Annotated in this window: 363 protein-coding genes, 5 tRNA genes and 6 pseudogenes (2 of these 374 running past the window's edge); 151 read left to right on the forward strand and 223 right to left on the reverse strand. The window is 35.8% G+C overall.

Features of this window, described 5'->3' with window-relative positions; translation table 11 throughout:
* Nucleotides 1-289, forward strand: partial view of a glycosyltransferase family 2 protein gene (locus IPI31_00235; GenBank protein ID MBK7566231.1) — the end only. It extends 731 nt beyond the left edge of the window; 289 of the gene's 1,020 nt are visible here — the last part of the coding sequence; the start codon falls outside the window, past its left edge; its stop codon occupies nt 287-289.
* A gap of 410 nt (nt 290-699) precedes the next feature.
* On the opposite strand, the gene IPI31_00240 is transcribed toward IPI31_00235, so the two are convergent.
* The 15 genes from IPI31_00240 to IPI31_00310 form a co-directional block, all read right to left on the reverse strand.
* Complete coding sequence (locus tag IPI31_00240) at nt 700-1,125, reverse strand: transposase (protein ID MBK7566232.1); 426 nt, start codon at nt 1,123-1,125, stop codon at nt 700-702.
* On the reverse strand, nt 1,125-1,382 hold the full coding sequence (locus tag IPI31_00245; protein ID MBK7566233.1) for a hypothetical protein: 258 nt from the start codon (nt 1,380-1,382) through the stop codon (nt 1,125-1,127). The genes IPI31_00240 and IPI31_00245 overlap by 1 nt, the downstream gene beginning before the upstream one ends.
* 62 nt (nt 1,383-1,444) lie before the next feature.
* Entirely contained in the window at nt 1,445-5,194 is a 3,750-nt protein-coding gene (locus IPI31_00250) for a S8 family peptidase (protein MBK7566234.1), read from the reverse strand.
* A gap of 1,055 nt (nt 5,195-6,249) precedes the next feature.
* Nucleotides 6,250-6,981 (reverse strand): hypothetical protein, encoded by a 732-nt coding sequence (locus tag IPI31_00255; protein MBK7566235.1) that lies wholly within the window; start codon nt 6,979-6,981, stop codon nt 6,250-6,252.
* A gap of 22 nt (nt 6,982-7,003) precedes the next feature.
* Complete coding sequence (locus IPI31_00260; GenBank protein ID MBK7566236.1) at nt 7,004-7,627, reverse strand: hypothetical protein; 624 nt, start codon at nt 7,625-7,627, stop codon at nt 7,004-7,006.
* Between the two features lie 242 nt (nt 7,628-7,869).
* Nucleotides 7,870-8,196 carry a hypothetical protein gene (locus IPI31_00265; GenBank protein MBK7566237.1) on the reverse strand — a complete coding sequence of 109 codons (327 nt, stop codon included), beginning with the start codon at nt 8,194-8,196 and terminating at the stop codon, nt 7,870-7,872.
* Between the two features lie 197 nt (nt 8,197-8,393).
* Nucleotides 8,394-8,594 (reverse strand): hypothetical protein, encoded by a 201-nt coding sequence (locus IPI31_00270; GenBank protein MBK7566238.1) that lies wholly within the window; start codon nt 8,592-8,594, stop codon nt 8,394-8,396.
* Nucleotides 8,595-8,623: 29 nt separating this feature from the next.
* The gene (locus IPI31_00275; protein ID MBK7566239.1) at nt 8,624-8,818 is read right to left on the reverse strand and encodes a hypothetical protein; all 195 of its coding nucleotides are present in this window, start codon (nt 8,816-8,818) and stop codon (nt 8,624-8,626) included.
* Between the two features lie 377 nt (nt 8,819-9,195).
* A complete protein-coding gene (locus IPI31_00280) occupies nt 9,196-9,351 on the reverse strand; it encodes a hypothetical protein (GenBank protein MBK7566240.1) in 156 nt (51 codons plus the stop codon).
* 127 nt (nt 9,352-9,478) lie between these two features.
* Nucleotides 9,479-10,822, reverse strand: a complete 1,344-nt coding sequence (locus IPI31_00285; protein ID MBK7566241.1) for a hypothetical protein — start codon at nt 10,820-10,822, stop codon at nt 9,479-9,481.
* Nucleotides 10,819-14,097, reverse strand: coding sequence for an AAA family ATPase (locus IPI31_00290; protein ID MBK7566242.1), 3,279 nt, complete (start codon nt 14,095-14,097; stop codon nt 10,819-10,821). Before IPI31_00290 ends, IPI31_00285 begins: the two co-directional genes overlap by 4 nt.
* A gap of 714 nt (nt 14,098-14,811) precedes the next feature.
* Nucleotides 14,812-15,741, reverse strand: coding sequence for a hypothetical protein (locus IPI31_00295; GenBank protein ID MBK7566243.1), 930 nt, complete (start codon nt 15,739-15,741; stop codon nt 14,812-14,814).
* 2 nt (nt 15,742-15,743) lie between these two features.
* Nucleotides 15,744-16,079 carry a helix-turn-helix domain-containing protein gene (locus IPI31_00300; GenBank protein ID MBK7566244.1) on the reverse strand — a complete coding sequence of 112 codons (336 nt, stop codon included), beginning with the start codon at nt 16,077-16,079 and terminating at the stop codon, nt 15,744-15,746.
* 90 nt (nt 16,080-16,169) lie between these two features.
* Nucleotides 16,170-17,363, reverse strand: coding sequence for a hypothetical protein (locus IPI31_00305; GenBank protein MBK7566245.1), 1,194 nt, complete (start codon nt 17,361-17,363; stop codon nt 16,170-16,172).
* A 10-nt stretch (nt 17,364-17,373) separates the two neighbouring features.
* Nucleotides 17,374-18,039 (reverse strand): tyrosine-type recombinase/integrase, encoded by a 666-nt coding sequence (locus IPI31_00310; GenBank protein ID MBK7566246.1) that lies wholly within the window; start codon nt 18,037-18,039, stop codon nt 17,374-17,376.
* A 209-nt stretch (nt 18,040-18,248) separates the two neighbouring features.
* Between IPI31_00310 and IPI31_00315 the strand changes: the two genes are divergently transcribed.
* Nucleotides 18,249-19,067, forward strand: coding sequence for a transposase (locus tag IPI31_00315; GenBank protein ID MBK7566247.1), 819 nt, complete (start codon nt 18,249-18,251; stop codon nt 19,065-19,067).
* A gap of 412 nt (nt 19,068-19,479) precedes the next feature.
* Here the strand turns inward: IPI31_00315 and IPI31_00320 are convergent, their stop codons facing one another.
* The 7 genes from IPI31_00320 to mnmE all read right to left on the reverse strand — a co-directional run bounded on the left by IPI31_00320 (nt 19,480) and on the right by mnmE (nt 24,478).
* Entirely contained in the window at nt 19,480-19,950 is a 471-nt protein-coding gene (locus IPI31_00320; protein MBK7566248.1) for a phage integrase SAM-like domain-containing protein, read from the reverse strand.
* 16 nt (nt 19,951-19,966) lie between these two features.
* Nucleotides 19,967-20,719, reverse strand: coding sequence for a hypothetical protein (locus IPI31_00325; GenBank protein MBK7566249.1), 753 nt, complete (start codon nt 20,717-20,719; stop codon nt 19,967-19,969).
* A gap of 149 nt (nt 20,720-20,868) precedes the next feature.
* The gene (locus tag IPI31_00330) at nt 20,869-21,057 is read right to left on the reverse strand and encodes a hypothetical protein (protein MBK7566250.1); all 189 of its coding nucleotides are present in this window, start codon (nt 21,055-21,057) and stop codon (nt 20,869-20,871) included.
* A gap of 39 nt (nt 21,058-21,096) precedes the next feature.
* Nucleotides 21,097-22,077, reverse strand: a complete 981-nt coding sequence (locus tag IPI31_00335; protein MBK7566251.1) for a hypothetical protein — start codon at nt 22,075-22,077, stop codon at nt 21,097-21,099.
* A 15-nt stretch (nt 22,078-22,092) separates the two neighbouring features.
* On the reverse strand, nt 22,093-22,497 hold the full coding sequence (locus IPI31_00340; GenBank protein MBK7566252.1) for a hypothetical protein: 405 nt from the start codon (nt 22,495-22,497) through the stop codon (nt 22,093-22,095).
* A gap of 5 nt (nt 22,498-22,502) precedes the next feature.
* Nucleotides 22,503-22,853, reverse strand: a complete 351-nt coding sequence (locus tag IPI31_00345) for a helix-turn-helix domain-containing protein (protein ID MBK7566253.1) — start codon at nt 22,851-22,853, stop codon at nt 22,503-22,505.
* 248 nt (nt 22,854-23,101) lie between these two features.
* Nucleotides 23,102-24,478, reverse strand: a complete 1,377-nt coding sequence (mnmE, locus tag IPI31_00350; protein ID MBK7566254.1) for a tRNA uridine-5-carboxymethylaminomethyl(34) synthesis GTPase MnmE — start codon at nt 24,476-24,478, stop codon at nt 23,102-23,104.
* A gap of 39 nt (nt 24,479-24,517) precedes the next feature.
* Here mnmE and IPI31_00355 point away from each other — a divergent pair, with 39 nt between their 5' ends.
* From IPI31_00355 to IPI31_00370, 4 genes are all read left to right on the forward strand, one after another.
* Entirely contained in the window at nt 24,518-25,312 is a 795-nt protein-coding gene (locus IPI31_00355) for a hypothetical protein (protein MBK7566255.1), read from the forward strand.
* Entirely contained in the window at nt 25,309-26,109 is an 801-nt protein-coding gene (locus IPI31_00360) for a hypothetical protein (GenBank protein ID MBK7566256.1), read from the forward strand. Before IPI31_00355 ends, IPI31_00360 begins: the two co-directional genes overlap by 4 nt.
* Nucleotides 26,110-26,327: 218 nt before the next feature.
* Nucleotides 26,328-26,786, forward strand: a complete 459-nt coding sequence (locus tag IPI31_00365) for a low molecular weight phosphotyrosine protein phosphatase (GenBank protein ID MBK7566257.1) — start codon at nt 26,328-26,330, stop codon at nt 26,784-26,786.
* Between the two features lie 293 nt (nt 26,787-27,079).
* Nucleotides 27,080-28,495: a histidine--tRNA ligase gene (locus IPI31_00370; protein ID MBK7566258.1), complete on the forward strand. Its 1,416-nt coding sequence runs from the start codon at nt 27,080-27,082 to the stop codon at nt 28,493-28,495.
* Nucleotides 28,496-28,928: 433 nt separating this feature from the next.
* Here IPI31_00370 and dnaJ read toward each other — a convergent pair whose 3' ends face one another.
* From dnaJ to uvrB, 17 genes are all read right to left on the reverse strand, one after another.
* Nucleotides 28,929-30,080, reverse strand: coding sequence for a molecular chaperone DnaJ (gene dnaJ, locus IPI31_00375; protein ID MBK7566259.1), 1,152 nt, complete (start codon nt 30,078-30,080; stop codon nt 28,929-28,931).
* A gap of 74 nt (nt 30,081-30,154) precedes the next feature.
* Complete coding sequence (locus IPI31_00380) at nt 30,155-30,688, reverse strand: nucleotide exchange factor GrpE (protein MBK7566260.1); 534 nt, start codon at nt 30,686-30,688, stop codon at nt 30,155-30,157.
* A 155-nt stretch (nt 30,689-30,843) separates the two neighbouring features.
* Nucleotides 30,844-31,413, reverse strand: a complete 570-nt coding sequence (locus IPI31_00385; GenBank protein ID MBK7566261.1) for a TlpA family protein disulfide reductase — start codon at nt 31,411-31,413, stop codon at nt 30,844-30,846.
* 14 nt (nt 31,414-31,427) lie between these two features.
* Nucleotides 31,428-31,949: a TlpA family protein disulfide reductase gene (locus IPI31_00390; GenBank protein MBK7566262.1), complete on the reverse strand. Its 522-nt coding sequence runs from the start codon at nt 31,947-31,949 to the stop codon at nt 31,428-31,430.
* 177 nt (nt 31,950-32,126) lie between these two features.
* Nucleotides 32,127-33,419, reverse strand: a complete 1,293-nt coding sequence (gene murA, locus IPI31_00395) for a UDP-N-acetylglucosamine 1-carboxyvinyltransferase (protein ID MBK7566263.1) — start codon at nt 33,417-33,419, stop codon at nt 32,127-32,129.
* A complete protein-coding gene (locus tag IPI31_00400; protein MBK7566264.1) occupies nt 33,419-34,096 on the reverse strand; it encodes a DUF4290 domain-containing protein in 678 nt (225 codons plus the stop codon). Before IPI31_00400 ends, murA begins: the two co-directional genes overlap by 1 nt.
* A 496-nt stretch (nt 34,097-34,592) precedes the next feature.
* Nucleotides 34,593-35,066, reverse strand: coding sequence for a hypothetical protein (locus tag IPI31_00405; GenBank protein ID MBK7566265.1), 474 nt, complete (start codon nt 35,064-35,066; stop codon nt 34,593-34,595).
* Between the two features lie 30 nt (nt 35,067-35,096).
* Nucleotides 35,097-35,702: a hypothetical protein gene (locus IPI31_00410; GenBank protein MBK7566266.1), complete on the reverse strand. Its 606-nt coding sequence runs from the start codon at nt 35,700-35,702 to the stop codon at nt 35,097-35,099.
* A gap of 150 nt (nt 35,703-35,852) precedes the next feature.
* Nucleotides 35,853-36,404, reverse strand: coding sequence for a sigma-70 family RNA polymerase sigma factor (locus IPI31_00415; protein MBK7566267.1), 552 nt, complete (start codon nt 36,402-36,404; stop codon nt 35,853-35,855).
* A gap of 137 nt (nt 36,405-36,541) precedes the next feature.
* Nucleotides 36,542-37,498 carry a transketolase family protein gene (locus tag IPI31_00420; GenBank protein ID MBK7566268.1) on the reverse strand — a complete coding sequence of 319 codons (957 nt, stop codon included), beginning with the start codon at nt 37,496-37,498 and terminating at the stop codon, nt 36,542-36,544.
* A gap of 11 nt (nt 37,499-37,509) precedes the next feature.
* Nucleotides 37,510-38,883, reverse strand: a complete 1,374-nt coding sequence (locus tag IPI31_00425) for a VWA domain-containing protein (GenBank protein ID MBK7566269.1) — start codon at nt 38,881-38,883, stop codon at nt 37,510-37,512.
* Nucleotide 38,884: 1 nt separating this feature from the next.
* Entirely contained in the window at nt 38,885-40,252 is a 1,368-nt protein-coding gene (locus IPI31_00430; protein ID MBK7566270.1) for a VWA domain-containing protein, read from the reverse strand.
* A 183-nt stretch (nt 40,253-40,435) separates the two neighbouring features.
* Nucleotides 40,436-42,466 (reverse strand): T9SS type A sorting domain-containing protein, encoded by a 2,031-nt coding sequence (locus IPI31_00435; protein MBK7566271.1) that lies wholly within the window; start codon nt 42,464-42,466, stop codon nt 40,436-40,438.
* A gap of 531 nt (nt 42,467-42,997) precedes the next feature.
* Entirely contained in the window at nt 42,998-43,843 is an 846-nt protein-coding gene (locus IPI31_00440) for a transketolase (protein MBK7566272.1), read from the reverse strand.
* Nucleotides 43,844-43,965: 122 nt separating this feature from the next.
* The gene (locus tag IPI31_00445) at nt 43,966-44,889 is read right to left on the reverse strand and encodes a T9SS type A sorting domain-containing protein (protein MBK7566273.1); all 924 of its coding nucleotides are present in this window, start codon (nt 44,887-44,889) and stop codon (nt 43,966-43,968) included.
* A complete protein-coding gene (locus tag IPI31_00450; protein ID MBK7566274.1) occupies nt 44,890-45,030 on the reverse strand; it encodes a T9SS type A sorting domain-containing protein in 141 nt (46 codons plus the stop codon).
* Complete coding sequence (uvrB, locus tag IPI31_00455; protein MBK7566275.1) at nt 45,014-47,044, reverse strand: excinuclease ABC subunit UvrB; 2,031 nt, start codon at nt 47,042-47,044, stop codon at nt 45,014-45,016. Before uvrB ends, IPI31_00450 begins: the two co-directional genes overlap by 17 nt.
* A gap of 115 nt (nt 47,045-47,159) precedes the next feature.
* Here uvrB and IPI31_00460 point away from each other — a divergent pair, with 115 nt between their 5' ends.
* Nucleotides 47,160-47,681 (forward strand): DUF5606 domain-containing protein, encoded by a 522-nt coding sequence (locus tag IPI31_00460; GenBank protein ID MBK7566276.1) that lies wholly within the window; start codon nt 47,160-47,162, stop codon nt 47,679-47,681.
* A 65-nt stretch (nt 47,682-47,746) separates the two neighbouring features.
* Here the strand turns inward: IPI31_00460 and IPI31_00465 are convergent, their stop codons facing one another.
* From IPI31_00465 to IPI31_00490, 6 genes are all read right to left on the reverse strand, one after another.
* A complete protein-coding gene (locus IPI31_00465; GenBank protein MBK7566277.1) occupies nt 47,747-48,583 on the reverse strand; it encodes a T9SS type A sorting domain-containing protein in 837 nt (278 codons plus the stop codon).
* 93 nt (nt 48,584-48,676) lie between these two features.
* Complete coding sequence (bcp, locus tag IPI31_00470; GenBank protein ID MBK7566278.1) at nt 48,677-49,138, reverse strand: thioredoxin-dependent thiol peroxidase; 462 nt, start codon at nt 49,136-49,138, stop codon at nt 48,677-48,679.
* Between the two features lie 30 nt (nt 49,139-49,168).
* The gene (locus tag IPI31_00475; protein ID MBK7566279.1) at nt 49,169-49,876 is read right to left on the reverse strand and encodes a TIGR00730 family Rossman fold protein; all 708 of its coding nucleotides are present in this window, start codon (nt 49,874-49,876) and stop codon (nt 49,169-49,171) included.
* A 9-nt stretch (nt 49,877-49,885) separates the two neighbouring features.
* Nucleotides 49,886-51,346, reverse strand: coding sequence for a sodium:solute symporter (locus tag IPI31_00480; GenBank protein ID MBK7566280.1), 1,461 nt, complete (start codon nt 51,344-51,346; stop codon nt 49,886-49,888).
* Between the two features lie 353 nt (nt 51,347-51,699).
* Nucleotides 51,700-52,599: an outer membrane beta-barrel protein gene (locus tag IPI31_00485; protein ID MBK7566281.1), complete on the reverse strand. Its 900-nt coding sequence runs from the start codon at nt 52,597-52,599 to the stop codon at nt 51,700-51,702.
* A 113-nt stretch (nt 52,600-52,712) separates the two neighbouring features.
* Complete coding sequence (locus tag IPI31_00490) at nt 52,713-53,681, reverse strand: outer membrane beta-barrel protein (GenBank protein MBK7566282.1); 969 nt, start codon at nt 53,679-53,681, stop codon at nt 52,713-52,715.
* A 164-nt stretch (nt 53,682-53,845) separates the two neighbouring features.
* On the opposite strand from IPI31_00490, the gene IPI31_00495 reads away from it, so the two are divergent.
* From IPI31_00495 to IPI31_00505, 3 genes are read left to right on the forward strand one after another with little or no spacing between them, the layout of a single operon-like run.
* The gene (locus IPI31_00495; protein ID MBK7566283.1) at nt 53,846-54,559 is read left to right on the forward strand and encodes an NINE protein; all 714 of its coding nucleotides are present in this window, start codon (nt 53,846-53,848) and stop codon (nt 54,557-54,559) included.
* Nucleotides 54,560-54,585: 26 nt separating this feature from the next.
* Nucleotides 54,586-55,215, forward strand: coding sequence for a recombination protein RecR (gene recR, locus IPI31_00500; protein MBK7566284.1), 630 nt, complete (start codon nt 54,586-54,588; stop codon nt 55,213-55,215).
* Nucleotides 55,212-57,242, forward strand: a complete 2,031-nt coding sequence (locus tag IPI31_00505; protein ID MBK7566285.1) for a glycosyltransferase — start codon at nt 55,212-55,214, stop codon at nt 57,240-57,242. The genes recR and IPI31_00505 overlap by 4 nt, the downstream gene beginning before the upstream one ends.
* Here IPI31_00505 and IPI31_00510 read toward each other — a convergent pair.
* Complete coding sequence (locus IPI31_00510; protein ID MBK7566286.1) at nt 57,234-58,658, reverse strand: hypothetical protein; 1,425 nt, start codon at nt 58,656-58,658, stop codon at nt 57,234-57,236. The genes IPI31_00505 and IPI31_00510 overlap by 9 nt on opposite strands.
* A 255-nt stretch (nt 58,659-58,913) precedes the next feature.
* Here IPI31_00510 and IPI31_00515 point away from each other — a divergent pair, with 255 nt between their 5' ends.
* Both IPI31_00515 and IPI31_00520 read left to right on the forward strand, forming a co-directional pair.
* On the forward strand, nt 58,914-60,326 hold the full coding sequence (locus tag IPI31_00515) for a T9SS type A sorting domain-containing protein (GenBank protein MBK7566287.1): 1,413 nt from the start codon (nt 58,914-58,916) through the stop codon (nt 60,324-60,326).
* Nucleotides 60,327-60,373: 47 nt separating this feature from the next.
* Nucleotides 60,374-63,391 (forward strand): PKD domain-containing protein, encoded by a 3,018-nt coding sequence (locus IPI31_00520; protein MBK7566288.1) that lies wholly within the window; start codon nt 60,374-60,376, stop codon nt 63,389-63,391.
* Between the two features lie 470 nt (nt 63,392-63,861).
* Here the strand turns inward: IPI31_00520 and IPI31_00525 are convergent, their stop codons facing one another.
* From IPI31_00525 to IPI31_00550, 6 genes are all read right to left on the reverse strand, one after another.
* The gene (locus IPI31_00525; GenBank protein ID MBK7566289.1) at nt 63,862-64,845 is read right to left on the reverse strand and encodes a S1/P1 Nuclease; all 984 of its coding nucleotides are present in this window, start codon (nt 64,843-64,845) and stop codon (nt 63,862-63,864) included.
* 456 nt (nt 64,846-65,301) lie between these two features.
* Nucleotides 65,302-66,477: an aspartate aminotransferase family protein gene (locus IPI31_00530; protein MBK7566290.1), complete on the reverse strand. Its 1,176-nt coding sequence runs from the start codon at nt 66,475-66,477 to the stop codon at nt 65,302-65,304.
* 496 nt (nt 66,478-66,973) lie between these two features.
* Nucleotides 66,974-67,996 carry an SPASM domain-containing protein gene (locus IPI31_00535; protein MBK7566291.1) on the reverse strand — a complete coding sequence of 341 codons (1,023 nt, stop codon included), beginning with the start codon at nt 67,994-67,996 and terminating at the stop codon, nt 66,974-66,976.
* 3 nt (nt 67,997-67,999) lie between these two features.
* Nucleotides 68,000-68,584: a hypothetical protein gene (locus IPI31_00540; protein MBK7566292.1), complete on the reverse strand. Its 585-nt coding sequence runs from the start codon at nt 68,582-68,584 to the stop codon at nt 68,000-68,002.
* Between the two features lie 6 nt (nt 68,585-68,590).
* A complete protein-coding gene (gene pheS, locus IPI31_00545) occupies nt 68,591-69,619 on the reverse strand; it encodes a phenylalanine--tRNA ligase subunit alpha (protein ID MBK7566293.1) in 1,029 nt (342 codons plus the stop codon).
* A 78-nt stretch (nt 69,620-69,697) separates the two neighbouring features.
* Nucleotides 69,698-71,632: a T9SS type A sorting domain-containing protein gene (locus IPI31_00550; protein ID MBK7566294.1), complete on the reverse strand. Its 1,935-nt coding sequence runs from the start codon at nt 71,630-71,632 to the stop codon at nt 69,698-69,700.
* 462 nt (nt 71,633-72,094) lie between these two features.
* Between IPI31_00550 and metH the strand changes: the two genes are divergently transcribed.
* The gene (gene metH, locus IPI31_00555; protein MBK7566295.1) at nt 72,095-76,480 is read left to right on the forward strand and encodes a methionine synthase; all 4,386 of its coding nucleotides are present in this window, start codon (nt 72,095-72,097) and stop codon (nt 76,478-76,480) included.
* Here metH and IPI31_00560 read toward each other — a convergent pair.
* The 6 genes from IPI31_00560 to IPI31_00585 all read right to left on the reverse strand — a co-directional run bounded on the left by IPI31_00560 (nt 76,474) and on the right by IPI31_00585 (nt 85,054).
* Nucleotides 76,474-77,745: a TolC family protein gene (locus IPI31_00560; protein MBK7566296.1), complete on the reverse strand. Its 1,272-nt coding sequence runs from the start codon at nt 77,743-77,745 to the stop codon at nt 76,474-76,476. The genes metH and IPI31_00560 overlap by 7 nt on opposite strands.
* Nucleotides 77,746-77,791: 46 nt before the next feature.
* Complete coding sequence (locus tag IPI31_00565) at nt 77,792-80,860, reverse strand: efflux RND transporter permease subunit (protein ID MBK7566297.1); 3,069 nt, start codon at nt 80,858-80,860, stop codon at nt 77,792-77,794.
* Nucleotides 80,857-81,918: an efflux RND transporter periplasmic adaptor subunit gene (locus IPI31_00570; GenBank protein MBK7566298.1), complete on the reverse strand. Its 1,062-nt coding sequence runs from the start codon at nt 81,916-81,918 to the stop codon at nt 80,857-80,859. The genes IPI31_00565 and IPI31_00570 overlap by 4 nt, the downstream gene beginning before the upstream one ends.
* 97 nt (nt 81,919-82,015) lie before the next feature.
* Entirely contained in the window at nt 82,016-82,912 is an 897-nt protein-coding gene (locus IPI31_00575; protein ID MBK7566299.1) for a sulfotransferase domain-containing protein, read from the reverse strand.
* A complete protein-coding gene (locus IPI31_00580; GenBank protein MBK7566300.1) occupies nt 82,909-83,907 on the reverse strand; it encodes a polysaccharide deacetylase family protein in 999 nt (332 codons plus the stop codon). The genes IPI31_00575 and IPI31_00580 overlap by 4 nt, the downstream gene beginning before the upstream one ends.
* A gap of 76 nt (nt 83,908-83,983) precedes the next feature.
* A complete protein-coding gene (locus IPI31_00585; protein ID MBK7566301.1) occupies nt 83,984-85,054 on the reverse strand; it encodes a PA0069 family radical SAM protein in 1,071 nt (356 codons plus the stop codon).
* A 64-nt stretch (nt 85,055-85,118) separates the two neighbouring features.
* Between IPI31_00585 and IPI31_00590 the strand changes: the two genes are divergently transcribed.
* The 24 genes from IPI31_00590 to IPI31_00705 all read left to right on the forward strand — a co-directional run bounded on the left by IPI31_00590 (nt 85,119) and on the right by IPI31_00705 (nt 111,397).
* The gene (locus IPI31_00590; GenBank protein MBK7566302.1) at nt 85,119-85,922 is read left to right on the forward strand and encodes a LexA family transcriptional regulator; all 804 of its coding nucleotides are present in this window, start codon (nt 85,119-85,121) and stop codon (nt 85,920-85,922) included.
* Between the two features lie 214 nt (nt 85,923-86,136).
* Entirely contained in the window at nt 86,137-86,961 is an 825-nt protein-coding gene (kdsA, locus tag IPI31_00595) for a 3-deoxy-8-phosphooctulonate synthase (GenBank protein MBK7566303.1), read from the forward strand.
* A 79-nt stretch (nt 86,962-87,040) separates the two neighbouring features.
* Nucleotides 87,041-87,583, forward strand: coding sequence for an ArsR family transcriptional regulator (locus tag IPI31_00600; GenBank protein ID MBK7566304.1), 543 nt, complete (start codon nt 87,041-87,043; stop codon nt 87,581-87,583).
* A gap of 65 nt (nt 87,584-87,648) precedes the next feature.
* Nucleotides 87,649-88,527 carry an N-acetylneuraminate synthase family protein gene (locus IPI31_00605; protein MBK7566305.1) on the forward strand — a complete coding sequence of 293 codons (879 nt, stop codon included), beginning with the start codon at nt 87,649-87,651 and terminating at the stop codon, nt 88,525-88,527.
* On the forward strand, nt 88,528-89,256 hold the full coding sequence (locus IPI31_00610) for an acylneuraminate cytidylyltransferase family protein (GenBank protein MBK7566306.1): 729 nt from the start codon (nt 88,528-88,530) through the stop codon (nt 89,254-89,256).
* Nucleotides 89,249-90,229 carry a Gfo/Idh/MocA family oxidoreductase gene (locus IPI31_00615; protein ID MBK7566307.1) on the forward strand — a complete coding sequence of 327 codons (981 nt, stop codon included), beginning with the start codon at nt 89,249-89,251 and terminating at the stop codon, nt 90,227-90,229. Before IPI31_00610 ends, IPI31_00615 begins: the two co-directional genes overlap by 8 nt.
* Complete coding sequence (locus tag IPI31_00620; GenBank protein ID MBK7566308.1) at nt 90,219-91,058, forward strand: class I SAM-dependent methyltransferase; 840 nt, start codon at nt 90,219-90,221, stop codon at nt 91,056-91,058. Before IPI31_00615 ends, IPI31_00620 begins: the two co-directional genes overlap by 11 nt.
* Complete coding sequence (locus tag IPI31_00625; protein MBK7566309.1) at nt 91,051-91,866, forward strand: SDR family oxidoreductase; 816 nt, start codon at nt 91,051-91,053, stop codon at nt 91,864-91,866. Before IPI31_00620 ends, IPI31_00625 begins: the two co-directional genes overlap by 8 nt.
* Nucleotides 91,867-91,906: 40 nt before the next feature.
* Nucleotides 91,907-92,386 carry an HAD hydrolase family protein gene (locus tag IPI31_00630; GenBank protein ID MBK7566310.1) on the forward strand — a complete coding sequence of 160 codons (480 nt, stop codon included), beginning with the start codon at nt 91,907-91,909 and terminating at the stop codon, nt 92,384-92,386.
* A 72-nt stretch (nt 92,387-92,458) separates the two neighbouring features.
* A complete protein-coding gene (locus IPI31_00635) occupies nt 92,459-93,976 on the forward strand; it encodes a hypothetical protein (GenBank protein MBK7566311.1) in 1,518 nt (505 codons plus the stop codon).
* A gap of 28 nt (nt 93,977-94,004) precedes the next feature.
* The gene (locus IPI31_00640) at nt 94,005-95,264 is read left to right on the forward strand and encodes a hypothetical protein (protein ID MBK7566312.1); all 1,260 of its coding nucleotides are present in this window, start codon (nt 94,005-94,007) and stop codon (nt 95,262-95,264) included.
* On the forward strand, nt 95,261-95,803 hold the full coding sequence (locus IPI31_00645; protein ID MBK7566313.1) for an acyltransferase: 543 nt from the start codon (nt 95,261-95,263) through the stop codon (nt 95,801-95,803). Before IPI31_00640 ends, IPI31_00645 begins: the two co-directional genes overlap by 4 nt.
* Nucleotides 95,804-95,814: 11 nt before the next feature.
* Nucleotides 95,815-96,897 (forward strand): glycosyltransferase, encoded by a 1,083-nt coding sequence (locus IPI31_00650; protein ID MBK7566314.1) that lies wholly within the window; start codon nt 95,815-95,817, stop codon nt 96,895-96,897.
* An 18-nt stretch (nt 96,898-96,915) separates the two neighbouring features.
* A complete protein-coding gene (locus IPI31_00655) occupies nt 96,916-98,028 on the forward strand; it encodes a glycosyltransferase family 4 protein (protein ID MBK7566315.1) in 1,113 nt (370 codons plus the stop codon).
* Nucleotides 98,018-99,151, forward strand: coding sequence for a hypothetical protein (locus IPI31_00660; protein ID MBK7566316.1), 1,134 nt, complete (start codon nt 98,018-98,020; stop codon nt 99,149-99,151). The genes IPI31_00655 and IPI31_00660 overlap by 11 nt, the downstream gene beginning before the upstream one ends.
* Nucleotides 99,148-100,188, forward strand: a complete 1,041-nt coding sequence (locus tag IPI31_00665) for a glycosyltransferase (GenBank protein ID MBK7566317.1) — start codon at nt 99,148-99,150, stop codon at nt 100,186-100,188. The genes IPI31_00660 and IPI31_00665 overlap by 4 nt, the downstream gene beginning before the upstream one ends.
* Nucleotides 100,189-100,233: 45 nt before the next feature.
* The gene (locus tag IPI31_00670; GenBank protein ID MBK7566318.1) at nt 100,234-102,126 is read left to right on the forward strand and encodes a heparinase II/III family protein; all 1,893 of its coding nucleotides are present in this window, start codon (nt 100,234-100,236) and stop codon (nt 102,124-102,126) included.
* Nucleotide 102,127: 1 nt separating this feature from the next.
* Nucleotides 102,128-103,423 carry a glycosyltransferase family 4 protein gene (locus tag IPI31_00675; GenBank protein MBK7566319.1) on the forward strand — a complete coding sequence of 432 codons (1,296 nt, stop codon included), beginning with the start codon at nt 102,128-102,130 and terminating at the stop codon, nt 103,421-103,423.
* Nucleotides 103,413-104,042, forward strand: a complete 630-nt coding sequence (locus tag IPI31_00680) for a sugar transferase (GenBank protein MBK7566320.1) — start codon at nt 103,413-103,415, stop codon at nt 104,040-104,042. Before IPI31_00675 ends, IPI31_00680 begins: the two co-directional genes overlap by 11 nt.
* A gap of 119 nt (nt 104,043-104,161) precedes the next feature.
* Nucleotides 104,162-104,833 (forward strand): acetyltransferase, encoded by a 672-nt coding sequence (locus tag IPI31_00685; protein ID MBK7566321.1) that lies wholly within the window; start codon nt 104,162-104,164, stop codon nt 104,831-104,833.
* A gap of 51 nt (nt 104,834-104,884) precedes the next feature.
* On the forward strand, nt 104,885-106,018 hold the full coding sequence (locus IPI31_00690) for an aminotransferase class I/II-fold pyridoxal phosphate-dependent enzyme (protein ID MBK7566322.1): 1,134 nt from the start codon (nt 104,885-104,887) through the stop codon (nt 106,016-106,018).
* A gap of 118 nt (nt 106,019-106,136) precedes the next feature.
* Nucleotides 106,137-108,083: a polysaccharide biosynthesis protein gene (locus IPI31_00695; GenBank protein ID MBK7566323.1), complete on the forward strand. Its 1,947-nt coding sequence runs from the start codon at nt 106,137-106,139 to the stop codon at nt 108,081-108,083.
* A gap of 185 nt (nt 108,084-108,268) precedes the next feature.
* Nucleotides 108,269-108,970: a polysaccharide biosynthesis/export family protein gene (locus tag IPI31_00700; GenBank protein MBK7566324.1), complete on the forward strand. Its 702-nt coding sequence runs from the start codon at nt 108,269-108,271 to the stop codon at nt 108,968-108,970.
* Between the two features lie 9 nt (nt 108,971-108,979).
* Nucleotides 108,980-111,397: a polysaccharide biosynthesis tyrosine autokinase gene (locus tag IPI31_00705; protein ID MBK7566325.1), complete on the forward strand. Its 2,418-nt coding sequence runs from the start codon at nt 108,980-108,982 to the stop codon at nt 111,395-111,397.
* Here the strand turns inward: IPI31_00705 and uvrA (IPI31_00710) are convergent.
* Both uvrA (IPI31_00710) and IPI31_00715 read right to left on the reverse strand, forming a co-directional pair.
* Entirely contained in the window at nt 111,392-114,262 is a 2,871-nt protein-coding gene (gene uvrA, locus IPI31_00710; GenBank protein ID MBK7566326.1) for an excinuclease ABC subunit UvrA, read from the reverse strand. The two genes, IPI31_00705 and uvrA (IPI31_00710), sit on opposite strands and share 6 nt — an antisense overlap.
* 142 nt (nt 114,263-114,404) lie before the next feature.
* Nucleotides 114,405-114,824, reverse strand: a complete 420-nt coding sequence (locus tag IPI31_00715) for a RidA family protein (GenBank protein ID MBK7566327.1) — start codon at nt 114,822-114,824, stop codon at nt 114,405-114,407.
* Between the two features lie 147 nt (nt 114,825-114,971).
* Between IPI31_00715 and IPI31_00720 the strand changes: the two genes are divergently transcribed.
* Together IPI31_00720 and IPI31_00725 are read left to right on the forward strand one after the other, a co-directional pair.
* Nucleotides 114,972-116,159: a T9SS type A sorting domain-containing protein gene (locus IPI31_00720; GenBank protein MBK7566328.1), complete on the forward strand. Its 1,188-nt coding sequence runs from the start codon at nt 114,972-114,974 to the stop codon at nt 116,157-116,159.
* A 68-nt stretch (nt 116,160-116,227) separates the two neighbouring features.
* Complete coding sequence (locus IPI31_00725; protein ID MBK7566329.1) at nt 116,228-117,472, forward strand: T9SS type A sorting domain-containing protein; 1,245 nt, start codon at nt 116,228-116,230, stop codon at nt 117,470-117,472.
* 81 nt (nt 117,473-117,553) lie between these two features.
* Here the strand turns inward: IPI31_00725 and IPI31_00730 are convergent, their stop codons facing one another.
* Both IPI31_00730 and IPI31_00735 read right to left on the reverse strand, forming a co-directional pair.
* Entirely contained in the window at nt 117,554-118,648 is a 1,095-nt protein-coding gene (locus IPI31_00730; GenBank protein MBK7566330.1) for a peptidoglycan DD-metalloendopeptidase family protein, read from the reverse strand.
* Nucleotides 118,649-118,659: 11 nt separating this feature from the next.
* Nucleotides 118,660-120,102 carry an aldehyde dehydrogenase gene (locus IPI31_00735; protein ID MBK7566331.1) on the reverse strand — a complete coding sequence of 481 codons (1,443 nt, stop codon included), beginning with the start codon at nt 120,100-120,102 and terminating at the stop codon, nt 118,660-118,662.
* A 359-nt stretch (nt 120,103-120,461) separates the two neighbouring features.
* Here IPI31_00735 and IPI31_00740 point away from each other — a divergent pair, with 359 nt between their 5' ends.
* Together IPI31_00740 and lysS are read left to right on the forward strand one after the other, a co-directional pair.
* A complete protein-coding gene (locus IPI31_00740; GenBank protein ID MBK7566332.1) occupies nt 120,462-121,313 on the forward strand; it encodes a Bro-N domain-containing protein in 852 nt (283 codons plus the stop codon).
* A gap of 302 nt (nt 121,314-121,615) precedes the next feature.
* Nucleotides 121,616-123,130 carry a lysine--tRNA ligase gene (gene lysS / locus IPI31_00745; GenBank protein MBK7566333.1) on the forward strand — a complete coding sequence of 505 codons (1,515 nt, stop codon included), beginning with the start codon at nt 121,616-121,618 and terminating at the stop codon, nt 123,128-123,130.
* 76 nt (nt 123,131-123,206) lie between these two features.
* Here lysS and IPI31_00750 read toward each other — a convergent pair whose 3' ends face one another.
* Both IPI31_00750 and IPI31_00755 read right to left on the reverse strand, forming a co-directional pair.
* The gene (locus tag IPI31_00750) at nt 123,207-124,469 is read right to left on the reverse strand and encodes a T9SS type A sorting domain-containing protein (protein MBK7566334.1); all 1,263 of its coding nucleotides are present in this window, start codon (nt 124,467-124,469) and stop codon (nt 123,207-123,209) included.
* A gap of 186 nt (nt 124,470-124,655) precedes the next feature.
* The gene (locus IPI31_00755; GenBank protein MBK7566335.1) at nt 124,656-125,048 is read right to left on the reverse strand and encodes a DUF4293 domain-containing protein; all 393 of its coding nucleotides are present in this window, start codon (nt 125,046-125,048) and stop codon (nt 124,656-124,658) included.
* A gap of 82 nt (nt 125,049-125,130) precedes the next feature.
* On the opposite strand from IPI31_00755, the gene truA reads away from it, so the two are divergent.
* Entirely contained in the window at nt 125,131-125,868 is a 738-nt protein-coding gene (gene truA, locus IPI31_00760; protein ID MBK7566336.1) for a tRNA pseudouridine(38-40) synthase TruA, read from the forward strand.
* Between the two features lie 2 nt (nt 125,869-125,870).
* On the opposite strand, the gene IPI31_00765 is transcribed toward truA, so the two are convergent.
* From IPI31_00765 to IPI31_00780, 4 genes are all read right to left on the reverse strand, one after another.
* Nucleotides 125,871-126,770 (reverse strand): aminotransferase class IV, encoded by a 900-nt coding sequence (locus IPI31_00765; GenBank protein ID MBK7566337.1) that lies wholly within the window; start codon nt 126,768-126,770, stop codon nt 125,871-125,873.
* A gap of 2 nt (nt 126,771-126,772) precedes the next feature.
* The gene (locus IPI31_00770; protein ID MBK7566338.1) at nt 126,773-127,492 is read right to left on the reverse strand and encodes a sulfotransferase family protein; all 720 of its coding nucleotides are present in this window, start codon (nt 127,490-127,492) and stop codon (nt 126,773-126,775) included.
* Nucleotides 127,493-127,512: 20 nt separating this feature from the next.
* Nucleotides 127,513-129,813 (reverse strand): UvrD-helicase domain-containing protein, encoded by a 2,301-nt coding sequence (locus IPI31_00775; protein MBK7566339.1) that lies wholly within the window; start codon nt 129,811-129,813, stop codon nt 127,513-127,515.
* Nucleotides 129,814-130,010: 197 nt separating this feature from the next.
* Complete coding sequence (locus IPI31_00780; GenBank protein ID MBK7566340.1) at nt 130,011-130,730, reverse strand: hypothetical protein; 720 nt, start codon at nt 130,728-130,730, stop codon at nt 130,011-130,013.
* 103 nt (nt 130,731-130,833) lie between these two features.
* Between IPI31_00780 and recQ the strand changes: the two genes are divergently transcribed.
* Both recQ and IPI31_00790 read left to right on the forward strand, forming a co-directional pair.
* The gene (gene recQ / locus IPI31_00785; GenBank protein ID MBK7566341.1) at nt 130,834-132,987 is read left to right on the forward strand and encodes a DNA helicase RecQ; all 2,154 of its coding nucleotides are present in this window, start codon (nt 130,834-130,836) and stop codon (nt 132,985-132,987) included.
* 420 nt (nt 132,988-133,407) lie between these two features.
* Complete coding sequence (locus IPI31_00790) at nt 133,408-134,283, forward strand: T9SS type A sorting domain-containing protein (GenBank protein ID MBK7566342.1); 876 nt, start codon at nt 133,408-133,410, stop codon at nt 134,281-134,283.
* 130 nt (nt 134,284-134,413) lie between these two features.
* Here IPI31_00790 and IPI31_00795 read toward each other — a convergent pair whose 3' ends face one another.
* The 4 genes from IPI31_00795 to IPI31_00810 form a co-directional block, all read right to left on the reverse strand.
* Nucleotides 134,414-135,847: a T9SS type A sorting domain-containing protein gene (locus tag IPI31_00795; protein ID MBK7566343.1), complete on the reverse strand. Its 1,434-nt coding sequence runs from the start codon at nt 135,845-135,847 to the stop codon at nt 134,414-134,416.
* Nucleotides 135,848-136,149: 302 nt separating this feature from the next.
* Nucleotides 136,150-138,234: a methylmalonyl-CoA mutase gene (gene scpA, locus IPI31_00800; GenBank protein ID MBK7566344.1), complete on the reverse strand. Its 2,085-nt coding sequence runs from the start codon at nt 138,232-138,234 to the stop codon at nt 136,150-136,152.
* A gap of 27 nt (nt 138,235-138,261) precedes the next feature.
* Nucleotides 138,262-139,011: a hypothetical protein gene (locus tag IPI31_00805; GenBank protein MBK7566345.1), complete on the reverse strand. Its 750-nt coding sequence runs from the start codon at nt 139,009-139,011 to the stop codon at nt 138,262-138,264.
* Nucleotides 139,011-139,517: a hypothetical protein gene (locus tag IPI31_00810; protein MBK7566346.1), complete on the reverse strand. Its 507-nt coding sequence runs from the start codon at nt 139,515-139,517 to the stop codon at nt 139,011-139,013. Before IPI31_00810 ends, IPI31_00805 begins: the two co-directional genes overlap by 1 nt.
* An 80-nt stretch (nt 139,518-139,597) precedes the next feature.
* Between IPI31_00810 and IPI31_00815 the strand changes: the two genes are divergently transcribed.
* The 15 genes from IPI31_00815 (at nt 139,598) to IPI31_00885 (ending at nt 160,320) form a co-directional block, all read left to right on the forward strand.
* Nucleotides 139,598-140,386 carry an enoyl-CoA hydratase/isomerase family protein gene (locus IPI31_00815; GenBank protein MBK7566347.1) on the forward strand — a complete coding sequence of 263 codons (789 nt, stop codon included), beginning with the start codon at nt 139,598-139,600 and terminating at the stop codon, nt 140,384-140,386.
* 7 nt (nt 140,387-140,393) lie between these two features.
* Entirely contained in the window at nt 140,394-140,948 is a 555-nt protein-coding gene (locus tag IPI31_00820) for a hypothetical protein (protein ID MBK7566348.1), read from the forward strand.
* Between the two features lie 229 nt (nt 140,949-141,177).
* The gene (locus IPI31_00825) at nt 141,178-141,726 is read left to right on the forward strand and encodes a hypothetical protein (protein ID MBK7566349.1); all 549 of its coding nucleotides are present in this window, start codon (nt 141,178-141,180) and stop codon (nt 141,724-141,726) included.
* A gap of 238 nt (nt 141,727-141,964) precedes the next feature.
* Nucleotides 141,965-144,247 carry an NADP-dependent malic enzyme gene (locus IPI31_00830; GenBank protein MBK7566350.1) on the forward strand — a complete coding sequence of 761 codons (2,283 nt, stop codon included), beginning with the start codon at nt 141,965-141,967 and terminating at the stop codon, nt 144,245-144,247.
* A 126-nt stretch (nt 144,248-144,373) separates the two neighbouring features.
* The gene (gene ruvA / locus IPI31_00835) at nt 144,374-144,961 is read left to right on the forward strand and encodes a Holliday junction branch migration protein RuvA (GenBank protein MBK7566351.1); all 588 of its coding nucleotides are present in this window, start codon (nt 144,374-144,376) and stop codon (nt 144,959-144,961) included.
* Nucleotides 144,962-144,971: 10 nt separating this feature from the next.
* Nucleotides 144,972-152,270 (forward strand): cell surface protein SprA, encoded by a 7,299-nt coding sequence (gene sprA / locus IPI31_00840; protein ID MBK7566352.1) that lies wholly within the window; start codon nt 144,972-144,974, stop codon nt 152,268-152,270.
* Between the two features lie 426 nt (nt 152,271-152,696).
* Complete coding sequence (gene gcvH, locus IPI31_00845; protein ID MBK7566353.1) at nt 152,697-153,077, forward strand: glycine cleavage system protein GcvH; 381 nt, start codon at nt 152,697-152,699, stop codon at nt 153,075-153,077.
* 5 nt (nt 153,078-153,082) lie between these two features.
* Nucleotides 153,083-153,457, forward strand: coding sequence for a VanZ family protein (locus IPI31_00850; protein ID MBK7566354.1), 375 nt, complete (start codon nt 153,083-153,085; stop codon nt 153,455-153,457).
* A gap of 87 nt (nt 153,458-153,544) precedes the next feature.
* The gene (locus IPI31_00855) at nt 153,545-154,312 is read left to right on the forward strand and encodes an energy transducer TonB (GenBank protein MBK7566355.1); all 768 of its coding nucleotides are present in this window, start codon (nt 153,545-153,547) and stop codon (nt 154,310-154,312) included.
* Nucleotides 154,313-154,392: 80 nt separating this feature from the next.
* Nucleotides 154,393-156,198, forward strand: a complete 1,806-nt coding sequence (locus tag IPI31_00860; protein ID MBK7566356.1) for a tetratricopeptide repeat protein — start codon at nt 154,393-154,395, stop codon at nt 156,196-156,198.
* 143 nt (nt 156,199-156,341) lie between these two features.
* The gene (locus IPI31_00865; GenBank protein ID MBK7566357.1) at nt 156,342-156,644 is read left to right on the forward strand and encodes a DUF4286 family protein; all 303 of its coding nucleotides are present in this window, start codon (nt 156,342-156,344) and stop codon (nt 156,642-156,644) included.
* Between the two features lie 59 nt (nt 156,645-156,703).
* Complete coding sequence (gene crtI, locus IPI31_00870; protein ID MBK7566358.1) at nt 156,704-158,188, forward strand: phytoene desaturase; 1,485 nt, start codon at nt 156,704-156,706, stop codon at nt 158,186-158,188.
* Nucleotides 158,189-158,241: 53 nt separating this feature from the next.
* Nucleotides 158,242-159,087, forward strand: a complete 846-nt coding sequence (locus IPI31_00875) for a phytoene/squalene synthase family protein (protein ID MBK7566359.1) — start codon at nt 158,242-158,244, stop codon at nt 159,085-159,087.
* Nucleotides 159,084-159,818 (forward strand): lycopene cyclase domain-containing protein, encoded by a 735-nt coding sequence (locus tag IPI31_00880; GenBank protein MBK7566360.1) that lies wholly within the window; start codon nt 159,084-159,086, stop codon nt 159,816-159,818. Before IPI31_00875 ends, IPI31_00880 begins: the two co-directional genes overlap by 4 nt.
* A 46-nt stretch (nt 159,819-159,864) precedes the next feature.
* Complete coding sequence (locus tag IPI31_00885) at nt 159,865-160,320, forward strand: sterol desaturase family protein (protein ID MBK7566361.1); 456 nt, start codon at nt 159,865-159,867, stop codon at nt 160,318-160,320.
* A gap of 510 nt (nt 160,321-160,830) precedes the next feature.
* On the opposite strand, the gene IPI31_00890 is transcribed toward IPI31_00885, so the two are convergent.
* Both IPI31_00890 and IPI31_00895 read right to left on the reverse strand, forming a co-directional pair.
* Nucleotides 160,831-162,045: an ABC transporter permease gene (locus IPI31_00890; protein ID MBK7566362.1), complete on the reverse strand. Its 1,215-nt coding sequence runs from the start codon at nt 162,043-162,045 to the stop codon at nt 160,831-160,833.
* Nucleotides 162,046-162,067: 22 nt separating this feature from the next.
* Nucleotides 162,068-162,982: an ABC transporter ATP-binding protein gene (locus tag IPI31_00895; protein ID MBK7566363.1), complete on the reverse strand. Its 915-nt coding sequence runs from the start codon at nt 162,980-162,982 to the stop codon at nt 162,068-162,070.
* Between the two features lie 113 nt (nt 162,983-163,095).
* On the opposite strand from IPI31_00895, the gene IPI31_00900 reads away from it, so the two are divergent.
* Together IPI31_00900 and IPI31_00905 are read left to right on the forward strand one after the other, a co-directional pair.
* On the forward strand, nt 163,096-163,812 hold the full coding sequence (locus IPI31_00900) for a GNAT family N-acetyltransferase (GenBank protein MBK7566364.1): 717 nt from the start codon (nt 163,096-163,098) through the stop codon (nt 163,810-163,812).
* The gene (locus IPI31_00905; protein MBK7566365.1) at nt 163,812-164,048 is read left to right on the forward strand and encodes a cytochrome b5; all 237 of its coding nucleotides are present in this window, start codon (nt 163,812-163,814) and stop codon (nt 164,046-164,048) included. The genes IPI31_00900 and IPI31_00905 overlap by 1 nt, the downstream gene beginning before the upstream one ends.
* Here the strand turns inward: IPI31_00905 and IPI31_00910 are convergent.
* Both IPI31_00910 and IPI31_00915 read right to left on the reverse strand, forming a co-directional pair.
* Nucleotides 164,045-164,965, reverse strand: a complete 921-nt coding sequence (locus IPI31_00910; protein MBK7566366.1) for a sugar kinase — start codon at nt 164,963-164,965, stop codon at nt 164,045-164,047. The genes IPI31_00905 and IPI31_00910 overlap by 4 nt on opposite strands.
* A 119-nt stretch (nt 164,966-165,084) precedes the next feature.
* Nucleotides 165,085-165,158 (reverse strand) — tRNA-Asn (locus IPI31_00915).
* 327 nt (nt 165,159-165,485) lie between these two features.
* Here IPI31_00915 and IPI31_00920 point away from each other — a divergent pair.
* The 6 genes from IPI31_00920 (at nt 165,486) to IPI31_00945 (ending at nt 173,566) form a co-directional block, all read left to right on the forward strand.
* Complete coding sequence (locus IPI31_00920; protein ID MBK7566367.1) at nt 165,486-168,524, forward strand: gliding motility-associated C-terminal domain-containing protein; 3,039 nt, start codon at nt 165,486-165,488, stop codon at nt 168,522-168,524.
* Between the two features lie 230 nt (nt 168,525-168,754).
* The gene (locus IPI31_00925) at nt 168,755-168,958 is read left to right on the forward strand and encodes a hypothetical protein (GenBank protein ID MBK7566368.1); all 204 of its coding nucleotides are present in this window, start codon (nt 168,755-168,757) and stop codon (nt 168,956-168,958) included.
* A gap of 41 nt (nt 168,959-168,999) precedes the next feature.
* Nucleotides 169,000-171,129, forward strand: coding sequence for an alkaline phosphatase family protein (locus IPI31_00930; GenBank protein ID MBK7566369.1), 2,130 nt, complete (start codon nt 169,000-169,002; stop codon nt 171,127-171,129).
* A gap of 29 nt (nt 171,130-171,158) precedes the next feature.
* Complete coding sequence (locus tag IPI31_00935) at nt 171,159-171,554, forward strand: sulfotransferase (protein ID MBK7566370.1); 396 nt, start codon at nt 171,159-171,161, stop codon at nt 171,552-171,554.
* An 84-nt stretch (nt 171,555-171,638) separates the two neighbouring features.
* On the forward strand, nt 171,639-172,523 hold the full coding sequence (locus IPI31_00940) for a T9SS type A sorting domain-containing protein (protein MBK7566371.1): 885 nt from the start codon (nt 171,639-171,641) through the stop codon (nt 172,521-172,523).
* A 122-nt stretch (nt 172,524-172,645) separates the two neighbouring features.
* Nucleotides 172,646-173,566 (forward strand): T9SS type A sorting domain-containing protein, encoded by a 921-nt coding sequence (locus IPI31_00945; protein MBK7566372.1) that lies wholly within the window; start codon nt 172,646-172,648, stop codon nt 173,564-173,566.
* 497 nt (nt 173,567-174,063) lie between these two features.
* Here the strand turns inward: IPI31_00945 and rplQ are convergent, their stop codons facing one another.
* The 35 genes and pseudogenes from rplQ to IPI31_01120 all read right to left on the reverse strand — a co-directional run bounded on the left by rplQ (nt 174,064) and on the right by IPI31_01120 (nt 195,640).
* A complete protein-coding gene (gene rplQ, locus IPI31_00950) occupies nt 174,064-174,606 on the reverse strand; it encodes a 50S ribosomal protein L17 (protein ID MBK7566373.1) in 543 nt (180 codons plus the stop codon).
* 37 nt (nt 174,607-174,643) lie between these two features.
* On the reverse strand, nt 174,644-175,642 hold the full coding sequence (locus IPI31_00955) for a DNA-directed RNA polymerase subunit alpha (protein MBK7566374.1): 999 nt from the start codon (nt 175,640-175,642) through the stop codon (nt 174,644-174,646).
* Between the two features lie 23 nt (nt 175,643-175,665).
* A complete protein-coding gene (rpsD, locus tag IPI31_00960) occupies nt 175,666-176,274 on the reverse strand; it encodes a 30S ribosomal protein S4 (protein ID MBK7566375.1) in 609 nt (202 codons plus the stop codon).
* A gap of 28 nt (nt 176,275-176,302) precedes the next feature.
* Nucleotides 176,303-176,701: a 30S ribosomal protein S11 gene (gene rpsK / locus IPI31_00965; protein MBK7566376.1), complete on the reverse strand. Its 399-nt coding sequence runs from the start codon at nt 176,699-176,701 to the stop codon at nt 176,303-176,305.
* 35 nt (nt 176,702-176,736) lie between these two features.
* Entirely contained in the window at nt 176,737-177,117 is a 381-nt protein-coding gene (gene rpsM, locus IPI31_00970) for a 30S ribosomal protein S13 (protein MBK7566377.1), read from the reverse strand.
* Between the two features lie 25 nt (nt 177,118-177,142).
* Nucleotides 177,143-177,259: a 50S ribosomal protein L36 gene (gene rpmJ / locus IPI31_00975; GenBank protein ID MBK7566378.1), complete on the reverse strand. Its 117-nt coding sequence runs from the start codon at nt 177,257-177,259 to the stop codon at nt 177,143-177,145.
* Between the two features lie 7 nt (nt 177,260-177,266).
* Nucleotides 177,267-177,485: a translation initiation factor IF-1 gene (infA, locus tag IPI31_00980; protein MBK7566379.1), complete on the reverse strand. Its 219-nt coding sequence runs from the start codon at nt 177,483-177,485 to the stop codon at nt 177,267-177,269.
* On the reverse strand, nt 177,485-178,297 hold the full coding sequence (gene map / locus IPI31_00985; protein ID MBK7566380.1) for a type I methionyl aminopeptidase: 813 nt from the start codon (nt 178,295-178,297) through the stop codon (nt 177,485-177,487). Before map ends, infA begins: the two co-directional genes overlap by 1 nt.
* The gene (secY, locus tag IPI31_00990; protein MBK7566381.1) at nt 178,294-179,649 is read right to left on the reverse strand and encodes a preprotein translocase subunit SecY; all 1,356 of its coding nucleotides are present in this window, start codon (nt 179,647-179,649) and stop codon (nt 178,294-178,296) included. Before secY ends, map begins: the two co-directional genes overlap by 4 nt.
* 3 nt (nt 179,650-179,652) lie before the next feature.
* Nucleotides 179,653-180,105 carry a 50S ribosomal protein L15 gene (gene rplO / locus IPI31_00995; GenBank protein MBK7566382.1) on the reverse strand — a complete coding sequence of 151 codons (453 nt, stop codon included), beginning with the start codon at nt 180,103-180,105 and terminating at the stop codon, nt 179,653-179,655.
* A 1-nt stretch (nt 180,106) separates the two neighbouring features.
* Nucleotides 180,107-180,286 carry a 50S ribosomal protein L30 gene (gene rpmD, locus IPI31_01000; GenBank protein MBK7566383.1) on the reverse strand — a complete coding sequence of 60 codons (180 nt, stop codon included), beginning with the start codon at nt 180,284-180,286 and terminating at the stop codon, nt 180,107-180,109.
* 7 nt (nt 180,287-180,293) lie between these two features.
* Nucleotides 180,294-180,815: a 30S ribosomal protein S5 gene (gene rpsE, locus IPI31_01005; GenBank protein MBK7566384.1), complete on the reverse strand. Its 522-nt coding sequence runs from the start codon at nt 180,813-180,815 to the stop codon at nt 180,294-180,296.
* Nucleotides 180,816-180,830: 15 nt separating this feature from the next.
* Nucleotides 180,831-181,187: a 50S ribosomal protein L18 gene (gene rplR / locus IPI31_01010; GenBank protein MBK7566385.1), complete on the reverse strand. Its 357-nt coding sequence runs from the start codon at nt 181,185-181,187 to the stop codon at nt 180,831-180,833.
* An 11-nt stretch (nt 181,188-181,198) separates the two neighbouring features.
* Nucleotides 181,199-181,753, reverse strand: coding sequence for a 50S ribosomal protein L6 (rplF, locus tag IPI31_01015; protein MBK7566386.1), 555 nt, complete (start codon nt 181,751-181,753; stop codon nt 181,199-181,201).
* Nucleotides 181,754-181,774: 21 nt separating this feature from the next.
* Entirely contained in the window at nt 181,775-182,176 is a 402-nt protein-coding gene (gene rpsH, locus IPI31_01020) for a 30S ribosomal protein S8 (protein ID MBK7566387.1), read from the reverse strand.
* A 21-nt stretch (nt 182,177-182,197) separates the two neighbouring features.
* A complete protein-coding gene (gene rpsN, locus IPI31_01025) occupies nt 182,198-182,467 on the reverse strand; it encodes a 30S ribosomal protein S14 (protein ID MBK7566388.1) in 270 nt (89 codons plus the stop codon).
* 9 nt (nt 182,468-182,476) lie between these two features.
* A pseudogene (gene rplE / locus IPI31_01030) lies at nt 182,477-183,033 on the reverse strand (50S ribosomal protein L5).
* Nucleotides 183,033-183,386 (reverse strand): 50S ribosomal protein L24, encoded by a 354-nt coding sequence (rplX, locus tag IPI31_01035; GenBank protein ID MBK7566389.1) that lies wholly within the window; start codon nt 183,384-183,386, stop codon nt 183,033-183,035. Before rplX ends, rplE begins: the two are co-directional and overlap by 1 nt.
* A gap of 2 nt (nt 183,387-183,388) precedes the next feature.
* Nucleotides 183,389-183,757 (reverse strand): 50S ribosomal protein L14, encoded by a 369-nt coding sequence (rplN, locus tag IPI31_01040; GenBank protein MBK7566390.1) that lies wholly within the window; start codon nt 183,755-183,757, stop codon nt 183,389-183,391.
* Between the two features lies 1 nt (nt 183,758).
* The gene (rpsQ, locus tag IPI31_01045; protein MBK7566391.1) at nt 183,759-184,022 is read right to left on the reverse strand and encodes a 30S ribosomal protein S17; all 264 of its coding nucleotides are present in this window, start codon (nt 184,020-184,022) and stop codon (nt 183,759-183,761) included.
* Nucleotides 184,023-184,035: 13 nt separating this feature from the next.
* On the reverse strand, nt 184,036-184,248 hold the full coding sequence (gene rpmC, locus IPI31_01050; protein MBK7566392.1) for a 50S ribosomal protein L29: 213 nt from the start codon (nt 184,246-184,248) through the stop codon (nt 184,036-184,038).
* A gap of 19 nt (nt 184,249-184,267) precedes the next feature.
* Nucleotides 184,268-184,687, reverse strand: coding sequence for a 50S ribosomal protein L16 (gene rplP, locus IPI31_01055; GenBank protein MBK7566393.1), 420 nt, complete (start codon nt 184,685-184,687; stop codon nt 184,268-184,270).
* A gap of 11 nt (nt 184,688-184,698) precedes the next feature.
* Nucleotides 184,699-185,409, reverse strand: coding sequence for a 30S ribosomal protein S3 (rpsC, locus tag IPI31_01060; protein ID MBK7566394.1), 711 nt, complete (start codon nt 185,407-185,409; stop codon nt 184,699-184,701).
* A gap of 16 nt (nt 185,410-185,425) precedes the next feature.
* Nucleotides 185,426-185,818, reverse strand: coding sequence for a 50S ribosomal protein L22 (gene rplV / locus IPI31_01065; protein ID MBK7566395.1), 393 nt, complete (start codon nt 185,816-185,818; stop codon nt 185,426-185,428).
* Between the two features lie 11 nt (nt 185,819-185,829).
* Nucleotides 185,830-186,093, reverse strand: coding sequence for a 30S ribosomal protein S19 (gene rpsS, locus IPI31_01070; GenBank protein MBK7566396.1), 264 nt, complete (start codon nt 186,091-186,093; stop codon nt 185,830-185,832).
* Between the two features lie 10 nt (nt 186,094-186,103).
* Nucleotides 186,104-186,928 (reverse strand): 50S ribosomal protein L2, encoded by an 825-nt coding sequence (gene rplB, locus IPI31_01075; protein MBK7566397.1) that lies wholly within the window; start codon nt 186,926-186,928, stop codon nt 186,104-186,106.
* 8 nt (nt 186,929-186,936) lie between these two features.
* Nucleotides 186,937-187,233: a 50S ribosomal protein L23 gene (gene rplW / locus IPI31_01080; protein ID MBK7566398.1), complete on the reverse strand. Its 297-nt coding sequence runs from the start codon at nt 187,231-187,233 to the stop codon at nt 186,937-186,939.
* A gap of 42 nt (nt 187,234-187,275) precedes the next feature.
* Nucleotides 187,276-187,879 (reverse strand): annotated as a pseudogene (gene rplD, locus IPI31_01085) (50S ribosomal protein L4).
* Between the two features lies 1 nt (nt 187,880).
* On the reverse strand, nt 187,881-188,498 hold the full coding sequence (rplC, locus tag IPI31_01090; GenBank protein ID MBK7566399.1) for a 50S ribosomal protein L3: 618 nt from the start codon (nt 188,496-188,498) through the stop codon (nt 187,881-187,883).
* A 12-nt stretch (nt 188,499-188,510) separates the two neighbouring features.
* A pseudogene (gene rpsJ, locus IPI31_01095) lies at nt 188,511-188,817 on the reverse strand (30S ribosomal protein S10).
* A 19-nt stretch (nt 188,818-188,836) separates the two neighbouring features.
* A pseudogene (gene fusA, locus IPI31_01100) lies at nt 188,837-190,941 on the reverse strand (elongation factor G).
* Between the two features lie 19 nt (nt 190,942-190,960).
* On the reverse strand, nt 190,961-191,428 hold the full coding sequence (rpsG, locus tag IPI31_01105) for a 30S ribosomal protein S7 (GenBank protein ID MBK7566400.1): 468 nt from the start codon (nt 191,426-191,428) through the stop codon (nt 190,961-190,963).
* A 26-nt stretch (nt 191,429-191,454) separates the two neighbouring features.
* The gene (locus tag IPI31_01110; GenBank protein ID MBK7566401.1) at nt 191,455-191,859 is read right to left on the reverse strand and encodes a 30S ribosomal protein S12; all 405 of its coding nucleotides are present in this window, start codon (nt 191,857-191,859) and stop codon (nt 191,455-191,457) included.
* A 543-nt stretch (nt 191,860-192,402) separates the two neighbouring features.
* The gene (locus IPI31_01115; protein MBK7566402.1) at nt 192,403-193,329 is read right to left on the reverse strand and encodes a hypothetical protein; all 927 of its coding nucleotides are present in this window, start codon (nt 193,327-193,329) and stop codon (nt 192,403-192,405) included.
* A gap of 124 nt (nt 193,330-193,453) precedes the next feature.
* Nucleotides 193,454-195,640, reverse strand: a complete 2,187-nt coding sequence (locus IPI31_01120) for a T9SS type A sorting domain-containing protein (GenBank protein MBK7566403.1) — start codon at nt 195,638-195,640, stop codon at nt 193,454-193,456.
* A 244-nt stretch (nt 195,641-195,884) separates the two neighbouring features.
* Between IPI31_01120 and IPI31_01125 the strand changes: the two genes are divergently transcribed.
* Nucleotides 195,885-198,032, forward strand: coding sequence for a T9SS type A sorting domain-containing protein (locus IPI31_01125; protein ID MBK7566404.1), 2,148 nt, complete (start codon nt 195,885-195,887; stop codon nt 198,030-198,032).
* Nucleotides 198,033-198,190: 158 nt separating this feature from the next.
* On the opposite strand, the gene IPI31_01130 is transcribed toward IPI31_01125, so the two are convergent.
* The 4 genes from IPI31_01130 to IPI31_01145 all read right to left on the reverse strand — a co-directional run bounded on the left by IPI31_01130 (nt 198,191) and on the right by IPI31_01145 (nt 203,738).
* The gene (locus tag IPI31_01130; protein ID MBK7566405.1) at nt 198,191-198,697 is read right to left on the reverse strand and encodes a hypothetical protein; all 507 of its coding nucleotides are present in this window, start codon (nt 198,695-198,697) and stop codon (nt 198,191-198,193) included.
* A gap of 5 nt (nt 198,698-198,702) precedes the next feature.
* The gene (locus IPI31_01135) at nt 198,703-199,809 is read right to left on the reverse strand and encodes an AAA family ATPase (GenBank protein ID MBK7566406.1); all 1,107 of its coding nucleotides are present in this window, start codon (nt 199,807-199,809) and stop codon (nt 198,703-198,705) included.
* Between the two features lie 38 nt (nt 199,810-199,847).
* Nucleotides 199,848-202,616, reverse strand: a complete 2,769-nt coding sequence (locus tag IPI31_01140) for a class I SAM-dependent DNA methyltransferase (protein ID MBK7566407.1) — start codon at nt 202,614-202,616, stop codon at nt 199,848-199,850.
* A 198-nt stretch (nt 202,617-202,814) separates the two neighbouring features.
* Nucleotides 202,815-203,738, reverse strand: a complete 924-nt coding sequence (locus IPI31_01145) for a hypothetical protein (GenBank protein ID MBK7566408.1) — start codon at nt 203,736-203,738, stop codon at nt 202,815-202,817.
* A 175-nt stretch (nt 203,739-203,913) separates the two neighbouring features.
* Here IPI31_01145 and IPI31_01150 point away from each other — a divergent pair, with 175 nt between their 5' ends.
* From IPI31_01150 to rsmI, 5 genes are all read left to right on the forward strand, one after another.
* The gene (locus IPI31_01150) at nt 203,914-205,218 is read left to right on the forward strand and encodes an aminopeptidase P family protein (GenBank protein MBK7566409.1); all 1,305 of its coding nucleotides are present in this window, start codon (nt 203,914-203,916) and stop codon (nt 205,216-205,218) included.
* A 171-nt stretch (nt 205,219-205,389) separates the two neighbouring features.
* Entirely contained in the window at nt 205,390-206,178 is a 789-nt protein-coding gene (locus tag IPI31_01155; protein MBK7566410.1) for a CDP-alcohol phosphatidyltransferase family protein, read from the forward strand.
* Entirely contained in the window at nt 206,168-206,419 is a 252-nt protein-coding gene (purS, locus tag IPI31_01160; GenBank protein ID MBK7566411.1) for a phosphoribosylformylglycinamidine synthase subunit PurS, read from the forward strand. The genes IPI31_01155 and purS overlap by 11 nt, the downstream gene beginning before the upstream one ends.
* 46 nt (nt 206,420-206,465) lie before the next feature.
* The gene (locus tag IPI31_01165) at nt 206,466-208,118 is read left to right on the forward strand and encodes a hypothetical protein (GenBank protein ID MBK7566412.1); all 1,653 of its coding nucleotides are present in this window, start codon (nt 206,466-206,468) and stop codon (nt 208,116-208,118) included.
* Between the two features lie 4 nt (nt 208,119-208,122).
* A complete protein-coding gene (gene rsmI / locus IPI31_01170) occupies nt 208,123-208,830 on the forward strand; it encodes a 16S rRNA (cytidine(1402)-2'-O)-methyltransferase (protein MBK7566413.1) in 708 nt (235 codons plus the stop codon).
* Here the strand turns inward: rsmI and IPI31_01175 are convergent.
* Nucleotides 208,819-210,222, reverse strand: coding sequence for a hypothetical protein (locus tag IPI31_01175; protein ID MBK7566414.1), 1,404 nt, complete (start codon nt 210,220-210,222; stop codon nt 208,819-208,821). The genes rsmI and IPI31_01175 overlap by 12 nt on opposite strands.
* Nucleotides 210,223-210,409: 187 nt before the next feature.
* Nucleotides 210,410-211,816: an FAD-binding protein gene (locus IPI31_01180; protein ID MBK7566415.1), complete on the reverse strand. Its 1,407-nt coding sequence runs from the start codon at nt 211,814-211,816 to the stop codon at nt 210,410-210,412.
* Between the two features lie 192 nt (nt 211,817-212,008).
* Between IPI31_01180 and IPI31_01185 the strand changes: the two genes are divergently transcribed.
* Genes IPI31_01185 through IPI31_01195 form a run of 3 tightly spaced genes read left to right on the forward strand, consistent with a single transcriptional unit; the run spans nt 212,009 to nt 216,197 of the window.
* Complete coding sequence (locus IPI31_01185) at nt 212,009-214,057, forward strand: Omp28-related outer membrane protein (GenBank protein ID MBK7566416.1); 2,049 nt, start codon at nt 212,009-212,011, stop codon at nt 214,055-214,057.
* A 55-nt stretch (nt 214,058-214,112) separates the two neighbouring features.
* Nucleotides 214,113-214,844: a T9SS type A sorting domain-containing protein gene (locus IPI31_01190; GenBank protein MBK7566417.1), complete on the forward strand. Its 732-nt coding sequence runs from the start codon at nt 214,113-214,115 to the stop codon at nt 214,842-214,844.
* A 54-nt stretch (nt 214,845-214,898) separates the two neighbouring features.
* Entirely contained in the window at nt 214,899-216,197 is a 1,299-nt protein-coding gene (locus tag IPI31_01195; protein MBK7566418.1) for a hypothetical protein, read from the forward strand.
* A gap of 55 nt (nt 216,198-216,252) precedes the next feature.
* Here IPI31_01195 and IPI31_01200 read toward each other — a convergent pair whose 3' ends face one another.
* The 9 genes from IPI31_01200 to purD form a co-directional block, all read right to left on the reverse strand.
* Complete coding sequence (locus IPI31_01200; GenBank protein MBK7566419.1) at nt 216,253-217,692, reverse strand: T9SS type A sorting domain-containing protein; 1,440 nt, start codon at nt 217,690-217,692, stop codon at nt 216,253-216,255.
* Between the two features lie 96 nt (nt 217,693-217,788).
* Nucleotides 217,789-218,916 (reverse strand): T9SS type A sorting domain-containing protein, encoded by a 1,128-nt coding sequence (locus tag IPI31_01205; GenBank protein MBK7566420.1) that lies wholly within the window; start codon nt 218,914-218,916, stop codon nt 217,789-217,791.
* 305 nt (nt 218,917-219,221) lie between these two features.
* Nucleotides 219,222-221,015 carry an acyl-CoA dehydrogenase family protein gene (locus tag IPI31_01210; protein ID MBK7566421.1) on the reverse strand — a complete coding sequence of 598 codons (1,794 nt, stop codon included), beginning with the start codon at nt 221,013-221,015 and terminating at the stop codon, nt 219,222-219,224.
* Nucleotides 221,016-221,058: 43 nt separating this feature from the next.
* Entirely contained in the window at nt 221,059-222,237 is a 1,179-nt protein-coding gene (locus IPI31_01215; GenBank protein MBK7566422.1) for an acetyl-CoA C-acyltransferase, read from the reverse strand.
* 247 nt (nt 222,238-222,484) lie between these two features.
* The gene (locus tag IPI31_01220; protein MBK7566423.1) at nt 222,485-224,872 is read right to left on the reverse strand and encodes a 3-hydroxyacyl-CoA dehydrogenase/enoyl-CoA hydratase family protein; all 2,388 of its coding nucleotides are present in this window, start codon (nt 224,870-224,872) and stop codon (nt 222,485-222,487) included.
* Nucleotides 224,873-224,926: 54 nt separating this feature from the next.
* Entirely contained in the window at nt 224,927-225,511 is a 585-nt protein-coding gene (locus IPI31_01225; protein MBK7566424.1) for a TetR/AcrR family transcriptional regulator, read from the reverse strand.
* Between the two features lie 111 nt (nt 225,512-225,622).
* Nucleotides 225,623-226,042, reverse strand: a complete 420-nt coding sequence (locus IPI31_01230) for a hypothetical protein (GenBank protein MBK7566425.1) — start codon at nt 226,040-226,042, stop codon at nt 225,623-225,625.
* Between the two features lie 242 nt (nt 226,043-226,284).
* Complete coding sequence (locus IPI31_01235) at nt 226,285-226,710, reverse strand: hypothetical protein (protein MBK7566426.1); 426 nt, start codon at nt 226,708-226,710, stop codon at nt 226,285-226,287.
* A gap of 230 nt (nt 226,711-226,940) precedes the next feature.
* Nucleotides 226,941-228,212, reverse strand: coding sequence for a phosphoribosylamine--glycine ligase (purD, locus tag IPI31_01240; protein MBK7566427.1), 1,272 nt, complete (start codon nt 228,210-228,212; stop codon nt 226,941-226,943).
* Nucleotides 228,213-228,349: 137 nt separating this feature from the next.
* Here purD and metF point away from each other — a divergent pair, with 137 nt between their 5' ends.
* On the forward strand, nt 228,350-229,306 hold the full coding sequence (metF, locus tag IPI31_01245; GenBank protein ID MBK7566428.1) for a methylenetetrahydrofolate reductase [NAD(P)H]: 957 nt from the start codon (nt 228,350-228,352) through the stop codon (nt 229,304-229,306).
* 323 nt (nt 229,307-229,629) lie between these two features.
* On the opposite strand, the gene tnpA is transcribed toward metF, so the two are convergent.
* The 8 genes from tnpA to IPI31_01285 all read right to left on the reverse strand — a co-directional run bounded on the left by tnpA (nt 229,630) and on the right by IPI31_01285 (nt 239,299).
* On the reverse strand, nt 229,630-230,094 hold the full coding sequence (tnpA, locus tag IPI31_01250; protein ID MBK7566429.1) for an IS200/IS605 family transposase: 465 nt from the start codon (nt 230,092-230,094) through the stop codon (nt 229,630-229,632).
* Nucleotides 230,095-231,349: 1,255 nt separating this feature from the next.
* The gene (locus IPI31_01255) at nt 231,350-232,069 is read right to left on the reverse strand and encodes a hypothetical protein (GenBank protein MBK7566430.1); all 720 of its coding nucleotides are present in this window, start codon (nt 232,067-232,069) and stop codon (nt 231,350-231,352) included.
* 3 nt (nt 232,070-232,072) lie between these two features.
* Entirely contained in the window at nt 232,073-233,326 is a 1,254-nt protein-coding gene (locus IPI31_01260) for a PQQ-binding-like beta-propeller repeat protein (GenBank protein ID MBK7566431.1), read from the reverse strand.
* A gap of 7 nt (nt 233,327-233,333) precedes the next feature.
* Nucleotides 233,334-234,866 carry a hypothetical protein gene (locus IPI31_01265; GenBank protein MBK7566432.1) on the reverse strand — a complete coding sequence of 511 codons (1,533 nt, stop codon included), beginning with the start codon at nt 234,864-234,866 and terminating at the stop codon, nt 233,334-233,336.
* Between the two features lie 21 nt (nt 234,867-234,887).
* The gene (locus IPI31_01270; protein MBK7566433.1) at nt 234,888-236,012 is read right to left on the reverse strand and encodes a T9SS type A sorting domain-containing protein; all 1,125 of its coding nucleotides are present in this window, start codon (nt 236,010-236,012) and stop codon (nt 234,888-234,890) included.
* 739 nt (nt 236,013-236,751) lie between these two features.
* On the reverse strand, nt 236,752-236,955 hold the full coding sequence (gene xseB / locus IPI31_01275) for an exodeoxyribonuclease VII small subunit (GenBank protein ID MBK7566434.1): 204 nt from the start codon (nt 236,953-236,955) through the stop codon (nt 236,752-236,754).
* A complete protein-coding gene (xseA, locus tag IPI31_01280) occupies nt 236,952-238,355 on the reverse strand; it encodes an exodeoxyribonuclease VII large subunit (GenBank protein MBK7566435.1) in 1,404 nt (467 codons plus the stop codon). The genes xseB and xseA overlap by 4 nt, the downstream gene beginning before the upstream one ends.
* A gap of 140 nt (nt 238,356-238,495) precedes the next feature.
* Nucleotides 238,496-239,299 (reverse strand): biotin--[acetyl-CoA-carboxylase] ligase, encoded by an 804-nt coding sequence (locus tag IPI31_01285; protein ID MBK7566436.1) that lies wholly within the window; start codon nt 239,297-239,299, stop codon nt 238,496-238,498.
* 56 nt (nt 239,300-239,355) lie between these two features.
* Between IPI31_01285 and rsfS the strand changes: the two genes are divergently transcribed.
* The 10 genes from rsfS (at nt 239,356) to IPI31_01335 (ending at nt 249,647) form a co-directional block, all read left to right on the forward strand.
* Complete coding sequence (gene rsfS / locus IPI31_01290; GenBank protein ID MBK7566437.1) at nt 239,356-239,688, forward strand: ribosome silencing factor; 333 nt, start codon at nt 239,356-239,358, stop codon at nt 239,686-239,688.
* Nucleotides 239,689-239,706: 18 nt separating this feature from the next.
* Complete coding sequence (ftsH, locus tag IPI31_01295) at nt 239,707-241,740, forward strand: ATP-dependent zinc metalloprotease FtsH (GenBank protein MBK7566438.1); 2,034 nt, start codon at nt 239,707-239,709, stop codon at nt 241,738-241,740.
* Between the two features lie 277 nt (nt 241,741-242,017).
* Entirely contained in the window at nt 242,018-242,668 is a 651-nt protein-coding gene (locus tag IPI31_01300) for an LUD domain-containing protein (protein ID MBK7566439.1), read from the forward strand.
* A 7-nt stretch (nt 242,669-242,675) separates the two neighbouring features.
* Entirely contained in the window at nt 242,676-243,419 is a 744-nt protein-coding gene (locus IPI31_01305; protein MBK7566440.1) for a UDP-2,3-diacylglucosamine diphosphatase, read from the forward strand.
* Nucleotides 243,409-244,212 carry a hypothetical protein gene (locus tag IPI31_01310; GenBank protein ID MBK7566441.1) on the forward strand — a complete coding sequence of 268 codons (804 nt, stop codon included), beginning with the start codon at nt 243,409-243,411 and terminating at the stop codon, nt 244,210-244,212. The genes IPI31_01305 and IPI31_01310 overlap by 11 nt, the downstream gene beginning before the upstream one ends.
* 51 nt (nt 244,213-244,263) lie before the next feature.
* A complete protein-coding gene (prfA, locus tag IPI31_01315; GenBank protein MBK7566442.1) occupies nt 244,264-245,340 on the forward strand; it encodes a peptide chain release factor 1 in 1,077 nt (358 codons plus the stop codon).
* Between the two features lie 233 nt (nt 245,341-245,573).
* Nucleotides 245,574-246,893 (forward strand): UDP-glucose/GDP-mannose dehydrogenase family protein, encoded by a 1,320-nt coding sequence (locus IPI31_01320; GenBank protein ID MBK7566443.1) that lies wholly within the window; start codon nt 245,574-245,576, stop codon nt 246,891-246,893.
* Nucleotides 246,894-247,132: 239 nt separating this feature from the next.
* Complete coding sequence (locus tag IPI31_01325; GenBank protein ID MBK7566444.1) at nt 247,133-247,537, forward strand: four helix bundle protein; 405 nt, start codon at nt 247,133-247,135, stop codon at nt 247,535-247,537.
* A 133-nt stretch (nt 247,538-247,670) separates the two neighbouring features.
* The gene (locus tag IPI31_01330; GenBank protein ID MBK7566445.1) at nt 247,671-248,642 is read left to right on the forward strand and encodes an SDR family oxidoreductase; all 972 of its coding nucleotides are present in this window, start codon (nt 247,671-247,673) and stop codon (nt 248,640-248,642) included.
* A gap of 48 nt (nt 248,643-248,690) precedes the next feature.
* On the forward strand, nt 248,691-249,647 hold the full coding sequence (locus IPI31_01335) for a KpsF/GutQ family sugar-phosphate isomerase (protein ID MBK7566446.1): 957 nt from the start codon (nt 248,691-248,693) through the stop codon (nt 249,645-249,647).
* A gap of 268 nt (nt 249,648-249,915) precedes the next feature.
* On the opposite strand, the gene IPI31_01340 is transcribed toward IPI31_01335, so the two are convergent.
* Nucleotides 249,916-250,404, reverse strand: coding sequence for a biotin/lipoyl-binding protein (locus IPI31_01340; protein MBK7566447.1), 489 nt, complete (start codon nt 250,402-250,404; stop codon nt 249,916-249,918).
* Nucleotides 250,405-250,495: 91 nt separating this feature from the next.
* Here IPI31_01340 and IPI31_01345 point away from each other — a divergent pair, with 91 nt between their 5' ends.
* The gene (locus IPI31_01345; protein MBK7566448.1) at nt 250,496-253,162 is read left to right on the forward strand and encodes a M1 family metallopeptidase; all 2,667 of its coding nucleotides are present in this window, start codon (nt 250,496-250,498) and stop codon (nt 253,160-253,162) included.
* A 265-nt stretch (nt 253,163-253,427) separates the two neighbouring features.
* On the opposite strand, the gene IPI31_01350 is transcribed toward IPI31_01345, so the two are convergent.
* Entirely contained in the window at nt 253,428-255,245 is a 1,818-nt protein-coding gene (locus tag IPI31_01350) for an ABC transporter ATP-binding protein (protein MBK7566449.1), read from the reverse strand.
* A gap of 134 nt (nt 255,246-255,379) precedes the next feature.
* On the opposite strand from IPI31_01350, the gene rbfA reads away from it, so the two are divergent.
* Entirely contained in the window at nt 255,380-255,751 is a 372-nt protein-coding gene (gene rbfA / locus IPI31_01355; protein MBK7566450.1) for a 30S ribosome-binding factor RbfA, read from the forward strand.
* Nucleotides 255,748-256,992, forward strand: coding sequence for an ABC transporter permease (locus IPI31_01360; GenBank protein MBK7566451.1), 1,245 nt, complete (start codon nt 255,748-255,750; stop codon nt 256,990-256,992). Before rbfA ends, IPI31_01360 begins: the two co-directional genes overlap by 4 nt.
* A 144-nt stretch (nt 256,993-257,136) precedes the next feature.
* Here the strand turns inward: IPI31_01360 and IPI31_01365 are convergent, their stop codons facing one another.
* On the reverse strand, nt 257,137-257,904 hold the full coding sequence (locus tag IPI31_01365) for a TerC family protein (GenBank protein MBK7566452.1): 768 nt from the start codon (nt 257,902-257,904) through the stop codon (nt 257,137-257,139).
* 387 nt (nt 257,905-258,291) lie between these two features.
* On the opposite strand from IPI31_01365, the gene acs reads away from it, so the two are divergent.
* The 3 genes from acs to IPI31_01380 are packed head-to-tail and all read left to right on the forward strand — an operon-like array spanning nt 258,292 to nt 261,637.
* Entirely contained in the window at nt 258,292-260,205 is a 1,914-nt protein-coding gene (gene acs, locus IPI31_01370; protein MBK7566453.1) for an acetate--CoA ligase, read from the forward strand.
* A 16-nt stretch (nt 260,206-260,221) separates the two neighbouring features.
* Nucleotides 260,222-260,665, forward strand: coding sequence for a DUF1572 family protein (locus IPI31_01375; protein ID MBK7566454.1), 444 nt, complete (start codon nt 260,222-260,224; stop codon nt 260,663-260,665).
* Between the two features lie 24 nt (nt 260,666-260,689).
* A complete protein-coding gene (locus tag IPI31_01380; GenBank protein MBK7566455.1) occupies nt 260,690-261,637 on the forward strand; it encodes an ROK family protein in 948 nt (315 codons plus the stop codon).
* 81 nt (nt 261,638-261,718) lie between these two features.
* Here the strand turns inward: IPI31_01380 and IPI31_01385 are convergent, their stop codons facing one another.
* On the reverse strand, nt 261,719-262,978 hold the full coding sequence (locus IPI31_01385) for a T9SS type A sorting domain-containing protein (protein MBK7566456.1): 1,260 nt from the start codon (nt 262,976-262,978) through the stop codon (nt 261,719-261,721).
* 313 nt (nt 262,979-263,291) lie between these two features.
* On the opposite strand from IPI31_01385, the gene IPI31_01390 reads away from it, so the two are divergent.
* Nucleotides 263,292-266,288, forward strand: coding sequence for a GH92 family glycosyl hydrolase (locus IPI31_01390; protein ID MBK7566457.1), 2,997 nt, complete (start codon nt 263,292-263,294; stop codon nt 266,286-266,288).
* Nucleotides 266,289-266,539: 251 nt separating this feature from the next.
* Here the strand turns inward: IPI31_01390 and IPI31_01395 are convergent, their stop codons facing one another.
* From IPI31_01395 to IPI31_01425, 7 genes and pseudogenes are all read right to left on the reverse strand, one after another.
* The gene (locus IPI31_01395; GenBank protein ID MBK7566458.1) at nt 266,540-269,818 is read right to left on the reverse strand and encodes an SBBP repeat-containing protein; all 3,279 of its coding nucleotides are present in this window, start codon (nt 269,816-269,818) and stop codon (nt 266,540-266,542) included.
* Nucleotides 269,819-270,259: 441 nt separating this feature from the next.
* On the reverse strand, nt 270,260-271,096 hold the full coding sequence (locus IPI31_01400; GenBank protein ID MBK7566459.1) for an elongation factor Ts: 837 nt from the start codon (nt 271,094-271,096) through the stop codon (nt 270,260-270,262).
* A gap of 77 nt (nt 271,097-271,173) precedes the next feature.
* Nucleotides 271,174-272,064 carry a 30S ribosomal protein S2 gene (gene rpsB, locus IPI31_01405; GenBank protein MBK7566460.1) on the reverse strand — a complete coding sequence of 297 codons (891 nt, stop codon included), beginning with the start codon at nt 272,062-272,064 and terminating at the stop codon, nt 271,174-271,176.
* An 18-nt stretch (nt 272,065-272,082) separates the two neighbouring features.
* Complete coding sequence (gene rpsI / locus IPI31_01410) at nt 272,083-272,469, reverse strand: 30S ribosomal protein S9 (GenBank protein ID MBK7566461.1); 387 nt, start codon at nt 272,467-272,469, stop codon at nt 272,083-272,085.
* A gap of 3 nt (nt 272,470-272,472) precedes the next feature.
* The gene (rplM, locus tag IPI31_01415; GenBank protein ID MBK7566462.1) at nt 272,473-272,916 is read right to left on the reverse strand and encodes a 50S ribosomal protein L13; all 444 of its coding nucleotides are present in this window, start codon (nt 272,914-272,916) and stop codon (nt 272,473-272,475) included.
* Nucleotides 272,917-273,560: 644 nt separating this feature from the next.
* Nucleotides 273,561-274,240: pseudogene (locus IPI31_01420) on the reverse strand (zinc metallopeptidase).
* Nucleotides 274,241-274,407: 167 nt separating this feature from the next.
* Nucleotides 274,408-274,968, reverse strand: coding sequence for a LemA family protein (locus IPI31_01425; protein MBK7566463.1), 561 nt, complete (start codon nt 274,966-274,968; stop codon nt 274,408-274,410).
* A gap of 228 nt (nt 274,969-275,196) precedes the next feature.
* Here IPI31_01425 and IPI31_01430 point away from each other — a divergent pair, with 228 nt between their 5' ends.
* The 3 genes from IPI31_01430 (at nt 275,197) to IPI31_01440 (ending at nt 278,016) form a co-directional block, all read left to right on the forward strand.
* The gene (locus tag IPI31_01430) at nt 275,197-275,697 is read left to right on the forward strand and encodes a hypothetical protein (GenBank protein MBK7566464.1); all 501 of its coding nucleotides are present in this window, start codon (nt 275,197-275,199) and stop codon (nt 275,695-275,697) included.
* Complete coding sequence (locus IPI31_01435; protein ID MBK7566465.1) at nt 275,690-276,373, forward strand: nucleotidyl transferase AbiEii/AbiGii toxin family protein; 684 nt, start codon at nt 275,690-275,692, stop codon at nt 276,371-276,373. Before IPI31_01430 ends, IPI31_01435 begins: the two co-directional genes overlap by 8 nt.
* 239 nt (nt 276,374-276,612) lie before the next feature.
* On the forward strand, nt 276,613-278,016 hold the full coding sequence (locus tag IPI31_01440) for a T9SS type A sorting domain-containing protein (GenBank protein ID MBK7566466.1): 1,404 nt from the start codon (nt 276,613-276,615) through the stop codon (nt 278,014-278,016).
* A 236-nt stretch (nt 278,017-278,252) separates the two neighbouring features.
* On the opposite strand, the gene IPI31_01445 is transcribed toward IPI31_01440, so the two are convergent.
* From IPI31_01445 to dusB, 6 genes are all read right to left on the reverse strand, one after another.
* Nucleotides 278,253-279,029, reverse strand: coding sequence for a DUF3427 domain-containing protein (locus IPI31_01445; protein MBK7566467.1), 777 nt, complete (start codon nt 279,027-279,029; stop codon nt 278,253-278,255).
* Nucleotides 279,030-279,063: 34 nt separating this feature from the next.
* Nucleotides 279,064-280,200, reverse strand: a complete 1,137-nt coding sequence (locus IPI31_01450; GenBank protein ID MBK7566468.1) for a DNA cytosine methyltransferase — start codon at nt 280,198-280,200, stop codon at nt 279,064-279,066.
* The gene (locus IPI31_01455) at nt 280,193-281,284 is read right to left on the reverse strand and encodes a PD-(D/E)XK nuclease family protein (protein MBK7566469.1); all 1,092 of its coding nucleotides are present in this window, start codon (nt 281,282-281,284) and stop codon (nt 280,193-280,195) included. The genes IPI31_01450 and IPI31_01455 overlap by 8 nt, the downstream gene beginning before the upstream one ends.
* Nucleotides 281,281-287,424, reverse strand: coding sequence for a DEAD/DEAH box helicase (locus IPI31_01460; GenBank protein ID MBK7566470.1), 6,144 nt, complete (start codon nt 287,422-287,424; stop codon nt 281,281-281,283). The genes IPI31_01455 and IPI31_01460 overlap by 4 nt, the downstream gene beginning before the upstream one ends.
* Nucleotides 287,425-287,427: 3 nt before the next feature.
* Nucleotides 287,428-290,343: a hypothetical protein gene (locus IPI31_01465; GenBank protein ID MBK7566471.1), complete on the reverse strand. Its 2,916-nt coding sequence runs from the start codon at nt 290,341-290,343 to the stop codon at nt 287,428-287,430.
* A gap of 263 nt (nt 290,344-290,606) precedes the next feature.
* Nucleotides 290,607-291,596: a tRNA dihydrouridine synthase DusB gene (gene dusB, locus IPI31_01470; protein ID MBK7566472.1), complete on the reverse strand. Its 990-nt coding sequence runs from the start codon at nt 291,594-291,596 to the stop codon at nt 290,607-290,609.
* Nucleotides 291,597-291,746: 150 nt separating this feature from the next.
* Between dusB and IPI31_01475 the strand changes: the two genes are divergently transcribed.
* From IPI31_01475 to IPI31_01495, 5 genes are all read left to right on the forward strand, one after another.
* The gene (locus IPI31_01475; protein ID MBK7566473.1) at nt 291,747-292,715 is read left to right on the forward strand and encodes a CPBP family intramembrane metalloprotease; all 969 of its coding nucleotides are present in this window, start codon (nt 291,747-291,749) and stop codon (nt 292,713-292,715) included.
* A gap of 10 nt (nt 292,716-292,725) precedes the next feature.
* Nucleotides 292,726-292,890 carry a DUF2007 domain-containing protein gene (locus tag IPI31_01480; GenBank protein MBK7566474.1) on the forward strand — a complete coding sequence of 55 codons (165 nt, stop codon included), beginning with the start codon at nt 292,726-292,728 and terminating at the stop codon, nt 292,888-292,890.
* Entirely contained in the window at nt 292,887-293,735 is an 849-nt protein-coding gene (locus tag IPI31_01485; protein MBK7566475.1) for a phosphatidate cytidylyltransferase, read from the forward strand. Before IPI31_01480 ends, IPI31_01485 begins: the two co-directional genes overlap by 4 nt.
* A gap of 64 nt (nt 293,736-293,799) precedes the next feature.
* Nucleotides 293,800-294,477, forward strand: coding sequence for a phosphatidylserine decarboxylase family protein (locus IPI31_01490; GenBank protein MBK7566476.1), 678 nt, complete (start codon nt 293,800-293,802; stop codon nt 294,475-294,477).
* A gap of 33 nt (nt 294,478-294,510) precedes the next feature.
* Entirely contained in the window at nt 294,511-294,858 is a 348-nt protein-coding gene (locus IPI31_01495; protein MBK7566477.1) for a hypothetical protein, read from the forward strand.
* A 76-nt stretch (nt 294,859-294,934) separates the two neighbouring features.
* Here IPI31_01495 and IPI31_01500 read toward each other — a convergent pair whose 3' ends face one another.
* From IPI31_01500 to IPI31_01530, 7 genes are all read right to left on the reverse strand, one after another.
* Nucleotides 294,935-295,369, reverse strand: a complete 435-nt coding sequence (locus IPI31_01500; protein ID MBK7566478.1) for a DUF559 domain-containing protein — start codon at nt 295,367-295,369, stop codon at nt 294,935-294,937.
* A gap of 145 nt (nt 295,370-295,514) precedes the next feature.
* Nucleotides 295,515-296,207 (reverse strand): noncanonical pyrimidine nucleotidase, YjjG family, encoded by a 693-nt coding sequence (locus IPI31_01505; protein MBK7566479.1) that lies wholly within the window; start codon nt 296,205-296,207, stop codon nt 295,515-295,517.
* Nucleotides 296,207-297,217 carry an NAD-dependent epimerase/dehydratase family protein gene (locus IPI31_01510; GenBank protein MBK7566480.1) on the reverse strand — a complete coding sequence of 337 codons (1,011 nt, stop codon included), beginning with the start codon at nt 297,215-297,217 and terminating at the stop codon, nt 296,207-296,209. Before IPI31_01510 ends, IPI31_01505 begins: the two co-directional genes overlap by 1 nt.
* Before the next feature lie 37 nt (nt 297,218-297,254).
* Complete coding sequence (locus tag IPI31_01515) at nt 297,255-298,349, reverse strand: anhydro-N-acetylmuramic acid kinase (GenBank protein ID MBK7566481.1); 1,095 nt, start codon at nt 298,347-298,349, stop codon at nt 297,255-297,257.
* A gap of 4 nt (nt 298,350-298,353) precedes the next feature.
* A complete protein-coding gene (locus IPI31_01520) occupies nt 298,354-298,686 on the reverse strand; it encodes a cytochrome c (GenBank protein MBK7566482.1) in 333 nt (110 codons plus the stop codon).
* Between the two features lie 53 nt (nt 298,687-298,739).
* The gene (locus tag IPI31_01525; GenBank protein MBK7566483.1) at nt 298,740-300,875 is read right to left on the reverse strand and encodes a PKD domain-containing protein; all 2,136 of its coding nucleotides are present in this window, start codon (nt 300,873-300,875) and stop codon (nt 298,740-298,742) included.
* Between the two features lie 40 nt (nt 300,876-300,915).
* A complete protein-coding gene (locus IPI31_01530; GenBank protein MBK7566484.1) occupies nt 300,916-303,258 on the reverse strand; it encodes a gliding motility-associated C-terminal domain-containing protein in 2,343 nt (780 codons plus the stop codon).
* A 223-nt stretch (nt 303,259-303,481) separates the two neighbouring features.
* On the opposite strand from IPI31_01530, the gene IPI31_01535 reads away from it, so the two are divergent.
* A complete protein-coding gene (locus IPI31_01535) occupies nt 303,482-306,442 on the forward strand; it encodes an amidohydrolase family protein (GenBank protein MBK7566485.1) in 2,961 nt (986 codons plus the stop codon).
* A gap of 44 nt (nt 306,443-306,486) precedes the next feature.
* Nucleotides 306,487-307,785 carry an amidohydrolase family protein gene (locus tag IPI31_01540; GenBank protein ID MBK7566486.1) on the forward strand — a complete coding sequence of 433 codons (1,299 nt, stop codon included), beginning with the start codon at nt 306,487-306,489 and terminating at the stop codon, nt 307,783-307,785.
* 153 nt (nt 307,786-307,938) lie between these two features.
* Here IPI31_01540 and IPI31_01545 read toward each other — a convergent pair.
* The 3 genes from IPI31_01545 to IPI31_01555 form a co-directional block, all read right to left on the reverse strand.
* Nucleotides 307,939-308,026 (reverse strand) — tRNA-Ser (locus IPI31_01545).
* Between the two features lie 21 nt (nt 308,027-308,047).
* Nucleotides 308,048-308,815 carry a TatD family hydrolase gene (locus IPI31_01550; GenBank protein MBK7566487.1) on the reverse strand — a complete coding sequence of 256 codons (768 nt, stop codon included), beginning with the start codon at nt 308,813-308,815 and terminating at the stop codon, nt 308,048-308,050.
* A gap of 20 nt (nt 308,816-308,835) precedes the next feature.
* Nucleotides 308,836-309,447 (reverse strand): polysaccharide deacetylase family protein, encoded by a 612-nt coding sequence (locus IPI31_01555; GenBank protein MBK7566488.1) that lies wholly within the window; start codon nt 309,445-309,447, stop codon nt 308,836-308,838.
* Nucleotides 309,448-309,624: 177 nt separating this feature from the next.
* On the opposite strand from IPI31_01555, the gene IPI31_01560 reads away from it, so the two are divergent.
* The gene (locus tag IPI31_01560) at nt 309,625-311,148 is read left to right on the forward strand and encodes a glutamate--tRNA ligase (protein ID MBK7566489.1); all 1,524 of its coding nucleotides are present in this window, start codon (nt 309,625-309,627) and stop codon (nt 311,146-311,148) included.
* 17 nt (nt 311,149-311,165) lie between these two features.
* Nucleotides 311,166-311,699 carry a hypothetical protein gene (locus IPI31_01565; GenBank protein MBK7566490.1) on the forward strand — a complete coding sequence of 178 codons (534 nt, stop codon included), beginning with the start codon at nt 311,166-311,168 and terminating at the stop codon, nt 311,697-311,699.
* Between the two features lie 67 nt (nt 311,700-311,766).
* Here the strand turns inward: IPI31_01565 and IPI31_01570 are convergent, their stop codons facing one another.
* A complete protein-coding gene (locus IPI31_01570) occupies nt 311,767-312,480 on the reverse strand; it encodes a methyltransferase (protein ID MBK7566491.1) in 714 nt (237 codons plus the stop codon).
* Between the two features lie 70 nt (nt 312,481-312,550).
* Between IPI31_01570 and IPI31_01575 the strand changes: the two genes are divergently transcribed.
* From IPI31_01575 to IPI31_01595, 5 genes are all read left to right on the forward strand, one after another.
* Entirely contained in the window at nt 312,551-314,143 is a 1,593-nt protein-coding gene (locus tag IPI31_01575; GenBank protein ID MBK7566492.1) for a choice-of-anchor L domain-containing protein, read from the forward strand.
* Nucleotides 314,144-314,255: 112 nt separating this feature from the next.
* Complete coding sequence (locus tag IPI31_01580; protein MBK7566493.1) at nt 314,256-316,319, forward strand: cytochrome c; 2,064 nt, start codon at nt 314,256-314,258, stop codon at nt 316,317-316,319.
* A gap of 36 nt (nt 316,320-316,355) precedes the next feature.
* Nucleotides 316,356-316,838 carry a YdeI/OmpD-associated family protein gene (locus IPI31_01585; protein ID MBK7566494.1) on the forward strand — a complete coding sequence of 161 codons (483 nt, stop codon included), beginning with the start codon at nt 316,356-316,358 and terminating at the stop codon, nt 316,836-316,838.
* A gap of 236 nt (nt 316,839-317,074) precedes the next feature.
* Nucleotides 317,075-318,040 (forward strand): gliding motility protein GldN, encoded by a 966-nt coding sequence (gldN, locus tag IPI31_01590; GenBank protein MBK7566495.1) that lies wholly within the window; start codon nt 317,075-317,077, stop codon nt 318,038-318,040.
* Nucleotides 318,041-318,263: 223 nt separating this feature from the next.
* A complete protein-coding gene (locus IPI31_01595) occupies nt 318,264-318,632 on the forward strand; it encodes a DMT family protein (protein ID MBK7566496.1) in 369 nt (122 codons plus the stop codon).
* A gap of 2 nt (nt 318,633-318,634) precedes the next feature.
* Here IPI31_01595 and IPI31_01600 read toward each other — a convergent pair whose 3' ends face one another.
* The gene (locus IPI31_01600; protein MBK7566497.1) at nt 318,635-321,253 is read right to left on the reverse strand and encodes a T9SS type A sorting domain-containing protein; all 2,619 of its coding nucleotides are present in this window, start codon (nt 321,251-321,253) and stop codon (nt 318,635-318,637) included.
* A 292-nt stretch (nt 321,254-321,545) separates the two neighbouring features.
* Here IPI31_01600 and IPI31_01605 point away from each other — a divergent pair, with 292 nt between their 5' ends.
* A complete protein-coding gene (locus tag IPI31_01605; GenBank protein ID MBK7566498.1) occupies nt 321,546-322,217 on the forward strand; it encodes a hypothetical protein in 672 nt (223 codons plus the stop codon).
* A gap of 6 nt (nt 322,218-322,223) precedes the next feature.
* Here IPI31_01605 and IPI31_01610 read toward each other — a convergent pair whose 3' ends face one another.
* The 3 genes from IPI31_01610 to IPI31_01620 all read right to left on the reverse strand — a co-directional run bounded on the left by IPI31_01610 (nt 322,224) and on the right by IPI31_01620 (nt 327,664).
* Nucleotides 322,224-323,846: an alkaline phosphatase family protein gene (locus tag IPI31_01610; GenBank protein ID MBK7566499.1), complete on the reverse strand. Its 1,623-nt coding sequence runs from the start codon at nt 323,844-323,846 to the stop codon at nt 322,224-322,226.
* Between the two features lie 213 nt (nt 323,847-324,059).
* Nucleotides 324,060-326,714: a TonB-dependent receptor gene (locus IPI31_01615; GenBank protein MBK7566500.1), complete on the reverse strand. Its 2,655-nt coding sequence runs from the start codon at nt 326,712-326,714 to the stop codon at nt 324,060-324,062.
* A gap of 140 nt (nt 326,715-326,854) precedes the next feature.
* Nucleotides 326,855-327,664, reverse strand: coding sequence for a M48 family metalloprotease (locus IPI31_01620; GenBank protein MBK7566501.1), 810 nt, complete (start codon nt 327,662-327,664; stop codon nt 326,855-326,857).
* A 299-nt stretch (nt 327,665-327,963) separates the two neighbouring features.
* Here IPI31_01620 and IPI31_01625 point away from each other — a divergent pair, with 299 nt between their 5' ends.
* The gene (locus tag IPI31_01625) at nt 327,964-328,935 is read left to right on the forward strand and encodes a polyprenyl synthetase family protein (GenBank protein MBK7566502.1); all 972 of its coding nucleotides are present in this window, start codon (nt 327,964-327,966) and stop codon (nt 328,933-328,935) included.
* 402 nt (nt 328,936-329,337) lie between these two features.
* Here the strand turns inward: IPI31_01625 and IPI31_01630 are convergent, their stop codons facing one another.
* Nucleotides 329,338-333,330 (reverse strand): lamin tail domain-containing protein, encoded by a 3,993-nt coding sequence (locus IPI31_01630; GenBank protein MBK7566503.1) that lies wholly within the window; start codon nt 333,328-333,330, stop codon nt 329,338-329,340.
* Nucleotides 333,331-333,906: 576 nt separating this feature from the next.
* Here IPI31_01630 and IPI31_01635 point away from each other — a divergent pair.
* On the forward strand, nt 333,907-335,244 hold the full coding sequence (locus tag IPI31_01635; GenBank protein MBK7566504.1) for a hypothetical protein: 1,338 nt from the start codon (nt 333,907-333,909) through the stop codon (nt 335,242-335,244).
* A 215-nt stretch (nt 335,245-335,459) separates the two neighbouring features.
* Here IPI31_01635 and IPI31_01640 read toward each other — a convergent pair whose 3' ends face one another.
* Together IPI31_01640 and IPI31_01645 are read right to left on the reverse strand one after the other, a co-directional pair.
* Nucleotides 335,460-335,888 carry an energy transducer TonB gene (locus IPI31_01640; GenBank protein ID MBK7566505.1) on the reverse strand — a complete coding sequence of 143 codons (429 nt, stop codon included), beginning with the start codon at nt 335,886-335,888 and terminating at the stop codon, nt 335,460-335,462.
* Nucleotides 335,889-335,959: 71 nt separating this feature from the next.
* Nucleotides 335,960-336,382, reverse strand: a complete 423-nt coding sequence (locus IPI31_01645; protein MBK7566506.1) for an energy transducer TonB — start codon at nt 336,380-336,382, stop codon at nt 335,960-335,962.
* Nucleotides 336,383-336,892: 510 nt separating this feature from the next.
* On the opposite strand from IPI31_01645, the gene IPI31_01650 reads away from it, so the two are divergent.
* Together IPI31_01650 and IPI31_01655 are read left to right on the forward strand one after the other, a co-directional pair.
* Nucleotides 336,893-340,162: a PKD domain-containing protein gene (locus tag IPI31_01650; GenBank protein MBK7566507.1), complete on the forward strand. Its 3,270-nt coding sequence runs from the start codon at nt 336,893-336,895 to the stop codon at nt 340,160-340,162.
* 501 nt (nt 340,163-340,663) lie between these two features.
* Entirely contained in the window at nt 340,664-343,720 is a 3,057-nt protein-coding gene (locus IPI31_01655) for a PKD domain-containing protein (protein ID MBK7566508.1), read from the forward strand.
* A 242-nt stretch (nt 343,721-343,962) separates the two neighbouring features.
* Here the strand turns inward: IPI31_01655 and IPI31_01660 are convergent, their stop codons facing one another.
* Nucleotides 343,963-344,154 carry a hypothetical protein gene (locus IPI31_01660; protein MBK7566509.1) on the reverse strand — a complete coding sequence of 64 codons (192 nt, stop codon included), beginning with the start codon at nt 344,152-344,154 and terminating at the stop codon, nt 343,963-343,965.
* Nucleotides 344,155-344,346: 192 nt separating this feature from the next.
* On the opposite strand from IPI31_01660, the gene IPI31_01665 reads away from it, so the two are divergent.
* Both IPI31_01665 and IPI31_01670 read left to right on the forward strand, forming a co-directional pair.
* The gene (locus tag IPI31_01665) at nt 344,347-346,299 is read left to right on the forward strand and encodes a T9SS type A sorting domain-containing protein (GenBank protein MBK7566510.1); all 1,953 of its coding nucleotides are present in this window, start codon (nt 344,347-344,349) and stop codon (nt 346,297-346,299) included.
* A gap of 264 nt (nt 346,300-346,563) precedes the next feature.
* Nucleotides 346,564-348,516 (forward strand): T9SS type A sorting domain-containing protein, encoded by a 1,953-nt coding sequence (locus IPI31_01670; protein ID MBK7566511.1) that lies wholly within the window; start codon nt 346,564-346,566, stop codon nt 348,514-348,516.
* 280 nt (nt 348,517-348,796) lie between these two features.
* On the opposite strand, the gene cysN is transcribed toward IPI31_01670, so the two are convergent.
* From cysN to IPI31_01700, 6 genes are all read right to left on the reverse strand, one after another.
* Nucleotides 348,797-350,098, reverse strand: a complete 1,302-nt coding sequence (cysN, locus tag IPI31_01675; protein MBK7566512.1) for a sulfate adenylyltransferase subunit CysN — start codon at nt 350,096-350,098, stop codon at nt 348,797-348,799.
* Between the two features lie 71 nt (nt 350,099-350,169).
* Nucleotides 350,170-351,075 (reverse strand): sulfate adenylyltransferase subunit CysD, encoded by a 906-nt coding sequence (cysD, locus tag IPI31_01680; protein ID MBK7566513.1) that lies wholly within the window; start codon nt 351,073-351,075, stop codon nt 350,170-350,172.
* A gap of 64 nt (nt 351,076-351,139) precedes the next feature.
* A complete protein-coding gene (gene cysC, locus IPI31_01685) occupies nt 351,140-351,745 on the reverse strand; it encodes an adenylyl-sulfate kinase (protein ID MBK7566514.1) in 606 nt (201 codons plus the stop codon).
* Nucleotides 351,746-351,848: 103 nt separating this feature from the next.
* Entirely contained in the window at nt 351,849-353,246 is a 1,398-nt protein-coding gene (locus IPI31_01690; GenBank protein MBK7566515.1) for an MATE family efflux transporter, read from the reverse strand.
* Nucleotides 353,247-353,532: 286 nt separating this feature from the next.
* Nucleotides 353,533-354,837, reverse strand: coding sequence for a T9SS type A sorting domain-containing protein (locus IPI31_01695; GenBank protein ID MBK7566516.1), 1,305 nt, complete (start codon nt 354,835-354,837; stop codon nt 353,533-353,535).
* Nucleotides 354,838-355,477: 640 nt separating this feature from the next.
* A tRNA-Ser gene (locus IPI31_01700) sits at nt 355,478-355,568 on the reverse strand.
* A gap of 121 nt (nt 355,569-355,689) precedes the next feature.
* On the opposite strand from IPI31_01700, the gene IPI31_01705 reads away from it, so the two are divergent.
* The 12 genes from IPI31_01705 to IPI31_01760 all read left to right on the forward strand — a co-directional run bounded on the left by IPI31_01705 (nt 355,690) and on the right by IPI31_01760 (nt 366,052).
* Complete coding sequence (locus tag IPI31_01705) at nt 355,690-356,943, forward strand: site-specific integrase (GenBank protein MBK7566517.1); 1,254 nt, start codon at nt 355,690-355,692, stop codon at nt 356,941-356,943.
* 18 nt (nt 356,944-356,961) lie between these two features.
* Nucleotides 356,962-357,237 carry a hypothetical protein gene (locus tag IPI31_01710; GenBank protein ID MBK7566518.1) on the forward strand — a complete coding sequence of 92 codons (276 nt, stop codon included), beginning with the start codon at nt 356,962-356,964 and terminating at the stop codon, nt 357,235-357,237.
* Complete coding sequence (locus IPI31_01715; GenBank protein MBK7566519.1) at nt 357,230-360,331, forward strand: N-6 DNA methylase; 3,102 nt, start codon at nt 357,230-357,232, stop codon at nt 360,329-360,331. Before IPI31_01710 ends, IPI31_01715 begins: the two co-directional genes overlap by 8 nt.
* Complete coding sequence (locus IPI31_01720; protein MBK7566520.1) at nt 360,328-361,287, forward strand: hypothetical protein; 960 nt, start codon at nt 360,328-360,330, stop codon at nt 361,285-361,287. Before IPI31_01715 ends, IPI31_01720 begins: the two co-directional genes overlap by 4 nt.
* Before the next feature lie 83 nt (nt 361,288-361,370).
* The gene (locus IPI31_01725; protein ID MBK7566521.1) at nt 361,371-361,691 is read left to right on the forward strand and encodes a helix-turn-helix domain-containing protein; all 321 of its coding nucleotides are present in this window, start codon (nt 361,371-361,373) and stop codon (nt 361,689-361,691) included.
* A 115-nt stretch (nt 361,692-361,806) separates the two neighbouring features.
* Nucleotides 361,807-362,472, forward strand: a complete 666-nt coding sequence (locus tag IPI31_01730; GenBank protein MBK7566522.1) for a hypothetical protein — start codon at nt 361,807-361,809, stop codon at nt 362,470-362,472.
* The gene (locus IPI31_01735) at nt 362,453-363,007 is read left to right on the forward strand and encodes a hypothetical protein (GenBank protein MBK7566523.1); all 555 of its coding nucleotides are present in this window, start codon (nt 362,453-362,455) and stop codon (nt 363,005-363,007) included. The genes IPI31_01730 and IPI31_01735 overlap by 20 nt, the downstream gene beginning before the upstream one ends.
* 208 nt (nt 363,008-363,215) lie before the next feature.
* Nucleotides 363,216-363,638 (forward strand): hypothetical protein, encoded by a 423-nt coding sequence (locus IPI31_01740; GenBank protein ID MBK7566524.1) that lies wholly within the window; start codon nt 363,216-363,218, stop codon nt 363,636-363,638.
* A 134-nt stretch (nt 363,639-363,772) separates the two neighbouring features.
* The gene (locus tag IPI31_01745) at nt 363,773-364,327 is read left to right on the forward strand and encodes a hypothetical protein (protein ID MBK7566525.1); all 555 of its coding nucleotides are present in this window, start codon (nt 363,773-363,775) and stop codon (nt 364,325-364,327) included.
* A 103-nt stretch (nt 364,328-364,430) separates the two neighbouring features.
* Nucleotides 364,431-364,826, forward strand: a complete 396-nt coding sequence (locus tag IPI31_01750) for a helix-turn-helix domain-containing protein (protein MBK7566526.1) — start codon at nt 364,431-364,433, stop codon at nt 364,824-364,826.
* Nucleotides 364,792-365,535 (forward strand): ImmA/IrrE family metallo-endopeptidase, encoded by a 744-nt coding sequence (locus IPI31_01755; protein MBK7566527.1) that lies wholly within the window; start codon nt 364,792-364,794, stop codon nt 365,533-365,535. The genes IPI31_01750 and IPI31_01755 overlap by 35 nt, the downstream gene beginning before the upstream one ends.
* Nucleotides 365,522-366,052 (forward strand): hypothetical protein, encoded by a 531-nt coding sequence (locus IPI31_01760; protein ID MBK7566528.1) that lies wholly within the window; start codon nt 365,522-365,524, stop codon nt 366,050-366,052. The genes IPI31_01755 and IPI31_01760 overlap by 14 nt, the downstream gene beginning before the upstream one ends.
* Nucleotides 366,053-366,172: 120 nt before the next feature.
* Here IPI31_01760 and IPI31_01765 read toward each other — a convergent pair.
* The 7 genes from IPI31_01765 to IPI31_01795 form a co-directional block, all read right to left on the reverse strand.
* Nucleotides 366,173-366,247 (reverse strand) — tRNA-Pro (locus tag IPI31_01765).
* Between the two features lie 263 nt (nt 366,248-366,510).
* Nucleotides 366,511-366,600, reverse strand: a tRNA-Ser gene (locus tag IPI31_01770).
* A gap of 230 nt (nt 366,601-366,830) precedes the next feature.
* Nucleotides 366,831-368,267, reverse strand: coding sequence for a chromosomal replication initiator protein DnaA (dnaA, locus tag IPI31_01775; GenBank protein MBK7566529.1), 1,437 nt, complete (start codon nt 368,265-368,267; stop codon nt 366,831-366,833).
* 79 nt (nt 368,268-368,346) lie between these two features.
* Nucleotides 368,347-369,282 (reverse strand): metallophosphatase, encoded by a 936-nt coding sequence (locus tag IPI31_01780; protein MBK7566530.1) that lies wholly within the window; start codon nt 369,280-369,282, stop codon nt 368,347-368,349.
* The gene (locus tag IPI31_01785; protein ID MBK7566531.1) at nt 369,272-370,096 is read right to left on the reverse strand and encodes a 5'-nucleotidase C-terminal domain-containing protein; all 825 of its coding nucleotides are present in this window, start codon (nt 370,094-370,096) and stop codon (nt 369,272-369,274) included. The genes IPI31_01780 and IPI31_01785 overlap by 11 nt, the downstream gene beginning before the upstream one ends.
* 64 nt (nt 370,097-370,160) lie before the next feature.
* A complete protein-coding gene (locus IPI31_01790; protein ID MBK7566532.1) occupies nt 370,161-370,691 on the reverse strand; it encodes a hypothetical protein in 531 nt (176 codons plus the stop codon).
* A 482-nt stretch (nt 370,692-371,173) separates the two neighbouring features.
* Nucleotides 371,174-374,806, reverse strand: a complete 3,633-nt coding sequence (locus IPI31_01795) for a T9SS type A sorting domain-containing protein (protein ID MBK7566533.1) — start codon at nt 374,804-374,806, stop codon at nt 371,174-371,176.
* A gap of 399 nt (nt 374,807-375,205) precedes the next feature.
* Here IPI31_01795 and IPI31_01800 point away from each other — a divergent pair, with 399 nt between their 5' ends.
* Nucleotides 375,206-375,550 carry an iron-sulfur cluster assembly accessory protein gene (locus tag IPI31_01800; protein MBK7566534.1) on the forward strand — a complete coding sequence of 115 codons (345 nt, stop codon included), beginning with the start codon at nt 375,206-375,208 and terminating at the stop codon, nt 375,548-375,550.
* A 565-nt stretch (nt 375,551-376,115) separates the two neighbouring features.
* Here IPI31_01800 and IPI31_01805 read toward each other — a convergent pair.
* The 3 genes from IPI31_01805 to IPI31_01815 all read right to left on the reverse strand — a co-directional run bounded on the left by IPI31_01805 (nt 376,116) and on the right by IPI31_01815 (nt 377,077).
* The gene (locus tag IPI31_01805; GenBank protein MBK7566535.1) at nt 376,116-376,325 is read right to left on the reverse strand and encodes a hypothetical protein; all 210 of its coding nucleotides are present in this window, start codon (nt 376,323-376,325) and stop codon (nt 376,116-376,118) included.
* A gap of 114 nt (nt 376,326-376,439) precedes the next feature.
* Nucleotides 376,440-376,640, reverse strand: a complete 201-nt coding sequence (locus tag IPI31_01810) for a hypothetical protein (protein MBK7566536.1) — start codon at nt 376,638-376,640, stop codon at nt 376,440-376,442.
* Nucleotides 376,641-376,720: 80 nt separating this feature from the next.
* A complete protein-coding gene (locus IPI31_01815) occupies nt 376,721-377,077 on the reverse strand; it encodes a hypothetical protein (GenBank protein MBK7566537.1) in 357 nt (118 codons plus the stop codon).
* Between the two features lie 691 nt (nt 377,078-377,768).
* Here IPI31_01815 and IPI31_01820 point away from each other — a divergent pair.
* The 3 genes from IPI31_01820 (at nt 377,769) to IPI31_01830 (ending at nt 379,190) form a co-directional block, all read left to right on the forward strand.
* A complete protein-coding gene (locus IPI31_01820; GenBank protein MBK7566538.1) occupies nt 377,769-378,269 on the forward strand; it encodes a hypothetical protein in 501 nt (166 codons plus the stop codon).
* A gap of 25 nt (nt 378,270-378,294) precedes the next feature.
* Nucleotides 378,295-378,684, forward strand: a complete 390-nt coding sequence (locus tag IPI31_01825; GenBank protein ID MBK7566539.1) for a GerW family sporulation protein — start codon at nt 378,295-378,297, stop codon at nt 378,682-378,684.
* Nucleotides 378,685-378,773: 89 nt separating this feature from the next.
* Nucleotides 378,774-379,190, forward strand: a complete 417-nt coding sequence (locus IPI31_01830; GenBank protein MBK7566540.1) for a hypothetical protein — start codon at nt 378,774-378,776, stop codon at nt 379,188-379,190.
* Between the two features lie 209 nt (nt 379,191-379,399).
* Here the strand turns inward: IPI31_01830 and IPI31_01835 are convergent, their stop codons facing one another.
* Entirely contained in the window at nt 379,400-380,194 is a 795-nt protein-coding gene (locus tag IPI31_01835) for a hypothetical protein (protein ID MBK7566541.1), read from the reverse strand.
* Between the two features lie 186 nt (nt 380,195-380,380).
* Between IPI31_01835 and IPI31_01840 the strand changes: the two genes are divergently transcribed.
* Nucleotides 380,381-382,711 (forward strand): CRTAC1 family protein, encoded by a 2,331-nt coding sequence (locus tag IPI31_01840; GenBank protein ID MBK7566542.1) that lies wholly within the window; start codon nt 380,381-380,383, stop codon nt 382,709-382,711.
* 303 nt (nt 382,712-383,014) lie between these two features.
* On the opposite strand, the gene IPI31_01845 is transcribed toward IPI31_01840, so the two are convergent.
* The 5 genes from IPI31_01845 to IPI31_01865 all read right to left on the reverse strand — a co-directional run bounded on the left by IPI31_01845 (nt 383,015) and on the right by IPI31_01865 (nt 396,251).
* A complete protein-coding gene (locus tag IPI31_01845; GenBank protein ID MBK7566543.1) occupies nt 383,015-385,342 on the reverse strand; it encodes a T9SS type A sorting domain-containing protein in 2,328 nt (775 codons plus the stop codon).
* A gap of 270 nt (nt 385,343-385,612) precedes the next feature.
* Nucleotides 385,613-387,922, reverse strand: coding sequence for a T9SS type A sorting domain-containing protein (locus IPI31_01850; GenBank protein MBK7566544.1), 2,310 nt, complete (start codon nt 387,920-387,922; stop codon nt 385,613-385,615).
* 106 nt (nt 387,923-388,028) lie between these two features.
* Nucleotides 388,029-392,426: a T9SS type A sorting domain-containing protein gene (locus IPI31_01855; GenBank protein MBK7566545.1), complete on the reverse strand. Its 4,398-nt coding sequence runs from the start codon at nt 392,424-392,426 to the stop codon at nt 388,029-388,031.
* Nucleotides 392,427-392,837: 411 nt separating this feature from the next.
* Nucleotides 392,838-394,394 (reverse strand): T9SS type A sorting domain-containing protein, encoded by a 1,557-nt coding sequence (locus IPI31_01860; protein ID MBK7566546.1) that lies wholly within the window; start codon nt 394,392-394,394, stop codon nt 392,838-392,840.
* Between the two features lie 516 nt (nt 394,395-394,910).
* Nucleotides 394,911-396,251, reverse strand: coding sequence for a T9SS type A sorting domain-containing protein (locus IPI31_01865; GenBank protein MBK7566547.1), 1,341 nt, complete (start codon nt 396,249-396,251; stop codon nt 394,911-394,913).
* A gap of 299 nt (nt 396,252-396,550) precedes the next feature.
* On the opposite strand from IPI31_01865, the gene gldA reads away from it, so the two are divergent.
* From gldA to IPI31_01900, 7 genes are all read left to right on the forward strand, one after another.
* A complete protein-coding gene (gldA, locus tag IPI31_01870) occupies nt 396,551-397,453 on the forward strand; it encodes a gliding motility-associated ABC transporter ATP-binding subunit GldA (protein ID MBK7566548.1) in 903 nt (300 codons plus the stop codon).
* 808 nt (nt 397,454-398,261) lie between these two features.
* A complete protein-coding gene (locus tag IPI31_01875) occupies nt 398,262-401,372 on the forward strand; it encodes a hypothetical protein (protein MBK7566549.1) in 3,111 nt (1,036 codons plus the stop codon).
* A 63-nt stretch (nt 401,373-401,435) separates the two neighbouring features.
* The gene (locus IPI31_01880) at nt 401,436-402,074 is read left to right on the forward strand and encodes a response regulator transcription factor (GenBank protein ID MBK7566550.1); all 639 of its coding nucleotides are present in this window, start codon (nt 401,436-401,438) and stop codon (nt 402,072-402,074) included.
* A 649-nt stretch (nt 402,075-402,723) separates the two neighbouring features.
* Nucleotides 402,724-407,439 carry a T9SS type A sorting domain-containing protein gene (locus IPI31_01885; protein ID MBK7566551.1) on the forward strand — a complete coding sequence of 1,572 codons (4,716 nt, stop codon included), beginning with the start codon at nt 402,724-402,726 and terminating at the stop codon, nt 407,437-407,439.
* Between the two features lie 300 nt (nt 407,440-407,739).
* A complete protein-coding gene (gene gldF / locus IPI31_01890; GenBank protein MBK7566552.1) occupies nt 407,740-408,471 on the forward strand; it encodes a gliding motility-associated ABC transporter permease subunit GldF in 732 nt (243 codons plus the stop codon).
* Nucleotides 408,472-408,697: 226 nt separating this feature from the next.
* Nucleotides 408,698-410,431, forward strand: coding sequence for a gliding motility-associated ABC transporter substrate-binding protein GldG (gene gldG / locus IPI31_01895; GenBank protein ID MBK7566553.1), 1,734 nt, complete (start codon nt 408,698-408,700; stop codon nt 410,429-410,431).
* Nucleotides 410,431-411,480, forward strand: a complete 1,050-nt coding sequence (locus IPI31_01900) for a DUF4340 domain-containing protein (GenBank protein ID MBK7566554.1) — start codon at nt 410,431-410,433, stop codon at nt 411,478-411,480. Before gldG ends, IPI31_01900 begins: the two co-directional genes overlap by 1 nt.
* A gap of 11 nt (nt 411,481-411,491) precedes the next feature.
* On the opposite strand, the gene IPI31_01905 is transcribed toward IPI31_01900, so the two are convergent.
* Nucleotides 411,492-413,078, reverse strand: coding sequence for a T9SS type A sorting domain-containing protein (locus tag IPI31_01905; GenBank protein ID MBK7566555.1), 1,587 nt, complete (start codon nt 413,076-413,078; stop codon nt 411,492-411,494).
* A gap of 87 nt (nt 413,079-413,165) precedes the next feature.
* Between IPI31_01905 and dnaN the strand changes: the two genes are divergently transcribed.
* Together dnaN and IPI31_01915 are read left to right on the forward strand one after the other, a co-directional pair.
* Complete coding sequence (gene dnaN / locus IPI31_01910) at nt 413,166-414,284, forward strand: DNA polymerase III subunit beta (protein ID MBK7566556.1); 1,119 nt, start codon at nt 413,166-413,168, stop codon at nt 414,282-414,284.
* A gap of 179 nt (nt 414,285-414,463) precedes the next feature.
* Nucleotides 414,464-414,772, forward strand: a pseudogene (locus tag IPI31_01915) (DUF4143 domain-containing protein).
* A 157-nt stretch (nt 414,773-414,929) separates the two neighbouring features.
* Here IPI31_01915 and IPI31_01920 read toward each other — a convergent pair.
* Both IPI31_01920 and IPI31_01925 read right to left on the reverse strand, forming a co-directional pair.
* Nucleotides 414,930-415,169, reverse strand: coding sequence for a hypothetical protein (locus IPI31_01920; GenBank protein MBK7566557.1), 240 nt, complete (start codon nt 415,167-415,169; stop codon nt 414,930-414,932).
* 59 nt (nt 415,170-415,228) lie between these two features.
* Nucleotides 415,229-415,807, reverse strand: a complete 579-nt coding sequence (locus IPI31_01925; protein MBK7566558.1) for a sigma-70 family RNA polymerase sigma factor — start codon at nt 415,805-415,807, stop codon at nt 415,229-415,231.
* A 222-nt stretch (nt 415,808-416,029) separates the two neighbouring features.
* On the opposite strand from IPI31_01925, the gene uvrA (IPI31_01930) reads away from it, so the two are divergent.
* Together uvrA (IPI31_01930) and IPI31_01935 are read left to right on the forward strand one after the other, a co-directional pair.
* The gene (uvrA, locus tag IPI31_01930; GenBank protein MBK7566559.1) at nt 416,030-418,810 is read left to right on the forward strand and encodes an excinuclease ABC subunit UvrA; all 2,781 of its coding nucleotides are present in this window, start codon (nt 416,030-416,032) and stop codon (nt 418,808-418,810) included.
* A gap of 42 nt (nt 418,811-418,852) precedes the next feature.
* Complete coding sequence (locus IPI31_01935) at nt 418,853-419,698, forward strand: mechanosensitive ion channel (protein MBK7566560.1); 846 nt, start codon at nt 418,853-418,855, stop codon at nt 419,696-419,698.
* Between the two features lie 978 nt (nt 419,699-420,676).
* On the opposite strand, the gene IPI31_01940 is transcribed toward IPI31_01935, so the two are convergent.
* Both IPI31_01940 and IPI31_01945 read right to left on the reverse strand, forming a co-directional pair.
* On the reverse strand, nt 420,677-421,300 hold the full coding sequence (locus tag IPI31_01940) for a hypothetical protein (protein MBK7566561.1): 624 nt from the start codon (nt 421,298-421,300) through the stop codon (nt 420,677-420,679).
* 364 nt (nt 421,301-421,664) lie between these two features.
* Complete coding sequence (locus tag IPI31_01945; protein ID MBK7566562.1) at nt 421,665-423,890, reverse strand: gliding motility-associated C-terminal domain-containing protein; 2,226 nt, start codon at nt 423,888-423,890, stop codon at nt 421,665-421,667.
* Nucleotides 423,891-424,011: 121 nt separating this feature from the next.
* Between IPI31_01945 and IPI31_01950 the strand changes: the two genes are divergently transcribed.
* Nucleotides 424,012-424,560 (forward strand): hypothetical protein, encoded by a 549-nt coding sequence (locus tag IPI31_01950; protein ID MBK7566563.1) that lies wholly within the window; start codon nt 424,012-424,014, stop codon nt 424,558-424,560.
* 232 nt (nt 424,561-424,792) lie between these two features.
* On the opposite strand, the gene IPI31_01955 is transcribed toward IPI31_01950, so the two are convergent.
* The 3 genes from IPI31_01955 to IPI31_01965 all read right to left on the reverse strand — a co-directional run bounded on the left by IPI31_01955 (nt 424,793) and on the right by IPI31_01965 (nt 427,053).
* On the reverse strand, nt 424,793-425,860 hold the full coding sequence (locus tag IPI31_01955; GenBank protein ID MBK7566564.1) for a hypothetical protein: 1,068 nt from the start codon (nt 425,858-425,860) through the stop codon (nt 424,793-424,795).
* A 443-nt stretch (nt 425,861-426,303) separates the two neighbouring features.
* Complete coding sequence (locus IPI31_01960; protein ID MBK7566565.1) at nt 426,304-426,813, reverse strand: ferritin; 510 nt, start codon at nt 426,811-426,813, stop codon at nt 426,304-426,306.
* 69 nt (nt 426,814-426,882) lie between these two features.
* Nucleotides 426,883-427,053 (reverse strand): hypothetical protein, encoded by a 171-nt coding sequence (locus tag IPI31_01965; protein ID MBK7566566.1) that lies wholly within the window; start codon nt 427,051-427,053, stop codon nt 426,883-426,885.
* Nucleotides 427,054-427,122: 69 nt separating this feature from the next.
* On the opposite strand from IPI31_01965, the gene IPI31_01970 reads away from it, so the two are divergent.
* Nucleotides 427,123-428,208 carry a glycosyltransferase gene (locus tag IPI31_01970; protein MBK7566567.1) on the forward strand — a complete coding sequence of 362 codons (1,086 nt, stop codon included), beginning with the start codon at nt 427,123-427,125 and terminating at the stop codon, nt 428,206-428,208.
* Nucleotides 428,209-428,798: 590 nt separating this feature from the next.
* On the opposite strand, the gene IPI31_01975 is transcribed toward IPI31_01970, so the two are convergent.
* The 14 genes from IPI31_01975 to IPI31_02040 all read right to left on the reverse strand — a co-directional run bounded on the left by IPI31_01975 (nt 428,799) and on the right by IPI31_02040 (nt 443,359).
* Nucleotides 428,799-429,269 (reverse strand): DUF1572 domain-containing protein, encoded by a 471-nt coding sequence (locus IPI31_01975; protein ID MBK7566568.1) that lies wholly within the window; start codon nt 429,267-429,269, stop codon nt 428,799-428,801.
* A 79-nt stretch (nt 429,270-429,348) separates the two neighbouring features.
* Nucleotides 429,349-429,588 (reverse strand): DUF1059 domain-containing protein, encoded by a 240-nt coding sequence (locus IPI31_01980; GenBank protein ID MBK7566569.1) that lies wholly within the window; start codon nt 429,586-429,588, stop codon nt 429,349-429,351.
* Nucleotides 429,589-429,649: 61 nt separating this feature from the next.
* A complete protein-coding gene (locus IPI31_01985) occupies nt 429,650-430,636 on the reverse strand; it encodes a HipA domain-containing protein (protein ID MBK7566570.1) in 987 nt (328 codons plus the stop codon).
* The gene (locus IPI31_01990) at nt 430,636-430,962 is read right to left on the reverse strand and encodes a HipA N-terminal domain-containing protein (protein ID MBK7566571.1); all 327 of its coding nucleotides are present in this window, start codon (nt 430,960-430,962) and stop codon (nt 430,636-430,638) included. Before IPI31_01990 ends, IPI31_01985 begins: the two co-directional genes overlap by 1 nt.
* Nucleotides 430,959-431,177: a helix-turn-helix transcriptional regulator gene (locus IPI31_01995; protein ID MBK7566572.1), complete on the reverse strand. Its 219-nt coding sequence runs from the start codon at nt 431,175-431,177 to the stop codon at nt 430,959-430,961. Before IPI31_01995 ends, IPI31_01990 begins: the two co-directional genes overlap by 4 nt.
* A gap of 203 nt (nt 431,178-431,380) precedes the next feature.
* Nucleotides 431,381-431,824 carry a hypothetical protein gene (locus tag IPI31_02000; protein MBK7566573.1) on the reverse strand — a complete coding sequence of 148 codons (444 nt, stop codon included), beginning with the start codon at nt 431,822-431,824 and terminating at the stop codon, nt 431,381-431,383.
* Nucleotides 431,825-432,100: 276 nt separating this feature from the next.
* Nucleotides 432,101-433,294: a hypothetical protein gene (locus IPI31_02005; protein MBK7566574.1), complete on the reverse strand. Its 1,194-nt coding sequence runs from the start codon at nt 433,292-433,294 to the stop codon at nt 432,101-432,103.
* A 158-nt stretch (nt 433,295-433,452) separates the two neighbouring features.
* Nucleotides 433,453-434,730, reverse strand: coding sequence for a DUF4935 domain-containing protein (locus tag IPI31_02010; protein MBK7566575.1), 1,278 nt, complete (start codon nt 434,728-434,730; stop codon nt 433,453-433,455).
* A gap of 174 nt (nt 434,731-434,904) precedes the next feature.
* Nucleotides 434,905-435,483, reverse strand: coding sequence for a hypothetical protein (locus tag IPI31_02015; protein MBK7566576.1), 579 nt, complete (start codon nt 435,481-435,483; stop codon nt 434,905-434,907).
* Nucleotides 435,484-435,536: 53 nt separating this feature from the next.
* Nucleotides 435,537-437,735: an AAA family ATPase gene (locus tag IPI31_02020; protein ID MBK7566577.1), complete on the reverse strand. Its 2,199-nt coding sequence runs from the start codon at nt 437,733-437,735 to the stop codon at nt 435,537-435,539.
* A 172-nt stretch (nt 437,736-437,907) separates the two neighbouring features.
* Complete coding sequence (locus IPI31_02025; GenBank protein MBK7566578.1) at nt 437,908-438,792, reverse strand: hypothetical protein; 885 nt, start codon at nt 438,790-438,792, stop codon at nt 437,908-437,910.
* Complete coding sequence (locus tag IPI31_02030) at nt 438,789-439,673, reverse strand: pentapeptide repeat-containing protein (GenBank protein MBK7566579.1); 885 nt, start codon at nt 439,671-439,673, stop codon at nt 438,789-438,791. The genes IPI31_02025 and IPI31_02030 overlap by 4 nt, the downstream gene beginning before the upstream one ends.
* Before the next feature lie 257 nt (nt 439,674-439,930).
* Nucleotides 439,931-440,830, reverse strand: coding sequence for a T9SS type A sorting domain-containing protein (locus IPI31_02035; GenBank protein ID MBK7566580.1), 900 nt, complete (start codon nt 440,828-440,830; stop codon nt 439,931-439,933).
* The gene (locus IPI31_02040; protein MBK7566581.1) at nt 440,831-443,359 is read right to left on the reverse strand and encodes a T9SS type A sorting domain-containing protein; all 2,529 of its coding nucleotides are present in this window, start codon (nt 443,357-443,359) and stop codon (nt 440,831-440,833) included.
* A 638-nt stretch (nt 443,360-443,997) separates the two neighbouring features.
* On the opposite strand from IPI31_02040, the gene IPI31_02045 reads away from it, so the two are divergent.
* The 3 genes from IPI31_02045 to IPI31_02055 are packed head-to-tail and all read left to right on the forward strand — an operon-like array spanning nt 443,998 to nt 455,486.
* Complete coding sequence (locus IPI31_02045; GenBank protein ID MBK7566582.1) at nt 443,998-445,704, forward strand: hypothetical protein; 1,707 nt, start codon at nt 443,998-444,000, stop codon at nt 445,702-445,704.
* A complete protein-coding gene (locus IPI31_02050) occupies nt 445,701-453,491 on the forward strand; it encodes a carboxypeptidase regulatory-like domain-containing protein (GenBank protein MBK7566583.1) in 7,791 nt (2,596 codons plus the stop codon). Before IPI31_02045 ends, IPI31_02050 begins: the two co-directional genes overlap by 4 nt.
* Before the next feature lie 21 nt (nt 453,492-453,512).
* Nucleotides 453,513-455,486 carry a fibronectin type III domain-containing protein gene (locus tag IPI31_02055; GenBank protein ID MBK7566584.1) on the forward strand — a complete coding sequence of 658 codons (1,974 nt, stop codon included), beginning with the start codon at nt 453,513-453,515 and terminating at the stop codon, nt 455,484-455,486.
* Nucleotides 455,487-456,050: 564 nt separating this feature from the next.
* On the opposite strand, the gene IPI31_02060 is transcribed toward IPI31_02055, so the two are convergent.
* From IPI31_02060 to IPI31_02100, 9 genes are all read right to left on the reverse strand, one after another.
* Nucleotides 456,051-456,440 carry a hypothetical protein gene (locus IPI31_02060; protein ID MBK7566585.1) on the reverse strand — a complete coding sequence of 130 codons (390 nt, stop codon included), beginning with the start codon at nt 456,438-456,440 and terminating at the stop codon, nt 456,051-456,053.
* Nucleotides 456,441-456,659: 219 nt separating this feature from the next.
* Entirely contained in the window at nt 456,660-457,178 is a 519-nt protein-coding gene (locus IPI31_02065) for a DinB family protein (GenBank protein MBK7566586.1), read from the reverse strand.
* Nucleotides 457,179-457,208: 30 nt separating this feature from the next.
* Nucleotides 457,209-457,709, reverse strand: coding sequence for a DUF1579 domain-containing protein (locus IPI31_02070; protein ID MBK7566587.1), 501 nt, complete (start codon nt 457,707-457,709; stop codon nt 457,209-457,211).
* Nucleotides 457,710-457,743: 34 nt separating this feature from the next.
* Nucleotides 457,744-458,238: a DinB family protein gene (locus IPI31_02075; protein MBK7566588.1), complete on the reverse strand. Its 495-nt coding sequence runs from the start codon at nt 458,236-458,238 to the stop codon at nt 457,744-457,746.
* Between the two features lie 498 nt (nt 458,239-458,736).
* Nucleotides 458,737-459,159 (reverse strand): VOC family protein, encoded by a 423-nt coding sequence (locus tag IPI31_02080; GenBank protein MBK7566589.1) that lies wholly within the window; start codon nt 459,157-459,159, stop codon nt 458,737-458,739.
* Nucleotides 459,160-459,180: 21 nt separating this feature from the next.
* Complete coding sequence (locus tag IPI31_02085; GenBank protein ID MBK7566590.1) at nt 459,181-459,648, reverse strand: SRPBCC domain-containing protein; 468 nt, start codon at nt 459,646-459,648, stop codon at nt 459,181-459,183.
* Nucleotides 459,649-459,672: 24 nt separating this feature from the next.
* Nucleotides 459,673-460,023, reverse strand: a complete 351-nt coding sequence (locus tag IPI31_02090) for a winged helix-turn-helix transcriptional regulator (GenBank protein ID MBK7566591.1) — start codon at nt 460,021-460,023, stop codon at nt 459,673-459,675.
* A gap of 129 nt (nt 460,024-460,152) precedes the next feature.
* Nucleotides 460,153-460,761: a hypothetical protein gene (locus IPI31_02095; GenBank protein ID MBK7566592.1), complete on the reverse strand. Its 609-nt coding sequence runs from the start codon at nt 460,759-460,761 to the stop codon at nt 460,153-460,155.
* 5 nt (nt 460,762-460,766) lie between these two features.
* Nucleotides 460,767-461,373, reverse strand: partial view of an MBL fold metallo-hydrolase gene (locus tag IPI31_02100; protein ID MBK7566593.1) — the 3' portion only. It continues 491 nt past the right edge of the window; the window shows 607 of its 1,098 coding nt (coding positions 492-1,098); its start codon lies off the right edge, out of view; it ends in the stop codon at nt 460,767-460,769.

Genomic DNA, 461,373 nt, shown 5'->3' on the forward strand with positions numbered 1-461,373 from the left:
CGGTGGCTTATCAAATCAAAAAAGAAACGGAGTTAATATTCAACACAACATGAGTTACTTTTATTACTACAAAAAACATTTTGGAAAAATATACGCTTACCTGATGTGTTCAGTTATTTTTACTGACTTAACAATTCGGTATTTCTTATTCAAACTTTTCAAAGCAAGTTACTTGTTGCCAAAACACTCTACTATTGAAACTTTAAAAGATGACATTTACTATTGGCTGAATAAACTTCGGCTTAATGATTTTAATGAAACACCATACTATAAAAATGCAGGGGATTGAAAAGCCAACGCACATTGCAAGCACATTTTATTTTTTGCCAACGCACAAAAGTTAGCGCAGAAAAAAATAAAAAGAGCTTGCAATCTTCCACTCAAGAAAAAAATTGAATTAAAAAATTTCTCCCACCCACAAAAAAAATAAACCCCAAACGGACAGTGCTAACCCGAGCAGACACCGACTTGAATGTAAATCGCTTCGGACAAAGTGTGTGCAAACTTGACACGACAACGCTTCGGACAGACAGAAGGGCATCCGGTAACAGCGGTTACTGTTGCACAACCTCTTAATTCTGCTAATTTCTAATTAAAATCGTCTGAAACATTTGATTCTAGGGCATTTTAACGAATACTGATTATCCCCATATTATTAATTTGCTAATATTTGCATACCGCTAATGCGCTTAAAATGCATCAAAAACACCGATTTAAATAATTATTTGGTTGTTTCCCTATTACTAATTTGTAGTTTTTATTTGCAATCGGATTTAAGCGAATAAATTTTAAATATTTCTTTAAGTTGTAACACAATGATGCCATTAAAACATGTTTATTCGCTTGCTTCATTCCTCTTGTGTTCACTCTGCGCATGACCATAAAATTTAATAGTGTGCCAAGAACTGGTTCTACAGTTTTGGTTCTGATTCTTACTATTGTTTTTGCATAATCAGTTTGCATGCGTTCATGCATCCGGTCGTAATACGCTTTGTCTATTGTATCATCCAGTTTTTTAAATTTTGTTTTTGCTCCGGCGCAATTGACCCGGGGAATTTTTAAGCAAATAAAACGTTCAACTGCTTTGTGATAAGCTCTCGTGTCAAGTATGTGTTGAGGCCACATTAAGTCCATTTCGGTATGCGGAACAATTGATACGTCCGGAAACTTTTTTTTAGTTGCAGAAAGCGTTTGTATTCAATTTCTGCCATGTCACATTGTTCTACTGTCCATCCAAGTCTTTCTTCTCTGTCCATGAGCTTCATTTTTGCCATCTCCAAATTTATATTTGCAATGGTCGGAACAATCCCTTTTGCATTGATCAAGTAAGAGATTCTTTCCTGAGTAATAGGCTCTGGTGTTGTTAGAATTTGTTGCCCCATTTTTGTAATTATTTAAAATTATTTTATGTAATAAGGTGAATAAATATTTTATTCATAAAAATTTATTTAACAACAACACTTTTTATTATTTCCGAATTTCCGTCATTTATTTTCATTGTAGCAAGACCATTAAAATAATCTGGTAATTCAATTATAGTATTCAAATAATTATTTTCGGTATTTATTTTTTTAGCAAGAATTTTTCTACCTGTTATATCATAAACTTCAATGATTAAATCATTACTCGTTAAATTATTTATTTCAATTGCAAATTCTCCGTTATTCGGGTTTGGATAAATGGATATTTCCTGTTCTGCATTTTCATCTTCAGATAATCTGCACGTGTTAATAATAGTATATGCAGTAGAAGTTTTATTACAACCGTAAGTATTTGTAACTTTTACTTTATAATTTCCTGTTGTAGTTGCATAATACACATAATTTGTCGCTCCCGCAATTGCAGTAGCACCTTTATACCATTGGAATGTATAACCTGCGCCATTATTAGCTTTTAATTTAATATTTGTATCAAAACAAAGATCATTTGTTGCATCAACATTTGTTACTAAAGCATTTGGCTTTGGATTTACAGTTACAACAGTTTCAGAAGAAGTTGCTGAACACGTTCCTGAGGTTACTGTTACTTTATAATTTCCAGAACTTACTGCAACATAATTTGATGCTGTAGCACCCGATATTATAACATCGTTTTTATACCATTGATAAATATAACCTGCACCGGTTGATGCTTGTAATGTTACATTTAAACCATTACAAAAAGTAGTTGCACCGGATGGGGTAATTGTGGCGGTGGGTGTTATGCAATTTCCAAATAATTTTATTACCCAATAATCAGAAGGACCTCCCAAAGATGCTTCTGTTTTATCGCCTGAAATATCGGACCAAGAATATCCCGCGAGAATATATCCGCCGTCGGTAGTTTGCTGGACGGAATACAGAGCATCTATATAACTTCCTCCAATGGTATTCTGCCATTCTAAAGCGCCGCTGCTATTTAGTTTTACTACCCAATAATCGGAAGTAATAGGAAGATCCACATACCAATTATCTTCTGTTTTATCGCCTGAGATGCCGGACTTGGAATATCCCCCGAGAATATATCCGCCATCGGCGGTTTGTTGAACTGAGCATAAATAATCATCGTCTGTTCCTCCAATATCATTCTGCCATTCAATGGAGCCGGATGAATTCAGTTTCAGTATCCAGTAATCATATCCATATAATCCTCCAGTCAAAGCTGCTTCTATTTTATCGCCTGAGATGCCGGACTTGGAATATCCCCCGAGAATATATCCGCCATCGTTGGTTTGTTGGATGGAATACAGAATATCATCTAAACTTCCCCCAATGGTATTCTGCCATTCGATAGAGCCGCTGCTGTTTAGTTTTACTACCCAGTAATCATCAGGACCTCCCAAAGATGCTTCTGTTTTATCGCCTGAAATACCGGAACGGGAAGATCCCCCGAGAATATAACCGCCATCAGTTGTTTGTTGGATGGATTGCAGATAATCAGAATCATTACCCCCAATGGTGTTTTGCCATTCGATTGTACCGCCGCTGTTTAGCTTTACAATCCAATAATCATAAATTCCCAAACATGCTTCTGTTTTATCGCCTGAAATACCAGACCAGGAAGATCCCCCGAGAATATAACCGCCATCAGTGGTTTGTTGGATGGATTGCAGAAGATCATAGTAACTTCCCCCAATGGTATTCTGCCATTCGATAGCGCCGCTGCTGTTTAATTTTACTACCCAATAATCATCAGAACTCGTCACAATGTTTGCTTCTGTTTTATCGCCTGAGATTCCGGACTTGGAATTTCCCCCGAGAATATAACCGCCATCAGTTGTTTGTTGGATGGAATATAGAACATCACCACCATTTCCCCCAATGGTGTTCTGCCATTCGATAGCGCCACTGTTATTTAGTTTTACTACCCAATAATCAGACCCCCCCAAACATGCTTCTGTTTTATCGCCTGAAATACCGGAAGAGGAATATCCGCCGAGAATATATCCGCCATCGGTGGTCTGTTGGACGGAATACAGATAATCAGAACTGCTTCCCCCAATGGTATTCTGCCATTCAATTTCGGGTGCCTGCATTTGGCTGAAACCGGAAATAATCATTGCATAATCTTGGCTTCCACCTGTTAAAGTTCCTTTGTGCGTAACTATTATCTCGTAATTGCCGGGTGTTACAGCTCCGATAAAAACAAATTCAACATTGTCAATTGAATTGTCACCCCTTGTTGCAGAGTTTGCCGGAAAATCTTTATTTAATTTAAAGGGATAAAAAATTGTCCCGTCTGATAATCTCCTTACTCTCAAATCAAGGTCATTTACCAAAACACTTGTGGGGTTATCAACTTCATAAGGCAAGGCATAAGGGTAAGCGGGGTCGTTCCAAACTATAGTAACCTTTATTGGTTGTGTTCCATAGCTATATTGTTGCAAAGAAAATGCATCACCGTTATTTAATGTTAATTCATTAATCCTGTTTACGTTTGTTTGGCTTTCGGTAATTACTTGTGCTGCTTTTGAAGTATTCATCAAACCCCAGCCCGCCTGATAGCTTGGCCATTGAGATGTTGTATCGGCAGTATGAATAGCTAATGCTTTAAGAGTTGCTGCCTTCATATATTTGCCAAATAAATTGTAATAATGTTCTTGTAATAATGCTAATGAACCAGTAACGCTTGGAGTTGCCATAGAAGTACCTGAAAGCGTATCATAATCAACATTAGAACCTGCACCGCTGGAAATTAAATATTCTCCATTTGAGACAATATCTGGTTTTATTCTTCCGTCATCAGTAGGACCAAATGAACTATAAGAACTGATATGTATATCGCCAGCATTTACATATCCGCCCGGTATATCTGCGACTGAACCCACAACAAATGCATTCTTTGATGTTTGAATTCCTGATGGAATACATTCATATCCACCTATATTAAGTTCATTGTCTCCGGGCGGTTCTCCTCCTGTCACAGCGAATTCAAAACAAATAGGTTCGCATATTCTGTATGTGGCATCATATCCTAAAGTTGGTCCAATTTCCGCCCTGTCATTGCCAGCTGAAACAACAGGTAAATAATAGTCCGCACTATTTGTAAGATTGTCTAACTGATTAGCTTTCGTATCATAATATCCGAATTTATAATCTTCAAGAGGGTCAACATCCGCATCCCCATGGTATTCCCAAATATGGTCATCTGAATTATAATTCCAACCGCATTGCGCTCCATAAGAGTGATTGGATAATAATAAACCATTTTCTGCTTCAGATGTCATTTCAGAAATATCATTCTCATAATAATAAGAATTAATGTGAGCGCTATTTGCCATACCATGAGCATTTGGTTGAATACCCGTTGCAATCATTGTCCCTGCAACATGTGTTGAATGGTCGCTATTAGATATTAATAATCCGTCATTCCATGTAACTCTTCCGGTTAATTCCTGATGATTTGAACGAACTTTCCCACCATCCCATTCGCCAATTGTAATACCTGCTCCGCTTAATGATAACCCTGCAACCCCTCCTGCCCATACATTATTTGTTGAAATAGTTTTTGCTGCATTAAAATTATTTGTTGAAATATAAATTGGCAATCCATTTTGAATTCTCTCTAATAATATTACAGTTCCGTTTTTATATTCTTTTACTGTCGGGATATTTTTTTCAGCGGCATATTGCAAAACTTTAGCATGTTCCTGCTCCCATTGTTGATTAAATGAAATTGCCATTTCATGTAGTTTTTGTTTTCGTATGCTATCCATCTGAACATTTTGAGAGAAAGAAGAAATTGAATATAGAATGCAAAGGAGTGTAAATATTTTTTTCATAAAATTGGGCTTTGAAAATAAAGGTAGGAACTTTTTTTAACATGGTTATGTTACCTACAAACTCCTAAGAAAAATGCTGGAATGTGGTCAATTTGACCGGCGTTTGCAGATAAGTCTCTTCCTTAAAAAACGCCAATCTTTCCTGAATTGCTTACTTAGGTGTGGGCAACCTTGTCAAATTTAACTATTATTATTAAATGTTCAAGTTTGCCATAGGATATTGGCTTGCCCCCTACTATAGGTGGTTACAATTGAACCTCCGTTCTTGGTTGGAGAGAATATTTTGTTCTTGATTGTAGGTTATAAGTAGATAAAAAGCCAGCAGTACGGCAAGAGTAATTAAAATTTCCATTACCGCCTTATATGTGGACGTAGTTTCATAGTCCAAAATGCACCTGAATTGTCCCCGATTATACTAAAGCATAATATCATCATAATATATTATTTTTTAGTTATAAAAAGATTGCCAAATGGGTTTGCCGTCAATGTTTAGTTTCATAACTGCTGTTTAGCTTGGAAAATTCTTTCTCATAATTTTTATGTCCGCTTGGTAATCATTGTCAACAATAAAGATTTTTACTTTGCTCATAAAAAATTGGTTTAAAGTATCCGCTTACTCTATTCGGTTTTCAGCATCCCAGTTTCGTTACTTGTCAAATTCTGGCCGCTTATTTCTTGTAGAATGTTACAAGTTGCTGTGAAGCCTTTATACAAATCTTTTGCTTTCACTTTGTTCTTTCCTTTTCTGGAAACACAAGATATTAATACTATTCGTTTCATTGTTGTTATGTCGTCTGTTACAATTATCGCTTACGTTTTGTAGACCTGCGATGAGCGGGCATTTTATCACAAATGTTCATTCGGAGAACTGAACTTTCGGTAACTACTAAACTGTCTGCCTAATACGAAATCCTGCTTATTTGAAATGAGCTGTTATGGGTAGTTCACAACTGTTAATTAATAATTTTTATTGAATATCGGTTATCGTATTATTGCTGATAATTAATTGCAACAGAAATTATTGGCTTGCCAGTTGTCCTATTTTCACCTCCATATGTAAGGATGAATTGATAATTTTTATTACTTGCAACATATTGTACCATACCATTATCATAATAATGTGCTTTATTTTTAATTAGACCAAATTCCGATTCAACATGATTTCTGATTAAATCACCAATTTCACCATTTCGTTCTGAAACATCGTCTGATAGGTTAACAATGTAGCTAATTTGGTAAACAATCCAGTCTTTGTTATTACCTTTTTCTTTTCTTACACATACTACATCAATGTCTGAAATACTAACATGTTCATTCGAGAATGCTATATTACTACTTGGAATTTTAAGTCTTATCGCATAACTATTCTGAGGTACATTATTGATTTCCAAAATGGTTTTATACTCTGCCAGCGTATTAATTTTGTTATCTATTGCTCTAATATCGAATATATTGTTAAAATAATCGGGAAGATTTTTTATTGAAAGGCCATCATAGATATTGAAATATTTAAAATCATCACTGTTAGGAAGTAAAATAAAATCTGCAGTTGCCGCTAAATCCACTTGTTGTTTTGAATTCTGAGAATCCGCATTTTGATTAACATCTGTGTTTAACGTGCCATTGATGGTGTCTTCAGATTTAGGGATTGATGTTTCTAATTTAATACTACCATTTGGACATTCTGAGTTTGACCATCTTATACTTTTAAAATTTTTCAAATTCCAACTTTTATCTTCCTTATTACGTTACAAAACCAGAATGTATTTCATATTTATTGGTTTTTATTTTCTGCCAATCTTGACTTAGTTCAATAATATTAGGAGCATCCAGTGGAGCCCAAAAATCACTTTTAGCCTTCTCATGATATTCTTCGTAAGAGTCACTTAGTGCTGAATAATATTCTGCAAATGGGGTCAAGTTGTAGATGCAATAAACTTCAATTGGGTAACCATTTGTTTCTTTACTATAGTCTCCAAGTACGTAACACATTGGAGTTATTGTGGAAGTCACCACGCGTGCATAACGCCCTGACATGAGTTTTTTACCCATATAATTCCCAGCACTTTTCTGATAGAATTCAGATTTCACGTATTTCTGTCCTTTATCTGTAAAGTGCACATCGTAATCCTGTCCAAAATATGCATGGTATCCAGCTTTCTCGAATGTAATTAATCCCTTTTGCAAAAACATGTTATACCCTTTTGTTCTCGTTATTTGGCAATCCATTTCTTGCGTTAAATCTTTCGGAAAACCTTGCTTTTTCAAAAGTTCATTAATGACAGAATCACCCGGCTTTTGCTTACAGGATGATAAAAATATAAATGAAAGGATGGTAATGAGTAATGAAATATTTCTGAAAGTCATATAGATTTGGTTTAATTAATAAGTTACAAGCTGCCCTTCTATTTTTCTTCGTTGTCCTTTTGCGTTTTATTGTCCGTTACAAAAATTGAAGCTACGTATGCAGTAAAAGTTCCAAAAAGTCCAACCCCAAAGGTCATTAAAACCATTGCTATTATTGGAAATTCCAGTCAAACTGACCCCACCTGAGCAATTTAAAACAATGACAATAGTTTCAATATTATTTTTTTTCATAATAACCCATTTTATTCTTCTATATATAGCAGTTCTGCGCCACCATATTCATTATATTCGCCAATAAGGATTTCCTTTTTTTCCAATATCTTAAAATCTATCACTCCTATTATTATGGTTTCACCATCACCGCTTCTTAACACACCACCACCATTAGCATCCACACTGTTATCAAGAATAAGTTCATTCATATAAGTAACATGCAAAACATTTTCAATAGTTGGCGCAACTCTAAGCATTAAATCGCTACTTTGAATCTGAATTTTAGCAACATAATATCTATCCTTACATGAGCATAGTAGAATGCAGGTTGTTAGGGCAATAAAAACGGATTTCATAATACTTAAATTTAGGGTTAAGAATGTTTATTAAAGATGGCATTTTTTTTTCAAATATAGGCCTACTTGGCTAACTAATTCTCACTTCACCTCTCATTTGGGACAATTTCTAAATTCGGAGGTAAACACTATAGGTATTTGCAAATATTGAACTAAGGTAATTAAACGTTTTGTAAACACCTAATAGCTATCGATAATCAAGCTATTAAACAAATATCCATTAAATTAAAGGAATCAATTACTACTTGTTCAGTTGAAATTTCCACACCTTTAATTTCAGAAACTTGTTGAGCGCAAGCTAAAACTATTTTTCCGAAAACAACGATCATGTCAGCATCATCAGCCATTTTCATTTCAATACTAACGAAGAATACCTCTCCCTTGCAGATATTAGGCACTTGATACCTAATTATATATTTATTTTTTCTCATAATGTTAGACCATCATTGCTAACCATTTTTAACATGTTACAAGCAACTTTGTCATATACTGCCATTGAAGTGCAACCCTTCATCATTGCCTGAGCTTCTGCCCAATTATGCGCTTCTAAAAAACCTTTAAATTTTTTCTCAACTTTTTCTTTCCTTTGGCCAAAACCAAATTCAATAATATACATTTTCATAACATAAATATACAAAATAAATTTGACTAAATCAATATTGTGCAAAAGAAAAACAATCAATTTTATAATAGAATTTCATCCTTCAGCAAGTCCTTCAAAACCTTGATTAACAACAACACAAAATCAGCAGATTTCGACTATTATTCATACCATCAAAGGGTTTGAGCTTTTTTCATAATGGGAAAAACATACACTCCAAAGTTTATCCACGGTAAATGCAAAAGTTAAATTTTGAATTGAATAGATGCAGAATTTAACAAATAGCATTGATGACCTGTCGGTCTGTCACTTCCTTTAAATTGTGGAACAAACTATATTGGGCGAGCCTTTGAGCGCAACAGTGAAACTATACAGCCAAACACTTATTATCCGAAGTGTTATTTTGCTTTATCACTGGATTTTTCAAGAAGGATCATTAGCTCTTTTTCCTCGTCGCGTAATTTAGCAGAAATTTCATAATTTTTAGCTTCAACTGCTTTTCTTTTTTCTTCCCTGACCAAATTTAATTCCTCCATAATTTTTTCTTTGTCCATAATTATAAGTTAGCTTTTAAAAAAGTAGTAATTTTTTCTTCTCGTTGTTGATGTTTCTCCATCTTTGCCAGATCAGGCTATCCTTTGTCATTTCTTGAATTTTTTTTGTTGTGCAAAATGGCTACTATTATTTGTCGGAAAGTTTAATTGAGTACTCCGTTGAAACCTGTTCCCATTTTTTCTTAACATCCTTAGTAATTAGTAACGATTCTTCGTTGGCTACTCGTTGCGTCTCATTCTTGCTGAAAGAAAGAAAGTTAAAACTACCGGCAATATAAAAGTCGTTGTCTTTAATTACAAGTTTTCTGTGGGTGCCTGTCAATTTTGAGCTAATTTCAGCAAAGTGAGTTGGCAAGTGAATAAGTTTGAAAGTGTCTTTGAATTGCCTTTGCAACTCTTCTACTTTCTTCAAAGTCAAAATGTCGTGTTCGTCTTTCTCACTAATGCCATAAAGAATTATCAATTGTTTTTTCTCCTTCAATAAATTTTCAAAAAGTGGTAGGTAATCTTGTGTTGCTCTTTTTATCCAAGGGCTTTCAATCAAGATTCTTTCATTTACACATTTCAGTGCGTCAATAAATTTTTGTTTGGTCTCCCAAATAGTTAAGGTGCTAAAATCACTTATTACAATCTCTACTTTGATTGGTTCTTCAACTAAATCCGTCAACTCCTCAAAGGCCGTTCTGTCGGAAGTGCTCAGCGAATAAATATAGTGCCGGTATTCAGCATTGAATTTCGCGGTAAGCGGTTTAATCTCTTTGAGAGAATCAAAGTTTCTTACTTCCAATTTAGATTCATTGTTGCTTTTTCTATCAGGTATATACTCAATTAGCCAATAGTTACACCATAGTCCACTTTCGCCATCTTTAAAACTATCAAACTTTATTTCATCCGGCAAATAACTTATCAAGTATGATTTACCTTGGCTTTCTTGTTTAAATGTGTCCGCCAATTCTTGAAACTTATTCTCTAAAAGTTCAGGATTTCTGTTGCTTATTTTCAATACGCTTTTTAAATGTTTCGGTAAATTGACTTTCTCGTAAAGATTCTCTTTGGCAGAAATTACCTCTCCCGATATGCCATCAAGTAGAAACTCAAATTCATCTTCTTCTTCAACTCTTAGAATTGTATTATCTTGAATAAATTTAATCCCTTCATCAGTTACTATCCATTTTTGGGAAATCAAATCAACATATCCTTTCTCTCGTAACGCAAACAGTTCTCTCAAAATAAATTCGTCGGTTTGTCCTAAGCCTAAAAACTCAAAGAGCTTTTCTTGCGAATGATAACCTGCTTGAATTGCTCTCAACAAAACATTATACAGTTTCACCAATGAACCGTCTGGCTGCTTGTTTACAAGCACATCTAATTTCAATTTCCTAACTGGATAGCTGAACGGAATTAGTTCGTTCAATCTATACCCTGTCGGTGCTTTATCTTTAAGTTGTTTATATACTTCTTCTTCGGTCATTTGAAAAGTTCTTTTATCTGTTCTGCTTTTACAATCCAATCGGGTTTGATTGATTCAAGGTAAATCTGTAAAGCGGCTTTGTTTCCATTACTGCGTTTTGTTTTTGTATTTATGATGCTGTAATAGTCGCCAACAATCAAAAGTAATTTCTTTTGTCTTGATAATGCAACATTGATCCTGTTCGGCACTTCTAAGAAACCTAAGTTGCAGCCTGCTCCACTTTTTACTAAGTCAACAATCACAATATCTCTTTCTAAGCCTTGGAAGCGGTCAACCACCGAAACGACCAGTTTTTCTTCCTGCTTATTCCATTTGCAAATGAAATTTAATTTCTGTTGCTGTCTTTTCCTATCAATATTTCTTTTAAGTAAACGGCTTTGTGCTGTGTAACCTGTAATTATTCCGAAAGAGTAATCCTTTATTTTCTCGAACTTGTTTAGATGTTCTAAAATTTCTGGAATTAATTCAGCGCTAACTTTATTTAGAGAGGATTTATTTTTATCACTGTCTGTTTCATTTTTATAATGACTTCCAATATCAATGAAAAAGATTGATGATTCAATTGCTAAAGGCAAGTTATGTTCTTCTGAAACATCTCTTGAAACTGGTTCAATTGCTTCATCAAGTACCAACTCGTAAAAACATTTTGAAGTAAGTTTTACTTGTTCCGCTGATGAACGCCTACATTGAGTAAGTTGTGCTTTGTAATCCGGTTCTATATGTGTAATCACTTGCTCAAACAAACTTGCTCTGTTGAAATAGTCGTCCCAATCTTCTAACTCCTCTGCTTCTTTCTTAAATTTTTCTCTCAACCAACTTTCAACTTCTCGCGTCGTTGTTAGCATTGGCCTAAGTTGTCGGTGGTCGCCAACAAAAATTAAATTCTTGCCTGTGATTATTGGAACAAGCGCTTCGGATGTTGTCGCTTTACCCGATTCATCCATTATCACGTAGTCAAACTCAAAATTGTATTTGTTGTATTTCTTTGCTGCAATATGATTACAAGTCGCCCCAATTACACGAATGCTATCAATCAGTTTATCGTTGATAGCACTCTTTTCGTCCAAAGCATTTATTGTTACAATCCAATCACGATGCAACTTGTGAAGTTTAAGAAAGTCTGAAAAATTTATTCCCAAAACTTTATCAATTTTCTCAATTCCTTTTTCTTTCTCATCAGGTAATCTGTGCAGTTCCTTTAGGCTCTGGTCACTGATTACTGCGCTTTCAATTTTATCTTTCGTTTTTCCCCATTCCTTATTTTCAAGAATAAAATCTATAATGGCAACTGCAAATGGATTTTTTGTTTGTAGTAATTTTTGGAATTTTTCTTTTTCTTTTTTAAAATTCTTTTCGGCTGCTTCTTTTATTTGCACTTTCCACCCTTCAAGTTTTCTATCTAATGTGTGTTTGCGTATGCTTTGCACTTTCGGAGCTGTGATACCACTCAAACGTAAAATTGGAATTTCATTTTTCAAAAGGTTCTCCAACACTTGGTCAACTGCGTTGTTGGTTTGCGAAGTGACAAGAATTTTTGCTTCGGGTTTCTGTGATAGGATTTGAAAAACAATCTCAGTTATTACAGTTGTCTTGCCTGTTCCTGGCGGTCCTTGAATTACCGAAAGCGGACTGCGGAGCAGTGCGTTTTGTATTGCTCTTTTTTGGTTGTAAGAATAGACAAGCGGCAAGCCGCTTGTGTCTTTTTGTTTTACAACTAACTCGATTGAGTAATCAGTATAAACCGCTTGCAATTCATCCGGCTTAAAAAGAAAATAAATCAAGTCGGGATTCTGAACCTCGTTCTTGTCAACTTTTCTTATTGCATCAAGTTGGCGGTTTTTTTCTTCTTCTTTTTTGTTTGTGTTCTCAAATAAGTAGCCCGAATTAGGGATTTTGTCTGTTTTTAATCTTTCACAACCCTTTATTTTAATGATGTTGTCTTGCGTATTAAACTCATACGGTTTCCCTGCAAACTCAACGGCTTCTTTGTTTTGTTTTCTGTCGGCATTTGCTGAAACTACATATTCAAAGCCCTCTGAATTTACATCATTACCTTCTTCAATATGCCTTTGAATGAAACCTAATGTGCTGAACTTTTCATTTTGTTTTATTTGAAATAAAATTTCGTCACCGTTTACTTTAAAGTTTGTATATTGAAGTCGCAAAGAATTTTTAGCAATAACTTCTTTTTCCTTTTCAAGTAACTTACTGTAAAATCCTAATTCATCCCTTACTACTTTTCGGTTTTCACGAAGTGAAACCTGTTTTTGCTTTAACTCAAACCATTTTTGAAAGTAGGGAGTCAGGTCAGCTTTATTATGTCTGTGTTCGGTTGTGAATGTGTATTTGAACGGAAGTTTTTGTAATTCTTTTTTTCTTCTTTCTAATCCTTTGTAATCGTCTGCTATAAGTGGCCTGATCTTATCAAACTTTAAAGTATCCTCCTTCTTTAACCATAAAACACCTTCGCAAACATTGTTTCCAAGAATTACATTACATAGATAGTTGTCACCTTTTGATGGTGAAACGTCGAATATTGGCGTTGTTGTTTGAAGCAATGAATAAATTTCTTTTGCCTCACTTGAACGAAAAGCTACTTGAACACTTTCAGTTTCTGAAGCCTCAGCAAGTTTTCTTAGAAAATCTAAAACCTCCTGCCAAGTTGGTCTGTCTGCTGGATTTCCAGCAAAGAGTTTTTGCAGTTGAATGCTATGTTCTTCTGCAATGTTTTCTTGTTTCTCATCAAAAAACCACTCCACAACTTTTCCAAGTGAATAAATGTCAGACTGAAACGGAAATCCTATTGAACCAAGTTTATTTAATTTTTCAGGTGCTGCAAAACCTCTTGCAAAAATTTCAAGTGCTTTTTCTTGGCTTAAAGTTTTTGTGATGTCTGCAAGTCCAAAGTCAATCAGATAAAATTGGCCGTTCTTATCAATAAGAATATTTCCAGGGTGAATATCACCATGATTGATTTTAAATTTTAAATGCAGTTCTTGTAAACAATCCGCAAGTTCAATTAAACTACTGATTGCACTTTGGCTTTTAAGTTTAGAAACTTTATTTTCAAAAAGTTCCACCCCTTCTAAAAGTTCATACACAATTGCAAAGGCGTTTTGCTCTTCGTCAAAACCATATTCAATGATGTCTGGCAATGCTATGTGTCGTGCTTTCTGTAAGTGGCGAAGTTTGTCCGATAAAATTTTTGCTTTGGTGTCCGACTTATCAATTCCCAATATCCACTTAACCCAATATCCTTTGCCCGCCTCACTCATAGCAATAGTACTTTGCGAATAACCTCTTTTCAGAAGTCGGTTGGGACTGTACTGATATTTATTGAATAGCATTTATTGTCATTAATATTTCGTTGATTAGCTTTGCCATAACAGTTGCACTTGCGAATGTAAGGAATCCATTAATCATTTCTGCATTCTACAAAGCGTTGAATTTTCGATTAAAGTTACCGTGGCGCGTGCCGCAATCTTCAACTTCACACAGTTATATAAACACTCCCGAAAATTTAACCGACTTTCACTCTTCAAAAAAAGGGTCTTTTAGCCCTTTATAGCGATGTTGACTTTTAATAGAAGATTGTTATGCAATACTTCGTTTCCTCAGCCATAACAGACATAAACAAGCATTTAGGGCTACAATATGCATTCACAATTCCTCTCCTTTTATTCTTAACCAATGCGTTATATCAATATTCTGGTCATACATTGCCAAATATTGGGGCCAATATGATTTGCAGTTCAATATTCTCATTCATCCAAAGCAAGGTAACAGTTCAAACAAAATAAAAAGTATGTCATAAGGTGTTTAGCAAACCCTCACATTCCATCTCCTACGCTCTTCCTTCTCTTTATTAGTTAGCTTACTTTAATGTATTATATTAATTGTTGTTAGTACAACATGCTTCCTCTATATCCCTCTCCTCCTCCCCAACTCTTCCTCCCTACTTGCAGAACAAGTAGTTTACTTTAATTGAATTAGAAGAGAAAGGTATATAAGTTAGGTAAGGAAACATAATCCCTGCCATTAATTTTAAAATAAGCGGAGTCATAAAAATTAAAACAATTTGCCTTTATAACCCTTCGCTTGTATTTTAATACTTTACCCTTAACTAATCGTTGAATCAGGTCATAAGCATTCTTAATGCTTTTTAAGCCTAATACATTTGCTATTCCCTGTAAACTTAAAGTGCAATCAAAATCAATCTCAAGAAAAAATTTCCGAATGTAACTGTGTTTTTTTAAGTCAAAGGATTTTATCATCCTTTTTGCGACCCTTGCATTTTTTACTGTATCCAATAATTCCTTCTTAACTTTTTTTATAACTGCTCTTTCTTGTAATTCAATATTTAGTTTCAATGCCTGTAAACTCAAATAATCTCTTAAACTAACCGAACACTCTAATACACTTGTTTTAATCCTCTTAATACCTGTTTTATATCCCTTATAGGACAATCCCGCCCCACCTTCCGATACATCATACCCTAAATACTCCCAAAGCCTGTTATAAGAACACAATTGAAAATACTCACCTTGCTTCATTGCCAGTCCTTCCTTATGTAGCTTCAATAAATTCTTATAGTTTGTTTTTTCAGCTATTCCGATTATTTTTGAAATCTTTGGGTAATCATCAGCGCATAACGCTCCATCTATTTTAATAGACTTAACGGAATACCAAAACTCAACAAGTTTTAGTTTTCCATTAATATTTGCAACCTGAACAAGATTATCAGGAATTTTTAAGTCCATTAACCTTTTATCCGTCATATTTGCAGTTAATATTATTGCTTCATTGTCCCTACCATCAACAGTGATATCTTTTTTATTAGTCATGTTGTTTGGTAAACCTGTCCCACTTTGGCCTAATGTAAAGATTCTCTCTCTGGAGTACGAAACCTGCTTTCCCATAATCAGAGTCCGTTTCGTTGTAAACGTGATGATGCCATCTGGGCAATTTCGGACATCGTTTTCCGCCTGCCCTCCTTAATCCAGGCCAGAAGTTCCTGTTTGGAGAAATAGAGTCGTTTCCCGCGTTTGGAGACAGGGATTTCCGAGCGATGGACGTAACCGTAAATGGTGGGAACTGAAAGTTTTAGTAATGATGCAGCTTCTGAAATTGTTAGGAGTTCATCGGTTTCCCTTAGTTCAATTTCAGACTTGGGTTCCGATAATACTTTTCGGATTGATTGCTCAACCAATGTCTGAAGTTCAGCCGGGGTAATTTCTTTAATTGTTATTGATTCCATGAATCTTTGTTTTGTGCAAAGAAATCATAGCCAATGCCCGTGTACGATTTCTTGTACGTACAAATTGTCATACAAATTTTGAGATGCTCCCTATTTCTTATTGAGATATTCTGAGATAGCGTCAGAAGTCTTTGGATCTACCAGTGGAAGTATAAGTTCGGATACTCTGGTCCTGTTGTTTTTTATGTTATTCCCGCGGAAATTCTGCCTAACTCGGTCGGCATAGGGGAGGTTATATTTAGCGCAGACCCGCTTGCAATAGAGTTGAATTGACTCATTCTCGCCTTTCGGAATATGCCCGCAATAATTTAAAATATAACAGAAGAGGCCAATAATGGGGGCGGGAAGTTGAGGATTACGCTTGCCTACAGTCGGCTTTTCATTTTTGAGGCTTTCAGCCTTTGGAATGATCCGATCTAAACTTTCGATAATAATCTCAAAGGTTCCTATCAAATCGTTGGCCATTATTTCAGCGAAATTTACAATCAACATTTTGTAGTCAGAATCTCCGAGTCTGTCTTGTTCTTTTAAAGAATTTGAAATTTGCTGAAACCGGCTGTAAAAGTCGGTTCCCGGAATTCTTGTCATGGCTTGAATTTTTAGTGATCCCAAGGTAGCAACAAGATGATTTTTTACGAATATCACCTCTGAGGAGCTAAGCTCAGCAATTTTTAAATGCCATTTATTTATAGCAATGCCAACTTCGTCTTTACAATAGGAGAGGTTTAAATAAATATTCCTTAATGCTTCTAACCCCTCACTTATGGTAAGAGGGCTTTCTATAACTTCAAAATTATTTTCCTTGGAATATGTATCACTTAGAGATTCAAAATCGACCTGCCGAAACAATTGCTTATAGAAACGCAGAATATCAAAATCAGGTGCAACAGGTCTGATAAAATGGTAGATAGTTGTGATGTTATCATAAAGTGTTCTAAAGGGTATGCTATCGCATTCATAATATAAAAGGTGTATTTGATTTGCAACCTTTTGTTCATCAGTTAATTCTACCCTCTGCTTAACGTGTAGGGTTAATTCTTTTATCTTTTGTGAAAAGAATGATTTCATTTTTTCATTATTTCCAGTCAATACATAATATTGCAAATTCCTGATTCCAACTGTTTCTGAGACACCGTCTAAAAGTTCATTAGCTTCAAGTTTAAGTTTAGTTATTATATGTTGAGATTCATCCTGTTTTATTGATTTAAAATAATTCCAAAAAACCGGAAGTATATTATTCCTTCTCATTTCAAAATCTGCGTCACTGCTAAAAACATATCCCATACTTAATTTTTTAAAGGTCCAATTTTATCTTGTTTGCTGCCTCGCGCTTCTTCTGGTCAATCACCTTAGCATAAATCTGAGTCGTTTTCAATTCCCTATGCCCAAGCATTTTTGAAACAGTGTAGATGTCTGTCCCGCTGCTTAATTGCAACGTGGCATATGTATGCCGGAAGCAATGAAATGTTATGTCCTTTGTGATTCCGGCTGCTCCTATCCATTGGTAGAGGTGTTTGTTTTGATATGCTGAATATTCCAATCCTTCAAATACCTTTCCGCCGGCATTCGGTCGCTCACCTAATAATCCAAATGCCTGTTCAGAAATTGGTAGTTCCTCAATTCCCTTTGTTTTTTGCTGCTTGAAATGAATAATGTAACCTTGTCCTTTTACAAATTCAATTTCATCCCATTCCATTTTCTGAATATCTGAAAATCTTAATCCTGTCATTGCCGAAAAAATAGCAGCCCGTTTTAACAGTGGGTTTTGGCATTCCGTTTTATTGAGTTTGTTCAATTCTTCAATGGTTAAATAATTTCGACGGGTTTCAGCTGATTTGATTTGTTCTATCTTAGAATTAAGATCATAACTTAAATATCCATCTTTATAAGCCTGCTTTACTGCCGCTTTAAATTTGTTGAAATAAGAGACTGCTGAGTTTTGAGCGAGTTTTGTTTTGATGCTCTTGTTACTTTTAGTAGTAAGTAGATAATTTGATAAATAGCACTACATAGGTAACACTTTTTATCGTAGCACTACATAGGTAACACTTTATTTTGTTTTTTAGCATAAAAGGTTGATACTCATCTAAAAAGGTGATGAATTCGTATCAGCAAAGACAAGAGGCGGTCCAAAGGTTTTTAAAGGGTGAACATGTAACTCATATTGCAATGGTATTTAAGAAAAGCCGCAAATGGGTTCACCACTGGATAAACCAATATAACCTTAGAACTGATGAACTTAGTTGGTTTAAAGATCGAAGTAAGGCACCCAAAAAAAACTCTTCAACTTTATCCATTGAGTTGGAGGCGCAAATTCTGCAAATCAGAAAGGAATTGGTAAACGAAAGGATGGCGCAAATCGGAGCAATTTCTATTCAATACCAATGCGAACTTCGTGGAATTAAACCTATTCCTTCGGTATGGACAATCAATCGATTAATAAAAAAACATGGATTAAATACAAAGCCATCAGGTTATAAATCACCCATAGAATATCCTGAATTATTTCTTCATACCCATCAATTAGATCTGGTGGGGCCTAGATATATTAAAGGTGATGGAAGATACTATAGCGTCAATATTTTAGATATAAGTTCTCATACCTGTTTTGTAGAAGCTGTTCGCACAAAAGCATCAGAAAACATTCTTCAGGCCATTGCTTCCTTCTGGAAAATACATGGCATACCGGACGCTTTACAAATGGATAATGAATTAGCATTCCGGGGAAGCAACCGATTCCCCAGAAGCTATGGAAATGTTGTGCGCTTTGCTCTTAGCCTAGGGGTAGTCGTTATTTTTATTCCTTTAGGAGAACCTTGGAGAAACGGCAAGATCGAACAGTTTAATAATACTTATCAGAAGAAGTTTGTGAACACGCATACATTTAAAAATCTGGAAGATCTATCTATGCAAGAACAAAAATTTATACAGTTCCATAATAGTCATCATCGCTACAGTGCACACGGGCAAAAACACCAGATCAAGTAAAATCGTTACAATTATCACCTACTTATTATAATGGCACGATACATCTGCCTAATCTTAACCCAAAAATTAAAATACCACTAACAGAAGGGAATATTTTTTATATCAGATTTATTCGAAGCGATCTAAAACTTCATTTGGCTAACGAGGTTTTCATTATGAAGCCTGAATTAAAATACAGTTATGTTGTGGCCATAATTAATATTGAAAATCAATTGCTTATTATCCGCCAAAATGACGAAATAAAAGAGATACTTCATTATCCAATGACAATAAAAAATAAATAACCTTCTTGTTTGATTTAAAGCCAAAGGGAAAAAGTGTTACCTATGTATTGCTATAGAATCGACCCTTAAACGCCCTTAAGGGCAACCCCAAAATACAAGGATCTCTAGGGAGTGACCAAAAGTGTTACCTATGTGATGCTATACAACAGATAATCCCTAAAGTCATTACAAAACTTTTCATTGAGGTCAAAAAACTTCAAATTGCCATTGGTGAAGGTTACAAGATACTTATAAGATGATGCCCAATTATCATAATTAGATTCTTTGCGCTTATCGGCTAACACTTTGAAGTATTCTACAAAGTTGCGTTCTCCTTGCTCCTTGATTTTTAATTGCCCTTTTTCAAAATCAGTATAAATTTCAGGTTTGTTCAACTGATTTTCCTTTTTCTGTCTCATTGATTCAGCTATCTGCAAAGTTTCTTTATTGTGCTGTTTATCTATCGGCGATTTTGCTTTATCGAACAAATAAAGTTTTAAAAATTCCCGCCGGGTGGGTTGACCAGTTTTGGGGTGAGGTATTGCAGGATAGAAATCCAAATAGAGGCTTTGTCTGTCTCCCGAAATTCGTTTTTGACGGAGTTTTACTTTTGTTGTCATGATTCAATTGTTGAATTTATACATTTTTTCTAGCCCACTTAATAGCGTAATAAGAATATCTGCAAACGTATATGATTGTAAAAAGGATTAAGCAAACAACACCCAAAATCTTCCATAAGCTGCTATAATCTTCAATTCTTCTGTTATAAAGTTTTAGATAATGAGAGTCGGCGTCTACATACTGAATATTCAACTCTATGATCTTTTGTTGCGATAGATAATCTTTGTCTGTTAAATAATTTTGCGCGAAAAAATGCTTTAACTCCTCGCTGGAATGAAAATCAAAAACATCTGAAATATAATTATCTCGGACTACAAAGTGATGAGAGATAATTTCTGCATGTCCTGTTTTAAATAAATTTGAATAATCGTTTTCAAATTCCGTCTCAATTCTTTCATAAAAAGCATCATTCCAAAGTGAATCAATCAATTGCAAGTCTAAAATTGCATTAAAAATATAGGTTGGGGTATCAAGCATTCGAGCATTAGGAGCTTCAAGCCCGTTCGTATAAATATCAAAATTTCTACTCTTCATTAATACATGGTACAATTTAATTCGCAATTCCAATTTTCCATCTAAATCAAAATGCAGTGAATCAATTCCATGTTCAATTTTTTCTCTTTCGGCCCAGAGATCGCCTCTTCGTTTGTCGTTTAAAGCTTTGTAAATTAAAAGGCAAACAAGAAAAACGAACAAAATTGCTAAGAATGCAAAAAAAACTATAACTTCTCTGGCAAGATACTTTGGATTGACTTTAAAAATTTTCATGTTTCGACATTATATTGGTTGGTGTTAAAAAATCCATTTAATACTGAATGCTTAATTAATGTTCTTCTTCAGGCATTTTTCTATTCAATTCATTCAAATCAAAAATCTATAAACTGCCCATTAGCTGATCGCTAAAAAACGGTTCAATTCTACATCTCCATTTGTGCTACTAACAATGATTCTTTATTATATTGTTTGTCAAATAGGTAAAGTTTTAATAATTCCCGCTGGGTAGGTTCTCCTGTTTTGGGATGTGAAATTGCAGGGCAGAAATCTAAATATAGTCTGTGCCTATTTCCTGAAATTTTCTTTTGCCTGAGGTATACAATTGTTGCCATTTCTTTTAATTAATTATTAATTAATGACTCTTGAGAGTATTAATAGTAGTTTATTGTTCTTTCAGTCAAGGTTTCTGCAACCTCGCCTTTGAAACTAATCATACTAATCCAATTTCCCACTTTGTCAAATTCATATTGAAACGTTAGTTCAGTTACATTGTGAAAGACTATCCCTTCCTTGTGACTTTTTATCACATTTCCTTTTTCATCATATTCGTATGTGTTTAAATAATTTTGGCTGCCATCTGGATACTTCGAGTTCACTTCAAGCATATTTCCTTTTAAGTCATGTTTATAATAAGTTATATCATTCAGAAGTGGATTTGGATTGGTCGAGGTTGTTTCTACAATGTTTCCCATTTCATCATATTTATATTTAATTTTTTCATGTAGTTCGCCATTAGAATTATAGCTACTATTTTCGGCCATCCTTCCATCAATATCATATTTATAAATGTATCTTAATATAAGGCTATCTTCTGTATTCATGTAATCCATTTGAAGCAAGTTCCCAGCTTCATCATACAAATATTTAGAAACGCTATTAAATCCCCAATATGAACTACTATCTTCAATCAAGTTTCCATTTTCATCATATTTGTAAGTATTCTTATATTCAAGACTCCCGTCACTGTAATTCGAAATCTGTTCCATCATGTTTCCATTTTTATTAAAAAATATTTCTTTGCTTGAATTTATTTCTCCTTTTAAAATTTTTCCAAATTTTGTTATTGCTTTATATTCAACTTCGCGATATGATTTAACCTTGCCATATAAATTACTTTCTGACAAATCACTTGTAATTTTTATTTCACGCTGGCAACCAAATAAAAGCATTGCGGATAAAATCAAAATATTTGCGGTTTTATGTTTTCCTTTATAGAATAAATACAGTTTTAAAAATTCCCGCTGGGTGAGTTCACCTGTTTTGGGATGTGCTATTGCAGGATAGAAGTCTAAATATAGATTTTGCCTCTCCCCTGAGATTTTCTTTTGTCTGAGTTTTACTTTTGTTGCCATTTTAAATATTGAGGTTTAGATTTTTTTTCGTTTGTTTTGTTGGTATATTATTTCATCTTCTGGGTTACTTTTTAAGAAATGATCATTCATCCTTTTGATTGACTCTTCCGATGGATATGAAGTTTCAAAGGAATCTCTCATTTTTTTATACACAACTACCCGCGTTTCTTGATTAAAAGCTGGTTCGTTCGGATTAGAAGAAATATTTTTATTTGTTTTTTTGATGGGAGTAATATTTTTATTTGTTTTTTTGATGGGAGTAATATTTTTATTTGTTTTTTTAATTGGAGTAATATTTTTAATTTCTTCTGTATGCCCAAAGCCAATAGCATCCCATAAATAAATAATTAATCCGACTATGAATGCAAATAAAATAGCATCGGTAAATCCTGATGAGCTGAGTATAATTATAGTTTTCATAACTTTTATTGAAATAATCTATTTAAATCAGATTGTTTTATCAATGTCCTTCTTCCCGCTTTTCCCTTTTGCAATTCATCTCTAACAAGCATTCTATAAACTGTCCTTTTGCTTACCCCTAAGAGCCTGCTTGTGTCATCAATACTCAAGAACGGTTTAGCACGTAACTCTGAAAATGGAATGGAAATAGTGAATTTAGTTTTCTTATCGCTGGCTTCGATCTTCTGCCTTTTCAGGTTCGATTTATAAGCCTTTCTATTGCAATTGTGTGAACAATACCGCGTAACTGTGGTTCTTGCTGTGAAGGTAGTTCCACAATGCTCACAAACCCTTTGTACTTGTATGTTTGTACTCATTTCTCTGTGTCAATTAGAGACATTAAGCGTCAGGAAGTGACACTGTGTGCCATGATTTCACCAAAAAGTAGGGACGTGCCCTGAAATTTGTACCCCCAATCCTTTGGGGTACAACAAAGATACAAATACCCAATTAAAATACAGGTAATATTGCGGAATAAAAGTTAGCTGAAAGGGTGAAAAATGTGCTGAAATGCTTGTATTAGTAAGGTTTTGCGTGAGTTTAGTGTCAGAATGTTGCGTATTGGTTACTTTCCAATACAAAAATTCCTAAAAATATCATCTAACAAATCATCATTCGTTATCTCCCCAGTTATCTCCCCAAGCGCATTCAACGCATAACGAATATGCAAAGCCGTCAACTCTCCACTTATCTCGCTGTTGATTGCATTAAGAACTTCATCAAGGGAACTGCGCGTTTTTTGGAGGGCTTCGAGGTGGCGGGCGTTGGTGACTATGATGTTGCCGATGTTGAGGTCTTCGGTGACGATCTTTTTATACATGGAGGATTTGAGTTCTTCGATGTTGGTTTTTTGGAGGGAGGAAATGTAAGCGTCGGGTTCGAGTTCGAAAAAGTTGGCGAGTAATTTTCCACCTTCGGGAGTATCGATCTTATTTGCAACCAATAACATTTTATCGCCGGAGGAAATTAAAGATGCGAGATCATTTTTTACATCTTCCAAACTCATGTTGTTCACATCAAAAACATAAATTAATAAGGTGGAAGATGCAATTTTTTCCATGGTTTTTGCAACTCCCATTTTTTCAATTTCATCTTTTGCCTCGCGAATTCCGGCAGTGTCGATCAAACGGAAAATAATTCCGTTAATATTTAATTCTTCTTCAATGGTGTCTCTTGTAGTTCCTGCAATTTCACTAACAATTGCCCGCTCTTCATTTAATAAAGCATTTAATAAAGTGGATTTACCTGCATTAGGTCTGCCTGCAATTACTGTATTAATTCCATTCTTAATTACATTGCCTAATTCAAAAGATTTTATTAAACCATTTAAGATTACATTGATCTTTTCAATTAATAATTGCATATGCCTGCGTTCGGCGAACTCCACATCCTCTTCGCTGAAATCAAGTTCCAGTTCTATCATGGAAGCAAAATGAATTAATTCGTAACGCAACTTTTTTAATTCTTCACTATATCCGCCACGCATTTGTTTTAATGCGATATCATGTGCAGCTAAGGTTTGTGCATTAATAAGATCTGCAACTGCTTCTGCCTGACTCAGATCCATTTTACCATTTAAAAATGCGCGCATGGTAAATTCCCCGGGTTTCGCCAATCGAGCACCTTTGGAAATTATGAGTTGCAAAATTTGTTGTTGAATAAAAGGTGAACCATGACAGGAAATTTCAATAATATCTTCACCGGTGTAAGATTTCGGATTCTTGAAAATACCAACAACCACTTCGTCCACCTTAGTGCCATTTTTTTCAATAACACCAAAATGAAGGGTATGGCTTGACACCTCTGCAAGTTTCTTTCCGATAAAAATTTCATCAGTAATTTTTATAGCTTCCTCCCCCGACAACCGGATAACTGCTATAGCGCCAACTCCGGGCGCTGTACTTATGGCAACAATTGTATCTTTGTGATCAGTAATTTGCATTCTATGCGAAGGTATTGCTATTCAGTTAATTTGTAACCAATGATAGATGAAAAACAATCCATAAGTTTCGGATATTTTGCCGGTGGCTTATTCATTTTTCTGGGAATCATAATTACGGCGATAGGATTTAGCGGTATAAAGTTTATTGATTTCGATTTTCCGGGCATTTTATTTTTAATTTTACTTCTGTCAGGCCTCCTGTTATTATTCGGTGGATTACAATATATTCGTTCCTCCAAAAAAAAGGAAAAACTGGAAAAGATCCTTAACGAGGAAAACATTTCCATTGCACCAAATGCCACGCAAAATAAAACGCCAAAAGTTGCTGGGTCTATTGTAAAAGGGGAATGGGATATTGATGAAATAACTTGGCAACAATTTATTAAAAACGAAAAGAATTATCGCAACTCAGATAATATATATTTCCTTATCGGTTTCGTTATTCTCGGTACAATTGCCATAATTTTAAACCGATATGCGGAATGGACAACAGCACTTTTAATATGTTTGATAGCAGGAGTATTTCTTGTTTTAATGCGCCGTTCACTCGGCCTAAATAAAATTCGCTCTGTTAGAAAACGAAAAAAGGTGTTGATCACAGAAAATTTCGTTCGTCTGAATGAATTTACATTCATTTTATTCTCAGAGAACAGAATGACCTCTTCTATAAAATTTCTAGACTCGGAAATTCCTAAAATACTGGAGTTTAAAATCCACTGGAAAACCCGCAATGGAAGCACCTACGATGAATTACGTGTACCTGTCCCACCCGGACAAGAAGAGACTGCTAAAAATATTTGTCTTAACTTTATCAAACAAAATATTGAAACATGAACAAGATCACTTTAGTTTTATTATTGTCGGGGATATTAATTAACGTTTCCATGTTCGGTCAATTCAGGCCCGGAGATATAGGTTATAATTCTGCTCAATTTGATGCCTATAAAAAGAATAAGGTAAAAACCCAGACACAAATAATGCGTGATGAAGATAGTATAACCACACGTGTTTCTATAACTGAATTTACAGAAGATGGCTGGCTTATCCGCACTACTTTCGACAATGGCGAACCTGCTTATGATGAAGAACCCATTGACACGATGAAAGATGAATACACCTATTTTCCCGATGGAAGAATAAGAATTATAACCATGTTTGGATACGACCTGTTCCCAATGACACTTGGATTTGAATACGATAAAAAAGATAATTTGGTAACCTCCATTTTTGCCAGTGCAGAATCAAGGGAAAATACATATGAGTATGATAAAGCGGGAACTATTATCAAACGAATTGGCAAATCCGCAAGATTTGAAGTAGACGCAGAAGGTAATTATCTGGATAAAATGATCATGGTGGAAACTGATTTTTCAACCTATACCTGGGATGCAAAAAACAGATTAACGGAAGAATTATTTAGTATGAACGGCGAGTTTTATAACAGGATGGTTTATTCCTACAACGATAAAAACCAACTAACCGAAATGAAAGCCTTTTACGATACCGCACCCGATGCAATACCTGTTTTTTCCACTACCTATTTTTATTTCGAAAATGGTCTCCCAAAAAATATGATAACAATTGAAGATGGATTTAGGGTGGAGCATTATTATGAGTATAGCTTTTATTAATTGAAAAATGTAATAAAATTGACAATTGATAATTGACAATTAGAACTACCAAAAAGCAGTAGCTCCGAGTGGAGAGAAAATTATTATTGGTTATTTTTTAGGGTCATTTTATTGAGGACAAAAATGTATCAATGCTTAGAGGATCAAACTCATTACTCATAACTCATTACTCATAAAGGAGAATGCAAAAATTCCGATTCTTGTTATAATTTTATGCAATGAAAATACTAATGGTCTGCCTGGGCAACATCTGCCGGAGTCCGCTTGCGGAGGGAATATTGAGACATAAAATAAAGGAGGCTGAATTAGATTGGGAAGTGCAAAGCGCCGGAACCGGAAGTTGGCATATAGGTGAAGCACCTGATCCCCGTTCGCAGAAAATTGCGAAAATAAATGGCATTGATATTAGTAAACAAAAGGCGCAAAAATTTACACAAAAACTTTTTTCTGAATTTGATCGCATTTATACTATGGATAGTTCTAATTATCGCGACGTAGTAAATATGGCAATAAATGAGGAAGATAAAAATAAGGTGGAATTGATAATGAATTTAGTAGAACCAGGAAAAAATAAAGCCGTTCCGGATCCGTATTATGATGATGATTTATATGCAACTGTTTACGAAATGTTGGATAAAGCGTGTGAGGAGATAATGAAGGAATTAATGTACCAATGAACAGCCAAAAATGTACCAATGTACAGATGCCTGCCCGTCCTTTTTTGACGGGAACAGCCGAATTCTTGTTGGAAAAACAGTGATACCATTGGAATAAGAGGGGATTTTAATATATATATAATTTAATGGAAATATAAATATTCAGTAATTTTGCACGTATCAATTAAAGTCAAGACAAGATTGGAAGAAAAATGTTTCGGCTTAGTCACATTGGTACATTAGTCAATTGGTACATCAAAAAATTATCAAAAAAAGTAATTGCATCAATTTAAAGTTAACTATAAAAAGAATCTGTGAGTAAAGAAAAGCCATCCATACCAAAAGGAACTCGTGATTTTGGGCCTGAAGAAGTTGCAAAACGAAATTATATAATGGATACAATTAAAAACGTGTACGAATTATATGGATTTCAACCTTTGGAAACTCCGGTAATGGAAAATCTTTCCACTTTGATGGGAAAATATGGTGCTGAAGGTGATAAATTATTGTTTAAAATATTAAACAGCGGCGATTATTTGAAGGATGCAGATCTTGTTTCGCTCACTGAAAAAAACAGCAATAAATTAACTGCGGATATTTCGGAAAAAGGTTTACGTTACGATCTTACTGTACCTTTTGCGCGGTTTGTAGTAATGAATCAAAATGAAATTACATTCCCATTTAAAAGATATCAGATTCAACCTGTTTGGCGCGCCGACAGACCTCAAAAAGGGCGCTACAGGGAGTTTTATCAGTGTGATGCAGATGCCATCGGCAGCAACAGTTTGCTCATTGATGCCGAATTAGTGATGATCATAAGGGATGTTTTCGAAAAATTAAATCTGAATGTCACCATTCGTTTAAATAACCGTAAAATTTTAGACGGATTAAATGAATATATCGGAGAAACAGAAAAAAATCTTATTCTCATAAATATAATTGATAAACTGGATAAGATTGGAATTGATGGCGTAACCAAAGAATTAAATGAACAAGGATTTACATCTGATCAAATAAATAAAATAAAAACTATACTCGATCTTTCAGGAAATGCAGATAAAAAAATTGAATTTCTCGAAAAAATATTTATTGCGGAAAAAGGTAAAAAAGGAATTACAGAAATAAAAGAACTCTTCGAAAAAATTAAAGGCGTTGAAAATAAAACCGTTAAAATAGAATTTGATCTTAAATTAGCACGCGGATTAAGTTATTATACCGGTACTATTTACGAAGTAATTTCCAATGATGTAAAAATTGGAAGTATATTGGGAGGTGGTCGTTACGACGATCTTACCGGAATTTTCGGATTACCAAATATGAGTGGTGTAGGTATTTCGTTCGGACTTGACCGTATTTATGATGTAATAACCGAATTAAATCTTTTCCCTGAATCCGCTTTAAAAACAACACAACTTTTATTTATTCCATTTGACGAGGAAGGAGAAAAAATTTGTCTTAATTATGCTTCCATTTTAAGAAAAGAAAATATCCGTTGCGAAATATATCCCGATATCAACGCCAAAATGCCCAAAAAATTCAAATACGCCGACGACAAAAAAATTCCACTCACAGCAATAATCGGCTCCAACGAAATAACAGAAAATAAACTCACCTTAAAAAATATGACCACCGGTGATCAACAATTAATTTCTCTCGACGAATTAATTCAGATCATTAATGAAAGTGTATTTATAAAAAGAGATGGTGGGTTTATGGATCTTAGCGAGTGAAGAGGACATACGACATAGGACATATGAAATAGGATTTACTTAAAGTAAACCGTTTAAGTTAATTTTTCCCTCGAAATTTAGTGGATTTAATTATGAAATCAAATGCCCAGTTACAGTTAAGGCCTCCTATATCCCATTTCCCATGTCCTATGTCAGTCATATTTCCTAATTCTTATTTCCTATTTCCACTAAATCGGATGGCGAGGCCACAAAGTCGCGAAGGGCGCGAAGGTACACGAAGAAATTATTCTTGGCATAATACACCTATTCCCTCAAAAAAATCTTCGTAAAAATTAAGATAAAATGTAAGGGCTCAAAAGTGGTTTCTGTAATACGAAAAAGTTCTCCTTTGTCCCATTTCCCATGTCCTATGTCAGTCCTATGTCCTATGTCCTATATCCTACGTCACGCGTCTCGCGTCACGCGCCTCGCGTCATTCGAACATGCCTTTCATCTTCTCAAAAAATCCCTTTTCCTTTTGATTTACATCAGGCTGAAAATTTTTGGATGATTTTAGTTTTTCGAGCATTTTCTTTTCTTCGGAAGATAAATGTTTTGGAACCCAAACATGGACTTCAATTATCTGATCACCTTTGCCATAACTATTTAATGCGGGTAGTCCTTTTCCTTTTAATCGCATAATATGTCCGCCTTGTGTTCCTTCCGGAATATTTACGCGAACTTTTCCGTCGATAGTTGGAATTTCCACTTTTGTTCCTAACGCAGCATCTGCAAAACTGATATATAAATTATAGAGAACATGATTTCCTTCGCGTTTTAATTCCGCATCTTTTATTTCTTCAATGGAAATTAAAAGATCTCCGTTTGGTCCGCCTTTTTCTCCTGCATTACCTTTACCATTCATCGATAATTCTATACCATCGTGAACACCTGCCGGTATATCAATATTAATTGTGTCCTCGGCATACATTCTTCCTGCACCGTGGCATTTTGTACAATTTGCAGTAACCTGTTGGCCTGATCCGTGACAAGTGTGACATGTTTGTGTTGTTGCCATTTGTCCGAGGATGGTATTTTGAACTCTCCTCACATAACCTGAACCCTGACAAGTTTTACAAGTGCTTACACTTGATGCATCCTTTGCTCCGCTTCCGTTGCAAGTATCACAAACAACATATTTTTTTACTTTGATTGTTTTGCGTGTGCCTTCTGCAATTTCTTTTAAGGTGAGTTTTACTTTAATGCGAATATTTGATCCACGAACTCCTCTTTGTCTTTGTTGTTGTTGTCTTCTTCCACCCCCACCAAAAAAATCTCCAAAAACAGATTCACCAAAAACATCACCGAACTGACTGAAAATATCATCCATGTTCATGTGACCGGCACCGCCGTTTGCACCTCCAACTCCCTGATGACCATATTGATCGTAACGCGCTTTTTTCTGAGGGTCGCTCAATACTTCATAAGCCTCGGCAGCTTCTTTGAACATCTCCTCCGATTCTTTATTTCCGGGATTCTTATCAGGATGATATTGTAATGCCATTTTCCGATAGGCCTTTTTAATTTCCTCCGCTGTCGACGATTTTGTCACCCCTAAAATTTCGTAAAAATCTCTTTTAGCCATATTAAATTCCCGGATGGGATAATCTAGTTAATGTTATTGCTTAATTTGTTTATTGAATTTGGCGGAAGATAAAATTATTTGCCGATAACAACCTTGGCATATCTGATAATTTTATCGTTTAATGTATATCCTTTTTCCAATATCTCTACCACCTTGCCTTTCAGATCTTCAGATGGAGCAGGAATTTCGGTAATGGCTTCCATCATATCGGTATTAAATTCCAGACCTTTACACTCAATTTCCCGGAGCCCTTTTTGCGACATGATATTCTTCACTTTTTCGCTGATGAGTTTAAGTCCTTCCTTCACTGCATCAATATCTTTTGCAGCGGAAACAACCTGCTCTGCGCGATCAATATCATCCAAAGCGGGTAAAAGATCCTTTATCACTTCCTGACCGGCAGTTTTAAATAATTCAATTCTTTCGCGGGAAGTACGGCGTTTGAAATTTTCGAATTCAGCCAAAAGCCTGATGTACTTGTCCTTTTGTTCTTCCAAATCCTTTACAAAAGTGGTTGCATCATCAATTATTTCCCCTTCTACCGGCAATGCATGCTCATTACCGTTTTCTTCGTTCCCTTGTTCTGATATATCCTTTTCTTCTATCATAATGTTAGAATTGCTTTTTTTTGACGAATTGGCGCAATATTCCCGGATATTCCGAAAAATATTCACATACCCGCGGGTTCAAAAATACTGCCACCGGAGCAATCATTGCCAAATTGACATTAATAAACTGTAAGAAATGCTGAAAAGATTGAGAATCAGCTGCCCAAATTTTCCTTTATTATGTTCTCCAGATCTTTGATCAGGATGTTCTTTTTCACAATAACGCCATTTCCATCTATTAGAAAATATTGTGGGAGAAACCCAACATTATATTTGATTGCGGCAGGTGCGTTCCAGGCTTTAGTATCCAATGCCTGACAAGGCCAGGTTATATTATCCTGTTTTATTGCATCTGCCCACTTAGATTTATCAGTATCAAGTGAAAGACTATAAATACAAAATCCGTTTCCATTTTCAAATTCGGAACCCCTGTATTTTTGATACAAGCGCTGCATTTCAAAATGATTTGATCTTGCTGCTGAATTCCCGGATTCCCAAAATTCTATTAGAACATAGGATCCTTTTAGCTCAGAAAGTGCAATAGACATTCCCTCTGTACCCAAAGCAACAATTTCCGGAGAAATATTACCTGTTGCTGTTCCCGTAACTTTATTTGTTACAGAACATCTTGTAAAGGATAAAAGAATAATAATTGCAAAAAAGAACGTTAATTTAATAATTTGAGTGTGTGGTTTAAATGGTTTTCGAGGAGTGGATTGCATCATTGTTAATTTATTAATTATTCTATATATGATTTCAAAATTGTTTCCAGATCAGATATAATAATATTATGTTGAAGAATAATACCTTCTCCATTCAGCAAATAATATTTGGGTAATGAAGCTACCGCATAGTCTAATAAAGGTTTTGCATTCCATCCATCGGTATCAATAACCTGTGATGGCCACACCATGATATCTTCTTTAATTGCGGATAACCACTTAGCCTTGTCACTATCTATTGAAATACTGTAAATGGTAAATCCTGTTCCATCTTTAAAATTTTCATCACGATATTTCTGATACATTCTTCCCATTTCAAAATGATTCTTTCTCGCCTGACTATTTCCTGCTTCCCAAAATTCGATAAGAACATATTTTCCACGCTGACTACTCAGGTTTATAATATTACCACCCGGATCAGTTGCTGAAATTTCGGGCGCAATATTTCCCGTGCGTATACCCGATACTGCTTTCTGAACAGTACACGCTCCTAAAACGAGTGCACATAAAATGCCTGCAAATATGAAATATGCTTTCAATACAAAGGATAATTAATTAATCCAATAATTTTACAATCATGTGTGAAACCGTTTGGGGAAGTGTGGGGTTCCCCGCTGTAAAAATGGAAACACAAAGTTAAATTAAGGTTATCAATTCAACATCATGTTTTCAACACTTATAAGAGTAATTTGTAAGGAAAAGAGTTGCAAGGGTTATTAAACTCTTGTGATTTGCGCTCCGATAGCCTGAAGGCGTTTGTCTATTTGCTGATACCCTCTGTCAATTTGTTCAATATTGCGGATGATGCTTTTTCCTTCGGCAGAAAGGGCTGCAATTAATAATGCAACACCTGCTCTGATATCAGGTGAGCTCATTTCTATTCCTTTCAACTTAAACTTTCTATCTAAACCAATTACCGTAGCCCTATGCGGATCGCAGAGAATGATCTGCGCACCCATTTCAATTAATTTATCAACGAAAAACAATCTGCTTTCAAACATTTTTTGATGCACCAGCACCGAACCCTGTGCCTGTGTTGCAACAACCAGTATTATACTAATAAGATCGGGTGTAAATCCCGGCCAAGGCGCATCTGCAATTGATAAAATGGATCCATCGAGAAAATTCTGGATGGCATAATTCTTTTGTTCCGGAATAAAAATATCATCTCCCCTCAACTCCATTTGAATGCCCATCCTACTAAAAATTTCAGGGATAACACCCAACATATCGTAACGCACATTTTTTATCGTGATCTCGCTTTGTGTCATTGCTGCCAGACCGATAAAACTTCCAATTTCTATCATATCGGGTAAAATGCGATGTTCACATCCTCCCAAACTTTCCACTCCATCTATGTATAATAAATTGGAACCTATTCCGCTTATTTTGGCACCCATGCTCACAAGCATATGGCAAAGCTGTTGCAGATAAGGTTCGCAGGCGGCATTGTAAATGGTTGTTCTACCCTCTGCTAAAACTGCTGCCATTAAAATATTGGCAGTTCCTGTAACGGAGGCCTCATCCAGCAGCATATAGGCTCCCTTTAATCTTTCGGCACTAATTGCACCTGTATTTTGATCAAAATGAGCCCCAAGTTTCATGAAACCAATGATGTGGGTATCCAGACGTCTGCGTCCAATTTTATCGCCACCGGGTTTAGATAAAGTTGCGTGTTTGAAACGCGCCAAAAGTGGTCCCATAACCATCACGGAGCCGCGCATTTTGCGACTTTTATCAATAAAATCGTCGCTGTTGATATATGCTAAATTGATATTATCAGCTTGAAAAATACAGGTATCACGCGTTGGGCGTTCCACTTTTACACCCATATCGGCGACCAATTCAATTAAGAAATTGACATCGCGGATATCCGGAATATTTGAAATTGTTACCTTTTGGTCGGTGAGCAATACTGCACAAATAACCTGAAGAGCCTCATTTTTTGCGCCCTGAGGCACAAGTTCGCCTTTCAGCTTGTTGCCTCCTACAATTTCAAATGCATCCATTAACGGTTCTTTTTGAAATTTTGATAATTTGGATTTTGGCCCTGTCCCGGACGTTTAAAGTTTCTTCCGCCCTGATTTTGAAAGTTTTTATTTGGACGGTTTTGTTGCTGCTGTTGAGGTTGACGGCGAGTGGATTTTGTTAATGTATCCAGATCGGTATTTTCCTGTAATTGTAATTGATTATCGCTCAAACTCTGAAGATCAGATTTAATGGTTTCATCATTAACATCCTCATTATTCCAATTCTGATGCACAAGTTTCATATAATTTCCGATCACCTGCGCAAACTCTTGTTTCATTGCCGGATCTTCCATTTTGGCCGCCTTATTAACACATGATTCCACGTTTTTACCATAATGGGCAAAACGAATTTTCTGACGAGGATACTTCAGTTTAATATTTTTCCGTCGCAACAACTCGCGCTCCGGGGTTGGATAAGGTGAATTTGCATTTAATTTGAAATCACTCATCATATAGATGTGATCCCATAATTTATGACGGAAGTCTTCTACGTTGCGCAGTGTAGGATTCATTGTTCCCATAAGATCGATGATATCCTGCACAAGTTTGTTGCGCACTTCTCCATCTTCAATCGTGCACGCATGTTCCACCAGTATCTGTATATGACGGCCGTATTCGCGAAGTATCATTTTTGGCCGCTGAGTATTGTAAGGCATTTATTAATTATTTATCGTAAAGGTATACAAAAGATTCGAAGGGGAAGCCCTTGAAGATTCGAAGGGAGAAGATTCGAAGATTCGAAGGTGAAGGATCTAAGGAATAAATAAGGAAGGAAGAGGTGTAAGGTTAAAAAAGGGCGATTGATTTTACTTGTAAATTTTACAACCTAATGCTAACTTTTACTTTGTAATAAAATTTTCCAAATTAAATCAATGTAAGTCGTGTCATGTATCCTGATTACTGTGTCTAATTTAAGAAGGAAGAGGTCGAAAGGTTAAAAAAGGGGCATCCAATTATAGGTATCATCAATTTATTCTTTCTTTCATTTTTTTATCATTCTTTTTTATCACTTCTTTTTTTTATCCAGTTAAATCCGCACAATCCGCGTCATCAGCGTTCCCCTTTTTTTCATTCCTATTTATTTTCCCCTTCCATTAGACCTACACAGGTTTTCGAAACCTGTGAGGTCGTCGGGCCTCATTCCTTCATTTTTCATTCTTTCATTTTTTCATTTTTTCCCGGAGGTCCTTGTCGTTTCTCTGAAGCATGTTGGATCATTTGGCGTTTGAATTCATTTTCGGCATCGGCTAATAGGGCAACTTTTTTTAGGGGTAAAACTTTTTTGAATTCTTCTGCATATTTTTTCTTGAGATCGAGCATTTTTTGATCATTTTCGAAATGGGAGGAGATGAATTTATTTAATTCTTCCTCGTTCATATCGTTAATGCTTTTACCATCCTTTAATGCTTTATCTGCATCCATTACTATTTTAATTTCGTCGCGCATTTTATTGTAAACGGGCCAGAATTTTTGTGCTTCCTCGGAAGTAAGATCCAGATATTTTGTTAAAAATGCAATGCGCAAAGGTTCTATTTTTTCTTCATCGAACATAGGTGGTGGCGGACCTTGCGAGAATGCCGCTGTAGAAAATAAACCTAAAAGGAAAATGATAGTTAGTTTTTTCATAATGATTGGTTTTGGTTAATGAGCTCAGGATTATATTCCAAGGTCTTCAAATAAAGCTGCATCATTTAAATAATCCTGAATTGTTTGATCGTCTAATTGTTTTAATAATTCTTCATCCAATAAATTTTCATTTTTTTGGGGGGATGATGTTTCGTGCATAATTTGTTCGTTCACATCTTCCGAAATTTTTTCAATTACCGAAGCATCGCTGATAAAATCTGTTTCAAATAATAATTCAGTGTCAATATCCTCCACATTCTGTATTAAATAATTTTGTAACTCTTCTGAACTTATGGATGCTATTTGTGTATATATAAAATTATCTATCTCCGCATTATTCATCTTTGCCAATTGCATTTCAAGCCCATCATTTTTATTTCCAAATATCTTAACCCCAATAAATACCAATACAAATACCGCAGCAATTCCCGAAACATATTTTAACCAGGTAAGACGAATAATTTTTTTATTATTATTTATATCCTTCTCAGCATAAATTGTTTTATTCAGAATATCACTTTCCAACTCTTCAAAATATCCAATCGGAAAATTTAACCCCCCATCATCCGGCATATCCTTTAATATGCTGTTCAGCTCCTCTAATTCGCGTTTGATATTTTGTTTTTCGTTTTTCATTTTTATTATCCAAAAGTCTTCATCTTGATGCGAGGAACCTTGTTGCTACCTGCATCACACTCATAACTCATAACTCTTATAATTGACACCCGTCACAAATCTCCTTTTCTGCCACTGCCTACTGCCTACTCTCCCCTATGACTCCCCTCCTCACCCAAAGTTTAATCCCTCCTTCAAAATAACCTCAATTTTTTTCACTGCATGATGAAAACTTGCTTTCAGTGCACCTGTGGAAGTTCCCAATATTTCTTCCATTTCCTCGTATTTCATTTCGTCAAAATAACGCATGATAAACACCTGTTTTTGTTTTGCGGGAAGGGTATCAATGGCTGACTGCAACTTTTCTTTCAATGTTTCACCATCCATCCACACCTCTTCTTTTAAGGAGCTTACAAAAGAATTATTTTCTATTGCCGTACCGGAATTATTTTTTCTATATCTGTCTTGTAAAAAGGTGATGGATTCATTTGTTGCAATGCGATATAACCAGGTAAATAACTGACTATCCTCCCTGAAATTCGGCAATCCTTTCCATGCTTTTATAAAACAATTTTGCACCACATCGTTTGCATCATCGTGATCGGTGACCATTCGTCGAACATGCCAATAAATTTTTTTCGAATAAACAGAAACGAGATGTTTAAAACCGAGATCCCTGGTTTTTTCATTGAGACATAGATGGAGGATCTCTTTATCTGTCATTTTATGACGTAGGACATAGGATATAGGACATAGGACTAGACATAGGACATTGGAAAAATGACATAGGACTGGACATTGGACTTTGGTAATATCAATAATGACTAATGACTATTGACTCCTGACCATTGACTCCTGTCTCACCCCTTCCTCTGCATCACTTTTAATGCTGCGTCAACCACATGTTGTGTACTCATACCGTATTTAGTGAGTAATTGTTCTGCAGTTCCGCTTTCGCCGAATTTGTCGTGAACTCCTACATATTCGATTGGTGCGGGAGTATTTTCACTTACTGTTTTTGCAATTGCACTTCCTAATCCACCAATTATCTGGTGTTCTTCGGCAGTTACCACACAACGCGTTTTAGCAACAGACTGTATGACTGCATCAACATCCAAAGGTTTAATGGTATGTATATTAATTAGATCTACGGAGTAACCTTTTTCTACTAAAATTTTTGCAGCTTCAATTGCCTTAATAACAAGGTGACCCGTTGCAAAAATGGAAACATCTTTTCCATCCTGAATTTTCCAGGCCTTTCCAATTTCAAATTTTTCGGTGGTAGGATAAAAAATGGGCCATTTTGGTCTTCCAAAACGAAGATAAACAGGGCCCATATGTTCAGCTGCCGCAATTGTTGCAGCTTTGGTTTGATTGTAATCACAAGGATTGATAACCACGAAATTTGGCAACATTTGCATCAAACCGATATCTTCCAATATCTGGTGAGTTGCGCCATCTTCCCCCAAAGTAACACCGGCATGGGAAGCCGCGATCTTTACATTTTTATTGGAATAGGCTACCGACTGTCGGATCTGGTCGTATACGCGACCTGTAGCGAAATTGGCAAAGGTACAGGCGAAGGGTATCTTGCCCCCAATTGTTAGTCCTGCGGCTATTCCTGTCATATTTGCCTCGGCAATACCGCACTGGAAAAAGCGTTCAGGATGGTTTTTAATGAAATCGTCGAGTTTTAAGGAACCAACTAGGTCGGCACAAAGGGCAACAACTTCCGGGTTCAACTTTCCTAATTCCGACATACCTGCGCCGAAACCGGAACGCGTGTCTTTCTGATTGGTGTAATCTACGTTTATCACTATTACAATTTTTAGAGTCTGACGGTAAGTGCAGTTCCAGTTACAACTTCGAAGGTATATTCTTTTGTTGCAGCCATATCCTTTTTTGAAAGATAACGGTAAATAACAATGTATTTTCCGGGCTGCAAAGCCAGTGTTTCCTTTAAGTTCGTATCGCTCAGCTCGTAAACTTCCTCCAATTTATTCTCCTTATTTTCATATATCGCACCGGCTATCTGTTCATTTTTACTGAAAGTGACATATCCGGGCGCTGAGATCTCAATTGTTGTGGTTTTATCCTGTTCAACCTGAACTCCGCTTACCTTAATTACCGGCAAAGTTAAAATTTCAAGTTCATACTCACCAATTAATAATTTTTGACTGTTGTTGGAGGTTTGATTTATGACGATTTTTTTATCTTTTTTGATGATGCAATTGATTCTTCCCTTAAAGGTTTCTCCCTTCACATACACTTTCAAATAACCCTGAGGAGCCGGTTCTGTGATGATATTTAATTCGCCTTTAGTGAGATCGATATTCTTTTTCCAAATTTCCGGAGTAGTGTGAATTTGAAGATCATAACCTAAAGATGGATCAAGTGTAATGGTATCCGGATGTCCTTTTGGATCTATAGTATGGTAATAATTAAATCGTGCCTTTCCTGTTTCGGCATCGGTGAAGGTCATCAGCATATCTGTTTCCGTTGGATCTTTATTAACATCTAAAAGATCTACTCTGGTAAAAACGGAATTAAATATTTTGGCAATGGTAGTATTTATCACAAATTCGGTTTGCAGCTCCGATTCAATATTTAAAAATTCACCCATACAGGAAAATTGTGAATATTCCGTTGCATCTATACCAATTCCAATTACATATGATTTTGTTATAATTCCCTGATTCTTTAATCGCAAAACAACTTCACAGGGATTTAACCCACAGGATTCAAAACCATCGCTTACAAGTATTAAAATATTGCGATAATTTTTTGCATCAGGACCGAAATCCGTAATTGTTTGTTCTATGGAATACGCAATTGGGGTAACTCCCTGAGGACGAATATCATCCAGCTTGTTATTAATTGCAAGAGCATTTTTAGATTTAAATGCAATTTCCAATTTGGAGTCTTCGCAGTCATTAGCCGGTTGCGGACTCTGATGTCCATAAATGCGCATTGCCATCTGAACGTTTGGCATATTATTTAGACTATCTGCAATTCCATTTACAACCCTATGAGCGGCCACCATTTTAGAATTGCGATCCCAGTTTTGTAACATACTGCGCGATGCATCCACTAAAAACAGCACACGTGTGGGTTGCGCAGTTTGAGCAAATAATTGTGTACTGATGAATAAGATCAGTATGATTGAAAATAATTTTGGATGATATGTAATTATTTTTTTCAAATTATAATTTCACCAATGCAGTTTTACTGCTTTTAATTGTAAAATTAGTTTCCTTTGTATTTGCTGATGCTTTTTTTAGATTTGACCTGCTGAATATTTTATAATCTCCCGGTAACAATTGCACCATTTCTGAAGCTCCGGAGCCCGTTAGGGTTGATTCGTAGATCTTTTCCAAATTACCATCCGTTAATGTATAAATACTATAAATTTTGTTTTCGGGGGATGAAATATTGAGTGTTCCTGGAAGCGGGATTTCTATTTTATTATCTACTCCTCCCTTAATTTGGTAATTCTCGTAATGGATTCTTGGGAGAGTAAGAACATCAATATCATAGGTACCTGCAATATATTTATGTTTGGAATTAAAATTCTGTACGTATAAAATTTCACCGCTATCATTATTTCTTACTACACATTGTTTTTCACTGAACACTGTTCCTGTTCCTTCCGTGAGTTGTAAAATTCCAAGTGGTACATCCACACCTATAATATTGTGTTTACCCGGAATTAATTCCACTTCTTTTAATTCAACTTCCGGTGTTGTATGTACAACAATATTATATTTTCCAATGGGATTTAAATATAAGGTATCGGGTTGATTTTTTTCATCCGGAGTTTGCACATAATTATATCTCACCTCACCGGAAAAACTATCGTAAAAAGTTATTTCAATATTTTTTTCTGTAGGCAATCCGAAAGCATCAATTAAATTTATTTGAGTGGTGGTAATATTTAATGCCTGAGAAATTACGATACTCATTGCATTAGAAAATGCTTTTTCATTTCCGGCATCATAATAACTTCCAATACATTCAAAATTCTTTTTATCGCTTTCTTTTAATCCGAGGCCAATAACAAATGGTTTCAGGGTAATTCGTTTCTCCCTCAACACATCTGAACTTGCGCAGGGATCGCCTTCACAATTTTCAATTCCATCCGTAATTAAAATAATGGAGTTCGTTCCTTCCGTAGAAATAAAATCGCCGGCTGAGAGAAAAAGGGAATAAGCAATGGGCGTATATCCCTGGGGAGTTAATGTATTTAATTTTGCTTTAATTGCAGAGGCTGAATTTTTAGAAATTGGCACTTCCAGTTTGGAATCTTCGCAATCATGGGCAACTCTTGGACTTTGATGACCAAATACACGTATTCCGATCTGAACGTCAGGTTCTGCTTTTTGAATGCTATCAATTGTTTTTACCACGAGCTTTTTAGCTACTTCCCATTTATTGGTATTGTTCCAGGGATCCACCATACTTCCACTTCCATCCAAAAGAATGAGGATACGTTTGGTGTTTCCTACAGGTTTAGTTTGGCTAAAACCAGATACAGATAGGAAAACGGATAACAAAAGTAAAAGTTTGTGCATAGTCTGGCTCCGATAAAACGGATTCAACCTTTAAAAGATTGTTTTGCAAATAAACAAAAATGCTGCCGTTTATTCGCAGTTCTTTAAGTTAGGCTTTAAACAGTGGAGTTGAGGGTATGTATAGTATAGTTTGCAAAAACACCATAAAGGAGTGCAATTACATTTATTTGTGCGCTCCCATCGTTATTGATCAGCAATAATTAGTTTTTGGGAAAAGTTCTTTTTTCCCGAACGAATAACCCCATAGTATATTCCATTTAGCCAATGGATAGGAAATTCATTCAAACCTTGCGATATTTTAGATTCTAATATTATCTGTCCTGCAGAATTGAAAATTGTAAAGGTTGCATCGTTTTCAATCTGGAAATCAACTTGAAGAAATACTACATTATTGCTGTGATAAATTTGTATATCATCATTATTAATTTGATCGATATTTTCTATAACAGGAAAATTAAGTATTACCTGATTAGATGGAAGAGACAAAGTATCTTCAATTCCATATACACTTGCAACGGATAAAACATAAACGTAATATGGTACTCCCCAGCTAATTAAATTTCCCTCACTGTCAGTTGTGCTGGCATTGCCATTTAATTCAATATCATTTCCATCCGGAATTATCGAAAAATAATTTGGAGAACCCACAGCTTGCGCAGAAGCAACATCAAAATCAAATGCCGTAGCAAAATCCACAAGAAATACTCTGTATTCTTCCACAGTTTGTTCCAGGGCAGAAACGGAGATGGAGATTTTAATATCATCGCCATTACCGGTCTCCGCAATATCTTCCAAGATTATACTATTAACAACCGATGTTTGCGTTTCAATGGTAATTACTTCTGAAGGATCAGATAATGCACTTACAGCCGCGGATGTTCCATCAGCAACACTTAAAACAAAACTTTTGTATTTTGCGGGTTCTATCAGATCACCATCTGAATCAACGGATAATTCGTTTAGTAAAAGGGTATAATTTATTTCTCCGGGTGCTACAGAAATATAATTTCCCGGACCAACAATTTCTGCTTCAGCTAAAGTAAAAACATCGGCAATATCTTTTTTCACAATTATAATTCTGTATTCACTAATACCTTGAATTGTTTCCGGTTCATCGAAGGTAACTTTAATATCCAGACCATTTCCAAAGTCATCAATATCTGTTATAACATTTTCCACTGGAGCGGAAACTGCATCAATTAATTCCACAGCTTCGGATGCTTTGGAAATCATATTTGCATAACCAGATGCAGGATCCATAACATTTAAAACAAATAATTTATATGGTTCTCCAACAGTGATCAGATCGCCGTCGCTATCCTGTGAAAGTGCTGTGAATGCTCCTGTGTAGTCGATACTTCCATCCGGAATTAATTCTAAATATTGGCCCGGCAACAAATCATTTGCCATGTCCACCGTAAAATTTTCTGCAATAGCTTTTTTAACCGCAATAATGCGATAAACATCTATATCTTCTTCATCACCTGGAGCGGTGAAATTAAATTGCAGATCCTCACCTGTTCCGGAGGTTCCTGCATCCTGCACAAAATTCCATATCGGAGAATAGGAAACTAATTCTGTGGTAATTGGTGTGTCAGCAATTAATTGATAAGCGTAATCATGAATTGTTATCCCGCTTAAAATATCAACACTTAATCGCATCCAACCATAATGCAATGCTCCATCGATATAAAATTGAAATGCTGCGAATTTATCTACAGCGCCATACCAATCACCACCTGCAATTGCCTGATGATCGTAACTGCTATAAACATTAAAATTTAATCGTTCATATAAATTTGCGATATTAAGTGTAAAATTTAATCCTTCATCAATTACAGCTCCCGAATTAAGTAAGGGAGCAACTGTGAATACAATTTGTGTTGCACCGCCTGTATATGTCGCCCAAGGTAAACCTGAATAGGTAACAGGTACAATTTGGGTACTGATCGCAACTTTATTATCCCCCAAAGGATTTATTCGCAATTTTAATTCTGATGTTGAAAATGATGTAAATGTTTCCGCAATAAAGATCAATTTAAAATCCACATCACCGTCATTATCCATATCTATTTGCACTTCATCAGTAAATGCAGTTTCATCCGGATCAACATCAGTGTAAATTATTTGTGCATTTGCAGTATTTCCAATTAGTAAAAATGCTGAAGAAAACAGGGAGTAGTTGCTTAACTTAAAGAGTTGTTCCTTTTTCACGATCCGTTCGAATTAATTATGATTAAAGTTAAGGAAAAAAAGGGAAGTCGTGAAACGTCCACCTTCGCTAAAGCTACGGAGGACAAGTCAATCGTGAGGCGTGAGTCCGTTGAACTCTATCGGGAGTCAATAGTCATTAGTCAAGAGTAATAGTATTCGGCTATCGAGGATCTTTTCGTGAAGCGTGAATCGTGAAGCGTGAGTCCGGGAAGCATAAACATTTGAGCGTCAATCTCGCAAGTGAATTTTTGATTAATTGTAGAGACGCAATGCATTGCGTCTCTACAATTAATCAAAAATTCACGGTGCGAAGGAAAATTTCAACCCGGAGCAATCTCGCCACTACTAACGGGGTCATTATTCAGGAGTATAAGTTTTCGGTTTACCGGGATCAAACTCATCACTCATAACTCATTACTCATTTTCGTGAATCGTGAGCCCGCTCCTGCTAACATTGGAACTTTTTGGAAGACCTCAAACTTTCGGCCGAGCAAAAGCATACTCACCACTCACTACTCCCCATTCACCCCATCAATAATCCCCCAACGTCTCCTCAAGTTGCCCCAAAGCTTTCTCCAGCTGCTCATTATTCGGAGCAACTCCATGCCATTGGTGGTCGTTTGTCATAAAATCGACACCGCTTCCCATTGCAGTATGTAGTAATATCATAACTGGTTTTCCTTTTCCGGTATGGTTTTGAGCTGTTTTAATGGTTTCGAGTATCTTTTCCATGTCATTTCCTTCCTTAAGTTCAATAACATCCCAACCAAAGGCTTCCCATTTGGCTTTGAGGTTACCTAAACTCATTACTTTCTCGGTGGGACCATCTATTTGCTGACCGTTATAATCTATTGCAGAAATAATATTATCTACTTTGTGATGTGCCGCAAACATGGCAGCTTCCCATATTTGTCCCTCATCCATTTCGCCATCGCCATGCAGGGTGTACACCAAACGATCGTCGCCGTTTAATTTTTTGGCGAGAGCAGTGCCAATTGCAACGGATAAACCTTGTCCTAAGGAGCCGCTTGCTATGCGAATACCTGGTAAATGTTCCGCTGTAGTTGGGTGGCCTTGCAAACGTGAATCCATTTTGCGGAAGGTTTTTAACTCTTCTATCGGAAAATAACCTGCTCTGGCTAAAACACTGTACCAAACAGGAGAAATATGACCGTTGCTCAGATAAAAAACATCTTCCCCGATACCATCCATTTTAAAATCGGTATTGTGTTGCATTACATCAAAATACAAGGCGACAAAATAATCGGCGCAACCCAAAGAACCACCCGGATGCCCGCTCTGACAACCGTGAACCTGGCGAATTATATCTCTGCGCACTTGCGTGGCTATACGTTTTAGTTGATTGATATCTGACATGCGATCTACGTTATTTTGGGCAAAGATAGGAAAGAAAATGGACAGGAGATCTGGGTTAGGTATTTCTATTTATTTGATCGCCATGCAATCATTTTAGACTAAAAATAATGAAATTAAACTGATCATTGCAAAATTACTTTTTTTACCATTTTATCATTCCCTAATGTCACTTCCACCAAATATAAAGAAGGAGGTAATTCATCAAATGTTATTTTGGTGTTTTTTTCATTTAGAGTAGTTTCATATACTAACTCTCCGGACAGATTTAAAATTTTAACTGATGGCCTTTCTTTTTGTGCTAAATTGATATATTTATCCTCCGCAATAATATAAATATCACTTTCAAAACTATATATCGTAATCCCAGGCAAATATATTTCTTCAACAGCATTAAAATTTATGGTATCTCCTGCATAAATGGGTTTATCCACTTCCATTTCATATGCATAATCTTTTATAATTAATACATCTCCCGAGTCAATAACACTGCAACGTATCCAACCATAATGATAATTATCGTCGCTATCCACAAAATGAACGCCCAGATAACGGTCGATTTTTTCTGGGAACCAATTGCCGCCGGATCCAATCAGGATTCCACTATTAAATTTTAGTTTATAAGCCATTCTTTGGAATGGCCAGTCCTGAAAACTTAAACCATCTGGTCCAACCTTTGTAATTATATCGCCAAGATTAATCGCATACGGATAATACCGAGTGAACGAACTTGAAAATGTATTATAACTACCTGCAATTTCATTTTCAGGTGAATCAGGAAATGATGCCCAAATTACCGTTCTTGTAAATGTTTCCCCTAATTCACCTGAATAGGTAGTGGTAACATATTGTGTATTCCCTCGTTGAAATGAAAAATCAATTAATCCATTATTATCCATATCAACAAACCCTTCTTCCTCATAGGTATCTAAAATCATATCCGGATCAATATCAGTATAAATTATTTGTGCCGTTGAGTTATTGTTCAATAGCAAAAACGTAACAGATAAAATGGAATACTCCTTAAGGGTAAATTGAATTTTTCCCATTTAATATATTTTAACGAATTTTTCAGAAAAAATTTGTTGCGATTGTGTTGTCAATTTTACAAAATAAACCCCGGCTGATAATTTACTTACATCAATATAAGACTTTTCACGAATACGATTGCCATTATTCCACCCTATCATCCAAAATCTTCTGCAATGAATACATTTCATCCCTCAACCTCGCAGCATCTAAAAACTCCATATTTTTTGCAGCCTGCACCATTTTCTTTTTGGTATCGGAAATTGCTTTTTCGAGTTGGGGTTTGCTCATGAGTTGCACTACCGGATCAGCTACGAGAGACGACATATCCTGTGGTTCAATATAAGGTTGCGGATCACCGCTTTTGAGATTGACGATGCTGGATTTTTTAAATATTTCTTCTGTTGATTTTATAATTGTTGTAGGGGTAATATTATGTTTTGCATTATATGCAATTTGTTTTGCGCGTCGTCGATTTGTTTCATCGATGGTGCGTTGCATGCTTTCTGTTATTTTATCGGCATACATAATTACTCTTCCGTTTGAATTTCGCGCAGCTCTTCCGGAAGTTTGTGTTAAAGATCTTGTATTGCGTAAAAATCCTTCTTTATCAGCATCTAAAATTGCAACTAAAGAAACTTCGGGAAGATCTAAACCTTCTCTTAATAAATTAACGCCTACAATTACATCAATTTTTCCTAAACGCAGGTCGCGCAAAATTTCCACGCGTTCCAAGGTTTCCACTTCACTGTGAATGTAACGGCATTTTACATTCATCTTAAATAAATATTTTGATAATTCTTCTGCCATTCTTTTTGTGAGTGTTGTAACCAATACACGTTCATTTTGTTGTATGCGCAGATCTATTTCATGTAACAGATCATCTATCTGATTTAATGAAGGTCTTATATCAATGGGCGGATCCAATAATCCTGTTGGTCGAACCACTTGTTCAACAATTACACCACCACTTTGTTTTAATTCAAAATCAGCGGGAGTTGCACTCACATAAATTGTCTGATTTAACAAACTCATAAATTCATCGAAATTCTGTGGTCGGTTATCCATAGCGCTGGGCAAACGAAAACCGTATTCCACCAGATTTATTTTTCGGGCTCTGTCGCCACCATACATAGCACCTACCTGAGGAACGGAAGCATGACTTTCGTCTATCACCATTAAAAAATCTTCCGGAAAATAATCAATAAGACAGAATGGGCGCTGACCCTGTTTTCTTCTATCAAAAAAACGCGAATAATTTTCTATACCGCTGCAATATCCTAATTCCTTTATCATTTCAATATCGAAATTCACGCGTTCGGCTAAACGTTTTGCATCTATATATTTTCCTATGCTTTCAAAATATCGAACCTGTGCATCTAATTCCGCATGAATCTCATGAATTACAGAAGGCAAAATATCGCGAGGAGCTATATATAAATTCGCAGGAAAAATGGCAATATTTTTTTGTGACTCCGTTTTTTTTCCTGTATCGGGATTAAATACTTCTATCTCTTCAATTTCATCTCCAAAAAAAGAAATGCGATATCCAAAATCGGCGTATGCGGGAAAAATATCCACAATATCTCCATTCACTCTGAAATTTCCGCGTTTAAATTCCACTCCCGCGCGACTGTATAATGCATCCACCAAATGATGTAATAATACACTGCGCGAAATTTTATCTCCCACATTCAGTTTGATGATACTTTCTTTAAATTCAGCGGGATTTCCCATACCGTAGATACAACTTACCGTTGCAACAACAATTACATCCCTTCTCCCGCTTTGTAAACTGGAGGATGTTTTTAAACGCAATTTTTCCACCTCTGCATTTATGGAAAGATCTTTTTCGATGTAAGTATCTGAGGATGAAATATATGCCTCGGGTTGATAATAATCGTAATAACTCACAAAATATTCCACTGCATTATCCGGAAAAAATTGTTTGAATTCACCATATAACTGCGCTACAAGTGTCTTGTTATGGGATAAGATAAGAGTGGGCTTTTGCACCTGCTGAATAACATTGGCAATGGTGAAGGTCTTTCCGCTTCCGGTAACTCCCAGTAGCACCTGTGCCTGTTCTCCGTTGTTGATACCATCCACTAGCTGCTTAATGGCCTCGGGTTGGTCGCCTGTGGGTATAAATTTGCTGGTTAATTTAAAATCCATAAGTTCAAACAATAATTATCTATAATTTCTCAAATATAGGGAGAGAAAAGTATCCCTTTTTCACAAAACAAATAAATCCTGATTTCGTTTCGTTAATTTTGCGCAAAATTGAATTATGCGTTTTACAGAAATAACTTCTATTACCGGGATGCCGGGATTGTATAAAATGGAGTCTCAGAAGCCATCCGGCGTTATTGTTACCTCACTTACCGAGGGTTGGACAAAGTTCATCTCCAACAGAGAACATCTATTTTCACCATTGGAAAATATTTCCATTTATGCCGATGACGATACCATTGATCTTTTGGATGTGATGTTAATGGCTTACGAAAAAAAGGAAACTATTCCACCTGCAGATGCCAAAGCTGACAACGACACCTTAAAAGCATATTTTGAGCAAATATTGCCAACCTACGACAAAGAAAAAGTGCATTTAAGCGATATTAAAAAATTCGTTAAATGGTTTGCTATTTTGGATGAAAAAGGTGTTTTCCAAACTGAACTGGAAGAAAAACAAAAGGAAGAGGAAGAAAAATTAAAAACAGAAGAAGTTGCAAAGGAAGAAGTTGTGCAGGAAGAAGAAGCAGAAAAAGTTGCTCCTAAAGCAAAAACTAAAAAGCCGAAAGCTAAAGAATAAATAAGGGTATAAATACAAAAACCCGATGTTAAACGCATCGGGTTTTTTATTTGTTAAATATTTTCTTAAAATTTAATAAATTGTTTGGTGAGTGATCCCTTTTCATTAACCACAGAAACAAAATACAAACCGGAGCTGAAATCCGTTAACGGAATAACAAAAGCACCGTTAGAATTGGAAAAATTAGTTCTGGAAATTAAGGTGCCATTAATATCAAATATATTGACAAATATCGGGCTATTGACAGGTGTTGCAATGTATAAACTCAACTGCTCTTGTGCAGGAGAAACCATATCAAATGTTATTCTATTTAATTCCTCAAGGGTAAGTGGATTGTTTGCCGGATCTTCCTTTATAGTAACACTCGAAGTATAAATTTTATCTCCCGTTGCATCCTCTTCATTATCGCTGGCATTTACTGCAACATAAAAAGTTACATCGCCGTGTGCGTCGTCAGGGGTCCAGTTGAAAGTCCATGTCCGCTCACCATCTCCGGATGTTCCCGACAAAGTATGCGTTACATATTTACTTCCGCCCGTCATTTTAGTATGTAGGGTATTTATCAGCGACAGATCTCCCAGTTTACTTCCTGTTATTGTTTGTGGTGATGCCTGAAATCCGAATTTTTGAACGGCGGTATCGGTAATGGTAACAGTAACCAAATAATCAATTCCTGCTAAATAACCGGTTTCCGGCACATCGGTAAATATTAATCCATCTTTTTCAGATGCACTGCCGGTATGACAATCAACATGGGCACATGTTTGGTTATCATCGCCCGGTGATCCTGTGTTTCCAGATGGAGCACCATCTTCTTTTGCAAAACTATTGGTGCTCAGCCCAATTCCTATAACAAGTGCAAGAAAGAAGAAGAATACATTGATCTGATTTATTTTTTTCATAAAGTATAACCTAAAGTGCAATAAAATTACACGTTGCAAATATATGTATCTACATGTAATTCACAAAATGACATAAAAATTACTTTGATGCATTTATAATAATTTTTCCAGTATCTGTTTTGCTGCGTTTCCCGAGGTTACTTTGGTGATCACTCTATCAATAATACCCTTTTCATTTACAATAAAAGTGATCCTGTGAATAGTGGTAATTATTCTTCCCATAAATAATTTATCGCCATACACTCCATAATCTTTCACAATTTTGAGATCGGTATCTGCTAAAAGAGTAAAAGGTAATTTATATTTATCTGCAAATTTCTTTTTTGAAATTACTGGCGCATGCGAAACTCCAATTATTGTGTAGCCACTCTTTTTAAGAAGGGAATAATTGTCCCTGAAATTACATGCTTCCTTTGTGCAGGTTTCGGAATCATCGTTCGGGTAGAAATAAAGAACAAATTTTTTCCCTTTTAATTGCGCAGAGTCAATCAATTTTCCATTTTGATCGGATGCACTAAATGGTGGAGCTTTATCACCAGCCTTTAAATGTGTAATGGAAACAATTTCTGCCATAACTCAAAAGATCTAAAAATTTGGTCTCAATTGTGATGTTGCATAAAATGCATTGATATGTTTTACCACTTCATCAGCATCATCTGTAATAAATAATAAGTCGAGATCTTCTTCACTTATATTATTTTCTTTGTGCAACATGGTTTCTTTCACCCAGGTCATTAATCCTTTCCAATAGGTTTTTCCAACTAAAATTACCGGAACTCGTTCAATTTTATGCGTTTGAATAAGTGTGAGGGCTTCAAACATCTCATCCAAAGTGCCAAATCCACCGGGCATAAAAATAAAAGCCTGGGCATATTTTACAAGCATAACCTTGCGCACAAAAAAGTATTTAAAATTGATAAGTTTATCGCGGTCGATGTAGGGATTGTGATTTTGTTCATAGGGTAATTCGATATTTAAACCCACAGATTTTCCGCCCTCTTTAAAAGCACCTTTATTTCCGGCTTCCATAATTCCTGGACCACCTCCGGTAATAATTCCGAATCCCTCATGCACTAATTTAGCTGCAATGGATTCTGATAATTTATAATATTTATGATCAGGTTTTGTTCTTGCAGAACCATAAATGGAAACACAAGGGCCTATTTTATCCATATTTTCAAATCCATCCACAAATTCCGCCATGATCTTAAACATGCGCCAGCTGGATTGGGCACTCAACTCGGTCCAGTCTTTAACCTTAAAAAGTTTTTTCCTGCGATACTTTTCTGCCATAAAAATAATTTACAATGATGCTTTATATTTTTTTGTTGAAATTAAGTATAAACCTATAAATGTCAAAATTCCGTTCAATAACAATAATTCATAACCGATCTGATATCCCCCCAAAAGTTGTTTTGAATAAGTATTAATAAAATAACAACAAATTGGTGGAATGATACAAAATATCCAAACCCATTTATCGTACACTGCTCTTTTAGTAAGTATTCCGAATGCAAATAATCCAAGTAATGGACCATAAGTGTATCCTGCAACTGTAAATACGGCATTGATGACTGTATCATTATTAATTGCTTTAAAAACAACTATTACTATTAGCAATAATACCGCAAACCCAATATGAATAACATGCCTGGTATTTTTTTGTTTTACCGACTCTACAGTGGTGGTATCCATTCCCAATATATCAATACAAAAAGAGGTTGTAAGTGTTGTTAAAACGGAATCGGCGCTGGAAAAAGTTGCCGCTGTTATTCCGAGAATAAATACAACCGCAGCAAAAGTGCCTAAATGAGATAATGCCAAAATCGGAAATAACTGATCTGTTTTAGCAGGAATAGCTATTTGCATTGTTTCAGCGTATTCATACAACAATGCGCCCAGAGATACAAAAAACAAATTAATAAAAATCAATACAAAACTGAACCATAAAATATTTTTTTGCGCTTCAGGTAATGTGCGCATACTTAAATTTTTCTGCATCATATTCTGATCCAGACCTGTCATAACAATTGCAATTAATGCGCCGCTAATAAATTGTTTCCCGAAAAAATTTGCTGCATTAACATCCCACACAAATATTTTTGAATACTTACTGTTTGAAATAGTTGTTACCATTTCTGTAAAATTCAGATCCATTTTGTTGGCGATGGCAACTATGGATAATATCACCCCCAATAATAAAAATGAGGATTGAAGAGTATCTGTCCACACCAGTGTTTTAATTCCACCGCGATAAGTATACAATAGAATTAAAATGATCACCACTGTCACGGTAATTTCAAAAGGGATATTCCAATTATCGAAAATAAATAATTGCAATACGGTTGCCGAAATATATAAACGGAATGCTGCACCAATTAACCTCGAAAGAATAAAAAAGAAGGAACCTGTTTTTTGAGATGTGGATCCAAGTCGTTCCCCCAGATAAGTATAAATGGACGTCAGGTTCATTTTATAATAAAGTGGAAGTAAAACCTTTGCTATAAAGTAATATCCCAAAAGATATCCGAACACAATTTGCATGTAACCGAAATTCTGAGTCGCAACCGCGCCTGGCACCGAAACAAATGTTACACCGCTAAGGGAATCACCTATTAATCCAAAGGCAACAGCATACCAGGGTGAAGATTTATTTCCTAAATAATAAGCATTACTTCCCGCATTGCGCGAAGTGACCCATGAAATGAGAAACAGAAAAAGGAAATAAACGGATAATATAGTTACAAAAAACCAAGGCGACATAGATACAGTTAACCAGCGGTGAAAATTAGAGGTAAATTCTTACATTAAACGGCAAGATATAAACACCCTGAATAAGAAAATCTTGAAAGTTGGATTAAATATGAAAACTTTAGTGATTTTCTATTAAGGGTTCCCCCGAATAAGAAAATCTTGAAAGTTGAATATAATTGGAAAATTCTTGCGATTTTCTATTCAGGGTGCCACTTATTAAGAAAATCTAAGGAATCGAATTCAGTTGAAAAACATTGTAATTTTCAATAATTACACTTCGTATGGTTTTACAATTGGCAAACATGCAAACGGGGTGCAAATACTTGCACCCCGTCTTTATATTCTCCAACCATTAAATATTTTTATCTATGCTTTTTAGGTTTATTGATATGTTTTGGTCCCGGACAGCCTAAAATATCTTTAGTGCTTGTTCTGAAACCTTCTTCAATACCTTTAATTAAATTTCTGCTGAAGGTTACCCCAAACCACATATATAGATCGGTATTAGTTGGATCACCTCTCCAGTCGTTATTTTCATAATCGAATGGCTCACCAACCAAAAACTCACCGGTTCTGTTTGATAAATTATAGGCGTCTATACCATTTGCCTCTATCAATAAATTTCTATCGACATAGGTTTTACTAACATCATCCAGATAATCGGTGAAAGTCCAACGAGCTCCATATTCCAAGCCGAGGTTCCAACGTTCGGTAAGCGCCATTTTAAATCCTACCCCAAAAGGAACAGCAAATTCATAGAGGCGATATTTTTCGCGGAATGGAAAAATTTCCATGTCCTGACCTTCTGTTCCCAAAGGTTGAAGATCATACCATTCTCCCTCGTAATAAGCCTGCGGATTAAAATGAAATCCTGCGAGACCTGCGTAAACATAGGGTGCAAATCTCTTTTTAAATTCTACAGGGCGATATCCCCCAATATAATATTCGAATGTAAAAGCAACTTCTGTAACATCGGAAGTGAAACTCAAATTACGGGCTTTCAGGTTGGCGCGATCACTATTTTTGTCGGCAGCTGATATTGTGCCGCTGTATACGTTGAATTTAAGACCCATCTTATGGTCAATATTGTATTTGATGAATCCGCCATATGCAGGATGTGATTCCTTCATCACAACATAATCATGGGTCATATCACCATAATAGTTGGCAACACCACCCATTACGCCCACTTCAACATATGCCGATTGAGCTATAAGATTACTTGATATGAAAAGAAAACTGAGGAGTTTTAATATTTTCATCCTGTGGTATAATTGATTAATTAACAAAATTATCAATTTGTTTTCAAAAAATGTAATTCAACCCTAATATAACTTAAAAATGACGATAATATTGTGTGTGAGAGGTATTATAATTAACGGTTAAAAAGTTTTTTAGTGCCATAATTGCTCTTTTTAAAGCTTTTTCTAATACCCGGGCAATCTGCTTTCTTACGCGACTGGCGCAAACCCGGTTTTTTAAGGTTTTTACTTACCTTGTACTTTCCGCCATCCCAACCTTTAACAGCTATATTTCGGGAAAGTGTTACTCCCGAAAAAATATACCAGTCTTTATTAGTGTCATCACCGCGATATTTATGATCATCGCGCAGCACTTCTATATCACCGTTCATTTCGTCGGTTCTGTTGGAAAGCTGCCAGGCGATATCGCCATTTCCTTCCAGCAATATTTCCTTTGAAATGTATGTTGTGCTTACATCATCCAGATAATCAGTACTAGTTTTTCGATATCCCATTTCAATGCCGATATTCCAATCCTTGGTTATGGATCCCTTAAAACCTAATCCCATTGGCAAGGCATACTGGGTTAAACTGTATGGTTTTCTGTCGGGGTAATAACTGCTCCCTTGCCCTTCGGTTCCAAGTGGTTGAAGCTCATAATAAACACCATTGTATTTCGCCATTGGATTAAAATGATAAACGGCGAAACCGATAAAAACATAGGGTGATAGTATGTTCCACCGATAATTCGGATTGTATTTTTTTAGAAATAACTCCGCAAATACAGACGCCTCTTGAATGGGCGATTGAAAACTCAGATTTCGTTCCTGTTTCCATTGTTCTGTGGAATTATCATCATTTCCGGATATAAATCCCTGATAAACAGATGCTTTAAGTGCGAACCAATAATTGAGATTATATTTATAAAATGCACCTACCGAACCATGCGTTTCTTTAGGCACAAATGCAACGGGAGCAAGGTCTCCCTGATAGTTTCCAACTCCTCCGAACACCCCTAACTCTACATATTGCTGGGCGGTTGCAGTTTGTATATTTACAGCAAACACTAACAAGAATATAAAACGAAGCATGTACTTGAACATGATAAACGGTATTAAAGTCAATACAAATATGCACCATCTGCACAATTATATGGCCATAACAGGCAAAAATAGGGGGTTTGAGGGTCGGCGAGTTAAGTCACTTTTTAAACAATAACTGCGAAATTCTTCAATTGTGTCTATTTTTGCTGATACCTTATTCAATAATGAAATCTAAAAAACTATCCTTATTACTCGCACTCTTTGCAGGAAGCAGCGGTGCAGATCGTTTTTATTTGGGCCAAAACAACGCGGGATGGGCTACTCTGCTGGGTTTTTGGGCAGTATTACCGGCCCTTATTTATGCCATCATAAAATACAATATTTTTCCCAATTGGGAACCCTTCCTATTGACCCGCTTTGCCCTACCTATAGTGTTTCATTTATATGCAGGAGGACGATATCTGGTGATGAATGACACTCAATTCAAGTCACAGGATGTCTCAAAAAGTAAAACTTTTCTGCTTACTGCAGTCGCTTTGCTAGTTTCATTTCTACTGATAATTGGTGGAAATAAACTATTGAGTTCCGCTCAGATCATCGATATCACAAAAGTGGATGCTGAGGTAAACATATCTGCTGAAGAAATGTCGGGAGAGTATCGCACAGATGAAGAGGCATATAGAAAGAAATATGACAATAAGGTTTTGCAAATTGAAGGAACAGTTACAGAACTGGGAAACGATTTTGAACAGGGTCAGTACTTTGCCCTTCGGGGATTGAACAACGACCCATTTGGAATTAAATGTTATTTTGTGGAGCAGAATAGTGCCGATGCTCAACTCGTAAAAATTGGTGATGCAGTGGTGATAAAAGGTGTCGGAAGCGGAAACAAACTGGAAAATTGCAAATTGGTCTCCGTAAATGGCAAAAAGATTTAATTAAATAAACCTCTAAATACAGAATTTTGAATCTACCTTCCAAATGGATGGAACAAGCCGTGAATGAGTTTGCCAAACTTCCGGGAATTGGCAAAAAAACTGCATTGCGTTTAGTATTGCATTTGCTCAATCAGAAACCGGAAGAAGTAAAATTATTTACGGAATCTATTCAACATTTAAAATCTGAGATTCGTTTTTGTAAAAACTGTTTCAATATCGCTGATGATCAAAATGAACTTTGTTCCATTTGCAAAAATCCGAAAAGAGACCATTCCACCATTTGTGTAATTGAAGGATTACGCGATCTTATCGCAATTGAAAATACAAATCAATATAATGGCGAATATCATATATTAGGAGGTGTAATTTCGCCGATAGAAGGTATTGGCCCGGAACAATTACATCTCGACGAATTGATACATAAAACAGAAACGGGAAATTACCGCGAAGTTATCATGGCACTCAATCCTACCATTGAAGGTGATACCACCATTTATTATATTACAAAAAAAATTCTTGATAAACAGATCAAAGTTACTACTATTGCACGGGGAATTTCCTTTGGTGGCGAATTGGAATATACCGATGAAGTTACCCTTGGCCGTTCATTAACCACACGTCGTCCTTTTGAAAATTATATGCATAAAAACGAATGATCAAACTCAGTGTAATAATTGTTAATTACAATGTTAAGTATTTTCTTGAACAGGCCATTCAATCTGTAATAAAGGCCTGTGAAAATATAGAAACAGAAATTATTGTGGTTGATAATAATTCCGTTGATGGCAGTGTGGAATTTATTGAATCCAAATTTATCGGTGCAAGAAAAGATCTGAAACCCGAAATTAAAATAATAGCAAACAAACAAAATACGGGATTCGCCAAAGCAAATAATCAGGGATTACAGATCGCAAAAGGGAAATATATTTTATTATTAAATCCGGATACCGTAGTGGAAGAAGACACTTTTGAAAAATGTCTTTCTTTTATGGATGCACACGCTGATGCAGGGGCTTTAGGGGTGAAAATGATAGATGGCAAGGGGATATTTCTTCCCGAAAGCAAAAGGGCATTCCCGAGTCCTGAAGTTGCATTCTACAAGGCCTTTGGTTTAGCAGCATTGTTTCCGAGGTCCAAAGTCTTTGGCAAATATCATCTTGGTTATATTGGAGAAAATGAGACGTGTGAAGTGGATGTACTTGCAGGGGCATTTATGCTTTTGCGAAAAGATGTATTGGATAAAATAGGATTTTTGGATGAAGATTTTTTCATGTATGGAGAAGATATTGATCTGAGTTACCGCATTGTAAAAGCCGGATATAAAAATTATTATTTTCCGGAAACCAGGATCATACATTACAAAGGCGAAAGCACCAAAAAAGCTAGTTTTAATTATGTGAAAATGTTTTATAATGCAATGAAAATATTTGCAAATAAACATTTTTCAGGTCGACGGGCAGGAATATTTGTAATGTTGTTAAATATTGCTATTTATTTCCGAGCATTAATTGCGGGCATAGTCCGTTTATTTAAAAAAATTGCCATTCCATTTCTCGATGCCATTATTATTTTCGGAGGATTGGTACTGATAAAAGAATATTGGGAATATTATGTTAAATATATAGAGGGAGGTGAATATCCGATACAGTATTTACTCGTAAATGCACCATTATATTGTTTAATATGGATTTTATCTATTTATATAAGTGGCGGTTACGATCGGACCACTAATATTACAAAAATTGTGCGCGGTATATTTTGGGGTACACTTGTGATTGCAGCGGTGTATGGTTTCTTTCCCGAACAGTATCGTTTTTCCAGAGGTATGATCATTGCGGGTGCGGCCTACAGTGTTTTTGTTTTATTGTTATACCGGTCGTTCATTCATTTTGTTAAATACCGCAATTTCAGATTTGGCGAAGAACCGGATAAAAAAATATTGATCATCGGAAATAGTGAAGAAACTAAAAGAGCGCATCAATTGCTCAACCAATTGCAATTGGGAAATCAGATAGTTGGATATGTAACAATGGAAAAAAATTCCAAAAATGAAGACCTTGTTTTGGGATCTGTGGAATCGTTAAAAGAACTTACTTCTGTTTATAAAGCCAACGAATTGATATTTTGTGCTAAAGATATCAGCAGTCAGGAGATCATAAACTGGATGGTGGCACTCGGGCAAAATATCGACTACAAAATAATTCCGGATCAAAGTTTAAGTATTATCGGAAGCAATTCCAAAAATACTGCAGGAGATATTTATACGGTTGACATTAAACTAAAAATAAGTTTGCCGGAACAACGGAGGGCAAAAAGATTTACCGATATATTTTTGTCATTTGTATTTTTAATCGCATCACCCATTTTAGTATTTTTCGTGAAAAACAAAGTTGGATTTTTCAGAAATATATTTTTAGTGATAAAAGGTAAAAATTCATGGGTAGGTTATTACCGAAAAAGTGGTGCCGCTGATTCTTCCGAAGTAAACGCAAATACTTCTGCTTTGCCAGCAATTAAACCCGGTGTTTTACACCCACTTCCGAACTTTGATACCGATCGCGAAAATGAGCTTATGATAGCGAGGATCAATTTTATTTATGCTAAAGATTATCGCGTATCCGATGATCTGGAAATAATTATTTCTGCTCTCCCAAAACTGGGTGATAAGGCACCTTTATTTTAACAGTTTTTCCTCTACTTTTTGTTGCAACCAACCAAGATCTGCTACCTGTTTTGTTTCCTCGATCTTTTCTTTCAATTCGTTTAATTTTGATTTATCGCGTTTAGTAAGCCGCGATAATTTATCAATATATTTTAAAAAGTTTGTATACAACACTTTCACATTTTCACTTAAGGTTTTATTTCTTCTTAAATACACTTTGAAAGCCTCAATGGCACTTTGCATCGGATCCCACTCATCCATTTGATAATATATTTTGATCAGCATTGTGCGGCTATCCAGCGCATAAAATATATCCGTGAACTCTACCTGATTTATCAACTTTAAGGCCTCCCCATATTGTCCTTTAAAAAATAATAAATACCCCATATTATAGTTGAAGGCATTTATCCTGAATTTTTCATTCAATTTATTTTTATAACTTTTAATAAATTGTTCTGTCCATTCAAACTCACCGGCCCGGAGAGCTGCTATTACAATATTTTTATAGGTCCATGGAGATAAGTATCCATCTACCATTAATAGGTTTTTTTCCAGTGCTTGTTTGGAAAGATTAAAATACTCGCGCAGATAGGCCTTATTTCCTGCATTTATTTTGCGTATGGTATAGTTTTGTGCGTAGGCATAAATATCCTTTGCTTCATCCAATGGAAATTTATCGGTATGTTCTTCGAGTAGTTTTTTTAATTTACCAAAATGTTCGTCATTGTCATTTTCCACAAAGGTCATTAATATCTGATAGTAGATAGTAATGGATGGATAATCATCATAACTGTGTTCTCTTAAATGATCAGAAATTTCCTTTAATAAACGCACCTCATAATCCGTGGCCACCAATTTCTGCCGGTTGATCAATTCGCAGGAATATTTTAATTTGGTAGCAATATAAAATAAGTCGAGAAAATCTGTAGCCTTTTGTAAACTCGCATCATAAGCCCTCTTTTTTTGGCGATCGAAAAAAAGATTTAATTCACTCTGCAATAAATATTCCTTATAAAAATATGGAGCATTTCGATACGGATCCTTTTCTAAAAAATCTTTTGCTGTTCGCAAGGTCTGATCAAAAAGTTTGTCGTTCTCCCATTTATTGTATACCCTTAAAATATTACAATATCCCTCCAACTCATTCGCGAAATAGGAATTGTATTTTATAAAACCCTCAACGTGATCCACAATATCACTCATCAGATAACCGAGTTTCTTTTCTGTGATCTGCAATCCCGGAATTCCCTTTTTTATCAGCTTCTCCTTATCAACCTTTTTAACTTCAAATTCAGGGGCGTATTTTTTGATATGGTTGTAAAAAAGGAGCAGGTCATTATCCTTGTTAAAAAAGGGAGAAGCTAGGTAATCAGAAAATTTATTCAATTCCTTGGTACTGAAATTCCGCAACATGTCTATCATCTTACTCTTATACATAACTTATTTTTATATATCACGGGTGAAAATACCACCTTTTTATCGGAAAATCGTTAAAATGTGAACAAATTGCAATTGCATTGAAATGCATTAACTAATTGAAAATCAATTAATTAATATAAATATGATGAGTAGAATCATGTTTTTTTTGTTAAAAACAGTTCGGAAAAGCATGGAAACCATAAGATATTGTATTTTTAGATTGGTCATATCCGCCTTTACTTTACATTGACAAAATACTCAAACTCAATATATATGCAGTTTATTTCGGAACTCTTTAATAGATTAAAGCCACTTTATGCTGCTGTAATAGTGTTGTTCGCCAATTCAATGCTTACAGCCCAAACTATACCGATCACAGTTGATGATACTATCAGACTGTGTGAAGGCACAGCTTTTACCATCGACGTATTACTAAACGATACAAATGATGCAGGGGAAGTTCTTGAGGTTGATATCCTGGCTGGCCCATCCAGTCCACTTATCGACTATGATGATGAATTATTACCGGAAGGCACTTACGACATTTTTGTAGATGCCGGCTTTATTGGTGAGGATGTTATGGTTTATGAGGTTTGTGGCGAGGATGATGAACTTTGTGCCATTGGTTTGATCGTAATTATTGTAGCCGGAGCTGATAATTGTGTTTGGCCTGGTGATGCCAACGTGGACAGTATCTGTAATTACCTCGATCTGTTGCCAATTGGTGTGTATTTCGGTAATAATGGCCCAACCCGTTACGATATCGATGGTACCTGGGAAGAATCTTATTGTGATGAATGGGAAGATCTTGTAGAATATTATATAGCTCCCAATGCAAAATTTGCCGATTGTAATGGCGATGGCTATATAGATGCATCAGATACCCTTGTTATCGTTAGTAATTATGGTCAAACGCACGGCGATTATATTCCGGAAGCTTTTATCGGAGGACCGGATGATCCAATTCTTGGTGTAGATTTCTTTTCTGATACCATTGAAGCGGGAAGTGAAATAATTATACCTCTTCTATTAGGAACAGATGATACACCTGCTTCCAATATTTATGGTTTGGCATTCGAATTTGATTATGATGAAACATTAATAGATGCTTCCAGTGTAAAAGTAACTTTTAATTCAGGCTGGCTCGGAACTCCCGGTACTGATCTGATTTCCATTCAAAGTAACGACACTATAAATGGAATTATAAGTGTTTCCGTAACCAGAATTAATCAGATATCAAGATCAGGCAGCGGCCATGTTGGTGAAGTGAGTTTTGTAATGGAAGATAATATTGCAGGTAAACTTACCAATCAAATTTCTTCTCCTGTAAATTTCTGTATCAGTTTTCCTCAAACAATAAATAATTTCGGAGTACCAGTTAATATTAATCCTATTTGCGATTCTATTATTGTATTCCAGATAACTGATGGAATTGAAAATTATTTGCAGAATAATTCTTATGTATATCCTAATCCTGCTGATGAAATGGTAAATGTTTTATTGGGGGAAAAAATTACAGGAACTTGTATTGTGCAAAATATGTTCGGACAAACCGTTGAAATGGAACAGATAAATAATTCAGAAAAAGTTACATTTTCTACTAAAGATTTCGCAGCCGGAACTTATACAATAACCATTCAAACAGAAAAAACTGTATTTACTAAAAAAATAATCTTACAACATTAATTAATAATAAAACACCACAAAACTTTCCTCAACATTAATAAAGAAATATGAAAAAAATTTTAACTCCAATTTTTATTCTGCTCCTCAGCAGCACAAGTTTAATGGCATCACTTCCTGATTGCCATGCCGATTTTGACTTCACCGTTGTTGGTGCAACAGTAGATTTCGCAGATGACAGCGAGTCGGAAACCGGTGATATAAGTTATGCATGGACCTTTGGTGATGGCAGTACTTCCACCGAAGCAAATCCAACCCATATTTATGCAGAACCCGGTACTTATACAGTTTGTCTGGTAATAGAAACCACAGGCGGATGTAGCGACGATAAATGTGAAATTATTGTAATTGGCGGAGGTGTATTTTGTGCTGCAGGATTTGAATATGTGGTAACAGGTTTAACAACTACTTTTGAAGACGGATCTGAATCCGCTCCGGGAGATATTGTCAGTTATTCCTGGAGTTTTGGTGATGGAGGTACTTCTACTTTTATTAATCCTACACATACTTATGCTTCTGAAGGAACATATAATGTTTGTTTAAGTATTGTTACATCCGATGGTTGTGAAGATGTTACTTGTTTTCCTGTTACCATTGGTGGTGGCGGAGCAGAGTGTGAAGCGAATTTTGAATTTAATACAGATGGATTAACTGCAACATTTGATGATATTACTGTTGGTGATGTTACAAGTTGGTTATGGACATTTGGTGATGGTACGGAATCAACAGAAGAAAATCCAACGCATACATATGCAACTATCGGAACATATAATGTTTGTTTAATTGTTACAACTGCCGATGGCTGTATTGCAGATATTTGTATGACAGTTGTTGTAGAAGATGGAGGAGGAATTGAATGTGATGTTAATTTTGATTATGAAGCAGATGGACTTACCATTTATTTTAATAGTAATACCGACCCTGGTCCGGGAGATGTTGATGCCTATGTTTGGAATTTTGGAGATGGAACATTTGGTGATGGAGAAAATCCAATTCATACTTATTCCGAACCCGGAATTTATACGGTATGTGTTACCGTTTACTTTTTCGGTGGATGTGTTTCAGAATTTTGTTATGAAGTGTATGTTGGTGAAATATTAGAATGCACTGCCATGTATGAAGTAACTTCCATGGATAGTGGCAATGTACATTTTTACGGTTGGGTTGAACCCACTGCAGACCTTGTAACATATGTTTGGGATTTTGGTGATGGAACTACATTTACAGAAACCACTGCAGGAACTCCTTCTGATCCATGGCATACTTATACTGAACCTGGAGTTTATCTTGTTTGTGTTACGATAGAAACCGGAGCTGGTTGTGTGGATGAATATTGCAGTGAAATAGTAATAGAAGATGGCGCCGATTGTTTATCTCATTTTGAATTCAACACAGATGGATTGGATGCCAATTTTTATGAAACTGCAACCGGTGATGTAGTAGAATATTTCTGGGACTTTGGTGATGGAGAAACATCAGATGAAGCAAACCCTGATCATAATTATGACGACCCCGGTATATATAATGTTTGTTTAACAATTAATACAATTACAGGTTGCACAGATATGTATTGCCATATTGTTGAAGTGTCGGAAGGTGGAGGAGATTGTGAATCTGATTATGAATTTACTGATATCGGATTAATGGTTAGTTTTTTTGAAACTGCCGATGGTGGTGGTGAAGACATCACATCTTATTTTTGGAGTTTTGGTGATGGAACATTTTCTGATGATGCAAATCCTACACATACTTATACAGAAGAAGGTGGATATTTAGTTTGTTTAACAATAACCACAGCTGATGGGTGTACTTCAACATTCTGTGATGAAATAAATGTAGAAGAAGGTGGTGCGGGAGATTGTGAGGCATCATTTGTTATTACATCTTTAGAATTAACTCCGGATGGTTGGCTTGCAACATTTGATAATACTTCCGTTGCAGGTGCCGATATCGTTTCTGTGATATGGTATTTTGGTGATGGCACCACTGCAACTACTTATGATGCAGAACATCTTTATTTAGAACCCGGAGAAGACTATGTAATTTGTATCGTAATTACAACTGCCGATGGTTGTGTTTCCGAATTCTGCGATGAATTTCTTATTGGTGGAGATGGTGGCGAATGTGAGGCTGATTTTGATTGGGATGATGATGGTTTAACTGTTGATTTTACAGAAGATGCCGATGGTGCCGGAGCTGATATTATTAGTTATATCTGGACATTTGATGATGGCACCGGCGACTATGGAGCTGAGGTTACGCATACTTATGATATTTCCGGTGAATACGAAGTTTGTCTCACCATTATTACTTCCGATAGTTGTATTGATACACATTGCGAAGAGGTGGATGTGGAAGGAATTCCTGCACCTTGCACAGCAGGTTTCGAAATTGAAAGTTTTGAAGAAACTCCTGATGGATGGGTAATTGTTTTCACAAATACTTCTGAAGGTACCGGACCGGGATCAGAAAATTATCATTGGTATTTTGGAGATGGTGGTGTAAGTGAAGCAATTAATCCTGATCACTTATATGAAACTCCTGGTATTTATACAATTTGTGTAACAATTGGTGAAGATGGTGCAGATTGTTTTGATGAATATTGTGAAGAAATATTTATTGGTGGCGATGATGATTGTGCAAATCTGGATCTGATCGATTCCACTTACGAATGTATCGAAATTTACGAACCGGTTTGTGGTTGCGATGGAGTTACTTATAGCAATTCTTGTTTTGCTGAATATTACGGAGGAGTTCTTTTCTGGTCGGAAGGTGCATGTGATGGAACTGCAATTGAAGAAGAAAATATTTTCGGATTTGTTCAGCTATCGCCTAACCCTGCTCAAAATGAAGTGCAATTAAAATACACTTTACAATCAAATGCAGATGTTCGGATTTATGTTATGAATATGGTGGGGCAACAATTAAACGAATTAATAAATAAACCGATGGTTGCAGGAAGTTATAATTTACAATTTAATACAACCGATCTTGCCTCAGGAATTTATTTAATAAATATTGTTGCAGGAAACGAACAATCGGTTCAGAAATTAGTGATATCCAAATAGTAGTTTATATTTTAAAAAAAAGGTGATCTCGTTGTGAGGTCACCTTTTTTTTTAAAAGTTGAAGTTCTGAGTTCTGAGTTCTGGGTTCTGAGTTCTGGGTTCTGGGTTCTGGGTTCTGAGTTCTGGGTTCTGAGTTCTGGGTTCTGAGTTCTGGGTTCTGGGTTCTGAGTTTACTCACTTCTATTCACCACTCACTTCTAACCTATTGTCAATAGTCAATAGTGAGGAGTAAAATCTTTCGGCTATCGAGATCCTACTCATTACTCATAACTCATTACTCATTTTATGAATTGTAAGTAAAGTTCAATTCGCAGCAATATGCTCCAATGTTACAAACTGCCAACTGCCCACGGGCCCCCAACCCCATAGGGGAGCTTGCATTTTCGTTCTCATATAAATTTGATTTTCAATTCGAAGCATTAGGTACCAATGTTACAAACTGCCAACTGCTACTGCGACTGCCCACTAGCTCAATGATCATCATCCTTAAACGTCCCCTTATCCTCCCCTTTCTTAAATGCATTATCCAGCTCTTCCATTTCTTTTAATTCTTCTGCTGTCCATGCGCGAACTTCAATTCCGGTGAGATTTGGTTTGCCGGCATTTATCCATGCTGTTAAATAAAAACTACCTAAGGTAATTATCGATTCACGCATTCTTCGCTCTACCATATTGTCGAGCATATCGTTATATTTTTCGGTGTACTCTTTTGAATAAACACGAACTGTGGATGCGCCGCGAGTTTCATAACTATATTTTTGGTCGGATGGAAATTCTGCATTTAATTGTTTTTCCATTCCTAAAACAGAATCTACCATGCTGTGACTTTTTAAAACAATTTCCCAAACCTTAGCATTTATATCGGGAATAAATTCTGCTTTACCGGTTAAATAATCAAAATTCTCCCCCATCATTTCCGGAATTCTCGATTCCCAAAATCCGTGAATTCCAACCTGATTTGTTTTTTGTCCGTTATAGTTTTCTGTGCAATGCAAAGGCACATGAACATCACCAACATAATGTCCGAGATCGGCAGAAGTTTTTAAAATATAATTTATGTCTTTATCCTGAAATGCTTTTGTTAAACGAAACATCATTCTTTCAATATGCCAGGGAACTATTCCATATGCATTTAAACTATCCTCCGAAAATTTTACAACAGCATCATTCCATTTACGCGGAATTGCAGGAAAAGGAGATTCTCCGTAGTGATCAACATCTATATAATGTCGAGGTGCCTCTTCCTTGAATGCATATCTCCTTTTATCCGGATCCACAGCATGTTCAGTGATATATTCGATATACGGTTTATAAAATCCAAACAGGTCTTCCGGCAATGTATACAATGCCATTTTATTAATGCGCTGATGCCCCCAAAATCCCCACGGCGTTGGAGCGGCGGCAAAGGTTACGATCACTGAAAGTAAAAGGGATAAACAGAGTATTTTTTTCATGATTGTTTTTTGACGTAACAAGGTTAATAATTTTTTTTCGAAGTTCGAAGTTCTGGGTTCTGAGTTCTGGGTTCTGGGTTCTGGGTTCTGGGTTCTGGGTTCTGGGTTCTGGGTTCTGGGTTCTGGGTTCTGGGTTCTGGGTTCTGGGTTCTGAGTTCTGGGTTCTGAGTTTACTGCGGAGGATAATTTTTCTATGCATCAAACTGTGAATGCGAATGATGAAAGAGTTTAAATGGTTGAAATAGTTTACTTCGGAGAATGATTTATCAATGTTAAAAACTGTGACTGAGACTGAGACTGCGACTTGTTAAAGGGGTTGAAATAATTTGGTTCGGAGGATAGTATATCAATGTTACAAACTGCCAACTGCCACTGCCAACTGCCACTGCCAACTGCCACTGCCAACTGCCACTGCACACTGTCGACTATTACTACTGACATTCTACTGACATCAACCTATTCCTCATTCAGCGCACCAACAATAATCTCACACGCATCACTAATTTCTTCATCCGAAATTATCAGCGGCGGAGCTATACGCAGACAATCGGAAGCAAACAAAAACCAATCTACCAATAATCCCTTTTCGATTAATTTTTTATTTAATTGTAGATTATAATCTGAGCTATCAAATTGTATTGCGAAGAGTAATCCGCAATTGCGAATGGATTGAATTTTTGGATGGATTAATTTTTCTTTAAATAATTGTGCCTTTTTTTCTACCTGATCTATTAGATTGAAATTCAATAATACATGCGCCGCTGCTACTCCGGCTGCGCAACATACCGGATGGCCTCCGAAGGTTGTAATGTGGCCGAGAAATGGATTTTCGGTGAACACCTGCATTATTTCACGTGATGAAATAAATGCTCCGAGTGGCATTCCTCCTCCTACTGCTTTTCCAAGAATTAATACATCTGGAATGATATTAAATTTTTGAAAGGCAAATAAATTTCCTGTTCTTCCGAAACCTGTCTGACATTCATCAAACATTAATAATGCTCCAACCTCCGAACATTTTTTTCTTATGGCAGACAAATAGTTTTCTTCCGGTAAAATCACACCAGCTTCTGCCTGAATGGGTTCTATTAAAACACAGGCAGTTTTTTCTGTAATAAATTTAATATCCTCAAAATTATTATAAGTCAATATTCTATTATCCGGAATTAAAGGGCGAAATGCATTTTTTCTTTCTTCGGTATTTCCAGCACTTAAAGCACCCATGGTACTTCCATGATAGGAATTTTTAAAAGAAATAACTTCCGTTCTACCGCTATATCTTTTCGCCAATTTAATTGCACCTTCCACCGCCTCGCTCCCCGAATTTGTAAAATAAACGGAACTCAAATTTTCCGGTAAATGATCTGACAACCACTTGGCATATTTAACTTGCGGCGACTCCACAAATTCTCCATACACCATTACATGCATGTATTTATCGAGTTGTGATGTTATCGCCTCCTTAACTTTTTTATTATTGTGTCCGATATTACTCACAGCAATTCCGGAAATAAGATCGAGATATTTTTTTCCATCCACATCATACAACCAACATCCATCCGCACGATCAATTTCCAACATTAATGGAGTATTGCTTGTTTGAGCGACATGGTTTAAAAAAAGATTTCGCATAAAACAAAGGTAATGTACCAATGAGAGAATGTACCAATGTACCGATGAACAGCCGCATAGTGCTCGGGAGGAAAATTTTTGCTCCGGGGGAAAAGAATTAGCCAATTAGCAAATTAGCAAATGGAACAGCCGAGCACTGCTGGGGAAGGAAGTTTTTGCTTCGGGGGAAAGAATAATTAGCCAATTAGCAAATTAGCAAATGGAACAGCCGCGTACTGCTGTAGAGGAAAGTTTTTACTCCGAGGAAAAATAATTAGCAAATTAGTTAATTAGCAAATGGAACAGCCGCGTACTGCTGGGGAGGAAAATTATTGCTTCATGGGAAAAGGAATTCAACAATTAGCAGATTAGCAAATTGAAAGTCAATAACTAATGAGAAGGAAAATTATTGCTTTGGAATTAAATACGGAATGTTTAAAAGTATATCAAGTTTTCAGGTTTACTGAAGTCTGGCTGTTCATCGGTACATTGGTACATCATCACATCGGTACATTCTCTACGCCCAAACCTTAGTTCCTTCGGTGCAATTCTTACAAATATCAATTTCCCCTCTTCCTTTAAGTAAAGCTGTTCTGAATTTATGATATTTTCCGCCTTGCCACAGATGTTTAAATGTAGTGTCTTTAAGATCGCCGAGTTGGTGGGTGGCGTCTTTGTCGAAACAACAGGGAACTACCGTTCCGTCCCAGGTAATTACGCAGGAGTGCCATAATTTCCAGCAGTGATTCGACATTTTATTTTTAATGGAATAAGTGCCATTATTATTTTGCTGATAACGGGAATAATAATCAATGGTAGGAATTAAATTAGAGCCATTCTCGTAGTCGTAAATTTGTGCAGTTTTAAATGCAACTTCATCCACCCCAATTTCTTTTCCTAATTTTTTAACGTCTTCAATTTGATGTTGATTTGGTTTTACAACAAGAAATTGAAATATAACAAAAGGTGTACTCGATTTTAATTCTTTTTTCCATTTCACAATATTGCGCGCACCTTCCAAAACCTTTTCGAGTTTTCCTCCTATACGATATTGTTCATAGGTATCTTGTGTAGTACCGTCAATGGAAATTATTAATCGGTCCAATCCGCTTTCAATTGTTTTTTTTGCATTTGCATCATTCAAATAATGTGCATTGGTGGAAGTGGCTGTATATATTTTTTTATCGTTTGCGTACTTCACCATATCCAGAAAATCAGGATTGAGATAGGGTTCGCCCTGAAAATAAAAAATGAGATAGGTAAGATCTTTACCAACTTCATCCATTGTCTCCTTAAAAAAATCTTTTTGCAACATTCCGGTAGGACGGGTAAATGAACGCAAACCACTTGGGCATTCCGGACATCTTAAATTACAGGAAGTAGTTGGTTCAAACGATAAAGAAATTGGCAAACCCCACTGCACAGGTTTTTTGCTCCACATGCTATAATAATAACTCGATATCACCTTACTCATATTCCAAATTCTCCGCGGGGTGAGTTTAGAGGCGTAATTGAGTGAATCGGTTATACTAAATGGCATAATTTATTTATTTGCGGACGGTCCGCGTAATTTATCTGAAAATCCTTCCAGCGACTGAAAGTTTTTTAATTCAAGTTGACATTTTCTTTTTTCGGTACTGCTGATTTCGTAACAATAATCGAGGATCTGATTAAAGGATTGTGGAATAGCAACTGATCTTTTAAGTGTGCTTCTTTCATGATCGCCTTCGAACCAAAACATTTGCATGGTCTGACAATAATTACATTTTACCGGCCAATTTTTTTGAGCCATCAATTCTGCATTCATTTCTTTCACCATAGCCATTAAAATTTTAAATTCATCGGGATCCGTTTGAAAACAATACACACTGGAATCCAAACTGCTGATCATAAATTGAAAACTTGTACTCTTTTCCATGATGCGAAAAGAAACCACGTTAAAATTTCCATCAAAGAACATGAAATCAATAAACCGTTCATTATATTGTCGGAATACAATTGGAGGGCCAACTAAAGTATCTTCTCCAATAATTTTGATAGTATCCTCTCCTATTGTTTTTGTTTGCCCGAAAACAATTCCCGAAGCAAAGAGCGAAATAAAAAATACGGATGAAATAAATTTCTTCATTATAATTTATAAATGTTCAAATTGTTTTAAGAATCGCAAATCATTTTCTGAAAATAATCTGATATCATTAATTCTGTATTTTAAAATTGCCATACGTTCCAATCCGAAACCGAATGCAAAACCTGTATACTTTTCGCTGTCAATTTTACAATTTTCCAAAACCACAGGATCTACCATTCCGCAACCTCCAATTTCCACCCAGCCCGTTTGTTTACAAATTGCGCATCCTTTTCCACCACATACGAAACAGCTAACATCCATTTCGGCACTAGGTTCCGTAAAAGGAAAATAACTTGGACGTAAACGTATTTTAGTATCAGCGCCGTATAATTCCTGCGCCAGATACAAAAGAGTTTGTTTCATATCGGCAAAGGTTACTCCTTCATCAATATACAATAATTCGATCTGATGAAAGGTGCAATGTGCACGTGCAGATATTGTTTCGTTGCGATAGGTTCTGCCAAGTGCAACTATTCTGATAGGAGGTTTTTGTTCCTCCATAACACGGATCTGAACATTGGAGGTATGCGTTCTTAATAATATCGCAGGATTGGTCTGCACATAAAAAGTATCCTGCATGTCGCGAGCGGGATGGTCTTCCGGCATTCCTAATGCGGTGAAATTATGCCAGTCGTCTTCTATTTCAGGACCTTCCACAACAGAATATCCAATTCTGGTAAAAATATTTACCAACTCCTCTCTTATTATAGTAAGTGGATGTCTTGAACCCGGATTTTTAGTTGCAACGGGTAGTGAAATATCTATTTCAGCAGATTTATTATTACCTGCTTTTTTGTATTTTCCTTCTAATTCTGCAAATCTATTTTCAGCCAGTTGTTTAAGTTCGTTTACTCTCTGGCCAAATTCTTTTTTTAATTCATTGGGAACATTTTTGATCTCGGAAAAAACATCCTTCAAAACATTTTTTGTCCCTAAAAACCGTATCCTGAATGCTTCAAGTTCTGCTGCATTGTTTACGGCAGATCCCTCCACTTCTTTTTTTAACTCCTGAATGTTATCAAATTGGTTCTGCATAGGTTCCATGCGGCCAAAATTACAAAATAAAAAGGGCGGCAAAAATTTGCCGCCCTTGTATAATTTATTGATGGATATTTATTCTATCACAAACTTCTCAGAATAAGAAGATTTGCCATTGCTGATAACAACAAAATAGAATCCTGCTTCTAAATTAGCAACATTCATTTCTATCATGTTTTCACCTGCAACCACAGAATTTGAAGTATTAACAACCTGTTTGCCAAGAATATCAAACACCTGCACTCCAACATTCATATCTTCCTGAACGCTGTAGTAATCAACAGTAACGATATCACCTGAAGCCGGATTTGGGAATACAGAAACGATAGAGTTATCGTATTCATCCATTTCCACATAACTTCCGTCTGTTCTCCAGTTTGAAGAGCTTGTAGAAATTAAAAGATCATAACAGTCACCAGCGCTGAATGCACCGTCCCAACCATATACTTTAACATAACGGGTTCCTGCCTGAGTAGTATTCCAAATGATTGTCTCACTTGTTGTGCCACCATTTTCAGAAATACCTTTCTGAGCAACAGATTGGTTATATAATCTCACATCATAATCAGCAGGCAATGAAGTCAAACTGATTTTGATTTTTGTATTGGAACCAGTGGTTGTAAATTTAAACCAGTCTGCATCTGTTGAAGTTGCAATTAACTCAAGATATGTAGTTCCAGCAGTTAATGTAGCAGCTGTTCCTGAAGTATTATTTGGCTCATAATTATCAACACAAGCACCACCACCACCGGTAGTAGTAAATGTAGTAGATGAAGTAAATGCACTTGTTCCTGCAGCACAAACAGTTTGAACCTGCCATTCGTAAGCTGTTGCAGCTGTTAAGCCGGTAACTGCTTTAGAAGTAGTTGCTGAAGTTGTATTTGTCCAGGTTGCACCTGCAGTTGTTTTATAACGAACGTTATAACTAGTTGCACCTGCTGCTGCTGTCCAATTGAAAGTAGCGCTTGTAGTAGCAACCAAAGTTGTATTCATTCCGGTTGGAGCATTACAAGTTCCTCCACCGCCGCCGCCGCAGCCATTAGATGTTAAAAGGGCAGCACGTGATCCACCAACTGCAAATAAAGCCTGAGCTCTGGTTTTTTGACCTGCAGTAAATAGGTTCATACAACCATCATCGGTGTAATCCATGTAGTTTTGATACATATCACCGTTTGGTCCGTTAGTACAAGAGATACGAATTGCTCCGTTAGGGCAACCATAAGTTTCGTCTGCCTGATTTGGAGTATCAGCACAAAGATCTGATCCACCGCAACCTGTACCATCGTCACCCCAAATATGATATAAATTCAGCCAGTGACCAACTTCGTGGGTAGCTGTGCGTCCAAGATCGTATGGAGCAGAACCTGCGCCACCAACACCAAAATAAACGTAATCTATAACAACACCATCAGTTGAAGCGGAGCCACCAGGAAATTGAGCATAACCCAATAAACCACCTGAAAGGTCGCAAACCCATAAATTGAGATATTTGTTCCTATCCCAAATGGTATGACCATAAGTTCCAAATTTCATATCATCACCAGTGCTGAATGATGTTTTAGAAGTGCTTGTTCTGGTAATACCAGTGGTTGGGTTACCACTAGGATCAAGTGTAGCGAGGCAGAAATTAATTTCACAGTCAGCAGCAACACCGGCAAAATAACCAGGAGTTTCACCAACATCTGAATTTAATCTTCTGAAGTCATCATTTAATACATCCAATTGATTGTAAACCTGAGCATCTGAAATGTTTTCAGAAGCAATATTGTACACAATATGTACAACAACCGGAATAGTAACTACAGCTCTTTCACCGCTGTTTGCTTCAGTAGCAATGTAGTTTTGGGTAAACTGCTCAATAGCCTCGCGATTAGCTGCATAAAACGGATCTTCTGCCCTTAGTCTGGCATCAACATCCATAGTTGAGCAACTACGTTGCGGTGCTTGCGCAATCACCAATCCTCCCAATAAAAATGAAAGGGTTGTGAAAAGTAACGATTTTTTCAACATTTGAATTAAAAATTTAGGGTTAAATAAAATTAATATCTAAAACAGCGTGTTATGTTTAGACTAGGGTCACATATATTAACATGATGCGGGAATGAACAATAGATGCGTCGTGTCAATTATTGGTTGCGTAAAATTAACTTAATTTTTCAAATACAAACATAATTTTCAAATCTTTGGATTATGCCAAACGGGTGTTTGTCACTCAATCATGCTTAAAACCACCAATTATTAGCTTAAAATTGCCCTGAAACATAATAATGGCGGCAATTTAGATCTTATTTAAATTATTTTTGAATGTCATGAATAGCTCCTTTTTCAACAATTTGCCATGTATGCAAAGGATTGAATATCAATATTTCAATAATTATAAAAAAATTAACAAAAGTGACTAATTACTGAATAAAATGTAAAAGATATTCTATTCTGAAATGCACTAATTCAAACGTATGCTAATTTTGTGGGGTGGAAAAAATTTTGAAGAATTTATTAACAGACCGGATTTTGGTGCTGGACGGGGCAATGGGCACCATGATTCAGCGGTATAAATTGAGCGAGGAAGACTTTAGAGGTCAGCAATTTAAGGAACATAACTATGATCTGAGGGGCAATAATGATATACTTTCTCTTACACAGCCACAAATAATTAAAGAAATTCACAGGCAATATCTGGAAGCAGGTGCCGATATTATAGAAACGAATACATTTAGCGGAACAAGTGTTGCCCAGGCTGATTATCATTTAGAACATATTGTGTACGAGCTGAACTACCAGTCAGCTAAGATCGCAAAGGAAGTAGCGCAGGAATTTTCAGAAAAAGAACCTGACAAACCCAGATTTGTTGCCGGTGCTTTAGGTCCTACAAATAAAACACTTAGTCTTTCCCCTGATGTAAACAACCCAGGTTATCGGGCAATAACTTTCGATGCATTGTCAGATGCATACTACGAACAAGCCAAAGGTCTTATTGATGGTGGGGTGGATATTATTCTTATAGAAACAATATTTGACACTCTGAATGCTAAAGCAGCTATTTATGGAATAGAAAATCTTTTTGAGGATATTGGTAAAAAAATTCCCGTTATGATTTCGGGAACCATTACAGATGCGAGTGGAAGAACATTAAGTGGACAAACCGTGGAGGCATTTCTAATTTCCATTTCTCATATTCCATTATTAAGTGTTGGATTAAATTGTGCTTTAGGTGCAAAACAATTAAAGGAACATATTAAAACTCTTGCCGAAAAAACGGATTTTTTTGTTTCTGCATATCCAAATGCCGGTTTACCAAATGCTTTTGGTGAATACGATGAAACACCGGAAAGCAATGGTAATGATATTGAAGAATATTTAAAAAATGGTTGGATAAATATTATTGGAGGATGTTGCGGAACTACACCTGAACATATTAAATATATTGCCGGCATCGCTAAAAAATATGCGCCGCGTATTCCAAGAACTTTGCCCAGATTACCGTCCTATTCCGGATTAGAACAATTTGAAATTTATGAAGGAAGCAATTTCGTAAATGTTGGAGAAAGAACAAATATTACGGGAAGCAAACAATTTAAAAGATTAATTAAAGAAGAAAAATACGATGATGCATTAATTGTTGCCCGACAGCAGGTGGAAAACGGAGCGCAGATAATTGATGTGAACATGGATGAAGGTATGATTGATTCTGTGGAGGTGATGAAAACCTTTTTAAATTTAGTAGCTGCTGAACCTGATATTGCAAGAGTTCCGGTGATGATAGATTCCAGCAAGTGGGAGGTGATAGAGGCGGGATTAAAATGTTTGCAAGGAAAATGTATCGTGAATTCTATTTCATTAAAAGAAGGTGAAGAAAAATTTATATATCAGGCGAAAAAAGCAAAAAAATTGGGCGCTGCGGTCATCGTAATGGCATTTGATGAAGAAGGACAGGCAACTACCTTAGAAAAAAGAATTGCCATATGTAAAAGAGCATATGATCTATTAGTAAATAAATTGAATTTTGATCCTACAGATATTATTTTCGACCCAAATATTTTGACGGTTGGAACAGGTATTGAAGAACATAATAATTATGCGGTAGATTATATTAATGCTACGAGATGGATAAAAAATAATCTTCCGGGAGCGCTGGTAAGTGGAGGTGTGAGTAATATTTCATTTTCGTTTCAAGGTAATAATACAGTGAGGGAAGCTATGCATTCTTCCTTTCTATATCACGCAATTAAGGCGGGGATGGATATGGGAATTGTGAATGCAGGAATGATAGATATTTATGAGGATATAGATAAAGATCTTCTCGAAAAAATTGAAGATGTTCTATTTAACAGAAATGATAATGCCACAGAAAATCTTATAACTTTTGCAGAAACTTTAAAGAAAAAAGATAAAGCAGAAATCACAACCGACGAATGGCGCGGTAAAAGTGTGGAGGAGCGACTTGCACATTCCTTAGTAAAAGGAATTACGGAATTTATAGATGCTGATATTGAAGAAGTGCGATTAAAGTATGCAAAACCATTGGAAGTAATTGAAGGTCCGTTAATGGCAGGAATGAATATAGTTGGTGATCTTTTTGGTTCCGGAAAAATGTTTTTACCTCAGGTTGTTAAAAGTGCAAGGGTGATGAAAAAAGCTGTTGCCTATCTCCAGCCATTTATTGAGCTGGAAAAAAAATCATCGGGTAATACTTCAAATCATCCGAAAGTTTTAATGGCAACTGTAAAGGGGGATGTACATGATATTGGGAAAAATATTGTTGGAGTTGTTTTGGCATGTAATAATTACGAAATTATCGACCTCGGTGTAATGGTATCTGCCGAAAGAATTTTGACTGCCGCGTTAGAAAACAAAGTTGATCTCATCGGTTTAAGTGGATTGATTACACCATCTCTGGATGAAATGGTTAATGTTGCACAGGAAATGGAAAAAAGAAAATTTACCATTCCATTGTTAATAGGAGGTGCAACAACATCCAGAACGCATACTGCGGTAAAAATTGCGCCTGCTTATTCGCACCCTGTTATACATGTAACCGATGCCTCGCGAAGCGTTACAATTGCCGGAAAATTATTGGGAAAAGAAAAGAGTGTATTTACTAAGGAAATAAATGACGAATATCTCATTATCGAACAAAATCATAAATACAAACAATCTTTCAAAGGATATATTACCCTGGAAGAGGCAAGAAAAAACAAATACGAGATCGACTGGAATAATTATTTAAAACCCGAACCCTCATTTACAGGAATTAAAATTTTTGAAAATTATTCATTGGAAGAATTATCAAAGTATATTGACTGGACACCGTTTTTTCAAACCTGGGAATTACATGGAAAATATCCTGAAATTTTAAATGATGATATAGTTGGTCCAGCGGCGAATCAATTATTTAACGATGCACAGCAGATGCTGAAAAAAATTATCAGCGAAAATTTGTTGGAGGCGCGGGCAGTAGTAGGGATTTTTAAATGTTATGCAGAGGGTGATGATATTATTTTGGTAGATGAAAGTGGAACTGAGATAAAAAGATTATTTAATCTGCGACAACAAAATAAAAAAGCTGATGGGCAGGCGAATTATTGTTTGAGTGATTTTGTAAGCCCCATCTCGGTCTTCCCCATAGGGGAAGATGTCCTAACGAGCGAGAATTCAGATACCATTGATGAAATAAGTTCGCATGAGACAAAGGGCCCCATCTCGGTCTTCCCCATAGGGGAAGATGTCCTAACGAGTGAGAATTTAGACAACATTGATGAAATAAGTTCGCATGAGACAAAGGGCCCCATCTCGGTCTTCCCCATAGGGGAAGATGTCCTAACGAGCGAGAATTCAGATACCATTGATGCCTTAAGTTCGCATGAGACCAATAGTGCGGAGGAATTACTTAATGATGATGGGCAACCATATCAAACAGCTGATCCACATGTGTATAGATTTTTGAAAAGATTTGCAAAAGATAACCGAACATTCAGTACAGATGCTGAAGCAATGTTATGGAGAAATCTTAAGGGGAAAAAATTAGACAATTATAAATTTCGACGTCAACATATTATCGGAAGGTTCATTGCTGATTTCATCTGCATAAAAAAGAATTTGGTTATTGAACTGGATGGATTAATTCACCAATTACCTGAAAATAAAGAATCCGATGAAATAAGAACAAGCTATTTAAATGAACATGGATTCACAGTTTTACGATTCACGAATAGTCAAATATTAAATGATACTGAAAATGCGATTTCTAAAATCTTAAAAACATTAGAATCACTTCAGGATAATACAAGAAATTATCAAACAAACGAGAATGAAAAAGTCCCCTATGGGGATTTAGGGGCCCTTAAGTACGATCATATCGGAGCATTCGCAGTATCCACCGGATTTAAAATTGAAGAACAGATAGCGCTATTCGAAAAAAATCATGATGATTATTCGGCGATACTTTTAAAATCGTTGGCTGATAGATTAGCAGAGGCGTTTGCGGAAAGAATGCATGAGCGTGTTCGAAAAGAGTTTTGGGGATATGATAAGAGTGAAAAATTAAATACTAAAGATCTGATTGAAGAAAAATATCAGGGCATAAGACCTGCCCCGGGATATCCTGCCTGTCCTGATCATACGGAAAAAATAACGTTATTTGAATTGCTGAATGTAGAAAATAATATCGGTGTGCAACTAACTGAAAGTATGGCAATGTTTCCTGCGGCGAGTGTTAGTGGTTGGTATTTTGCGCATCCGGAAGCTAAATATTTTGGGATCGGGAAGATAGGAAAAGATCAGGTGGAAGATCTTGCAAAAAGAAAAAATATGCCCTTTGAGGAAATGGAAAAATGGTTACGGAGTAATATTAATTATTGAGTAATTAATTTGCCGCTGAAATATTTTAATTGGAGCTCTGCAATTTTAGCATTTAATTCTTCGGTGAGATATCTGTTTTCTGTATTTACTTTTTGCAATTGAATTTCGCGCAATTCCACAGATGTAATAGCACCGAGATTAAATTTTTCTAATGCAATGGATACATTTTTTGTTGCTGATTCAATATTTTTTTGCTCAATTTTCATCAACTGAAGTGAAGTTTCATATTGATTATATAAAATTACAAGATTGGTATTTACAGATAATTGTGTTTGAAGAATATCCAACTCTTGCATTTGTTGCATCACTTTCATTTGTTCGATATTTCGGGATACAGTGAATCCATTAAATAATGGAATAACAAGTGAAACACCCGCCAATGGACCTACATTTAAATTGGATTCCACAAATCCTGCTTCTGAAACTGATTTTAAAAATCCATACCCTGCATTTAGGGAAACTGTAGGATATAAATATGATTTATATTCCTTTACCTGTAATTCTGCAATTTGTTTATTTTTTTCTGCAATAAGCAATGAGGTGTTATTAGCATATACATTTTCTTTGATACTTGTTAAATTTATCGTTTGATCTACAGCAATTTTTTCATTTATATCAAACGTTGTATTTGCATCTCTTGCCATATATTCATTTATTACGGCTTTTGTATTTTTAATTTGTAAAAGTATATTTATATATGCCGAGCTATCGGTATTCAGGTCAACCTGAGCCTGAAGTACATCTAACCCTGAACCGGAGCCTATAACATTTCTTTGTTGCGCAATTTTTAAACGTTCTCCTGAAATATCAATTGCATTTTCCATAACCCTTTTGGCATTCTCCAATTGAATAAGATTATTCCAATCTATCATCAATTGCATTGTAATCTCTTCCAGTTTCGCTCTAACTTCCAATTCACCTAAGGCATACAATTGTTCCAGTTTATCTTTTCTGGCGAACATTCCCAAACCATCAAAAACAGTCCAGTCTAAATACACTCCGGCATCTAAAGAATTAGCACCTGCATTTTTTTCTGACCGTGTTTCCCCGCTAAAATATTGTTGTTCAGAATTTGTTACCTCAACATCGTAATTTGCAATAGCAGAAATTACAGGAAGCATTCCGGCATATCCTGCGTGATTTTGCAGATCGGTAATTTGAAGTTCCTTATTTATTATTTTTATACCATAATTATTTTCCCATGCTGTATTCAGAGCTTGTTGTAGTGTTAGAGTTTGCGCGGATAAAATAACAGGCGTGCTCATAAAAAATACACATATAATTTTACAGATCTTCATATTTCCAAAACATTTAATTTTCCTCACCTGATGTTATTTTCTTTTTTGAAGAGGAGATAAAAGTATATATTAATGGTATTAAATAAAGGGTTAAGATAAGCGAAAATAATAATCCACCAATAATTGCAATACCCATAGAAACTCTGCTTTTGGAAGAGGCACCAAGGGCTAGGGCAATAGGTAAAGCTCCTAAAACTGTAGCGAAACTTGTCATCAGAATAGGACGAAAACGTTGCGATGCGGCTTCAATTGCAGCTTCAAAACTATTTAAACCGGTTTCTTTCCGTTGATTGGCGAATTCCACAATTAATATTCCGTTTTTAGTGACTATACCAACCAAAACAATAATTCCTATCTGACTGAAAATATTTAACGTTTGTCCGAATATCGATAAACTCAAAACAGCACCGGCAAGTGCCAATGGAACCGTAAACATTACAATTAACGGGTCGCTGAAACTTTCGAATTGAGCTGCTAAAATAAGATACACTAAAATAAGAGCTAAAAAAAATGCGAATTGCAAACTATTGGAACTTTCTGCAAATTCTTTCGAAGTTCCGGCCAATGCAGTAGAAAAACTTTCATCCAACACCTCTTCTGCAATTTTATCCATAGTTGCAATTCCATCACCAAGTGTATATCCTGGTGCAGGATTTGCAGAAATTGTTGCAGCAACGTATCTGTTATACCTGAATAATTGTGGAGGTGAGCTTTTATCGGAGAGATGTACAAGATTATCGAGTTGAATTAATTCACCGCGATTGTTTTTTACATATGCTTTTGTCAGATCCAATGGTTCATCGCGATTATCTCTTGTTGCCTGACCAATTACCTGATATTGTTTATTATTCAGAATAAAAAAACCAAAACGCTGTCCGCTGAAATACAATTGTAATGATTCTGCAATATCACGAACAGAAACACCTAATACCTTTGCTCTTTCGCGATCTATTTCAACTGTTAATTCCGGTTTATTAAATTTCAAATTAATATCCACTACCTGAAATCCTTCTTCCTGAGCTGCTTTTTCCATGAATTGTGGAATTACTTCTCTAAGCCGCTCAAAATCAGGCGCCTGAATTACATATTGCACCGGCAAACCTCCGCGTCGGTCGCTTCCAATAGTTTGTTCCTGACTTATAAAAGTTCTCGCGAAATTATATTTTTTAACTATTGCCGCAACCTCATCAGCAAGTTGTTGTTGAGATTTATCACGTTCTGTTGCATCCACCAAACTCACCCGGATAAAACTGGAATTTGCAGCACTGGACGATCCAAACGATGGTGCAGTAACTGCAATAATATTCGCTTTTTCCGGTAGCGTATCAACAACATTAATTAATTCCTGATTAAAGGCATCCATACTTTCGAAAGATGTACCTTCCGGCGCTGTAGCATTAATTACAAATCGGCCTTTATCCTCCATTGGAGCAAGTTCTTCAGGTAATTTTCCACCAAAATAAAAAATAATACCAACAGGAATTAATATTAACGGGATTACGACCCATCTTATCTTTATTAATGATTTAAGTGAAGAAGTATATCCATTAACTAAAGCTAAAAAAAACGGTTCTGTTTTTCTATATAACCAATTGTGTTTTTCGCGTTGTTTTAAAATACGCGCACTCATCATAGGCGTGAGTGTTAAAGAAACAATAGCGGATATTAGTACGGCACCCGCAACAGTAATTCCAAATTCGCGAAATAATCTTCCTGTTAATCCCTGTAAAAAGATAATTGGTAAAAAAACTGCAGCCAATGTTATGGTAGTTGAAATAATTGCAAATGTTATTTCTTTCGAACCTTCGTGTGCTGCTTTATGAGGTGCCATTCCGCGTTCCACCTTTGAATAAATATTTTCTAATACCACGATGGCATCATCAACAACAATTCCCGTTGCCAGAACAATTCCAAGCAAGGTTAAAACATTGATAGAAAAACCGGAAACATACATGATAAAAAAAGCACCTACTAAGGAGATCGGAATTGCAATAACAGGAATTAAAGTTGTTCTCCAGTCACGCAGAAAAATAAAAATAATGAGCACAACAAGTCCGAATGCAATTAATAAGGTTTCCTTTACCTCTGAAATTGCTTTTCTTATACTTGTAGTTGTATCCAAAGCAATATTATATTTTAGATCATCGGGTAACTCCCCTTTTATTTGATCTACTCTGCGGTAAAATTCATCTGCAATTTCAATGTAATTCGAACCCGGTTGAGGGGTAATTGCAATTGCCACCTGTGGAATTCCGCCATTTCCCCTCAAAATTGTTCTTTCATTTTCAGGTAATAATTTGGCCTGACCAATATCTTTTAATTTAATTACTGATCCATCGGTTTCATAAATAATGAGATCGTTAAAATCATCTTCCGAAATTAATCTTCCGAAGGTGCGAATAGAAAGTTCGGTAGCATAACCTTCAATTCTACCTGTAGGTAATTCTACATTTTCCCGGTTAAGTGCATCACGTACATCTGCAGGAGTTAAATTATATCCTGCCAGTTTTATCGGATCCAGCAATAATTTCATGGAGTATTTTTTTTCACCCCAAATTCTTATTTCACTTACGCCGGGTATTGTTTGTAATCTTTCTTTAAATACATTATTTGCAATTTCCGACAGTTCCAATAAAGTTTTTTCATTGCTTTGGATGGTCATGGAAACAATTGGATTTGAATCGGCACTCGATTTTGCAACTACCGGTGGATCACAATCCGGAGGTAAATTCCGCACAGATTGACTAACTCTGTCGCGCACATCATTTGCTGCTGCTTCGAGATCGACATCCAATTCAAATTCTACGGTGATGGTACTTCTACCATCACTACTTGTTGAAGATAGAGATCGAATTCCTGCAATTCCATTAATGGATTCTTCCATCACTTCTGTGATCTGAGATTCCACCACATCGGCATTTGCTCCTATATAATTTGTTGTAACTGTAATAATTGGCGGATCAACGCTTGGATATTCTCGAACACCTAAAAATGAATAACCAATAATTCCAAATAATAAAATGAGTATCGAAATAACGGATGCAAGAACAGGGCGATTTATTGATATGGATGATATATTCATTCCTGTTTTTTATTTTCATTTGGTGAAACTAATAATACAGGTTTTACCGGCATTCCATCGCGCACAGTTAATAAACCGGTTACAATTACAGAATCACCCGGCATTATTCCCTCAGTAATTTGAGTCTCCTTTTCTGATCTGATACCCGTTTTTACCAATTGAAGTGAAGCATGTCCGTTTTTTACAATTAAAACGGATTGTCCGTTAATGGTTGGAATTAATGCATTGGAGGGTAAAATCATTGCATTACTAATAGTTTCCAATGATATCTGCAATTTTGCAAAAGCGCCTGGTATTAATTTATTTCCGGGATTTGCGCTGATGGCTCTCACTTTAACCGTTCTGGTTGCTGCATCTATTTTCGGCTCCTTCGCGTATACTTTCGCAGTATAATTATTAAGGTCACCCTCCACTGTAAAATTTACGACAGAACCATTATTTAAAAGTGCTGCGTATTTTTCAGGAACACTGAATTCTACCTTAACGGGATCCGACTGTTGTAAAACTGTAATAAGATCAGAAGATGATACGAATCCCCCTTCACTAATATACCGCAAACCTATGGTTCCGGAAAAAGGTGCTATCACATTTGTTTTATTGATCTGAATTTCCAGTAATTCTTTATCTGCCTCCAACTTTAATAAATTATTTTGCGATTGATCATATTCTTCCTTGCTGATACCATTTATATCCAACAGCTTTTTTTTACGAGATTCATCTTCTTTCGACAATAAAATGCTGAGTTCTGTCTTTTTTAATTGTGCTTTTAATTCCAGATCATCAATTTTTACCAACAATTTACCCGATTGCACCCTTTCACCTTCCTTAAAATAAACGCCTGTAATGCGCCCCTGAATTTCACTTCTGATCTCCACCTCCTCATTGGAAAGTACAGTTCCAGTGGCATTTATAGAATTTTCAAGCGCTTGTTGTTGTACAACAACTACCTGCACCGATTGAGCGGGCGCAACACCCTTAACGCTTCCCTCCGCAGGTTTTTTCTCCTTGGCACAGCCTATAATGAATAAAACTGCTATAAAGTAAAATGCTTTTTTCATAAATTCGATAAAAATAATTTCAGTTTAATAAATATTTAACTACAAAGTAAATTCAGAATAGTTCAATATATCACTTTTTAAAAAAAGTTAACAATTGTTAATCTCTAAGATTTTGGCGATTCTGTTCGAAACTAATTCCATATACGGAGTTTAAATTTTTCAGATCAAAATCAAAATATTGTTGAGCCAGTACAAATTCTTCCTTAGAAATTTTTTTCTGGTCAACTTCTTTTTTATTCATTGCATACACCTTATCAATAATTCCTGAATTGATCACCAATTTCCGGAAAGGTCTTAAAACAAATGAAATTACCTTTCTGACTGTGCTTTCTCTGTTCAATAATAATTGTTGCAACCATTTACTTTTAACGCTGGAACCTGCATTAAATTTTGTTTCTGATTGTTTAAATGAAATATTTGATATGTTTAATTTTGATGTTAGATTTTTATAAAACAAATCAGGGTCCTTTTTTAGATCGTCCAGTTTCAATAAAATAAAATTTTCTTTAGGGAAAAATTGTTCCCAATATTGTAAGTGTTGAAAATACAAACTTCCATAAAAATGACAGGTATTGTTTAATGCCACAATATCGTCAGTGTTTAATCTGTTTTTTTCCAACTGCAAGGTTTTTAAAAACGAGTTATTCTCCTCTTCGTGTCCATAATTCACAGAATAATTATAATTGGAATACGCCCTTTCCGCAGGATCACGCAGCATTACTATCAATTTCATATCCGGATTATAATTTCTTATTCTTTCCGGAGCTTTTTTATCTACCAACAAATAGGTATCGGCAGTTGCGATAATTTTATTTTCGTTTTGTTCAAATAAAGAATGAAAATATTTTTCACCCCGTTTATAAAGATCTTCAATAGAAAAGTAGTGCACTTCTTTTGTTATAGAAAAATTTACTTCCGGATGATTGGAAAGATATTCATAAACAGAAGTTGTTCCGCTTCTTCCTGCACCTATAATTATGGTATTTACTTTCATTTTTTTCCCACTGATCTTTTTAATAAATACCAGGAATATTCATTCTTAATTATTTGTTCTGCACTAAATTTTCCAACTTCCATAGGAATTCGTTCGATTAATTTTGATTCAAACGGATCCCTTAAACCTGCAGTGCCAAAAAGAAGATCAATTTTCAATTCCGTTGTAAATCGTCCTATCGTTTTATTCTCAACACCCTCCGCAGTGAATGGGAAGGCGAAATATTTTTTCTGTCCGGGAAAATTATCTTCCACAAAAACCATACTTTTTTTTGTTTGTTCCATTTGCTCTTCGGAGAATATTTTTTGATACAGAGGATGATCGTGACTGTGCCCACCAACTGAATATCCTTGGGAAACTAATTGTTTTATTTCTTCCGACGTCATATAAGGTGCTACTTTCTTTAAATATCTTTCAAAATCAATTTGCGATTCTCTACCTATTTCATTTATGATATTTTGATCAGCATAGGTTAACGACAATAATTGTGCAGTTATTTTTTTTATGTCGGATGTGTTGCTTTTTAACGTTTTATTAACAGCGTTCCTTATTTTCTCGTCATGAAGATGGTCAATAATAATAGATACTTTATATCTGTAGAACAGGTCTTTATTGTCTACAAATGATGAATTTAAAAAAAATATTGCAGGAATTCTTTTTTTATTCAAAATGGGACGAACAACATCAAACATTTTCCTCAATCCATCATCAAAACTCAATACAAAATAATTTTGATCTGGATCATAATTTTGTGAAAGGAAATCATCTATGGATAATGGTATAAAATATTTCAATAAAAAATCGAGATCATTGATAAAAGAGGTAATATTTTTTGAAGGGTATAAATGTTTAATATGAACTACATCCTCATCGCTAACAGAATGATAAAAAGGAAAAATAATTTTGATTCCCGATTTTTTTATCAAAGCAGGAATGGAACGCGACGCATTAATTCTATTAAATAAATTAAAATATAGATTTTTTGGTCCACGCATATTTATACCTTCCCTAATGGAATGGTAAAGCTAAATCAAAAGCACAAATAAGTTTAAATGCGTTTATAAATGCATTTCAGAATTCAAGTTTTAATTGGCCCGGTCTTCTGAATGCAGATATATTAAAGGTAAAAGGAGTATTGTGTCCCATATATTTCTCCTTCATCATATAAAACATTTGACGAATCACATTTGCCAGTTCCCCATCTCCGCGCATGCGAACTCCCCATCGGCTATCGTTTAATTTTCCATCATGCACTGCTCTTGTATTGCTGAGAACACGTTCAGCATGCATAGGAAATGTCTTCCAGATCCAGTCTGAAAAAATTTTGTCAATTGCCCCATTTAATCTCAACATATTATAACCTGCAGTGGTGGCACCATGATCGGCAGCAGCCTTTATAATATCAGGTATTTCGCTGTCGGTAAGTCCGGGAACCACAGGTCCTATCATTATCCCAACCGGAATACCGGCTGTGGTCAGTTTTTCAATCGTTTTTAAACGGGCCTTGTAAGTAGCAGTGCGCGGTTCCATTTTTTGACGAATATCCTCCTTCAAACTCGTAATAGATAAAAACACATGGGTAAGATCATCTTTTGCCAATTCCTGTAAAATGTCGATATCGCGCAGAATAAGCTGGTTTTTAGTGATCATACTCGCTGGATTTTTGTATTTCAAACTCACTTCAAGCAATTTTCTGGTGATCTTCATTTTTCTTTCTATTGGTTGGTAACAGTCGGTATTGCCTGAAAATGATATAGGAGCAGCAACCCATTTCGGGTCAATAAAAACTTTTTCAAGTAGTTCCGCCGCGTTGTGTTTAATTATAATACGTGTTTCAAAATCTAAACCCGCACTAAAACCCCAATAATTATGCGTGTTTCGGGCATAACAATAAACGCAACCATGTTCACAGCCCTGATATGGATTAACGGAGTAAACCATAGCAGCATCAGGACTTTCCACCTTATTAACCACCTTTTTGGCGTTTTCAGTAAAAAATAAGGTTTTCCGGTCTCCCAACATCTCCTCATCCAATCCTTCAATATGCTCCTGAATATAATTTTTATCGTGAAAAGGATTGAAGGGATTGATCTGTGCTCCCCTGCCTTTAAAAAAAGTTTCATTTATTTTTGGAAATTCCATAATTGTCATTATTTTTGACAAATAAAGTCATATTATTTGACAATAACAAATTTAAAAATAGTTTATGGCACTAATTTCATCCAATTTAAGACATCTGAGAAATGCCCGAAAACTGAGTCAGCAAGAGCTGGCAGACATGATGGGCATAGGAAGGACCACTATTGCAAACATAGAATCCAACCTCGCAAATCCGGGGCATAAGACTCTTTTGGAAATTGTCAAAATTTTTGACATTTCTATTGACGACCTGTTAAATGTGGATCTTTCTCAACTTATAGTACCTGTCGCAACTCAGGAGGAAGAGAAATCATCGGGCGGAATCGTGTATCGTCCGATAGTTGTTACTGTTGATTCGGCAGGAGATGAAAATATTGTGATGGTGGATACAAAAGCGGCAGCCGGATATCCAACCAGATATCTGGAACCGGAATTTTATAAAGAGCTACCTGCTTTTAAATTACCTGGATCTGATTATAGGAACGGTACTTTCCGCTGTTTTCAGATAGAAGGTGACAGTATGCAGGAATCCATTCAGCATGGCGATTATGTGATCGGTCGTTTTTGTGATAATCATTTTAAGGATGTTCGTGATGGATATATACATGTAGTAGTTACCAATGATACTGTTCTGGTGAAACGCCTGGTAAATAAGGCCGAAACAGAACATAAAATGTATCTCATCAGCGATAATGAAGCATATCCCGAACAAGCTTTGGATATAGATGAAATAAAAGAAATTTGGTTTGTAAAGAGCAAACTTTCCTCCTATATGCCTGTAAAAAAGAATGATCTCGATAAGGTTATCGGAGATCTTACCATGCAGGTGCATTTGCTGAAGAGCCGCCTCGACCATATCGAAAGGAATTAACCCTGCTCTGCCTTCTTACACTTTATGTGTTGGTTCAAGTGATTGGAATAAATATTTGGTTATATAGTATTCATCATGAACTGGAGAAGGCAGGGTTGGTTAAACCTTTATCTGCACCATGAATTTGCTAAAATTCGAGAGAAATTAGGACATTGTCCAAATTTGTTTTTTTGTGATCAAATCTGCTTAATCAATCTTTTTGCAATTTTGCAACATGTTCAGCACCTTTTCAGCACCCGTTAAAGTAAACTCCACCATTACAGTTGGAGAAAAAAAACCATTGTTAATAGCAGGCCCTTGTGTGATAGAAAGCCTCGAGTTGTGTTTGATGGTTGCAGAAAAAATGAAAACTGTATGTGAAAAATTGGGTTATAATTATGTTTTTAAAGCCTCTTTCGATAAAGCGAACAGAACTGCTGGAACCTCGTTTCGCGGCGATGGGCTTGAACATGGATTAAAGGTTTTGCAAAAAGTAAAGGAAAAACTTGATGTTCCGATATTAACAGACATTCATCTTCCTGAACATGCATCAATTGTGTCAGAAGTTGCAGATGTGCTTCAAATTCCGGCATTTTTATGTCGACAAACGGATCTTTTAATTGCTGCAGGAAAAACCGGAAAGACCGTAAATGTTAAAAAAGGACAATTTATGGCTCCCGAGGATATGCAATATGCCGTTGAAAAAATTGCATCTGTATTAAATAATAATGTTCTTCTTACAGAACGTGGTTCCAGCTTTGGATATCACAATTTGGTGGTGGATATGCGCTCGCTTCCTATTATGCGGCAATTTGCTCCCGTAATTTTTGATGTAACGCATAGTGTTCAAATGCCAGGGGCTGAAGCCGGCAAAAGCGGTGGAAAAAGGGAATTTGCTCCCTTTTTGGCAAAAGCAGCTGCTGCAGTTGGTGTTGATGGCTTTTTTATTGAAACGCATCCCGATCCGGAAAAAGCCCTTAGTGATGGTCCTAATATGATTCCTCTTCATGAGATGGAAAAACTGCTTTATACCCTATTACAAATCCGAAACATCGATTGAACTTCCGATAATTTTAAAAAGAGCCCCAAAAATTTGGTTAAAATTTTTGAATGAGTAAATTTGTTACTCATTCACAGCGGTGCTCGATTCGTTAATTACATCAAAAACACGCTTAAGACTATTGTTGCGGTTTTTTTCCAATACAAAGTCTTCCGCTCATCTGCGCGGGTTAGCGAAGGAAATGAATGAATCCACTAATTCCATTCGATTAGAATTGAACAAACTTTCTAAGGCGGGTTTCCTGCTTTCTCATGAAGAAGGAAAAACAATTCAATATCAGGCAAATGAAAAACATCCGCTCTTTCCGGAGGTGAGTAGTTTGGTGCGCAAATATTTGGGCCTGGATAAAGTAGTGGAAAATATTGTAAATCAAATAGGAGAAATTAAATACGCATTTATTATTGGAGATTACGCCGATGGTAAAGATACCGGGACGATCAATTTGGTAATTGTTGGCGCAGTGGATTCTGCTAAATTAAAATATTGGGTGCATAAAACAGAAACAATAATTAGCAGAAAGGTACAGACAGATATTTTGAATGATGAAAGTTTTGTTACCTGGAAATTAAATGGAAATTTAAATAGTGCGATCGTGTTGTGGACCAACAACCCGACCGAATAAATTATATAAAATAACTACCTGCTCAACACACGTATGTGACTGAGGAGGCGAAGCTGTAAGAAAATATGTTCACATTTAATTATAATAAACCGCTGGTAGTTGCAGAAATTGGCTGCAATCATTTAGGTGATTTTGAAATAGCTAAAGAATTAATTCGACTGGCAAAAGAATGTGGTGCCGATTATGCGAAATTTCAGAAAAGAAATCCGAAAGAACTTTTAGGTGAGGATCAATTTAATGCTCCGCATCCGGAACCATGGCAAAGTTATGGGGAAAGTTATGGTAAACACCGTGAGTTTCTTGAATTCAATATTCAGCAACATGCACAACTTAAAAAATATGCTGAAGAAATCGGAATTCAATATGCTGTTTCCGTTTGGGATGTAACAAGTGCAAATGAAATAATATCAATTAATCCCGAATTTATTAAAATACCGTCTGCATGCAATAATAATTTTGCACTTTTAAAACTAATTCGGGATAATTATAAGGGCGATATACATATTTCCGTGGGAATGACCACCTCTGATGAAATTGAAAAAATAATTATATTTTTTGAAGAAAATAATAATGCAAAGAACAGAATCGTGTTATATAGTTGTACAAGCGGCTATCCCATAACTTTTAAAGAAATATGTTTGTTGGAAATAAATAAACTCTATGAAAAATACGATACAAGGGTAAAGGAAATAGGGTTTAGTGGTCATCACTTAGGTATTGCAGCAGATATAGCTGCCTACACGCTTGGAGCAAGATGGATAGAAAGGCATTTTACAAAAGACAGAACCTGGAAAGGAACTGATCATGCGGCAAGTTTGGAAGTACCGGGGTTGCAGAAATTGGTTCGGGATCTTGAACATGTACATGAAGCCTTGATATATAAAGAAAAAGAAATTTTAGATATTGAATTACCACAAAGAAATAAATTAAAAAAATCAAACTAAATGAAAATACTGGCAATTATCCCGGCTCGTAGCGGAAGTAAAGGACTTCCGGGAAAAAACATCAAACCACTTCTGCAACATCCGCTTTTAGCATATAGCATTTTGGCAGCACAACAAAGCAAATTGATAAACCGAATTACAGTAAATACGGATAGTGATCAAATTGCTGAAATTGCTAAACAATACAATGCAGAAATTCCATTTATGCGACCTGCAGAACTAGCACAGGATCTATCCACCGATCTGGATGTTTTTAAACATCAACTGGAATGGATGAAAAATACAGAAGGATATGTTCCGGATATTGTAGTTCAGCTTCGCCCCACTTCACCGGTGCGTTTTGCAAATTGGATAGATGAGGCAATAGAAAAATTAATATCAAGTGATGCTGATTCCATAAGAGTAGTTACAGAATCCCCACTCACACCTTTTAAAATGTGGCTTATTAATAATAATAATGACGGAGCTATGGAGCCACTGGTATCAGTAAAAAATATTATTGAGCCCTATAACCAGCCACGACAAAGTTTACCGATTGTATACTGGCAAATAGGAACACTGGATGTTATAAAAACTAAAACAATTTTAGAAGGAGGTTCTATGAGTGGAAAAAAAATACTTTCATACATAGTTGATAAAAAATATGCGATAGATATTGATGATGTTGCGAGTTTTTATAAAGCGGAGGAGTTGATCCAATATAACGAATGCATAAAGTTTGATGAATAAAGAATCACTCATTTTAATTATAGGTGCGGGATCTATAGGTGAAAGGCATATCCGTAACCTATGGCAGTTTGGATATCGCAATATGATTGTATTCCGTCAGAGAAATTTACCATTTCGGGAAATTGGTGAGGCCCAGGTTACTGTTTCGTTAAATTGGGAGGAGGTAATAAACAAAAAACCTTTTGCAGCATTTATTTGCACACCCACTTCTCAGCATTTGGAACAGGTAAAAAATTGTCTGCAAAATAACATGCACGTATTTGTGGAAAAACCACTTTCGCACAATTTAGAAAATATAGAAGAACTTAAATCGATCGCTTCAAATTCCATTAAATTATTACAAATAGGATTTATGATGCGATTTCATCCACTGATCCTTAAAGTAAAAAATTATATCGAAGATAAAACGTTTGGAAATTTAATTTCTACCGCTTCACATTGGGGAAGTTATTTGCCAGACTGGCATCCATGGGAAAATTACAAGGAATCGTATGCAGCAAATAAATCACTAGGAGGCGGAGTAGCACTAACTTTGTGTCACGATATTGATGTTGCCATTTGGTTATCAGGGAGTGCGGTCAAAAAATTTGAAACCATCAAATCTCATTCAAACGAGTTGGATATTAATGCCGAATCGGTTGCTGATATCAAAATTAATTTTGAAAGTGGTGTTATCTCAAATATTCATTTAAATTACCTCGACAATCCACCAATCAGAAAATATACCTGGCAATTTGAGAATGCCAATCTCGAACTAGATTATTTTGCAAATCGATTGTCGATCAACCCTGAGCAAAACATAGGTGCTGTTCAGGAAATTAAACTCGAATCTTTCGATAGAAACCAGATGTTTTTGGCTGAGATTAACAGCTTTTTTAATAATATTGAGATTAAAAATAACAATACTCAGTATTCTCTAAATCAAATCATCGAATCCGAATTATTAATATCAATTTGTAATTATGCCGACTAATTATACTTGTATGATCTGTGGGACTACTAATTTCAGTATTCCATATGCTAATGATTTTAGCGTAATTGAATGTAAAAAGTGCAGATATGGAATAATTGACCCTGTACCTTCATCAGAAGAACTTGATAGGTTATATAACAGTCCGCAATATTTTAGCACCCATATGCACACGAATTATGAGGAACTAAATGAACAAAAATTAGAGGAGGCAATTCAAAAAGAAGGTATCTTTCATTTTCACTACTTAAATAAAATATTAAAACAAAGTTCATCTGTTTTAGAAATTGGTCCAGGTTATGGTTTACAATTAAAACATTTAGCCAATGCGGGATACAAAGTAAAAGGATTAGAAACTTCCGCTAATGCAGCTGCCTTTATTAAAAATAAATTAGGACTGGCAGTGGAACATTCAAGTCTGGAAAATAGTGAGGATAAAAATATGTATGATGTGCTGATGATGAATCATGTTCTGGAACACTTTACAGATATACAGCATGCGATGCAAAAAGTAAAAACATTACTTAAACCCGGAGGACATTTATATTTAAGGGTTCCCAATCATGATAGTTTCGACAGGCGTAAAATGGGAAATAAATGGCCGGCGTATCTACCATTTCATATCTCTTATTTTTCGAAAAAGAGTCTCAAAATTCTATTAGCAAAACAAAATTTTGAGATCATAAACATTGAGGAGTACATTTCGGATGAATTTTTAAAAAATATACCAATTTATATAAAAAAACCCCTAAAACTTTTAATGTTCATTCTTGGAATTTCACCGTTTTTAAACGGTCGCACTATCACTATAATCGCAAAAAAACATGCATAATATCACAATTGAAAATAAAGTAGTATTAATTACCGGCGCTTTCGGTTTAATAGGGAAAACAATTTCAATAAATTTTTTACACCAAGGCGCAAAAGTAATTTTGGCGGATATAGATCAAACCAAAGCGGAATACATCTCTGAGGAACTAAAAACACTCAACCCCCTAAATTATTTAATAATACCCTTAGATATTACTAACGAAAATAGTTGTGAAAAAGCTCTTGAGGAATCAGTCAAAAAATTTGGTAAAATTGATGTATTAATAAATAATGCGGCGTTAGATGCCAAGTTTGATAAACAAAATATTTCGGAGATCAACCACTCACGTTTTGAAAACTATCCACTTGAGTTATTTAAAAAATCAGTGGATGTAAATATTACGGGGACTGTTTTAGTAACACAAGTGATGATCAGACAAATGTTAAAACAGGGCTATGGAAACATAATTAATGTGGCATCAACATATTCTTTGGTTTCCCCCAACCAGAAATTATACGATTTTGGAGATGGAGCAATCCAGTATAAACCGGTGGATTACATCGTAACAAAATCTTTTATTCCAAATTTCACCAAATATCTGGCAACATTTTATGCCGCTGATAAAATCAGATGTAATGCAATAGCACCTCATGGCATTTTTAATGATCACGATGAAAAGTTTTTACAAAATTTTGCTGCTTTATCACCAATTGGAAGAATGGCTGATAAGAAGGAGATGACAGGGCCTTTCACATTTCTGGCATCGGACGCATCGAGTTATATGACAGGAACAACTTTGGTTGTAGATGGAGGTTGGACAGCATGGTGAATTTATTTTAAAAATATCTTTTAAAAATTAACGGGAAAATATGACAACTAAAATTAAATTATTTTTAACTGATGTAGATGGTGTTATGACTGATGCCGGAATGTACTATACGGAGAGTGGTGATGAATTTAAAAAATTTAACACTCATGATGGGATGGCGTTTAATTTACTTAGAGAAGCTGGAATAAAAACCGGAATGATCACAACGGAAACTACAACAATTGTAGAACGAAGAGCAAAAAAACTAAAAGTGGATTATTTATATCAGGGAGCCGGGTTCACAGGAAAACTTCAGGCTGCAAGCGAGATCTGTGAAAAGGAGAATATTTCGTTAATGGAAGTTGCTTACATAGGTGATGATATAAATTGTATTGAATTATTACAAGCAGTTGGCTTAGCGGCTTGTCCTTCAAACTCTACATTTAAGGTAAAGGCAATTAAAGGTATCATACATTTAAAAAAGTCGGGTGGTGATGGTGCTATAAGGGAATTTGTAGATGAATATATCCTAAACGAATAAATTATTTGAAATTGCCTCTAAAATTTTTCCGGTATTGGAGCCTATAACTAATAAATAAACAGAAAAATTTAAATGTTGGATTGGAAGTTGGCATCGAAAAACATTTTGAGTAACTATGGAATGTTCATAGCTAAAATGTTTGTGGGTTTACTTGCATTGCCAATTTGCCTCAATGCCTTTGGAGTTGAGATTTATGGATTGTATCTTATTTGTTTTGGTTTATCATCGTCAATGGCAACATTTGATTTTGGAGGTTCTAAATCCGTATTCAGATATGTGGTGGAACACAACAGCGATAAAAACGAAACTAAATTTACAGAGGCTTTGAGCGTGGGTATTACTTTTAATATTCTGTCTTCTTTTTTAATTACTGTGGCCCTTTTGTTGCTTGGATATTATAGCAATAACTTATTTAGTTTAACAAAGGCAACAGAATCCATAAGTTTTCCGCTTTTTGCATTGGCGGCAATTAATTCTGCGATATTAACTTTTGGGACAATACCAGTAAATATATTAAATGGCAACAACAATTTTCACAGTAGAAATCTGGTTCAAATTATCCCATTGTCAGCAACATTAATATTACTTACCTATCTTTCTTTTAATAAAGGTTTTTCAGTGATTAATTTTTCCTTATTGATGGTTTGTATCTCTACCCTTTCTCTGGCTCTGGACCTTTTACTTGTAAGGAGAAAAAAACTGTTACAAGGTATTCCGATCAAATTAAAATTAAACAACACAATATTCAGATCTACGAACATCGTTTACAATTATCGTTTGTTTCTTTTATCTCTTGTGGGGTTTCTAGCTATTCAGGCTGACAGACTAATAATCGCCTCTTTTTTTAGTGTGGCATCTGTTGCAATTTATGCAATAATTACAAAACCCTATTTTTTACTAAAGGGTTTATTGGCTACAAGTTATCCGGTGATACAACCACAGTTATCAAAATATAATATGCAGCAAAATAGAGAAGACTTTAATGATTTTACCTCAAGGCTCATAAGAAGCAGTTTTGTGTTGTTTTTATCAGGAATTTCATTTATTAGCATATTTTTTGAGGAAGCATTATGGATATGGCTGAGATCGGCCGACTATAACAACCATACCGTTTGGGGAGTTTTAATGTTATTAGGCCTGGGAATAACAGTATTATATAGTCCATTTTATAGAACACTTTTCTATACTGATAAAGTTAAAAATATACTTAATTTTTCTTTTATCTCCGTATCCATTAACCTTTTAATCAGTATTATACTTACTTCATACATTGGGTTTCAAGGGGTAATTATTGGAACCACTACTCAAATTATTTTGGAATTTTTTTATTTCAATCATCTTGCAAAAAACGAATTAGCTGTAAACCTAAAAATGATATATACAAAAAGGTTAGTTGTCGCAACCTTAAGTATAATTCTATTTTCCATAATCATATATATTCTTAAAATGTGGTACGGTGGATCACACTTTGTCTTAACGTTGATTGCATTATTTACCATTTGCATGTTAGCGACAATAATATTTTATTTCCTTCGTGTTGAAAAAATTCATTTGCTTTTTCAGAGAAAAAAAGAAATTTCCTTTCAATAAATAATTCGTTCAGGTGAGAATTGGTTTTATGTTATCGTTTTTTGACTTTAGAAATGACATCCGTCGTGTGATCGTTGAAATGAGTAAACTCTGTGAGGTTGTGGTCTTTATTCGAAAAGAACAGGTTGAAACAGTAAAAAAACATCTTCCAGAAAATATTGAATACCGATTAATAGCTGAACGAAATAATGACATTTTAAACAGTTTTCTCGAAAAGATCTTTCTTCTTTTCAGGAAGATCCCCAAAACGAAAATGAATTATTATTTGATGGAGGAATTTAAAATCGGTAATATTGAAGATGCAAAAAAACAAAATAAAGCGTATGCATTACTAAAGCTCCATAGAATTCTGCCTCATATTTTTAGTTACGATCAATATTTAAAAATTATTCGTTCATCTAAAAAAACTGAAATCTCTGACATTGATACATTTCTTTGTTTGACTGAGATATATGACGATCATTTATTTTCCAGGTTAATAAAAGAACGAAAGAAGGTATTTGTTTATGTGTATAGCTGGGATCACGCATGCAAACACACCAGGTTTTCAAAGAAAGTAAATTATCTTGTATGGAATGAAGGAATAAAAGCAGATCTGGCAAACATTCAACAAATTGACAGTACTCTTATTCAGGTGGTAGGTGCAACACAATTAGGGTACTTAGAGGAGTTCAAAAATTCACCATTACAGGTCAATAATAAAACTCCCTATTATTATTTCGGTTGTGGTATAGGAATATCTTCATTAGTGGAAAAAGAAATTGATGTTATACAAAAGTTAAGTGAAATTTTATCTCATACTAAAAATGGAAGCAAATTGATCGTGCGACCTTACCCCAACAATAAAAATTGGACAAAATATAAAAGGTTACTTCAAAACGAAAATATCGTTTTAGATGATTCCTACAAACAAAACGACTTATCTATTTCTGAGGCCGATATTCAATATAAATTTCACACCATTTCGGATGCAAAGGGTTTTTTCCACCTGGGCACAACACTTGGACTCGAAGCTTGTTTTTTGAATTGCCCGTCGTTTATTATTAATACAGTTCCGGATGATGGGAATCGTGTAAATATATTCAATTTTGTAAACCAATATCAAAATAAAAAATATCTTATAAACGCAAGCGAACTAAATACAATTAATTCCGAATCGCAATTGGAAGATATTTTTGAAAATATTCAAGATCCAAACTATATGAAATTAAACTATAAGATAAGATCGGGATTTCCTATTAAGTCTTTTGAACAAATAAGTAAAGACATTTTCAACATCATGAAATGAACAAAATAAAACATGTTTTATATGCATTTTATTTATATTTTATAAATAGGTGGATATCCTATCTTCCGTTCCATGTAATAAGAAATCTTTTTTACCGTGGTTTATTCAAAAAAATTGGAAAGCAGAATTCATTCCTTATGGGATTTGAAGTTCGGATGCCCTCTAATATTGAGATTGGAAATAATAATGTATTTAATAAAGATGTATTCCTCGATGGTAGAGGAGGAAAAATAATTATTGGAAATAATGTTGACATTGCGCAACAAACAAATATCTGGACTTTAGATCACGAAGTAAACAGCATTAACCATACAACCATAGGCAGAAATACTATCATTGAAGACCACGTTTGGATCGGCAGCAGAGCAACAATTCTTCCTGGCGTAACAATTGGCAAAGGTGCAGTGATCGGTTCCTGTGCTCTAGTAACTAAAGATGTGCCGCCAATGACAATTGTTGGCGGAGTTCCTGCTAAGGTTATTGGCATGAGAACCAACGAGCCTAACTATAAATTATTATACAGGCCCTGGTTCCGATGAGTGCTATGGAAATGAATAAAAAAATTAAAATAGTTTGTTTACCTGTGGCCGGAGAGGCAGACCCTACTCAACTTTTAATGATAGAAGGCCTCAATGAAAATGCAAATATTCATGCTTTTAATGGTGTAAATGACAGGTTTTTTGGAATAATACTATCTGCTATTAAATATCGTCCGGATTTTATTCATTTCGATTGGATTGAATCCTATTATATCAGGAGGAACAAGATTTTTTCATACTTAAATTTACCATCCTTTTTTCTACAGATATTTATCTGTAAATATTTATTGCGAATTAAACTAGCCTGGACAATTCATAATATTTTACCACATGATAGAAGTAATATCCGCTTTAAACAATTTGTTCTGAGATCGTTTGGTCAAGTAGTAAATTTTATACGAGTTTTATCGCCTGAAAGTGTAGAATATTTTGTTTCCAAATTTAACATCACCAAAGAAAAAGTGTATTTTATAGGATTTGGGGATTATATAAATTACTATCCTAATGACATATCAAAGGCTGATGCCAGAAGACTTTTAGGCATACCTGAAAATATTAAAGTATTACTAACACTTGGTTCCATAAAAAAATACAAAGGCATTCCCGGGTATTTACGAAAAATGCAGGAAATAAAGAATGATGATATTCTAATAATAATTGCAGGGAAATGCATTGACCCAAATCTGGAAATGAAAATAAGAGCAATTAAGGATGACCGCATTCAATTTATTAATTCCTTTATAAACAGAGAGGACCTTCAAAACTATTACAACGCTGCTGATCTCATTATACTTCCATTTCTTGATATTGAAAACTCGGGTTCTGTTGTAATGGCAATGGGATTTAAAAAAGCTATAGTTGCGCCAAGGTCAAATGTTTTAAATGATAGATTAAAATTTCAAAAAGAGCTATTATTTACACCGGAAACATTTACAACAATAGTGGATTACGCAATCAAAACACCCTCGGAGGTGTTATATGGCTATGGTGAAAATAATTATAAACAGCTAAAAGAATATTCATGGGCAAATTTTGGTTCGCTCTTTTTATGGTTCACAAACAAAAATGGCCCGAACGCTGGGAACCAAAATTAATTGTATCAAAATAGTAAAATGTCACAAATACCAAAACCTCCTTTAATAATATTTATAACAAGTGTATTCGATGATCCGAAAACCGGGCCAGCCACTTTTGCCCGGCTTTTACATAAATTTTTCAAACAAGATGGGATCAATTTTAAGATCATAACATCCGATTGTAAAAATCCGGACCAAAATATAATTACAGTAAAAAAAACCTATATCAAATCCTTTGTATATTACAGATTATGGAAAAAAGCTAAAAATGTTATAAAACAATACCCTGAAAATCATATAATCATTCATTTTAATAATGCCTTCCCCTATCTCTATTTTGGAAAAATCGGCGATACTACTATCACACAGGTTAACGATTATTATACAGCTTCCTCTGATCTTTATCGCATTAATCAAATTAATTTAAAAGGATATATAAGACATTTTCTGCGAAATTTTACAGAATCACATTCCTTAAACAAGGCAGATAAAATAATATTTAATAGCAATTTTACGAAAAATTTTTTAGTGCAAAAATACCAACTTAATCAGGAGAAATGTATTGTGATCTATAAGAGTATTGACCCCTCCGGATTTAATGTTAGAAGCACACATCAAAAGTCAGGCACAATTTTATTTGTAGGAAATAATTATTATCTAAAAGGCCTCGACCTATTGCTGGAAGCCGCATCTCAATTAAAAGAAGTTACCACAATTTTTGTTGCAGGACCCTCAAAGCTTGATAAAAAGTTAAATATTCGAATATCCAAACTTCCCAAAAAGATACAGATAATAATATTGGGATCCTTGCAACAAAATGCGTTGTTTGATGAAATGAGAAAATGTGACATTCTGGTTATTCCGGCTCGCGCAGAAGCGCTTGGAGTATCAGTTATGGAAGCATTAGCGCAAGGAATTCCGGTTATTACAAGCGGCGAAGGCGGTTTGAAAGAGGTATTGGAAGGATATCCTTCCATTTGCTCAGATCAAAACAATCTTGATCCAAGCTACCTCGCAAAGAATATAAACCTCGTTTTAAACGAATACTTTCAATACGAGCAGATATTCCTTACAAAAAGGGTTGGCGTATTAAATAAATTTACTGTTCTGAATATGATCTCTAAACTATACCTTACCTATGGTATATAAATCAAACAAATTATATATCGATATTCTATTCTATATTTTCACAATATTGCATACGCTATCATATACTACTGCAATATTATTCAACATAACTTTAGATTATGAACGTGCGGGCTTCGGATTTCTATTAATTCTGCTGTTTTATAAACATCTTGATAAAAAGGCTATTCTATTTAATATAATTCTTTTATACACCTATATAATTGCAGCATTTTTCAGTCCAAACATTAACGAACACATTTCAGATGGCTTGGGATTTTTGCTATATTTTAATGTAATATATATTTATTGGAAACATTTAAGTATTAAGTATCCTGATCATGAGACAGTATTACCTAGAATTTATATGTATTGTTCCATTCCATTTTTAATTTACTTATTACCACTGCTATTTAATCCACAATACATATCTCTTGATTTTTATACAAACCCAAGTTTAGAGCGACTTGGTTTAAAGTCCAGAACTATTGGATGGTCGGCTGCATGCAGTATTCCTTTGATATTCTATTGGGCAAGGAACGTAAGTGTGAAAAGAGTATTTTTAATTCTTCTAGGCGCTGTTTTGATAATTCTCGTAATTGGATCAGGATCCAGATCATCAATGATAGGAGTTTCTATATTTATAATAATTACCATTATAAGGTCCAATATCAAATATAAAATTTACTGGTCGTTCATCTCAATTGCATTTGCCATTTTTATTATAAGTAAATCTGCAGATCTTTCCTTAACACGCCGGGCGCAATTGCATGAAATGGGCGTATCTGATGATTCATTCAGAATGAATCTGATCAATGCCTTTTTACAACATATACCAGAAGATTTTCCACAATCACTGTATCCCGGAGGTTCAGGTTACGAAAATACGCAGGTTAGCCTAAATAAATTTTTTGAGACGCAAGGGTTTGGAACACATAATACTTATATTACCATCTTCCTGAACTTCGGAATATTATCCATTATATTCTTTAGAAAGATCCTTTCGGGATTAAAATATCTTTTCCAAAATAATTATTTATTAAATTATGTGCCCTTTCTTGTAATTTCTTTATCAGAGGATTGTTTCGGTCCTGGACAGCTACTGTTCCCATTACTAATTACTGTGATCGTAATTTCCAAAAAATGAAGCAGGTTTTGGTCATATTACCCTATGCGAATAAACATCTTGAATTGTTTATACAGTATATAAAAAAACATTATGAAGTTGATTATTTTATACATGGCAGTGCAGATAAATATCGAAAGAATATTAAAAATAATGCAATAGAAATTCATTCATTAGATTATTACTCCACTTGTAAAAATCTGTTAAACAAAAAATACGTGATTGTATTTACACATGGGATATTTTACCCATATTTATTTTTTCTCCACCTGGTTTCGCGTGCAACGATCGTAATTTTAAGTGAAGGTTTCACACAAAACTTCAATACAGGTTTAAAAGGTTTTATAAAACGTCTTCATATTAATCAGCTGTCAAGAAGGAACAATATAAATCTTTTTATGTTAGGAGATTCCAGCATAAAAAATCAATATGAACAACTGGTTCCCAACAAGATAAAATATTATACTTACGGTATGTTTCCATCTCTTAGTGTTTTACAAAACAATAAATCAACTCATCAGAACCCGGTTAAGTTCGTTTATGCCGGTCAATTTATCAAACGAAAAAATATTCAATTAATTTTAGATTCCATAACTCAAACTCCTCAATTTCAAAACGGGGAAGCTGAGTTTACCTTTATTGGTGAAGGAGAGGAATTTGATAAAATAAATTCAAATCCGAATGTCAAATTACATAATTCAGTTTCGAAGGAGAATTTGCATATAATCTTATCAAATGCTGATGTAGTAGTGTTAGTTAGCTCCTATGAAGGCTGGGGAGCTATAGTGAACGAAGCATGTTCTTGTGGTTGTGCTTTAATATTAAGCAGAGCAGTTGGTGCTGCAACATTACTTTTCGAAAATAACGTAAATGGATATTTTACCGAAACTTCCCAGGTGGCGCTGTCCAATACTTTTAAAGATATAATGCAAGATAGGAAAAAATTGAGCGAAATGAAAAAAGCTTCTGCCGATATTTTTACCAAAGTTTATGAAGAACATGATCAACAGTTAACAGATATTATTGCTCAGGCAACAAAATTCGATTTGAGCAAGTAAGTTTAAACTCAAGGCGAGATTTAATACAAAAAAAATTAAAATATTTTGAACTTAATAGAAAATGTACATGCCCGGCTTTGGTATTTAAAAAAACTGGGGTTTTCTTATGCAAGTAAAAGAATAATTTATTCCGTTAAAAAGAAGGTATTCACAAAAACATTAAATAGACATCAAATCGATGTTATACAACCAAAATCAACTGAAGCAAAAAACCAGACTGCTCAACAAAAGTTCTTTATCAGCTCTAGAAAGGACATCACGGCACCTAAAGATAAAAATGCAAAACTTAAAGCTACAGTGGAAGATATGTATAATGGAATATATCCATACTTTCAAACATCGAAATTTAAAATTAGTGAAAAGAATAAGTGGTTCTATAACCCATTATCAGAACATACTTATCCTCAAAATATACACTGGAGTAAAGTGACCGATTTTTCAGAAAAAGAAGGTGACATTAAATTTGTTTGGGAAATTTCGAGATTTTGTTATTTGTATGATATAATAAGATATGACCATCATTTTTCACTTGATTCATCTGACTTTGTTTTTGATGAAATTGCAGATTGGATCGCATGTAACTCTGCTGAAAATGGTCCAAATTATTTATCAGGACAGGAAATTGCGCTTAGAATTTTAAATTGGATATATGCGTTGCACTTTTATTCTGAGTCAGAAAGATTAAAAACTTCAATTTATAATAAAATAGTAGATAGTATTCATCAACAAGCCCAGCATATAGATCGTGAACTTCATTTTGCAAAATCATTTGTTCGAAATAATCATTTATTAAGCGAATCGCTTGCACTATTTACTGTAGGTTTAATTTTTCCCCAATTCAAGGAATCAGAAAACTGGGTAAAAAAAGGGCATGAAACTTTTTGCCATGAAATTTTATATCAATTTGATTCCAACGGCGCCTATCTGCAACATTCTTTTAATTATCAAAGGGTAGCAATCCAACTATGCACCTGGTTTATACAGTTATGCCATCTAAATAAAATAAGTGTTAGCAAAAATATAAAGGAAAGGTTATTAAGTGCAGTGGATTTTATGATGACCTTTATCGGAAACAAAAGCACGGGTGAAGTGCCCAATTTCGGAAACAATGATGGTTCACTTTTTTTCCCACTTAATAATGAAGAGCACACAAATTATTATCCTCAGCTTCAGGCAATGGCTTCTGTTTTAGGCACCGATTTAGGAGTTCAATCGTTCGAAGATGTATTTTGGTTTAATATTAACCGTGAGCACATTACAACACTTGAAAAAAAATATGGAATTTTTAATTTTGATGAAGAAGGTTATTATGTGGCATCAGAAGATAACTGTTTAACATTTTTGTGGTGTCCACGTCTTAAAAACAGACCGGCACAAGCAGATATGCTACATGTGGATATTTGGCATAATGGGGAAAATATTCTACGCGACAATGGCACATACTTATATAATACAACACCATCGTTACGCAATTATTTCTTTGGAAGCAGATCGCATAATACTATTCTGTATAATGGTGAGGACCTGATGAAAAAAGGTAAAAGATTTATTTTTTATTTTTGGCCAAAAAAGGTTGCAGCCTGTGTTAGGTCTGTTGATGATACTTTCATTTTTAGCGGCGAAATCGTCATCTATCCAAAAACCAAATCAAGGTTGTCCATTTTAAGAACTATAAAAAAGAAAAAAGATAGAATTGAATGGGAGGTAAAGGATACTTTAAAAAACTCATCAAAGAAAACATGGACCCAGATTTGGAATATTTCCGATTCCTTTTTACGTGAATTTAAAATAGTTGCCAAAGATGAAAATATGATTGCAGTTGAACCAAATATCATTTCAAGCTATACCTCCCCTGATTATGGCATTTTAAATGAAGCAAAACAAGTACACTTTTCTACAATCACAAATTCATTAACAACAGTTATTACCAAAAAGTAAAATGCACATACTACTCATACATCAATACTTTCAGGAAAACGATGATCCCGGAGGATTACGCTGGAATGAGATGACCAGAATGTGGGCGAAGGAGGGACATAAAATTACTGTAGTAGCAGGAATGACACATTATACAAAAGGAATTCGCAATCCAAAATATGGTAAAAAGTATGTTTTTGAAGATGCATTTGCTGACAACATAAAGGTGATCAGAACACATGTTTCTGATTCCTACAACAATAATTTCAGGGGTCGACTTAGAGCCTACTTTTCATTTGTTTTATCCGGAATTTTCGGAGGGTTATTTAAAGCCCGCGAGAAATATGACCTCATTCTGGTTAGTTCACCGCCTTTATCTGTTGGATTTATTGCAATAGTATTATCATTTTTTAAAAGAATTCCCATAATTTTCGAGGTTCGTGATTTATGGCCTGAATCAGCCATAGAGACAGGGATCATAAAAAATAAATTTATGATATGGCTTTCCTATAAACTGGAGAGATATATTTATAAGAAAGCGAAGTTAATTAATGTTGTAACTCCCGCAATGAAAGATGTGCTTATAAAACAAAAAAACATTTCCCCTGAAAAAATTATTTGTATTCCAAATGCTGCTGATTTCGATATTGCAGATTCATTACATAAAAATTTTGACAGAACGGAATTTAGAAAAAAAATGGGTATAGTTGATAAATTGGCACTCTGTTATGTTGGTGCGCATGGATTTGCCAATCACCTGATACAGTTAATCGAAGCTGCCGAATTACTTAAAACAGAACCCGTTGTCTTTATTTTAATTGGGGATGGGATGCAGAAAAAAATGCTGATAGAAGAATCAAACAAAAGAAATCTGAACAATATACTTTTTATTGATTCAGTAACGAAGGAAGATGCTTTAAGGTATATTTTATCGTCGGATATTGGAATATCTGTTTTGAAAAAAATAGACATATTTAAAACAGTATATTCTAATAAAACTTTTGATTATATGGCTTGTAAAAAACCAATATTAATGGCAATTGATGGCATTTCGAAAGAATTGGTCGAAGTATCAGACGCCGGAACATTTGTTGTACCAGAAGACCCGACTGACTTTGCAAATAAGGTGAAATATTATTTGCAAAACAAATCTTTAATTAGTGAACAGGGTGAAAGAGGCTATTCCTATGCTAAGATTCACTTTGACCGAAAAACTTTGGCATTGGGTTATTTAAAATTGATAGAACAATTATTGCATAAAGAAGGCTCAAAAAAAGATTTTAAACCAAAAAATCCGGCAGCAAAAAATGTACAATAAATTTCTTAAACGCTGGTTGGATATCTGGTTTTCATTGTTACTTATCATTCTCTTTTTCCCCCTGTTTATTCTGGTTTCCATAATATGTATTGTTTCATTTAAAGGTCGAATATTATTCAAACAACAAAGAGTGGGAAAGGACGAGAAGATCTTTACAATATATAAATTCATAACAATGAAACCGCTAACAAATTTCAACTCAAAAGATAGTGATAGATTAACTCCGGCAGGACGTTTTCTTAGACGCAGCTCGCTGGATGAATTGCCTCAATTGTTTAACATTCTAAAGGGCGACATGAGCCTTATCGGGCCACGACCCTTACTAATTAAATATCTTCCATATTATTATGACCATGAAAAAATAAGACATCATATCCGACCCGGACTTACGGGATTAGCGCAGGTAAACGGACGCAATAATGCTTCATGGGACGAAAGATTAAGTTATGACTGTAAATATGTGAAAAATTTATCATTTACAATGGATGTTTCTATTTTTTTCAAAACAATAATACAAATTTTTAAGGCCGAAAATATCCAGGCAGATCCGCGGGATCAAAGAGCAGATTTGGATGAAGAAAGAAAACAGTCGGGTTTTATAACTACACCAGATAAATAAATTGACTTTTAAACACATCGTAAATCATCAATATCATATTAAATAAACTTTCACTTTCTTATATTTACATTTCAAAAATCGGCACTTTAACTCAAGTATGAAATGAATAAAAGGGATTTATGAAAAAAACACAATCTGTAATTATTATTGGTGCATCAGAACATGCCAAAGTAATAGTGGATATATTTGAGAAAGAAGGACACACCAATATAGTAGGCTTTGTAGATTCCAATAAACAAATTGGATCTGAACATGCCGGTTACCCAATTCTAGGTAATGAAGAAATTATTTCAGAACTCCTGAATAAATATCCGGGTTGCAAGCTATTTATAGCAATAGGTGACAACTGGACACGGAAACAGGTCAAAGATAAAATTGACACTTTGGTTCCCAAGACAGAATATATATCTGCCATTCATCCCTCTGCAATCATTGGAAAAAATGTTGTGATCGGAAACGGTGTAGCAATAATGGCTGGAGCAATTATAAATCCCTATTCACAAATTGACAGTTTTAGCATAATTAACACCAGGTCAAGTGTAGATCATGATTGTATTATAGGGAAGTTTTCAAGCCTGGCACCCGGTGTAACATTAGGAGGAAATGTGAAGATCGGAGAATACACCGCGATATCAATTGGAGCAATTATAACACATGGAACTAACATTGGCGATCAGGTTATAATAGGCGCAGGTGCTTTATTATTAAATGATTGTGAAGACAATGCCGTAATGTATGGAACTCCTGCAAAAAAAATTAAAATGCGTGAGGCTGGAGAAAAATATCTTTAATAATTTCTTGAGCTGTTATTAAAAATCCAAATACAAGAATGCAACTAACATATGCGAAAAAATAGAATTTATTTATCCCCTCCTCATATGTCGGAGTATGAAATTAAATATGTTCAGGATGCTTTTGCGAGTAATTGGATAGCACCGCTTGGTCCTTATGTAGATCGATTTGAAAAAGAAATTATAGGATATTTAGGAAGTGGAAATTGTGCAGCCTTAAATTCGGGAACATCTGCCATTCATTTGGCATTAATATTAAGCGGAGTGGAAGCCGGAGATTATGTAATTTGTCCGACCTTCACTTTTTCTGCCACCGCAAATCCCATTTTATATCAAAAAGCTATACCCGTTTTTGTGGATAGTGAAATGGAAACATGGAATATGGATCCTGTACTTTTGCGCAAGGCTATAGAATTTTGTATAAACAAAAATAAAAAACCAAAAGCGATCATAATAGTTCATTTATATGGTATGCCTTGTAAATTGAAGGAGCTTTTAGAAATTGCCGAAGAATATGAAATTCCTGTAATTGAGGATGCAGCGGAATCTTTAGGATCAAAATATAATAGTAAACATACCGGCACATTTGGCAAATTCGGCGTTTTGTCCTTTAACGGAAATAAGATAATTACCACTTCGGGAGGTGGTGCACTGTTTTCAGAGGATAGGACTGCAATTGAGAAAGCACGTTTTCTAGCAACGCAATCGCGAGATAAAGCATTGCACTATCAGCATTCTGAAATTGGATACAATTATAGGTTGAGTAATATATGTGCTGCTATTGGGTGTGGACAGATGGAAGTACTTTCAACACGTATTCAGCAACGAAGAAAAAATTTTGAACTCTATAGTAAATTACTTTCAGAAATTCCCGGAATAAAATTTTTACAGGAATCAAAAAATAATTTCAGCAACAGATGGCTTACCACAATTACAGTAGATCAGGCAATTACAGGCACAAATTGTATGGAAATTATTTCAACACTCGAAAAAGAAAATATTGAGTGTAGGCCACTTTGGAAACCTCTGCATCTTCAACCCATTTTCTCCTCCTTTCCTTCCTTTAATAATGGCATTTCTGAGGCGCTTTTCAACTCTGGTTTATGCTTGCCATCAGGCTCTTCGCTTCACCCTAACGACTTGTCGGAAATATGCGAGACGATAAAGGATTGCATTAGGACATAGTTCCTTATCAGGAAATCTCCTTCAAATCCTTTTTTAAACTGTAGTTTTCACGTACCTTTGTTAATACCCCATGTTTTTCGAATTTAAAGAATGCTTCCGGCTTGATCCGGGGAGTATTATGGCTGACAACTTAAAAAATTATATTAATAGGAAATTCGGCACCCACATTTTATCTAAATGGATCGTGCTTGGTTTTGATATTGTTATTACCATTTTTACATATGGTTTAGCCTATATTTTACGATTCAATTTTAATATTGAAATAATTTCATTTTCCGATTTTGTAAATAACACACTTGCAACAACCGCAATTTTTGCATTGTGTTTTCTCATTTTTAAATCCTATGATGGAATTATCCGTCACAGCGGGATTGCCGATGCTAAACGCCTTATTAAAGCCGGTATTACTGCCACCATAATTTGTATCTCCATTTCACTTATTAACCGAAACCTTGAAGGGGCGTTTCTAATCCTCCCTGCCTCAATAGCAATTATTCACGTTGTTTTAAATATATCGTTATTGGCCTTCAGTAGATATGTTATAAAAGTATTATTTTACCAATCGACAAAACACAATGTATCCCCAACTTCAGTAATAATTTATGGAGCCGGACGACGTGGTGTAAGTGTTTTAAATGCATTGCGCAACGACAATAGTAAAAATTATCAAATTATTGGTTTTCTGGATGATAACAATTCCAAGGTTAATAAAACAATAGAGGGTGTAAAAATTTATCCGCCAAAAAAAATAAATGAACTTATTAAAAAACATTCCGTTAAGGAATTGATAATAGGAATTCATGACCTCGAAAATGCTAAAAAAAATGAGATCGTTGATACTTGTTTGTTATATCAAATTCATGTGAAATACGTTCCGCCTGTAGATGATTGGATAAAAGGAACACTGAGGCTAGATCAACTGCGTGCAATAAAAATAGAAGACCTGCTCGGACGTGAGCAGATTCAGATAGAAAATGAAAATATTAAACTTCAAATCTCTCAAAAAAATATTTTAATTACAGGAGCAGCAGGATCAATTGGAAGTGAAATTGTAAAACAACTTATTTCCTATGCGCCAAAAAAACTTATTTTAATAGATCAGGCCGAAAGTCCATTATTCGATCTGCAAATGGAATTGTATTTCCGGCTTCGTCAACTGCCGGGAATTGAAGTTGAATATATTGTTTGTGATATTACAAATAACAGAAGAATAACTCAGCTCTTTCATCAACATAAACCTAATATAGTATTTCATGCTGCTGCCTATAAACATGTACCGTTAATGGAACTAAATCCTTTAGAGGCAGTGCATGTAAATGTATTTGGATCAAAATATCTCATCGATCTTGCAGTGCAATATCAAATAGAGAAATTCATCATGATATCTACTGATAAAGCAGTTAATCCTACTAATGTTATGGGGGCAAGTAAAAGAGCAGCTGAAATTTATGTGCAGGAAAAATCGAAGGATCTAAAATGTAAAACAGTATTTATCACAACACGATTTGGGAATGTTCTGGGATCCAATGGATCGGTAATAAATTATTTTAGAAAACAAATTGAAGCTGGCGGACCACTTACAATAACCCATCCGGAGGTTACCCGATATTTTATGACAATCTCTGAAGCATGTAAATTAGTTTTGGAAGCTGCAACTATGGGTAAAACGAGCGAAATATATTTGTTTGATATGGGTTCACCCATTAAAATAATAGACCTGGCAACTAAAATGATCCAATTAAGCGGTTTGCAACCTGAAAAAGACATCCATTTTGTATTTACCGGTTTACGTCCGGGGGAAAAATTACATGAGGAATTACTTAATAACAACGAGAATACCCTTGCCACACATCACCACAAAATAAAGATCGCATTAACCGGACATACGGATTCCAATCATGTTGATTGCTGTATGGAACAACTTTGGACGGCATTGCAAAAGAATAACATGGAAAATGCTGTTTCTATTATAAAGGATCTGATTCCGGAGTATATAAGCCAAAATTCGACATTTGAAGTGCTCGATAAACATAATGCAAGCTCAGGAATTCAAGTAACCCAATGAAATTTTACGTTCTAACACCCGAAATAGACCACAAAAGATTATATTTGTTGACCTAAATCGTTACTTAAGTTAAAATGAATAGTTCCGCCACTGAAAATTCTAAGCCCCATAGTGCATGGTTTAGGAAAATAAAAAATCTGATCATACTATTCTGGTGTTTTAGTTTAATAAATGCATGTGGAATTATGCATCCAAACAGAATATTGGATACCGATAAAAAATTTCAATCTCAAACTTTTTTAGATACCATTCCACAAGATTTTAAATTAAAGCACGGTGATGTTATCGAACTTTATGTTTATCCCAAAAAAGGGTATATACTTATTGAATCACAGATCACAACAAATTTAAATACACTAAATCCGCAGGTAATCCGCAACTCAATGCCGTATACTATTGATCAAAACGGCTTAACTAATCTTCCTATAATTGGACAGGTGGAACTTTCTGATTTGACTGAGCAAGAAGCAGAAATTAAATTAACTAAACTTTATAGTGAATTTTATATAGATCCATTTGTTAATGTTTTGATCACAAATAAATTTATAACAGTCTACCGAGGGGGATCAGATGCCAAACAATTAAATATCACACGTCCTGATATTACCATTTTAGATGCCATTGCACAAGCTGGCGGCATTCCTGAAAATGCCAGATCATCCAGAATTAAAATATTGCGTATGGTAAATGGTGTAACCTTAACGGAAGAAATTGATCTATCAGGAATAGATGATATAAAAAAAGCGGAATCTTATATAAAACCAAACGATATAATTTATATTGAACCAGGTATTAATGCACACTTTTTCAGAGAAGTATCTCCTATCATAACAACCGTTTCCAGTATCGTTGTTATATATGCGTTTTTTGCAAATCTGAATAAATAAAGAAATTTAATGGCAAACACCGAATTCCCAAAATCAATTTCGAATACTCCAGTTGAAGATCATTCCTTCGATTGGAAGTTATTTTTAACTGTTGCATGGATCACCAGATGGTGGATAGTGGTATATTTTCTTACAGTCTTATTGTTTGCTTACTTATATATCAGATATGCAACACCTGTTTATGAATCACAAGCTGATGTGCAATTTAAAGATCGGTCAAAGGATAACTCCATTGATCTTGGAATTTTAGTTTCATCTCCTAATGCCGATCGCCTCAATGAGGAAATGACAGTGCTTGAATCAAAAGGTTATAAACTTCAGGCCCTTAAAACTTTGCCAATCAATATTTCATATTTTCTAAGTGAAAGAGTAAAATCGGGCGAGATCTATAAAGCCTCACCTTTTAATGTGACGGCGGAAATAATTGACTCCGCCATAATTGGAACTAAAATAGATTTTCAAATTAAAAATGAAAAGAGTTATAGCATTACATACGATTACGATGGAGAATATCTGAAATTTGATTATGAGTTTGACAAAAATTACAATACTCCCGCATTCAATATTAAATCGCATTTAAACAAAGCAGATAAGTCTGACTACTCTAAACACTTTTATTTTGTGATCAATGATATTAATGCAATGTCAGAACAAATTGAAAAACAGATTGACATAGAAGTGGATAATTTATATGGCGGGAAAATTATTATTAATTACCGGGATAAAAACAGCAACAAAACCAAGGATGTTGTAAATACCATAGCGGAAGAAATAGTTAATTTAAGTTTAGACAGAAAAGCAAACGGCGCAAAACTGATCATTTCCTTTATACAAGATCAAATTGATTCACTGGAAAAGGAATTGTATGACCAGGAAACAATTTTAAAGGATTTTAAAAAAGAAAACCTGATCATAAGTCCTGAATTATCTGAATCAAACGTTGTAGATAAACTTAGTGCTATTGACCAATCGAAATTTGAAGTGATGTTGGAAGAAAAAAGTCTGCAGTGGCTGAAAGACTTCACAAATAACAAAAACAACGACATTGCTGCTCTTGCCAACTATTTTGGAGATTTTAAATTCAACGACTTTTCCCCTTATTTAAATTCATTATTAGCGCTGGAAAAGGAAAAAGAAGATCTCGGTTTGAGTGTACCGGCAAGTGATCCACGTTTAACCTCAATTAATAAACAAATAGCACAGGTTAAACAAAATTTTAGTGAAGCAATTTCTAATGCGGAAGAAAAACTGAATGTACGCAAACAATATCTTGCTGAAGAACAACGTAAATATGAAAACGAATTTTTACAATTACCGGAAATTCAATCTGAATATGCACGTTTAACACGATTGAACGATCTGAAGGAAAAGTATTATTTATTATTATTGGAAAAACAATCAGAATATGAAATTACACTTGCCGGGATGAGCAGTGATTATATTATATTGGATGCCGGAAAAAAAGGCGGACTAGTGGCTCCCGTAAAACCTCAAATCTGGGGTATATGTTTATTACTGGGAATAGGATTAAGTTTTGCCCATGTTTATGTTAAATTTGTTTCTCATCACACTATTATTGGCGTGCCGGATGTGGAAAAGGCAACTAATGTTCCATTGCTCGGGGTATTACCTCAATTTCTTAAAACGAAATCTGAACTGGCACAGATCGTTGTAAATAAAAATCCTAAATCACATATTGCGGAAGCATTTAGAACTATCAGGAGTAATATTCAATACTTTCTTACAAACAATAAAACTGATGGCCATTTAATATCCATTACCTCAACAGTTAGTGGCGAAGGAAAAACATTTATGGCACTAAATATAACTACAGTAATTGGTGCAATCGGAAAAAAAGTAATACTTGTAGATTTTGATCTTCGCAAACCAAAAATTCACCGGGCTCTTGGATTAAAAAATGATAAGGGTGCAAGTACAATTTTGATACGTCAATATAAACCGGAGGAGTGCATTCAATTTTCTACAGAATGCGGATGCGATGTGTTAACTGCTGGTCCTGTTCCACCAAATCCTGCTGAATTATTAATTGGTAAGGAAACGGATATATTACTGGAATATCTCAAAGCTAATTATGATTATGTAATTATTGATGGACCTCCTGTAGGAATTGTATCCGACTCTCTGCCGCTTATGTCGAAGGTGGATCTTTCTATTTATATATTAAGAGCAAATTATTCAAAAATAAATTTCATTGGTAATATCAACAGATTATATTACCATAACAAGTTGACAAATTTATGTATTGTTGTTAACGATGCAAATGCCAGTGGAACAGAATATGGTTATGGATATGGATACGGTTATGGATATGGTGATTCCGCTTATCACGATTATTATACTGATGAAGATTCTCATCCGTCATTATGGAAAAGATTTTTTAGATCAACCAGAAAAACAAAATTATAATTTCAATTCGGCTTTAAGGAATTTTCCTGTGTAACTTTCTTTAACTTTAACGATCTCTTCGGGGGTGCCTTTTGCAATAATATTCCCTCCGCCATGTCCTCCTTCAGGACCTAGGTCGATAATATGATCAGCTAATTTTACAACATCAAGATTATGTTCAATAATTAATACGGTATTTCCCTTATTCACCAGATCATTAATTACATTCATTAATACCCTGATGTCTTCAAAATGTAATCCGGTAGTTGGCTCATCAAGTATGTAAAAAGTATTTCCTGTATCTTTTCTGGATAATTCTTCTGCAAGTTTTACGCGTTGTGCTTCTCCACCACTTAGGGTTGTTGATGATTGACCCAATTTGATATAACCGAGTCCCACTTCTTGCAAAGTTTTTATTTTCTTGAATATACGCGGATGATTTTCGAAAAATTCCACCGCATGATCAACTGTCATATCCAATACATCGGCTATATTCTTCCCTTTAAAATAGATCTCTAAAGTTTCACGGTTATACCTTTTGCCTCTGCATTTTTCGCATTCCACATAAACATCGGGTAAAAAATTCATTTCAATAACCTTCATTCCACCACCCTCACAAACATCACATCTTCCACCTTTCACATTAAAAGAAAATCTACCAGCCTTATATCCACGAATTTTAGCTTCGGGAATCAAAGCATACAAATTTCTGATCTCTGAAAAAATATCAATATAGGTAACGGGATTTGAGCGAGGGGTTCTTCCAATTGGAGACTGATCTATCTCTATAACTTTATCTATATGTTTTAATCCATCAATTTTATTATATGGCAAAGGTTTTTTAAGTGAATTATAATAATGTTGTTGCATGATGGGAAATAAAGTTGCATTTATCAAACTTGATTTTCCACTACCGCTCACTCCGGTAACACAAATTAATGTTCCCAAAGGAAATTTGACATCTACATTTTTCAGATTATGTCCAACCGCACCTTGCAAACTAATTTCCTTTCCATTTCCCTTTCTCCGCACCTTAAGATATTCAATATTTCTTTCGCCTCGTAAATATTCCGCAGTTAGTGTGTCGGCTTTTGCAAAATCTTCCGGCGTTCCTTCCCCTACTAATTTCCCGCCGTGAATTCCTGCACCGGGTCCGAGATCCAATACATAATCTGCATGCATCATCATATCCTTATCATGCTCCACCACCAAAACAGTGTTTCCACTATCACGCAATTCTTTTAATGCTTCGATCAATTTATTATTATCCCTCTGGTGTAAACCGATGGACGGTTCATCCAATATATAAGTTATTCCAACTAACTGCGACCCAATTTGTGTTGCCAGGCGAATACGTTGCGATTCACCACCACTTAAAGTTCTGGTTGGCCGGTCGAGTGACAAATAATCCAAACCTACATTCTTAATAAACCCAATTCTCGATCGTATCTCTTTTAAAAGATCTTTGGCAATTAATTTTTGTTTTGCCGACATCCCAGATTCCACATTTTCGAACCACAATTGAAGATCTTTAATATCCATTTGCGATAACTCGGAAATATTTTTACCATCCACTTTAAAATAAAGTGCTTCTTTCTTTAATCTGGTACCATTACATTCATCACAAGTGGCTTTCACCATAAAATCTTCAGCCCATCTACGCATATTTTCTGAAATTGAATCAGAGAAACAACGTTTAATTAATTTTGTAAGTCCGCCGAATTCCAATGTATACCATCTGTCGGCATCACCTAAAAATATGGTATCATCATCCGGTAATTCCGCATCACCTTCACTGCCGAATAATATTGCATTTAAACCTTTTTTCGGAATGTCTTTTATTGGTGTTGATAATGAAAATTTATATTTTGTGGCAATGGATTTTATTTGTTTAAACAAAATATTTTCGCGAAATTCTCCAAGAGCAACAATTCCTCCGTTGTTAATTGTTTTTGTTGCATCGGGGATAAGTGTTTCTAAACTCACTTCATATACAACACCTAATCCTTTGCATTTAGTGCACGCACCGTAAGGTGAATTAAACGAAAACGCATTTGGGGAAGGTTCTTCATAACTTATTCCGGAAACGAGACACATTAATTTTTTAGAATAATTAAATATTTCGTTGGTATCGGAATTCATCACCATTATGAAACTCTTTCCCGATTTAAGTGCTTGTGCCACACTTTGTTTTATTCTGATATGATCATCTTCATCCACTTTAAATCTATCGATCACTATTTCAATATCATGAATTTTATATCTGTCAACCTGCATTTTAGGTAAAAGATCTTTTATCTCACCATCTATGCGCACTTTTAAATATCCCTGCTTGCGAATTTGTTCAAATAACTCGCGATAGTGTCCCTTTCTTCCTCTAACCAAAGGAGCAAGCAATACAATTCTTTTCCCCTTAAATTTTTTAATGATACTTTCTACAATTTGTTCTTCGGTGAAACGCACCATTTTATCGCCGGTAACATAACTATAAGCATCAGAAGCACGAGCATATAATAATCGTAAAAAATCGTAAATTTCTGTGATGGTACCTACAGTAGATCTCGGGTTTTTGTTTGTAGTTTTTTGCTCAATGGAAATAACCGGAGAAAGTCCCGTAATATTATCTACATCAGGACGCTCAATTGCACCAAAAAACTGGCGTGCGTAGGCAGAAAAACTTTCCATATATCTGCGCTGCCCTTCTGCATAAATTGTATCAAAAGCCAGAGAACTTTTTCCACTCCCGCTCACTCCGGTAATTACAACCAAACTATTTCGCGGAATAGAAACATTAATATTTTTGAGATTATGCACTCTTGCACCCACCACTTCCAGGTAGGGAATATTTTTTTCACTAATAGCAGGCAAAAAATCTTTTGTTGGTATTGTATCTTTTTTAACGTTTTTCACTCTTCAGGCACCCGAAATTTGGTGCAAAGGTACGGATTTCAAAAGGGAAAAAATAAGAAAGCGCAGATATAGTAATTTCCTTAACTAAACTTTAGCACAAAAGGCCAGCGAAATAATTTCAAGGTATTACTGCGATACATTTCAGCTCAATGGCAATTGCAGTAGGCAGTGATGTGATTCCAACGGTGGTCCTGCATGGCTGGTTTTCTTTGAAATATTCTGCATAGATCCTGTTATAAGTGGCAAAATCTCTTTTTATATCGGTTAGAAAAACGGTTACATCCACAATATCCCCCCAGCTGGCGCCCGAGGCTTCCAGCACTGATTTCACATTCGAAAACACCGAATGACATTGGGCTTCAAAATCAAATTTTAAAAAATTTCCTTGTTTGTCAACTTCTAATCCCGGTATATTATTAGTACCTGCCTCCCGTGGGCCTATACCGGAAAGGAATAATAAATTTCCAACTTTACGTGCATGAGGGTATAAACCAACAGGTTCGGGTGCTTTTGTGGTATTAATAATATTATCGCTCATGCCCCAAATATACTTTCAAAATTCAAAACCGGGGAGGAAAAGATGCTGGATTAAAATTTTTAGATACTGTCTTCCGTTATTAGATGCTGAGAAGTTGTGGATTTTGAATACAATCTGAATCTTTTATAAAACCTAAAACCATTCAAAATGAAAAGTTTTACACTTTTACTTCTTACTTGTTCGGTATTTCTATTTTCTCAATGCGACAACAACACTCCTGATTCACCTGTTACCGGTTCTTCCACTACCCTGGAAAAATTTACCGAAGAACCTCCTGCTGAGCTCATAGCATTAGCTAAAGAAACCAACGACAGTGTTGCAAAAACCACTGCAACCATCAATGGCAAGAAAAAGGACAGAACTGCTCTCGACAAAAAATTGAAACTTTCCATCGATGAGGAAATCGAGCGGCAATTAATGTTAAATCCCGATCTGCCATCCTTGAATACTGCGGACGATGCTTTCAGCAAACTAACTATCGAATTATTTATGGATCTATCGAAAGCAACCGGTGGAGAAACATATTTAATTCAAAATGCAAGTTATGTTGTACAAGCGATAACCGATATCATCAAAAATTATATGAGCAGCGAAACGGATCTTGTTTTTGTGATCGACAAAACAGGAAGCATGCGCGATGATATTGATGAAATAAAAAATAGTGTGAATAAGATCATTAAGGCAATTGATGAATATGATAATACCCGTATTGGATTTACATTTTATGGCGATAAAAATGCTGACGGAAATAAATGGTTCAGTAAATATGAGTTGACAAACGATTACGAAAGTGCTAAAAATGTAGTAAAAAATATTGTTACCGTTGGCGGTGGCGACGATCCGGAAAGCGTGAACGATGGTCTTGCAAAAACAATTCAGGAAATGAATTGGGGTGAAGGTAGAAGACGAGTAATTTTATTATTGGGAGATGCGCCAAGCATTAAACCACCATTTTCTGATTATGTTTTGGAAGATATTATTGCCATGGCAAAAGCAGAAAATGTTACAATGAATTTTTATCCTGTTGTAATTGGAATGAAAGGAAGTTTGGAAGGCATTTTAAAAGCGAAAGAAATTGTAGCTGAGCCCAAACCTATTATTTCTTCACTGGCACCCAATCCTGCTACAAATTATACTTTAGTAAAAACAGGAGAAATTGCAGATTACACAAGTGAAGTTTTCGACATTAATGGCAAATTAGTTTATACCAAAAATTTTCATGGTGATAATATTTCCATTATGACCGACCAATTTCCAAGTGGAGTATATATTGTCAGAATATTAAATAATACAAACAGCACAGTGGATACAAAAAAATTTGTTGTTAAAAGGTAATAGTATTATAGTTCCGATTGAATTAAAATTAACTGTATTCCAATCCTTTTCAACCTAAAACAAATTTTATGAAAACTTATATCCTGGTCTATTTTATATGTGCTGCTTTTATTTTGTCGGGTTGTGTCAGCAATTCATCTCCTGACGAGCCACTTCCTACACTTTCCAATACCTTAGAAAAAAATGTTGGGTCGATCAATATAGAGGAATACATTTCGGAAAAACCTGAATTAAAGGATACTGTTTTAACAGCTGAAATTAAAATTTCACCATTAACTGAAAAAGTATCGGATGCAGTTTTACCTAATGTATCACTAAACAATGAGGCATTAAAAAGTGAAAGGTCTCAGATCTTAGAAAAAAAGATCAATGAAGAAATTGAACGGCAGCTATTATTGAACCCGGAATTACCTTCTCTACTTACAGCTGCCGAAATTTATGAGCAGACCACCATCCAATTATTCACGGGTTTATCGGAAGCCACAGGTGGTGAAACATTTATGATAGACAATGCTGATTATGTTGTTAGAATAATTAAAGAAATAATTAAAAATTATCTGACAGATAAAACTGATTTTGTTTTTATGGTAGATAGAACAACAAGCATGGATGACGATATTGATGCTATTAAAGAAAGTATAAATAAAATTATTAATGCTTTGGAAAATTTTAAGGATGTTAAAGTGGGATTTACCTTTTACGCCGATAAAAATACGGATGGTGGAAGATGGTTTAAAATGCATAAATTGGACAAAGATTTAAATGTTGCCAAACACATTATTAATACGACTTTTACCTATGGTGGTGGATTTGATCTTCCGGAAAGTGTAAATGATGCAATTGTGAAAACAATAGATGAAATGAACTGGACAACAGGAAGACGAAGAATGATATTGCTAATTGGCGATGCACCGAGTTTGGAACCTCCTCTTAGCACATATACTTTGTCGCAGGTAATAGGTAGAGCTGTAAACGCAGAAGTTACCATGAATTTTTATCCTGTTATAATCGGATTGCAACAAGATATAAATGGTATTTTTAAAAAAGAAGATCCTTTTTCTTTGGCAGATAATATTAACATTACTATAGCCCCAAATCCCGCAACAAATTACACCTTAATAAAAACGGACGTGATCGCAGATTATAAATTAGAAGTATTTAATATACATGGTGGATTAATATATTCGAAGGAATTCACAGATAATAACATCTCTATATTAACGGATGCATATAGTACCGGAGTGTATATTACAAGATTAATAAATACTACAACGAAAGAATCTGCCACACAAAAATTTGTAGTTAAACATTAAGCATAACCAGTTAATTTCTAAAAACAAAAAAGGAAGTATAATTAAATTACACTTCCTTTTTGTTTTAATATTTTATTGAAATTATTTCACCCTTAATTTTTGACCTGGTCTTAATATTTTTTTGGATGAAATTCCATTGAGTTTACATAATTTACTTACCGTAGTTTTATTGCGGGAAGCAATTTTACCTAAGGTATCCCCTTTTTTAACAGTATAATATTTTTTTCCTGTTGTTGTGGTTGATGCAGTTGTTGTTGGTTTAAAGTGATCTTTCTTTAAGTAAAATACTTCTGAAGTAAGCACACTATTTTTAAAATCAACTAAATATTTAGGATTTATTGCTGCACCGCGATATCGTATTTCATAATGTAAATGCGGGCCGGTACTTCTTCCAGTGCTACCACCTAATCCAACTTTATCTCCAGCTTCCAGTGTGTCACCTTCCATTACAAGAATTTTTGATAAGTGACCATAATAAGTTTCCAGACCGTTAAAATGTTTAACTACAACCAGATTTCCGTAACCGGAAACATAATCCGATCTTTTAACTATTCCATCGAAGGCGTTAAAAACATCATCACCTGTTTCGAGATCAAGATCAATTCCTGAATGGAACCTGCTATGTCTCCATCCGAAGTCGGAATTTATTTTACTGTCATGTAATGGAAAAGTATAGCAGTTACTTCTGGGACTAACCAGAAAAACCTGAATACTATCTATCATTTTTGCGGGGTCGAATATTTCGCCGGCATTAAGTTCGTTTGTTGCGAACAATTCATCGTATGATTCAAAATCTTCTGCATCCTCCGGTGAAGTATAATCCAAACCACCAATATTTTCGTTTTCGGCACTTTCACCAAGGCGAATATTTTCACCTAAAATTGCCAATTCCTCACTAATAGGAAGTTGAACTATTTCTGGTTCAGGTCTATGATTACGTGTAGTATTATTTTGGGTATAATTGTTATTGAGCCTAGATGGCGCCGCTATTTCTTCCGTGTTATTGAGATAAAAATCTTCAATAAACTGGGGTTCATAGGTAACAATTGTAGTATTTGCATTTTCACTTTTAATTGATGCTGTATACATTCCGCAGGAACTTATCAGCATAGTAACCGCTATTCCGGTAATTAATAATAGTGTGGGGGTTTTTTTGTTGTTTTTTAATAAAGTCACTTTCCTCCGTTTTAAAGTTTGATACAAATATTTTTAGGTTCGGTAAAGAAACGCATGGCTTCTAAACCTCCTTCGCGACCCACTCCGGAGTTCTTCACGCCCCCGAATGGTGTCCTTAGATCCCTCTCTAACCAGCAGTTTATCCAGACAATCCCTGCCTCGATCTGCTCTGCCATGGTATGAGCACGACCCAAATGATTGGTCCAAATTACGGCTGCCAATCCGTATTCACTATTATTTGCCAAATTTATGGCTTCACTTTCGGTATTAAAAGGTTGGATACTCACAACTGGACCAAAAATTTCTTCCTGTATTGTCCTGCATTGTGGACTTAATCCTTCAATCACCGTCGGCTGAATAAACCAGCCATTTTTAAATTCTCCTTCTAAATGAACTGCTTCACCACCACATAAAATGGTTCCGCCTTCTTCTTTAGCTAAGTCGATATACGACAGTATTTTATTGTAATGTGTTTCCGAAACAACCGCTCCTATGGTGGTTTCTTCCAATCTTGGGTCTCCAACTTTCATTTGATTTGCCATTTCAACAAAGTCTTTTTTAAACTTCTCGAAAATGCTTTGCTCAACATAAATTCTGCTTCCGCACAAACAAATTTGCCCCTGATTTGTAAAAGAACTGCGAACTGTGGTTGCAAGCATGTGGTCATAATCGCAATCTGCAAATATAACAACTGGGTTCTTGCCACCCAACTCCAACGACAACTTTTTAAACATTGGCGCAGCAATTGTGGCAATTTCCTTACCTGCTCTGGTGCTTCCGGTGAAGGAAATTCCTTTAATTGCAGGATGTTTAACTATAGCAGCCCCTGTTTTCGGACCTGTTCCGTGTATGATATTCAGCACCCCTGCCGGCAATCCGGCTTCCATGCAAATTTCAGCTAATAAAGTTGCGGTGTTTGGAGTAATTTCTGATGGTTTTCCTATTACACAGTTACCGGCAGCTAATGCTGGAGCAATTTTCCATGTAAAAAGGTAAAGCGGAAGATTCCAGGGAGAGATACAACCAACAACGCCAATTGGGTTGCGTACAGTATAATTTATGAATTTTCCTTTTTGATTGTGGCTTTCGGAGCTGAATTGCAGTGCAGCTGAGGCAAAAAACTCAAAATTATCACGAGCCCTGCTAATGTCCATGCGTTTTGCCAAAGCGAGTGGTTTACCCGAATCCATTGATTCTGCCTCAGCTAAAAGGTCAAATTTTTCGTCGATAAGTTGTGCAATGCGATGAAGAATTCGGCTTCGCAACGTAACCTCCAGGGTCGACCATCCGTAAAAGGCTTTTTGAGCAGCTAAAACTGCCATTTCGACATCTCTTTCGTCGGAATCGGGAATTTTTGAGTAAACAGAACCTGTTGCCGGATTGTAGTTATCCAGATAATTGCCACTTACAGGCGGCTGAAGTTTTCCTCCAATGTAATTTGATAATATGAGCAAACCGTGTCCGTAAAGGTTGATAATTGGTTAATGGCTGCGAAGATAAGGATTGAGGAGGGAATGAGGAAATGTTCGAAGGAGATTTAAGGAAAATTAGGAAATGGCGTGAGTGGTGAATAGGGTGTGGTGAGAATACTCTGAGTGAAACTTTAATTCAGGGTCATGAAATGAGTTATGAGTAATGAGTAATGAGAATGATCCTAGAGAACCTAATACTATTACTCCTGACTAATGACTATTGACTAATGACTATTGACTCCCGGATTCACGCCTCATGCTTGACGATTCACGACAACTATCTTTTTTATTAACCAGAAATTACCTATCATTGAATTCACTTAAAAACAAAATATTCAACTATGGAAAATCAATCAACAATTAAATTATTTGAGCAAAAACAGGTCAGAAGTATTTGGAATGATAAAGAAGAAAAATGGTATTTTTCAATTATTGATGTAATTCAAGTGCTAACAGAAAATGAAAGACCCAGGAAGTACTGGAGTGATCTTAAAACCAAACTTACCAAGGAAGGAAGTGAACTGTCCGAAAAAATCGGACAGTTGAAACTGAAGGCTGAAGATGGCAAAATGAGGTTTACAGACATAGCTGATACAGAACAACTATTCCGTTTAATACAATCAATACCATCCCCAAAAGCAGAGCCATTTAAAATGTGGATCGCAAAAGTTGCACGAGAAAGGATTGACGAAATACAGGATCCTGAGATCGGGTTTGATAGATTAATGGAAACCTATCTAAAAAAAGGTTATTCAAAAGAATGGATTAATCAACGCTTAAAAAGTATTGAAGTAAGAAAAGAACTTACTGATGAATGGGAGAATAACGGAGTAAAAAAAGGACAGGAATTTGCAATTTTAACGGATGAAATTACTAAAGCTTGGAGCGGGTTAACGGTTAAACAATACAAAAAACACAAGGACTTAAAAAAGGAAAGTTTAAGAGACAATATGACCAATTTAGAATTGGTTTTAAATATGCTGGCAGAAGCAACAACAACGGAAATAAGCAAAGAAAAAAAACCAAAAAACTTTAAAGAAAATAAAATAATTGCGAATCAAGGAGGCACTATTGCCGGGAATACCAGAAAACAAATAGAAGAAAAAACCGGAAAGAAAATAGTTAGTAAAAATGCTGCAAGTAAATTATTAGAAAATACATCTGCACAAAAAAAGAAAAAGATAATCAAATAAAATGAATTTAAGTTGCAGGAAAAAATAACGCTCGGGAGCAAATTTTTTTGAATAGCCCCGTAAGAATTGCGCACTTTCTTTCTAGCCCCGACTGACGTGGAAACCCCCGCAGGGTTAAAGTAAATTTTAAGGGAAACAGGAATAATAATTATCAGATATCTCTTACTTGGCGTAGAAAATGGCGGGAGTTGCAACAAAAGGCGGGACCGAAAGGTGGTAAGAACGCCGAGGTGTGTGCTCCAAATTAATTTAATTGGTCAGCTTCAATGTTTTATCTTTGTGACCAAATTTGAAAAAACGACATGAGTAGTAATCACAGTGAACTGGAATTAATCAGAAGAGAAAGTTTAATGGCTTTGCGCAATATGGGAATTGATCCCTATCCTGCCGAGGAGTTTGAAATAACACATAACTCTGCTTATATTCTTGCAAATCATCCTGAAAAAACAGAAGAATTGCAAAAAATCAGTTTTGCAGGAAGGTTAATGGGAAAACGCATTATGGGAAAAGCTGCATTTGCAGTTTTACAGGATAGTGCTGGAAAAATACAGATATATGTGAAGGGAGATGAAATTTGTCCGGGTGAAGATAAATCGATGTATGAAGAAGTATTTAAAAAACATTTGGATATTGGAGATATAATTGGTGTAAAAGGATATGTATTTACCACTAAAACAGGCGAGACAACAATTCATGTTAGCGAATTTAAATTGTTGAGTAAAAGTTTGCGCCCTTTACCAATTGTAAAAACAGATACGGAAGGAAATGTTTTTGATGCATTTACAGATTCGGAACAACGCTATAGAATGCGTTATGTTGATCTTATTGTAAACCCGGATGTAAAAGAAGTATTTATTAAAAGAAGTAAATTAGTAAATACCATGCGCAATTTTTTAAATGCTCATGGATATATAGAAGTGGAAACTCCTATTCTTCAACCTCTTTATGGTGGCGCAGCAGCGCGTCCGTTTACCACACATCACAATGCTTTGGATATGACATTATATATGCGTATTGCAAATGAATTGTATTTAAAAAGATTAATTGTTGGGGGATTTGACGGCGTATATGAATTTTCAAAAGATTTCCGCAATGAGGGAATGGACAGATTTCACAATCCGGAATTTACGCAGATAGAATTTTATGTTGCGTATAAAGATTATAACTGGATGATGGATTTTACGGAGGAGATGATAGAAAAAGTTGCGATAGAAGTAACAGGCTCTACAGAAGTACAGGTTGGAGAAAATATTATTTCGTTCAAACGACCTTGGAAAAGATTTACCATGTTTGAAGCAATTCAACATTTTACGGGAATTGATATTTCGCAAATGGATGAGGCTGCAATTTATAAAACAGCGAAAGAATTACATGTACGTGTAGATGCAACGATGGGTAAAGGAAAATTAATTGATGAGATATTCGGCGAAAAATGTGAACCATTTTTAATACAGCCAACATTTATTACGGATTATCCGGTGGAGATGAGTCCGCTTGCAAAAAAACACCGCACGGTGGAAGGTTTAGTGGAAAGATTCGAAGCAATTTGCAATGGAAAAGAAATGTTGAATTCTTTCAGCGAATTAAATGATCCCATTGATCAGCGCAATCGTTTTGAAGGACAATTGGAATTAGGAAAACGCGGTGATGAAGAAGCGATGCAATTAGATGAAGATTTTTTACGCGCCTTGGAATACGGAATGCCGCCAACTGCAGGTATCGGAATTGGTATCGATAGATTAACCATGATCATGACAAATCAACATGCGATACAGGATGTGTTGTTGTTTCCACATATGCGACCGGAAAAAAATTGACAATTGACAATTGATAATGAAATACGATGGCCTCACAGGAGTTGAAAACCTGTGTAGGTCTTAGGGAAAGAATATTCTATAACCTACTTTTAATAAAAGGTATAATAATAGCATTATCATTAATTAGTGAAGCTCGTAGCAAATAATATCCGGACGGAATATTTGAGATGTCGATTAATAAATTATTTTCTTCAGAAGTTAGATCATTAATTCTAAAATTTATTTTTTGACCGGTTGCATTTATTATTTCAATTGTTTCAATTTCAGAAATTGCAAAATTAGTTTGAATGTTTAACTCTTCAAGAACAGGATTGGGGTAAATGACTATATTTTGTAAAGCTGAATTAACTGTCGATGCATTTACTACTATGGTCTTACTGTATTCATAGGAATAATCGGTATTAATTATTTTTAATCTGTAATACGCTTGTGAATTATTCAGATCATCATCGGTAAATTGGTATAACTGCTCAGATGAAGAATTTCCTGAAGCTTTAATAATTCCTATTTCATAAAAATTTCCATCCGGCATCATTTTTTCAACTATAAATTCCAAGGTATTTATTTCGCTTGATGTGATCCAATTTAATTGTATTGCACTTTCAAATATAGTTGCATAAAAATCTTTTAATATTATTGGCAACAAAAAATCACAGGGCCCAACAACAGGTGGTAAAACATATCGTGTTGCATCATTATAAACCCAATTTGCAGAATTATTATAATCAGAAATAGTTGCAGGATCGGGCAATAATAAACAGTTTACAATTCCATTATCGTTATTATTTAATAAAACACAATTTGTGCCTGCAGTTAATCCGGTTGGGATGGAAGTTTGATTTGAAGTGGTTGCCGGCGACCAAACTCCGTTAAAATTTATACATGCAATAAAATTAGGAGCAGCAATTGAACCCGTATAACATATGATCTGGTCTCCAGTGGTTGCTAATGCCATTTGTTGAGTAGACAGTGTTGAGTTTAATGTTCCTGAAGTGGCATTTGCACCTGCATCCAACACTCCGGTTCCAAAAATTGTAAATACTCCTCCAACCCCACCTGTAAAAGTTATAATTGTATTTGTGGCCAATCCACCCGCCGGCACATTCCATTGGATATGGCCTTCGAAACCATAAAAATTTGTGCCATTCCATCCCGCATCCGTAAAAAAAATAGGAACTCCCGATTCTATATAATTGGTTGCAATGATGGAAAATTGATCTGCATTATCAGAATTAAATCCCAAAAAAGCAATATCCCCAATGGAAACTGTTTGAGATAAAATATTAGTGTGCGTTATAAAAGGGAGAAATAAAATCAAAATGTATATCCTTAATTTCATACTCCGTAAATGAAGTACAAAGTTGCAATGCAGATATTACCTGAATATTAAGCAGATGTTTAAAGTGCGATAATTATAATAATTGACAATTGATAATTGACAATTGACAATTAAACAGCCATCATCGTATGTCCTATGTCATATGTCCTATGTCATATGTCCTATGTCATATGTCCTAAGTCCTTCTCAACGGAATCTATCCATTGATTTAACAAGATCTTCATCTTTTTTGATGTTGCGACGGGCAAACCCGTTACAAATTAAAATTGCGATAGGCAAACCTAATGCTATCGGAAAATTTTCGTCCCCGAATTTTGTAGATGCAAAAAAACTTGCTCCTGTAAGAGCAACCCCTAAGATCAGATTTATGAAACACAATTTCAATTGCAATTTTCTATCCTTGAACTGCGATATTGCAAAAAGAGCGATCAGCGCTATAGCAATGCAAAGAGAGGTTACCAAAATATCACCTTTAGCCAATAATAGTAATCCGTCCCTTTCAGAAATGGGTAAAAATAAAAACAGGATGGATGCAATCGCTACAAGAGCTAAAAAAACAGTTTGAATACGTTGCCACATGGGACAAAAATAAACACAAATTGACAATTGACAATTGATAATTGACAATTCAAACCTTCGGTTTGATTAATTTTGGGCGGAAATGCGGTATTTTTTGGAGATTGCGTATAAGGGGACGGGCTATGTTGGCTGGCAGATTCAGCCGAATGGGGTGAGCGTGCAACAGAAGGTAGATGAGGCATTACAGACTATTTTGAGGGATGATATCCATTGTTTAGGCTGCGGAAGAACCGATGCTGGAGTGCATGCAGAACAATTCTTTTTGCATTTTGATACGGATAAAATTTTCCCGGATAATTTTATTCTAAGAATAAATACATTTTTACCTCAAGGTATCGCGGTGAAAAAATTAATCCCTGTACACGAAAAAGCACATGCGCGATTTGATGCTACCATGCGTGCATATGAATATCGTGTTACATTCAAAAAAAATGCATTTTTAAATGAATTATTACTTTACAGACATTTAGACGATCTCGATTTTGATCTCATGCATAAAGCATGTGAGATCGTAAAAAAATATAATGATTTTCCGTCCTTTTGCAAAAGCAAACAGGGTTCAAAAACTACTATTGTAAATATTAAAGAACTTTATTGGCGTAAAGAAGGAAATCTCAGTATTTTATATGTCTCTGCTGATCGTTTTTTACGCGGTATGGTCAGATTAATGGTAGGAGCAATGATTCAGATAGGGAAACACAAAATGACGCTCCAGGAATTTGACGAAGGGATAAAAAACAAAGAGCGATTTAAAATGGCAATGTCAGCTCCAGGTCATGCATTGTTTCTTATAAAAGTTCAATATCCTTACATTTCGTAAAATTATTGCGGGATAACTTCTCCTTGTTCCATTGTCATTTTATGGAAGTGTTCATTAATTTTTTCCAACATTGAATTTTCTTTTTTATTCTCTATTACCCTTCCATCAATTTCTGATACAGCAGTAAGTTCTCCCATAGTGCCCGTGGTAAAAACTTCATCTGCATTATAAAACTCGGTCAGTGATAAATTTTTCAAATGAATTTGAAAATTATTACTAACACATATTTCTATTACTTTTTTTCTGGTGATACCCGGCAAACATGCATCTGCATTTGGTGTGTAAATAACATTATTTTTAATCATGAAAATATTGCAGGCATTTGTTTCAGAAACAAATCCGAGATTATCGAGCATTAAAGCATCATCCATTCCTGCAATGTTTGCTTCAATTTTAGCGAGAATGTTATTGATCAAATTATTATGATGAATTTTAGAATCAATATGCATGGGCGAATTTCTTCTTATGGAAGCTGTGATTAATTTGATGGATCCACTGTAAACCGGTTTTTTCCATTCCGCTAAAACAATAAGTGTACATCCCTTTTGATTTAAACGGGGATCCATTCCGGAAGTGATCTTTTCGCCACGTGTCAATGTCAAACGGATATGGGCATTGTGATTCATGCCATTCGCTTTTAATGTTTCAAATATTGCATTTTTAATATATTCTTTGGTCGGCACATTTTTAAACAACATTGCATGTGCGCTTGCATGTAACCTTTCAAGGTGCTCATCTAAACAAAATATTTTTCCATTATATATTCGCAACCCCTCCCATACTGCATCTCCACCCTGCACTGAGGAATCAAAAACAGAAACCTTTGCCTCGTTTCGAGGGTGTAATTTATTTTCGACCCAAATGAAAATATTTTCGTTTTGCGGATTGAATTCTTGTTGCATAATTATATTTTTATAGCATGACGAATAAGTGCATCGTAATATACTTTTGCCTCTAAATAAATTGGATTTAAATGATCTGGCAAATCTATTGTTTCTTCCTGATAAGTCTGAAAACCAGTTGAGTTATGTACATTTGTATACCAGTGTTTAGCCCATATTCCATCTTCCGGGCGAGGACCCTTTTCCCATCGTAACATGGCATTGTCAAATTGAATATCACAAGCTGTACAAATTTTTGTCAAAGCAGTTTCCGGATCCTTTAAGATTTGTGCTGAGTCGATAATAAAATAATGGTATCCTTTACTTTCAAGGAAACTGAATAATTCAAAACTCTGTTTAATACCTATATCTTCCAGTGTTGGTTTCTCAATTACCTTTCTATATGAATTTAATACATTTTTAGGATCCCGTATTAAAAGAATATTATATGTTTTTTCTAAAAATTCCATATCCAGGTCAATCAAATGATGTGTCATTTGTTTGAAGAATAAAACAGGTTTTTCGTTGTAACCAAGTATTAAAGAAGCGACTACTTTCTCGCCATCATTTTCCTGAGATCTCAAAATATCCGCCGTACCGGGATGAATAATTCCGGTTGTTTTTAAATAATGTGCATATAGGGGTTCATCAAAAACCTTAGTATCATGTCTTTGCGCAAATGAATACATTAAAGCAGTAGAAATATTTCGTGGTCCTGACCAAAGGTTAATTCTTCTGTGCATCTGTTCGATTAATTGATACCTTAATCATTTTTTACGACAGCCAGTTTAGCAAACTTCAATAACAACTTCTTCTCTCCCGCATTTTGAAAAACGATGGTGGCCATTTTACCTTCATTGTTACCTTCCATGGCAGTGATTTTTCCGAATCCGAATTTTTGATGTTCAACATCCATTCCTAATTGAAGTTCTTCGGGGAATGCAGCGTTAAAATTTTCGGAAGCTTTGTGCATGTAATTATTTACCGGAACTTGTGGTCGCACTTTAGTTACCGGTGTTGCATGTTCGTAATGCTTTTTAGTATTTTCGTTGGCATCATCATTCCATTTGGAATTATTATATCCTACATAATTCAATAAATTCTGTGGCAGTTCTTCTAAAAATCTGCTGGGTTCACAATATTCCAGTTTGCCGTATTTATAACGTGTTGCAGCGTGTGTTATTGTAAGTTTTGTTTCTGCACGTGTAATTGCTACATAAAATAATCTGCGTTCTTCCTCGAGATCTTCGCGCGAAGAAAGGGATAACGTTCCGGGAAATAAATTCTCTTCCAATCCCACCACAAAAACACTTTTAAATTCCAATCCCTTTGCTGCGTGAATAGTCATCAATTTTACTGATTCATCCTCATTGCCTTCCGCATCTGCATCTGTTAATAATACCACTTCCTGTAAATATTGTCCCAAGGTTTTTGTTACTTTTTCTTCACCGGGAATAGTATCAATATAAAATTCGGAAGATGCTTCGTCGGGTGCTACAAATTCTTTTATGGAATTTAATAATTCCTGCATGTTTTCATATCTGCTTAATCCTTCCACACTTTGATCGCTATAAAGATCTTTCATTACTCCGGTTGACTTTGCTATATGACTTGCAACTTCATAAGCATCCTTTTTTTCGAGTAAGGTCTGAAAACTTTTTATCATGGTGACAAAATCAGACAATAGTTTTCTCGTGCCGGAATTAAATTGCAGCAGATCAATATTTTCTGCCATGGTCCATAAACTTTTATCGTTATCGGCGGCAAGTACAGTTAATTTTTCGATGGTAGTTTTTCCAATGCCACGTGCAGGATAATTAACAATACGCTTGAATGATTCCTCATCATGCGGATTAACGGTCAATTTTAGATATGCAATAAGATCTTTTACTTCCTTGCGCTGATAAAAGGAAATTCCCCCATAAATTCTATAAGGAATATTCAATTTTCTCAAACCCTCTTCAAATGCACGGCTTTGCGCATTCGTTCTGTATAAAATCGCAAACTCCCCGTTTTTAATATGTTCGCGCATGCGCTGTTCAAAAATTTCATTCGCAACTAGTCTCCCCTCTTCATTATCGCTCATGGAACGAATTACTTTAATGGATTCTCCTTCAAGATTATCTGTCCATATTTTTTTTGCGAGCTGATGTTTATTTTTAGAAATAATATGATTTGCCGCTTCCACAATTACTTTTGTAGAACGATAATTTTGTTCAAGTCGGAAAGTTTGCACTTCCGGAAAATCTTTTTCAAAATTCAGAATATTTAAAATGTTCGCGCCGCGGAATGCATAAATACTCTGTGCATCATCTCCCACTACAGCGATATTTTGAAATACATCGGCAATTCTTTTCACGATAGAATACTGCAAAAAATTAGTATCCTGAAACTCATCTATCATCACATATTTAAAACGGTGTTGGTATTTATATAATACATCGGGAAATCTCTCCAACAATTCATGTGTTTTTAATAAAAGATCGTCGAAATCCATAGCACCGGCTCGAAAACATCTTTTAGTGTAATTCCAGTACAATTCACTCATTTTCGGGCGACCATTACTTTCATCCTCAGCGATCAGATCTGCATTATTTTCGTATTCCTTGGGACCAATTAAATTATTTTTAGAAATCGAAATTCTATAGAGAACATAACCGGGTTTATACAATTTGTCGTTTAAACCCATTTCCTTAACAATGGTCTTCAATAAATTTTTAGAATCTTCCGAATCGTAGATCGTAAAATTGGAGGGATATCCCAGTTTATCTGCTTCACTTCGCAGAATTCGTGAAAACACGGAGTGAAAAGTTCCCATCCATAAATTGCGCGCTTCACCTCCCATCAATTGCTCGATACGATTTTTCATTTCGCGGGCAGCCTTATTCGTAAAAGTGAGCGATAAAATGGAAAAAGGATCGGCATTTTGTTGCATTAAATATGCAATTCTGAAAGTGAGCACACGAGTTTTACCTGAGCCCGGACCTGCAATGATCATGGTTGGTCCGTTGATATTCGTTACAGCAGCTAATTGCGCTTCGTTAAGAGATTCCAAGAAATTCACAGCCCAAATTTACATCACGGATTTAAAGGATTGCGCGGATTGCACGGATTTTTTTTTGAACTGCGTTCAAAAATGGGTGGATTAGGTTTTGAACTGCGTTCAAAAAATCGGATGAATTATTTTGAGGATGTGTTTTGATGAGGGAAGAGTAGAGGATTTAATTCTTTGCGGCTTTGCGACTTTGCGTGAAACATTTTTTAGTCTCTGTTCGGTGATGGCAATGTAAAAAGTCCGCCTATCAACATCACCAAAAACAAAACACCCCAAACTGATTCCACCAGCGATAAGTTGCGGATCAGATGCGAAGGATTTGTATATGCACTGGAACTTCCGCTGATGCTGCATAAACTGAAATATAAACTTTCGGAATAGGTTTGATAACCGGCAGTTAATGTTACACCTAAACTCATAGGATCAATCAAAACAAAAATTTCATAAAAACTTCCCCATCCGAGTGCTATTAACAAATACACTGCAACTGATCCCCAAAGTCTTTCGGTAATGCGTAAGTTATCGGAGTAAATATCCATTAGGCCAAGTGCAATTACAAAACATTCAAGTGCACATAAAATTAAATGGACTGCAATTAGCCATGGTTTCAGGTCAGATACTATTGTGAAAAAAGGATTTAATGCAATAAAAGATAATAAAAAAATGGTACCGACAGCTAATTTCAATAAATTAATTATACGTTTATTGGGACTTAAAAATCCTGCCAATTGAACAAGTAACAATAAATAAAAAATTTCTAAGACCAACAAAACTCCAGTTACAATTTTATCGGCGTAAGCTTCATTTAATGCAGTTGCCACATCCCCCATGATCAATATAAAAAAAATCAATATGATCTCAATAACTGCAACTTGCTGATAGTTTTTCGTTTTGAGACGAAGAGGTTTGATATTTTTGAGTGCCATATTCGCTTATATTTAACCGCTTAATTTTTATTTATCGGCTAATTTTCGAAAAAATAACAGGTTAAAGTTACTATTTTTTATATTTGGCTAAAATTTTATTGTTATGTCCCCTAAAGATGTTCTAAAAAAGTATTTCGGATACGAGGTATTCAGAGATACGCAGGAAGAGATCATAGATTTTGTGATGCAAGGAAATGATGCTGTGGTTGTTATGCCCACAGGTGGTGGAAAGTCGGTTTGTTTCCAGGTTCCAGCCATGTTATTTCCCGGAATTACCATCGTAATTTCTCCACTCATCGCCCTCATGAAAGACCAGGTTGACGGATTGAATGCCATTGGAATTCCGGCAACTTCCTTAAACAGTTCCATGACGAATGAGGAGCAACGTATAATAATTAATCGCATTCAGAACAATGAAATAAAATTATTATATATAGCTCCTGAAAGATTGATTGGTGAAGGTGGAAGATTTCTCGATTATTTAAAACAATTACCTGTTTCTTTATTTGCCATTGATGAAGCACATTGTGTGAGTATGTGGGGTCACGATTTCAGACCGGAATATTTACAAATGGCATTGCTAAAAAAAGAATTCCCAAAAGTTCCGGTAATTGCACTTACAGCAAGTGCAGATAATATTACCAGAGCAGATATTGCCGATAAACTCGGAATTCCCACCGCAAAAATATTTATTTCCAGTTTTAATCGCCCGAATATTCATTATTTCATCGAACGCAAAAAAAATGCGTATGGAGAAATACTGGAATATCTTGAAAAACATAAAAATAGTTCCGGAATTATTTATGCTCTGAGCAGAAAAAGCACGGAAACGCTTGCGGAAAATTTAACGGAAGATGGATTTCCTGCAGCATGTTATCATGCGGGATTGGATGCCGCTACGCGTTCGAAAGTGCAGGAGGATTTTAAAAAGGATAAGATCAAGATCATTGTTGCAACTATTGCTTTCGGTATGGGAATAGACAAACCCGATGTGCGATTTGTGATACATTATAATGTTCCGAAAAACATTGAAAGTTATTATCAGGAAACCGGAAGAGCAGGCAGGGATGGGCTTCACAGCGATGCAATTTTATATTACTCTTATGGTGATATTACAGTGCTGAAAAATTTTGCATCCATAGATAATAATCCTCAGCAAACAGATATTTTATTAAAAAAACTCGATAAAATGGCAACTTTCTGCAATGCAAATCAATGCAGAAGAAAAATGTTGCTGGAATATTTTAATGAGGTATATACAGAAAATAATTGTGGCAGTTGTGATTTTTGTCTGAGCAAAAAAGATACATTCGACGCGACGGTTATTGCTCAAAAAGCATTGAGTGCTGTTTTGAGGACAGAAGAAAGATTTGGAGTAAATTATCTCATCGATGTTTTGCGTGGAAGTAAGAGTGAAAAAATATGGAAACAACACAAAGAAATAAAAACCTATGGTATAGGTGCAGATATTTCAAAAGATCTTTGGAATATGTATTTTAAAGAATTAATTGATCAACAATATCTAGTAAGGATAGAAGACGGAAATTTTTCTCACCTTGAACTCACCGAAAAAAGTAAAGATGTTTTATATAGAAACGAAAAAGTTTTTCTCACCCAACAGGAAGAGCGCATTGAAGCTATAGAACAGGATGCTATAGCATTCGACAAGGAATTGTTCGAACAATTGCGTTTTGTAAGAACCGACCTTGCGGCAAAAGAAGGAGTTCCACCTTATTTAATTCTGGGAGATGTTTCATTACAGGAATTATCTACTTTTCTTCCACAAACAAGTTCAGATCTTGAAAAAATATCAGGTTTTGGGGAGATAAAAATTGACAAATACGGCAAACAATTTCTCGATATTGTAAAAGGATATTGCGAAGTAAATCGGCTGCATTCAAAAATGGATCAGAAAACCTTCACAAAAAACAGAAAGGTTGAAAAAAAATTAAAATCAACAGGTCCCAGCGATACTAAAAAACAAACACTGTATCTATTTCGCTCCGGCAAAACAATTGTAGACATTGCAGCAGAAAGAAGTCTTGCAGTTACCACCATTGAAGGCCATTTATCCGAATTTATTCTCAGCGGCGAAATTAAAGTAACAGAAATCGTAGAGGAAGAAAAAATTCCGGCAATTAAACTTGCAATTAAAAATGTCGGAGATCAAAAACTCACACCAATTAAAGAATTTTTAGGCGAAAATTATTCTTTTGGGGAGATAAGGGCGGTGCTAGCAGATATGAAGAGAGCCTGAAATAGGAAGTAGGAAATAGGAAATAAGACAGGTATGATATCGGCTTTAAGTTTTTAATACTTATTGTGAAATTTGATGACGGGTATTTAGTAGAATTGTAAGAGTTTGATCCAGAGGGAAATCCTAGCGACTTGAGGCTCTCACTCCCAGTGAGGGCCTCAATGGAGCGGCGGGAAAGGGGTTGGCAAGAGTTGAAATGGTTTAGGACGGAGGAGAAATCTCGATGCGATCGACCTCACCACTCACCATTGACCATTCACCCATTGAAAAGGTTGGCAAGAGTTGAAAGGGTTGAAAAGGTTTAGTTCGGAGGGTCCAACCCTGAAGGTCTCGCTCTTAGCGAGGCTTTCAGTAACGGTATTTAACCTTCTTTCTAATAAGCCCCAAAAACCCTATATTTGATATACCAACTCTCAAAACATGAAAACATTTTTACTAGGTTGCTTTTTATTAACCGTGCAATTTTCCTTCGCACAAACAAATAATTTTGCGCCGATCGGAGCAAAATGGTGGTATTCTACGCAAGATTATTTTCCTGCAATTCATCCATTAACTATTGAGGTGCTTTCAGATACTTTAATTGATGGAAATACCTGCAGTATTCTTTCATTTACGCCCAATCCAAATTATGTGAGCGACGATAATGATATTTTTTTATTTCAGGATGGGGAAATAATTTATCAGTATTTCCCCGATGAAGGTGATTTTTATAAATTGTATGATTTTTCACTGGAGGCTGGACAAGATTATTGGTGTCATGTTTTAGATTTTGATGGAATGCTCGATTCCGTATTAGTAGAAATTGAATCTGTGGAAATGGTTGAAATTAGCGGGCACACATTAAAAAAACAAACAATAAAAACCACCGGCCATTACGACTGGTTTGGAGAAAATATAGAAATTATTGGCAATACACAATCCATAATTCCAATACATGATTTGATGGAGTCATTGCAAGGTCCGCTTAGATGTTACGAAGATCCGGATTTTGAATTATATTCGACGGGCGAAACAACAACTTGCGATGAAGTACTCACCGGAATTTCAGATATTAAAAGGGATGATCTGCTAATTTATCCAAATCCGTTTTCAGATATTTTAAATATCCAGGTTAATTCAGATTTTCAGGAATCTTATAATATCAAAGTATATAATCTTCTTGGTGAAACATGTTTTTCTTCCAATAGTTGCCAATCAAATTGTTTTCTTAATTTATCAGAATTAAATTCCGGACAATATTTTATTGAGATTCAAATGTCAAATTCAATTTCGTTTTATTTGGCAACTAAGATCTAGCGACTTGAGGCTCTCACTCTCAGTGAGAGCCTCAATGGAGCGGCAGGGAGGAAAAAGGGTTTTCGAGAGTTAAAACGGTTGAAATGGTTTAGGTCGGAAGCTTTCAGTAGCGGTAATTATCAATCACAATCTATTGTTTCACAAACTTCCCATCCTGAATCCTTACCCCCTCCTCAAATACCCCACAAACATAAATACCCGGACTCAATTTCCTCACATCTACCTGCGTTTGAGGCGATGTAATCATTTGCGTTAAAACCTCTTTTCCATCGTAAGCATAGATCACAATTTGACGCTGCTTATTAGCTATCGCATTTTGAAAATATAAAAAATCCGTGGTGGGATTTGGGAACACATTAATTTTATTAAGCTCATATTCCAAATCATCGGTAGATGTTAAAAGATTTCCAAATTGATCCATTTTAAAAATAATAATGTCCAGATCATTTGCGGGCTCCGTCCAGTTATAGTGTGATGAAATTATATATACTCCACCATCACCCGATGCAGTGAGTGATTGATAACCATAATTAAATTCACCATTTATGTAATATTCATTTATTATTTCTCCTGCACCATTAAAATTTATGATACCTATTGTATGCTGGACTTGTTCGTAAAGGAAATTAAAACAATTATCACAAGTGCTATATGTTAACCAAAAACTATTTGTATCGGCAATGGCAAACGATTCCGGGAAGAACAAAATATCGCTGATTGGCGAACCAAAATCAAGCGACCACAGAGTATCAAAATCCTGGTTCAATCTGGCAATATAAAAATTAGTATAGTCAACCTCAAAGTTGCTATATTCAATATAGGAAGTTAAAAAATCAGAACTAAAATTCAGATCGTGCAGATATCTCATCAAATAACTTGAATCCCTTATTTGTGCATCATCTTCTCCAGTGATTGTTAATGTTTCCTTATCTATTGTTGTTAATACATATTGTTTTTGAGAGCTGATATATCGATTATTTTCAACATCTTCCATCAAATCAAGTACACCAAAATACGTATCATCGTCGTAAATTATTTCATTAACAAACTCTCCTTCCTTTGTATACTCATAAATAAAGGCTTTATTAATATTTAGTGCATATCCGGCTATAATAAGATTGCCTGAAGCATTAATTAAAGCGGTGTAAGTAAATTCAGAGACATCCTCATCTCCCAATTTAAAAAAATCTAATATCTCACAATTTTCATCAACTTTTATAATTCCGATCTGAATTTCTATGTTTATATCAATGTACAATCTCCCCACAAAATAATAATAATTTTGTATTGAATCCCATAGAATATCTGACATGGCAAATGTTTCATCCTCAAAGGGAACCTGAATAGAATTTGATTCTATTAATTGTGCCGATAGATCATATTCATTGATAAATAAATATTCATTATCAATACTATCATATCTTCCAAGTACCATGATGGTGGATTCAAACTCAATTAATTTGCCGCCCGATTCAAACCCATTTCTTTCAATGGATATGAATGGTTGCTGAGAGTAGATGTTGCTAAAAAATATAATACTAAATAGAAGTAAGGTGGTTTTCATAGTGGGATGTGGGTTCATGATGGTTGTGGGGTTAAGCAATGCTAATTTTTAAACGATAATTAATATACTTTATTATAAGCATATTCTGAACAAATTAGAAAATTATACTCACCCATCCACAGAGTTCGCCCTGAAGCAGAGTTCCTGCGTCACTCGCTACAGGGCTTAACACTGTGAGGACACGACTAAGACTGCGAAGCGCCCCCATGTTATAAGTAGCGATTGCTTTTTGCTAATTGAAAGTTTAATTCGAAGCAAAAATCTCCAATGTTACTAACTGCCCACTGCTCACTGTTGACTGCCTACTCCCCCACCATCCTCTCCAACAACTCCACGGCCGCCTCCGCAATCACCGTCCCCGGACCAAAAATAAACGCGGCTCCTGCTTCTGTTAAAAATGCGTGATCTTGTTGTGGAATTACGCCGCCGACTACTACCATAATATCTTCGCGGCCATAATTTTTTAATTCGGAAATTACTTGTGGAACTAATGTTTTATGCCCTGCCGCAAGTGATGAAATTCCGATGATGTGAACGTCGTTTTCTATCGCTTGTTTTACTGCTTCGGCGGGAGTTAAAAATAAAGGGCTGATGTCCACATCAAATCCGATATCAGCAAAAGCGGTTGCAATTATTTTTGCGCCGCGGTCGTGACCGTCTTGTCCGAGTTTGGCAATTAATATGCGTGGTCTTCTGCCTTCTTTTTCGGCAAAGGCATCACTTAATTCCTGCGCTTTAATAAAACTTTCATTTTGCATAACTTCTTTTTGATATACACCCGAAACAGATTGAATATTTGCAGCAAATCTTCCAAATACCTTTTCCATTGCAAAAGATATTTCACCTAATGTTGCACGTTTTCTCGCAGCATCAATTGCAAGTTCTAATAAATTACCTTCACCCGTTTCTGCACATGTGGTAATTTTATTTAACGCAATTTCCACCTCTGAAGAATTGCGCTCCGATCTTATTTTATTTAAACGTGTTATTTGTTGTTCGCGCACTGCCGTATTATCCACCGATAATATTTCCATTTCGGAATTTTGTTGTTCCTCTTCCTCACTTAATTTGTAGGCATTTACTCCAATTATAATATCAGTTTTAGCATCAATTTGACCTTGTTTTTTTGCAGCAGCTGATTCAATGCGCATTTTGGGAATACCGGCTTCAATGGCTTTGCGCATTCCCCCTAATTGTTCCGTTTCTTCAATTAATTTCCAGGCTTCTGAAATTAATTCTGCGGTAAGATTCTCAATAATATTACTTCCACCCCATGGATCAACGGTATCACAAATTCCGGTTTCTTTTTGAAGATATATTTGAGTGTTACGTGCAATACGCGCCGAAAAATCGGTTGGTAAAGCTATTGCTTCATCCAAACTATTCGTGTGCAAACTTTGGGTTCCACCTAAAACTGCTGCAAGCGCTTCGATACAAGTTCTAGCAATATTATTATAGGGTTGCTGTTCGGTTAAACTCCATCCGCTGGTTTGACAATGCGTGCGCAACATCAACGACTTCGGATTTTTCGGATCAAATTGTTTTAACATCTTGCTCCATAAAAATCGTGCAGCACGCAATTTTGCTATTTCGCGAAAGTGATCCATTCCTATTCCGAAGAAAAAGGATAATCGCGGAGCAAATTCGTCAATATTTAATCCGGCTTCTATTCCGGTTCGAACATATTCCAATCCATCAGCCAATGTATAAGCTAATTCAATTGCCGGAGTTGCGCCGGCTTCCTGCATGTGATATCCTGAAATGGAAATGGAATTAAATTTCGGCATGTGCGCTGCGCAATATTTAAATATATCCGCAACCAAACGCATACTTGGCGCAGGTGGATAGATATAAGTATTGCGCACCATGAATTCTTTTAAAATATCATTTTGAATAGTGCCCGTTAATTGTTCGAGTTTAACTCCTTGTTCCTCCGCTGCAACAATATAAAAAGCCATTATAGGAATTACTGCGCCGTTCATGGTCATGCTCACACTCATTTGATCAAGAGGAATTGCATCAAATAATATTTTCATATCCTCCACCGAATCAATTGCAACTCCTGCCATACCTACATCACCAAAAACCCTTTCATTATCAGAATCATATCCACGATGTGTTGCAAGATCAAATGCAACCGACAATCCTTTTTGTCCCGCAGCTAAATTCTTTTTATAAAATTCATTTGATTTTTCTGCCGTGGAAAATCCTGCGTATTGTCTTATTGTCCAAGGTTGCAGAACAAACATGGTGGAATAAGGTCCGCGCAAAAACGGATCAAAGCCGGGCATGGAATTTATTGCAGAATTAAAATTCTCCGGCGGAATAACAGCAGTATATTCCGTATGAAAATTTTGAAATGGTTTATCTGTAAAATCAGGTTTCATTTATTTCAATTACTATTTAAAATAAAATTATTTATTTAAATTCTTTTCTTTCCAGTTGGATAAAAATCCACCTGCATTTTCTATTTCCAAAAATCGCAACCAGGCCTTTTCTGCAATTTGAGTTGTAATATTTTCAATATAAAAACTTCCATTTGCGGCATCACGATAACTGTCGAGATGTGTTTCATATCTCAATAAATTCTGAATATGCGTAGCCGATCTTTTTGCAAATGCATCAGGTTCTGTTTGTTCGGGATCATATCCGCAAACACTCAATACATCACATCCTCCCAACACTGCACTCATTGCTTCCGTAGTTGTGCGCAACAAATTACTGTGTTTATCTTCCCCCCTTAAATTTAATTTTGAAGTGCTTACATGTATATATGGATTTGGAATAAAATCAATATCCTCCATAAATGTTTTTAATAAATTATTCCACAACACTTTAAATGCACGAAGTTTGGCAATTTCCAGAAAATAATTACTTCCTATCGTAAAACGGAAAGTAATTAAATGAATTAATTCTTCCAGCGGAACATTGCGTTCTGTCAACTGATCAAAATAATCACTTGTAATTGCAAGAGTATTTGCCAATTGTTCCACAACATCTTCTTCCTCCTTAAAAATATATTCTATTTTTAATAACTTACAATCTTGTAAATGTCCGGATATTCTGAAGAACAGATCGGCAAGATTATTAAATGCTTTATTTTCATTTACAATATTTCCAGTTTCCAACCAATAACCAATAGGATCAAATTCCAGCGATTGCACTAACGATCTCTGTCGCCTATAAACCCGATACGCTCTCGCCAGATACTTACAATTTCTTCTTTTGTAAGATCTCCATCCACATTAAATGCAAAATTTGCAGCGTGTTTTAATTTTCGGATATGATCCACAACAAGATCCCAAACCATATCAGATTCTGCACTCAAACGAATATAATTTGAACCGCGTTTTAATGATTCAATTACCAGATCATTTAATATTTCATTTTCATGCATGGTAATATCCTCACTAATATTCCATGTAACACTTCTGGAAGAGTCATCAGTACCGCCATCTGAAAATTCCGGATCCAGTTCTGCAAAAAAATCATCAGCTGTATCATGCACATATTCCGGAATATCATCTTTTGTATAAAGAGGCTGAATTTCGATACCTGCAACGGTATGTATTAATTTTTCGTTAAAATCAGCTCCTTTCAGATCCTTGGTAACCTGCGTTATCCATTGCTGCTTATTTGATTCGGGAATATCGTCAAACAAATTTTCCATACGCCAAAGGTATTAACTCAAAACACCTTTTTAAAACGTGTTCGCATTATCCTCTATATATTTGTGAAAAATTAGTTTCAATGCAACTCGAGAATTTAATCACAGAGATAAAAGACAATATTCTCTACATCACCATCAACAGACCAAAAAATCTTAATGCGCTCAACATCAAAACTATTGTAGAACTGGATGAGGTGTTTGAGGAATTCATGTATAATGATGAAGTGAAGGGTGTTATCATTACCGGAGCCGGGGAAAAATCTTTTGTTGCCGGTGCCGATATTTCTGAATTTGCCGACTTTACCCCGGATCAGGGTAAGACAATGAGTGAAAACGGTCACGATACCTTCGACAAGATAGAAAATTACAATAAACCCGTAATTGCCGCTGTAAACGGTTATGCTCTGGGGGGAGGATGTGAGCTTGCAATGGCATGTCATTTGCGTGTAGCCAGCGAAAATGCCATTTTCGGGCAACCGGAGGTGAATTTAGGTCTCATCCCGGGATATGGTGGAACCCAACGACTTGTAGAATTGATAGGAAAAGGAAAGGCTTTGGAACTATTAATGACCGGCGATTCTATAAACGCAGCAATGGCAAAAGACCTTGGTTTGGTTAATCACGTGGTTCCTCAGACCGATCTGATAGCAAAATGTGAGGAGATCCTGAAAAAGATCATCACAAAAGGGCCGGTTGCGGTTTCCAAGGTAATACAATGTGTAAATGCACATTTCAGAGGTGGTGGATATGTGGGTGACGCTTATCAATCGGAGATCACACAATTTGGGCAATGCATTGAAACGGAAGATTTTGTAGAGGGAACAAGCGCATTTTTAGAAAAAAGAAAACCTGAATTCAAAGGAAAATAATATGAAAATGTTGAGCTTGTCCTTTTTAACCTTTTTACTGTTTTTAACGGTTGAGCACAATTTATCTGCTCAAACCAATGCTAAACAGCCCTTTAAGTCGGTTAAGATAGGCAATCAGGAATGGATGACCATGAATTGGGATTATAAAACCCCAAAAAGTTTTTATTATAATAACGATTCCACTATTGACGCCAAATACGGTAGACTTTATTACTACAGCAATGCTATTGCAGCTTGTCCACCCGGTTGGCATTTACCAACACTGGATGAATGGTGGGAACTCATCAATTATCTTGGAGATATCAATAAAGCGGGACCAAAAATGCTTGCAGATAATGATTCCAGTGTGCATTTACTCGCCGGAGGGTATAAAAGTGCCAATATTAATGAAGGTGAGGAATTATTCGGTTTTTTGGAAACCTATGCTTTTTATTGGACTGCCACACCAGATAAGGAACAAACCGCATATGCAGTTCATATCACTAAATCTACCGGTGAAATTGAAATAACAAGTTATAGAAGAGCGAACGGTTTTTCTGTGCGTTATGTCAAGGATAAATAAGGACATCTGCTTTAATACTTATTATTACTTGATTCTTGCCACAAAAAGGGACATTTTTTCATCACATTTTAAATAAATATTGGTAAGATTTTCCCCAATTTCAATAAAGTTATAATTAGTTATAAAATACTGATAATCAATATTTTATATTTAAAAATATAATGATTTTGACCATTTTTCTGCGTACGGGGCACATTTTTAGCGGTATTAACCCCAAAAAGGAGAAATTATGAAAAAGTGGTTATTGATCATAGGAATAACGTTGGGCATAATTTCACAGACTGAAGTAAATGCTCAGATAGTAAAAGTGAATATAAGTTCACAACCTCTATGGGGTCCGGTAGGCTACAATTATGTTGAATACTATTATATACCGGATTGTGAGGTTTATTATTATGTTCCCGGACGAACATTTTATTATTACTCAGGTGGAGGATGGTTACACGCTACCTCCTTGCCCGGTTCTTATAATTGTGATCTTTATTCCTCTTATAAGGTGGTGATAAACAAACCAAATCCTTGGTTACACCATAAAGTGTATGTTGTAAAATATGCGAAGTACAAAACATCACCCCCAAGACAGTATGTTATTAAAGACAGTGATGACTCTAAATATTATGTAGTGGAGGGTCACCGAAATTATAAAAAACCCGATGAAACCGGTGTTAGAACAGGGGAAAAGGGTAAAGACAATGGAGTTAATAATGACGAACAAAAAAGACCTTCCAAATCAAAAGTGAAGGAGAAAAAAGCGAAAAGGAAAATAAAAAATAACTGATAATTTTAAAATAGTATTCAGGTATCGGGAGTGGGACTTATGTTCTTCTCCCGATTTTTATTTCGTCCAGTCATCCTCCCAATTCTCAGATCGGATAAAAATCACAGTTTGTTTTCACAGATTTAGTGTTACTTTCTACAAATAGCAAGACTTACGCATTATTTTTGCCCTCCGCCATTTTATTTACAGGCGAATTAGTTTTTGTTTTTACGCCAGATTTGGCAAAAAGTAGGTTACAATGCCTGAAAAATTAAGAAAGAAAGACGCACTCGACTATCACTCTTCCGGTCGTCCGGGAAAGATCGAAGTTATTCCAACCAAATCAACCAAAACACAGCGCGACCTCTCACTCGCCTACTCTCCGGGAGTTGCAGAACCCTGTTTGGAAATTGCAGAAGATATTTCCAACGTATATAAATATACCGCGAAAGGAAATTTAGTTGCTGTAATAACTAATGGTACAGCTGTTTTAGGCTTGGGAGACATAGGTCCCGAAGCATCTAAACCGGTTATGGAGGGAAAGGGATTACTCTTTAAAATTTATGCTGATATTGATGCCTTCGATATAGAACTCAATTGCACCGATGTGGATGATTTTGTGAAGATAGTAAAAGCAATGGAGCCAACTTTTGGAGGAATAAATCTGGAAGATATTAAAGCTCCAGAATGTTTTGAGATCGAAAAAAGATTAAAGGCCGAGTTGAATATCCCGGTTATGCACGATGATCAGCACGGAACTGCAATTATTGCGAGTGCGGCAATGATAAATGCTGTAGAAATTGTTGGGAAGAAACTGGCCGATGTTAAAGTGGTGTTTTCCGGAGCAGGTGCTTCTGCAATTTCCTGTGCTAAATTATTTGTGGAATTGGGAATTACACGGGCAAATATTCTGATGCTCGATAGTCATGGAGTTTTAAACACCGAACGCGAAGGCCTGGATCAGTATAAAAGTTTATTCGTTAATGAGAGTAAGGCAAATACCCTCGCTGAAGCATTGGTAGATGCTGATATTTTCGTTGGTTTATCCAAGGGAAATATTGTTACACCTGCTATGTTGCTAACAATGGCAAAGGACCCAATAGTTTTTGCACTTGCAAATCCTTCTCCTGAAATTCCGTATAATGATGCAGTAAACACCAGAGAAGACGTGGTTGTTGCAACCGGAAGATCTGATCATCCTAACCAGGTAAATAATGTGTTAGGATTCCCTTACATATTCAGAGGAGCTTTGGATGTTCAGGCTACAGAAATTAATGAGGCGATGAAAGTTGCCGCGGTTAGAGCATTAGCGGCACTGGCAAAGGAACCTGTTCCGGAATTCGTGAACATGGCTTACAGCGAAAAAAATATTCAGTTCGGAAGAACATATATCATCCCCAAACCGGTGGATCCCCGATTAATTACACGTGTTGCTCCTGCGGTGGCAAGGGCTGCCATGAAATCGGGTGTTGCCAGAAAACCTATTTTGGATTGGGAAGAATACGAACAAACCCTTTCGACCCGCCTTGGTTTGGAGGAACAATTAATTAAAGCTATTACCAGCAAGGCAAAACAAAATCCAAAAAGAGTGGTGTTTGCCGAAGCTGATAATTTTAAAATATTAAAGGCAGCGCAGATCGTAAAAGAAGAAGGTATTGCCAAACCGATCCTGTTAGGACCGGTGGATAAAATTCGCGCTATCATTGAAGAAAATCAGCTGGATCTACAGAATGTTCCTATAATTGATACTCGTGCAAAGGAACAGGATGAAAAACGTGCACATTTTGGTGAGTTGTTCTTTAACAAAAGAATGCGCCGCGGAATCAACCTTTATGAAGGTAAAAAAATGATGCGCGACAGAACATATTTCGGGGCAATGATGGTGGAAACAGGAGAAGCAGACGCCTTGATCTCCGGCTTAACAAGACAATATCCTGAAACCATAAAACCAGCTTTGCAGATCATTGGAAAGGAAGATGGTTCCAATCGTGTTGCAGGCATGCATATAGTACTTACTAAACACGGTCCGATATTTTTTGCCGATACCACTGCCAATTTCACACCTTCTACCGAAGAACTTGTAGAAATAACGGCACTTACTGCTAAAGCTGTCCGTCAGTTTAATATTCAGCCTAAAATTGCATTGTTATCTTATTCCAATTTCGGTTCAGTTGAAAATGAAGAAACTGTGAAGGTTCGAAACGCAGTTGCCATTTTGAAAGAAAGATTCCCCGGAATGATCGTAGAGGGTGAAATGCAGGTGAATATTGCCTTCAACAACGATCTGATGAAAGAAAATTACCCTTTCAGTGCTGTAGTTGACAGAAATGTAAATACCTTGATCTTCCCAAATTTACAGGCTGCAAATATTGGTTACCAATTGATGCATTCGCTGGGGCAGTGCGAGGTGATAGGGCCAATTTTGTTGGGTATGAAGCGCTCGGTGCATATTTTACAATTGGGTTCATCGGTTCGCGAGATAGTGAACATGGTTGCAATTGCAGTAACGGATGCACAAGTAAAATCTAAACGCAAAGCGTAGATTTCTTGAAAGATTTGACAGAACGATTATAACATTTTAAACAAAAAAATATTTATATATCCCATATTTGCAATCAGTCAAATTTGAGTTAAAAATTAAATTTGAAAAACACACAGAGTATTGAGTATGATCGCGTATCTGAACGGTGAGTTTAAAGTAAAAAATCCAGCATACATTATTGTGGAATGCAATGGTGTTGGATATCAGGTGCATATAAGCCTGAACACCTACTCGAAGGTGCACACTTTGGAGAAAGGAAAATTACATACATATTTGCATGTTCGTGAAGATGCACAGATCTTATATGGATTTGCGGATGAGGCTGAAAAAAATCTGTTCATTCACTTATTATCTGTACAAGGTGTAGGTCCCAATACTGCAAGAATGATTCTTTCCAGTATGACGGCAGCCGATCTGGAGGATGCAATTTTGAGGGAAAACGACAAATTATTACAAAGTATTAAAGGTGTGGGCCCTAAAATGGCAAAAAGGCTGTTGATAGACCTGAAAGATAAAATTGGAAAGACATCAATTTCGGCGGAAAATTCTTTTGGTAACGTGCACAATACTATAAGAGAAGAAGCGTTAAGTGCATTGGCGATGCTTGGGTTCAGCCGTCTGCAAGGGGAAAAGGCTGTTGCAGCGGTATTGAAATCTGATCCCGGAGTCAACGATGTAGAAACTTTAATAAAATCAGCATTGAAGAACTTGTAAACACGAGGTTTTGGCAGTATCTAAATTTATTCCCCAAATTTTATTAGGAACTACAATCGGTGCCACGGCGCTCGCAGGTATCCTTTTTTCGGAACCCAAGGTGTATGATTATTCCTCCTCTGGTTCCTCCTATGCTTTATCACCAATAATTCCGCAGGATACCCCTCCTGATCTTCCCTTTCCTTTTGAAGATGATTCGGAAAGCGATTTTTTTAATGACGATGAAAATAATTTTGATCTGGATCAACAGGGAGGAGTTATAACGCCAACCATAGTTTACGATCCTGAAACCGATCAATATATTTATCAGGAGCAGATCGGTGATGATTATTATCGCGACCCACAATACATCTCCTTCGAAGATTATTTAAAAGCACAAGAGGACAAAGCAATTACGGATTATTGGAAAGAGCGCTCCGGTGCATCAAATTTATTGGGAGGTGATGGTAAACCCATTCAACTTACTCCCTTTAACGGCGATTGTAGATTATTTGACGGTTGTAATGTTGAAATTCGCCCTCAGGGAAATGTGGAATTGACCTTCGGTGGAAGTTTTCAAAATATTCAGAATCCTATCCTTACGGAAAATCAACGCAAACAAGGTGGATTCGATTTTGCTATGGATATCAATGCCAATGTATTGGGTTCGATTGGAAATAATTTAAAACTCAATTTTAATTATAATACACAGGCAACTTTCGAATTCGAAAATCAAATTAAACTTGAATATAAAGGAAAAGAAGATCAGATAGTGCAGGGAATAGAGGCAGGAAACGTGAGTCTGCCTTTAACAACACAATTAATTCCTGGAACACAATCTTTATTCGGTTTAAAAACAGAATTACAATTCGGTCGTTTAAGTATGACCACTGTTTTATCACAACAAAAATCACAAACACAAAGTATACAAATTGAAGGTGGTGCTCAAAAAAGAGAATTTGAAATTTTCGCCGATGAATATGATGAGAACCGACATTTCTTTATGTCGCATTATTTCAGAAACGGATATCAGGGATGGTTATCTTCTCTTCCTTATGTAAGCTCTCCGATCAATGTTACAAAAATTGAGGTTTGGGTAACTAATACAACTGGTGAAACAGAAAACACACGTGATGTTGTTGCTTTTTCCGATCTTGGTGAACCGGATTCTATTTATTGGGGTGTTATTGATCCTGCAGGAACTATCAGTTCTTTAACTCCAGGTGGATTTCCATCCAACTATGCCAATGATCTCTATCAAAAATTAAATGCATCAGCTGGAACCCGTGATCTTAATACAGTAATTTCAACTTTATCAGGTCCAACATTTGGAATGCAGGCCACGCAGGATTATGAAAAAGCGAGAATGCGTAAATTATCTACAACAGATTATATTTTTAATCCTCAACTCGGTTTTGTATCACTAAATACAACTCTTCAGCCTGATGATGTTTTAGCGATATCTTACGAATATACTTACCAGGGACAAACTTTTCAGGTGGGTGAATTTTCCAGCGATCTACCTCCGGGTGTTGATACCTCCAATGTGTTATTTATGAAAATGTTGAAAAGCACTTCAGCAATAACTCAAATTCCACTTTGGGACCTTATGATGAAAAACGTTTATTCTTTAGGTGCTTTTCAGGTGAGTAACGAAGGTTTCAGATTGGATGTATTATACCAGGATCCGGGCGGTGGATTAAAAAGATATATTCCTGCAAATAATGCAAACGTAAATAGTAAACCCTTAATTAAATTATTAGGATTAGACAGATTAAATAATAATAATGATCCGCAGGCAGATGGTATTTTCGATTTTGTTAATGGTATTACCATTAATACACAAAATGGCCGTGTTTATTTTCCGGTACTCGAACCATTCGGTGATTATCTGAGAGATGAATCTGTTTTTGGAGATGATATAGAGGTGGAGAAATTCGCTTATGATGAATTGTATAATGAAACAAAAACAATTGCTTTACAATTTCCGCAATTCGACAGATATGTAATTTCCGGAGAATATAAATCCAGTGTTTCTTCTGAAATTTATCTTGGTGCATTTAATTTACCTAAAGGATCGGTGCAGGTAACTGCGGGCGGACAATTATTAACGGAGAATGTGGATTATACCATCGATTATTCTTTGGGAAGATTGAAGATCGTTAATGAATCCATATTAAATTCCGGACAACAAATTAATGTTACATTTGAAAATAATGCATTTTATGGTTTTCAAACTAAATCGTTAATTGGAACTCGTTTCGATTATTGGATCAACGATAATTTTACTTTGGGTGCTACATGGTTACATTTATCAGAAAGACCTTACACACAAAAAGTAAATATTGGTGATGATCCAATATCAAACTCCATGTATGGTTTTGATATGAATTATACACAAGATGCTCCCTGGTTAACCCGTGCATTGGATAAATTACCATTATACAGCACAAAAGAAGCTTCTACATTTAGTTTTACCGGTGAGGTTGCAACATTCCGTCCAGGTCACTCTAAAGCAATTGGTAAAGGTGAAGCCGGAACAATTTATATCGACGATTTTGAAGGAAGCAGAAGTGCATACGATCTTAAATTTCCTTTTGCAAGTTGGGTACTCGCAAGTACACCACAAAATGCAACAGATGAATTCAGCGATATTTTATTTCCCGAAGCAACTTTATTCGACAGCTTAGAATACGGAAAAAACAGAGCAAGATTTTCCTGGTATAATATTGACCCATTATTTAATGAGGATAATAATCCATCACAACCCGATCACTTATCCGCTGCAGACTTGTCTAATCACTACACAATTCAAATTGATGAAAAAGAAATTTTTCCTCAGGCAGATTTTGAAACAACGGTATTAACCCAATTAACAACTTTTGACCTTGCATATTATCCAACGGAAAGAGGACCTTATAATTATGACGCTGCTCCTACATTTTATTCTGCGGGTTTAAATCCTGATGGTTCTGGTCAATTAGCAAATCCGGAATCGCGTTGGGGTGGTATCATGCGTAATCTCGAGACAAATGATTTTGAAGCAGCTAATATTGAATTCTTAGAATTTTGGGTGATGGACCCATTCGATAATCGCGGTCCTTTTGGTGAGCAGGTTAGCGATGATGGATATTTATATATCAACCTCGGAAACGTTTCGGAAGATATATTAAAAGATTCCCGAATGTTTTTTGAAAATGGATTACCAAAAGACGGTACTCAGGATGGATTAGATCAAACCAATTGGGGAAATGTTCCGAGAACACTTCCTATTACAACTGCATTTGATAACGATGTGGAATCACGCGAAAATCAGGATAAAGGATATGATGGGATGGATGATGATCAGGAAAGTGATTTTCATACTCCATTTATTGCCGATGCAACTGCAATAGTTGGTGGAACACCACTTGCAATAATTCAAAATGACCCTGCATCAGATGATTATCATTATTATCGCGGTGGAGATTATGACGATCAGGGATTAAGTATATTAGAACGTTATAAAAAATATAATAACCCACAGGGAAATTCACCAACTACAGAATCATCACCTGAAGCATATCCAACAGCTGCAACTACAATTCCTGAAACGGAAGATCTTAATGATGATTTTACTTTAAATGAAACAGAATCTTATTTTCAATACAGAGTGAAAATGGGACCTGATATGGAAAATACAAATCCATTTATTACCGATGTGGTAGTTGCACCTCATACATTTAAAGATGGCAGTACAGATTCTATTAAATGGTATCAATTTAAAATTCCGATCGATCAGTACGATAGTAAAATTGGAAGTATACAGGATTTTAAATCTATCCGATTTATCAGAATGTATATGACCGAATATGAGAAACCTTTGGTTATGCGTTTTGCGCGTTTGGAATTAGTGAGAAATCAATGGAGAAGATATCAGTTCTCCTTATTAAACCCAGGTGAATATTTACCGGATGATGATGGAAATGAAACTGATTTTAATGTATCATCAGTAAGTATAGAAGAAAATTCCGTTCGTCAGCCAATACCGTATGTGTTGCCTCCGGATGTTGATCGTGAACAAACTCTTGGAAGCGGAAGTTCAGTTTCAACCTATCAGCAAAATGAACAATCGTTAAGCATGCAAATTTGTCCGTTACAGGATGGAGATGCACGTGCAATTTTTAAATCATTAAATATCGATTTGCGTCGTTACGGTCGAATGATCATGAACGTTCACGCAGAACCACTTCCTGATGCACCTCTTGCAACATTAAATGATGGCGACCTGCATTTATTTATTCGTATGGGTTCCGATTTTACAAATAACTTTTATGAATATGATATTCCACTAACAGTTACAAAATTGCCTTTACCTGCTGGAACTACCGATGATGAAAATGTACGAAGCGCAATTTGGGCAACCTTAATTGATTTTCCTCTCGACTCATTGGTTGCAATTAAATCGCTGAGAAATAATGCACAAATTTCACCGCTTACTCCATATTCAGTTTCTGTAGATGATGGAGTTACCTATACAATTATTGGTAATCCGGATTTAGGTTATGTGGAAGAAATAATGATTGGTGTGCGTAATCCGAAAGAACCAAGCAGTAGCGGTGCAGAATTTTGTGCTGAGGTTTGGGTGAACGAATTGCGTTTGACAGGTATAGATGAAAGCGGCGGATGGGCTGCACTTGCAAGAGCTGATTTTAAATTGGCTGATCTTGGTAATTTAACCGTTTCCGGAAATATGCACACTGCAGGTTTCGGAACTTTGGAACAACAAATTGACGAACGTTATAAAGATAATTTTTATCAATACGCAGCATCCTTAAGTTTGGAATTAGGTAAATTTTTACCTCAGGGCGTTGAATTGCGTTTACCGTTTTATGCAAGTATATCTGAATCATATAGTAACCCTGAATTCGACCCTTATGAATTAGATGTTGATCTTTCAGAACAACTTGCAGACATTACAGAAACATTCGGACAGGATTCAGCAGATGTTTACAAAAAAACAGTAATTGATTATATCGCGGTAAAAAGTATCAACCTCACAAACATTCGTTTTGAGCGCGGACAAAATGCTGGTAATCCTCATCCGTGGGATAAAGAAAATTTTGATCTTACTTTAGCATATTCTCAGGAATACAATAGCAATCCAACATTGGAATACGATATCATAGATCGTTATAAAGGTGCCTTGGGATATAGCTTTAATCAAAAAGCAAAATTCATTTCTCCATTTGAAAAATTAATTGATAAAAAATATAAATGGTTAACACCTGTCCGCGATTTTAATTTTAATTTATTACCAACAGGTTATAGTTTCAGAACAGAATTAAATCGCCAGTTCGGTCAAACATTAATGCGTGATATTTATGGTGATGGATTGATTGATCCTACTTATGATAAATATTTTACATGGGATAGATACTATGGTATAAAATTCGAACCTGCAAAATCCATTAAAATAGATTTCTCCGCAACAAATAATGCACGTATCGATGAACCTTATGGTGCTTTAGATACACAAGAAAAAAGAGATTCTCTTTGGAATAATTTTATGGACCTCGGAAGAAATACCAATTATCGCCATACACTTGCTGTAAATTATACTTTACCGATCAGCAAATTACCTGCCTTCAGTTGGATCACTGTTAAATTAAATTATAATACTTCTTATGGCTGGATAGCTGGTTCTTTGGGATTAGCAGATACATTGGGTAATACCATAAACAATACACAATCAAAATCAGTAAACGGTGAATTTAATTTCAGGAATTTATATAATAAATCGAAATTCCTCAAACAATATAATACCAATACTTCTCCTCCAAAAGGAGCGAAACCATCAAAGGAGGAAGAGGAGGACGCTGACGATCCTGATGGAACCGCACCTAAAAAAGCAAAAACTCCAACAGTTTCTGCTCCGGTGGAAACCTTAGTGCGATTAATGATCGGATTAAAACGTGTAACAATTAATTATTCACAAAATTACGGAACAACATTACCTGGTTTTATGCAAACATCGCAGGTGTTGGGATTAAATACTGCGACCACAGCTCCGGGTTGGGATTTTATTTTCGGATATCAACCTTCTTATAAATGGTTGGATAGTATTGCAAATAAAGGTTGGTTGAGTACGGCTCCTTCTTTGAATTATTTATTCATGCAGAGTTACAGCGAAAATCTGGACATGCGTGCAAACTTTGAACCTCTGAAAGATTTCAGATTAGACCTAAATTTAAATAAGACCTATTCAAAAAATCATTCCGAATACTTTAAAAATACTTTATCTGTTGACGATCCAATGTATGAACATTTAAATGCCGTTGATGCAGGAAGTTTTACAATAAGTTATAGCATATTGGGAACGGTATTTGAAAAATTATCATCTCAGGAAGTGTCGGCAACATTCAAACAATTTGAAGCGAACAGGGAAATAATTTCACAGAGATGGCAATCACCTGAGGGAAATCCGGTTTATTCCAATGACATTTTCTTCAATCCATTAGACAGCACCTTCAATCCAAATTATGCAGAAGGTTATGGTCCTTATTCACAGGATGTTTTAATTCCTGCATTCCTTGCTGCCTACACAGGAAAAAGTGCTGCAACAGTTTCCTTGAATACTTTTGATCAGATACCAAAACCAAATTATCGTATAACCTATAATGGATTAAGCAAATTACCGGGATTCAAAAAAATATTTTCTGCATTCACAGTAACTAGTGCATATACTTCCACTTTAGCATTAAATAGTTTTGTAACGGATCTCGATTTTGACGGAAATTATTATGCATACGCACACGTGGTTGATACGCTTACTGGAAACTTTGTTGCCTTGTATGATATTCCGAATGTCTTGATAAATGAATCATTATCACCGCTCATCGGAATTGATGCAACATGGGTTAATGGAATTACATCCAAATTTGATTTCAAAAAATCGAGAACACTTACCATGAGTTTCATCGATTATCAATTAACACAAATTCACTCCACTGAGTTTACTGTTGGTATGGGTTATAAAATGACCGGATTTACATTCCCATTTAAGTGGAGAGGAAAACGTCCTAATTTGGAGAACGACCTTACATTTAAAGTTGATTTCAGCTTTAGAGATGATATTACTACTAATTTCAGATTAGACCAGGATCTTAACGAACCAACAGGCGGTTTAACCAGTATCTCTTTTTCACCAACCATCGATTACGTTGTTAACGACAGATTTAATATTCAACTGTATTTCGACAGACAAAAAACTGTTCCAAAAATTTCAACTTCTTATCCTATTACTTCCACTAATGCAGGTATTAAAGTGAGATTTAGTTTGAGCGAATAATAAAATTAAAATAAAAATACAATGCCCCTGATATTAAAGATTGAAGGGGCATTTTTTATTCGTGCATTCGTGGCTAATTTATTTTCATCCATATTGTGGGTTAAAAAGGTAGCCACGAATGCACGAATGAACAGCCAATTTTATGGGCTGTTTGTATTTTGAAATTTTATTATATATTTTTTATTCGTGTATTCGTGGCTAATTTTTTCCACCATAATATTGACGAAAAATGTTGCAACGAACCTTCCACATTCATCAGGTGTGTACATGAACGACCAGCAAAAGAATATTGTCTGGTTTATTGTTTTTTGAATTTGTAGCCATTGTTCTAAAATCTGCGCAATTGAACATTTTTATTTGAGGCAAACAAAATCCCCTAAACTTTCCTCCAAAACCCTTACTTTTGACCTCTCAAAAAATCATTTTATGCATATACCTGAAGAATTAAAATATACAAAGGATCATGAATGGGTTCGTATTGAAGGAAATATCGGAACCATTGGAATTACGGATTTTGCGCAACACGAACTAGGTGATATCGTTTATATTGACATTGAATCCATTGGTGATCATGTTGAAAAAGAGAAAGTTTTTGGGACGGTGGAAGCGGTGAAAACAGTTTCAGAATTATTTATGCCCGTTTCCGGCAAAATTTTAGAAATGAATTCCACTCTCGATGCCGCACCCGAATCTGTAAATCAGGACCCTTACGGTAAAGGCTGGATGATAAAAGTGGAACTTTCCAATCTTTCGGAAGTTGACGGTTTGATGTCGGCTGCTGAATATGGAGAACTTATTTCAGCTTAAATTATATGACCATTCACCAAAGAACATGGCCTGTTCTGATGTTTTTCTGGGCGGCCGTGATCATGGTTGTAAGTGTAATTCCTGGGGCAGATCTCCCATCCTTGTCGATCTGGGAGCCTGATAAGGTAATGCATGTTTTTGTTTATGCAGTAATGACTTTTCTTACATTTCAATGGTTTAAAAGCTTCTCTAGCCTCGATTCCTTAAATAAAAAGGCATTTATTTCCGTTACAGTATGCATTTTGTATGGTTTTATCATCGAATTGATACAACTGATCTTACCAACTAGAAGTTTCGACTTATTGGACGAACTAGCGAACAGCATAGGTTGTTTATTAAGTTTAACAGGTATTTTAGTATTTTCGTCAAAACGCAAATAAATAGCTAAAACTGCCGGGCGGGACTGATTCGGAATGTTTTTTGTTTAAGAGGAGGTCAACCGTTTACAAGTGCAGGGTTATTAATACATGGAGCCATCAAAATCTTATCTCAACCAAACTTTTAACGATATCGTTTTCGAAAATCGAAATAAAGAATATGGCTCCTATGCGCTGCGAACACTTACTAAAAGAAATATCTTACGGGCTTTATTTCTTATTTCAGGCTGTGTTTTTATTGCTGTGGCCAGTATTTATGTTGATTTTTCATTTTTTAATAAGTCGGAGCCTTTAGTTTTAAATATATCGGAGGTATCACTTTCTGATCCACCTCCCTTATTTAAATTATTGCCACCGGCCGTACCCCCCGCTGCAAAAAAAATGGAAACGTCTGAACTTACTGAAATGGAAGTAACAGATGATGAGAAGGTGAAAAATGAAAAAGAAAATAAGGTTCTCGATGAAAAAGTGGATTCCACTTCAAACGGAACTGCTGAGAAAGGATCTGATGCAAAATCATTGGAAAGTGGCAATGGAAATACTGTTTATTTCAGTGTTGAGGTAAAACCTGAATATCCCGGAGGCTCCAAGGGACTTACTAAATATTTAAAGGATAATGTAAAATATCCGCAGGATGCAAAGGAAAATGGAGTTCAGGGAACAGTTGTTGTAGTTTTTATAGTAAATGAGGATGGCACAGTTTCGGATGCAAAAATTAAAAAAGGTATTGGGGGAGGATGTGACCAGGAAGCATTGAGAATAGTTAATGAAATGCGCAAATGGAAACCTGGTAAACAGGGTGGTGTTCCGGTGAGGGTTTACCAGCAAATACCGATTGCTTTTAAATTACAGGATTGATAACCCGTAACCTGTTAATTAATGTTGTGGTTTGGTGAATATTATAATTGTTTGATGTAATTTTCGTTTATTATTAAAATATGAAGAAATTTCTGACCATATTATTTGTTTTGACTGCGTTATCTGCAACTTCCTTTTCTCAATCTGATGCAACGCTGGCCCAACAATTCATGAGCAATGGCGAATATGATAAGGCAGCGGATATTTACAAAAAATTATACAACGAAAACGCTAACAGTTATTACAAATCCTATTATAATTGCTTACTGGTTTTAAATGATTTCAAGGAAATAGAAAAGATCATAGGCAAACAGATAAAAAACAATCCTGAAAATCTTACCTATTATGTAGACCTTGGTTATGCTTATGAAAAAAACGGAAACACAAAAGAACGCGACAAACAATGGGAGCTCGCTATTCAAAAAATAACAGATAATAAAACACAGGTTAATTTATTGGCAAATGCTTTTGTGGGATTAGATCAGTTATACAATGCGATAAAAACCTATGAAAAAGCGCAGAAAATTGTCTCTACTTATTCCTTTAATTATGAATTAGGAGGCATGTATTACAGAGCCGGAAACCTCGACCTCAGTATAGAAACATATTTGGATTATTATGCCGAAAATGATAAAAGTGCAATGTCAAAAACCACGGCTGCACTTAGTAGAATTTTAGATGAAGAAAAAGATCATACACTCTTACAGGAAAAAATATTTGAACGCATTCAAAAAAATCAGAATGAAATTTTATTTACAGAATTATTGATCTGGGACTATATTCAGCTCAAAGATTTTGACGGTGCTTTTATTCAGGCAAAAGCGCTTGATAAAAGAAATAAAGAAAATGGGGAGCGTGTTTTTGATCTTGCTGAAATCGCAAAAATTGAAGGCGCATACGATAATGCAATTGAAGGATATAATTATATTATAGCAAAAGGAAAAAATTTCCCCTATTATTTCAGTTCTAAAAATGGGATTCTGAATTGCAGAAAAGATAAAATATTTAAAACTAATTCTTATTCAGACGTTGACATTAGCGAATTAAAAAGCAGTTATACCGATTTTTTACAGGAATATCTCAAAAATGATTTCCGCGCAGCCACCGTTACTGCTGATCTTGCAAAGCTCGAGGCATTTTACATTCACGATATAGATCGCGCTATTGAAATTCTGGAGCCGGTTGTGGAATGGCCCGCATTAAATATTTCAGATCGTTCAAAAATTAAATTAGATCTCGGTGATTTTTATTTAATTTCCGGAGATGTTTGGGAAGCTACCCTATTATATTCACAGGTGGATAAAGCTATGAAGGATGAACCACTTGGAGAGGAAGCGAGGTTAAAAAATGCCAAACTCGCTTATTATCGCGGCGACTTTAAATATTCGCAAGGAATGTTGGATGTATTAAAAGCCGCAACCAGCGAATTAGTTTCCAACGATGCAATGAAATTATCCGTATTTATTACAGAAAATCTGGCACTTGATTCTGTTTCAGAACCTATGGAATTATTTGCAAAGGCAGATCTCATGGTATTTCAAAATAAAATAAAAGAAGCCGTAATAATTCTCGACACTTTGGATGCCAGATATCCTGCACATAAACTTGCGGATGATATTTTATTTCTCAAATCCACTATTGCACTCAGACAAAAAGATATCACCACGGCGGTGGCCTACCTCGAAACCATTCGCGAAAATTATACCTACGAATTGTTGGCGGATGATGCTATTTTTAAACTCGCCGAGATCTATCAATACGATTTTAAAGATCTCGAAAAAGCAAAACTCTGTTACGAACAAATTATTCTCAACTTCAAAGATTCCCTCTACGCCAACGAAGCCAGAAAAAGATTCAGGGCTTTGAGAGGGGATAATCTCAATTAGGGGAGTGGTGAATAGTGAGTAGTGAGTAAGATCCAGGTCGGTTGGAAGTTATTACACCTGACTAATGACATCTGACGATTCACGAAATTGTCAATTATCAATTGTCAATTATCAATTAATCCCCTATTTTCACCCCAAAAAAAATGTACATCTACAATGTAACCATAAAAGTAGAACCTCATCGTGCAACCGAATGGCTGGATTGGATGCGCAATATTCATATTCCGGAGGTTTTAGAAACAGGATATTTTTTGGAAAGCAGAATATGCAAGATCGTGAATGATGAAGATCCTGAGGATTTTACTTTTGCAGTTCAATATACCTGTTCAACTTTAGCTGATTACGAGCAATATCAAAAAAATAAAGCACCGGCATTACAAAAAGAAATGCGTAACTTGTTTGGCGATGATGCATTTGCCTTCCGCACATTGATGGAAATTTTGTAATAAATGAACAATTGTATGTTCTTGCGGTTTGTTACACTTTAGCTTAAACAAAACAAAACATGCCAAAACATATTGTTGTAATAGGGTCGGGATTTAGCGGGCTTTCTGCGGCATGTGCTTTGGCAAAAGAAGGTTTTAAAGTTACCTTATTAGAAAAAAATGAATCGGCAGGCGGCAGAGCTTCTGTATTTTCAGAAGATGGATTTGTTTTCGACATGGGACCGAGCTGGTATTGGATGCCCGATGTTTTTGAATGGTTTTTTGATCTCTATGGATATAAACCATCCGATTTTTATGAATTGGTGAGACTGGATCCCGCTTACAGAATATATTTTTCAGCTGATGATTTTATTGATATGCCGGCTTCTCTTGCAGAGTTATATAAATTATTTGAACAGCTGGAACCCGGTTCCACTCCCGCTTTGCAGAAATTTTTAAAAGATGCTGCCTATAAATATAAAGTGGGAATGCAGGACATGGTTTTTAAACCTTGTAACTCTGTTATGGAGTTTGCAGAATTAAAAATGGTAAAGGCCTTATTCACCATGCAATTATTTACTTCGCTCCGCAATGAGGTTCAAAGTAAATTCAAAAGTGAAAAGATCAGAAAAATTTTGGAGTTCCCTGTCTATTTTTTAGGCGCGTTGCCATCGAATACACCAGCATTATATTCCATATTAAATTATGCAGATCTTGTATTAGGAACCTGGTATCCCAAGGGTGGCATGTATAAAATAATCGAAGCCATGCAAAAGGTTGCGGAAAAGTTAGGGGTGGAAATTCGATTTAATTCAGCAGTTACTAAAATTCATTCTGTTGAAGGAAAAGTTAAACATATTTTAATTGGTGATAAAGAAATGGCCTGCGATGCGGTTGTAGCTTCCGCAGATTATAACCATGTGGAGGAAAAATTATTGGGTGAAAATGATAAAAATTATGATTCGGGATATTGGGATAAGAAAGTTTTCGCTCCCTCTGCAATTATTTATTATCTGGGAATAAAAGGAAAAGTAAATAATTTATTGCACCACAACCTATTTTTTGACCAGTCGTTTGAGGTTTTTGCAGATGAGATCTATACGAATCCGCGCTGGCCTTCAAATCCCTTATTTTATGTTTGTGTTCCATCAAAAACGGATGAAACAGTGGCGCCTCCCGGCGACGAAAATATGTTCATTCTGATTCCTGTCGCCTCCGGATTAACTTCCGATGAACTTACCTCTGAAAAATATTTCCAATCCGTTATTGAACGCATTGAAAAGTTCACCGGAGAGCAATTTAGTGATCGTATTATTTATAAAAAACCCTTCACGCCCCGCGATTTCGAACATCGTTATAACGCTTACAAAGGGAATGCATATGGATTGGCTAACACCTTGAAACAAACCGCTATTTTTAAACCTAAAATGCATAATAAAACAATTAAAAATCTGGTATATGCCGGCCAATTAACTGTTCCGGGTCCGGGAATGCCGCCGGCAATAATTTCAGGTTATGTGGCAGCCGGTGAAATAAAAAAAATGTTCAAATCACAAAAAATGTAAATTCACCATGAACAAAACTTCGTATATACGGTTTTATTCGAACAACGAGATCTATGCTTGAACTGTTCCACCAATCGTCATTTGCCTGCAGTCGTAAGGTTACTGAATTGTACAGCACGTCCTTTACTTTGGGTATTAGGGCTTTAGATAAAAAATACCACGATGCCATTTACGGTATTTATGGTTTTGTGCGGTTTGCGGATGAGATTGTAGATACTTTTCATGAATGGAATAAGGAAGACCTTTTTATCAGGTTCAGGGAGGACACAAACAGAGCTTTGGATGAAAAGATTTCACTCAATCCAATACTGCATTCATTCCAAATTACAGTGCATACTTATAATATTGACAGAGGTTTAATAGATGCGTTTTTGAACAGCATGGAAATGGATCTGCACATCAGCAATTACAAACAAGAAAACTACACGGAATATATTTATGGAAGTGCTGAAGTGGTTGGATTAATGTGTTTAAAAGTATTTTGCGAAAAGGATGAACAGTTATTTCTTCAATTGAAAGATGCCGCAAGATACCTTGGAGCTGCATTTCAAAAGGTAAATTTTCTACGTGACCTTCAGGCTGATTTTAAAGAGCGCGGAAGAGTTTATTTTCCGGATATAGATTTCGATAATTTTTGTCATGCTCAAAAAGCAGAGATAGAAGAAGAGATACAAATAGATTTTGAAAAAGCGTATGAAGGGATAATTCGTTTACCGGAAGGCGCAAAATTCGGTGTTTACCTGGCCTATAAATATTACTTGAATTTGTTCGAAAAAATCCGTAAAACAGAAGCGCATAAAGTGATGCAAACCCGTATCAGGGTTTCCAATCCGAAAAAAATATCTATGTGGGCTTCCGTATATTTACGGTCTAATATTTTAGGTATTTACGCACCGTGAACGATAAGTATTTATATCTACTGGTAAACATTGGAACTGTTTTATTTCCGTTCCTTTTTAGTTTTGAAAAAAAAGTTGCTTATTACAAATGGTGGAAATATTTATTTCCCGCCTTAATTACAACTGCAGCCGTATTTTTAATTTGGGATCATTATTTTACAAAAATTGGAGTTTGGGGATTTAATGAGCAATATTTAACAGGAAACAAACTTTTTGGATTACCATTTGAGGAAATATTGTTCTTTTTTACTGTTCCTTACGCCAGCATTTTTATATACGCTTTTGTTAACAAATTTTGGCCTGCGACTCCAATATTAGATAAAATTGCAAAACCGATTTCTATAATAATTCTGTTAATTGCTGTTGTATTGTTGATACTACATTTTGATAAAGCTTACACAGCTCTTAATTGCGGGTACGCGATATTATTACTGGGAATGCAATTATTATTGATCAAAGGACCATACATGGGCAAATTTTATCGTTTTTACTTATGGCATCTTATCCCCTTTTTTATCGTTAATGGCATTTTAACAGGAACCGGAATTAATGGGGAAGTTGTTTGGTATAACAATGCCGAAAATTTAGGTATCCGTTTAGGAACAATTCCAGTAGAAGATTCATTATATAGTTTGAGTTTAATGCTGATGAATATCAGTATTTTTGAATGGTTGAAAGGGCGTAATGCATTAAAAGAAAATGTGGGCCCATCGAAAACGAAGATCAAATAGTAAATTAATTACCTTTTTGGTATCATAATTAGAATATAAAATTAAAATGAATATCCTTATCAATATCCTATCCTTCTTCCTCGCATTCGCCTTTATGGAATGTTTTGCATGGTTCATGCATAAATATATCATGCATGGAGTTGGATGGTTTCTGCATAAATCGCATCACGAACCGCGTCATGGCCGGTTCGAATTAAATGATCTTTATGCATTGATATTTGCCATCCCTGCAATAATTCTCATGTGGTTTGGCACACCTGACTATAATTATTTATTTTGGTTAGGTTCAGGAATTACAGCCTACGGTTTATGTTACTTTTTATTTCACGACGTTTTGGTTCATCGTCGTTTAAAACACAATGTAAAACCCGGCAATACCTATTTACAACGCATCATTCGCGCGCATAAAATCCATCACAAAAAAATGAGTAAACAAGATGGACAAGCATTTGGATTTTTATTTGCGGATAAGAGGTTTGATGTGAAAAGAACTGATGATTAAAATTCCAAAAAAATTATATAATCCATAATTCCACAAATTTTTATTTTAATTGAAATTTAAATTCAACAACAATATCTCTTTAATCACCAATGTTCCGATTGATTCACCATAGATTCGCCACAACATCACCAATTCAAATAGTAAAAAAGAAAAAATAGCTCAACCTCCTATTATATCATTGCAATCCTGGATGTTAAATCCCTTGCAACAAAACAATCCCGAAAAAAAATCCAAGAATTATAATATTTTCAAATATTAAATAAAACCTATGGAATTTATTCCCCTCAACTAAGAAGTAAATATTAAAGAAGAATAAAACTGGTTGTATAAAGAGATTTAGGTAAAATAAAATCATCAATATTTCAAAAGTAATAAGTTGAGTCTTAAATAATAATAATATTGGCAGTATAATTAAAAAAGTAAAGACTATGCCATTAATATAAAGGTTTGCATTCCTAACCCTCCCATTTAAGGTAATTAGTAAAGTCATTTTTCGATCTTGAATTTATTTTACGTTAATTTCAAAATATTCCTCCTAAAAAAATATCCGCTAACCGCTAAAACTACAATCGTTATCCCACCTAAAACCAAAATATTTTCCATAATTGATTCTATTCCTGTTTTCCTCCAGAAAATATCATAAAATCCCTGAATACTCCAGTAATTTACGGAAATAACTGCAGCATCCTGCATAAAGGAAGGCATTATATAAAGTGGTATCATACTTCCACCCACAGCACTCATAAATAAAATAATTATAGTACCCAGAGAATCAGCTTGTTTTTTTGTTGTAACTATTGCCGACAATAAAACACCAAACGAAGAACAAGCAATTGCAGTAAATAATATCATGATAATCAAAGCCGGAATATCCATAAATATATCCAAGGCAAACGCGAGCCATGAAAATATAAACATCACAGTTAACTGAAATACAGAAATAATAGTTGCCGTCAGCATTTTACTCATCATTATTTCAAACGGTTTTACCGGTGATTGCAGTAATTTTTTTAATACACCATTTTCTTTCTCTTCCAACATACTCTGACCAATGGAACTCACACTAAACAATAACATCAGAATTGCAGTTCCGGCAACAGCTTGAATTAATCCCCAGTTACTTGACTCATCTCCAACCAGACTTGTCATTGTTACAAGATCCACGGTTCTGTTTTCTTTAATCTGTGCATCCAGCATGTTTTGTTTGAGCGAATCGCGCATCAAATTGGGAACATTGGGATACAATTGGTTTATAAGACTTTCGACATTTTTCGCCGCATCGTTTTCCCCTTTTAACGATGATACATTTCCAAGTACAATATTTTGTAAAACACTCACCTCCATTTCCCTGCTCTGATCAAATTGCATTTCCATCGGAACAGTATTACCATATTTAATGGAATCTTCAAAACCGGAATAAATAATAATATTTGCAATTCTATCTCCATTTTTAATCAGATCAATTGCATTTGCTTTTGTTTCAGGTATTAATTCAATTCCAGAAATACTATCCAAAATTGAAATAATTTTTTTTGATGTTGCTGTATTATCTTCATCAGAATACAAAACCAGAATTGGACTACTCTCCTCTTCATCCCCACCTGCAACTCCACCAAATGCAAGTGCAAACAGTGTTATCAACCCAATTGGCAATAATAAAGCGAGAAATATGGCTTTTTTATCGGTAAAAAATATTCTGAGATCCTTTTTTGCAAGTTTCCACATAACGAAATAGTTTTTTTTTATATCAATCCCTCAAATGTCTTCCGGTGAGGTTTAAAAATATGTTTTCCAGACTAATACTTTTAATATCAATATTAATTATATCAATACCTGCATCGGAACATTTTTTTACCACATCGGGTAAGATCAGTTTTACATTTTTGGCTGTAACTATTAATTCATGGGTATCATTATTAAATGTAGAATTATATCCCTTTAAACCTTCCTGAATTTCACCTGAATAACCAATTTCAATCGTTTCTTCCACAGCATTGTGGTCGCGCAATTCCTGTAAACTTCCCTCGGCAATAATTCGCCCCTTATCAATAATTCCAATCCTGTCGCACATTTTTTCTGCCTCCTCCATGTAATGAGTGGTATATAAAATTGTTTTTTTATTTTGATGAAGTTCTGTCAACAATTCATAAATTTTATTTCTGCTTTGTGGGTCGATCCCTACAGTAGGTTCATCCATCAAAATAAGTTCCGGGTCGTGCATTAATGCGCATGCAATATTTATTCTGCGTTTCATTCCGCCGGAATAGGTTTTTATTTTATCCTTTTTTCTATCCTCCAGGCCAACCCAATGAAGCAATTCTCCCGCACGTTGTTTTGCCGCTTTTCCGGTTACTTTGTATAAACTTCCCCAAAATATTAAATTTTCCAACGCCGTGAGCTCTTCATACAGTGCAATTTCCTGAGGCACTATTCCCATTTTTAGTTTTACCTTATTACTTTTTTCATACACATCCATTCCATCAACAAGAATGCGTCCACTATCGGGAGGAATAATGGAACTGATCATATGAATTGTTGTAGTTTTACCGGCACCATTTGGGCCAAGTAATCCGTAAAACATTCCCGAAGGGATTGTCAGTTCGATATTATCAACTGCCTTTAAATGTAAAAATGATTTTGAGATCGCTTCAACTTTTAACATAAACAGGATTATATGGTAAAAATATAACTGTAATCTTACATTTATAAATATAATCGACAAAGCAGTATAAACAGGCGATGAAAATCTAAATTAGTGGTGTGGATCCAAAAATAATGAAAACAACTGTCCAACATAAAAACTGGGACTCCAATTTTTTGGGTTTCCGGGTTGGAGATCTTTACACTCTTTGTGATGAAAATTTTTTATCCCAACAATTAATTAAATATAAGGAAGAAGGATATCGGTTGTTATACTGGAAAATAGAGGAACAGGATGTCGATTCCCTTACAATTGCAAAAAACTTACACTTACACACTTACGATACCAAAGTAACTTACCAGCTCAGTTTAGTAGATAATAAACCTGTAATTCCATCTTACTCCATTGTTCAAAATTATAGTGGCGCAATAACATCAGAACTAATTGAACTCGGAAAACAAAGCGGCGATTTCTCGAGGTTTCATAACGACAAAAATTTTCCTCCTGGAACCTTCGAAAAAATGTATGCTGAATGGATACTTAATTCATTTTCTGCCGAACAATCTGATGCCATTTTTATATTGGAAGAAAATGCAATCATGTTTGGTTTTGCTACGGTCTTTTTTAATGAAGATGATGCTGAAATTGTTTTGATCGCCATCGAACCTGAATATAGAAATAAAGGATATGCAAAAATGCTTGTTGATCATATTTCCGGTTATGTTTATGCGGAGGGGTACAGAAATTTATATGTGGTAACACAGGAACAAAATATCGCAGCCTGCAAATTATACGAACGCTGCGGATTTACAATGATAAAAAAAGAATATATTTACCATATCTGGTTATAATGGAAGAATTAAAAGAATATACCAAATTTCAACTTGCATTGCGCAATGGGCAGGATCGCGATGAGATATGGATAGCCTACAAGGGAATTATTTATGATGTTACGGAAAGTACCTTATGGAGAAAAGGCACACACTACGAGCATTTTGCGGGACAAGATCTTACACACGAATTACCGGATGCCCCGCATACCGAAACCGTATTCAATAAATTTAATATTATTGGAAAATTAATTTAAGGTTTAATATTGTATTTGGTAAGATCAACAAATTCATTAACTCTTTTTTTAACATTGGATTGTTTAATTTCCAATAATCGTTGCGGACCAAATTTCTCTACACAAAAAGATGCCATCGCACTTCCATAAATAATGGCGCGTTTCATATTGGTAAAGGTGATGTTTTTCGATTTTGAAAGATATCCCACAAATCCACCTGCAAACGAATCCCCCGCTCCTGTCGGATCAAAAACAGATTCCAACGGCAAAGCCGGTGCAAAAAATATCTGCTCACCATAAAATAATAGTGCACCATGCTCACCTTTCTTTACTATTAAAATCCGGGGGCCCATTTTTAATATAATTCTGGATGCCTTTAATAATGAATATTCTCCTGAAAGTTGTCTCGCCTCTTCATCATTAATCATTAAAACATCAACCTTTTTTAAAACTTTATTAAGGGCTGGTCGTGAATTATCCATCCAATAATTCATAGTGTCCATCACCACTAGTTTTGGTCTTGACTTTAGTTGATCAATCACACTTATTTGTAGAGAAGGTTCAATGTTTCCCAACATTAAAAATTCTGGTTTTCGGATCTTTTCGGGCACAACGGGATTAAAATTGGCCAGCACATTCAAATCTGTGGTCAAGGTATCACGGGTATTCATGTCCATGTGATAACGCCCTGCCCAAAAAAAGGATTTTTCGCCTTTCATTACTTTAATTCCATCTGTATTAATTCCCTTTTTATTAAAGTTTGCAAATGTTGCTTTAGGAAAATCGTCACCTACAACAGAGATCAATTTTATATTGGAGTAGAAAAACGACGCGGCAAGTCCGATATAAGTACCTGATCCTCCAATTATTTTATCCGCTTTTCCAAATGGTGTTTCAATGGAATCAAATGCAACTGTGCCGACAACTAATAAACTCATATTTTATTTTTTTTTGCAAAGTAAAAGAGCTTCCTCTTATAAATGGGTAATTTTTTGAATTAATAATAAAATCAACTCAAGTCTATAAAAACAAAAACCCTGCATCTCTGCAGGGTTTGCTCCCCAACCTGGACTTGAACCAGGGACCTACTGATTAACAGTCAGTCGCTCTAACCAACTGAGCTATTGAGGAATGAAATGTTTTTGAAACGGGATGCAAATTTATTTTCTTAATTCTACAATGCCAAGAATTAATCCATAAATTAAATGATATTGTCGATTTTTTTTTAAAAAGTGCGAAAATCAACCCGAAAATGTCACAAAATGACAAAATTTTGTCCTTTTTCTTAAAACTTACCTTTTCATGTGATTTAAAAGTGCAAAAAATCTAATTGGTTTTGCTCAACATTTAAAGTGAAAAAGCATATCTTGCACCTCGTTTTCAAAATTTACAAGATTGAAAAACACCACAAAAAACATTTTCACTTTTTTTATCAGTTTTTTTCTGATCAAAATTTCGATGGGGCAAATCATTGCTTCCCCTGATACCTCTATCTGCGTAGGAGGAACAGCTACTTTGGTGGTTACCTCAGCGCCCAGTTATGGAACTTCTAGTTATACTTTTGAAACTTTTCCCTACGCCCCTGAAACTTATGCGGGAACATCACCCAATCAGGCAGGCGGGGGTGGATTAACAGATGACAGTTATTCAACAGCAGTACCTCTTGGCTTTAGTTTTTGTTTTCTTGATAATACCTATACACAGTGTTATATCGGCTCTAATGGATGGGTAAGTTTTGGCGGGCCGGGTGCACTTTCAACAACATATACCTCCGCGGCAATACCAAGCGGAGCAGCGGGTGTTCCAAAAAATTGTATTATGGGTCCTTGGCAGGACTGGCATCCCGGCTTATGTACGCCAGTTGGAAGTTGTATTAAATACCAAACAATAGGAACTGCTCCGAACCGAAAATTTATCGTTAGCTGGGATAACGTGCCCATGTTCAGTTGCACACTTACCTATGGAAAATTTCAGATCGTATTGAATGAAACTTCTAATATTATTGAAAATCATCTTACCAATAAACCAAATTGTATGGCTTGGGCAGGCGGAACTGCAACCCAGGGTGTACACAGCCTCGATGGTCTAACTGCATTTACGGCTCCAGGAAGAAATTCAACGCCGTGGACAACAGTAAACGAAAGTACTAGATTTGTTCCGAATGGAATTACCTGGTATTATGGAGCAGGTTTGGTTGCAGGATATGGCGACACTTTAATTGTATCTCCAACTGTTACAACAACTTATACAATTTCCCTTACATCTTGCGACGGAACCGTTTATGAGGAAGATGTTGTAGTGAATGTTGTAAATGTAGATCCAACCATTATTTACGATCCGTTTTATTGCACCGACGGTGTTGCAATTCCCGCAATTGCAGAACCAGGCACAGGGGTATTTACTTCGGCTCCTCCCGGTTTGGTAATCGACCCTGTTACTGGAGTTGTCGACCTTGCAGCTTCTATTCCGGGTTCCTATTCTGTCACCTATTCTATTGGAGGCTTATGCCCCGAATCCGCATCTGATTTTTTTACTATCGTAACTGATCCTGATGCTTCTTTTGCATATGATGACATAACCTATTGTCCAACCGGAACAACAACTCCAACATTTATTACCACTCCAAGTGGAACATTTTCTGCTTCTCCGGCAGGACTTATCATAAATCCAACTACAGGTACAATTGACCTGACTTCAGGAATTGTTGGAACTGTTTATACTATTACCTATACTGTTGGTGTAATTTGTACCAGTGTTTTCACCTATACGATCACCATTACACCAATCGACGATCCTGCATTCACTTACAGTGCAGCAAGTTTTTGTCCTACAGGAACAGCAACTCCATCAGGCATTATTACCCCCGGAGGCACTTTCACGGTTTCACCTCCTTCTTTGGATATTGATCCTTTAACCGGCACTGTTGATCTTACAACAGGGGTTGTAGGGACTACTTATACTATTACATATACAACTCCTGCTGGTCCATGTACAAATTCCGGATCAACAACTTTAACTATCGATCCATTGGATGACGCATCGTTCAGCTACAGTGCACCTAGTTACTGCCCTACAGGCACCACAAGTCCTACAACTATAGCAACACCTGGCGGAGTATTTACCATTTCTCCCCCAACTATGGGTATTAATTCATCCACCGGAATGGTTAATCTTGCTACAGGAGATATTGGAACAACCTATACAATTACTTATACCACTCCTGCTGGACCTTGCTCAAATTCCTCCACTACCACAATTACCATCGACCCATTAGACGATCCTTATTTTACTTATAGCGACGTAGATTTTTGTAATTATGGCACGGCTCCGATTATTACTGTATCCACTCCAGGTGGAGTCTTTACAGTTTCACCTGCCGGATTATCTGTTAATGCCGCAACAGGTTTAATTGACCTTTCTACAGGTACTCCGGGAGCATATTATACTATTACCTATACTACTCCTGCGGGATTGTGCAGTAATACATCTTCCATCGTAATTCATATTTTACCTCTTACAGATGCAGCATTTACCTTCGATAATTCCGAATATTGTGCAAAAGGATCTGTTCTGCCAAATTATATTATGAATCCGGGTGGTAGTTTTACTGCAGCAGCAGGTATTTCAATAAATTCACTAACGGGGCAATTAAATCTTGACGCATGTGTTCCAGGCGGGCCTTATGATGTTATTTATACCAGTCCGGGCTGTCCTGAAACAGATACTTTTTTAGTGACCATTAATCCTCTTCCGAATCCAACAATTACATTAGATGATGTTATTTGTCTTGAGGGTAGTCCAATTATTATTATCGGTGATCCAACGGGTGGAACATTTAGCGGTACCGGCGTAATTGGCGATCAATTTGATCCGGCCATTGCTGGAAATGCGGGTATTTATTCTGCAACCTATACTTATACAGATGCAAATGGTTGCACTACTGCAGTAACTGATTATATTGAAGTAATACATCATAACGTTGATGCGGGGATGGATGTTTATATTCCCGAATACACAACCACTGTCATCACTGCTTCTGCTGGTGCTACATTTTTATGGGAACCGCCAACCGGGCTGGATTGCACAGACTGCCCATCTCCGATCGTCGACAATTTATTGACCACCACTTATACGGTTACCTCTTGGGATATATATGGATGTGTAGACTCTGATGCAATTGTTGTAAATATTGTTCCGGTATTTGATCCGGTAATTTTTATTCCGAATACCTTTACCCCTAATGGTGATAATATTAACGATTATTTCTTTGCCTTTGGGTCAGATCTGGAATCTATCCTGTCAATATATATTTATGACAGATGGGGTGAATTGTTATTTGTTACAGAAAATTTAACACCTGACGATCCTTCTAAAGGTTGGGATGGCACTTTTAATGGACAGCAATTAAATCAGGGTGTATATGTTTACATGGTTGAAGTAATGCTGGAAGCCGGTGTTAAACAACAGATACAGGGAAATATTACTTTGATCAGATAGATCACATCTCCCTCATAAAAATTCATTTTTGTTTAGGGATTTTAATTTCAGAAATTATTAATGGTTGATTAACACTCGGTTTTTTCCTCTTCATTATAAAAATTGGGGAATTGATCGCAACTTTTTAGATAATCAGAAATCATTAAAAATGGAGCAACTTTAATCAGAAAATGAAATTAGAAAACCCGCATTGCAAATTGTAGATTTGCAGTCCTTTAATAGAAATGAATATGGACAAAAAACAAACAAATAAGGTTACCATTACAACCAATGATGGATTACCTTTTCAAATTCCTGTAGAAGGATCATTGGGGTTATTAGCATTGGGATACAAAGGATTGATTGCCTGGAGACAGGTAAGACGTCAGTACCAAAAAACAGTAGTTGCCAATAAAGCGCAAAAACAAGAAAATAAACCGGATACAAAATCATAAAACAGAAAACATATTTGCATTAATGCAGTTGTAATTTAGATATGGGAAAGAGAATCGCTAAAAAAGTACTCCTCATCGGCTGGGATGCCGCAGATTGGAAAATTATTAATCCCCTTATGGATGCAGGCCACATGCCTACCCTCGAAAAATTAGTAAATGGTGGTGTTATCGGAAACTTTGCAACATTAGATCCACCGCTATCCCCAACCCTTTGGACTTCCATAGCAACCGGAAAACGCCCCTATAAACATGGTATTATCGGTTTTACTGAACCTGATCCTTCGGGAAAAGGTGTTCGCCCTGTTTATATCACCTCCAGAAAGGTGAAAGCAATGTGGAACATTTTTAATCAGCATGGCATGAAAAGTCATGTTATAGGATGGTGGCCTTCACATCCTGCAGAGCCAATTAATGGAACCATGATCTCCAACCTTTACCAGAGAGCATCAAAACCCGTTAATGAACCTTGGCCAATGCTCGATGGAACTGTGCATCCTCCGGAGAAAGCAGATCTTTTTAAAAAATTGAGAATTCATCCAGCTGAGCTGACTCCTGCACATATTTTACCCTTCATTCCTGATGCCATCAAAATAGATCAGGAGAAGGATAAAAGGTTGGCAATGCTCACAAAAATTATTGCCGACTGCTCAACTATTCATGCTGCGGCAACCTATATTCTTGAAAATGAAGAGTGGGACTTTTTAGGCGTTTATTATGATGCCATCGACCATTTCTGTCATGGATTTATGAAGTTTCACCCTCCACAAATGTCAATGGTTCCGGATGACCTTTACAATCTTTATAAAGATGTGGTGATCTCCGGTTATAAGTATCACGACATGATGCTTGAACGCCTATTGCAACTTGCAGGCCCTGATGTTACCGTTATGTTGGTTTCTGACCATGGATTTCACCCCGACCATTTACGTCCCATAGAATTACCAAAGGAACCGGCAGCTCCGGCTTTGGAACATAGCCCTTACGGAATTGTTGTAATTAATGGGCCGGGAATTAAAAAAGATGAACGTATTTACGGAGCATCCATTTTAGATGTTACTCCAACAATTCTAACCATGTTTGGTTTTCCTATTGGTGCCGATATGGATGGAAACGTTTTGGTAAATGCTTTCGAGGAGACCATAATTCCTGATAAGATTGATTCATGGGATGATATTCCCGGAAATAGTGGCGAACATCCAAAAGACAGACAAGAAGATCCATATGCAGCAGCCGAAGCAATGGAACAACTTATTGAATTGGGATATATTGAAAGACCAAGTGAAAATGTGGAGAAAGCAATTAAAAATACGGTTAACGAGAATAATTATTATTTATCACGCATGTATATTAATGGTAGAAAATATAACGAAGCCATTGAGATATTGAAAAAATTGTTTGAAGAAAATCCAACAGTTACACGTTATTCCATGCGACTGGCACATGCTTATCAATCAATAAATAAAATTCAGGAAACGCGTGATGTACTTTCAAAAATAAAAACCACAAGTGGAAAAGAAACCATAAGCATGAAAATTATGGAAGGCAATTTACTTCTAGTGGAGAATAAACCTAAAGAAGCAATGGCTCTCTTCGAAAAAATTGAAGAGGAAATGCCAAATATCACGAGAGTGAATATGCAATTAGGTAAATGTTATCTCGCATTAAAAAAATGGAAAAAAGCAGAAGAGGCTTTTTTAAATGAACTTAATCACGATCCCGGAAATGCAGCAGCACATCACGGATTGGGAGTTTCATTAATGCGAAGAAAACAATATGATGCTGCAGTGGAGAGTTTTTTAAATGCTGTTGGATTAACATATTTCTTCCCATTTGCACATTATCATCTTGGTGAAGCATTATACATGTTAGGAGAATATGAACGTTCGGCAGAAGCATTTGAAGTGTGTTTGAAAATGGCACCGGGAATAAATAAAGCACGTCAGCTCTTAACAAATATTTACAATGAACATCTTAAAAAACCTGAAATTGCCATGGATCATAAGGCAAAAATTTCAGAATTTATTAAGGGTGATATTGTTATAGTTTCTGGATTACCAAGGTCCGGAACAAGTATGATGATGCAGATGCTCGACACTGGTGGATTGGAAGTATTTACTGATGGTGCAAATCGGATGAAAATAATCCAAAAGGATATTACGAACACGAATTAGTTAAATCTCTTTCCCGCAATAAAACCTGGATGAAAGATGCGATGGGAAAAGTGGTGAAAGTGATAAGCCAATTAATTTTTGAATTACCTGCAAATTATCGTTATAAAATTATTTTTATGGAACGCGATCTTGATGAGGTGATTCAAAGTCAGCATAAAATGTTGATACGCGATGGAAAGGCAAAAGAAGATTCCATAAATATTCGCGTAGTAAATGCATTCAAACAAAATCTGGAAAGAATTCATACATGGGTTCCAAAACAACAAAATATGGAGATCATTTTTGTTTCACACAGAAATCTGATCAATAATCCTGTGGAGGAATTAAAGAAGGTAAATGATTTCTTAGGGGGAACATTGGATACAAAAGCAATGGCCACCGTTGTAGATAAAAATTTACACAGAGAAAAAGCAGTTAAACAGTAAACTATATTATTACATTTGAATGAACAACCAAATACAGGTTATTAATTCTGTAATCATTATTTTCGCATTAAGAATTTCATTACTATGAAAAAAACCACCGGATCAAACAAAAAATTAATTCAATATGCAGCAAGTGCCGCAGCATTTTTATTGGTAAATGATGCATCTGCAACTATTATTTATACCGATCTTGACCCGGATGGAATAATTGGGGGTGAAGGTGCTGAAATCACACTTGATATTAATGCAGACGGAAATGATGATTTTACATTTATAGTTTATAGCTATGCCGGTACATTTACTTATTACGGAAGTCCTATTTCTTTTGATGTAAAAGTTGCGGGCGCGGAAGCATTAGACAATAATCAATTCCTTGGAAGTATTGTAACCATGAGCGGTTATACCAATGTTTATATCCCAACCCTTGCACCGGGAGAGGGAATTAACAACGATGATAATTTTGAAGGAGGATATGGCTCCCTGGCAGTAATTGTAAATGCTTCCCTTTACGGTTTTCCTGTTTATACCTTTGAAGGAGGAGCCTGGTTAGATACAGATATGCAGTTCATGGGATTCCGAATCAGTGTAGATAAAGATTATTTTTATGGCTGGATGAGGGTTTCCGTTAATGATGAGGCAAGCCAATTAACTGTACATGACTATGCTTATGAAGACGAGGCAAATAAAGCCATTTTTACCGGCTCCACAGCATCGGATATTGCAGTAAATCCATTAACCGGGACAGAAATTTATTCCAGTGGGCAAAATCTGGTTGTAAATCTGCCCTCTGCCATCACAACCCCTGTTGACTTGGAACTTTTTGATCTTGAAGGTAAACTGATCCTGCAAATTTCGCAAGTAATAGGTTCAAATACAATTAATTGCGAAGGCTTTGCCGGAGGAAATTATATTGTTCGTTTAACCGATCCTAATATGAGTTATAATAAACAGGTACATATTTCAAATTGATAGAAGTTTGTTCAGAAAAAAGAAATAAGTAAAATTTTGTCATATTTTGTGTTACAATTTTCACGAATTAAAAAAAATTACTACATTCGCCTTTATTATTAGTTAACCATTAATCTGTAAAAATGAAAAAATCATTTACAAACAAAGAAACAGTTAAAAAACTCGCATCCTATTCTGCCTTGGCAGGAGCATTTGTGCTCGTAAACACCGGAGCAAATGCACAGATCGTGTATACGGATGTTGATCCGGACGAAACCGTGGGAACAGGTGATTCTTATGACCTTGATATGAATAATGACGGAGATGTTGATTTCACTATCAACATGTCAAGCGTTACCATCCCAAGTTTATTCTACACTGTTGCTTACCACTCAGTTTATTTTGATGCGGTGATCAACTTCATGAAAATCTATCCTACCAGTGGTAATGCTGTAAATGCTTATACACTTTCTACCTATTCCGGAGGAACAGTTGGATATGGTTATGCCTTGAACAATGGTGAAGATATCGGACCTTCAGCTAACATGCTTGAAAATTCCACTCAGTATTTAGGTGCTTATTTAGGAATCCTTGACTATCCAGGTCCGGGTGATGTTTACTCATTCTCCACTTTTGGCGAATGGCCAGCTAAAACCGGCAAATTCTTAGGTGTGCGTTTCAATGCAGCAGGAAATGACCATTATGGATGGGTTAGATTAACTTGCGAAAATTATGAGATCACAATTGAAGATTACGCTTACAACGGAACTCCTGATGCAGAAATCGGAGCAGGTGATATGCCAACAGCAATTGAAACATTGCTAACTGACGATCAGTTAAGCGCTTACAGCTTCGGAAATACAATTAATGTTGTGGTTAAAGACATTACTTCTGATGCTACGGTTTCTGTTTTCAACACAACAGGACAAAAAGTTTATTCAAACGGTCTGAACTTAAGTGGAATGCAAATTTCACTTGATAATGCTGCTACCGGTAATTATACTTTACAAATTACCACTGCTGATAATGCAACTTTCAGCAAACAGCTTTACATTCAGAATTAAATTTTTATAGATTATTGAAAAAAACCTTCGAAGAAATTTGGAGGTTTTTTTTTGGACATACCACGAGTAAAAAATGCCACGAATGCACGAGTAAAAAATAAAATCTAAATTTAGAAATACTTGCCTGACGACGTGGGCAGGTGCACGAATAAAAAATAAAAAATTAAATTTATTAATACATACAGCCAATAACATTGGCTGTTCATTCGTGCATTCGTGGCAACCCTTTTAGCCCACAATACGGATGAAAAAATTACAGCCACGAATGCACGAATAAAAATACATTTAAAAGTACATGCAGTCTATTATTTTCCTTGGCTGTTTATTTGTGTAATCTAGGGAGGAGGGTGTACTTTGCTTGTTACTTCGTGCACTGGTTGGATCACCTCGCAAGCAGGTTCGTGGCATTCATTTAATTCCGATTTTATGGATATTCGAAAATTAAAAAAGGGATAAGAATTTCTCCTTACCCCTTTGAAAGCTATCTTAAAATAATATTATTCTTTTTCCTTTTCTGCAGTGTCCTCCGTTGCATCAACTACAGGAGTTTCTTCAACTATTGTTTCAGCAACTGGTGCTTTAACTTCAGCTTCCACCGCTTTCTTTTCTGTTTTACCTGAACCTGAACCACGACGGCTGCGTTTTTTGGTTGCACCTTTTGGAGCTTTCAACATGTTTTCGTTGTAGTCAACCAATTCGATGATACAAGTTTCAGCATTATCTCCTGCTCTGTGTTCAGCTAATTTCAGAATTCTGGTATAACCACCGTTACGTGTTGCAACTTTTGCGGAAATATTTACGAATAATTCGTTAACTGCTTCTTTGCTTTGCAATTCTGAAAATACCTCACGACGATTGTGTGTTGTATCTTCTTTTGAACGGGTAATGATAGGTTCAATATATACCCTTAATTCTTTTGCTTTCGCCAAAGTTGTTTTAATGCGTTTATGCAAAAGTAACGACACACCCATGTTGCTCAACATTGCACTTCTGTGTGCATATTTTCTTCCGAGGTGGTTTATCTTATTTCCGTGTCTCATTATACTTAATGTTTAATGATGTTATAACAACATCTGATTAATCTTCTTCTAATTTAAATTTTGAAAGGTCCATTCCGAATTGCAAACCTTTGTCTAAAACCATAGCTTCAATTTCAACTAACGATTTTTTTCCGAAGTTGCGGAACTTTAATAATTCGTTAGTGTCGTATTTAACTAATTCAGAAAGTGAATTGATCTTAGCAGCTTTCAAACAATTATATGCACGTACTGAAAGATCAAGATCTTCCAAAGGTGTTTTTAATAATTTACGGATATGTAAAGTATGCTCATCAACAACATTCACTTCTTTTTCACCACTTGTATGGAATGTAATATTTTCATCCGTTACAAGCATTAAATGTTGAATTAAAATTCTTGCTGCTTCCTTAATTGCATCTTCCGGATGAATTGTTCCGTCAGTTTTAATTTCGACAACTAATTTTTCGTAATCTGTTTTTTGTTCAACACGGGTATTTTCAATGGTGTATTTTACATTCTTAATAGGAGTGTAAATTGCATCAATTGGAATAACACCTATTGTTTTGTCGATGTTTCTGTTCTCTTCTGCAGGTAAATATCCTCTTCCTTTTTGAATTGTTAATTCAATATCCAATTTTACAAAAGGCTCCATTCTGCATATCAAAAGATCAGGATTGGTAACACGGAAACTATTGGTATGTTTTTCAATATCACCAGCTCTGAATTCTTCTTTATCTTTTAATGAAATAAAGATCTTTTCCACAGCATTTTCATCACCACCAATTTCTTTCTTTAAACGAACTTGCTTTAAATTCAATACGATCTCAGTGATATCTTCCATAACACCATTGATAGTAGAAAATTCGTGATCAACACCGCTGATCTTTACCGATGAAATTGCAAATCCTTCCAATGAACTTAGTAATACTCTGCGCAATGCATTTCCGATAGTAACACCAAAGCCCGGCTCCAAAGGTTTGAACTCGAAAGTTCCTTCGAAATCTGTTGCTTTTTGTAAGGTGATCTTATCAGGACGTTGAAATGAAAGTAATGCCATATTTTTTGGTATTTTATATTATTTTATTTTGAATATAATTCGACGATAAGTTGTTCCTTAATTGTTTCAGGAATCTGATCTCTTTCAGGATAACCAACAAAAGTTCCTTTCATTTGATTTGGATTCCATTCTAACCAAGGATATCTTTTTGAACTGCCCTGAGAAGTTGATTCTTTTAGCCATTCAATATCTTTTGATTTTTCGCGGATGGTAATTACATCACCGGGACGTAAAGTGGATGACGGAGAATTGCAAATTTCACCATTAACCTCAATATGTTTGTGATTAACCAGTTGACGGGCACCTCTGCGTGTTGGAGCAATACCTAAACGGTAAACTGTATTGTCTAATCTTGCTTCCAGTAATTGCAATAATGCTTCGCCGGTTACACCTTTACGACGTGTTGCTTCTTCAAAAGTTTTACGGAATTGACGTTCCAATACACCGTAAGTATATTTAGCCTTTTGTTTTTCTTTTAGCTGAACGCCATACTCACTTGCACTTTTCTTCTTGCGAGTCTGACCGTGTTGACCAGGAGCGTATTTACGCTTTTCAAATGCTTTGTCGTAACCAAAAATTGGTTCTCCGAAAGATCTTGATTTTTTTGTCCTGGGCCCTGTATACCTTGCCATTATTCTATTGAATTTTATTAATTAAAAACTATACTCTTCTCTTTTTTGGTGGACGACATCCATTGTGTGGCAATGGTGTAATATCCCTGATCATTGTAACTTCAATTCCTGAAGAAGCAATGGTACGGATAGCTGATTCACGTCCTGAACCGGGTCCTTTTACGAACACTTCCACTTTGCGTAAACCTGCATCGTATGCCACTTTACCTGCATCAGATGTTGCAATTTGAGCAGCATAAGGCGTATTCTTTTTTGAACCTCTGAACCCCGCTTTACCGGCTGATGCCCAGGAAATTGTTTGTCCTGTCATATTGGTAAACGTAATGATCAGATTGTTGAAAGAAGCTAAGATATGCGCCTGTCCTTCGGCTTCTACCTTTACGATCCTCTTCTTTGCTGTCTTTTTTGCTGTTGTTGTTTTAGCCATTTTATATTAGATGATTGTATTAAAACTTACTTTAATTATCCTTTAGGTGCTTTCTTTTTATTCGCAACTGTCTTTTTCCTTCCTTTACGGGTTCTGGAATTAGTTCTTGTGCGCTGTCCCCTCACCGGTAAACCTTTACGATGACGAACACCACGATAGCATCCGATATCCATTAAACGTTTAATGGCCAATTGCATTTCTGAACGCAGTGCACCTTCAACTTTTAATTCGTTGTTAATGTATGTGCGAATAGCATTGATCTCATCATCAGACCAATCTTTTACTTTTTTACTTTCATCTACACTCGCAGATTGTAAAATCTTTTTGGAAGTAGTTAAACTAATTCCGTAGATGTAGGTAAGGCCTATTACGCCTCTTTTGTTTTTAGGTAAATCTATACCAGCAATCCTTGCCATATTATTTATTCAATAATTTAAAATGTTAACCTTGACGTTGTTTGAATTTAGGGTTCTTTTTGTTTATTACGTACAGCCTTCCCTTCCTTTTCACGATCTTACAATCGACGCTGCGTTTTTTAATTGATGGTTTTACTTTCATAATAGTGTTATTTATATCGGTATATAATTCTTCCTCTTGTTAAATCGTAGGGACTCATCTCTACGGTTACTTTGTCGCCCGGTAATATTCGGATGTAATTCATCCGCATCTTACCTGAAATATGTGCAACAATTTCATGTTCATTTTCCAACTTCACTCTGAACATTGCATTTGATAATGCTTCTGTTATTGTTCCGTCTTGTTTTATTAACCCTTGTTTCGACATTAATTAACTGTTTCTTTTTCCTGATATAAGTTCTTGTTGCTTCTCACTGCCTTTTCAATATTGTCAAAACTGGAAAGGATATCTGCTGCTCCTGATGTAATTGCGATAGTATGTTCAAAATGACAGGATATTTTTTTATCCTTTGTTCTGATCGTCCAACCATCGTTTTCCTGAACAACATTTTTTGTTCCCAGATTGATCATTGGTTCTATCGCGATCACTAAACCTTCCTGCAATTTTGGTCCCTTTCCTCTGATCCCAAAATTCGGCACATCCGGTTCTTCGTGCAAACTTTTTCCTAATCCGTGTCCAACCAATTCTCTCACCACACCATAACCGTGATATTGTTCTGCATAATTTTGAATTGCATAACTGATATCGCCAATTCTATTCCCCGGCACCGCCATTTCAATTCCTTTTAAAACACATTCTTTGGTAACTCTTGCAAGATTTATTGCATCTAGCGTAACCTCACCGATTAAAAATGTGAATGCAGAATCTCCATGGAATCCATTTTTAAATACTCCGCAATCAACCGACACAACATCACCTTCTTTAATTTCATTTTTAGAAGGAATTCCGTGAACAACCATATCATTTACGGAAATACATAGTGTGTTTGGAAAACCTCTGTATCCTAAAAAGGAAGGTTTTGCACCGTTATCCCTGATAAATTCTTCAGCCTTTTTATCTAGCTCAAGAGTTGTTATCCCCGGTTTGATAATGCCGGCGATTAAAGCCAACGTATCTGAAACAAGCAAAGAACTTTTTCTGATGAGTTCAACCTCATCTTTTGTTTTATAATATATCATCCCTGTTGAATGCTTACTGGTCCTGATGAACGGCCTTTAATACGTCCCGACTTCATCAAACCGTCGTAATGACGCATTAACAGGTGACTTTCAATTTGTTGTAATGTATCTAATATAACACCTACCATGATGAGCAATGATGTTCCACCAAAGAACTGTGCAAATGACGGATCAACTCCAAATGCTCTTGTTGTTACCGGAGCAACTGCAATCAATGCTAAAAATATAGAACCCGGTAATGTTACTCTCGACAACACGTTATCAATAAATTCCGCAGTCTTTTTACCTGGTTTAACACCCGGAATAAATCCTCCGTTCTTTTTAAGATCATCCGCCATTTGAGTCGGATTGATGATGATAGCTGTATAAAAATACGTGAATATGATGATGAGGAAACCATAAATCAGGTTATATCCCCAGCTCTGAAAATCGTTTAACATTACCAATGCCGGTGAATTTTGCCAATCGGGATTTATCTGTGCGAAAATTCCCGGAATGAACATCAATGCCTGAGCAAAGATGATAGGCATAACACCTGCTGCATTTATTTTAAGTGGTATATATTGACGAACTCCGCCATATTGTCTTGATCCTACAACTCGTTTTGCATATTGAACCGGGATTCTTCTTGTTCCCTGAACCAATAATATAACACCCATTATAACCAATACCATAAAGGCGATCTCCAAAACAAATGGTATATAACCACCACCGCCATCGGCACCTCTGTGTGTAATTTCATTTAATAACGCCGCCGGTAAACCTGCAATGATACCAACCATGATCAACATGGAGATACCGTTTCCAATACCTTTATCGGTTATGCGTTCTCCCATCCACATGGTAAATAAAGTACCACCGGTTAGAATGATAACGCAGATAAACCAGAACAAACCATTTGGTGCTACAATGAAATCGGCATTTTGAGAAAGATTATTCAAATAAGCATAATATCCTGAAGCCTGAAGTGCAGTAACAATTACTGTTAGGTAACGTGTATACTGGTTCATTTTACGGCGACCGCTTTCGCCTTCTTTCTGCATTCTAGCAAAATAAGGAACAGCAATTGCCAAAAGTTGCATTGCGATAGATGCAGAGATATAAGGCATGATACCCAACGCAAAAATGGATGCGCGGCTAAATCCTCCCCCTGCAAATAAATTGATCAGACCCAAAAGACCGCTGTCGCCGTCAATATTTGCCGCCTGATTGTACAATGCAGCATCGATACCGGGCAGCATAACATAAGAGCCAAACCGATATAGTAATATTAATCCAAGCGTATACATCAATCTCTTTTTGAGATCTTCTATACTCCAGATATTCCTTAATGTTTGAATAAATTTTTTCATGTGTTACCCTATCACATTTATTGTTCCACCGGCTTCTTCAACTGCCTTTTTAGCAGTTTCGCTGTGTGCGTGTGCCCAAATTTCTACTTTTGCCTTTAATTCACCTCTTCCGAGAATTTTCAAACGTTCATCCGATTTCAGGATTCTGTTTGCTCTTAATACATCCTCGTCAAATCTTGTGATCTCATATTTTTCAACCAAACTTTGAATTTGATCTAAATTTAAAGTCACATATTTAACTTCAAAATTCTTATTGTTGAAACCGCGTTTTGGTAAACGGCGTTGTAAAGGCATTTGTCCACCTTCATGACCTCTTTTTCTGGAGTATCCTGAACGTGATCCTGCTCCTTTAAAACCTCTTTTAGAAGTTTCTCCCCAGCCGGAACCTTGTCCGCGACCTACACGGTGGCGTTTTTTGATCGAACCGTCTGCCGGTTTTAAGTTTGATAAATCCATTTTAAATATTTTCTACTTTTACTAAATGTTGAACTGCTTTCACCATACCCAATATTTGCGGAGTTGCTTCCACTTCAATTGTCTGATGCATTCTTCTTAAACCCAAAGCCTTCATGGTTGCTTTCTGTCTTTTAGGTCTGTCGGTTGTACTTCTTACTGAAGTTACTTTTATCTTGCTCATACCGGTATTAATTATTAAATACTTTTTTTAATGATGTATTTCTTTGTTGTGATATGGTCATTGGATTTCTTAAATGTGCCAACGCATCTAAAGTTGCCTTAACCACATTATGCGGATTTGATGATCCTAATGATTTTGCCAATACGTCGGTAACACCTGCACTTTCCAATACTGCGCGCATTGCGCCGCCGGCAATTACACCTGTTCCGTGAGCAGCTGGTTTTATCATTACTTTTCCGGCTCCGAATTTTCCGTGTTGTTCATGAGGAATGGTTCCTTTAAAGATCGGCACTTTAATAAGGTTCTTTTTTGCATCATCAATTCCTTTTTGAATTGCTTCTGTAACCTCGCGTGCTTTTCCTAAACCGTGTCCAACAATTCCGTTCCCGTCGCCTACAACAACCAATGCTGAAAAACTAAATGTTCTTCCTCCTTTGGTAACTTTAGCAACGCGCTGAATTCCAACGATCTTTTCTTTTAAATCGAGCTCACTTGCTCTTACTCTTTGTATTTCTTTATTAATTGCCATATTGAAAATTCTTATTTAGAATTGAAGACCTCCTTCACGGGCGCCTTCTGCTAAAGATTTAATTCTTCCATGATATAAATTACCACCTCTGTCGAAAGTAACCAGGGTAATTCCTAATTCCATTGCTCTCTCTGCCAATAATTTTCCAACACTTTTTGCCTTTTCTGATTTAGGTCCGGTTAAAGATTTACCTTGTTTGTCGGTAGTGGAAGCTGAACAAAGAGTATGTCCTGCTACATCATCAATCAATTGAGCATACATTTCTTTATTACTTCTGTATACTGCTAATCTTGGACGCTCAGCCGTTCCAGCAACTTTTTTGCGGACACGATAGCGAATTTTTTGTCTTCTTACTGATTTTCTTGATAACATAACTAATACTTTTATTTACCTGCAGTTTTACCTGCTTTACGACGCAATATTTCGTCAGAATATTTAATACCTTTTCCTTTATATGGCTCAGGGCTGCGGAATGATCTGATCTTTGCAGCAATTGCACCTAATAATTGTTTGTCGTTGCTTTCTAAAATAATGGTTGGGTTTTTTCCCTTTTCAGTTACTGTTGCAAGTTTCACTTCCTTAGGAATCATCATGATAATAGGATGTGAATATCCAACTGCAATTTCTAAAACCTGACCTTGATTGGATGCACGATAACCTACCCCAACTAATTCCAATTCTTTTTTGAATCCTTCTTCAATTCCTTTCACCATATTGCCAATTAGTGCGCGGTATAATCCGTGCATGGCCTTATGTCTTTTTTGTTCAGTAGGACGCTCAAGTGTAACTGTACTTCCATCAATTTTTATGATGATGTCTGCATCTACCTTTAGCGATAATTCCCCTCTTTTACCTTTAACAGTAACCAGATTATTTTCTGAAACAGTTAATGTAATACCTGCGGGCAATTGAATTGGTAACTTTCCTATTCGTGACATTTTATTTTCTTTCTGTGTTTATTAATAAATGTAACATAAAACTTCTCCACCGATATTCTGACGTTTAGCATCTTTTTCAGTCATAACACCTTTAGAGGTAGATACGATGGCAAGACCTAATCCGCTTAATACTCTTGGCAATGTATCAACACCGGCATATTTTCTTAAACCCGGTTTACTTACGCGGGTTAAACCTTTTATAGCCGGGGCTTTTGTAACAGGGTCGTATTTTAATGCTATTTTAATACTGCCCTGAGGACCTTCAGTTTCAAATTTGTATTTGAATATAAAGCCGTGCTCATACAAAATTTCTGTAAGGCGCTTCTTCATATTAGATGCAGGCACCTCCACGATTCTGTGATTCGCTTTTTGCGCATTTCTGATTCTGGTCAGAAAATCGGCTATCGGATCTGTAACGTTCATTTGTTGTTTACTTTTTAATTATTACCAACTTGCTTTTGTCATTCCCGGAATTTTACCATATAAGGCAAGATCGCGGAGTTTAATTCTTGAAATACCCAGATCACGCACATATCCTCTCGGACGACCGGTTAATTTACAACGGTTGCGGTATCTAACTTGTGAAGAATTACGAGGGAGTTTATCCAACTCTTCCCATCTTCCTTCAGCTTTAAGTTGTTTGCGACGATCTGCATATTTTTCAATCATATGCTCACGTTTGATATTTCTTGCTACTACTGAAATTTTTGACATAGTATCTTTTTATGCTTTGCGGAATGGAATTCCCAATCCTTTTAATAATTCATATGCTTCGGCATCTGTTTTTGCTGTTGTAACAAAGGTGATGTCCATACCTGTAACTCTTGTGATCTTGTCGATATCGATCTCCGGGAAAATGATCTGTTCTGTAATTCCCAAAGTGAAATTTCCTCTACCGTCAAAACTTTTATTATTCACTCCTTTGAAATCGCGAACCCTTGGAAGACCAACAGAGATCAATCTGTCGAGAAACTCATACATATTGTTTCCTCTTAAGGTTACTTTGATACCAATAGGTGTATTGGAACGCAATTTAAAGTTCGAAATATCTTTTTTCGATACAGTTGCAACGCATTTCTGACCTGTTATTCTTGTCAGTTCATCCAATGCAACATCAATGATCTTTTTGTCTTGAGTAGCAGCACCCAAACCCTGATTAATTGCTATTTTCAGCAACTTCGGTACTTGCATCGTGCTTTTGTGCTTTGCATTCTCTCCTGAAGACCTTTAGAGATCTCTTCGTTGTACTTTTGTTTAAGACGTGGAGTTCTAGTTTCCATTATTTAATAATTTCTCCGGATTTTTTTGAATATCTAACCATTTTACCGTTCTCGATCTTGCGGCTGATGCGAACACCTTTTCCACTTTTTGGATCAACAACCAGTACATTACTGATATGAATTGGTGCTTCTTTTTTAATGATACCACCATTCGGGTATTGTTGTGTTGGACGCGTGTGTTTCGACACGATATTAACGCCTTCCACCATTACACGGCCTTTGTCGTAATTAACTTCAATTACGCGGCCTTTTTTACCTTTATCATCACCGGTAATAACCTGAACCATATCATTTTTCTTAACATGATATTTAGGTTTGAACCTACCTGTGAAAATTTCTTCTTTCTTTTTCATAATTATAAAACTTCAGGTGCCAATGACACGATTTTCATAAATTGTTTATCTCTTAATTCGCGGGCCACTGGTCCAAAGATCCTTGTTCCTCTTGGCTCGTCGGCTGCATTCAACAAAACGCAGGCGTTATCATCAAAACGAATATAAGAACCGTCTTTACGACGCACTTCTTTATGGGTTCTTACCACCACCGCGGTAGCAACTGTTCCCTTTTTAATACCACCACCCGGTAAAGCATCTTTAACGGTAACGATGATCTTATCTCCGAGTGAAGCGTATCTTCTTCTCGTGCTTCCCAATACGCGTATGCATAATACCTCGCGGGCACCGCTATTGTCAGCTACTTTAAGTCTTGATTCTTGTTGGATCATTTTATTTAGCTCTTTCGACTACGTCAACTAATCTCCATCTTTTGAGTTTGCTCAAAGGACGGGTTTCCATAATTTTTACTTTATCACCCACTTTAGCATCATTGGCTTCATCATGAGCATGATACTTCTTGGTTTTTTTAAGGTATTTACCATATTTGGTGTGCATGATCTTTCTTTCCACTGCAACAGTTATGGATTTTTCCATTTTGTCGCTTGTTACCACACCGGTAATTGTTCTTCTTAGATTTCTAGTTTGTTGTTCCATCCTGGTTTAAAATTTATTTGGCGGAAACCAATTCACGTTTTCTAACTTCAGTTTTCAATCTTGCGATCTCTCTGCGCAGATAACGCAGCTGAGCCGGATTATCAATTGGGTTCACTGAGTGGTTAAAACGCAATTTCACCATACGGTCGTTGTCGTCATGAAGCCTTTGTTTAAGGTCTTCATTGCTCAACTGGTTTAAATCTTCTTTTTTTATCAACTTAGCCATTTGCCAAAGTTTTTTTTATTTATGAAACGTAGTCTCTGCGAACTACAAATTTTGTTTTAACCGGTAATTTACCTGCTGCAAGCCTCATTGCTTCCTGTGCTGTTGCAAGTGGAACTCCATCTGCTTCAAACATGATCCGTCCCGGTTGAACAACAGCCACCCAATATTCCGGGCTACCCTTTCCTTTACCCATACGAACCTCTGCAGGTTTTTTGGTAATAGGTTTATCAGGAAAAATATTGATCCAAACCTGGCCTTCACGTTTTAAGTGGCGGGTTAATGCAACCCTTGCTGCTTCAATCTGACGATCAGTTATCCAACCCTCTTCCAGTGTTTTTAAACCGAAAGAACCCGCTGATAATTGACTGCCTCTTTTGGCATTGCCTTTTATCTTTCCTTTGAACGTCTTCCTATGTTTTACTTTTTTTGGCGCTAACATGATTTTTATTTTTACCTTTTATTATTCGTAGGTCTTCTTCTTTTGTTATTGCGATCTTTTTCCTGTTGTAAGCCAATATTTGGTTGTAAATCTCTTTTTCCAAGAACTTCACCTTTACAGATCCAAACTTTAACTCCCAATTTACCGTAAACGGTAAGAGCTTCTTTCCATGCGTAATCTATATCTGCACGGAATGTATGCAATGGAACACGACCTTGTTTGTATTCTTCCGAACGAGCCATTTCCGCACCATTTAATCTTCCGCTCACTCTTATCTTCACACCTTCAGCACCCATTCTCATTGTAGAAGCAATTGCCATTTTAATAGCTCTTCTGAAATTGATACGCGCTTCCAACTGACGTGCAATGGTTTCTCCAACAATATTTGCATCCAATTCGGGGCGGCGGATCTCAACGATATTGATCTGCACATCTTTTTGTGTGATCTTTTTCAATTCTTCCTTCACCTTGTCAACTTCTCCACCACCTTTTCCGATAATGATACCGGGTCTTGATGTATGGATAGTTACAGTAATTCTGTTCAGTGTTCTTTCAATAACTATTTTTGAAATTCCACCTTTTGATATCCTGGCATTCAGGTATTCGCGAATTTTTTCATCCTCGATCAACTTTTCTGCCATGGTTTTTCCACCATACCAGTTGCTGTCCCATCCGCGGATGATACCTAGTCGATTACCTATTGGATTACATTTTTGTCCCATTCGAATTCTTTATATTTTATTCCTTGGTTTCTTTTGTTTCTGCAACTGCTGCATTTCTTGATGCAACTTTTACAGTGATATGGTTTGTGCGTTTGCGTATTCTGTATGCTCTACCGTGCGGTGCAGGTTGAAATCTGCGCATTGTTTTTCCGGCATCAACAAAACATTCCTTTACATACAAATTACTGTCGGCAGCATCCTGTTCAAATTTTTGCTCCCAATTTTTGATCGCGCTTCTCAGCACTTTTTCTACCGGAGCTGCGGATTTTTTATCCGTATATTTTAGAATATTGAGTGCTTTATCAATATCGAGACCCCTGATAACATCAACAACATATCTCGCTTTACGAGGCGAACCTGCATTGTTGTTGGTTCTTGGGTTATTAATAAGTTTTGCTACTGCTTCCATACTTTCTTTTATTAACGCTTAGCGGTATGTGATTTAAAGTTTCTTGTAGGTGAAAATTCACCTAATTTATGTCCTACCATGTTTTCAGACACATACACCGGTATAAATTTATTTCCGTTGTGTACTGCGAATGTATGACCAACCATATCCGGAATGATGGTAGAGCGGCGTGACCATGTTTTAACCACGGTTTTTTTGCTCGTGTCATTCAACTTCTCCACTTTCGCGGCGAGGTTATGATCAACGTAGGGTCCTTTTTTTATCGAACGTGCCATTAACTATTGATTATTTTTTACGTCTGCTGATGATGAACTTAGTTGTTGTTTTCTTCGGATGACGGGTTTTCATTCCCTTAGAGAATTTACCGTTGCGTGATCTTGGATGTCCTCCGGATGCACGACCCTCACCTCCACCCATCGGGTGATCTACAGGGTTCATTGCAACTCCTCTAACACGAGGACGGGTTCCTTTCCATCTGCTGCGACCGGCCTTTCCGGATTGTTGCAGGTTATGGTCAGGGTTGGAAACCGAACCTACTGTTGCAACACAGCTATCTAATATCATCCTGGTTTCACCGGAAGGCATACGAACTATTACATATTTACCTTCTTTTGCTGATAACTGAGCCCAGCTTCCTGCGCTTCTTGCTATCATTCCGCCTTTACCCGGATACATTTCAATGTTGTGAATAATAGTTCCCAATGGAATACTGCGCAACATCAAGGTGTTTCCCAATTCAGGTGCTACGTTTTCACCGGATTCTACCGTTTGTCCAACTTGCAAACCATTTGGTGCAATGATGTATCGTTTCTCTCCATCAGCATAATTCAATAATGCTATGAATGCACTGCGATTCGGATCGTATTCAATTGTTTTAACTGTTGCAGGAACATTGTGTTTATCCCTCTTAAAATCAATTATACGATATCTCTTCTTGTGACCGCCACCAATGTAGCGCATCGTCATGTTTCCTGAACTATTACGTCCACCCGTCTTTTTAAACGGCGCGGTCAAACTCTTTTCAGGTACATCAGTGGTAAGTTCAGTATAAGCGTTGCCTATTCTGAATCGTGTACCTGGTGTAACCGGATTATATTTCTTTAATGCCATCTTTCAGATTAAATTGTGCTGAAAAAATCAATTGTTTCGCCTTTTTTTAGAGTGATGTATGCTTTCTTCATACGTCCTTTGGTGCCCTGACTGATTCCGAACGGTGTTCTTTTCCAGCCGAATTTACCATTGTCGGTAATCGTTCTTACATGCTCTACACTAACACTGTAGTTTTTTTCCACAGCATTTTTGATCTCTATTTTATTGGCATCCATTCCCACTACAAAACCATAAGTGCCATTCGCTTCAGTAAGCTTCGTGGTTTTTTCGGTGATGAGCGGTTTGATTAATATTCTCTTTGCCATTTTACTAATTTTTAATTGTTCTCTGCCATTTGGTTGATCATGTTATGTGCTTTCTGATAAAACAATACACTGTGCGTTCATGATCGTGTAAGTATTCAGGTCAATTGCTTTTGCGGTATCCGTTTTTGGCAAATTGCGAACTGATAATTTTACATTGTTGTTTTCAGCATCTCCCATAATTAAAAGGGTCTTTTTACCTGCAACACCAATGTTGCTCATAATTTTGCTGAATTCTTTTGTTTTTGGAGTGTCCATAGTGAAATCTTCCAATACAACAATTCCGTTTTGTTTTGCTTTATATGATAAGGCAGAACGTTTAGCCAATTCTTTCACCTTGCTGTTAAGTTTAAAGCTGTAACTCTCTTGGACGTGGGCCAAATATGGTTCCACCACCGTGAAATAACGGACTTTTTATAGATCCTTTTCTGGAACCACCAGTTCCTTTTTGGCGATGCAGTTTTCTTGTTGAACCTGCAGTTTCTCCTTTATCTCTCGCTTTATGAGTTCCCTGACGCTGATTTGCCAAGTACTGTTTTACAGCAAGATAAATGGCGTGGTCGTTAGGTTCGATGCCGAAGATATCCTCATTCAGCTCTACCGCTTTACCTGTTTTTTCGCCTGATATTTTTACAATGTCGACTTTCATGTTATCTCTCGATTATTACATAAGATCCTTTACTTCCCGGAACAGATCCGTTTAAAAGTATCAGATTCTTGTCAGAAATAATTTTTGCTATTTTGATGTTGCGCATTTTAACGGTGTCGCTTCCCATGTGACCTGCCATTTTCATTCCTTTGAATACTCTGGAAGGATATGATGATGAACCGATGGAACCCGGTGCGCGGTGACGATCGTGCTGACCGTGTGTGCGCATACCAACACCACTGAAATTGTGACGTTTAACTACACCCTGAAATCCTTTTCCTTTAGAAGTACTAACAACACTCACTTTTTCTCCTTCAGTAAAAATGTCGCAGGTAATATTATCTCCTACATTTTTATCCAGATCAAAATTGCGGAACTCCTTTATCTTACGCATGTGTTTTGCGTTTGATTTTTTGAAGTGACCGGCCTGAGCCTTATTTGAATTTCTTTCTTTCATTTCATCAAAACCTAACTGAACAGCACTGTAGCCATCCGTATCGTCAGTTTTCTTTTGCACAACTACGCATGGTCCAGCTTCTATCACGGTGCAGGAAATTACTTTCCCCTCTTCACCGAAGTAGTGCGTCATGCCTATTTTTTTTCCTATGATCCCTTTCATTGTCCGGAGCTTTTAGATTTTAATTTCCACTTCTACTCCACTTGGCAACTCAAGTTTCTGAAGTGCATCAACTGTTTTATTTGTTGCGCTGTAAATATCTAGCAACCTTTTATAGGTGCACATTTGGAACTGCTCACGCGCTTTTTTTATTTACGTGTGGTGAACGCAATACGGTATAGATCTTTTTCTGTGTTGGAAGCGGAATTGGTCCGGTTACAACTGCTCCTGTATTGCGAACTGTCTTTACGATCTTCTCTGCAGTTTTATCTACCAGAGTATGGTCAAAAGATTTCAGTTTCATTCTAATTTTATAGGTCATACTATTGTATTCTTATTTATTAACCAACTGATACTTTTCCTTTTGATTTAGCAATTACCTCTTCTGCAACAGATGTTGGAGCAGGGGCGAAATGCGAGAACTCAAGAATGGATGTTGCACGTCCTGAAGTGATTGTTCTCAGTTGTGTAACATAACCAAACATTTCACTCAACGGAACTTTTGCTTTGATAACGGTTGCATTGTTCTTATTGTCGAAACCTTCAATCATTCCTCTTCTTCTGTTCAAGTCACCAATTACATCTCCCATATGATCTTCCGGAGTAATTACTTCCAATTTCATGATAGGTTCCAATAATTGAGGTCCTGCATGTTTACCTGAATCGCGGAAAGCGATCTTGGCAGCCATTTCGAAAGAGAAAGCATCGGAGTCAACTGCGTGGAAGGAACCGTCAAATAAACGTACTTTCATACTGTCTAACTGATATCCGGCCAATACGCCTGTATTCATTGCTTCCTTAAATCCTTTTTCCACAGATGGAATATATTCACGAGGAATTGATCCTCCGAAAATGTCGTTCACGAATTGTAAACCAATATGTCCTTCATCCGCAGGTCCGATCTCAAACTGGATATCAGCGAATTTACCGCGACCACCCGTTTGTTTCTTGTAAGTTTCTCTGTGTTTGATCGTTTTAGTGAAGGATTCTTTGTAAGCAACCTCAGGAGCACCCTGATTTACTTCAATTTTAAATTCACGTTTCAAACGGTCAACAATGATCTCCAAGTGTAACTCACCCATTCCACGAACAACAGTCTGACCTGTTTCTTCATCGAACATTACTTTAAATGTTGGATCTTCTTCCGCTAATTTGGAAAGAGCCATACCCAGTTTATCCACTTCCGCCTGCACTTTAGGCTCAATCGCCAATCCGATAACCGGATCAGGGAATTTGATGCTTTCAATGCAATAGGATTATTTTCGTCGCATAAAGTATCACCTGTTCTGATATCCTTGAAACCAACTGCTGCTCCAATATCACCTGCTTCGATAGTATCGAGTGGGTTTTGTTTATTGGCATGCATTTGAAGAATACGGGAAATACGTTCTTTTTTACCTGTGCGCACATTCAAAACATAAGAACCCGCATCCAACTTACCGGAATAAACCCGGAAGAATGCCAAACGACCAACAAAAGGATCGGTCATGATCTTAAACGCAAGAGCTGTAAAAGGTTCTTTTACATCTGGTTTGCGGAAAACTTCTTCCTCTGTATCAGGATTAATACCTTTAACACCTTCAATATCTAAAGGAGAAGGAAGATAACGCACAACAGCATCCAGCATAAACTGAACACCTTTATTTTTAAATGCAGAACCACAAAGCATAGGAATGATAGCGATATCAATAGTTGCCTTGCGAATTGCATTAATTAATTCAGTTTCTGTGATAGAATCCGGATTGTCGAAATATTTTTCCAATAAAGCATCATCGTATTCAGCAACTGCTTCCACTAGATGATTTCTGTATTCGATTACCAGGTCTTTCATATCTTCCGGAATTGGCACTTCCTTATAAGTCATACCCTGAGTTGCATCATCCCAAACAATTGCTTTGTTCGTGATAAGGTCAACAATTCCAATGAAAGTTTCTTCCGCACCGATAGGTAATACAAGAGGAACCGGATTTGCGCCCAACATTTCTTTCACTTGTTTTACAACTTCAAGAAAATCGGCACCTGCGCGGTCCATTTTGTTTACAAAGCCCATACGGGGAACGCGGTAACGGTTAGCCTGGCGCCAAACTGTTTCTGATTGTGGTTCAACACCACCAACAGCACAGAATAATGCTACCACACCATCCAATACGCGTAAAGAACGTTCCACCTCAACTGTAAAGTCAACGTGTCCCGGTGTATCAATGATATTTACTTTGTATTCGTCGTTTTTGTATACCCAATGTGTAGTTGTAGCAGCAGAAGTGATCGTGATACCACGTTCTTTCTCCTGTTCCATCCAGTCCATTGTTGCAGCTCCATCGTGAACCTCACCAATTTTGTGGGTTACACCTGTATAAAACAAAATACGCTCTGTTGTTGTCGTTTTACCGGCATCAATATGGGCTGCGATCCCAATGTTACGAGTGTATTTTAAATCTCTTGCCATTTAATTATTCCTTTACTTATTATGATTTAAAGTGAGCGAAAGCTTTATTCGCTTCAGCCATTTTATGAACGTCTTCTTTCTTTTTCATTGTAGCTCCTTCGCCTTTAGCTGCTGCTACAATTTCAGCTGCTAATTTTTCCGCCATGGATTTACCACTGCGTTTGCGGCTGTATTGTATCAACCATTTCATCGATAGAGAAACTTTGCGATCCGGACGAATTTCTGTTGGGATCTGGAAGTTAGCTCCACCGATACGGCGACTTTTTACTTCAACTCCTGGAGTTACGTTACTCAATGCTTTTTTCCAAACTTCGTATCCGCTTTCACCGGTTTGTTTTTCAACAAGATCCAATGCATCGTAGAAAATTCCGAATGTGATACTTTTTTTGCCTTGCCACATCATCATATTTACAAACCTTGTAACCACAGCGTCGTTAAACTTTGGGTCCAGGGGTAAATATCTTTTTTTAGGTTTTAGCTTACGCATTTATATTAGTTTCAATTTTTAATCAATTATTTCTTTTTTGCCGGAGCAGCTACTGCACCTGCTTTTGGTCTCTTTGTTCCGTATTTTGAACGGCTTTTTCTGCGGTTATTCACACCGGCTGTATCCAACGCGCCGCGAACAATATGATAACGCACACCCGGAAGGTCTTTCACCCTGCCACCGCGTATCAACACGATAGAGTGTTCTTGTAGGTTATGTCCTTCGCCCGGAATGTAGGCAATGATCTCGGTTTGATTGGTTAAGCGCACTTTGGCAACTTTTCGAAGAGCAGAGTTTGGTTTCTTAGGGGTAGTAGTATATACCCTTGTGCAAACACCACGCTTTTGAGGGCATGAGTCAAGTGCACGGCTCTTACTGGGACTTTTTATAATTTCCCTTCCTTTGCGAACTAACTGTTGAATTGTAGGCATTCTAGCTTTTTACCTTTGATTTTTAAAATTTCGGGCTGCAAAAATAAGAAGAAGGAGCGATATTCACAAAGGTATGTGCACAATTCCCGAAAGAAAGTGCAGGTAAGCCATTGCGAACTTTATCGGGGTTCACGCCCTTAATTCTACCTGCGGCCGTTTTTAATAACGGTTCCGTTTTTTGATTAAACGGGCTGCAAAGGTAGGTAACCTGTTTGTGATATGCAAGGTACGGGTGAAAATAAATTCCAACTTGGTGGAAAAGAGGTGGAAAAGGCAACAAAAGGGAGAGGAAAAGCGTAAAAGGGAATCTGGATTAGTGGTGAATGGTGAATGGCGAGATTGCTCCTGCTGGACCGAATATTTGATGTATTCTTTAAAAATTTCAAGGTTGGCCGGAGCGGACTCACGCCTCACGATTGACGATTCACGAAAGGCGCAGCCTGTAATTTAAAAATCGTGAACCTACACGCTAACATTCAGGTTCACGATTTATATACTTGCCGGATTCACGACTCACGGTTGACGATTGACGATTCCCGCCCATCAATCACATGTTTCCAGATCTGCATACCAATTGCAAGTCCAGTTTGTAGAGGTATAGGAATTATCGGTTCCTCCACCAGGGGTATAAATTTTACCGGGGGTGATCTCATAATAACCAAAATTTGCCGATGGGGAGCAACCGTGGTTTTCTTGGGCTGCCGTCCAAACTGCAATACTTACCGGTTCATCAAACATGCTTGGATCTATCACGTATTTTACCGGGCCCAGATCCGTTTTTACAGTTACAAGCGGTGCAACATGGTACCACCAATAAACACAACAATCACCGGCATCAACTGCAAGACTGCCTGTTACATCTTCATAACTGAAAACTTTTTCGCAAGACAATTCATACTCTTCAAGCATTATTTGACGCATTTTGTGTGCTCTGGCGTAACATCCGTCCACTACATATTGAAATGGAATACAATAATCTATAGTAGCAGTTCCGGTTGCGCAGCCCTGAGATGCGCAATAATCAAATATCTCGTTCAGCTTTGCCATGTTAGGCACTATTTTTTTGGCTTCGATAACCTCTTCTGTTGTTTGTTCAAATTTTTCGGCCCAATCTCTTATTTCCTGTGCTGAGGCTTCCTCAGAAGAAATAATAGGAATAAAGGAGGCCTTTTCATCGCCAAAAAAGACTCTTAATGGCTTTTTCGCTTCTACACACTCGTCGATCAGATTTTTGATCTGCAAATACTGAGCATTGTTCTTTAATACTTCAAAAATTCGAGGCGACTCGAAAAACCTGACTTGAATAGCGGAGGCATCGGCGCTTTCCCTGTAATAAGCAGGAGTCATTAATTTGTATTCGGAAGTGATGGTAAGTGGTGTGATCTCTTCCCCCGGGAATTGTGATTTTTTACAACCCGTAACTATGGAACTGAGGAGAACCAAAAGGGTTAGTAGTTTAAATAATTTCATAGTTTTTTGTTTAGGTGGTAAATGTAATGAAATTATAGGAATACAGAATATGGAGTGTTAAATATTATTGAACCACTAATTAAAATTCTTGATCTTTGAAAATTGAAGGTGATAAAAAAGATAATTAATTGATTATAATAGCCTGGTAATAATTATTTTTATCTGACCTGATCTTTAAATAATAAATCCCTTTTAAAAAGTCACCAACTTTTATTTCCGATGTATTTGTCGTGAGATTTTCAGAATACATTATTTTTCCCTCCACATTAATTAATTCAATTGATGCATTTAAAAAATCATTTCCAACTTCCAGAATAAAAAATGTTTCCGATGGATTTGGATAAAGTTTTATGGAATTTTCGGAAATATCTTCCAAAGAATTTGCAAAAGTGACTTCGACACTATCTGTGGTTGAGCATTCCAAACTATCTGTAACAGTTGTTGTATAAAATCCAGGTGATAAATTTTCTATCGTCGCTGTTGTTTCACCGGTCTCCCATAAAAAGGAAAAGGGTGGAGTACCGCCATTGGTGATAGTTGCTGTTGCAGTGCCATTATTTTCTCCGCCAATTGCGGGAGTACTTGTCACTATTAATTGCGGCCCGATAAAAATTGTATCAATTGCAACCGCAGAACAAAATACTGGAATAAATCTAAATGCAGTATCATTAGCACCATCATGCCAGCTTTTTTGTACAAATTCGTTATCGCTGGGATTGTGCGTATTAATCCATTTTGTTCCAAAATCATTTACTATTCCTTGCGTGAATGCTCCTTCCTCTAAATCTGCCAAGGTGTCAATATATAATTCAATAATACCGGTTGACTCATACAATACCGACGTAACTGTGATATAAAAATACGATGGAAAATTCATATGAACTTCATCATATTTAATGACAAATTTTCGATAAGGAGCTGATCCTGAAGTTTCATAATATACTTCACCACCGCCTAGAATATTAAGGTCTTCTCCTGCCAATGCAATAAGATTATTAATAGTTGGAGAAGGGATACCTATATACCAGGTATCATGAGCCTCTCCAAAACACATATAGCCATTACTTGTCGGAAAGATGGTATCATATGTGTTTTCATAAAAATTAAAATTAAATCCGATTCCAATTGTATCTACATCATCATTAGTTGTAAAGGAAACAAATGTTGGTGAAATGAACTCCGGTGGAGTATATGGAATAGTTTCCATTGTATAATCCATTGCGGTAGAATAACTGTAATTAATAAGAGCATAAGTTCCGTTCACATATACTCCGGGATCAAAAGTTCCTGTTAACGTATCGGTTATTCCCTCGCCTGAAAAAATTCCTCCGCTGCCAACATTTATATCCGGAGTAAAACTCGCATCAGTTTCGCACAACGTGATCGGATAATTCAAATCTGCGGGGGTTGCGCAAATACTTGTTATCGTAAAAATTAATGTATCGTTATTTGTTATTGTATCGCCCTCTACACTTGTCCACAATTTTATTTCATGATCGCCACACGCACTTAAATCCACTGTAGTGCTTAATAAAATCGTATCTGACAAATAGGCTTCAATATTTTCTGTTATAATTTCACTCATAATTATTCCGCCATCAACCTGAAAATTAATTGTATAATTATTTTGATCAGCAAAACCATAATTATGAACAAGTAGCTGTAAATTTTCCTCACCTAAATTGCATTCTGCGATAGGGTAGATAATATCTTGAATTCCTAAATCTGTTTCTGAGTGTAGACAAGGAGCTAAGTGCCAGAGGATATTACGTCTTAAATCAAGATGCTCTTCTGAATAATGCTCAATATTATTATAAAATTGAGAAACGATTACCTCCCCTAAACCAAAAAATTTATTCAATAAACATACACGGGAACCTGTGGTGTCAATCATTAAAGTGTCATAATTATCCCCATTGAAATCACCAAAACTTTTAACAAATCCCAGATCAGGTGAAAAATCAATTGGGTTAGTTAATGGGTATTTTGGACCTACTAAAAAACTAATATCCTCTCCAATATAAATTCCTTCATAATTAGGCGACAAGTTTTCAATCCTATTAATTGAATCGAATCCAAGATAATATGTATAACTTGGAGTGGAAACAAAATTAATATAAAGATGCCCACCATCTGAAACAAAATCTTCAAAATAAGTTAGATGCATTCCATAAAAAGCATCAAAATCATCACTTGCTCCCAATGAACCTTCAATAAAAATCATACAGGTATTTTCAGAGAACAAACCAGATGTGTCAATACTCCCATAATTAAACTGCTCCCAATTACTGACTCCAAACATATCATTCATTAATGAAATGTTAAGAGCATTGTCAACCCCCCCACCTCCAATATATACAATGCGTTTGTCCGGTGTCTGAGCTTGGAGGACAGTATTAACTGACAAAAAAAATAAAAAAATCAACGAATTACGGTTCATTGTCAATAATAATATGTACTTTATGAACTTTAATTAACAAATTTACTTAAAATTTAGCAGAACTAAGTAAATTGGTTTAAATTTAAGCTCTTTTCCACCTCTAAAATTTTTACCTATGAAACGCATACTACTCTTATTTACACTAATTCTTTTTGCTACTACAATTAGCTTTTCTCAAACTAATTTCACTTTGCATATTTATTATGCTCAAAATCAGCCAGTGGAAGATGACCTATTTGGGGTGCATATGAGTGGTTTTTTTGATCGGTGCCGTTGTTATGATCCGGATTCAGTTGGAGGTGGAGTAGATACCATTGACCAGTGTATGGAATATGCCGCAGCATTAAAACCTAAAGTATTGCGTTTTCCAACCGGTGGTGAAAATAAATTTGTTACTTTATTAGATGGTCCACCGGGTTATGGGTATGAACAATATTTAATTGATAGCGCATTTGCCCGTGGTTATTTGGATGCAACAAGTTATTCTGACTGGACAGAAACAGTTAACAATCAATATATAATAAATCCTGACAGTGCGCTTTATATTGATCGATTAATTGATTTTGTACAATATTGTGATGAGGTAAATGGTTTTGCACCGAGTGTGATATTTGTCGCTAATGTTTCGAAACAAGCTATGTTTCCTGATATGTTTGATAATGTTATAGATGAAAATATTGCAGCAATACAATACTTAGTTGATAACGGTATTGAAATTGCAGCAATTGAAATGGGCAGTGAGCACTACGATGATGGAAATGACATTGATACTTTTTATAGATTTAATGGATACTGGAAACTTATTAAGCCCTTGCTCGATGTGCTGCATGCAGATCCTGAGTTAACCTCCATTCCTGTTTCTATAGTTGCAGCACCGGAACCCGAATTTGCTGCCTATATTGGCGTTGGTGATGCATCAGTGGAACATTACAAAGAATGGAATATTGATTTAAAAACAAAAGCGACTGCACCGGGTACATCTTCAAGATTTGAAGCATATTCAGTGCATTTATATGATACGGAAAAAGGCATGGAACCATGTTATGAATTATATAAAGATTTGTATTACGACTCAACTTTTAATTATGAAATTTTATATGCCCCAACTGACCCTAATTTAAATCCATCATTTGAATGTGCACGCGACAGTTTTTACAGTTTTGCCAATAATTATTTACCTCAAATATTTGAGCGATATTCTGCAACTGATAGTAATTATTGTCTCGGCACTTTGAAATCCTATATACTATCTGAGTGGGGCGTAAAACCACCAAAAACTCCGGGTTCAGGAGCGCCAATAACAGATTCAACCATACTTGGAAATTTTAATAACACCTTCATAGAAGCGGGTTTAACTTTTATGTATTTATTATCGCTTGCAGATATTGATACAATAGACACAGGTGCTGATATTCGGATGGCAACGAAACACACCGAAATGGCAGGGTTTACACATGGTCTTGTGAGTTTTTGGAGCACGTTTGATGTTGACGATCCTGATCAGCGTTTTGTAAAAAGGGCATCTTGGTATGCATATAAACTTATGCAAAATATTTTTACTAAAAATTATGAACGCGTAAAAAGTGATGTGGTTTTATTGGATGGCACAAATACACCTTTTATAAAAACATATTTTGGCGGTGATGGTGCTTATATGGGTACCGGATGGGCACCTTATTTTCATATGTTCTATTACAATCCTACTGCGGATACTATTTTTTGTTTAAGAGATGAAATAACAGCAGATACTACATTTGGATATGGAATAGACGATCCTTTAAACGGGCATATGAAATATCGGTATATAAAAGTTGATCAGCTTTACAGTCATGGCGGGGATAATCAATATATCCGGGACAATAGTTTTTATACGGTTGGGGTTGCGCCCTTAATCGATTCTATTTATGAGGATACAATTGGTGGAGACCCCATTTTATTACCCTATAGCATGGGTGAATATTATTGGCGCTTAATTCCGCTGCCATATAAAGATGAAACTGAACTGATTGCCGGTGATATTAACATATCCGTTTATCCAAATCCAGCAAGTGAGTATGTAAAATTTGCATTTAATCTGAGTGAAAAATATACAAATGATTATAAATTAAGTATATTCAATTTATTCGGACAAAAAATTGAGGAACTGCTCGTAACTGACAACTATGCCGAATGGCGCCCGGATAACTTAGTGAAAGGAATTTATATTTATGAATTAACAAGCGCAGGTAAGAAGTTGGGAACTGGAAAAATTATATTGCAATAACCTTTAAAAATATTGCAAATTATGCAATTCACTTGAGAGAAGTGAGGATATTTAGATACTTGTTCACTTAAAAAAGCTTGGATTTTTATCAAGCTAAGATTCCATATTTACGAAGTACTGCAACAAGTTAATTGAGAAAATTGCCTTTCTGTACTTTTCTAAATATTATTTCCAAATTGTTGCCGTAAAAATATTTGAATGGTTAAAAACGCTTTTGCCTTTCTTTGCAAAATTGTATTTAAAAAATCTTTGTATTTATTATTTTCTGCAATTGATTTATTTTTAGTGAGTTTTTTTAGAGATTCTAAAGTCATAAAATTTTCGAATCTGGAAGAATCCATTTCAACTTCTTTTGCGCATCTAATTACAAAATCTTCATGCGCTTTTTTAATTATTATCAAATAATAGTCTCGCTCTTCATGTTTCCTGATTTCTATGTAGGCATCAGACTGAACAACTTTAGAATATTTCAAAAATAATTTTGAATCTTTACGACTATCATTATCTATTATGCCTACCGCTCTTTTACGTTTTTGCCTAATATATTGCATTTCCAGTTGATTTAACACTTCTCCCAATCCGCTTGCATGTTGCGGTACCTGCCGCCTTAATAAAGTGGTTAAAAGGGTATCAGCAAAACACTCTACAACAATTTGATGCTCCATCGTGTTTATTTAAAATTCTGCAGGTTGAAAAAAACATCTGTGCCATTACCCCAAATATTTAAAATATCCTCATCAGAGAGCTTCTTAATTTTAGTTTGGAAGTTTTCATAATAGGTATAGAAAATGCTAACCTCTGGCCATAAATCTTTTTCCTCTATAAAATAATTGATTAGATAGGGACTATGTGATGTAATGAAGAATTGATTAGTTTCGGAGTTTTGAATATTCTGACATAACGTTTGAACATAAGGTGGGAATGAATGATTTTCAGGCTCCTCAAACAATAAAATTGAATCTCTATTAGAATAAATCGCTGCTATATTATATATTAATCTTTGATAGGTATCAGCGACTAATGAAAATGGTATTTTGTACGAAACATTATTCTTTCGCTTCTGAATCTCAAATTTTTTCGTTGTGTAGTCTTGCAATAATTCTAACTTGTATTTTTTAAAAAGTTTTCCTGCAAAATCACGAAGATCCTTGTTTATTTGAAAAATTGTGAATAAATTAGATCCATCAGGAACTAAAAAGCCGGCAAATGTATTTTTGAATTCTCCTGTAAAAAGATTGTTAAAATCATAACGTTTTATGGGTGTAACATAACTGAGGTCAAAATCGTTATCTGTAAACAAACCATCATTTTTGAAACTTAAAATATAGGGTTTAATTGGAAGTTCCAGCTGGACTGGATCATCGAAATATCGCTTCAAATCTTGTTTATAATTGTGGTATGTATTGGATAACACTGCTTTCTTTAAAATAGATTTATAAGAACTGAAAACAAGGTCGTAAAAATCAAGTCCCTTATGCCATCTTAAAGTTCCATATCCTATCGAAGTTTTAATTTCAATCGGATTGGTAATTTCCATATCATAAAAAAGATTGTTTATCTGTTCATATCGAATCATATTTTGACCAAATCGGGATTTTTGATCTCCTTTTTCAATGTAGGGCACACTAAATAAGGAAAGTGCTTCCAAAATATTCGACTTGCCGGAGTTCGGTTCGCCAATAAATATATTAATTCTGCTACAATCGGCTGATAATTTTTTTATAGACTTGAAATTTTTAATTTCCAGCGATTTAATATGATTTTTATTATGAATCATTTATCCCATTTTTATTTATTAACCAATAACAAAATTAATTATTTCTTTGGTTGTTTTACTTTCTTTTTCCCCTCCCCCGCAAACAAACCACTCGTATATTTATCATACAACTCAAACAAATACTCTATCCTTGCCGTTTCAGATGCAAATGGTTGCGAACGATAACATTGATCTACCGCTTTGTCCAAAACCTGATGTGCCTTAACTAAAGCCGGTGGCATTGTTAAATGGTCATAGAGATCAGCCAAACTGCTGTTTGGAAACTCAGCCCTAACATCCAATACTTTTTGCGCTGCTGATTCTACTGCTTGTTTTTGTTTTTCAGTTGGGGATTCGGGCCAAGGGTAGTTATTGTAAACAATATCCTTTGAATACCTAAAATCACTTTTCAATCTTCCACAAACATATTTTACCCATGCCATGTGCATTTCAGAGGTTAAAATACCAAAGTGAAATAAATTGCCATTGGCAATTATATGACAACTATTGTTAGCAATTTCGCCATTTTTAAAAAAACCAAATGGAATATACTTTCTATTTTCAGAAGAAGTACTGGGGATTAATATAAAGTTTGAGGGATTATATGTATCTCGAAATTGCATGGGCGTGGAAGCAAATTTTCGAGTTGAAGGCGCCACACTATTCAATCTAAATTCTTTTACTTTTTCAATCCGTTCCAAAAGTTCTGAATTTGATTTTATTTCTTCAGGTGACGCATCCTTTAACCAAATGCACCATCTGTTTTCATTATTTATATATTCTCTTGCACTTATTAATTTTTTAATGAATTTTTCTAACTTAGGATACTTTAAAATTAAAATATTCTTTTCAACATCAGTCAATAACAAATTACCGCCATCCAAAGGCATATTTCCAAAATTCATTTGTGGAACATTTGAAATGGGGTTTTGGCGAGATGTAATGATTACTGTTTTAGCATCAACCAAATATGGATTTATGTTTTTCGCTAGTACTTCATGCGGGTCACTATTGACTGTTGAATATTCGAATATTTTCTTATTTGAAGAGTCAAAATTTGCAAAACCTACAATAACACAATAAACTGCAGCCACTCCACTTGCTTCATTATTCCATTTGAAAGTCCTATGTGCGAAATGAATTTTTATGTCAAAGTTTGAAAACAATTCACCCCATAAAATTCCAACTTGCTCCCCTTGCGAAATTGAATTAGTAGAAACAAATGCTGCTTTTGTAATTTTACTTTGTTTCAAATACATAGCAGCTTTTACGTACCATCCGGTAACATAATCCAACACACCAGCTCCTTTAGTGGAATGAAAAAGCAATTTTAATTCATTTCTAGCTTCCTCTGTCATTAATTTACTGCCAATAAACGGCGGATTACCCAAAATATAATTAAAGGTTGGGGTCTCTTTTTCAAATGGCAAAACAGGTATTAATTTATCCCAATTTAAACGCAATGCATTGCCTTTTACAATTGATGCACTTTTGCGGAGTGGAATTCTTTTCATATAATCGCCAAACTCGCTGCTTACTTTTTGGTTCATTTGGTGGTCCATGAGCCACATGGCAACAGTTGCAATTTGCACTGCATGGTCTTCGATTTCGATGCCGTAAAATTTATCTACATCAATATTTACCAATGCTTCGATGTCAGTTACTTGCTGCCCCTTTTGGGCAGTTTTAATTATTTCCATTTCGAGTAAGCGTAATTCACGATAGGTAATAATTAAAAAATTACCACAGCCACAAGCCGGATCCAAAAATTGTAATGTAGCAATTTTGGAGTGAAATTTATCTAATTTCCGGGCATCTGTTTTTACCTTATTAAATTCTTCCCAAAGTTCATCAAGAAATAATCCCTTAATAAGTTTTAAAATATTTTTTTCACTGGTATAATGCGCACCAAGATTTCGTCTTTCTTTTGGATTCATTACACTTTGGAAAAGTGATCCAAAAATTGCAGGTGAAATTTGTCCCCAATCAAGATCACAACAGTTTAATAAGGCTGTGCGCATTTTGCTGTCAAAACTTGCAGGTGGTAAAGATTCTTCAAATAATTTACCATTGATATAATCAAAATCAGCATAAACCTCATCTAAATTCTTAAATCGCTGATTTTTAGGGGTATTCAATACATGAAATAATTCGCTTAAACGTGGTGCCAGATCACTTCCATCTTCACTGGTTTTATTCAGTAAAAATCCGTGAAAACTATCCTTTTCAAAAATGCCGGAATCATCTGCAAACAAACAAAATAACAATCGCACCAAATAAACTTCCAACATATGACCTTCATAACCAATTTCTTTGAGTGCATCATGCAGGTCGCCCATTAATTCAGCTGCTTTTATATTAACGGGATCCTGTTCTGCATACACTCGTTTTTTATAACCCGATAAAAAGGAAAATAAATGTAAATGTTCCGGTAAATCAACAAGTTGAAAATTATAAATGGAGTTTTCATCAAGGTCATATAAGCGAAACCAATTAAAGTCGGAAACCACTATATATCTTGGTAGTTCTTTATCAGTTAATCCCGGAAAATAATTTTTAGCCTGAGCATATGCAGTATCAAGATTTTTTCCTCTGCTTTTGTGTTCTACTAAAACAACTCCTTTCCATAATAAATCAATAAATCCTTTTGATTCATCAATTTTAGTTGCGGGTTGCTCAAAGGTTGCTACTCTTCTTCTACTTACCCCAAAAACATTAAAAAAAGCATCCCAAAATGATTTTGCTTCGGCTTTTTCATTGTTTTCATTTTCCCATTCTTTAACAAATTGATAAGAGCGGGTTTTTATTTCGTTAAGGCTTAGGGACATGGGGATAAAAATAGGAAATAAACAAAGAAGTTATTTCTTTAAAATATTAAAATTGGTATAAGGTAAAATTGAACCTTGGGTGAGGGATAGTAGCGGAAACCCCACAGCGAGGCACGAGCGAGGAGTTGCAGCGAATAGCCCGACCCGTCCGCCTCGGCGGGGCACCCCCAAATTAAATTACAGGCAATAGGTAATTAATCAATCACAAGTAACCAGATCAGCATACCACTGTAAGGTCCAATTGGTAGAGGCATAAAAATTATCGGTTGAACCACCGGGAGCATAAATATAACCCGGTGTAATATCGCTATATCCAAAATCGGCATAAGGTGAGCAGTCTAAATTTTCCTGCGCACCTGTCCAGGTTTCTATGGATACCGGTTCATCAAACATGCTGGGATCCATCACGAATTTTTTGAGTTGATGGTGATCTCTCACTGTCACCAGCGGAGCAACGTGATACCACCAATACACACAACAATCACCGGCATCAACGGCAAGATAGCCTGTGGCTCCCTCATAACTGAACACCTTCTCACAGGAATAACCAAATTCATTTTCCATGATCTGGCGCATTTTATGTGCGCGGGCATAACATCCGTCAACTACGTATTGAAATGGAATACAATAATCTATGGTGGAAGTTCCGGTTGCACATCCCTGTTGTTTGCAGAATTCGAAAATTTCGTTTAGCGTTTCCATGTTTGGAACTATCTTTTTAATGGTGCCGGGTGTTGGAATAATCACCTTTGCGTTGTTAAAATTTTGAATATCATCCGGTGATGGTAATTGAGCCATAGTTATTGTTACCACCGGAGAACTTTCATTTTCGGTGTATACTCTAAGTGGAGATTTTGATATCTGACTTTCGTCGAGCATTTTTTTTATTTGTTCAAAGTCGGTGTTCGTTTTGGGCAGATCGAAAATTCGCGGAGATTCGAAAAAGCGCACCTGAATGGATTTGCCATCAGGGGAGTCGCGGTAATAAGCAGGGGTGAAAAGTTTATATTCACCCGGAGTATTAATTTGTGGAATTTCTGCGTTAAAATCGGAAGAACGCTGACAACTATTTAACAATAAGGTAGTTAAAATGAGGAGGCAGGATAGGCGAAAAAGTTTCATCGTAGGCAATTTATCAGGTAAATATAGCTTTAAAACAGAAGTTTTATGATGATTTTAGTCTAAAAATTCAGGTTTATGCCCTGAAACCCAAAAATTGACCGTTAATTTATCTGGATATCACAATTTCCCTGCTCTTTATTTTTCACTACCTTTAAACCCTCAAAAAAACAGCGACATGAAGTATTTGCCTATTGATAAACAACTATTTATTCAAAACAGGAGTAACTATACAAAGCACCTGAAACCCAACAGCATAGCAATTTTTCATAGTAATGATGAAATGCCTACCAATGCCGATCAGTTTCATCCTTACAAACAAAACAGCGATATATTTTATTTAAGTGGTATAGATCAGGAAGATTCCATATTATTTATTTACCCTGATTGCCCCATACCTAAATACCGTGAAGCTTTATTTCTTAAGAAAACCAATGCTTATATAGCAGTTTGGGAAGGACATAAATACACGGAGCAAGAAGCGACTGCAGCAAGTGGAATTAGCACTGTTCAATGGAAGGAAGAATTTCCTGCGATATTTAATATGCTGATGAACCATGCGGAAAATATTTACCTGAATTCGAATGAAAATGACAGGGCTTCTATATTGGTACCTTCTCGCGATGCGAGATTTACACAGGAAACAAAAATCCGTTTTCCCTTACATAATTTTTATCGCAGCGCTCCGATCATGGCAACCTTGCGGACAAGTAAAAATGAATTTGAAAAAGAATTAATGCAAATTGCCTGCGACATTACAACAAGTGCATTTAAAAGAGTAATGAAATTTGTAAGGCCGGGAGTGATGGAATTTGAAGTGGAGGCAGAAATATTACATGAGTTTATTCGCAACCGTGCATCACGTCTGGCTTATGGAAGTATAATTGCAAGTGGAGCAAATGCCTGTGTTCTGCATTATGTAGATAATAATATGGAATGCCGTGACGGCGATCTTATATTGATGGATTTTGGTGCTGAATATGCAAATTATTGTGCTGATCTTACGAGAACAATTCCTGTGAACGGACGATTTACTGCGCGTCAAAAAGATGTTTACAATGCAGTGCTTCGCGTGCAAAGAGAAGCAATAAAAATGATGCATGTGGGAATGATATTAAAAGAATTTAATAGTGAAGTTGGCAAGGTGATGGAAGGAGAATTATTGGGACTTGGTTTAATAAGTACAACAGATATTAAAAATCAGGACCCTGAAAATCCGGCATACAAAAAATATTTTATGCATGGAACAGGACATCATCTGGGCTTGGATGTACACGATATTGGTGACCACTACGCACCGCTTCCATCAGGTGCAGTGTTAACCTGCGAACCGGGCATTTATATTCCGGAAGAAAATATTGGTATTCGCATAGAAAATGATATTATGATCACAGATTCCGGCAACTATGATTTTATGAAAGATTGCCCAGCCGATGTAGAGGAGATTGAAGAATATATGAACGCTATGCAAATGGCTGATTGACATTTTGAAGGCACGAATACGCAGGCCAGTAAGACACTAAGGCGCGAAGATTTCACGAAGAGAATTTAGAGTGCTTAAAGTATTAAAAATATTGGATGGTATTTCAAGAAGCTTTTAAAAAAAATTAGGATAATTTTCAAAGGATAAATAATTTTTGGTTAACACCGCAGGATGAAATTCATTAAAAATCTACCCAACATTCTTACCTTATTTAATTTGTTTCTCGGCTGCATGGCTATTGTGTATCTGTTTAACGATCATATGGTAATTATGAGCGGTGAAAGAGAAATGTTTATTGATATGGGCCAAATTGCATTGGCCTGTTATTGTGTTTTTGCTGCTGCTATTATCGATTTTTTCGATGGATTTGTTGCGCGTTTATTAAAGGCGCAAAGTGAGTTCGGAAAACAATTAGATTCCCTTGCCGATATGGTTACTTTCGGATTGGTTCCGGGTTTGATCATGTATGAATTGATAGCGCGTTCTTATTATGCTAATTACAGTTCGTTTGATTATCCCGTTTTGTTTTATTCCGCAGGTTTTGCGCTAACTATTTTTGCGGCTGTAAGACTTGCAAAATTTAATCTCGATACCAGACAAACTTCTGAATTCCGCGGATTGCCAAGTCCTTCCATGGCTATGATAGTTATGTCGCTGCCACTTATTATTTTACGCGACGAAATGCAATTATCACAACTGCTCTCTAATAGCTGGGTACTTTATGGAATTGTTGCTTTATTGAGTTATTTGATGGTGAGCGATATACCGATGTTGAGTCTTAAGATCAAATCGCTGAAATTTGAGGAAAATCAGTGGTTATTCGAACTCATTTTATTATCGATAGCAATTATTTTTATGGGGATATTTATTTTCCATATTATGTTTTCCATCATACCAATTGTATTAATTTTATATATTTTAATTTCACTAACAAAAAATATCAACGAAAATGGCATATAAGGCTGAAATTGATGTAATGCCCTTAAAAGAATTGCTCGATCCAAAGGGTAAAGCTGTAGCAGGTAATATGAAAAATATTGATCTAAACTCCATACAGGACGTTCGCATTGGCAAACATATACAACTTCATATTGAAGCAGATTCGGATGCTCAGGCAAAACAAATTGCTGAGGAAGCCTGTAAAAAATTACTTGCCAATCCTATTATGGAGAGTTATACTTTTACTATCCACAAGGTATAATTTTGTTTATAGGATGAAAAAACATCCTTATTAATTTGTTTATACTATGCTATACAACAAAGTGAATGGCATTTCCGAAAAAAAGAACTTCACTGTTGTATTGTTTTTTGTTTATCTGATCCTTGCGCTTTTTTTATACCGCAACAGCATTGGTTGCAGACTGGTAACAGATGCACAAAACTGGTTGGTGCTGTATGATACTATTGGATGGTCAGGTATTTTAAATTCCTTTGGAGACCAAGCCCTGCATCCCGGTTATCACTTTTTTTTCTTTTTGAGTTATAAAATATTCGGGACCAATGAAGTTGGATGGTATCTTTTATTTACCTCCCTGCATGCATTAAATGCGCTTTTGATATATCATGTTTTCAACAAATACTTAGGGCTGATTAAAATTTCGGATCATAATTTAATCAGCCTTTCTGCTTCCTTTTTATTTCTTGTTTCACCATATCAAACAGAAGCAGTAGTTTGGGGTGCCACCATTCATTATCTTCTTGTTACGGCTGCTGTTTTATTAACTATCAATTTGGTGATCTTATATATTCAAAAAAGAAAATTGGTTTATATAATATTGATATTGTTATTGTTTTGTTTAGCCATTTTAAGTTCTGAACTTGCCTTATGCATTCCATTTATATTAACGCTTTTATTCCTGTTTATAAAAGGCGACTCAACCCCGTTACCAAAAAAGGAAATATTTACTCGGATATTGTTGCCTCTCCTCTTGTTAATATCGTTTTACTTCGTAGCAAACAAATTGATCTTAGGAAGTTGGGTAGGGCATTACGGAGCATCCACGCACCTAAAATTTTCGATTGGTGAATTGATCTCCAATTTCAGTAAATACGTTTTTAAATTTCTTTTATTCGGGAATTTTTTTGCTGGAACTTTAAAGGAAAAATTTACGATCTTAACGGATCCTAAGTATGTTTTGTATTTATTAGGTGGGGTTATATTGTTTGTGGTTTTTCTATATTTATTTATTAAAAGATTTCGCACTTCAATAAATAAAAGTTTTGTGTTGTTTTTGTGTTTCGGTGCAGCGTTATTACCTGTTTTGAATTTATTTTTTAATACTTTGCCTATTGAGGGCGACAGATTGGGTTATCTTGCGAGTGCATTTATTTTTCTCAGTTTGTGTGTGTTTTTATTTTCGATCTATCGCAAGGGTGCTTTTATTATAGTATTGTTATTTTCCGTAATTTCTGTTTTTTTATTGAACATAAATCTTACAAGCTGGAAAAATGCCGGGATCATCCAAAATGCATTAGAAAATAATTTTGATTGGGAAGATGCGGATCGTTTATTTATTCTAAATATTCCCGATAATTTTAATGGAGCATATTTATACAGGGATAATGGAAGCAGCAGTAAATTCAAAACCGCTTTACAATTAAAGGAGAATACTTTAATTAAAGGTGATGTTTATGAGATCTTACAATTTAATATGACGAGTCTAGATAATGGAATAATAACGGAAATAATAGATTCGGTAACCTTAAAAGTGAGTTTTGAACAATGGGGAAACTGGTGGTGGAGAGGAGGAATTGGGGCGAGTGATTATGAAAATGATCTATATAAAGTGGATATTGATGAATGGAGTCATGCTTATATCATTACCTTTAAACAAAAAAGGCCGGATGATATTTTTATTTATCAAACAGGCAACAGCTGGCAACAGGTAAAAGGATTTTAAATTAATGGGTCAGGGGAAATTATATATAATACCAACGCCAATTGGCAATCTTGAAGACATAACACTTCGAGCAATCCGGATATTGAAGGAAGTTGATCTGATTTTGGCAGAGGACACGCGCACGTCTTCTGTGTTATTGCGTCATTATGAAATTACTACAAAAACAATTTCTCATCATAAATTTAATGAACACGAAGCTGTAAAAAAAATTGTGCAGGAAATTTCGGATGGCAAAAATATTGCATTGATCTCCGATGCTGGCACTCCCGGAATTTCCGATCCAGGTTATTTATTAGTGCATCTTTGTGTTGAAAATAATATTGTGGTTGAAACACTACCTGGCGCCACAGCATTTGTTCCTGCTTTAGTAAATTCAGGATTTCCAATTAACGAATTTGTATTTATTGGATTCTTACCGCAAAAGAAAGGTCGTGAAACAAAATTGCGTGAAATTTCTACGGAAAAAAGAACAATGATATTGTATGAATCGACTTATAGAATACTAAAAACTTTGGAACAACTCGGAAAAATTTTTCCCGAGAGAAAGGTGAGTGTATCCAGGGAGATCTCTAAAAAATTTGAAGAAACAGTTCGTGGAAGTTTTACAGAAGTGTTTGATCATTTCACAAAGAAAATTGCCAAAGGCGAATTTGTAATTGTGATAAATGGTTTAGAAAAACCAGTGAAAGAAAAACCTGACTCACATCTTTAAACAATCTAAAAATTTCACCTTATTTTGTGGAAGCAACCAATACGGATTTAATTTTATTCCAACATACATATTTATGGAGGAGTATTCCGATTGTTTCATAAAGGTTAATAAATTATCAGAGCCCACGGTAAAAAACATAAATCGCGCAGCTGCTCCTATTCTGAATTCTCTGTCCTCATACAATTGCATTGGAATACAAAAACTTACATTTTTTGTTTCATATCTCGGGGTTAAGGAAAAAACATTAGAGCGAGCGATAAGATTAGTATTAAACCTCGGGATACGACGCACTATCATTGCCTGGGCATAAATATTTTTATTAAAGGCTTTTTCTGCACTTAAAACGAATGCTGCCGGTAAATACATTGCAAAACTGCTACCATCCTTCGCCGCAGCGCTGAGGTCATAAATAATTCTTGCCCCGGTGCGGTTAAATTCATCAATATCGTCAATGGAATCCAATTCTGCATTAGAAACAACTAATGATTCCTCATTAACCAAATGGTAGGTGCCGGCATTCTTGGTAAATTTTAGCATCCCGAGATCAACAATTGATAATCCGAACTTCCATATATATTCTTGATTTTTGGAAAATTTGAATTGAGACCTTCTTTTAACTTCATAGATAACACCTACATCCAATCCAACACCAGATCCATTTATTCCAAAATTACTTTTGTCGTACAACATATTCGAGCCCAGATTTTTCGTATAATCAAAATCCGAATCAAAATGCGTTGCCGTTGTATTTACGGTATCACGGACATAGGTAAATTCAGAATTATTTTCATATCCTAAAGCCTCTAATCCGCTGAGAAATTTTAAATTACCTCCTAAATGCACTGCAAATACCGAATTTCTTTCCAATGTTGCTTCTGCATTTAATCCAATTTCTGACCATACCAAAACACCGGCATTAAAGGCAGGCATATCAATATTTGTATAAAGCGGAACATCTTTTATTCCCGCTATTCCATGTACTTCATTTTCACTTAAGGCATATCCTGCTGCTCTGGCCGTAAAAAAAATTCCTGCTGCAAAATCATCAAATTTTACGAATGCTGAGGGTAATTGTGCTAATACATTTCCGTGAGCGTAGATTTTTTTGGGATTAAAATAATTTATATCAATAATGCTATCAGAAGTAGTTACATATTTTATCATATTTTCCGGAATGGAAATATAATTATTGTCCTCATACACTCCGAGTGCAAAAACATTTACATCCCAAGGCAACTTACCGGTAATCGGCATCGCAGGATTTAATAACATTCCATTAGACCCTGCATAATTATCAGTGCGCAACCCAACAAATTCTTGTGCATTTACATCAGTGAACACACCAATATAAAATAAACAACTGCAATAAATCGCTACCGAATATTTAAACATATAAATACATAGATCCTTTATAAAAACCTGTGTGCGGTTCCAAAAAACTTACTGTAGTGTGTGTTTAATTACTGTTCAACAATCGCTAATTTACTGAACTAAACGGTTATGGGCTGTGTTTGTTGCGCAAAAATTAGGACAATATTTTAAGTTTTCCAAGAAAATCGGCTGAAATATTTGAATTAGGTTAATTTCGGTCTATCACTTTACCCGGGTTGAGGATGTAATTCGGATCAAAAAGAGCCTTTATACTCCGAAAGATATTTAATTGAATTTCGCTGAAAGCTATATTCATAAAGGGTTTCTGAACCAAACCTATGCCGTGTTCACCGCTCAGAGTTCCACCCAGGTCCATCACTAGCCTGAAAATCTCCCGAATACCTTCCGGCAGATTTTGATTCCACTGTTCATCAGAGAGTTCGCCCTTTAAAATATTTACGTGCAGATTGCCATCTCCTGCGTGACCATAACAAACAGAACGAAATCCATATTTCGCACCTATTTTTTTAACTCCTTCCAAAAGAATTGGCAATTCTGCTCTGGGCACTACAGTATCCTCCTCTTTATACACTGAATTTTGTTTTACTGACTCTCCAACCTTTCTTCTCATTTTCCATAGATCATTTTTTTCGCGTTCAGTATCGGCGAATAAAACTTCATCACATTCAAATTTTTCCACTATAACAGAAATAGTTTCACACTCCTGCATTAAAATATCGATATTATTTCCATCTACTTCAATTAATAAATGTGCTTGTATGGTATCCTTAATATTTATATTAATATCAGTATTGAAATTCAAAACAAAATCAATGGCATCCCGCTCCATAAATTCCAGTGCACTGGGTGTAAGTCCCGCTCTGAATATTTCTGACACTGCCTCACAGGCTTTTGTAGCGGAACAAAAAGAGACCAACATCAATAAATTATATTTTGGATATGGAATTAATTTTAAAACTATTTTAGTAATAATTCCCAATGTCCCTTCGCTGCCTACAAACAATTGAGTGAGATTATAACCTGTTGCATTTTTTAAAACATTTGCCCCTGTCCAAATTATTTCACCTGTAGGCAAAACCACTTCAAGATTTAAAACATAATCTTTAACAACACCATATTTAACTGCTTTAGGTCCACCAGAATTTTCTGCAACATTTCCACCAATAAAACAACTTCCTTTACTAGCCGGGTCAGGTGGGTAAAAAAGTCCCTTTTCTATAACCGTATTTTGTAAAACTTCAGTAATTACACCTGGTTCTGTTGTAATTTGTAAATTGCGTTCATCCAGAAATAAAATTTTATTAAATCGCTCCATACTAAGTGCAATTCCGCCGTAAACAGGTAAAGCACCTCCACTCAACCCTGTTCTTGCACCTTGTGGTGTAACAGGAATATGATATTCATTAGCAAGTATTAAAATTTGGGATATTTCAGTCGGCGTTGCGGGTTTAACAATTACTTCAGGAAAAAACTGCAGGTCTTCTGTTTCATCTGAACCATATTTTTCCATATTCTCCACATCCAGAAACACATAATTTTCACCAACTATGGCTTTCAGTTTTTCAATAATCTGAGCATCTGCTTTTTGATACATTTTGCAAAGTTAAATTGTTTCCATCACCAATACTTTCAAGGTAATAATTGTGGTTTTGAGTGAAAATGTGTTTGCCGGTGATATAATGAACACTTCTGAATACCTGAAAATATGACATATTCGTGTCAGTAGTGGTTTTTAGCTTGTTTTTTTCATTTTACCTTTATACCTTTAGAATATTAAAATAATATGATGAAAAAAATACTTTACACCTCAATGCTGATGGCAGCGCTCTTTATTTGTAATTCAAGTTTTGCGCAAGCCAAAAAATACCCATTATTTGAACACTTTACGCAGGCATCCTGCGCGCCTTGCGCCGATCAAAACCCTTTCTTTCAGGCGGTTTATTATGCTAATGAATCAAATATGCACCACGTTGCGTATCACACTTCATGGCCGGGAATAGATGAAATGTATGATTTTAACCCGTCGGAAAGTGATGCAATGGTTAGTTATTATAGTGTTTCAGGTGTTCCTGAAATGATCCAAAATGGAAAAAGTGTGGGTAGTCCAACAGCGGTTACTCAGGATGTGGTGAATAATTTAACTACCGAAAACAGTCCGATCAGAATTCTTGTTTCTGAAACTACTGCCGGTACAACAAGAAATGTACATATTGAAATACAAACAGTTGGAACAGTTCCCGCCGGATCCTATAAATTAAAGGCAGCAGTTGTAGAACACCTGGTTGAGTATATCAGCCCTCCGGGCAGTAATGGCGAAACTGAATTCCCCAATGTTTTTCGTGAATCGATCACCGGAACAGGTGGAGTAACATACACTCCTGCTGCTTTGGGATCATCTGTTACTTTCGATTATTCTTATGAATTGGATCCGATTTATGTTGATGAACAAATTTATACCTTAGCGTGGGTTCAGAATGCATCTACAAAAGAAGTATTAAATTCAGGTGCTGCCGGCGACCCACAGGTTGAAGTGTATAATATCGCACCGATAGTTTTTACAAACGGCACTGCCGGATCTCCGGAAACTTTTACAGGAAATGTTGAAAATCTTGGCGTTTCAAATGCTAATATTACTATAACCTTAACTAAGAGTGAGCCAGCTGATTGGAGTTCTTCATTTGATTATAATGGAATGAATTACACTACCACTGCTTCATCTTCCATAAATGCATTAAGTGTATTACCTATTGACCTTGAAGTAAATGTTGGAACAAGTGCAGGTATTGGTGAATATACCATTACTGTTGAATTTCCAGATAATCCGGAAATTTTCCCACAAGTGTTGACTTATTTTACAATTTCAGGTGTAACTGATCTTATCGTAAATAATGAAGTTAATTATGGCGACGGAACTCCATATGATACTTATGATTTTGAAACTTTATATGTTGATGCATTGGATGCAGCAGGAATAACAACTTTTGCATCCACTTCTCATTTTACAATGAAAAAAGGATTTTCAGGAGCAGCATTGGATGGAATTGAAAATATTTATTACAATGTTGCATGGACATTCCCTGCTTTAGTAGATGATCCGTTAAAAATTGAACAATTGGAAGAATTTCTTGATAACGGTGGTAATTTATTTATTGCCGGACAGGATATAGGATGGGAAGTAGATAATTATGCAGCTTATTATCCTGAAGCAGTAAGTTTTTATGAAGATTATTTACATGCATCATTTGTAAATGATGTTGCAAGCGGCGCAACTTCATTCACTGCTGTAGCAACCGACGAATGGTATGGCGCAGTTGCGGAAAGTAACCTTGCCGAAGCCTATGGTGCAGTTAATTATTATCCTGAACAAATTGAAGCAATGGGTATTGATGCTACTGATATTTTTACCTACAATGCAGGAACTAAGGTTGGCGGGGTTCGTTCAGAAACTTCTGATTATAAAACTGTTTATTTAGGAGTTGGACTTGAAATGATAGAAGATGAAGCTGTAAGAAACGCAATAATGAATGCTACTTATCTTTATTTCAAAGGCGAGTTAAATGGAATTGCATTTGATAATGTAATTCAAAATCTTTTAGGTTCTGCATATCCAAATCCCGCGATGGATGCAACAACAATCAGCTTCACAAATCTGGATAAAGATTACACAATGAATATCACTGATATATCAGGTCGTATAGTTATGCAAGTTCCAATTTCCGGCGGCACAACTACATATCCTTTAAATGTATCTGAACTCAACAGTGGAATGTATTTCTATTATCTTACTGATGGTCAATTAAAAACACAAACAGAAAAATTAAATATTATTAAATAAAACATTAAAAGGTCGGATAACATTATCCGGCCTTTTTCACATTAAATTAAATACAATGAAAAGATCATTATTGTTTATATCCCTTTTAGGCAGCATGAGTTTATATGCTCAATACATAACACTTGATCCTGCTTATTCTGAAGTGGATGGCGATCCGTCTGAAATGGTGGAGGTAAATATCACGCTTCAAAATACAGGTGAAACACAGGCAATGAATTGGCTGCGCACGGTAAATGATATTCCGGATTTCTGGTCATCTTCTGTTTGTGATTATAACTTATGTTATGGTCCCAACACAGATGAACCAACTGATTATTTTGAATCTGTTGGCGGAACTTCCGGAACTGTTTATGTAAGGTTTGATGCACGTAATTATTACGATGGCGAGTACCACCCCATTCCAGGTTGCGGCACAGTAGAAATAGTTTATTACAGTGTTTTGGATAGTGCTAACTATAATGCCTTAGGAGTATTTCACGCTCGTTTAGGTGTTACGGAAGAAGATTGTGGAGGAGTTTGGATATCACCTTCTCTCGATAATAGTTTTTCTGTTTATCCGAATCCTGCTATTAATTCATTAAATGTTGTTGCATCATTTAGTGCACACATCTCAAAAGTTGAGATCGTTAATATTGTTGGTATGTCGGTGCAGGAAGTTAAATGGAATACCACTTCCGGAAAAATGACTTTTGATATTACTGAATTACCACAAGGCATTTACTTTGTGCGTTTACTCAACGATAAAAATGCAGCAGTTTATACAGAAAAAATTTCTGTAACTCAATAAAATAAATAAGACTACAACTTTCTACTTTATGGAAAGTTGTAGTTTTTTTACCCTATGAAACTTCTTCCGAAGTCACTACCCCTTCCCATTGTATTATTAATTGTTTTTATTGTAACGGAAACACTTTGTGGCACTTATTTATTGGAAAATAAAGTGCGCATTGATATTGTTTCCATAGTATATTTTATTGCCGGAATTGGAATCGCAATAATTCCTATGATCCCATTTCGAAACAGCAATATTATTCCTTCAGAAAATAATATCTCCCGCCGATTCAACAAAATAATATTGTATTCCTTTTATTTTTTTATAGTTGGATATTTTATTTTTTTCATGACCGGCATTATGCAAACCAGGATTCTTGATCACAGAATATCCGATACGCTTCCTCAGATTAAAGTAATGTGTCAGCGTTTGTTATCAGGTGAAAAAATCTACGCACCAATACCAGAAATTTGGGACGGGAAACAACCGCCCTATATGCCATTGATGTGGTTGCCATTTACTGCTGCAGAATATTTAGGTATTGATGTGCGATGGACAACAACGGTATTTTTATTAGGTGGGATATTTCTTACATTTAAAATATTGCCTTCCCGATTTGCAGGAAATCCCCTGATATTAATTTCCACCTTTATCTCACTTTTTCTATTGTTGAATTTTTTATTGGTGAAGGATAGGGTCACTTTAGGTAATACAGAAGAAGGAATTGTAATTGGTTATTATCTATTCTTAGGATTTGCATTGGCGAAAAAGAAACCCATACTCATAGGAATTGCTATAGCCTGTTGCCTGATGAGCAGATTTGCCCTGTTTTTTTGGGTGCCGATGTATTTATTGTATGTATTTTTTTATGAATCCAGAAAGAACGCATATATAATAACCTCCGTTATAGCAGCAATAATATTAGTGGTATTTCTAATACCATTTGGATTTACACAACCTGAATACTTTATCAATATTCCTGCTGATTATAAGGTTGGTGTTGACCAGGCATGGAACTATAATTATAATGAGGCAACCGGCAAATATTATGAGAACAGTTTAGGTTATACAAAGTATTTCGATATTTCTGATATTCACTTTTTGCATAATCTTCAGATAATTGTGGCGGGTATTTTACCATTTTTATTATTATCAATCTATGCAATAATCTATAAAAAACGAAAACTCAATTCCGATTTTTTTGCCATATGTAGTCTTAAATTAGTACTTGTATTTTTTTATAATATGATTGAGGTTCCTTACTACTATTTATTTTTTGTATCAACTTTTTTCAGTTATGCCGTTTTATTTGCATATTTAAGATCTGCTGATGTAAAATACTCCTTAACATCTTCGGGGAATAATTAAATAAAAATGGCTGCCCTTTTTACCAGGCAGCCAAATTCTGATTTATATAAGACTCTTAATTACTGATACTAAATTGTTCGGTAAATTGTTTGTTATCTGTTGTAAATTTTATAATATAGATGCCTGATGTTAAGTCAGAAACATTTATCTCCTGATTCATTGTTCCATCAGCAATTGAAATAGATTCTGTTTTAATTATCTGACCATTCATATTACTGATCTCCAGCAATCCTGTAGTTGAAATATCATCACCGGTTGTAATTGTCAGCGTAATATTTTCTTTGGCAGGATTCGGGTAAACCATCATCCCCTTTGAACTGTTTATACCTGCCCCAATTTTACAAGATGCAATTACAGTAACTGGTTCAGTTGTTCTGGTGCAACCAAAAAATGTAGTGATCACACAATAATATTCCCCAACTTCAGTTGCGAGTATTTTATAATAATTTTCATACAACATCGCTTCACCATCCTTATACCACTGGAAAGTATAATCTGGAGCATAACTCGCTTTAATTTTTAATGAATCATCAAAACAAAGATCAAGACCTTCAGGGCTATAAATATTTGCAAATGGATTTTCCAAAACTGCAACGGCCTGTACTTCAGATGTATCGGTGCATTCACCATCCACAACTATTACCTGATAATAACCTGGTTTTTCAGTTGTAACAGATGATTCTGTCATTCCCGGCATAATATATCCATTTTTCAACCACTGGTAACTTGCATAACCTTCAGGACCATACAGAGTAACGAACTCATGTTTACAAATATAAATATCACCTGTAGGAACTATAGTAGCAGTAACTTCAGATGTTATTCCATCACAATTTTCATCTATATCATTACAAAGTTCTAAAGCACCTGGATGAATATCAGGATTTGTATCATCACAATCAATATATGCTGCATAACCATCTCCGTCTTCATCAATAATATCCATAGTTCCATAAATATTAATATTAGTAACATTTAATCTGCCAGTGGAATCCAATGCGCCAAAACCCGAAATTTTAAAATAGGTTTGATGATCTGTTGAAAAGTCAGGAATATCCCAAGTACCTGTAATAGTTTCAACTCCGCAATCGGCAATAACCGGTGTGAAATCAAAACCCGCATCTATCCAGGTAAGACCTGAATCAATACTATAAGAATAACGAACATAAATTGGTCCGAGATCAGTAATACGAAGATCAGCGCTGATAGAAGTTATATTCATAGCTGCAAATGGATCTGGAGCCAATTCAACAACTATGCAAGGCATTGAAGTATCAAAAATTGCTTCAACACTGAAGTCTTTAGTATTAAATCCAATCGGGCATCCGTCGCCGGCACCGTTTGATCCGCCACCACGACCTACTCTATGTCCGGTAATGTTTGGATCAATGTAATAATAATCACCTTCCGTGTGATTTTTGTATTCGAATAATTGCGCATTTATGGTCTGAACGCAAAGAGCAACCAATGATAAACCTAGTAGAAACTTTTTCATAATTAGAATTTTAATTTTAATGACAGTTGTTTATTAAATAAATTATTTTCAGGGGAGAAGAAATTTTAAGATCTCAAAATATATTTCAAAATCTCATTAATGTATTACTTGAAAAACATATGTTTTTGTTTCGATACCTTCACTTAATAATGATAAAAAGTAGGTGCCGTTTTTAAGATTGCTAACATCAAATTCGAATTTTGAATTAATTTGATCTGCACTTTCATTTTGTTCATACACTTTTAAACCATAACAATTAAATATATGAAAGGAGTTATATTGTATCTTACCAATTAAATTTTCGACAAACACAGCACTGGAGGCAGGGTTAGGATATAGGGAGATATTATCTTCCATGATCGCATTTTCAACAAAAATAATATCTGAATAGGCTGCTGAATTATCAAAGTCAACCGCTTTTAATCTGAAATAAGCATCAGTATAAAATTGCTCGTCAGTAAAATTGTAAAGGATCGTATTTGTAGATGTTCCCTTTGCATTAATAATTCCTATAGAATCAAAACTTAATCCGCCATTTGTGCTTTTTTCAATTTGAAAATAATTTGATTGCGTTTCTGATTGTGTTTCCCAAACCAGATCCAGGGTATTAATAGCATTTTGAGAAGCGGAAAAATAGCTCAATTCAATTGGCAGAACAACAATATCAGTAACATATACATTATCAAGCCAGGTTGTTTCGGTAGTCAAATTAGAATAATCTCCTCTTATTCTCAAACAATTTACAGCGGATAAAAAGGAAATAAAATCTGCGTAAGTAACCGGAAGGCCACCCAAAGTTGAATATTTCCATCCCGCTTCTGTGAGCGGTACAGAATAGGAGGTCCATGCGGTTCCTGGATTTACGGGAGTATTATAAACTATTTTAGTACCATCCGCTTTCAGAAGCATTACATCAGACTCATTTGTTTGAGAAGCAGATGTATTTTGTTTAAGATTAAAATTTAAATAAGACCCATAATATAAGGAAAGATCAGTATTAAAATCTGCAGAACTGTAAAAGTACCACATTCCTGCGGCGTTATCAGAGCTTTTATAACAACCACCCGGATTGCCATTTAGTGCTACCCACGCTGCAACCGGTTCAATACAGGCACCTTCACATATTGCCGTCCAACCATCAGAGGAGGTTGTAAATGTATTAACAGGCTGAGAAAACAGTTTAATTGGAATCGTGAAAAAAAGGATGATGTAAAAATTTTTCATTGTGTATGTTTTTGTCTAATTGTGACATCCTAAACCTATAATCAAATTACATGCTCAGGTTTGTATGAATTAAACAATATAGACACATCAAGCATTTCATGAAATCTAATCAATACTCACGATTAAAAAAACTGTGTATTTTTATTGTATTGTGAACAGAATTTTGCAAAATTTTCCCCACTTTATTTATTTTATTACATTAATTTGAACATGTCTTTAGTCCGGTAATAAAAAATCCCACCTCCAAAGGAAGCGGGACTCATTTAATCTGTTAATAGTTGTTGCGAAATTTCCCCAACGGTAAACTAAAAGCAATACCCATTTGCCTCTATCATTTTATCTGCAATACGCCTTCTGGCAGCGGTTGTATTTGAAATTTCATATTTAGAAAACCGTTTTAGTCCCAACAACATCATTTTTTGCTCATCTCCTTCCGTAAATGCTGCAATAGCTGTCTTTCCGGCTTTACTCAATCTGTCTATGGAATCTGTAAAAAATACTTTCAGAATATCGCGATAGATGGCAGTTTCATTTTCTCCTTTCATTTCTGTAAGTTTTTTCACTCGCAATAATAATGATTCACTTACATAAATTTCGTTCATCATATCTGCGACACACATTAAAATTTCTTGTTCATCTTTTAATTTCATCATTAATTTTTGAACAGCAGCGCCAGCAACCATAAAGAATGCTTTCTTCATATTCTTCAAGGTTTTTTCTTCTGCCGTAAATAATCCTTCCTCTTCAGAATCAAAATCAGGAATGGCCATTAATTCTTTTTGAACTGCCATTGCAGGACCCATCATGTCTAACTGGCCTTTCATTACTCTTTTCAGAAGCATGTCAACGGTTAATAATCGGTTTATTTCATTGGTTCCTTCAAATATCCGATTGATACGAGCATCGCGATAACTTCTTGCTGCCGGATATTCTTCACTGTAACCATTTCCTCCATATATTTGAACACATTCATCCACCACATAATCCAATACTTCACTTCCTATCACTTTCAACATTGCACATTCTATTGCATATTCCTCTGCAGCTCCCAACAATGCCTTTTCAAATCCAACTCCCTGCTCCATTAATTCCTTTTCCTTTTTATCGATATAATCACTTGTGCGATATGTTGCACTCAAGGCTGCAAAAACACGAATTGCCTGTTCCGACATTTTATATTTTATTGCCCCAAATGAAGAGATTGGAACATTAAATTGCATTCTTTCATTGGCATATTTTACAGAAATATCCGTTAACTCTTTTGCACCTCCCAAAACACCAACACACAATTTGTATCTTCCGATATTGAGAATATTAAATGCAATTAAATGACCCTTACCAATTTCGCCTAAAACATTTTCTACAGGAATATGCATGTTTTCAAAAAATATCTGACAGGTAGAAGAACCTTTTATTCCCATCTTTTTTTCTTCAGCTCCTATAGTAAATCCAGGTGTATTTCTTTCTACTATGAATGCAGTAAATTTATCTCCATCCACTTTTGCAAAAACCGTAAATATATCTGCAAAGCCCGCATTGGTGATCCACATTTTCTGGCCGTTGAGAATATAATGTTTTCCATCAGCACTTAATTCTGCTTTTGATTTAGCTGCAAGAGCATCACTTCCACTTCCGGGTTCCGTTAAACAATAACTTGCATGCAATTTTCCGGAAGCAAGTCCGGGAAGATATTTTTGTTTTTGTGCTTCCGTTCCAAAATATAATATTGGCAAAGTACCAATGCCTGATTGGGCACCATATGCAACAGAAAATGCATGTGCTGTTCCCGTCATTTCCGTTACTACAGAAATTGTATTAAAATCTTTATTAAATCCACCATATTGTTCAGGAATTGGCAAACCCAAAATTCCAATTTCTCCTGCTTTAGTTAAAAGTGATGGCATTAATCCTTCCTCATGTGCATCAATGCGATCGAGATTTGGTAATACTTCCGTATCAACAAAATCTTTTGTCATTTGTTTGATCATAAGTTGTTCTTCATTTAATTCCTCAGGAATAAAAATATCTTGGGGAGTTGCGTCTTTAATTAAAAATTCGCCGCCTTTGATCACGATTGTTTTTTGCACTATTTCTGCCATGATGATTTTATTTAATTAGTTATTAATAATTTTTAGTCTGGTATTAATTTAAACGTTCATAAATACCTGCGATACCTTGTCCCCCACCAACGCAAGCCGTAACCATTCCGTATTTTTTATTCAAACGTTTTAGATCATTTAATATTTGCACGGTTAATTTTGTTCCTGTACAACCTAATGGATGTCCTAATGCAACTGCTCCTCCATTAATATTCACGATATCCGGATTTAAATGTGCTTCTCTGATAACTGCCAAAGCCTGCGCCGCAAAAGCTTCATTTAATTCTATCAGGTCGATATCCTCTAATTTCAAATTTGCCATTTTTAATGCTTTCGGGATTGCGGCAACGGGACCAATACCCATAATTCGTGGTTCTACACCAACAGTTGCACAACTCACCATTCGAGCCAGGGGTTGTAGATTTAATTCTTTCACCATTTTTTCGCTCATCACAATAACAAAACTTGCTCCGTCAGATGTTTGAGATGAATTTCCTGCCGTAACAACACCATTTGCTGCAAAAACGGGTTTTAATTTATTTAATGCTTCTATGGAAGTATCTCTGCGTGGTCCTTCATCCGTGTCTACAGTATATTTTTTTTCAGATCGTTTATTTTTCTCATTAACAAAAATCTCCGTCACTTCTATTGGTGCAATTCCATCTGCAAATAATTTATTGTCGATGGCATTGATCGCTTTTTTATGTGAATTAAATGAATAATTATCAGCATCCTCACGTGAAATATTAAAATCGCGTGCAACATTTTCTGCAGTTAAACCCATACCAATATAATAATCAGGATGCGTTTTTGCAGTTTCATAATTTAATGCAACCTTCCAACCTGCTGTTGGCACCAGCGACATAGATTCTACTCCTCCGGCAATGATACAATCAGCCATGCCCGCTTTTATTTTTGCAACGGCAATGGATATGGTTTCCACTCCACTTGCACAATACCTATTAACTGTCATGCCTCCCGTAGTAATTGGCAATGCGCGTACAGATATCATTCTTCCGATCTGTAATCCTTGTTCAGCTTCAGGAACTGCATTGCCCACAATAAGATCATCAACGCGAACAGGATCTAATTGCGGCACCTTCAATAATAATTGTCGAATTAATTCCACTGCCAAATCATCCGGACGTGTAAATCTGAAAAGGCCTCTTGGTGCTTTCCCAACTGCTGTTCGCAAACCTGCAACAATATATGCTTCGTTCATAATAAGAATATTTAGTATATAGTATTTAATATATAGATGAGTTTCATGTTACTTTTTAGTATTCCATTTATTTGATAGGTGATTTTGTAAAATTCGTTTCATAGATAGACCTTTTATTTTTGCGTTCCAATTTTATTCGAGAGATGATTTTGCAAACTGCTATTTTGGTTGTTTTTAAGATAAGTCATTTTTTATATCATTAAGTAAAATCTTGCGGTGGTCTCGTCTAAATACTATATTCTAAATACTAGTTCCTCAGCGGTTTACCCGTCTTCAAAATAAACTGCATTCTTTCCAGCGTTTTCTTTTCTCCGAGTAGTGATAAAAATGCTTCGCGTTCGAGGTCTAATAAATATTGTTCATTTACTTCTGTTGGTTGGGAAAGATCGCCACCACATAAAATATAACATGCTTTTTGTGCTATTTTTTCATCGTGTTCGGAAATATATCCTGCCATTTTCATGGATGCAATACCTGTATAAAAACTTCCTAGAGCAGATCTACCCAATACTTTAATGTCGGTTCGTTGTTGTGGTTGGGTGTATCCTTCCTCTGCCAATTCCAATACCGCTTTTTTTGCTTCTGCCACTACGCGATTACTATTTATTATTTCTTTGTCGATTCCCTTGCGCAAAATTCCGAGTTCGAATGCTTCCTGTGCAGAGGTTGCAACTTTTGCCATGGCAATATTTAAACTCATTTCCTGTAAGGTTGGAATTTCAATATCTCCTTTAAAATATTTATCACTTGCACGCAATGCAAATTCTTTTGTTCCACCGCCAGATGGAATTAAACCAGCTCCAACTTCCACCAAACCAATATATGTTTCTGCGGCTGCAACAGCAATATCGCTATGCATGGTCATTTCACATCCACCGCCCAGAGTTAATCCATGCGGACAAACAGCTACAGGTATTCCTGAATAACGCACACGCATTATGGTATTCTGAAAATAACGAATAGCCATATTTAATTCATCATATTCCTGATCAATAGCAAGCATTAACATCATTGCCAAATTTGCTCCTGCGGAGAAATTAGCAGCGTCGTTTCCAATTACTAATCCGCGATAATTATTTTCTGCTATATCGATCGACTTATTAATACCTTCCAATATTTCACTTCCAATTACATTCATTTTCATGTGAAACTCCAGGTTTAAAATTCCATCACCAATATCGTGTAATGTTGCTCCTGCATTTTTCCAAACCGGTTTATTGGAACGATAATTATTCATAATGATAAATGCATCAGATCCCGGAATATTCAAATAAGAATTTGAATTAATATCATAATATTTTCTTATTCCATTTTCCACTTTATAAAAAGAAGTGTTTCCATTACTCAGCATAGTATAAACCCAGGGAACTGCTTTAATACCTGCTGCTTCCATTGCAGATAAAGTTTTTTGAACACCTAAAATATCCCAGGTTTCAAACGGGCCAATCTCCCAACCAAATCCTGCTTTCATTGCATCATCAATTTTATAAACTTCACCTGCAATTTCAGGAATGCGATTACTTACATAGGCATTTACATTATAGGTTATACTTCGATAAAATTCTCCGGCTTTATCGGTACCGGAATGTAATATTTTTAAACGTTCTTTAAGGTCATCAATGGGTTTTGCTGTATCAATTGTTGCAAATTTTGCTTTTGTAGTTGGTTTATATTCAAAGGTATTTAAATCAATTACCTGAATTTCACTTTTCCCATCTGCACCTTTAACCTTTTTGAAAAAACCTTGACCAGTTTTATCACCAAGCCATTTATTTTCAATTAATTTATTAATATAGGAAGGAATAATAAACATTTCTCTGCTTTCATCATTGGGAGAAGCATCGTAGGTATTTTTTGCAACTTTTATTAAAGTATCTATTCCCACCACATCGGCTGTGCGGAAAGTGGCGGATTTGGGGCGACCTGAAATCGGGCCTGTAAGTGCGTCAACTTCATCAATGGAAAGGGATAATTTTTCCATGGTTTTTAAAACGGCCATGATGCTGAATACACCAATTCTATTTGCAATAAAGGCGGGTGTGTCGTTGCATAAAACAGTGGTCTTTCCTAAAAAACGATCACCATAATCCATTAAAAAATTTACAACATCAGGATCTGTTTCCGGTGTTGGAATAATTTCCAATAATTTAAGATACCTCGGAGGATTAAAAAAATGTGTGCCGCAAAAATGTTTTTGAAAGTCGTTGCTTCTACCATTTAACATTAAATGAATAGGAATACCTGAAGTATTGGAGGTGATAAGTGTTCCGGGTTTTCGAAAGGATTCCACTTTTTCAAATAACTGTTGTTTTATTTCGAGGTTTTCGATCACAACCTCAATTACCCAATCACAATCTTTTATTTTATTCAGATCATCTTCGAAATTTCCCGTGCTTATTAGTTTCAAAACCTTTTGAGAATATATTGGGGAAGGATTTTGTTTAACGGCCATTTGCAGACTATCATTAACCAATTTATTTCTGGAGTTTTTATCTGCAGCATTATCTTTTTCTAATTTGGGGTTTAGGATATCGAGTAATATTGTCTGCACACCGATATTCGCAAAGTGGCATGCTATGCGACTACCCATCACACCGCTTCCGAGAACTGCTACCTTTTTAATTATTCTATTCATTATGCGTAATTATATTATTTGTTCGCTCAAAAATTATTTCAATTTACATAGTCCTTAACTGATCAAAGCTTGTTTACTTGCTTTTTCAAATTTTTCAATGATCATTTCATGTGCTTTAATTAAATAAGATCTATCATTATAAATCCGCATCATCATAGCTGCACCTTCTATTGCACAAACAGTTTCTTTTGCAAAAATTTCTGCGGCTTCTTTACTATATCTTTCATTATAAATATTAGTAAGTGCACTTATCCAATCATCGAAGAATTGTTTGATAGGTTTACGGAATTCAGGAACAACATCATTTGTTTCCATGGCAATATTTGCCATGAGACAGGCACCTTCTCCATTGGCAAAAACATCAATACTTTTTTCACCCAGCAACTTCAGTTTTTGAGAAGCTGTTAATTCAGTATCGTAGGCATAAATAAAAACTTTATCGCGGTAGTGATCTCTCAAAACTTCAAGAACTTCTTTCATCAGATCTTCTTTAGAAGAAAAATAATGATAAATACTTCCCTTGAGCAAACCACAGGCATCACCAATATTCGACATCGTTGTTTTATGATAACCCTGTGTTCTGAAAAGATTCAGTGCTTCCTTAATAATGGTGAATTTCTCTACTTTTTTAACAGGCATAGAACAAAGTTATGTTGTTTTTTGAATTTACCAAACGTTTGTTTGAATAAAGTTGCAAAAAAAAATGACCGGCTACAATTGCAGCCGGCCATTCGTCTATGATTAGTTAGTTCAAATCTTGATAAAATGGATCTCTTCAGCACCTGTATCGTCAACCAGTTGCAGTGTTACGTCAGTAACTTCCATTACCCTCCATGCATAAGTGAGCATATCCATCTCTGGACTACCGGTAATTGTTATGGAAACCTCTTTGTCAAACTGCTCATCAGACATGGTTTGGATCAACCAAACACCTGTGAAGGCTTGATCAGCGCTGGTTGCAGACATAGTTCCATTGCTGAAAAACTCGAAGGTAAATTCACCAAAAGGACCGGCATCACCATAAGTATCGCCGTAAAAATTCACTTTGTAGGTTCCGGGAATAACACTTGCTGCCTCTGTTATCGACATGTTATCCAATTCTGATTTTGAACAGGCTGTGAAAGACATTGCAACTACCAAAGTTGCCATAAACACTCTTAAATTCCGCATACTTAAATTTTTAATGGTTTAATTAATAAAACTGTTTTTAGTCGTGTTGCGTTGCATGAGTGGTGAGAGTGTATATTGTCACATTTTAGGGTAAATCATGAGAGCTTAACGATTAAGTAAGCCATTTTATGATGAATTAATTCAAATTTGTTAAAATATTTCACTTTTTACCCTGTCAGAGATAGGGATTTACAGAAATTTACTGTTAAAACCCTGACATTTACCTCACAACCATAACTTTTTTAGAATTTTTCAAAATGAATCTCCTCACTTGGAGTATCATCCTTAAGTTTCATAACGGTATCTGATAATTCAGTGATCAACCAGCTTCCATCAAGATTTTCCATTTGTTTATCACCGCTTATGGTAAACTCTATCTCTTTATCATAGGTTGGGTCATCATCACTACTTTTTACCATCCAAACTCCGGTGTAAATAGAAGCGCCTTTTGTGGCCGTTAGGGCCCCATCATCTGAAATATCAAATGTATAACCATCAAAGTCGTTGCTAACTCCATCACCGTTATCGTAATAATAGGTAACTCTCCAGCTTCCGCCAGCCAGGGTTTCCGCTTCGGTTAGTGTTAGATCTGATGGAATATCATCAGAACAAGAGGACAACATTAATACTGTTAATGCTGTGGCCAGGATCAAACTCATTTTTTTCATACGTTCAAATTTGGTTTTATAAATTATGTTTAATGTTTGCAATTTGAATACACAAACGGGCCTGAAGCGAGGATAGTTGCAGCAGAGTGGCGACACATAAATGCAGTTTCCGCGATATATTTTTATATCGAAGAACGGTGACTTATATCACAAACAGCGTATTTACTTAAATATTGTGGGAACAGAATATCTGAAAATTCGACTCTGGCAGCAACAACTTTTTTTGAAAATCAGAGATCCCAGCCTATATCTCTTCGAAAATATCGGGTATCGTAGTAAATTCTTCCGGCATTTATATAACAGGTTCGCAGAGCTTCAAACAAATCGGAACCATAAGCGGAGACGGCAAGCACACGACCACCACTTGTAATCAGGCTTCCATTTGCATCTAAAGTAGTACCAGCTTGGAATACCATACAATTTTCGGTGTTCTCCAATCCGCTTATCGATTTTCCTTTTTCAAACTGACCGGGATAACCATCGCTTGCTAAAATAACCGCTGCACATGCTCTTTCATCAATGGAAAGAATCTGATCTTTCAATGTTTCGTTATGAACTGCCATAAAAAGTTCAAGCAGATCGTTTTTAATTCTTGGCAATATCACCTGCGTTTCCGGATCACCCAAACGCGCATTATATTCAATAAGATAAGGTTCATCATTACAATTAAAAAGACCGAAGTATAAAAAACCCTTGTATTTAATGCCTTCTTTTTTAAGTCCGGAAATTGTAGGATCAATTATTTTTTCTTTCACCTTTTGCATAAAACCTTCTGTAACAAATGGCGGTGGTGACACTGCGCCCATTCCTCCTGTATTTAATCCTGTATCACCGTCACCGGCTTTTTTATAATCTTTAGATGGAGGTAAAATAAGGTAGTGATTACCATCCGTCAATACAATTACGGTTAATTCTATACCGTGAAGAAATTGTTCCACTACAACTTTATTTCCTGCTGTACCAAATTTTCCTGATAACATTAACTGCAACTCATTTTTTGCCTGCTCCTGATCGTTACAAATTACAACGCCTTTACCAGCAGCCAAACCATCTGCTTTTAATACGACAGGCAATGAATGTTCATTAATATAATTGGTTGCTTCAGAAATTGTTTCAGCGGAAAACTCTTTATATGCAGGTGTTTGTACCTTGTTGCGCAACATAAAGGCCTTAGCAAAAACTTTAGATCCTTCCATTTGCGCCGCAATTTTGGAAGGTCCGATAACCGGTATTGATTCCAAACCGGGGTAAGTGGCAAAATAATCAACCACACCTTCAACAAGTGGATCTTCAGGACCTACCACGATCATATCAATTCTTTGCTCCAGGGTAAAAGTTGCGAGTAAAGCAAAATCTGTTGCCCTGATATTTATATTTTGACCGCATAATGCAGTGCCTGGATTACCAGGAGCAATAAACAACTCTTCGCATTGCGGGGACTGTATTATTTTCCAGGCGAGTGCATGTTCCCTTCCACCTGAACCAAGCAACAATATCTTCATGAAACAAAGGTAAGTCAGCAAAGTGAAATGAAGGATATAGGCTTCGATTTCATTAAAGGGAATTTCTTACATCGGATAGTATATTTGCATCTCTTTAGTAATAGTGATATTGAGAAACAAGTATTTTATTTCATAAAATGAAGGTAACCGAACATATAAACAGGGCCGATAAGACCTTATTATCTTTTGAGATATTGCCGCCTTTAAAAGGCAAAAGCATACATAATATTTACGAGGTTTTGGATCAACTTATTGATGTTAATCCCGCTTTTATTAATGTTACCTATCATCGAAGCGAATACATTTATAAAAAAAGAGGTGATGATAGATTTGACAAAGTATTTATCAGGAAACGTCCCGGCACTGTTGGAATTTGTGCAGCTATACAATTTAAATACAAAATTGACGCTGTTGCGCATATCATTTGTGGAGGATTTACAAAAGAGGATACTGAAGATGCATTGATAGATCTTAGTTATTTAAATATTGATAATGTTTTATTGTTGCGGGGAGATGCCTCCAAAAACGAACGCGATTTTATTCCTGAACCGGGCGGGCATAAATATGCGGATGAATTAGTTTCTCAGGTTGTAAATATGAATAATGGAATTTATTTAGAGGAAGATTCTATTCAGGGATATAAAACAGATTTTAATATTGGAGTGGCCGGATATCCGGAAAAAAATTTTGAAAGTCCCAATTTAAAAAGCGACTTAAAATATTTAAAACACAAGGTTGATCAGGGGGCAGATTATATTGTTACACAAATGTTTTACGACAACAATAAATATTTTGATTTTGTAAAAAAATGCCGGGCAGAAGGAATAACGGTTCCAATTATTCCCGGTATTAAACCTATAACCGGAGCATCACAAATACAATCAATACCCAGAACTTTCCATGTTGATATTCCGGAAGAATTAAATGATATGATTGATGCATGCACCTCCATAGAAGAGGTAAAACAAGCCGGTGTAAATTGGTGTATCGACCAATCCAAAGAATTAGTTCGACATGGAGTTCCCTGTATACATTATTACACCATGGGTAATGTTGGAGCTATGCGGAAGATCATTAAGGAGGTTTTTCCATGATGGTTTAGGAATTGGATTATTGAAAATAATTAGTGCTATATTTTATCCTTTATATTGATCAAATAAATTGATTGATTATTAACATAAATTTATAAAAAGAAATTCCACGCAAGACTCTGTAGTGGTAATTTTTTCAAAACCTCTCCCTATACAGATTACTCAAACCTCGGGCAGGTGTGACATTATTATAATATTATCAATTGACACAATACATAAACCCCGGGTAGGGGTGACATTATTATAATATATACATAGTCACAATTCGCAAACCCCGGGTAGGGGTGACATTATAACCCATCAATGACACAAATTATTCGAATATCTCAAAAATCAATCCATTGAAATAAATTTCTTTCCTCAAATTCAATTTGAAACGACTTCAATAATTCTATGTATTCCTCTCGGAATTTTTTACTTTGATGATGTTGTTCTTGATTTAATATGTAATCATAAACATTGGAAATTTGAGAATGAGAATAAGAAAATGCACCATAACCTTCTTGCCATGAAAATTTACCATCAACGAATTTTTGGTCATTAATAAAATTTGATGAATTATTTTTCATTTCCCGCACAACATCTGATAATGCCATAGAAGGTTTTAAACCAATAAAAGCATGAATATGGTCAGGCATTCCATTTACAATTATTGATTTTTGGTTTTTTTCGGTGATAATTCCAGAAATGTATTTGTGTAATTCGTCTTTCCAAGATTTTTGGATGAGGTTTTGACGTCCTTGAACAGCAAATACAACTTGAATGTAAATTTGTGAAAATGTTCGTGACATAAATAAGTGTTTAGATTAAAAAATAATGTTTTTAAAGTTTTTGAGATTAGCATCGAAGTTTTGAATTCAAATTCATGTTTGGTTTTTATTCGATGATATTTTTGTTATGGGATATAATACCACCCCTACCCGGGGTTGTGGTAAACTCTCTCTGTTTGTATTATAATAATGCCACCCCTACCCGGGGTTATGGTAAACTCTCATTGCTTGTATTATACTAATGCCACCCATACCCAGGGTTGTGGTAAACTCGCGCTGTTTGTATTATAATAATGCCACCCCTACCCGGGGTTGTGGTAAACTCTCATTGCTTGTATTATACTAATGCCACCCATACCCAGGGTTGTGGTAAACTCTCTCTGTTTGTATTATAATAATGCCACCTATACCTGGGGTTGTGGTAAACTCTCTCTGTTTGTATTATAATTATGCTACCCCTACCCGGGTTGTGGTAAAGTCTCTCTGTTTGTATTATAATAATGCCACCCCAATCCAGGGTTTTGGTAAACTTTATCTACTTGTATTATAATAATGCCACCTCCATCCGGGGTTTTGGTAAACTCTATCTGCATTTATTATAATAATACCACCCCTACCCGGGGTTGTGGTAAACTCTCTCTGTTTGTATTATAATAATGTCACCCCTACCCGGGGTTGTGGTAAACTCTCTTTGCTTGTATTATAGCTCCTACCTGGGTGTGGTAAATCGCATTCGTTTACTATTTCAATAATCCAACCTTAACATGGGTTGTGGCAAATTTTTTCCAATTTGTATTATTATAATAATGCACACCTATCTGGGATTGTGGTAATTCCATTTGACTTTGCACTCGAAAATATAATCCCTATCAGAGGTTGAAGCAAATAACTTATTTCCTTAAATTATATTATTTTGAATTGAAACAATTGCAAATCTTGCAATTGATAACACAGAATATTGAAAAGTTAATCCGAACTTTCTCCTTTATTGTGTAACAATTATAAAAAAAATCAGGTGCCGGCTTTGATCTGAAAAATATCAAACAATTTAATGTTTGAGTATAAAAAAATAAGTTGCATTTTGTTTGTAAAGGATCAAAATATTTTATGCAATTATTATTGCAGATGCAACTGAATCAGGAAATACATTTCATATTAAATAAGTGATGTATAACTTAAAGAGTAATTGATGATGCAAAAACATCATTCATTACGATGAAACCAATTTCAAAAAACATTGAATGGTTAAAACAAAGGATCAAAGCCGGATACCTGATTAAAAAGTATATGAAAAGCCGATATTCGGATTCAAAAGAATCATGTCCCAATCGAGTGGGACCTGTAATCTTTCGCTTAATTGGCCTATATCGGTATAATTATAAATTTGGGTTGATAATATGTCTGCAGTTTCGCGCATAGTATTTAGATCTAATATCAAGGCTGAATTTTCCCCAACTTTAAATTTAATTCCCAAGCCAATATTAGACACAAATCCTGCACTCACCTCATTTTCAATTTTAATACTACTTACAGGAGAATTTGTGAAAATAAGTTCCTGGTCGGGGAAATAGGCCTGAGTACTTCCTGCCTGTAATTTTGCATAAAAACTATTAACAACCCCCTGGCTTATGGGTATTTCAAAATACAATCCTGTTAAAATCCCAAAGGAAAAAAAATTGCCTGAATTAAAACTACTCAGGGTATATGTTTCCAGATAGAATGATTCTTCGGCAGAACAACTTCTTCCATATAAAGTTGTTATCATCCCCAACCATTTCTTTTTTATAATAATATCTGCACCATTCAGAAATCCGGTGGATTTTGCATCTACACTGGAAAGTTCATTGTTAAATCCCGGGAGTTCAAATGGATAACTTTGAAAAACTGCTCCTGCTTTTAAATTTGCGGAAACCTCTATTCCATCCTCATTTGCAGTTTGAGCGTAGGATAAGGTCGGGAAAATAACAATTGCGGTAAGCCAAATAAATTTTTTCATAAGTCAATTTTCAAGTTGAAAACAAATAAAGAAATAACTATCTGATGTATATAATCTATTTAAAACAGGGTCAATTGCTACCGGCCATGTTAGGTTGGCATTATACGTATTTGGTTTACCCTTATTGGGAGAATCCATTTCCCATAACTGGTTGCCTGTAAATATATCAATAGCGTGTAGTTTTCCATCACCATAACTGCCGTAATATAATACACCATTGAAATACACCATATCGGAAGGAGTAGCACCGGCATCCTGGTTATCCCATATTACAGATCCGGAAACAGGATCCAGTGCATAAATACTTTCGTAACTTGTTTTCACAATTAGTTTATTTTCCAACAGCATCAAATTCCCCATCAATAAATCTTCCCCAAACCCTGTAAATAATTTTTGCCAAATAGTTTCACCGGTTTCTGCATTCAAACAAAAAATATTGAAGGTACCCTTAAAATAAATTTTTCCATCATAAAATAAAGGTGGATAAATTGAACTGTTCCCCTGTGGATCTAAATCTTCCACCATCCACAAAATAGTGTCGGCAGTCATATTATAGGCATAAAGATCAATTTTGCCTTCATAAGGTGAAGTTCTGTATTGTCTATTTTGAAAATACAGAATCGTATCATTATTTATATCTACTACCGCCGTTGGAGGATAAAGTCCCACGGAAAAATCATCCACCATATCAATAGTAAAAATCGTATCCCAAATACCGGAATAAATATCTGTCATAACAATTGCTCCGGAATAAAATGGATTTATTCCGGTTAAGTGCACATGGAAAATTATATTATTGAAGTGGGTTATTTTTGGCATCCTTCCATCAGGACATTCATAATGCCAAAATATACTTCCATCATTAAGATCTACCACCCTCGGATCGGAATTGCAAAGTGTTACATAATAATGATCATAAATATAACTTCCATTACCTGCAACAGTACTTGGATTTGTACAATTAATTTCAAAGGCGGCATCTGTTTGCCAAATAATATTTCCTGAATCCGTCTCCGCAAATTTTAAAAATATGGGATCAAATTGAGCCAAATTCTGAGAACTAAATAGCACTCCATTGTTAAACACCAAAGGTGCAATACAATTTTTTTCCATCGTATCTTCTGCAAGTGGAATTTGCCAAACTAAGGGTATTGGAGAAATATCTTCATTGGAATTTGTAACAGAGTAATTTTCAAATTCTACTTCCTTACATCCGTAAAGAAGTAGAATTAAACTGTTTAATATGATTATAAACATTCTCATATTATCTTTCGGGGGTTGCAAAAAATAACCCATGATTTCCTTCGAATAAATCGTCTAACATTTGGCGTGTTTCAGAATCATTGCGGATACTGAAATGGTTTGATCCGAACATTTTTCTACTGAAATCCGGCAGAACATCTATTTGACCCAAACATACGCTAGCTGATTCTGCAAGTACCACGCCGTCAGATTCCTTATAGATCCAATTATAATTTGTAGTTGTATAACAATCCGTATCGAAATCTTCTGTTGCACAGGTTCCGTCCGGTGAAGCCGGATATTCTTCGTCTGTAAGATCACCTAATGGACCGTCATCAATACAATAACAAGTTTTTCCGTCCTCTACTAATACATTGGCACCAATAAATCCTTTCCAATTAGTATTTGCGTCCATGAACCAATCGTAACCTTCTTTATAGGAATCGCGAATAAATGCAGATTCTTCATAATCATTGGTAAGATCCAACGCACAAAAGATCGTTAAATAACATCCCAAAGTGGTAAGGTCGAATCCATATATAATATCGGCATAGGTTTGTGATAAATTATCGTAGGAAATATATTTTGAATAATACAGATCGGTCATAACATTTGCATAGTCGGCAAGTGTATTATCGCCTCCTGCGCCAAATGGATCTTCACCATACGTTATCACGTTATTGGGTTCATGGCCGTCTAATAAATGGACTAGTGTATTCCACATTAAAGGTTCGGTTTCAACTCCGTAAAAACAAACATAGGGAATTTCCGGAACAAATGCATTTAATTCCGCCAATTGCTCGGAACCAACTTCATAACTCTCGGTAATTCCGGAAAAATAATCTTTAAATAAAACGGGGGCAATATTATTTTCAAAGGTTCCGCAGAAGAAGTCGCTGAAATGCCCGATGCTTGTTGTGTTGAGAAAGAGATCCAGAAAAAAATTGCTTTCCACATATTCGGCAACCGGCCCGGCTGTAAGTGCCATACAGGTTGTTCCGGCCCAGGTCATTAGCTCCTCTTTATTATTTAATACCTGTGCACCCTGATTAGATGATCCAAAAGTAACAAGCCCTCCAAAGCTGCGCGGTTCAGGACCCCACTCACCTGTAAAATAAGAATAGTCGATACGTCGGGAAACTATTCCGCCCTGACTGTGCCCGATAATAATTGCATGGTCGTCTGCTTCATCAATCGCCTCCAGATCGCTGCGCAATTCTGCAGCAGCAAAATCAAGTGAAACATCGGCATAATCGGGGCGACTTGAATTAATTCTATATTCAGTTGCTGCATATAAAGAGGCCTGACTCCAACTGATACCAACAGTTCCGTCTTCATCACCTTGTCCGCCTAAACCATGGATAAAAAAAACTTCACGATCTTCCAATAATGAAGGAGAAGCCCAAACATCCGCAGTATAGTTTGCTGGTATAAATTCTTCAGGAATTGTGCTTAATACTTCAATACTGTAGTCTGGAACACAATCCATATCAAGTTGTGCAATACAATTTGCATATAATAAAACCGATAAAACGGGTAAAATGATCTTTTTCATAAAATTTGTTTTTAGGGTAAATCAATTTTTAATAAAGGTTTCCGAATAATTAACAGTATCTCCTATTAATTTGAGGATATAAATTCCCCTATCAAAAGAACTTATATTAACATTAAATTCGGTAACGCCATCTATTATAGGGTTTTCAAGTTTTAGTCGCCCGGTATTATCATATACATATAATTTAAGTCCGGAAGCACTTTCAGGAAGCCACACTTTTATAAAATTATGCGCGGGATTTGGAGAAAGATTAATCCTGTCGACATCCTCCACTGCCTCTTCATCTTCCTCTTCAGCAAATTTTCCAGGGCCGTAATTTGTGAAAGTATAACTTGGGTATTGCACTATTTTATATTCCTGAACACAATTAGCCGGGAAACGATCATCCCATTTTTTTTCTATAGTGTAGGATGGAACAATTTTTCCCGCAGCATTCATACGAAATCCTTTTTTTATGGAATAATTAAATGTGCCATCACTTTTGTACATGATCAATTCATTTGATCTTTTCGCATTATTAAAGATCATCTCCATAGAATCGCGCGTAAATTTATTATACCCGGAACCGACGTTGGAATAAACAAATCCTGAATCGAGCATTTCACGTTTTAATGTAGCTGTCAACTGTATAAAGTCAGGAATAATATCAGCACTATGTTCGGTGAGATAATTTTTAATCGCATTATAATTGCTTCTATACATACTGCTGTGAAGCTCGTTCACTAGTAAATGATTAAACCTATCGTAAACCTTTATTCGCGATTTATCAATAATTGTTTTTACCGGTTTTGTCATCCAAGCTTCATAAAGATTATTTTCCTGATGATAAATGGTAGTTTTCAGATCATTATTCGTGTAAACCAAACGAACAATACTGTCTCTGGTGATCTCCGGTAATAAATTAACTTTTTCCGTAATAGAAAATGCATTAATAGAATCGGAGATAAGGTAGAACACCTTTGTTTCCGTGACGTAATTAATAGAACTTTTAACAGTGCCTTGTCCATTTGAAATTTTAAATTGCAAAATCAAAAAGGGGATCAACAAAAAAAGTGTTTTAAATTTTTCGGGTGGGTATCGCAAAATAAATTCCAAATTGCGATTCGCCGGGTGGTTTGAATACAAACCAATAGCAAGTAATTTCATGTAATTGAATTTTAGGGTTAAACAATTACTTGCAAGGCTAAAATTGTTTTTTTAGAAAAACAAATTATTTTAAAAGTATTTTTTTTATTCAATAATAGCAAGTGAGTAGGCGATTAAAAAAAGTTGAGCGATTAGGAGGAAGGAGGAGTGAGGAGTGAGGAGAGAGGAAAGAGGAGTTTAAATTTCTGACGAAATTTTGGGTGTATGCCGTTAGTGAGACCCTCGCTAAGAGCGAGAGCCTCACTATCTCCGAATTAATGCAAATTCCACTTTTTATTATTTTGATAATTGATACTATAAAAGGAGAAAGGAGTTTAAATTTCTGGCGAAATTTTGGGTGTATGCCGTTAGTGAGACCCTCGCTAAGAGCGAGAGCCTCACTATCTCCGAATTAATGCAAATTCCACTTTTTATTATTTTGATAATTGATACTATAAAAGGAGAAAGGAGTTTAAATTTCTGGCGAAATTTTGGGTGTATGCCGTTAGTGAGACCCTCGCTAAGAGCGAGAGCCTCACTATCTCCGAATTAATGCAAATTCCACTTTTTATTATTTTGATAATTGATACTATAAAAGGAGAAAGGAGTTTAAATTTCTGGCGAAATTTTATTGCGCGCATTATTTGTTTTCCTGATTCTTGATGCTTGATACCCTTAGGTAATACCGTTAGTGAGAACCTCGCTGAGAGCGAGAGCCTCACTATGTCTTAGTACGGATTCACGATTGCCGATTCACGATTCACGCGTCTTCGTCCAATTCTTTCAAAATTTTATTTACATCTTCTTCTGTTGATGTTAATTTTGATTTACAGATCTTTATAAGGAGAGCAGCGCGTTTTACTTTTTCTGATAATTCGTCAACAGATATTTCACCGTCTTCAATTTCAGCAACTATGGTTTGAAGTTCTTCGAATGCTTCGGTATAATTCATTTTATCTTTCATGTTGATTCGCCCTCTTTTATTTTATTAACGGTGCTATTTATTTCGCCGTTCAAAATTATCGTTTTTATTTCATCTCCTGCATTTAATTCAGATGTATTTTTTATGGCTTTTCCTTTAAACAAGGTTATACTATATCCCCGCTGCAAAACTTTTTTAGGGCTCATATTGATCATATTTTTTTCCAGATGATCGAGTTCCAGATTTTTATTCTTGACATAACCTGATAACAATACCTGAATTCTACTATTTAGATTTTGGATATTTAATGCTGATGTTCTGCAGGAGGCAGTTGCATCCTTTTGCATATCTGCCATAATTGTTGAAAGTGACAATCGTTCATTTTTAAATAAAAATCCGGACTGTTGAACGATACTGCGTATTTGTTCTTTAATGATACTGTTATTGGAAAGCAATTTATTTTCGACCACCGATCTGAATAGTTGGGTGTAGGATCTCAGTTTTATGTTTTGATCAGTTAATAATTGTTGCGATTCATCAATTATAAAATCTTGCGCCTTTTGTACCGGAACGGAAAAATTGTGAAATTTCTGTAAGAGATATTCCGCAATTTTAGTTGGGGTAATTGCATTTTCGTAGGAGATCATTTCTGATACTGTGAGGTTGGTAGCATGTCCTATACCCGTTATAACCGGAAGCGGAAATAAGGCTATTTCTTTTGCGAGGGCATAATTATTATAACAAGATAATCCAACATCTCCCCCACCCCCTCGAATTATTGCAACTACATCAAAATGTTGTTTCACCTTTTTAATTCTGGATAATTGCCGGCTTATGGAAGGAATGGCTTTTTCACCCTGTAAAACTGAAGGAAAAAGCATGTGAAAAAATTTATAATTCCAATTGTTAGAATCTAGCACTCTTGTGAAATCGGCATACCCTTTACTTGATTCCACTGAAATTATTGCAATACGTTTTGGCAATAATGATAATTTCATGGTTTTATTTAATCCGAAAATTCCTTCCGTTTGCAAACGCTGAATTGTTTCCTGTTTTTCCCTTTCAAGATCCCCCAAAGTATATCCGGGATCTATATCCATTATGCGAAGCGACAAACCATGTACAGGATCGAAGGTAATATTTGCCAGAAATAAAATTTTTATCCCGTCTTTTAATGGTTCCTGTAATATTTTTAAAAATGCATTATTAATTCTTACATAATCATCCTTCCACAAAATGGAACGTATTTGGGCAACTACTTTTTCTCCTTGTTTTTCTACTAATTCCGGATAACAATGTCCCGAATGCCGATAAAGATTGAGTTTATTCATTTCTGCCTTTACCCAAAAATCTGTTTTATAGCGCTCAGAAATTGTTTTCTGAATACTTTTGGTAACCTCCAGTAAGGAAAAAATTGTTTTATTGTTTAATTTTTCTGACATTTAATTTTTCTGAAAATGGAATTTCAAATTTATTAATTATTTTGAGGTTAATTATTTTTTTATTGCAAATTTCCTTTATGATGTTTTTTTGTTTTGCTATTTCTTATTTCTGAATGTAACTATATTTTCGAAATATTCACTTATTTAACGAACTCAATCTGTTTTACTTCAAACGCCCTTATGCCTCCATCAACTTCAATATGGAGCAGGCCATCTTCCCCAACACCTTTTATTACTCCTTTGAATGTAGTTCCATTCACAATAAAATTTTTATCCTCCCCCAAACCAAACAAATGTTTGTGATATAAACCATCTATTTCCTTAAAGTTATATCCCCTTAAAAGAAAATAATATTTTTCCAGTTTTGCACATAAAATTAAAAGCGTATCAGAAATATCAATATTAGCACTTATTAATTCCTTTAAAGAAATGGCAAATAATGTTTTTTCCTTTATAAATTCTTGATTGACATTAATTCCTATCCCTACAATACTATTTTCAATTGTATTAGCCCGAAAGATATTTTCGATTAAAACACCGGCAACCTTCCTATCCCCAACTAAAATATCATTAGGCCATTTAATGGAAACTTTTATCTTCTGCTCAGGTTGCTTGCCCATAAAGTATTCCACACAATCTCTCACGGCAAGAGCAATTGCCTTGTTAAAATAAAAGATCTGTTTCGGTTCCAAAAAGGTTGGGGAGAACAGGATACTTACCGCTATATTTTCTCCGAGTTCGCTTTTCCAGGTTGCTCCGAGTTGTCCTTTTCCTGCAAATTGATCCTCTGCAAATACCAATAATCCTTCATTTGGACGTTTATCAGAATTGAGCAGCTCTTTAAGATAGGTATTAGTGCTATCCACCCTGTCGAGATGTATGAGCTCCTTTCCCAGGAATACCGTATTTTCAAGAGCCCGCAAAAGAATTCGTAACTTTGCCATTCATTACAAAGTAAGTGAGAAAAAAAACAAAGAAATTAGAGGAGGCACAATATTCGTTGACCGATGCCGTCATTGAAAGTATTCAGGATAAAAAGGGTGAAAATATCGTTCATCTGGACTTAAGCAGTTTAAATGATGCTGCAACAGACCATTTTATCATTTGCCACGCGGATTCAACCACGCAAGTTAGAGCTATAGCAAACCATATTGTAGAAAATGTGTTTGAGATTACAGGCATGAAACCTTTAGGAAAAGAGGGTTTTGAAAACTGCGAATGGGTATTGGTGGATTATATGAATGTAGTTGTTCATGTTTTTTATCGTGAAACCCGCAATTTTTATCAATTGGAGGAGCTATGGCACGATGCCTTAGTTAAAAAAGTAAGTTAAAAGAGATTAATAATTTCGATGAGTACAGAACAAAACAATCAAAACAAGAACAAACCGACACCGCAAAAGAAGTTTAATTTCTATTGGATCTATGCAGTGATAGCAGCAGTTTTAATAGCATTTATGTATTTTCCGTTTGAAGGAAACCCTGTGGAATTAAAGGATATTAAGAAATTTAATACCGAAATGCTTCAAAAGGGTGATGTTAATCGCATTGTTATCGTGAATGATGATTATGCCGAGATATACATTAAAGCAGACCGTTTAACGAACGAACCCTATAAAAAGGACAAGGTTCCGGAAAAAGGTGCCCAGTATAAATATAAGGTTACCACACCGGATGCCTTTATTAATCAATTGAACGATTGGCAGGCGAGCTGGCCTGAAGAAAATAAACTTCAGCCGGAAAGTGAAGAACGCACTAATGTGTTGATGAGTCTTTTGAGCTGGATATTGCCTTTTGTATTGATTCTTGGTATCTGGATCTTTATTATGCGCAGAGTTACCGGTGGCGGTGGCATGGGCGGCGGCGGACAGATATTTAATATCGGTAAGTCGAAAGCTAATCTTTACGATAAGGACACCAAGGTGAATGTTACATTTAACGATGTTGCCGGATTGGATGAAGCCAAGGAAGAAGTAATGGAAGTAGTGGATTTTCTCAAAAATCCTAAAAAATATACCGCTTTGGGCGGAAAAATACCGAAAGGGGTGCTTTTAGTAGGTAGTCCGGGAACGGGAAAAACGCTTTTAGCCAAGGCTATGGCTGGTGAAGCGCAGGTTCCTTTCTTCAGTATTTCGGGTTCCGATTTTGTGGAGATGTTTGTGGGAGTAGGTGCGAGCCGTGTTCGTGACCTCTTCCGTCAGGCTCGTGAAAAGGCCCCATGTATCATATTCATAGATGAAATTGACGCAATAGGACGCGCCAGGGGCAAGAATATGATCCAAAGCAACGACGAGCGTGAGAACACCCTCAATCAATTGTTGGTGGAAATGGATGGGTTTGGGACCGACAAGGGTGTAATAATTCTCGCTGCCACGAACCGTCCGGATGTTTTGGACCCTGCTTTATTGCGTCCGGGACGTTTTGACCGTCAGATCTCTATCGATAAACCGGATCTTGCAGGACGTGAGCAAATATTTAAGGTGCATTTGAAGCCTATCAAGGTTTCTCCGGAAGTTGACCCTCATAAGTTGGCGTTACAAACTCCTGGTTTTGCGGGTGCCGATATTGCAAATGTTTGTAACGAAGCAGCTCTAATTGCAGCCAGAAGAGGAAAGAAATTTGTGGAGATGCAGGATTTTAATGATGCTGTTGACCGTGTTATTGGTGGATTAGAAAAGAAAAATAAACTGATATCTCAGGATGAGAAAAAAATAGTTGCTTATCACGAAGCAGGACATGCAATTTGTGGATGGTATTTGGAACACGCTGATCCATTAGTGAAAGTGAGTATAGTTCCAAGAGGAATTGCTGCTTTAGGTTATGCTCAATATCTTCCAAAAGAACAGTATCTATATACCAAAGAACAATTGATAGATATGATGTGTATGACTTTAGGTGGAAGAGCGGCTGAGGATATCATTTTTGGAAAAATAAGCACAGGTGCACAAAACGACCTGGAGCGCATTACCAAAATGAGTTATGCTATGGTTACCATTTATGGTATGAACGAAGTGATTGGAAATATTTCTTATAACGATCAGAGTCAGGATTATCGTTTTGCAAAACCCTATTCTGAGCAAACTGCAACCGTTATTGATGAAGAAGTGCGAAAATTAATTGCTGCTGCTTATATCAGAACAAAGGAATTATTATCCACTAAAAAAGTACAATTAGAAATAATCGCCAAAGAATTACTGGATAAGGAAATTATCTTCAAAGCAGATATGGACAGACTTATTGGTCAGCGTCCTTTTGATGAAAAACATCATGAAGCGGTGAAATTGGAGGAGAAAGAAACGATAGTAATTTCAGAAAATGGAGCGGATCATGTTGTGCCTGAAGTGGAAAAATTAAAGCCGGAGGATACGGAGGTGAAACCTTTTTGAAGGTTGAACTAAGTGCTTAATAATATTAACCGACCGCGGCCGTTATTGCCGCGGTTTGGTATTTTTAATAGGTGGATTTGAGTGGGAGTTTGGGTAACATTGGAAGGGTTGCTTCGAAATTCCGGTGGAATTTCTCGCAATGACGGGTGGCCAATAGGAATTTAAGTTGGATAACGCTTTTTTAGATTGTTTATAACACAAAGCAATGTTTATTGGAAATAACTGAAATTTGAACTTTCATTCAGAAAACATTAGGAATAACCCGATAAAAAATTATATGGCAAAAATATTATCCGCCAAAGAAAAAATACTCAGCAATGTGCGCAGTGCCTTATTGCATCAAACAAAACAACCTTATGCAAATCTGGAAACCAACGATTCGTTTTATGCAATAGAGAACGAGGCACTGGAAATAATTTTTGCAGAGGCTTTTACGGCGGTTTCGGGTCAATTTGTGTTTTGTGAAAATGAAAAGGAATGTGTTGACACCTTAAAAGAATTGGTTACACAAAAAGCCTGGGCGCATATTGTTTGTCCCGAAAAACAATTACACGAATTATTCGACCGCAATCAGTTTATTCAATATGAAAATAACGCATCGGTTTTGGAAGCGGATGCAGGTATTATGTTATGTGAGGCATTAATTGCACGTACGGGTTCTATTTTAATTTCGAGCCGTCAGCAAAGCGGAAGAACTTTACCTATTTTTCCTGAAGTAAATATAGTGATCGCCTCTACCAAACAATTGGTATTGGATATTCATGACGGATTTGCAGCTATAAGAAAAAAATACGATGGCAATTTTCCTTCCATGGTAAATTTAAATACTGGTCCGAGCAGAACTGCCGACATTGAAAAAACATTAGTGCTTGGTGCCCACGGACCTAAAGAAGTATATGTATTTTTAATTGATAATTGGCCGGTATAATCAGCGGATGGAAAGAACAAAAATTTATTTCGCCTCCGATTTTCATCTCGGCATTCCCGATCACGCATCCAGTCTTGAAAGAGAAAAAAAAATAGTGCGTTGGTTGGATGAAATTAAATCAGAAGCCAAACAAATTTTTTTAATTGGCGATCTGTTTGATTTTTGGTTTGAATATAAACATGTTGTTCCAAGAGGGTTTGTTCGATTGTTGGGAAAACTCGCCGAATTAAAAGATAGTGGTATAGATATACAAATATTTACCGGAAATCACGATTTGTGGATGTTTGGTTATTTTGAAGAGGAATTAAAAATTCCTGTGCATCACAAGCCCATACAATTGGAAGCTAATGGCAAAAAATTTTATATAGGACATGGCGATGGAATTGGTCCAGGAGATAATGGCTTTAAGTTCATGAAAAAAATATTCAAAAGCAGACTGGCACAGGTTTTATTTGGCATGCTACATCCCTACCTTGCATTTAAAATTGCACGCTACTTTTCCTATAATAGCAGAATGTACAATGTGGAACGCAAATTTTTAGGGGAAGATAAAGAATGGCAAATGCTTTATGCAAAAGAGGTATTAAAAAAAGAACATTTTGATTATTTTTTATTTGGTCATCGGCATATAGCCATTCAGATACCAATTGGAGAAAACAGTTCGTTCATTAATTTGGGCGATTGGATAGTATTTAATTCTTATGCAGTATTTGATGGTAGCACCTGCACTTTAAAATATTATGAAAAATAGTATTTTCATATTTCTAATTTTTTTATCTCTCAATTGTTTTGGGGAAGATTCGCTGATATTAAAAATAAACGTTACAAGTACTTTTTTAACTACGGATAATTTATTTAATGTTTATTATATCAACGATAAACAGGAAATTATGCAGTTTAATTATGTAGATTCCACGCAAAGAAGTTATAGCAACAAACAATTTGGAAGTCCCACATTAATTGATGCATCCAATGCCTTAAAAATATTGGTATTTTATTCCGATTACAACACTGTGGTATTATTGGATAATAAATTAGCAGAACTATCTGTGATAAAACTCAGCAACAACATCAATAAAAATAATTATCAACCCACTGCAATTTGTAAAGAAAGTGAAAGCGATTTTATCTGGATGTATGACGATCTCAGCAGAAAATTAATTAAGCTGGATGAAAGTGGAAATGCCGCTGCAGAAAGTGAATCTTTTGATCAATTATTTAATTTTTCTATTCAGGAACCTAGATTATTCAGTGTAAATAATAAATTATATTTATACACTTCAACACAAGGCCTTTTGGTTTTTGACAATTATGCTAATTACATTTATACAATAAGTGAAATCCCAAAAACACCCGATCAGGTGAATGATAAATTTTATTTATGCACTTTGGATACAGAAATATCCATGTATATTTTTCAATCTCAATTTGAATTATTACTTTCTTTGCCTGAAAAAAATGGTCTGCAAACAAACCTTGTAGGTGATAAAATATTTTTAAGAACACCCGATCAGATAGCAGTATATCAGGTAATTAATCGTTAGCGCTGCATTAATTACCTTTGCAGCGATTAATTTATCACCCAAAAATTATTCATGGATCTTTTATCAAAATTAGAGGCAATTAAAGAACGTTGGCTGCACATTCAGGAGCAGTTGAGCGATCCTGAGATCATGAGTGATATGAAACGCTACAAATCACTCAATAAGGATTATCGCGATATGGATCCGGTTGTGGAGGCCTTGGCAGAATATAAAATGGTGTTGGGAAATCTTCAGGACAGCAGACAAATTCTCAACACAGCAAAGGATGATGAGTTGCGGGAGATGGCGAAAGGAGAATTATTGGAATTGGAGGAAAGAAAAGAAAATCTGGAAGAGGAAATAAAACAATTGCTTATTCCACAGGATCCGGAGGATGAAAAAAACGCCATTATTGAAATAAGAGCAGGAACAGGAGGAGATGAAGCAGCAATTTTTGCAGGAGATCTTGCAGAAATGTATACCCGCTTTATCGCTAAACAAGGATGGAAGTTGGAAGTAATGAATGAAAATCAGACGGAAAAAGGCGGGTATAAAGAGATCGTATTTGAGGTGACCGGCGAAAATGTGTATGGTAAATTAAAGTATGAAAGTGGGGTTCACAGGGTTCAACGGGTTCCGGAAACGGAGTCGCAGGGAAGAGTGCATACCAGTGCTGCAACTGTAGCTGTTTTACCCGAAGCGGATGAATTTGACATAGAAATTAACCCGGGTGATGTGAAAGTGGATGTTTTCAGAGCAAGTGGAGCGGGGGGACAACACGTAAATAAAACAGAAAGTGCGGTGCGCATGACACATTTACCTACCGGTATTATTGCCGAATGCCAGGATGAGCGCTCCCAGATAAAAAACCGCGCAAAAGCCATGAAAGTGCTTCGCACCCGTGTCTACGAAAAATTTTATGCCGAACATATGGATAAGATCTCCAAAGCAAGAAAAACGTTAGTTTCTACAGGAGATCGCTCAGCAAAGATCAGAACTTACAATTTTCCTCAAAGCCGTGTTACAGATCATAGAATAAATCTTACCATGTATAATCTTCCGGATGTGATGAATGGGAATATTGACGAGATCCTGGATGCGCTGCAGGTGGCGGAGAATGCGGAGAAGATGAGGGAAGGGAGCAGTTGATGCAGCTGACGCTGATGTGCCGATGGAACAGCCGGATGTACCAATGTACCGATGAACAGCCGAAAACAATTGACAATTGATAATTGACAATTGATAATTAACCAGCCGACCTTGACGTTTGAGTCGGAGTAAATAGATCCAATATTAAATCAATTTTCACTCGGAGCGATCCTCACCACTGACCACTCACCACTCACCCTTCTCAATTCTCAATTCATCGTTACCTTTGCCCAATGAAACTATCAGTTATTGGAACAGGGTATGTCGGGTTGGTGACGGGGACTTGTTTTGCGGAAACGGGTAATCAGGTTATTTGCGCCGATATTAATGAGGAAAAGGTGCAAAGGATGCAAGCTGGGGAGATTCCGATCTATGAACCGGGATTGGAAACAATTTTTCACCGGAATATCAAACAGGGAAATTTAATATTTACCACAGATCTGAAATATGCAGTTGATAATTCTGACATTATCTTTTTAGCACTTCCTACCCCTCCTTCTGAAGATGGTTCTGCGGATCTTAAACATGTTTTGGCTGTTGCAGAACAGTTGGGAAATATTATTACTTCTTATAAAATAATTATAGATAAAAGTACTGTTCCGGTTGGTACAGCAGAGAAAGTACATGCATTGATCGCAAAAAATTGTCAGTGCGAATTTGACGTTGTAAGTAACCCGGAATTTTTGCGCGAAGGAATGGCGGTGGAAGATTTTATGAAACCTGAACGGGTTGTAATAGGAACAGAAAGTGAAAAAGCCAAAGAAATTTTAAATCGTTTATATGCTCCATTTGTCCGGCAGGGAAATCCCATCATATTTATGGATGAAAAAAGTGCGGAGCTCACAAAATATGCCGCAAATTCTTTTTTAGCGACCAAGATCACTTTCATGAATGAAATTGCCAATCTCTGTGAAATATTAGGAGCTGATGTTGATCTGGTTAGAAAAGGAATTGGAAGTGATTCACGAATAGGCAACAGATTTTTATTCCCGGGTGTTGGATATGGGGGAAGTTGTTTTCCGAAAGATGTTAAAGCATTAAATATCATGTCGAATCAATCGGGATATGAATTTAAGATATTAAAATCGGTGATGGAAGTAAATGAAGCGCAGTGGATGATGCTGATCGATAAAATAATTACGAAATTCGGTAACGATCTAAGTAATAAAAAGTTTGCTGTTTGGGGATTATCCTTTAAACCGAATACCGACGATATTCGTGAAGCACCTGCATTATTTATTATCAATGCATTAATTCAACTTGGTGCACAAATTTCCGCTTTTGATCCTGAGGCAATGGAAAATGTAAAAAGAGAAATTGGAGATCGTATTCAATATGGCGATAATCAATATGAAGTTTTAGAAAAGGCAGATGCACTTGTGATAATTACCGAATGGAGCGTATTTCGTTCTCCCGATTTCGAACTCATAAAAAAAGGTTTGAAAAATAATATCATATTTGACGGGAGAAATTTGTTTGAGTTGGGAGAGATGGAGAAACAGGGGTTTTATTATGCGAGTGTGGGGAGAAGGGTTGTGAGTTCGGGGTTTTGAGTTCTGGGTTCTGGGTTCTGAGTTCTGGGTTCTGGGTTCTGAGTTCTGAGTTCTGGGTTCTGAGTTCTGGGTTCTGGGTTCTGAGTTCTGGGTTCTGAGTTCTGAGTTCTGGGTTCTGAGTTCTAAGTTCTGGGTTCGAGAGTGGATTTTACTCACTACTCACTACCCACCAAATGTTTTTAGGGGTTTAAACATTTTTTTACAGTTTTAGTTATTGTTTAACCTTTAAAAATAAAATTATGGCAACGTTTAAGAGATTCGAGGATATTGAATCGTGGCAATTGGCGAGAGAGTTTTGTAAAATGGTTTCTTTGCTTATTCAAAGAGAGGAGTTTAGTAAAGATTATAAATTAAAGGATCAAATAAATTCTTCCAGTGGATCAATAATGGATAATATAGCAGAAGGATTTAACAGGGGTGGAAATATGGAATTTGTTAATTTTTTACGTTATTCAAAAGGTTCCGGTGGAGAATCACAATCGCAACTTTATCGGGCTTTAGACAGAAATTATATTACTAAAAATGAATTTGACGCTGGCTACAATTTAGTTGAACAAATAAATTCGAAAAATCAAAACCTCATAAAATATTTACAAAAATCAGAATACTCCGGACCCAACTACATGAACAAAAAAAAGACCTAAAAAACTCACAAACCAATTTTCAAATTGAGAAATATTAAACAATCAAAAAGCAAATATTCATGCAAGCACTAACCCAACCCAGAACTCAGAACCCCGAACTCAGAACAACTTCACCGAAGTTCAAATTTAAACCATGAAAAGAGTATTAATAACCGGAGCAGCAGGATTTCTTGGATCACATTTGTGTGATAGATTTATAAATGAAGGATATGAAGTGCTTGCAATGGACAATTTAATTACGGGAGATAAGGCAAATATTGAACATTTATTTCATCTCGAACAATTTGAATTTTTTCATCACGATGTGAGTAAATTTGTACATGTTCCGGGAAATTTGGATTATATATTACATTTTGCATCACCGGCCTCTCCTATCGATTATTTAAAAATTCCGATACAGACATTAAAAGTTGGTTCTCTTGGAACTCATAATTTATTGGGTTTGGCAAAAGCGAAAAATGCACGAATTTTAGTTGCATCTACCAGCGAAGTTTATGGTGATCCATTGGTGCATCCTCAAAATGAAGAATATTGGGGAAATGTAAACCCTGTTGGTCCGAGAGGAGTGTATGATGAAGCGAAAAGATTTCAGGAAGCAATAACAATGGCTTATCATACATATCATAAATTAGAAACACGTATAGCAAGAATATTTAATACCTATGGTCCGAAAATGCGATTAAATGATGGTCGTGTATTACCTGCTTTTATTGGTCAGGCATTGCGTGGTGAAGATCTTACAATTTTTGGTGATGGCAGTCAGACGAGATCTTTTTGTTATGTAGATGATCTTATAGAAGGCATTTATCGTTTATTATTGAGTGATTATGCATTACCTGTTAATATTGGAAATCCCGATGAGATAACCATTAAAGAATTTGCTGAAGAAATAATTGAACTTACCGGGACAGATCAAAAAATTATTTATAAAGAATTACCTGTTGACGATCCAAAACAACGTCAACCCGATATTACCCTTGCCAGAAAATTACTACATTGGGAGCCAAAAGTTTCCAGAAGTGAAGGTTTAAAGATCACGTATAATTATTTTAGAAATTTATCAAAAGAACAATTGTATAAAGATATAGAAGGACGAAAATTTTGAGATCAGTCGCCTATAAATTATCAAATTACCAAACTAACAAATTACCAGATGAGTCATCTTGAGATCGCAAAAAATGTATTGCTTTTCGAATCAGAACAGATAAAAAAAGCTATGGATAAGCTGAATGAACAATTCAATCATTCCGTTGAATCCGTTATGCAAAGCAAGGGCAAACTCGTTGTTTGTGGTATTGGAAAATCTGGCGCTGTTGCACAAAAAATAACTGCAACATTGTGCAGCACCGGAACACCTGCCGTTTTTTTGCATGCAGCGGAAGCAGCACATGGCGATCTGGGAGTATATGCGGAAGGAGATCCTGTTTTAATGATCTCCAAGAGTGGAACTACGGAAGAAATGTTGCGTTTAATTCCGTTTTTTAAAGAATCGCATTCTAAAGTAATTTCCATTGTAGGAAATATTACTTCCCCTATTGCCCGCAATTCTGATTATGTTTTAGATGCAACAGTGGAAAAGGAAGCGGATGCGTTAAATCTTGCACCAACTGCATCAACAACAGTTGCACTTGCAATTGGTGATGCATTAGCAGTTGCCTTAATGCATGCAAGAGGTTTTACTGAAAATGATTTCGCACGATTTCACCCGGGTGGACAACTCGGAAAAAATTTATTGTTGAAAGTGGAAGACGTTATGCATGAATTACACGAAATTGCGCAGGTTGCGGAAAATAATTCGTTTCGTGAGTTAATTATTGCTATGACAAAATTTAATCTGGGAGCTGCTTGTGTTGTTGATAAAGAAAATAATCTTATTGGTTTAGTTACCGATGGTGATGTAAGAAGAAGTTTAATTCGCGATGCTGATCTTTCCAGTATGTTTGTGAATACCATCATGACAAAGAATCCGATTTCTATTTCACCCCGGGCTAGTTTAAAGGAAGCTGTGGCGATGATGGAAAACAGAACTTCACAACTTTCTGTTTTACCTGTGGTGGAGGATGGAAAATGTTTGGGTTTGATTAGGATACATGATATTTATATTAATTAGCAAATGATTGACTGCCGGGAAATACGCTTCTGAATTATACTTTATTTAAGGCTTGAGACAATCGTTTTAATGTACCAATGGAACAGCCGGATGTACCAATGCCTGTCCGGCTTTTGACGGATACCGATGAACAGCCAAACTGCGATAAACCAAAAAATGCTGATTGTATGGATTTTATTCTTTTGCAAGAATAAAATTTATGAAGACTACAAATATAAAATTACCTAATCAGATCGTCTGATAAATTACCAAATTAATAAATGATCTCTCATTCAAAAATTATGAGCACGTGATTTTTTTCAACGCTCACTCCTTTTTCCACGGAAATTGATTTCACTACTGCATCACCTGCTGCTTTTAGCACATTTTCCATTTTCATTGCTTCCAACACAAGCAAGGCATCACCTTTTTTCACAACATCACCCGCCTGAACCCGAACATCAATTACTAATCCGGGCATTGGGGCTTTTAGCTCGCGCATTTTGTTTTGATCGCTGCTGTTGAAACCCATTTGTTCCATCAGCTGGTCAAATTTATCCTTAACCTGAACATCATAGAGATTGCCATTAATTTTAAGGGTAAAGGTTTTTGCGGTAGCGTCCTGATTAACTATTTCAATATTAAACGACTTTCCATCCTTTAATAAATGATAAAAACGACCATCTACATGAATGATATCCGTCAATATTTCGGACCCATTAACATTATCCCCTTCAATATCATAGGTTTTTGTGCCATTTACTATTACTTTATTCATAATTACTATATTAAAAGTTAAGGTATCACCGTTTTAAGCTATCTTGACTACCTTTACACCGCTTAAACCAGCACATACAAAAAACAAAGCTATGAAATTAAAAATGTTTGCAATAGCCACTTTATCGGTGGTTTTATTTTATCAGTGCGATCCAACCAAAAAACTCTATTCAGGAGAAGAATATCTTGGTGATATCGACACGATACCTGAAGTTTATGATGAATACAGTTATGAAGGAGAGGGTGAATATGATTATGACTATGATGATTATAGTTACGACGATTACCTGGATACTGCAGTAAGCAAATATAGTTCTTCGGTGTATCATGGCTCCGAAACACGTCTCAGCGATTTGATCCATACCAATCTTGAGGTGAAATTTGACTGGGCTAAAGCATGGATGTTTGGGAAAGCAACACTCACTATCAAACCCTACTTTCAACCCACCTCCACACTCACACTCGATGCAAAAGGATTTGAAATAAAGGAAGTTTCCATGGTAACTGCCACCGGAAAAACACCTTTAAAATATATTTATAATACAGATTCCATTCCTGATACTTTTAAATTGATAATTGACCTCGGACGCACTTATAGCAGAACAGAGGAATATAAAATATTTATCGATTATATCGCAAAACCAAACGACCTGCCACTCGGTGGAAGTGCTGCCATAAGTGCAGATAAAGGTTTATATTTTATTAATAATGATGGTTCAGATAAAAATAAACCGATGCAGATATGGACACAGGGAGAAACAGAGGCAACATCTTGCTGGTGTCCTACTATCGACAAACCAAACGAAAGATGCACCAATAATTTTTTTATAACCATTGAAGATAAATATCAGACATTATCTAACGGAGCTTTAATTTCTTCCAAAAAAAATGCGGACGGAACCCGCACCGACAACTGGAAAATGGATCAACCTCATGCTCCGTATTTATTTATGATGTCGATTGGGGAATATTCAATTGTAAAAGATACCTGGAAAAAAATACCGGTGAATTATTACGTTGAAAAAGAATATGAAAAAGATGCCAAAGCTATTTTCGGCAATACTCCTGAAATGATTGAATTTTATTCTAAAACGTTAGGTGTTGATTATGTTTGGCCAAAATACAGTCAGGTAATTGTGCGCGATTATGTAAGTGGTGCAATGGAAAACACCTCTGCAACAGTTCATGGAGAATTTTTACAACAACACAGTCGCGACCTATTGGATGAAAATAATGAAGATGTTATTTCCCACGAATTATTTCACCAATGGTTTGGCGATCTTGTAACTTGTGAAAGCTGGAGTAATCTTCCTTTAAATGAATCGTTCGCAACTTATGGTGAATATTTATGGCGTGAATATAAATATGGAAGAGATGATGCTGATTATACCGGCACACTCGATCTCAGTAGCTATTTGGATGAATCGGATTACAAACAAGTTGATCTTATTCGTTTCAAATATGATACAAGGGAAGACATGTTTGATTCACACTCGTATGCCAAAGGAGGAAGAGTTTTACATATGCTTCGTAAATATTTAGGTGATGAAGCATTTTTTGCAGGTTTAAATAAATATCTTGTAGATAATAAATACAACTCTGTAGAAATTCACAATTTGCGTTTGGCCATGGAAGCAGTTTCCGGTGAAGACCTTAATTGGTTCTTTAATCAATGGTTCTTAAGTAGCGGACATGCCAATATTGATATTTATACCGAATACATGGAGTATGAAAAACAATTGGTGATCAATGTTACGCAATACCAGGATACCACTACAACTCCATTATATGTTTTGCCTTTGGATGTTGATATTTATATTAATGGTAAAGTAGAACGTAAACGTATTATAGTTGACAAACAAAAACAAGCTTTCACATTTAATTACGAAACAAAACCAGACCTTGTAAATGTGGATGCGGAAAAAATGTTGTTGGGAGTTAAAACAGAAAACAAAACATTGGAGGAATATACTTTTCAATATAAAAATGCGCCTTTGTATGTTGACAGGAAAGAAGCAATAGAAGCTGTTAGTCAATATCAATATGAGAGTCCAGCTTATCGCCAATTAGTGGAATCAGCTTTATATGATAAACATTGGGCAATACGTCAGTTTGCATTGGATACGCTATTACTCGATGGAAATACATCGCAACAAATTAAAGATAGAATTTTGGATATGGCAAAAACAGATCCAAGAAGTTATGTAAGAGCAAGTGCAATTTATACTTTACCTGAAATTACAGGTATTAATGCATGGTCGGCCTACGAACAAGCTTTGGGAGATAGTTCATATACAGTGGTAGCTGCAGGTTTATCCTCTATTTACAACAACGACGAAAAAAAGGGACTGGAACTTGCGCGAAAATATAAAAATGAAGATAACTACAGCCTGAACTATACGGTATTAAATATTTTAGGAATGGGTGGAGATGCTATAGATAATGATTTCTTTCTCCAAAAATTCGCTGAAGCTTCAGGATATGATGCCTACTTTGTTATGATAAATTACGAGCCATATTTGCAACGTCAAACGGATTCTTATATCATTATAAAAGGAATAGATGCATTAAAAGAAATTGCATCTGATGAAAATAATTTCTGGATGTCGTTTACCGCAAGTGGTATTATTTCAGGCTTGAAAGGCACCTATGAAACGGCACTTGAAAATGAAACAAATCCGCAAATTCAAAAATCGTTACAGGCAGCAATTGATCATATAAATACAACAATGGCCGGGTTGGGTACAATTGATTATTAATTGTGCTTTTATTGGAAAATTCTTTTTAAATCATTAAATAAAAAGGAGCTGAGTTCCGGAGAAAACCTCCAATACTTAGCTCCTTTTTTTGATATCTTATCAAGTCGAAGCGATCTCACCACTCCCTATTCACTACTCACCAATAGTCAAAATTCAATAGTCAGTAGTAGGAACTATGGGCTTAAATGAATCTACTCATTACTCATTACTCATTTCGTGAAGTGTGAATCCTGAGTTTTGAATAAAACTTTTAATTATTCCTAAATCAAAATGCCTGCATTTCAACCAAACGCGCATACAATCCGTTTTTAGCGATAAGGGCATTATGGTTTCCCCGTTCAACTATTCTTCCTTCCTGCATCACTATTATTTCATCAGCGTATTGTATTGTAGATAAGCGATGTGCAATAACAATAGATGTGCGGTTCTTCATTAATTTAAATAAGGCATCCTGCACCAACTTTTCATTTTCTGTATCGAGTGAAGAGGTTGCCTCATCCAAAATAAGTATGGGTGGATTTTTATAAATAGCGCGTGCAATGGTAATTCGCTGACGTTCACCTCCGCTTAATTTAGAACCTCTGTCGCCAATAACAGTTTGATATCCATTTTCCAATCGCATAATAAATTCATGTGCGTTTGCTACTTTAGCTGCTTTAATTACATCTTCCTCCACAGCGTAATCAATCCCGAATGCGATATTATTATAAACGGTATCATTAAATAAAATAGATTCCTGGGTTACAATTCCCAGTTGATTTCTAAGACTGGTTATTCTAAGGTCACGGATATTGTAATCATCGATTAAAATTTCTCCATCCGTTACATCGTGAAATCTTGCCAACAGATCTGCGAAAGTGGATTTTCCCGATCCGGAAGGACCCACCAAGGCAACCATTTTACCTTTGTCGATCTTAATATTGATATTATTTAAAACCAGATTTTCGGCATATCGGAAACTGACATTTTTATACTCCACCGCAGCAGTAAATGTTTTAATATTTGTTGCGTGCAGACTTTCTTTAATATTTATTTCCGCATCCATGATACTTTCAATGCGCTCCAGGGATGCAATTCCGCGCTGAATATAAAAGTATGAATTTGCAACATTTCGTGCAGGCCCAAGCATGTTCGCAAAAACTAAAATATAACCGATAAATATATCCGCAGTAAAATTATTTTTTCCATCAATAATGATACTTCCACCGTAATACAATAATGCAGCAACTACACAGATACTTAAAAATTCGATTAAAGGACTTGAAAGTTGCCATCTTCTCAACGCACTGGTTGCAAAATATTCCAATGATTTATTTTCTCTCAGAAATTTTGCTTTTTGATATCGCTCCGCATTAAATGCCTTAATAATTCTCAAACCTGAAAGTGATTCTTCAAATAGCGACATTAAATACCCCAATTGATTTTGTTCCTTCTTCGATTTTCTCCTTAAAGATTTTCCTATCCTACCAATTACAAAACCTGCAATGGGCAATAAAATAAAAACAAATACGGTGAGCTCCACACTGATCAATAACATAGCAATAAAAAAACACAACATGGTAACAGGATCGCGGAATGTAGATTCAAGTGTATTCATGATGCTTGTCTCCACTTCCTTAACATCCGTACTCATTCGGGCTATAATATCCCCTTTGCGCGTTTCGCTGAAATAGGAAAGTGGCAATTGCAATATTTTATCAAATACTCCCTGACGCAATTCTCTTACAACGCCGGTTCGCAACGGAGCCAAAAAATACAAAGCGAGATATCGAAAAATATTTTTTATAAAAAACATTACCACAACAGAAATACAAACGATCAGAAGTCCTGAAGCTTTTCCGTGAATTGCAACATATTCCGCAAATTGATAATTAAAATAACCCATTAGTTCCTTCAGATTCCAGCTTAGTTCAGGTTTATCTGTAGGTGGCTTCACCATGTCAAAAATTATTTGAAGGAAAGGGATCACCATCAAAATAGAAAAAAGGTTAAAAAATGCGTAGAAGAGATTAAATATAAAATTGAGTATTGCGTAGCGTTTAAACCGCCCAACATATTTTAAAATCCTAAGGTAACTTTTCATATGGCTGCACAAATTTACAAAAACTACAGTTCGGGCACTTTTGAAGCATTAGGAGCCCGAAAGGAAGGAAATCAGGTATCTGGAATGATTTTCCTTATACATCTATGCCATAAACGACGTAACTTAGCATCATTATGGACAGCAGGAGGCAAAAAAAGATGGGGCAGCTTATTCAGGAAGAAATGGGCAGCTTTTTACAGCGCGAAGGAGCAAATTATTATGGAAATAAATTTGTTACGGTTACCCAGGCTTCCATAACTCCGGATCTTCAGGATTGCAGAATATTTATTTCAGTATTTGGCGATCCCGCAATTGGGGAACAAGTAGTGGAAAGTCTGAATAAAAATGGAGGAGATATCAGAAGGAGATTTGGGCAGATCATGCGCAATTCGTTGCGTATAATCCCACACATTCAGTTTTTCCTTGACGACACCCTCGAAAATGTTTTCCGCCTAGAAGAAATTTTCAAAAAAACGCAGGAAGATAAAAATAAAGACCCTGAATGAAATTTACTTTCCGGATAGCCTGGCGATATATTTTTTCAAAAAAATCAACAAATGCCATCAATATTATTTCAGGCATTTCCATGACCGGAATTATTATTGGTTCTGCATCGTTAATTATAGTTCTTTCTGCATTTAATGGTTTCGAAAATCTTGTCGACAGACTTTATAGTACTTTTTATCCTGATATTACTATAAGTGCAGCCAAAGGAAAGGTATTTGTAATGGACAGTTCTAAAATTGCACAAATTCAAAATATTGAAGGTGTAGAATATATTTCCAAAACTTTGGAAGAAAATGTATTGCTTGCTTATAATAAACAAGAACATATTGCCACTATCAAAGGAGTGGATACCATTTATAAATATGTGACCGCTGTTGACGACAGCGTGTACTACGGCGATTATATTTTAGATTATAACTATTTAAATTACACACTCAATTGTGCTGTATTAGGCTCCGGAGTTGCATCTACACTGAATGTGAGTCTGGGTTTAGACTATCCTGCCATTCAAATATTCATGCCGCGAAGAGGATCAAAACCGTCAGCAAATCCCCGAAACACCTTTATACAAAAGGGTATTCAGCCGATGGGAGTTTTTCGTATACAACAGGAATTCGACAGTAAATATGTAATTACCTCCTTGGGATTTATCAGTGAATTACTTGAATACTCGAATGGAGAGATCAGCACGCTCGAAATAAAAACATCAGATAAAAAAAATGTGAACGAGATCATTGAAAAGATTCAACTCATTATTGGAGAAGATTATATAATCAAAAACAGATTCATGCAAAATGAATTTTTATATCGAGTAATGAAAACAGAAAAATGGGCCGTGTACTTTATTCTCACATTCATATTTATTATCGCAGCATTTAATATGATAGGATCTATTGCAATGTTGGTTATTGATAAAAAAAAGGATATCGGAATCTTGCGTTCATTGGGAGCTTCGGAAAAAACGATAAGAAATATCTTTTTTTTTCAGGGTGTTTTACAAACCCTGGTTAGTATAACTATAGGTTTTACTATTGCATCCATTTTGTGTGTCCTTCAAATGAAATACGGATTTATAACAATTCCGGGTCAGGGCACTTTTGTAGTTACTGCTTATCCTATTGCATTGGAATGGAAAGATTACCTAAATGTTTTTTTAACGGTATTTGTTATCGGGAGTATAGCTTCCTATTTCCCGGCTTATATGGCAGCACGCCAAAAGTGGTTATTCAAACAAGAATAATGAAAAAATGAAAAATGAAAGAAAAGGAATGAAGGAATGAAGGAATGAAGGAATGAAAGAATGAAAGAATGAAAGAATGAAGTCAACGGCCTAATATTAATCAGACCCCTCTAACTACTAAATACTATATACTACATACTCCTTTTAGTTGCCAAACTCATTTTCCTCTAGATCATGTTTTTCCTTTTTTTTACGGGCATTTGCTTTCATACGAAGGTTAAGCATTTCTACTAAAACAGAGAATCCCATCGCGACATAGATATACCCTTTTTCAACGTGTCCACCCCATCCTTCAATCAATAAGCTTACACCTATCATCACCAAAAATGATAGTGCCAGCATTTTAACAGTTGGATGTTTTTGGACAAAATTGCTTATCGGATCTGCTGCGAACAGCATTATAATAACAGCAATTATTACGGAAAGTATCATAACGATCACCATTTCAGGTTCAACCATTCCTACGGCGGTGATAACTGAATCCAGGGAAAAAACGATATCAAGGATCAAAATCTGAACAATTATTGATACAAAGGAGGGTCTTTTAATATTTGGATTATTTTCATGATCCACGCCTTCAATTTTTTCATGAATTTCTGTGGTTGCCTTATATATGAGGAATAATCCACCCAGCAACAATACAATATCCCTCCCCGATATACCGTGGTTTAAAATACTGAACAGATCCTCTTCCAGACCCAATATCCAACTCAGCGATAATAATAACAAAATTCTTGTGATCATTGCCAGCGCCAAACCTATTCTGCGGGCTTTGCGTTGCTGTTCCAAAGGTAACTTGGTTGATAGGATAGATATAAATACAATATTGTCGATACCCAAAACTATTTCCAAAACGGTAAGTGTAAGTAAAGCAATCCAGGCATCAGCTTGAGCAAATATTGTAAAATCCATCATTTTTTGTTATTTGTGGTGCAAAAATCCATCATAAATTCCGCTTATGCAAGGGGGATGCGTGACAAAGGACATAGGACACAGGACATAGGACAAAAAAACTTCGATCTCACTTTGTTTTTCTTTGCCCATTTTCCTTGCCCAACGTTAAATCCTGTTTTCTGATTCTTGTGTCTAATTTTTATCTGTCAGTTAGACCCTCCTAGGCCGAGGGCCTCTCGTGAATCATTAATCCAAATCCCATCGTTTGTTTTCCTATGTCCCCTTTCCCTTGTCCTATGTCAAGTCCATTGTCCTGTGTCCTGTGTCCTGTGTCCTTTCTACAGTCCTGATTCTTGATACCCGATACCTGATACCTGATACCATTTAGTAATTTAGAGCGGAATTATGATGCAAAAAATTAAAACACCTGAAGAATTTCGATCTGCTTATCAGTTTAGTGTGGAAAATCCGGAGGCATTTTGGGCGGGAATTGCGGAGGAATTTGTTTGGAAAAAAAAATGGGAAACCGTATTGCAATGGAATTTTAAGGAGCCTGATATTAAATGGTTCATAAATGGAAAATTAAATATTACAGAAAATTGTCTCGATAGATGGGCAAAAATTCACCCTGAAAAAATCGCAATTATTTGGGAGCCGAATCAACCGGAAGAAGAAAATATTAAGATCACCTATGCAGAATTGCTTAACAGCGTTTGCAAATTCTCCAATGCATTAATTAATCAGGGAATACAAAAGGGCGACCGAATTTGTATTTATATGCCCATGATCCCTGAGCTTGTAATTGCCGTGTTAGCTTGTGCAAGAGTTGGGGCAATTCATTCTGTTGTTTTCGCAGGATTTTCTGCTCAATCATTATCAGAAAGAATAAATGATTCGCAATGTAAAATGGTGATTTGCAGCGATGGTGCATTTCGCGGAAATAAATTAATCGACATTAAAAATGTTGTGGATGAAGCAGTTTCAAATTGTAATTCCATTGAAAAAGTGATCGTAAAAAAAAGAACCAATTCTATTATTACCTGGAATAATAAAATTGATCTTTTGTGGGAGGATGCGATAGAAAACATGTCTGATAAATTCACCGCTGCCGAAATGGATTCCGAAGACCCCCTGTTTATTTTATATACCAGTGGATCAACGGGCAAACCAAAAGGTGTTGTTCATTCCATTGGAGGATATATGATCTATACTGCCTATACTTTTTTAAATGTATTTCAGTATGAGAAAAATGATATTTATTGGTGCACTGCAGATATTGGATGGATAACAGGACATTCTTATTTAATTTACGGTCCTCTGTTAAATGGCGCCACATCATTATTATTTGAGGGTATTCCAACCTTTCCTGATGCAGGCAGATTCTGGAGCACAATTGATAAATACAAAGTAAACATTTTTTATACCGCACCAACAGCTATCCGATCGTTAATGGTTTATGGAGATAAATTTATTGAACCTTATAATTTAAGTTCTTTAAAAACTTTAGGAACTGTTGGCGAACCCATTAATGAAGAAGCCTGGCATTGGTATCATGAAAAGATCGGAAGAAACACTTGCCCGATAGTGGACACCTGGTGGCAGACAGAAACAGGTGGTATATTAATTTCCAGTATTGCTAATGTTACACCTTCCATTCCAAGCGTTGCAAGTTTACCTTTACCTGGTATTCAACCCATAATTGTAGACACCTCCGGTAACGAATTAACAGAGCTGGTAGCAGAAGGCTTGTTGTGTATTAAATTTCCATGGCCATCAATTATTCGCACAACTTATAATGATCATGAAAGATGCAGATTAAATTATTTTTCTCATTTTAAAGATCTCTATTTTACCGGCGATGGTTGTAAACGCGATGCAAATGGAAATTACCGAATTATAGGACGTGTTGACGATGTAATAAATGTTTCCGGTCACCGCATTGGCACTGCGGAAGTGGAAAATGCCATTAATGAACATCCGGAGGTAATTGAAAGTGCCGTTGTTGCATATCCACATGATATTAAAGGACAAGGTATTTATGCATTTGTGATTTGCGATAAACAAATATTGGATGCAGATAAATTGCGTTTGGAAATAAGAGATGTTGTGGTAAAAATGATAGGTGCCATAGCTCGTCCTGATAAAATTCAAATTGTTTCGGGATTGCCAAAAACAAGAAGTGGTAAAATTATGCGCAGAATTTTAAGAAAGATCGCGGAAGGGGAATCACATAATTTAGGAGATATTTCCACTCTGCTAGATCCGGGTGTGGTGGAAGAAATTAAAAACGGATATCAACAGTTCGCCATTGAAAAATAATTAAAAAATAAATAATATGATACAATCATTAAAAGAAGTATATCTTAAAAATTTGAATTCTCTTATGACTGAAATAAGTTTATATAATTCAGAAGAGGATATTTGGAGAGTGGAACCCGGAATTTTAAATTCTGCAGGAAATCTTACCTTACATCTGATGGGAAATTTAAATTTTTTTATTGGAACATATTTAGGTGATACAGGTTATGTGCGCGACCGCGACAGAGAATTTTCTGATAAAGATATTCCAAAACTTCAACTGATGAACGACCTGAATGAAACGATAAATATGCTGGACGTAACTTTATCCAATTTATCTGATGAAGCCCTTCTTCAGGTATATCCAACTGATAAATTCGGCGAAGGAAAAACAAACGCTTATATACTTACTTATTTACTGGCTCATTTCAACTATCATCTGGGTCAGATAAATTATCACAGAAGATTGTTGAGTAAATAATTAATTTTAGCCGAAATTATCTATATGCAGGATGTAGTTTTAGGAGTTGACATTGGAGGAACCGGGATTAAATTCGGTTTAGTTACCCGAAAAGGAGAAATTTTAATTTCCGACAAGGTAAAAACCAAGGGTTATCCCAACCCCGAAAAACTACCAAAAGATCTTTTTAAATGGGCGAATAAAGAATGCGCTCATTTAGATCTAAATCTAATTGGAGTTGGAATAGGCACTCCCAATGGCAATTACTACACAGGTACTATTGATTTTGCACCTAATTTGCCTTGGACGGGAGTAATTCCTCTTAAAAAGTATTTTGAAAAAATATTTTCATTACCAGTAGCATTAACTAATGATGCAAAAGCTGCTGCAATGGGTGAAATGTATTACGGAGCAGCGGAGGGTATGAAAGATTATTTATTCATTACACTGGGCACAGGTTTGGGCAGCGGAATTGTGGTAGCAGGTAATATTGTTTATGGATACGATAGTCTTGCAGGAGAACTTGGCCATACTATAGTTTATAGAAATGGACGGGAATGCCCCTGTGGAAGAAGAGGTTGTTTGGAACAATATGTAAGCGCTCCGGGAATTGTAAAAACCTATTACGAATTATTGCGCAACCAAAATCTGGATGAATTCAGAACCAGTTTGGGAAATATGATAGATAGCGCTGAAGTTTGTAAAAAAGCATTGGAGGGCGATTCCATTGCATTGGAAGCATTTAAAAAAACCGGAGAGATACTTGGATTTGCTCTCGCCAATTCAGTTTGTTATACCCGACCTGAAAAAATATTTTTATTCGGTGGTTTAGCACAGGCGGGAGAACTAATATTTAAACCAACTATCGAAAGTTTTGAAAATTATTTATTGCCAATCTATAAAAATAAAATTCCTGTACTTCCATCCGGATTGAAAGAAAACGAAGCAGCAATTTTAGGAAGCGCATCACTTATCTGGAATGAATTGAAATAATTTTCCTATCAATTACCTAAATAAAAATACCCCGCTGCTAATGCTTTACATTATAAGCGGGGTATTTCATTAATCAATTATTTATTCATTAATAATAAAGGTAGCTTTAGATGCTGCATTTTCAGAGTATATTGTGATCATATACAAACCGGAATTTAATTCAGGTAATAAGACAGTCATGTTATCAGAATAATTTTCCTGTAAGGAAAGAATTTGTTTTCCATCAATAGAAAATATATTAATACCAATCTTTTCATTGGAATTAAAATCATCCGCTTGAATATGAATTTGATTTTCTAAAACCGGATTTGGAAAAATATTGAGCGTTGAATTTTCTTTATCATTATTGTAAATGCCTGTATATTCTTCATCAAAAAACCAATATTTGGCAGTTGTATCAGCAATAAAATAATTTAGCATGAGCTGACCCATTTTTATTTCACCACTTCCACTTAAGTGTAAACCATCCGGGGCAACGTCCTCTTCACAATCCAATAGTAATCCGTCCATACGTTCAACAGAACCATCAGTCCAGTGATATGTGCCCCACGTAACCAATGGTATTTCTGCAGAAGGACCTTCATAAGTATATCCAAGTTCATGATTGATCACATTTTCGATAAACCATTTTAAACCCCATCCATTATAATAATCGCGAGGAAACTTTAATCCATTTGTAAGATCTTCTGTACCAGGATCAGCAAATCCTGAATAGGCACGAGCTGTTACATAACAAATTTGGGTATTTGGAAACATTATTTTAATTGCCTGCAACAAAAAATGAAAATCTGTAACCAATGCTTGAGCAGCACTCGGAAATGCAGTATCACCAACTGCTGTATTTTCTTCTTCTATCCAAACAATTTGTACTTGATCGGCAGATAAGTCATTTTCCTCTAAAAGATTCATTACGTTACCCCAATATTCAGAAGCTGTATAATTCATATCCTGAATTCCTATGGAAGGAACACATCCATTAATAAGAGATAATTTATCATTCCGCGGTTCAAAATAATTCGATATTTCTATAAATTTATTAAACTCAGCACCAGGATTTGATGCACCAATTCCCAACATAACTATTCTTCCATCCTCATCGGCATTTCCGGCAATGTCTAATGGCTGAATATTCTGAACATGTTCGATGCAGGCTGCAAGGTACTCTGTTGGTCTTACATTGGAACCATCCGGATATAATCCACCGGTGAATCCGCGGTAGGTTCCTAAACCTAAATCAGGTATTGGAATCAATCCTGTATTATCATGAGAACAATCTTTTTGTGCATTTACAAGCGAACACATAAAAATAAGGAGAAGCAGAGGAGAAAAAATTCTTGTCATAGTAAGCTTTAAAAAAATTAAATAATAGCTGTGCTTCGTGGTTCCTGAAATATTTTGCGCAATTTGTATGCGACAAAACCTCCAAAACACTTAATGTGAGTCAATTGTGAGTTTGTAAAATTTCAGATTGCCCTATTTAGAATAAGTATTATAAAAAATTCTATGTATAGACGCTTGATTTGTTAATAATTTGTAAATGGAGAACCTCACTGGTAAAAATTTTAATTCCTGTAGTTTGGGGCAAAAGTCTACACTTTGGGGAATTCCCCAACAGATATAGGAAGGATTCTACATAATCCTTTACCTTCATGACATGAAAAGTATCGTTTGTGTATTTCTCTTATTAAGTCTCAATATGAGTAGCCAAAATCTTACCAAATTTGTTAACCCGTTTATTGGTACGGGTGGACATGGCCATACTTATCCTGGAGCAACTGTTCCCTTCGGATTTGTGCAGCTTAGTCCTGATACCCGACCTGACGGATATAACGATTGGGATGGATGTGGAGGTTATCATTACAGCGATTCCATTATTTACGGATTTTCGCATACACATTTAAGCGGGACAGGCATTGCAGATTATTGTGATATTTTATTGATGCCTACTGTTGGTGAAGTTCAATTAAATAATATTGTAAATAACGATCCGAAACAAGGATATGCATCCGCCTTTTCGCACAAAACCGAAAAGGCTTCTCCGGGCTATTATTCTGTATTATTAGAGGATGATGATATTCCGGTGGAATTAACTGCTACGGCACGTGTTGGAATGCATAAATATGCATTTCCCGATACCGGAAAAGTTAATATCATTTTAGATCTTCGACACAGGGATAAATTATTGGAAGGTTCCTATATTGAAATAATTTCCCCAACAAAAATTCAGGGTTTGCGTCGCTCTTCCAGCTGGGCAAAAGACCAGTGGTTGTATTTTGCCATCGAATTTTCAGAACCATTTAATTATGCCGAGATAATTGACAGTGCAAATACGGCCATGGTTAGATCGCAACGATTCGAATCCAAAATTATCAGCGGTACACATTTAAATAGTTTTTTTCAGTTTTTGGGGGATGGTGGAAAAACTATAATTGTTAAATGTGCACTTTCTCCTGTAAGTTGTATGGGTGCATGGAAAAATATGCAGGCAGAAATTCCAGATTGGGATTTTGAAAAAGTAAAAAAAGATGCTGATGCAATTTGGAATAAAGAATTATCAAAAATAGAAATTACAAGTATTGCAGATGAAAAAAAATCTTTAACCGATGCAGATAATAAATTGGTGATTTTTTATACCGCACTTTATCACTGCATGCTTGCACCAAATATTTATGAAGATGTGGATGGAAAATACCGCGGAAGAGATAATAAAATTCATACAGCTGATGATTTTAATTATTATACTGTATTTTCTTTATGGGATACTTATCGCGCATTACATCCCTTGCTCACCATTATTGATCAAAAAAGAACAAATGATTTTATCAATACTTTTTTAAAACAATACGAACAAGGTGGAAGGTTACCTGTTTGGGAATTAAGTAGCAACGAAACCGATTGTATGATTGGATATCATTCGGTGAGTGTAATTGCAGACGCAGCAGCAAAGGGAATTCGGGGTTACGACATGAACCTCGCCTACGAAGCCATGAAACACAGTGCCAACCTCGATCATTTCGGATTAAAATTTTATAAAGAAAAGGGATTTATAGAAAGTAATGAGGAACCGGAATCTGTTTCGAAAACGCTAGAATACAGTTACGATGACTGGTGTATCGAACAAGTGAGTTTTATAAATTATCTGGAAAACAGAAGTGTAAAAAATCAGACAGAATTGATGTATTATAATGACCGGTCTCTAAATTATAAAAATATTATGGATGGCAACTATGCCCGGCCTCGGTTTAATGGCGGTTGGTATAAACCTTTTGACCCTTCTGAGGTGAATTTTAATTATACGGAAGCAAATGCATGGCAATATTCCACTTTTGCACCTCAATCTGATTTTCCTTCAAATGAAAAATTTCTCGATAGTTTATTTAACGCATCTACTAAAACAACAGGAAGAGATCAGTCTGACATAACTGGTCTGATCGGACAGTATGCGCATGGAAATGAACCCAGCCATAATATTGCTTATCTATATAATTATACTTACACCGCTCCTTGGAAAACGCAATATTATTTAGATAAAATAATTCATAATTTTTATAAAAATAGTCCCGACGGTTTGATCGGCAATGAAGATTGCGGTCAAATGAGTGCATGGTATGTATTAAGTGCAATGGGATTATATCCTGTTTCTCCAGGGAGATCCACATTTGATTTTGGCCTGCCTGTTTTTGATCAAGTGGATATCAATCTGGAAAACGGAAATAAGTTCACGGTTGAAACCATAAATAATGCCGAGGAAAATATTTATCTGGATTCCGTAGTTTTCACTAATACTCCAATAACTTCCCTGCATATTGATTTCCATTTAATATCTCCCGGAGGTAAACTCACCTTTTATAAAACTGCGGATAATAAAAAAAGTTATTCTCCTGCAAATACCGATTACAATAAATATAAAATTCCGATAACAGCTCCTCTGATCTCCGCTTCCAACATCTCTTTTTCTGACTCTCTTCGGGTTCACATCAGTTCACCACAACAAACGGGATATATTTTTTATACTACTGACGGGACACGTCCCACAACCGAAAGCAGGTATATAAAAAAAGATACATTTTTTTATATTACAGATACAAGAACCATCAAGGCAATGTATTGTGCGCCATATGAAAAAGTGGAAAATATTTTCTGTACTGGTGTATCCACGGCAAATTACACAAAATTACCCTATCAATATTTTATTAAATATCTGACAAAATATAATTCCCAGTACAGTGCTGGTGGTGATAATGCACTAATTGACGGATTATCCGGAGGAGCAGATTTCAGAACAGGCATGTGGCAAGGATGGCAAAAAGAAAATATGGAAGTGGTTTTAGATCTTGGTGAAATAAAAGAAATAACAAAAGCCGGTGCCGGATTTTTACAGGATGTGAGAAGCTGGATATGGATGCCGGCGAAACTGGAAATATATACCTCCACAGATGGTGTAAAATATACACTAAGTAAAACAATTGTCAATACTACTCCATCCGATAATTACGAATCAAAAGAAATTAAAAATGTAGAAGCAGAATTAAATTCCACCAAAACGCGATATGTAAAATTTATTGCTTACAACTTCGGACCAGTTCCTAACTGGCATCCGGGAAAGGGTGGAGATACGTGGGTGTTTTGTGATGAGGTTTGGGTAAAATAAATGAAAGAATGAAGGAATGAAAGAATTAAAGAATGAGAACCCTCAGACCTCACAGGTTTGGGAAACCTGTGAGGTCTGAGGGAAGGGGAGGAAATAAATGAAAGAATGAAGGAATGAACACCCGAAAAAATGTACCAATGTGCCGATGAAAAGCCCTGCATGGTATGATTAAATGTTTTTTAACCACAACATCTGCAACGATAAATCTATAGTGATTCGATAACGCCTAATATCAATTCCAATATTGCAATTTATTTTATGATTACAAGCGACTTAGTAAATGAATTATCGTTTGTTAAAACATGTACCGAATAAATTCCGGAACCAATTTCTGCGGGTAATTTTATTGTAGTAGTTAATAAATCTGAATTTAATTCCTGTGTTGTTTGAAACACAACCTGTCCAAGTCGATTGATAATTTGAATGGAAATATCCTCATTTAAAACAAAAGAAAACTTCATATCAATTGTAATCTGATCTCTTGCAGGATTTGGATAGATATTAAATTCGTTATTATTTATTAATTCACTTCCTTTTCTACAGGAATCAGTTACAATTACAGATAATGAACTCTTATTACATCCTGCAGCATTTGTTTCCTTCACATAATAGGAACCCGCAGCTGTGGCAATATATACATTGGATGTTGCACCAACAATTATACTTCCATTAAAATACCATTGGTAAACGGAACCGATCTTTGATGCAGTTTTTAATTTAACAGATCCCGTTGCACAAATATCCAGACTTCCCAATGCGGTTATAGCAGGAGCAGGTTTCGTATTTACGGTAACGATTGTAGGTGCCGACAATGCATTACATCCGCCGGCCACAGTTACTAATACTGTATAATTACCAGTTTTAGTTGCAGTATAATTTGGTGAAGTTGCACCGGCAATATTTACTCCGTTCTTTTTCCATTGATAACTAAAAGCAGGCTGCACGGAAAGTATTACACTCCCTCCCTGACAAAAAGTAAGTGGCCCTGATGCTGCAATTGTTGTATTAATAATGATATCATCACTAATAAAATTACAATCATCATCTAACCCATTACAAATTTCCAATGCACCGGGAAATACCAAAGCATTCGCATCATTACAATCGGAATTATTTAAAACATATCCACTACCCGGATAAATACAAAATAAAGTTCCGAAGTCTGAAGCATTGCCAAACAGATCGTTATCATTATCCGCATAATAAATGGTGTATATTACATTATCATCTATAAGTCCGTTACAATCCTCGTCAATTGCATTACAAGTTTCTATGGAGGAAGGATTTATGTTAAAATCCTCATCATTACAATCCAGAATATTATTTGCAAATCCAGGTAATGGAAAACAAGAAATAATTGAATCGGTTCCTATTCCATATCCATCACCATCTTCATCTGTATAATAAGTTGTTTTAAATTCACACTCATTTATTTTTAAAATAAACCCATCGGCAGGGCCACCTCCGTATGTGTCCTGCATGCCCTTATAAGCAATATTTGTTGCACTAAACGTTTTACCTACAAAGTATATGGTAGAAATTTTATTCGATAAAATTCCTCTTCCATATTCATCGCCTGTACTTCCAAAATACGTTGACCAATTAAATTCACCGTCATAGGTGAATTTTACAATAAATGCATCTGCCAATCCATTTATCGAATCCTGAATTCCGCCTTCGGCAATATTATTAATACTGCTTGTATATCCGGTAGCGTATACAAAATTATTTTTTACATACAATGCTTTGCCATAATCATCCTCTGTTCCGCCGAAATAAGTTGCCCAAATCAAATTTCCATTGTTACTAAATTTTGCAAAAACAGCATCGTTTTCACCATTAATAGTTAGATTATATACGTTACAATCAAATCCTGATGAGGAATTGGATTGTATTGCCACATATACATTATCAAATTCATCACATTGAATTCCGTTGCCGTTATCATCCTGTGTTCCGCCATAATATGTTCCCCAATCCAACACACCTTCGGCATTAAACTTAGCTATGTAAACATCGTTATTTGCACCATACACATTATCATATCCATCCAATGCAATATTTGTATTACTTTTTGTAAGCCCCGTAATAAAAATATCATTTAGTGAATTAATACAAATTGCTCTGCCTTCATCATCTTCTGCACCTCCGAAAAAGGTTCCCCAAATACGATCTCCATCAGAATTAAATTTTACGACAAATGCATCATATAATCCGCCGTTCACATTCTGATGTCCTCCTGAAGCAATATTATTTGTGCTTGTTGTAGTTCCCGCCAAACAAATATTATTATCCCCATCCACCACAACTCCTTTAGCTGCATCATAACCATTTCCTCCATAATATGTAGACCAAATGCGATTTCCGTTGGTATCAAATTTTACTAAAAAAGCATCATAACTTCCACCGTGCGTATTTTGAAATCCTTCAAAAGTTGGAAAGATATTACTGTTTGTTGTTCCAATTATATAAATATGTCCCGTTTCATCTGAACATAAACTGGTGCCGTAATCTGCTTTGTTTCCACCGTAATAAGTACACCATAATTTATTTCCCAAACTATCATATTTAGCAAGATATGCATCAAAGGCTCCACCACCGTACGACATTTGGAAACCTGATTCCGACATACCTGTTGAGCTGCTCGTATAACCTGTGGTATAAATAAATTCATCTGCATCCATTGCAACAGCATTTGCTGCGTCCTCCCCTTCCCCACCAACATAGGTAGACCAAGTTAACTCCGGATCAATAATTAAAGTGTTGTTTTTATTATAATTATCTAAATTAAAACTCAGAATATTATCCTGCAATTTAAATGATGAAACAACAGTATTATTAGATTCCTTTTCATAACAAAATAATTTGTTATCATTTATTTCGCCTAGTGCTGTTAATATTTGAAAACTGGTATTGGAAATAACCGAAGAACCAAAAGCATCTTGAATTTGCATTTGTATTAAAGATGCATCCACGCCGGGGGATACTTCAAAATCATATTTCAGCACATTATTGTGATCATATAATACCCAGTTAATCCCGGGATAAATATTTTTAATAGTGATCTTTTGAAATGCGCGAACATTTGTAATTCCCTCGGGAATTTCGGGATCATTATAATAATTTTCAAAGTAAGCGGATTGTTGTGAAGCAATAACTGTGGAAGCCGAATTAGTACCCAGTAATTTTACATTTACCCGATGTGTAATGTTTTGAAACTCATCGCAGTTTTTTGTCAGAAATAATTCATCGTTATTTATGTCTCTTTTTTCCCCGGAGGCATTTGATATCTGTTGAAAAACATAACTAATTCCATTCCGATAAATAAAAATGGAAAGATCATTCTGTTTAATAACGTATAAAACATCGGAGGAAAAAATCCCATCGGCATCTTTAATCTGCCCTTTATTTTCTATAAAATATAATGGCTTTGCATTCGTATACGGTACTTGCAGGTCGCGATCACCGGCAAAAACAATACATGGGAACAACATAAGCCAGATGCAGAATTGTGTGTGCAATTTGTGCATGGTCAAAACAGTTTATTAGGTTCGTTTAGTAAAGATAGAAAAAAATGTTAAAGGGATATAGGGATCGTAATCCAAAGATCAAGCCATCAACCATAATTATTCTAAATTGAAGCGAACTCGTTTGGTGAGTGAGTGGGGAGTAGTGAATATGATCTACCTAACACTGGAGTGTATGATAATAACTAATAACTTATTACGAAGTCGAGGCATACTCATTACTCATAACCATCAAATTCGAATTATGCTAATTAATTTCCAATTGCGAGTGATTACTAATGGTAACATCGGCAGTGTCTCACCATTTTGTATACTCTGAGGCTGAGTTTAATCCATGAAGTTTATATTATACAAATGCTTAATATTTTACCGGGTGAGGACACTGCCTATAACAGCAAAACCCGGATCACTCCGGGTTTTATTGTTATAAATCTAATGAATTAATTAAGCCCCTAAAGCAACACGCTTAAAGGCTGTTACGGTAAGATCTTTATTAACACCTGTCAATACTTCGCGGATAGTTTTTGCATTATCCTTTACGAATTTTTGATTTAATAATGTTGCATCTTTAAAATATGCTTCCAGTTTTCCTGTTGCAATTTTTTCTAAAATGGCTTCCGGTTTTCCTTCTGCACGTGCTTGTTCGCGACCTATTTCCAATTCGCGGGTTTGCACATCTTGTGGAACATCTGCTTTATCAATTGCGATTGGCGCCATTGCAGCTATTTGCATGGTAATATCTTTACCCGTAGATGCAATATTTTCCCCTGTTTGGTTCAACGCAACCAATACACCAACTTTACCATTGGAGTGATTGTAACCCACAACAGTTTCGCCAGTTATTAAAGCGTAATCTGTAATTTCAATTTTTTCTCCAATTTTTCCAACCTGATCTGCAATTTTTCCTGCAACGGTATTACCTTCCATTTCCAATGCAAGTAATGCATCTTTAGAAGTTGGTTTTTGCGCCATTGCCAAAGCAGAAATAGATTTTGCAAATTCTACGTAATCGGCGTTAATTGCTACGAAGTCGGTCTCACAACCCAATCCGAAAATTGTTCCGTAAGATCCGTCTGCAGATACAGTTGCAATTACAATTCCTTCATTTGTTTCGCGGTCGGCACGTTTTTCACTAACCTTCTGACCTTTTTTTCTCAAAAAATCGATAGCTGCTTCAAAATCGCCGTTCATTTCTTCCAGGGCTTTTTTACAGTCCATCATTCCTGCACCTGTTACCTGGCGCAATTTGTTTACATCGCTTGCACTAATTGTTACTGACATTTTGTTTCTCCTTTTTTATTTTAAAAACCCCCTCCGATGATGGAAGGGGTTTAATTATTTGATTGAAAATTAAATTCTTATTTCCTTCTCTGTGGCATTGGTTTACGAGCCGGAGGTCTTTTAGTATCAGTTCCACCTCTTCCACCTGCACCGCCTCTACCGCGAGAATCTCTTCTTTTTTTATCTCCGCCGGCTTCTTCTTCCATTTTCAAACGCTCTTCCTTATCCATGAATTCGTCTGATTTATCAGTACGGGATTCTTCCAATTCTTCTTTGTTTTTAGCGCGTTCTTCCAAACCTTCCACAATTGCATCGGTAAGATATTTAACGATGATAGCGATTGATTTTGCTGCATCATCATTTGCAGGAACCGGGAAATCCACTTTATTAGGATCGCAGTTCGTATCTACCATACCTAAGGTTGTGATATTAAGGCGATGAGCTTCTGCAATTGCAATGTGTTCGTGTCCGATATCCACAACCAATAAAGCTGCAGGTAAACGATTTAATTGAACTACACCACCAATTACTCTTTCCAGTTTATCGCGTTCACGGCTCATTACGAGTCTTTCTTTTTTGGTCAGGTTTTCTGCTGAACCATCAGAAAGCATTTTTTCAATGGTTTGTAATTTTTTGATGCTTTTGCGAATAGTAGTAAAGTTTGTAAGCATTCCACCTAACCAACGCTCTGTAGCAAATGGCATCCCAACGCGACGTGCTTGTTCTTCCATTGTTTCCTTAGCTTGTTTTTTGGTGGCAACGAACATGATCTTTTTCCCACTGCGTGCTATATTTTTAAGAGCTGCTGCTGCTTCTTCCAGTTTTTCAATGGTTTTATGAAGGTCGATAATATGAATACCTTTCTTTTCCATGAAAATATAAGGGAGCATTTTTGGATTCCATTTTTTGCGTAAGTGACCAAAATGCACACCTGCTTCCAATAACTGATTATAATTAAGTTTTTCCATTTGATTTCGCTTTTTCGATTAACGTTTAGAGAATTGTGTAGCACGACGTGCACCGTGAAGACCGAATTTCTTACGCTCCACCATACGGCTGTCGCGGGTAAGATATCCCTTTAAGCGGAGAGCCGGTTTAAGTTCTTCGTTGTATTTCACGAGAGCTCTGGCAATTCCCATTTTCACTGCTTCAGCCTGGCCTTTAACGCCACCGCCTGTTGCATTTACAACTACATCAAATTCGTTTTCCATTTGCACTGCGTCAAAAGGATCAGTTATGTTGTGCAATAAATGTTTTGCTGCAAAATATTCTTTGTAATCTTTACCGTTAACGGTGATAACACCTTTCCCTTTTTTCAAAAAAACACGGGCAACAGCGTTTTTTCTTCTACCTACTGCATTAATGGTCTCCATGCATTAAAATTTTAAAGTTTTTGGTTTTTGAGCAGCATGCGGATGTTCCGAACCTGCATAAACAAACAGTTTTTTATACATTGCGCTGCCGAGTTTAGTATGCGGAAGCATTCCTTTTATGGTGCGTTCCAACAACTTTTCAGGTGTTTTAGCAAGAACCATTTTAGGATTAACAACGGTACGGCCACCAGGGTGACCGGAATACCAATCGATCTCTTTATCCAGCATTTTTTTGCCGGTAAGTTTTACCTTTTCGCAATTAATGATGATCACATAGTCGCCACAATCGGTATGCGGAGTAAAATAAGGTTTGTTCTTACCTCTTAATATCGCTGCAATTCTGGCGCTAATACGGCCAAGGGTCTGATCCTCAGCATCTACCAGCCACCAATCATGCGTTACTGTCGCTTTGTTGGCCGATCTTGTTTTGTAACTTAACGTATCCACTTTTATAATTTTGTTTAGTAATACCGTTTTCTAACGGGGACGCAAAGATAGATATACACTTTTTTGATTGCAAGGAAATTGGAAGAAAAAATGAGAGGGTGTCTCGTAACTTGTTGATTTTCAGTGAAATTTTGGCATTAATAAAAATGACCTAGGACATAGGACCTATGAAGTAGGATGGAATTGAGGTTGGATTGGAACTATATTTTCTTTGTCCGGGTCGTCGATCCGTTTTTTGTTCTTTATTCTTTGTTCTTTATTCGATATTATTCTGGGTTCTGGGTTCTGGGTTCTGGGTTCTGGGTTCTGGGTTCTGGGTTCTGGGTTCTGGGTTCTGGGTTCTGGGTTCTGAGTTGGCAGACGTTCCAAACGGAGTAAAATCATCCGGGCGTGTATTGTTTAATGTTCTTTATTCCTTGTTCTTTATTCGATATTGGCCCCCTACCCCATAGGGGAGTAAGTTTTTAGTTGGATTGAAAGTTCATTTCGAAGCAAAATTCTCCAATGTTACAAACTGCCAACTGCCACTGCTACTGCCAACTATCCCTGCCAACTGCCACTGCCAACTGCTTCCCCCTCCTCCCCCAACAAAAAGAGCGATTCACTTTCGCAAATCGCTCTTTTATTATTTAATCGAATATCAATTATCTTCTTGCCATATATAGCATTATATAATATATAAGTGTTGACAATGAACCAAGTGCTGCAGCTACATAGGTGTAACCAGCCCAGTTCAATGCATCTTTGGCTTTGCCCATTTCCATAGAACCTGCCAGGGATGAACCTTCTAACCAGGCAATAGCTCTGCGGCTTGCATCTACTTCCACTGGAAGCGTGATGAAACTGAACAAAGTTGTTATTGCGAATAAAATTATACCAGCAAGTAATAGTGTTGATCCTATTGAATTCACCAATAATAACCTGCAATTAATACCCAGGTTACGTATTTGGAGGAGATCATCATGGCCGGAACCATTTTACTTCTCATAGTTAACCAAACATATGCTCTGGCATGTTGCACTGCGTGGCCACACTCGTGGGCAGCAACAGCAGCGGCAGCAATACTATTGGAACTATAAACATCCTCACTCAGGTTCACCGTTTTATTTACCGGATTGTAGTGATCGGTAAGCTGACCAGCAACCGAAATAACCTGAACATCGGTAATGCCATTTTCCTGCAACATCCGTTCGGCGATATCCTTACCGGTTAAACCGCCCCGAACAGAGATTTCAGAATATTTTTTGAATTTTCGTTTTAGAATAGAGCTGATTATAAATCCCGCGATCAGGAATACAATGCCTAAAATATACGCTATTATCATTTTTTATAGTTGTTTTTTTATTTTTAATTTATAAGACGTAAAAGTACTAGCACTTATTTTGAAATAAAGTTTTAAAGGATTTTATGTAATAATTGATAACGATTTTTGGTGAAAAAAGTTTATTTGGAACAAAAAAGTTTCAAGCTTCGATCGTTGTCAATTATCAATTAATTAAAAAGCTCTTTCGCAGAAACGTTCTTTCTTTCTGCCTCTTCAATGGTTAAAACTTCTTTGCGCTGATAATTCATCATGCGCGCCATAATGTTGGTCGGGAACATTTCTACAGAATTATTATAGGCAGTAATAGCAGCATTATACGTTCTTCGGGCGGCGGAAAGTTGTTCCTCAATTTCGGTCCAGGTGGATTGAAGCTGGATGAAACTGTTGTTTGCTTTCAGATCGGGATAATTTTCCACGGCAACGCGCAGTTGGGATAGTAATCCGGTCATCTGATTTTCCATTCCTATACGTTCCTGAGCAGGCATTGTCGGACTCGCCTGAATTGCGCCTCTTAATTCTACTATCTTGGTTAAAATTTCCTTTTCGTAGGTCATATATTGTTTAGCTGTCTCTACTAAATTCGGGATCAGGTCAAACCTTTTCTTCAACATGGCATCAATGGAACCGAAGGCGTTTTCCACCTGGTTTTTGCGGTTGATGAGGGAGTTGTAGAGTCCGATCACAATGAGGATGAGGACTACGAGAATGATGAGTGGTATGAGATACATTCGTGGTGGTTTTTATTTGAAGCAAAAATAATGAATAATGAGTGATGAGTAATGAGTTTGATCCTTCGAGCTTGGAATATTTCGTTCTTTGAGGGCATTTCGTTTTGTGAGGTGTGAATCATGGGGTTAATTCCGAACGAAGGATAGAGATACCAGATTCGCAATTCGCGAATTGCGAATTGCGAAAACTTGTTATATCTTTGTTAGATAATGAGAAAACATAATGGTATGCGGCCGCATGATATCGCTATTTTGCTAAAAATTGTTGCGTTGCGTAATGAGATTTGGCAAATGACAGAACTTGCTCATTCCTTAAAAATAAGTGCTTCCGAAGTATTTGAATCTTTAAACAGAAGTCAGTTTGCTGGATTAATTAATTATTCCGCTAAAAAACTGAACCGTCTGAATTTATTGGAATTTTTGGAGCATGGTGTTAAATATGTTTTCCCCCAACATCCGGGATCCTTGCTCCGTGGAATTCCTACAGCACATTCGCATCCTTTAATGAAAAAACATTTTAAAAGTGAAATGAATTATGTGTGGCCAAGCACTAAAGGTGAGGTGTTGGGTTTAACAATTGAACCATTTTATCCCAAACAAATAGAAGCAGTAAATGAAGATGCTGAGTTTTATAAATTATTAGCTTTGGTGGATGTGTTGAGAGTTGGCAAGGTGAGAGAGATTAAATTTGCAAAGGAGGAACTGAGGAAAGTTATTTTGGATGAATGATAATGAAAATAAAGTTAGGATTAAATCGGTTGCAAGAGCGCTTGCTGAATTGAATCAACAGGTTGTTTTTGTTGGTGGAGCAACTATTTCCTTATATCCGGATAGAGAAGTTTTTGAAACCAGACCAACAGATGATGTAGATGTATTAATTGAAATATTAAATTATTCAAATAGAGTTACACTGGAAGAAAAACTTAGAACTATCGGATTCACTCATGACATTGAATCCGGCATTGCATGTCGATATAAAATACATGGAATTACCGTAGACATTATGCCGACTAATGATGTATCTCTGGGATTCAACAGCATATGGTATTCCGAGGGATTTAAAAAAGCTGTTAATTATGTTATAGATGAATCTGCTACTGTTAAAATCCTCACTCCACCATATTTTATAGCGACTAAACTTGAAGCATTTAAAGATCGTGGAAAAAATGATGGAAGAACAAGTCAAGATTTTGAAGATATTATTTACGTGTTAGAAAACAGGAGTGTTGTTTGGAAAGAATTAAGCAACTCCGATATCGATATTAAAAAATATTTACAAATGGAATTTGATAATGTTCTAAAGAATCCGAATCATTTTGAATGGGTTGATGGTCATGTTGAACGCGGAGATTCACGATCAACCGATGAAATAATAGGTGCAATTCAAAGATTTATCGTCGAGTAGGTCATATGCCGTCAGTTAGAGAGCCTCACTGCCTCCGAATTGCAAAATCCCACTGTTTTCCTGATACCTGATAACCAATACGCGCGCAGCGCTATCCTATGTCCTATTTACCTTGTCCTATGTCAGTCCTATGTCATATGTCCTATGTCCTATGTCCCTCCCCCCAATTGTGGTATGTAAATATTTTTAATTTGTGTTGATTTTTGCAACACTAATTAATTAATATATAAAAAAATAAGATGCAAATATTGAAATATACAATTACAATAATTTTTATCTCCACAATTTCTTTTGCAAATGCACAATTTACCAAATTGATGGATTTTAATGATGCTGAAACAGGATGTGATCCCTATATGGTTGCATTGGTTGGTGATGGCACATGGTTATATGGAACTGCGAATAGTTGCGGAGCAAATAATCGTGGCACTATTTATAAAATAAAACCGGACGGAAGTGATTTTACTGTGATATACGATTTTAATGAAACCGAGGGAGGTAACACGCCTGAAGGTGGCGTTATTTATGATGGAACTTATTTATACGGACATACCCGATCAGGAGGAATAAATGAATTTGGCACCTTATATAAAATAAAACCTGATGGAAGCGACTATCAGGTATTAAGAGATTTTTTAGCAGGTGATGCTGATGGCGGAGTACCTTATGGTACACTGCATTTTGATGGCACCTATATATATGGCACCTGTTCACAAGCCGGATTAAATTTCGGCGGCACTTTATTTAAAATAAAACCTGATGGAAGTGATTATGAAATACTCCACCATTTTGGATTTGAGGATACAGGATGGCAGGCTTATGGAGGAGTTATTTCAGACGGCACTTATTTATATGGAATGACAGTTCATGGAGGAACTGATAATATTGGTGTTGCTTACAAAATAAAAACTGATGGTACCGGGTATTCAGAATTTATCAATTTTACAGATGATCCAAATGGTGCATTGGCATATGGTGCATTTATCAGTGACGGTACCTATTTATATGCAATGACAAGTAATGGCGGCGAACCTAATCGCGGAATTATTTATCGCGTTAAACCCGATGGAAGTGATTTTTTAAAGTTACACACCTTTGAATTGACTGATGGTGCTCATCCATTTGGATCATTAATTATTGTTGATGATAAATTATATGGCATGACAGAATTTGCCGGATCTTATAATGGAGGCACCTTGTTTCAAATCGGTAAAGACGGTAGCGACTTCACAGTATTATTGCATTTTGAAGAAACAACTACGGGCACTCTTCCCTTCGGAACTTTATTTTATGATCATGGTGCTATTTTTGGAGTTACTAATAAAGGCGGTGTAAATGGCCAAGGTGTTATTTTTCGTTGGGGGGATATTGCTTCCGGTATTACCGAAAATACTAGTTCACCAATAACAGTATATCCAAACCCAACATCCGGAAATATCAATTTTGAAATTGATAATACATTAATTACAGATAATAGTATTCTCCAAATTATGGATCTACAAGGGAAAATAATATATGAATCGGTGGTTCAAACGGGAACGAATTCAATTAATATGGGGAATATTGCAGATGGGATGTATGTGATAAAAATTGAGACTGGTTACCAAAATTATACAAGGCATTTTATGGTGGAGGGGAATTGAATTACTTTATGTGTGTAATTATTAAATAATAACTCATTCAACTATAAATTCCGTATCAGATTGCATCACAAATTCAGTTTTACAAGTTAGACATTGATGAACTTGTGATTGATTGTTAGAAGGAGCGAGATCGAAAATTATATCAGTTCTAGATCCGCATTTTGGACAGGTTGTGGGTTGGTCTCCGTAAATATATATTTCAAAAAACGTAAGTTTCATAAGAAATTAAATTTGGATTAATCACCGTTTTCAAGTATTATTTGTTTCATTTGGTCAACAGTTAACATTTCTGCTTTTCGATGTATTATTGAGTGGCAATTAGGGCAAATCGGTATCAGGTCGTTTTCTGGGTCAATTATATATTCTTTTTTTAACGACGAAATAGGAATAATGTGATGCACGTGTATATAGTTTTTACCCCACTCGCCATATTTACGATAAAAATCAAATTTACAAATATTGCAAAAACAACCGAAATGATGAATGCAAATCCTTCTTGCCAAAGGATTTCTTTCATATTTATTAACTTGCACGATCGAAATTACACCTTCAAAAAACGTTTCAGACTCTCTCAGTTTCACTTCTTGCACATCAGATAATCCATAAGGATCTTCATCAAACATCCAAGTAATTTTCACAGGGATTGTGTCTTGATATTCCTTAGCTGCAATTGTGCCTTCAAACGTAAATGGATCTTTATTATTAGTTCTAGTAAAAAGGTAAATTTTCTGATTTCCCTGAGGTTTTAACATTCTTTGAATTGACAAATCACTCAATTTCGATTTATTTTTACCTTCCCATACAAATAGGTCGCCATCCCAATAATTGTTGTAATCATGGCCAGTGCGACCTGGAATGCCGACATTTGAAAAAATAAAAATATCCTCTTTATAATTTCTATAACCAGTATTCCAAGCCCCACCTCTATTCTCTTTAGGGACGTTTAGTAAAGTATAAATATCTTTTTTTGAATATGTATTTCCTACAATAAACATACTTACAATAAATGGCATTATAATTCAAAAGTCAATATTAATAAATAAATTATTATGTGTCATAAATAATTTTGTTATCCTTTAAAAATTTAATTAGAGATTCGGCAACAGCTAGCGCCAAAGGCACCGGAACTCCATTTCCTATCATTTTAAATTTTTTCGACAATGGCAATTCTGATGGCAAAACATAGGTATCTGGAACACCTTGAATTCGCAAAGTCTCACGAACAGATAACCGCCTATGTTTATATGGATGAAGATGAACTTCATTGTTTCCATAACAAGCTGTCGGACTGAATTTGAAACGGTGAAGTCGTTTGAAGGATGGTCTGTTTGTTTCACCCTCACCAATTGCTTCCAAAAATTCATCTGCTACGTACAAATTAAAATATTCATTTGCATTGTCTGTTGAATTCATTTTTCGGGTTGGAACCAAACAACTTTCTACACATAATTCAAGTGGTAAATCTTTTGGCTTTATTAAAGTTTTACCAAACTCCGTTTGTTTTGCCCAAGTGTATTTTGTCGCTGAGTTCTTATATGTTTTGTTTACCGGAAACGGGAACCATTTTCCAAATTCACTTTGAGAAATGATTTTTTTATCGAGTTTTGTTTTTTTAATTCCAATAAAAAAAATTCGCTCTCTGAATTGAGGAACTCCAAACTCCAAAGCATTTAACTTATCGTGGTCAATGAAATATTCTTTCTCTACTCGTTTTAAAAGTGTCAGCAAAAATTCTTTCGTTTCTTTTCTCTTTGTTAAACCGGTTACATTTTCCATGACAAAAAATGTTGGCTTCAATTCTAAAATTTTATCAAAGTAAAGTGTAGTTAATTTGCCTCTTTCACCATTGAAACCTTTCAAGCTTCCATTCATGCTAAAGTCCTGACAAGGTGGTCCACCAATCATTCCAAAATTTGTAGGTTTTCCATTTGGAAATGCCTCTTTTAAAATTTCCCTTGAAGAAACTTCTGTGATTGATTTTGTATTGAAGATTTCGGCTTTGATCTCATTACCTTGTGATTCTCTCCACGAAGTAATTCCAGCCGCATGAAGTTTAGCAAAATCCTTATCAAATTCATTTGTCCAAACAATTTCAAAACCTGCTTGCTCAAATCCCATATCCATAAAGCCCCCGCCTGAATAGAAAGAGAGGATAGGAATTTTATGTTCGTGATGCTTATTCATAAATTACTGTAAAGTTGTTAGCAGTTGCATTTAATGATTGTCTTGTTTTTTTTAAATTGTAAAGTATTACATTCTTACCAATAAGAGATTCAAAATCTTTCTTCTTCTCAATTGACAATCCATTTATTAAAACTTGTTTGCCTTGGGTCTGTAATACTAATCCCAATGTATCGTTACTAAATTGGTTTACTTTTTCAATTATTCCAAATAAATCATTCACCGCCTCAAAGTTAGTAGTTAACCAATTTGAATAGAAACCACATGCTGGCCTGTAAGCACAAAACCTGCAATTCTCCATTGAAGGATTTGCAATTGACTTCATATCCTCTTTTGTGATGAGCGAATTTGTAGTTGCAAGAAAGTTCAATGCTTCTGAATAGATTATTTCGCACTCAGTAGTTTCAAACTCAACTTCTATAAAATAATTTGAAAGAGTTACAATAAATAATGCTTTCGGATACTTTCCATTCATTAAAAAATACAAATAAGCATAAAGTTTTAGTTGCACTTCATATTCTTTTCTTACGACTTGCACTATTACTCCACTTTCATCAATTGCATCAGAGTAAATCTTTCCTGTTTTGAAATCCAAAATTGTTGTTCCTGACTCATTTTCAATAATTAAGTCAGCAATGCCCGAAATGCTTTTGTCTGAATTTTCTAATCTCTTTTCCGGATAAAATTTACTTGAAGACATTTTTGTAGAACGGTTGATTTTCTCATTTCTTTTCTGCAACAAGTTTTTGATTTGGTTTTTCTTCAATGCAAAGTCAGCTACAAAATATTTTAAAGGTGTAATGCCTGCCAAACCGATTTCCTTTAGTTCTTCTTCCTTTTTGTTTATTAAGTAAATCCAATTTTCAGAAAATTTTTGTTCGTCATTGATAACACCTTTTGAAATTAGTTCAATCATTTTGTGAATGATGGATCCGTAGTGAGCATTGGCATTTAATGGCAACAAAGGTTGATACCCAAATGAATTAGCTAAAACTAATTTATAAGGGCACCTAATAGCTGAATGATATTGACTTGGAGAAATATGATCCAGATTCTTTATTTTATGGTCGCCTATCTTCTGAATCATTTATTCATAATTTTTTCAAAACACCAACCAATTCTTCTTTGAAGATTGAATGTGTCCAAACATTCAAAGTCATCTTCAATATTCCCGCCTTTACCTTGGATGTAATCATGTGCTTCGCTAATCCTATTTGTGTACCAAGCATCTTCTTCTGGATTTTCTAATTTCCAAAATGGATGAACCAACAAAATTATTTTTCGCCTTCCGTTTCTTGTTGACCCATGTTTTATCGCTGGTAATCCATTGAAGTCAATTAACCAATCTTCCTTTTTGTTTCCTGCACTAACAAAAAAACTTTCAACGAATTGGTCTCTTAGGGTAGTAGCAAATTTTAACCAATTCTTTATTTCAATTTGGTCCCTACTAAACTCGCCATCAGCGCCCGATTTATAATTTTTGTCTTTGAAGATTCGTAAAATTCCTAAACCTAATCGCCAATCTAATAAGCTATGCCAATTCATGTTTCGATAAACCTTAAGGCAGTCATAACAGGCATCAATGCATCTTTCCTCATGCTCTTCAGAATGAATTCGTTTAATGTAAGTGCCAATTGATTTTGGCGATAATGATTCATCAAGGATTGTTTCAAATTCTTCAAATAATTTTCTAACGAAACCTGAACCATTAGGTAATTCATCGGTAAGAATAATCTCAGCGACATTTTTTTTAACGATATCATCAATTTCCAACTTAGTTATGTCTGCAATTTCAATTTCGGTTGGGTCGACATCAAGTTTGTCCGCTAAAACTCGTTGCAACAAAAAGGCAGCGGAGTAAAAACCGGCTCTTACCCCCAAACTTTGTCTTTCATAGAAATTCGGATTGTTCTTAATAATGAACATGTCTAAATTGATTTCAGGAGGAATCGAAATAGGATTCATTTTTAAAATTTCCGTGTTTTTATTTATTGCTAATGCAAATGGGCTTTCATCCATTTTGTTTAAGAAATCTATTCTATATCCATCTTCGGATCTAAAAGTAAATCCATTTGGGGTTGTCGGAGGCACCAATGATTTAAGAACCCATTGATTTTTTAATGTAATTGTTTTATGAGTTTCTGGATTAAAGTTCTTTAAGTCAAAGTAGCTTCCTTCATAAAGTTTATCACCATTTGTGTTAACTCTCCATGTAACATCTTTATCAGAAATAATAAGATTAGTATTACAAACAATTAAAGGCTCCCTTTTTGCATCTAATGATGTGGATCTATCAGCATAGATTGGAGGTCGATTTGTTACAAAATCTGCTTCATCTCTATTATCGGCTCCTAATAGAAAATCACTTCTATATGCCTTAGGTGACTTTATTACAAACTTACCATAGGTTTTTTCATCATGATTACCACAAATACAGAAAAGACCTTCAGGTTCATCATCAATATCATAAGACTTGCTATAACCACATTTTTTACATCTTTCCATCCATCTATTCAAATAAAATGGAGAATTGCCTGTCGTCATGGTGTCAACCTTGTTAATAAGAGTATCCCTTCCATTTGAATCCTTTCCTTTGATAATTTCAGAAGTAAAACCAATTGATTGATAAATTGCCTTGTCTTTAGTTTTCTGTGTACCGGGTGCAAACTCATATACGGCCATAGTTTGTCCCCTGTCAATACTCACCGTTTCATTACCTGTAGTTGTTCCATGGTAAAAATATTTTACGTCTGTGGGCATTCCAAACATTGGCAGAATTCCGCCTTCGGCAAATTTTTGAGAAATATCATCTGTTGGAATTTCACTATTCACAATCACACTTTCCACTCTAGCAACAAAGCCATCTCCTGTTACGGTGTCGGTAAAATAATTTTGAAAGAGTTCTTTGAGATGATTCAATTGATAAGGTGTGATGCAATTAATAACAGATTGAACGGAAGAATGATTGAAATTTATCCAATTTATTATTTGCATTTTGTATCTATTCCAGTTGTGAGTTTTTCCAAATACGCCATGGATACTTGATTTATTTTCATCAAAACTTTCATTCACTTCAATTGTTAAATACGCTTGCCTTAAAATTTCTTTTGAAATCAATCGCAAACAAATTCTATCTTGCTTCATTGTTAAAAATGGTGGTGGTGGACTGTCGCCTGTAATCTTTTGAGGATTGGAAAAATAAAACTCGTCATGGCTTCTACCCCTACAAAAAGTAAGTATTATAGAATATGCTTGTCCTCTTCTTCCTGCCCGACCAACTCTTTGCTGATAGTTGAATCTTTGCGGTGGCATATTCGCCAACATCACTGCTTGCAATGCTCCAATGTCAACTCCAACTTCCAATGTTGTTGTTACACTTAGTAAATCAATTTGTTTTACAAGGGGATTTCCTTCTGATTTCAAAACAACATTTCTAAAATGTCGCTGCCTTTCAAATTGATTATCTGTTTGCCCTGTTAATTCTTCGCAATGAATTCTAATAGAATCTCTGTTTTGAATCATTGCTGAATGAGATAGGTAATTTTTCTTCCACACTTCTCTACAGACAGTTTTATTTGAGTGGCTAAGTTTATATTTTGTTTGTGTACAAATTCCACCTGAATAATGTAAGTGCGCTCTTCTACTTTTAGTATTAAGCCAAACCGGGTCTGATTCAATTGCAGCTTTAATAAACAAGTCTTCAAATTGCAATCCGGTATTGCTTCTAAGAATATCTATTTCAGAAAGAAAATCATAAATATTTTTGCCTAATGATGCTTCTGCAATAGGGCTTGGAAGGTTAGCAGCTACTGTCCTAATATAACCTTTACAGAGGCTTGGAAGGTCTTTATATTCTGTCAATTCAAAAGGAAAGTTGTCTTCGTCAACTTGGCTATGTTTGTATTTGTCACCCAAAACTCTAATTGTAGAATTTACAATTTCTAAGTAGTTAGGAATAGATAAACCAACTTCACCAGCATATTTTGAAAGTAATGGTGTATCAGGATTGATTGTGAGATAACCTAATGCTGAACTTTCAAAGGAATAAAAAAGGGATGCAAAAAACATATTTGCTAACTTTTTAAAGGTTCCATTTTTTATTTCCTTAATAAAATTGTCATCCACATCTTCAAGCCATTGTTGCGGGTTTTCAAACTGAATTACTCTGTACCAAGGGATTTTGCTGTCAGGTGTTGATTGCAATCTAATTTCATTACCACCTGGATTGATTCCTAATTCTGCAAGTCTTTTAATTAATGGTGCTAAGTCTAATTTTTTAGTGTAGTCAACTAACTCACTTACTTTAATAATTCTGGTTTCAATTTCTTGGATTTTCCGTAAAGCAAAATTTTTGTCGTTTATTGCTTTAGCTGTTGTTCTAGTGGTGTTCGCATCATTCCAAATATCATCAACTTGATCTACAAGTTCATTGTATTGCAATCTGAACTCAGAAATTTTTTCTGTATCATTGTTTCTAAATGCTTTTAGGATTTCAAGTTTGATTATTAGTCGGCTGTTTAGCTCACTAATCAAAATTTCTCTTAATAAATCTAAAAAATGATTTCTTTCAATTCCATTCGCAACCTGCGCTGAATCTTCTCTGCTATCGGAAAAAACAACTAGCTTTCGTTCGTCTTGCTTGCTTGGAAGTTGATACATTAATTCCTTTGCAAACATTTGACTTGACTTGGCGAAACCCGTTCTGAAACCTCTTATTGAAGAAATTTTATTTTTGGTAATACCTTGCTTGTACTTACTATGATTTACACCACACCCAGGGCAAACACATGGCGTTGCCCTATGTGTATCCGCTAAGGCTACATTAAAAGCAATATCTAGCCTTGGTACATCTTTGTGAGCAATCTTGAAATAATATCCTTTACGCCAATTGGTAGGTTCTTTCTCAGCCTTTTCGTAAGTTTCTTTTATGTCACCAGAATAAATATTAATGGATGCTTTCTCCCAGGTAGCGGTGTATTCCTTTTGGTCTATAGAATTATTTATTGTTGTCTGTCTCCAATATCCATTAGGTTTTTCATGAGGCTCCAATTCTTGTTTACCTTGTGCCCAAAAGACTGCATACTCTTGATAGGTTCTCCTTTCTAATAGTTTGTGTGGTGTTTTCTCTGGAATACCTTCAATATTCGGGCTTAACGGAAGTAATTCAAAAAAACTACTTGTTTCGTCTGATGCTTTCAATCGGCTTCCACCAAAAAGAGTTGTTCCGCAATTATCGCAATAGAGTAATTCTAAAACTCTGTAACCACTCTCTGATTTTATTTGTGCTTGCGGATACAATTTTCCAACCGTTCTTTCTTCGTCTTTAAATTCATCAGCAATATCATCTGCATTTAATGAACCCCACAAACCTTCAATGTTGCGAAAGAAATAATGAAATCTGAATCGTGGTAATTTTGATTCATTGTTATCGGATTCAATTTTCTTGTATTCAGCAAGGTCATACATGGACCGCAAAATCAGTAAGCCGCTAATTGCTTTTCTTAAAGCTGCTTTTGAATTTTTTTCTCCAAATATTTTTTCGGTTAAAATGTCTTTGCCATCAACGTCTCCGTTTGCTCTTAAAGAACAAACTGCTCTTTCGTTTCCATCAATTTTACAAGCATTGTACAAACGTTCTCTTAGTTCTAATTTTTTGTCAAGCAGAACTTTTAAAATTAACTGTGTTGAATCTGCTTCGGTCAAAGTAATTTTTGCAAACGATTTCAATTCATTTGCAGTGAGCAAACATTGCTGCTTAAATTCTTCTGAATTTATATTTCCTTGGTTTGCATAAAATACCTCACTGATTTTTTTGAATGGGTCAATGGGTAGTTTGGTTGCTCCACTTGAAAGTGGATGAACAAGATTGTTTTCACCTTTGATAATTGCAAAGGATTTCTCAGCATCAGCTACACCAAAAAAATCTTGTATGAAGTCTATACTGTTTTCATCACCAACATCAAGTGAGGCAGAAGAAGCAAGTATTTTCAATTGAGAATGATTTGGTTGTAATCCCAATCTATTCAAAATTAGTTTTAAAAGATACGCTACTTCTGTTCCTTGTGTTCCTCTGTACAAGTGCAGCTCATCAATGATTAAATGAAAAACCCTATTTTCTTTTTCCTTTGTTTTTTCTTCCGGTGAAAGGTCTTTTGAAAATTCATCATCGCAATTGAGCCAATCTTTTGTTTTGTCAAAAATGCCGCTGTCAATTTCTCTCATGAGCATGATGCTCAACATTGAGTAATTCGTAATCATGATGTCAGGCGGTGAAACTTGCATGTCAAATCTTGTTCTCATTTCAGCACCGTCTAACCTTGGATAAAATGCAATTAGGTTTTCAGGTCTGTCGCTTAATCCATCCGGCACATTTTTGTTTTCATCAATGTGCTGTTTAATATCATTGGAAGATTTTTCAAGTGATGAAAGTTCTTTTCGCAATTGCTCAACTTTATACTTGTTTATTTTTTTAACTCCACTGTTATTGAAAGAATGTAATTCGCCTGATGATGGTGTGTTGCCGGTGTACCTGCCAAAATAAATTGAGTTGTTGTTGGCTTCGTTTTTCAACCATTCTCTTGTCTTATCAGAATCAAGTGCCTTTCTCAATCGTGTAAGTTGGTCTTCAACCAACGCATTCATTGGATAAAGAATAAGTGCTCTTACTGCTTGCGGTCTTCGATCATTTGGTCTCTGTCTTACCTCTGAACTAAGTTGAAAATTTCTATCAACAATATCCTTATCAGCTAAGGTAGTATTGTTCCACCAAAAATTTTTATTTGTGCCGGAAGATTTCCCCCATCGTGAAAGTTCTTTTGAGAGTTGAGCAAACAATGGCAGTAAAAACGATTCTGTTTTTCCAGAACCTGTACCGGAAGTAATAATGCAATGCTTCTTATTCATTGCCTGCTTAAGCATATTCGCCTGATGTGCATACATGGGAAACGAATCAGAAAACAATCCGGTTTTAACTAATGACTTGAATGCTTCCAACTCAGAATCAGTCATATTCGGAACTTCACTTTTTGTCAGTTGCGAAATCTTAAAGTTGCTTGATTTGTAATCAGGCAATGGTTCAATCCAAGGCTCTCTGTATAAAACCTTATCAGTATTAAGTTTGATTCGCCTCTCTGAATTTACAGAAACGAATTTCGTGTCAAACGCTGTTTCTACATAGCGAATATAATTGTCTTTAATAGTGTCAAAAGCTGTGATTGGGTCTCTCATATTTTACCAGTCGTTTTTGAATTGAATATTTTGATGGAATTTCTTAAATAAATTTTCGGCAAATAGCTTAGGAACATTTTGATAAAACTGATAAACCAAATTACTACCATCAATATTTACACTTTTATAATAAGGTACTTGTCCACTAAGTAACATTATTGATTCTGCAATTAACCGTGGAAGTTGAACATATTTTGGGATTGCCAACTCCTGCGTGTTTTCATTATAATAAATTACCTTCTTGTGCGTTTCGGATAACAACAAATATTTCCCCCAGTTCCTATCTACTTCGTAGGATTTGTTGTCAAGCCAAAGAATATGCGTGTATTGATACTGAACATAATATTCTTGCAATGAAATCTCTTTATTAATCTCTCCTGTGTCTTTTACAAACTTCAAAACATTTGTGTCAAATACTTTTCTTGCCCATTCATAGTTTGGTCTTTCAACAAACTTGTTCGCTAAAACATTTTTCTTATAACCGTCAATTGATTCGCTAAAATCTTGCAAACCGAACTGTACAATTTGTGGTTGCGGAATTGGCTTATCTGAGATATTAAATTCAATGTTTAATTGTTCGGCAACTCTTTGCAATTTTTTCCATGCATCAGTGCAATTTTTACAATTTGCTGGTGTAAGCCTTATTAAATCCGGTAAATAATAAATTTCTAGTTGCCTTGATTGTGAAAGTATTTCAAGATTTATTTCGTGCATATTGCAGCTCTCTTGCAACTTGTCAATTAAAGATTTTGAACGTCCCCCAATTAAGATTGCTTTTAAAGAGGCGTTTGAAGGAATTATTACAAACTGCGGTTTGTTAATTGAAATTTTATTCAGATGGTTTTTTTGTGAATATTCGTAGTCTAAGAAACCTAAATAATCATAAAAGTTAATAGATGTCTGCTTAATATATTTCGGATTTTGCTGAAAATTGGCATACTCCCAAATTTTTTCGTTGGTCTCAATAGAATCCATAATTTCGGAAAATGTCTGAAAATTTAAATTCTTTTTAGTGCTTAGTATTTGTAAAATGAGATTACCTTTTTGAAGGTTATACTCATTTGCATTAAAATTAAATTCTACTTTGTTATAAAAAGTGGATATAAAAGGAAATGTCCATCCTCCAGCTTGCATTTTCCAATTGTTATAAATTGTATTGCTTCCTATAACAAAAGCTGCATTTCCGTCCTCACATATCTCTCCAAACTTATTTCGCTTGGTTAAATTTTCATTTACAATGTCAAGGGAATTAAATTCAATATCAATAATTTGATAAGGCAATTCTGAATTCACCAAGTTTTCATTTTCAATTCTGACTATAAAATTTTGATTGCAAATAACATTTTCGGGAATTATAAACTCCTCTGGAATAATAGTGCTTCGGATTAAGAAAATACTTTGATTTATCTCTGTGAATTCTAAAAATACTCTTTCAGCGCCGTCAGCACCTTCAACATAAATTTTAGGTAATAAGTTTTTAAGGTAGCTTCTATTCTCAACTTTAACTCCACCACGAAATTCTAATTTTTTATTTGTTATAACTCTTAAAATTTCTTCTGTTGGATGTGAGCTTGGAGGATTTTTAAATTTATAAAGATTGAAGCCGAAAGGAACATTATCATAGTCAACTAAACTAAAATCGCCATCTAAAAAAGTAGCACCCCAATCTTCAATGCTTTGCCTTTTTGAATCGGCACAAAGCAAATACATCAATGATTGGCGGCTGATTTTTTCTGTTTCAATTAAATTGTCAGATGGAAGACCAAAGTATGAACCTAAAGTGTAAATGACTATTTCGTTTTGTGTCGTGGTTGCTCTCCACATATTTTGGTGATCCAGCAAATCCAAATTCTGATTAAAGGAAATAGAAATAGGCTTTGAATAACCATTTCCCGCACTAATTATTTCGTAACCTCCGAAATTTAATTCTTCAGGAAAATCATTTTGGGAAAATAAATAGTAGAATAAATTCAAAGACTCTTCAACTCGATTTAGGTTAAAAGCAGACAAAAGAGTAGAATAAACCCAACCAGATTTTGGAGTTGAAGTATTATCACCTTCATATTCAAGTACATATCCCTTCCACTTAATATATTCTCTTCTAATTATATCAATTATTACCTTTCTTAATGGATTATTTTCATCATTTACAAGTGTAATAACCCTTTTTTCAAATCCGCCATGTGATTGGCCATAAAGTTCAATTATTCTCAATAATTGTTTTTCTGTAATAATAGAATTTGGAGCGACTCTAGCTTGCCAAAATATTTTAGGAATATTCCTAATATTTTTAGGTGTCAATAAGCATTGAGAAAAAATTTTGTTTACATAAACCCAATTCTGATTTCCCAATCGGCGTTCCTTAAAAAACCCAAAATCTGTTTTATTATATTCACTGCTCCATTTCTCCAAATCTCTCCATACCCAATCAATTTGATCAATTCTGCCTATATATGTTTCATTAATTTCATTTAGGCGTAAAAAATGGTTGAAAGACGGAAAAAAAGAGTTTATCCTAAAATTTACTGGGCGGTCTGTTAATGATATCACAAATGAAATCAAATAGCCAAGATAAAATGGATATACTATTTGATAAGTAGGGCTAAAAATGGAAATTTGATCTATGAATTGGTTATCCTTTTTATTTAATTGAAAAACTAACGTTTCATATGTTTTCCATCTTCTTGCAACTAAAGCAAATTTTTCCATAAAATTATCCAATAACTTGGTGCCTGGAAACTCGCCTTTTAATGCAGTACAAAAGTCCTTCCAACTTTTTTCTTCTGTAGTAAATCCGAAATGCTTTATCCCTAGTTCCGAAATTTGCTTTTGAGTTATATATAAAAAAACTTCATTACCCGCTTCATTAGGATTAAAAAAAAATTCACCAATCGCATGGTTCCATTGAAGATATTTCATAGTATATTAATTATTCATCCCCATATTTTATCTGTGTAATAATTTATTAAGCACAATTAATCGAAGTAAGTAAATAACCGCTTAAAAATACTGAAACACTTCTCAACCCCCTACTTTTTACAAATCTTTCATCATATTCACTATTTATAGTGAATCCTTTTACAAAAAATGCAGCGTTTTTCTCAATTTCCTGCATTTTTTGCATGCCAAACTCTCCCTCAAAACCGAAGAAACAAAATCATCCCAATAAATTTCAATGATTTTTAACCCACTACTTCCATCTCCATCCTCGAAATATCAATAAGTACAGCCTCCAACTCCTCCATCCCATCCATCGTCACCAACAAATTCCGATAATGTTTAATATTAGGAATCCCCTTAAAATAGTTCGTATAATGCCTCCGCATCTCCAAAATGCCTAATACCGGGCCTTTCCATGCTATGGATTGGAGGAGGTGTTCGCGGCAAAAGGATACGCGTTCTTCGAGGGTGGCGGGGGGGAGTTCGGTACCGGTGGCTAGGAAATGTTTTATTTCGCGGAAGATCCAGGGCTGACCGATGGCGGCACGGCCTATCATTACGCCGTCGACACCGTAGCGGTTTTTCATTTCGAGGGCTTTTTGAGGGGTGTCCACGTCGCCGTTGCCGAAAATGGGAATGGTGATCCTGCTGTTATTTTTTACTGCACCAATTAAGGTCCAGTCGGCAGCACCTTTATACATCTGAGCGCGGGTGCGGCCGTGGATGCTGAGGGCTGCTATACCTACATCCTGGAGACGTTCGGCAACTTCTACTATGTTTTTGGAACTGTCGTCCCAACCGAGGCGGGTTTTTACTGTTACGGGTAATTTTGATCTTTTTACAATGGATTCGGTGAGGCGGATCATGCGGGGAATGTCGCGAAGAATACCGGCACCACCATCTTTACACACTACTTTTTTTACCGGACAACCGAAATTGATGTCGATGAGATCGGGATTAACCTCCATGATCATGTCGACACATCCTTCCATAACTTCTATGTCTGCGCCAAAAATTTGGATGCCAAGAGGGCGCTCTTCCTCGTAAAACTCAAGTTTTTTGAGACTTTTTTCGGCGTTTCGGATGAGTCCTTCGGTGGAGATGAACTCGGTGTACATAACATCTGCCCCCAACCTTTTGCACAAAACGCGAAAAGGCGGGTCACTTACGTCCTCCATGGGTGCGAGGAGGAGGGGGAAGTCGGGGAGTTGTATGTTGGCGATCTTGGTCAATACTTTTTCGTTGAAACCTGGTAAGTCTTGTTTAAGTTCTTTTGGATAATTTCCGTTCCCCGGAGATTTATCTTTTTTTTGGACAATAGTGAAAAGACCTAACAGGTTGTATAGTCGTTGTATTTTTACGCAAAATTACGAAGTTATAGGATGTGGGGCAGTATTAAACAAATTCCATGGTTGGGGCAGTTCCTGATTTTGATCGGATTATATCTGATCGGGGAGTATGTTTTTTTAATGTTGGCCATTGGTTTAATTGATATGATTTATCCCGGAATAAATTTTATGGAATTTATTACTTCCATGAATAATATTACTTCGGCAGATCAGGTAACAGCTCAACAAGCAGATGCATTAAAAATATATCAGTTCATTACTTCCTTTGGCAGATTTTTATGTGTTGCCTTGTTTTTTTTATATTTGATGGGAGAAAATATTATTTCTTATTTGCAACTCAATAAAAAATTAAAATTTAATTCTGCTATATATATTCTTCTTCTGTTTTTTGCTTCTGTTTCGGTAATAAGTATTATTAATGAATGGAATCAAAACATACCTTTCCCGGCAGATATGAAAGATGCAGAAATAAGTATGCGTAAAATGGAAGATCAGGCGCAAATATTTTCGGAAGTGTTTTTAAATACAGCCACCATTCAGGGATTGATCATTAATATTTTATTGATTGGAGTATTGGCCGCAGTGGGAGAAGAAATATTTTTCAGAGGATTATTGCAAAATCTTTTTTTAAAAGGAACAGGAAATGCTCATGTGGCAATTTGGATCTCAGCTTTTTTATTCAGTTTTATACATTTTCAATTTTTCGGTTTTTTCCCCAGAATGTTGTTGGGAGCCATGATAGGATATTTATTTTATTGGAGCGGAAGTTTGTGGGCAGCCATACTTGCACATTTTATAAATAATGTGGTTTCTGTAATCGCCTACTATCTTGTGAATACAGGTGTTGTGGAAGAAAATGTTGCAGAACAATCGAATCTAGTGGCAGCTTTGATATCGGTTCCACTGGTAATAATATTATTAATTATTTTTAAGCGGAATGAAAAGGTTAACTTAGCAGGCAATGGAACAGGACTGGATGATGGTGTACTCGACAATGGATAAATTCCACGCCATGTATATTAAAGAAATGCTGGAGGAAGAACTTATACTTGTAGTACTTTTTAATAAAACGGAAGGACCCTACGCTCAAGGAATATTACAGGGCGAAATAGAACTCTATGTTCACTATAAACAAGCAGAAGCAGCATTGGAATTTATCTATAATTTACCCGAATGAATAATTTAGTTTTGAGAATTATTACTGCACTGATTGGTGCAGGTGTTATTATTGGAAGTATTTTTTTTAGTGCATGGAGTTTTGCAATTGTGTTTATGGTGATTGCAGTATTCACACATTATGAATATATTAAAACCATTCGCCATACAACCAACAAATCTCCTAAATTTGAATTAGTTTATTCCTTATTTGTGGGATTATATTTTTTATTTATAAGAAACAGTCCCTATTTAATTGACTATAATATTTTCAGTATTATAGATGAATTCTGGATGGTTTTAATTATCGGATTTATGATCGCAGAATTATTTTATAACCGCGAAAACCCCTTTCAGCAAATTGGATTAAATATTCTTGGAATTTATTATATTCCATATGCTTTTGCCACCTTTATTCAAATTGGAGTTGGCCCGGAACAACCGGTTAACCTTTGGTTCGTGATCGGTCTTTTATTCATGGTCTGGTTCAACGATTCCTTTGCGTATTTTGCAGGCAGATTATTCGGGAAACACAAATTATTTGAGCGTATTTCACCGAAAAAGACCTGGGAAGGTTTTTTTGGTGGAATGTTGATGACAATAGGCTGTTCCATAGGGCTCAGCTTCATTTTTTCGGAATTATCGATGATTCAGTGGATCATTTGGGCTGTTGTAGTTGTGTTTTCGGCCACCCTGGGCGATCTGGCGGAATCTCTGTTAAAACGCAGTATTCACATCAAAGACAGCAGTTCTTTATTACCCGGACACGGCGGTTTTCTCGATCGTTTTGATGGTTTTGTGCTGGCAGTTCCCTTCTCGGCGCTGTATTTGTCTATTTTATCTTTCTTTAACTACCTGACACTCTGAGGGAACAATTTTCGACCTCAAATTGTATTACCTTTGCATTCCTTAAACTTAATAGGAATAACAAATGCTGAAATTAATACATAGGGAAGGGCGCAAGATCATCATCGCCTTTTTAGTATTTCTGGTTTTACTCAATTTTTCTATTCATTACTTTTTCCCCGAGGAACGCTTATTACACGCGTTGTTGCTGATCGCATCGCTAGGTGGAATACTGTTTGTAATGATGTTTTTCCGCAATCCGAAACGCCGTTTGTTTATTGAAGAAGGTGCGATTATCGCTCCCGCCGATGGTAAGGTGGTTGTTGTGGAAGAAACCACAGAAGGAGAATATTTTAAAGATCGCCGTTTACAGATATCTATTTTTATGAGCGTGAAAAATGTTCACATTAACAGAAACCCGATAAGCGGTCAGGTTAAATATTTTAAATATCACCCGGGAAAATACCTTTTGGCCTGGAACCCCAAATCGTCGACAGATAATGAAAGAACAACCTTTGTTATTGAAGATGAGGATGATAATGTGGAGATCATGATGCGCCAAATCGCCGGAACGGTAGCAAGAAGGATCAAATTTTATGTGGAAGAGGGCGACGAAGTTACCCAGGGAAGCGAGATCGGGTTCATCAAATTTGGTTCGCGGGTTGACCTTTATCTTCCTTTAGATTCAAAGGTGGAAGTTAAAATAGGCGAAAAAGTTAAAGGTGGTCAAACAGTGATCGCAAGAGTTGTTCGAAATAAATAAAAACAGTATCTTTAATTAATAAATACTACTACTATGAAAAAAATATTATCGATTGCAGTTGTAATGGCTTTTGGAATTACAGTTTCTTTTGCTCAATCAGCAACTTCTAATGCAACAACTTCTACCCCAAAAGAGGAAGTTCAGGTTGCAAGTCCTGTAGTAAAAGCAGTAGATGTAAATGCTACGGAAGCAAAATGTGCTCCAGTTGCAGGAAAATCATGTTGCAATGGTGCAAGTAAAGCATCTGCAATAACAAGTGGTGTTGGTGCCGATGTAAATAATACAACTGCGGTTTCAGCAGAAAAAAGTTGCCAAACAATTACGGTTGGCATGAGTGCAGCAAAACCGGAAACAAGTACGGTTCCAGTTCCGGAGAAATAAATCACCCCCTGGCCCCCTCGAGGGGGGAGGATCACCAGGGTGCCTCTCGTCACCCCGTATACCCTTGCTAGTGTGGTTATTTTTCCTTGGGTTGACGTTTGATTTTTCGTTTCTTTATTGTTAATAATTCAGGGTTGTTTTTTTCTTGAATTTCTATCCATTCTGAAATTGATCTCATTACTTTTATAGTATCTCCTAATATTTCCTGGTCGCTGAACCGAATAACAGTATAACCCAATTCATTTAATCGTTTTGTTCGTTTTTCGTCTCTTTCGAAACTTCCTTCCGCTTGATGTGTAATGCCGTCTGCTTCAATTATTAATTTCAAATCTTTACAAAAGAAATCTGCGATATAAATGTCAATTGGCCGCTGACGTAGGAATTTGTATTCCATCATTTTTCTACTGCTTAAAACATGAACCCACAAAACATCTTCTGATTTAGTAGAATTTTTTCGATTTTGTTGCGAAAATTTTTTAAGATTTTTATTGTAATAGTTATTAAGGGCCATAAGTAAAATTATGGATCCGACATTGAAAATTAAATAGTTTAATGATTTTTTTTAAAAATAGTCGTGTGAGAATTTTGGGACGGGAACATCACCCCCTAACCCCCTCAAGGGGGATTTTCCCCCTTGAGGGGGCAAGGGGGTGATGTTACAACAAACCCGTTAATTCCTTTAGATTTGTTACTGCTTTAAAACCATTTTCATTCACCCTGTTTTCTGGATTAAACCATATAAATTCCATTCCGGCATTTATCGAACCAATGCCATCGGCGTCGGGGGAATCGCCGATGTAGAGGCAATGTTCGGGTTTGGTGTTAATTATTTGTATGGCGTGATCAAATATTTTTTTGTCGGGTTTTAATGCCTGGGCACTTTCGGCGGTGGTTACAGAGGAAAAATATTTCATTAAACCGGTGTTATTCAATTTAAAATATTGCACCTCTTCAAACCCATTGGTGATTATATGCAATAGATATTTCGTTTTTAAATAATCTAATGTTTCCAATGCAAAGGGAAGTAAATCTTTTTGATTGCGCGTGTGAAAAATATAATGATCGGCAGCATCACTTGCGAGTTTATAGGAATTAACTCCAAAATCGTTGAGTGTTATAAAAAATCGATTCAGGCGCACTTCTTCGCGCGAAACTTTTCCCAAGGCATAATCCTGCCATAAATATTCGTTGCGAAATTTATATTGTGTATGAAATTTTTCGAAATCGGTTATTCCTTTTTTCTCCAATTCAAATTGTGCATATATTTCTGTAAGAATGCGTTTGGAGTTTCCATTAAAATCCCAAAGTGTATTGTCGAGATCAAAAATTACATGCTGAATATTATTCATTAATTAAATTTTATAGGATGGAACTTACCGGTATTCAATTCCGTTTTAAAACTTTTTGCAGCATCGGCAATTGCTTTGTTTACTGGAATAAAATCGTATTGCAATAAATCAACTATTTTTTTATTATCGTAATTCACTTTTTTATTTGCGATCGAGGCTGTCTGTTTTGTTACCGATGGCTCCGAACCATTAAAAAGTGATTTAAACCATTCGGTTCTCCAGGCGAGGGAGGATAATAATTTTCCTGCCTTAACCGTTGGACCTGTTACATGAAGTTCTTTAGCAATTGTGGTTAAAAAATCGCGATAAGAAACATTTTCGCTATTTAAAATAAAACGTTCATTGGTGATATCACTTTCCATAAGGGCGTAAACTATTTTCACCACATCGCGAACATCCACATAACCTGTTTTGCCTTCTGTGTAATATTTGAACCCGTTATTTACCGTGGTGAATAATTTACAGGAACCACTATTCCAATTTCCCGCTCCAACAATAATGGATGGATTTACAATTACTGCGTTTAATCCCTCGGCAATACTTCTCCAAACTTCGCGTTCTGCTAAAAATTTACTTACAGAATAATCGGAGCTGAGATTTTTTCTTTCCCAAGGAGTTTGTTCAGAAACAACTTCATTATCTTTTCCTGTTTTACCTAAAGCTGCAATGGAACTTATATATACCAGTTTTTTAATATTATTATCCAAAGCAATATTTACCACATTGGCAGTGCCTTCCACATTCACCTGCATTAAAAGATCTTTATTTCTTTTTGAATAGGAAATAATTGCTGCACAGTGATAAATTTTATCAATGCCGGCAACTGCCTCTTCCAAACTAAACATATCCAAAATATCGCCATCCATCCATTCTATTTTATCGGCAATATCTTCCAATAAACGCATGTTACTTTCCGGTCTTTTTATTGCACGCACTTTTTCGCCCTTCGATAATAAATATCTGCAGAGGTAAGATCCCACAAGTCCGTTTGCTCCTGTAACCAGTATCAAAATAGTACAATTATTTTATGGATAATAAATAATTTCATCAATTCACATTTACAATATCTCCGCCGCTCACAGCAATTCGCGCTCCGGTAACGGAAGGTAAAAAATTAGGTTTGTTCTCCCATCTCAACATGCCCATTAAACACATGGCTATTGCTTCTTTAAATTGAATAGTCGTATTATCCGGCAAGGTAATTTTAATTCCGCATAATTGTTCTATCCTCCTTAATAAATAAGAATTATAAGCTCCGCCACCGGTAACCAACAAACTATAAATATTTTTAGGAATATTTTGCGAATCAATTTGTTTATTTATAATTCGCGAAATCTGATATGCAATATGTTCGGTGGCAGTTGCAAGTTTATCAGTAGGATAAATTGTATAATTTGACAATATGGGAAAGAAATTATCTCTTATAAAATTATTATCCATAGATTTTGGGAAAGGAAGATCAAAATAATCAAACGCATTTAATTCTCTCAAAAGCGCTTCGTTTATTTTTCCTGTTCTTGCCATGGACCCTTCATCATCATATTCCAATCCTATTTGTTGAGCACAAAAATTCAATAGCTGATTTGCGGCACAAATATCAAATCCAATTCTTTTCCCATTTTCCTCAAAAGAAATATTTGCAATTCCACCAATATTTAAACATGCAGAATATTCAGGGAAAAACAAAACATCAGCAATAGGAACCAGCGGTGCGCCCTGACCTCCTGCATCCATATCTGCCTGTCGGAAATTACATATCACCGGGCAATTTAACTCCTTCGCCATAATTTTTCCATTTCCTATCTGGCAGGTAATATTTTTTTCCGGAAAATGAAAAATGGTATGTCCGTGAGATGCAATGAAGTCAGGTTTTTCAATATTATTATCCTCCATAAAAGTTTTGATACTTATTGAAGATAACTCATCAAATAAAACATGTTCATTTTCGTAATCCTTTGCAATACTCACTTCGATATTGGCAAGAATATTTAGAATTTCCTGAGGGTATGGAAAGGTATCGGATGCTAAAACTTTAAAGGAATAATTGGGTTCAGATCGCATTTCACAATATACCACGTCCAACCCATCGAGTGAAGACCCCGACATTGTTCCGATAATATAATATACATGAGGTGGGTTCAATTAATTATTTATTTTTCAGGGTAACAACATACTCTGCAACTTGTTGTATCTCTGCGGGAGTAAGCTGACCTTTCCAGGAGGGCATGCCTTTTCGTCCTTCAATTATTACTGACTTGATCTGTTCCACATTTAACATCGTAATTTTCAGGTTAGCGGCACCACTTAATCCTAAATTGCCATCATTTCCATGGCATAATCTACAAGATTTTACATATACTGCTTTTCCCGGTGATTCCTCTGTTTTAACTAAATCTGCATTATCAGCAGGAGTTTTTTTTGAGCAATTATAACCTATAAAAGCTGAGCATATCACAAAAAAAATAAGTAGCTTTTTCATCCTGAATAAATTCAGTGCAAAGCTACTTATTCGTTTATGAATAGTATTAAATATTATCTCACCAAGGTGATATTTCCCTGACGTTGGAAAAATTCACCACCTAAACCAATTGCTCTAACAAGATAAACATAAGTACCCATTTCAGCTTCTTTGCCTTCAATGGAGCCATCCCAACCGCCATTAATATCCTGTGTGGAAAATATAATTTCTCCCCAGCGATTAAAAATGGTATATTCAAGTAATTCGCCTACCTCGTGATTTAAAACAAATATTTCATCGTTAATACCATCACCATTTGGAGAGAATGCACTTGGCACTTCCACTATGGTGACCTGGTTCACGAATATTGTGACGGTATCCGTTTCGGAACATCCGTCGGGACTTGTTACAGTTAAAAGGAAAGTAGTAGTTTCAGCTAATTCAACGGTAGGATCGGCAATGGTTAAACTGCTGATATTAGCCGGAATAATGATAGGATTTTGTGGGAACCAGAAAAAAGATCCTACTCCGGTACCATCTAAGGTAAAGGTTTCCAAATATTCAACTGTTTGGTCGGGGCCTGCGTCTGCGAGCGGTAATTCACCTATATAAATTTCAGCGCTAATGGTATCAGAACATCCGTTTGTAGAAAACGCGATCAGAGTAACAGTATATGTTCCGGGTGCATCATAAAAATGAGAAGGATCATCTTCTGTGCTTGTTTCACCATCTCCAAAATCCCAGGCATAACTGCTAATTGAACCAGTAGTGATAGTAGTAAGATTTTCAAATTCTGCCGGTTCATTCTGACATACGTCAGCAACTTCGAAATCAACATCAGGTCCGGGTTCGACCAAAATATCGTAGGAAATAATGGATTCGCAGCCTTTGTCGGTTGTAACGGTAAGAATTACTGTATATGTTCCTCCATCTGCATATTCATGTTCAGGATTTTGTTCCGTAGATGAAAATCCATCAGCAAAATTCCAGGTCCAGCTATCGATAATTCCCGCTTCGGTGGAATTTGACAAATCGGTAAAAACAACCGGAGTTCCTGAGCATCCTGCTGTAAAGTCGTAATCAGCCGTAAGTACATTATATATCTTTATGGTTGCTATAAACGTATCAGCGCAAACGAAGCCAGGTACCGCTATAAGCGTTACAGTATAAGTTCCGGTATCGCTATAGGTATGCGTTGGTTCAAATTCTGTTGAAGTTGTTCCATCCCCAAAATCCCATAAATATTCATCTGCACCGGTGCTGGAGTTTGTAAACTCTATGGTATAATCTTCGCAATCAAGAATTATAGGTTCGGTGGCTGCAGCAACAAGGGGTTCACATTCCTGAATATTGAATTGATAATCACGATAATATGTTTCCAATAAAACGCCATCACGGTATTCATCCACTGCAATACCTACCACATATCTTCCTGCAGCGGTTGGAGTGCCGGTCAAAAATCCTGTTTCTGAATCTATAGCCATTGCCGGCGAAGCAGTAACCTGATACGATTCACTAAAACCAGCGGTCCATACAATATTACCGAATGGCAAACCTTCCGGAGGGCAAGGTTGTGGTCCGGCACCAACACCAACCGGATAAGCTCCGATGTAAGGTGTAAAAAATCTATAAACCAAAGAATCACCGTCAGGGTCTACTGCCGAATTATCATATGTAATTGGAGTTCCTATGCAAATTGCAGTTGGTGGCAGACCGATGAATTCCGGTGAGCTGTTACAACCAATTAAATTAGTGGGCACAAAATGGGCAAAATAAGTAGAACCAACTTCCTCAGGTGTTTCTATATTCACAATGCTAGGATTTCGGCAACATCTCTGATAAACAAGATCATAGGCTTCTTCATTTGATGGAAGTGTGATATTAAAAGTATAAACACCCTTTTCAATACATAAGCCCGGAGGTATTACAAGGCAGGGGTCAGGAGATATTACGTCAATAGGTGTTACCACAGGTGCTCCGGTATATATGGTATTTACAAGCAATCCTGCTTCATTGTAAAGTCCTAAGCAAGCGGGGTTGTCGAACAAGGCTCCACCGGCTGCACAATCGCGGTATAGAATGAGTTTGACCTGATAAAGATTATCGCCTAAACAAGTATAACTCATTTCACCCCCAACAATATGTGTTGCGTAAGTTTTAAAAGAAATAAATGAAAAGGCAAAGAGGAGTAAAAAAATTTGTTTTTTCATCACTGGTTATTATAAGATATAAAATTAAATAAAATTATGGTTATCTCAAAAGGGTAACGTTACCGCTCAAAGATTGCAAAATTTCGTCACATTTTGTCCAAATTTTGTAAATATAGGTTCCAATTTCCTGTGGTTTGCCATTTCCATCAGTTCCATCCCACCCATTCACAAGATTATTGGTTTCAAAGATACGTTGCCCCCAGCGATTATAAATTTCCATACTTACGAGTTGATCATCACCTGAGGTAATGAGTCTGAAATTATCATTAACCCCATCGCCATTAGGTGAAAAGGCATTTATATCTACAAAATGAAAGCAACTCGGAATTACATACACCAGCGCAGTATCAACATCTGTGCATCCTGCTTTATCAGTTCCGGTTACAATATATTGCACGGTGGAAGGAGGTGTGGCAACAGGATCTGCAATGGCCGGATCAGTTAGTCCAAAAGGAGGTTCCCAAATATAATTGGAGGCCCCAACAGCCCACATTTGTACGGGATGACCGGAATATACAATTGTATCAACGCCAACTTCAACATTTGGGGCAGCCAAAACATTTACATTTACCATTACAGTATCTGCAGAACATTGGTCGTATACCACTACGTAATATATAGTTGGGGTTGTAGGAAAAACATAGGGGTTTGACAGTGCATCATCACTAATATTTTCTGGTGGATACCACTGATAAAAGGTTCCACCACCCGCAATCAATTGAACACTATCACCTTCACAAATGGTTACATCGGCAATTGGAGATGCCACAACTGGTTCGGGAACTATAATGATATCGGTTATGGAATCAACACAACCATAATTGCTCGTTGCCGTAAGTGTAACAGTATAAATTCCCGCAGTATCAAAATAATATTCAAAAGATTCTCCTGAAAAATAATTATCCGGATCCACTTCCCACTGCCAATCTACAATTTCGTTTCCGATCATGATAACACTTGTACTGTAGACAGTTCCCACCTCTTCTAAACATGCTCCCTCCGAATTAAACAGGGCATTTGGCAAAGAATAAATTTTAATGGTATCATAAATTTCTGCAACACAACCCACACTATTTTCTACGGTGAAAATCAGCATATAATTACCAGGCTCATCATAAGTATATTCGGGGTTTTGTTCGGAGCTGCCTCCCCCATCTCCATAATTCCATTGCCAGCTTGTTAGAGTTCCAAAATCGGTGACCGAAAGATCTGTAAATTGAACAGGGGTTTTTGCGCAGGCCGGATCAAAATCTATCGTGGGAATTAAATGCGGATATATGCTAACTGTTGCGAAAGTGGTATCAGAACATGTTTGTCCGGGAAAAGCGATCAGGCTTACGATATAAGTACCAGTGTCGGGATAGGTATAAGTTGGAAATTCCTCTTCACTCACATCAGTGGTAATTCCATCAACGCCAAAATCCCATAAAAATTCATCGGTTCCATAACTCCAGTTTTCGAAGTGTATGGTAAAATCGGTGCAATTATTAATTTCTCCGGGTAATGATGCCACTAAAGTAGGTTCGCAATCGGTGATATTAAATTGAAAATCGCGGTAATGTGTATTTATCAAAACTCCTGCTCTGTATTCTTTTACGGCAATACCTACAACAAATTGACCTAAGGAAGTTGGTGTTCCCGACAAAAAACCAGTGGTGGAATTAATAGAAAACGCAGGATCCGATTCAATGGGATAAGTATAACTGTATGGTCCGTAAAAATTAACTTCTTCAAAGGGAGGTCCCGGTGCAGGAGAAGGGTCTGGCACATCGTAAGTGGCGCCGTTCAGGGGATGAAACCATTCGTAAACCAACACATCGCCATCGGGATCGGTAGCGGAATGGTCGAAATTAAAGGGAAAATTTGCACAAATAACAATTGGGGGGAAATTGCTGAACCTCGCACTGGAGTTTATTACTGTTCCCGGGTCGGGAATATGTTCGGTATAGGTTGCTCCTGTGGCAACGGGATCTACGATATTTATAATGGTTGTATTTCGGCAACAACGCTGATATACAAGATCGTAACCTCCTACACTGGGCGGAAGGTTGATATTTCCGATATAAATTGCCTCCTGAATACAAAGGTCGGGAATGTAGGTAATACAAGGATTTGTGAGATCCGGATCCAGATTTTCGGAGCCGGGAAAAAACACTACAAGGCTGTCGACAAGCGCTCCTGCTGCATTGTAGACATAAATTTGAAGTGGATTATCGAAAGGTGCCGCCTCAGCAGCAGAACAATCGCGATATAATTTGAGTTTTATTTCAAAATTATTTCCTGTGAGACGAGTGTAAATCATTTCACCCCCGATAATATGATAGGCAAATACACTATACCCTGAACACAACACAAAAAATAATATGACCAATCGCCTTCCCAAATCCTGAATTTAAAGTTTTAAAGTTAATTAAGTTAACGATGTATAGTGTTAAAATTTATCATAAAATTGTAAAGAAAGGAGCCTGAAACAAAAGTACTTTTAAGTTGATTTAACTTTTTATTATGTTTTCAATTTTTATCTTAGCGTTTCATTGCATTGGATAGACGCAGCACCGTTCACACCCGTTGCCTGAAAAGCGCTAACCAAGCTCCAAAAAAAATTTATGAAAAAATACTTTTTATTGATCATTGCGGGATTGTTTTCTATTTCCGGTATTACTCAAACTACCTTTCCTGTAAATGGTGTTTTTGATGTGCGGGAAAAAACCTATGCATTAATAAATGCAACACTAATTATCGATCCAAATACAAAAATTGAGAACGGAACTCTCGTGATAAGAGATGGAAAAATTGTTGATGCGGGTAATGTTGTCGCACCAAAAGATGCAGTGATTATTGATGCGAAAGGAAAATTTATTTATCCTTCTTTTATCGATCTGGATGCTGATTATGGTATTCCATCAAAAATAAATCCTCCTTCAGGCCAGGGACCACAAATGGAAAATAATTTTAATACCGCATTAAACTGGAACCAGGCGATTACACCTGAATTTAATGCATATGAAAATTTCGCTCCCGATACCTCTAAAAATAAATCATTTAGAAATATCGGGATCGGGGCAGTTATTACTCATCGCAACGATGGTATCATGCAGGGAACCGGTGCATTGGTTTTAATGGGAAATGAAGCTGCGGGAAAAATGTTGGTAAAGGAAAAAGTAAGTGACCATTATTCTTTCAGAAAAGGAAGTTCCACACAAAATTATCCTTCCTCCGAAATGGGTAGTATCGCATTATTGCGTCAAACATTTTTAGATGCTGATTGGTATGCAAAAGGAGGAAACGTAGCAGAGAAAAATATTGCACTCGAATCAATCAATCAAAATAAAACTTTGATACATTTTTTTGATACACGCGATAAACTTGAAATTATGCGTGCCGATAAAATTGGTGATGAATTTAATATTACATTTATTATAAGAGGAAGTGGTGATGAATATCAGCGTATCAGTGAAATTAAAAATACAAATACAACATTAATTATACCGGTAAATTATCCCAAAACTCCCGACGTAAGTGATCCATTCGATGCGGAATTACTATCTATGGCTGATCTGAAAAACTGGGAAATGGCTCCGGCTAATTGCAGTTATTTAGAAAAACAGGGGATACAATTTTGTATAACTTCCTCAGGGCTGGAAAATAAAAATGACTTACTTAAAAATGTGCGCAAGGCAGTGTTATATGGATTGACAGAAAAAACTGCCTTGGCAGCATTAACTACAACACCGGCTCAATTAATTAATGCACAAAATGAATTAGGCACGCTCACAAAAGGCAAAATTGCGAACTTCATTATTACTTCCGGAAATATTTTTGAGGAGGAAACTGTTATATATCAGAACTGGGTGAATGGTCAACAATATATCATTCAAAATCCATTAGAGAATGATATGCGGGGAATTTATAAATTCAACATTGATAACAGGATCTACGGTTTAGTGATAAAAGGAAAAAAGGATGCACCTGAATTTGCTGTAATTAAAAATACGGACACTGTTAAAGCTTCCGGAAATATAAATAATGAAAATATTTCTATCTCTTTTACAGATGGAACTGAAAACATAAGACTTACCGGATGGATAAAAGAAAAATCGTTTTCAGGACAAGGTCAAATAAATGAAAAATGGATAAACTGGAAGGCAGAATTTACGAATGTTTATGCCGAGAAAAAAGAGGATAAAAAAACAGATAGTTTAATACAAACCGGAACTGTTATTTATCCTTTCACTGCCTATGGCTGGTCAGAAAAACCAAAACAAAAAGAAATTTTAATTACGAATACCACCATTTGGACCAATGAAAGTGAAGGAATATTAACAAATTATGATGTATTGATCTCGGGTGGTAAAATATTAAAGATCGGAAAAAATATTTCCGCCAAAAACGCCACTATTATTGATGGAACAAATAAACATCTCACGGCAGGAATAATTGATGAACACTCACATATAGCAATTTCTGACGGAGTTAACGAAGGCACTCAATCGAGTAGTGCGGAAGTGCGCATCGGAGATGTGGTGGATTGCGATGATATAAATATTTATCGTCAGTTAAGTGGCGGGGTTACCAGTTCACATTTATTGCATGGTTCGGCAAATGCAGTGGGAGGACAAACACAATTAATAAAATTGCGATGGGGACTTTCACCCGAAGAAATGAAATTTCAGAACTGGGATGGATTTATAAAATTTGCTTTGGGAGAAAATGTTAAACAAGCGAATTGGGGCGATTATAATACTATTCGTTTTCCGCAAACAAGAATGGGTGTTGAGCAGGTATATGAGGATATTTTTACGCGTGCCGAGGAGTATATCATCGCTAAAAAAGATGTAAATAAATTAACAAGAACTGATCTTGAATTAGAAGCCATAGCAGAAATTCTACAGGAAAAAAGATTTATCACTTGCCATAGTTATGTGCAGAGTGAAATTAATATGCTTATGAAGGTTGCTGATAAACACAATTTTACGGTAAACACTTTTACACATATTTTGGAAGGATATAAGGTTGCAGATAAAATGAAGGCTCATGGTGCCGGGGCTTCTTCGTTCGCCGATTGGTGGGCATATAAATATGAGGTAATGGAGGCAATCCCGCAAAACCCGGCAATTATGCATAATGAAGGTGTAATTACGGCTATCAATTCTGATGATGCCGAAATGGCAAGACGGTTAAATCAGGAAGCTGCAAAATCGATAAAATATGCAGGGATGAATGAAGAGGATGCATTAAAAATGGTGACACTAAATCCAGCGAAATTATTGCATGTTGACGATAGGGTTGGAAGTATTAAAGAAGGAAAAGATGCGGATATCGTATTATGGAGCGATAATCCTCTTAGTATTTATGCAATAGCGGAAAAAACAATGGTGGACGGAATAATTTATTACGATCGTTCTGCAGATGATCTTTTACAGGAAAACATGAGAAAGGAACGCAATCGCATTATTACTAAAATGATAGCAGAGAAAAACGGAGGAGCTGCAACAATCCCTGTAGTTGGAAAAGAACATAAATTGTATGATTGCGAAGATGTGGAAGATCACATGCAAGGAAATTGATAATTTTTATAAACGAGAAATTTGAACACTATAAATAATACAAAATGAATATACCATTTAATAATATACGATATATAATGACAATAGCGCTACTTAGTGTATTTTTTACACTATCAGCTCAAAAGGTTCCGATTGTAATTTCCAATGCGATGGTGCATGTTGGAAATGCCAGTATAATTGACAACGGAATGGTAATAATTCAGGAAGGCATTTTACAATATGTAGGTCCTAAAAAAGAATCCGGTTACGACGATAATACCGCAACGATGATAGATGCCAGTGGCAAACATATTTATCCAGGTATTATCGCAATGAATAACCAACTTGGTTTGAAGGAAATAGAGGCTGTGCGGGCAACAAGGGATGCTTATGAGGTTGGTCAATTCAATCCGAATATCCGATCAATTATTGCATATAATACTGATTCTAAAGCAATTGCGACACTCAGAACAAATGGAATTTTATTGTCGCAGGTAATTCCCGATGGAGGAATAATTTCCGGACAAAGCTCTGTTGTAAAATTATCGGGATGGAATTGGGAGGATGCCGCAGTTAAAATGGATAATAATATGCATATGTATTGGCCGGGATATTATGGTTATGATTATATAAAAGGAGAATATAAAAAGAGCGATACTTATGATAATGAAGTGATAGCAATAAAAAACTTTTTTGATGAAGCAAAAGCATATTGCAACAGCACTGATCATGCAGTAAAAAACTTGCGTTTTGAATCCATGCGGAAAATTTTCAGTGCGGAACAAAAATTATTTATTGATGCAAACGACGCAAAACAAATTATTGGTGTAGTTGATTTTGCAAAACAATATCAGATAAAAATTGTGTTAGTTGGAGGCAGACAAAGTTATCGCGTATTGGATCTTTTGAAAGAAAATAACATTCCGGTGTTGTTGGAATGCACGCATGAACTTCCCGGCCTGGAAGGTGATCCTGTTGAACTTCCTTACAAATTACCTTCCATTTTATTAAAGGCAGGAATTGAATGTGGCCTTAGTGTAAGTAATGAAGGAGGAAGTTTTTGGAATATGCGCAATCTGCCTTTTGATGCGGGTACGGCGGCGGCATATGGAATAACAAAAGAGGATGCATTAAAAATGATCACACTTACCAATGCAAAATTATTGGGAATTGAAAAAAATTACGGAACTCTGGAAACAGGAAAAAGTGCAACTTTATTTATAAGTGAAGGTGATGTTTTAGATATGCGAACAAGCAGGATCACCAATATTTATATCAATGGTGAAAAAACTCAGGTTACAAACTGGCAAACTGATCTTAGTAAGAAGTATGAGCAGAAATATGGTATAGAGATCACTGAGTAGATCGCGGATTTTAATGGGATTGCACGGATTTCGCGGATTTAAAATTATTTAATCCCATAATACAAACCTCTGCAATCTCTGCTCCTCTGCGAACCCTGCGGGAAACTTCTTTCAAAAAAAAACCCGCCGTAGGCGGGTTTTTTTTTTGAAATGCGGAGAGACAGGGATTCGAACCCTGGATACCCTTTTGGAGTATACACACTTTCCAGGCGTGCTCCTTCAACCACTCGGACATCTCTCCTTCGAGCTGCAAAATTACATTTTAAACCTTGAATATTCGGGATACATTTGATTCTGTTGCTGCTAAAATGTCTGATTCTGAGAGTAAAAGTATCTCACTAAGCCTTTTCAGTACATGTTTAAGGTAGGATGGTTCATTTCGTTTGCCACGAAATGGAACCGGTGCCAGATAGGGTGAATCGGTTTCTAAAACCAGGTTGGGAAGATGTTCTTGTTTCAAAACTCTATCTAAACCTCCATTTTTAAAAGTAGCTACCCCACCTATTCCCGCATAAAATCCGAGCTCAATAATTTTTTCCAGTTGTTCAACGGAACCCGAAAAACAGTGGAAAATTCCTTGCAGGTTTTCATCCTTGTGTTTAGCGATTAGTTCAATACTATCGTCAACAGCATCGCGGGAATGAATGATGATGGGTAATTTGAATTTTTTTGCCAGCTGAATCTGATATTCAAATGCAGTTTTTTGTTCGGTAATTAAACTTTTATCCCAAAAATAATCGAGACCACATTCGCCTATGCCGTAGAATTTATATTTATCATCCAATAAATATTTTTCCATGAAGATGAGTTGAAATTCAAAATTCTCTTTTACACTGCAAGGATGAAGTCCCATCATTGGGAAACAATAATTATTTTCCACTAAACACAATTGCAACATCGGATCTATGGATTCTATGTCGATATTGGGTAAAAATATTTTTTTTACACCTGCTTCTTTTGCACGCAAAATTATTTCATCCCGATCGAGGTCAAATTCCGGTAAATAAATATGTGCATGCGTATCGGTCATCCAAAAATTATTATCTCTTCTTAAAATTCCATTTTATCGAAAACAAATCCTTCCTTCGAAAAATGTTCCAGTACCAAAGGAAGACTTTTTAATACCCTGTCTTTTGCTTTCACACTGTCGTGAAATACTACTATACTTCCATCCACAGCATTTTCAATCACATTTTTGGTGCATTTTGTTGCATCCAATTCCGTATCAAAATCTCCACTTAAAACATCCCACATGATGATCTTATAATGTTTTTTTAATTCCTGAATTTGCTGATATCCAATTCTACCATAAGGTGGGCGGAATAATTGTGTTGAATATTCCGCATTACAAAGTTTTACATCCTCCACATATTTTTCCAGATCCGTTTTCCAACCATTAAGATGGTGAAAGGTGTGATTGCCAATTGCATGTCCATCAATTTTAAGTTTTTCAAAAATATTTCTATTTTGACGGATATTTTCACCGATACAAAAAAAAGTGGCCGAGGCATTATAAGCTCTCAGCATATTTAATATTTCTTCCGTTACAAAAGGAATAGGACCGTCATCGAAACTGAGATATAATGTATTCTTCTTTTTAATATCCCAGATGAGACTAGGATATACCGTTTTTAAATAAAAAGGTGTTTTTACAAAATACATTGATGCAAACTTAGCCAAAATCGTGCGGGAATTAACAATTTGCTTACTTCCGAGTTATATTTTGATAACAGGCAGCTAATCAGTTTTAGGTAAAATGCGATAAAAATATTTGCATCTAATCTGCAATGATTAAGATTTCGGTTTTAAGGGGTTAAATTTGCACCAGTAATATTGATCATGGAGAAAAAAGTACGTTTGCGATATGCACCAAGCCCCACAGGTGCGCAACATTTAGGCGGAATAAGAACAGCCTTATATAATTATTTATTCGTAAAAAAAACGGGTGGATCGTTAATTCTGCGCATTGAAGATACTGACCAGGCGAGGTATGTACCCGGAGCGGAGGAATATGTGATCAACAGTTGTAAATGGGCGGGAATTGAATTTGACGAAGGTGTTCATGTGGGAGGACCTTATGCGCCTTATCGTCAAAGTGAAAGACAAGAGATATATAAAAAATATGTATACGAACTGATTGAAAAGGGAAATGCCTATTACGCATTTGATACTCCTGAAGAATTGGAAGAAATGCGAAATCGCATGACCGAACAGGGTAATCCTTCTCCTGCTTATGATCATATTACCCGTCAGTATATGAAAAATTCTGTAGCACTTTCTAAAGATGAGGTGGACAGAAGGCTCGCAAATGGAGATCCTTATGTTATAAGAATAAAAATGCCCCGCAACGAAGAAATTAAATTTAATGATCTTATTCGCGGTTGGGTAACTTTTAATTCATCACAATTAGATGATAAGGTATTATTTAAAAGCGATGGAATGCCAACCTATCATTTGGCAAATGTGGTGGATGATTATTTAATGAAAATAACGCATGTAGTGAGGGGTGAAGAATGGTTGCCAAGTGCTCCAACGCATGTTATGACCTATAAAATGTTCGGGTGGGAAAATGAAATGCCGCAGTTTGCGCATTTACCTCTTATATTAAAACCGGAGGGGAATGGAAAACTGAGCAAACGCGATGGAGATAAATATGGTTTCCCGTTATATTCATTAGATTGGAAAGAACAAGGTATTTCCGGATTAAAAGAAAAAGGATTTTTACCGGAAGCGTATATTAATTTTATCGCCTTTTTAGGATGGAATCCCGGAACGGATCAGGAAGTTTTCAGTAAGGAAGAATTAATTAACGCATTTAGTTTTGAGAGAATTGGAAAATCCGGTGCCAGGTTCGACCCTGAAAAGGCTAAATGGTTCAATCAGCAACATCTTAAATTAAAATCCGGGGCTGAACTTGCGGAACTTATCAAACCTTATCTTACGGAGAAAAATGTAATCGTTGACCACGACTATTTAATAAAGGTTTGCGATGCCATGAAAGAAAGGGCGGTTTTTATTCCCGATCTTTATGAATTGGGCACCTTCTTTTTTGAAGATATTACTAATTTTGATGAGGAAACCATTAAAAAGAAATGGAAACCTGAAAAAAAAGAAATCTTTGTAAATTTGATCGATAGAATAGAAGCAATTGCTAATTTTACAGAACACGAGATAGAAACATCTATTAAAGATTATATGAAAGAAAATAATTTAGGAATGGGTGAAGTGATGCCTATTTTTAGAGTAGCTTTGGCAGGTGGATTGCAAGGTCCCCCTGTTTTCACCATGATGGATGTTTTAGGGAAAAAAAAATCTGTTGACCGTTTGCATAATTCAATAAAAATATTTGATACCTTTCACTGAAAATTGCAGTAAACCATATGCCAAAGAAAAAACCTTTAGAAGGGAAACCCGAAGTTCACAAAGATCTTGATGGCTTCGAGATGAACATTAATGAATTTGGAGAGATAACCACCAATACGGATATCGACAAACTCAACAAATTCCTTAATAAGAATGTTGACGACAAAAAATTTAAGGGTCTCGATGAATTACCTTATGCCAAACTCGGTGATGATGAAGATGACGATGCTGAAGATACCAAAGAGGAAGCAGAAGATCTTACCGAAATAAGCGATGAGTTTGAAGAATTCCGTCAATTCAATGATAAGGATTTTAAAGACGAATTCGATTTCGACGACAAAGACGAAAAAGATGCATATGCCTTTGATGAAGGTAAACATATGTATGAAGATCTCGATGATGACGATACAGGTACTAAAAAGAAAAAAGGAAAGGACGATGACGACGAGGATGATTTTGAGGAAGAAGACCTGATAGATGATCTTGCAGACGAATTCGGAGAGGAAGACAATTACAATATTGATGATGGCGACCTCGACGACAAATATTGATCAAAAGGAACCAATACAGTGTTTTCAAATACTTATAAAGCGTCGGAATTCCGGCGCTTTTTTTATTTTAAAAATGTAAATAAAAATCGCGGGTCAATTGTTTGTATTCCTCAGTATAATTATTGAGGCCTTTATTTTCAATTAAAAGGTCAGTATTTATTGTTTCACAAGGATATTTTACGAACTCCACCAAAAAACGTTTTGGCGCCTTTCCTTCTTTAGTATATATCGTAGTTTTTCGTTTACAAAATAAACCTGACTTACTCATCAGAGTAATAAATTTTTTACCCTCCTCCACAGGCAAGATCAGGTTAAAACTTCCTTTATCTGTAAGGAATTTTATTGCTGCCTCTATTAAATATTCAAAGGGCATATGTTCTGCATCTCTTGCTTTTTTGCGCTGTTCATTATCAATTTTCCATCCCTTTATAAAGTAGGGAGGATTACAGGAAATAACATCATACTTTTTTTTATTTACTAGAATAAAATCCTGTAAAGCAATATGTTGTATATGGATCCTATTTTTCCATTCTGTATTTACCGCATTTCCCTTAGCCTGTAAAACAGCAGCCTCATCAATATCAATTGCAATAATAGAAGCCTCCTGAAATTTTTGTGCAAGCATCAAAGCAATCAATCCGGTTCCGGTGCCAATATCCAATATTGTAGAAACTTCTGTGTTTTTGGTGATCCAAGCTCCAAGCAATAGCCCATCAGTGCCCACCTTCATGGAAGTAATATCCTGATTGATCGAAAATTGTTTAAGTTGAAATATGCTCATGAGCCGATTTTGCAAAATTGATCAATCATTTGCGAAAAAATTGATACCTTTAAGATATAAATCTATAATTATGAAAAAATTTCTCCTCTTATGCTCCCTTTTATTGATCTTAACCACACAAATAAACGCCCAATTGACGGTAACTGCCGAATTGGATGACGAAACTTTCATTTATTCGCTTGCCGGTCCCGGAATTGTTGTTTCCGGTATTTCCCGCGATTGCGCTGGAGGCGCTTCAGGATTTTTTAACAGCATGGATGCCAATGTAGGAATTGAAAATGGCATGCTGCTCACTTCCGGTCTTGCCGACGGTGCTATTGGCCCAAATGATGAAGGTTCTTATACTATGTATAATGGAACTGATGGCGATGATGACCTGACTGCAGCTGCAGGATATCCTACATACGATGCATGTGTTATTGAATTCGATATGACTGTTGCTGCCGATACCTTAAAATTGAGTTATGTGTTCGGATCAGAAGAATACATGGAATTTGCAGGAACTGGTTTCAACGACATCTTTGCATTTTGGGTAAGCGGTCCGGATATTCTCGTTCCAATTAATATTGCACAGGTTCCCGGAACTACCTTGCCGGTTGCTATTAATAATGTGAATGCATTTACAAATGCAGATTATTATGTGCACAATGGAGATGGATTCGAAGCACCGTACAATACTGATGATATGTATGTTCAATATGATGGTTTAACTACCATATTGCTTGCTCATGTTCCGGTAACAGCGGGTGAAACGTATCATATGAAAATTGCTATTGCCGATGGATCAGATGCAATTTTTGATTCCGGAGTATTTCTTGAAACAGGAAGTTTAGGAAGTTTACGTATGAAACACGAAACTTTAGCCGATAACGAACTTACTTATGCAGTGGAAAAATGTGCTACCGGTTATTTTAAATTTACTAACGAAGTTCCTTGTGCCGAACCTCTGGTTTTGGATTATTATATTGCAGGTAGTGCCACCAATGGTGTTGACTATGAATTGATAGCTGAACAATTAATTATACCTGCATGGGATAGTGTTGGAATTATTGAAATTATTCCATTACACGACGCTGTTGCCGAAAGTTTTGAAAGCGTGGAATTATATTTATATAATCCTCAATCAGGTTTTATTTATGACACACTTACTATTTTAATTGATGATGAATTGGAACTCAATGGTTATGAATCAGTTACTGATGGTCTTGAAATTCAATTTACTGAAACAGCAGGTGAAGCAGTAACCTGGTTATGGGAATTTGGTGATGGCGGCACTTCTAATTTGCAATCACCTACACATACATTTGTAGCAGCAGGCGAGTACGAAGTTTGTTTGACAATAACTGATGCTTCAGGATGTGAAGATAAATTTTGTAAAACAGTGGAAGCTGGTTCAGTTGGTATAAATAATACCCCATCTTCAGATTTTGTTGTTTCACCAAACCCAACACAAAATAATATCACTATCGAAATTCCTGTTTTATTAAGCGGTGATGTTGAAGTGAGTATTAAAAATGTTTTAGGACAAACAATGTTATCACAGGTTGCAAATGCAAATATGGTAACCGTTGAAATGGATCTAAGTGATCTAAGCAGCGGACTTTATTTTATAGAATTACGCAGTGAAGGAAAAACATTTGTAAAACAGATTGAAAAAGAATAACAATTAATTTTGGAATTAAAGAAATCACTCCGGTATACATTGGAGTGATTTTTTTTATTTAATGGATATACAAAGGCAGAACTTTTGAATTTAATTAATAATTCTAACACACATGAAAAGACGAATTCTCCACATCACTACAATTATACTTATTTCTTTATCTCTTTTTAGCTGCAAGCATAACGAGAAAACAATTAAGTTAAGCTCTAAGGATCCTTTCCAAAACACAATAGTACCAAGCCAAAGTATTACTATTGATGCCTCAGTGGATAATGTTGTTGAAGGAGAAAAGGGAAGCATCATAATTTGTCCCAAGGGATGTTTTGTCGACAGAAACGGGAAAATAGTAGAAAAGAATATTGACATAGAAATTGCGGAAGCTCTTTCGTTGGAGGATATGTTATTATCAAATCTCACCACAACATCTGATGGCCAACTATTAGAAACAGATGGCATGATCTATTTTAATGCAACTTCGGATGGAGAACAACTTTATATCAATAAAGAAAATCCCATTCATATAGAAATACCTACTCATCAAAAAAAACCTGGAATGATGGCGTATAAAGGCGTAAGAGATGCTGAAGGAAATATGAATTGGGTCGAACCAAAGAAGATTGATGACTTTTTAAAAACAGTTGATATCAATTCTCTGAATTTTTTACCTGAAAAATTCGAGACCGCGGTTGACAAAGGAATGCCATTTAGAAATTATAAAGTAGCAGACAAAAAATTGGCAGATAGTTTATACAACAGTTTATCAGTTTGGAGGGAAGGTGCTTTTACAAAAGGATTTGTGCCAACCGACTATAATGAACCCTATTATAATGAACAAAAGGAGGTGATAAATGGAAAATACAGCGATCGTTCTTTTCTTGTTGACTCTAGTGACGAAAGAAGTTTAGATAATAATTATGATCCAGATGCCGGTGAATGCGGAATTGATCCAGCTTTAATAAAAGTGATCCAGAATTCAAATTACCAGAATACTTTTATTGCTACTAAAGAATTTGAATCAAGGCTTCAGATATTATTTAAAACATGCAATACCAATTTACTATTACTTTATCTCGACAATCTGAATAAAAATTTATATGAGGTGGATAGCATGGTGGCGAAAAAATTAGCAGGCAGTGAACATCAGAATACTTTTTTGCAATTTATGGAACTACGTCAAACAAAGGTAAAGGAGGCAGACAAATACGCTGCATTATTAGAAGGATATTATGAAAAACAATTGAAGGAAGTTACAGGTCAATTAAATAACGAGCAGAAAAAAGTATTAAAAGAACTTGAAAAAAAGAATAAAGAAGCGCAGAGATTAGCTGATGACTATAAGAAGCTTTTATTTAAACGCGAAAAATATCGCATGGAAACCTATGGTTTCGAATGGACAAATACGGGATGGGTAAATATTGATATTGGCACCATCCCCAAAACTTGGAGTCCTCAACCTTTAGAAATTATTGTGGAGAATGGAAAAGATCTTGACAGAACATATACTTATATTGTTTATACTTCCATTAGAAGTTTATATCGATTAAATACCAGTGATAATGTAATATTTACCACGGGTAATAAAAGCAATAACAATGTGCATATGCCAAAGGCCTTGAGTGTTGCAATAGGAATAGGATACAAAGGTGATATTCCATATATTGCTCTTAAAGAATTCGAACCCGGTAAAGATCAAAAAATTTCCATGACCTTAACTCAAAGCACTCCGGAAAAAGTTAAGGAAATGATAAGACCTTACGATACGTATGTTGCCGAGAATAAAATTGATGTTGATCTGGAATATATGGCTAAATTTTATGAGGAAAAACAAAGGCAATTGCAATTAAAAAAAGAAGATGAATTTATACGATCACTTTATGATATTGCATTTCCGTGTTGCGCTAAAAACGGCGAGGAATTGTATTTAAGTTATTGTGCAGTATGCCATTCATATAAAGATGAAACTATTACAGGGCCAAGTTTGGTTGGAGTCAGAAAAAAACATAGCAACGAATGGCTTTATCAATGGACCATTAATTCACAGGAGTTAATTAAGAGTGGAAATTCTGAAGCGATAAAAATATATGAACAATATCAATCGATTCAACCTGCTTTTAACCTAACCAGAACAGAAGTTAACGCTATATTTGATTATATTGATGGATTAGCAGCATTGTGAAATAATTTGCCATAAAAGCACCAAATGTTAAAATAAATGTTTGTATTTAAAGCTAGTATAGAAATAATTGGAGTTAACCCCTATGTTTTATTACCTGAGAAAGTATTAAATGCAATATTTGAACAAGCTCAAAAATCCAAAGGACCAATTCCAATTAAAGGGAAAATAAATGGGTTTGATTTTATTCAACATCTTGTAAAGTATAGTGGTGAATGGCGGCTATATTTAAATACCCCGATGCGAAGTGCAACAAATACAAAAGTTGGAGATAGAGTAACTCTTGAAATTGAATTTGACCCGATAGAAAGAAAAATCGAGATGCATCCCAAATTATCAATGGCCCTGAAGATGGATAAAACCGCAAAAAAAATATTTGACCAATTAGCACCATCCCTTCAAAAAGAGATCGTGCGATATATCCATAATCTAAAAACAGAGGAGAGCAGGGATCGCAATGTTGAGAAAGCAATTCAGTTCTTACAAGGAAAACAGCGATGGATAGGAAGAGATAAACCCTGAGTCTTTAATATAATGGGGCACTTTTAACCACCGGAATAACTATCGGAATTTTTAGCTTAGGTTTGGACTGTAACGCCCTATCACATTGATTTTTACACGTTTCCCAACCACCGGAATTCCAATGAAATATAAATTTAGAATTTCAAAAAAAATATACCAGTTCGTATAAAAATTTCCAAAAAAAGTCAGCAAAAAATATTCCGGTTAAATTTCTCGTTATTACAAAAACACCCATTATGAAAAATCCTTTACCCACCATTTCCATTTTAATTGCACTACTCGTCCTTCCTTTCTCCGCAAAAAGTCAAACGCGGCAATTTAATTCAGATAACGTAAATTGCACCTACGAAACATATAAAGGCAGAATTCATGGGAAATATATTTCCTACTATCCGAATGGTATTAAAAAAGCAGAAGGAAAATTTGAAAATAATTACAGAAGCGGCAAGTGGAAGCTATGGGATTCCTCAGGCAATTTAATGGTGGTGCGTGAATATTTCAGTCCTTTGGAATATAGTTCCTTTACACCCAATGCTGAAGAAAATGCCACTCCCCTTCACAATTCAAAATCTGTTTATACTATTTTATATAACAGTGAAAATTTTATCATCAATTATACATTACATAAAGAAATGATAATATGGGAAAAAAGAATATGGAGATGGATACCCATCGAAGATAATAATATGTTATTTGAAAACAATGCGCTTTTTAATACGATCCATAATAATGTAATGCAGGGAAATATTATTGCATATAGCAGTTCAGATGATCTATTTACCCGAAAACTGAATACTTCGGAAATTGATACTGCAAATGTCAATATAATTGGTTTTAAAATAAAGGAAGATCATACCTTTGACAAACCAAGATTATTATCAGAAACGAGAATAATTGGTATTTGTCCGGTAGCTTTAAATAAAATCACCAAAGACACTATCGATCTTTATTGGATACAATTTCCTGAGACAAGAAAATATCTGTCACGCATTAATGTTGTTAAAAAAGAAGGTCATCCTGTAATTTTTTCGTTGGATGAAGTATTTTTTTACCGCATTTTTAATAGTGTTATTTACAAAGAAGATAATATCTACAACAGAAAAATTTCCGATTATAAAACCGGAACAGATATTCAAAAAGAAGCCGAAAAAATTGAAATTAATTTAATTGAAATGGAACATGATCTTTGGCTGGCCCTGTAGTGATCGACGAAGGAGATCTACTACAGGGTTCTGGGTTCTGACATGTAGTAGATCTCCTTCGTCGATCACTACATGTTTCCGTTCTGGGTTGCAATAGTTTACAAGGTTTACAAAGGTTGAATTCGGAGGATTATGTTCTAATGTTACAAACTGTTTACTGCCCACTGTTGACTGTTGACTTTTTACCGCGACCCTTCATTATTTTTGCATAAACAACAATCAAATGAAAGCCTTAACAACAATAGTCCTCCTCGTTATCTCCAATACCTTTATGACCTTTGCGTGGTATGGGCATTTGAAGTTTAAAGAAATGAGCTGGTTTAATAATCTGGGATTGGTGGGAATAATTTTTATCAGCTGGGGAATTGCATTATTTGAATATTCGTTTCAGGTACCGGCTAACAGAATTGGATATTCAGAAAACGGCGGACCATTTACACTTTGGCAATTAAAGGTAATTCAGGAGGTTATTACGCTGGTTGTTTTCACCCTTTTTACCATTGTGTTTTTCAAGAGCGAGGTATTCCGCTTAAACCATTTTATCGGTTTCTGTTTTCTGATACTTGCAGTATATTTTGTATTTAAGAAATAAGTTTAATCAATAACTACAATTCTTTCTACATACCTCTTTTTATTTGCTCCATTATCGGTGATATTAATAAAATAAACCCCTTTGGCAATACCATTTAAATTCAGATCATAGGATACGTCTTTATTAAATGCAGTTGCTTTTTGGAGAATAACGGAGCCGTTGATATCTAATAATTCCACTTTAGCATCGGGAATAAAACTATTTATTTTAATATGCACTATATCACTTGCCGGATTAGGGTAAACTGAAATAATGTTTTTCTGCGCCAATTCTTCTATTCCAACCGGTTGTTCATACAATTTAAATTCCCATGCACCGCGGCCATAGGTACCAAAACGGATCGCTTTAATTTCTTCAATATAATCTACACTCCAATAAGTTTGTAAGGGAGCATCCAAACCCGAAAGGTCGTACCATTTATCTTCTGCTAAAACATATACATAGGGAGCAATTTCTGTTGCCGCAAATAACAAACTATCATTTTCTGAAATAGCAAGATCATATACCAAAGTGGAAGGTAATTCATTATTTAATGCAACAAATGTTTCACCATTATCTTCTGTTTTGTATACCGCAGGGTTGTCGTATCCGCTACCTCCAATGTATACAACACCTAATTGGGTTTTTGATGGTTCAATTGCAGCGCCATAAAAATATTGCGGTCCCGGACCCGTAAATCCCGAAGAAAGTGACCAGGTTGCCCCTGCATCGGTAGAAGTATAAAATGTGCCGCCGCTTGTCAATAAATACCAATAATTTTTATCGATAGGCGAATAATTAATAGCAGAAATGGAACCACCTCCTGCCACAGAAAAATTCTTGGTTTGTTTAACTGCATTTATGGTTCCGAACGATCTTTCCAGGCGCCATAAATATGCTCCGCCGGCATCAGAACCACCAGCCCACCATGCAACCTCATCGTCCCAAGGATCCTGCATTACGGGTGCCATCCAGAGATGTCCGTAACCTTGAAAATCCCAAAAAAACATATTATCACCTGTAGATGCATCATCTATATACATTGCAAATCCGGGATAAACGCACCATAAATTTCCTCCACCACTTCGTGAAACAATATGGCCATAATCGCCACTAATTAATTGGTCAAAATAATAATCACCATCAACATCATAAACACTGCGTTGCCAACCCTGATCCTGTGCACCGGCATATATAATATCCGTTAGATCTCTGTAAGTATAAACATCATAATATTGTGCATTGCGCATTCCTTCATAGGTAATATTCAGCCAGGTTAATCCGCTGTTTTCCGATTTATATAATCCGCCATCGGTACTTACCATAATTAATTCTTCTCCGGATAATGTATCCATAAATGACCGGATAAATGGAATATCAGCATGCAAATTTTCCAATTCGTTTCCATTATAATATTCGTACCAATAATTATTACGCACCCATGTACTTCCACCGGTAAAACTTCTGTAACTATCCACCCCGCCGTAATATAAATATCCCTCCATTTTTTGAGAACAATAAAAGCTGTTCTTACTAAAATTCCCTTCTTCTACAACACCCGAACTTGTTAATGCCCAGGTTACACCATTATCATCTGATGTATAAAAATCTGTTTGGCCTGAAGCATAATTAGCATGTGCTGCGTAAAAATGATTTTCAGTAATTCCTTCAAATCCGCACAACATAATATCGCCATCATCAGTAATTGGAATAGTACCTGTAAGAATCGGAATTCCATCTGTACCCAAAGTATAAAAATTATTATTTTCAATTAAATAACAAGTTCCGTCTCCATTTTGAGAAGCATACAATACAAAATTATTCATACTCCCATAAGTGGGTACATCATATGAAATTATTTTTTCAAATGAAGTACCGAGATCTGTTGAACGATAAATAGTTATCAGATCCCACCAATTTACGTAATCCCATTCCAACGCTAAAATATAAATCGTGTGGTCCGCATCATTCAGCATTTCTGCATCTCCAATAAATCCCCATGAGACTACGTTTTCTAAACCAGTTGTTTCTGTCCATGATATACCTTCATCCTCTGTATAAAAAACACCTTGAACTCCCCATTGAGAAGTGGAGACAATCAATCTGTCATCCACCTTTTTCAACATATTGGTTGCGGCAATTTTGAAATTATCATTAATTACACTCCAATTGGATCCATCCAGATCACCTTTCCATAAACTACCGCCATCGGTAAAAGCGTATACAATATCATTTTCAAAGTCCACCTCTGTTGCCCAAATTCTTCCTGAGGTATTAAAACTTCCCAATTCATTCCATTTACCAACTACATTTCCATTTGCAAGTGTATCCCAGCTATCATCGGTAATTTTCATATTGTAATAACCGGCGCGTTCCTTCATTTTGTTATAACGCAGATCGGCATCCATTTTTTTCCAGTTTGTTTCAGGAGCAGAACGGTGCATTAAATTAAAAAACGCCTCTCTTTCACTTTGCATTTTTTCATCCTCCTCCATCATTTTGGTAAATTCTTTGGGCTCCGGTTTTGGCTGCGACTTATGATAATTAGAATCGTCTTTTTGTCTGTTAAACACGATCACCATTACAATAAATGTCAATAAAACAGAAACACCAACAATTATAAGTCCGATCTTTTTTTGCATAGAAAGAGTTTGAGGATACAAATTTCGGGAAAAAAAATTAAAGTTGGCAGGGGCTCCAAATGAGTAATGAGTTATGAGGAATGAGTAATGAGCTATGAGTAATGAGTTATGAGTAATGAGTTTACAAATCGTAAGATGATTGTTTGGTTTCTTTCCCGTACTTCAATATCGACTATAAAGTATAATGTTGTAATCGATTTTCAGGCTAGAATTTCAATCTCATTACTCATAACTCATTACTCATCTACAACGCTCAATTGGTAATTAATTCGTATTTTTCGCTTTTACAATTATGAGATATATCCTTTACATTTTTATTCTAGGTGTTTTTTGCCATTGTAAACCGGAAAAAAATAATGAAACCGGTATTATTGAATATCTGAAATGGGACAATGATACTAATTACAATTACCGGGAATTTCAATCTTATACGGATAGTACATTAACAAAAATATTTATTTCCCAACAATGGAAACAAGTTGACGATAGTACCTGGCAATTTGAATATGCATGGAAAAATGTTGATTCGCTTCCTATTAACAGAAGTATAGAAAGATATACTAAAAATAAGGTGGAATTAGTGGCGCAATATATTTATGAAATGGATTCTGCAAAAAACGCCCATGAGGTTTCATTTAATGTTGAAAACAATAACCCTTGTTTTATCAATTCACAAGGTTGCTCCTTTGATGCAAAAGCAAAATTTGTGATTGACAGCAGCTTTACCATGACAGTGCATACTGATATTAAATATGATTTCAGGATGATAGAAACATTTCCGGAATCAGAACGCGATTGTTTGGTGGTAACTTCTTCCGATAGGATCTCTTTTGATTTTACAGACAGTAGAAGGGATACTGTAATAAACAGCATTGGCACCCGCATTTACTCCAAAGGTGTAGGACTTGTTTATTTTTCGGATAATGATGGTGAAAACAACTACGAATTTAAACTAAAAAAATAGTTTATGTTATTTAATTATTTCCGTGATCACTGAGCCAACACAACCATTTGGTTCTGAAATTCTCAATAAGGCTGAAATGGTTGGTGCAATATCTGTAATTCCGATTTCGCGATGTGTTTCTCCGGCTTTAATTTTCCATCCATAAAATATTAGTGGAACATGCGTATCATACGAAAAATGTGAGCCATGCGTTGTACCCAAAGGCCTGTAGGCTTCGAACCAATAAGGATCATATAATATTTGTATATCGCCGCAACGTTTAGGATATATTCCATTAATTACCAATTCTTTTACATCTGCATTTAATGTTGAACTGCTAAGATCTTCTATTAATAAAAAATAAGATACCCCATCAATTTTTAGCATTTCATCGTACATCAAATTAAAAATATATCTTTTCCCTAAACCTTTTGCATTCAACAATGAATCGTTTAAATAAATTTGTTGATTGGTATATGCTTTTATCCAGGGTCCTTCGCCCAATTTATTTTTAATAATGGTATTCATTTTTAAAACCATTTCTGCTTCTGTAGTAGTGCCTGCAGGAATTTTAAGCGACTGCATATATAGAGGAGTTGGGGATACACCGTGATCGGCAGTGAGAAATACCATATAATTTCCTTTACCTACCGCAGTTTCCAAATAAGTTAAAAAAGATGCAATATCTCTGTCGAGACGCAAATAGGTATCTTCCACTTCCATGGAATGCGGTCCATAGGCATGTCCTACATAATCGGTGGAAGAATAACTCACACATAAAAAATCGGTGATATTATCTTTTCCCATATTTTCATTTTTAATTGCCGCCTGCGCCATGGATGTAGTCATAGTATTTCCGAATGGTGTTGCTTTAATACTTTCGCTATTGCCATTAAATAACATGTAATGCGGAAATTCATTTGATTCTTCACCAATGTAAACAGTTTCCCAAGGAACACTATCGGCAGTAGATGATTTATATGAAGTGGCAGGAAGAAATAAATTCCAATATTTATTCATGTAATTCTGCGCTTGCTTTTCTGCATTGATTTTTTGCACCCATTCAGGTAAAGTATCCATATAATAAGAACTTGTTACCCAGGCATTCACTCTTCCATCGTACCAATAAGCGGCATCAGCAGTATGGCCGGCAGGAAGAATTGCACCGCGATCTTTTAAAGCAATTCCAATTACCTTCGATTGTTGTTGATTGCTCAATTGCAACATATCTGTAACTGTAGTTGTGAGCATATTTTTCGGCGACATTTGTCCTCCGGTAGTATCTGCTCCAACAATGTAAACATCCTTATCATCTGCAACGTAGGTAAAAGTGTTTGTATTCTCATTGTACCAATCATTGGATACTATTCCATTTATTGCCGGAACTGATCCGGTATAAACACTTGCATGTCCGGGACCGGTATAAGTTGGAATGTAATTAAAATTGGTATTCTCGCAACTAAAACCATCGCGCAACAACTTTTTGAAACCATTATCACTGTAAACATCCGAATAACGATATAAAAATTCATAACTCATCTGATCCACTACTATTCCTACAATCAACTTAGGTTGTGGCGGCAATGAAGTTGTTTGTCCTGAAACCAGGATGGTTGAAAAAACAATTAACAACAAAATAATACATCTCATACAAAGGGTATTTGGGTGAAAGTTAAGGGTAAAATTTTAATTTGGGTGAAAACTGATGGCAATATTTTAAGATTTTCAGTATTGGATTATATAAATTTTGACTAAAATTAAACCAATTATAATCCAACACCTTCAATAAAAAAGACCCGAAATGAAAGCTTTCAGGTCTTAAGAAATTAACATCAGTTAAATAAATATTAAATCTAAATATATTTAAAAATTCAAACGCAATCCGCCATTAATTTGTCTGAATCCTGCGGGGAAAATACCTCCGGTTGCTCTGTTTAATCTGGAAGCTTTGTAAATTTCATTGGTGATATTTTTTCCGGCTACAAATAAAGTAACGGAATTTAAACTATTTTTTATGGGCAGATTATATTCCACGTTCGCATCTAAAACTCCATATGCAGGAAGTTTACCAATTCCACCATCGGCGGTTTCATTTTCAAAGTTTAAATATTCGGTATACTGTTCACTTACAAAATTGTAATTAACTCCGAAACCAAATTTTTTGATCCTGTAATTCAGCGCCAAGTTTAATAATAGATTTGGAACATAAGGAACTTCATAATTTTCAACCTGTCCGTCACCGAACTCCACTTTCACTTTTGTTATTGTGGAAAAATCATCAATGGTGAAGGTTTCGCTTGTATTAATATCAGCTCCATTATATACAGTATAGGCATCTCTGTTAGTGTTAATTTTTTCAATTAATTCCGTTTTGGTAGCTTCGGTATGAAATACTGTTCCTGCAAAAAGATCACCATCCACCATAGTGCCACTTGTAATTTCTGAATTCATATAAGTTACGGAAATACCAATATTAAAACTTTGATTATCTGTTTTAAAAGATTTGGAAGGATCTATATTAATTGCGAGCTCAACACCATTCATAGTTACTGTTCCCAAGGTTTGAAAAGCCTGTGAACGCGCCGGAGAATAATAATTGTTCACAAGGGTGTTAAATACAGATAATTGTCCATTAAAAAATTGATTTTTTTGGTAGAACCGAATGCCTAACTCCTGATTAAAACTCACCTCAGGTTCAAGATTAGCGATGTCGACAGCAGGAACAACTTCTCCATTGGTTACTTCATTAAAAGAAATTGCCGTGGTGGGTGATGAAAAACCTTTATAGGCACCACCATAAACTTCTAAAGTTGATTTTTGTATTTTAATATCCCGGTAAATAAGATTTATTCCCGGAGTAAATTCGTCAAAATTATTTTGTACTTTATTAAAATCCGTTGCATTATTGCCGGTATTTGCTGCATTTGCAAGTTCATCAATTTTATTCAGATAAATCAATTCGTATCGTATAATAGGAACCACCGAAAATTTTCCGAATTCGAAACTATTTCTGGTATAAAAAGAAAAGGCATTTAATTCAAAAACATCATCACGGGTTAATCTTCCGCTGCGCGCCCACCTGCTTGAATCACCGGAAATAACTACATCATTATAATATTCCTTATGCCATTTTACAGCAGCTTCAAATACATTTTTCCCCCATTGCTGAACATATTTTTCCTGTAATCCATACACGCGATATTGCCATCTGCTATCTGTATTACTTTCAATTCCGTTCACAACTTTACCAACGCGTACGTAATCGTCAGGACCAACTGTTAATCCATCGAGAAAACTGTATCTATCTTCAAATATTTCTGCCCCAACATATTCTTCCACATCGGAAGCTGCAACCACAGTAGAATTTTGTTTCCACCAATCGCGGTAAAAATCACTGAAATATAATTTCGTTTGCAATTTTTTATGAGTATCTAAATTGTAATTATATACAGCATCAATTCCATATCTACGCGATGTAAATTCATCAGCATCAAATGGATTTATTGTGGGATCTAAATCGAAGGTAAAAGGAGTATTTCCGTTCCAGGTGGTATTTAAAAATTCATTCTGATAATTTAATTTAACATACAAGGTGGATTTATCACCCAATTCGCTGAATATTTTTCCGGAGAGATTAAATAAACGAATAGCGCTGTTATCCATATATCCGCCAAAATTTTTATACAAGGTTTGGATTTCAGCGCCTGTTTTATTCCAGGTGCCACCATAAGATCCAACCGCAGTAAAATATTCGCGCTGACCACCGGTTAATTTTAATGAAAAATCGGGATTTTGTGGAGGACGTTTGGTAATGTAATTTACAACACCATAAATAGTATTTGATCCGTAAGCCAGTACATCAGCACCTTTAATTACCTGTATACCTTCCAATCTATCGGCAGGAACATTATAATAAGTTCCCGGAGCAAGATAAGGCGCTGGTGAAACCGGAGAACCGTCTTCCATTAATAATATTTTATTTGATCGGCGTGGGTCACTTCCTCTGATACTTATATTGGGGCGATTACTTTGTTCCATATCAGAAGAAATATTTACACCCGGAAGAGTTCTTAATAATTCTTCACTTCCCAGTGGTTGTATCTTTTTAATGGTTTTTACAGAAATAACATTATTTGTTCCGCTATATCTTGTATCGTAAACTTTCTGTTGTTCGGTGATAGTAACCTCTGCAATTTGTATTGATTTTTCCGTTAACACAACATCTCCTAAATTCTTTGAAGGTGATTGAGCGGTCAAGGAAACGGAGGGGATGTCCAATTTTTCAAAACCAATACATGTTACCACTAAATTATAGGTTCCCAGAGGTAGATCTTCGATCTGGAATTCACCATTTTCATCTGTAAAGACACCATTTTCGTTGCTAAATTTTACTGTTGCGAAGGCAATACCAGCATTACCCGATGCAGAAATCAATTTCCCTTCAATTTTACCAACCTGAGCAAAAATTTGAGATATGCTAGAGGAAATTATTATGAGTATCACGATGATTTTCTTCATACAATATTTATATGAAGCAAATTTACCCCTCAAGGCATCTTTTCAGTATGCTATTAACAAAAAATTTAAAGGGTGCTTTAAATCCGATTAAGAGCATTTTACACAAAGAAATAAGTGCAAAAAACCACCTTTTCCGCTAATTAAGGCAAGGCATCAATAAGATCCGCGTATCTGTCCTCAAAAATACCATCACCTCCGCAAGCCAATTCAGCAGCTGTTGCATAGATATTTTCAATTCTGTCATCGGGGTTAGGGTGAGTACTTAAAAACTCCGGGATTTCAAATCCGCCTTCGTCCTCAATCTTTTCAAAAAAACCTGCAGAACCAGATGCCATATATTCTGTAGGACATAAATAGATCACCGAATATTCATCCGCCTGAGTTTCATCTCCCCTGCTAAAGGCGAGCTGGGTAAGACTTGCAGCAATATCGGAAAGTGTATTCTGATCATCACCCAATAAAATTTCCAATAAAAAAGAAATTCCGTATGCCTGGGTTAGCTGATCAGTGGAATGACGCAGATCGGCATGAGCCATTTCGTGTCCAAGCACTCCCGCAAGTTGGGCTTCATTTTCCAAATATCGTATCAATCCCGTATATACATAAATGTAACCGCCAGGTGTACAGAAGGCATTCACAATATTATCATCATTAATAATTTTCACTTCCCAGACAAAATCATTTGTGTGGAATAATTGCCCTGCATCGAGTATTCTATCGCGTATATCATAAACCAAATCATATGCTTCAGCATAAGTAACAGGGTTGAGAATAGGATATGTAGTTGGATCAGCCGCAATTTCTGCTGCGAGCTGTGCACCGAGTTCCTTATCATCTTCGATGCTGAAAATATTAATTCCACCACCTTCTGAGCAAGAATAGGTAAACAGGAAAGTAGGAATAATAATAGTGGCAATCAGGGTTTTGCTTCTCAATTTGGATAAATGCATATAGGTCGCTTTTAATATTAATAGGTAATTGTATAAAAATTGTGCCGTTTTGAAAAGGACACGGGACTTGGGACGCGGGACATAGGACTGGACAAAGGACAAGGTAAGGTTGACGTAGGACTCCGTAGGATTTAGATTGTAAATTTTATTTTCTATTTTAAAATCGAAGAAATTGGAACACTAAACCCAAAACACCGAACTCAGAACACCGAACTCAGAACTCAGAACCCAGAACTCAGAACTCAGAACACAGAACACAAAACCCTTCATTTAACCATTATATCCTAACTTGCGCCCTCATGCCCAAATTATCAGAAATACAGGCACCAATTGCCGACGAATTGAAGGTTTTTGAAGAAAAATTCAAACTTTCGATGAAGAGCAATGTGGCATTGTTGGATAGGGTGATGTATTATATTGTAAAACGCAAGGGCAAACAAATGAGGCCCATGTTCGTGCTGCTGAGCGCTAAGTTATGCGGTGAAATTAGCGAAACCTCCTATACTGCAGCTTCCATGATAGAATTATTGCATACTGCAACATTGGTGCATGATGATGTTGTGGATGATGCTTATGAACGACGTGGATTTTTTTCGATAAATGCTTTGTGGAAGAATAAAATAGCAGTTTTAATTGGTGATTATTTATTGGCTAAGGGATTATTATTATCGTTGGATAATAATGCACATCGATTATTAAAAATAACCAGCAATGCAGTGAAAGAAATGAGTGAAGGAGAATTATTGCAAATTGAAAAAGCTCGTAGATTAGATATAAAAGAGGATATTTATTTTGATATTATTCGCAAAAAAACCGCTTCGTTAATTGCAAGTGCATGTAGCGCCGGAGCGGCTTCCTCCACACAAGATGAAAATATAATTGAATTAATGCGCTCTTTCGGGGAAAAAATAGGTATTGCATTTCAAATAAAAGATGATCTGTTGGATTATGGAGATGATGATATCGGAAAACCAACCGGAATAGATATTAAAGAAAGAAAATTAACCCTACCAGTAATTTATACTTTATTAAATGCTTCACGCAGCGATAGGCGCAATCTTATTTACATCATCAAAAATGAAAATAAGAACAAAGAAAAAGTAAATTACGTTATCGATTTTGTAAAAGGTTCGGGAGGAATAGAATACGCTGAAAAGAAAATGTTTGAATATCAAAAAGAAGCATTTGATCTGCTCAATACTTTTCCTGAAAGCGAAAGTAAAAATTCGTTGAAACAACTTGTGTTGTTTACTACGGAACGGAAGAAGTGACTTGGGACACGGGACACGGGACACGGGACTGGACATAGGACAATGGAAAAGGACATAGGACTGGCGCTTCGCGCGTATCGGGTATAAGGTATCAAGTATCAGGAAAACGGTGGAATTTGCATTAATTCGAAGCGAGTGAGGCTCTCGCTCTTAGCGAGGGTCTCACTAAAGGAGCTACCCAAAAATTCCGCAAGAAATTTAAACTCTCTTTTTTGAAATAGGAAGTAGGAAATATGACCTAGGAAAACAAACGGTGGTATTTAGTAAAATTTCGCAAGAAATTTAAACTCCTTTTTTTGAAATAGGAAGTAGGAAATAAGACCTAGGAAAACAAACGGTGAGATTTTGTAAAATTTCGCAAGAAATTTAAACTCCTTTCTCCTCTCTCCTTTCTCCTCCCTCCTACATCCAAATTATTTTTTTCACAACCACATCATCACCTGAAATTATTTTTATCCAATAAATTCCTGCGGAAATATTATTGCGTTTGATTTCGATTGGTTCGGTGATTTGGTAATTTATTTGATGTAATATTTTTCCGGAATTATCGGAATAAATTAATGTGATGGGATTATTCGAATTGGATTCTATTTCAATAAAAACAGATTCATTTGCAGGATTTGGATATACTGATACATTTATAACTGAATTAATTTCATTAATAGAAACTAAACAGTCCGGATCAAATTCATTTGTTGGAGATCCTTCGGGGCAACCGGCGAACCAATTTTCTGCTTCATTCATTTTTCCGGTTGCATCAAGGAGTTCGAGTGTTTTACCTAAACCATCTGCTTCGAGAGGCCAGGGCAAAATATCGTTGTACATCATTGTAAATTGAATTACTCCTGCATTATCAATTAATCGAAGTTCTTCTCCTCCCCCATCTAAACCAAATTGAAATGGTCCTGTAAAATTGGTAATGGAAGTATGTCTGGAAACCAACTTTGTAATATCATTTGCGACAACATATCTTTCATTGGCATTTAAAATTGTTCCGGACGAGAAGGTATATAATAAAGTATCTTTATCATCAACAAATTTCCATCCTGAAATGTCGATATCATTTGATGTTGTGTTCCATAATTCTATCCAATCGCCTGCATCGCTTGCGGCAGAACTATGGTAATTAATTTCGCCGAATACAATATCATTTTCGCAGGGTGTATAATAAGTTCCGGGAGATCCGCGCAAACAACCATCAAACCAGCTGGAAGGACTATTTGGATCGATACCAGGAATAATTAATTCCAAAGTGCGTCCCGTTCCGTCAGCGCCTTTTGGCCATGATAACGAATCGGAATATTCCACATTAAAAATCGGATCGTTGGCGAGATCAAATAATTTAATAACATCTCCACTGTTGTCAAAATTAAAATAGAATCCACCAATAACATTAGTAACATCAGGGTAAATGGAATTAAATTTTTCCATATTTTCTGCGATCACCAAATAATCAGCGGAAGCGAGTTGTGTTCCGAAAGGAATATTGAACAAATATGCATCAGATCCATCTTTTAATTTCCAATCACTTAGATCCAATGAAATAGGTCCATTATTATATATTTCCACCCAATCACCCGCATCAATAGAATTATTGCTGTTGTAATTAATTTCTGTGACCACTATTTCGGGAATTATTGCTGATCCATTAAATATTGCAACAAATGGTTCCGATTCATCCAAATTAATTGTAAGAGAAACATCAGTAGATCCAAGAGGAATTAGATCATTTGCTTCCCAATTACTAAATGTATATCCGGGATTTGCAATTGCAGATATTGTAACCGGCACTCCATCAAAATAAATTCCAGTCCATGGTGATACTCCCGGTATAATAGTATTTATTTTTATATATCCTGCACCTTCCGGTTCCACACTTAAGGTTATGGTTCTTTGTCCGGAAAGACTGAATGAAGTATTAATATGTGATCTCGCAGTATTGCGTCTGGTTACATTATAATCTAAAACATAATCAACGTAATAATCAACGGTTCCTATTGTTGGAGAACCCCAAACCTCCACCTGATGGTCGATTTCCGTTGCAATGGAATCGCGCATGGCATATATGATAGGCTCCATGTATTCAGATTTGTAAATTGTATTAATAAGGTCGGCAAATCTGTTCACAAAATAATTGCGCAACTCAATATTATATAAAGTTTTGTCGAAAATTTGTGAGAATGCATTTGGATAATAGGGGTTACGCGTTAAATCAATATAATTATCCGAAGGAACCGAACCAAAAAATCCCATTGCACCATCTGTATCGTACATCAAAAATCTCCATTTGCCACCATTCTGTTCGCGCCACAATTTCGTATTATTTACTCCCCAGTAATATCCTCCAAAATCCACATTCTGATAATATATCTCTCCGATATAATAGTCGATGTAATTTTCAACATCTACATTTGTTTCAAATTTATTATAAAAAGCCTCTGATGCAGGATCAAGTGCCATTAACTGATAATATAAATTAACAAATCCTGTATCGCTCCCATTTAATGCACCCCAAGCATTTAAAAAATCAACGTTATTATTATCTACCCCATAATTACTTTCCACAAAATGTTCATCCGCCTTTTCGCGAATTTCATATAATCCCCAGGGTTGACCATTTATAAACAACATACAAGGTTGCCATTCCTCATAATCAATATGTGTTTCTTTCATCACCTTTGCTAAAAAAGCATCCTGAAATTTATAGGACCAAACATGTTGACCACCATTTCTTAAATTAAAATTATTTATTTCACCCAATTCCGGTTTTGCACCAAAAAGCGGATAATCCAATGCGCCATCGTATTGATTTTTAAAATCAACACGAAATCCTTTTTGCGCTTCTGCCCTGCTCCAACCTCCGTGAATTTCCAACGACATGTCTTTATTCCATTGTGGGATACCATCTTCCGTAAAATATTCTATATGTGCAAAACGCTCCCATGGTTGCCAGAAATTTGCACCAAAATATGGATATGCACCATCGTAACAACATCCTAATTCGTAAATACCTGTATCGTAATCAAATAAACTTCCCGGGTCTATGGAAATAGATAAAATGGGAAGTGTATATTCATCTTCATTAATAAAATAAGTTTGTTTTATCATTTTTCCCGGCAACAATGTTCCTGAACTAAAACATTTAGCGGAGATCACTGTATTTTCATCAATAATAATTGGAAAAGAATATACGGGTGATAATTCAGTAACTGCGGATCCGTCGGTTGTATAATGAATCACCGAAGTTGCGGATACAGAGGAAAGTGCTATCACTTGAATTCCGGTATAAAATCCGGATGTAATAGAAAATACCGGATCGGGTTCATAACCGGCATAACAAAATGCAGAATTATTGGAAACGGAAGGTGAAATATCAGTTGTAATGCACCAACTACCTGCATCAGGAACACGCGCAATACTTTGTGCAAGTGCAATGTCGCCTGTGTATTTTGCATCGAGAATAATTCCGGTAACATCCGATAAATAAATTGTTTCTCCGGTATTACTTATTTTGAAATTTGTTTGATTGTATTCCACTGCGCCCGGAAACCATGCAGGAACATCTTCAAAATATTCCATCTCATTATTAATTCCAAACGACAACCAGAAATTAGACGAGAGGTCGGAAGATGCAAATGCTGCATTGTGTACCTGAATACATAAATAATTTGTGCCTTCCACCAATAAAGCATTTATTGTTGCTGCGGAAATTTCCCATAATTCAGGATCATAACCTGCATACATTGCCGCTTCATGATCAACGGTTGCCAAGGTATTATATGCCGGCGGAGTGCCAAAAATATTTGTTGAACGTGCAATTTCCACTCCATTTAAATACGCAACAAAAGCATCATCGTAATCTGCATGAAATTTTGCATTTTCTAAAACAGTAATATCAGTTACATTAAATGATTGGCGCATATAAACAGATGGAGTTGTACCAATTATGGTATTATCATCGCCATCGCCATATCCAATTCCACCCTCGCCGATCAACCAACTTAAATCATTAAAACCGGGAGTTTCCCAATTGGAAGGAGGTTCAGAATTTCCAATAAAATATCGCCATACATCATCATTATTTACTGCCGTTTCCCAATGATTAATATTGGTCAAAATATTTTCCCCATTCGCCAACACTAATAAATAAGAATTCGGACTTAATGTGATGTTTGGGAATTTCCACTTCAGAGGATTTATAGCATCATCACTCAAACCATAATTCCACAAGTTAACTGGACTTACACCTGCATTATAAAGTTCTATCCAATCATTTTGTTCTCCGTTTACATCTGTAATAGTACCTCTCGAAGCAATTTCATTTATCACAACCTGACCACGCATCAGAGAAGTTATTCCAATAAATAAACCCAATAACAATTTGTGTCTGGTCATTTGTGTGGTGTATGTTAAGTCAAAGTTAACAAATAAGGAGGGAATCGTGGGATACGTGAATCGTGAATCGTGAGTCCGTTTCTCGATAACCGGATTATTTTTACTCCTGACTAATGACTCTTGACAATCGTGAAACGTGAACCGTCAATCGTGAATCGTGAGTCCGGCATAATTATGATTGGAGCTTTTATCTCTGACCTAAACCTTTTATCAAGTTGAAGCATTCTCAGTACTCACCACTCACCACTCACCCATTACCAATGAGATGGGAAGTTTTAATCTTTCTCGGAGCACTCTCATTACTCATAACTCATTACTCATTTCGTGAAGCGTCAATCGTGAATCGTGAGTCCGTTTCTCGATAACCGGATTATTTTTACTCCTGACTAATGACTCTTGAAAATCGTGAAGCGTGAATCGTGAGTCCGGCATAAATTACATTGGAGCTTTTATCTCTGACCTAAACCTTTTATCTGGTTGAAGCATTCTCACAACTCACCACTCACCATTCACTATCTAAGTATAAGGTTCTACCTTTGCATAATTATAATAAAAAAGTAAATACTTAAACTATTCGTGAAATTTCCAGATAAATTCTTATCACATTTGATCTCCTGCCCGGGATTTGATCAAGAGCGTTTTGTTGATGCCCATGAAGTGAAACCTCCTGTTTCGTTGCGATTGAATGCAAATAAAAAATTTCAACATCACTATAATAAAAAGGTGCCCTGGAGTGAAACAGGATATTATTTAGACGAGCGTCCTTTATTTGTTTTTGATCCTTTATTTCATGCAGGAGCATATTATGTTCAGGAAGCATCCGGTATGTTTATCGAATATATTTTAAATCAATTACCGGAAATTTCGGAGCAAATAAAAGTTTTGGATCTGTGCGCTGCTCCGGGTGGAAAATCGACGATTATTGCATCCTGCATATCAGCGGAAAGTTTATTGTTGAGTAATGAAATTATTAAAACCCGCATTTCAGGATTAAAAGAAAATGTTACCAAATGGGGTAATACAAATGTGGTAGTTACCAATAATGATCCTGCTGATTTTAAAGATCTATCTGAATTTTTTGATGTGATATTAGTAGATGCACCATGTTCCGGTTCGGGATTATTCAGAAAGGATAATTCTGCAATTCAGGAATGGAGTGAAGAGAATGTTTTACATTGTCAAAAAAGACAAAAAAGAATATTACAGGATATTCTTCCTTCCCTAAAAGTTGGAGGTAAATTAATTTACACAACATGTAGTTTCAGCAAAGAAGAAAATGAGGATATTGTACAATATTTAATTAATGAATTTGGGATGTTGGTGGAGCAAATAAATATTCCTACCGAATGGAATATAATTTCCACAGAATTGGGCCATCGGTTTTACCCTGATAAATTAAAAGGGGAAGGATTTTTTGCTTGTGTTCTCCAAAAAAATAAAGAAATTATTCAAGCGGGAGAAATTAGTGCAAGCGCCTACATGCCTTACACAGCAGCTAATACAGAAGAAGTAAGTGCTATATCTAATTTTATCAACTATCCTGAAAAATATTCTTTTTTTATTTTCAAGGATTCTATATTCAGTATTCAAAAAGAGTTTTATTCCACCCTAAAAAAATTAGCCTCGTGTTTAAGAGTTGTGCAAGCTGGAACGGAGATCGGAAAATTAATACGTGGCGAATTAATTCCTGCCCATGCATTTGCGATGAGTAATTTAATGCACACCACAATTCCCACAATAGAACTTGATGAAACAACGGCAATTCAATATTTAAGAAAGGAAAATATTGTGATCAATTCTGATAAAACCGGATGGGCGATATGTACTTATAAAAACATTCCGCTTGGATGGATAAAAATATTACCTAACAGAGTGAATAATTATTATCCGGTGGATTGGAGGGTGAGAAAATGAGTAATGAGTTATGAGTAATGAGGGTGCCTCAGGTCAGCCGGAAATTTAATGTCTTTATTGGGGTTATAGAGTCTGGGTGAGTGGTGAGTAGTGAGATTGCTCCGAGTGAAAATAATCGTCAGGAGTCATTAGTCAGGAGTAATAACTATCCGGCTCACGATAGGTAAACTCATTACTCATTCCCCGAACTCACGGTTCAAGATTCACCAAAAAAGTCATTTATTATTTTCAGGGGCAGGCGTGCATTCATCTTTTATTTCAAATTTAATGGGTAGCGCAAGATATACCCTTACTTTTTTGTCCCCTGATTTTCCGGGTTTCCATTTTGGCATATTACTTATTACTCTCTGAGCTTCTTCATCACAGCCATACCCAATTCCCTTCTTAATTATTATATCATTTAAAGAACCATCTTTTTCAACGATAAACTGCATGTATATAGTGCCTTCAATACAATTTTTAATTGCCTCGTCAGGATAATTGATGTGTTTCGATAAATAACTATACAATGCATCTATTCCACCTTTAAATTCGGGAGGTTGATCAACAAAAGTATATATAGTTTCAGAAGAAGTTGATTCGGAATTTTGTGCGATCAAATTACCTGAAGTTAATATTAAAAATATTGTAATAAAATTTTTCATAGGGTATGTTTAATAAATTTCTGAGGACAAACATAATTCAATTAGTACCCTTTAAGTAATAACTTACCAATTCAATCTTCCGGTTCCTTTTTAACGGTACAATCTGCAATATCAAATTTGACGGGCATGGTGAAGGCAACAGACACCGGTTTATCGTTTTGAGTGCCCGGTTTCCAGGATGGCATCGAATTAATAACCCGCAAGGCCTCTTCATCGCATCCATAACCTAATCCTCTTGCCACATTTGCTTCACTAACCTCTCCGGTTTCGTTTATCACAAATTTTACGAATACAGTTCCTTTTATACAATTGGCCTTCGCATCAGCAGGGTATTGAAGATTATCGATCAAATATTGATACAAGGCTACCTGTCCGCCATTAAATTCAGGATAGATTTCAGGATTTACGCAAATGATCGAATTTGACGGTTGTTGAACCTGAGCAAAAGTTGTCGTTGTAATAACAATTGCGAAAAGAAAAAAAAGATGTTTCATATTGATTTTGTTTTAAATTGTGACGAACCAATAATAATGAGTTATGAAAGTGTTTAAAACTCAAATCTATTAATTTCCCGGTGCCATAAACTACCCTTTGTGTAAAAATTTAAGGAAAGGCTTAAATTTTACAATTAGCTGATATTATTACACATATCCCATTGAAAAGGAATAAAAAAAGGGTCGTATTTATCTATCTTCATAAAAGCATAAGGCTGTTTTTCGCTACTTTTCTAAGCCCAAATTAATGTCAATTTTACTATAAAATGTGATATGGAAAAAAGGTAGATAATCATTAAATATTTTGAACTTTTTCAATTAAAATAGCTATTTCATCGATAAAATATTTTTAATATATTTATATAATGTGACAACAATAAAATTTTAAAAATGGATCCAAAATGTATATTTTAATAGATTGTGCTTATAAAAACCCATTTCATTACCTACTTTTGATGTCCCAAAAATTTTGATAACCTAACCAAAGCCATACCACCAAAATACACATCAATGAAAAAGACTCTAATCAGCCTGATCCTCCCCATTTGCCTTTTATTTACAACGAGAACAGAAGCCCAAACTTATACAATTGGCGCAGATAATGGCATAAACGGAGCCATGGTATATCCTACTCCCTTTGGCGATTATTACAAAAACATGCGCACCCAACATTTGTATCGGGCATCAGAACTTACAGCGGCAGGAATGACCGCTGGTTTTATTTCTGAGATAAGCTGGGATGTTATAACACTGCCGGCTTCTGTAGATGAAACCGAAGGATACACCATCAAATTATTATCCACAGGAACCAGTTCTCTCAGTTTAACAACCTGGGAATCCGGAGCAACAACAGTTTGGGGTCCAACAGATTATACGCCTGTTGCCGGTATAAATAATTTTGTTTTAGGTGTTCCTTTTTTCTGGGATGGTGCCAGTAATATTATTGTTGAAATTTGCGGTGGAAATCCAGCGGGTGTATTTACCAAAAATGCGCGTGTTACCTGGACCGGTCCATTAGGTTTTAATGGTTCACATACCTATAACAGCGATGTTGAATTTCTTTGTGCTTATACGGGTCCTCTTTATTACGATGATTCACCCGGTGGCCCTGATTACAGACCTCAGATTAAATTCACACAGGTTGCTGCTACCAATTGCGCTGTAGTTCCTGATGCGGGTACGGCTATATCTACTGCTACGGATGTTTGTATTGGTGAAAGTTTTACACTTTCCATTGATCCGATAGTTGCCATGGGCATTACTTACCAATGGGCCAGATCAGTAGACGGACTCGCCTATTCCAACATTGCCGGTGCAACAAGCTCTAACTTTAGTACAACTCAAACCTCTTCTTACTATTATAAGTGTAAGGTTACCTGCACATTAAGTGGTGATGTTGAAACTTCAGATGCTGTATTTGTTTTACAAAATGACCCACTTGATTGTTACTGTATCCCCACTTATTTAACCGGAACAATTGAAGGTGATTATATTAGTCATGTTGAATTAGAAGATATTGATAATGTTACCGGTGCTTCCGTAGCGCCGTTCTACACCTATTATAGTGGAATTTCCACCGAAATTTCTGAATTAGCAACCTATACCATACATATTTCTGTAGGAACTTATGAAACAAACAACAATGTTGCAGCATGGATAGATTACAATCAGGACGGCGCCTTTGGGGTTGGTGAAAAATTAGGAGAGGTGATAAACCTTGCTGCATTCGGAACCGGAAATATCACTTTTACTGTACCAATATCCGCATTAACCGGAACAACAAGATTACGCATAAGAGATGCATGGAATACAGTTGGTATCACCGCCTGTGATGAATATGGATTTGGAGAGACGGAAGATTATAACGTAGAAATTCTGGCCGCTGTTGCACCTACTGCAGCATTCTCCTATACCGGAGATCCGGTTGTGAGCTTTACAGATCTTTCTGCAGGTTCTCCAACTTCATGGTCATGGACTTTTGGTGATGGAGGAATATCCGCACTTGAAAATCCTACGCATATTTATAGCATTAACGGAACATACAATGTTTGTCTTACTGCAACCAATGCAGTTGGCTCAAATACTTTCTGTCAGAATGTTATAATTGACTCTTATTTGCCTCCGGTTTCAGCATTTGCATATGCCGGAGACCCAACTGTTGTTTTCGATGATAATTCAACCAACAGCCCTACCTCATGGTCTTGGAATTTTGGTGACGGAGGTACATCCTTACTTCAAAATCCTGTTCATACCTATTTAACAAACGGGGTATATAATGTTTGCCTCGTTGCTGCAAATGCAACCGGCGAAGATATATCCTGTCAGAATGTAACCATCGATTCCTATTTATCTCCGGTGGCAGCTTTTACTTATTCTGGCGACCCAACAGTAACTTTTGATGATAATTCGACAAATAGTCCAACTTCATGGTTCTGGTATTTTGATGATGGATCCACTTCTACCCTGGCAAATCCTGTACATACTTATGCAGAGAATGGCACCTATAACGTTTGTTTAACTGCAACCAATGGAGTTGGATCCAATACTGTTTGCCAAAACGTAATAATTGATTCTTACCTGTCGCCTTTAGCTGATTTTTCATACACCGGTGATCCAAACGTTGCATTTACCGACCTTTCAACAAATAGTCCCGATACATGGGCTTGGGATTTTGGAGATGGTGGCACTTCCACGCTTGAAAATCCTTCACATACTTATGCACTGAACGGCACTTTTAATGTTTGTTTAACAGCTACCAATATTGTTGGATCCAATACACATTGTGAAAATGTTATAATTGATTCCTATATCTATACTCCCGTTACCGATTTCAGTAATTCCGGTGATCCATTTGTAAGTTTTACTGATCTTTCAACAAATATTCCGGATACCTGGAGTTGGAATTTTGATGACGGTGGAACGTCCACACTTCAAAATCCTACACATAATTATACCGATGATGGAGTTTATAATGTTTGTTTAACTGCATCCAATGCAGCGGGTTCCGATACGTATTGTAAAAATGTAACTATAAGCAGCTTCCCTTCACCGATCGCATCATTTATTTTCAGTGGAGATCCGAATGTTACATTCGCAGATCTTACCACAAATGATCCATATGCATGGGATTGGGATTTTGATGATGGAGGAACAAGTACAGTTCAAAATCCTGTTCATTTCTTTGATGAGAACGGAACCTATAATGTTTGTCTTACTGCAACTGCAGCGGGCGGATCTGACACTTATTGCGCCAATGTTATTATTACAACTTTAGGCTCTGCTCCGGTTACTGATTATACCTGGACACTTACAGGACTTACATTATTCTTTACCGATATTTCAACTAATGAACCTTCCGATTGGTTGTGGCAATTTGGTGATGGCTCCATTTCCGGATTACAAAATCCATCACATAGTTATGCAGTTACAGGAGAATACAATGTTTGTCTTACTGCAATAAACGATTATGGCAGCATGGATAATTGTAAGATAATTAATGTAAATCCTGTTGGCATTTTAACTACTGATGCGGAAGTGATCAGCCTTTATCCGAATCCTGTAACTGATCATACTATCGTTGTGCTTCCGGAATTAATTAATGATCTTAACGAAATCACCCTTTATAATGCTGTAGGAACTCAAATTAATACTGATCAATTGTTTTTAAATAAATCAAATACAACCTTACAGATCAATACAAAATTGTTACCTGCCGGCACTTATACCATTAAAATAGCAAATGGATCGAAATTGTATATAGCACAATTTGTTAAAATATAAAAGAATATTTCAATATCTGGAAATTCTTAATCTCCTTGCAAAAGAATGCTGCATTTAAAATGTGGCATTCTTTTTTTAAAAAAATTTGAATAGATCAACTTCTTACTGAATTTCATAAAATGTTTTTTTCGCATTTCCACGGGAAATTTAATTTACAATCCTCCTATTCAAATTACTGAATGTCTCCCTAAAAATTTTACATAAATGCTTACTTTGTGACACATTTAATTATTTTTTACCTGTAATTAAAATCATTCAATTGTAAAGTTTAAGTAATATAATAATTCATTTTTATGGAATTTTACTATAATTAAAACTTCATGTTTGTTTTTTTTGTTAAACCCATCTCTTATCATACCAAACTGCTTTCCATTTACACTAGAATATCCACACAATTTCTTGTATTGTGACCGTCACGTTACTCCATAAAAAAATTCCGATTTTGATATATTAATACTTATGCGTATTATTATAGTGGGAATAAATCCAAAAAATAAGCATATGAAAAAGATTTTTTCAAGCGTTATATTGATCACCCTCATCAATATAACATTTTCACAAGTTCCCCTCACGATAGGCACCACTACATACGATTATCAAACCTATGGCTCAAGCAACAACCATTTGATTGCTTACCCCGATGGGAAGGTTTCAGCAAGCTGGATGGGTTCCAGCACTTTTACCCCGGCTTTCAACAATCTCGGAACCTATTACAATCACTTTAATGGTGTGTCCTGGGGTTCGTTTCCTACAGCCCGACTGGAAACGGCTAAAACTTATTCGACAGAGCTTCTTACAGTAATGAGCCATGAAGTAGTTGTAGCAGATGACGTTTCAAGAGTTTTACTATTTAAAAACACCACTATTGGCGGCACAAGCTGGACAGAAACCGGCGGCTCCGATGTAATAGATGGTTGGTATCCAATGGCCTATTGCCCCGAAGGAACCGATGATATTTATGTAGTGACCATGAAACCAAATCAGGAGGATCTATTATTTTCCAGGTCTGATGATGGAGGTGAAACCTGGGCAATTTTGGAATCTGCACTGCCAAATACCACAGAAGCCTGGGGATGTGATCTCGTTTTACCGGATTGTTATCAGGTTGTTGTGCATGGAAACGATGTTTATGTGCTTTATGGGAGTTTGATCTCTGATCTGATTCTCATGCATTCCGGCAATAAAGGATTAACCTGGGATGCCAGTCCAACTGTGCTTGTAAATTTTCCTATCGATAATTATGTAGCAGGTGCGGGTGAAACCACGGATTGGGACGGAGACGGGGATTTTGACTGGGTAAATACAACTGACGGCCGACATGAAATGATACTTACTGATGATGGTACTGTGCATGTTTTTGCGGGAAGGATGCAAATTCAGGATGTTTCAGGTGTTACAGGATTTTATTACGATTTTTCAAAGGCCGGAATTTATCATTGGAAAACAGGAGATGCCGCAGCAACATTGCATGATGAATTTGTTATCGATTGGGATGGTGATGGTGATCCTTTTAGTGGAATAACCGATAATCTTGATGCTTACAATTGGGAAAGTTTCACCTTTATGCCCACTGCTTCGTATGATGCTGATATTGATAGAATTTATTTATCGTATATGATGCCTGTGGAAGGTGAAGTTTCGGCAAGCGATCAAAACTATTCCGATCTTTTCGGTACTTATTCCGATGATGGTGGCGATACCTGGTCAGACCCGATAAACCTTACTTATTCTGCTTTTTTGGGAAAGGAAAATGCTTATCCAAGTGCAAGTCCAAGATCTATTGGGAACAAATTCCACGTGATGTGGCAACAGGATAATGAACCCGGAACTTCGCAGGATCCTGCTCCCGGTGATGATGATATTTTAACTAACAACATGAAATATGTTGCCTGGGAGGATACCAGGTTTGAACCCTATAATCCCACTGTTGATTTTACATTTACTTTAAGTCCAGGATTTACGGCAACTTTCACCAACTTGTCAGTAGATGCCGAGGAATATTTATGGGATTTTGGAGATGGATTCACTTCAACTTTAATGAACCCTACGCATACCTATGCTGCGGGAACTTATGAAGTGTGCCTTACCGGCTATAATCATTATGGGGAAGCAACCACATGTCAAACTGTAGTGGCCGTAAATGAACCTATTGCAGATTTTATCTCATTTGGCGATCCCGATGTCTCTTTTGTTGACCTTTCCACGGGAGCTCCGGATACTTGGTTTTGGGATTTTGGGGATGGTTTTACAAGCACCTTATCAGATCCAGTGCATACTTATTTAACTAATGGAACATTCACTGTTTGTTTAACTGTTTCTAATTTAGCAGGTTCAGATACTTACTGTGATGATGTTATAATTGACAGTTACCTCGCACCAACAGCTTATTTTATTCACTCAGGTGATCCAATAGTAACCTTTACCGATCTTTCAACAGGCGGACCAACTTCCTGGTTTTGGGATTTTGATGATGGATTTACGTCAACGCTGCAAAATCCGGTTCATACCTATGTAGAAAACGGAACCTATAATGTTTGTCTTACCGCTACGAATGGAGTTGGAGAAAGTACTACCTGTCAGGATGTTGTAATATCAAGTTATACTGCTCCGGTTGCCTATTTTTCGCATACCGGCGATCCATTGGTAACCTTTACCGATCTCTCCACTAACGAACCCGATGAATGGTTCTGGGATTTTGGAGATGGAATTACCTCTACTTTAGAAAATCCAACACATACATTCGCAGAAAACGGCACTTTTGAAGTTTGCCTTACCGCTACCAATGCAATTGGTTCTGATACCTATTGCGAAAATATTGTTATAGACGGTTATGCTGCACCAAATGCTCTTTTCTCCTTTGCCGGCGATCCAGATGTGAGTTTTACTGATCTATCTACTGGCGATCCAACTTCCTGGTCATGGGATTTTGATGACGGTGATTTCAGTACCTTACAAAACCCTGATCATACTTTTGTTGAAGATGGCACCTATAATGTTTGTTTAACTGTTGAAGGACCGGGAGGCAGTGATGAGGGCTGTATGAATGTGATAATTAACAATGCGGGATCAGCACCAATCGCTGGTTTTACATATGTTATTTCAGGGCCATTAACAGTAACCTTTACCGACATTTCCATTAACGAACCAACCGATTGGGTGTGGGATTTTGGAGATGGTGCAATTTCCGGTATTCAAAATACTGCTCACACTTATGCAACAATTGGTAGTTATAATGTGTGTTTAACAGCATCCAATGCGGCAGGTTTTAATACCTATTGTAAATCTATTGAACTAACGAATGCAATCAACAATTTACAAACTGAACAACTCAACATATATCCAAATCCTGCAACAACGTCTGTTACAATTAGTATGGATAATATTGATAATGACTATGTGTTAAGTGTATATAATACCCTCGGACAAATAATTTCTGTGGAAAGTGTTTTAATTAATGCAAAAATTATTATGCAGGTTAATACATTAGCGGCAGGAAATTATGTTATTAAATTGAACACTTCGCAAGCTGTTTACGAAGGCATGTTTATTAAAGACTAATAAATTGATACCGAAAAAAAAGCCCGTTTACTAAAAAGTAAAGGGGCTTTTTTCTAGCCTTCGCATATTCAAAATTGAATCTCTGTAATGCTTAATATTATTGCATTCATATTTTAATTTGTGCGTAAAAATGCGCAAGGCATAAAAAAAATGAGTCCGGAATTTCCAAACTCATTTTTTTCTTTTAAATAGCTTATTTCATTTTAATTAATTTATCAGTTTCAATTGTATTATTGGAATTTCTAGCTTCGCGAACTTTGGGTAGTATCTAATCCCGAAGTATACATATCAATAGTATCTCCAATCATCGGAATTGTGTCATCATGCATTGTAATAGCCTCTATGCCGCTGTTCGCTGCATTACTTTCCAAAATTGCAAAAGCCTGGTTTGTTATGCCAAGGAATAAAAAAACCATAAATGATAGTTTCTGCATTTTGCATGTTAATAGAGGCATTTTTTTGATTTGGGTTAACTTTTTCATAGTTTTAATTTTAGAAATTAACTTAATTATCTAAATTTACACTAAATATTAATACCATACAATAATGAAAACATATTGCAAGTCACAAAATATTATATAATTGGTAATTTATAACGCATTTATTACCTTTTTAAAAAATTGAAAATGAAACAATTGCCGTTCCTTAGATTGCTGTTTTTTATCTCCTTCTATCACATTTGTATAGACACAAAAGCACAGGCACCTGAAATTTTATGGGAGCACGGTTATGGTGGAAATGAAGATGACAGAGCAGAAAAAGTAATTGAAACACCTGATGGTGGTTTTTTAAGCGTGGGGTATTCAAATTCTACTAATGGTGATATAGAAATTACGCATGGTTTAAATGAATTTTTAGTAGTTAAATCGGATGTGGACGGCAATTTTGAATGGAGTAAAAATTATGGAGGAAGTAATGGAGAATATTGTTATGGGGCATGCATTGGTCTAAATGGCGGATATGTTTTAACAGGACAAACAAATTCTATAGATGGAGATATTAACTTTAATCATGGTGTTTATGACTGTTGGGTGGTAAAAATTGACAGTGTTGGTAATATTGAATGGGAGAAAACTTTCGGTGGAAGCATGGATGATGCGAGTTTTGATATCATACAAACCTCAGATGGCAATTATTTGCTTAATGCCGGAACAGCATCTCATGATGGTGATATAACTGAACTGCATGGTATTGACAAGGCGGATTTTTGGCTTGTTAAACTCAATCCTGAAGGAGATATTTTATGGGAAAAAACGTATGGCTCTACTTCAGATGAAGTCTCTTACTCTATTATTGAAACCCGAAATGGAGATTTTGTAGCTGCCGGTTTTACCACAGGAAATGATGGTGATGTGAGTGGCTTTCATGGGTGGTTTGATTATTGGGTAATTCGCGTAGATAACGAAGGTAATTTGATATGGCAAAAAGCCTTAGGTGGTTCTGATGTGGACAAGGCATATTCTGTAGTTGAAAAATCGGACCATGGTTTTTTAATTGCAGGCGAAACTTATTCCGATGATGGCATGGTTACAGATAACCACGGGGATGAAGATGTTTGGGTAGTTGCCTTGGATAGCGCCGGTAATTTTCAATGGCAAAGAGCCTATGGCGGTGAAGGGAGTGAGATGGCCCGTTCTATTACGCAATACAATGAAAATGCTTACATTTTTGCCGGTGCATCCAACTATGTTGACGGAGATGTATCAGAATTTTACGGTATTACCGATTATTGGGTTGTAGCAATAGATAGTTTGGGAGAATTATTATGGGAAAAAAATTATGGCGGCACCGATTATGATATACCGCAATCTATAATAAAAACCTCCCTAAATGATATTGTAATTACAGGTGCTTCAAGTTCAATTGATATAGATGTTACCGAAACATACGCAAGCAATAATTTCTGGACAGTTTATTTAGATTATTGTGCTCATACTTTTTATTTAGATAATGATGGGGATGGTTTTGGGGATTTGGCTTTTGATACGCTTGTGTGTGCCTTACCGGCCGGTTTTGCTGATAACGCTTTAGATTGTGATGATACCAACGAAAATATCTATCCCGGAGCTGTAGATATTTGTAATGCCATAGATGACAACTGCAATGGAGAAATAGATGAAGATGCAATGTTCACTCCCTATTTTGCTGATGCTGATGCCGATAATTACGGCAATGCAGATGTGGATTCTTTGGCCTGTATACTGCCTGAAGGGTTTGAATTAAATAACACAGATTGTGATGATACAAACCCCGATATTTATCCCGGTGCAGAAGAAATATTGAATGGATTAGACGATAATTGTGATGGTTTTATAGATGAAGGTTTAGCATTAGAAAACATCAATAATTTAAACATCACCATTTATCCAAATCCCACATTTAATATTTTAAATATTAATTACACAGGCGCTCCTCTCGATTATATTATCTATTCGGTTTTTGGCAATATTATTTACACGCAAACCGCAATTTCAAAACCAACACAAATAAATACTACTGCATTTGCTGCCGGTATTTATATTTTGCAGTTTATGAATGCGGAAGGGGAATATTATTCTGTTGCGTTTACGAAGGAATAAATTTTTAATATGACTTCAATTAACCCTGTTTGATATTCAATATTTAATGTTCGATATTCGATATTATCTACCACCTATCTTACAATTTTCTACATTCTACATGTTAATAGCGACATTTTTTTGAATTGAGTTAACTTTTTCGTAGTTTTAATTTTAGAAATTTCGCTAAATACTAATATCATACAATAATAAAAATTCATTCTAATCCCCAAAATATTAATATAATTGGTAATTTATAACACTTACCTTGTTAAAAAATTGAAAATGAAACAATTGCCGTTCCTTAGATTGCTGTTTTTTATCTCCTTCTTTCACTTTTGTATAGACACAAAAGCACAGGCACCTGAAATTTTATGGGAGCACGGTTATGGAGGAAATAATGATGATAGAGCAGAAAAGGTAATTGAAACACCTGATGGTGGTTTTTTAACCGTGGGGTATTCAAATTCTACTGATGGTGATATAGAAATTACACATGGTTTAAATGAATTTTTAGTAGTTAAATCTGATGTTGCCGGTAATTTGGAATGGAGTAAAAATTTTGGAGGAAGTAATGGAGATTATGGTTACGGGGTATGCAATGGACTAAATGGCGGATATGTTTTGGTTGGCAAAACTAATTCAATAGATGGGGACATTAATTTTTATCATGGCGATTATGATTGTTGGGTGATAAAAATTGACAGTGTTGGTAATATTGAATGGGAGCACACCTACGGTGGCAGTTATACAGAAGGGGCTTCGGATATTATACAAACTTCTGATGGCAATTATTTATTAGGTGCAAGTGTGTGGTCTTCAGATGGCGATATTAGTGCACTTCATGGCATTGATGCAGGTGACTTTTGGCTTGTTAAATTAAGTCCTGACGGGGATATCCTGTGGGAAAAAACATTTGGCTCAACAGAAACTGAACAACTCAATTCTATTATTGAAACCCGAAATGGAGATTTTGTAGCTGCCGGTTATACCACAGGAAATGATGGTGATGTGAGTGGCTTTCATGGGTGGTTAGATTATTGGGTAATTCGCGTAGATAACGAAGGTAATTTGATATGGCAAAAAGCCTTAGGTGGTACTGATGTGGACGAGGCATATTCTGTAGTTGAAAAACCGGATCATGGATTTTTAATTGCAGGAGGAAGTTATTCCGATGATGGCATGGTTACAGATAACCACGGGGATGAAGATGTTTGGGTAGTTGCCTTGGATAGCGCCGGTAATTTTCAATGGCAAAGAGCCTATGGCGGTGAAGGGAGTGAGATGGCCCGTTCTATTACGCAATACAATGAAAATGCTTACATTTTTGCCGGTGCATCCAACTATGTTGACGGAGATGTATCAGAATTTTACGGTATTACCGATTATTGGGTTGTAGCAATAGATAGTTTGGGAGAATTATTATGGGAAAAAAATTATGGCGGCACCGATTATGATATACCGCAATCTATAATAAAAACCTCCCTAAATGATATTGTAATTACAGGTGCTTCAAGTTCAATTGATATAGATGTTACCGAAACATACGCAAGCAATAATTTCTGGACAGTTTATTTAGATTATTGTGCTCATACTTTTTATTTGGATAATGATGGGGATGGTTTTGGAGATTTGGCTTTTGATACGCTTGTGTGTGCCTTGCCGGCCGGTTTTGCTGATAACGCTTTAGATTGTGATGATAACAATGAAAATATCTATCCCGGAGCTGTAGATATTTGTAATGCCATAGATGACAACTGCAATGGAGAAATAGATGAAGATGCAACTTTCACTCTCTATTTTGCTGATGCTGATGCCGATAATTACGGCAATGCAGAGGTGGATTCTTTGGCCTGTACACTACCTGAAGGGTTTGTATTAAATAACACAGATTGTGATGATACAAACCCCGATATTTATCCAGGCGCAGAAGAAATATTGAATGGATTAGACGATAATTGTGATGGTTTTATAGATGAAGGTTTAGCATTAGAAAACATCAATAATTTAAACATCACCATTTATCCAAATCCCACATTTAATATGTTAAATATTAATTACACAGGCGCTCCTCTCGATTATATTATCTATTCGGTTTTTGGCAATATTATTTACGCGCAAACCGCAATTTCAAAACCAACACAAATAAATACTACTGCATTTGCTGCCGGTATTTATATTTTGCAGTTTATGAATGCGGAAGGGGAATATTATTCTGTTGCGTTTACGAAGGAATAAATTTTTAATATGGCTTCGATTAATCCTGTTCGATATTCAATATTTAATGTTCATTATTCGATATTACATTCCCTGTTTTCAGAATATTCGATTGATCTGCGCTGTTGATGGTCAAACTCACCACTCACTATTTACAAAAAATCATTTGGTAAAAGAATAATTATCCGGCTACATAGGATTTAGCTCTTTACTGATTACTCATTACTGATTTTTGATCTGCTTCAAATAAAAAAGGGCTGTCTCAATTAGAAAAAGCCCTTTTAAAAATTTAAGCTATTTTTTATTCAATTATCATCCCCGCTCCTACTGTTGAATTAGTTCCTTCATCAATAATAATTATTGAACCTGTATTTCTGTTTCGGCGATATTCGTCGTAGAATAATGGAACGGTTGTACGCAATTTAACACGTCCAATTTCATTGAGTGATAAACTGTCAACATCCTGAATTCTGTGCAGGGTATTTACATCCACTTTATATAAAATTTCTTTCACTACGCAACGCGCATCACGGGTTGTATGTTTAATTGCGTATTTACCATTTAACTGCAATGGTTTTTTATCATCCATCCAGCACAACATAATATCAATTTCCTGTCCGATCTTAGGCACGTTATTTTCGCGCACTATCATATCTCCTCTGCTGATATCGATATCATCTTCCAGAATTAACGTAACACTTTCGGGTGGAAAAGCTTCTTCCATATCACCGTCAATAGTTTTAATAGCTGCGATCTTGGAAGTTAATCCTGATGGTAAATGCATAACTTCATCACCAGGTTTAAATACACCACCAACAACTCTTCCTGCGAAACCGCGGTAATCGTGATATTCGTTACTCATAGGTCTGATAACAGATTGAACCGGAAAACGGCAATCAATTAAATTATGATCGGAACCGATGTGAACTGTTTCTAAGGTATATAATAAGGTTGGCCCTTCATACCAAGGCATATTTTTACTGCGATCAACAACGTTATCTCCAAACAATGCGCTGATTGGAATAAAACGCACATCCTGCACATCTAATTTAGATGCAAAATGACGAAATTGTTCTACTACTTCATCGTATTTTTCTTTATCATAATCAACAAGATCCATTTTATTGATACAAATAACGATGTGAGGAATTTGCAATAATGACGCAATAAATGAATGACGATAAGTTTGTTCCACAACACCGTGACGTGCATCTACCAATATAATAGCTAGGTTTGCAGTGGATGCACCTGTAACCATATTTCTGGTGTATTGAATATGACCCGGTGTATCTGCAATAATGAATTTTCTTTTTGGTGTTGCGAAATAACGGTAAGCAACATCAATGGTAATTCCCTGTTCGCGTTCTGCTTTTAAACCATCGGTAAGTAAAGCGAGATTTACATATTCTTCGCCTCTTTGTTTTGATGATTTTTCTATGGCTTCCATTTGATCAACAAAAATGGATTTTGAATCGTATAATAATCTTCCGATCAAAGTTGATTTACCATCATCTACCGATCCAGCAGTTGTAAAGCGCAATAATTCCATGTTTAAGTAACCATGGTTGTCGAATGTTCCGTTATCGTTAACTAAATGTTCCATAAAAAAAGGTATTGAACAATATTTTTTTTGATTAAATTAATTTGAATGAAAAAGCCGGTTAATTTTTAAGATTAAAAATATCCCTGTTTTTTTCTGTCTTCCATTGATGTTTCACTGCGTTTGTCGTCTGAACGATTTCCGCGTTCAGTAAGACGTGTTGTAGCTACTTCGTAAATAATTTTTTCAACGGTATCTGCATCGCTTTCCACTGCTCCTGTAATAGGAAGATCGCCACAGGTTCTGAAACGAATTTGTTTAGATATTACCTTTTCGTTAGGTCGTAATTTAACCCATTCAGGATGTGTGGAAATAAATGTTCCGTCTCTTTCAATTACTTCGCGCTGATGTGCGAAATACAATTTCGGAAGAGGAATATTTTCCTGATAAATATATTGCCAAACATCCATTTCTGTCCAGTTAGAAATTGGAAATACACGGAAATGTTCGCCGTGATGTTTTCTTCCATTAAATAAATTCCATAATTCAGGTCTTTGATTTTTTGGATCCCACTGTCCGAATTCATCTCTGTGTGAAAAAAATCTTTCTTTTGCACGGGCCTTTTCTTCATCTCTTCTTGCCCCACCCATTGCGGCATCGAATTTATTTTTTTCCAAGGTTTCCAATAAAGTAACTGTTTGCAAAGCATTTCTGCTTGCATTCATTCCCTGTTCTTCCACAGCTGTTCCTTGTTGAATAGAATCTTCCACTGAACCGACAATTAATCTCGCGCCTACTTCATTAACAAGCCAATCGCGATATTCCATTGTTTCGGGAAAATTATGTCCTGTATCAATATGCACTAATGGGAAAGGAATTTTCGCAGGCCAAAAAGCTTTTCTTGCAAGAAAAACCATTACAATAGAATCTTTTCCGCCGCTGAATAATAAGGCAGGATTTTCAAACTGTGCCGCAACTTCCCGCATTATAAAAATGCTTTCTGCTTCCAATTCTTTTAAGTGCGTTAAACTGTAACTCATGAATACTGTTTTTTATTAATTTTATATTATTGAATCCGGAACACTTTAAAGTATTCCGTTTATTTTATTTTTTTATTACCGGTAAAATAAAGTCAAGCAACATCTGCACACTTTCCTCAATTTCCATTTTATCTGTTCTGATCTCCAATGCGGGATTTTCGGGTGCTTCGAAGGGTGAAGTAATTCCGGTAAAATCCGGTATCAATCCTGCCCTGGCTTTTTTATATAATCCTTTTACATCACGCGCTTCACAAACTTCCAGTGGTGCATTGATATAAATTTCCAGAAAATCATTTTCCCCGATCAGTTCCTTCGCCATTTTTCTGATCTCATTGGTAGGGCTTACAAAACTGTTTATGGTGATGATCCCGCAATTCAGAAACAATTTGCTCACTTCCGCAATTCGGCGAATATTTTCAATTCTGTCGGCATCTGAAAAGGAAAGGTTGTTGTTTATTCCTGAACGGATATTATCTCCATCCAGCAACATGGTAAGGTTTCCATTAGCATGTAAGATCTTTTCCAGGTGTTGGGCGATAGTACTTTTCCCCGAACCTGAAAGGCCGGTCAGCCAGATCACCTTGGCGGTCTGCTGTAAAAGATCCTCTTTATCAATGCGCTGTAAAAGCCTGTCGAATATGGGATGAATGTTTTCCTGCACTTCTTTCATTTCTCGAAATAGATTCCAAATTGCGCCGCAAAGTTACAAAACGTCATCGGTTTTATTGATGAATGACTGAAAGAAAGGGTTGTATCCCTGTTTTTTTTCTTTCTTAGATCTTTATCAGCTTCCATTTCCCCCGTCTGAAAAGGATGATGAAAGCAACAGCCATCAACGATTCAGAGATTGGAATGGCCATATAAATACCTGAAGAATCAAGTTCCAGAGAGATAGCAAGAAAATATGCCAGGGGTATCTGTATGAGCCAAAATCCGACAAAATTGATCATAGTTGGAATCTTGCTGTTTCCCGCTCCATTAAAAGCATTTGCCAAAACCATCTCATAACCATAAAAGATATAACCCATACAAATGATACGTAAACACTTGACTCCCTCCTGAATCACAGCCTCCTCATTCGTGAATATGCTCAGGAAATTGGCAGGAAAAATGACAAAAATAACGGTTACAATACCCATAAAGATGAGATTGAAGTAACCCGTTCGCCAGACAGCTTTTTCGGCTCTTTCGGGTAGACCGGCACCCAGGTTTTGACCTGTTAGTGTTGCGGCGGCATTACTTATACCCCAGGCCGGCAATATGCTAAATATGAGAATTCGTATGGAGATGGTGTAACTCGCGAGCACCTGTTCCCCAAAATTGCTCATAATGCTCATTAAAAATATCCAACTGGAGGAAGCGATAATAAATTGACCCGTAGCGCCGGCTGATACTTTTACAAGTTTGGCAATGATATCTGCTTTTAATCCGAATATCTTACCCTTTAAATGAATGAGCGATTTTCCATTAAAGAGATGATAAATTTGATAGGAAACACCGATTGTCCTACCAATATTGGTTGCTACAGCCGCACCTAATAAACCGAGTTCGGGAAAAGGACCTATTCCAAAAATAAACATGGGGTCGAGAATGATATTGATACCATTTGCAATGATGAGGCTTCTCATTGCAATACCGGCATCACCTGCTCCTCGAAAAATTCCGTTTATGAGAAATAATAACATGATAGTGATATTCCCGGATATCATTAATCGGGTGTAACTGACACCATAATCTACAAGTGCCGGACTTGCTCCCATCATTTCGAGAATATTTCTCGAATAAAATAATCCGATAATAGAAATGATCAATGAAATTCCGATACCGCCGTAAATAGCCTGAACGGCGGTTACTTTGGCTTCCGTGATATTTTTCTCACCAACTCTTCTTGCAACCAGAGCAGTTGCACCCATACTTAATCCGAAACCCAGCGAATAAATAATGGTTAAAGTACTTTCCGTTAATCCAACAACTGCAACAGCCTGTGTACTAACCTTGCTCACAAAAAATATATCCACCACCGCAAATAAACTCTCCATGAACATTTCAAATATCATGGGAATTGCGAGCATAAAAATTACGCGATCTATGCTCCCTGTTGTGGTATCTACATTTTCTCCTTTTAGAGCTTGAATGAATAATTTAAAAATATTTCTTTTTTGACCAGCCATTTAAATTTGAACTTCAAAATTGTATATGCCTAATACAATCCATTTTTCGAAGCCCAAAGGTGGGAAGAAATTAAGAAGAAAACAAAGTAGTATAACTAATTGCATTTAATAAAGCAGAATAAACAATAAGATGGTTATATTTTATTTAAATCCTATTGCAGTAAAAACTACAAAACCCTCCACATTGGGAGGATTTCGTAGTTCGCTTTGTATTCCGGTAATGCCGAATTGATACTAACATGGCTGCCAGAATAATTTAAAGTATTAATTATTATTTAAAATCAGTTTAATTTTCGACAATAAATGTTTTAGTATATAATTCGTTTCCGCTTTTTGCATTTAATATATACATTCCATCAGGCAAGGTATTTATCTTAATGGAAATAATATTTTCGGAATGATGTAACTCCTGCAGCATTAATTTACCATCTGAAGCATAAATATAAATATCCGTATCGTCGGTATTGTTATCCGCTTTCTGCACCATTAACATTTCGGAAGCAGGATTCGGATATACCAGAATTTCATTTTTAGCTAAAATATTATCCTGTCTGAAATAATCGGAAAAATATATTTTTGGTGTATAAGATATATTATAAATAAGCACTTCAGATAATACTCCCACCAAAGAATTTAAGGTTACTCTTGCACGTGCAATTTCCACTCCCGGCGCATTTGGAACTTTTAATTTTAAGCGGAACTGGTAACTTCCTATTAATTCAACCTCCGCAAGGCTAAAACCTCTTTTATTCCTAATCACATTCCCATCTGAATCAAATATAGTGAGCCTTAACTTGGATAGCAGATCTAACCCCAATACGGTACCGTTAGTACCCAATGTGAAAGTAACAGTACTACTGGCAGGACCTGGTGTACTAAAACCAAGATCCAAAAAAGCGTGATCGGAAACCCCAAAAGGAATTACCAGACCCGCATAATTATTTTTATTTGCATCAATTGCCTGCATAGCATTCAACACGCCTGAATTACAACCAAGGGTTACGGGATTGCATGGTCCGCCATCATAAATATAATCTGCATAAATGCTGCTTGAAGCTGGAGCATGTACAGCACCATATACATCAATCTCATTGGATAATGTCAATAAACTTCCGGCAGTTAAACGTGTTGCAACGGCAGTTTCTCCTTTAGGAACCTTTAATTTTAGAATACCTTTTCCGGTTTCATCTATTTCGATGTCGGCGAGTGTAAAAACTAATTTTTCTGCGATCATTTCATCTGCTGCATTAAATAAACGCATGGTAAGCGAAGCCAGAAGATCAGCATTTAACACCGCCTCACTTTCCACATAAAATGCAACAACAGAACCTTGAGGTGCAGGATTGCTAAATCCTACTTTAAGAAAGGAACCGCTGAGTAAACCAATTTCAGTTTTTAAAGTTGCGTAAGAATTAATGTCATTGTCGGTGGCATTTTCAGGATTCTGAACTCCTGAGGAACACAATAATGGAATAATAGGATCACATGGTCCTGAATTGATCAAAATATCCGCACCATTTTGAGCAGATAGATTACCCATACACACTAACCCGAGCATGCATGCTAAAACTCTTGTAGAGAATTTTCTCATAAAATAAAGTTTTTAAGATTAAAAAAAAATAATTGTTAACAGGGCAGGAATTTGAACAAACGTGACATAATAAATGCTTGTGTTCGCTAACAACATTTAAAGGAAAGTATAAGCAATAAAAATCTGTATACATTTTTTTCATGTACATACCTTTATAATCATAAATTTTATAGTGGCTGAAACTTACACGAGGATATAATAATCCTCCATATACCTGATTGGGGTTATTCTCACTAATCCAAATATATTGTAGTAATTTGAGAAAAACAAATTTATTTTTTGTGGTGCGATAAATTTAACATTTGATGTAATTAAAAAATTAGTAAAAAGTTTTATACATATATAAATAATTCATATATGATTAATTGCAATCTAAAAGTGTAGTATTAATTATAAGTGATGAAAATAACATTTCGAATTAAGTTATTTGAATTTATTTATGAGATAAATTTTAGTAAAATATTTTCTGCAGAACATAAATTTATATATGCATAAAAAAAAATAAAAGTGGATATTGAAATGCAGGGGTAATTTCAATTTATCAAATTTTCCCCCGCGACATTCCTGAAATAATTGTAAGATAAACCATTCGTGAAATACCGTACATTAAAAAACCCTTCAATTTCTTGAAGGGTTTCTGTCGGGGCAGCTGGATTCGAACCAGCGGCCTCCTGCTCCCAAAGCAGAATTTAGGGTATTGTGTTATTGTGACTTTTTCCCGTAAAACCCCGCTAATATAGTAACTATTACTAACTTTCAAGGTTTTACCTTATCTCTTTATTATTGGTTTATTTTACGTTATTATATGCAAATGGTATGCAAATTGATATATTTGCATACAAACAACCATTTATGGAAAAGCAAGTCTTCATTTCAATTTACTTAGATACCCGCCGGGCAAAAGAAACGGGCAAGTTTCCAGTTAAACTTAGGGTTTTTACTTCCAACCCCCGGAAACAAAAACTTTACCCTACAAAATTTGAAATGAGTAAAGCCGACTTTCATAGTATATGGGAAACCACTAAACCCCGGACTGAATATAAAAAGACCCGTTTAGCACTTCAGGAGGTAGAAACAAAAGCAAATAAAACAGCTGAAGATCTTAATATTTTCACCTTTGAACAGTTTGAAAAGAAACTTTACAGGAAAAACGGCGCCGGGGCAGATATGTTTTTTCAGTATGCAATAGCAATAGACCGCTTAAAGGAAAATAAGCAGATTGGAACTGCAAGTAATTACGATTTAGCCCTAAAATCAATTAAAGAATTTTTGATTCATGAAAAGGGCAAGGTTCCTGCAAATATGCCACTTAATGAAATAAGTAAGGATTGGTTAGAAAAATTTGAAACCTATATGGTTAAAACAATGGGTAAAAGCAGAACCACTTTAAGCATGTATGTAAGAACTTTAAGAACTGTCTATAATAATGCACTATCTGAAAATGAGATTGAAAGGGAATTTTACCCCTTTGGTAAAAGAAAATATCAGGTTCCGGCCACTAAAAGAGTTAAAAAAGCACTTACAAAAGCGGAACTAAAGTTAATGTTTGAAACAACCCCAAAAACAAGAGGGCAGCAAAGGGCAAAGGATTTTTGGTTTTTCTCTTTTATCTGTAATGGAATGAATATGAAAGATATTGCCCTATTGAGATACAAAGACATGAATGAAGATTCCTTTGTATTTTACCGGGCAAAAACAATAAACACCTCAAAAGCAGATTTAAAACCTATTACGGTTTATCTTAGTGACTTCGCTAAAGAGGTTATAGCGAAATATGGTAACCCCGATAAAAAACCTGAAAATTTAGTTTTTTCAATTATTTCAGATCAGGAAACAGAGGAAACAAATTTTTTCAAAGTGAAAAACTTTACGAGCAACATAAACAAGAACCTTAAAAAATTTGCAGAGGAATTGGGTTTAAGTGTCGAAATTTCAACTTATTGGGCGAGGCATAGTTTTGCTACCAGTGCAATAAGAAACGGCGCTTCAATGGAATTTGTAGGGGAAGCATTAAACCACAGTAACCCGGAAACAACAATTGGATATTTTGCAGGGTTTGAGGAAAAGGATAAAAAGGAAATAATGAAAAGCCTTCTTTCATTTTAAAAAAAGCAAAAATTTAGTATGGGTTTTAATGAATTAAAGGAACTTAAAAAACAACTACCCCAAGCTATCAATTTTGGGGATACAATTTATTGTTTGATTATTGTACCAACTGATACAGATGGCTTTGATAAACATAGCAAACATATTTTGCAAAATGGTGCTGAAATTACTGATGAGTTAGCCTTACAGTTTAGTAATGATAATGATTTTAGACTAATTTATTTAACCATATTTTTTGGATCCTCTTTTCATTTTGATGCTAATCAAATAAAACCCGGTAAACACAATGAGTGAATACGCAATAAATCAATACTTAGGAGTAGCTGAAAAAATTGTTCAATATGGCGGAACAAAAAAGGAAACCGCAATAAGGACTGCTTTTTTTAGCCTTCTAAATGAATATGCAAAAGGAAAAGGTTTATTAGTAGTTGCTGAAGTAACTATTAAAGGAACCAAGGGTAAAAACGTAACCCCCGATGGAACTTTAAAAGATTCACTTAGACAGGATTGGGGATATTGGGAAAGTAAAGACGAAAGCGATAAAATAGAAGATGAAATAAAAAAGAAATTTGACAGGGGATATCCAAAGGAAAATATTCTATTTGAAGATTCACAAACCGCTATATTATATCAAAATGGATATGAAGTTAAAAGAGTAAAAATGAGTGATCCGGCGGCGCTGGATTCATTGTTAAAATTATTTGTAAGCTTTGAACGCCCGGAAGTAATTCACTTTAGAAAAGCAATTGAACTATTTAAACAAGATATTCCAAAGGTTACAGAAACCCTAAGAGGTATTATAGGAGCACAGGAAAAGACAAACATAAAATTTGTAAAAGCAAGTGAAGCCTTTTTAAAATTATGCCATGAAAGTATAAACCCCGATATTACAAGCGAAGATGTAAGGGAAATGATTATTCAGCATATCTTAACTGAAGATATTTTTAATACCATTTTTGATGAAACACAATTCCACAGGGAAAACAATATTGCAAGGGAATTGGAAAAAGTAATTTCAACCTTTTTTACAGGAAATACAAAAAGAATTGCACTTTCCACCGTTCAACATTATTACCAAACTATAAACGCCGCCGCCGCCGGTATTGCTGACCACCATGAAAAACAAAAGTTTCTAAAAGTAGTTTATGAAACTTTCTATAAAAGTTACAACCCTAAAGCAGCTGACAGATTAGGAGTAGTTTATACTCCAAATGAAATTGTTCGGTTTATGGTTGAAAGCACTGATTATTTATTAAATAAACATTTCGGAAAATCTTTAGAAGATAAAGGTGTAGATATACTTGACCCGGCCACTGGAACTGGAACTTTTATTTGCGATATAATTGATTTCATAAGAAAGGATAAATTGGACTATAAATATGCTGAAGAACTTCATGCAAACGAAGTTGCAATTTTACCATATTATATTTCAAATCTTAATATCGAATATACATATAAACAAAAAACTGGAAGTTATAAAGAATTTCAAAGTTTATGTTTTGTAGATACATTGGATAATTTAAACTTTAAATCTTCCGGAAAACAAATATATTTATTTGAATCACTAACTGTAGAAAATAGTAAAAGAATCAAAAAGCAAAATGAAAAGAAAATTTCTGTGATTATTGGGAATCCACCCTATAATTCAAATCAAATGAATGAAAATGACAATAATAAAAACAAGGCCTACATTGCAATAGATAAAAGGATAAAAGATACATTTATTGAAAACGGAACAGCACAAAAGTCAAAAATGTATGACATGTACGCGAGATTTTATAGATGGTCAATGGATCGAATAGATGAAAATGGTTTAATTGCTTTTATTACTAATAATTCCTTTGTTAATACAAGAACATTCGATGGTTTCAGGAAATCAATTCAAGATGAATTTGATTTTGCCTACATTGTTGATTTTGGAGGAAACATAAGGGAATTATCAGGAAAAGATGGAATATTTTTAAATGAAAAGCATACTATATTTGGTCAGGCAGCAGCTGTTGGTATTGCAATTATGTTTCTTATTAAATCTCAAAAGGATAAAAATAAAATATGTAATATTCAATATATCCATCCTACAGATATAAGAGCAACAAGAGATGAAAAACTTCAATTTATAAATGAAACTTCAATTAAGGAAATTAAATTTGAACATATTTCACCAGATAAAAAAAATAATTGGATAAATCTTTCAATTAATAATTGGGATAATTTAGTAGCTATACAGGATAAAAATGTAAAGCTAAATAAAAGTGAAAAAGCAATTTTTAAAGTTTATACTAATGGAATTGCTACTGGAAGGGATGAATGGGTTTATGACTACAATAAAACACAATTATCTGAAAAAAATACATATTTTATATCAGAATATAATTCAGAGGTAGAAAGATGGGTAGAGTTTAAAACAAAAAATAAATACATAGATACTAAGGATGAATCAAATCCAATTGTAGATAATTTCCTTCATACTCCTAATAATATAATAAAATGGAGTAAAATGATTAAAAGAGACAAATTTAGAAAAGGAAAACTTGGAGAAGTAAAAAGTGATAATATAATATTTTCACATTATCGTCCTTTTTTTAAAACCTATTATAATTCCGGGTATATACTTAACGATGTTAGAGGTCAATTTGATTTAATTTTTCCAAATAAAGATGCAATAAATACAATAATTACATTTAATAATTTCAATAATAAATCATGGGATGCCCTAGCTGTTAACACCATTGTTGATTATAATTTCCTTTACGGGGGCGCAAATATCCTTTCATTGTACATATATGATAATGAGGGTAATAAAATTGATAATATTACCACTTGGGGGCTAATTCAATTCACTAAATTTTACAAATTAAATCAAATTACCAAATTAGAAATATTTAATTATTTGTATGGCGTATTATCGAGTCCTAATTATAAAAACAACTACGAACAAAATTTAAGGCGAGAATTTCCTCGTATCCCATTTTACAAAAATTTTTATAAATGGAGTAATTGGGGCAAACGATTAATGGATTTACATATTAATTACGAAACCATTGAACCATTCAAATTAAAACAAATTACAAATGATAATAAAGAACAACCAAAAGCAAAATTAAAAGCAAATAGGGAAACTGGCATAATAGTGTTGGATGAAAACACAACCTTAACAGGAGTTCCGCCGGAGGCATGGAATTACAAATTAGGCAACCGTTCAGCATTGGAATGGGTATTAGATCAATACAAGGAAAGCAAACCCAAAGACCCCACCATTGCAGAAAAATTTAATACTTACAAATTTGCAGATTATAAGGAGCAGGTAATTGATTTATTGAAACGGGTTTGCACTGTTTCTGTTGAAACAATGAAAATAATTGAGGAAATGAAAAAGGAAAATGAATGAAGGAAAGTTTTAAAGATGGCAAGAGAATAATTGAAAACAATTTCGAAGATTGGTGGAATGGACTATTTGATAAAATAATTAGTGGAGAATATACTGACAAGGTAACAGGTTTGATAACAATATATAAAATTAATGACAAGGAGATAAATAAAATAAAAAGTAAAAAAAGGGAAATTTATTGGGAGGCAGTTGATAATAAATTTTTGACCCTCAAAAATAGTTTTCTTAACAAATATGAAAAAAGCGAAATTAAAAACAAACTACTTGAGATAGAAATATCAAATTATGATAAACTAATTGATGAAACTAAACTTAAATTAGATTATACTCATAATTTAACATTGAAGGAAAGTATAGAAATTTCAAATAAAAATCCCGGTTGGCGATTTAATCCAATTATGGGTTTAAACTATTCGCAAGAAAAAATATTTAATATAAGGGAACTATATTACAAAACAATTATTTGTGGAGAGCGGAATTATTCAAATATTCAAAGCCCCAACTTGCAATTAAACAATCGAGGCAATTACTTTTTAGTTATTGAGATTGAGGCAATTTTTAAGTATATTAATTGGTTGGCAGAATTTAAATTACAAACCGAACCTTTTAGCTCGAATGAACCGGAAAGTTTCATAACAATTGAAGACTTATTTCGCGATCTCAAAAAATTGGAAACTGCTATAAATGCCTTGAAAATTGTTGAACCACCAATAATTGATAAGGATGATAATTACCTTTTAGGGAGGAACGACAAAGGTGCTTTTACAGCATGGGTAAAAGTGTTAAATGAAAAAGGTTATATAAAAACTACCAATGGTGAAAAAGTTGCACCGCTTTTAAATAAAAGATTCAAAGGTTTGAAATTAGGTAAAGATGGTAGAACCTTAAGTAATTACGAAACAAGAAGCTATAAAACATACTATCAGGACTTTAAAGCCTTAATTTCAAGTAAATAAATTACCCTAATTACATTGAGGTAGTTTAGGTAAAAGAGGTAAAAGGACACTTAGAACTTTGCCATATCAAATTTTTAAATGATATGGAAAAAACTATTTTACTTTCGTTACCGGTTGAAGATTTACAAACCCTTATTATAGATTGTGTAAATACTTGCCTGAAGTATAACAACTTACTTCAAAAGGAAAAGGGCGAAAACGATGAACTTTTAACAGTTCAAAGCGCCGCTAAATTTTTAAGTCTTTCAGTTCCCACCATTTACACTAAGATTTCTAAAGGTGAACTTCCAGTTATAAAACGGGATAAGCGCTGCTATTTTACCAAAGCAGATTTAATGAGTTACTTGAAAGAGGGAAGGGTGCAAATTGATGGATCTGATTTTTTGATCAAAAAAGGTAAATAGTATGTATTTACTGATTCCAATTGAGCTTTGCAGTTATACTATAACAAACTCCTTTTATAGTCCGTTTCAACTGTATATACATTTGAAATCAAGTTGCAGCGGTAAAACGAAACTAATGCCAAATGACTTAAAAACCATTGCAGAAAGTTTAGGGTTTAAATCTGAAAAAACAGTTAAGAACAATCTTAACATTTTGCTTCAAAACAATTGGGTAGGTTTCAATCCAAAATCAGGAATGTATTTTATAAGGAGTTTCAACCAAGTAATGTTTCAAAACGGATTTACCCGCCGGGCGGCGGCTGAATTTGATACAAGGGAAATCAAAAATCTGAATGAATTTTTAACAGCGGCAATAATTAAGAAACTAATAAATTTTAAGGTATGGAAATTACGGGAGGCCGAGCGAAAAAAAGGGCGTTCCAGACAAACCTCCCGTAAATTTCCTTTATTTTTTGATATTGCTAATAACTACTTAGCAAAGATACTGTGTATTTCAAAGAATAAAGCCTTCAGGCTAAAAGAAAATGCAGTTGAAACAAATTATCTTGAAACTCAAAAAGTATTTGTTAAAACGGATATAACACCCAACCAAATAGAAGATTACCTTATTGGTTATCCTGAAGTCAGGAATAAAATTAAAGTAATTAAAAAGCAGGTCTATTTGCAGGGCATTGACAAAATGAGGTCATTTGTTCTTATTAGAAGAAGGAAAAAAATAGAACCATATAAGAAGGGTTTCAGGGAAACATTTAAAAAAAGAAATGAAAAAAGAAAAAATTGAACTTTTAGAAAGTTACTTTAAAACTGAAGATGAATATTTGAACGGGTTTACTTTTAAAATAACCTGTAAAACGGTTTTAAGTGACCTATTCGAAGACCCGGAAACCCCTTTAAGAGTTTTCAGAGCCGCAATTGATAATTTCACTGAACAAGCGGAAAACCCTTTAAAAGCCTTTTTTCAATTCAAAGTGGAACTGGAAACCGAAAAGCTAAAACCGGAGCAAGAAATTTTTATTTATGGCGAATTACTAAACTACCTCAATAAAACTACCTATGAAGATTTTGACCTTTCCCCTATTACAAAACTTTTAGAAACGGGATTTAAAACCTTAACTATCCTTAACACCCCGGAAACCCCAAAAGTTAAAAATATCCGGGAAACCCTTAAAGATCTGATTCAAGCAGAACTGACCAATTTACCCGAAAACTTAAAAACACTTGAATTGAAAGACCGTTTAAATATCCTTTGCAAGTTAGTTCCCTACATTTTGCCTAAAACAATTTCTATTCGAAGTGATCAGGGGGAAAAGGAGTAAAAGCACTTATCAAAACTTAAGGTTTGATGTTGAGAATTGTTGAGTTTGAAACCTCACAAAACCTCACATTAAAACTTGACAAAACTTGATATTTTAATCAAAAACCTAATAAAACCTAATGTTGAAATCTTAATGAAACCTCAAGTTTAACCATATCAAAACCTATTTTAACGGATTTTTGTTAGATTTGGTAAGAAAATATAAACCTATGATTACAGGAATTGACTTTGATGTGCTCTCTTGGAAAATTTTAGAGAATGACACTTTTTATCCATTTATAGAAGCGGAAACAGAATATGTTCCAATTAAGTTTTATGGGTTACTAAATACAACTGATTCATACTTCTCAATACATGCTGTCCATGCTATTAGAAGTAACAAAATAGGGGTAACTCCGGAATTGATGTTATTTGCAATATTTCAGCAACGGTTTCATTTAAAAACTCCTCCCAATAAAGTAACTCCAAGTGATCTTTTTCAATGCTGTGGTCATATGTATAAAGCAATGGTTGAAGAGTTTAGAAATAGAGTTATAAACACAGAATTACAGGGCAAAGAAACTTCAATTACTAAACCGATTTATGACCTTATTTACCCTAAACTTGTAAATATTCTAAACTTTCCTAATTAATCACTTAGTCAATTTCAATTCATTCATCTTTAAACTTAGTTTAAATAAACCCCTTGAACCTGATAAAACCTGAAATCAAAATACAGATAATGTGAAATATTCCCTAACTATTTAGGTTACCCGAAAAAAAACACATGGCAAAGTTTCCCACCTTCCCCACAATTTACGATGACTGCTATACAATTGATATTGCCTGTCTAACCAAATGGGGCTACCTCAAACCCTCACAATTGAAAAGCGGAGGCATACAATGGAGTCGGGATAAAGTTCCTGAAGGCAAAATTGGAATAACAGTAAACACCCTTTCGAAAACCCCCTATCTTGAATTTAACTATACTTCAGATGGAACCCCGATAAATTACTGGGTTCAATTAACTTCCCTTCCCTCGAATTTAGGTAAAGGGTTAGTATGGTTTTTCATTTGCCCCCATACCCAGCGGCGCTGTCGAAAACTTCATTTAGTAGGAACCCACTTTTTACATAGAACTGCTTTTACCGGGTGCATGTATGACAAACAAACCTATTCCAGTAAAACAAGGGCTTTTCATAAGGAATGGGGGAGGATATTGAGGCAGGATGAGGTTTATGGGGAGATTTATGGGAAGGGGTTTAGGAAATATTATAGGGGAAAACCTACAAATAGATATTTAAGACTTTTGAAATCGGTTTCTCAAACAGGATTATCCTAATTACTGGACACATAATTTTGAAACTTTTGTTACAATTTGGCGTTTATTATATAATAATTGTTACTTTTGTAACACTCAATTTAAAAATTAAGGCAAACGCATTATGACTCAAAATGAACTTACCGTTCTTACTCAGAATGGAATTATAGGTCAAAATATTCAGCAATTTAGAAATAGGTTAGGCATTAGTCAAGCAGTCTTATCCGATTATCTGGCAATTTCAAGGGAAATGCTAAGCTATTATGAAACGGGCACTAGAAATATCCCTATTGATGTTATTGCCAAGGCTGCAAAAATATTTGGAGTGGACGAATATGACCTATTTGAAACTCAAAATGAAAATCTGTGTGTTAATTTAGCATTTGCATTTAGATCTGATGATTTGACTGTGGATGACTTAAATAGCATTGCTGACTTTAAAAAGATTATATTAAATTACCTAAGTATGAAAAAAGTTGTAGAAGATGAATCATTTCGTATTAGAAAAAAAGGCAAATGAATTTAGGACTAGCCACGGCATTAATAATAATGATAATATAAGACTAAAAAGTTTACTTTATAAACTTAATGTTTTAACTGTCTTTAAACCCCTGAAAGAAGGGTTTTCAGGGATGGCAATTAAGGTAAACAATAATTCAGATCCCAAAAGATTTATTTTAATCAATAGTTCTAAATCACTTGGCCATCAACATTTTACAATTTGTCATGAATTGTATCACTTATTTGAACAAGAGGATTTCACATCAATGATTTGCACAGCAGGTAAATTTGACAAAAAACAAGAGGTTGAGTACCATGCTGATATTTTTGCTTCCTATTTACTCCTACCAGAATCAGGTATCAAATCAATGATTCCAGATGACGAACTAAGTAAAGACAGAATTTCGCTAAAAACAATATTGAATATAGAACAATATTTTGCTTGTTCAAGAGCCGCATTGCTATATAGATTAAAATCCTTAAGTATAATTTCATCTGAATGTTATGACAAATATTCGGTTAATGTAAAGCGTGGAGCAATCGAATATGGTCACACAATTACACTTTACGAAAGCGGGAATGATAATCAGGTATTTGGTGATTATGGTTCAATTGCAAGAGAGCTATTTGAAAAAAATGTAATTTCAGAGAGCCATTATTATACATTATTATTAGATTTGGGTATGAATATAGACCAATTAGAAAATCTTGATAATGAAGAAAGATGAAAGGATTATTCTAATTGATGCCGATGTAGTTTCACATTTTATATCTGCTGGTGAAATGATATCCATAAAAGCCATTTTTGATATTGAAGTTTATATTTTAAATAAAGTCTATGATGAACTTCAAAAGTTTCCAAAAAGAAAATTAGAGGTTGACAATTTGTTGACGCTGGGAATTGTAAAACTCCTACCTTTTCCTGAAGAAAATGAACAAATAAAAAAAGAATATACTTATATTAAAAAGAACCTATTTAAAGGTGATGGCGAGGCAGCTTCGCTTTCAGTTGCCCGGTTTACAAATAATATCTTAGCAAGTAGTAATTTAAAGGATATTGCAGAATATTGTAAAATGCATAAAATAGACTATCTAACAACTATGGATTTTTTATGTGAAGCATTCAAAAAGGGTCTATTTGACATATCCAGATGTAATAGTTTCATAACTAAAGTTCTAAATGCACGTAGCAAACTCCCAGTTACAAAAATGGAGGATTACCAATGTAAACCCTTAAATTTTTGAATTTTTTAATACAATCCTTAATTTACTTTTCAACCGTTTATTAAACCGATTTATATGCAAATCGTATGCAAATAAAAAAGGGTTCCAGCATTTAACTCGCTGAAACCCTTGTGGTAGTAGTCGGGGCAGCTGGATTCGAACCAGCGGCCTCCTGCTCCCAAAGCAGGCATTCTAACCGGGCTGAACTATGCCCCGAACAATTATTTTATATTTCAGGATTCGAACCGGCGTCCTTCCCGCTTGCGGCGGGACATTCTAACCGGGATGAACTATGCCCCGAACAATATCTTTTTTCGACCTTGCGGCCTTCCCGCTTTCGGCGGGACATTCTAACCGGGCTGAATTCACCCAGAATATTTCTTTTCATCACATTTTCTTTTCTGCCCCTCGGCAGTAAAGTTGGCTAGCCATGAAGTGAATTTTCTCTTCATGCCTCATGAAGAGAAAATTCTACTTCATGGCGGTGAGGGAGAGATTCGAACTCTCGGTACCGTTTCCAGTACGGCAGTTTAGCAAACTACTGGTTTAAGCCGCTCACCCACCTCACCTTCTAGTGATATTTTTTATTTTATAAGAACTTTTGAGGCAGTTTAGCATCAGCCGCACATACATCCTCATTCTTATTAGTGATTTGAATATTTTATAAGAACATTTCCTTGTTTTAAGGGACGCAAAGGTAATAAAAGAGATGGGTTCTTCCTAAAATTTCATAAATACTGTAAAATAAAATGCCATGAACGGATATTCATGGCACTTAAAGTGAGGTATAATAAGGTTTTTAGGATATACTCATCTGAATTTTTTTCTGAAGATCATCCACACTTTCTTTGAATTTAGTGTCGGTGTCCATCAAATTTTGTATCGCCTGGCAACTGTGAATTACTGTGGAGTGATCACGACCCCCAAAATGTTTACCAATTGCCTTTAAAGAGTGTTTGGTGAAATTTTTAGAGAGATACATACTCAACTGACGAGCCTGCACAACCTGACGTTTACGGGTCTTCTCTTTCAATTTATCAACCGGAACCTCAAAATAATCGCAAACAGCCTTTTGGATGAAATCGATAGAAACTTCGCGAGACATGTTTTTAACAAAATTCTTCACGATCTTTTTAGCGAGGTCGAGGTCTATTTGTTTTTTGTTGAGGGATGCCTGAGCTAATAAAGAAACCAGGGCCCCTTCCAATTCACGAACGTTGTTGGTGATATTATAAGCTACAAATTCCACAACATCCTTAGGTAACTCAATGCCATCGGCATACATCTTCTTTTCCAGTATGGCTACACGGGTTTCGAAGTCGGGCGACTGAAGGTCAGCACTCAATCCCCATTTGAAACGGGATAATAACCTTTCTTCCACTCCTTCCAGATCACGCGGAGGACGATCACTTGTTAAGATGATCTGTTTGCTCTCCTGATGAAGGTGATTGAATATATGGAAGAAGATATCCTGCGTTTTTGCTTTATTGGCAAAGAAATGAATATCATCTATAATTAACACATCAATTAACTGATAGAAATGCACGAAGTCGTTTACCGAATTATTTTTCAATGATTCGATGAACTGATTAGTGAATCTTTCAGCATTGGTATATAAAACTGTCTTGTTTGGAAAATTCTGTTTTACCTCATTTCCTATGGCTTGTGCAAGGTGACTTTTTCCAAGACCTGTAGCACCATATATAACCAATGGATTAAAGGCAGTGCCGCCCGGTTTTTGTGCAACAGCATAACCTGCACTTCTACACAATCTGTTACAATCACCCTCAATAAAATTATCGAAGTTGTAATTTGCGTTCAACCCGGATTCGATATTTACTTTTTTCAAACCGGGAATTACAAAAGGATTTTTAATACTTGTTCCCATAACGAGTGGTGCTGCTACCTCAGGATTTTTATTGTTTCCGGTATTATAGTTTGGATAGTCGATAGTAAACGGAGAATTATTTCCGGAACTGTTTTCAACCACGATCCTATACTCTAACCGGGCATTACTTCCTAATTCGCGTTTTATAGTTTTTCTTAATAGGGTTACATAATGCTCTTCCAACCATTCGTAAAAAAATTGGCTGGGTACCAGTATGGTTAAAATCTCATCTTCTAACTTAACAGGTTCGATCGGCTCGAACCATGTTTTAAAACTCTGGAGATTTACATTGTCTTTGATTATTTTAAGACAATTGGCCCACACAGTATGAAAATCATTGCTACTCATCTCAGAATTAAAAATTTATTTATTATTTATTAACATCGGAATGACGAAGGTGTGAAAAAATAAATTGTAAAAAAAATTTTTATTCACTTGTTTTTTTCGAAACAATGACAGGTTTACCAGAATGCCATTTTTTCGCTCTTTTTTTCTCAAAAAAAATATCCAACCTACCTAACCATACACCTGCCCAACCAACCTGATTAATTATTACCTCTTTATCGGCAAGATTTTTGTAAACTATAGGCGCTTCCAAAAAGGTGTGTGTATGTCCTCCCAGGATCAGATCGATACCCTCCGTTTTTTGAGCGAGCAAAACATCCGAAATTTTACTGTCTTTATATTGATATCCCAAATGTGATAAACAAATAATGTAATCACATTTTTCATCATCCCTTAATTTTTTAACCATTTCATTTGCTTTCAAAACAGGATCCTGATAAATGGTATTGCCATATAATTTTTCTGGCACTAATCCTGTTAACTCAATTCCCAATCCGAATATTCCAACTTTAATATCTTTCTTTTGAATAATTTTATATTGTAATATTTTATCTTTTAATACAGTATCCGTAAAATCATAATTGGAAACTATAATTGGAAATTCGGCATGTGCTAATTGTTTTTCAAAACCATCGATGCCTGCATCAAAATCATGATTACCCATTGTTGCAGCATCATATTGCATTGCACTCATTAATTGCATTTCCAATTCACCATGATAAAAATTAAAATAAGGTGTGCCTTGAAAAATATCTCCTGCATCTAATAATAAAACATTATCCTCCTCAGCTCTTATTTTTTTTATTAAAGCTGCTTTCTGCGCCATGCCTCCCATTCCCGGAAATTTTTTATCATCGTCGGGGAATGCGTCCACACGGCTGTGCACGTCGTTGGAGTGTAGTATCACCAGTTTCTGAACACCACTGCTTAAAGCAAAAGATTGCAAAGGAATAGCACCCATACCTAAGAGTGCCGATCCGGTTGCTAACTTTTTTATAAATGTTCTTCTATTCTGCATATGTAATTCTGCCTTCTATTTTTGCATACAATTTTCTTCCCTCTCCATTCTCTCTTGAAATATAATTTAATACCATATCGCGAATGGTGATGCCAAGAATATTAATTTTTTGTCCAAATAAAAAATCCATTTTATCACCTCCGTTCGCCATATAATCATTCATGATAACAGTGTAATTTTTATTTGTGTCGAAAGGAACATTATTTATTAATACATTTTCGGCAACATTATTTTTTACAGTGATCTTAATTCCGGAAACGGGCCAACCTCCCTCATCAATTATTTTTTGAATAAGTTTTGCTGTGCTATTTCCATCTAAGGTAACTATTGCTCCGAAATTTTCAAAGGGCAATAATTCGAAAATTTTGCCTTTTGTTATCGGACCCGCATTTATAAATTCCTGTCTTATTCCTCCATAATTATATACGGCAAAATCAATTTGTTCATCAGCATATAATTGTCCCTCTTTTAAAATTACGTCACATATAAAATTTCCTAATGTTGATTCCGGTTTTGCTCTTTTTAGTTCTACCCCCATTTCTCCCACTATCAAATTCATCTCTCCATCGAGGGCAGATTTATAAGGTTGAATAATAGAAAGTACCGCCGAATCACTTTGGGCATTTTCCGAAACCCGTAATTGTTTGGCTTCATAACCGGTATCTGAATAATAATAACTGCAGGAAGAAAGGCTTAAACAACAACATAACAATAGGATAATGTTGCGTTTACAAAAGTTGAATATAACATTACGTGATGACATCCGCCCCGCAGAAATAGTAAAGTAACCGTGAGCAGAAGTGTATATTTTCACAATAATGATTTTTTAATAGGTTAAATGTGTGATCAAAAATTCCATTTTAAGGGAATCTGAGGTTTTATTTTCCGTATAATAACATAACTTCCTTCTTTAATTGCAGTAAAACCTTCATTGTAATGGCATCATCTTCACTATCTGCCAATTCTGCAATAATTTTTTTATGCAACTCAATTCCCGGCAATTCCGGAGGCAAATCCATAGCATTTCTGTTTATTACACTTATGGTTTCCTCCTTCGATGCTCTTATCATAGCCCAGGCATCTGCCGAAACATATACCTGCTGACTCAAATTATGTTCGTATTCCATTCGAATATTATTGATGAGTGCAGTTCTGAATTCTGCAACATTCATTTCCTGCTTGCGCACTCTGGGCAATAAATTATTGAGGGATATACGCTCTAAAAAAAGTGTAAGCCTTTCGTATGCCTGCAACCTGACAGGTAGGGCTTCCCTAAGATGCGCCTGACGATATTCCATTAAACGCATCTGTTTCTCGCGGTCGAGGAAGGCTCTTAATACTGCATAAGTAGTAAAAAACACCACCAATGCGGGGATGATGTATCCGGTAATTTGCCAAATTAAATCCATTGTTACTTTTTTGGGAGGGTTGCAAAATTAAAATTAAGAATATTAAATCCAAGTTTAAACGAAAAATTTCTTTTTTATTTTCAAAAAGGAAGTAATTACCTTAAACGTGAAGTTGTCTATAAAATTGCAAGGTGCTTGAAAAACCGAGGGCGAAAGGGTTTAGAGAAGTTTGGTTAATTGCCAAAAGAAATGATGGAAGGTGGAAGGTGGAGTAAAAATTTTATGGGAGGATGATAATATTACTAAAATTCTTTCGCACGTCTTTTTGTAAATATGTCAAAATCCACTGCAACATCGTTGTTGTGAGATGGGTGATAATGTCATCCGCCGCGGCGGATTTGGAGGGGTAGTTTACAGATTTTGTCTATAATAAGGTCACCTTAGAGAGTTTGGTTATGGTCTTCAATAAGGTGTCGAGGAAGATATTAAAACAGCAAAGCCACCCATAAGGCGGCTTTACTGTTTTATTTTGAATTAAATTCTTATTCGGTAATAATAGCCTGGGTTGTTAAACGATTTCCGTCAACAACTACCGTAATCATATAAACACCCGCAACATTTGGAATGCTGATGGTTTCATTTATTACACCATTAATTATTGTGGTACCAAATTCGGCAACTCTTTCACCTGCAATATTCATTACTGTGATAGTAGCTTCATTAGAAACACTGGTTCCAAAAGTTCCAACTATGGTAATATTACCGTTGGAAGGATTTGGATTAACCTGCATTTTAGCTTGTGCTGCCTCTTCTCCAAAACGACAGCCAGAGAACACAGTTACAGTTGCAGATTGTGTACTGCAACCACTTGCATTGGTAACCACTACATAATAATCACCTACAGCTGTTGCAAAATAAATGCTTGAAGTTGCTCCGCCAATTGCATTGCCATCCATATACCATTGGTAAGTAAGACCTGCACCAACATTCGCTTTTAGCTTAAGTGAAGGTAAAGCACAGATATCAAGTCCATCAGGTGCAGCAACTACTGCTGAAGGCACCGGTAACACTGAAACTATAATGGAAGCAGATTCATTATAACAATATGGCTTATAAATATATAGTGTATAATTTCCGGCAAGTGTTGCGGCATAACTAGCTGATGTTGCTCCCGCTATTATCGAACCATTCCTTTTCCACTGATAGCCATATCCGGAGCCTGCCGCAGTACTTTCCATTGTTACACTTTGACCACTGCAAATAGTTGTAGATCCAAGCGCTGCAATAGTAGAGAATACATCAATTGCTCCATCGCAATCATCATCTATACCATTACCACAAACTTCAATAGCTCCCGGGTAAATTGATGCTGATGCATCATTACAATCGGTATTATCTAAAATATATCCTTCAGGAATTGTACATCCGGTATTTGACATACCAGCATCTCCAAAACCATCAAGATCTGCATCATTATAGGAAGTAGTTGTTACACCTTCGTCGATATTGCCATCGCAATTATCATCAACGCCGTTACAAACTTCTGTCATTCCAGGATTAACTGCCGCATCTGCATCATTGCAATCAGTATTGTCCCCAACATATCCTTCAGGTGCAGAACATGCTGAAACTGAGGAACCTGCATCTCCATAACCGTCGCCATCCGCGTCGGCATAGAATGTAGTTTCCACTCCTTCATCGATATTGCCATCGCAATTATCGTCAACTCCGTTACAAACTTCTGTTGCACCAGGGTTTACAGATGCATCACCGTCGTTACAATCGGTATTGTCAGCTACGTAACCTTCCGGTGCTGAACATGCAGAAGTTGTTGAACCTGCATCTCCATAACCATCGCCATCAGCGTCAGCGTAGAATGTAGTTTCCACTCCTTCGTCGATATTGCCATCGCAATTATCGTCAACTCCGTTACAAACTTCTGTTGCACCCGGATTAACCGCTGCATCAGCATCATTACAATCAGTATTATCAGTTACATAACCTTCCGGTGGTGAACATGCAGAAGTTGTAGAACCTGCATCACCATATCCGTCGCCATCAGCATCGGCATAGAATGTAGTTTCCACTCCTTCGTCGATATTGCCATCGCAATTATCATCAACTCCGTTGCAAACTTCTGTTGCACCAGGGTTTACAGATGCATCTGCATCATTACAATCGGTATTATCCGTTACATATCCTTCAGGAGCTGAACAAGCTGATACTGAAGAACCTGCATCTCCATAACCGTCGCCATCTGCGTCGGCATAGAATGTAGTTTCAACGCCTTCATCGATATTGCCATCGCAATTATCGTCTACTCCATTACACACTTCAGTTGCACCCGGATTAACCGCTGCATCTGCATCATTACAATCAGTGTTGTCAGCAACATAACCTTCAGGTGCTGAACAGGCAGAAGTTGTAGAACCTGCATCACCATATCCGTCGCCATCAGCATCGGCATAGAATGTAGTTTCAACCCCTTCATCGGTGTTACCATCGCAATTATCATCAATACCGTTACAAACTTCTGTTGCACCCGGATTTACGACTGCGTCAGCATCATTACAATCAGTATTATCGGCAACGAAACCTTCCGGTGCACCGTCGCAGGTAGTTGCAGACATTGCTGCATCACCATAACCGTCACCATCGGCATCGGCATACCAGGTATCAAAAGTCAAGTCTTCATCAATATTGCCATCGCAATTGTCGTCAATTCCGTTGCAAACTTCCGTTGCACCCGGATTAACTGCTGCATCACCGTCATTACAATCGGAGTTGTCAGCAACATATCCTTCCGGAGCGGAACAAGCTGAGGTGGTAGAACCTGCATCTCCATAACCGTCGCCATCAGCATCGGCATAGAATGTGGTTTCAACACCTTCATCGGTGTTACCATCGCAATTATCATCAATACCGTTACAAACTTCAGTTGCACCCGGATTAACGGCTGCATCACCATCATTACAATCGGTATTATCTGCAACATAACCTTCCGGTGCACCATCGCAGGTAGTTGCAGACATTACTGCATCACCATAACCGTCGCCATCGGCATCGGCATACCAAGTATCAAAGGTCAGATCTTCATCAATATTGCCATCGCAATTATCGTCAATTCCGTTACAAACTTCTGTTGCTCCGGGATTTACAGCTGCATCCCCATCATTACAATCAGTATTATCAGTTACGTATCCCTCAGGTGCAGAACAAGCTGACAATGAAGAACTTGCGTCTCCATAGCCATCGCCATCCGCATCCGCATAAAATGTGGTTTGCACGCCTTCGTCGATATTGCCATCGCAATTATCGTCAACTCCGTTACAAACTTCGGTTGCACCCGGATTAACCGCTGCATCAGAATCGTTGCAATCGGTATTATCAGTGACATATCCTTCAGGCATAGAACAAGCCATGGTAGAATTGGATGCATCACCATAAGTATCACCATCTGTATCAGCATAATAAGTAGTTAAAACGCCTTCATCGATGTTACCATCGCAATTGTCGTCAATTCCGTTGCAGGTTTCCGACATGCCAGGATTGATAGCAGCATCAAAATCGTTGCAGTCTGCATCTGAAGTGTATCCGTCGCCGTCAACATCTGCAAATGAAACTGAACCCGAAAGAACTACATTTTTAATAGTTCCAACTCCGGCACCGGCACTCTGAGCTGAATATGCATAAATTCTCACCATTACAGAATTGTAAGAGGAGAAATCGGGCATATCCCATGAAATTGCAGTAGAAGTTGCACATGGAACTGCGGTTACGGCAAGATCAGCACCGTTATTATTCCATGTTGTTCCACCGTCTGTTGAATAAGCCAGACGCCATTGTGTAGGTCCTTTGTTATTGTGGCGACCATCAACTGTGACTGCAGTAACATCCAATTGATAACCTGCATCTGGGGTTAAAGTAAATTCCACGTTTGGCATTCCTAAATTAAAGAGAGGGTTTGTTGCATTGGAGGAGGAATTGAATCCATCCGCGCAACCGGTTGCCAAAACTGTTCCGTTAACCCTTGTTAAATTGGATCCGGAGACATTAGCTGCAACTGAGGCAGGTATTCCGGAGATGTTGTTTGTGTAATTGTACAACTGCGCCTTTAGCGAGCCGATACAACACACAAAGGCAATTAAAACACTGAGTAAATTGAATTTTCTCATAATGTGTGGTTTTTAGTTAAAAAAAAATTGTTAGTCGTGTCGATGGTAGGGAGGGAGCGAAGATTAATATTAAAAATGAAATCGAAAAATTTAGTGGCTGAAAATCAATTCGTTACGAAGTCACAACAAAATATGTTTTTTACGTTTTTAATTGTTTGAATAGTCATATCGGTAGGGTTTTTCACCTTTTTGAAATGCAATCATTAGTTCTAAATTGTTTGTAACATGGCACTCAAATCTGTAAAACATTCATTTCTAAATAGTTAGAAATGTAACAGGCTAATTTCATAAAATTGGATCTAAGCAACAAATTGCCAAGAATTTTAGCAATTGCGATAGTTTTAGGAAACTTTCGTTAAACTCTATTGTTTATTATTTTTGTATCCAAATTAGAAAACTATGGAAGTCTTAATAGAATCGCCGATCAGTTTAACAGAGAATGCAGTAAAGGAGATCAAAAATATTATCATTGAAAAAAATATTCCGGCCGAATACGGACTTCGTGTTGGCGTAAAGGGCGGAGGATGCAGCGGCTTATCTTATATATTGGGATTTGACACACAAAAGGAGAACGACAATTTATATATGATAGGAGATATCTCCATTATTATGGAAAAAACGCACGGAATGTATTTAGCCGGAATGGAAATAGATTTTGTTACCGGATTAAACAACCGGGGTTTCTCCTTCAACAACCCGAATGCAACAAAAACCTGTGGTTGCGGAACGAGCTTTGAAGCGTAGGGGGAAGAATTGACAATTGACAATTGATAATTGAGAATTTGAACAGCCGGGTTAACGATTATTTAGAAGCTTTGGATTCTTAAGTTCGCCTTCTGGTTTATAAAAGGAGAGAGGAGAAAGGAGAAAGGAGTTTAAATTTCTTGCGAAATTTTTGGTTTAGCCCGCTCGGGCCCCGCCCCGAGAAAAAAAACCCCCCCTTCTAACAAAAAACCACCAAAAAGAAAAATGGTTTTGCCATAGTGAGACCCTCGCTCAGAGCGAGAGCCTCACTCGTTCCGAAATTTTATAAAATCCCACCGTTTGTTTTCCTATGTCAAAAAAAGGAGTAAGGAGAGAGGAGAAAGGAGTTTAAATTTCTTGCGAAAATTTTGGTTTATGCCATTAGTGAGACCCTCGCTCAGAGCGAGAGCCTCACTTGCTCCGAATTAAGAAATTTGCAAAATCCCAACGTTTATTTTCCTAGGTCATATTTCCTACTTCCTATTTCCTACGTCGTTTTCCTAAGTCCCTTCCAATGTCCTATGTTCAGTCCCGTGTCCCGTGTCCTATGTCCTACATCCTGCCCCTACCACTTTTTATATTGTAAGAATTTTCCTTCCATAGTAACGCGAATTCTGTCGCCATTGGCATTAGGAATTTTTTCGATGTTCATGTTGTAGTCGATCGCACTCATGATTCCTTCACCGAATTTTTCATGGATGATCGCGCGCATGGTTTTGCCGTAGATCATATTTATTTCATAAAATCGATAGATAACTGGATCGGTAGGTGGCATTTCCTGCGGGAGTCTATTTTATAAATATTACAAATTCACGTTACAACTTTAACGGAACCTTTGTTAAAAATTAAATAAATCTGCCTATATATTTCTCCTGTCAGATACGATACATTATCCGTTGACATCCAACATTTCCATTTCCTGCTCTTTAGCTTTCTCTTCAAATAATTCGATCTTAATATCTGACCTATCCTGCATTTTTCTGTTTCCCATGGACGGAGGAATACCTCCGGCAATTCCCACCCCAATAGAAGCAAGGAGAATTATAAAGACCAACGAGATCAAATTAAATATCCGTTTGAATATTTTCATAAAAAATTGATAATACCTTCTGTTAAATGAATAAAATAATTTACCTAAAATCAAAAAGCGGATTATCGCAAATGCGATCACTATCCAATAAAAGAAGCATTATCATTTTCCTTGGAAAAAATAGGAATTACCTTTAAAGGTATTTGAGAAGAATTAACACTAAAAGAATTTAACACCTCTGTTATAACATCATATTGCACATTCAAAGAGTTGTTGAATTCTTTTACTATATTAAATGAAAATGAATTATCACAATTCAAGTGATTTTTGTAAAAATAAGGACCAATATTCTGATGAATCTTCAGACTTTTTTTAACACCTACAGGTTTAATATTATTAACCCATTCGGTTTGGGTAGATGAATTTAATGGTATCGCTAAACTGCCGGCATTTCCTCCAAAAGAAAAAACTGCAACAAAAATGGAAAATAGTATCATCCATTTTGGTTTTAATTTTTTGCGATATATAAACTTGTCCGACATATTACATTACAAAGATAAGAGCAATTAAAGTTAAACGTTTAGGTTCGAAAAATGGTTCCTGGCGGGAATGAGGAATGAGGAATGCCCGCCCGGATGACCCGGTCGGACGGGAGGAATGAGTTTACCTATCGATAGCCGGATGTTTTTACTACTGACTTATGACTCCTGACAATCGTGAGGCGTGAAGCGTGAGGCGTGAGTAAAATTCTCGATAGCCGAATGTTTTTACTCTTGGCTAATGACTCCTGACAATGGGTGAGTGGTGAGTAGGGAGTAGGGAGTTTGATCCTTCTAAACCGGATTTTTTTATTTCTGACTAATGACTCTTGACAATTGGTGAGTGGTGAGAATGCTCCAACCGGAAAAAAGTTTTAAGTCAAAATCCAAAGCTCCAATGTTAGCTGTACGGACTCACGCCTCACGATTGACGATTCACGAAAATGAGTAATGAGTGATGCCCGCCCGGATGACCCGGTCGGACGGGAGTAATGAGTTTGATCCTCGAAAGCCGGATTTTTGTTACTCCTGACCATTGACCCCTGACCATTGACTCCTGCCCCCTGACCCTGACTTTTATCAATTAACTTCCTACCAAAAGTCATAATACCTTATCCAATTTCGGATCAATTTTGTATTAAAAATTAATATGTGGTGGCTGATATTAATATTGATTGTTTTATTGATTTTGTCGTATTTGCTTTTTGCTCCATTTGTTTTGGAAATTGACAGTAATAAAGGTTTATACAGCATTCGGTTTCATCGTATAATTTCTGCCAATTTAGCTTTGGAACAAGAGACAATTTTTATAAAAATTAAGTTTGCCTGGTGGAGGAAAGAAATCAATTTATTAGAACCGACAACCAAAAAACCGGAACAAATTATCCAAACCAAACACAGAAATAAAAGCAGGAAAAAATTATCCTTTAAAAAGATGGCAGGGATATTAAAAAGTTTTCGAATTCGAAAATTTTTGATCTCAGTGGATACAGATAATATGCAAGTAAATGGAATAATGTATCCAATTTGTTTATTGGCACAAAATATCAGCGGAAGACAGATAGGGATAAATTTTGTGGGAGAAAACATTATAATATTAAAAATTGAAAACAATATTGCCCGTATTTTATGGGCCTTTATAAAAAAATAATTATTAACCATTAAAAACAAATAAAATGACAAACTTTAATGACATGCTCGGCAAAATGACCGAGTTTTTAAAAACAGAAGCAAAAACCGAAACCATTATTGGTGCACAATTTCAATTAGGTGAATTTACCTGTGTTCCTGTAATGTCGATAGGACTTGGATTTGGCGGTGGTGGTGGGGAAGGAAAAGGAAGCGCTAAAAATTCGGGCGAAGGCGAAGGAACAGGTGCCGGTGGCGGTGCCGGAATGGGCCTGGGTCCTGTGGGATTTTTAGTAACAAAGGGAAATGATATCCAGTTTATCTCCACAAAATCATCAAAGGGATTAAGTTCAGTTTTTGAAAAACTACCTGACCTGATGGAAACATACTTGGATAAAACCAAAGAATCCAAAAAGGAAAATGCAGAAAAAGTATAGTTTTTAATTATTCTTACAGTGATGCATTTTTACAATGCATCACTGTTTATTTGTAATTAAAAAATACTATTATCATTCAACCGGATTTTATGAAAATGTTTTATAAATTATTAATTGGTTTATTATTACTTTTCAATGGAATTGGAGCAATTTATGGCGGAATTAATCTGATGATCTATCCCGATGGCAGCAGTATCCAACTCTCTCCGGATTGGATAGAAGGAACAATGTTTAATAATTATTTTATACCGGGGCTTGTTTTATTTATCGCAAATGGTTTGTTTAGTATTTTCACTTTGATAACCCTGGCATTTAATTTGAAAAATCATAATTGGTTTGTAATTTTTCAAGGTGCTATTCTTACAGGATGGATATTAATTCAAATATTATTGATCCAAACAATTTATTTTTTACATATAGTTTTAGGAGGAGTGGGAATTGTGCTTATCGTGTTGGGATTTGCGCTGAAAAGGCAGGAGGCGGGAAGCGTGAATCCGGGGGGATGAGTAATGAGTTATGAGTAATGAGTAATGAGTTTACTTATCGTGAGCCGGATGTTTTTACTCCTGACTAATGACTCTTGACAATGGGTGAGTAGTGAATAGGGAGTGGTGAGTAAGTTACTCGAAAGCCGAACGTTTTTCCTCCTGACTAATGACTCCTGACCAAACCGTCAACCCCACGGATTCACGATTCACGACTCTCGCCTCACGCCTCAATAAATCACCACTTCTCCAGTGTTCACATAAATATCATCTGCAGTGTAAATATCTACAACATAGGTGCCTTTTTTAGTAAAGGTTTGTTTTACAAATGCATAATCCCAATCGGGTTCTACGGTGATATTATAAGAATCCAAATCTATAAAATCATCACCTATATCCTCAAACACATCAATATAAAACAGATCGGTTTTAAATGGTTTATCGCAAGTTACATAAATGGTAACTGTTACTGAACCATTTGGTCCCAATGGGAAGTCTTCAGCTTCTCCAACCATAGCACCTTCAGTTACGTTCTCGCAGAAGTATATGTATGAATCTTCATAATAAAAGGTAGTTATGGTAGTATCGCCATTTGCCAATGCGATGGAATCGGCATCCACAACAAAAATTTCCGTGTAGGTAGTTGCGGCAACTTTGCCATCCATCATAACCGTTATTTTATATTTTCCTGCGGCACTGAAAAAACAGTCGTACATCACCCAGTTTTTTCCAGACTCCGGATAAAGCGTAAGTGTTTTTTCGGCGAGATATTCCTCACTATATGCCGATTTTTTGTCTATCTGTAAATACATGGAACTGGCATTGATAGCATAGATCTGTTTATAAACAATGTAGACATATCCCCCGGCCAAATCAACATTCCACGACCCATAAACACCCGATGCGGTTCCAAATTCATCATATTTTTCGCACAGAACAACACTTTGGCTGCCCTGACCATCCTGAGCATAGGTTGCTGTAATTGTAGTGGAAACCAGCAGTAAAGCCAATATATATTTTTTCATATTTGTGGTTTAAGAAATCAAAAATACAATAAAAAAATAAAAGTGGTAATTGCAGGCGTTGATTGGCGTAAAAAATTAGAAATCAGAACATGGCTTTACCTTTTTTTTACAAATCTTTAGGTTTTTATTCAATACTTTTAGCACCAGGACTAACTCTCCTGTTTTATTGAAACAAAAAGTTACCCCATGATAAAGAGAACTAAATATGGATTGATGATTGGCTGTGTTTTATTAATTGCAGTCGTGATACTTGGTTTTACATTTAAGAAACAAATTTTTTCTCTGGTGAGAGAAAAAAATGATTATAAAATGCGGACTGTAAGTAAAGTGCATCCCGAACCTTTACCATATACCGGAACAGGTGGAAATGCCGCAATGATAGAATACCTGAATAAAGTTTATCAAAAAATAAATTGTCCGCAATGCAAATTCATGAATAATGCAATTGCAAACGACTTGCTTACAAAACCTGTACCTACAGACCCTAAAGAAAAATTCATGTATAATTTTATGTTGTGCAATCAATTTATGAATTCGGGGAGAGTGGAGGAGGCAATTAAATTGATTGACGCTTATGAGAACACATCCGATTTTAAAAATCTTGAGGATAAAGATCTTTATAAATGGAGTCTGGCAACAGGAATTACCTACTTGCGTTTCGGTGAATTAAAAAATTGTATTGCAGACCACAATGCACAATCCTGCATATGGCCCTTATCAGAGATGGCCCAACACAAAGATGAGTGGGGCGCGAAAAAGGCTATTGAAGTGTATACCAGAATTCTCGATAATTATGCAGCAGATCTGAGCTCGCGTTGGTTATTAAATATTGCCTATATGCAAATAGGAGAATATCCTGATAAGGTTCCCGCTGCTTATTTAATTCCCCCCGAATCATTTAAAACCGAATTTGAAACTCCGCGATTTAATAATATAGCCGGCAACCTTGGTGTTGATTATGCAGATATGTGTGGTTCCATAATTATGGAAGATTTTAATAATGATGGATATACAGATATTTTTCAGGGAGGATGGGGATTAAATGAACAAGTGCATTATCTCATCAATAAAGGAGATGGCAGTTTTGAAGATGTAAGTGAAAAAGCGGGATTAAATAAATATCCCGGAGGGTTAATGATGATGCAAACTGATTATAATAATGATGGCCTTTTGGATGTTTTTATTTTACGCGGAGCATGGTTTGCAGAATTTGGAATTTTACCAAATGCGCTCTTAAAAAATAACGGAGATGATACTTTTACAGATGTAACCGTAGAGGCTGGAATTTTCAGTTGTCACCCCACACAAACTGCAACATGGGCCGATTTTAACAACGATGGCTGGCTTGATGTTTTTATCGGAAACGAAGCAAACAGAAACGGAGGAGATAAAATAAATGACTGCGAATTATTTATTAATAACAAAGGTAAATTTACCAATGTAGCACATGAAGCAGGCATTGATATAAATGCATTTGTAAAAGGAGTAAGCTCCGGAGATTACGACAACGATGGTGATGCCGATATTTATGTTTCAGTGAACGGCGCAGAAAATCATTTATATCAAAATGAAACAAAAAAGGGCAGCAACGAATTAAAATTTATTGATGTTAGTTTAAAAGCAGGAATTAAAGGCCCCATACAAAGTTTTTCCTGTATGTTCTTCGATTATAATAATGATGGATGGCTCGATATATTAAATTTCAGTTACGATCCTAATGCTGCCGACAATGATATCGCAGCAGAATATTTAAAACTACCGCGCAGCAGCGAATTATCCGCTTTGTATATCAACAACAAAAACGGAACCTTTAGCAATAAGGCAAAAGAAAATGGTCTCGACAGAACATTTTTAGTAATGGGTTGCAGTTATGGAGATTTTGATATGGATGGTTGGATAGATTTTTACGCAGGTACGGGTAAACCATCTTTCCGCAGTTTAATTCCGAATCGTTTATTTCATAATAATGAAGGTAAAGGATTTCAGGATTGTACCACCTCTTCCGGAATGGGTCATTTACAAAAAGGACATGGAATTTCGTTTGCCGATCTCAACCACGATGGATACCCCGAAATTTTTGCCCAAATGGGTGGCGCTTATGAAGGAGATGGTTTTCAGGATTGCCTATATGAAAATCCAGGCACTTGGAATAATAATTTTATTTCTCTAGACCTTGAAGGAACCACTTCCAACAAAATTGCAATTGGTGCACGCATTAAAATTGTAGTTGATCAAAATGGGATCAAACGCGATATTTATGATTGGGTTACAACCGGGGCAAGTTTTGGAGCGAATAATTTAAGGGCAGAAATAGGATTAGGCAAAGCTACCCAAATAGATAGAATTGAGATCTATTGGCCGCAAACAGGAATTACGCAAACAATAAAAAATGTAATGGTAAATCAACATATTAAAATTGAAGAAGGGAAAAGTGATTATACCATCCTAAAACTTCTTCCCTTTAAATTTAATGTGCTAAATGAAAGTATTCCACGTCATCATGAGATGAACATGTAAACGATAAATATTTATCGAACCATTAAAACTTTTTTAGTGATACTAAATCTATCAAAATTCAACACACAAAAAAAGGATGTATTATTAAAATATTCAAGTTCCATTTCAACAGTATAATCACCTGATCATTGTTTATGATTTACTAGTGATTTTATAAATCTACCTCCAGGTAACACCTCCATCGTCAGCTTTTAATACAATAGTGGAATTCAGTGCATTTTCATTTACTATACTCATTAAAAACGGATATCCCCAAATAAAAAAAGCCTCGCAAAATGCAAGGCTTTTACAAAAATCTTTTTTTTATTTATTGATGACCAATTGTTTTACCATTTGAATTTCTCCTGTTGCAATTTTGATCATATAAACTCCTGATGCAAAATTTACCGTTGAAATAACATCTGAATAATTATTATTTGCTAGGGCAACATTTTTAGTGATAATAATATTACCTAATAAATCTGTTATGGTAAGTTGCACATTAGATTGTCCGATATTTTCTGACGTAAATACAATATTGAACTGATCTTTAGCAGGGTTCGGATAAATATCAAGTTGTGCATCGGAATTTAATTCTCCTTCTTTACAACTTTTTATTATCGTTTTAATTGCGGATGTTTTAGAACAACCCGCTGCATTAAATACCTTTACACGATAAGCACCAGGAAGGGCCACAACCAAGGTTTGATTTGTTTCACCCGGAATGGTAGCTCCATCTTTTATCCAGAGATAAGTAAAACCTGCTCCGGCATTTGCAACCAGATCAACATTTGGCAATCCGCAAAGATCCGTTCCATCAGGGGTGGAAATGGTGGCATTGGGATTTGAGTTAACGGTGCATGAAGTAATTGCAGAAGTTGCATTACATCCACCAGGAACTGTAATAGTTACAGTATAATTCCCTGATTTTGTGACATTATAAGTTGCACCAGTGCCACCTGCCAAAGTCGCGCCATTTCTTTTCCATTGATAAGTATATCCGGCACCCGTATTTGCATTTAATATCAGGTTTGTTCCCTTGCAAACAGTAGTTGCACCTGCTGGAGTAATTGTAGCAGTTGCCGCACCTTCATCTATCGTAACATTACAATTTTCATCAATTCCATTGCATAATTCTGTTGCGCCCGGATTAATGGAGGCTAATAGATCATTGCAATCAGTACTATTTGCCGAATATCCCGGAGGAACTCCCAAACAACTTGTAGTAGTAATCGCGATATTTCCATATCCATCACCATCCGCATCCTGATAATATGTAACAGGAGTGCAATTGGTAACTGAAAGATTATAATCCTCCGCTTCCCCTTCATTATATAATGCAGTTGATTCACCTGCAAGTGGAAGTGCATTATATAAACTTCTTACACGCATTCTTGTTGTTCCTATTGTAGCAGTACCCGGAACTGTGATAGTTCCATTTACTATAACTGTTGTTGGTGTTGTTGATTGAAAAGCAAATTCACCTGCATCGTTAAAATCTCCATCAATATTCCAATCCACCCAAATGCCATATCCTTGTTCATAATCCACTCCCGATTGCAAACTGATATTAAATGTTGAACTTAGATTTGCAACTGCCGTGAGTCCGGAGAAATAAGTATAATTTCCGGGATTTGCCGAACAACTTGTATTTAAATTCGAAATATTAGAAACAGCTCCACTGGTGGAAAAATCATCGATAAAATCAAAAGTTTCACAACTTGGTTCTATATATAATGCTTCTGCATAACAAACATTTGCACCAGTAGTAAATGAATTAAGAATACAAGAAGTTATTCCTGTTGCATTATATGGTCGCACTTTCCATTTATATAAAGTATTCGGACTCAATAAAGCTGCATAAGAAAGTGCAGTGCCGAGGTCAACATTACTTGCAATATTATTATAATTCGGAGCATTTGATCCCATGGTGATCTTATATCCGGTTGCATATGGAACTATGTCCCAGGTAATTTCCATATTTCTGCAAATACCTATTGCTGCTTCCGGAGGAGAAAAAGAAGTTAAACAACCCGGACTTGTAACCACATTTCTTTGAACAGAAATATCATCCATATAGATATTAAATCCAAAACCTGAAATGGCTTTAAAAATAATATAGTTGGATGCCGTGTTATAAGTAGAAGGAATTGTAAAAGTATAATTATACCAACCTTCAGAAGTTTCGGAAGGCGTTGCGGTCATTTTTCTGTTAATTGTGCCCAACAAAGTTCCACCTGCCGAAGCATTTGTGGTATTTACATAAACTTCCAATTTATCGGACCCAAATCCCGGGTCGCGATACATCCAGAAACTTACGGTATAAGAACCTGTAACAGTGAAATTCAAAACGGAGGTGCTAAGATCACACGCTGTTCCGGCTGCAAAATAAAAGGAATTAAATTTTATTTCCGCAGGATCAGTATGTGGTTCCTGAATAGGACCACCACCTGTAGTAACTCTTGTAAACAAACCCGGTAAACCTGTACCGGCTACCTTAATATTAGTCCAGCCAACAGGAGGCATGATCGCAAAATCGTCAAAACCCTCTGATAACAATGTGTCCTGAGCTTTAACCGTATTTGTCTGGATAAAAAATGTCAAGCAGAATAAAAGGCTTAACAAATGTAATGGGGAGGAAAAAATTTTCATGATTTAGTGTTTATTAGGCAACAAAGGTAGGGGAAAATAGCCATTTATTCGAACTTCCTCCCTCTTTATATTGACGGATCCAAAAGGCCGGAGGTTGCCATCAAGCAAGAATAAAATGATGCTTTTGTACTCCTAAGTCAAAACTATCCGTAATTTTTTATATAAAAAAGCAGAACATATTATAAAATCAAAAATTTGAATTTGCCTGCATAAAACAAAAAAAATCCCTCTGTTTGCAAAAAAGAGGGATTTTTTTGATAGAAATAAATTTTATTGTTGAATAACCAATTGTTTTGTGAATTCGTTATTGCCAATTAATACTTTTACAACATATAATCCTGAAGGGATATTATTTTGCAGTGAAATATTTTCATTTAATGATCCATTAATTAGGGAAACATTCTCAAAATAAATTTCTTCTCCCACCATATTAAATAATTGAATTGTTGCAACCGATTCTTTTGTTGTTGTATTTAATTCAATTGTAAAGTTATTTGCAGTTGGGTTTGGATAAATATTGAATTCTTCATTATTGATCATTAACTCTTCCCGACAAGTTTTTACAATTGATGTGGCCGCAGATGTTTTTGAACAACCCGTTGCATTGGTAACTTTTACCTTATAATTTCCTGTTGTTGTTGCAAAATAGGTAAGTGCCGTTGCTCCCCCAATTGCTGTTGCACCTTTATACCATTGATAAGTGAGACCTGCACCATTATTTGCTTTTAATCGCACATTTACATGACCACAAAGATCCGTTCCGTCAGGTGTGGTAATTGTTGCAGTCGGCGTGGGATTTACGGTAACAACAGTTGTTGCAGATGTTGTAAAACAACCACCGGTTACAGTTACTTTAACCGCATAATTTCCGGTTTGTGTTGCAGTATAATTTATGGAAGTAGCGCCGCCAATATTATTTCCATTTTTTGTCCACTGATAGGTATATCCAACGCCTGCATTTGCAGATAATACAACATTTGTACCCTTACAAAATGAAGTTGGTCCGCCGGGAGTAATTGTTGCCGAAACCACACCTTCATCAATAGTTACATTACAATTATCATCTATTGAATTACAAATTTCTATGGCGCCGGGTTTAATTGCTGCATTACCATCGTTACAATCGGTATTATTTAATACATAACCAACCGGAGCAGGAACATCAATACATTGTGATATAGTAATTAAATCGTTTCCAAAGGTGTCACCATCTGCATCAGCATAATAAATAACAGTTGTTCCACATTCATTTATCTGAATATTATAATCTTCCGTTTCCCCTTCATTAAAAGTTGTACAGGCATTTCCTGCAAGGGGAACATAATTATATGCACATCGCACTCGCATTCTGCTAATTCCAGGAGTTGCAGATAGAGGTACAGTTATAATTCCATTTACAATGGCAGTTGTTGCTACACCCGAATTAAAAACAAATTCTCCTGCATCATCAAAATCACCATCAATATTCCAATCTATCCAAACTCCAAAACCCTCTGCATAATCCGGGCCCGATTGCATGCTTATATTAAAATTAGCACCCTGTGATGCGGTAATTGTTTGCGCAGAAAAATAGGTGTAATTATTCGGATTTGGTGAACATCCGGTATTCATATTTGTAATATTCGTTAATCCCGCGGTAGTGGAAAAATCGTCAATAAAATCTTCTGTTCCGCATGAACCATCTAAATAAAATGGTGTGCAATAACAGGCAGATGTTCCGGTGGTAAAAGTATTTATAGCACAACCCGCTGCTTCTCCAAATCCATTATAAGGAGAAATTTTCCAACCATAAGTGGTAGAAGGATTTAATAAAGAGGAATAAGTTAAGGCAACACCGAGATCAATATTATTTCCAACATTATTATAATCGGGACTATTGTTACCAATGGTCATTTTATACCCGGAAGCAAGTGCAACTATATCCCACGAAAGTGTTTGATTTAAACATGTTCCTGTTGTTCCATTTGCCGGAGAAAAAGTTAATATACATCCGGGGGTTGCAGGTTCTGATCTGTCGATAGAAATATCATCCACATAAAGATCGTTCCCGAATGCGGAAGTTCCTTTAAATATTATATAATTAGTGGCAGTATTAAATGCAGGAGGAATAGAAAAAGTATATTGATACCATCCATTGGTTGCAACAACCGGAGATTGATTTCGATCTCTGTTTATTGTTCCCAGTAAGGTACCTCCTATTGATGTTTGAGCGGTATTTACAAAAACCTCCAGTTTATCGTTTGCGGCATAACCATCGCGATACATCCAGAAACTTGCAGTATAGGTACCAGCGGTAGTAAAATCCAAAACGGAAGTACGCATATCGCCGGAAGTACCTGCACCAAAATTATGGGAGTTAAATCTTATCTGAAAACTTCCTGTATGTGGAGTTTGTGATGGAGCAATTCCATTTCCATAACGCGCCCAATTTCCCGGAAGTGAAGGACCTGTAATTCTTGCATTCGACCAACCTGTTGGAGGAAAGGGTAAACTCTCAAAACCCTGGGTAAGTAAATTTGTTTGCGCACTTAAAAAAAATGCATTAGATAAAAACAGTAATGAAAGGAAATATGTTTTCATAAGCGGATTTTATTATTGGATCAGATGGATGTATGGTTAATCAAAATTAAAAAATAAAAAAATCCTCCCCGCATTTACAGGAAGGATTTTGTTTGGTCAATTTAATTTATTTCTGAACAACAAGTTGTTTAGTGTATTCTTTATTTCCTACTAAAACTTTTACAATATACAAACCACCGGGAACAGTATTTTCCAAAGCGATATGCTCTGCAATAAGTCCGTTTTTAACAGTGCTGTTTGTATTGTAAATTAATTCACCCATGATGTTAAACAATTGAATTGTTGCAACATTTTCTAAAGAATTTATTGCTAATTCAACAGTAAATTCACTCATGGCAGGGTTAGGATATACATCCATTTCTTCTTTTGCCTCATCCACTATTTCACCTTCTTTACAAGCGGAAACAGTTAATGTTGCAGAAGTTCTTTCGCAACCATTCGAAATATTAGTTACAACACAAAAATAATCACCAGGTGTAGTAGCAAAATATAAATAGTTTGTTGCACCTGGAATTAATGCATCATCTTTATACCATTGGTAAGAATTTGCTGCATTATAATTGATTTTCAATTTAACAACTGCACATAAACTGGTACCATTTGGCGCAGAAATATTAGCATTTGGCGCTGCACCCACGGCAACAAAAGTTGCTTCCGACAAAGCAAAACATCCCTCAGGAATATTTACCTGTACTTGATAATTTGCAGGTTTTGTTACACTATAACTCATTGAAGTTGCGCCTATTATCAAATTTCCATTTTTAAACCATTGATAGGTATACCCAATACCTGCATTTGCAGTTAAAATTTCAGGTTCACCTTTACATGCCTGAACAGTTCCTGACGGTGACACAGTAGCTGTAACAGTGCCTTCGTCATAATCGCCGTCGCAATCGTTGTCTAAACCATCACAAATTTCGGTAGCTCCAGGATTAACGGTACTTTGAACATCATCACAATCAGTATTATCTGTAACATAACCTGACGGAGCTCCATCACAAGTGGAAGTGCTATTAAATGCATCTCCATAAGTATCAGAATCTATATCTGCATAATAAGTAGTGAATAATAATCCATCATCAGGTGTTCCGTTACAATCATCATCAATTGCATTACAAATTTCTGATGCGCCAGGATTAATTGCAGAATTTGCATCATCACAATCTGTATTATTTAATACATATTCAACTCCAGGAGTTGTACAGAATGTTGTACCTAAATCAAGAGAATTTCCATAACTATCACCATCGCCATCATAATAATATGTTGTAAAAATTGCGTCGTTATCTATTAAACCATCACAATCGTTATCAATACCATTACAAAGATCAATTTCACCCGGATTTAATGAAGCATCACCATCCTCACAATCCAAATTGTTTAAAGAGAAACCTGCACCCGGATCAGAACAATAATTAGCACCTAAACCAGCTCCATAAGTATCGAGATCTGCATCGGTATAATATATTAAATATGTGATTCCGTCATCTGCAGTTCCATCACAATCATCATCTATAAAATTACAAACTTCAGTTGCATCTGGATAAATGGAATTGTCTCCATCATTACAATCACCTGTTAACAAGACATAAGTTCCACCTGGATCTGAACAGAATCCAAATGCTGCTCCGCTTCCGTATCCATCACCATCAAGATCTGTATAATAATCAAGGAAAATAATTCCATCATCATAATCACCAAGACCATCACAATCATCATCAATTCCATTACATATTTCTGTCGCTGCAGGATTAACTGCGATATTATCATCATCACAATCACCGGTCAATAAAACATAAGTTCCACCCGGATCTGAACAGAATCCAAATGCTGCTCCGCTTCCATATCCATCACCATCAAGATCTGCATAATAATCGAGGAAAATAATTCCATCATCATAATCACCAAGACCATCACAATCATCATCAATTCCATTACATATTTCTGTCGCTGCAGGATTAACTGCGGTATTATCATCATCACAATCACCAGTCAATAAAACATAAGTTCCACCCGGATCTGAACAGAATCCAAATGCTGCTCCGCTTCCGTAACCATCACCATCAAAATCATTATAATAATCGAGGAAAGTTAAACCATCATCAGATCCACCAACACAATCATCATCTATTCCATTACAAATTTCTGTTTCACCCGGATTAACATTCATATCCGCATCATCACAATCGCCGGTTACCAATACATAAGTTCCACCCGGATCAGAACAAAATCCTGCGGCAGCACCGCTACCATATCCATCACCATCAAAATCATTATAATAATCGAGGAAAGTTAAACCATCATCAGATCCACCAACACAATCATCATCTATTCCATTACATATTTCTGTTTCACCCGGATTAACATTCATATCTGCATCATCACAATCACCTGTCAATAAAACATAAGTTCCACCCGGATCTGAACAGAATCCAAATGCGGCTCCCATTCCGTAACCATCACCATCAAGATCTGCATAATAATCGAGGAATATTATTCCGTCATCATAATCACCAAGTCCATCACAATCATCATCAATTCCATTACATATTTCTGTCGCTGCTGGATTAACTGCAATATTATCATCATCACAATCACCAGTCAATAAAACGTATGTTCCACCCGGATCTGAACAGAATCCAAATGCGGCTCCCGTTCCGTAACCATCACCATCAAGATCTGCATAATAATCGAGGAATATTATTCCGTCATCATAATCACCAAGTCCATCACAATCATCATCAATTCCATTACATATTTCTGTCGCTGCCGGATTAACTGCGATATTATCATCATCACAATCACCATTCAATAAAACGTAAGTTCCACCCGGATCTGAACAGAATCCAAATGCTGCTCCGCTTCCGTAACCATCACCATCAAGATCTGCATAATAATCAAGGAAAATAATTCCGTCATCATAATCTCCGAGTCCATCACAATCATCATCAATTCCATTACAAATTTCTGTTGCACCCGGATTAATTGCACCATTAGAATCATCACAATCAGTATTATCTGCCACAAATCCTGCAGAAGCAGAACATGCAGATTCTGTAGTCATTGCATCTCCATAAAGATCGCCATCTGTATCAGCATAAAAAGTACTTTGTCCGGTGATACTTACAAAATTATTGGATGTTCCTGTGCAGCCATTTGCATCGGTGACAACCACATTATAAGCATCCGCAATTAAACCCGAAATATCTTGTGTTGATGCTCCGTTTGTCCAGGAGTAGAGGTAATAACTTGTGGTTCCGTTTAATGTTACGGAAAGATCATCAACCCCTAATCCATGATCATTTCCTGAATCATCCACATCCATCCAACGCAACCAGATTGTTTCACCTGGTAAAATAGATACCGTTATAGTGTTTGAAAGTGCTGTGCGATTTGCAATTGCATTACCGTCAAGTGCTGCCGCTGATGCTGTTGCAATTGGTCCTGTAAAATCAAGCGTGTTTACGTCTACCCATGTTCCGGCTGTGATACTTGCCGCATTTTTTTGATAGGTAAAATCAAGTTTATGAGCAGTAGCATTTCCGCCATTTCTCCATTGTTCACCAGTGTAACTAACTGAAACTGAAGTTGCGGTTTCCGCCATATTATTAGTGATTTTAATTCCATAATAAATAGTTCCGCTACCACTTGAACCCACTGAGCCTATCGCCCTGTCTGCTGCAAGAGTTCCAAAACTATAAAGTCCTCCGGTAGTGCTGGTTCCAGTACTTGCTATATAAACTGTTCTATTCGAATACCAATTAGTTAAAGTTGAATTATCAGTCCAAACATTTGTAGCTCCTGCAGATGCGAGCGTATTAAAATTCTGCGTATAATTCTGAGTTACCGGAGCCGTTAAGGGAGTTCCACCACTTACAGAAATATCAATTGCACCATTTGCTCCGCCGCCTGCACATGTTGCATCGGTAACTATGGGAGTTACTGTTATTGTAGGACAGGTAACAGTAAAAGTTGCTGCATAATTAGCACCGCCATTACTGGAATAATGTGTTCCGCTGCCACAACCATCGTAGTCGGCAGTAGAATAAATTTCAAGTGTATAATTTCCTGCGGGTAGTCCGCTTAATATATTTGTAGTATTACCCGTGGTTGACCAGCGCTGATCGTTTCCACCACAACCGGTTCCAAGGTTTGCATTAAATGGAAGATTTACTCCTGTAAAAGAACCTGAAGGAGTGCCTGTCCATACACGGTAATTCAAGGTTCCGTTGGTGATATTACAGGGAGAACATTTAAAGGTTTTATTTTCTCCACCTGCCACAACTAAAGTTTGCCCAATAACAAAGGAGCCCAGATTTGCACCATTGAGGTCAGGGTTTCCGGTTACGGCCTGCATGTCGTAATAGGTATTGCCGGCACCATTTAAATTGAGTACCGCATAACTTTCATAAATGCCACTTTGTGCATTTAAAAACAGAGGACTTAAAAACAAAATTGTAGCAAATACAAAGCTTTGCAAAAGGGGTGTAAATGAACGGGTCATAACTGGGTTTTAATGTTTGTAAATAATAAGCAAATCTGTGAAAAAAGAGCGCTATTTTATAATAGGAGCAATATTAATTTATTCTAATTTTAAAATTAATCGTGTATACACGTATAAATTTGATATGGTTCCTGGTAAAAAATTCTCATATATAATTGAAAGTGAATGATATACATAATAAATTATCCTCTATTTGTTTTTGCGCCTTACCACCAAAATATTCTCTAAAAAAGTGCGGTCACCAATACGTAACCAAACGGTTTCCTATGCTCTTGAACACCTAAAAGGTCTTTAACTGTTTGAAAGTTGATTAATCGGGTTTCTTATTTAAGTGCATTTTTATTTAAGATTCAAATAAAACAAAAACCGAAAGTTTAAGGCTTTCGGTTTTTAATAATTTAAATAAAAAAATTAATGGATGATAACAGTAGAATTATATTCCAACCCATTAACAATTACCTTAACAAGATACATGCCTTTACTTTCATTTAATTGAATATTATGTTCGGCAATTCCATTATTTATGGATGTAATATTTTGATAAACTTGTGCGCCCATTAAATTATAAATTTTTATTTCTGCGTTTGTATTTAATGTTTGATCTGTGGTAAATAAAATATTAAATTCTCCTGAGGTTGGATTTGGGTAAACACTGAAATTATTTTTTATTTCTCCAACTCTTTCACATCCATTAATAACTGTTAGTGTTGCTGTATTTCTTGAACAGCCTTCCGCAGTGGTTACTTCGCAATAATAATTTCCTGTTGCAACCGGTAAATAGATATAAGAAGTTGCAGCTATTGGCGATGCATCTAAATACCACTGATAGGTATATGTTGCATTATAACTCGCTTTTAATTTTACAATTCCTGCGCATAGATCCAATCCGTTTGGTGCAGAAATATTTGCCAAAGGTGAAGCTGTTACTGCCACTGCTTGTACTGCGGATGTTGCTGAACAATCGCCAAGCGTTACCATTACGCTATAATAAGCGGGTTTATTTGTATTATAAATATTGGACGTAGCTCCTGCAATTATATTTCCATTTTTATACCATTGATAAGAATCATATCCTGACTCAATTGATAAATTAACTGCATCAGGTTTACATAAATTAATAATTCCAGATGGAGAAATTGTTGGTGCAGTTAAAACAACATCATCCGTATTTCCATCACAATTATTATCCACTCCGTCGCATACTTCTGTGGCAGCAGAATTTATAGATGCATCATCGTCGTTACAATCTGAAATTGCACCTTCTCCGTCGCCATCATTATCTTGTTCAACAATAATATTATCCACCGCAAAACTTGGTCTTGATCCCGCTCCGGTCTGATCGTGGTTTATCCAACGGATCTGAACTTCCGGTTGATTGTCGCATGCGCCTGGCAACACAATACTTCTGTTTTGCAGATCTTGCGGAGTAGTTACACCACTTGTTGTTTGTGTGGTAGTTCCATTCACATACTCAACTCCTGCAAGAGTGGTAAATGATCCGGTATTTCCAATTCGGTATTGTAATACTGATTCATTTATCCTGGTATTGGAACCGCCATCATAAGGATTGCGGATAACCATTATATCATAGGATAAAGTAATATTATTACTTCCGGTGGTGTTGATGCTCATAACAATTCCCGGGTTTGTGGATCCCGATGAAAGGAAACCTATTTTGCCATTATAATTATTTACACCGCCTGCCGTGGTGGATGCACTTGAATTAGCTGTGAGTGTATGATCAGCAGTTGGACCTGTAGTTATAACTGTAGTTGTTGCTGCTGAACTCACTTTCCAACCTTGCAATCCTGCAGGATAAGAAGTGGAAGTATGGAGCAAGGATGAAAAATCCTCCGTAAAAGGAATCACCTGCGGAACCGGATTTGTTTGTGCAAAACCGATGCTTGTCACGAATAAACATATTGCCAATATGGAAATGGACAATCTGGTGTTGTAATAAATTTTCATATGTCTGATTTAGGTTTGGTAGAATGGGTGTAAAAATGCCCAATAAAGTTAATGCAATTATCTTTTTGATATTAACGATGTGTTAATAAAATGCATGTCTTACCACCCCCTCCTTCAGACCTGCCAGGTTAAAAAAAAACCTGGCAGGTCGAAGGTGTACATTCTTTCTTTTTAATCCTTGCATCCTCTTCCTTCGGTCACCGAAGCTTTAGCGTAGGTGACACCTTAGAACCTTCCTTCCTTCCTTCATTTTTTCCTCTTCCAACCCCTTCCTTCCTTCACCTTCGAATCTTCTCCCTTCGAATCTTCCTTTCCCTTCCCCTTCGAATCTTCTCCCTTCGAATCTTCCTTCCCCTTCCCTCAGACCTCACAGGTTAAAAAAAACCTGGTAGGTCGAGGGTATGCTCGGCTGTTAATTGTCAATTATCAATTGTCAATTATCAATTAACAATTATCAATTAAAAAAAAAGGCATACAAGTAAAACTTATATGCCTTTTTAAAAATGAGGTAATTAATTATTTATTGATAACAATTTGTTTATTGTATTCATTACCACCTGCAATAATTTTCACAAGGTATAAACCTGCTGTTGCATTTTGTAAATTAACAGAAGCATTTAAAATACCATTAGCTATGGAAGTGTTATTGGAATACACAACATCACCGATCATATTAACGATCACGATATCTGCAGTATTAACAGATGCAGATAAATTCATATTAATATTAAATTCGCCTGAGGTTGGATTTGGATAAACTTCAAAACCTGACATTTCCATTTCCGCTTCACGACAAACATTTGTTACGTTAGCAATATCAGTAACGCGGTTACAGCCATCGATAGATGTTATGGAACAACGGTATTCACCTGTTTCTGAAGGGAATATTCTCCATGATGTAGCGCCATCTCCTGTGTATTCAACGCCATTTCTATACCATTGGTAAGTATTAGTTGCAACGTAACCCACTTTAACAATAATATTGGTACCTGGAGTTGGTGAACAAAGATTTAAGCCGTTTGGATGATAAATATTTGCATTTGGATTAAATCCGGAATTTAATTCAGTATAAGCAGAATAAGCTGAACAACCATTTGCTTGCGTAACTAATACATTATAATATGCAGGTTTTGTTGTTGCATAAGAAGTACCTGTTGCACCTGCTAATGGATTATCATTTTTGTACCACTGATACGTACAACCAACACAAGCATCCGTTGTGAAAGTTACGGGTTCACCTTTACAGGTGATCGCAATTCCGGCAGGCGACATAGTAGCAGGTGAATTAGAACAAACTGTTCCTCCAACTGATCCGTTGTAATTTCTTTCCTGACCATTTACGTTACCTGCATCCCATCCGTAAAGACGGAAAATTACAGCACTTGTAGAACTGAAATCTACCATATCCCAGGTAAATGTTGTTCCTGATCCACAAGATCCGCTTGGCACTGAAAGATCTGATCCATTATTGATCCAACTTGTACCGCCGTCAAGACTATATGCATAACGCATTCTTTTAGGTCCTTGAGGATTACGACCAAGGTCAAACTGTATACTTGTAAAATACATTGTATATCCTGCATCCGGAGTTAAAGTCAACTGTAAAGCAGAATATGCGGTAGAAAATGCGCCTGCTGATGTACTCCAGGTATCAGAACTATACCCGGTTCCGCACGCATTAATGTATGCTACTCCATTTACCGGAGTAAGGTTAGAAGCAGTAACACCAACAGCCTCGGATCCCGGTGACCCTAATTCATCATTGTCGAATGTGTAAATTGTTTGAGCTTGGAGACTCTGGACAAAAGTCAGGCTACACAGCAATATTGCTGTCTTCAAAGTGTGCATTTTTTTCATAAAATGTAGTTTGTTTGTAGGTTTGTTTAGGATTAAAAAATAGATATGGATGGCAAATGTATATGTGTATACTTGAAATATCAAAAAAATGCAAGCATAATTTTATTAAACCCATAATTTAACTAGGTTTTTTGTGACATTTTTAATATAATCTATAATTATATCCGTCATTTTTTAATAAAAATGTAATAAATATGAATTTAGTATACTTTTTGTGTTAAAGAAACAACATTTTGGCAAATACAATCTTCTTATAACAATCGCCGTTTCATCTCTTATTTTTGCAGCAATCAAAATGCATGTCGATAAAAGTTGAACATATCACCAAAGTTTACGGAGAACAGAAAGCAGTAAACGACATTTCGTTTGAAGTACAGGCGGGTGAGATCATTGGGTTTCTTGGTCCTAACGGTGCAGGAAAAAGTACCACCATGAAGATTCTCACTTGTTTTATTCCTCAAACTGGCGGTAAAGCAAGTGTTTGTGGTTTTGATACAGAAAAACAATCCATGGATGTGCGGAAAAACATTGGATATCTTCCGGAACACAATCCACTTTATCCGGAGATGTATGTAAAAGAGTATCTTGAATTCGCCGCGCGGTTACACAATATGAAAAGTCCCAAAAAACGCATCGAGGAAATGATCGCGATGACGGGACTTACTGTGGAGCAAAAAAAGAAAATTGGACAGCTGAGTAAAGGATATCGTCAGCGTGTTGGCTTAGCTCAGGCAATGTTGCACGATCCTAAGGTTTTAATAATGGATGAGCCAACGTCAGGATTAGATCCAAATCAATTGGCAGAAATAAGAAGTCTGATCAAAAATATCGGCAAAGAAAAAACAGTAATATTATCCACGCATATTATGCAGGAAGTGCAAGCTATCTGCAGCAGAGTGATCATCATCAACAAAGGAAAAATTGTTGCAGATGATACGGTGGAAGGATTAAAATCGCACCAAAAAGGTATGACTTTAGTTCAGGTTGAATTTAAAGAACGCATCGATAAATCCCTGTTATCAAAAATAAACGGTATCCATAAAGTAACCGGCGATAACCAACTCACCATAGAATATTCCGGCGATGAAGATATTCGCGAGATTTTATTCCGTTTTGCAGTGGAAAATAAATATACGCTACTCAATCTCAATATCGAGAAACAGAGTTTGGAGGATGTGTTTCAACAAGTGACTGGTAAGTAGAGGAGACATAGGACATAGGATTTAGGACATAGGACTTGACATAGGACAATGGAAAGCGACAAAGGAAAACATACAGTCGGCTGACAACATTGTCAATTATCAATTTCCCCAACTACCCGAAGCAAAATCATCCTCCCGTCGACCAATTCTCAATTCTCCATTCTCAATTCACCCGAAGCTTAATCATCATCCCGACGATCATTGTCAATTGTCAATTATCAATTATCAATTTTCTCCCTCCCCCGAAGCTTAATCATCCTCCCGACGATCATTGTCAATTGTCAATTGTCAATTGTCAATTTTTCCCCTCACCCGAAGCTTGATCATCCTCCCGACGATCATTGTCAATTGTCAATTGTCAATTTTTCCCCCCACCCGAAGCTTGATCATCCTCCCGACGACCCATTCTCAATTCTCAATTCTCAATTCCCCCGAAGCTTAATCATCCTCCCGACGATCATTGTCAATTGTCAATTGTCAATTATTTCCGCCTTTTAATTGGTACATTTTCTTCTCCCTTCCCTCAAACCTACCAGGTTAAAAAAAACCTTGTAGGTTGAGGGCGTAATTCTTTCATACCTATTTTTTATCCTTTTAAATCCGCTTAATCAGCGTTATCAGCGTTCCCCCTTTTTCATTTCTTCATTTTTAATTCTCTTCACCCTTCCCTCAGACCTCACAGGTTAAAAAAAACCTGGTAGGTCGAGGGAATTGTCAATTATCAATTGTCAATTATCAATTATTCCCGGCTGTTCATTCTCAATTCTCAACTCTCAATTCTCAATTAATTCCCTATCTTCATCTTTCCATGTTGCGCATACTTAACAAAACCTGTCTTACCATATTTATATTATTTGCTGTTCTGCAGGAAACTCAGGCGCAGGAATTTCCGCAATTGAATTTTGAGAACATCAGCACTGTCAATGGATTAAGTGATAATATTATTACTTGTATTTATCAGGATAAAAAAGGTTTTTTGTGGATTGGTACTGCGAATGGTTTGAATAAATATGATGGTTTGACTTTTAAAACTTTTTTTGCAAAGGAGGGAGATCCCAATTCACTTTCGGGAAACATTATCATTGATATTTTGGAAGATAATAACGGAGTATTCTGGATCGCGACCAGAGATGGAGGAATAACAAGATATGATCCTTCAAAAACTCCCGATAAACAATTTCTGCAATTCAGAAATGATCCAACAATTGCATCCTCTATTGTTTCTAATAGAATTACCGCTATTGAAGAACTGGATAATGATTATATAATATTTAGTTGCGAAAGCGCAGCCGTGGGATTTATCCATAAAAAAGACCTGAAAATAACGTACAATATTGCTTCTGATTCATTGCACACCATAATTGATCCTTTAAGCGGAGGAAACAAACCAAAAACCGGAGGCTGGATACATTATTTTTATTCAGACAGCAATTATTTATATCTATCACAACTTGGAGTTGGACTGCAGGTTTATGATATAAAAAGTAAAGATCGCCAGAAATTAAATTTTGGTGTTTCAAATGGCGGAATACAACATTTTGAAGTTGATAAAGAAAAAATATGGATAGCGAGTTGGGGCAGTGGTATGTATTACCAAAAAAATCCCCTATACGCCGTTGAAGGAGAAAAAGCAATTTCACAAAAACTTTTTGAAACGGAAGAAGAGATCTCCTGTGTATTATCAATCGACCAGGATTTTTTATTGGCAGGATCAAAAGGTGCGGGAATTTATTTGATGAATAAAAAGGATTTTTCTTTTATTCAGCTAAAAAATGAAAAAGGCAATAATTTCAGTTTGTCGTCGAACCGGATAAACTGTATGTTGAAAGATTCCAAAGGAATTATATGGATTGGAACAACAAACGGTTTAAATAAATTTAATCCGGTGCAATGGCAATTTAAAAGTTATACCATAACCAGTGATTATGATAAGGATATTATTCATTATTCCATTTTTGCATATGATAAAAATACACTTGGCATTTGCACATCCAATGGAATATATCAATTTTCAACAAAGGAAAACAACTTTAAACTCCTGGAATTTCAATATGAAAATTACCCATTACGACCTACTGCAGTAATTGAACTGAATAAAAACAACACCTATCTAACCACAGAAAGCAATGCATTTCATTACGATAAAAACACGCATAATATTGAGATCTTGAGTCCCAAACAATTTTATAATTACCAAACTAAACTGTATTATACATTCAAACCATTTCGGACAGCTTATCAGGTGTATGATGTAATAAGTGATACAATTGCAGGTACAGAATTTCACATTTTCAGAACCATAGGTTCGGGTTTAGGTGTTTATAATGCAGAAACACAAAATTATAGTGATCTGTACCATATTAATGATTCCACTTCCCTGAGCAGCAATTTTGTAAGAGTAATTTATAAAGATTCACAGGGAAATATTTGGGCAGGCACTTCAGAAGGTTTAAACAAATTAAAAAAAACACCTGATTTTGAAAATACATTTATACATTATCTTCATAAAAGCAACGATACAAATTCTATTTCAAATAATACTATTACCGGTATTTATGAAGATGCAGAGCAACGTTTGTGGATCTCCACCGGAAATGGAATTAATGAATTTAGAGATTCAAGATTTATCCATTATTCCCCTGATAAAACCGATAATATAACAATGCATGGATTATATGCAGATGAAAAAAATAATTTATGGACAGCAGTAAGAGGCGGATTTGAAGTATTTGATCTTAAAAAGAAAACCTTTCGATTTGTTCCTTTGATAAATAATAGCTGGTTATTAAAAAATCCGGCTCAGATCTTCCAGGAGAAGGGAGGAAATTGGTATTACGGCGCCGGAAATCAACTCATTTGTTTTGATCCCGAATCGTATTATTTTGAAACGGAATTTCCAAAAATATATCTTAGCGATTTTAGCGTATTCGATAAATCAATAATGAATACACCGGTATTTAATGACCTTACCTTCAGTCATAATAATAATTTTATTACAGTCAATTTCTCTTGTTTACAATTATCGCAACCAGGAACTGTAAAGTTCAAATATCAGCTTAAAGGATTGAATACTGATTGGATAGATGCAGGAAATTCCGGTAAAATAAGTTTTTTAAGTTTACCTCCCGGATATTATAGTTTACTTATAAAAGTTACAAACCCACAAGGTGATTGGAGTGATGAATTTGTGTTATCAGAATTTGTGATCCTACATCCGTATTGGCAACAGTGGTGGTTTATTGCTTTGTGTATTTTAACCGGAGCCGCAATAGTTTATGCTATTATAAGATATAGGGAAAAACAATTCTTAAAACTTCAAATGATTAGAAATAATATTGCAAACGACCTCCACGACGACGTTGGAAGTGCACTCAGCACTATAAATTTATATAGTGAGGTTGCTAAAATGAAGTCTAATGAAGAAAATGAAGATCTGAAGAACATGTTAAATAAAATTTCTGATACCAGTACAGAAATGCAGGATAATATGAACCATATTGTTTGGTCGCTTCAACCTCGCAACGATAATTTCGAGCAGATGCTATTGCGTATGAAATCGTTTGCATTGGAAACCTTACAAATAAAAAATATCACAACCAATTTTATTGTGGATGAAAAATTAAGTGATATTAAACTGACACCGGATAAAAGACATGAACTTTTTTTAATATTTAAGGAGGCGATCAATAATATAGTAAAATATGCCAATTGTTCCATAGTTAATATACAACTGTATAGAATTAAAAATAAGATCGTTTTAGAGATAACAGATAACGGCAGCGGATTCGACATGCAAACAAAGCATGCAGGAAACGGGTTACATAGTATGCAGGAACGCTCCAGGAAACTGAAAAGTAAATTCAAGATCAACTCCGAAATCGGAAAAGGAACAAGTATTAGTTTGATATTTGAAGTATAAGTTACCTGCTATATTTTGTAGGTAACCGATAAATTATATTACTTAATTTTGTTTTATTGATCTATGGATATCCGAATAACACTTTTTGACGATAATGCCACCCGCCGTGATGGAGTAAAATTATTACTTGATAATTCCGAAGGATTTATTTGCGCAGGTGTATTTGAAGACTGCTCCAATCTGGTGGAGGATATTTTGCGCACAGAGCCACATGTTATTTTAATGGATATCGACATGCCTGGAATGAATGGCATTGATGCTGTGAAAATAATTAAAGAACAATTCCCCGACCTTCCGGTAATGATGCAAACCGTTTTCGACCACGATGAAAAGGTTTTTCAAAGCATTTTAGCCGGTGCTACAGGATATCTCCTCAAAAAAACAGCTCCTTTAAAATTACTGGAAGCAATTAAAGAAATTTATGAAGGCGGCGCCCCTATGACCCCCGAAATTGCTCTCAAAGTACTTTCCTTTTTTAAAGTAAAAGAAGAAAAAAAGATATCAAATGATCATTTACTTTCTGTAAAAGAAAAAGAAATTCTTACACATTTAGTGGATGGCCTCAGTTATAAAATGGTTGCCGACAAACAAAAAATAAGCTACCACACCGTAAATTTTCATATCCGTAACATCTACAAAAAACTCCACGTAAACAGCGCCTCCGAAGCAGTAGCAAAAGCGATCAAAGAAAGAATAATTTAATTGACAATTGACAATTGATAATTGATAATTGATAATTGATAATTGACAATTAAACAGCCGGGTCTTCGAAATGCTTAGATGTTAGACTTTCCAAAATCTGTACTTGATACCCGAAACCTAATATAATGTCCTAGTTCCCTGTCCTTTGTCATATGTCATAGGTCATAGGTCCTATGTCATATGTCCCTCTCTCCCATGTCCTTTGTCCAGTCCCGTGTCCCGCGTCCTATGTCCCGTGTCCCCCTCCCATGTCCTTTGTCCAGTCCCGTGTCCCGCGTCCTATGTCCCGTGTCCCCCTCCCATGTCCTTTGTCCAGTCCCGTGTCCCGCGTCCTATGTCCCGTGTCCCCCTCCCATGTCCTTTGTCCAGTCCCGTGTCCCGCGTCCTATGTCCCGTGTCCCCCTCCCATGTCCTTTGTCCAGTCCCGTGTCCCGCGTCCTATGTCCTGTGTCCCCCTCCCATGTCCTTTGTCCAGTCCCGTGTCCCGCATCCCGTGTCCCGTGTCCCGTCCCTCCCATGTCCTATGTCCAGTCCCGTGTCCCGCATCCCGTGTCCCTTATCCCACCCACCTACTAATATTCGCTGTTGCCCACCCCCATGCATAAACCTACATTCGTGGCTTACTTTTTCAATCACAAAAATCTATTTTATGAAAATTAACAAAGTACTCTTTAGCCTTGCATTAATGCTCTGCACGGTTACACAAATTTGGGCCGATACGGAGCCCGACAACGACACTTATACAGGTGCAGATGCCCTTACAGTGGGGAATGATGTTACCGGCTCCATCGGTAACACTACCGACGACCCTGCAGATTATTATCAATTTACAGCCGATGACGACGGCAATATCACAGCAACAATGGTGCTGACAGGCGCAGGTTATGCCTATCTCAAAATTTATGATAGCGACGGAACAACCGAATTGGCTTCTACATTTCAACTTGCTCCGGGCACCTATTCTGTTACAGAAAATGGTAGAGCAGCAGGAACTTATTATGTAGCAATTAAAGCTTATAATACTTCTTCTCTTTCCGATTATACGCTATCGGTTTCCGTAGCAACACCTGCACAGGCAAATGATACGGAAAATAATGACACACCCGGAACCGCAGTTTTAATTTCCGAAAATAGCAGTGTTACAGGTCATATTGGCTATCGTTACAATGGTGGTGCTTATGACATTAACGATTATTATCAGTTTACTACAACCAACGATGGAAATGTAAATATTGCATTTACCAGTTCTGAAGTTGGACATTACAATTCATTATATTTATATGATAACGACGGAACAACATTACTTGCTTCCGTTTCAGGATATGGCGGCGCATCTATTACAGAAAATGGACTTGCTGCCGGGACTTATTATTTGAGAATGTATTATTATTCTACAACCCAATATAGTGGTTACACTTTAACAAATACTGTAATTACAGATGGTGTTGTTAATGATGTGGAACCAAATGGAACTTTTGCGGAAGCATTGCCCATGATGGAAAACAATTCTGTAAATGGACATATTGGATATAGAAAAAATGGTGGTGTTTATGATCAAAGCGATTACTATCAATTTACAACTACAAACGATGGTAATATTAACCTTTCGTTTTTAAGCACTGAAGCCGGACATTACAATACTATCTATTTATATGATATTGATGGTACAACTTTACTCGCATCCGCTTCCGGTTATGGCTCTGCATCACTTACAGAATTAGGTCTTGCTGCAGGAACATATTACGCCAGAATGTATTATTACAGCACATCAGAATACAGTGGATATACATTAACCAATACTGTAATAACAGATGGTATTGTTAATGATATCGAACTAAACGACACGCCTCTTACAGCTTTATCAATGTCGGAAAATGGTTCTGTTAACGGACATATCGGATATAGAATTAACGGAGGTACTTATGATCAAAGTGACTATTATCAATTTACAACAACAAATGATGGAAATATAACAATTGCTTTTAGCAGTACAGAAGCTTTACATTATAATTCCATTTATTTATATGATGCCGATGGAACTACTTCATTAGGTTCAGCCTCAGGATATGGTGGTGCTTCATTTACATCAAATGGATTAGCCGCCGGTACTTATTATGCAAGAATGTATTATTATAGTACTTCCAGTTTCAGTGGATATACACTCACCAATACCGTAACAACTAATGGAATTGTAAATGATCTGGAACCAAATGGAACTCCTGCAGAAGCATTGCCAATGGCCGAAAATGGTTCAGTAAATGGTCATATTGGGTATCGCTTGAACGGCGGTGATTATGATGTAAGTGATTACTATCAATTTACAACAACTAATGATGGTGATATAACAATTACATTCTCCAGCACTGAAGTTGGACATTATAATTCAATTTATTTATATGATAATAATGGAACAACATTATTAGGATCTGAATCAGGTTATGGAACTGCAACTTTTACTTCAGTTGGTTTAGCAGCAGGCACCTATTATGCAAGAATGTATTATTATTCTTCATCGTCTTATAGCGGATATACCTTGACAAATACAGTTACGGTTGCCGATTATACTATAGATGCAGAACCAAATGGAGATGCAGCAAATGCTATCGATATGTTAACCAATTCCACAATGGAAGGACATATTGGTTATCGCATAAATGGTGGAACTTATGATACTTACGATTATTATACATTTACTACACACAGTGCCGGCGATTTAACTGCTACACTTGCAAATCCAAATGGAAAATACAATACTGTTCAGATCTTAAACAGTGCTGAAAGTGTATTGGCATCAGGATCAGCATATGGCGGAACAACAGTTACGGAATTAGATGCACCTGCAGGTCTTTATTATATAAGAGTATATTATTACAGTTCAGATCATTTTACAGGTTATACAATTTCAAATAATTTCTGCCCTGATGCAATTACAATTGTTGCAGAAGGTGAAACAACTTTTTGTGATGGTGAATCTGTAACTTTAAGTACTCCCGATCACCATTTAGATTATTTATGGAGTGATGGATCTGTTACCGAAACAAATACTGTAACATTAACAGGTGATTATTCTTTAACAATAGATAATGGCGGTGGATGTGTAAGAACATCAAACACAATTTCTACGGAATCAACACCATTACCGGTTGCAATAATAGATGCCGACGGACCAACAGAATTTTGTGATGGCGGAGATGTAACATTAAGCGTTCCAATTGTTGCTGATTCTTATTTATGGAGCAATGGAGAAACTACATCAACAATTACTGTTTCCACAACAGGCGATTATTCTGTAACACTTACAAAAAATGATTGCTCTGCTATTTCCGATCCGATACACATTGAAGTAAATCCAAATCCAATAGCAACAATTACTCCTGACGGATCAACAACATTCTGCGAAGGTGGGGATGTTACATTATCTGCAACTGCTGCTTCTGAATATTTATGGAGCAATGGAGAAACAACTTCATCCATTTTAGTAAATGCTAACGGAAGTTTTTCTGTTACAATTACCGATGCAAATGGTTGTGAAGCAACTTCTTCTACAACTGCAGTAACAGTAAATACAAATCCAATTGCAACAATTACTCCTGATGGAACAACTACATTCTGCGATGGTGGTAGTGTATCTCTGTCAGCAACTCCGGCATCAGAATATTTATGGAGTAATGGAGAAACAAGTTCCTCCATTTTAGTGGATGAAAGTGGAAGTTATTCTGTAACAATTACAGATGCGAATGGATGTGAAGGAACTTCCGGAGAAACTTCAGTAACAGTAAATTCAAATCCAACTGCAGGTATTTCTGCCGATGGACCTACAACAATATGTGCCGGCGAATCTGTTAATTTAATTGCAGATGGTGGTACTAGTTATTTATGGAGTAACGGAGAAACAACATCTTCAATAAATGTAACAACAGCTGATGATTATTCTGTAACTGCATTTAATTTGGAAGGATGCAGCGATGTGTCTGAAATTGTTTCCGTTATTGTAAATGTTTGTGGAGATGTAACAATTTTTGCAGATGGTCCGGTTGATTTTTGTGAAGGCGGAAGTGTAACATTAACTTCATCTGAAGCAGAAGGAAATGTTTGGAACACCGGTGAAACAACACAATCGATCGTAGTTACAGAAAGTGGTGATTATTATGCAGAGAATGGATTAAATACTTCCAATACAATAACTGTAACAGTAAATACAAATCCTGTTGCAACTATTACACCTGATGGCGCTACAATTTTCTGCGAAGGTGGTGATGTAACATTAACTGCAACTGCAGCTTCAGAATATTTATGGAGCAATGGAGAAACAACTTCTTCCATTTTAGTAGATGCAAGCGGAAGTTATTCCGTAACCATCACTGATGCTAATGGATGTATGGGAACTTCATCAACAACCGATGTTACTGAAAATCCAAATCCAACCCCAACAATTGTTGCTGATGGCCCTACAGCATTCTGTGGAGGTTCTGTTGGCTTAAGTGTTGTTGGAACCTATGACGATTATTTATGGAGCAACGGTGAAACAACCTCATCAATTACTGTTTCAACAACTGGTGTTTTCTCTGTAACCGTTTCTGAAAATGGTTGTTCAGGCACATCAAATGAAATTGCAACAAATTCAGATACTGCTCCTACAGTTACTATCAGTTCTGACGGAACACTTATTTGTTTTGAGGCAAATACGATGTTGACTGCAACTACAGATGGAGCTAATATACAATGGCAGCTCAATGGTGTTGATATTCCGGGAGCTACAGATCTTATGTATTCCGCAACTGTAAATGGTAAATATCGCGCAGTGGCAACAAGTGGAGTTTGTAGCACTATTTCCAACGAGATCAAATTAAAATATGCCGAAAGAATTGAGATCACTCCTTCAGGAACCGTTAATTTATGCGGACCAGATCTAATGATGAGCGTTCCTGTAACACCGGGTGCTACATATGAATGGTATAGAAATAATACTTTGATAGTGGGTGCAACTTCTAATATGTATACCACAACAACCGTTGGTAAATATTATGCATTTGTAATAACACCTGGCTGCACAAGAGCTTCCAAATTATTGAGAGTGGAAGATGATTGTCGCACCGGCATTGAAGACCAGACAGTTTTAAATGTTTCTCCTAATCCTGCTTCCGAAACCTTTATGATCAATTATGACATCGTTTCAGAAGGCAATACCACATTAACCATCAGCGATATCGCAGGTAGAATTGTGATAAAAGAAACCAACTATCTGAGTGCAGGAAGTTACAACGCACAATACGAAACCTCTAAAATGACCTCAGGTTTGTATATTATTACCCTAACAACCAATGAAGGCAATAAATTACAGCAAAAATTAGTGATTGAAAAGTAAAATTTCACTTAGTCAGTAGGTTTAAACCCTCTCCAAATGGAGAGGGTTTTGTTTGTACTGTTATTGTAAAATCGCTAAAATCATCCAAATAAATATACAATTCACAAAATTCTCTCGTTTAGGGTATACCCTGAATGGAAAATCACCATTACGTCAAAATGTTGATACAAATTCCAAAAATCTTCTCGTTTAGGGTATACCCTGAATGGAAAATCACCATTACGTCAAAATGTTGATACAAATTCCAAAGATTTTCTCATTTAGGGTAAATTTGCATTCTTATCACCAACTAGGTTTACAGTGCTGGCTATTTTCAGAAAAGAACTCAACGTATTTTTCAGTTCCCTTATCGGTTACATTGCCATAACTATTTTTTTGGTGGCCAATGGTTTATTCGCCTGGGTTTTTCCGGAAACTAATATTCTCGATGATGGATATGCCACACTCGATTCCTTTTTCAGTTTTGCTCCCTGGATATTTATGTTTTTAATTCCCGCTATTACTATGCGTTCGTTTGCGGAAGAAAAAAATAGCGGAACCATCGAATTTATTACGACCAAACCAATTTCAGATACGCAGATCATTTTAGGAAAGTATTTTGCCGCCCTTGTTTTGGTAATTTTTTCGGTATTACCCACCATCTTATATTATTTCACTATCAGCGCATTGGCATCCCCTTCCGGTAATGTTGATACGGGAGGAATAATCGGTTCCTATATCGGACTGGTATTTTTAGGTGCCACCTTTGTGGCAATTTCTATTTTTACCTCAGGTATTACCAATAATCAGATAGTTGCTTTTATTGCCGGCATGTTTGCGTGTTTCTTTTTTTATCTGGCATTTGATTCCCTTTCACTCATTCCGGCATTTGTCGGAACCGCTGATACCTATTTTAATGCAATAAGCATCAACCGCCATTACCAAAATATCAGCAAAGGATATATCGACCTGAGAGACGTTTTATATTTTACAAGTATGGTAACAATATTTTTATTAATGACAAAAACAACGTTGGGAAGCAGGAGATGGTGAGGGGATGAGTAATGAGTTATGAGTAATGAGTTATGAGTAATGAGTTTTACTTCGATTTAACCTTGAAAAAAAATTATACCAAAATACAATAAACAAAAAATAAAAATCCGTGAAATCCCTTAATCCCATAAAATCTGTGATCCAAAATAAAAAAATCCGTGATCCAAAAAAAAATCCGTGAAATCCCTTAATCCTTTAAAATCCGTGATCCAAAATAAAAAAATCAGTGATCGATAAACAGTATAAAAAAAACAGACGGCGATCCATTCTTGGATTAATATTGTTATTCGCAATAATAATCCTGATCAATTTTTTAGCATCGGGATTATTTTTCCGATTTGATCTTACGGAGGAAAAAAGATTTTCGGTAAGTGAACCAACCAAAGTTTTATTGGAAAAACAGGAGGATATCATTTTTGTCCGCGTTTATCTTGCCGGTGATCTGACACCTAATTTACAAAGGCTTCAACAGGCCACAACCGAATTACTCGACCAGTTTAAAAATTATGGGGGAGATAACATTCAATATGATGTTTTTGATCCTTTCTCCATTCCCGATGAAAATAATCAAACAGATTTTATTATCGACCTGGAAGAGAACGGGGTATTTTCCGTTCAGTTTTTCGAAAGTGCAACAGATGAAGCATCCGTAAAATATTTATTCCCCTTTGTTTCTCTTCATTATAAAGATCTGCAAATGTCGTTTCCACTTATCGACCGCGGAACCATGCCTTTGCCCCTAACTCCGGATAGTGATCCTTCCGTTTCTATTTCGTTGCTGGAATATAATTTCACAAAAGCAATTCGTGAATTAACGGAAAAAGAAAAACCCTATGTCGCATTTATTTCAGGACATGGCGAACTCGACAGACTGGAATTAAATGATATCGCAGCATCCTTAAATGAATTGTATAACGTAACACAAATTGATCTGGAGGACGACAGCACCTTCGAAATTCCAAAGGAGGTAAAAGCGATAATTGTTGCAAAACCTTTAGTTGGGTTCTCTCAGAAAGGAAAATTTATAATTGATCAATACATTATGCAGGGTGGAAATGTATTGTGGTTTATAGATCCAGTTATTGCGGAATATGATAGTTTATATACCGGACAAGGGCAGTTCATGGCTATAGACAGAGAACTTAATTTAACCGATCAGTTCATTCAATATGGAGCACGTATCAATTCAAATATTATTCAGGATAAACAATGTACCCATATTAAAGCGCCAATTGCCAATTCCGAAAATTTCGTGCAGCGACCATGGCCTTATAATCCTGTGCTGAATAATTATAATAGTAAACATCCTGTAAGTAAAAATGTAGACGCCGTAGAAGGAAAATTCGTGAGTACTATCGACACACTTGCGGTGCCCGGCATTACTAAAACAATATTATTATCCACTTCCAACCTAAGTCGCTATTTAAATGTTCCGGCACGCATCAATTTTAATATCGTGAACGATAAACTTGCGCCTACGGATGAACAATACAATAAACCGAATTTACCGGTTGCCGTTCTATTGGAAGGAGAATTCAAATCCGCATTTTCATCCCTAAAACCAACCGCAACCCAATTGCATAATAGTGGTTACGGATATCAGGATAAAAAATTTATTGAAAAGGGAAAACCATCCAAACAAATATTGATCAGCGACGGCGACCTGATTAAAAATTACGTGAACAAAGAAGGGAAACCCGATATTTTGGGAATTAATTATATAGAACAATACGTTTATGGCAATAAGAACTTCGCCATGAATTGTGTGGAATACCTCTGCGATAAAAATGGATTGATCGAAACCAGAGCAAAGGAAATTAAATTGAGACCCCTGGATGAACAAAGATCCGGAGAGAACCGAATTCAATGGCAATTGTTGAATATGATAGCACCACTCATTTTATTATATCTTTTCAGCGGAATTTATTTTTTCATCCGCAACCGTAAATATGCATCCTGATGAATCGTAACTGGTTATATTTTATATTGTTTTTGGTATTGGCGGTGGTTGCTTATTTCACCATCATTAAAAAGAATTTGGGTTCTTATTCTAAAAAGGATACCGCTTTTGCCGTTGAGGATACTACTCAAATTAGTAAAATAATTTTATCCAACTTGAAAGGTGAAACAATTAACCTCGAACAAAAAAATAGCACTTGGCTTTTAAACGAAAAATATACTCCCAGGCCCGATGCAATTTCCAACCTTCTGCGCACATTACATCAACTGGAAGTAAAAGTACCTGTTGCAAAATCGATGCACAATAATGTTGTGAAAAGCATCGCAGGAAAAAGAACCAAGGTGGAAATATTCAATAGCAAGGGTGAAAAAACAAAAGGTTTTTACATTGGCGAATATTCTGATGCCTTGAACGGTAATTTTATGTTAATGGAAGGATCGGAACACACCTTTGTTGTAAATATTCCGGGTTTTTCGGGAAGTATCTCCACCGTATTTTTTACCGATGAAACAGATTGGAAAAGCGAAAATATTTTTACCTATAAGCCGGAAGATATTATTCAGTTAGATATCAACTATCCCGGTTTAAAAGATTCTTCTTTCTCCATTATCAAAACCAATGAAGGTAAATACGATGTTGCCTCCATTAAGAAAAGAACAAGTTCCGCTAATTCGGAAATAATATCCTTTTATCTGAAACAATTCAAAATGTTAAATGCCGAATATTTCATCAACGAACCGGAGAAAAAAGATTCCTTACTTTCTTCCACTCCGGCCTGCGAAATAATGGTGACAGATAAAAATAAGGTCACCACTGCATTAAAAATTTATTATCGGCCCATCACTTACCGTACAAAAACCCAATACACCAGCGACGATAAACCCTTAGAATTTGATCTCGATAAATACTACGGTATTTTTAATAATGATAACGACCTTGCCATTATCCAAAATTTCGTATTCGGAAAGTTATTGGTAGGGCCGGATTATTTTTATAGACAGAGACCTGCCGGGGTGAATACCTTGAACGAAGCACTGATCAAAAAATAGATCGATAGGTTTTAATTCTCAATTATTATTTTTTTAATACTTGTTTCTTCTTCTGATGCCATTTTAATAAAATATATTCCGGAAGGTAAATTATTCAGATAGATAGTATATGTATTCCCATTTAATAAATTAATACTCTTATCAGAGATAATTACTCCTAAGTTGTTTATTAATTGAAGGGTCTTAATAGTATATAAAGAAGAATTACGAATTAAAATTTGATCGTATGCAGGGTTTGGATAAATATTTATCTCACCTTGTTTATTGTCATTTACTCCCAATGGATTCTCATAATCTATCCACACTTTAAACAAGCGATTACTCGCCGAACTAGGTGTAAAATTCGGAACAAGTGCATCTATCCCCCCAAAAATATACCCCGCTAAAGTTTGGCTATAAATTTTATGTAATTGAATTACTTTATTCGAATAATGTGGCACATCTTCATTTAAAATAAAAACAGCATTAGAGCCTAGCAGAGCATCAAATTTAATGGGTTCCAAAATTTGTTCCGTTGAACAATCGGCATATTTTATTATTGTAGAAATATCATTAATAAAAGGCACATTCAGGTCTTCTTTAATAGTGTCACTTACTTCGTTGTGATAAAACTGACTTATTCCACCAAAAAATGTTGCGTAATAATTCTGACTAACGGAATCATATACCGGCATCACAGGACAGGTATAAGCATTTAATTTTTGTTTGAATTTTTCATCAACAGCATAACCTGTTTCATTAATATATACAGGATTAAACCACACCCAATCTGCCTCATATTGAAAAACGCCTGCAAAGGCTGCAAGTCCGAATTGTTCTCCGGGATTTACAACCGGTTCGAAATTAAGATCACGTCGGTGAAAATTTGCAGTGTCTTTAATTACCTCAATATCTGACACTACAATATCAATTCCATCATCTTCCAAAATAAACTTTCTCAACTCATTCGTATATGTTTGTGTAAATGCATCAGATGCGGGTTTGCTGTACTCACCTGTAAATACATGACCTCCAAATAAATATATTTTTTCATCATTGGGCAACACTTCAATTTCACCTCCTGTTACACAAAAAAAAGTATCTGTAATTTGACGGAATGAAGAAACAATTTCTGTTTCATTAATTATTGCTTCAGAAAGTTGTTCAAGATCAACAGCTAATAAATTTGGGAAGGTGATCAAAATATCACTCAGTGTATCTTTTCCATATCCTCCAATTATATATAAATATTTATCGCGTTGAAAATACTGCGCATTGGTGGAGCGCAACTGATCGCTCATTGCATCTGGCAAAGTATTGGTAAAAACACTCCAATGTTCACCCGAAACCGGATCCATCATATGTATTTTATTATTCGCCTCGGTTACCGGAAAGGGGTTTGGAGGTAAAAATCCGTGTAAACCACCCGTGCGTCCTGTCATTAAGATCCAGCGGCCATCCCACTCCCCTTTAACAAAAGAATGCATGCCCGGCCAATCTGTCCAGGTAACTTCCTCTAAAGTAATGGAATAAGGTTTCTCCCCCGTTTGAGCCGATAAGCGTGTAAATACCGATAAACAGGCTATTCCAACCACAACAAAACCCTTCAGTGTTATCATGTCTCAAATATAAATTGAAATCCACCAAATGTTGAAAACAGTTTTACTTCGAATGTTTACCTTTGCTGTAATCGAAAAAAATTGCACATGAAGTTTATAGTAAGTACTACTGCGTTATTACGCAATCTCCAAACGGTAAATGGCGTTGTGAGTCCGAATACAGTGTTGCCCATCCTGGAAGACTTTTTATTTGTAGTGGAGAAGAACAAACTCACTATTTCCGGAACCGATCTTGAAACATCCATAACCACCTGGATGGATATTGAATCGAAATCGGAAGGAAAAGTTGCCATCCCCGCCAGAATTTTGGTTGATTATTTAAAAACCCTTCCTGAACAGCCTCTTACTTTTTCTATTGATGAAGAAAGTTCTCAGGTGGAAATCACTACTGATCGCGGTAAATATAAACTCAACGGCGAAAATGGCGATGATTTTCCTCGTGTTTCCAGCGACGATAAATTATCAGACATCAATCTTCCTTCCGGAGTTTTACAGAAGGTGATCAATAAAACAGTTTTCGCTACGGGTAACGACGAACTCCGTCCCCCAATGACCGGTGTTTTATTTCAGCTAAATAAAGACGGAATTAATTTCGTTGCAACTGATGCACATAAATTGGTGAGATATAGCAGAACAGATGCAAAAACGGATAATCCTGCCTCGCTTATCATGCCGAAAAAAGCATTGAACTTGTTGAAAGCTAATTTACCCGGTGAACAAACTCAGGTAACTATTTCCTACAACAGCTCTTTCGCATTTTTCTCCTACAATAATGTGAAATTGATCTGCCGTTTGATAGAAGGAAGATATCCTGATTATAATGCAGTAATTCCTACAGAAAATCCGAACAGACTTACCATAAACCGCGCTGACTTTTTAAATACTTTGCGTCGTGTTATCATTTTCTCCAACAAAACAACACATCAGGTAATTCTGAAAATTAAAGGAAACGAATTGATGGTAAATGCACAGGATCTCGATTTCTCTAACGAGGCAAACGAAAGACTGGATTGCACTTACGAAGGTGATAATATGGAAATTGGTTTCAACGCAAAATTCTTATTGGAAATGCTCAACGCAATGGACAACGAAGAAGTGCGCATGGAACTCTCCACTCCAAACCGCGCCGGCCTCTTATTACCAACCGAAAGTGATGAAGCAGAAGACTTGTTGATGTTGGTGATGCCGGTAATGATGAACGTCTAAATAATTGACAATGGATAATTGACAATTGACAATTTTTTAAATCCTGACTGAAGTCAGGATTTTTTTTTGAGTTTGTACGATTGGAACTCAATGACAGAAAGGGTTTTAGAGAATTTTAACAATTTACTCAATGTATTGAGTAAAATTACTCAATGTGCTGAGTAAATTCATTTGAAGAAGCAAAATCTGATCCTGCTTATTGGGGAAGAGTATTCGAAAGCGCTTGTGGTGCTTTTCTTGTAAATGAATGTAGAAAAAATAATTATAAATTATTTTACTGGCGAGAAGGTAATGATGAGGTAGATTTTGTTATTCAAAATGGAGAAAGAATTATCGCAATTGAAATTAAAAGTGGTATGCGAATTACTCATGCAGGTTTATCAGCATTAAATAAAAGATTTAAACCCGAAAAATCTTTAATCATAGGATATACCGGAATTGATGTTGTGGATTTTTTATCTATGGATATTAGCTCACTGTTTAAATAACTCATTTTTTTTCTGCAACAATTTATACCAACTTCATTTTTTACCCTCCGGGTAAAAAAAAAGAAAAATGGCGCAAGCGTTTCGCTTGTGCCAAAGTTCAACCAAGCGTCCGCTTGAAAACAAAAAAAAATCCCGGCAAAGCCGGGATTTTAATTTTTTACAGCCAGTGCTCCATCGGAGCGTTATTTTTGCTGTAGCTCAGAATTTTATCTATCACTTTTTGCGAAGGACTAACTTCCACTTTATTCAGCTCTGCTTTTGCTTCTAAAAGTGTTTCATAAAGTTCCTTCAATTCCCAATCACTTTGGAGCGCCTCCTCAATAAGGTCGGTTTCCTCCGCGGTTGTTTCTTGATAGATGTAACGAATGAGATTGTCTTGAGTAATGTTTTTAGTCATGCAAACAGTTTTAGGTTAAATAATGAAACTAAAACGCCGCGCTAAAAACGATTATTGTTTCAGATGGAAATATTTTTTTCTTCCATCAGTTTTCTCAAGTTGATCAGGGCATATCGCATTCTTCCAAGTGCGGTATTTATATTCACACCTGTAAGTTCCGCAATTTCCCGGAAATTCATATCCATATAATGTCTCAATATCACCACTTCTCTTTGTTCGTCCGGTAAATGCTCAAGAATCTTGCGAATTTTGGCTGAAAATTCGTTTTCGATAATTTTGCCTTCTGCTCCGGGTTCCGAAAATTTCAAAACGGAGAAAATGTCGAATCCTTCACGGTTGATCACTTTTGGTAAACGTTTTTCACGGCGATAATGATCAATACAAAGATTGTAGGCCACACGGCTTAACCAGGGTAGAAACTTGCTCTGCTCCTGATACTTGCCGCTTCGCAGCTTGTCGATCACCTTAATAAATGTTTCCTGTAAAAGGTCCTCTGCAGTGTATGTGTCACGCACAAATAGAAAAATGTACGTGTAAATCCTATCTTTGTGGCGATCGAGGAGCTCGCCTAAGGCAGATTCGTTACCAGCCAGATACTGCTGTACAAGCTGATCATCAGGAAAAGTTTTGGCCTGCATCATAATAAGGTTGTGCTTTAAAAATGAACTAAAATTTGAATAACTGTTTTAGTGTAGTTTTAACCTTATAGGCAGTAGTTTTGAAGTTTTGTTATTGCAAATATACTCTTGTTTTGAAATAAACAAACAAGATGGACAAACTTTACGTCATTTTTTTACAAAAGTTTCAATAAAACACCTTTGAAAGAGAAAAATAATCATAAATACGACCATTCAGACGCAATATTTATAAAAGGTGCCCGGGAGCACAACCTGAAAAATGTAGATGTAACCATCCCCAGAAATCAACTTGTGGTAGTTACCGGAGTAAGCGGATCAGGAAAATCGAGCCTTACCATTGACACTTTATACGCGGAAGGCCAACGCCGTTATGTGGAAAGTTTGTCGTCGTATGCCCGGCAATTCCTTACCAGGCTCGACAAACCCGATGTGGACTACATCCGTGGAATCTCGCCTGCCATCGCCCTTGACCAAAAAGTTACCACCAGAACCACGCGATCAACGGTTGGATCCCTGACGGAGATCTATGATTATATGCGATTGTTATTTGCCCGGGTTGGAACTACCTACAGTCCAATTTCCGGTCGCGCTGTAAAAAAGGATGAGGTGAGCGATGTGGTGGATCATGTGGAACAACTACCGCATGGCTCCAAAGTCTATCTTATTGTGGAGTTAAATTCCGATAAAAGTAAAAAGCCGGACGAAGTTGCCCGCATCTATCAGCAAAAAGGATTTACGAGATTTTATATTGATGAAACAATTGTAAAAATTGATGAGGTTGCGGAGAATCCGAAATTGGTGAAAAAAAATGCAATCATCTATTTATTGATCGATAGGATAATTATTAAACCGGAAGATGAATATGCAGGTGATCACGCATTAAAAGAAGAAGCTCGTCAGCGCATCGCCGATTCCGTTGATCTTGCGTTTTATGAGGGACATGGTTCATGTATAATTAAGGTGGAAGGAAATTCTGAACGCATGTTTTCCAATCGTTTTGAAGCAGATGGAATTGTATTTGAAGAACCGAGCCCACATTTTTTTAATCAGAATAATCCTTATGGAGCATGTAAACGTTGCGAAGGTTTCGGAACAATTATAGGGGTGGATAAGGATCTTGTTTTTCCAGATAAAAATCTTTCTGTTTTTCAGGGAGCAATTGCTTGTTGGAAAGGAGAAAAAATGAAATTATGGTTGGATGAATTAGTTAAAACTTCCGGCAAATTTGATTTCCCTATTCATAAGCCGGTATATAATTTAACTAAAGAACAATACGAACTTTTATGGACCGGTAATGAGTGGTTTGACGGATTAAATAAATTTTTCAAAATGCTGGAAGAGAACGCGTATAAAATTCAATATCGCGTTATGTTGGCAAGATACCGCGGAAAAACTATTTGCCCCGAATGTTTGGGTTCACGAATTCGCAGTGATGCAAATTTTGTGAAAATAAATGACAGATCTATTTCCAATTTAATAGATATGCCAATTGAAGATCTTGCAGTTTTTATTAAGAATATTAAACTTACTGTATTTGAAGAAAAGGTTGCTTCGCGAATTTTATTGGAAGTAAAGAATCGTTTGCAATATATGCTCGACCTCGGATTGGGATATCTTACACTCAATAGAAAAAGTAACACCTTAAGTGGTGGCGAAACACAACGCATTAATTTAACGCGTACTTTAGGAAGTAATTTAACTTCCTCCCTTTATATTTTAGACGAACCAAGTGTAGGATTACATCCACGAGATACCGAACGCCTGGTAAAAGTATTAAAAAATTTACGCGACCTTGGAAATACCGTTGTTGTGGTGGAACACGAGGAAGAGGTAATTAAAAATGCAGACCATATTATTGATATTGGACCCGAGGCCGGAATTCACGGTGGAAAAATTACAAGTATTGGAAATTACGATACTATATTACATGATAAAAATAGTTTAACGGGAAATTATTTATCAAATAAAAAACAAATTCCCATTCCAAAACATCGCCGCAAATCTTCCAACAAAATTGTGATGCGCAATGCACGGATGCATAATTTAAAAGAAATTGATGTTCATATTCCGCTTCATAGTCTGGTTGCAGTTTCCGGTGTAAGTGGTTCAGGAAAAACTACACTCATTAAACATATTTTATATCCTGAGCTAATGAAAATGCTGGATGATACCAGCGACACGGCATTTATTTCTAAAACAATTGAAGGTGATGTTAAAAAAATAACGCAGGTTGAAATGGTTGACCAGGATCCGATCGGGAAATCGTCGCGTTCCAATCCTGTAACCTATGTTAAGGCATACGATGAAATTCGCGAATTATATGCTCGTCAGCCACTTTCAAAAATAAGAGGTTACAAAGCAGGATTTTTTAGTTTTAATGTGGATGGAGGAAGATGTGAAACTTGTAAAGGGGAAGGTGAGATTATTGTGGAAATGCAATTTCTTGCAGATGTGCATTTAACCTGTGATGAATGTAATGGTAAAAGATTTAAGGAAGAGATACTGGAGGTTTTATACAACGGGAAAAATATTTCCGAATTATTGCAATTAAGTGTGGAAGAAGCACTGGAATTTCTGAAAGCAGAAAAAGAAACCGTAAATAAATTACAGCCTTTGTTTGATGTTGGATTGGGGTATGTGAAACTCGGACAAAGCAGTAGCACTTTATCGGGAGGAGAAGCACAACGAGTTAAACTCGCTAGTTTTCTCGGAAAAGGAAAAGGCAGGGAACATGTATTATTTATTTTTGATGAACCAACAACAGGATTACATTTTCACGATATTAATAAATTATTGGATGCCTTTCACGCTCTTATCGATTGCGGGCATAGTATCATCGTAATAGAACATAATCTGGAGATCATTAAATGTTGTGATTATATTATCGACCTCGGTCCGGAAGGTGGCGAAAAGGGCGGATATTTAGTTTATGAAGGTGCACCTGAGGGGATACTAAAGGTAAAAGAAAGTTACACCGGTAAATATTTAAAGGAAAAAATGTAATCTGGAAACCCTGATTCATTTTATTCGTTGTATTTTTATAGTGTGATGGTATTACAACAAACAGTATCTGATAATCCGTGGTTAAAATTCAATGAATGGGGTGATACTATCGCGCATCGCTGGCCCATTTTTTTAACTGCACTGGTATTTATAATATTAGTATTTATTCTTTCGCGTTTTGTAAAAATAATCGCGACAAAGATCTTACACCGAAGAGATGGAAATGCGGCCATTGCAACGGTAATGGCGAGTTTTATTTCCATCATTTTTATTACCATTGGAATATTTATCACTCTTGGTATTTTAGGACTAAATCAAACGGTAACTTCCCTTCTTGCAGGTGCCGGAATTCTCGGTTTGATTTTAGGTCTTGCATTGCAGGACACTCTTTCCAGTGCAATAGCAGGTATTATCATGACCACCAGAAAGAGTTATAAGGTGGGAGATTTTGTGGATTCTAACGGATTTTTAGGAATTATTGTGGAATTAAATTTACGCAACACCACCATTCGCCAAACCAATGGTGTTGATGTTAAAATTCCAAATAGATTAGTGCTGGGAAATCCCTTAATAAATTACACATTAAATGGAGAAATTCGCATCGACATTAATATTGGAATTTCCTACAACGAAGATCTTCATAAAATAGAATCACTTATACAAAACGCTTTTAAAGAAGTTAATTACAACAATAAAAAAGAATTAGAAATTTATTTCACCGAGCTCGCACCCGGCTCCATAAAACTTTTAATTCGTTTCTGGATCTCCAAGTTCAAACAAATAGATCAACTCAGGGCACGCAGTGAAGCAGTAAAAAAGATCAAGGAAATTTTTGAAGCAAATGGTGTAGTTGTGCCTAACCCTTTTATTAATTGGGATACTAAATAAACCTCAAAGGTTTTAAAATGTAGACCTACCAGGTTTCCCAAACCTGTGAGGTCGGCAGGGCAAATTCAAAGTTTTAATTTGGAATGAAATTTTTCTTTCTACTGGCCGAAAATCAGACCTCACAGGTTATAAAATGTAGACCTACCAGGTTTTCCAAACCTGTGAGGTCGGTAGGGTAGAATCTAAGTTTGGGTTAAAGTGAAATTTCGTAGTTACTCCTGCCGAAAATCAGACCTCACAGGTTATAAAATGTAGACCTACCAGTTTTCCAAACCTGTGAGGTCGGTAGGGTAGAATCTAAGTTTGGGTTAAAGTGAAACTTCGTAGTTACTCCTGTCAAAAATCAGACCTCACAGGTTATAAAATGTAGACCTACCAGGTTTCCCAAACCTGTGAGGTCGGTAGGGTAGAATCTAAGTTTGGGTTAAAGTGAAATTTCGTAGTTACCCCTGTCGGAAACCAGGCCTCACAGGTTATAAAATGTAGACCTACCAGGTTTTCCAAACCTGTGAGGTCGGTAGGGTAGAATCTAATTTTGGGTTAAAGTGAAATTTCGTAGTTACTCCTGCCGAAAATCAGACCTCACAGGTTAAAAAAAACCTGGTAGGTCGATTTTCTAACCTTACAGGTCGGTAGGGTAGAATCTAAGTTTGGGTTAAAGTGAAACTTCGTAGTTACTCCTGTCGAAAATCAGACCTCACAGGTTAAAAAAAACCTGGTAGGTCGATTTTCTAACCTTACAGGTCGGTAGGGTAGAATCTAAGTTTGGGTTAAAGTGAAACTTCGTAGTTACTCCTGTCGAAAATCAGACCTCACAGGTTATAAAATGTAGACCTACCAGGTTTCCCAAACCTGTGAGGTCGGTAGGGTAGAATCTAAGTTTGGGTTAAAGTGAAACTTCGTAGTTACCCCTGTCGGAAATCAGGCCTCACAGGTTAAAAAAACTGGTAGGTCGCTTTTCTAAACTTCATTTCGGAATTAGTTCTTTTCAATCCAATTATTTTCTTGCCTAATGGATTTTGCAAAGTCACTATGGAAATTAACAAATTCCTCAATATTACCAAACCACTTAATCACCTCCTCCGCTTTAACATAGGAATTATTCCTCTTTGATATTTGATGATATGAATTATGTGGCCATTCTTTAAAATCATCCACAAATTTATGATGCTGTGCATTAGTATGAATATAACCAATTATTTGAGAAAGTTTATTATCAGTTTTGATTTCTACTCTCTTAAAACTTTCGGCAAATAAACTCCCTTTTCTAGAATATTGTTTGTTTATTGACTTTGAATAAGAATTAAAAAAATTAGAAAATTGCTGTGAAATATTTAACATTTTATATGGCACTTTTTTCTCTTTGCAAAAAATTTCACTTTGATGAATAATTTCATTTTCATTTTTTATTTTAATTAATAAATGAAAATGATTTTTTAAAAGATTGTAACAATAAAGATCTAAAACAGGGAAAAGATAGTACTTTATTTTACTAAGGAAAAAAGCGTAATTCTTTTCCTCAAAAAATATATTGTCCTTGTTATTGCCATGATTATAAATATGATAGAAATTGTCAAAAATTAAAGGTTTATAGAAATCCATATTGTTAAGGAATTATTTGCGAATGTATATAATTTAAATTAAAATTAGTTGTTAATTTTTTAAAAAAAGCAGCGGCTTTTAAAAACAATTGAAAAATAATCACCTTAATTAATCGAGTAAATTTATTGAGTCGAATACAGCGAGGTAGGTAGGGAAAATTCATAGTTTTGATCTCGAAAGAAATTTTTCGAAAATAAAATCTCACATGTTAAAAAAAACTTAAACCTACCAGGTTTCCCAAACCTGTGAGGTCGTCAGGAGGAAATTTAAGTTTAGGGTAAAGTGATACTTCTTTCTCGCCAGCCCGAAAATCAGACCTCACAGGTTAAAAAAAACCTGGTAGGTCGATTTTCTAAAATTAACCTCACCTCAACAACGTAACCGTCCCATTCAACGTATAAGTAACAGGCCCTTCAAATGTTTCCACCTGATAAGTTATTAAAGTGATATAAGTGCCTATCTCTGCAGGCTTATTGCGAATATTTCCGTCCCAGCCTATATTGATGTCGGCGCTATTATAAAGCAATTGTCCCCAGCGGGAAAATATTTTAAGATCATAATTTATAATCGGATTGTAGGGGACAACATTAAAATCATCATTCACACCATCTTCGTTAGGACTAAATGCATTGGGCACAAAAATGTCGTGTCCACAACCCGGGGTGAAATTAATTTCATCAAATGAGGTACAATTAAATTCATTCGTAACTTCTACTGAATACAAACCGGGCACCGTAATTAATTGTGTTGAATTTGTATTTCCATCATTCCATAAATAGGTGGAATTAATTTGTGTTGCATCCAATAAAATTTCATCTCCCAAACAAATAATACTATCACTTCCCAAATTAAAAACAGGAAGTGACCAGGGAGTTAAAATTATAGAGGAATCAGTTGTGGAACATCCAATTGCATTAGTTATAGTAACCCAATAAATTCCTTCCTCTGCTGCGGTAAAAGTTTGTGTGGATGATCCGTCTTGCCATAAATAACTAACTACACCAGCACCTGCATCATAAATAAATTCCTCACCAAAACAAAATTGAATTGTATCCGGAAGATTAAGTGGCGGTGCATCATTTACAATTATTGTTATGCTATCAAAATCGGTACAGCCAAAGGCATTGGAAACTGCAACAAAATAAATTCCGTCATTATAAATATCAAGTGTTTGATCTGTAGTAAGATCATTCCATACATATTCAAATCCGGCTCCGGCATCTAAAATAAATGGATCCAGATAAACACAAACGGCAGTATCATTTCCTAAATCCACAACAGGATAGATCAGCGATTCCGGAATATTTGTCATCACACCACCAACAGCTCCGGGTTCTGCACCATGCGGAGTTCCGGTGCAAAATGCTCCAGGACTCGTAATTATTCCCGGTAGACCACCAACATTATTTAAAAAAACATTAGCGGGTAAAGCCGGCAATGAAATCCCAAGATAACCACCGCCTCCACCACCACCCGGACCATGACAAGTTCCCGCCCAGATCGTGCTTTCTATACTTCCGCCAAATCCACCAATTGTATTTACGTAGAGATCAGAGCTGTAATTAGAAACGCGCAAAATAACTGAGCCGCCTGCACCTGCACCACCAGCGCCTTCTGAGTCGGTGATTTCAATTACGTTGTTTGCATTTGCATTTATGGCAAATCCTCCTCCATCAATGGTATTTGCATTTATCAAAACCAATCCGCCGCCATCCGAACCATCGGTAACCTCCAATCCATTATCCTGATGTCCGCCTCCACCACCTCCACCCAAAAATGCCCGATCTTCTGAATAATCCAATGCAATTCCGGGTGTAGCCCAAATATCATCATAGGGAAAACAACCTGTCCATTCGTAAGCACTAACACCTCCTGCACCAAAATTACTTCCTCCTGCACCACCATGCTGCCCTGAATTACTTCCTCCTCCCCCATTTGCAGCTTTGCCCCTGCTACCTGCAATATCAGAATCTAAAACAACAATTCCTTCCCCTTTTTCACCCCCAACACAAGAAAGTATACCCGAATAATCAGAATAATAATCATTTACACCGCAACTGAAAAAACTAGTGCAATGTGTCCCACCTCTGAACCCCTGTCCTGTAACATTTATATTGGCGTTGAATGTTAAAGTATTTGTTACTTCCAAAACCACAACTCCACCCGTAACGCCATTCCAATCTGTTGCCGTTACATCACCAACTATAGTTACATTATCATAAACAGGAACCCGTATTAATTGTACAGCAGCGGCAATATCATAAGTTCTGCAGAGCGGATTTTCCACAGTAATGGTAAGTCCGGAAATACTGATAATGGTCCCAAACTCATAATATCCGGCACTATTGTAAGCTAAAACATCACCAAAAGCAGGGGAATCGGTTTCATCAATAGTTGCACCTTTCATTTGTATGATAACAACACGATCACCAACAGCAAAACCTGCAACCGAGGCACAGGTAATATCCGCAAGATCAACTGCAGTTACTGCGGTATACACGTTTATTACCCCCGAAATTGTTTGGGAATAAGTGGAAGAGATACAATAAAATAGTGCAACCAAAATGGTTAGCCCTTTCTTTGATGCCATGATCCGAATTTAACACCTTGCCTGAGGAGGATCGGATTATTAAAGATAAGGTATAATGTCGATTTTAAAAATCTAACTATAAAAATTTAATATCTACTTTCGTGGAGAAATTGAAAAACAAATGACTGGAACAATATTATTGGTAATTGCAGGATTATTTTCACTCCTGATCGTGATCGGATTATTTATTTCTTCGAAATACAAATTCAATAAGAGCATACAAATAAATAGCGATAAAAAAAATATTTTTAATACAATAGATGATCTCAGTACCTGGAAAAAATGGAGTGCCTGGAGTGTAGAAAATGATCCGAAAATTGTAATCACTTATGACGACAAGGAATCAGGCAACGGAGCTATGATGTTTTGGAAAGGAAAAAAAATGGGAAAGGGAGAAATTAAGATCACCAACACCGAACCATATAAAGAAATTGTATTAAGTGCAATTTTTAATAAAGGTGTTTTTAAAATGGATTTTAATATTCAATTGGAAGAAATAAAAGAAAATGAAATTCTCGTAAAATGGATAGTAAGCGGAAAAACCCGTCGCGGAGCATTTGCAAAGATTTTGGGAAGGATGTTACCTAAATGGATGGGAAAAGATATAGAAACTTCACTAAAGGTGCTTAAACATTTGTGCGAGGGAAACCTGGGAGCAATTGACAATTGATAATTGACAATTGACAATTAACAGCCAAAAAAGGAGAAAGGAGAGAGGAGAAAGGAGAAAGGAGTTTAAATTTCTTGCGAAATTTTGCGTGATTCCATTGTTTGTTTTCCAGATACTTGATACCTGATACCACAAAGGGAGTTCAAATTTCTTGCGAAATTTTAGCAAATCCCACTGTTTGTTTTCCTATGTCGAATTCCCTTGTCCTATGTCAAGTCCTATGTCCTAGGTCCTATGTCCTATGTCCCATTCCCCCTAACCGCAACTTCACCTGCTCACCAATTTGTTTGAATGATTGGAAATTAAGTGGGAACTCGAGTAATACATGGAGGAAACTGAGGAAATATAATGCTGTTAAACCTGTTCTGTAATCGAATGAATACAGCACTACTGCAGCAACCCACAAAACAACAATTATTGCCAAACCAGGTCTGGAAATTTCATGCCATTTGATAACGGATGTTTTGGAGAACCAGTTTAAATAGTGATAGGTGTAAGCATATGCAATAAATCGTGTGATCAGAATTCCGGAACTTGTATTATAAATAATATCCCGCAATCCATCCATACTCCGCACACCTTCCAGCATATGTGGCATAAGCCATTCAAAAACGGTATAGTTCAACGAAAAAAATGATTCATTATAAGCAGACTTTGCATAATCTGAAATAATATATCCGGGTTGCCTGAATAAAATAAAAAAACTTACTGCACACAATAAAAATATCAGGATGGAAAAATATCCCGATACACTTTTTCCTTTTAATGCTCCAACTAAAATAAATGCCCCTGTGAAAATAAAAACGTGTATCAATGTTGGAAGAAATACTGCAAATAAAACGAGATAAAACTCACTCGAATGCATTGCGAGTCCTAAAAGAAACAGCAGGGAATAGCTGATCACTTTAAATGTGTTACTTTTTACAAGTATCATAATTAAAGCTGCTCCAAAGGAAAGAAAAATTAAGGTAGGTGTGAGTGAGCCCGCGCGTTCGGCAATATTTGTTATCCCCACATCAATAAAATTCCCATCCACGTCGGTGGGGAACACCCAGGAAAGAATGGGTCGTATGTAGGAAAATATTAGAATTAAAAAACACAGCACCAATAAAAAAATAAAATCCTTTTTTCCTTTTGTGAAATAATTTCTTTTGTGTAGCCAGGATATTTCAGTTAGATAATGCAAAGGGCCTAAAAATGCATAGGAAAATAAAAACAATTCGAAGGGAATTATAAATGCGGCAATTGCCGAAATCAACATTAATCCAATATTTAAATAGTTTACCTGGGCTGTAGTCATGCAACAAAATTAAAAAACATTTCACGGTTAGCCAATTGTGTGTTTTTTCACGCAAAGTCGCAAAGACGCAAAGGTGTTATGCCAGTAGTTTGACTTTTCTCACGCACAGCCCTCGATGAGGTGCAGGTGTCGCAGGGGCAGTTAGCAAACAAAGATTGAATTTTTTGATTTTCAATCAAATAGTATTTGTAATTGAAATCATAATTGAAATAAACCAAAAATGGCCGCAAAACGGCCATTTTGATAAAAATTTAATTTTTGTGACAAACTTTTTTTCCCTTCAGAGAAAAAAGAGCATTTGGGTGATTCAAATAAAATTTCGCAAGAAATTTAAACTTCTTCTCTTCTCTCCTGAAGTTGTATCACGTATCAGGAAATCAAATAATGGTGTCCAATAAAATTTCGCAAGAAATTTAAACTCCTTTCTCCTCTCTCCTTTCTCCTCACTTTCCTCCACCTGCAGCAGTCATGCCGGCAAGTTCGCGATCTATCCAGTAGAGACCTCTGGAATCGTCAGGACCCAATAAATTGATCTTTTCGAGAACGCCACGGAATAATTTTTCTTCTTCATGTTGTTCAGCCACATACCATTGCAGGAAGTTATAAGAGGAGTGATCTTTTTCATTCATACAAAGATCCACCAGCGAATTTATCGATTTGGTAACATCCAATTCATGGTCAAACACAGCTTCAAATAATTCTTTTAGCGACTTAAACTTGGTTGGAGGTTGTTTTATGTTTGGTGCGAGTGCGTGACCGCCTGCATCGTTAACATAATTGAATATTTTCATCATGTGCATGCGTTCTTCGTCTGCATGTCCATATAAAAACACTGCGGCACCCTGTAATCCCTTGGCATCGCACCAGGATGCGGCCGAGAGATAATAATTAGAAGCATAAGCCTCCATTTCTATTTGGCGGTTTAAAGCGGTTTCAACCTTTTTAGTAAGCATATCTGAATAATTTTTCACAATGTTAAACAATACACCTCATTAGTAGTTCGAATACAGCGGAATTTATAATTATTCTAAACTAGAGGCTGTGGCAACATCGGTGGGGTCGTCGCTGTTTTGCTCGGTTTCTTGTCCGAACTTAGGGCAGTCACAACCTTTTGTGCCGTCAAATAATCCACAGGAAGAAAATACAAGTGGTAATATTAATCCGAGGAGCAATAATGTTTTTCTGATTTTCATAGCTTTGCGGCACTAATTTAAGCAATAATTTAGAATACACCTCAAACGACAATAATTAAACCAATATTTTTGAGCTCCTCCGAAAAGAAAAAAATTTTAATTGCCCCTCTCGACTGGGGATTAGGACATGCCACGCGCTGCATACCGGTTGTTCGGGCTTGTCTGGGTATGAGCCACGACGTAATAATTGCCTCTACCGGCCGCTCCCTGCAACTGTTAAAAAAAGAATTTCCACAATTAACCGCAATTGATGTTCCGGCCTACGATATCCAATATCAGAAAAAGGGAAGTTTTATTATTAAAATTATTAGTCAATTAGGAAAAGTGTTTCGCGGAATTAAAAGAGAACATAAAGTAACACAACAAATAATTACAGAACACAAAATAGATCTCATTATTTCAGACAACCGTTATGGTATTTATAGTAAGAATGTATATAGCGTAATCATCAGTCATCAAATGATGGTAAAGATCCCAAAATTTAAAATTGCAGAACCCTTCGTGTATTTATGGTTGCAATATCAGCATAGAAAATTTAATGCGATCTGGATTCCCGATGTAAAAAATGAACCTAATATTTCAGGTGATCTTTCACATAAATATAAATTGCCTAAGCACGCACAATTTATCGGTGTGCTTACCCGCTTCCGCAAACCGGAAATTCAGCCGGCTATAAAATATAATGTGCTCGCAATTATTTCGGGACCGGAACCGCAGCGCACAATTTTTGAAGATCTCATAATTGAACAAGCGCAACAAACTACTAAAAAATATGTAATAGTAAGTGGCATATCAGAAAAAAATACGGATATTCAAATTAATGATAATATTCGAATTATCTCACATCTTCCGGGAGAAGAATTATTCCAATTAATTTTAAGTTCTGAAATTATTATTTCGCGCGGCGGATACAGCACTTTAATGGATCTTGCCGTATTAAATAAGAAATGCATATTTGTCCCAACTCCCGGACAAACAGAACAAGAATATCTCGTAGAGGAATTACATGATAAGAAAATGGTATACGGAATAGATCAAGGACAATTTAAGTTGCAAACGGCACTGGAGGAAGTGGAAAAAACTAAAGGGTTTTATGTGGGAGTTGATGTAAAGGAGTTTGAAGGGGTGCTGAGAGATACAATAAATGGAATTTAATATCAGATAACAATCAAAAAATAAAAAATTACAATCGGATAGACTACCCGGAAAGAATTTCTTCGCTTGGAACCTGTAGATCAATAATAAAGAATATCGAACAAAGAATAAAGAACATTAATCGGATCGTCAACCCAAAAGATATTACTCCGAATTAAACCTTGATAAATAAAAAAAAACAATCGGATCGACACCCGGGAAATATGACTCCGTAGTGAAACCGTAGAATATAAAATAACAATCAAAAAATAAAAAATCCGTCAGTGGCCGGGCAGGCATTAATCGGATCGACTGCCCGGAAGATATTACTCCGAAGAGAACGTTCGATGTAAACGGAAACTAACTCCCCTATGGGGTAGGGGGCCAAAAACTTGAAAATAAATATCGAATAAAGAACAAAGAATAAAGAACAATTAACAAATCGACACCATAGGTGATTTTCCTCCGAAGTGAACATTGGATAATATCCAATAACAATCAAAAAATAAAAAATAACAATCGGATATACACCCGGATGATTTTCCTCCGTATCAAACTCTTTCAACTCCTTCAACCCTTTCAACGAACCGCCAACAAAGTTTCATGCAGAATCAGTTTTCCCTCCGTAATATTTTTTTCAATAAACTTATTTGTCCTAAATGATAATGTGTATGCTCAATAATTCCATGCATATTTTTGTAATAATTGCAGTATTTCGAATCACTAAATGTTTCCAATAGTTTGGATTCATCCATTTTGCCGAGTTGAAGGGCAAATAATTCTGCTTCTGTTAATGTTTTCGTAACTAACTTCTGCCAGTCCTCAGAATTATTGATTTCAGGTACATTAAAACTTAATTTGTCACTTGCATTTAATGGTTCTCCATGCAGCACCTTCAAAACATTTTCCACATAATAATTCATATGAAAAACAAGCGTTGCAATAGTATTCAGATCATATACTTTAGTTTTAGCTTCTTCCCAACTTATATCGGCTAAAGTATCCTTAACATTTACAGAAGTCCAATTACCTCCGAAATGTACATCTCTGAAATGTTTTGTTATTTGATTTATTATTGACATAATATCAATATTAAGTGTCTAATACATATTATTTTTTACCCCTGTATCAAAGGCATCGAATTCGACGCCTTTGAAATGTTTATTCCGAATCAGGTAAAAGTTCAAATTCTTTTCGTTTGCCTTCAAACCATTCGTTCATGGCGTTGGAATTTTGCATTAACTCACGCATTTTTCCCATTGCCTGAAGATGAGGCTGATCCATTTTTTGCATCATCTCCATACCGTGATCCTTACTCATTTGAGCAATTTCTTCAAAGCTGTTTGCTGTGAATTCTGTGTCACAAGCGCCACCTAATTGTTTACAGGTCATTGTTTTCATAAAAAAAATGTTTAATTTATAGTTTTAATAATTTTTTAGAAGATAAAGCTAATAGTTTAAACTAAAACTTCATTAATTGTTTAAATTTATTTTGATAAGTCTGCCAATAATTTCTTTTGCTCGATTCACTTAAAAAGGACGCATGAATCATTCTTTTTACTTCAGTGGATTCTGATAACATTTGATCCATAATGGCTTTAAAAATATCCTCATTTATTTCGGCATGTTTGGCCAGTAATGAAAATTGATTTCTTATATTCCCTTTACTTAAATTTTTAGGTAACAATCCATCGTTTAAGGCAAAGTCTTTATCGTCAACATGGATGCGACTGTTCAACAGATCATAGGCGGGACTCAATCGATAATCTCCCAGATCAGTTTCGGTTATTGAAAAATTTTTAAGATGTGCATCGCCATTAGAAAATAAATAATTAAATAAAATTAATTTTAATAATTTAGGTGATTCTGATCTATAAGCAGGTAAGTAATATTTCATTAATTCAAATAGATCGAGATAATTTCCCGAATATTTATAATGTTCGCCATGGGTTTGGGGTGTTTTTCCTGCAAGTGAGGCAAAATCATCCTGGGCATTTTTTGTGCCATCTAAATTTATGTCAAATCGTTTTGTAATGTAGGCAGGTGTTCCATCTGCAAAAAAAATTAATGCATTTTCCGCAGTTTCTATTTTGAATATCTGTCTAGCAATTTGCATGGTAAGATGCTCATTTGCCGGCATCTGCTCAATTCTTTTTCCTGCAGTGGGAATGGGCTTCAATATATGCGTTCCTTTTTCTCCTTCCCTTGCTAGTTTTAATTTGTTTTTTACCATGATTAGGGAAAATTTTTCCTGTACTCCCGAAATAGAAATGTGTTTTCTGTTATCTTCAAATATTTGATCTGCTTTTGAATTTGAGGAGGGGGAATTATATGGTAAGATGTGATGAACTTTTCTGTCGTTAAAAACTCTTTTTAAGCAGGTTCTACTGTAGGTGGTAAAACCTCCTGCTAAAGTTCCGGGGCAGAATTGTATTTTTGGTAAAGTCACTATTCTTTAATTTTTATAACACTCACCGCTCCGATGCTATCATATTTTGCTGTGATCATTAATAAACCAAAATGATCGTCGTTATCAATTCGGTGATGTTTGCAGACAATGTATTTATTATTTCCTTCCGGCAACATGTTGTAAAAAAATGGGAATAAAAATTTTGACCTATACTCCTCCTCTCTTTTGGGCAAGGTTAGGCTTATACCCGGCTTGCTGTCATCTGCCAGCCAGAACCTATTATACATAAAGGAAAAATTACCATCATCAAATTGTGTTAATACTCCTGCTTCTTCTTCCTTAAAAAATATTTTTGCCGATCTCATTTAGTTTCCGACCTATCTTTTATTTTTAAATACAGATCCAATCCTAAAACATCTGCAAGTTTCTTCAGTGTTAAAATTGTAGGATTCCCCTTGCCGCTTTCAAATTGTTTTAGGGTACGCAATCCCACACCCGACAATTCTGCAAGGGTTTCCTGCGTAACGTTAAGTTCTGTGCGACGTGCTTTAATAAGTTTAATCAGATCATGAAAGTGCATTATACGGCTCTTTTACATGTAAATATAAGGGTAAAATTAATAAATATATAATAATGTGCGTTAAAATGCACTTTATTATACATTTATCGGTAATAATAATATAAATATATTAAATGGTGCAGTATAATGCACTTTATAATATAATATCCTTGTTTCTAAATTTTCGGTGGTGGGTCCTCGAAGGGAATTGTGTCGGTGTAGTATTAATCAATTATCTGAATTTCCCTGTCAAAAACCCATGCATTATGATGGTTGTCATATTTACTCTTCATAACTTCATCAGCAATAAATTCATTTTCATTTATCCCAAATTTGTAATTTACAATATTGGAAAAATCCTTTCTCCAAAGCGAAGCCTGTAAATTGTTGTCACTCCATAAAAGTTGGCCTTTAAATAATATTTTAACCCGCCTTGTCTTTCCATCAGCAACCATGGAAAAACTTATTTTATTTTTTTTATCTCCATAAATATGATATCTCGTCAGTTTAAAATTATCGCCAACTTGATCTATAATAAATATGCTTCCGGTTAACCCATCTGGTTGGTCTTCTAACTTACTTTTTTCAAGATTTAATATCCAGGTTCCGGAGTAGTTTGGGCTCTGCGAGAATATTTGTGCAATGGGTAATAATAAGAGTAAGATCAAAAAATTAATTTGGGAGGATTTCATTATCAGAATAAAATTAAGTTTATTTTTTAGATTGATGAAATATTTAATTAATAGAAAAATGCGATGGGCTGAATTCCATAATTACATCCAAAAAAATCCTTTTTATCCGCCCGATCTGCGTCATCCGCGCCTGTCCGCCCACCGGCGGGTTCCCCTTTTTTTCACACCGGCGATTCCATCACCGTTCCGCAATTTTTACTTGTGCGCAGATCAACATCCAAATAAAATTGAAGTCCTTGTTAAAAGCCGTTATTAATCCTGATTTATAACCGGGCCTTGATTAATTCCCTCACGAAAGGTTAAGTTGAAAACCATAACACCTTCATGACGTTGGGCACTATCGCCTACCGCCACCAATAATTTTACATAACCGCGAATTATTCCCTGCTTATCACAGGTAAGGTCGCTAAATTGCACTGCTATGTGCTTATTATTTATGTCATTACCTTCAGTAACTCTGATTATAACCGGCAGGTCATTTGCCACATTCATTTGATCTGAAGCAGACAAAAACAATTGATGTGTTTCCCCATCATCATTATCACTCCAGTCGGTTTTTAAGGATGTTGTTATGTCTAATGCTCTCAACACCTGCAATCGTATATCGGTGAATGTTTTATTTGCAGGATCATAACTAAAAGGTATTTTAATCTCTTCCAATTGCGGGTATTCTACCCAGGGTTTCCAATCAGCGTAATTATCATCGCATGGCTTTTTAGTATACATGGATTCTTCACGAAAACGACCTTTTGCAGCATCTTGTACAAGCATCACTCTTATCTCGGGATCGGTTACATTTTTTCTTTCCCACCAAATGGCTTCAATTGGATGTATTTCGTCGGGATCACCTGAAGCTCCCGGATCATTTACATATGCACCATAAATACAAAGATCATAATCTAACAATAGGCTTGGTCTCCCGGAATATTTTATAGGGAACCACATATTATCCCAGAAATTGGGTTGTGGGGTCACTTCGCACAGAACCGATCCATCATTAAATAATTCTTTATGTGTGTTTGAGGGACTTACTATCATCCTCCAGTCATACTCCATCTGTATAAAGGTTTCTTCATTTGTTCCTGCGTAATGGTCAGCTGCATGTCCCATATCAACTGTGTAATTAGTCAATTTGCCTTTAAGCGTTTCTTTAAACTTCGTAATGGGTATCCATGGACCCGGCTCTGCCTCTGAACAACCTATGTAATTACTTCTTAAGTTGGTAACTTTTAATCCCATTTGCATTATCTGAATGCGCTCAAACTCGCGCATAAAATCACCATCCGGCTCGGGAAGTTTACTTTTGAATATTATTTTATCAGGGTTATTGGTTACAGGGTTTGTGGAGGTTTTTGGTGTGGCGGGAGTTTTTTGTGTCTTATCGGCACATCCTGAATTCAGGCAAACCAAAACTAGAGCAGAATATAAAAACAAACGGGTGTTCATATTAAAAGTTTTTAAGTAAAAAAATATTAAAATATGGAGGACCTTTTGTAAAGGTAAAAAAATGGATTGGTAAATTTTAGAGAGTTAGAGATGATGTTTAACCTCTTCAATTTTGCACTGAAGTCCAGCTTTTGCAAAACCCCTGTTGTGCGCACTTCTCACAGAATAGTGTATAATTTATTCATAGTGGCAATCATTATTTGTAATTTTTCATTCCATAAAAAAAATTCTTCTTTATTTATACTCTCGATATTAGTTCGGTCATGAGCATGAGTTAGTAAATTCTTGATTTTATTTAAAACTAAAAATTCGTCACGAGTTTTTTTATCTATGTAATTTCTATCCAAAAAATCCCTAATTATACTTACCACAGGCTTGTATTCATATTTTTCGATATCCACATATTCAGCGATTGTTCTAATTATTCTCTCTAAGCCAATAAAGTCTAAAATAAAATCCTTTTCGTACTCTAGTTTTGGTGAATAGTAATCGATTGGTAATAATACAAGTGACTCAAAATGAAGTTTTAAATGTGTACTGAAAAATCTTTCTGCATCTAAAAAAAACAAACTTTGGTTAGTTGCTAAAAATGCTGATTGTATGTAATGGCTATGTGGCTCTTTGTTTACTTTTAACCAATCTCCTTTTGTTGTATCGTAAGTTAAGAATATTGCATTTTTATTTTCTGTCTTTATATATTTTATCATTTCGTGGTATAAAATATAATCTCCGTATGGATTGTCTGGCTTTTCAATCAAATCTCCTAATCCTGGGAATGAACGCTGTGGCTTTCCTATTTCAGACTTAATCTTGGAGACGTCAATATTTTTCCTTAATGTATCAAATTCTGAATGAAGAAATTTTATGTCTTCCTCAGTCAAATTGTTCAATAAAGTCATCTCTTTTATTACAGAAAGAAGTTCATCCTCATACTTTGTTTGCGGTAGTTTCTCTTTTATTTTTTCAACCTCTTTAGCAAGTTGAATATAAGTATTATCCGCTTCCATACTGATTTTAGATAGCTTCTCCTCTAAAAATGTAAAGTCGTCTAGTAATATTTTGTTATTGTCAGTGTATGATTTGATTTTATTAATTATGTCATCTTTAAAATTATCTTTTAGTTTAGCAAGTGTGTCTTCGAAATATCTCTCAATTATATCCTCTCTATTCTTTATAAATTCCTTTTGGACTTGGGAAGTTATAATTATTTGTTTTTTATGTTTTGTTAAGAATGAAAGAAGTGCTTTACGGGATTTAAAAGAAATGCTATAATATCGTAGTAAAATATTGGTATCTAAAAAGATAGGAATTTTCTCTTTAAGATCTAAAGCGTTATTTAAATCAGCTCTGTATTTAGCTAGGCTATCAACATAAGAAGTGACAGTTAACTCTTTAATTTTATTGCCGAAGCTAATTTCTTTAATCTGTATTTCCATTATTTGTTTTTTAAGTATGATAGGCTTTCAAATTGCGTACAACGTTTTTCGGCTATGCTATGTGGCGGATTTTTAGCAATAAAGTTCATTAGAATTACTGCTGTTGAACCTTGCACAACATTTTCATAGAAGCACTTCAGCCCCCATATCGCCAAACCGATGTTAGGCACTGGCTTATTCTTCATCACAAATATTTGTCAACTGTTCAGCAGATAACACTAGCAAATTATTAGTTCTAAAAGTTGGTTTGTCTACACTCTGTAAGAATGTGAAATATCGATACAAGTTCAAGAAAGCTTTATGCATTTCATTATTGTAGCCAACTGCAATACCTATTCTTCCTAAAACGGATGCATTTATTGCACCTCCCATCAAATGTTTTCTCGATACCGCATTTTCAATTTCGACAGCAACAAAACACCGCGAATTGTAGTTAAAATATCTTATCTCATTCAACTTCTGATGCACTTGTTCTTCAAGTTCTTCTGTAGGCATGTCTTGATTTATGAAAGATAGATTATTTAAATGACACTTGATTAGTTTAGTTACAAATACAATATTTTTCTCAAATAGCACGTCATACTGATGAATAAGCTGAACGCCATTCTCTATTGAAAAGGGTCCTACGGCAACGTCAAGACGTGGTGAATAAGTGTTTGCCTCCATCTGGGTTCTCCATTCACAAACTGCAGGCGATCCAAGTTTTTCTTCTAGAAGTCCTCGTAAAGTTTGTTGATACTCAGTTAGTGACATAAATTACGATTTTAATTTATTTTTTGCGATTGAACGGTTTCGGCACTTGCATTTTAATTCATCATCATATTGTAATGCTCTTGGTGTCCTGTTTCTTTAAAGACTGCCTTAAACACTTTGAAATAATTCTCAATTATGTTGTCTTGCATTTCTACAAATAAGTCGTCTGGAATTGTGTGCGATCCTTCATTAATCCAACAAATTAATGATCTGCAAATTTCCTTTTCCTGAGGGTTGTCAAACTTGTTAATCAGGTCATCGTCCCCGTATTTGCCAAGTATTTTAAAATAGTTCTCAATTATTCTACGCATTGTATTTTGAATGGTAACTCCCGAATTATTTTGGGTGTTCTTTAGTTCACGCCAGAGAAGTTCGTAAGAATTTTGGATTGGGTTAACTAGTTCAAAGTCTTGGATAGAAGTGACCTTTTCATTTTTTCTTAGTATCCAGAAATTGCTATCATTACACTCTTTGGTACGACCATTTATAAACGATACTTCCTTGTGAAAGTAAACATTATGAGTCAGTAAGATCACTTGCTTAATACTTCCTTTGTTCTCCTTGACAGCCTTGAGAATTTCCTTAATCAAGGAGCTGACAACAAATAACACTGTACTATCCAAGCTTGAAATCGGGTCGTCAATTACTAAAACTCTGTCATCAGTTATTTCGGTTTCATTCGTGCTGCCTTTCGCTAATTGAAGAAAATAAAGAAATGTAAGGAATGTTATTTCGCCCTCGCTTAAAGTTGATTCAGCTAATTCACCATTTTCTCTTTCGATTTGGTATTGGTTCATGCCAATTTTTGACGGAACAATTGTAAAATTTTGAAATCCGAAGGATTGAAGAATTTTGTTTATTTCATCTACGGAAGGTTGAATGCTGGTTAAATTCTTTGTTAAGGTTTTAATCTCCGCATCTAGTGTTTTATAATCGGCTCTAAGTTTTCGAAGTTTCTTGTCAATATTTTCGATTCCTTTCGAAAGGCCGTTGTTGTGCTTAATAAAATGTTCAATTCTAATTCTATTTTCCTCGATGAGAAATTTCCAAATATCATTTATAAGATTAGTTCTCTCTGTAGGGTAATTGCTTACAATGTCATTGTGTTTGGTAATTAGTGCATTTGCCGCTCCGATAAGAACCACTATTTCGTCTAATTGCTCCTTTGTGCTTATAAGATCTATGCTCCTGCTGGGTTCCTTTGTCTTACTATTCAAGAATTCCTTGTTGCTAACAAATTGACTACTGAGTGTCTTTACATATGCTGTAAATTTGTCAAGGTCAAGTTTGGTGTCCTTGTTCAGCTTTTCTCTGCTTTCTATATGTTGCAATTGATTTAAAAGGTTTTCAAAAAGACGAATGTATTCTTCATTTCCATCCTTAACGGAAGTCGTGTCTTTCGTAAAAGATTCGTCAAAGTATCCTTCTAACTGTTTCCTAAATTCTTGAGATATAGTTTTCTCCTGGCAAAAAGGGCAAGTTTCATCTTCTAGCAAATACGATCGCCCCTCATTGACCCAATCATTAATATTTAATCGTTGAATAAGCTTTGCAATTTCAACATCTGCTTTTCCGATTATTTTCTTTTTCCAAATGGCATCATCTTCAATCTCGTTTATTCGGGTATAGTCTATTGAGGGTAGGTAGAGAAGTTTCAAAGGGGTATCTCCAAAAATAGTGTCAGCTCTTTCATTTAACTCTTGGGTGGTTGTTAATACAGAAGTATTCTTATCAAACTCCTCTATTACACGGACTGCAAGGGGTTTTTTCTGCATTACTCCCTTAAAAGCCTCTTTGAATTGGACTTCATTTTTCTTGTAAATGGATTCCCAGAATTCCTCTCTAAAATCTTCCTCAAGTTGATCTCTTGTTCCTATTTGTTTGTCAAGAACCGCTTTTTGTTGAATGCCTTTGTCTTGTAATTCTTTAAGTTCATTTCTTTTCACTTCGATAACAGATGCTTCTTCCTTAGAAGCCTGACCTAATGTAAATACCCCAGGAATTGTTCCCTTACCAAAATTTCTGTCTCGAAAATCTTTATTATAAACAATTGTATTTATATCTAAGTCATTCAACCAACTTATGCTACAGTCTGAAAATTTAGAGTTCTTAGGCTCGTAGAGGAAGTTTGAAATAGTTGTCTTACCACTACCGTTAACCCCATAAATAAAATTCGCCTTTTTGAAAGAGGATATTTCTATTCCTGTTTCATCGAAGGTTGCAACTTTCTTTATTGTTATGCTTTTGATCATTGATGTTATTAGTAAGCTTGTGCCTAACGTTTTTGAAGTTTGCGATGGCGGGGAGTTTTAGCACTAAGCTTCATTCGGAGAACCAAACTTCCACCTTTCACAAATGTGTCTGCGAAGCACGAAATCCCCGCTATCGCAAACCTGTTTTTCCAGACTGCTTTGCTGTCATTTGTCATCTGGTCATTTCAATTAGTAAGTCGTCTATGTATGATTGTTTATTAAAAGCAAAAGCATAGAATTTAGGATTTTCAATTATTCGTCTGCACCTTTCATAAGTGCTTTTGTCCCGAATAACTGATGAAGTCATTGTGAACGCCTCAAATAGTCTAAGTTTTTGGTAAGCAGTAAACTGATGGTTAGAATAAACTGATGTAAAAGCATATTGGTTAAAATTGTCTTTGCTTAGAAATATTGGTTTGATACGAATGGAATATCTCTTTTCAATTATTTCTATCGTGGCATTTAGTTCATACTTTGTAGGAATTAATTGATAATGTTTGTCACGATAGTTTTTCTTTACAATCCGTGTATTTACTAATAAACTGACTTCGTCATTACTTAAATTAAATAGTCCTTGAGAGTTTTTCAGGATATTGTTTAATGAAAACTCATAGATTTTGTGGTTTGCAAGCTGTAAGATATTGTAGTTTCTTAACCCAATGGCTATAATGTCAAAAGCCCAACCAATACCCTCAACAGTATCTGGAATATATTTTAGTAAGTCAAAATAAGCTACAGTTTCCTTAATTTCATTATCGTAGTTGTCCTTAGGAGAGTAATTGATTAACAAATTTTGCAGTCTGCCATCTTTGTCTGAAAGAATTGTAGCGTCCTGTTTTAGATGTTGGATGAAAAGAGCTTTTTTGTCTGAAAGAATTTCAAGTTTTCTAAAAGTATATGCAGAACATGAGTATCCTTTGTCATTAAATGCTTTCTCAATTCCATATTGATTTTCAAAACTGTCTGAAACTACAAGCAAATCATTGTCGCTGTGAATGTCAAAGTCTTTTCTTGCTCTTGAACCATAAAGAGCGGTTGAATTTATTTCTGCTTTCATTTTACTATTTTTTTAATAAGCATTGAGAGGAAAACACCAATGAAAATATAACCTATTACACTTTGTGAAATGGCCAATATAATTCCAAGGTCGCTTTGAGGAAACATTTCACCAGCACCTAACGAAGTTGTTGTATAAAATGTGAAATATGCAACGTGAATAGGAGTATGTATTTCACTACACTGGAATAAGTCTGTTTTTATGGAATAATAGTCCCAAAGGAAATAGTTGATTAACCCCAAAAGAAGTAGAAATGTAAAATACGACAAGAAAAAAATCGAGAACCTAATCCCATAACCGATAAAATAATGAAGTTGTCGGGTGATTATTTTTCTTAAAAAGTCATAGAAACCAATTTTGTCATTTTTATACTTTTGAATTAGATATTTTCTCTCCCAATTAAGAAAATAATATTCTGCTTCCCTTGCTAAAATTGGCTGGTCATTGTCTTTGAGGTTGTCATAAATTCTTTGAAAGAGATGAACCGCGATGTTTGAATATTTACTGTCTGTTATTGCATTTTTGAAATTGTCTGGATTGAGATAAGTATTTCTAACTTCAATCTTATGAGTATTTACATTTTCAAAACGACAGTCATGAAATTCGCAATCTTCTATTGTAGAACCAATGAATAAACAGTCCTTAAAAACGCAATTAGTGAAAATCACATCTTTTATTAAGGTTTTAGAAAAACTCGCATTTGTAAATGTTTTCTTAAGAAACTTAATTTTCGGATGAGGACTGCCAGTTGCTGGTTGTAAGTCATTCGGCTGATAGAGAAAGTCTCTTAAACTGTCAGTTGTTCTTAATGAATTAAGGAAGTCCGCCTGAGCCGAAATTACTATCGGTGTGTTGTTGAGTTTGAAAAAGTCGTTAAGCATTGTCCTGTCTATGTTAGTTCTGCTGTCATGAGTTTTCAGTCAAATGTTGAGGTTGTACAGTCTTCAAAAGTTGCCGGTAACGTTCAGGGCTTTGCGAAGTGGCGGCATTCGAAGCGAAAGTTTTCATCATATCAGAAATTACCTTTGGAAAATAAAAGTTTCATGTTCGCGATTCCCACAGCCATTTTGCAAAGCTTTTGTTATAGGATGTGCGACGGACGGGGATTTCTGTATTAGGATAATCAAAACCATTTAATTTAATTAATAAATATTTTTTTCGCTGCAAATTTTTGCTGTCCCTTATAGATTTCTACAAAATAATAACCTTTTGGTTTGGCGCTCATAGGAATTACATTATTCTTGCCTGACAAAATTCCTGAAGATATTTTAGCTCCTGATAAATTTAATATTTGAAACGAATAATTTTCAGAAATTTCCTGAAATTGTATGAAAACATCGCTGTTAAATGAATAAATATTGACATTGAGGAGATTAATTTCCTCTAGGTTAACAGTTGACGTGTCTCCAATAGTGTCTCCTGCCAAAATACCGGTATTGCAGTTTATTTCGTATGCATAATCTTTAATTATTAGTGTTCTACCATTGTCTTTAATATCACATCTAATCCAACCATAATGCAAACAATCAGAAGTGTCTATAAAACGAACACCTAAAAAATGATCCAAAACTTCAGGGTACCAGATGCCGCCTTTTGGAAAATAATCGCCATCAGTTTGAATATACCGGTAGGCCATTGTTTGGTATCCATTATTATGAAAAGTTAAAACCTCGTTAATTAAATCGCTTTCATTTAAAGCGAACGGGAAGTAAACTGTAAAACCTCCATATGAAGGACTAATAACATGTGTCAGGGCTGCAATTTCATTGTTTGGAGATTGGGGTCCTGCATAAATAGCTTCAAAATGTGAGCTGTAATATGAATAGAAAGTTGAAAAATCGAATGATCTATTTAAAAAACCAAAGTCGGGAACTCCATCATTATTCATGTCTATACCCGCAGATTCCCAATTATTGTCCAACTCAAGATCTGGATCAATATTAGTATATATAGCCTGCCCCCTAACATTTTGATGTAATGCCAGGAAACACGCTGATATAGCTGAATATTGAATTAGATTAAATTTTGATGAATTCATTTATTGTTTTACAAATTGTTTAACTATAGTATTTCCGTCATCAAATTTAATCAAAATTTGGTAAACTCCATTTGGAAATTTAGAAATATCTACTATGCCGTTATTATCCAACTTTCCACTTAAACAATCCTCCCCTAATAAATTGGTTACCTCAATTGTTAGGGATCCTTCAATTTTGCAATCCGTTTGTAAACATTTAGCTTGCAGGTTAATAAAATCATTAGCCGGATTCGGATAAATATTTACATCATACATTGCAGAACCAGCCAAACGTCCCGGTGGATAATATGCTCCAATTGGAATCTTAATATACCCGAAAGAATAAGGTGGAACAATAATACATTTTAAAGGGTCGCCACTTCCGGGACAATTTGGAATATTTAAAAAAGTATCCACCTGAATTAATTCAATTGGAAAGTCATAATTATATGGATTTTTATAACATTCATTTAATTTGTATATAGTATTTTTTCCTTGTCCTGAAGTAGAATAAGGTTTTGAGGCTTTTAAGCAATAAATTGTTGCAGTATCAGTAATAATTAAAGTTCCACCTGGAAATAACCCGGTAGTTCCCCCTGTGTTCAAATTAAATTGCTGTGTTGTATCTCTTTGATTTGAATAGTAGACGTAAATATTTGCCTTTTCCGTGTCAATAAAAACGGTTGGTTGCACATTTACACTAGCCACATAAATGCCGAAATTGCTTTGAAGAATTTTCAGATTTTTTTTCGTGATCTCACTTTGGAGTTCAAAAACAAAATGTGTGGTGCGCTTCATTAAATAGTTGCGCCCGTCCGGATTTGAATCAACATTATATGTATATGGCAGGGTATCCATACCCAGAAAAGCAAGTTCATGTTGACGTGCAGGTGAAATAGTTGCATTAGTTCCTCCTCCTCCATAATTATGAAAAGTCGAATAAGTATGAAAACCTGCTCTGTAATTTGGATTATTGTTCAATTTAATATCTTTCAGGAACCATTCAAAGATGATAAATCCGTGCATAAAACCGTGCGAAAATGCTCCGATTCTATTAAGTTGACCTTCACGATAATTACCTTGATCTTTAAAATTCCATTCCGTAATAATTAAATCTTTTTTGGACAAGGAATCAAGGTCAAAATTTAATACAGAATTATGAACATCATAAGATTCCAGGTATCTTGTTCTGATAAACGTTCTGAAATTAATTCCGATGTCATCAAATGTGTCTTCGAGCCTTGCATCGTAATTCTCAAACACCCAAAGATCATTATTGGGATTCATATCATCGTTTAAACAGGCGTAACTGGAATCAAGCAGCATTAAAGGAATCGAATCCCAATTGTGTCCATCGTAATAGGGATGCAGGATAACTGCATCAAATGCATATCGATATTTATTTATTAATCCGGTTATTGGTTCCTTAATACTATATTTCAGTCGTAGATGATTATTCCAATCCTCATCTGAGCGGGTGCCAATGCCTGCAGGTCCAGCGTCGCGTAATGCATAAATGGATTCATGCAGGTTTTCTGCTGGAATCGAAACTTTGCTGGTAAATTCAGGATTATTTTTAAATGTGCCTATAAAATCATGGTCATTCCAAACAGAATCACCAACTACATATATGTCTAATGAATCATTATTTATTCCATTGATAAATTGCCAGTAGTCTTCAAACGTATGCCAGACCATCATTAGTCTGGTGTAATCAAAATAGGGTTCATTTCCCATTTCTACGTATGCAACCGTCAGATCATGTATGGGATTATCTCTTAAATATTCGATTATTTCTCTTGTTTCAGTCGCCGTGTTGCTGAAAATATTCAAACAATAAATTACCTTGACGTTATGCCCTTCATTTTCAGTTTCAATTTTTTTAACCAAAGTAATAAAGTCGTCAATATATCGATGTGAAGAATCTAATAAATTTTGCTCCACCCAACTTTCATAAAAATTTAAATATTCATCAACATACCCAGGGTCTATCCAGGTAATTAGCGAATCCTCCTTATCGGCATCATCTAATATGTCTGGCAAAGTCGGGTTATTGGTGATACTATCTGTTACATCATAAAATTTTGCAATTTTTTCAATATCGTATCCATAACCAGGCCCTTGCATCACATCCATAAATTTGCAGTCAGCGCCACCCGGAAACCGCAATGTTTCAGGTTTTAAATCGCTTAACCATTGCCATTGGTCAATACTGCTAGTGTCGTTGGGCATTATTTTCCGCCCAAAAATCCCAGCTGTATTAAACCCATAAAGGCCTTTGTTAACAGGTTTCATTATTGACCCAAGGCTAACATTAATAACAGAATCATGAAGTCCAAGTCTAAAGTCTTCGGTATTTATTGTATCTGTAAGATTGTCTCCATAAAACCAAACTGTATCCATTCCGTCGGTATTTGTATCTACAATAATTCCGGTTGTATCAAATTCTTCTTCGGGGTAATATTGTGCTTTTGATTGGGAAATATTAATCATTATTAAAATAGTAAGTATAGTAGTTCGCAAAAGCGACGCAGTAAAAATGTTTTTCATAAAAATTGGGTTAAATGTGAGATTAAACGTGTCTGTAAGCAAATTGAAAAAAAAGCATCAGTCCGAGTCAGTTAGGAACTGTCGAAGTCAAAGGTTTTCTTATAATGAAGCGATGATAAATATTGCATGAGCATATCCTATAACTTATTTATTGGAGAAGTTTTCCCGTCTCAACCCGCTTATACACTCTTACACACCTAAAATTACAACCCCTCCCCATCCTCACCAACCTTTTGCAAATCTTTCATCATATTCACTATTTATAGTGAATCATTTTGCAATTTTTTCATCAAAACCCCTCCTTTTCTGCATTTTTTTCATGCCAAATTTCACGCTATATCCAAAAACGCCCTTCACAACCCCTTGAAATTCATCCATTTACCAAATCGATTTTTCTTCTTTTTAAACCTCACAGGTTTTCAAAACCTGTGAGGTTCTCGACCGTTATTTCCAAAACCTGTGAGGTTTTCACGTGATCAAAACCTGTGAGGTTGTCGCGTTATCATATCAAAACCTGTGAGGTTCACACTTGTTCTCCATCCTCCCCTCATTGTGGTATTCCTCACCCCGCCATTTCCCTGCAATTTTGAGCAATTAAAATAAAACACATGACCCTTTACCGGAAAATTTGTTTGTGCTTGTTGATCGTTTTGGCGGCGGATCTCACTTTAAGGGCCGAAAACCCTGATTCAACAGCCGTTGAGGAGGCTAAACCTGCTGTGGATAGCGTGCAGAACAAATCGCTGGGAGCGGGGATCAACGGTGGATTACAGCTGAGCAATGTGTTCTATTTTACTTCATTGGATAGTGCTTATCGCAGTCCCTTTTCTTATGTGCTGGCCGGAAATTTTAATCTTACATGGAAGAATATTTCTTTGCCTTTCAGTTTTGTGTTGAGCGAACAGGAAAGAAGTTTTCGCCAACCTTTTAATCAGTTTGGGGCAAGTCCGAAATACAAATGGATAACCGTGCATGCAGGGTATAGAAATATTACCTTCTCCCCTTATACCTTGGCGGGCCATTCATTTTTAGGAGGTGGCGTAGAATTAAATCCGGGCAAATTTCGATTCGGTGCCGTGTATGGCAGATTTATTAAAGCAGTGCGCGCCGATTCTGTTTTGGTTTTACCTGGGCAATCGGCATACGATAGATATGCATTGTCAATTAAATTGGGAGTTGGAAGACCAACAAATTATTTTGATCTCATTTATTTAAAAGGATGGGACGATCCGAACAGAATTCTGGTTCCTTCCGATACAAATATTGCGCGGCCGGCTGCAAATACAGTATTAGGTTTTACATTATATCAGCAAATAGCTAAAAGATTTTTATTAAAAATAAATACTGCGGCAAGTGTTTATACTAACGATATAAACGGAGAAGTAGAAGAAATAAATGATAAATTATTAACTGATGTTGTAAATGCCTTCGATGTAAATGCAACCACGCAATTTCAATATGCCATGGATGCTTCCTTAGGATATTCTTCTTCCCTTTTTGGATTGGGAGTTGTCTATAAACGTGTTTCTCCTGACTATAAATCCATGGGAATATATTTTGTTACCAATGATATTGAACAATATACCATTGCCCCTTCCTTAAATTTATGGAAAAGAAAAATAAATCTTTCGGGAAGCATAGGATTCGAACACGATAATCTCGCCAACAACAGATCATATCAAACCAAACGCGTAATTGGTTCGGCAATTATTAATATTAATCCGAGTCCGATGTTTGGCATTTCGGGAAATTATTATAATTATAGTGTTGGACAAGTGCAAGGCATTCGCCAATTAAACGATACCATTCGTCTTGCACAAATAAATCGCGGAATTACGGTTACCCCACGTGTGATACTCGGCAAAAACAAATTGCGCCATATCATACTTTTAACTTACGACACACGCAATCTAGATGATCAGAATATTTATACCGAATCGTACACCGAATATGTAACTACCACGCAATTTCTCAATTATTCTCTATCTCATACCGAAGATGCCTGGAGTATTTCCATGAGTGTAAATAACAATACTATCAAAAGCGAATTATTTACCACAGGTTATAAAGGAGCTAGCCTTGGGACATCAAAAAGTTTTTTAAAGAACACTTTGAGTGCAGGTGTAACAGCAGGTTATAATATTATCACGCAGGATGAAATAAAAGGAAATAATCTTCTCACTTACAATGCAAATTTGAGTTATCGTTTCTTTAAAAATCATATTTTAAGTGTATTCGGATATAGCAATAATTATACAAGTGCTATCGCAACAGCACCATCTTATACCGATTATACATTCAGAGTTCAATATCAATATTTATTTTCTAAAAAGTCAGTAATATGAAAACAACATCTATGTTGAAATATTTATTTTTGTTTTTTGTATTGATAAATACAAGATTATTTGCACAATCGCCACTTATCGTGAATATGCAGGTTATGCCACCGTATTCGCCGGTTATTGCAGACTATCTGACCTTTGATGCAAATTCCATCATCACCATTACCAATACATCAAATGTAAATTACGATATTAAGTTGGCTGTACATATTACCGGTGATAATGGAATAGAAGCTTATACCAATCCCGGATTTTTGCCTTCGCTCCCAATAAATATTCCACCCTTTGCAACAAGAACAATTTATGGAAGCGAATTACAAAGTTATAATGATGTTGGATATACCATAGTAGGTGCTGATGCTCAAGCAATTATAATTTCCGGAATTATTCCTGACGGATTTTATACCTTATGCGTGCAGGCACAAGATTATTTTACCGAAGCAGAATTATCTGCCGATGCACCTTCGGGATGTATTCCTATTTATATACGTTACCTCGATGCACCATATTTATTGTCACCTATTTGCGGCGATTCTGTAAGTCAAACATTTCCACAAACAGTAGTATTTAATTGGATAACTCCTCCGGGTGCACCCGTTTCCACACAATATGATTTTAAATTAATTGAAGTAATTCCCTTCGATAGAAATCCTTACGATGCAATGGCTGCATCCACCACTCCGGTTTTTTATCAAACCACCACCAATTTACCCTTATTGGTATATGGTCCGGGACAACCACCTTTAGAAACCGGTCATACTTATGCATGGCAGGTAACTGCATTTAATGCAACAAATCCCACCTATTTTCAAAACGATGGAAAAAGCGAGGTTTGTGCTTTTACTTATAAACAAACAATAATAAATTATATAAGTGACACCGGAACTTTTGTAATTAATTTACATAGTGATACCGTTCGTATTAACGGAAATCTGCAATATTATTACGCGAGCGAACCGGATGCAGAGGGAACAAATACCAATATTAATTCCACGGCATCAGCAACTAATTATCCCTTCAAAAATGAACCCTTGCGTCTTATTACTAAATACATGTTAAAATATAATGGAGGTGCTGATTCCATTTATTTACCCTACAACACCGAAGGATTATCACAAACGGATAATGATGATGTAATAGCGAATACCACCAGTTCGGCAAATGGAGATTTTTCATTTTATTTTATGACAAATAATTTGCCTGAATTGGGATTGGTGCAAAGTGGTGTTACCGTTACAATTCCCGATGCTAATTTAATTGATCATTATTTTAATAATGCAGGCGCAGGATCCGGTGGTGATTATGATTTTGATCTTGGTGACTTTGGATTTATTGATGGATTCGGAAGCGAACCCGAAGGAGGATATACTTTTGAAACAGCTGATGATAAAGATTATGTAATTGACAATGATTTTGATTTTGGAAATTATTTAAATCTCAACAAAAACCTTAGAACTACTCCCGAACTAGATTTAGGAAAGGGTAATACACTGGAATTAGGCAAAGGCAATACACTAGATCTGGGTGGAACAACCAATGTTGTAAATTATAGTGGTGGAGGAGATGGATCAGATCCGATATCCGGAACTTTTACCGGTGATCTTTATCGGGTTTTACAAGTGTATGTAAATAATCCGTATTACTGTCAGCCGGATAATAGTTTTAGAAATATTGCCGATTCTACATCAACCTATGTCGGTGCCGTTAGATCAAGGGTTCGCGATTATGTTTTAAATGTAGATATCAATACCATTCACAATGAGAACGGAGTAAGTAATTATTCAAATACGAGTGGTGGAACTACGATTCCCATTTCCGACGACCTCGCTGCTAATGATAAAACAGGTGGAAAATATACCATGGATCTTGGTGGAGGATTTGATGCGGATTATTTTGTAAACGAAAATGAATATTTTTATTTTGAAGATGAAGACGACGACAAAGTATTCGAAAGTCAACTACCTTGGGATTTTGAAATTGATCAAACAGATGAGTCGATTTCACAATTGAACGGAGGCCTCTATCGATATTCCATCTATCGCGAAATAACCCCCACAGAACTTCCGAATAATGAAGGAATGAATTTAGATGGTGGATATGGAGCAATTTACGATGTGGAAAGTGGTGATATGATCAAAGATCTTGGTGAAATTGGGGTTCTGGGTGCAAAAGATTATGGTGCTGGCCGAACATTAATTTCAAGGGTGGAATCCTCTACAGGACACGCCTCTTTTAATAAATTAATTAAAAGTCTTGATGATGATGATTATTATATATTAGTAATAGAACCTGTTGACAATATTTATTTGAGTCCGGCAGTAGAAATTCAATTCAGATACGAATATAATAATTATAACAAAGAAGATAAAGCAGTGTATAGCTCTCAATTTACTACTCTGGAAGTAGATCTTGACGACACAGAAAATACGACACTAAGTGGAACTGCTGTAGTAACAGGTATTATTAATTATAAATTCGACGATCCAAATATTGCAGAGGTATTCCCATTAAAAAATGTGGATGTTACATTACAAAGACTGCAGTATGTTATAACAGAAGACGGACAAAAAGTATATTCCCGCGATCGCATCGATTTAATTACCGTAACAACTGATGCACAAGGAAAATATTTATTTAATTATACCGACACCGCAGCATATGGATTAATAGCTATGGAAGGCATGATCTTCGGAGAAGATAATTGTTCCATTGATATTCCGGATGAAGAAAATATGGATTTTCCAGGCATGGATGAAATGTTGCCCGGATATGAGAATATCAACCCCGGTTTCGAAAATATTAACCCCGGCATTGAAAATATTAACCCCGGTGGAAATTTTAATTTGAACATCAATAAAGAATTGAATTATGCTCCGGAAGATGATATTATTGATATTTCTCTTCCAACGGCATATGGCAAATCAATGCCTAAAAGAATTATTTTATATGGTGCGCCGTCTCCGGATGCAGTTTCAGCACCGTGTTCGTATACTGGAATATTATACCAGGAACTCGGAATTAAAATTGAAAGCGATTATTATACGAGTCCCGCAACACATTTTACAATTTTACCGGCACAATACAAAGAAGTTCCTGATCTGTTGGCATATGTTCGTTCTTATGATCTTACAATAACGGTTAAAGCAGATCCGGATGTTGCAGTTCAATACAAAGTACCAAATGCGGCTTTGCGTGATATGTTAGTTGTTTTAATACGCAAAAGCAAACCTACCGATGTTCCGGAAAATGAAGGTATAGTTGGAGGAATCGATAATGTGGCTATTGCTAAACTAATTACCAATGCGGAAAAATTATACAACTTCACGGGAACAGAGCTTCATGTTAATATAGACAATGGGGGTGGCGATGGTGGCGGACTTTATGGTGGGATGGAAATGGTTAATATTTATGAAGATTTTATGTATTTCGGTGAATCCACAATAAATCAAAGTGATATTATCGGGTGTGGCCTTGTTGATGTAAATGGAAAAATTACTTTCAAAAATTTGGTAAAAAATATCGGTGTGTCAGATAATTATACTTTATTGGCAATACCCGATTACGAAAATTCCGATATTAATTATTTAATTCCTCAACATACTTTCAAAACTGATTTTAATTATAATATAGTGCATCCTTACGGTGCATATGCCGCAACTACAACCGAGAGTCTGGCAAGAGAAGGATATTACCCAAAAATGAAAGTTACCTACACCATGGAGGCTGCTCCGCAAAATCCCATCATATTTGGAAAAGTGTTGCGCAGCGATAATGGATTTCCATTGCTTGATGCTGATGTTCAATTATTGGATAATCCAGGCGAAATTGTGGAAATGCAAACAAAAACCGCTAGCGACGGAACTTATTTTTTAACTCTTACAAAAGAACAATACAATTCAAGCAGTGTATCTTTATTTACGCGTCAGTTGAAATTTAGTAAATATGGTTATGATGATACAAAAACTGCCTATCCAATTTATCTCAAAAAAGGAAAAATACTAAATCGTGTAGCAGATACTTTACAGCCTGCTGTTTTAGTTACAGGTTATATTTATACAGAATGGTGGAATGAAAATACGAGTACTTATCCTGCAGCTACCTCTTATGTTCAAATAGGAAATGGTCCGCAAGTACATACAGCTTGCCAGGAACAAGATTTCACTTTAGACCTTGGTGCATTTACAGATTATGCAGAATCGCAACATGAATTAGACATTACCGTTTTAATTCCGAATTATGAAGAAATGTGGGAACAAAATGCCTGGGATCCGAGCATACAGGTTTTTCAAAATGAGAACATTTATAATGAAGGATATAATACAGAATTTGATGTGGGTGGTATCGACATGGGAGGAATTGATCTGGGAGGAAAAACATTTACCAACCGATCAGGTGATATGGGTACGGGAATAAAAATTAATACCGATTTTAATAAAGCCGCACCCGATGGTTTTACAAATGCGAAAACTACCGGATTAACTATTGATACAAAAACAACCGGTGGTGTAATGAACGGCACTGGAACAGAATATACCGGAACCGGTACCTCTGGAATAGGAACCAGTGGACCCTCCTGTGACCTTGCTTTTTACGCAACTTATGCATCGAGAGGAACCTGGCTAGCAGAAATAAATCCTGATAGTTCGAGATATATTACAAGATTTGAAAACGTATATATTCCTGATACCGGAAATGTTTTGCGTTTGGATTTTATTGTATATCAAAAATTACATCGTTTACGTGTAAATGTTACTGATATTTATGATAATCCTGTAAATGCAGAAGTGGAAGTGGTAGGAATAACTGATGCTTTAAGTACGGGTTCGGATGGTATTCGTGATATATTATTTGAAAATAGCGGAAATACATTTACTTTATTAATTAATGGACCTGATGGAAGTACTTTTGTTCAGAAAGAATTAGTTATTACCAACGAAGCATCAGAATTTATGGTGAATTATGATGTTGTTTTATTACAAGGTGCAAGTATCAGCGGAAAGGTAACCAACGGAACTCCACCGGTAGAAAATGCAAGAGTATTTATTGACGCTGCCGGAATGGAACATTTGGAAACATACACCGATGCAAATGGAAATTATACTTTAAAAGGTGTTCCAAAAACATCCGGTTTTACTGTTCGTGCAGTAAAAGAAGGAACGGGATTAATTGGTGATTCGCATTGGGTGGTTACCTCAGGTTCAAGCAATATAACAGGTGTTAATTTTAATCTCACGAATTATGCAGGAATGGATATTTCTAAATTGTTGGGATTCAAAACAGAAATAGAATATTTATCTACTTCCGGAGGAGATGTGAAAATAAGTGGTTCTTTGGTTGATGTGGCTGATAACAGTCGTTTTTCTATGGACGACGAAGTGCGTTTTCCTTTTAATTACGTAAAAATAAAAGCGAGCACAACATTAAATGGAAGCGGAGTTGCATATGCAGAACCTGTGGATGCAAGTTTCACAATTTCCAATTCAGATCCACTTGCCATAACAATGTATGACGAATATCAGGCGCAAGCCGGAATAATTGCAGCAAGTTGTGTTGTAGAAAAAGTGAATGCAACTTCCGGAAAAATTAAAAGTCCGATAAGAATTCTTGAAACCACATTTACTGATCCTGCTTTTAATTTTACCGGATATGGTTCCACAGGATTTTATTTAAAAAATAAAACAGGAACCGGTACCGGAGATATGTATTATGCCGATATCAGTCATGATTTGATCACTTTATTTACAACTGGTACTGCAATATTTCCAACTACTGATTATTATGAAATTGAAATCCCATATCCCGGAGCAAAAATGTCGTTTAATATGCAAAATGTTTCAGCATATATCACAAATTCCAGCACCAATCGCGTATATGCCGATTCCCTTGTTCTCGATACCTGGCTGGATCCAACAATTGCATATAGCGATGGTTTTGTTTCTCCATTGCATGTTGGAAATATTCGTGTAACACCATCCTTTACTTCTTACAAATCAGGAACAACGCCATTTACAGTAGAAATGGAAAAATGGGATCTGAATTGCACATCATGGAGTTTAAATAATACCGGATTTCATATGAATTCAGGAAAATTGGATGCCTCCGGTGTGCTATTTGATTTTGATGATATCAAAATTGAAAGCGGTGAACTGGTATATTCCACTTCTTCTACTTTGGGTACTTCAAATGTTACATTAATAGATATATTAGATCTGGAAATTGAAAATAATCCGGATCTTATTTACAACGGTACAAATTGGCAAATTTATGTGGGTGGAAATGATGCAGATCCCGCTGCCAGCATTGCAAATATTCCGGGTTTACCATGGAATAATAATGATCTTACTTTACAAATATTATTATTTTACAGCAATGCGGATGCAGAATTTAAAATGAATAATGATACATTTGCCTTATTTAGTGTTACTACCTTTACAACCGATGAAGGTGCATTATATGTGCATGAAGATGATTACACGGGAGAAAGTTATTTAACGCTACCAGGTATTATTGATTTACATTTACCGTCCATTTCCGTTCAACCAACAGCTTTTTTAATTAAAAATAATAATGGAACTATTTCAACAGAATTAGAAGCTTTTGGATTTGGAATGGAAGTAAATGGAGTTATTGCAGATTTTAATGCAGGAGATATAACCTTTCAGAATAACGGATTAATTGTAAGTGGAACCGTCTCGGAAGCTCCCTACTTTAATCACAACGTAAAATTATATCACCTTACCGACAGCACTGCAATTAATACAATTCCAAATCAGGAATTCCAGTACACAAATGATGGTCAGAGTTTAAATAATTTATTTGGAAGAATGTATCCGCAAACAAATAGCTGGACCAATTATCAATTTACCGGTGATGTTACGGGTGCTTCCAAAACTTCGGGCAAATGGACATTTACAGTGTATGGAGAAATTACAGCGGAAAATCAGAAAGTGGATGTTGATGACCTGAAAATGAGTGGTGCTGATAAATCGATGGATTTTGATAATCTTGGAATGTCGTACGATTATCCGAACAGAAGAATGGTTGGAAGTATTTCCATCGACGAAAGTATGCCTGGTGGCGGAAGTATAAGTGGACAGGCGAATTGTATTTTTGATGATGATGGATGGTATTTTGTGTGTGGAGGTCAGGTTACTATGCCTTCCAATCCTTATGTAACATCCGTAAGTCTTGCATTGTTATTTGGTGATTATCCAATTGCAAATGAGCAACCAGTTAAAGATGTTTTCACAGAATATTCTTACGACGGAAGTTTACCTGATGCATTTGCAAATAATATCAGCGGATTTTATTTTGATGGTAAAATTGAAATGCCAATTCCATATGTTCCAAATTTTGAAATGGATTTTGTAGTGGTAAGTGTTGAATTTGAAGCAGGTATAACTGCAGGATTTCAACTCGGTATGAATTTCACCGAAGCTTTAAATACTTATTACACCGGACTGGATGCAAGTATTCATGTGCATGCAGGAGTAGGTCAATCGCTAATTTGGGGTTGTGCCGGAGTTAACTTTGATGCAAATGTAGGTTTAGGTTTATCCGGCCAATATTCCAGTAATGGCGAATGGTTTATTTCTGGATATTTTGAAGCCTCTCTTTCAGCAAGTGCTTATGCCGGAATTGGTTTAGCTTGCGACAGTGAATGTGACGGCATTTGTGAAATGGATGAATGGAGCGGATCTGTGGGCTTGACATTAAAAGGTGAAATGGGTTATCAGGATGGAAATGAATATACGGAAACAGGTATTGAGGATGTATATATTGAATATTAAAAAAGTTGAAAAATAGATAAGATGAAAAAGATCAGTTTATTAGGATTTTTAATTACTTTGTTTTTTGCAGATATAACTGCACAAACAACTTCAACGGAAAACGCATTTTCGTCGCAGCACGGAATATTTATCCGACTTGAAAATGATTATCCGAAAATAGATATGAAAGCACTACCCGTTTATGAGATAAAACGAAAAGGTGCCAACGATAAATCATTTAAATCCATTGCAACTGTAAAGGTGCCTGCTGATTATGCATCCTTTGTAGAAAATATAAAAGCAGCCGCTCAGGTAAATCCCGAACCTTTGCTTATGAAAGAGATCAACACAGAATTATTATGGAAAAAATTTGTTTCCGGAGGTTATGATTCTCTTTTGGCTTATCGCAATGCGCTCTTTTTACAACTTGCACTTGGTATTAAATATTTTGATGCCAGCGCCGAAAAAAATATAATGTATCAATACGAGATCACTAAAAAGGTAAAGGCAACTAATGCAGAAAATGTTTTTACTACAAATTCCGTTTCCTATCCTGCCAAAGCAGAAAAATATCCCGGCAAATTGCGCAGCGAAAAAGAAACGGTAATAGGCATTGCGCTTAATTATACTTGTGTGGGATATGCCCCATCTTTGATCAGACTTTATCGCGAGGAGAATTATTCAGGAAATTTTTTACCTATACGTGCCAGAAGAATAAAAATTGCCGATGGAGATACTACAGTATTTGCAATTTACGATACCATAGTTAAACCAAACAGTGTTTACAGATATTATATATTACCAATGGATTATTATGGAAATTACGGTTCCATAAATGATACCATTACTACAATTGCAGCGTCGGAACAATATGCAGGTAATATTGAAAAAATGGATGTAGTGAGTTTATTAAATGAGGGAACCGCAATAAGATGGAGATTATCGGAACCGCAGAATTTTAATTATATTGCTGTTTACAGAACAACAAATTTTGATAGTACACTCACAAAAATAGGAATGGCTTCTGCGGCCGATTCGCAATTCGTGGATAATAATGCCGAACCAATGAAGATGTACTTTTACGCCTTGCAACCTATTACACGAATGGGAGCAACCTTACCTATGAGTGCAAAGGTTACAGGTATGTTTACACCTATATCACAACCATTGGCACCTTATATCACCGATATTCAATCCACCGAAAAATCGATCAACCTCACAATTAAAAACAATGATGTTCAAACACGCGGGTATAGAATTTACCGGAAATTAAACACCGACTCCGCCTTTGCCCTCATTTCCGAATTAATTAAGGTGGAGAAAGCAATTACCTCTTATATTGACACACAAAATATTGCGGCAGATAAATATTACACCTATATGGTGAAAGCAGAAAATAAAAGTTATGTATTGAGTCCTGCTTCCAATATTCTGACAGTAAGATCTGCAAAATCGGGAGAATTAATAACAATGGGTGTACCAAAAGTGGAAATGATCAATGGCCGTGCTATGATACAATGGAATAATAATATTCAAAGAGAGAGTATTCAATCATTTCAAATTTATAGAAAAGATGAATCGGGTAAAGAAACTCTTTTAAAAGAAAATATTGATCCACAGATCATAAATTATAGTGATAGCACAATCGCCATTGGCCATCAATACAATTACGGCATTGCATATCGCGATAATAATGGAAACAGATCGGCAATAGCCTATTCAAAATCAACCTCAATACCAAATACGCAGCGAGGCCCATCTAATGTATACGCGGCGTCAAAAGAAAATACGTTAATACTTTCGTGGACAGAAGATGATACAGATGTAACTGCCTATAGAATCTATAAATTGGTGGAAGAAAAACCGGTCCTGATTAGTGAAATTAATGCAGGGTCAAACACATACACCATTAAAAACATGAAACCGGGAGAAGAATATAATATCTATTTAACAACGGTAAATAAAAACAAAACAGAAAGTTTACCGGGAAAGATGTTGATGGGGGTAGTGGAATAATAAAATAAACAAAATATTTTCTAAATAAATTTTTGTTTTTCGCAATAGGAAATTCTTAAGTTGGATCAATTATTTATTGATATGTCATAGATCGTATGCATAATTTGTTATAATGCCACCCCTACCCGGGGTTGAATTTAATTTCAAATTAAGATTTTCTATAATAATGCCACCCCTGCCCGGGGTTAAGTTTGATTTCAGGTTGCCGATTTATGATGAACGATTAGTAATTTATTAATTAATGTTTGATCTCATTAAACTATGATTTAACATTATTTCTACCTTGGAAGACATAATATTTCTGGTGAATTACTTGCCATTGAACCAAAGAAATTTAAACCCCGGCTAGGGGTGGCATTATTATAGTACCATAGCCAAAACTATCCATCAACCCCGGCTAGGGGTGGCATTATATCCCATTATTTATTTTCGATGTTGCCGGAAATATCTAAATATTTATTATTATCCTAAACGCCCAAAAATAATTGTTTAATAATCTTAAAAACAAAAGTTGAATTTATTTAATTAGATCGATCTTTCCGATTGGTGATTGACTTCCATGTATTATTGGTCTTCCTTCACATTTTTTTCCATCACCTCTATTTCCACTTTTTCTTTTTTAATATTTTGACGCAAAAGTGCAAATAAACTCATGTATACATTGGCGATCCAAACCATGGAAAACCCACCTATTATATATCCCCTCCAATCATCTAACAGCAGATGAAAATCAGTGATAATTATAATTAAGATAACTACATAGTGGCTGAAACAATATTCGCAGGTAAAAAGAAAAAATATCTTTCTCCAGAATATGGTTTTACACTCCTTACTCATTCTTACACAATACTCATGCGGTTCTCTGAATAACTCCTCATGGGTTACCGTCCAGGCAATACACGCAACAGGAATTGCCAAAACAAAAAGCCAGATCAATTGTATATAAAGTGCCATAGCTATTACATCCCTAAAGTAATTACAAATTCCAAGATACCAATTAATTAAGGAAATAATTATGCCACTAGCAAGTAAGTGCTAACTAATACTAATTATCAACCCTGATTTATGGATTTCTACTATAGGTAAAGGTTTAAAATTTCTTTTTAAGAGCGTTTTGTACAAAACTGTGGAATATTATTCACATCAATAGGGTGATTTGTTTTAAATGAGGATTCAAATCAAACCATAATATCTCTCCTCCAAAATTCCAAAATGCCATCTTTGGTGACCGGGCAAAATAAACCCTACAGAGGCAACGGAATATTTCCCTTTGAAACCAATACACATTTTTTGCAACATGTCGGGTGTAAAGGATTGAAATAAAGTGAATGCAGATAAATGCGTAGACATTAACTCTCCGGCTAAACTTTGCAGTGTTCTGTTATTCGCCTCGGATGCTTTTGCATAATCGTCTTCTTCAAAACTTAAAACCGCATTTTTTTCACCTCGCGCATAGGTTAAGGCGCGGTAACAAAAAATTCTTTCCGTGTCGATAAGATGTTGCAATATTTCTTTTACAGTCCACTTTCCCGGAGCATAGGTTTTATCTCCCAATTGTTTCCATTTATCGATAGGTGCATTTTCAAGTTCTGTAATGGATATTTTAATTGCATCGGTTAATTCCACATCGTCACATTTCAAAATGTACCGATCAAAATATTCGGGTAATGGAGAGAGCTGTGATAGTAACATATTAAATAATATAATTATTAGAATATAAATTTATTTCACTCTGCTATAAACCACTTCTGTAGCTTTAGCTTCCGTGCCATCCGGAAATACATTGAAGGCGGTTAATTTTATTGTATCATCATCAATGATATCAATTGCTGTTCTCCAACCCCAGGTTGTTTCTTCTTCGGGTGTTATGTAAGTATAATTTCCCTGCATGGAAAAATCATTCACTCCCCTTTTACCATCTGAAAATAATATAGCTGTTCCATTGTGATAACTATCCACCCAGGCAGATTGAAATCTTTTCATATTAAGGTCATAACCAAAAATGGCAACTCCTTCCAAAGGTTTATCTCCGAAACTTCCTTTGTATTCATGTAAAATAAATCGTCCTCCCAAAATTAATTTCATGCTTCCGCGCACCGGCGATTCGTCTGCAATTTTATCGGGTTCGAACCAGGTTTTTGCTATTCCTTCCCAGTCCCCTACTAATTTATTTAATTGCGCATGAGGCCCGTCAGCCAATGAATTTTCAAATGAAGTTTGCATAAATTTATTATTTAATTTGAAGCGCTAAAATACATCAATCATATTTCATTGCATCATATCCCAATAATCTTCTCCACAAAGCTATCTGACCAATAATACTCGCTTCGCGATAGATCATGAAAGTTATCAATTCATATTTACTCATTTTAAAACTTCCCATATCGATAATGGCTTCCAGCTGTTCATCAGTAGTATTAATTAATATCTCTCTGAATATAGGGCTAATTGTTTCCCAATCCTTTTTATACTCCGACAATTTTGGGTATATGGTATCATCTTTAATTCCCTGGTAATTTTCAAATAATGCAGAACCGGTATGTTTCAACTCTGTACCTGCCTGTTTTGCCATATCATAGCGCTGCTCCACCAGCGAACCGGCTAACCATGCAACATGGTTGGCCTTTGTGCTCAATCTGTTGTGAGCATCTGCGTCAGAAATTCCTTCAATTGCCCGCAAAAAATAATTAGTCTGTATATCGTACAATGCGATCAACGATTCCATTCTTGTACTTTGAGTTTCTACTTTCATCTTCGTAATATTTAAAGTTAAAATTAACAAAAATAATAGAGGAGAGGAGAAAGGAGAGAGGAGAGAGGAGTTTAAATTTCTAGCGAAATTTTACTAGCTCACTGTTTGTTTTCTTGATACCTGATACCCGATACCTGATACCATTTCCCAACGTTTGTTTTCCTGATACCTGATACCCGATACCTGATATCATTTCCCTATGTCTCCACGGACTAAAGTCCGTTGTTACAAAATGGGTCGTCCCTTCGGGACTTTTTGGTTATTTGTAGCTTGAACATTTGTCTATTGTCACGATATCCGTGTTAAACAAAGAAGAAAGCAGTGAGTGGAAGGAGTTTAAATTTCATCCGAAATTTCACCAAATTCCACCGTTTGTTTTCTCGTGTCCCTTTTCCCTTGTCCTATGTCCAGTCCTATGTCCTGTATCCTTTGTCCTTTATCCCCTTCCATTGTCCTAAGTCCATCCCGTGTCCCGTGTCCTATATCCCGTGTCCCCCTTCATGCATCAAGGAGAGCCTGAATATCAAACTTTGCCATTTGCATAAATGCAGCAACCACCCGCGGAGCTTTATCGGGGTCTGACATTAATTTTCCTAATACTGCAGGAACGATCTGCCACGACACTCCGAATTTATCATCCAGCCAACCGCATCTGCTATACACTCCACCTTCACCTAATTTCTCCCAATAGTGATCAATTTCTTCTTGTGTTTCACATTCAACTACAAAGGAAGTTGCGGGAGTAAATTTAAATTCGGGACCACCATTCAGTGCCATAAATTTAAAATCATTTAATTCGAAATTTACCACTATCGGATTTTCAGATAATATTTTCGAATTTTTAAAAATAGAACAATAATAATCTGCAGCGCTTTTTGCGTTGCCATTAAACCATAAACATGGATACATGTTGTTTTTCATTTGTAAAATTTTAATTTAAAATTAATTTTTGGTTGCGATATATTCCTCTAATTTATCTAGACTTGAATTCCATCCCTGATCAACACCCATTGCGATGTGTTTATCTCTGTCTTCAGGAGTTGGATGTTCGTAAATTAATGTGAGTTTAGTTTTTCCATCAACATCCTCGAACAAGCCGGTAAACAACAATATTTTTGGAAGATCAAGATCTGTGGTAACTTTAAAATCATCACCAAATTCGTCGGTGGATGTTATTTTTTTATGCAATTCAATATCCTGATATATTCCAATAGCGGGATATTCAGCGCCATCAGGGCCAACCATAATAAATTCCCATTTACCACCGGGTCTAAAATCATTTTGAATTACCTTGGTGGTAAATCCTTTTGGCCCCCACCAGTTAACAATATTTTCTGTTTTTGTCCATAAATCCCAAAACAGGGCGACAGGTGCGTTAAATACACGCGTAATTTCCAATTTGTTTTGCATTATTTAAATTTTATAAGTGAATAATTATTTTCTTTTACGTTTAATCGGATTTTTCTTTTGAATTTCGAGTAATAATTTATCAATTGCATCAAATCTGCTCTCCCATAATTTTCGATATTGATCCACCCAATCTGTAACATCGTTCAGTTTTTCAAATTTGGCTTCACAATATCTTTCTCTTCCTTTTTGGGTAATGATCACCAAACCACATTCCGATAAGATCTTAACGTGTTGGGATATGGCTGAACGGGTCATATCAAAATTACCCGCAATGGCATTTAAGTTCAGCGGTTTTTCCGCAATAAGTCCTATGATCTCCCTTCTGGTAGGGTCTGCAATGGCGTGAAACACGTCTCTGTTGGGGTTTAAGCTCATATATGTAAGTATTTACTTACACAAAGGTATATGTAAGTTTTTACTTACGCAAATTTTTTGAGAAGATTTTTTGAAGTGGGAAGTAAAGGAATGCTGAAATGTTGATTTTTGAGAGATTCGATTCTTGTTTCAGGGCCATTTAACCACCCATTTATATTTTCCTGTTATATTATAATTTTTGTGGCAATCACTAAGTTCTGATGGTGCATAAGAATTAAATTGGTAAGAGTTGTTACTATAGAAAGATTTTACCATATTTTGATATTCCGGTTTATTTTTATTTTCATAAAGATATTCGTAGAAATTCCAACAGCCATCTGTTATCAGGTCAAATTCTATGTGAGTAACAACATATGCCGGAAATTCAGCAATTTCCTCCAATGCAAAATAGCAAACTTCTCCGGTATTTAATTTGCCTTTTTTACAATAGTTATAAATATTTGTTTTTGTAGTATCTGTAAGACCCTCGATAAGTAAGGGTATATATTCTTTTCCTCTTTTAATTATTTTCCAATACACATCCGCTGAACAATCTAAAGTGTCTGTTTTCATATTACGCAACTCAGAAATTAAAGAATCTTTTGAAATTGGATATTTTTCGATATTTAAACTAATATAAAGTTGTTCTACATTAAGCGTGTTCTCGTTGTTGAGATCAGTTTTTAGTTTTCCCTCTTTTGAGTTACAACCCAACACAAGAGTTAAAAATAAAATCAGGAAGAAAATTCGAGATCCCATTGTGTCTAGTTTAAATTTTCCCACCATTCAGAAAAAACCTGTTCCCTATCCTTCAAATTTACCTGCTCTCCAATTTTTGGTGTGAGCAATCGTATATTTTCCGATTTACATTTTGCTGCAATATTTATCATTGGATCATCCCAGGCATGAAGCGCAATGGCAAACTTGGAATTATGCACTGCTAATAACTGTTTTGCATTCAAATCTTTTGTTGCTTTTAATAGCTCATCGGGCATAAGGTGAATATGTTTCCAGCTTTTATCATATTGTCCGTTTTCCAGGATCACCAGATCAAACTCGCCGAATGTTTTTCCAATTTCTGCAAAGTGTGTATCGTATCCACTATCGCCTCCAATAAAAATTTTCATGGAAGGCGTTTGCAGAACAAAGGATGTCCATAGGGCCCTGTTTCTTTTTAATCCCCTACCTGAAAAATGTCTTGTAGGAACAGTATTTACCTTAAAACCATTTCCCAGAATGATTTCCTCGTTCCAGTTTTTTTCAATTATTTGTTTTGGATCATAACCCCAATATTCTAAATGTTCACCTGTGCCAAGACCACATATTACCTGGTTTATTTTAGGTTGTAATTTTTTTACTGTGATATAATCA

The sequence above is a fragment of the Bacteroidota bacterium genome, assembly GCA_016706865.1.
Classification (GTDB): domain Bacteria; phylum Bacteroidota; class Bacteroidia; order Chitinophagales; family BACL12; genus UBA7236.

Coding starts and splice junctions, on each gene's coding strand:
- IPI31_01320 (MBK7566443.1), top strand. CDS start 245,574: ATGAAACTATCAGTTATTGGAACAGGGTATGTCGGGTTGGTGACGGGG.
- IPI31_00940 (MBK7566371.1), top strand. CDS start 171,639: ATGAAAAAAACCACCGGATCAAACAAAAAATTAATTCAATATGCAGCA.
- IPI31_00570 (MBK7566298.1), bottom strand. CDS start 81,918: ATGAAAAAAGCATTTTACTTTATAGCAGTTTTATTCATTATAGGCTGT.
- IPI31_01265 (MBK7566432.1), bottom strand. CDS start 234,866: ATGAAAAAGATCATTTTACCCGTTTTATCGGTTTTATTATATGCAAAT.
- IPI31_00380 (MBK7566260.1), bottom strand. CDS start 30,688: ATGATAGAAGAAAAGGATATATCAGAACAAGGGAACGAAGAAAACGGT.
- IPI31_00610 (MBK7566306.1), top strand. CDS start 88,528: ATGAAAATACTGGCAATTATCCCGGCTCGTAGCGGAAGTAAAGGACTT.
- IPI31_00750 (MBK7566334.1), bottom strand. CDS start 124,469: ATGAAATTAAGGATATACATTTTGATTTTATTTCTCCCTTTTATAACG.
- IPI31_01725 (MBK7566521.1), top strand. CDS start 361,371: ATGGAAAAAACTATTTTACTTTCGTTACCGGTTGAAGATTTACAAACC.
- IPI31_01570 (MBK7566491.1), bottom strand. CDS start 312,480: ATGAGCATATTTCAACTTAAACAATTTTCGATCAATCAGGATATTACT.
- IPI31_01395 (MBK7566458.1), bottom strand. CDS start 269,818: ATGCACAAATTGCACACACAATTCTGCATCTGGCTTATGTTGTTCCCA.
- IPI31_01130 (MBK7566405.1), bottom strand. CDS start 198,697: ATGGAGCATCAAATTGTTGTAGAGTGTTTTGCTGATACCCTTTTAACC.
- IPI31_01330 (MBK7566445.1), top strand. CDS start 247,671: ATGAAAAGAGTATTAATAACCGGAGCAGCAGGATTTCTTGGATCACAT.
- IPI31_01670 (MBK7566511.1), top strand. CDS start 346,564: ATGAAACAATTGCCGTTCCTTAGATTGCTGTTTTTTATCTCCTTCTTT.
- IPI31_01710 (MBK7566518.1), top strand. CDS start 356,962: ATGGGTTTTAATGAATTAAAGGAACTTAAAAAACAACTACCCCAAGCT.
- rpsQ (MBK7566391.1), bottom strand. CDS start 184,022: ATGGAACAACAAACTAGAAATCTAAGAAGAACAATTACCGGTGTGGTA.
- IPI31_00635 (MBK7566311.1), top strand. CDS start 92,459: ATGTTGGATTGGAAGTTGGCATCGAAAAACATTTTGAGTAACTATGGA.
- IPI31_01400 (MBK7566459.1), bottom strand. CDS start 271,096: ATGTCAGTAACAATTAGTGCAAGCGATGTAAACAAATTGCGCCAGGTA.
- IPI31_00385 (MBK7566261.1), bottom strand. CDS start 31,413: ATGATGCAATCCACTCCTCGAAAACCATTTAAACCACACACTCAAATT.
- IPI31_00245 (MBK7566233.1), bottom strand. CDS start 1,382: ATGGGGCAACAAATTCTAACAACACCAGAGCCTATTACTCAGGAAAGA.
- IPI31_01845 (MBK7566543.1), bottom strand. CDS start 385,342: ATGAAAATTTTTTCCTCCCCATTACATTTGTTAAGCCTTTTATTCTGC.
- IPI31_01445 (MBK7566467.1), bottom strand. CDS start 279,029: ATGCCATTTATTGTAAGTATGTTTATTGTAGGAAATACATATTCAAAA.
- IPI31_00485 (MBK7566281.1), bottom strand. CDS start 52,599: ATGAAAATATTAAAACTCCTCAGTTTTCTTTTCATATCAAGTAATCTT.
- IPI31_02095 (MBK7566592.1), bottom strand. CDS start 460,761: ATGGGATCTCGAATTTTCTTCCTGATTTTATTTTTAACTCTTGTGTTG.
- IPI31_00875 (MBK7566359.1), top strand. CDS start 158,242: ATGCTTGAACTGTTCCACCAATCGTCATTTGCCTGCAGTCGTAAGGTT.
- tnpA (MBK7566429.1), bottom strand. CDS start 230,094: ATGTCACGAACATTTTCACAAATTTACATTCAAGTTGTATTTGCTGTT.
- IPI31_00305 (MBK7566245.1), bottom strand. CDS start 17,363: ATGGGATATGTTTTTAGCAGTGACGCAGATTTTGAAATGAGAAGGAAT.
- acs (MBK7566453.1), top strand. CDS start 258,292: ATGATGCAAAAAATTAAAACACCTGAAGAATTTCGATCTGCTTATCAG.
- IPI31_01830 (MBK7566540.1), top strand. CDS start 378,774: ATGAAAATGTTTTATAAATTATTAATTGGTTTATTATTACTTTTCAAT.
- kdsA (MBK7566303.1), top strand. CDS start 86,137: ATGTTCAGCACCTTTTCAGCACCCGTTAAAGTAAACTCCACCATTACA.
- IPI31_00440 (MBK7566272.1), bottom strand. CDS start 43,843: ATGTCAGATATCAATCAACTAAAACGTATAGCCACGCAAGTGCGCAGA.
- IPI31_01850 (MBK7566544.1), bottom strand. CDS start 387,922: ATGAAAACATATTTCCTTTCATTACTGTTTTTATCTAATGCATTTTTT.
- IPI31_01800 (MBK7566534.1), top strand. CDS start 375,206: ATGGAAGTCTTAATAGAATCGCCGATCAGTTTAACAGAGAATGCAGTA.
- cysD (MBK7566513.1), bottom strand. CDS start 351,075: ATGAGTTACAGTTTAACGCACTTAAAAGAATTGGAAGCAGAAAGCATT.
- IPI31_01255 (MBK7566430.1), bottom strand. CDS start 232,069: ATGAAAAAATTTATTTGGCTTACCGCAATTGTTATTTTCCCGACCTTA.
- ftsH (MBK7566438.1), top strand. CDS start 239,707: ATGAGTACAGAACAAAACAATCAAAACAAGAACAAACCGACACCGCAA.
- IPI31_02060 (MBK7566585.1), bottom strand. CDS start 456,440: ATGGCACTTTATATACAATTGATCTGGCTTTTTGTTTTGGCAATTCCT.
- rsmI (MBK7566413.1), top strand. CDS start 208,123: ATGGGTCAGGGGAAATTATATATAATACCAACGCCAATTGGCAATCTT.
- scpA (MBK7566344.1), bottom strand. CDS start 138,234: ATGAAACCTGATTTTACAGATAAACCATTTCAAAATTTTCATACGGAA.
- IPI31_02065 (MBK7566586.1), bottom strand. CDS start 457,178: ATGTTACTATCACAGCTCTCTCCATTACCCGAATATTTTGATCGGTAC.
- purS (MBK7566411.1), top strand. CDS start 206,168: ATGGCATATAAGGCTGAAATTGATGTAATGCCCTTAAAAGAATTGCTC.
- IPI31_00615 (MBK7566307.1), top strand. CDS start 89,249: ATGAATAAAGAATCACTCATTTTAATTATAGGTGCGGGATCTATAGGT.
- IPI31_01205 (MBK7566420.1), bottom strand. CDS start 218,916: ATGAAAAATTTTTACATCATCCTTTTTTTCACGATTCCAATTAAACTG.
- IPI31_00315 (MBK7566247.1), top strand. CDS start 18,249: ATGGTATTTAAGAAAAGCCGCAAATGGGTTCACCACTGGATAAACCAA.
- IPI31_00495 (MBK7566283.1), top strand. CDS start 53,846: ATGAAATCTAAAAAACTATCCTTATTACTCGCACTCTTTGCAGGAAGC.
- IPI31_00320 (MBK7566248.1), bottom strand. CDS start 19,950: ATGACAACAAAAGTAAAACTCCGTCAAAAACGAATTTCGGGAGACAGA.
- IPI31_01610 (MBK7566499.1), bottom strand. CDS start 323,846: ATGAGATGTATTATTTTGTTGTTAATTGTTTTTTCAACCATCCTGGTT.
- IPI31_00410 (MBK7566266.1), bottom strand. CDS start 35,702: ATGAAAAACGAAAAACAAAATATCAAACGCGAATTAGAGGAGCTGAAC.
- IPI31_00585 (MBK7566301.1), bottom strand. CDS start 85,054: ATGGAATTTCCAAAAATAAATGAAACTTTTTTTAAAGGCAGGGGAGCA.
- IPI31_01795 (MBK7566533.1), bottom strand. CDS start 374,806: ATGAGAAAATTCAATTTACTCAGTGTTTTAATTGCCTTTGTGTGTTGT.
- IPI31_01740 (MBK7566524.1), top strand. CDS start 363,216: ATGATTACAGGAATTGACTTTGATGTGCTCTCTTGGAAAATTTTAGAG.
- IPI31_00560 (MBK7566296.1), bottom strand. CDS start 77,745: ATGAGCACGCCTGTTATTTTATCCGCGCAAACTCTAACACTACAACAA.
- IPI31_01620 (MBK7566501.1), bottom strand. CDS start 327,664: ATGCATTTATCCAAATTGAGAAGCAAAACCCTGATTGCCACTATTATT.
- IPI31_01965 (MBK7566566.1), bottom strand. CDS start 427,053: ATGAAAATCAGAAAAACATTATTGCTCCTCGGATTAATATTACCACTT.
- lysS (MBK7566333.1), top strand. CDS start 121,616: ATGAGTAGTAATCACAGTGAACTGGAATTAATCAGAAGAGAAAGTTTA.
- IPI31_02040 (MBK7566581.1), bottom strand. CDS start 443,359: ATGAAAAACATTTTTACTGCGTCGCTTTTGCGAACTACTATACTTACT.
- IPI31_00945 (MBK7566372.1), top strand. CDS start 172,646: ATGAAAAAATCATTTACAAACAAAGAAACAGTTAAAAAACTCGCATCC.
- IPI31_01550 (MBK7566487.1), bottom strand. CDS start 308,815: ATGACCGATACGCATGCACATATTTATTTACCGGAATTTGACCTCGAT.
- IPI31_01960 (MBK7566565.1), bottom strand. CDS start 426,813: ATGCTTACTAAAAAGGTTGAAACCGCTTTAAACCGCCAAATAGAAATG.
- rplQ (MBK7566373.1), bottom strand. CDS start 174,606: ATGAGACACGGAAATAAGATAAACCACCTCGGAAGAAAATATGCACAC.
- IPI31_01150 (MBK7566409.1), top strand. CDS start 203,914: ATGAAGTATTTGCCTATTGATAAACAACTATTTATTCAAAACAGGAGT.
- IPI31_01195 (MBK7566418.1), top strand. CDS start 214,899: ATGAAACTTCTTCCGAAGTCACTACCCCTTCCCATTGTATTATTAATT.
- IPI31_01835 (MBK7566541.1), bottom strand. CDS start 380,194: ATGAAAAAATATATATTGGCTTTACTGCTGGTTTCCACTACAATTACA.
- IPI31_01475 (MBK7566473.1), top strand. CDS start 291,747: ATGTGGGGCAGTATTAAACAAATTCCATGGTTGGGGCAGTTCCTGATT.
- IPI31_01750 (MBK7566526.1), top strand. CDS start 364,431: ATGACTCAAAATGAACTTACCGTTCTTACTCAGAATGGAATTATAGGT.
- IPI31_01580 (MBK7566493.1), top strand. CDS start 314,256: ATGAAAAGACGAATTCTCCACATCACTACAATTATACTTATTTCTTTA.
- IPI31_00910 (MBK7566366.1), bottom strand. CDS start 164,965: ATGAGTTTATTAGTTGTCGGCACAGTTGCATTTGATTCCATTGAAACA.
- IPI31_00520 (MBK7566288.1), top strand. CDS start 60,374: ATGAAAAAAATTTTAACTCCAATTTTTATTCTGCTCCTCAGCAGCACA.
- IPI31_00540 (MBK7566292.1), bottom strand. CDS start 68,584: ATGAAGAAATTTATTTCATCCGTATTTTTTATTTCGCTCTTTGCTTCG.
- IPI31_00590 (MBK7566302.1), top strand. CDS start 85,119: ATGGCACTAATTTCATCCAATTTAAGACATCTGAGAAATGCCCGAAAA.
- IPI31_01560 (MBK7566489.1), top strand. CDS start 309,625: ATGGAGAAAAAAGTACGTTTGCGATATGCACCAAGCCCCACAGGTGCG.
- IPI31_01325 (MBK7566444.1), top strand. CDS start 247,133: ATGGCAACGTTTAAGAGATTCGAGGATATTGAATCGTGGCAATTGGCG.
- IPI31_00860 (MBK7566356.1), top strand. CDS start 154,393: ATGAAGAAATTTCTGACCATATTATTTGTTTTGACTGCGTTATCTGCA.
- IPI31_00565 (MBK7566297.1), bottom strand. CDS start 80,860: ATGAATATATCATCCATATCAATAAATCGCCCTGTTCTTGCATCCGTT.
- IPI31_02005 (MBK7566574.1), bottom strand. CDS start 433,294: ATGAACACCCGTTTGTTTTTATATTCTGCTCTAGTTTTGGTTTGCCTG.
- IPI31_01980 (MBK7566569.1), bottom strand. CDS start 429,588: ATGAAAACAATGACCTGTAAACAATTAGGTGGCGCTTGTGACACAGAA.
- IPI31_01880 (MBK7566550.1), top strand. CDS start 401,436: ATGGATATCCGAATAACACTTTTTGACGATAATGCCACCCGCCGTGAT.
- IPI31_00795 (MBK7566343.1), bottom strand. CDS start 135,847: ATGAAAACCACCTTACTTCTATTTAGTATTATATTTTTTAGCAACATC.
- IPI31_01180 (MBK7566415.1), bottom strand. CDS start 211,816: ATGTATCAAAAAGCAGATGCTCAGATTATTGAAAAACTGAAAGCCATA.
- IPI31_01780 (MBK7566530.1), bottom strand. CDS start 369,282: ATGCAGAATAGAAGAACATTTATAAAAAAGTTAGCAACCGGATCGGCA.
- rplW (MBK7566398.1), bottom strand. CDS start 187,233: ATGGCAAAGAGAATATTAATCAAACCGCTCATCACCGAAAAAACCACG.
- IPI31_01505 (MBK7566479.1), bottom strand. CDS start 296,207: ATGAATAATATTCAGCATGTAATTTTTGATCTCGACAATACACTTTGG.
- rplF (MBK7566386.1), bottom strand. CDS start 181,753: ATGTCACGAATAGGAAAGTTACCAATTCAATTGCCCGCAGGTATTACA.
- rpsH (MBK7566387.1), bottom strand. CDS start 182,176: ATGAACGTTACAGATCCGATAGCCGATTTTCTGACCAGAATCAGAAAT.
- IPI31_02070 (MBK7566587.1), bottom strand. CDS start 457,709: ATGCAAACTTCATTTGAAAATTCATTGGCTGACGGGCCTCATGCGCAA.
- uvrB (MBK7566275.1), bottom strand. CDS start 47,044: ATGGATTTTAAATTAACCAGCAAATTTATACCCACAGGCGACCAACCC.
- rplC (MBK7566399.1), bottom strand. CDS start 188,498: ATGAAAGGGATCATAGGAAAAAAAATAGGCATGACGCACTACTTCGGT.
- IPI31_01345 (MBK7566448.1), top strand. CDS start 250,496: ATGAAATTAAAAATGTTTGCAATAGCCACTTTATCGGTGGTTTTATTT.
- IPI31_01225 (MBK7566424.1), bottom strand. CDS start 225,511: ATGCCTGTTAAAAAAGTAGAGAAATTCACCATTATTAAGGAAGCACTG.
- IPI31_00510 (MBK7566286.1), bottom strand. CDS start 58,658: ATGTATAAGAGTAAGATGATAGACATGTTGCGGAATTTCAGTACCAAG.
- IPI31_00645 (MBK7566313.1), top strand. CDS start 95,261: ATGAACAAAATAAAACATGTTTTATATGCATTTTATTTATATTTTATA.
- xseA (MBK7566435.1), bottom strand. CDS start 238,355: ATGTCAGAAAAATTAAACAATAAAACAATTTTTTCCTTACTGGAGGTT.
- rplR (MBK7566385.1), bottom strand. CDS start 181,187: ATGTTATCAAGAAAATCAGTAAGAAGACAAAAAATTCGCTATCGTGTC.
- IPI31_01535 (MBK7566485.1), top strand. CDS start 303,482: ATGAAAAAATACTTTTTATTGATCATTGCGGGATTGTTTTCTATTTCC.
- IPI31_00890 (MBK7566362.1), bottom strand. CDS start 162,045: ATGTGGAAACTTGCAAAAAAGGATCTCAGAATATTTTTTACCGATAAA.
- IPI31_00695 (MBK7566323.1), top strand. CDS start 106,137: ATGGCTGACAACTTAAAAAATTATATTAATAGGAAATTCGGCACCCAC.
- IPI31_00460 (MBK7566276.1), top strand. CDS start 47,160: ATGCGTTTTACAGAAATAACTTCTATTACCGGGATGCCGGGATTGTAT.
- IPI31_00575 (MBK7566299.1), bottom strand. CDS start 82,912: ATGAAAGTAAATACCATAATTATAGGTGCAGGAAGAAGCGGAACAACT.
- IPI31_01190 (MBK7566417.1), top strand. CDS start 214,113: ATGAAAAGATCATTATTGTTTATATCCCTTTTAGGCAGCATGAGTTTA.
- IPI31_01220 (MBK7566423.1), bottom strand. CDS start 224,872: ATGAATAGAATAATTAAAAAGGTAGCAGTTCTCGGAAGCGGTGTGATG.
- IPI31_01730 (MBK7566522.1), top strand. CDS start 361,807: ATGCCAAATGACTTAAAAACCATTGCAGAAAGTTTAGGGTTTAAATCT.
- IPI31_01175 (MBK7566414.1), bottom strand. CDS start 210,222: ATGTTTAAATATTCGGTAGCGATTTATTGCAGTTGTTTATTTTATATT.
- rplN (MBK7566390.1), bottom strand. CDS start 183,757: ATGATCCAACAAGAATCAAGACTTAAAGTAGCTGACAATAGCGGTGCC.
- IPI31_01920 (MBK7566557.1), bottom strand. CDS start 415,169: ATGACTAAAAACATTACTCAAGACAATCTCATTCGTTACATCTATCAA.
- IPI31_00820 (MBK7566348.1), top strand. CDS start 140,394: ATGTTGAGCTTGTCCTTTTTAACCTTTTTACTGTTTTTAACGGTTGAG.
- IPI31_01480 (MBK7566474.1), top strand. CDS start 292,726: ATGTATATTAAAGAAATGCTGGAGGAAGAACTTATACTTGTAGTACTT.
- rpmC (MBK7566392.1), bottom strand. CDS start 184,248: ATGGCTAAGTTGATAAAAAAAGAAGATTTAAACCAGTTGAGCAATGAA.
- IPI31_00655 (MBK7566315.1), top strand. CDS start 96,916: ATGTCACAAATACCAAAACCTCCTTTAATAATATTTATAACAAGTGTA.
- IPI31_01825 (MBK7566539.1), top strand. CDS start 378,295: ATGACAAACTTTAATGACATGCTCGGCAAAATGACCGAGTTTTTAAAA.
- IPI31_01375 (MBK7566454.1), top strand. CDS start 260,222: ATGATACAATCATTAAAAGAAGTATATCTTAAAAATTTGAATTCTCTT.
- IPI31_01735 (MBK7566523.1), top strand. CDS start 362,453: ATGAAAAAAGAAAAAATTGAACTTTTAGAAAGTTACTTTAAAACTGAA.
- IPI31_01655 (MBK7566508.1), top strand. CDS start 340,664: ATGAAAAAGATTTTTTCAAGCGTTATATTGATCACCCTCATCAATATA.
- IPI31_01950 (MBK7566563.1), top strand. CDS start 424,012: ATGACTGGAACAATATTATTGGTAATTGCAGGATTATTTTCACTCCTG.
- IPI31_01575 (MBK7566492.1), top strand. CDS start 312,551: ATGAAAAAATTTCTCCTCTTATGCTCCCTTTTATTGATCTTAACCACA.
- IPI31_00250 (MBK7566234.1), bottom strand. CDS start 5,194: ATGGATAGCATACGAAAACAAAAACTACATGAAATGGCAATTTCATTT.
- IPI31_01715 (MBK7566519.1), top strand. CDS start 357,230: ATGAGTGAATACGCAATAAATCAATACTTAGGAGTAGCTGAAAAAATT.
- IPI31_01215 (MBK7566422.1), bottom strand. CDS start 222,237: ATGAACGAAGCATATATTGTTGCAGGTTTGCGAACAGCAGTTGGGAAA.
- cysC (MBK7566514.1), bottom strand. CDS start 351,745: ATGAAAGAAGTGCAGGAAAACATTCATCCCATATTCGACAGGCTTTTA.
- IPI31_00260 (MBK7566236.1), bottom strand. CDS start 7,627: ATGACTTTCAGAAATATTTCATTACTCATTACCATCCTTTCATTTATA.
- IPI31_01645 (MBK7566506.1), bottom strand. CDS start 336,382: ATGAAACATCTTTTTTTTCTTTTCGCAATTGTTATTACAACGACAACT.
- IPI31_00355 (MBK7566255.1), top strand. CDS start 24,518: ATGATAGATGAAAAACAATCCATAAGTTTCGGATATTTTGCCGGTGGC.
- rpsI (MBK7566461.1), bottom strand. CDS start 272,469: ATGGAGACCATTAATGCAGTAGGTAGAAGAAAAAACGCTGTTGCCCGT.
- IPI31_01605 (MBK7566498.1), top strand. CDS start 321,546: ATGAGATATATCCTTTACATTTTTATTCTAGGTGTTTTTTGCCATTGT.
- IPI31_00515 (MBK7566287.1), top strand. CDS start 58,914: ATGCAGTTTATTTCGGAACTCTTTAATAGATTAAAGCCACTTTATGCT.
- IPI31_01600 (MBK7566497.1), bottom strand. CDS start 321,253: ATGCAAAAAAAGATCGGACTTATAATTGTTGGTGTTTCTGTTTTATTG.
- IPI31_00475 (MBK7566279.1), bottom strand. CDS start 49,876: ATGGCAGAAAAGTATCGCAGGAAAAAACTTTTTAAGGTTAAAGACTGG.
- IPI31_00855 (MBK7566355.1), top strand. CDS start 153,545: ATGGAGCCATCAAAATCTTATCTCAACCAAACTTTTAACGATATCGTT.
- IPI31_01125 (MBK7566404.1), top strand. CDS start 195,885: ATGAAACGCATACTACTCTTATTTACACTAATTCTTTTTGCTACTACA.
- IPI31_01865 (MBK7566547.1), bottom strand. CDS start 396,251: ATGAAAAAAATGCACACTTTGAAGACAGCAATATTGCTGTGTAGCCTG.
- map (MBK7566380.1), bottom strand. CDS start 178,297: ATGATATATTATAAAACAAAAGATGAGGTTGAACTCATCAGAAAAAGT.
- IPI31_00640 (MBK7566312.1), top strand. CDS start 94,005: ATGTTATCGTTTTTTGACTTTAGAAATGACATCCGTCGTGTGATCGTT.
- gldN (MBK7566495.1), top strand. CDS start 317,075: ATGAAAAATCCTTTACCCACCATTTCCATTTTAATTGCACTACTCGTC.
- IPI31_01805 (MBK7566535.1), bottom strand. CDS start 376,325: ATGCCACCTACCGATCCAGTTATCTATCGATTTTATGAAATAAATATG.
- IPI31_01365 (MBK7566452.1), bottom strand. CDS start 257,904: ATGGATTTTACAATATTTGCTCAAGCTGATGCCTGGATTGCTTTACTT.
- rpmJ (MBK7566378.1), bottom strand. CDS start 177,259: ATGAAAGTAAAACCATCAATTAAAAAACGCAGCGTCGATTGTAAGATC.
- rpsK (MBK7566376.1), bottom strand. CDS start 176,701: ATGGCTAAAACAACAACAGCAAAAAAGACAGCAAAGAAGAGGATCGTA.
- IPI31_02030 (MBK7566579.1), bottom strand. CDS start 439,673: ATGCTTAACGACTTTTTCAAACTCAACAACACACCGATAGTAATTTCG.
- IPI31_00340 (MBK7566252.1), bottom strand. CDS start 22,497: ATGAAAACTATAATTATACTCAGCTCATCAGGATTTACCGATGCTATT.
- IPI31_00925 (MBK7566368.1), top strand. CDS start 168,755: ATGGACAAAAAACAAACAAATAAGGTTACCATTACAACCAATGATGGA.
- IPI31_01110 (MBK7566401.1), bottom strand. CDS start 191,859: ATGCCTACAATTCAACAGTTAGTTCGCAAAGGAAGGGAAATTATAAAA.
- gcvH (MBK7566353.1), top strand. CDS start 152,697: ATGCATATACCTGAAGAATTAAAATATACAAAGGATCATGAATGGGTT.
- rpsE (MBK7566384.1), bottom strand. CDS start 180,815: ATGGCAATTAATAAAGAAATACAAAGAGTAAGAGCAAGTGAGCTCGAT.
- rpsB (MBK7566460.1), bottom strand. CDS start 272,064: ATGGAAAAACTTAATTATAATCAGTTATTGGAAGCAGGTGTGCATTTT.
- IPI31_01650 (MBK7566507.1), top strand. CDS start 336,893: ATGAAAAAGACTCTAATCAGCCTGATCCTCCCCATTTGCCTTTTATTT.
- truA (MBK7566336.1), top strand. CDS start 125,131: ATGCGGTATTTTTTGGAGATTGCGTATAAGGGGACGGGCTATGTTGGC.
- infA (MBK7566379.1), bottom strand. CDS start 177,485: ATGTCGAAACAAGGGTTAATAAAACAAGACGGAACAATAACAGAAGCA.
- IPI31_01755 (MBK7566527.1), top strand. CDS start 364,792: ATGAATCATTTCGTATTAGAAAAAAAGGCAAATGAATTTAGGACTAGC.
- IPI31_00290 (MBK7566242.1), bottom strand. CDS start 14,097: ATGAGTGAGGCGGGCAAAGGATATTGGGTTAAGTGGATATTGGGAATT.
- IPI31_01585 (MBK7566494.1), top strand. CDS start 316,356: ATGTTTGTATTTAAAGCTAGTATAGAAATAATTGGAGTTAACCCCTAT.
- IPI31_01335 (MBK7566446.1), top strand. CDS start 248,691: ATGAGTCATCTTGAGATCGCAAAAAATGTATTGCTTTTCGAATCAGAA.
- IPI31_01350 (MBK7566449.1), bottom strand. CDS start 255,245: ATGAAAAGTTACCTTAGGATTTTAAAATATGTTGGGCGGTTTAAACGC.
- IPI31_00920 (MBK7566367.1), top strand. CDS start 165,486: ATGGGGCAAATCATTGCTTCCCCTGATACCTCTATCTGCGTAGGAGGA.
- IPI31_00295 (MBK7566243.1), bottom strand. CDS start 15,741: ATGGGAAAGCAGGTTTCGTACTCCAGAGAGAGAATCTTTACATTAGGC.
- metF (MBK7566428.1), top strand. CDS start 228,350: ATGAAGGTAACCGAACATATAAACAGGGCCGATAAGACCTTATTATCT.
- IPI31_00630 (MBK7566310.1), top strand. CDS start 91,907: ATGACAACTAAAATTAAATTATTTTTAACTGATGTAGATGGTGTTATG.
- IPI31_00780 (MBK7566340.1), bottom strand. CDS start 130,730: ATGGCACTCAAAAATATCAAACCTCTTCGTCTCAAAACGAAAAACTAT.
- IPI31_00815 (MBK7566347.1), top strand. CDS start 139,598: ATGCAACTCGAGAATTTAATCACAGAGATAAAAGACAATATTCTCTAC.
- IPI31_01155 (MBK7566410.1), top strand. CDS start 205,390: ATGAAATTCATTAAAAATCTACCCAACATTCTTACCTTATTTAATTTG.
- rplP (MBK7566393.1), bottom strand. CDS start 184,687: ATGTTAGCGCCAAAAAAAGTAAAACATAGGAAGACGTTCAAAGGAAAG.
- IPI31_00720 (MBK7566328.1), top strand. CDS start 114,972: ATGAAAAGTTTTACACTTTTACTTCTTACTTGTTCGGTATTTCTATTT.
- IPI31_01495 (MBK7566477.1), top strand. CDS start 294,511: ATGAAAAAAATATTATCGATTGCAGTTGTAATGGCTTTTGGAATTACA.
- IPI31_00365 (MBK7566257.1), top strand. CDS start 26,328: ATGAAAATACTAATGGTCTGCCTGGGCAACATCTGCCGGAGTCCGCTT.
- IPI31_00505 (MBK7566285.1), top strand. CDS start 55,212: ATGATCAAACTCAGTGTAATAATTGTTAATTACAATGTTAAGTATTTT.
- IPI31_01305 (MBK7566440.1), top strand. CDS start 242,676: ATGGAAAGAACAAAAATTTATTTCGCCTCCGATTTTCATCTCGGCATT.
- IPI31_01490 (MBK7566476.1), top strand. CDS start 293,800: ATGCTGAAATTAATACATAGGGAAGGGCGCAAGATCATCATCGCCTTT.
- IPI31_01260 (MBK7566431.1), bottom strand. CDS start 233,326: ATGTTTATAATCATATTAAACAGTTTAATTCTACTTCTTTACGGATGT.
- IPI31_01430 (MBK7566464.1), top strand. CDS start 275,197: ATGCGGCCGCATGATATCGCTATTTTGCTAAAAATTGTTGCGTTGCGT.
- dnaJ (MBK7566259.1), bottom strand. CDS start 30,080: ATGGCTAAAAGAGATTTTTACGAAATTTTAGGGGTGACAAAATCGTCG.
- IPI31_01565 (MBK7566490.1), top strand. CDS start 311,166: ATGCCAAAGAAAAAACCTTTAGAAGGGAAACCCGAAGTTCACAAAGAT.
- IPI31_00300 (MBK7566244.1), bottom strand. CDS start 16,079: ATGGAATCAATAACAATTAAAGAAATTACCCCGGCTGAACTTCAGACA.
- IPI31_02020 (MBK7566577.1), bottom strand. CDS start 437,735: ATGATCAAAAGCATAACAATAAAGAAAGTTGCAACCTTCGATGAAACA.
- IPI31_01450 (MBK7566468.1), bottom strand. CDS start 280,200: ATGAATAAGCATCACGAACATAAAATTCCTATCCTCTCTTTCTATTCA.
- IPI31_00530 (MBK7566290.1), bottom strand. CDS start 66,477: ATGCGAAATCTTTTTTTAAACCATGTCGCTCAAACAAGCAATACTCCA.
- IPI31_01520 (MBK7566482.1), bottom strand. CDS start 298,686: ATGAAAAAGCTACTTATTTTTTTTGTGATATGCTCAGCTTTTATAGGT.
- IPI31_01940 (MBK7566561.1), bottom strand. CDS start 421,300: ATGGATTTCTATAAACCTTTAATTTTTGACAATTTCTATCATATTTAT.
- rbfA (MBK7566450.1), top strand. CDS start 255,380: ATGGACAGCAGGAGGCAAAAAAAGATGGGGCAGCTTATTCAGGAAGAA.
- recQ (MBK7566341.1), top strand. CDS start 130,834: ATGTCCCCTAAAGATGTTCTAAAAAAGTATTTCGGATACGAGGTATTC.
- dnaA (MBK7566529.1), bottom strand. CDS start 368,267: ATGAGTAGCAATGATTTTCATACTGTGTGGGCCAATTGTCTTAAAATA.
- IPI31_00620 (MBK7566308.1), top strand. CDS start 90,219: ATGCCGACTAATTATACTTGTATGATCTGTGGGACTACTAATTTCAGT.
- IPI31_00955 (MBK7566374.1), bottom strand. CDS start 175,642: ATGGCATTACTTTCATTTCAACGTCCTGATAAGATCACCTTACAAAAA.
- IPI31_01860 (MBK7566546.1), bottom strand. CDS start 394,394: ATGAAAATTTATTACAACACCAGATTGTCCATTTCCATATTGGCAATA.
- IPI31_01115 (MBK7566402.1), bottom strand. CDS start 193,329: ATGAAATTATTTAAACTACTAACCCTTTTGGTTCTCCTCAGTTCCATA.
- IPI31_01285 (MBK7566436.1), bottom strand. CDS start 239,299: ATGGCAAAGTTACGAATTCTTTTGCGGGCTCTTGAAAATACGGTATTC.
- IPI31_01485 (MBK7566475.1), top strand. CDS start 292,887: ATGAATAATTTAGTTTTGAGAATTATTACTGCACTGATTGGTGCAGGT.
- IPI31_00405 (MBK7566265.1), bottom strand. CDS start 35,066: ATGAAAAAACTAACTATCATTTTCCTTTTAGGTTTATTTTCTACAGCG.
- IPI31_00625 (MBK7566309.1), top strand. CDS start 91,051: ATGCATAATATCACAATTGAAAATAAAGTAGTATTAATTACCGGCGCT.
- IPI31_01425 (MBK7566463.1), bottom strand. CDS start 274,968: ATGTATCTCATACCACTCATCATTCTCGTAGTCCTCATCCTCATTGTG.
- IPI31_01630 (MBK7566503.1), bottom strand. CDS start 333,330: ATGACCAGACACAAATTGTTATTGGGTTTATTTATTGGAATAACTTCT.
- IPI31_00850 (MBK7566354.1), top strand. CDS start 153,083: ATGACCATTCACCAAAGAACATGGCCTGTTCTGATGTTTTTCTGGGCG.
- IPI31_01200 (MBK7566419.1), bottom strand. CDS start 217,692: ATGAAAAAGTTTCTACTAGGTTTATCATTGGTTGCTCTTTGCGTTCAG.
- rpsN (MBK7566388.1), bottom strand. CDS start 182,467: ATGTCAAAAATTTCAGTAGTAGCAAGAAATATCAAACGTGAGCATATG.
- IPI31_01235 (MBK7566426.1), bottom strand. CDS start 226,710: ATGAAAAAAATGAGTTTGATCCTGGCCACAGCATTAACAGTATTAATG.
- IPI31_00550 (MBK7566294.1), bottom strand. CDS start 71,632: ATGTTGAAAAAATCGTTACTTTTCACAACCCTTTCATTTTTATTGGGA.
- IPI31_01165 (MBK7566412.1), top strand. CDS start 206,466: ATGCTATACAACAAAGTGAATGGCATTTCCGAAAAAAAGAACTTCACT.
- IPI31_02055 (MBK7566584.1), top strand. CDS start 453,513: ATGAAAAAGATCAGTTTATTAGGATTTTTAATTACTTTGTTTTTTGCA.
- dnaN (MBK7566556.1), top strand. CDS start 413,166: ATGAAGTTTATAGTAAGTACTACTGCGTTATTACGCAATCTCCAAACG.
- IPI31_02075 (MBK7566588.1), bottom strand. CDS start 458,238: ATGAAAGTAGAAACTCAAAGTACAAGAATGGAATCGTTGATCGCATTG.
- IPI31_00675 (MBK7566319.1), top strand. CDS start 102,128: ATGCACATACTACTCATACATCAATACTTTCAGGAAAACGATGATCCC.
- rplV (MBK7566395.1), bottom strand. CDS start 185,818: ATGGAAGCAGTAGCAAAACTTATTAATAACCCAAGAACCAACAACAAT.
- rpsC (MBK7566394.1), bottom strand. CDS start 185,409: ATGGGACAAAAATGTAATCCAATAGGTAATCGACTAGGTATCATCCGC.
- IPI31_00345 (MBK7566253.1), bottom strand. CDS start 22,853: ATGAGTACAAACATACAAGTACAAAGGGTTTGTGAGCATTGTGGAACT.
- mnmE (MBK7566254.1), bottom strand. CDS start 24,478: ATGCAAATTACTGATCACAAAGATACAATTGTTGCCATAAGTACAGCG.
- ruvA (MBK7566351.1), top strand. CDS start 144,374: ATGATCGCGTATCTGAACGGTGAGTTTAAAGTAAAAAATCCAGCATAC.
- IPI31_01815 (MBK7566537.1), bottom strand. CDS start 377,077: ATGATACTATTTTCCATTTTTGTTGCAGTTTTTTCTTTTGGAGGAAAT.
- IPI31_01990 (MBK7566571.1), bottom strand. CDS start 430,962: ATGAGATCGGCAAAAATATTTTTTAAGGAAGAAGAAGCAGGAGTATTA.
- IPI31_01135 (MBK7566406.1), bottom strand. CDS start 199,809: ATGATTCATAATAAAAATCATATTAAATCGCTGGAAATTAAAAATTTC.
- IPI31_01690 (MBK7566515.1), bottom strand. CDS start 353,246: ATGGCTGGTCAAAAAAGAAATATTTTTAAATTATTCATTCAAGCTCTA.
- IPI31_02050 (MBK7566583.1), top strand. CDS start 445,701: ATGAAAACAACATCTATGTTGAAATATTTATTTTTGTTTTTTGTATTG.
- IPI31_00830 (MBK7566350.1), top strand. CDS start 141,965: ATGCCTGAAAAATTAAGAAAGAAAGACGCACTCGACTATCACTCTTCC.
- IPI31_01660 (MBK7566509.1), bottom strand. CDS start 344,154: ATGCAGAAACTATCATTTATGGTTTTTTTATTCCTTGGCATAACAAAC.
- IPI31_00885 (MBK7566361.1), top strand. CDS start 159,865: ATGAATATCCTTATCAATATCCTATCCTTCTTCCTCGCATTCGCCTTT.
- rplB (MBK7566397.1), bottom strand. CDS start 186,928: ATGGCATTAAAGAAATATAATCCGGTTACACCAGGTACACGATTCAGA.
- IPI31_01300 (MBK7566439.1), top strand. CDS start 242,018: ATGGCAAAAATATTATCCGCCAAAGAAAAAATACTCAGCAATGTGCGC.
- IPI31_00280 (MBK7566240.1), bottom strand. CDS start 9,351: ATGGACAAAGAAAAAATTATGGAGGAATTAAATTTGGTCAGGGAAGAA.
- IPI31_00360 (MBK7566256.1), top strand. CDS start 25,309: ATGAACAAGATCACTTTAGTTTTATTATTGTCGGGGATATTAATTAAC.
- IPI31_00330 (MBK7566250.1), bottom strand. CDS start 21,057: ATGGCAACAATTGTATACCTCAGGCAAAAGAAAATTTCAGGAAATAGG.
- IPI31_01120 (MBK7566403.1), bottom strand. CDS start 195,640: ATGAATGATATGTTTGGAGTCAGTAATTGGGAGCAGTTTAATTATGGG.
- IPI31_01185 (MBK7566416.1), top strand. CDS start 212,009: ATGAAAAAAATACTTTACACCTCAATGCTGATGGCAGCGCTCTTTATT.
- IPI31_01455 (MBK7566469.1), bottom strand. CDS start 281,284: ATGATTCAGAAGATAGGCGACCATAAAATAAAGAATCTGGATCATATT.
- IPI31_01390 (MBK7566457.1), top strand. CDS start 263,292: ATGAAAAGTATCGTTTGTGTATTTCTCTTATTAAGTCTCAATATGAGT.
- rplX (MBK7566389.1), bottom strand. CDS start 183,386: ATGAAAAAGAAAGAAGAAATTTTCACAGGTAGGTTCAAACCTAAATAT.
- IPI31_01360 (MBK7566451.1), top strand. CDS start 255,748: ATGAAATTTACTTTCCGGATAGCCTGGCGATATATTTTTTCAAAAAAA.
- IPI31_00905 (MBK7566365.1), top strand. CDS start 163,812: ATGGAAGAATTAAAAGAATATACCAAATTTCAACTTGCATTGCGCAAT.
- IPI31_02080 (MBK7566589.1), bottom strand. CDS start 459,159: ATGAAAAACAACATGTATCCATGTTTATGGTTTAATGGCAACGCAAAA.
- IPI31_00705 (MBK7566325.1), top strand. CDS start 108,980: ATGGCAAACACCGAATTCCCAAAATCAATTTCGAATACTCCAGTTGAA.
- IPI31_02090 (MBK7566591.1), bottom strand. CDS start 460,023: ATGAGCTTAAACCCCAACAGAGACGTGTTTCACGCCATTGCAGACCCT.
- IPI31_00715 (MBK7566327.1), bottom strand. CDS start 114,824: ATGAGCGATAATATTATTAATACCACAAAAGCACCCGAACCTGTTGGT.
- IPI31_01705 (MBK7566517.1), top strand. CDS start 355,690: ATGGAAAAGCAAGTCTTCATTTCAATTTACTTAGATACCCGCCGGGCA.
- IPI31_00240 (MBK7566232.1), bottom strand. CDS start 1,125: ATGTGGCCTCAACACATACTTGACACGAGAGCTTATCACAAAGCAGTT.
- IPI31_00755 (MBK7566335.1), bottom strand. CDS start 125,048: ATGTGGCAACGTATTCAAACTGTTTTTTTAGCTCTTGTAGCGATTGCA.
- IPI31_01625 (MBK7566502.1), top strand. CDS start 327,964: ATGCCCAAATTATCAGAAATACAGGCACCAATTGCCGACGAATTGAAG.
- IPI31_00580 (MBK7566300.1), bottom strand. CDS start 83,907: ATGCGTGGACCAAAAAATCTATATTTTAATTTATTTAATAGAATTAAT.
- IPI31_00895 (MBK7566363.1), bottom strand. CDS start 162,982: ATGTTAAAAGTTGAAGCGATCTCAAAATCATTTTTACATTTAAAGGCA.
- pheS (MBK7566293.1), bottom strand. CDS start 69,619: ATGCAGAACCAATTTGATAACATTCAGGAGTTAAAAAAAGAAGTGGAG.
- IPI31_00650 (MBK7566314.1), top strand. CDS start 95,815: ATGAATAAAAAAATTAAAATAGTTTGTTTACCTGTGGCCGGAGAGGCA.
- IPI31_01790 (MBK7566532.1), bottom strand. CDS start 370,691: ATGGATTTAATTTGGCAAATTACCGGATACATCATCCCCGCATTGGTG.
- crtI (MBK7566358.1), top strand. CDS start 156,704: ATGCCAAAACATATTGTTGTAATAGGGTCGGGATTTAGCGGGCTTTCT.
- IPI31_01640 (MBK7566505.1), bottom strand. CDS start 335,888: ATGAAAAATTTTATTACAATATTTTTAATATTAACTTCAGGTAATTTG.
- IPI31_00400 (MBK7566264.1), bottom strand. CDS start 34,096: ATGCCTTACAATACTCAGCGGCCAAAAATGATACTTCGCGAATACGGC.
- IPI31_00415 (MBK7566267.1), bottom strand. CDS start 36,404: ATGACAGATAAAGAGATCCTCCATCTATGTCTCAATGAAAAAACCAGG.
- IPI31_02015 (MBK7566576.1), bottom strand. CDS start 435,483: ATGTCACTAACTGAGTATCAACAAACTTTACGAGGACTTCTAGAAGAA.
- IPI31_01555 (MBK7566488.1), bottom strand. CDS start 309,447: ATGTATTTTGTAAAAACACCTTTTTATTTAAAAACGGTATATCCTAGT.
- IPI31_01270 (MBK7566433.1), bottom strand. CDS start 236,012: ATGAAATTACTTGCTATTGGTTTGTATTCAAACCACCCGGCGAATCGC.
- cysN (MBK7566512.1), bottom strand. CDS start 350,098: ATGGAACATTTAGTTAACGATAACGGAACATTCGACAACCATGGTTAC.
- IPI31_00680 (MBK7566320.1), top strand. CDS start 103,413: ATGTACAATAAATTTCTTAAACGCTGGTTGGATATCTGGTTTTCATTG.
- IPI31_00935 (MBK7566370.1), top strand. CDS start 171,159: ATGAAAGATGCGATGGGAAAAGTGGTGAAAGTGATAAGCCAATTAATT.
- xseB (MBK7566434.1), bottom strand. CDS start 236,955: ATGAAAGATAAAATGAATTATACCGAAGCATTCGAAGAACTTCAAACC.
- IPI31_01465 (MBK7566471.1), bottom strand. CDS start 290,343: ATGAAATATCTTCAATGGAACCATGCGATTGGTGAATTTTTTTTTAAT.
- IPI31_01840 (MBK7566542.1), top strand. CDS start 380,381: ATGATAAAGAGAACTAAATATGGATTGATGATTGGCTGTGTTTTATTA.
- rplO (MBK7566382.1), bottom strand. CDS start 180,105: ATGGATTTATCAAACTTAAAACCGGCAGACGGTTCGATCAAAAAACGC.
- IPI31_01210 (MBK7566421.1), bottom strand. CDS start 221,015: ATGGCAGAAATAGTGCAAAAAACAATCGTGATCAAAGGCGGCGAATTT.
- IPI31_01460 (MBK7566470.1), bottom strand. CDS start 287,424: ATGAGAGACCCAATCACAGCTTTTGACACTATTAAAGACAATTATATT.
- IPI31_01975 (MBK7566568.1), bottom strand. CDS start 429,269: ATGTCAATAATAAATCAAATAACAAAACATTTCAGAGATGTACATTTC.
- rpsG (MBK7566400.1), bottom strand. CDS start 191,428: ATGCGTAAGCTAAAACCTAAAAAAAGATATTTACCCCTGGACCCAAAG.
- rpsS (MBK7566396.1), bottom strand. CDS start 186,093: ATGGCACGTTCGATAAAAAAAGGACCCTACGTTGATCATAACCTCGCC.
- IPI31_00465 (MBK7566277.1), bottom strand. CDS start 48,583: ATGAAAAAAATAAATCAGATCAATGTATTCTTCTTCTTTCTTGCACTT.
- IPI31_00275 (MBK7566239.1), bottom strand. CDS start 8,818: ATGAAAATGTATATTATTGAATTTGGTTTTGGCCAAAGGAAAGAAAAA.
- IPI31_00930 (MBK7566369.1), top strand. CDS start 169,000: ATGGGAAAGAGAATCGCTAAAAAAGTACTCCTCATCGGCTGGGATGCC.
- IPI31_01905 (MBK7566555.1), bottom strand. CDS start 413,078: ATGATAACACTGAAGGGTTTTGTTGTGGTTGGAATAGCCTGTTTATCG.
- IPI31_00430 (MBK7566270.1), bottom strand. CDS start 40,252: ATGCACAAACTTTTACTTTTGTTATCCGTTTTCCTATCTGTATCTGGT.
- prfA (MBK7566442.1), top strand. CDS start 244,264: ATGGATCTTTTATCAAAATTAGAGGCAATTAAAGAACGTTGGCTGCAC.
- IPI31_00685 (MBK7566321.1), top strand. CDS start 104,162: ATGAAAAAAACACAATCTGTAATTATTATTGGTGCATCAGAACATGCC.
- IPI31_00285 (MBK7566241.1), bottom strand. CDS start 10,822: ATGACCGAAGAAGAAGTATATAAACAACTTAAAGATAAAGCACCGACA.
- IPI31_01230 (MBK7566425.1), bottom strand. CDS start 226,042: ATGCGGAATTTAAGAGTGTTTATGGCAACTTTGGTAGTTGCAATGTCT.
- IPI31_01665 (MBK7566510.1), top strand. CDS start 344,347: ATGAAACAATTGCCGTTCCTTAGATTGCTGTTTTTTATCTCCTTCTAT.
- IPI31_02085 (MBK7566590.1), bottom strand. CDS start 459,648: ATGCAAAACAAATTGGAAATTACGCGTGTATTTAACGCACCTGTCGCC.
- IPI31_01340 (MBK7566447.1), bottom strand. CDS start 250,404: ATGAATAAAGTAATAGTAAATGGCACAAAAACCTATGATATTGAAGGG.
- IPI31_00525 (MBK7566289.1), bottom strand. CDS start 64,845: ATGAAAAAAATACTCTGTTTATCCCTTTTACTTTCAGTGATCGTAACC.
- IPI31_00700 (MBK7566324.1), top strand. CDS start 108,269: ATGCATCCAAACAGAATATTGGATACCGATAAAAAATTTCAATCTCAA.
- IPI31_01385 (MBK7566456.1), bottom strand. CDS start 262,978: ATGACAAGAATTTTTTCTCCTCTGCTTCTCCTTATTTTTATGTGTTCG.
- IPI31_01540 (MBK7566486.1), top strand. CDS start 306,487: ATGAATATACCATTTAATAATATACGATATATAATGACAATAGCGCTA.
- IPI31_00665 (MBK7566317.1), top strand. CDS start 99,148: ATGAAGCAGGTTTTGGTCATATTACCCTATGCGAATAAACATCTTGAA.
- IPI31_01695 (MBK7566516.1), bottom strand. CDS start 354,837: ATGAGAAAATTCTCTACAAGAGTTTTAGCATGCATGCTCGGGTTAGTG.
- IPI31_00660 (MBK7566316.1), top strand. CDS start 98,018: ATGGTATATAAATCAAACAAATTATATATCGATATTCTATTCTATATT.
- IPI31_01745 (MBK7566525.1), top strand. CDS start 363,773: ATGGCAAAGTTTCCCACCTTCCCCACAATTTACGATGACTGCTATACA.
- IPI31_01855 (MBK7566545.1), bottom strand. CDS start 392,426: ATGACCCGTTCATTTACACCCCTTTTGCAAAGCTTTGTATTTGCTACA.
- IPI31_00770 (MBK7566338.1), bottom strand. CDS start 127,492: ATGCACAGAAGAATTAACCTTTGGTCAGGACCACGAAATATTTCTACT.
- IPI31_02035 (MBK7566580.1), bottom strand. CDS start 440,830: ATGAATTCATCAAAATTTAATCTAATTCAATATTCAGCTATATCAGCG.
- IPI31_01595 (MBK7566496.1), top strand. CDS start 318,264: ATGAAAGCCTTAACAACAATAGTCCTCCTCGTTATCTCCAATACCTTT.
- IPI31_00605 (MBK7566305.1), top strand. CDS start 87,649: ATGTTCACATTTAATTATAATAAACCGCTGGTAGTTGCAGAAATTGGC.
- rpmD (MBK7566383.1), bottom strand. CDS start 180,286: ATGAGCAAGATAAAAGTAACTTCAGTAAGAAGTACAACCGACAGACCT.
- IPI31_00790 (MBK7566342.1), top strand. CDS start 133,408: ATGAAAACATTTTTACTAGGTTGCTTTTTATTAACCGTGCAATTTTCC.
- IPI31_02025 (MBK7566578.1), bottom strand. CDS start 438,792: ATGAAAGCAGAAATAAATTCAACCGCTCTTTATGGTTCAAGAGCAAGA.
- IPI31_01875 (MBK7566549.1), top strand. CDS start 398,262: ATGTTGCGCATACTTAACAAAACCTGTCTTACCATATTTATATTATTT.
- IPI31_00265 (MBK7566237.1), bottom strand. CDS start 8,196: ATGAAATCCGTTTTTATTGCCCTAACAACCTGCATTCTACTATGCTCA.
- IPI31_01310 (MBK7566441.1), top strand. CDS start 243,409: ATGAAAAATAGTATTTTCATATTTCTAATTTTTTTATCTCTCAATTGT.
- murA (MBK7566263.1), bottom strand. CDS start 33,419: ATGGATGCATTTGAAATTGTAGGAGGCAACAAGCTGAAAGGCGAACTT.
- IPI31_01615 (MBK7566500.1), bottom strand. CDS start 326,714: ATGAAGAAAATCATCGTGATACTCATAATAATTTCCTCTAGCATATCT.
- IPI31_00535 (MBK7566291.1), bottom strand. CDS start 67,996: ATGCCATTTAGTATAACCGATTCACTCAATTACGCCTCTAAACTCACC.
- IPI31_00450 (MBK7566274.1), bottom strand. CDS start 45,030: ATGATAGGGTGGAATAATGGCAATCGTATTCGTGAAAAGTCTTATATT.
- IPI31_02010 (MBK7566575.1), bottom strand. CDS start 434,730: ATGGAAATACAGATTAAAGAAATTAGCTTCGGCAATAAAATTAAAGAG.
- IPI31_00480 (MBK7566280.1), bottom strand. CDS start 51,346: ATGTCGCCTTGGTTTTTTGTAACTATATTATCCGTTTATTTCCTTTTT.
- IPI31_01900 (MBK7566554.1), top strand. CDS start 410,431: ATGAATCGTAACTGGTTATATTTTATATTGTTTTTGGTATTGGCGGTG.
- purD (MBK7566427.1), bottom strand. CDS start 228,212: ATGAAGATATTGTTGCTTGGTTCAGGTGGAAGGGAACATGCACTCGCC.
- IPI31_01945 (MBK7566562.1), bottom strand. CDS start 423,890: ATGGCATCAAAGAAAGGGCTAACCATTTTGGTTGCACTATTTTATTGT.
- IPI31_00740 (MBK7566332.1), top strand. CDS start 120,462: ATGGAAAATCAATCAACAATTAAATTATTTGAGCAAAAACAGGTCAGA.
- IPI31_00690 (MBK7566322.1), top strand. CDS start 104,885: ATGCGAAAAAATAGAATTTATTTATCCCCTCCTCATATGTCGGAGTAT.
- IPI31_01440 (MBK7566466.1), top strand. CDS start 276,613: ATGCAAATATTGAAATATACAATTACAATAATTTTTATCTCCACAATT.
- IPI31_00765 (MBK7566337.1), bottom strand. CDS start 126,770: ATGCAACAAGAATTCAATCCGCAAAACGAAAATATTTTCATTTGGGTC.
- gldA (MBK7566548.1), top strand. CDS start 396,551: ATGTCGATAAAAGTTGAACATATCACCAAAGTTTACGGAGAACAGAAA.
- IPI31_01500 (MBK7566478.1), bottom strand. CDS start 295,369: ATGGCCCTTAATAACTATTACAATAAAAATCTTAAAAAATTTTCGCAA.
- IPI31_01720 (MBK7566520.1), top strand. CDS start 360,328: ATGAAGGAAAGTTTTAAAGATGGCAAGAGAATAATTGAAAACAATTTC.
- rpsD (MBK7566375.1), bottom strand. CDS start 176,274: ATGGCAAGGTATACAGGGCCCAGGACAAAAAAATCAAGATCTTTCGGA.
- IPI31_00810 (MBK7566346.1), bottom strand. CDS start 139,517: ATGGAAAATTTGTTTGACGATATTCCCGAATCAAATAAGCAGCAATGG.
- IPI31_00900 (MBK7566364.1), top strand. CDS start 163,096: ATGAAAACAACTGTCCAACATAAAAACTGGGACTCCAATTTTTTGGGT.
- IPI31_01435 (MBK7566465.1), top strand. CDS start 275,690: ATGAATGATAATGAAAATAAAGTTAGGATTAAATCGGTTGCAAGAGCG.
- IPI31_00725 (MBK7566329.1), top strand. CDS start 116,228: ATGAAAACTTATATCCTGGTCTATTTTATATGTGCTGCTTTTATTTTG.
- IPI31_00865 (MBK7566357.1), top strand. CDS start 156,342: ATGTACATCTACAATGTAACCATAAAAGTAGAACCTCATCGTGCAACC.
- IPI31_01995 (MBK7566572.1), bottom strand. CDS start 431,177: ATGCACTTTCATGATCTGATTAAACTTATTAAAGCACGTCGCACAGAA.
- IPI31_01925 (MBK7566558.1), bottom strand. CDS start 415,807: ATGCAGGCCAAAACTTTTCCTGATGATCAGCTTGTACAGCAGTATCTG.
- IPI31_01760 (MBK7566528.1), top strand. CDS start 365,522: ATGAAGAAAGATGAAAGGATTATTCTAATTGATGCCGATGTAGTTTCA.
- IPI31_01380 (MBK7566455.1), top strand. CDS start 260,690: ATGCAGGATGTAGTTTTAGGAGTTGACATTGGAGGAACCGGGATTAAA.
- IPI31_01820 (MBK7566538.1), top strand. CDS start 377,769: ATGTGGTGGCTGATATTAATATTGATTGTTTTATTGATTTTGTCGTAT.
- IPI31_00445 (MBK7566273.1), bottom strand. CDS start 44,889: ATGGGAAAAATTCAATTTACCCTTAAGGAGTATTCCATTTTATCTGTT.
- IPI31_01145 (MBK7566408.1), bottom strand. CDS start 203,738: ATGAAACTTTTTCGCCTATCCTGCCTCCTCATTTTAACTACCTTATTG.
- secY (MBK7566381.1), bottom strand. CDS start 179,649: ATGAAAAAATTTATTCAAACATTAAGGAATATCTGGAGTATAGAAGAT.
- IPI31_01885 (MBK7566551.1), top strand. CDS start 402,724: ATGAAAATTAACAAAGTACTCTTTAGCCTTGCATTAATGCTCTGCACG.
- IPI31_00335 (MBK7566251.1), bottom strand. CDS start 22,077: ATGGCAACAAAAGTAAAACTCAGACAAAAGAAAATCTCAGGGGAGAGG.
- IPI31_00325 (MBK7566249.1), bottom strand. CDS start 20,719: ATGAAAATTTTTAAAGTCAATCCAAAGTATCTTGCCAGAGAAGTTATA.
- IPI31_01140 (MBK7566407.1), bottom strand. CDS start 202,616: ATGTCCCTAAGCCTTAACGAAATAAAAACCCGCTCTTATCAATTTGTT.
- IPI31_01955 (MBK7566564.1), bottom strand. CDS start 425,860: ATGACTACAGCCCAGGTAAACTATTTAAATATTGGATTAATGTTGATT.
- rpsM (MBK7566377.1), bottom strand. CDS start 177,117: ATGGCAAGGATTGCTGGTATAGATTTACCTAAAAACAAAAGAGGCGTA.
- IPI31_00825 (MBK7566349.1), top strand. CDS start 141,178: ATGAAAAAGTGGTTATTGATCATAGGAATAACGTTGGGCATAATTTCA.
- IPI31_01810 (MBK7566536.1), bottom strand. CDS start 376,640: ATGAAAATATTCAAACGGATATTTAATTTGATCTCGTTGGTCTTTATA.
- IPI31_01525 (MBK7566483.1), bottom strand. CDS start 300,875: ATGAAAAAACAAATTTTTTTACTCCTCTTTGCCTTTTCATTTATTTCT.
- IPI31_00490 (MBK7566282.1), bottom strand. CDS start 53,681: ATGTTCAAGTACATGCTTCGTTTTATATTCTTGTTAGTGTTTGCTGTA.